The following is a 461,373-nucleotide window of genomic DNA, read 5'->3' as shown; positions in this document are numbered from 1 at the left end:
CCGCGCAGGTAGTAGGCATAATCGACGTGCTTGTTGGTCGGATACGTCTTGATGAACCGGTTCACCGTCGAAAGCCCGTCGTCGGGCCGGTTGGCCTTGTACTGCGCATAGGCCAGTTCGAGCTGCGCCTGTTCGTTGTACTCACCCGAGGGGAAGCGTGCGATCAGGCGCTGGAAGGCCTTGCCGGCGGCGGCGTAATCGGATTTCTCCAGCGAGACGTGCGCCTTGTTGTACAGCGCGTCCACCGGCATCGTGTCGAGCGAGTCATGCTTGTTCCGGAATATGGAGCAGGCGCTCAGCGACACGACCACGGCGATCACGACGAGCCCCTTCAGGACAGGCAAGTCGAACTTCGGCAACTTCATTACGCGCATGGGAAAGAATTCAGATGTTTGATCGAAAAGGCATGATAGCGGAAACCGGCCCGGCCTCGCGGAGCCCGGCGTGACCACCATCAGGCAGGAAGCGGCGGTGCCATTGACCGCCGCAGGACGCAGGTTCGACCAGGCTTTGGCCGAGATGTTCCCCGATTATTCGCGCTCGCGTCTCAGCGGCTGGATCAAGTCCGGCGCGGTGACGCTCGACGGCGCCCAGGTGCCGCCGCGCCAGTTGCTGCGCGGTGGCGAGCAGGTGGTGCTGCAGGCGGAGCTGGAGAACGAGGTCACCAGCGCGCCGGAAGACATCGCGCTGGACATCGTGCACGAGGACGACCACCTGCTGGTGCTGAACAAGCCGGCGGGCCTGGTGGTACACCCGGGCGCCGGCAATCCGGCGGGCACCCTGCTCAACGCGTTGCTGTTCCGCGATCCCAAGCTGGCCGAACTGCCCCGTGCGGGCATCGTGCACCGGCTGGACAAGGACACCTCCGGCCTGATGGTGGTGGCGCGCACGCTGCCTACGTACACGGCACTGGTCGACCTGCTGTCGCGGCACGAAGTGGAGCGCCAGTACGAGGCGGTGGTGCTGGGCACGATGGTGGCCGGCGGCACGGTCGATGAACCCATCGGTCGCAGCATGGGCGACCGCCTGCGCCAGGCCGTGCGCGACGAGGAGGACGGCAAGCGCGCGGTCACCCACTACCGCCTGCGCGAACGCTTCCGCGCCCACAGCCTGGTGCAGTGCCAGCTGGAAACCGGGCGCACGCACCAGATCCGCGTGCATCTGGCGCATATCCAGCATCCGCTGATCGGCGATCCGCTCTACGGCGGCGGGCTGAAGCTGCCCAAGGGTGCTTCAGCGGAACTGGCTGCCACGCTGCGCGGCTTTCGGCGCCAGGCGCTGCACGCCGAAAAGCTGTCCTTCAGCCACCCCGCCACCGGTGAAACGGTGTCCTTCAGCGCCGAGCGGCCGGCCGACCTGCAGTTGCTGATCGAGGCGTTGCGGGCGGACCTGGCCGAACACGGCTCGGACCATTACTGAGGCGGGGAAGAAAACCCAAGGCATGCGACGCTCGTCGATCCCAAAAAAATGACCGAATCCTGGATTTCTCCCAACTGCCCACGCCACCACGAGTGCGTGCGGCAGCACACTTGAGTATGCAGCCTTGACGACAACTGACATCGGGAACGCCGCCGTACCGCGACCACGCTGGTTCCTGCCCGCGCTTTTCGTCATCGTCCTGCTGGGGTTGGCGTTGCGCTGGTGGACAGCGGTGGGTACGCAGGTTGACGTCCCCATCCGCAATGACGCCCGCGACTACGTGAGTTATGCGGCCAATCTCACCTTGCATGGCGTGTATTCGTCCGACCCCCATGTGCTGGTGGGCCAGTTCAATGGACAGCTGTTGCCGGACGCCAAGCGCCCGCCCGGTTACCCCCTGTTCCTGGCACCGTTTTTCGATCTCGGCGACCTGGGTGGCTTCATCCATCACGTGGTCGTGGCGCAGGCATGGCTGGGTGCGCTCGTGGTGTGGCTCGTCGGCCTGCTGGCGGCGCGGTTGCTTGGCTGGTTGTGGGCGATCCCGGTGGCGGTGCTTACCGCGCTGAGTCCACATCTGGTGGTCTACGTGCCCTACCTGCTTACAGAAACGCCGTTTTCCCTCGCGCTCACGGGTTTCGTGATGGCGGCGGCGTGCGGGCTGATGGCGCCGTCGCCGAGGCCGCGGGCCGCGCTGATGGCAGTTGCCGGCCTCTGCCTGGGCGTGGCCTGCCTGCTTCGGCCCACGCTGGACCAACTGGCTTGGGTCGTGCTCGGCTTGGCCCTCGTCGTGCCGGCGTGGCGGCGCCAGTGGATGATTACATCGATATTCCTGCTCGGTTTCGTTGCCGTGATGACGCCATGGTGGGTGCGGAATACGCAGGTTTCGCACCAGAAGCAGTCGCATGCGATGGCGGTGACGATTCATCAGGGCAGCTATCCGGACATGATGCGCGGAGGCGATCCTGCGACCTTTGGTTATCCCTACCGTGGTGATCCGGCGGCGGCGCAAGCCGAGTCCAGCGTGCGCGCCGCGCTGGTCGATCTTGAGGGCAAGTTTCGCGCTCATCCCTGGCAAATGCTCCGCTGGTATGTCGTGGGCAAGCCGATGGCGCTGTTTGCCTGGACGGAGCAGAGCGGCTGGAAAAATCTGTTCGAGTACCCCGTCCACCGCTCGCCGTGGCTCTCCAATCACGGCTTGATCGCCCTGATGTCGGTGATGGTTGGTCTCCATCCGCTGCTGATGCTGCTGGGGCTTGTCGGGACGCTGCTTGCGTTTGTGCCGGCGGCAACCCGGTGGCTGTCCGCGCCAGCCGTTATGGGCATGCGGGCGGCAGCTTTCATCCATGCTTATTTCGTGCTGGTGCATTTGGCGGCACTCCCGCTGTCGCGCTACAGCGTGCCGTTTCGGCCGTTGACTTATCTGTTGGCGATCTTCGCGCTGGGATGCCTCGTTACCTGGGTGCGGCGGCGGAAGGCCGGACAATCCGAGGGCGCGGCATGAGCGGCCAGAGCAACGTCATGCAGCAAGGGCTCGTGATGTCAGATTGTTTTTGGACCGTGCCGTCATGACCGAATCCTGGATTTTCCCCGACTGGCCCGCGCCGCCGCAGGTGCATGCGGCGGTCACCACGCGGCATGGGCCGGGTGTGTCCGCGGCGCCGTTCGAGCGTTTCAACCTTGGCCTGCGCAATGGCGACGTGACCGAGGCGGTGGCGACCAACCGCAGCGCCCTGCAGCAGGCTTTGGCGCTGCCTGCGGCGCCGCGCTGGTTGCGCCAGGTGCACGGCAGCGAGGTGGCCGAGCTGGGGCCGTTGCCCAGCGCCGACGAGCCGGTGGCCGATGCAGCGGTGTCGCGGGTGCCGGGTACGGTGCTGTCCATCCTCACCGCCGATTGCCTGCCGGTGCTGTTCTGCGCCGTGGATGGGCGTGAAATCGCCGCCGCGCATGCGGGTTGGCGCGGGTTGGCCGGCGGTGTGCTGGAGGCGACGCTGGAGCAGATGGCGTCGCCGCGCGGCGACGTGCTGGCATGGCTGGGGCCGTGCATCGGCGCGGCGTCGTATGAAGTGGGCGACGAGGTGCGCGCGGCTTTCGTGGCACGCGATGCCGCCGCCTCGGCGTGCTTCGAGCCGACGCGTCCCGGCCACTGGTTGTGCGATCTGGCCGGGCTGGCACGCCAGCGTCTGCAGGCGGCTGGCGTGAGGCAGGTCAGCGGCGGCGGCTTCGACACCTTTGCCGACCCCCGTTTTTATTCGTACCGCCGGGATGCTGCCGGGAGCGGCCGGTTCGCCAGCCTGATCTGGCTGGAACCATCCAGGCGCGGCTGACGCACCGCGCGTCGCTCAGCCCAGCGTCTCGGCAACCCGCCGTTGCGCCACCGGCGCTTTTTCGGTCAATGCGCTGAGGAAGGATTTGCGCCAGAACGTGATGTCGTTGTGCTCGAGCACCTTCATCATCGCCCGCCAGCGGTCGCGCCGTTCGGGCAGCGGCATGTTGAGCGCGCGCTGCAGCGCGTCGGCCACCTCTTCGGTATCGGCCGGGTTCACCAGCAAGGCGGTGGTGAGCTCCTGCGCCGCGCCGGCGAAGCGCGACAGGATCAGCACGCCCGGGTCGTCGGGGTTCTGCGATGCCACGTATTCCTTGGCCACCAGGTTCATGCCGTCGCGCAGCGGCGTCACCAGGCCGACGCGCGCGCTGCGGTAGTAGCCGGCCAGCAATCGGTGGGGAAACGACTTGTTGATGTAGCGCAGCGGCGCCCAGTCGGGCGTCGCGTACTTGCCGTTGATGTGGCCGGCGCTGCGTTCCAGTTCGCGGCGGATCTGCCGGTATTCCAGCACGCTGCCACGCGAGGGCGGCGCGATCTGCATGAAGGTGACCTGGCGGTGCAGCTCCGGTGCGCGTTCCAGCAGCCGCGCGAACGCCTCGAACCGCTGCGGCAAGCCCTTGGAATAATCCAGCCGGTCGACGCCGATGATCAGCGCGCGCCCATCCAGGCTGGTGCGCAGCTGGTTGATCTCCTTGTGCGCGCCGGCGTCGCTGGCCGTCCTGGCGATGCCCGCGGTGTCGATGCTGATGGGGAACGCCGCGGCGCGGAATATCCGCCCGCCGGCCGAGCGCATGCGTCCGCCCAGGCGCATGGAGGCGCCCGCCTCATGCAGGAAATAGTCCTCCAGCGCGCGCAGGTCGCGGGTGGTGTGCACGCCGATGAGGTCGTAGCTGGCCAGGGTTTCCAGCAACTCGCGGTGGTTGGGCAGGGCGATCAGCAGGCCGGCGGCCGGCAACGGCGTATGCAGGAAGAAGCCGATGCGGTTCCTGACGCCGCGCTGGCGCAGCATCGCGGCAAGCGGAATCAGGTGATAGTCGTGTACCCACAGCACGTCCTCTGGCGTGATCAGCTTGCACAGGTGCTGGGCGAAGATCTCGTTGACGCGCAGATAGCCTTCCAGATGGCTGCGCTGGTAATCCACCAGGTCGGGGCGGTAATGAAGCATCGGCCACAGCGTGCCGTTGGCGAAGCCGGTGTAGAAGTCGTCGTGGTCGGCGCGCGACAGGTCGATGGTGGCGTAATCCACCTTGGCGTCGTGCAGGCGATGCACCTCGGCACCGGTTTCCGCGGCCAGCTTGCCACTCCAGCCAAACCACAGGCCGCCCAGTTCGTGCAGCGCCGCCTGCAGCGCGGAGGCGAGGCCGCCGGTCGCGGTTTGTCGCGGCAAGGCCACGCGGTTGGAGACGACAACGAGGCGCCCCTTGGTGTTGCGGTTGGCCATCACAGGGCATCCTCCCAGCGGCGCGACAGGCGCATGGCGGCCTGGATCAGCCCCACCAGCGAGTACGTCTGCGGGTAATTGCCCCAGTGCTCGCCGCTGTCGGGTGCAAGGTCTTCGGACAACAACCCCAGCGCAGTGCGCTTCTTCAGCATGTGCTCGAACATCGCCCGCGCCCGGTCTCTGCGGCCGGTGGCGGCCAGCGCCTCGATGTACCAGAACGTGCAGATGTTGAAGCTGGTTTCCGGCGCACCGAAATCGTCCGGGGCGATGTAGCGGAACAGGTATTCGCCGCGGCCCAGAGCCGCGCCGATGGCGTCCACGGTGGCGATGAAACGCGGGTCCATCGGCTCGACGAAGCCGATGTCGGCCAGCAGCAACAGGCTGGCGTCCAGATGATGGCCATCGTAGGCATCCACGAAATGGCCCAGCTCGGCGTTCCACGCGCGCGCCTCGATGCGCGCATGCAATTGCACCGCCTCGTCGTGCCAGTAGCGCGCACGCTCGTCCAGCCCCAGTTCGGTGGCGATGTGTGCCAGCCGGTCGCAGGCGGCCCAGCACATCGCCGCCGAATAGGTGTGCACGGCGGCGCGGCCGCGGAACTCCCACAGCCCGGCATCCGGCTCCTCGGCGGTGCGCAGCGCCAGCGCGCCCATGCGTTCCAGCCGCTGGAAGGTGAGCTTGTCGCCGCGGTGCTCCAGTCGGCGGTCGAAGAACAACTGCGCTGACGCCAGCACCACCGAGCCGTAGACATCGTTCTGCCGCTGGCGCCAGGCGTCGTTGCCCACGCGCACCGGACCCATGCCGCGGTAGCCGGCCAGACTGGGCACCTGGCGCTCGGTCAGCTCGCGCTCGAAGGTGATGCCGAACACCGGCCCGATCTCCGCATCCCCGGTTTCCGGGTCCGGTTGCGCCGCGATCAGGTTGAACACGTAGCGGATGTATTCCTCCATCGTGCGGGTGGCGCCAAGACGGTTCAGCGCGCGCACGGTGAACGCGGCGTCGCGCAGCCAGCAGTAGCGGTAATCCCAGTTGCGCGCGGTGCCGGCGGATTCGGGGATGGAGGTGGTCAGCGCCGCCACGATGGCGCCGGTGGCCTCGTACTGGCACAGCTTCAGCGTGATCGCGGCGCGGATCACCGCGTCCTGCCATTCGTACGGCACCGACAGGTAGCGCACCCACTCGCGCCAGTATTCCAGCGTGCGCTCCAGCATCAGGTGGAAGAACACCGTGGGGCTTTCGCTGAGGGTTTCGTCGGGGCCGAAGATGAAATGGGCCGGGCGATCCAGCCCGAACGCCAGCCCGCGCTCGATCAGCGGCGTGGCCACGTCGCTGGTCAGGCGCTGCACCACGCTGGTCAGCAGGTAGCGGATGTGATTGCTGCCCGACGTGGTGGGCGCCACGCGCGCGCCGTAGTCGCACAGTGGGCGCAGGCGCACGCGGATGCGCGGCGAGCCGCTGATCGGACTGACCCGGCGCGCCAGCATCACCGGATGGTAGAAGCGGCCGTTGGAGCGATGCCGGGGCGCGAAATCGATGATCTCCACCGCGTCGCCGTGGCGGCTGAAAAGGCGGGTGACCAGCACGGCGGTGTTCTGCAGGTAGTACTGCTCGGCGTGGTCGAAATCCTCCAGCTCGATCGACCAGTCGCCGCCCTCGGTGGTGGGCGACAGCAGCGCGCAGAAGCTGGCGTCATCGTCGAAGCGGGGCAGGCAGCACCATACGATGCGCGCGTGGCTGTCGATCAGTGCGGCAACGCTGCCGTTGCCGATCACGCCGAGCTCAAGGCTGGCGGGCAGTGTGGCCTCCGGGGATTGGGGCATGGGCGGGGGTTCCTTGCATCAGGGCGTCCAGGACGCGATCCAGCCAAGCTTGCGTGGCAGCAGGGCCAGACAATGTGAAACGGGCATGGGTGGGTTCACGGTTGCCCACGCGCACGCTGATGCCATGACCTTCGTTGATGCTGGCAAAAGCATGCTCGTCGGTGAGGTCGTCGCCCAGGTAGATCGGCAAGCGGCCGCGGAACGGTTCGCTGTCCAGCAGCTCCAGCAACGCCTTGCCCTTGTCCATGCCCGCGGGCTTGAACTCCAGCACCAGGTTGCCCGGCTGCAGTTCGTAGCCGGGCAGCTGCGGCAGCAGGGCGATGGCCGCCGCCTGCAGCGGCGCGAACTGCGCGGGCGCGCGGCGGCAATGCAGGGCGACGCCGTTGTGTTTGTCCTCCCACGTCACACCTTCGAAACGGGCGGCCAGCGCCTGCGCGGCGCGGCACAGCTGCGCCTGCTGCGCAGGGTCGGTGGCGATCTCGCGAACGCTGCCATCGGCACGCCGCAACTGCAGGCCGTGCAGGCCGGCAGCGGCCCAGTGCGAGGCGCCGAAGATGCGGTCAAGGTCAGCCACGCCACGACCGCTGACCAGCGCCATGGCGCCATCGAGCGCCCGATGCAGCGCGTGCAGCAGCTCCCGCAGCGGGGCGCCGGCGGATACCGCCAACGGGTCGTCGACGAAATCCAGCAAGGTGCCATCGACGTCGAGGAACAGCGCCCAGCGCGCATCGGCGGTGGGCAGGGGCGGCGGTGGAAGTGCGGCCGGTGGCGCGTTCGCGGTGGCGGGATTCGCGGTCGACATCCGGATGACTCTAGCAAACGCGGTGTGAAAGGAAGCTTGCGAGGAGGCGCGGTCGAGCGACTCGCATGGCTGCCGATGCGCTTGAATCATCGACGTCCGTCCGCATGTCGCATGTCAGCGGCGCGCCTCGCGCCAACCTCGATGGTGGACATCACGATGCGAATGGACAAACTCACGTCGCGTTTCCAGCAGGCGCTGGCCGACGCGCAATCGCTGGCCGTGGGCCGCGACAACAACATGCTGGAACCGGCCCATGTCATGGCCGCGCTGCTCAACCAGCAGGGCGGCTCCACCGCGCCGTTGCTGACCCAGGCGCAGATCAACGTGCCGGCGCTGCAACAGCGCGTCAATGACATGCTGGAGCGATTGCCGCGGGTCAGCGGCGAGGAAGGCAACATCAACCTCGGCAATGACCTCAACCGCCTGCTCAACCTCACCGACAAGCTGGCCCAGCAGCGCGGCGACCAGTTCATCGCCAGCGAGCTGTTCGTGCTGGCGGCGCTGGAGGACAAGGGCGAGCTGGGCACGGCGCTGAAGGCGGCGGGCGCGAACAAGGCGAATCTCGAAGCGGCCATCGAGAAGCTGCGCGGCGGCGAAAAGGTGCAGAGCGAGAACGCCGAGGAGCAGCGCCAGGCGCTGGAGAAATACTGCATCGACCTCACCGAACGCGCCGAGCGAAACAAGCTCGACCCGGTGATCGGCCGCGACGAGGAAATCCGCCGCACCATCCAGGTGCTGCAGCGGCGCACCAAGAACAACCCGGTGCTGATCGGCGAGCCTGGCGTGGGCAAGACCGCCATCGTCGAAGGCCTGGCCCAGCGCATCATCAAGGACGAAGTGCCGGAGGGCCTGCGTGGCCGCCGCGTGCTGGCGCTGGACATGGGCGCGCTGATCGCGGGGGCGAAATTCCGCGGCGAGTTCGAGGAGCGGCTGAAGGCCGTGCTCAGCGACCTGTCCAAGCAGGAAGGTCGGGTGATCCTGTTCATCGACGAGCTGCACACCATGGTCGGCGCCGGCAAGGGCGAAGGCTCGATGGATGCGGGCAACATGCTGAAGCCGGCGCTGGCCCGCGGTGAGCTGCATTGCATCGGCGCCACCACGCTGGACGAATACCGCAAGTACATCGAGAAGGACGCCGCGCTGGAGCGGCGCTTCCAGAAGGTGTTCGTGGGCGAGCCTTCCGTCGAGGACACCATCGCCATCCTGCGCGGGCTGAAGGAGCGCTACGCCGTGCATCACGGCGTGGAGATCACCGACCCGGCCATCGTGGCCGCCGCCACGCTGTCGCATCGCTACATCGCCGACCGCCAGCTGCCGGACAAGGCGATCGACCTGATGGACGAGGCCGCCTCGCGCATCCGTATGGAGATCGACTCCAAGCCCGAGGAGCTGGACCGACTGGAACGTCGGCTGATCCAGCTCAAGATCCAGCGCGAGATGCTGAAGAAGGAAAAGGACAGCGAGTCGAAGCAGCGCCTGGCCGATCTGGAAACCGATATCGAGAAACTGGAACGCGAGTTCTCCGACCTCAACGAAATCTGGAAATCCGAGAAGGCCGCGCTGCAAGGCACCACCAAGGTGAAGGAGCAGATCGAGCAAGCCAACCAGGATCTGGAGGCCGCCCGGCGCGCGCAGGATTACGCGCGGATGAGTGAAATCCAGTACGGCAAGCTGCCCGCGCTGGAGAAGCAGCTCGCCGCGGCACAGACCGCCGAAACGCAGGATTTCAAGCTGGTGCAGACGAAAGTCACCGCCGAGGAAATCGCCGAGGTGGTGGCGCGCTGGACCGGCATCCCGGTCAGCAAGATGCTGGAAGGCGAGCGCGACAAGCTGCTGAAGATGGAAGACGAGCTGCACAAGCGCGTGGTCGGCCAGGACGAGGCGGTGCATGCCGTGGCCGACGCCATCCGCCGCTCACGCGCGGGCCTGTCCGACCCGAACCGGCCGAACGGCTCGTTCCTGTTCCTGGGCCCCACCGGCGTGGGCAAGACCGAGCTGTGCAAGGCGCTGGCCGAGTTCATGTTCGACACCACCGACGCGATGGTGCGCATCGACATGAGCGAGTTCATGGAGAAGCACTCCGTCTCGCGGCTGGTCGGTGCGCCCCCGGGCTATGTGGGCTACGAGGAAGGCGGTTACCTCACCGAAGCCGTGCGCCGCCGGCCGTACAGCGTGATCCTGCTGGACGAAGTGGAGAAGGCCCACCCGGACGTGTTCAACATCCTGCTGCAGGTGCTGGACGATGGCCGCCTCACCGACGGCCAGGGCCGCACCGTGGATTTCCGCAACACGGTGATCGTGATGACCTCGAACCTGGGTTCGCAGATGATCCAGGACGCGTCCGAAAACGGCGGCGACGCGGAAGAGCAGTACACCCAGATGAAGGCCTCCGTGATGGGCGTGGTGCAGGCGCACTTCCGGCCCGAGTTCATCAACCGGCTGGACGAGATCGTGGTGTTCCGTCCGCTGGACAAGACGCAGATTCGCGCCATTGCGCGCATCCAGCTGCAGTATCTGGAGAAGCGCCTGGCCGAGCGCCAGTTGCGCATGGACGTCAGCGATGAGGCGCTGACCTTGCTGGGCAACGTGGGCTTCGATCCGGTCTACGGCGCGCGGCCGCTGAAGCGGGCGATCCAGCAGCAGCTGGAAAACCCGCTGGCGCGGCAGATCCTGCAGGGCCAGTTCCAGAGCGGCGACACCATCCACGTCGGCGCCGAAGGCGGCCAGTTAGTGTTCCGCGGATAAACCGCGAGCGGCTTGCACCAGCCCGCCAGCGGGCCTGCACATGCCGACGTGAAAACCGACAAGGCCGCCATGACGTCCGTCATGGCGGCCTTGTCGTATCTGCACTACCATGCGCGCTGCCTGAGGTGACTGCCGGTCTGGCCGGTGGTTGAAACGGGAATCCGGTGCGCGGTGCGTGTGCAAGCACGCATGGCAATTCCGGAGCTGCCCCCGCAACGGTGGGCGGGTCATGGCCTTCATCGGCCGTCGGATCGACACAAAGCCACTGTGCGCCACGCATGGGAAGGCGTTGATCCGGAAGACGCAAGTCTTCGCCCGCGAGCCCGGAGACCGGCCACGGGTATGACCAGACATGCGGTGGGCGATGTCATGGGGGCCATGCCTCGCGTGCATGCTGCCGCCACGCTTCCTTTGCCGCCTGTCGCCACCTCAATGGTGCCGTACGGGTTGATGCGGCTAAAGGAGCTACCCACGTGTCGTTGCGCGTCGTGTTTTTCCGTCAGTCGGTTCTGGCGGCTGCCCTGTTGTCTTTCCTTGCACCGGCATTCGCCGCTGCTGCCGCCACCGATCTCGATCAGATGGTGGTCACCGCCAGCCGCACCGAGCAGGCCCAGCAGCACATCCTCGCTGCGGTCACGGTGATCGATCGCGCCGAGATCGACCGGCTGCAACCCCACTCATTGATTGATCTGCTGCGTGGCACGCCGGGCATGTCGTTGGCCAACAACGGCGGGCCCGGGAAATCCACCTCGATGTTCCTGCGCGGCACCGAATCGGACCACGTACTGGTGCTGGTCGATGGCGTGCGCATCGGTTCGGCCACGGCCGGCGGTGCGGCGATCCAGGACATCCCGGTCGACCAGATCGAGCGCATCGAGATCGTGCGCGGGCCGTTCTCCAGCCTGTACGGCTCCGAGGCGCTGGGTGGCGTGATCCAGATATTCACCCGCCGCCCCGAGGGCGCGTTCTCGCCGCATGCCAGCCTCGGCGTAGGCAGCGACGGCGAGCAGCGGGTGAGCGCTGGCATGGCCGGTCGCAGCGGGCAGGGCTGGTATTCGATCAACGCGGCGCATGAGCACACCGACGGCATCAACGTCAGCCGCTGCAAGCCGCTGGCGAACGGCGATTGCCCGGTGATCGCCCCCGATCGCGACGGCTACCGCAACAACTCGCTCACCCTGCAAGGCGGTTACCGCTTCAACGAGGCGTGGGATGGCGAGATGCGGTTGTTCCGTGCCGCGGGTCGCAATGAATACGACGGCACCGTCAACGACGTGGCCAGGACGGTGCAGCAGGTGGCTGGCGCGCGGTTGCGCTATGCGCCAACCGAGAAAGTGTCGATCACCGCCAATCTCGGCCGCAGCGCGGACCTCAGCGACAACTATCTCAAGGGTGTCCGCGCCGGCAATTTCGATACCCGCCGCGACCTCGGCTCGCTGCAAGCGGACGTTGGTATGTGGGGCGGGTTGTTCAGCGCGGGCTATGACTGGCAGCGCGACCGCGTCGGCAGCGACACGGCGTACGCGGCCGACCACCGGATCAACCACGGTGTGTTTGGCCAGTGGCAGCAGAGCTTCGGCACGCAGTCGCTGCAGGCCAGCGTGCGCCGCGACGCCAACGCCCAGTTCGGCGGCAAGACCACCGGCAGCGCGCTGTGGGGTTGGGAGATGAACGATACCCTGCGCCTCACCGCCAGCTATGGCACGGCGTACAAGACGCCGACCTTCAACGAGCTGTACTTTCCCGGCTACGGCAACCCGGATCTCGGCCCGGAGACCTCGCGCAGCGCGGAGCTGGGCCTGCGCGGCAGCCACGGCTGGGGCCAGTGGTCGCTCAACGGATTCGATACGCGCATCGATCACCTGATCGCCTACAACGCGGCCAGCATGGCGCCGGCGAATATCGACCGTGCGCGCGTCCGTGGCGTCGAGCTGGCGACGGGCGGCACGCTTGCCGACTGGATCTGGCGCACCAGCGCCACTTGGCTCGATCCGCGCGACGTCGCGCCGGGCAGCAAAAACGGCAACGTGCTGCCGCGTCGTGCACGGCGCAGCGGACGGATCGACCTCGACCGCCAGCTCGGCGATTTCAGCATCGGCGGCAGCCTGTACGGCGCCGGCGAGCGCTACGACGACCTCGCCAACAGGAACCGCCTGGGCGGCTATGCACTGGGCGATCTGCGGATCGGCTACGCCATCGATCCGGCGTGGAACCTGTGCCTGTCGCTCAACAACCTGTTCGACCGCCACTACGAAACCGCGCGCTACTACAACCAGCCCGGTCGCAACTATCTGCTCACCCTGAACTACCGCCCGGCCCGCTGAGCGGGCCCCATCAGCACGAGAGGACTGCCATGAAACCGTTGTCCCGCAACACCTCGATCAACCTGTTCGTCACCCTGGCCGTGGTGATGGTCGCCACCCGCTTCCATCACCTGGGTTCGCTGCTGCATCTGCCCGATGCGTCGATGGCGGTGTTCTTCCTCGGCGGCCTGTACCTGCGCAAGCACGGGCAGTTCGCGTTGATGCTGGGGCTGGCCGTGGCGGTCGACTGGGCCTCGGTCGGTTACGCCGGCAACAGCGACTTCTGTATCACCGCGGCGTATGCGTTTTTGCCGGCGGCCTATGCGGCGCTGTGGTACGCCGGGCGCTGGTATGCCGGCCGGCTGCAGGCATCGTCCGCATCGCTGCTGCTGGCGTTCGGCGTGGCCGCACTGGCGGCCGCGGCGTCATTTGTCATCTCCAACGGCTCGTTCTACTGGCTGGGGGGTCGCTACCCGGAACCGCATTTCAGCGAGTACGTGGCGCGGCTGTGGCAGTGGGGGCCGCTGTTCGTGCGTACCACGCTGACTTACGTGGCGGTGGCGCTGGCGATCCATGGTGTGCAGGCGCGGCTGTCGCGTCGGCCCGCCGCAACGACGACGGGGGTTTGAGACATGATCGACAACGGCGTTTCTCGTTCGACCGCTGCCTTTCCGCTGCAAGGCGTGGCAGCGTCCTGGATCGCGGGTATCGCGCTGGCCATGCTGATGATCTGCACCCGCGGCCAGCACGTTGTCAGCGTGAACGCGCTGCCCAGCGCGTCGTGGGCGGTGTTCTTCCTGGCCGGATTGATGCTGCGGCCGGCGTGGATCTTCGGCGCGCTGTTCGCGCTGGCCTCGCTGCTGGATTTCGGCAGCCTGGCTACCGGCACCATCGGCCAATGGTGCGTGTCGCCTGCGTACTGGGCGTTGCTGCCGGCCTACGGCAGCTTGTGGCTGGCCGGTCGCTTGCACGCCCGCCGGCACGCGCCCGACCTGGCCGGACTGGCGCGGCTGGCGCTGGTGCTGGTGGTGACGACCCTGGTGGCGTACGTGTTTTCCGGTGGCGGCTTCTACGTCTTCTCTGGCCATTATCCCGCGCCAACGCTGGCCGGCTTCGGCGAGCGCATCGTGCATTACTACCCGCAGAAGCTGGGCACGCTGGCCGGCTATGTCGGCGTGGGCGTGGCGCTGCACGCGCTGGTGCCTCGGGTCGCGGTGCGGCGTCCCGTGCCGCAGGTCAAGGGCGCATGAGCGCCGGGGAGATCGATGCGGAAGAGCGCCACCGCGAACGCATGCAGCGCAAGAAGGACCTGGTCGATCGCAAGATCGCCCGCGCCACCATCGAGCGCGGCGTGGTGGTGGTCAACACCGGCAACGGCAAGGGCAAGAGCTCGTCCGGCTTCGGCATGCTGGCGCGCTCGCTCGGGCACGGCTTCCGTTGCGGCGTGGTGCAGTTCATCAAGGGCAGCTTTTCCACCGGCGAGGAGGCGTTCTTCCGCCGTTTCGAAGGCGATGGGCTCGACTACCACGTGATGGGCGAGGGCTTTACCTGGGAGACCCAGGACAAGTCGCGCGACATCGAAAAGGCACAGGCGGCGTGGCGGGTGGCTGCCGCGATGCTGGCCGATCCGGCCTACGACTTCGTGCTGCTGGACGAGTTGAACATCGCCCTGGTCAAGGACTACATCCAGCTGCAGCAGGTGACCGATGCGCTGGCTGCGCGGCCGCCGAACCAGCATGTGGTGATCACCGGCCGCGGTGCGCCCGATGGCCTGGTCGAAGTAGCCGACACGGTGACCGAGATGCGCGTGGTCAAGCATGCATTCAAGGCCGGCATCAAGGCGCAGAAGGGTATCGAGCTGTGAGCGTGCCGTGCCCGGCGCTGCTGGTGTCGGCGCCGGCTTCGGGCCAGGGCAAGACGTCCGTCACCGCGGCGCTGGCGCGCTGGCATGTACGGCAGGGTCGCCGCGTGCGGGCATTCAAGACCGGACCGGATTTTCTCGATCCCTTGTTGCTGCAGAAGGCCAGTGGCGCGCCGGTCCAGCAACTGGACTTGTGGATGTGCGGCGAGGCCGACGTGCGTGCGCGGCTGCATGCGGCGGCGGGCGAGGCGGATCTGATCCTGATCGAGGGCGTGATGGGCCTGTTCGACGGCAACCCGTCCAGCGCCGATCTGGCGGCGCGGCTGGGTGTGCCGGTACTGGCGGTGATCGACGGCGCGGCGATGGCGCAGACGTTTGGTGCGCTGGCCACTGGCCTGGCGCGTTATCGCCAGGACGTGCGGCTGCATGGCGTAGCCGCCAACCGCATCGGCAGCGCCTACCACGCGCAGTTGTTGCACGGGAGCCTGCCGGCGGATATCGCCTGGATGGGCGCACTGCCACGCGATGCGGCGCTGGCCTTGCCGGAGCGGCACCTGGGCCTGGTGGTGGCCGATGAAGTGGGTGACGTCGACACGCGGCTGGATGCGTTGGCCGATGCGTGGGCGCAGCACGCTGCAACCACGTTGCCGCCAGCCGTCGATTTCGATGCCGCCGCGCTGGCACCGGTGCCGGCAAGCTTGCGCGGACAGTGCATTGCCATCGCCCGTGATGCCGCGTTCTGCTTCCTGTATCCGGCCAACCTCGACCTGCTGCGCGCAGCTGGCGCCACGCTGGCATTCTTCTCGCCGCTGGCGGGTGAGGCACTGCCGCCATGCGATGCGGTGTGGTTGCCCGGGGGCTATCCGGAGCTGCACCTGCCGGCGTTGTCGCAGCGTCACGATCTGCACCAGGCCCTGCGCGCACATGTGGATGCCGGCAAGCCGTTGCTGGCCGAGTGCGGCGGCCTGCTGTTCGCGCTCGACACGCTGGCGGACCGCGAAGGCCATGCCTCACCGATGGCCGGCCTGCTGCGTGGCGACGCGGCCATGCAGACGCGGTTGTGCGGGTTGGGCCTGCAGGGTGTCGAGTTGCCCGAAGGCACATTGCGCGGGCATGCGTTCCATTACGCACGCGCCGAGATTCCGGTCGAGCCTTTGGCGCTGGCAATCAACCCGAACAAGGGCCCGAGCCGCGAGGCGGTGTATCGCCGGCAGCGCATGACGGCCAGCTTCGTGCACTTCTATTTCCCGTCGAACCCGGCTGCGGCCATCGGCTTGTTCCAGCCATGAGCATGATCTTGGCCGTGCTCGGCGCGGTGCTGCTGGACGCCTGGCTGGGCGAGCCGCGTCGGGCGCATCCGCTGGTGGGGTTTGGACGCGTGGCGCGCCGGGTCGAGGCACGTTGCCATGCGGATCGACGCGCCGCCGGCGTGCTGGCCTGGGTCATCACCGTGCTGCCGCCGGTGGTCTTGTGTGCGTGGCTGGCAGATGGACTGGCCGCGCGGTCGCCGTGGTTGTCGGCCGGTTTCAGTGCCGTGCTGCTGTATCTGACGATCGGCCTGCGCAGTCTGGGCGAGCATGCGCAGCCGGTGGCGGCGGCTTTGTGCGCGGGTGATCTGGACGCGGCGCGCGTGGCGGTGGGGCGTATGGTCAGTCGCGACACTGCGGCGCTCGACCCGCAACAGGTGGCGGCGGCGGCTACCGAATCGGTGCTGGAAAACGGCAACGATGCGGTGTTCGGCGCGCTGTTCTGGTTTGTCCTGCTCGGCGCGCCGGGCGCGCTGCTGTATCGGCTGGCCAACACCCTCGACGCGATGTGGGGCTATCGCACGCCGCGTTATCACCGGTTCGGCTGGGCCGCGGCGCGCATCGACGACGTGCTGAACTACCTGCCGGCGCGGCTCACCGCGTTGAGCTACGCGCTGCTGGGTTGCACCGCGCCGGCATGGCGTTGCTGGCGCACGCAGGCGCCCGCCTGGGACAGCCCCAACGCCGGCCCGGTGATGGCTGCCGGCGCAGGTGCGCTGGGCGTGCGGCTGGGTGGCGCGGCGCCGTATCACGGCGTGTGGGAGCCGCGCCCCGAACTGGGTGAAGGCCTGCCGCCCGACGCCGGGACGATCGTTCGCGCCGTGCGCCTGGTGCGTCGGAGCGTGGGGTTGTGGTTGCTCGTGCTGGTATCGGCGGCGGCACTGCGGGAGGGACTGCGACATGCTTGAGCACGGCGGCCGCCTGCTGCGTGCGGCACGCGAGCACGGTATCGCGCCGGAACGGTGGCTGGATCTGTCCACCGGTATCAATCCGTTCGGCTGGCCGATGCCGCCGATTCCCGCCACCGCATGGCAACGCCTGCCCGAGGATGACGACGGCCTGGTCGAGGTGGCATGCACTTACTACGGTGCACCGGCGCTGCTTCCGGTGGCCGGTTCGCAGGCGGCGATCCAGGCCTTGCCCACGCTGCGGCCGCCATCGCGGGTGGGCATCATCGCGCCCGGTTACGCCGAGCATGCGCAGGCGTGGCAGCGGGCAGGGCATGAGGTGGAGCGGCTTCCCGCCAGCGCGTTGCTGGCCGCACCGCCGCGGCACGACGTGATCGTGCTGATCCATCCCAACAACCCAGGTGGCGAGCGTTTCGACACGGCCTCGCTGTTGCGCCTGCATGCGGCCTTGGCTGCACGCGGTGGCTGGCTGGTGGTCGACGAGGCCTTCATGGATGCCACGCCCACGCACAGCCTGTGCGGCCATGCGGCGACAGAGGGACTGATCGTGCTGCGCTCGGTGGGCAAGTTCTTCGGCCTGGCCGGGGCGCGCGTCGGCTTCGTCTGCGCGGCGCCGGCCTTGCTCGATGCACTGCACACGCGGCTCGGCCCGTGGACGGTGAGCGGGCCGGCACGGCACGTGCTGAAACTGGCGCTGGCCGATCGCCGCTGGCATCACGAAGCGCGTGGACGACTGCACGCCGCCAGTGCGCAGCTGCAGGCCTTGCTGTCGCGCCACGGCCTGCCGCCCACGGCGGGCACGGCGTTCTTCCAGTGGTGCCGCGACGACCGCGCCGCCATGCTGCACCACGCGCTGGCGGCGCGCGGCATCCTCACCCGCTTGTTCGACACGCCGGCCAGCCTGCGTTTCGGCCTGCCCGCCGACGAAGCAGCGTTTGGACGGCTGAACGATGCGCTGGGCGAGGTGCTTGCGTGAGCGCCCGCGTGCTGATGGTGCAGGGCTGCACCTCCGACGCGGGCAAGAGCACGCTGGTCGCGGCGCTGTGCCGCTGGCTGCGCCGGCGCGGCGTGGCGGTGGCGCCATTCAAGCCGCAGAACATGGCGCTGAACTCGGCGGTCACCGTCGATGGCGGCGAGATCGGCCGCGCCCAGGCGGTGCAGGCGCAGGCGGCCGGCGTGCGCGCACACACCGATTTCAACCCGGTGTTGCTCAAGCCCAACAGCGACACCGGTGCCCAGGTGATCGTGCACGGCCACGCGGTGGCCAACATGGATGCCGTGGGCTACCACGGCTACAAGCGCATCGCGCGCGAGGCGGTGCTGGCCTCGCATGCGCGGCTGGTGGCGCAGTACGACGCGTTGATCGTCGAGGGCGCGGGCAGCCCCGCCGAGATCAACCTGCGCGCCAACGACATCGCCAACATGGGCCATGCCGAGGCGGTGGATTGCCCGGTGCTGCTGATCGCCGACATCGACCGTGGCGGCGTGTTCGCCCATCTGGTCGGTACGCTGGCACTGCTCTCGCCCAGTGAGCGCGAGCGCGTGGCCGGTTTCGTGATCAACCGTTTTCGCGGCGACCTTGCATTGCTTCAGCCAGGGCTGGACTGGCTCGAACGCGAGACCGGCAAGCCGGTGCTCGGCGTGTTGCCGTACCTGCACGGGCTGCAACTGGAAGCGGAGGACGCGTTGCCGCGCGAAGTCGCCGCCAAGCCGCGCGCGACGTTGCGCGTGGCGGTGCCGGCGCTGCCGCGGATCAGCAACCACACCGATTTCGACGCCCTGCGCGCGCACCCGCAGGTGCAACTGCAGTTTGTCGGCCCCGGCGAAACGCCACCGCCGTGCGATCTGATCGTGCTGCCCGGCTCCAAGTCCACGCGTGCCGACCTGGCGTGGCTGCGCGCGCATGGCTGGGCCGAGGCGATCGCGCGCCACCTGCGTTACGGCGGCAAGGTCATCGGCATCTGCGGTGGCCTGCAGATGCTGGGAAACGCGATCCACGACCCGCACGGCATCGAGGGCGCCGCCGGCTCCAGCGCGGGCCTGGGCCATCTGGCGCTGGAAACCAGCTTGTCGCCGGCCAAGCAATTGCGCCAGGTACGCGGCCATCTGGCGCTGGACGGAGCCGAGGTGCGGGGCTACGAAATTCACTGCGGCATCAGTCACGGAGCGGCACTGGAACGGCCATCGAGCGCGCTCGACGACGGCCGCCACGACGGCGCGATTTCGGCCGACAACCAAGTGCTGGGCAGTTATCTGCACGGCCTGTTCGACGCGCCGCCGGCACTTGCCGCGCTGTTGCGCTGGGCCGGCCTGCGCGATGCCGAGCCGCTGGACATGGACGCGTTGCGCGAGGCCAGCATCGAGCGGCTCGCCGATGCCGTGGAAAACCATCTGGACACCACCGCGCTGGCGCGGCTGCTGGGACAGGAGCACGCATGCGCAACCTGATTCTCGGCGGCGCCCGCTCGGGCAAGAGCGCGCTGGCCGAACGCCTCGCGCTCGCCAGCACGCGCCCGGTGGTCTATATCGCCACGGCGCAGGCGCGTGATGGCGAGATGGCCGAACGCATCGCCCATCACCGCACACGCCGCCCGGCCGACTGGCTCTGCGTGGAAGAGCCGCTGGCACTGGCCGAGGTGTTGCGGCAACACGCACGTGCGGATCGCTGTGTGCTGGTCGATTGCCTCACGCTGTGGCTGAGCAACCTGCTCGGCGATGCCGATGCATCGCGCTTTGAGCGCGAACGTGCGGCCTTGCTCGACACGCTGCCGCAGTTGCCCGGCGAGATCCTGCTGGTCAGCAACGAGATCGGCATGGGCGTGGTGCCGTTGGGCGAACTCAGCCGCCGCTTCGTCGACGAAGCCGGTCGCCTGCATCAGGCGCTGGCGGCGATGTGTGACCGCGTGATTTTCGTGGCGGCCGGTTTGCCGCTGACTCTGAAAGGAACTTTGCCGTGACGTCGAACTGGTTGCTCGAACCCTGTCGCACACCCGACGCGTCCATCGAAGCCGGCGCCCGCGCGCGCCAGGCCAGCCTGACCAAGCCGCCCGGTTCGCTGGGCGCACTGGAGGTGGCGGCGGTCCGGCTGGCCGCGCTGCAACGCTCGTCACGGCCGGCCGTGGACCCCGCGTGGATCAGCATTTTCGCCGGCGACCACGGCGTGGCGGAGGAGGGCGTGTCGGCCTTTCCGCAGGCGGTCACCGGCGAGATGCTGCGCAATTTCGCCAACGGCGGTGCGGCAATCAGTGTGCTGGCGCACGAGCTGGGCGCCACGCTGGAGGTAGTCAACCTGGGCACCGTGAACGATCCGGGCGAAATCACTGGCGTGCGCCGCGCGATCATCGCTGCGTCCACGGCCAATTTCTGCCTGCAGCCGGCGATGACGACGGCGCAGTTGCAGGCGGCACTCGATGCCGGCGCGCACAGCGTGGCGGCGGCGCAGGCAGGCGGCGCGCGGATATTCATCGGCGGCGAGATGGGCATCGCCAATACCACCGCGGCCAGCGCGCTGGGTTGTGCCTTGCTTGGCTTGCCGCCCGGCGTGCTGAGCGGCGCCGGCACGGGGCTGGATGCCGGTGGCGTCGCGCACAAGGCACGGGTGATTGCGCAGGCACTGGCCACGCATGCGGGCGCGACGACGGTACTGGAGCAACTGCGTTGCCTCGGCGGTTTCGAGATCGCCGCGTTGACCGGCGTGTATGTCGCCGCGGCCCAGGGCGGATTGCCGGTGCTGGTCGATGGCTTCATCGCCACGGTGGCGGCGCTGGCGGCGGTACGCATCAATCCGGGTTGCCGCGACTGGCTGCTGTTCTCGCATTGCTCGCATGAGCATGGCCACGCCCGCGTGCTGGCCGCGCTCGATGCCGAGCCGCTGCTGGATCTGGGGCTTCGGCTGGGCGAGGGCAGTGGTGCCGCGATCGCATTTCCGTTGTTGCGGCTGGCCTGCGCCTTGCACAACGGCATGGCCACGTTCGAACAGGCAGGAGTGTCCGAGGCATGACCACGGCGAATATCGAGCTGCTGCGTCACGGCGATACCGGCCAGCGCAGTTACCGCGGACAGTTGGATGACGCGCTGAGCGAACAGGGCTGGGCGCAGTTGCGCGCGGCGGTGGTCGGCCACGCATGGGATGCGGTGGTGTCCTCCACGCTGCAGCGCTGTGCCCGCTTCGCCGCCGAACTGGCCGACCAGCGCGGGCTACCGTTGCGGCTCGATGCGCGGCTGGCTGAATACCATTTCGGCGACTGGCAGGGCGTGCCGATCGAGACCCTGGCCGAGCGCGATGGCGATGCGCTGGGGCGCTTCTGGGCCGACCCGGTGGCGCATCCACCGCCCGGTGCGGAAACCTTCGCCGCCTTTCGTGGCCGGCTCACCGCCGCGCTTGACCGCATTGCCGATGAGGGGAAGGGAAGACGCGTGCTGGTGGTCACCCACGGCGGCGCGATCCGCCTGCTGCGTTGCCTGGTTGAGGGGCGCGACTACGGTGACATGGCCGGTATCGACGTGCCGCACGCCTCGCTGCACCCGTTGCCGTGGCCTTCCGTGGCCGGCTGCGCGTGATGCGCGGGCTGCTCGCGGCGCTGGGCTTCCTCACCCGCATCCCGGTACCGGTCAAGGTGTTCGACGACGCGCGGGCGCAGTCGCAATCACTGGCCTGGTATTCGCTGGTGGGCCTGCTGCTGGGCGCGATCCTGGCGGCGCTGGCCTGGGCCTTGCGCGACGTGCCGCCGCTGCTGGCCTCCGCGCTGCTGTTGCTGGCCTGGGTCGGCCTGACCGGGGCGATGCATCTGGATGGCCTGGCCGACAGCGCGGACGCCTGGGTGGGCGGTTTGGGTGATCGCGCACGCACACTGGAAATCATGAAGGACCCGCGCAGCGGCCCGGTCGGCGTGGTCGCCGTGGTGCTGGTGCTGCTGTTGAAATTCGCCGCGCTGGCCAGCCTGCCGTTGTGGGACTGGGTCGCCCTGCTGCTGGCCCCGATGCTGGCGCGCAGTGCGCTGACCGCCGCCTTCCTGACCACCCCTTATGTGCGCGTGGGCGGCCTGGGTAGTGGGTTGCTGGGGGCGCCGCGTCGCGCCTGCATGGTCGGATTGTTGCTGGTCGGCGCGGGTTGCCTGCTGTTGCCGGGTTGGCGTGGGCTGCTCGGTGCGATGGTGGCCACGCTGGTTTTCCTCGCGTGGCGCCGTGCCTGCCTGCAACGCCTGGGCGGCATGACCGGCGATCCCTGCGGCGCGCTCACCGAGCTGGTCGAGGTGGCCGTGCTGGCGGCGTGGATCGTGGCGGGTTGAGCGGGGTTGCCGACACGAAAAGCCCCGGACAGTGCCGGGGCTTTTCGTCATCCCGATGCCAGCCGCTTACCAGTGGTAGACGACCTTGCCGTAACCATAGCCGCCGTTGAAGCCGTACGGCGAGTAGACCGAATACGGCATGGTGCCCTTGTTGGCGCCGTAGCCGTTGATGGCGTTGACCTTGTTCGGGTACTTGTTGAACAGGTTGTCTGCGCCCAGGGTGAAGGTCCAGTGGTCGAGGTTGTAGCTGACCGCCAGGTCGCTGACCCAGTTCGCGCTGTAGACCTGGTCAAAGGTGGCGCTGGAGCTGCTGAACGAGGTGAAGCTGCCGTAGCGGGTGATGGTCGCGTTGATGTTCCAGTTGCCCACGCTGTACAGGCCATTGAGGATCAGCTTGCTGCGCGGCGCGGTGTCTGCCAGCAGGCCGAGGACATCACGCCGGTCGACACGCTTGAGGCTGACGCCCAGGGCGTCGAGCGCCGCGGGGTTAGGCTTGATGTCGGTGACCTTGTTGTAGTTGTAGTTGTAGCTCAGCGAGGTCTGCAGGCTGCCGGCGTTGCCGAAGTCGAAGTGGTAGCCACCGACGAAGTCGATGCCCCGGGTGCGCGTGTCCACGGCGTTGGTGAAGTAGCCGACGCTGCTGTAGTTGCTGTCGGTGATGCCGTTGGCCGTCAGGTAATCCTGCACGACGGCGGAGCTGGTGCCGAGGTAGCTCGACAACGTGATCCTGTTGTCGATGTCGATCTGGTAGGCGTCGAGGCTGAGGCTGAGCGCGTCGGTCGGGTTCCACACCGCGCCCACGGTGAAGTTGCGTGACTTCTCGGGCTTCAGCGCCTCACCACCCAGCAGACGGCCCAGCGGGCTGATCGATGACACCAGTGCGGTGTTGTAGATGCCCGGGGTCAGGCCGAGGTTGTTGCCGGGGCCCTGGTAGGTGGACGACGTGTACGCGTAGTACTGCTGCGCCAGCGCCGGCGCGCGGAAACCGGTCGAGGCGCTGCCGCGCAGCGCGAAGCTGTCGGTGAAGTCGAAGCGGGCCGACAGCGAGCCGGTGGTGGTGGTGCCGAAGTCGCTGTAATCCTCATGGCGTACCGCCAGCGATGTGCCCAGGCGATCGGTGAGGTTGGTTTCCAGGCTCAGGTACTCGGCCACGTCGTGGCGGGCATACGAGCCGGCATCGGAAGGTTGATAGCCGCCGAAACCCTGCGCGCCGCCGGACTTGCCGGAGGTGCCGACGTAGTAGGAGGCCGGTTCGCCAGCGTCGATCTGGTAGCTCTGGCGCAGGTACTCGGTACCGAAGGCCAGGGTGACCGGGTTGGGCAGCCAGCCCACCGATAGATCCTTGGCGATGTCGATGTCGAACGACTGCTGGTCGGCATGCAGGATGCCATCGTGGAAACTGGACTGGGTCGATCCGAAGTCATTCAGCAGCGCGCGGTTGACGCTGTGGATGGTGCGGTAGGACACCCGGTTGCCGCCGGCGTTGCCGCTGATGTCCCAGCGCCAGCCGCCGCTGGTGGTGCCGCGCAGGCCGACGACCAGCGAGCGGTCGATCGAATTGCCCTGCTCCAGCGGGGTATAGCCGTTCGGATAAAGCGAGAGGACGGCGTTGCCGCTGAGGGTGTCGCGGAAGAACGCCGGCGAGGTGGTGTCGCGGGTGCTGTAGTGGCCAAAGGCGTACAGCTGCACGGCGGGCGTGATGTCGTATTGCGCGTTGAGGAACAGGTTCTTGCTCTTCGCCGCCGGGTCGCCGTAGCGCTGGCCGATCTCGAACGGCGCCACGCGCTCGGGGGCGGAGCGGTCGGAGTAGTTCTGGCTGCCGTCCTGCAGGGTGAAGCGGATCCAGCCCTTGTCGTCGTTCAACGGCAGGCCGACATTGGCCGAACCCTGCCACTGCCGGCCGTCGCCGGCGTAGTACTGGCCGCCCAGCGCCTCGACCGAGCCACCCTGGGCGCCCTTCTTGAGGATGATGTTGACCACGCCCGCGATGGCGTCCGAACCGTACTGGGCGGAGGCGCCGTCACGCAGCACCTCGATGTGGTCGATCGCGGCCATTGGGATGGTGTTGAGGTCGACCGCTTGCGAGCCACGACCGACCACGCCGTTGGTCAGCAGCAGGGCGCCCGAGTGCCAGCGCTTGCCGTCCACCAGCACCAGCACCTGGTCGGGCGAAAGGCCGCGCAGCTGCAGCGGGCGCTGCTGGTCGGCGGTGTCGCCGCCGGCCGGGCGGGGGAAGTTCAGCGACGGGATGATCCGGGCCAGCGCGGTGGACAACTCGGTGGTGCCGGTCTGCTGCAATACCTTGGCGGAGACCACGTCGATCGGGGTCAGCGAACTGCTTTCGGTGCGGTTGTCGGCGCGGGTGCCGGTGACGATCACCGCGTCCAGGCGCTGGGCCTTGGTGGGGGATGGCGCGGTGGCGTCCTGCGCGGCGGCGCCGGTGGACAGCGCCAGCAACGCCAGTGCGGGCAGCCAGGCGGTTCGGCTCGAATCGGAGTGCTTGCTCATGGGGGGATTTCCGTGGGGAAGGAATTGCTGCAGTGCAACGGGCTGCAGGTTAGGCTTACTTGTCGCGCGCGTCAATAGACGTATAGACGTCCAAATGGAGCTGCGACCCCGGCGATGGCCGCGCTTTCGCATGCCCGGGCGCCGAGACTACGCCGGCGGGGCGGTTGCGCCCATGGGTACGGTGGTACGTTGAAATCCGGTGTTGCGGGTCGATAATGGCGAGTTTCCATCGCCATCGCGATCGATCGACTACGGAGTTTTTCATGCCCATCTACGAATTCGAATGCAAGCATTGCGGCCATCACTTCGACCATCTGCAGAAATTGTCCGATGCCGATCCCACGGTCTGCCCCGCCTGCGGCGAGCCGCAATTGCACCGGATGGTGAGCGCGCCGTCGTTCCGGCTGGCGGGCAGCGGCTGGTACGAGACCGACTTCAAGAAGGATGGCGACAAGAAGCGCAACCTCGCCGGTGACCACAGCGTCGCCGCGAAACCGGCCGCCAGCCCGGCCCCGGCGCCCGCGCCATCGCCCGCTCCGGCGCCGTCGGCCGGCAGCAAGAGCTGAGTCGCCGCCGCCGCAGCCATCGGCGGCGGTGGTAAGATTCGCAGTCTTTTCCCCCGTTTTTGCCGCCAACGCGGCCCGGAGTTCCAAGCGCATGCGTACGCATCTTTGCGGCCTCATCGACGAGTCGCTGATCGGCCAGACCGTCACCCTGTGCGGCTGGGTCAACAAGATCCGTTTGCAGGCCCATGTGGCCTTCGTCGACCTGCGCGACCATGAAGGGCTGGCACAGGTGGTGGTCGAGCGCGACAACGCCGACGCGTTTGCGGTGGCTGGCGAGATCGGCAACGAGTACTGCCTGCGCGTCACCGGCACCATCCGCCCGCGGCTGTCGGTCAACGACAAGCTGAAAACCGGCACGATCGAGCTGCTGGCCGACAAGGTCGAGATCCTCAACGCCGCGAAGGACCTGCCGTTCGCGCTGCACGAGAACCCGAACGAGGACATGCGGATGACCTACCGCTACCTCGACCTGCGCCGCCCCGAGATGCAGGCGATGATGCGCAAGCGCATCCGTCTGGTGCAGACGCTGCGCCGCTATCTGGACGAGCGCGGTTTCCAGGATGTGGAGACGCCGATCCTGACCAAGGCCACGCCCGAAGGCGCCCGTGATTATCTCGTGCCCAGCCGCGTGCACCCGGGCCAGTTCTACGCGCTGCCGCAGTCGCCGCAGTTGTTCAAGCAGATCCTGATGGTGGCCGGCTTCGACCGCTACTACCAGATCGCCCGCTGCTTCCGCGATGAGGATCTGCGCGCTGACCGCCAGCCCGAATTCACCCAGCTCGACCTGGAGTTCGCCTTCGTCGAGGAGCAGGACGTGCAGGACTTCGTGGAGGAATTGATCCGCCACGTATTCCGCGAAGTGCAAGGTGTCGAACTCGATGCCAGCTTCCCGCGCATGACCTGGGCCGAGGCGATGCGTCGCTTCGGTTCGGACAAGCCCGACCTGCGCATTGCGCTGGAGCTGGTGGACGTGGCCGAGGCGGTCAAGCATGTCGAGTTCAAGGTGTTCGCCGGCCCGGCCAACGATGCGGGCGGCCGCGTGGCCGCGCTGCGCGTGCCCGGCGGCAGCACGCTGTCGCGCAAGGACATCGACGGCTTGACCGAGTACGCCGCGCGCTACGGTGCCAAGGGTCTGGCCTGGCTGAAAGTCGAGGATCTGGCGAAAGGTCGCGACGGCATCAATTCGCCGGTGGCGAAGTTCCTCGACGACGCGGCGCTGGAGGGTGTGCTGCAAACCACCGGTGCGCAGACCGGCGACATCGTGTTCTTCGGCGCCGGCGCCTGGAAAACCGTCACCGATTTCATGGGCGCGCTGCGGCTGAAGGTCGGCAAGGATCGCGGCCTGGTCGAGGAAGGCTGGAAGCCGCTGTGGGTCACCGATTTCCCGATGTTCGAATACGACGACGAGGCCCAGCGCTTCGTGGCCCTGCATCACCCGTTCACCGCGCCCAAGGTGGATGACGCCGCGCAGTTGCGCGCCGACCCGCACAATGCGGTCAGCCGCGGCTACGACATGGTGCTGAACGGCAACGAGATCGGCGGTGGCTCGATCCGTATCCATCGACCGGAGATGCAGAGCACGGTGTTCGAACTGCTGGGCATCGGCGCGGACGAGGCCGAGGCCAAGTTCGGCTTCCTGCTGAAAGCCTTGAAGTTCGGCGCGCCGCCGCACGGCGGCCTGGCGTTCGGCATCGACCGCATCGCCGCGTTGATGGCCGGCACCGAGTCGATCCGCGACGTGATCGCCTTCCCCAAGACCACCAGCGCGCAGGATCTGATGACCGACGCGCCCTCGATGGTGGACGCCGCGCAGCTCAAGGAGCTGCACGTGGCCGTCAGGGAATAAGGTGTAGAACGCGGGGCATGGTTCGCCATGTCCCGCTTTTGCGATTCCCCATTCCCTATTCCTCATTCCCCGGATGTCGATGTCCGATCACGTGATCCTGCTGCATGGCCTGTGGATGCGCGGCTTCGCGCTGGCCATGCTGCATCGCCGGCTGGGCGAGGCGGGGTTCCAGGTCGATCGCTTCGACTACTTGAGTGTGGCCGCCACCCAGCAGCGCATCCTCGACAAGTTGCAGGCTCGCATGCTTGCGCTGGGTGCCGATGGCGAGCCAGTGCATCTGGTGGGCCACAGCCTCGGCGGCCTGCTGGCGCTGCGCGCCTGCCTGGGTGCCGAGTTGCCGTCCGGGCGTGTCGTCTGCCTGGGCTCGCCGCTGAAAGGCAGCGCCGCGGCCCGCAATTTTTCCGCGTGGGGACGCGGCGGCGAGGTGTTGCTTGGCCATAACCGCGAGCTGCTGGAGCAGGGCTTCGAGCGCTGGACCGGCACCCGCGAAGTGGGCGTGATCGCCGGCTGCACGCCGCTGGGGCTGGGGGCCGTGCTCGGCCATCTGGACGGCGAGCACGACGGTACCGTGGCGGTCGAGGAAACCCGCCTGGCCGGCCTGACCGCGCATTGCGTGGTGGAAGCCAACCACACCGGACTGCTGTTTTCGGCCGATGTGGCGCGGCGAGCGGGGCTTTTCCTGCGCGATGGCCACTTCCCCGTCGAGTGAGCAGGCTGCGGCACGCGTACGCAGGTACCGGCACCGGGGCGGAAATCAGGTAAAATTGGCCGCTTGTCCAATGAGTCGAGTGCAGGCAACGCCATGGGTAGAGGCCCGTCCATCGAAGGTCGCAAGAACGCCGAAGACGCCAAGCGCGCCAAGGTATTCACCAAGCTGATCCGCGAAATCACCGTCGCCACGCGTGCCGGCGTGGCCGACCCTGGAGGCAACCCGCGACTGCGCGCCGCGGTGGACAAGGCGCTGTCGGCCAACATGACCCGCGACACCATCGACCGCGCGATCAAGCGCGGCGCCGGCACCGACGGCGGCGCCGACATGCAGGAGCTGCGCTACGAGGGCTACGGCCCGGCCGGCATCGCGCTGATCATCGACTGCTTCACCGACAACCCCGTACGCACCGTGGCCGACGTGCGCCACGCGTTGACCAAGCACGGTGGCAACCTGGGTACCACCGGCTCGGTGGCGTTCCAGTTCAACCGCTGCGGCGAGCTGGTGTTCGAGACCGGCGGCGACGAGGCAGCCGAGGAAAAGGTGCTGGAAGCGGCGCTGGAAGCCGGTGCCGACGACGTCATCAACGAGAACGGCGAAAGTGCCGTGCTGTGCGCGCCGGACAGCTTCGAAGCCGTGCAGCAGGCATTGATCGCCGCGGGCCTGGATGCCTCGCACGCCGGCGTGGTGATGCGCCCCAACAATCGCGTGGCGGTGCCGGAGGAAGCTCAGGAAACCCTGATCGACCTGCTCGAAAAACTCGATGCGCTGGATGATGTGAGCGACGTGTCGCATAACGCCTTGCTGCCGGCGTGAAGCAGCAAGGCGTCGGGATTCGGGATTCGGGATTCGTGATTCGCAAAAGCGCGATCAGGCGAGCCCCACGGCTCGCTCCAGCGCTCGCGAAGTGAGAAGGTGCGAGTCGTGGCTTTGACCGAATCCCGAATCCCGAATCCCGAATCCCATGCGGTACGCATCCTGGGTATCGACCCCGGCAGCCAGCGCACGGGCGTGGGCATCATCGACGTGGATGGCACGGGCAAGTTGACCCATGTGTTCCACGGCGCGCTGGCGGTGGCGGGCGAGGCCACGTTTCCGTTGCGGCTGAAACGCATCTTTGACGAACTGTGTGACATCATCGCCGCCCATCAACCGGCCGAGTGCGGTATCGAGCGCGTGTTCATGGCGCGCAACCCGGATTCGGCGTTGAAGCTGGGGCAGGCGCGCGGTGCCGCGATCTGTGCGGTAGTCAGCCAGGGGATCACGGTGCACGAATATGCGGCAACCGAAGTGAAACAGTCCGTGGTCGGCAGCGGACGCGGCGACAAGGCGCAGGTACAGCACATGATCGGCATTTTGCTGGGGCTGAAAGGCCCGCTCCAGGCGGACGCCGCCGATGCGCTGGCGATTGCGGTGACGCACGCGCATACCCGCGCCAGCCTGGCCCGCGTGGGCATCCCGCGCACGGCCTGGAGGCGGCGCCGGTGATCGGTCGTCTGCGCGGCACGCTGCTGTCGAAGCAACCGCCCTCGCTGCTGGTCGAGGTGGGCGGCCTCGGCTACGAGGTGGACGCGCCGATGTCCACCATCTACGACCTGCCCGGCATCGGCAAGGAAGTGATCCTGCTGACCCATTACGCGGTGAAGGAAGACAGCGCGGCGCTGTACGGTTTCCTGCGCGAGAGCGAGCGCACGCTGTTTCGCAACCTGCTCAAGGTCAGCGGCATCGGCGCGAAGATCGCGCTGGCGGTGCTGTCGGGCGTTTCCACCGACCACTTCGCGCGGCTGGTGCAGGCGGGCGATGTGGTGGCGCTGACCAAGATTCCCGGTATCGGCAAGAAGACCGCCGAGCGCATCGTGGTGGAGTTGCGCGATCGCGTCGACGGCCTGTCCAGCCTGCCCGGCACCACGTTGCCCGGCGCCGCTGCGCCGCTGGATGCGGCCGGCGAAGCCACCGTGGCGCTGCAGCAACTGGGCTACAAGCCGGTGGAAGTCACGCGATTGGTGCAGAAGGTTGCTGCCGAGGGCGACAGCGCCGAGGCGATCATCCGCAAGGCGCTGCGCGCCGCGCTGGGGGCCTGACCGTGCACACGGAAAACGCCGGCGGCGAGGTATCGCCCGAGACCAGGCGCCGGGTGACGGCGCTGGCGCTGGGCGCCATCGGCGTGGTGTTCGGCGATATCGGCACCAGCCCGCTGTACACCATGAAGGAAACCCTCGGCACCCACGGCATGACGCCCACGCCGGCGGCCGTGCTGGGCGTGCTGTCGCTGGTGTTCTGGTCGCTGGTGATCGTGGTGTCGCTGAAATACGTGACCTTCGTGATGCGCGCGGACAACAAGGGCGAGGGCGGCATCATGGCGCTGATGGCGCTGGCGCAGCGTTCGATGAGCGGCTCGGCGCGGGCGCGCTGGACGCTGGCCGCGTTCGGCATCTTCGGCGCGTCGCTGTTCTACGGCGACGGCGTGATCACCCCCGCCATCTCGGTGCTGGGTGCGGTGGAAGGCCTGCAGATTGCCGCGCCGGGGCTGGGGCAATACGTGGTGTGGATTGCGCTGGTGATCCTGCTGTGCATGTTCGCGGTGCAGCGCTATGGCACGCACAAGGTCGGCAAGGCGTTCGCACCGGTGATGACGGTGTGGTTCCTGGTGCTGGCGCTGCTCGGCGCGCGACAGATCCTGGCCAACCCCGAAGTGTTGTATGCGCTCAATCCCTGGCACGGGGTGCGCTTTTTCATCCGCCACGGCGACACCTCGTTCATCGCGCTGGGTGGCGTGGTGCTGGCGCTGACCGGTGCCGAGGCGCTGTACGCGGACATGGGCCACTTCGGCAAGAAACCCATACGCGTGGCGTGGTTCGGGTTCGTGTTGCCCGCGCTGGTGCTGAATTATTTCGGACAGGGCGCGTTGTTGCTGAGCGACCCGCTGGCGATCGAAAGCCCGTTCTACCGGATGGTGCCCGAGGCGCTGCTGTACCCGATGATCGTGTTGGCCACCGCGGCCGCCGTGATCGCCTCGCAGGCGGTGATTTCCGGTGCGTTCTCGATGACCCGCGAGGCGATGTCGCTGGGCTATTCGCCGCGCATGGCGGTGGTGCACACCTCGCGCGAGATGTCCGGGCAGATCTTCGTGCCGTGGGTCAACCGCATGCTGATGGTGCTGGTGATCGTGGCGGTGCTGTTTTTCCAGAGTTCGGACAACCTCGGCGCCGCCTACGGCATCGCGGTGACCGGCACCATGACCATGACCACGCTGCTGGCGCTGGTGGTGGCGCGCAAGCGCTGGCACTGGAACTGGCCCACGCTGGTGCTGGTGGGCGTGCTGTTCCTGATCATCGACCTGTCGTTCTTCGGCGCCAACCTGCTGAAGGTGGCGCACGGCGGCTGGTTCCCGCTGGTGCTGGGCGTGGTGATCTTCACCATGATGACCACCTGGCGCCGCGGCCGCGAGCTGGTGGTGCGCGAGATCAAGCAATCCGGCCTCGCCCTGGCGCCGTTCATCGAGAACATCGCCGAGCACCCGCCGCTGCGCGTGCCGGGCACCGCCGTATTCCTCACCGCCAACCAGAACGCGGTGCCCCACGCGCTGCTGCACAACCTCAAGCACAACAAGGTGCTGCACGAGCGCAACGTGCTGCTGACGGTGGAGATCCTGGAAACGCCGGTGGCGGAAGCGTCCGAGCGCGTGCAGATCACCGCGATGGGCAGCGATTTCCACGGCCTGGAACTGCGCTTCGGCTTTGCCGAGGACCCCAATGTGCCGCTGGCGCTGAGCCTGTGCGGCCGCGAGGGGCTCGGCTTCGACATGATGGACACCACCTTCTTCCTGTCCCGCGAAAACGTGGTGGCCGATGCGCGCCGCCCCGGCATGGCACTGTGGCGCGACAAGCTGTTCGTGATCCTGTCGCGCAACGCGCTGCCGGCCACCGCGTTCTTCCAGATCCCCGGCAACCGGCTGATCGAGCTGGGGGCGCAGGTGGAGATCTGAGGCGCCGGGAATGGGGAATAGGGAATCGGTATAGCGTTGCTGCTGAGGTATCGTCGGCGAGGGTCGAGCCGGTTGCTCTTCCCATTCTCCATTCCCTATTCCCCATTCCCCATTCCCCATTCCCGCAACGCCAATGACCGACCACCGCATCATCACCGCCTCTGCCCAGTTCGACGACGAGGTGCTGGAAGCCACGATCCGGCCGAAGCGGCTCAATGAGTACCTTGGCCAGCAGGCGGTGCGCGAGCAGTTGTCGATCTATATCGAGGCGGCGAAGAAGCGCAGCGGTGCGCTGGACCATGTGCTGATCTTCGGCCCGCCGGGCCTGGGCAAGACCACGCTCAGCCACGTCATCGCCAACGAGCTGGGCGTCAACCTGCGCTCCACCTCCGGCCCGGTGCTGGAGCGCGCCGGCGACCTGGCCGCGCTGCTGACCAACCTGGAACCGAACGACGTGCTGTTCGTCGACGAGATCCACCGCCTGTCGCCCGTGGTCGAGGAGGTGCTGTACCCGGCGATGGAGGATTTCCAGATCGACATCATGATCGGCGAGGGCCCGGCCGCGCGCTCGATCAAGCTGGACCTGCCGCCGTTCACCCTGATCGGCGCCACCACCCGCGCCGGCATGCTCACCGCACCGCTGCGCGACCGCTTCGGCATCGTGCAGAGGCTGGAGTTCTATACCGCCGACGAGCTCACCGCGATCGTGCGCCGCGCCGCGAAGATCCTGGGCATCGCCTGCGCACCGGAAGGGGCGCAGGAAATCGCCCGCCGCTCGCGCGGCACGCCGCGCATCGCCAACCGCCTGCTGCGCCGCGTGCGCGATTACGCCGAAGTGCGCGCCGATGGCGAGATCACCCTGGCCGCGGCGCAGGCCGCGCTGGACATGCTGAAGATCGACCCCGAAGGCTTCGACGAGCTGGACCGCCGCCTGCTGGGCGTGATCATCGAGAATTTCGACGGCGGCCCGGTGGGCGTGGAATCGCTGGCCGCCGCGCTGAGCGAGGACCGCGGCACGCTGGAGGACGTGGTCGAGCCGTACCTGATCCAGCAGGGCTACCTGATCCGCACCGCCCGCGGCCGCATGGCCAGCGCCAAAGGGTGGCGGCATCTGGGCCTGGTGCCGCCGCCGCGCCAGGCGCAGGCGGCGGACTTGTTCGATGCCGGCCCCTAGGCTGCCGTGGGAGCGGCTTCAGCCGCGATGCCGGGCCTTTTCCCGCACGAAGCATCGCGACTGAAGTCGCTTCCACCGTGCGCTGCATCGGGGAGTCGCCGGGATTTGAACATCGCGCAGGCAGGCCGCATGCTGTCGCACTTTGTCGAAACGCGAGCCACCCATGTCCCCGACCGCCCCTTTCGCCTGGCCTGTCCGCGTCTACTGGGAAGACACCGATGCGGGCGGCGTGGTCTACCACGCCAGCTACCTGCGCTTCATGGAACGGGCCCGCAGCGAGTGGCTGCGCGCGCTGGGGGTCGACCAATTCGCGCTGAAGCAGGCCACCGGGCTGGCGTTCATGGTCCGCGGCATGCAGATCGATTTCCTCAAGCCGGCCCTGCTGGATGATGAACTGCAGGCAACGGTCGCCGTCATGGAGCGGCGCGCAGCCAGTATCCTGTTCGACCAGACGATCACGCGCGCGGATGGCATCTGCCTGATTCGCGCCAGCGTGCGCGTGGCCTGCGTGGACATTCATCAGATGCGACCGGCGCCGATTCCCCCGGACGTGGCGCGGTTGTTCTGATGGCGCTCGCCGGCATCTGACGACGATAACCTTGGCTTCCACAACCCAGCCGACTGGCGGAGAACCTTCAAGCAATGAACGGTGGACTGAATATTTTCACGCTGGTCGCGCAATCGAGCCTGCCGGTGCAACTGGTGCTGCTGGTCCTGCTGGTGTTCTCCTTCCTGTCGTGGGTGATCATCATCCGCAAGTATTCGCAGACCAAGACCGCGATGGAGAACGCCGAACGCTTCGAGGAGCGCTTCTGGTCCGGCGGCGACCTGGCGCAGCTGTTTCGCGAGGTGAGCAATCGCGGCGGTGGCGACGGTGGTATCGAGAACATCTTCGAATCGGGCTTTCGCGAATTCGCCCGCCAGCGCCAGCGCAAGACGCATGACACGCGCAGCGTGATCGAGGGCGCCGAGCGCGCGATGCAGGTCACCGGCACCCGCGAGATCGGCCTGCTGGAGCGCAACCTGGAATTCCTGGCCAACGTCGGTTCGATCAGCCCGTACGTGGGTTTGTTCGGCACCGTGTGGGGCATCATGGGCGCGTTCCAGGGCCTGGGCGAGATGAAGGACGTGACCATCGCGGTGGTCGCGCCGCACATTTCCGAGGCGCTGATTGCCACCGCCATGGGCCTGTTCGCGGCCATCCCGGCGCAGTGGGCGTACAACCGCTACGCCAACAAGGTCGAGCGCATCGCTTCGCGCTATGACGTGTTCCAGGAGGAGTTCTCCTCCGTGCTGCAGCGGCAGATCCAGACCGACGACGCGGCCTGAGCGGAGCAGCAGCCATGCGAAATCCGCGGCGCCAGAAGCGCTTCAAGCTGAAGTCCGAAATCAACGTGGTGCCCTACATCGACGTGATGCTGGTGCTGCTGATCATCTTCATGGTCACCACGCCGATGCTCAATTCCAACGTCGACGTGCAGTTGCCGCAGTCCGACGCCAAGTCGATGCAGGACAAGAAGGATCCGATCGTGGTTTCGGTCGGCCAGGACGGCTCGCTGTTTCTCACCATGAGCGGCGCCAAGCAGGAGCCGATCGATGAGGACGGCCTCAAGCTGAAGGTGGGCGCGTTCGTGCGCGAAAACCCCCAGGTCAGCGTGCTGGTGGCCGGCGACACGCGCGGCAACTATGGTGGCGTGTTCAAGGTGCTTACCGACCTGCAGCAGGCCGGCGTGGCCAAAGTGGGCCTGATGGGGCAGCCCGCCGGTACGGAAGGCCAGGGCAAGAGCAGCTCCGATGGACGAAAGTAAGGCGACGCCGAAGGCGGTCGTACTTTCCGCCATCCTGCACATCGGCATCGTGGGGTTTCTGTTCCTCGCGGTGTTGCCGTGCGCGAGTTACGAGAATTTCTTCAACGCCCTGGGCCTGCCGGCCTGGATGAACCCGATCACCTGCTCCAAGCCGCTGCAACTGCAGGGCCCGGTCATCGAAGCCACCCTGATCGGCCCCACCGGCAGTCCGCCACCCAAGTCGGTCAAGACCAAGCCGGTCCCCAATACGGTGCCGCCACCGCCCGCCACGCCGCCGCCGAAACCGCAGGTGGAAGCGCCGCAGGTGAAAACCCTGCCGCCGCCGCCCGAGCATCCGGACGTGAAGGACCAGGAGCGGATCGTCGCCGATGCGCTGCTGAAAGCGGAGGACGCCAAGAAGCTGCAGGAAGAAAAGCAGCGCCAACGACAGGCCGAGCTGGACGCCAAGATGGCCAAGCAGAAGGAAGAGAAGCAGAAACAGATCGACGAGATGTTCGCCAAGATGGACGCCGCCGCCAACCGCACCAAGCAGTTGGACAACAAGGCGAAGCAGGCGCGCCAGCAATTGGAGGACCTGAAAAACGCCAGGGACGATGGCCAATCCGATCTGCCGGCAGCGGCCCAACGGCAAACGGGCAACAACGCCGACCACAGCGATCTCAGCGATGCGTACGCAGCGGCCATTCAGAATGCGGTCACACCCAATTGGTTAAGGCCGGATAACATGCCCGCTGTTCCATGCCAGGTTCATATCGTGCAGTTGCCAGGGGGAGACGTGATGAGCGCCACGGTCGATCCGAGCTGCCCGTATGACGAGGCTGGCCGTCGTTCGGTCGAAAATGCGGTGCTGCGAACCAAGACTCTGCCGTACACGGGTTTTGAGAGCGTGTTCCGTCGCAACCTAACTTTCACCTTCAGGCCGCAATGATCAAGCCCATGCGCAAATTGAACTCAGCTCTCGCCCTCGTCCTGCTGGCCATCGCGGCATTGCTGGCCGGCCCGGCGGCGGCACAGTCGCTCAACGTCGATATCGTCGGTGGCGTCAAGACGGCCACGCCGATCGTGGTGGTGCCGTTTGCCCAGGCTGGCGGCGCGCCGCTGCCCACCGACGTGGCCGACGTGATCCGCAATGACTTCAACCGCTCGGGCAAATTCCGCTCGCTGGCCAAGAGCGACATCGTGGAATTCCCCTCGCGCGGGGCGGACATCAAGTTCCCGACCTGGCGGTTGATGAAGCAGGACTACATCACCGTTGGCCGCATCAGCGACGCGGGCAACGGCACGGTGCGGATCGAATACGAACTATGGGACGTCAACAAGCAGCAGAGCCTGCTGGCGCAGGCGTTCACGGCGCCCACCGGTGACCTGCGCGGTGTGGCCCACCAGATCGCCGACCAGATCTACCAGAAGATCACCGGCGTGCGTGGCGCGTTCTGGACCCGCATTGCCTACATCACCGCCGTGGGCCTGGGCAACAACACCACCTATTCGCTGATCGTGGCCGATTCCGATGGCTACAACCCGCAGGTCGTGGCGCGTTCCAAGGAATCACTGCTGTCGCCGTCGTGGTCGCCGGATGGCAAGAAGATCGCCTACGTTTCATTTGAAAGCGGCAATTCCTCGATCTATGTGCAGGACATCACCACCGGTTCGCGCCAGCTGATCTCGGCGCATCCGCGTGGCATCAACGGCGCACCGGCGTGGTCGCCCGACGGCAGCAAGCTGGCGGTGGCCTTGTCCTACGTGGGCAACCTGGAGCTGTTCTCGCTGGACGTGGCCAGCCGGCATGAAACCCGCCTGACCAACAACCTCGCGATCGACACCGAGCCGGTCTGGGCGCCGGATGGCCAGAGCATCTATTTCACCTCGGATCGCTCCGGTCGCCCGCAGATTTACCAAGTCTCCGCGAGCGGCGGCAGCGCCGAGCGGGTGACCTTCCAAGGGCAGAACAACGCCGACCCGGCAGTCAGTTATGACGGCAAACAGATCGCCATGGTGCAAGGCAACGGGAACGTGTATCGTATTGCTGTCATGGATCGCAGCCTGGGTGGTCAAGTGCGCTTCCTTTCTCCCGGTTCGCTGGATTTCTCGCCGAGTTGGGCACCAAACGCAAGCATGCTGCTGTACGGCGCCACCGAGGGGCCGCGCAGCGTGTTGTATGCCGTTTCTGCCGATGGCATGGTTCGCCAGCGCCTGGCCTTGGCCGATGGCGACGTGAGCGACCCGGCCTGGGGGCCCTATCGGCAACAATGATTCAACAATGATTATTGAGCCGGCGCGCGCGAGCGTGCCGGCATGATGTCCATGGAAGGGCCCGCAGACGCGCCGAGAGGCACCGTCTCGGTTTTCGACAGTGGCGCTCATGATGCTATCGCCAGCGAATCGACGAAGAAGCATCACGCGGTGTCGATCTATCGAGTGTAAAAATAACAGCCGGAATCACCGGCGATCGCTGTCCTGTAACCGTAGTCATAATCGTCGTCGTATGTTTGGAACCTAACCCGTTTGAAGGAACGTCACCATGAATAAGACCGTTCGCGTCGCTTTGGTCGCCCTGCTCTGTGTCGGCGCGGCCGCTTGCAGCAAGAAGCAGGAAGTCAAACCGCAGGCCCCCGCACCGGAGCCCGTTGCCCAGACTCAGGCCCCTGAGTCCGATGGCAAGTACACCCCCGCCGACCTCGATACCGATGCCTGCCTGCGTCAGCGCGTCGTGTATTTCGATTTCGACAAGACCGAGATCAAGCCGGAGTTCCAGCAGATCATGGCGTGCCACGCCAAGTACCTGCAGGATCGTCCGAGCGCGCATATCCGCCTCGAAGGCAACACCGATGAGCGCGGCACCCGCGAATACAACCTCGGCCTTGGCGAGCGTCGTGCCAATGCGGTCTCCAGTGCGCTGCAGGCCAACGGTGGCTCGGCCAGCCAGCTTGAAGTCATCAGCTACGGCAAAGAGAAGCCCGTTTGCCGCGAGCACAATGAAGATTGCTGGAGCAAGAACCGTCGCGCCGAGATCGTCTACACGGCGCAGTAAGCATGAAGCAACTGGCTAATCGTTTCACAGCCAGGTTCGGCATGGCGGGTGCAATTGCATCCGCCATGCTGTTTGCGTTTCCCGCTTTTTCGCAGGATTCGCGCCTGAGCCTCGCCGACCGTGTTTCACGCCTTGAGCAGCAGGCGCAGAAGGACCAGGGCGGTGTTGGCATGGTCAACCAGATGCAGCAACTGCAGGAGCAGGTGCGCCAGCAACAGGGCCGCATCGAGGAACTCCAGCATCAGTTGCAACAGCTGGAAGACAAGAACAAGGCCCAGTACGTCGACCTGGATTCACGTATCGGGCGACTGGAGGGCGGCAACGCAGGTGGCGCCGCTGGCGCTGCACCGACGGCTTCCGCAGCCGCAGCCGCAGCCGCACCGGCAACTTCATCTTCCGCAGCGGCGGGCAACCCGACCCAGGCCCAGGGCGGCAATGCCGATCCGGCTTCGGTCCAGGCGGCCTACGACGTTGCATTCAAGGCTTTGCGGGGTGGCGATTACGCCGCCGCTTCGCGTGATTTCCGCTCGTTCGTGCAGCAGTACCCGAGCGAGTCACTCACCCCCAACGCCTACTATTGGCTGGGTGAGTCGTACTACGTCACCATGAATTACCCGGTGGCGCTGGAAGCTTTCCAGCAGTTGCTGAAGCAGTTTCCGCAGAGCGAGAAGGCGCCCGATGCGCTGCTCAAGGTTGGCTACAGCCAGTACGAGCTCAAGCAGGTCGATGCGGCCAAGGCCACATTGACCGAGGTCGGTGCGAAGTATCCCGGCACCAATGCGGCAAACCTCGCCAAAGAGCGGCTGCAGCGCATCCAGTCGGTCAACTGAGGTTCTTGTGGTGACAGGCACAGACGCGCGCGTGGAAGCCGCCACGCCAGAGCCGGCTGGCGCCGAGCGATTGCGCATCACGGAAATCTTCCACTCGCTGCAGGGCGAGGCCGACGCCATTGGCTGGCGCACCGTCTTCGTGCGTCTTACCGGCTGCCCGCTGCGCTGCGTGTGGTGCGATACCGAGTATTCGTTCCACGGCGGGCAATGGCACGATATCGACGCGATCCTCGCCGAGGTGGCGAGGCACGATGTCGGCCACGTCTGCGTCACGGGTGGTGAACCGCTGGCCCAGAAGCGCTGCCTGATCCTGCTGCAGAAGCTGTGCGACGCGGGTTACGAGGTATCGCTGGAGACTTCCGGTGCGCTCGATGTCTCGGCGGTCGATCCGCGCGTGCGCAAGGTCATGGACCTGAAGGCTCCCGGTTCGGGCGAGAGTGCGCGCAACCTGTGGTCGAACCTGGCGTTTCTGCATCAGCGCGACCAGGTCAAGATCGTCATTGCCAGCCGCGCCGACTACGACTGGGCGTGCGCCGTGCTGGCCGAGCATGCGCTGGCGGCCCGTTGCATGGTGCTTTTTTCTCCCGTTCACGGCGCGATATCGCCGCGCCAGCTGGCCGACTGGATCATCGAGGACAGGTTGCCCGTGCGCTTCCAGTTGCAGCTGCACAAACTGCTCTGGAACGACGCCGCCGGCCACTAGCCGGGAGGTGGGACGAACAGCAACCGGAAGTGCTTCCCTTCGTCCTCGACTACCCGTTTCACGCGCTTGGGCCTGTGCTGCCGCAGGTGCTTTCCGGCCGGTGACCGGCCGTACGGAAGGATGCAACAACCATGACCGACAAACTCTCCCGCAAGGCCGTCGTGCTCGTCTCCGGCGGCATGGATTCGGCGGTGACCATCGCCATCGCCCGCGAGCAGGGCTATCAGGTGCACGCGCTGAGCGTGGCCTACGGCCAGCGTCACAACTCCGAGCTGGCTGCCTCCGAACGCGTGGCGCAGATGCTTGGCGCGTTCGAGCACAAGACGGTGGCGGTCGATCTTCGTCGCATCGGCGGTTCGGCGCTCACTGCCGATATCGACGTGCCGCTGGATGCCGCCGGTGGTGACGATATCCCGGTGACCTACGTGCCGGCGCGCAACACCATCATGCTGTCCATCGCGCTGGGTTGGGCCGAGGTGCTGGGCGCGCGCGACATCTGGTGCGGGGTGAATGCGGTCGATTACTCGGGTTATCCGGATTGCCGGCCCGCGTTCATCGAGGCGTTCGAATCGCTCGCCAACGTCGCCACCAAAGCCGGCGTGGAAGGCGCCGGGCTGCGCATCCACGCACCGTTGATGAAGATGAGCAAGGCCGACATCGCACGCGAAGGCAAGCGTCTGGGCGTCGATTTTTCCGCCACCGTCAGCTGCTACCAGGCCGATGGCGAAGGCCGCGCCTGTGGCCATTGCGATGCCTGCCGGTTGCGGGCGCAGGGCTTCCGCGAAGCGGGTTTGCCCGACCCCACGCACTACGTCTGAACCGAGCTTGCTTGTGCCCCTCGCGCCCAGCCCGTAAAATTGTCGGCTTGAGTTTTGCCACGGTTTCGTACGACGGGTCGTTAGCTCAGTTGGTAGAGCAGTAGACTTTTAATCTATTGGTCCCGGGTTCGAATCCCGGACGACCCACCAATACCACCCGCCGGCGCAAGCCGAGCGGGTTTTTTTTGCGGCCTGTTTGTCACTTCCTGCATCGGCGCCGTGGCGCTCGGTGTTGGGGCTTACGGCTTGTTCGCGCGCAGTTGCTGCAACAATTGACGGTGATCGCTGGCTATCTTTTCCAGGCGCGCCTGCAAGGCTGCCGGGCTCACCCATTGGGCGTTGAGTGCGCGGCGGCGATCCAGCTGGTAGTCGATGTCGGCAAAGGGTGCCAGCGCGCTGTTGCCGGCTGGCGCGAAGCCGCTGATGTCGTGGATCCGCTTGAGCTTCTCCAGTTCGGCGGCGACATGGGGGCCTGTGCGGGCATAGCTGGTCACAAAGGTGACGATGGCCCGGCGCACGGCCGGGTCGAGATCGCGGCGAACCACGATCACCGCGTGTGGAATCAGGGTGGACGTCCACAGGACGCGCAGCCGGGAAAACTGGTCGGGGAAGTGCTGGGCGAAGCGCTGCATGTCGGCGGTATTGTTGGTCGCCACATCGACTTCGCCATTGGCAACGGCCAGCGCGTTGTTCTGGTGGTTGTCGATCGCGACGGTGGCGAAAAACGTGTCCGAGTCCAGGTTGCGGCTGGCGAAGATCTGGGTCTCGGGAACCAGATAGCCCGATACCGACAGCGCCTCGCCACGGGCGTAGCGCCAGTGGCCGGGTTTGCGCAGCAAGTCGGCCACGCTGTGCAGCGGGGAGTCGCGGCGGACCAGCAGAACGGCGTTGTAGCCGTGCGAACCGTCACCGCGGGTCAACTGGGCGATCACCTGCATGCGGTCCTGCGTGACGGCCTGCAGCGCGAGGCGGCCGGAGACGAACGCAATATCCACCCGCTCCTCGTTCAACGCCTGCGCCAGGCCTTCGTAGGTGCTCACGGAAATGCTGCGGACGGGTTGCCGCAGGGCATGTTCCATGTCGTCCAGCATCGGGCGCCAGGCGGTCAGCGATTCGGCCGGGCCGCCAATGGGCAGGATGCCGAACGTGAGTGGTGCCGGGGTGGGCACGGGTGGTCCGCGCAGAGCCGCCGTCGCCGGCACGGCGCCGGTCAGCGCGAGCAGGAGCAGCGCCTTCGCAAGCAACCCCCAGCGGCGGGCCGGTACCCGGCGGTGCGTCGCCAGGATGGATGTCGTGTGGTGTATGTCCTGCACCTTTCGTCCCCTGCCATCCTTGTCCCCCTGCGGTCGAGTCTGCGGGCTGGCGGGGAGGAAATACAAGCGGCGTGGTGTTATGACGAGCGCTTCGATGGGATTATCCCGCGGCGCGTCCCCCTCTCCCTACCCTCTCCCCGCGGGGGAGAGGGGATTACGGCTTCTTCCGGTTTTGCGGTTTTGCGGTTTTGCGGTTTGGTGGGTTGCCTTGTCAGGCCTCCGATAAACGGAGAAGTCCGAGGACACTTTGACCTCCTCTCCCCTTGGGGAGAGAGGGGAGGGGTCGGTGCTTGCGGGAAAGCCGTGGGCGGCTCCGTCAAACCTCGCCGATGCGGCGTGAAGCGACCACGGCCTCCACCCGGTTGCGTACGTTGAGTGCGCGGAAGATCGCCGCCAGATGGATCTTCACGGTGCCTTCGCTGATGCCAAGGTCACTGGCGATAACCTTGTTCGGCTTGCCCGTGGACAGCAGCCGCAACACGTCGAGCTGACGTTCGGTCAGCAGTTGGTGCAGGCGATCCTCCAGTCGCGCGGCGGCACCGTCCCCCGTGGTGGATGGCGGCGAAGGCGCCAGCGGTTCGTCGGCCTGCAACATCATCGGCGGGATGTAGACGCCGCCGGAAAGCACCAGCCGCACCGCCGACAGCATGACGTCGGCGGAGTAGGCCTTGGGGATGAAACCCTGCACGCCCATCGCCAGCAGCTCGCGGATCAGCGCCGGGCTCTCGGCGCCGGACAACACGATCACCGGCACACCGGGCCACGCGGCGATTACTTCGGCCAGATGCTCGCGTCCATGCACGCCGGGCATGGTCAGGTCGATCAGTGCCAGTGCGGGGGGCGATTCCTGGTGCAGTGCCAGGCGCAATTCGGCGACATCCAGCGCGATCGTGAACTCGGTGCCGGGGCCGAGTTCGGCAAGCTTGAGCTTGGCTCCCTCGACAATCAGCTGGTGGTCGTCCGCGATCAATATGCGCATGTCATGTGTTCCGGGAGGTGGAGGCGATTGCCGCGGGCAATCAGGGTCGAGGGTGGTTGTCATCGCTTGGAGTGGCGTGGAGGCGGCTTTCATGTCACTTCCTGTATGGACGCCCAGACGGCCATCAGGCTTTCGCGCAATTGCGCGGGCGATACCGGCTTGTAGAGCAGGGGGATGTTGGCCGTCAAGATCGGTTGCAGTCGGTCGCGGCGTGTTTCACCGGTGATCAGCAGGCGGGCGAACGGTCGCGTTCCTTCGCGCTTGTAGTACGCATCCAGCAAGGCGAGCACCTCGAGGCCGCTCTCGCCATGGCGCAGGTGCAGGTCGGAAATCACGAGGTCCGGTGCGGTTCGCCAGGGTTCCACGGCATCCAGTGCCTGGGCGCCGTCTTCGGCGGTGGCCACGTCGCAACCCCAGCTGCGCAACAGGTAGCGGATGCCCGACAGGATCGCCGGCTCGTCATCCACCACCAGCACGCGCATGCCCGAAACATCCAGCGGCATGGCGGCCGACGGGTCGGCGTGCGCTTGCGGTGCGACTTCCGGCAACACGAAACTGAAAACGCTGCCGCGGTGGGGGCGCGAGTGCAACTGCACGTCGCTGCCGATCAGTTCCGCCAGTCGCTGGACGGTGGAGAGGCCCAGCCCCAGGCCGCGCCGCGGGCCGTCGCTGGGCGCCGCGTCGCAATGATTCTCAACGCGGTAGAACTCGTCGAACACGCGCGCCTGGTGCTCCGCCGCGATGCCGATGCCGGTGTCCCACACATCCACCCGAACCTGGTTGCCGGGCCGTCGGCGCGCGGCCACCAGCACGCCGCCCTCGGGGGTGTAGCGCAGCGCGTTGCTGACCAGGTTGTTGAGGATGCGGCCCAGCATGGTGCGGTCGCTGCGCACCCACACATCCGTGGTGCGCATCACCAGCCGCAGGTCGTGCTGTTCGGCGATCATGCGGAAATTGCGGCTGACTTCATCGAAGACCTGATCCAGCGGGAATTCGCTGATCTCCACTTCCATCGTGCCGGTTTCCAGCCGCGACAGATCGAGCAGCTCGCTGAACAGGTGGTCGAGCGCCTGCACGCATTCCTGGATATGCGCGATGCGGTCCAGCCGGACGACGTCGTCCTCGTCCACGGCCAGCGCGGATGAAAACAGGGTGAGCGCGTACAGCGGCTGGCGCAGATCGTGCGAGGCGGCGGCCAGGAAGCGCGCCTTGGCGATACTGGCCGCCTCCAGCGCGGCGTTCTTGTCCGCCAGCGCGCGGGTGGCCTGGTCGATCTCGCGCTCCATGTCGCGATGCATGTCGAACAACGTGGCCGACGCGGCGTTGAAACCGCGTTGCAACTGGCCGATCTCGGTGCGGTCGGTGATCTCCACCGCCACCGGCGCATCGCCGCGGCCCAGTTGCTGCACGGCGGCCACCAGCCGGCGCAGCGGCGCGCTCAGCCAGCGCGCGACCTGCCAACCGATGATGCCGGCCACCAGCAGGCTGATCGCCAGCGTGATCAGCGCGTTGTGCAGGCTCGATCGCTGGGCGGCGATCGCGTCCGCCAGGCTGACCCGTACCAATACGGAGCCGAGCGACGGGCCGAGCGGGCGGTGCGGATCGATCACTTCGCGAATGACGGTGAGGCCGCCGGTGGTGCCGCCGGCCCGCGTATCGTGGTGGCCGGCCAGGATTTCGCCGTCGACCGAGCGGATCTGTACCAGCGACACATGCGGCAGGTCACCCGTCGCCTGCGCAATGCGCGCCAGCTCCCGGCGGTGCGACTGGCGCAGCGGTTCAGCGGAAACGGCGGCTGCCTGGATCGCGATGGCGTTGGCAGTGTCCTGAGCCATCACGCGCACCGTGACGAGCTGGTGGCGCGTCAGCGTGGTGACCAGCAGCCCGGCGGTGACCAGGGTGGGCACCAGCGCGACGAAGCCCAGTCGCTGCATCAGCGACGTGCGTCGCCACAGGCGCATCGCGAAGTTGCTGCTCCCCATGCCTGTCACCGCCCGATTGTCGCTTCAGGTCCGCCAGCGCCGCGTCGATGCCCGCCGATCCACGCCGTCGTGGCGCGCCGCAACGGGCGTTGCTCGGCCAGCCTAGCGCGAAAGACGGTCGCTGACTGTACGGCTTCCGGCGATGGCCTCGGCCATCCGTTCTAGCGCGAATGATCGGTTCGGCATTGCGCGCCGACGATCAATGCGAACGTCGGTACCGACGCGTGAGCCGCCCCAGCAGCAACGGCAGCAAGGCCAGCAGCGCGATGGCGCCCAGCGGCAGCAGCACTTCGCGATGCATGAAGAGGCCAAGACCCAGGGAGTCGCTCTGACTCAGCGCATCGCCCAAACCCGCGCCGATGGAGGTTTCGAAGATCAGCGTGACGGTGCCACCGAGCCAGCTGGCACCCAGGAACAGCCACAGCGGGCAGCGCAGCCAGGCCAGCGCCACGGTGACCGCGCCGAACGGCACCACCGGCACGAAACGCAGGAACAAGGTGTAGCTGGCCGGATGCTGTTCAAAGCCGTGGCGCAGCCGCGCCACCACGGCGGGTGGCTGGCGGGTGCCGCCGCCGAAGGCGTAACGGCTGGCCAAGTACAGGATCAGCGAGCCGAGGGTCAGCCCGACGGAGGAACACAGCGTGGCGTCGACCACGCCAAACGCGAAGCCGCCGGCCAGGATCACCACGATCGTGCCGGGGATGCCGGTGGCCATGGTGAGCGTCAGCAGGCCGATGTAGGCGAACCGGCTCAGCCAGGGATGCGCGCTGATCTGCGCATGCAGCTCAGCCTGGTTGGCCACCAACTGGTGCGGGCTGAGCTGCTTCAGCGAGCCGGACGCGAACAGCACGATGCCGGCCAGCAGCAGCAGGATCAGCGGCAGCGCGGCACGCCAACGGCTCAATAGGATGGGCCGCTTTGGCCGTAGGCGGCCAGGATGTCGCGTGATGCGTCGCGCAGGATGTCGCGCCGCACCGCGATGCCGCGGCGCTCCAGTTCGCCGGCCCAGTCGGCCGGCAGCGGGCCTTCGTCGAATTCGGTGAGGCTTTCGACGTCCTCGGTGCGGGCGCCGATCAGCAGCGTGTTGATGCCGGCCCACACAATGGCGCCGTAGCACTGGCAGCACGGTTGCGCGCTGGTGGCCAGCACGTAATGGCCGCCGTCCTCGTTGATGCGATGCCGCCCCAGCCGCTGCTGGGCGATCATCAACGCCATGTTTTCCGCATGCGCCAGCGAGCAGTGCTGCGGCACCACGCGGTTCACGCCCACGGCCACCAGCCGTCCGCTGTGGTTGTTGAACACCGCCGCGCCGAACGGCCCGCCACCGCCGCGATCCACGTTCTCGCGCGCCAGCGTCACCGCCACGCCCATGCGTTCTTCGTCGGTCGCATAGCGCCGGTTGACGTCGGCAACGTCACCGATCCAGGGCGGCAGGGTCAGATGGATCTGCAGCGGCAGCATGCGATCGCTCCGTCAGTTTCCGGCCTGCCTGGCCCAGGTGTCGCGCAGGGTGACGGTGCGGTTGAATACCGGCGCATCGGCGCGATGGTCGACGCGGTCGGCCACGAAATAACCCAGCCGCTCGAACTGGAAGCGCTGCTCCGGCGCCACGTCCGCCGCCGCCGGCTCCAGCCAGCCGCGTAGCACGCGCTTGGCCTCGGGGTTGACGTGGTCGAGCCAGCTCTTGCCGTCGTCCTCGCTGTCTGGCGCGGCCACGCTGAACAGCCGGTCGTAGACGCGCACCTCGGCGGCCACTGCGTGTTTCGCGCTGACCCAGTGGATGGTGCCCTTCACCTTGCGGTCGGCGCCGGGCAGGCCGGAACGGGTTTCCGGATCCAGCGTGCCGTGCAGCTCGACCACGTTGCCGTCGGCATCCTTGATGACCTGCTCGCACTTCACGATACCCACACCGCGCAGGCGCACTTCGCCCTCGGGCTTCAGCCGGTGGAAACCCTTCGGCGGCACTTCGGCAAAGTCCTCGCGCTCGATCCACAGCTCGCGCGAGAACGGCACCTGGCGCGTGCCGAAGCTTTCGTTCTTGGGATGATTGGCGAAGCTCAGCGTTTCCTCATGGCCTTCCGGCAGGTTGGTCAGCACCAGCTTCAGCGGCTCCAGCACGGCCATGCGGCGCGCGGCGGTGGCGTCCAGATCCTCGCGGATGCAGCCTTCCAGCACGGCGTAGTCGATCACGCTGTTCTGCTTGGAGACGCCCACGCGGTCGATCAGCAGGCGCAAGCCGGCTGGGGTGAAGCCGCGCCGGCGCAGGCCGCGCAGCGTGTTCATGCGCGGGTCGTCCCAGCCGTCCACGTAATGGTCGGCCACCAGCTGCGCCAGCTTGCGCTTGCTGGTGATGCAGTAGCTGAGGTTGAGCCGGGAGAACTCGATCTGTCGCGGCTTGGCCGGCTGGGTGGGCAGGCCCGCGTCGAGCAGCGGTTGCCACAGCTCGGGATGGTTGGGCAGGTCGACCTTGTCCACGAACCAGTCGTACAGCGGCCGGTGATCCTCGAATTCCAGCGTGCACAGCGAGTGGGTGATGCCTTCCAGCGCGTCGGACAGGCAGTGCGCATAGTCGTACATCGGGTAGATCGGCCAGGCGTCGCCGGTGTTCTGGTGGGTGACCTTGCGGATGCGGTAGATCGCCGGGTCGCGCATGTTGATGTTGCCGGCGGCCATGTCGATCTTGGCGCGCAAGGTCTTGCTGCCATCGGCGAACTCGCCTGCGCGCATGCGGCGGAACAGGTCCAGGTTTTCCTCGACGCTGCGCTCGCGGTGCGGCGAGTTGCGGCCGGCGGCGGTGAGGGTGCCGCGGTACTCGCGCATCTCCTCGGCGTTGAGGTCGTCCACGTAGGCCACGCCGTCCTCGATCAGCTTGCAGGCGGCGCGATAGAACACCTCGAAATAATCCGAGGCGTGGCGCAGCTCATGCCATTCGAAGCCCAACCAACGCACGTCGTCCTTGATGCCCTCGACAAACTCCGGGTCTTCCTTGCCCGGATTGGTGTCGTCCAGGCGCAGGTTGCACCAGCCGTTGAATTCCCTGGCGATACCGAAGCTGAGGCAGATCGCCTTGGCGTGGCCGATGTGCAGGTAGCCGTTCGGTTCGGGTGGGAAACGGGTGTGGATGGCGACGTGCTTGCCCGAGGCCAGGTCGTCGCGCACGATCTGCCGGATGAAATCCTGGTGCTGCACGGCGGGCGTCGGGTTGGCGGGGTTCTCGGTCGACATCGGGCAAGCTCGCGTGCGTAGGCGGAAACATGCAAGTTTACCCTGTCGCCCGTGACGCACCCAGCGTGCTTGCCCGCGGCGCGCGCGAGGGTTAGCGTGGGGTCATGCAAACCGTCTACCGAGCCGAGAACCTCATCGACGCCCACCTGGTGAAGGATGCGCTGGAGGCTCAGGGCATCCCCGCGTTCATCGCTGGCGAATACCTCACCGGCGGCGTGGGCCAGTTGCCGGCGATGGATTTCATGGCGGTGATGGTGCCCGAATCGAGCCTGCCCGAAGCCAGCGCCATCGTGCGCGAGGTCGAGGCCTGCCTCAGCGACGCCCGTCTTGCCATCGATGAGGACCGCGGGCTGGACGATCCGCTGGGCGCCTGCGCGGTATGACGGCTGCGCCCGCATCCATGCCGGAACTGGCCGCGCTGATCCGCGACGTGGCGGATTTCCCGCAGCCCGGCGTCACCTTCCGCGATGTCACCCCGCTGCTTGCCGATGCGCGCGGCTTTGCCCGTTGCATCGATGCGCTGGCCGAGCCCTGGCTGGAGCTGGACGTGCAGGCGGTGTGCGGCATCGAGGCGCGCGGTTTCATTTTCGGCGCGGCGCTGGCGCAGAAACTGGGCGCCGGTTTCGTACCGCTGCGCAAGCCCGGCAAGCTGCCGCCGCCGGTGCTGTCGATCGACTATCAACTCGAATACGGTCGCGATCAGCTGGAAGTGCGCAGCGATGCGTTGCGCCCGGGCGAGCGCGTACTGCTGGTGGACGACGTGCTGGCCACCGGCGGCACGCTGGCGGCGGCATGGGCGCTGGTGCAGCGTTTCGACGCGGTGCCGGTGGGCGCCTGCGTGGTAGTGGAGCTGACTGCATTGCAGGGGCGTCTGCGCTGGCAGGCGCGCGAGCCGCTGCACAGCCTGCTGCGTTATTGAGGCGTCGCGTCGCTCAGAGTCTGTGAAGAAAACCACTTCCTGTGGTTTTCTTCTATCGCACGTCCGGTACACGCCCGGACGTACTCACGCGAATCAGCCACTTGCGTGACTGATCCGCGGCCGGCCAACCCTGGCCGGCCTGAGAGGTTGAAAAATCACAACCTCTCAGTCGACCACCTGCACGCTTTCCACGTAAACCAGTTCGCAGGCGCCGGCGCCGGTATCGCCGCGCGTCATCGAGGTCTTCCAGCGCCAGCCGTTGGGGCCGCTGGCGTCCACCAGAAAGCCTTCGATATGCACCAGCTGGCCCTTGCGCACGCGCTTCAACGCGCCGCGCACGCCGGCGTCGGCGGGGATCATGTGCACGTTGGCGGTGGATAGCTCGATCTCGTTGCGGGGAATCGGCCAGGTCTTCGTGCGCCAGTAGAAGAAGCGACCGGACTGGCTGATGTCGAAGCTCGCCAGCACCGCGCTGTCGGACATGCGGCCCCAACCCAGCGCCAGATCCGTCGGCGCCAGCTTGGCGCCCGCGTCCCACGTGTAATCCTCACGCGACAGCACGCGGGCGGTGAGGTCGATGTACGCCCGCGTGGCCAGGGTCATGCCGTCGCGTTGCAGGCTGGCGCCGTCGGTCAGGTTCACCTGGTGCGGCGCATCGGGCGCCAGCACGCCCGGCGGCTGGATCACGTCGCGGTGCCGCCAATGGTGCAGCCCGCCCCAGCCGATCAACAACACCGCCACCACCGGCAGCAGACGCATGGGTCAGTCCGCCTGCACGCGCGGTTGCGCGCCCACGTCGGGCTTGAACAGCTCGGGTGGCAGATTCTGGAACACGCCGGCCAACCGCTGCAGGAAACCCGCCATCGACGAGCTCTTGCGCCACACCATCGCGATGCGCCGGCTGGGCGGATGGCCAGCGAATTCGATCAGGTGCACGTTGTCGGTGCGCGCCATCGGCGGCTTGGTGGCCAGCGTGGGCAGCAACGTGATGCCGACATTGGCCGCCACCATCTGCCGCAGGGTTTCCAGGCTGGTGGCGCGGAAACCGGTTTTCTCGCCCGCGCCGGCCAGCTGGCACACCTCCAGCGCCTGGTCGCGCAGGCAGTGGCCGTCTTCGAGCAGCAGCAGTTTCTCGTTGGCCAGGTCGTGCAGCTTCAGCCGGTTCTTGTGGCCGGCCAGCGGGTGATGGTCCGGCACCGCCAGCACGAACGGTTCCTCGAACAGGAACTCGCTGTGCAGGCTGTCCTCGTGCAGCGGCAGCGCCAGGATGCCCGCGTCCAGCGCACCCTCGCGCAGCATGTGGATCACGTGCTCCGTCTTCTCCTCGGTCAGCAGCAACTCCAGCCGCGGGAAGCGCTCGCGCAGCAGCGGGATCACGTGCGGCAGCAGGTACGGGCCCAGGGTGGGGAAAATCCCCAGCCGCAGCGTGCCCGCTTCCGGGTCGCGGGTGCGCTGTGCGATCGCCTTGATCTCCTCCACCTCGGCCAGTACGGCGCGGGCGCGGCGGGCGATCTCGCGGCCGGTTTCGGTCAGCAGGATCTTGCGTGGCGTGCGTTCCACCAGGGCTACGCCCAGCTCCTCTTCCAGCTTCTTGATCTGGGTGGACAGGGTGGGCTGGCTGACGAAGCTGGCTTCCGCGGCGCGGCCGAAATGCCGGTGTTCGGCCAGGGCCAGCAGGTAGTGCAGATCACGCAGGTTCATCGGCGGCCTTCAGGCATCGTCATAGTTGATGCCTATGATTGTGGCGCCATCCATCGGCTCGAACAATGCGTTTTGCGTGCGACGCGCCGGCGATGTTGCCCGTTTCGCGCAGGAAGCAACGTGCCCTATGGCACTGGGCCGGACCCGCGGCCCGCCCTAGCGTGGGCTTTTTGCCCAGGAAGTTCCGATGTCCCGTCTCGTTCGTCCCATGGTGTTGGCCGCGCTGGCGGCCTGTTGCGGTGCCGCGCTGGCCGCTCCTGCCGACAAGGCACCGCAAGGCCAACTGCCCGACTGGGCGGTGCCGCAGTCGTACAACCTCGCGTTCAAGGTGGACCCGACGCAGAAGGATTTCTCCGGCACCACCACGATCAAGGTCAAGCTGACCCGCGCCTCCGACCACGTTTGGCTGGACGGCAGCGAGCTGAACGTGTCCAAGGTGACCGTCACCGACGCCAGCGGCAAGTCGCAGCCGGGCAAGTACGTCAGCGTGGAGCCCAAGGCCGGCGTGGTGCGCGTGGACTTCGGCCGCACCCTGCAGCCGCAGGAAATCACCCTGGCGTTCGAGTACACCGCGCCGCTCAACGCGCAGTTGCAGGGCCTGTACAAGGTTGCCGCCAAGGGCAAGCCGTACACCGTCACCCAGATGGAGCCGATCAGCGCGCGCTTCGCCTTCCCCGGCTTCGACCAGCCCGGCTTCAAGACGCCGTTCGACATCAGCCTCACCGTGCCCGATTCGCAGACCGCCGTGGCCAACACCAAGCAGGTGAAGGAAACGCCGGCCGGCGATGGCTGGAAGACCGTCACCTTCGCGCAGACCGTGCCGCTGCCCACCTACCTCGTGGCCTTCGCCGTGGGCCCGTGGGACATCGCCGCCGGCCCGGATATCGCGCCCGGCCCCTACCGCGCCAAGCCGCTGCAACTGCGCGGCATCGCCGCCAGCGGCGAGGCGCACCGCATGCAGCACGTGTTGAGCGAAACCCCCAGCATCATCCACGCGCTGGAGAACTACTACGGCTTCGGCTACCCGTTCGACAAGCTCGATCTGCTGGCCGCGCCGGACTTCTCCGCCGGCGCCATGGAAAACCCCGGCCTGGTCACCTTCCGCGACTGGCTGCTGTTGCTGGACAAGGACTCCCCCGCAAGAAACGTGCGCGCCTCGTTCAACGTGAATGCGCATGAGTTGGCGCACATGTGGAGCGGCGACACCGTCACGCTGAACTGGTGGAACGACATCTGGCTCAACGAGGCGTTCGCCACCTGGATGCAGCAGAAAGTCACCATGCAGGTGCACCCCGAATACCGCGCCGATCTCGATCGCGTGGATGGCGCGCAGATGGCGATGGCCAACGACAGCCTGGTCAGCGCGCGCAAGATCCGCCAGCCGATCACCGGCAATGGCGACATCGAGACCGCGTTCGACGGCATCACCTACGAGAAGGGCGCCAGCGTCATCGGCATGTTCGAAAACTACGTGGGCGAGAAGACGTTCCAGAAAGGCATGCGCGCCTACGTGCAGAAGCACAAGTTCGGCAACGCCGTGGCCGATGACCTGGTCTCGGCCATCGCCACCGCGGCAGGCAAGGGCGACGCGTTCAAGCACGCGTTCAACAGCTTCCTCAACCAGACCGGCGTGCCGTACATCGCCACCAAACTGGAGCAGCAGAACGGCAAGACCGTGCTGCACCTCAGCCAGAGCCGCTACCTGCCGGTGGGCAGCACGGGCGACGCGCAGCGCATCTGGGGCGTGCCCGTATGCGTGCGCTATGGCACGGCTGACGGCAGCAAGGTCGCCTGCGAGATGCTCGACAAAACCAGCGGCACGATGGTGCTGGCCGGCGCCGGCAAGTCGGCCTGGGTGATGCCCAACGCCAACGCCAGCGGCTACTACCGCTTCAGCCTCGACAAGCAGGCGCTGGGCAGCCTGGTCGGCCAGGTCGGCAAGCTCAGCGATGCCGAGCAGCTGGCCTACGCCGACGCGGTCAACGCCAGCTTCCAGCATGGCGAGCTGGACGCCGGTGACGTGCTCACCGCGCTGCAGCCGCTGACGGCCTCCAAGACCCGCGAAGTCGCCACCGCGCCGCTGGACCAGATCCAGTGGATCTACCAGAACATCGCCAGCACCGACGCCCAGCGCGCCCGCCTTGCCGACTGGATCAAGGCGGCCTACCTGCCGCGTCTGCAGCAGTTGGGCTACCAGCGCAAGGCCGGTGAATCGGAGAGCGACTCGCTGTTGCGCAGCACCCTGGCCAGCAGCCTGGCGCTCGATTTCAAGCTGCCCGAAGCGCGTGCCGCGCTGCTCAAGCAGGGCGAGGCGGCGCTCAAGCCGGGCGCCGATGGCCACCTGAACCTGGCCGCCGCCGACCCCGATCTGCTGGGTGACGCGTTGGGCGTGGCGGTGCAGCAACACGGCAAGAGCGCGGTTGATGCGCTGATGGCCGAACTGCCGAAAACCAGCGACCCGGCCCTGCGCAACGGCATGCTCGAAGGCATGGCCATGGCACAAGACCCGGCCGTGCTGGAGCAGGTGCGCGACTTCTCGCTGACCAAGCCGGTCAAGGTGGGCGAAATGGCGCGTCTGTTGAGGGAAGGTCGCGATACGCCGGCCCAGCGCGATGCGTTGTGGCAGTGGTTCACCGCGCATTACCAGCCGATCCTTGATCGCACCGGCAGCTTCGCCGGCGGACGCCTGCCGTCACTGGCCGGCAAGGACGGTTGCAGCAAGGCCGAAGTCGACCGCCTGCAAGCTTTCTTCCAGCCGCGCCTGAAAGACGCCGCCGGCATCGACCGCGGCCTGGCGCAAACCAGCGAGAAGATCCAGCTGTGCAGCGCGTTGAAGGAAAAGCAGGACGCCAGCGCCATCCTGCGCTGAGCCACCCTGCATCGATACCGGCGCCACGTGCGCCGGTATCGCCTCAGCCCTAAGGGGCCGCCACCTCATCGCGAGGTAGCGGCCCCTTCGGCACATTGGCGTCCAGCCATTCGATGACAAACCGCTCCAGCGCCACCCGCGCTGGCACATCGATACCCGCCGTTCGCACGAAAGCCGCCGCCGCCTTGATGAAAGCCTGCCGCGCCTGACTACCCGCCTGCCTCGCCGCCCCCTGCTGCTGCCGCAACTGCACGATATGCGCCGATGGCTGGCCGGGCTTGGCGAACTTCTGGTAACGCCGCAATGCATCCGCCACCCGCTCGCCATCCAGCGACGCCTGCACCACCGCCCGCCGCGCCTTCAGTAGCTCGATCAAATCGGCGGCCACGGACGCGGAAAGACCGACTTCCGCAGGGAAAAGAACACGCGCCAATGACGGCGACAACGACGCGGCCGCGACCAAAGGAATGCCCGCACCCGAATGCTCCAGTTCGCGCAGAAAACCCGCGTGGGGAAAAGACGTTGCCGTTGCCATGGATGAGCCGATAGGTGCCGGACAGCGACCATACGTCGTTCAAGCATCAACCGCCACGCCACCGCCACCCCATGCCCTCCAACTGTAGGAGCGACTTCAGTCGCGACGCTCTTGCTGGTGTAAAGCGAAGGGCTTGGCTCGATTGCGACGATCGAGCGCATTCTCTTGCACGTAAGACAGAGGCAACTCGGACGCCGCGAGTGCAAGAATGTTTTGCTGCAACCCTTGCTCGTGAATGAAAACAACCTGAAACGGTAGCTTTCGGCCAACAGCAGACGTTAGCGTTGAGCAGTGGGCTTGGCGTGCGCAATTCCGTACCACCGTGAATGCCACTCTCCAGATTGGATCGGGACTTCGCGGATGTTGTAGTCATAACCTTCGCGAGGAAGATAGCTGCGATTCCTCAGCCATTTAAGAATTTCACTGAGTTGCCCACGCTTCCGGAGCTCAGAAGCCAAGTGCCAAAGTTTGGTTATGGGTACTTCTGGGTGCTGGATTTGGTAACGACCTATGAAGTTAACCGAGGTGACCATCGACAGAAAGTCATAGCTCTGGTCAATGTCCAGAAGAGACATCAGTCGTTCATCGCTCCGACTGAACGCGAGACCAATCTTCCGCGCTTGTGCAACGCCCTTGGCCAACTCCTCACTCCTCGCCAAGACCTCTCGAACCTCGGCTGGTTCGATGAACCATTTAATCTCGAGGCATAGGCATGCCTTTGCTTTTCGGTCAATGATGGCGAGATCAATATCCGTGTCTGTAAGCTGCCCATGTCGAAAATCAAGATCGAGGCCGGACAGTGAAGCAATAGTTTCCAACCGCACCTGTTGTTCCTTTTGATCTACCAGTTTCGAGTAGAGCTTGCGCTCTGTAGGAATTTGGTTCAGCAGGACGCAAAGGTTTCGCTCCGCATGAACGTGGATGAGTACAAATGGGGAAACTGCATACTCTCCATTGGTCAAATCGACGATCGGTTGAATGGCGATATCTGGATTGCGGATACCGACTTCACCGAATGTCAGGTACCGAAGAACCTCGGTGACCGCGAATCTTTCGATCCCGGTATGTTTTTCAATTTTCGCGACCAGCGCGCCTTTTCTCGGCGTCCAGAGTGCACTAGCAAAAGCAAGCGCGGGCGCGCCATCTGCTGCAGCGAGTTGCCGTGCGGTGAACCACGCAAATGCCATCGCCTGCAGGCAGGTGAAGATTCTTCGGTACTGATGGAGTGAGAAGCTGGAGAATTGCCAGTTCTTAGGCAGGGAGTGGCGACTGGCCAAAGCAACGCCGAACGCAGATTGAAGTAGGTCCATGAGTCTCCGTGTGAAGACTAGCGAGTACATGCCTCCACTCACTCGCATTGCAAGTCTTACTTCATTGCGGATTAAATTTGCATCCAACACTGACTCTTCCTTAGGATCACGCTTTGCGACTAAGCGGTCATAGGCCTCGTAGGACATGTCAGTGGCTGACCAATCTGTCGGGATGAGTTCCTTGTCTAGAATGCGAATGTCAATCTGGCCAGCATGACATAGGGGGAAGATCGAGCAAAAATGATCGTAGTCTTCCGCGGCATCAAGCCACTCGTTCGCTAGTTCATAGTGATTGTCGATGAGGATACGTCGGAATGGGTGAGGTCCTTTCGCTGCCCGTCGATAACAGGCCCGCAAGGGGTGGGTCAGAGCGTTCATGAGTCCGTCGACGTATGTTGCGGCTTGGTTCTCTTCAAGTGGCGAGTAGGCAGCGATTTTAAAATGATGGTCTTCCACCACTGAAAGCAGCGTCCATATGCCTTGCGCAAATGGAAGCCTCGTCAAAGCGTTATCATCGAAGGCGTCATCGATCTCTGCCTCAATCGCGGATATATCAGTGAACGATGGCATTGTGAGTACTTCGCTTGTGGAGACCTAACTACCTAACGGAACACTTGGGTTGCGCTATAGAACTCTGGGTTGCCGAACTAGGCAAGACGGATCCTGCTGGCCTATATGAATTTTCTCATACTCGGTCGTGATGTAGATCAAATGCAAATTCCGATTCGGTCCGTCTCGAACCAAACTTGTTCGTGGCGTCGAAGCAAAACCCGGATCGATGCACTTTCGGACGTCCGCTCCGAGTCGACTGGGGCGGACTTTGCCGAGCGTTCGTATTTCGCGCCTTCCGCTCGCTATGCAGGCGTGAACGATCTTGCCCAACAGTCCTGCCATTCAGCCGGCCGGACCTTCTTTCGCGGAAGCCAGGTGCTACACGATCGTCCGAGCACCGGGCTGTCGAGAGCCGCGGCGACGGCGAACGAAAGAGATTGCTGCTCGATGCCTCTTGTGCGTTCGCCGTTCGGATGCGTGCAAACCACGCCAGCACCAAACCAACTCCCATTTCAAAATTCCCCCGCCCGCGCGTCTAACAGATCAACCCGGTGTTGCGAGGTGGATCGATGCGCATGGCACAAATGAATGCGGCTGGCACATTGTGGCTGGAGGCGTTGCGGCGCCGCTGGTCGTTGCGGCTGGCGGCGGGCGAGAGTCGGTGGCAGTTTGTCCTGCGGATGGCTGGCTGGGTGCGGCTGTTTGTTCGGCAGACGCGGTGGCTGCGCGCGCTGGATGCGCGGGACACCCTGCGGCGGGCGGCGCAGGCGGATCCGTGGCTCTATGAGCGCTGGCATCGGCCGTATATCTCGACGCATTTCGATGGGGATACCCGGCGCCGTATCGTCAGCTCGCACTATGCGTTCGTGATGCGGCGTTTTCCGGCGCGGTTGTGTGAGCGGATCGTGTCGGGCGGCAGTGCGCGGCTGGCCACGCTGCGGCTGGACGGCGCGACGGGGGCGTACCTGAGCCTGCGCAAGCCGTCGCGGGGCGAGGCGGGCGAGCTGAGCCTGTTGCTGCTGACGCTGGACAAGCAGGTGCTGGCATCGTGCATCCTGACGTTCGATCGCCGCGACAGCGTCATCATCGGCGCCGTGGGCGGCGCCGGTCCGCACACGCCGGTCGAGGCGGTGCGCGAATTCATCCAGGCCAGCCACGGCCTGCATCCGACTGATTTGCTGATGTCGTTGGTGCGCGAACTGGCGGCGCTGCATGGCTTGAAGCGCATCCGTGCGGTGGCGGCGGCGGCGCGTGTCGCGGGCGCGTGGCACGGGGCGGACGCGGACGGCGATGACGCGTTCTGGCAACGGCAAGGCGGTTTACCTGCGGAGTCGGGTTGCCATGAACTGCCGCTGTCGCTGGCGCAGGCACCATGCGCCGATGGGCCGCGCAGCCGCCGCGAGAAGCGGCAGCAGCGGGAGGCATTCCGCGAGAAGGCCTGCGCGGCTTTTGCTGCCGCGTTCCGCACCACGGACGGGCGGCTCCCCGCTGCAATGGCAATGGCTTCACGCGATGCCACCCGGGCACGATCCACGGCCACCCAGAGGCCGGCGTCGGAACACGGCGGCATGCTGGTGGCCGGTCTGTGAGACGTGCTCTAGAAGTCGTAGGTGGCGCTGAGCAGGAACGTGCGTCCTTCGCGCACCGGCACGAACGAGGACTCGGCGTTGACCGCATACAAGGTGCGCGCGAACAGGTTTTTCATGCCCAGCGTGGCCGACCACGTGTCGCCGTACCAGGTGAGGTTGGCCTCGGCGCTGAGCTGGCCGGGGATGGCGAAATAGCCGCCGCTTTCCACGCGGCCCCGGGTGCGCGAGCGCGCGAATACGCCGCCGGCCACGCCCCAGGATTGCAGCGCACCGGGTTGGAAGCGGTAGCTGGCCCAGGCGTTCCATTGATGGCGGGGCGCGCCATACGGAAGGCTGCCGTCGTGGTTGCGGACGCGCGCGCCGGTGTAGCTGGTGGACACGTCCAGCCCCGGCATCACCTGGCCCTGGAACTCGATCTCCACGCCGCTGTTGGTCTGGCCGGGGCCGGGCTCGGCGAAGTGCGGTGGCTCCGGCGAAATCCGGTTGATGCTGTGATCCAGGCGGATGCGGTACCACGCGGCGGTGAGCCGCGCGCGCTGGTCGAACAGGTCGAGCTTGGTGCCCACTTCGATCTGGCGCGACACCGAGGGCGGCAGCGGGCGGCCATCCTCGCCCAGCAGGGCATCGACCTGGAAGCCGGTGTTGCTGGAGGCGTACAGCGACACGTCCGGCGCGGGTTTGTAGACCACGCCCAGCCGTGACACCCACTTCGACCGGCGCGTGGTGGGGGCGTCGCCGCCAGTCAGTTCGTAGGTGGCGTGGCGCACGGTGGCCAGCACGTTCCATGACTCGCCGATCGACAGCTGATCCTGCGCGAAGATCCCGGTGTTGCTGGACCAGGAGCCGCCCAGCGGCCGTGTCCGCATGAGGGTGACGTCCTGCGAGTTCACCGATGGCAGCAGGTTGTCCGGCTGCAGCTCGGCGTTGATCGCAGCGCCGGTAACGACACCGGAAGCGGCGCTGTTGCCGGTGTGGGTGCGCGCGTAGTCGATGCCCAGCAACACGTCGTGCACCAGCGCGCCCTGGTCGAAGCTGGCCGCCAGCTCGTTCTGCAGGGTGTAGAACGCGTCGGCGTAGCGATAGGTGCTGGCCGTCGCCTCGGTGAGGCCGAAACGCTGAGTGTCGGCGAACGCCCAGGCCTGGCCGTTGCTGTGCTGGCTCACGTATTGCCCGCGGCTGCGCAGGCTCCAGGTGTCGCCCAGCGCCTGCTCGGCCATGTAGAACGCGCGCCGGGTGCGGAACCGCGCGTGGTCGTCCGGGCTGCCCAGCAGCGTATGGAATGACGAGGACTCCGCCAGCGACGGCCCGAACAGCACCGTGTGATCCGCCACCGGTACGCGGTTGTCGATGTATTCGAGGCCCAGCAGCAACTGCGTGGTGTCGCCCTGCCAGGCCAGCGACGGCGCCAGGTAACCGCTGCGCTGGCCGTGGTAGCCCTGCACCGTGCGACCGGCGCGATTGCCGGCGGCCACCATGCGGTAGGTCAGGCGTCCCTGTTGATCCAGCGGCCCGGCCAGGTCGATGCCCAGCCGCGTGCCGTCGTATCGCCCGGTGGAAAACAGCAGGTGCCGCACCGGCTCGGCCTGCGGCCGTTTCATCACGATGTTGACCGAGCCGCCGAAATTATTCGCCACCGATGCTTCGCCGAGTATCGTCTCCGGCCCCTTCAGCACCTCGACCCGCTCGATGCCGATCAGCGGCGGCAGATCCTCGATGCGCGCCACGCCGTTGGGCATGCCGTCGGTCAGGCCGTTGCCGGTGCTGAAGCCGCGAATGCGAAACAGCGGCGGGCCGCCGAAGCCATCCACGTAATCCACGCCCGCCACATGGCGCACCACGTCGGCCACTTCGAAGGCCTGGCGGGAATCCATCAGGTCGCGGGTGACGATGCTCACCGACTGCGGCAGGTCGGTCAGCTGCGCATCCGTGCGGGTGGCACCTCGGGTGGCCTTGCCCAGGAAGCCGACGTCATACAGCACCAAGCCGGATACCTGCACGGCATCCAGCACCGAGACGATCGGCACGCTGGGCTTGGTGCCGCTGAGCGGGCTCCGGTAGGAAATCGCCGGGGTGAAATCGCGCTGGCGCACCACCACCGTGCGCTTGCCGATCACCTCGTAATCCAGGCCGGTGCCCTTGAGCAGATGGGCGAGCGCCGCTTCCACCTTCAAGCTGCCCGAAGTGCCGGTGCTGTGCTGCCCCGCGATCGCGGCGCTGGAAGTGAGCACCTGCACATCGGCCTGCCGACCCAACGCCATCAGCGCGCTGGACAGCGGTTGCGCCGGGATTGCGAAGTGGGTCGTGCCGCTCACCAGCGCGGGCGCCGGCGCGGCATCGGCCGGCCCCGGCCAGGCCGCCGCCACGCCCCACGCCATGCAGGCGATCAGCGCCTGCCGCCGCCATCGTGTGGAGTGGCGCGACGTCATCCGCCGCACGTCGACGCATCCCGCAAGGCAGCGGTTTTCCGGCAGCGCAGGGGCGGCGTGTGCCGGTCGCTGCGGCGCCGTTGACGTACTGCCTTCTTGCCCTGCATGCGACGTGTGATCCGGTTAGGGGTGCCCGGTGCTCGAAAGCACCACGTGGTCGGCGAAGGTGCTTACCTGCACGGGGAAAACATGCGGCAAGGCGCCAACCCAGCTGTCGATGGTAGTGGTGTTGACGGTGCCGGTGAACATCAGCTCGCCCAGCTGCGGGTCGGCCAGTTGTATCGGCTGGTGGCTGTAGCGGTTGACGTTGGCCAGTACGGTCGCCAGCGGCTCGTTGACGAACTCCAGCCGATGCTGCCGCCACGCCGCCGCATGCTCGACCGCCACTTCGGAAACGCTGATCGCGCCGGTGGCCGGGTCGTACTCGGCACGCTGTCCGGCCACCAGATCCAGCCGGCCGGATGAGGTGCCGGCGGCGCCGGGCGATGCGCCATCGGACGGCGACAGCCGCACGCGGCCCTCGGTCACCGCCACGCTGACACGTTGCCCGGTACGCCGCACGTTGAACGCGGTGCCCAGATCCTCGATGTGCAGCGGGCCGGCGGTGACCACGAAGGGGCGGCTGCTGTCGTGGGTGACGGTGAAAAACGCTTCGCCCGTACGCAAGTCGATGTCGCGCCGATCGGCGGCGTAGCGGGTGGTCAACGTCGATGCCGCGCCGAGCTGGATGGCGGTGCCATCAGCCAACTGGATGGCGCGGTCTTCGCCCACGGCGCTGGCGTACTGCTGTGACGGCGCGGCCATGTCGAGCCCGCCGCGCAGCAGCCACCAGCCACCCAGTGCCAGGCCGATCACGGCGGCTGCGGCGGCGGCCATCAACGGGCGGCGATGGCGTGCGGCGTGGGGTGGCGCGAACTCGTCGATCAACTGCTGGCGCTGCTCACTTGGCGCGTGCGCGACCGCCTCGCCCAAGGCGTTGAGCTGGGCGAAGGCCTGCGCGTTGCCGGGGTCGGCGGCCATCCACGCGCTCCAGCGTTCGAGCAGGTCCGCGGACGGCTCGGGATCACGCAACTGGGTCCACCAGATCGCCGCCGCGTGCATGGGGTCTTTCCCGAATCCAGTCGTGTTGGCCATTACGGCGCCTCCGGTGCAAAACAGCGTTCTCGACAGTGCGCCATGGCATGGCTGACGTGGTAGCGGACCATCCGTTCGCTGAGTTTCATGTCGGCCGCGATCGCGGAAAACGAGCGGCCCTCCACCACGTGCATCACGAACGCCCGGCTGGCCTTGGCGGGCAGCTCGCGCAGCGCGGCCTGCACCTTCTTCCACTGCTGGCTGGCCCACAGATGCTGCTCGGGCCACGGCGTGGCGTGCACGTTGTCGTCTATCGGGTCGGGCGGCACGTTGGCGCGCACCACGCGTTTGCGCAGGTAGTCCATCGACTGGTTGATCGCCATGCGGAACAGGAACGCGCGCGGGGATTCCACGTGCGTGAGGTCATTCATCGTCAGCAACTTCACATAGACTTCCTGGGCGATCTCCTGCGCGTCGGTGCGCGAACTGAGACGGCATTGCAGCAACGCCACCAGGGCGTCGTGATGCTCGCGATACAGCGCAGCCACCTGCCCGGCATGGGCGGAAGGGCCGCCTGGGCGCGGGGCCTCGGGGCGGGGATGTTCCATGCGGTACGGACCGTCCATCAGCAGGGTTTCATGGCGCTCGGCTCGGGTTTTCGGCGTCTTCCTGTCAAAGACGTGCGAGCCGGGGGAATTTGAAATGGCGGGTTTCGGGGGCCGGCGGTGATCGCCGGGCCGATCGCCGCGGATTGTATAGGCCGTGGGGCCTCGTCCAAGCCGTGTTCCACCTACACTGTGCCGGCCAGCAGGCACACAGGGAGAAATGCATGCGTCGTCGATCGCCAGGATTGCCCGGCCTCGGGCTGTTGGGTTTGCTGTGGTTGTTGATCGCCGTGCCGTCGCTGGCACAGGAGGTACCGCCGCCGCTGCGCGACTGGCAGGGCTGGGTGCTGCACGACGTGCCGCAGCACGGCTGCCCGTTTCTCGCCAGCGAGATGCCGAACGATGGCAGTTACCAATGCGCGTGGCCGGGCCGCCTGACCGTGGATGCGGACAAGGACGGCGGCCGCTTCAACCTGGATGTGCACGTGGATGCGCCGAGCTGGGTGGCCTTGCCGGGCGACGCCAGGACCTGGCCGCAACAGGTCAGCGTCAACCAGCAGGCGGCCACGGTGCTGCAGCGCGACGGTGCGCCGATGCTGTGGCTGGTGCCGGGCGACTATCAGCTGAGCGGCACGCTGCCGTGGGCGGCGCGTCCCGCGCGCCTGCGCGTGCCGGCCACGATCGGGCTGGTGACGTTGCGCGTCGATGGCGCGGCGGTGGCGCGTACCGAACGCAATGGCGATCAGCTCACGCTGGGTGAAGCGGCCGCGGCGCAGCGTGCGGCCGACGCGCTGTCGCTGCGCGTCTATCGCCGCCTCGGCGATGGCCTGCCGGCCACGTTGCAGACGCAGGTGCAGCTCACCGTCAGCGGCAGCGCGCGCGAACAGCTGCTGGGACCGGTGCTGCCGGCCGGCTTCGTTGCCACCGCCTTGTCGGGCGATCTGCCGGCCCGGCTGGAAAGCGATGGCCAGCTGAGAGTGCAACTGCGTCCGGGCCAATGGACCGTGTCGCTGGACGCACGCAGCGTGGCGCCGCTGCACAAGGTGGCGCTGAAGCTGCCGGCGGCGCCGTGGCCGCGCCAGGAAATCTGGAGCTATGCCGACGACACCGACCTGCGCAGCACGCGCGTCGAAGGCCAGGCCACCGATGCCGCCCAAGCCGGTGTGCCGCGCAAGTGGATCGAGCTGCCGGCTTTCGTTCTTGACGACAATGCGGGCCTGGCGATCGAACAGGGCAGCCGGGGCGATGAAGGCGGGCAGGGCGACCAGCTGCATCTGCAGCGGCAGATGTGGCTCGATTTCGATGGCCGCGGCCTCAGCGTCGCCGACACGCTGACGGGCGAACTGCGCCATCACCAACGGCTGGACGTGGCGGCACCGTGGCAATTGCAGCGCGCCAGCCAGACGGGCGATCCGCTGCTGGTCACTCAAGGCGAACATGGCGCCGGCGGCGTCGAGTTGCGCGATCGCACGCTCGATCTCTCCGCGGGGTTGCGCCTGGCTGCGCACGCAGGTGCGATCCCCAGTGGCGGCTGGCAGGTGCCGCTGGAAAGCATCGACGCCACCTTGCACCTGCCGGCCGGCTATCGCCTGTTGGGCACGGTCGGCGTGGATCGTTCGCCCGATTCGTGGGTGGCTCAGTGGAGCTTGCTGGACCTGTTCGTGCTCGCGCTGATCGCCTTGCTGGCCGGTCGGTTGCTGGGCTGGCCGTGGGCGCTGCTGGCGGCGGGCTATCTGGTGCTGGCACAGCACGAGAACGGCGCGCCGTTGTGGGGCATCGCCATCGTGCTGGCGCTGGCCCTGCTGCTGCGGGCGCTGCCCGAAGGACGCCTGCGTGCGACGGCGCGTATCGGCGCCATCGTCGTGTTTGCACTCACCGTGCTGTCGACCCTGCCGTTCTCCGCCGGCCAGTTGCAGTACGCGTTGCATCCGCAGCTCGAGGTTATGCCGCGCGATTATCCCGTACAGGTGAGATTCCCCGAGCCAGCCGAGGTCGAGGAGGCTTTGCAAAACGCACCACCACCCGCCCCGGTAGCTCCACCCTCACAGTCGCGCGCGCTTTCGGCCAAGTCGATGTCTACATCGGCGATGCCGCGGATGGAGTCAGCCAACATGGCCGAATCCAATGCACGCATTCCTGCGGTGACATTGGACAAGTCGGCCGATCGCATCGACCCGCGCAGCGTGATCCAGGCCGGCGCCGGCATGCCTCGCTGGGACCAGGGCAACAACTACCGGCTCGGCTGGTCCGGGCCGGTGACGGTGGAGCAGAGCAGCCGGCTGGTGATTGCGCCGGCGTGGCTGGTACGTGTGCTTCGCGTGGCGATGGTGCTGTTGCTGGCGGCGCTGCTGGGGCGGCTGGTGATGGTGTTGGGACTGCCGTGGCGTGGTCGCTGGCCGCACTGGCGCGGCCGCGGCGTGGCGGGTGCCGCGCTGCTGGCGTTGGCGCTGTTGCCGCACGGCGTGCGGGCGCAGGAGATGCCGAGCCAGCAATTGCTGGATCAGTTGCGCACGCGCCTTACCGAGGCGCCGAAGTGCGCACCGAACTGCGCCGAGCTGGCGCAGGCGCAGTTGCGCGCCACCGGTGATGCGCTGGACGTCGAACTGGAGGCGCACATCGGCGCGGCGGTGGCGCTGCCGTTGCCGCAGGCCGATGACGCCTTGCAGCTGCTCGCGGTGGCGGTGGACGGCCGCGCGGATGCGCCGCTCACCCGCGACGCCGGGCAGGTGCTGGTGCGGCTGGATCGCGGCGTGCACCGCGTCAGCCTGCGCTACCGCATCGCCGACACGGATAGCGCCAGCCTGCGTTTCGCACCGCGGCCGCAGCGCGTCACGTTCAGTGGCGAAGGCTGGTCGCTGGACGGCGTCGACGGCGGCCGCGCGCTGGGCGACAGCATCGCGCTGCACCGCGTGCGCACTACCGACGACGGCAAGAGCCTGCCGCCCAGCCAGAGTTTTCCGCCGTATGTGCGGCTGACCCGCACGCTGGTGCTGGGCCTAGACTGGACCGTGCAGAACGTGGCCGAGCGTATCGCGCCCCAGCAAGGCGGCTTCAGCACCACCGTACCGCTGCTGCCGGGCGAGCATCCGCAGGGTGACGATGTGCGGGTCAAGGATGGCCGGATCAGCATCACCTTCAACGCCAATAGCGATGTGGTCAGGTGGACCAGCCGCCTCGACCAGACCGCCGCGCTGGCGCTGAAGGCGCCGGCGCTGGGCGAGCGGGCGGAGGTGTGGGCGATCCACGCGGCGCCGATGTGGCATGTCGACGCGAAAGGGGTGCCGACCAGCGCCAGCGACGATGGCCTGCTGTACCAGCCCCTGCCGGGTGAAACCCTGCAGCTCGCCTTCAACCAGCCGGTGGCCGTGAAGGGCGACAGCCTCGCCTTCGACAGTGTCGAGCTCACCAGTACGGCTGGCGAGCGTGCGACGGAAACGGTGTTGAACCTGCGGGCGCGCAGCACGCGCGGTGGCGAACATGCCATCGACCTGCCGGTGGGCTCCGAGCTGTTGGAAGCGCATCGCGATGAGCAGCCGATCAACCTCGCCGTGCGTGACGGCAAGCTCAGCCTGCCGTTGCTGCCTGGCGAGCACAGCTACCGTTTGCGGCTGCGCGAACCGCACGGCGTCGCCACCCGCGTGGGCACGCCGGTCGTCGCCCTGCACGCGCCGGTGGCCAACGTCGACCTGACCCTGCAACTACCGCAGGATCGCTGGGTGCTGTGGGCGTGGGGTCCGACGGCGGGGCCGGCGGTGCTGTACTGGTCGCAGCTGATCGTGTTGCTGCTGGCCGCCTGGCTGCTGGCGCGGTTCGCACCCACACCGCTGCGCTTTCATCATTGGCTGCTGCTCGGGCTGGGTTTCTCCGCGTTTGCCTGGAGCGCCTATGCGCTGGTGGTGCTGTGGCTGATCCTGCTGGGCTTGCGTGCGCGTGCGTCGACGGAGCGGTTCAACGTGACGACGTTCAACCTGCTGCAGGCCGGTCTTGCCGGGCTCACGGTGCTGTCGCTGATCGTGCTGATCGGGGCGGTGCCGACCGGTCTGCTGGGCCTGCCTGACATGCATGTGGCCGGGCAGGGTTCCAGCGCGTGGAACCTGCACTGGTTTGCCGACCAGAGTGCGAACGCGCTGCCGGGCGCCGGTGTACTCAGCGTCTCGCTGTGGGTCTACAAGATCGCCATGCTGGCGTGGGCGCTGTGGCTGGCGAACGCGCTGATCGGCTGGCTGCGCTGGGGCTTCGAGGCCTGGACGCACGGCGGCTATTGGCGCAGGAACACGCCTAAAGCCGTCGCGGCACCGCCGCCGCTGCCGCCTGCCGCGGGGTCGCCGCCCGATGCCTGACGTGCGCCACCTGCTGGCCGATGCCGCGCGGCAACTCGGTGACCGCGCCGAGGCCGAGTTGCTGCTGCTGCACGTTGTGCAGCAGCAGCGCAGCTGGCTGTTCACGCATGCCGACGACGTACTTGATAGGGACGTCCATACGGCTTATGCGGAACTGCTGGAGCGTCGCGCGCGCGGCGAGCCAGTGGCCTACATCACGGGCCTGCGTGGCTTCTGGTCGCTCGACCTGGAGGTGACGCCGGCCACGCTGATCCCGCGCCCGGAGACGGAGCTGCTGGTGGAGCTGGCGCTGGAACACCTGCCACGCGATTCGGCTTGCGCAGTGGCGGATCTGGGCACCGGCAGTGGCGCGGTGGCGTTGGCGTTGGCCAGCGAGTTGCCGCTTTGCCGCGTGACCGCCACCGATGCTAGCGCGGCGGCGCTTGAGGTCGCGCGACGCAACGCGGCGAGACTGGGGATCGACAACGTGGCCTTCGTGCAGGGCGACTGGATGGCGCCGCTGGGTGATGCGCGGTTCGAACTGATCGCTTCCAACCCGCCGTATATCGAATTGGACGACGCGCATCTGGCGCGTGGAGATCTGCGCTTCGAGCCGGCTACGGCGCTGGCCTCGGGGCGCGATGGACTGGACGATATCCGCCGCATCGTGGCCAGCGCGCGCGAACACCTGGCACCCGGCGGCTGGCTGTTGTTCGAGCACGGCTGGAATCAGGGCGAGGCGGCGAGGGCGTTGCTGCATCAGGCTGGCTATGACGATGTGTTCACCGCGCAGGATCTGGAGCAGCGCGACCGTGTTTCAGGCGCACGCAATCCGGCGTAGGAGCGCACCGTGTCCAAGGGACTTCCTTCGGTCGTGCGCGATGCTTTGATGTTTGTAGGAGCGAATTCAGTCGCGACGCTTTTGGTTTCGTGCGGCCTTAGGGCAAGAGCTTTCGTCTGCCTACGGCAGCCGAGTTACTTTCTCTTTGCGTGGCCACGCACGCGCAGGAAGCGCGTGCGAACAGCGAAGCTGGCCCGAAGGGCGGAGGGCAGGATGCCCGGAGTAAAGAGAAAGTAACCAAAGAGAAAGGCCACCCCACTTGGCGCTTGCCGGGCATCCATGCCCGGCAAGTCCGTGAGTCGGAGTCGGGCTTTTCGAGCGGGCTCCTGCCCGCGCGAAAAGGCGAGTCCATCCATGGACTCGCCCGCTACGCGGCCTGTCGACCCCGCCTCACCGCCGCACAGGGGCCCCGGGTAGAGCAGCGGGCCATCCTGGCCCGCACTCGGTGGGGAGCAGAAGCGAAAAAGCGAAAAGCAAAAGGCGAGAAGCGAGAAGCGAGAAGCGGAAAGCAAGACGGTTCTTGCGAATCCCCAATCCCGAATCCCGCTTACCCCGCGTGGGCCACGTACGTCGTCGTCAGCATGGGGAACCGTACGTGGATGGCCTCGCGGATCTGCGGCAGATCAAGGCCTGCCATGCTCAGTACTTCCTCGCGGCTGCCGTGTTCCAGATAGACGTCTGGAAGGCCGAGGTGGAGGATCGGCACGGTGATGCCGTTGGCCGCAAGGCACTCGGCCACGGCTGAGCCGGCGCCGCCGGCGACGGCGTTGTCTTCCAGTGTGACGAAGCCTTCGTGGGTCTTGGCCAGTTCCAGGATCATCGCCTCGTCCAGCGGCTTCACGAAGCGCATGTTGACCAGGGTGGCATCCAGTTCGGCGGCGATCACCGCCGCCGGCTCCAGCATCGCGCCGAAGCTGAGCAGGGCCAGGCCGTGGCCGCGGCGACGCCGTTGCGCCTTGCCGATGGGCAGGGTTTCCAGCTCGTGATGAATCGCCACGCCGGAGCCTACGCCGCGCGGATAACGCACGGCCGCGGGGCCGGGATGCTGGTACGCCGTGGTCAGCATCATGCGGCATTCGTTTTCGTCGGCCGGCGCCATGATGACCATGTGCGGCAGGCAGCGCAGGAAGGTGAGGTCGAAGCTGCCTGCGTGGGTGGCGCCGTCGGGGCCGACCACGCCGGCGCGGTCGATCGCGAAGGTCACGTCCAGGTTCTGCAGCGCCACGTCGTGGATCGCCTGGTCGTAGGCCCGTTGCAGGAAGGTGGAGTAGATCGCCACGACGGGTTTGGCGCCTTCGCAGGCCATGCCGGCGGCCAGCGTCACCGCGTGCTGCTCGGCGATCGCCACATCGAAATAGCGCTGCGGGTATTCCTTCGAGAAACGCACCAGGCCCGAGCCTTCGCGCATCGCGGGGGTGATCGCCAGCAGGCGCGAATCGGCGGCTGCCATGTCGCACAGCCAGTCGCCGAAGATGTCGGTGTAGGTGGGCCTGGTCGCCGCCTTCTTGGTCAGCCCGGCCTGCGGATCGAACGGCCCCACCGCGTGGTATTTGATCTGCGCCTCTTCGGCGGGTGCGTAGCCCTTGCCCTTGGTGGTGACCACGTGCAGCAGTTGCGGGCCGGGCAGTTGCTTGACCGTGCGCAGCGCCTGCAGCAACTGCGGCATGTTGTGGCCGTCGATCGGGCCGGTGTAGTGGAAACCCAGCTCCTCGAACAGCGTGCTGGGCACGAACATGCCCTTGGCGTGCTCCTCCCAGTTCTTGAACAGGCGCCCGAAGAACGACTGCTTCGGGATCGCCCGCTTGGCCCGCTCGCGCCACTCGTTGAGCCGCTGGCTGGCCATGGCGCGGGCCATCATCTTGGTCAGCGCACCCACGTTTTCGCTGATCGACATGCCGTTGTCGTTGAACACCACCAGCATGTCCGGCTCCACATCGCCGCCGTGGTTGAGCGCCTCGAACGCCATGCCGGCGGTCATCGCGCCGTCGCCGATCACGGCCACCACCTTGCGATGGTCACCCTGGCGCTGCGCCGCGATGGCCATGCCCAGCGCGGCCGAGATCGAGGTGGACGAATGGCCCACGCCGAAGCTGTCGTATTCGCTCTCGGCGCGGCGCGGGAACGGCGCCAGGCCATCCTTCTTCTTGATCGTGGTGATGCGGTCGCGGCGGCCGGTGAGGATCTTGTGCGGGTAGCACTGGTGGCCCACATCCCACACCAGCCGGTCATGCGGCGTGTCGAACACGCTGTGCAGGGCCACGGTCAGTTCCACCACGCCCAGGCCGGCGCCGAAGTGGCCACCCGAGCTGGCGACCGATTCGATCAGGTACTGGCGCAGTTCGTCCGCCACGACGGGCAGCTCGTCGTCGGCCACGCGGCGCAGATCCGCCGGGGTCTCGATCGCGGCGAGATGGGGGTAACGGGAAAGGTCGTTCATCGGCGTATTGTTGGGCTAGCGGCGAAGTGGGGCAAGCGTGGAGCCGTGAAATCCCCGGTGCGAAGGTGCTCCGCCTGCACGTTTGGCACACGATCGTCACGGCAAGCTGGCGCCGATCCAGGCACCGGTAATCGAACCATGAGCAAAGTTTCGCAATCTTTCCGTCGTTTTGCCGAGTCCACGGCGCGTTATTCAGGCAAACCGGGCGCTTTCCTGCTCGCCGCCGGCATGATCGTGGTGTGGGCGGCCACCGGGCCGCTGTTTGGCTTTGGCGACACCTGGCAACTGGTGATCAATACCGGCACCACCATCATCACGTTCATGATGGTGTTCCTGATCCAGAACAGCCAGAACCGCGACAGCGCGGCGCTGCAGATCAAGCTGGACGAGCTGATTCGCGCCACCGCCGCGCACAACGGCCTGCTGGACGTGGAAAACCTGGACGAGGACACGCTGGAACGCATCCGCGAGAACTACAGCAAGCTGGCCGCGCGGCGGAAGGAGGAAGCCACCCGATCGCGCGAAGGAAAAAAAGTGGAGGTGGAGCAGGAACAGACGGAAGCCTGCGAAGAGATGAAGGAGATCGATCGCGAGTTGCGCGAGCAGCGTCAGGCCGCCGAAGAGGAAAAGAAGGCCGCCGAAGCCGCCGCCGAAGAGAAACCAGCCAGCTAGCCAGCTGGCACCTCGGCTACCGGACCGTCATGCCGCGTTCGCTTCCACCATCAACCCGCGCCGGCTGCGCGGCAGGTGGCTGACCAGAAACTCCATCTGGTCGGCCAGGATGTTGCGGTTGGACAGGATCAGGTGCTCCACCCAGCTGGGCCGGTATGGCACCGCCAGCAGCGGCATGTTGGCCTGTTGCGGCGTGCGGTTGCTCTTTTTCAGGTTGCAGGCCACGCAGGCGCTGACCACGTTCTCCCATTCGTCCTTGCCCTGGCGCGACAGCGGCAGCACGTGGTCGCGGGTGAGTTCGGCACGGGTGAAGTGGTTGCCGCAGTACAGGCACAGGTGGCGGTCGCGGGCGAACAGGGCGGTGTTGGTCAACGCCGGCGCCGGGTCCACCGCGTGGTCGCGGCAGTGGCCGGTGCTGGCGACGATCGGATGCAGGTGCAGCAGGCTCTGCGCGCCGCGCAGGCGGTTGATGCCACCGTGGACGGTGAGGCAGGGGTCGCCCAGGGTCCAGGCCACGGCCTCGCGGACGTACAGGCAGACGGCGTCCTGCCAGCTGATCCAGTCCAGGATGCGGCCGGATACATCCAGCGACAGCACCCGGGTTGCCTGGAGATCAGGCTGATTCGTTACTTCCATCAGCATGTACGGATTCCTTCAGCGGTAGCGAAAGAGCGTTTGCGCGATGCAGTCGGCAGCCAGCATAGACCAAATGCCCCTTCCATCGCGTGCAAGCCACTGTCTCTACAAGGGCTTGCCCCGATTCCCGACGTGCATCGGCGCTGATATAGTTGCCCATCAACACAGACCCCGACGCCGGGTTTGGTAGGGGGCGCTTCGGTGGCGACCCCGGCACGGCGGGGTAGAGGTAAGTAACGTGGCTGAAATCCTTTTCTACGAGCGTCCAGTTCCGCTCAATCGCAACGAACACAAGAATCTGCGGCTGAAACCGCTTGAGAGCCTGAAATTCGCGCTCAACGCGCATTCGGTGCCCCTGACCGGTGCCGAATTCGCCGTGGCCGCGCGCGACCTGATGATCGTGTTCGGCGGCAAGACCATTGCCGAGGCCGGCCCGATGGCGGTGCTGGGCCTGCGCGAGAACGAAAACCTCTATGTGGACGCCGAGGGCAAGTGGGAGAGGGACACCTACATCCCCGCGTTCGTGCGCCGCTACCCGTTCGTGCTGGCCGAGAAGCCGGCCGGCACCGAGGGCGATGATTTCACCGTGTTCCTGGACGAGGCCTACAGCGGCTTCAACCCCAGCGAAGGCGAGCGCCTGTTCCAGGAAGACGGCACCAACAGCGAGATGCTGACCAAGGCGATCGGCTTCCTGGGCGAGTTCCAGGACCAGGTGTCGCGTACCAAGTGGTTCATGGAGCAGCTCGTCAAGCACGACCTGCTGGAGTCGCGCAGCCTGCGGCTGGAGAAGGGCGGCAAGACGATCAACCTCAACGGCCTGTTCATGGTCAACGAGGACAAGCTGCGCGCGCTGGACGCCACCGTCACGCAGGAGCTGCTGGTCAGCGGCGCGATGGGCTGGATCTACGCGCACCTGCTTTCGTTGATCAACATCGATCGCGTGGCCCAGCGCCTGAGCCAGCGCGAGCTGACCGAAGCGGCCAACAAGACCACCAACTGAGCGACCCGCGCCCCACGACCCACGGGAAGGGGCGGGCTTTCGCTTCCCCCGCTTGCGGGGGGAGCTGCCCGCAGGGCTGAAGGGGGCGCTCTTCGGTTGTCGTGAAACCAACAGCAGCGCGGCCCTGCCGCGTACCCCCATCCACCTTCGGCACCTTCCCCCGCAAGCGGGGGAAGGAACAGCGGGCTTTCGCTTCTCCCCGTGCAGCGAGGGGAGGAGCGGGCTTTCGCTTCCCCTGCTCGGGGGGAATGATCGGCTGCGTTGTCGGGTAGCCGCTCAGCCCACGGGCTTGGCCAGCCGCAACAGGTCCGTGGCATAGCCAGCCGCCGCATACAGCGCCCGCGCGCGCTCGTTGCCGGGGAAAACGGCCAGCGTCAGCAACCGGCAATCGTGTTCCGCCGCCCACGTTTCGGCATGCGCAAGCAAGGCCTTGCCCACGCCCGTGCCCTCATGCGTCGAGGCGACGGCCAGATCCGAAATGTGGCAGTTGCTGAAACCGGTGAAGAAATCCACCGTGCGTTGCAGATGGATGAACCCGGCCCGCTCGCCGTCGGCATCCTCGGCCACGAACAGGTAGCTGTTGGGTGGCTGGTCGTCCAGATGCCGCAACAGGTCGCGCCGGATCCCGCCGATGCATGCCTCCCTGCGCCGCCACGGTGGCAGCGTGAAATTCACGAAGCGGGTGACCTGCGCAAGGATGAAATCACCGTCTTCCTCTTCGGCCAGGCGGATCAGCAGGCTGGTGTCGGTCATGGGTCCATCAGGCGGGACTGAAGCTGTCGTTTCTACACCTTGCCGCCGCGGCGCGGTAGCCCGAACGGTGTGGGTTATCTTGAAAAGGCCGCTGCCGCGACGGATCGTGCGGTGAATCATCGAAACCCACCAGCCAGGGAGCTCTTCATGTCGACCACCCGCCGCCTCCACATCAAGCCCGAAGCCGACACGGCGTTTTCGCAGGGCCTGGATGACATCCAGCGCGACCTGAAACTGCCGTCGGCGTTTCCACCTGAGGTGGAGGCGGCCGCGGTTGCCGCCGCGGCCCAGCCGCGCTGGCCGGCGCTGGATCGCAGCGAGATCGCCTTGGTCACCATCGACCCGGCAGGTGCGATGGATCTGGACCAGGCCATGTACGTGGAGCGCACCGAGGGCGGCTACCGCGTGTACTACGCGATTGCCGATGTGGCCGCCTTTGTCAGCGCGGGCGACCCCATCGATCTGGAAGCGCACCGGCGCGGCGAAACGTTGTATGGCGGCCAGACGAAGATTCCGTTGCACCCCAAGGTACTGTCCGAGGACGCCGCGTCCCTGCTGCCGGATCAGCCGCGCCCCGCATTGCTGTGGACGATCGAGCTGGACCACACCGGCGAAGGCATCGCCGTCGACGTGCGGCGGGCCAAGGTGCGCAGTCGGGCGAAGCTCGACTACGACGGCGTGCAGAAGCTCATCGATGCGGGCACGACCGACCCGATGTGGGCGGTGCTGCGCGAAATCGGCGAGCTGCGCCGCCGGCGCGAGGTTTCCCGTGGCGGCGTCAGCCTGCCGCTGCCGGAGCAGGAGGTGGGCGTGGTGGACGGTCGGTGGGAGCTGGCCTTTCGCGCGCGCCTGCCGCTGGAGGACTGGAACGAGCAGATCTCGCTGCTGACCGGCATGGCTGCCGCGCATCTGATGGTGCAGGCCGGGGTCGGCATCCTGCGCACGCTGCCGCCGCCCGATCCGCGCTCGATCGAACGCCTGCGCGTGACGGCGCGAGCGCTGGCCATCAACTGGCCGGCCGCGCTCGACTACCCCGGCTTCATCCGTTCGCTGGACCCGACCAAAAGCCTGCACGTGGCGATGCTCACCGCCTGCACCAGCGTGCTGCGCGGGGCCGGCTACGCCGCCTTCAACGGCACACTGCCGGAGCAGTCGATGCATTCGGCGCTGGCCGCGCAATACACCCACGCCACCGCACCGTTGCGACGGCTGGTGGATCGGTACACCGGCGAGATCTGCGTGGCCTTATGCGCGGGGCAACCCGTGCCGGCATGGGTGCTGGCGGCGCTGCCAGGGTTGCCGACCACCATGCAGTCCTGCGGTCATCGCGCCGGCCAGTACGAAAGCGCGGTGCTCAACCTGGCCGAGGCGGTGGTGCTGGCGTCGCGGGTGGGTGAAGTTTTCCCGGGAGCCATCGTGGAGGTGGATCACGAGGACCCGCACAAGGGCACGGTCATCGTGCGCGAACCGGCGATCGAGGCTGGCGTTTCCGGTACCGGCGCGCTGCCACTCGGTGCCGACGTCAAGGTGAGCCTGGTGGAGGCCGATCCGGTCAGGCGGGTGACGCGTTTCGCGCTGAACCGCTGAGCAAGACGCCGGGCTCGATCACGGCGTGCGTTCGCGGATGGCCCGCGAGAAGTCGTCCGTCGCCCGCGTGCTTCTCGCCCGCTCGGTGATCCGGCTGCGTTCGCGCAATACATCTACCGGCACGCTGCGATCCACCGCACCGACCTTGTGCAGATATCCCGGCAGGTAGCCGGTGAGCAGCAGGCGGATGTCCCACGGCAGGCCCGGTGCGATCTGGCGGGCCATGTCGTAGACGATCGTGGTGCAGTTGGAGGTGAGCGTGTTGTAGAACGCCGGCGTCGTCGCCAGGTGGTTGGCGGCGCGCACGTAGGACAGGAACAGCGCACGCATCGCGGGCTTGTCCATGCGCAGTGGGTAGAGGTAATCGTCCTCGCCGCGCACGTTGGTGCGCACGCGGATGATGTCGTGTTCGTCGGCGGCCACCAGGGTGGTCTCGAACTGCTTGAAGAAACCACCGATCGGCGAGTACTGCTCGTGGCGCTCACGGCGGATTTCCACCGAGAACACCACGTGGCGACCGTCGTCGAAGCCGAACGAGATCATCGCGTGGGCGATCGCCTGGCTGCCCCAGTACGACAGCACGGCATCGGCGCTGGCGAGGTGGTCCAGGTCGTAGCGGCGGGTTTCCCAGTGCGCGTCGTAGTCGGTGTTGCTGCGCCAGGCGAAGTCGCGCACGTTGTGCAACACCACCTGGTTGCCCTCGATGCGACCGGTGAGCGGGCGCGAGACATCGTCGGCCCAGTCGCGCAGATTGGATGGCGCCATGCTGCTCCACCAGAACAGCAACAGCGCGTAAAGCGCCAGGTAGATGCCCGCCGGAAGCCAGCTGCGACGGCTGATCGCGATGCCGGCCAGCACGATCACCACCAGCGACCAGGCCACGCTGCCCAGGGTCTTGACCACGGTGCCGCCCGGCAACTGGTACCACAGGGCCAGCGCGCCCCACGCGCCCGAGCACAGCGTGGCCAGGGCGAGCAGGCCGACCAGCAGCATCCGCGCGATCATCCTGATTCTCTGCTTCATCACGTCTCGGGCCAGCGATCCATGGCGCCAGCGTGCGGCTTCGGCCACGGCAAGGCAATCCGTGCCCGCCTCGCGGCTACACTCGGCCGATGAGTGTAGCGATGCAGCTTTCCCTGCCGGTCCGGGGTCGCGTGATGGCGCGTTGCGCCCTCGTCGCGGTGCTGCTATGCCTCAATGCCTGCGCGATGGTCGAGGTAAGCCGCGTCAAGCACAACGACTACGCCAACGAGCGGCGCGCCGACGTGATCGGTGCCGCCCGCCTCAGCGACGGCACGGTGCAGGCGCTGAATGTGGTGGCGTTGACCACCGACAGTTGCCAGCGCGAATTCATCGGTTGCACGGACACGGTGGCGCAGTCGCCCGGGCTCACCGACGAGCAGCGGCTTTCGGCCTTGTCCGAGCTGTGGATGGGCCGCGCCATCGACGGTGATCACGCGAACGACAGGATGCCGATGGACGCGGCGACGCTCAACGCGTACCTGGAATCCGCGCGCTACGCCTACGCCTATCTGTTCCACACCGAGCGCCCGCTGGCCGCGCGCGCCTTCGACCTGCGCCAGGTGCAGGTGATCGGCTTCTACAACTACGCCGTGCAGCGCGCGGTGAGCCGCTTCTTCGAGGCGCTGCCGCAGCTGGGTCGGCAATGGACGAAGACCGAGCTGGCCGGCTGGACGGTGTTGCGCGCCGATACCGACCTGCGCCTGGCCGACGACGCGCGGGTGCCGGCCGAACTCATCCCCGCGGCGGGCCTGCGTTTTCGTGGCCTGCGCAATGTCTACCGACGTGACGGTTTCGGCTCGGACTTCGTCGCCGTCGCACCGCCCCAGGCGCCCGGCCATGACGTGGCATGGCGTGATCCGGATTACGTATCGATGACCGGCGCGCTGATCTTCGACGGCGATACGCTGGCCCAGGTGTTGGCGACGCGGCAGGTGCAACTGGTGGTGCGCGACCCGTATCGCGACGACACCCTCACGATCGCCGGCCGCAGCGTTCCGCTGGGCGCCAACTTCACCGCCGCCTATGGCGTGTGGCTGGCGCGCTCGGGCTTCGCCAGCCAGTCGATCCGCTCGCTGCTGGGGCGCGAAGGCGGCATCCAGACCCCGCGCGTGCTGCTGATGCAGCCGTACGATCCGAACCGCCTGGTGGTGGTGATGCTGCACGGCCTGGCCAGCAGCCCGGAGGCGTGGATCAACGTTGCCAACGAAGTGATGGGCGACGAGGCGCTGCGCCGCAACTACCAGGTGTGGGAGGTCTACTACCCGACCAACGCGCCGGTTGCCGTCAATCTCGCCAATATCCGCAAGGCGCTGGACGCCACGCTGCACCACTACGACCCCACCGGCACGGCGCGCGCCTCGCGGGACATGACCCTGATCGGCCACAGCATGGGCGGCGTCATCGCACGGCTGCTGGTGTCCTCCAGCGGCGACAAGCTGTGGGACCTGATTCCGCTGCGGCCGAACCTGCCGGCGGCAAAGCGCGCCCGCTTTCGCGCGCGGCTCAGCCGCTACCTGCAGTTCACCCCGATGCCGCAGGTGGATCGCGCCATCTTCCTCGCCTCGCCGCATCGCGGCACGCCGTATGCGCAGCATCGGCTGGCGCGCTGGATCGGCAACCTGATCCGCCTGCCGGTCGGCGTGCTGAAGGAAATGGCCAGCCTCACCGAACTGATCAAGACCGACGGCGACGAAGGCAACAACGCGCCGCTGCTGCGCATCCCCAACAGCATCGACAACCTCAGTGACACCGACCCCTTCATCATCGCCTCGGCCGGATTGCCGATTTCGCCGCGCGTGCACTACCACACCATCGTGGGCGTCTACAAAAGCAAGGGACCGCTGCAGGACAGCAGCGACGGCGTGGTGCCGTACAAGAGCGCCCATCTCGACGGCGCCGATTCCGAACTGGCCATACCCTCCTGGCACAGCGTGCAGGAAACCCCGGCGGCGATCCTGGAGCTGCGCCGGATTCTCCGGTTGCAGTTGGATGCGGTGAAGCACACGCCGTAGCGGGCGTCGGGGGGCCGCCCCGGTCGAAAAAAAGCCCGGGATCGCCCCGGGCTTTTGTCATGGCGAATGCCAGCGATGGATCAGTCGATCGCGGGCAGCGTGTCCACGCCGGCTTCGATCGCCGCCTTGTGCATCAGCGTGCGCGGCAGGATGCGGGCGAAGTAGAACGCGGCGGTGTCGCGCTTGGCCTGCTTGAACGCGGCGGATTGATTGCCGGCCTCGGCGGCCGCCACGCTGCGCGCCCACAGGTAGGCGAGGGTGACGTAGCCGGAGTAGTACAGGTAGTCGGTCGCCGCGGCGCCGAGTTCCTCCGGGTTGGCCGCCACGCGCTGGGCCAGGCTCACGGTGAGGTCGCTCCATTCCTTGGTGACAACGGCCAGCGGGCCGATCAGATGGCGCAGCGCCGCGTTGGTGCTTTGCTGCTGGCAGAACGCGCTGATCTCCTGCAGGAAATGCTTTGCGCCCACGCCCTGCAGCTGGAGGATCTTGCGGCCCAGCAGGTCGGCGGCCTGGATGCCGGTGGTGCCTTCGTACAAGGTGATGATGCGGGCATCGCGCACGAACTGCTCCATGCCATTCTCGGCGATGTAGCCGTGGCCGCCGTAGATCTGCAGCGCCTCCTTGGTGCACTCCTGCGCCAGCTCGGTGGTCATGCCCTTGGCGATCGGGATCAGGAACGCCACCAGTTCGCCGGCCTTCTGGCGCACTGCTTCGTCGGTGGCGCGATGCTCGATGTCGGTCTGCAGCGCGGTGTACAGCACCAGCGCGCGCGAGCCTTCGACGAAGGCGCGCTGGGTCAGCAGCATGCGCCGCACGTCCGGCTGCACCAGCAGGTTGTCGGCCGGCTTGTCGGGGAACTTCGCGCCCGACAGCGAGCGCGACTGCAGGCGTTCACGGGCGTAGTTGAGGCTGTTCTGCAGCGCACGTTCGGCCAGCGCCAGGCCTTGCACACCGACGGAAAGACGCGCCGCATTCATCATGGTGAACATCGCGGGCAGGCCCTTGTGCGGCTTGCCGATCAGGTAGCCCTCGGCGCCGTCGAAATTCATCACGCAGGTGGAGCAGGCGTGGATGCCCATCTTGTGCTCGATCGCGCCGGCGGCCACGGTGTTGCGCTCGCCCGGCGTGCCGTCGGGGTTGAGCTTGAACTTCGGCACGATGAACATCGAGATGCCGCGGCTGCCTTCCGGTGCGTCGGGCAGGCGCGCCAGCACCAGGTGCACGATGTTCTCGCTGAGGTCGTGCTCGCCCGCGCTGATGAAGATCTTGGTGCCGCTGATCTTGTAGACGGCGTGGCCGTCCGCGTCCGCCGCAGCGGGTTCCGCGCGGGTTTTCAGCAGACCCAGGTCAGAGCCGGCCTGCGGTTCGGTAAGGCACATGGTGCCGGTCCAGCGGCCGGCCACGATCGGCTTCATGAAGCGCTCGCGCTGCCATTCCTCGCCGTGCATGGCCATTGCGTGGGTGGCGCCCTCGGACAGCAGCGGGTACAGGCTCCAGGCCAGGTTGCCGGACTGGAAGATCTCGGTGGTGGCGGTGCCGAGCACGCCGGGAAGGGCCTGGCCGCCGTAGATCTCGGGATTGGTCAGGCCGGTCCAGCCACCTTCGGCGAAGGCCTTGAACGCTTCCTTGAAGCCCTTCGGCGTGGTCACCGTCTGGGTGGCCTTGTCGAAGTGGCAGCCTTCGGCGTCGGCCGGGCCGTTGGTCGGCGCCAGCAGTTGTTCGCTGAGGCGGCCGGCTTCCTCCAGTACCGCATCCAGCAGGTCGCGGCTGTGGGCGTCGCCGCCGGGCAGCGACAGCAGGGTCTGTTCCGCGCCAAGCACATCGAAAAGCGTGAAGCGCAGGTCATCGAGGGGGGCTTTGTAAGCAGTCATGTCGGTTCCTTGGGAAGAGGGTGCTAGCGGAAGGTGCCGGGCATGCCGGGGACGGGTGACAGCCAGTCCTTGCCGCTGAAATCGAAGTCGCGTGGCGCGTCTTCCTGCTCGGGTTGGGCGCGGGCGCTGCCGCCGATGCGATAGGGCAGCGACCCGCGGCTGCCCTTTGCGGCGACGGCCTGCAGCGTCTGGGTCATCGCCGCCGTGGGCAGGACGTCAAGCTGGATCACGTCGCCGGCAAACGCCGGAATGTCCCGCTTGAAGCTGGCATGCAGCCGGATCGGCATCAGCTCGGCCACCTGCATGCTGCCTTCCAGCACGCTGAAATCCATGCTGGAGTAACTGTTGTTCTGGATGCGCACCGTCAGCTGCCACTGCCCGCCGGGAAGCACCGTCAGCTGCTGCACGGTGACCGTCGGCGGAAACACGCTTTTCTTCGGCGGCCCGCAGGCGACCAGCGCCAGGCACAACAGGGCGGGGACGATCCAGCGCAATACGGACATTGCAGATTCTCCAAACGATCGTTTGAACTTCCATTCTAACCAGGTTAGCCGGCCGACAAGCAAACCTTGCGTCGAGCTCAGTGGGGAGCAGCGTGGAGCCTGCCGCTGGCTTCAGCCAGCGCGATGACACGATCGACGAAATCGCCGTAGTTCTCGCCCTCAGCTTCCCCGTCCATGTTCGAGTCGATCTGGCGTACGGCGACCAAGCCGGCTTTGGGCACGATCACCACGAACTGGCCGCCATCGCCGTTGCCGTCATAGGCGACGATGGGGCCTTGGCTCAGCTTGAACAGCCGGTATGGGCCGATGCCGCGCTTGAGTAGCTGGTCGACCATGATGGCGTGCGTATCGGTACCGAGCGCCTTGGCGATACCCGCCTGCATCGCCCCGATGCTGTCGAAATGCGCTCCCTGCATCGCCTTCTGCAGCCGTTCCACCGTTGCCTCGGGTACGCCGTGCTGGCGCAGCGCGGCTATCCCCGCCGGATCGCCGTCGAAGTGCAGCCATTGCGGCACCCGCCACCACAACAGGCCGCAGTCGCCGTCCCCGAGCGGACCGGCAGCCAGCATCGCGTCGATGAAGGATGCCGACAGCAACCGGCGACCATGCCACTGCCCGCCGTCCAGAACCAGTTGGCCGATCTTGGCCAGGTCGGCGGCGGTGAGCGGCAGCCCCGACATGGCGTATGGATGTCCGGCCTTGTCGGTTTCCCATCGGCCGGGATGAATATCCATCGCCTTGAACAACCCGGCACGGAGGAACGCATCCATCGGCTGGCCCGAGACCCGCTCGATGATGCCGGCCAGCAGATTCACCGCCTTGTTGTTGTAGGACGGGTTGGTGCCTGGCTTGCTGTCCAGTTCGGCGGCCAGCGCCAGCTGGATGGCATCGGGCGCGGGTGTGATCTCCACGTCGGCACGGCGCACGTTCTGCAGGCCGGAAGAGTGGTTGAGCAACATGCGGACGGTGATGTCCTTCTTCCGCCCCTGCCGCCATTCCGGGTAGAAATCGGCCACCGGCTGGTCCAGCGACTTGATGCGCCCCTGGTCCAGCAACTGACCGATAGCCAGCGCCACCACCGACTTGGTCACCGACATCAGCTCGATCGGGCCGGGTGGCTTGCCGTTCGCATAGTAGTGGCCGATCTCGTGACCATCCTGCAGCACCAGCACTGCATCGCTGTGGGTCTGTCGGCCGCGGTCGAGCACCTGTTGCAGCGCGTCGCGGGCGACCGGCGTCAATGGCGCGGCCTGAACGGAAAAGGTGGCGAGCAGGGAAAGTACAAGGAAACCGGCAAGCGATGTCTTCATCGTGCACCCCGGAGGAAAAGGCGGGGCCCACTATCGCATTGCGAAGGTGCTGGAACACAGGTCACCCGAAAGGTGCCGCGCGATGCTCGCCGCATGTGCTTTCGCAGGCCAGCCCAAACGGGCATCATGGTTTTTTCCTCCGCAGGTTCCATTCCATGCCACGACGTTTCGTCGCCCGCCGTTCTCCCATCCACGGCAATGGCGTTTTCGCTGTCGACACGATTGCCCGGGGCGAGGAAGTCGTCGAGTACAAGGGCAAGTTGCTGACACACGCCGAGGCGGACGCGCTGTATGGCGATGGTGGCGAAACCGGGCACACGTTCCTGTTCACGTTGAACGACGAGTACATCATCGACGCCAACCAGGGCGGCAACAGCGCGCGCTGGATCAACCACAGCTGCGCGCCCAATTGCCGCGCGCTGGTGGAGGAAAATGCCGATGGCGATCGTCGCCGCGACAAGGTGGTGATCGAGGCGCTGCGCAAGATCAAGCCGGGTGAGGAGCTCACCTATGACTACGGCATCGTGCTGGATGCGCCGTATACACCGCGGTTGAAGAAGCTGTGGCAGTGCCTGTGCGGTTCGCCCAAGTGCACCGGGACCTTGCTGAAGCCCAAGCGTCCTCGCGCGGCGTAAAAGACCTTGTAGGAGCGACTTCAGTCGCGATGCTCTTTGCCCGAACTTTTGAGCGAAGCATCGCGACTGAAGTCGCTCCTACAGAAAGACAGTCGGCCACGGACAGCCTCTCGCCTCAATCCTCTTCGACACGCGGCTTCCAGCTCTCCCCGAGCTGCTTCTGCACGGCCGGCGGCACCGCTTCGTAGTGGCTCAGATCAAGGCTGTAGCGGCCGCGGCCGCCGGTCATCGATTTCAGTTCGGTGGGGTAGTCGGTCAGTTCGGCCAGCGGCGCCTGTGCCTTGATCACGCGCTCGCCGCCGCGCTGCGTATCGGTACCCAGGATGCGCGCGCGCTTGGCGGCCAGCGCGCCGGTGACGTCGCCCACGTGGTGCTCGGGCACGGCCACTTCCACGTTCACGATCGGCTCCAGCACGACCGGCTTGGCCTTGCCCACGGCGTCGATGAACGCCTTGCGCCCGGCGCTGATGAAGGCCACTTCCTTCGAGTCCACGGCGTGGTGTTTGCCGTCGTAAACGGTCACGCGAAGATCCTGCAGCGGGAAGCCCGCGATGGCGCCGTGCTCCATCGCCTGGCGCACGCCTTTCTCGATCGCCGGCAGGAACTGGCCGGGGATCACGCCGCCTTTCACTTCGTCGACGAACTCGAAACCGGCGCCGCGCGCCAACGGCTCGACCCGCAGGAACACCTCGCCGAACTGGCCGGCACCGCCGGTCTGTTTCTTGTGCCGGTGATGACCATCCGCGCTGGCGGCGATGGTTTCGCGGTAGGCGATGCGCGGCGGGTGCGTGTCCACCTCCACGTCGTAGCGTTCGCGCATGCGTTCCAACATCACTTTCAGGTGCAATTCGGAAAGCCCGCGCACCACCGTTTCATTGAGTTCCTTGTGATGCTCCACCCGGAAACAGGGGTCTTCCTCGGCCAGCCGTGCCAGCGCGTTGGACAGCTTCTGCTCGTGGCCCTTGTGCCGCGTCCGCACTGCCAGGCTGAACATCGGTGACGGGAATGCCAGCGGTGCGAGGCTGATGGCATCCTCGTCGTGGGAATCGTGCAGCACCGCGTCGAAGTGGATGTCCTCCACCTTGGAGACCGCCGCGATGTCGCCCGGAATGGCGGCCTCGATCTCCACATGCGTCTTGCCCTGCAGCCGCAGCAGGTGACCGACCTTGAACGGCTTGCGGTTGTCGTCGATCAGCAACTGGCTGTCGCGGCGCACCGTACCCTGCCACACGCGGAACACACCCAGCTTGCCCACGAACGGGTCGTTGACGATCTTGAACACGTCGGCCACCACGTGGCCGGCGGGGTCGGCGCTGATGGACAACGGCGTGCCATCGGCGCGCGCGAACGGCGGCGGGTTGCCCTCGGCCGGATTCGGCAGCAGCCGCTCGGCCAGTTCCAGGAATTCGCGTACACCCGCGCCGGTGCGGGCACTGACGAAGCAGATCGGCACCAGATGCCCCTCGCGCAGGCATTGCTCGAACGCGTCGTGCAACTGTTGCGGTGTGAGCGCGGCCTCGCCGGCATCAAGATAGACGTCCATCGTGGTTTCGCTGATCTCCACGACCTGGTCGATGATGCGCTGGTGCGCCTCGGCCAGCGACGAGAAATCCGTGACGCCGTCCTTGTGGAAAAAGCAGTCAAGCACGCGGCTGCCGTGCCCGGCGGGCAGGTTCACCGGCAGGCATTCGGTGCCGAATTCCTGGCGCAACGCATCTACCAGCGCGGCCAGGTCGGCGCCCTCGAAATCGATCTTGTTGATCACCAGCATGCGCGCCAGACCGCGCTGGCGCGCGTGCAGCATCATGCGGCGGGTGCCGTGCTCGATGCCGTTGACGGCGTTGACCACGATCGCCGCGGTTTCCACCGCGGCCAGCGCGGACAGGGTGCCGCCGCGGAAATCGTCGTAGCCGGCGGTGTCGATCAGGTTGAGGTGGCAATCGCCGTGATCGACGCTGGCCACGCAGTTGTCGATGGAATGGCCGCGGGCTTTTTCCTGTGTGTCGCTGTCCGAAACGGTATTGCCGCGCTCGATGCTGCCGGGCGACTGGATCGCGCCGCCGGCCAACAACAAGGCTTCCAGCAGCGTGCTTTTGCCCGCTGCCGCGTGCCCGGTCAAGGCGATGTTGCGGATGTGTTCCGTGGAATGCGACACGATGCGACCCTCCCAGAAAGGGCGTGGCCTCATGGCATAACGGCGCCGCATGAGGCCGCGCTGGCGGCTGACGATGGCGGGCCGTCATGGTCGCGCATCGCCCGCACGCAGCGAGGACGGTCATGGCGGAAGCGGCAGATGCCGCCTGCCTAGACTTGAGCGAAGCGCGGGTCGGGTCAAGCTGCAGTGCAGGGAGGGGCGTGCGGCGCGGCTGCGGAGCGGTCGCGATGCGCGGAAAAACACGCGGTGCCACCGCATCGGTGTGCCCGACTTTCAACGCGGCGAGTTCCTAGCGGAACCTTAACCGGCGACGTGATTGCATTCATCTCCCGATCAGGCCCGCACCATGCAGGGCGGCATATCGTCATCGCCTTTGACCATTTCGCGGGGCCGGAAAGGCCCCGATACGCTGAGCCCTCCCCATCCCCGTGGAATCGCCATGAAACGACCATCACTGCTTTTGCTGGCCGCTGTCCTCCTGAGCGGAATGACCCTGGCGGGAACCGTCGCCGCCGCGACCCTGCTCAACGTTTCCTATGACCCCACCCGCGAGTTGTACCGCGATGTGGACGCCGCTTTCCTGGCGCAATGGAACGCCAGCCACCCGGGCGACAAGGCGGCGATCCGGATGTCCCATGGCGGTTCCGGCAAGCAGGCGCGCTCGGTGGTGGACGGCCTGCCCGCCGACGTGGTGACGCTGGCGCTGGCTTACGACATCGACGCGCTGGCCGATCGCGGCCTGCTGGCCACGGACTGGCAGAAACGGCTGCCCGACAACTCCACGCCGTACACCTCGACCATCGTGTTCCTGGTGCGCAAGGGCAACCCCAAGGGCATCCGCGACTGGGGCGATCTGATCAAGCCGGGCGTGCAGGTGATCACGCCCAACCCGAAAACCTCTGGCGGCGCGCGCTGGAATTTCCTGGCGGCGTGGGGCTATGCGCGCAAGCTGCCCGGCGGCACCGATGACAGCGCAAAGGCTTTCGTGAAGGAGCTGTTCAAGCACGTGCCCGTACTCGATACCGGTGCCCGAGCCGCTACCAATACCTTCGTGCAGCGCGGCGTAGGCGACGTGTTGCTGGCATGGGAAAACGAGGCGTTTCTGGCGCAGAAGGAGCTGGGCAAGGGAGCCTTCGAGATCGTCGTGCCCTCGATCAGCATCCTGGCCGAACCGCCGGTGGCGGTGGTCGACAGGAACGCGAAGAAGCATGGCACCCAGGCGGTGGCCGAGGCTTACCTGAAGTTTCTCTACACGCCCGCGGCGCAGGAAATCATCGCCAGGAATTTCTACCGGCCGCGGCTGGCCTCGGTGGAGGCCAAGTACGACACGCAGTTTCCGAAGCTGAAATTGTTCACCATCGATGACACTTTCGGCGGTTGGCGTGCGGCGCAGAAGCGCTTCTTTGCCGATGGCGGCGTGTTCGACCAGATCGGCCCGGGCAGCTGACGCATGGCTCGCCAACGACGACGGGTGCTGCCCGGCTTCGGCATCAGCCTGGGCTACGCGCTGACGTATCTCGGGCTGATCGTGCTGTTGCCGCTGGCGGCGCTGGTGTGGAAGGCGTCGGCGCTGGATGTGGATGGTTGGCTGCGACTGCTTTCCGCGCCGCGCACGCTGGCTGCGTTGAAGCTGAGTTTCGGCGGCGCGCTGATCGCGGCGCTGTTCAACGCAGTGGCCGGTTTGCTGGTGGCCTGGGTGTTGGTGCGCTACCGCTTCCCCGGGCGGCGGCTGATCGACGCACTGGTGGATCTGCCGTTCGCCTTGCCCACCGCCGTGGCCGGCATCGCGTTGACCGCGATCTACGCGCCCAACGGCTGGCTCGGGCAATACCTGCTGCCGCTTGGCATCAAGATCGCGTACGCGCCGGCCGGTGTGCTGGTGGCGATGATTTTCGTGGGCTTTCCCTACGTGGTGCGCACGCTGCAGCCGGTGCTTGAAACACTGGATCGCGATGTCGAAGAAGCCGCCGAAAGCCTGGGCGCCACCCGCCTGCAGACCTTCGTGCGGGTGATTGTGCCGGCGCTGTTGCCGACCCTGCTCACCGGCTTTGCACTGGCGCTGGCGCGGGCGGTGGGCGAGTACGGCTCGGTGATCTTCATCGCCGGCAACATTCCGCTGCGCTCGGAAATCGCGCCGCTGCTGATCGTGCAGAAGCTGGAGCAGTTCGACTACGCGGGCGCCGCCGCGCTGGGCACGGTGATGCTCGGCTTCTCGCTGCTGCTGCTGGTGGCCATCGCGCTGCTGCAACGCTGGAGCGGGCGCTGGGCGGAGCGCGGCGCATGAGTGGCCAGCATGCAAGTCGCCCGCTGAGCTGGCGCCATCGCCTGCTGCGCGGCACGTTGATCGCGTTGGTGATGGCGCTCATGGCCGTGCTGGTGCTGCTTCCGCTGGCGGCGGTGTTCATCGAAGCGCTGAGCAAGGGCGCGGCCGCGTTCATGGACGTGCTGGCGCAGCCGGAGACGGTGTCGGCGATCAAGCTGACCTTGCTGGTGGCGGTGCTGGCGGTGCCGTCGAACCTGGTGTTCGGTGTGGCGGCGGCATGGGCGATGACGCGCTTCGAATTTCGCGGCAAGGCGCTGCTGGGCGCGTTCATCGACCTGCCGTTCTCGGTGTCGCCGGTGGTGGCCGGCCTGGTCTACGTGCTGCTGTTCGGTGCGCAGGGATGGTTCGGGCCGTGGCTGACCGATCACGGCGTCACGATCATCTTCGCGGTGCCCGGGCTGGTGCTGGCGACGGTGTTCATCACCTTGCCGTTCGTGGCGCGCGAGCTGATTTCGCTGATGCAGGCGCAGGGCAGCGAGGAAGAGGAAGCCGCGCGCACGCTGGGCGCCAGCGGCTGGCAGATGTTTTTCCGCGTCACGCTGCCCAACATCCGCTGGGCGCTGTTGTACGGCGTGCTGCTGTGCAATGCGCGGGCGATGGGCGAGTTCGGCGCGGTGTCGGTGGTATCCGGCCACATCCGCGGTTTGACCACCACGATGCCGCTGGAAGTGGAGATGCGCTACAACGAGTACGACTACATGGGCGCCTTTGCCGTGGCCTCGCTGCTGGGCCTGCTGGCGCTGCTGACGCTGGTGGTGAAGGCGCTGCTGGAATGGCGCTACGGCGACGAACTTGCCGCGCGTGCTACGCGTGGCCATTGAGAAACAACGCATGACCCTCGAACTGTCCCATCTCCATCGCCGCTACGCCGGCTTTGCCGCACTGGACGACGTCAGCCTGCGCATCGAACCAGGTGAGTTCCTGGCGCTGCTGGGGCCATCCGGTTCGGGCAAGACCACCTTGCTGCGCATCCTGGCAGGGCTGGATTATCCCGACAGCGGCAGCGTGCGCCAGAACGACCGCGATCTGCTGGCGGTCGACGCGCGGCAGCGCAAGGTGGGCCTGGTGTTCCAGCATTACGCGTTGTTCCGCCACCTCACGGTGAGCGAGAACGTGGCGTTCGGCCTGCGCATCCGCCCGCGCAAGTCGCGTCCCAGCCGCGCGGAGATCAACGAGCGCGTGGAGCGACTGCTGAAGCGCGTGCAACTGGACGACCTGGGCAAGCGCTACACCAGCCAGCTTTCCGGCGGCCAGCGCCAGCGCGTGGCATTGGCGCGCGCACTGGCCGTCGAGCCGGACCTGCTGTTGCTGGACGAACCATTCGGTGCGCTCGACGCACAAGTGCGCGTGGCACTGCGCCGCTGGCTGCGCAATCTGCACGAGGAGCTGGGCCTGACCAGCGTGTTCGTCACCCACGACCAGGAGGAGGCGCTGGAGCTGGCCGATCGCGTGGCGGTGATGAATCGCGGCCGCATCGAACAAATCGGCACGCCGGAGGCGATCTACCAGCAGCCGGCCACGCCGTTCGTGTGCGAGTTCATCGGCAAGAACAACAGGATTCCGCTGCAGCGCGCGAACGGCGTGTTGACCGGCGGGCAACGGCAACTCGGTGCCGATCCCTGGCCGGGCAACGCCGTCGGCAGCGCCATCGGCTACGTGCGCCCGGAACATCTGCTGGTGTCGTCGGCGCCATCACAAGGCGGTTGGGCTGCGCAGTTGCGGCACATCTACCTGGCCGGCGGCGTGGCGCATCTCGAGCTGGATGTGCCCGCGCTGGGGCAGGTGCTGGAGGCGGACATGTCCAGTGACGAGGTGGCCCAACGTGGCCTGCAGCCAGGGCAAGCACTGGTCGTGCAACCACGCCTGATCACCGCGTTTCCGCTCAATGCACAAGGTGAAGCTGATGCGGCCGCGCGCCACGTGCTGCAGCCGCAAGCTGCTCCGTAGACAGAGCAACCCCTCGCCGTAAGAGCACACGCTGTGCGGGATGCTCTTGCCGCTTTTTTGTAGGAGCGACTTCAGTCGCGATGCTTTTTGGGTTTTGTGAGTCTTTAGAGCAAAGAGCTTTCGATCGCCTACGGCGCTCGAGTCACTTTCTCTTTGCGTGGCCACGCACGCGCAGGAAGCGCGTGCGAACAGCGAAGCTGGCCCGAAGGGTGGAGGGCAGGATGCCCGGAGTAAAGAGAAAGTAACCAAAGAAAGAGCACCCCGCTTGCGCGCCTTGCGGGCATCCCTGCCCGCAAGGTCCGCGGTCGGGCTGCGGGGTTTGTCGACAGTCCATCGGGCAACCGCTCCTGCGCTGCCTCAACTCGGGCATCCATGCCCTCGCCATGGACTGACGCCAAACTGGTTCGCATCCATGCGAACCACCCTGCAGGCTGATCCTTCGCCCGCCCGCCGCTTCAGAGGGGCCCCGGGTAAAGCAGCGCGCCATCCTGGCGCGCACTCGGTGCGCAGCGGCGTTGCCGCTGCGAGAGCGTCGCCGCATGAAGCTCTGCTTTTTTCCTCACCGTCCGATCGCCCTGAGCGTAGCCGCGCAGCGGCGGAGTCGAAGGGTGAAGTCGAGCGGCCCTTCGACTCCGGCCTTCGGCCTACGCTCAGGGAGAACGGCTGAGGTGAGCAGCTTCGCTTCTGCTTCTGCTTCTGCTTTCGCCGTTGCCTTTGCCCTGGCTTCATCCCGAGTACGGGCCAGGATGGCCCGTCGCTCTACCCGGGGCCCCTGTGCGGCGGTGAGGCGGGGGCGACAAGGCCCCGAAGAGGGCATCGGCAGGATGCCGATGCCTTTTCGCCAGCACATGGATGTGCTGTCGAAAAGCCCGACCCCGACTCACGGACTTGCCGGGCAGGAGCCCGGCAAGCGCCAAGTGGGGTGGCCTTCTCTTTTGGTTACTTTTCTCTTGGCCACGCAAGAGAAAAGTGACTCGAGCGCCGCAGGCGATCGAAAGCTCTTGCTCTGGAGCCAGATCCAAGAGCAAAAGCATCGCGACTGAAGTCGCTCCTACAGCGGTGCCAGTAGCGGCTTTCCTCAAAACGACAGTTGTGCACGCAGCGCGAAGATTTCCGGATCCACGCTTGCTCCGCGTCGGTCGCTCCAGGCGCGGATGTAATTGGCTTGCAGTTTGAAGCCGCGGGGCAGGTACCAGTTCAGGCCCAGCGTCCAGTCGTGCTGCTCGCCGCCGCGCACGACGCCATCGTCCAGGTCCACCGCGGAATAGCGCAGCGCAAACTCCAGTGCGCCCCAGTCGCGTGCGGGCGTCGGGGCACCGAACGCGTTGTTGCGATAGCGCCGGGATTCGCCGGTCAGCAGCCAGCTGCCCGATACGTAGTAGCCGTCGCTGCGGTAGTTGCTGCCGATGTTGCGGTGGGCGTCGAGCGTGAGGTATTCGGCTTGCGCCAGCCACGGGCCGTGCAGCCACGCCGCTTCCAGTCCCGCGCGATCGATGCGGTCGACGCCGGTGAGGGTGCCGGTGTCGACCAGGCGGATCGTGGTGAGGTTTACCTCCGGGCGGGCGCGCACACGCGCCGTGCGATCGTCGCGCGCCTCGCGTGAGGCGGACAGCCCCAGGTGAATAACGTCGTTGCCTTCATTGACGGGATTGAACACGGCGCGGGCCGCTGCCGTATTTCCGCTGGCCGCGTCGTTCAGATCGTGGCGACCGAAATACGCCAGCTGAAACGCCCAGCGCGACAGCCCGGTGTACTTCCATTCCAGGCCCAGCCGCCGGCCCTCGTATATCGCCTGGCCGGCGAGGCTGGTTTCCAGGAAAGTGGTGGCGCTGGCCGAGGTGGCGCCATCTTCCATGCCCACCGGCGTCTTGAATTCACCCAGCCGGAAATTGCCGATGCCGGTGGTGGCGCCCAGGAACACGTCCTGCCACGCGTTGGACTGGAAGTCGTAGCCCACGTCCGCGTTGAAAACACCTTTTTTTGCGCCGTACAGGGTGACGACCTGGCGTCGCCAGGTGGTGGCGTCGTCGAAGTTGCTGGTGCTGAACTGGTTGGCGTCGTACTGGAAATTGCCCTTCACGCCGAGCTCGATGCCGTCGTCGAAATGCGCTCGTGTCGGCCACTCGTCGGTGGCGGCGAAAGCATGGGGAGCAAGGCCGAGAAGGCTCAGGGCAAGCAGGGTTCTGGTGTGCATGGGGATTCTCGTTGGGGGGCGCCAGCGCTTCACGCGCAGTGGGCACAACGGTATCCAAACGGTTCGCTGACGGAAGTTATCTTCCGTCATGTGGTTATGACGAGGGCGTCAATCGATGTCTCGCGCATCTTGGTGCGGGAACCCGCGCGTGCTGGCGGTGGTCGGGGAAGGGTCGGGTTCAAGCAGGGTTTGCCATGCTGCCGACATCCCTTTGTGGCCGGGACATTGTTATCGCTTCCATGCAGCGGAAAAAAGGTGGCGACTGGAACGATCTGGACGCCGGAACGCTGGCGCTTTTGCGGCGGCGGCGCTGGCGGGTTTCACCGCGCGTGCTGCCATGGAATCGCTGGTTGCTGTGCCTGGTGGCGCTGCTGCACGTGGTGATGGCGCTGGTGGCATGGCAGGCACTGCGGCCGGGGCGTCGCGTGATCAAGGCCGAATCGCAACAGGTCCTGCAGGTGCGTTTCATCACGCGTGCGCCGGTGGAAACGGCCGCGCCGCCACCGCCGGTCGTGCCACCCTTGCCGCCGCGGGAGCCACCGGCACGCACAACACCTGCGACCAGGCGCGCGATGACGATTCAGCTGCCGGCCACGCCGCCGGCGCGCAAACCGGTGACCTTGTACGGCCGCGACGGCCAGCCGCTGCTACCCGCCGCGTCGGCCAGCAGTGCAACGCCCGGTTACGTGTCGCACGCGTTGCAGGGTGATCGCCGGATCATGCAGAACAGCGATCCGATCAAGTACAAGGGCACCTCGCTGGACAAGTATTTTCCGCCGCCGGACGAAACCCTGGGCGGCGCCGCGTTGCGGCATGTGGTGGATGCCGTGGTCAAGGACACGGATGTGGACCTGCCGGGTGGCATCCACCTGAAGTGCAAGACGGTCGTGGGCGTGCCCATTCCCGACTGCATCAATCCGCCGCCACCGCCCTCGGCCAAGGATGGCGACGCACGCCTCAGCATGGCGCCATCCAAACCGCTGGCACCCGATCCCAAGGCAGCGAAACCGCCCAGCGTGGAGGCTTGCATCGCGATCTACCGGGCCAACAAACCGTTGCCCTGGGGTTGCCCCACCGACACGCCGAACCGCGCGGTGGATGCCGAGTTGCGTGATCGCGCCGCAGGCGCCGCCAGAGCCCATTGATCGCCGCACCGGCGCGGCGCGCCCGGCTACACTTGCGCCCATGCCCTTGCCGCCTTCGGACCAACCTGCCGGCCCCCCAGCTGATCGTCCGGCACGTGTGCTGATGGATTCGCCGCTGGCGGCCCGCCGCGCCGTTGCCTACCGCCAGCGCACCCGCGTCGAGCCGCGCGAAACGGGTCGCCGCATCGTTGGCATCGTCGGCACGATGCTGGTGCACGTGGTGTTTCTGCTGGTGTTCGTGCTGGGTCCGGCTTACCAGGTGAAACTGCCGCCGGAATCGCAGGAAAAGGCACTGCGGGTGCGGCTGATCGATGCGCCCGAGCCGCCACCGCCGCCGCCCGTGCGCGGCACGCCGCCCAAGGAGATCGGCCCCCGGCACCAGGCCCGCGTGCGACCGGCGGCGACGCGTCCGTCCGTGCGCCACACCAGCGCCAGCACGGCGGCGCCGTCGTTGGCGCGCGTCAGCGACGCGAAGGTCGTGCCCGAGCCCGCGGTGGTCAGCCCGCCCGCGCCGGTTCGCGCGCCGACACCGGACAAACCGGCCGCACCCCTGCCACCGATCAGCCTGCCCACACCCGCACCCACGCCCGAGTTGCAACCGATACCGCTGGCCGCCGAGCCGCCCAGCGTGACGCCGCCAGTGGTGTCGATGCAGCCGCCGGTGCCGCCAAAGTTCCAGCCCGAGGCGGTGCGCCCGCCGCAGCTCGAAGGCACCCAGCCGATGCCGCCGCCGGCCTCGCTGGCGCTGCCGCCGTTGCCAGCGCAAGCGCCGCCTCCGGTGAGCGCGCCCAGCATCGCGCTGGACATGAAAGTGCCGCGCAGCGCCGAGCCACCCAGCGTGCAGCCGATCCGCGCTACCGTGACGGCCGCGCCGCCGGTGCCCGACATGCAGGCCGTGCCCTTGCCCGCGCAACCGTCGCCGCAGGTCAACCTGCAGGCGACCTTCACCGTGCCCACACCGGTGGTGCAGCGCGAAGCGCCGCGGATCGAGACACCCGCCGTCGAGGTGGCCGAGGCGCAACTGGACGCGGTGCCGCAGACGGCATTGGCGCGTCCGGCCGTGGCGCCGCCGGAAGCGTCGGCGGTGAAGGTGCAGGACACGCGCAAGGCCATGGCGGCGATCGAGCGCCCCGTACTGGCGCGCCCGCAACTCAGCGAGCAACCCGCGCCGGAGCCGGCTGCCGAGGCCAAGCCCGCTGCCGTCGCTGATGCCGGTGCCGAGGCGGCGCCCGCGACAAAGGACAACAGTGCCGCTGACACCAGCGCTGCCGATACCAGCGAGCCCACGGCCAGCGCGGAAACCAGCACCGCCGCGACCAGCAAGGCCGATGCCGGTCGCGACGTCAGCACCGCGCCCGACGCCATCGCGCAAGGCAGCGACACCGCCACGCCGGGCGAGCCCGCGGGCGTCGCCAAGGCGGCCGCCAGTGACACCGGCCAGCCCGCTCCCACGCAGGCGCAGGGCAGCACGAAAGCGGCCACCGGCAAGAGCCGCGGCGTCGGCGAGCAGGGCGCCGAGCAGGCCGGTGCGGCGCAGGGCGAGAAGCAGGGTGAGCTGGGCGATTACGTGCAGCTGAAACCCCGCGGCGACACCGACGTGATGAGCCACCGTTCTTCCAGCATCACCTACAAGGCGACATCATTCGACAAATACTGGGCGCCGAAGAACGAAAGCTCGATCGACACCGCCCTGCGTCGCGCGGTGGAAAAAACCACCATCAAGCACACCTTCAACCTTCCGCAAGGCATCCGCGTCGAATGCTCCGCCTCGCCGCTGCTGCCGATCGCGCTGCTCGGTTGCGGCAACCCTGACCCGCCGGCCAAGCCGCTGGGTCAGGAGGTGTATCGCCGGCTCAACCTGCCCTCGACCGCGGCGGGCGTGCCCACCGTGCCGGCGCCCGCGGCCAGCGCGCCCAAGCGGGCCATCGTGTTCACCAACGATGCCGAATGCGCCGCCGCCCGCGTCGCCGGCGGCCCGTTGCCGCCCGGCTGCGAAAGCGCCTTCGCGCCTGCGGTCAAACCCGCCGCGCCGGCGCGCTCCTCCAGTTCGTGGGTGCCGGCCAGCGACCAGTTCATCCGGCAATAGGCATCAAAAGGCCTGCTGCGGCGAACATCGCGACTGTCATCTTCCGGTCAAGAAAACTTCGCAAACTGGGCGTCCGGCGCGCATGCGCGCCACCCTTATCCCTCTTGCCGGAGCCGGTGATGAACAGCCGCCTGATTCGCGACACATCACCGCCTGACGCCACGGCGCCGGCGGCCAACGATGCGGGCGCGGTGCTGCCCGCGGTGGACCTGGGTGACAACCGCCTGTACATCCATCGCGAGCTGTCGCAACTGCAGTTCAACATCCGCGTGCTGGATCAGGCGTTGGACGAGCGCACGCCGTTGCTGGAGCGGCTGAAGTTCCTGCTGATCTTCTCGCGCAACATGGACGAGTTTTTCGAGATCCGGGTGGCTGGCCTGAAAGGGCAGGTGGCGCTGGATCACGAGATGATCGGCCCGGACGGCATCCGGCCCAAGCGCGCGCTGGCGATGATCAGCGAGATCGCGCATCGGCAGATCGAGCGGCAGTACGCGATCCTCAACGAGCGCATCCTGCCGGAGCTGGCGGCGCACGGCATCCGCATCGTTCGCCGCACGCAGTGGACGCACAAGCAGAAGCTGTGGGTGCGTCGCTATTTCCGCGACGAGGTGGCGCCGCTGGTGACGCCGATCGGGCTGGACCCCACCCATCCGTTTCCGCTGCTGGTCAACAAGAGCCTCAACTTCATCGTGCAGTTGGACGGCGTCGATGCGTTCGGGCGCGACTCCGGCCTGGCCATCGTGCCGGCGCCGCGCGTGCTGCCGCGGCTGATCCCGATGCCGCCGGAAATCAGCGATGGCGGCGACAACCACGTCTTGCTGTCGTCGATGATCCACGCCCACGTGGCGGAACTGTTTCCGGGCATGGACGTGCTCGGTTGCTACCAGTTCCGGCTGACCCGCAACGCGGATCTCACGCTGGATCCGGAAGACGTCGAGGACCTGGCGCTGGCGTTGCGCGGCGAGCTGTACTCGCGCCGTTTCGGCGACGCGGTGCGGCTGGAGGTGGCCGACAATTGCCCGAAGGATCTGATCGGCTACCTGCTCAGGCAGTTCGGCCTGACCGAATCGGAGTTGTACGAAGTGAACGGCCCGGTGAACCTGGCGCGGCTGTTCCGCATCGCCACCGACGTCCGCTATCCGCAATTGCAGTACCCGCCGTTCACGCCGAGCCTGCCCAAGGCGCTTCGGCATGCCGAAGACCTGTTCCAGGTGGTCGGCAGGCAGGACGTGTTGCTGCTGCATCCGTACGAGTCGTTCACGCCGGTGGTCGACCTGCTGCGCCAGGCGGCCAAGGACCCGCAGGTACTGACGATCAAGCAGACGCTGTACCGCACCAACGCGAACTCCGAGATCGCCGATGCGCTGGTCGATGCGGCACGCGCCGGCAAGGAAGTGACCGCGGTGGTCGAGCTGCGCGCGCGTTTCGACGAGGAGTCCAACCTCAGCCTCGCCTCGCGCCTGCAGCAGGCCGGCGCGATGGTGATCTACGGCGTGGTGGGCATCAAGACGCACGCCAAGCTGATGCTGATCCAGCGCCGCGAGGGTCGCGGGCTGGTGCGCTATGCGCACATGGGCACGGGCAACTACCACACCGGCAACGCGCGGCTGTACACCGATTACAGCCTGCTCACTTCCGACCAGGCGCTGTGCGAGGACGTGCACAAGTTGTTCAGCCAGCTCACCGGCATGGGCAAGGTGCTGCACATGAAGAAGCTGCTGCATGCACCGTTCACGCTGAAGAACAGCCTGCTGGAGCTGATCGCGCAGGAGGCCGCGCATGCCGCGGCCGGCAAGCCGGCGCAGATCATTCTCAAGATCAATGCGCTGACCGAACCCAACGTGATCCGCGCGCTGTACAAGGCCAGCATCGCCGGCGTGCAGATCGACCTGATCGTGCGCGGCATCTGCGCCCTGCGCCCCGGTATCGAGGGCGTTTCCGAAAACATCCGCGTGCGCTCGATCATCGGCCGCTTCCTCGAACACAGCCGCATCTACTGGTTTGCCAACGATGGCGAGCCGCGGGTGTACCTGGCCAGTGCCGACCTGATGGAACGCAATCTCGATCGCCGCGTGGAAGCCGCGTTCCCGATCGAAGGCAAGAAGCTGCAGCTGCGCGTGTTCAGTGCATTGCAGCGCTATCTCGCTGACGACACCGGTGCCTCCCTGCTGCAACCCGATGGTGAGTATCTGCGCCTCGCCGCGCCCGACGCGACGCCGGGCCGGCACGCGCAGGTGGAGATGCTGGAGAGGTTGTGCGGCAGCTGAGCTCGCCGCCAACCACTGTAGGAGCGGCTTCAGCCGCGACGCTCCTGCTTCGAATCCGCAAGGCAAAGAGCGTCGCGGCTGAAGCCGCTCCTACAGGGTGCAGTCCGCCGCTACAGGAGCCGCAGCAATTCCTTCATCAGCGGCAGCCGGCGCACGCGCACGGCGCTGGCGCGGAACACCGCGTTGGCCAGGGCGGGGGCGGCGGTGGGCATGGCCAGGAAGCTGGCGCCGGCGGGCGAGCGGTCACCGGGCACGGTGATCACTTCCACGTCGTTGGGTAGCTGCGCCATGCTGGCCAGCGGGTAGCTCTTGTAGTCGTGTTGCTGGATCTGGCCATCCTTGTAGGTCACCGCCAGGTTCAGCGCGGTGGACAGTGCATCCAGGGTGGCGCCGGCCACCTGGCCTTGCAGGCCCAGCGGGTTGATCACCCGGCCCACGTCGACCGCGCACACGGCACGTTCGATGGTGAGTTTTTCGCCCTGCATCGACGCTTCGATCGCGTGCGCCACGTAGGCGCCGTCGACATGCCAGCAGGCGATGCCCAGGCCGTTGACGCTGCGCAACCAGTTTTTCCATTCGATGCGATCGGCGACCAGTTTCAACACGTTGGCCAGACGGCCGAGGTCGAGCGTGCCGCCGCCGGCCAGCGCCAGCGTGCGCGGTTCGCCGAGCAGGCGCAGGCGGGTTTTCAGCGGGTCTTCGCGCATCATGTGCGCGATTTCGTCGATGAAGCTTTCCACCGCGAATGCGTTGCTGAGGTGCGGCATGCCGCGCATCGGGCCGCGTGGCATGGCTGATTCCAGGCCGTACCAGTCGCTGCGGTAGTTCGGCACCAGGCCCGCGGGCAGCTGGTCGGCGCGGGTTTCGGACGTCCACAGGCGGTTGTCCGGCACGCCGCGTTGCACCAGTGCCGAAGCGCTGGCCATGCGCTGGTTCCAGCCGATGAGTTCGCGCTTGCGGCCCACGATGGCGCTGATGCGGTGCACGCTGGCGGCGCGGTAGAAGTCGTGGCCGAAATCCTGCGCACGCGTCCACAACAGCCGCACCGGCTTGTCGACCAGCTTGGCCAGCATCACCGCCTCGGCCACGTAGTCGTGATCGAGCCGGCGACCGTAACCGCCGCCGACGCGGGGCACACGGATGTCGATGTGGTCGGGGGCCAGGCCGGTCAGCCGCTGCACCACGGCCCAGGCACGCTGCGGCGCCTGGGTGGGCACGACCAGGCTGGCGCGGTCCTTGTCCAGCCGCACCAGGCAGTTCATCGGCTCGGCGGTGGCGTGGGCCAGCCACGGTTGCACGTAGGTGGCTTCCAGTCGGCGGGCGGCCTTCTTGCCGGCGGCATCCACGTCGCCGTCGTTGCGCACGCGCGTGGTGGGCGCGTCGTCGCCGTCGAGCAGGGCCTGCGCCTGTTGTTCCAGCGCGTAGCTGCTTTGCGTGCCGCTGGCGCCGGGCTTCCATTCCAGCTCCAGCTTGTCGCGTCCCTGCAAGGCCGACCAGGTGTCCTGCGCCAGCACTGCCACGGCCGGGGCGATCGCCGTCTCGCCGAGCGGCTGATCCTTCTCCGGCTGCAACTGCAGCACCTTGACCACGCCCTTGACCGCCAGCGTTGCGGCCGTGTCGATGCGCGCCAGCGTGCCGTCGGGCCAGGGGCAATGCACCAGCACCGCCACCAGCGCATCGCCATAGTGGTGATCGATGGCGTAGCTGGCCTGGCCGGTGACGATGGCGTGGGCATCCACGTCACCGGCCGGCGCGCCGATCAGGGTGTAGCGCTCCGGCGTTTTCACCGGGGGCACGCTCTTGGTCAGCGGGATCTTGCCGGCTACCTCGACCAGGCTGCCGTAGGTGACGCGGCGCCCGTCGGGTGCGATCACCGTTCCCGATTCACAGCGCAAGCGGTCAGCCGGGACGCCCAGCCGGCGCGCGGCCGCCTGCAGCAACAGCCAGCGGGCCAGCGCGCCGACCTGGCGAAGCTCCTGCCAGGCGGCGGGGATGGAGCCGCCGGTGCCGCCGAGCTGGCGGCCGTAGATCCAGCGCGGCTGGCCGTGGTCGTTTTCCACGCCCAGGCCCAGCGGAATCACGCTGACGCGGTTCCAGTCCGCGTCGAGTTCGTCGGCGATGATGCGTGGCAGGGAGGTGGCCACGCCGGTGCCGGTATCCGGGTCGCGCGCGCCGATCAGCACGTTGCCGTCGCTGTCGATCTGCACGTAGGGGCCCAGCGACTGGAACGTGCCGCCCAGCAACGCCGGCGGCAGGTCGACCGCCCCGGCGGTGCGGATGCCCACGATCAACGCCCCGGCGGTGCCGGTGAGCACCTGCAGGAAGCGGCGCCGCGAAAGCTGGATCTGCCCACTCATGCCTGGCCCGCCTTACCGGCGGCCGCCCGCTTGATGGCGCGACGCACGCGCGTCTGCGAACCGCAGCGGCACAGGTTGGGCAGCCGGTCGATGTCGTCGTCGGAGGGTTGCGCGGTGCGCGTCAGCAAGGCCACTCCCGAAATCAGCCAGCCTGGCGTGCAGTAGCCGCAGCCGATTGCGTCCTCGTCGATGAAAGCCTGCTGCAGCGGATGCAGGGTGCCGTCGTTGGCGGCCAGGCCCTCCACCGTGGTGACCCGTTTGCCCGCCAGCGCCTTCATCGGTTGCCCGATGGCCGGCACCGGCCTGCCGTCCACCAGCACCAGGTCGGCGCCGTTGCCGGCCTGGGCATCACCGCCGTACTTGGTTCCGGTCAGGCGCAGCACGTCGCGCAGGTACCACAGCAGCGGCATCGCGGGATCGCCGGTATGACGGAAGGGCTCGCCGTTGATGACCACCTCGATACCATCGCGGATCTTCTCGGGCACGATGTTGCTGTCCGGGGTCGGCATGGCCTGATCTTGCGCGGGCGGCATCCATCATCTCCTTGGCGGGTATCGCCCTATTGTGACATTGCCGCCCCGGGCTCAGGGTGCCGCGCGGCTGAACAGCCGGCGCCAGACCACGTACACCGGCACGCCGGCCAGCATGATCAGCGCGCCGATGCCAGCATTGCGCGGGTTGTCCAGCATGGTCATCACCACCACCCACGCCACGATGCCGATGAACAGCAGCGGCAACCACGGATAACCGGGCACGCGGAAGCTGGCGGTGCCGCCATCGCGCTGGCGGTACCAGAACAGCGTGGCCACGCCTGCGGCGCAGGCCAGCCAGTCGCCGAAGGTGGCGTAATCCAGCAATTGGCCGTAGCTGCCTGACAGCGCCAGCACGACCGCCCAGCCGGACAGCAGCAGCAGCGCCGTGTTCGGCGTGCGGTAACGCGGATGCAGCCGCGCCACCGCGCGGAAGAACAGGCCGTCTTCGCCCATTACCTGCAACACGCGCGCGCCGGCCACCAGGGTGATGTTGCAGAAGCCCAGGGTGGAAATCGCCACGCCCAACGCGATCACTTTCGCCCCGGTGGGGCCGAGCACGCGCTGCATCACGTCGGCCGCCGGCGCCATGCTGGCGGCCAGCCCGTCGTGGCCGAGCACCGCGAGGTAGGCCACGTTGACCAGCACGTAGGCCACGATCACCAGCAGCATGCCCAGGGTCAGTGCGCGCGGCAGCGTGCGTTGCGGATCGCGCACCTCGCCAGCCAGGTTGTTGAGGTAGGTGAAGCCGGAGTAGGCGAACAGCACCGGCAACGCCGCACTGACGAAGCCGACCCCGTGGCGCGCCGGGTCAACCGCCAGCACCTGGCTTTGGCCGGCCCCGGCGAGGAACAGGCCCGCCACCACCAGCGCCGCCACCGCCAGCAGTTTCAGCACGGAAAACAGGTTCTGGATCTGCGCGCCGAGCCGCAGGCCGAACAGGTTCAGCCCGGTCACGAACACCAGCGCGCCCACCGTCAACGGCAGCGACCACGCCGTCGAAAGTCCGAACAGCGACGCGGTGTAGCTGGCGAAGATCGTCGCCACCGCCGCGCTGGAGCCGGAGTAGATCACCAACAGCATGGTCCAGCCGAACAGAAACCCGGCCAGCGGCCCGAATGCCTCGCGCAAGTAAACGTAAGTACCGCCGGCATGCGGCCGGCGCGCACCCAGCTCGGCGTAGCACAGCGCCCCGATCAGGGTCAGCACGCCCGCGCCGGCCCACACCAGCAGCAGCGCCAGCCCCGACTCCGTACGCTGCGCGGCCACCCCCGGGCTGAGGAAGATGCCGCCACCGATGATGCCGCCGACCACGATCAGCGCGGCGTCCCAGGGGCGCAGGCTGCGCAGGTAGGTATCGGGTTTCGTGGGCGTGGACATCGAATCGGACGGCAATTGAAAAGCGCGACAGCATGGCGGTGCGCTGCGCGCCCGGCAAGCTGTGCCGGCTTTTTCGGCGTGTGCGGCACGCTGGCGCGCCCCGGTTTTGCCCGTGCGGGAGCAGAACGATGCGGCCCGCTTGCGGCACAATAGGCGGCTTGTATGCGGCAAAAACCGCCCACAGCCCTCGTCCCCGCCATTCAAAGCCAGCCATGACCACCATCAAGCAAGCCGACCTGATCCAGTCCGTCGCCGACGCGCTGCAATACATCAGCTATTACCACCCGGTCGATTACATCAAGGCGCTCGCCGCCGCCTACGAGCGCGAGGAAAGCCCTGCCGCGAAGGATGCGATGGCGCAGATCCTGATCAACTCGCGCATGGCCGCCGAAGGCCACCGGCCGTTGTGCCAGGACACCGGCATCGTCACTGTGTTTTTGAAAGTGGGCATGAACGTGCGCTGGGACGATGCCACCATGTCACTGGAAGACATGGCCAACGAAGGCGTGCGCCGCGCCTACCTGGACCCGGACAACAAGCTGCGCGCCAGCGTGCTGGCCGACCCGGCCGGCAAGCGCGTCAACACCAAGGACAACACGCCGTCGGTGGTGAACATGTCGATCGTGCCCGGCGACACGGTCGAGGTGATCGTGGCGGCGAAGGGCGGCGGCTCCGAGGCGAAATCGAAATTCGCCATGCTCAACCCGTCCGACTCGATCGTCGACTGGGTGCTGAAAACCGTGCCCACCATGGGTGCCGGCTGGTGCCCGCCGGGCATGCTCGGGATCGGCATCGGCGGCACCGCCGAGAAGGCGATGCTGATGGCGAAGGAATCGCTGATGGAGTCGATCGACATCCAGGAACTGATCGCACGCGGCCCGGCCAATCGCGCCGAGGAACTGCGCATCGAGCTGTTCGAGAAGGTCAACGCGTTGGGCATCGGCGCACAGGGCCTGGGCGGCCTCACCACCGTGCTCGACGTCAAGGTCAAGGATTTCCCCACTCACGCGGCCAACCTGCCGGTGGCGCTGATCCCCAACTGCGCCGCCACGCGCCACGCGCATTTCGTGCTGGACGGCTCAGGTCCGGTGATGCTCGATCCGCCTTCGCTGGAAGACTGGCCCAAGCTCACCTACGACGCCTCGAAGGGGCGCCGGGTGAATCTGGATACGGTGACGAAGGACGACGTGGCCAGCTGGAAGCCCGGCGAAACCCTGCTGCTCAGCGGCAAGCTGCTCACCGGCCGCGATGCCGCGCACAAGCGCATGGTGGAGATGCTGAACAAGGGCGAGCCGCTGCCGGTCGATTTCAACGGCCGCTTCATCTACTACGTGGGCCCGGTCGATCCGGTGCGCGAGGAAGTGGTCGGCCCCGCCGGCCCCACCACCGCCACGCGCATGGACAAGTTCACCGAGCAGGTGCTGGCGCAGACCGGCCTGCTGGGCATGGTCGGCAAGGCCGAGCGCGGTCCGGCCGCGATCGAGGCGATCAAGAAGCACCAGTCGGTGTACCTGATGGCCGTCGGCGGCGCGGCGTACCTGGTGTCGAAAGCGATCAAGGCCTCGCGCGTCGTGGGTTTCGCCGATCTCGGCATGGAGGCGATCTACGAATTCACCGTGGAAGACATGCCAGTCACGGTGGCCGTCGATTCCGCCGGCAGCTCGGTGCACCAGACCGGGCCGCGCGAGTGGCAGGCCCGCATCGGGAAAATCCCCGTCTTTATCCAGTAAAAGCCGTGCGCGCAGCGCACCCGTTTGCCTCCTCCCCCTGCGGGGGAGGATTGAGGAGGGGAGCGCCCGGTAGCCGCAGCACCCATCAAGCAAAAGCATCCCACCCCAGCCCTCCCCTGCGAGCAGGGGAGGGGGAAAGCGGCGAGGCCACGCGCATCCTCGCCTCCCTTGCCGTCCACACCAAAAGCCACGCCACCACTTTGGACGTCCAAACGGGTTGCCGTTCCTCGCTCGTTCATTCATCATGACGCGTTGCAACACTGATTCGACCCCGGCGCGGCAATGACGCGCCAGCGCATGAGACTTCCCAATCCCTCCAACAACCAACGGCGACTGACCGTGACCGCTTCCGTTTCCCAAGCTTTGCCCTCCCACGCCCCCTGGATCGTCATGAAGTTCGGCGGTACCAGCGTGGCGACGCTGCCGCGTTGGCAGAACATCCGCGAACTGGTGGCCAGCCGCCGTGCCGAAGGCGCGCGTGTGCTGATCGTCGTTTCCGCGCTGTCCGGCATTACCGACGCGTTGAAACAACTGTGCGCGCAGGGCGACAAAAGCAAACGGATCGAAGCGGCCGCGGCGATAAAACAGCGTCACCACGATCTGCTGGAGCAGATGCAGCTGGCGGCGCCCGAGGGCTTGCTGGCGCGGCTGGACGACTTGGCGAAACTGGCCGAGGACGGCTCGCGCGTGCTGGGCGAACTGGCCTGGCAGGCGCAGGTGCAGGCGCACGGCGAGTTGCTGTCCAGCACGTTGGGCGCGGCGTTCCTCAGTGCCACCGGCGTCGCCACGCAGTGGCTGGACGCGCGCGAATGCCTCACCGCGATCGCCTTGCCGAACCAGAACGAGCGCACCCGCCTGCTCTCGGCGATGGTGGAGGCGAAGCCCGATCCGGTGCTGACGGCGCGGTTGGCGGGACTGGGCGAAGTTTTCATCACCCAGGGTTTCATCGCCCGCGAAGGCCGCGACGACGGCGTCGCTGGCCGCACCGTGCTGCTGGGTCGCGGCGGTTCGGATACCTCGGCCGCCTATCTGGGTGCGCTGCTGAAGGCGCAGCGGGTGGAGATCTGGACCGACGTGGCCGGCATGTTCACCGCCAACCCGCGCCAGGTCACCGGCGCGCGGCTGCTGCAGCGGCTGGATTACGAGGAAGCGCAGGAAATCGCCTCCACCGGCGCCAAGGTGCTGCATCCGCGCTGCCTGTCGCCGCTGCGCGAGCCGCGTGTGCCGCTGCTGATCAAGGACACCAACCGGCCCGAGCTGGAGGGTACGGTGATCGGCCCCGAGGTGCGCGAGCACGCGCCCAGCATCAAGGCGATCAGCGCGCGCAAGGGCATCACCCTGATCTCGATGGAGTCGGTGGGCATGTGGCAGGAAGTGGGTTTCCTGGCCGACGTGTTTGCCTATTTCAAGCAGCACGGGTTGTCGGTGGATCTGATCGGCTCGGCCGAAACCAACGTCACCGTGTCGCTGGACCCGGCCGAGAACCTGCTCGATTCTGACGCCATCGCCGCGCTGGCCACCGACCTGGCCAAGGTGTGCCGGGTCAAGGTGATCGCGCCCTGCGCCGCGATTTCGCTGGTGGGGCGCGGCATGCGTTCGATCCTGCACACGCTGTCCGGCGTGCTGGCGGAGTTCGGCCAGTTGCGCGTGCACCTGATCTCGCAGTCGTCGAACAACCTCAACCTCACCTTCGTGGTGGACGAGGAGGTGGTCGACGCGCTGGTGCCGCACCTGCACGATCTGCTGATCGGCGCGGGCGCGTTGCGCACCGACGACAGCGCGCTGTTCGGGCCCAGCTGGGAAGCGCTTTATGGTCGCGGCGACGTGGCCCCCGCGGTGGCATCGTGGTGGCGCACCGAAGAGCGGCAACGGCTGCTGGACATCGCCGCCAAGGCCACGCCGCGCTATGTCTACCATCTGCCCACGGTGCGCCAGCAGGCGCGCGAACTGAAAAAGCTGGCGGCGGTGGACCGGCTGCATTACGCGGTGAAGGCCAACACGCACCCGGCGATCCTGGGCGCGCTGGCCGAGGAAGGTTTCGGCTTTGAGTGCGTGTCCCCGGGTGAGTTGCGGGCGGTCATCGCGGCGGTGCCGGAATCCGCGCCGCTGCTGTTCACGCCCAACTTCGCGCCGCGCGAGGATTACGCGTTCGCGCTGACCACCCGGGCCACCGTGTCGCTGGATGCGCTGCACCCGCTGCAGTACTGGGGCGAGCTGTTCCGCGACAAGGAGATCGTGCTGCGGGTCGATCTGGGCCGCGGCCTGGGCCACCACGAGAAAGTGCGCACCGGCGGCAGCGGCAGCAAGTTCGGCTTGCCGGTCGACCAGCTCGACAGCTTCCTGCGCCTGGCCGATGCGCATGGGGTGATCGTGCGCGGCCTGCACGCACACCTGGGCTCGGGCATTCTCGATGACAGCCACTGGGGCGAGGTCTACGGCCAGCTGGCCAGCCTCGCCGAGCGCATCGGCAGCGTCAGCTTCATCGACATCGGCGGCGGCCTGGGCGTGCCATCGCACCCGGGTGAGGCGGCGCTGGACATCGCCGGCCTGGACCGCGTGCTGCGCGACGTGAAGACCGCCTACCCGCATTACCAGTTGTGGATGGAGCCGGGCCGCTACCTGGTGGCCGACGCCGGCGTGCTGCTGGCGCGCACCACCCAGCAGAAGGGCAAGGGCGCGTTCCGTTACCTCGGCATCGACACCGGCATGAACAGCCTGATCCGCCCCGCGCTGTACGACGCCTGGCACCAGATCGTCAACCTCACCCAGCTCGACGCGCCGGCCACCGCGCTGTACCAGGTGGTGGGCCCGATTTGCGAAAGCGGCGACGTGCTGGGCACCGACCGCCGCCTGCCCGAGGCCAACGAAGGCGACGTGATGCTGATCGCCCAGGCAGGCGCCTACGGCAAGGTGATGTCGTCGCCGTACAACTTGCGCGATGAGGCGGAAGAGGTGGTGATCGAGTAGCGCTTCTGCCTCCTCTCCCCTTTGGGGAGAGGATTGAGGTGAGGGGCCACGCCGCCGTAAATACCCAACGAAGGAGCGTTCAAGGATGAAACGCATCAACGTGGATCGCGCGCGTGGATTGCGTCGCGCGATGACGGATGTAGAGCGGTTGTTGTGGCGATACCTGCGTAACCGCCACTTGTCGGGATGGAAATTCCGCAGGCAACACGAAGTAGGCCATTACATCGTCGATTTCGTCTGTGCGGAGGCCATGCTGGTCGTCGAGCTGGATGGCGGTCAACACGCCGAGCTAGTGGATTACGACGAGCATCGGACGCAGTATCTGCACTCCATGGGTTACCGCGTGCTGCGTTTCTGGAACAATGATGTGTTGGCCAATATCGAGAGCGTGCTTGAGGTGATTCTGGAGGCCGTGGCAAGCCCGGCCCCTCACCCCAGCCCTCTCCCCATCGGGGAGAGGGGGCTTGGCATGCCGGAGAGTGAAAAGTGACAACGACAATTCAACCGCGCCTGACCCAGGTATTCCGCTTCGTGCGGGCCAACTACGCCAATGGCGTGGCCGAGCTGGCGTACGAGTTCGACGATGGCGAGGAGCTGGTCGAACGGATCAGCTTTCCGAATGCGCCGGCCATCCCCGCCGCCCGCGCCGCTGCGTTCGAGGCGGCGCTGAAGCTGCTGCATCTGGTCGCCGGCATCAGCTACTACAAAGCCGGCGTGCCGCCGAAGATCGAGCTGGCCGATGGCCCACTCGACGAGGCCACCGCCGACCTGCTCGACACCTTGTACCTGCATGGCTTGGCCGAGTTTGCCTACCGCAACGGGCTGGACCTGCGCGGACGCATCGCGTTCCCACGCGCTCTTCCCCCCTCTCCCGCTGACGGGAGAGGGGCCGGGGGAGAGGGCAGTGCCCCCACGCTGGGCCTCCCGAAGCACACCCTCGTCCCCATCGGCGGCGGCAAGGATTCGCTGGTGGCGGTGGAGGCGATCAAATCCATCGGTGGTGACGCCACCGCCGTATGGGTGGGCAACTCGCCGCTGATCGCCGCCTGCGCCGAACGCACCGGCTTGGCCCTGCTGAACATCCAGCGTGAACTGGCGCCGGGGCTGTTCGAGCTGAACCAGCGCGGCGCGTGGAACGGCCACATCCCGGTGACCGCGGTGAACTCGGCGATCCTCGCGGTGGCGGCGATCCTGTACGGCCACGACTCCATCGCCTTCGCCAACGAGCGTTCCGCCTCGGCGGCCACGCTGGAGTACGAAGGCCAGCAGGTGAATCATCAGTGGAGCAAGGGCTACCTGTTCGAGACCTTGCTCAACGACTGGCTGCACAGCCATGTCGCCGCGGATCTCGATTACTGCTCGCTGCTGCGCCCGTACTCCGAGCTGGCGATCACCCGTGCGTTCGCGAAGCTGACGCCGTATTTCGACGTGTTCTCCAGCTGCAACCGCAACTTCAGGATTCTTGGCCCCAAGCCGGTGGATCGCTGGTGCGGGCAGTGCCCGAAATGCCATTTCGTGTTCCTGGCGCTGGCGCCGTTCCTGCCCAAGCCCCGGTTGCTGTCGATCTTCGGCCGCAACCTGCTGGATGACGAAACACAGACGGCCGGCTTCGATGCGCTGCTGGAATACCAGGACCACAAGCCGTTCGAATGCGTGGGCGAGGGCGCCGAGGCGCGTGCCGCGATGTACGCGCTGAGCCAGCGGCCGGAATGGCAGGAAGACGCCCTGGTGGCCCGTTTCATCAACACCATCCTGCCCCAGCTCGATGTCTCGCAGTTGGCGCTGGAACCCTGGCTGCAGCCGTTGGGCGAACATCGCGTACCGGTCCGGTTGCAGGGCGCGATGGCGACCATCGGTTGATGGATGTGCCCAACGCCTCGGTGCCTCCTTGTAGGAGCGACTTCAGTCGCGATGCTCTTGCTTTCGCAACACGACGAGAAGCGTCGCGACTGAAGTCGCTCCTACAGGAATCCGCGGCGTGACGGGGCCGCTACCATGCGCATCGCTGATCTAACCGGCCATCGCGTCGCCATCTGGGGCTTCGGCCGCGAAGGGCGCGCAGCCCTCCGCGCGCTGCGCCAGCGCTGCCCCGACCAGCATTTCACCGTGTTCTGCAGTGCCGCCGAGGTCGAGGCGGTGCGTGCGTTCGATGCGGCGCTGGAGGTGATCGCAGGCGAACCGGATGCCGCCGCGTTGGCCCGGTTCGACATCGTGGTGAAATCGCCCGGCATCTCCGCCTACAAACCGGCACTGCTCGCCGCGCAGGCGCAAGGCACGCGATTCACCTCGGGTACCGCGCTGTGGTTCGGCGAGAATCCGGCGGCACGCGTGATCGCCGTCACCGGCACCAAGGGCAAGAGCACCACCAGCGCCTTGATCGCGCACCTGGCGCGCGCGCTGGGCGTACGCACCGCGCTGGCCGGCAATATCGGCCTGCCGTTGCTGGAGTTGCTCGACCAACATGCTGACCTGTGGGTGATCGAGTTGTCCAGCTTCCAGACCGGCGAGGCCGGCCCGCTGGAACTGGGCGTGATCACCAGCCTGTACGAGGAACACCTGGACTGGCACGGCTCGCGCGAGCAATACGTCACCGACAAACTGCGCCTGGCCGACGTGTCGCGCCAATGTCTGGTGAACGCGTTGCAGCCGGCGCTGCTGGAACGCACGCAACACCATCCTCATCGCCTGCTGTTCGGCCGGTCGGAAGGCTGGCACGTCGTCGACGCTTTCATCTGCCGTGGCGCGCAGCAGGTATTCCCGATCGCGCAACTGGCCGCGCCAGGCTTGCACAACGCGCTGAACGCCTGCGCCGCGCTGGCCGCGCTGGAAGCGTTGGGCATGGATGCGCTGGCTGCTGCGCCCGCGCTTGCACGTTTCCGCCCACTGCCGCACCGGCTGCAACCGCTGGGCGAACACGGCGGTTGGCATTGGGTCAACGACTCGATCAGCACCACGCCGCTGGCCACACTGGCCGCGCTGGAAAGCCTGCATGGCCGCGCGGTGACCGTGCTGGTCGGCGGTCATGATCGCGGGCTGGACTGGACGCCGTTCGTCGACGCGATGCGCCACGCGCCGGCCCACGCGATCATCTGCATGGGCAGCAACGGCGCACGCATCGAAAGCGCGCTGCGCACGGCTGGGGTCGTCTGTCCGGTCCTGCTGGTGGGCAATCTCGCCAGTGCGGTCGAAACCGCCAAAACCCATACGCCCGAAAACGGTGTGATCCTGCTCTCGCCGGGTGCGCCGAGTTTCGACCAGTTCAGGGACTATGCGGAGCGCGGGCGGAGGTTCAGTGCCTTGGCCGGCTTTGATGCGGCAAACATTGCCAGCATCGACGGGCTGGGTATCGAGGGAAGTCCGCACGACTGACCAGGCCGCACAGGCTGTCCGACGGTAATCCGCGCACGATGCTTTCGCTGTTCCGACGCCAGCCGCACGGGTTTGCGACCGATGTCAGGAGCCATGGCCGAACTGCTTCGCCAGCAGCGTGAAACCTTGGCGGACGTAGTACGCCATCGGCCGCGCCGCATCGCTCTGCTTCCACTTCTCCAATGCCAGGCGCAACGTGCCGATCGCCACCATGGCGACCAGTCGAAGCCCCTCCCGTCGTGCCGGCGACGGCCACCGTTCGCACATCGCTTCCAGCAGGACCTGTTCGGTTTCCACGAAGACGGCTTCCTTGCGGGCGCGGAGGGCTTCGGTGGAGTGCATCAGGCGGTCGAAGGCGACGGATTCCTTTGTCTCGTAGCGGGCGGCGAGCTTGATCAGGCACTTTCTGGCGACATCGATGGGTGCCTGGTCAGGCGACTCGGCGAGCATCGCGGGCCGGAGTGCTTCGCGAAAACCGCTGTCGTGGGCGGACAGCAGAATCGCTTCCTTGGACTTGAAGTAATGGAAGAAGGTGCGGCGCGAAATGCCGGCGGCGCTGGCGATCGCGTCGACGGTGGTGGTTTCGTAGCCGTGCTTCACGAACAGCTTCAGGCCTATTTCGATGATGCGTTCATGGGTCTCATGACGCTTGCGCTCGCGTAGGCCCCGGGGCGGTTCTGACGCAGTTTCCATAGCCATGTTTCTCGCGCCTTCTTGCAAGGTTGCACTGGGTGCAATAATAATACTGCACTCAGTGCAATTATGCAGGCGGGTCGGTGGTGCCTCAATCGGGCCTTCGCGCCGTTGCCAGTTGTTGACTCCAAGCGTAAGGAATGATGCCTTGACCCATGACGTTGTGATTGCCGGCGCCGGCCCCGTCGGCCTGTTTCTCGCCTGTGAGCTGCGCCTTGCCGGTGTCTCGGTGCTGGTGCTGGAGCGGGCCGAGGATCCGCATTCGTCGTTGAAACGGCTGCCGTTCGGCATGCGCGGCCTGTGGGCGCCCAGCACCGACGCTTTCTACCGGCGGGGCATGCTGGACGACATCATGATGCCGCAGGCGGCGGGTATCGGCTTTGGCAGCGGTGCGTCGGCCACCGCGCCAGGCTCCGGGCGGCCGCGCCGCCCAGCCGGGCATTTCGCGGGCATCCAGTTCGACTACGACAACATTGATACGTCGAAGTGGCTTTATCGTCTGCCCGGTTCGCCGATCACGAATGTGGCGTCCGACATGGCGCACATCGAGGCCGGCCTCATCGCGCGCGCCAGTGCAATGGGCGTGGAGATCCGGCGCGGGATCGAGGTGGAGGGTTTTGTGTCGTCCGATGACGGCGTGACGGTTCGTGCCGGTGGCGAATCGTTTCGCGCACGCTGGCTGGTCGGCTGCGATGGCGCCCGCAGCACGGTGCGCAAGGCCGGCGGTTTCGAGTTTGCGGGCACCGAGCCCGAGTTCACCGGCTACTCCGTCCAGGTCGAGCTCGCCGATCCGGGCCAGCTCAGGCCGGGTCGCAATTACACCCCGACGGGCATGTATGCGCAGGGGCAGCCCGGCGATATCGCGATGGTCGAATTCGATGGCGGCGCATTCCATCGTAACCAGCCGCTCACGCAGGAGCATGTGCAGGCCGTTTTGCGGCGCGTTGCGGGCGTCGACGTGACCTTGACCGCGTTGAAGGCGGGCACCACCTGGACGGATCGCGCCTGTCAGGCCACCACGTACCGCAACGGACGTGTACTGCTCGCTGGCGACGCCGCGCATATCCATTCCCCACTGGGCGGTCAGGGGCTGAATCTGGGCCTGGGCGATGCGATGAATCTGGGCTGGAAACTGGCTGCGGTCATCCGCGGCGATGCACCGGCCGATCTGCTCGACAGCTACGAGCGCGAGCGGCAGCCGGTGGGCGAGCAGGTACTTGACTGGTCGCGCGCGCAGGTCGCCTTGATGCGTCCGACCCGCAATGCGCGCGCGCTCGAGGCGATCATTCGGGACATCATCGACACGCGCGACGGCGCGACGTATTTCGCGGAGCGCGTGTGGGGCGTTTCCATCCGTTACGACCTCGGTAGCAGCCATCCGCTGGTGGGACGCAGCGCTCCCGATTTCGAGTTGCTCGACGGCAGGAGGCTCGGCGAGCTCCTTCGGAACGGGAAGGGCCTGCTGCTGGACTTCGATGCGGATGCGTCGTTGCAGTCGCTGGCGAGCCAGTGGAGCGGGCGGATCACGTATGTCGCCAGCGAGGTCAATGATCGGCTGGGAGTGAATGCCATGCTGGTGCGTCCGGACGGCTTTGTCGCCTGGGTCGGCGCAGGCCGCTTCGATCGGGATGAAGCCTTTCGGGCCGCATCCCGATGGTTTGGCGAACCCGGGGGCGTGCGCCAGGCCACCTGAAGCGTGTGCTGGTCGATACCTGGCTGCGGACGATCGGGAAGATCCGCGCTGATGCACGCGGGCGCCGCCGCTCCTGATGATGAGCGGCGGGCAGTCGATCAACCTGCCGTCATTTGGCCTTCGGCTGCGGATCGAGGTGCGGCGACGTCGATGGTGCGGGGTGGCCGAGGAAGCCGCTGTCGCTGAGCCAATCCTCGATCTGCTGGGGCGAGTGTTTCAGCGACACCAGATCCGTGCGCTCGCCCAGATTGTAGGCGTGGCCGCCGGCCCGGTAGATATGCAGCTCGGCCGATGCGCCACCCTTGCGATAGGCGTTGAGCAGGTCGATCGGTGGTTGCGAGCAGCACTGGTCGTCATTGGCCGCGGCCAGAAAGATCGGCGGCGAGTCGGGGGTAACGTGTTCGGCGGCGTGCAACGGCCCGGGGAAGATCAGGATCGAAAAGTCCGGACGCGCGCTCAGCTTGTCGATGCTGTCGCCCTTGCCGCGCGCCGCGACGGGCGGGCTCAAGGTCACCATCCGCGCCAGTTCGCCACCGGCGGAGAATCCAATGATGCCCACGCGTTGCGGATCGACATGGAATTGCTTTGCGTGTGCCCGGATGAAGCGCATGCCGCGCTCGGTATCGGCGCGGGCGTCGTCGAGTTTGTACGGAGAACCCTCCTCGCGGAACAGGCGATAGCGCAGCACGAACGCGGCGACGCCGCGCTGATTGAGCCATTCGGCCACCGCCGATCCCTCGCTCGTCGTCACCAGCAAGGTGTGCCCGCCCCCCGGGACGACCAGCACCGCGGTGCCATTCGCCTTGGCTGCGTCGGGCAGGTAGGCGGTGACGCTGGGATTGTTGACGTGCTTGGTCCAGTAATCCTTGGAGATTTCGGGGATGGAGGCGCGCGCCTCGAAGCCCGGCACGCCGCCCTGCCAGAGCGGGAAGCGCTCCTGCGCGGACGCGGCGCAGGCGAACAACAGGCACACAGCGAATAGGGCAAGACGTTTCATGCGGATCCCCTGTAGGTGGTCGCGCCACCATCAACCGAGCGCCCAATGCTGTCAAGCGAGCGACATGCAAGCGATTCGTTACGCACGGGAGAACGCATCTTCACGTCGCCGACAGCATTGCCGCCGGATGATGTCGCTTTGGCCACGGAGAAGAGACGATGATCAATACCAAGCTCGGCATTCTCGCCGCCGCCTGCGCGTTCGCGCTGGCCGCATGCAGCGACAAGCAACCCGCGGAGGCGCCACAAGCCGCACCCACCGCTGCGACACCGGCACCGGCACCGACCGAAGCGGCGCCGCAGGATTCAATGCAGGCGATGACCCCCGCCGCATCTGCCGCTCCGGCCACTCCCGCCGCTGATGTGAACGCCGCGGCCAACGGCAAACCGACCGCGCAGATCACGGATTGCTCGACCGAATTCGAAGGCACGGATGCGATGCAATACAGCATCTCGTCGATCGTGGTGCCGGCCTCGTGCACGGACTTCAAGATCACCCTCAAACACACCGGCAAGCTGCCGGTGGCGGCGATGGGCCACGACGTGGTGATCACCAAGACCTCCGACATGGAAGCGGTGGACGCCGATGGCCGCGCTGCCGGTCAGGACAATGGCTACGTGAAAGCCGACGACCCGCGGGTCATTGCCCATACCAAGCTGATCGGTGGCGGCGAAACCACCTCGGTCAGCTTCCCGGTCAGCAAGATCAAGGACGGCGGCCCGTACACGTTCTTCTGCAGCTTCCCGGGACACTCGGCGTTGATGAAGGGTTCGATCAGCGTGCAGTAGGGACGGCGGTGGCCTGTTGCGCGGGATCTGGGCGAGATGTCTGACCGCATGTTCCGCGCAACGGATTTGTCTTGGGGCGGAGCGACAGATGCTAGCGGCGCCCGTAACGAACGCGCGGCTCGTTCACGCGTTCGCCGGTATCGAACCGGACATGCTCGCGCAACCAGTCGGCGAAGTCGGTTTCGGTCAGGGTGCCTTCGGCGAGGGCGACATAGCACGGATAAAGTTCAAGATCGTCAGCATCGAGGATGCCGCCGTTGAGCATGATGAAGGCCTCGCACACCACGGCAGCCGTGCGCTTGTTGCCATCGACGAAGGGATGGTTGCGGGCCAGGCCGAAGGCGAGACTGGCTGCGAGGTCGACGAGGTCTGGCGGTGGGTCGCCATAGGCATGCTTTTGCTGTAGGTGGGCAAGGGCGGAATCCAGCAGACTTTCGTCGCGCACGCCGACGCTGCCGCCATGCTCGGCCAACTGGCGTTCGTGGATGGCGACGGTGAGTGCCTTTTCGATCCAGACGATCATGTTCATCTGCCTACTGCGCCAGTTTGTGCAGCAGGGTGCGGCGCTTGCGCATAACCTCCTCGGCCACTTCCATCTGTTGTGCCAATTTGGGGTCATAAGTGGTGAGCCGAACGCCGTTGGGGGTTTCCAGCGCGAACAGTTCGTCGCCTTTTTCCAGACGCAGACGGGCCAGCAGTTCGCGGGGCAGGATGACGCCGGCGGAGTTGCCGATGGTGGTGATCTTCAGTTTCATGGGCGGCCTCGGACAGGTTATAACGTATGTTATACGCAGCCGCAGATTGGAGGCAAAGCGTTTGAACCCCGCGCCGAGCGCACTGGCTACCCCTGCATAAACCCGAACATCGTGTCGGCCGGAGGTCAGGTGACCGGCAACGACGGTACTAGGCCGCCACCGGGTCCGGCACGAAATCCGCCATCTGGTCGCGCAAGGCTTTCTGGAAGGCAGGGCGTGCCTCGCAGCGTTCGCTATGCGCTTTCAGCGTGGGAAACTGCGCCAGCAAATCGGTATGGCGCAGGTTGCGCAGCACGGTGACCATCAGCAGATCGGCCGCGGTGTAGCGTGTCTCCAGATATTCGCGTTCGCCCAGCCAGGCGGCGAGCGCGCCGAGTCGTTTCCTGACGGTACCTTCCACTTGTGGGCGGCGTTGCCCGGTCCACGCCTCGTCGCCGTGGAACAGGTCGATGCCCGTCAGTTCCTGCACCGAGGGCTCGATCGAATTGAGCGCGGCGAACAGCCATGTCCGCACCCGAGCGCGGCTGGCGGCGTCGGGCGGCATCAGCACGTCTGACTGCTCGGCGATGTGCAGCACGATGGCGCCGGACTCGAACAGCTTGATGCCGTCCTGTTCGTAGGCGGGCACCTGGCCGAACGGTTGCCAGGCGAGGTACTCCGCGCTGTCCTTTTCCTTGTGGTCGATCAACTCGACGCGGTAAGGCAGGCCGGCTTCTTCGAGCGCCCAGCGCACGCGCAGGTCGCGTACCAGGCCTTGCGCGAAGGCGGGCACCCAGCGATAGGCGGTGACGGTAATCGGGAGCGTGTCGGTGGTCATCTCGTTTCCTCTTTGTGCACGTGGTACTCAGCGGGCGAGCAGGGTTTCCAGCAGTTGCAGCGCAGCGGTCCAGCCGTGGCTGTGGCTGAGGGCGGCGTCGTGATCCGGCATGCGTTCATGGGTGAGCACGATCTCGGTGCTGGAGAGGGCCGGGTGGAAGTCCACCGTCACCAGCGTCTCGGCGTGGTGCGTGGCGTCGGAAATCCAGGTAAAGACCAGCTTGCGGTTGCGTTCGATCACGCGGTATTCGCCGTGGTGGCGCTTTGGCCCGTCGGGGTAGTGCATCAGCACCTCGAAAGCTCCGCCCACGCGCGCGTCCACCGTGGCCGTGCTGAGCGCGTCGGTGCCGGGCCGCATCCATTGCGCCAGGCTTTCGGGGTCGAGCCAGGCATCGAACAATTCGTCGACGGTGGCGGGAATGGTCCGCTTGACCACGACCTTGCCGCCTTCGTTGGCGACGGGGGTTAGTGTTTGTGTCATTGCTTGCTCCCGTGTTTGTCCGTGTGGCGTTTCTTGACGACGAAGTCTTCCAGTGCAGCCAGTCGGTCGGTCCAGAACTGGCGATAGAACTCAAGCCAGCCGGCGGCTTCCGCCATCGGCCCGGCGTTGAGCGACAACACGTGTTCGCGACCTTGCACGGTGCGCGTGACCAGCCCGGCGCGTTCGAGCACGCGTATGTGTTTGGAGGTGGAGTTCAGCGAAATCGTGAATGCGCTGGCCAACTCGGTCACGCGCGCGTCCGATTGCGCCAGCCGCGCCAGGATCGCGCGGCGCGTGGCATCGGACATGGCGCCGAACAACGCATCCAGGTGAGTGGCTTGATATTCATCCATAAGGGTGAATATATGTGTGTGCCGAGTTCAGGTCAAGCTGCCAGGAGGAAAATTCCTGGTCGGCGGATTTCGTTGCCGACGGGCGGCGCTACTTCTCAATCCGGTAATTGAAGCTGGCGCGGCTGAAGTCGGTGGCGTTCTGCGCCTCGAAACTCCAGCGGTGGCTGAGCCGGTAGCGCAGGGTGATCACCGTGCCCGGCTCGAACAGGCCGACGCCGTAGCTCAGGTACAGCCGTGGCGACAGGTACTTGCCCACGGTGAAGGCCGACTCGCCACCGAGCGCCTCGTTGCTGGACACGCCGATGTCGTCCACGCCGATCTCCGAGCCGATGCGTTTGGCCAGCAGGTTGCCCGCGGCCGAACCCAGCGCCTGGGCGGCGGCGCCCACCATGTCGCCTTCGCCGCCCTTCACGTCGGACAGCGGCTTGCCGGTGATCAGGTACGACAATGCATCGGATTGCTCCATCACCGGGTTGGAGAAAACCGTCAGCACCGGCCGCTGTGCGGTGCCGGCGATATACAGGCCAACCTCCTGGCCCTCGTCGATGGTGGCGTTGGGATTGATCTTGCGCGTGGCGCGGATGTTCAGGCCCGGGTTGTCGATCGGCGTGCTGGCGAACAGCAGCTGGCCGTGCTGGATCTGCAGGTTCTGCCCGTAGGCGCGATAAGTGCCGCTCACCGCGACCTGGCCTTGCCCAGTCGTGGCATGACCGGGTCGCTCGTTGACGGTGAGCAGGCCAGTGACGCGGCCGTCCAGCCCCATTCCGACCACATGCGTGCGCCGACCCAGATCGACCTTGACGTGGGCGGTGATGGGCAACCGGCTGGCCGCTTGTTCTTCGTGCTGCTCGTCCACCACCACGACATCGGGTGATGCTTTGACGCTGCCGTTGCCGGCCAGCCGGTCGGCATTGATGTCGGCGCTGTCGATCCCCACGCTGCCGCCGATATCCAGCCCCTGGGCGTCCTGCTTCACGACCAGATCCGGCGAGAGCACCACCTTGGCCGCGGGAATGTCGGCGGCCGTGACGTCGCTGCCCTTGAGCGTGATGGCGGTAGTCGCGCCGGCACCGATGCCGGCCACGCCATTGATGGCGACGCTGCCTTTGCCGGATTGCACGCTGCCGTCCAGCCGGAACTGCTGCGCATTGATGGTGTTGATGGCGAGATTGCCATGGCTGAGCTTGAGTCCGACGGCAGGCAATTCGGCGGCGAACTCCGCCAGGTCGGCATGGCCGGTAACGGCCGGTTGCTGCAAGGTGCCGGCGAAATTGAAGCTACCGTCGAGCTTGCCCTTGGCGTTGGCCACGTCGGTGCTCAGCAATTCGATGAAGGCCAGGTTGCGCAGCCGCAGGTCGAGCTGGCCGGCCAGGTTCTGTTGAGCGCCGCTCAGCGTGAGATGGCCGTCCAGACGCCCATTGTCGTCAAGGTTGCTGTGCAGCTCGATGCGCTGGCTGCCTGGCGCGAGTGTGGCGGCAAGGTGCAGCTGATCGTAGCGGAGCAGGGGCTCTTCGCTGCGATCGGTATACGTGATGGAGCCGCGGGTCGAGCTGATTCCGGCGGTACCGGTGAGTGCACCGGCGGCGCTACGGCGAACCTTGCCTTCGCCCTCCAACGTGCCGTCGGCACGCAATGGCAGGTCGACGTTGCCGCTGGCGCTCAGCAGCAAGGCCAGCGGCAATGCATGCAGGCGGTAGCTGGCATCCAGGTTGCCGCCCTTGTCGCGGCTGGCCGCCACACACAGGTGCGGATCGCCGGCGGTGAGGCAAAGTTCGGACAGGCTCGCGGCGCCGTTGCGATAGCGCAGCGACGCGGTTTGCTGCAAGCGCCACTCGGGCATACCCTGCGGGGCAAGGTCGAGCGTTTCCAGCGTACCGTCCCAGTTCGCGCCCTTGCTTGAACCATGCAGCGCCAGCCGGCCGGAAAGTTGCGTGCCGCGCGCGTCCAGGGTCAGGCGGTGGTTGGTCTGGCTGCCCTCGGCAAGCAGGTGGATCTGCTGGAACGCCAGCCCCTGCAGCCAGGCGCCGGTGGCCTGCACGTCGAGTTTCCCGGCAGGACGGCTGATGTCGCGCACGCCAAGGATCAGTTGCAGCGCGTCGACTTTTTGCTGCTGCCAGGAAAGTGAGCGGCCATGGAGTTGTCCGTTGATGGCGAGTTCGGGCGGCTTGCCGCGTATCGAGAAATGGCCGTCCAGACGTCCGCTGGCATCAGGCAACCAGTCGGACAGCGAGGCGATCGCCAGTTTCAGTTGCGCGTCGTTGCTGGCGCCGGGTTTGGCATCCAGCCGGATCGTGCTGCCGCCGGAGGCCAGGTCGAGGCTGCCGTCCACAACTTCGTTTGGCGACAGGTGCAGCTTGCCGTGGCCGCTGACCGCGCGTTGGCGCAGCTCGCCACCCAGCTTGCGGATCTCCAGCGTTGCGTCGGGGCCGTTGTCGGGCAGCGAGCCATGGCTGGCAAGGTCGAAATCCAGCGCGCCATTCCAGCCGGCGAACAACTGCCCGGGGTCGAAGCGATCGGCATTGACCTGGGCCTGCCACGCCAGCATCGGTTGCAGGGTCAACGTGCCGCTGGCGCGCACGTTGCCTTGCGCCTGCTGCAGCGCCAGCGTGTGCAGCACCAGTGCCTGCGTGCTGCCATCCAGATCGAGCGACAACGCGGCCAACTTGCCGGGTGGTCCGATCGCGACGTCGCCCTCGGCGTGATACTTCGCCATGCTGCCATGGACGTTGATCGCACCGTGACTGGCCAGCTCCTGCCCGACCAGCTCCTGCGGCAGCAGCAGGTCGCTCCAGCGGACGTCCAGCGCCGCGGTGACCGGTTGCGCAGTCAGGCGTACGGTACCGGTGGCGGCGAGGTTGCCCTTCAGCCGGGGCGAGCTGAGGTTCAATTGCTGCAGCGTCAAGGTGTCAAATGCGGGGTCGAAGCGGGCGCGCAGCGGCTGCAACAGCAACGGGTAATCGTTGAGGTCGAGTCGACCTTCCAGGGTGCCGCCGTAGCGATCGCCCTGGCCTTTCAGCGTGGCGCCCACGGTATCCAGCGAACTGTCGCCCAACAGTACCTGGGGGTCGAAACGCGGCACATCGAGCGCGGCGGTCCAGGGGTAATCAGCGCTCTGGGTCAGCTCCAGTCGCAGATGCAACGCGCTGGGCCGGGTGAGCGTCAGATCGATGTGGGCGAGCTTGCCATCGCTCCGCGCGTTCAGTTGCCCGGCAAGATCGGTGTCACCCAGCTTCCAGCGAAAGCTGGCCTTGCTGTCGCCGGCGTAGCCGGTGCCGATGGCCAGCGTGCCGCCGAGCTGCACGTGGCCGTCCGGCGCCTGCAGCGCCAGCTGTTTCAGTACCAGCCCGCTGTCGGTCCAGCTGCCGGACAGATCGAGCTGATTGGAGATGAACACCACCGCGCCGCCCTGGCGGATCGCCATCGAACCCACGCGTACGCGGTCGAGCACCAGCTGCACCGGCGGTTTCAGCGAGAACGGCGTGGCCTCCTGCGACGATGGCGCGCTTTGCGGCAACGCCACCTCGACGCCGTCCGCGTCGAGATCGAGCACGTGCACACGGCGGGCCAGCAGCGGCCAGAGGCGAACGTGCAGGTGTGCCTTTTCCACCTTCACCACGGTGCCGTTGCCGTCGTCGTACCGCAGGCCGGCGACATCGATCGGCCCGGCCAGATGGCCGCGGGCTTGCTGCACGGTCAGCGCGCCCTGGGTAAAGCCTTCGGCCCGGTCCAGCGCAAAGCGCAACCCGGCATCGCTGCCAAGCAGCCACCACAGCGCCGCCGCCGCAACCAGCAGCAGGGTGGCGAGGGTGAGGGCGATGCGTTTGAACCACTTCATGCGCGAGGAGGCCGGGAATGGGGAATAGTGAATAGGGAATGGGAAAAGACAGCACGCGTCGCGTGCTGTCTATCCTTCAGGTTGATCGCCATGTTCACGGATGAGGTTCTCCGATTCTCCATTCTCGATTCCCTATTCCCGGCCTCTCACAAATCCGGCCCAATCACCAGGTGCAACTCCACACCGTGGGCGTTGGCGTCGTGGATCGGCGTGCCGACGTCGACGCGGATCATGCCCACCGGGCTCAGCCAGCGGACGCCCAGGCCGGCGCCGATGCGCGGTCGATAGTCGGTGCCGGTGAATGCGTTGCCCGCGTCGACGAAGGCGGCCATGCCCCATCGACGGGTGAAGTAGTGCTCCATCTCGGTGCTGGCCACCAACAGGTTGCGCCCGCCAATCACGCGGCCGGCGCCGTTGCGCGGGCCGATCGACTGGAAGCCGTAGCCACGCACCGAGCGGTCGCCACCGGCAAAGAAGCGCAACTGCGGTGGTAGCGCGGAGAAGTCGCTGGTGCGGGTGATGCCGGCGCTGCCGCGCAGGATCAGCCGGTTGCGGCTGCGTTCGCCGAAGGCGCGAATCCATTTGGCATCGGCGGTGAACTGGCTGAAGCTGGCATTGGAAAGCAGCGTGCCCGCGGTGCTGCGTGCGGCCAGGCTGACCGCCCAGCCATGCCGCACGAAAGTGGCGTTGTCGGCCTTCTTGCGTGACAGCGACGCCTCGCCGAACACCAGCGTGCTGCGGCCGTGATCGATGCCGGGGGTGTTGTCCGGCTCGTTGCCGCGCTTGCCCACGGTGAACGTGCCCGACAGCGCATGTACGCCGAGGGTGCGCACCCAGCCGTGCCATTGCCGCGTCTCGTTGCCCACCAGCTCCAGCGTGCGGGATTGCGAGGTGGTGGTGTCGGCATCGCGGAAATTGGCGCCGAAGTTGTAGCTGCGCTGGTTGGGGCCGGGCAGGGGGATGGAATACAGGGTGGACAGCGTTTTCAACCGTTGCGCCACCACCAGTTCGTTCTTCCACTTGTGACCGCGCCGGTTGACCCAGCGACGCTCCATGCCGCCGCGCATGCCGAAGCCCGTGTCGGTGCCGATGAACGGGCCGCCGGTGTAGATCGTGCGCTTGGCCGGCACAAGCTGCACGGTGACATCGACCACGCCGGCGTGGGCTTCGTCCACATCGGGCAGCACGTTGACCACCGAAAAATAATCGGCACCGTTCAACGCCTGTTGCAGTGCCAGCAATTCGTTCTGTTCGAAATAGTCGCCGGATTTGAACGGCACGTAGCGGTCCAGAAAGCCTTCGTTGAACTGCGAGCCCTCGAAGCGCACCTTGCCGTAGCGGTAGCGCGGGCCCGCCTGCCAGGCCAGCTTGATCACCGCGCTGCGATCCGCACGGCGCACCTCCACGCGATGGGTGAGCAGGCGTGCGTCGAGGAAACCCTGGGCGGTCAATTCCGCCGAGAGGTCATCGCGCGCGGCGTCGTACACGCCGTGGTTCAGCACCTGGCCCTGCAATCGTTCGATCACGCGCCGCGCGCGGCGGATCGAACCGATGCGCGAAGCGGTTTCATCCAGTTGCAATTCCACCGCCGTGACTTTCACCGGCTCGCCCGGCTTCACGTGCAGCGTCACCAGCCAGTCGTTGCCGCGCGGCAGGAGATCGCTGGTGACGGTGGCATCGTAATAACCGTAAGGCTCCAGCGCGGTGCGCACCTGCTCCGGCGCGCGCTCCACCAGTCGCCGCACCTGCGCATCGCTGACGTCGCGCGTGGCGTACTGCGAAAGATCCACCGCCGCCACCACCGCGTTGCGCAGGGGATCGTTCACGCCATCGACGACCAACTGCACGTTTGCCTGTGCCAGCAGCGGCACGAGCCACAGCGGCAGCAGGAGACTCAGGCGTCGGAACATTCGGCGCATCCGCGATGGCAACCTTCAGGAACGTGAGGGCAGCTTACCGAAGCGCGCGTGGGCGTCGTATGAACCTGGCGCCCATCCGGATACTGGCGATGCCGGATCAACCGGCCTTGTCGCCGGCCTTGTGCGCGATCCACGCGCCAATCACCGCCGAGAAGTACGGGATCGACTGCGCGCTGAGGATGAAGATCCACAACGTGCCCTCGATGTAGCGCGTACCGAAGCCCGTGGCCATGCCGATCACGCACAGCACCAGCGCGATCGCCATCAGCAATTCCTCGCGTACCGGTGCGAACGCGGCGAAGCCCGATTCACCCAGCCGGCGGCTCTTGGCGGTCACCACGAACGATGTTTTCTCGCGCGTCAGTCCGTGCAGGATGCCGCGGGCGATCGCATGCGAGAGCCCCATGCTGGCCAGCGACGCCATCAAGGTGTCGTACCAGCCGCACGGCACGCGGGCGCGGTACAGCACGATGCCGAAGATCGCCTTGGCGAAGAAGAAACCGATCACCGGGATCAGGAACAGCTGCATCGGCAGGCTGAACAACTGCGGGAACGCCACCATGCCGGCGGTCCAGAAAATCGCCATCAGGGTGAAGATCAGGTGCAGCGCATCGGCAAACCAGCTGAACCAGCCGGTGAGGAAGTGGAAGCGCTGGCCGGCCGTGAGCGGGCCGCGTTGGGTCATCCAGTTCCAGCGACCCTTGAGGATCTGCATGGCGCCGAACGCCCAGCGATAGCGCTGGCTCTTGTACGCCTTGAAGTCGGCCGGGGTCAGGCCCTTGCCCATCAATTCGTCGACGTAAACCAGCTCGTAGCCGGCGTGCATCAGGCGCAGGCCCAGCTCGGCGTCTTCGCAGATGGTCCATTCCGACCAGCCGCCAGTACCTTCCAGTGCGTTGCGCCGGACCATCGTCATGGTGCCGTGCTGGATGATCGCGTTGCGCTCGTTGCGATGGTGCATGCCGATGCGGAAGAAGCCGTCGTATTCCCACGCGGTCATGCGGCGGAAGGTGTTGTTCTCGAACTCGCGGTGCGCCTGCGGGCACTGCACCACCGCCACCTTCGGGTCATGGAAATACCCGGTGAGCGTGGCCAGCCAATCGGGGCGCACTTCGTAGTCGGCGTCGATCACCGCCACCACGTCGGCGGCCGGGTCGGTTTCCTTCAGGCCGAAGTTCAGCGCGCCGGCCTTGTAACCGGGCCACGGCTCCAGGTGGAAGAAGCGGAAGCGCTTGCCCAGCTTCTCGCAGTACGCCTGCACCGGTTTCCACACATCCGGGTTCTTGGTGTTGTTGTCGATCACCAGCACTTCGAAGTTGGCGTAATCCAGCGCGGCCAGCGAATCGAGGGTGACGATCACCATCTCCGGCGGCTCGTTGTAGCAGGCCAGGTGGATCGACACGAACGGCTGCTTTTCCGGCGGGTCGGGCCGAAGCATGCCGGCATGGCGCATCCACTTCCGTCGCCACAGCACCTCGGTGAACTCGAAGCCGTTGATCAGCAGGATCGCCAGGATCGCGATCTGCGCCGGGAACAACAGCACCAGCATGGTCCAGTCGACCCAACTGAGATAGAAGTTGAATGGCAGCGTGGCCGACCAGGTGATCAAGCCGCAGGCGAGCTGGATCAGCATGCAGAAGAACAGCCGCCCCATCAGCTTGAAGCGGCTGAAGCGGCGCGCGAACAGGATCATCGGCAGCAGCGCCAGCAGGCTGGCGGCCAGCGCCTTCCACGGCCAGGCGGTGTCCTCGGTGACCGGGCCGGTGAACGGGAATTTCAGCTGCCGGTCGGCATTGAACATGCCCCAATACGCGCCGGTGCGGCCTTCGCCCAGGCCTTCTTTCCACGGCTGGTCGAACGCTTCCATCACGTAGTAGTCGATGTGCTGCTCGCGCGCCGCGTTGAACCACTGGCGCAGGAAGATCGCCTCGTTCGACACCGACGGCGTGGCGTACTGGAAACGGTCGCCGTTGGACGGCCAGCCGATTTCGCCCACCACCACTGGCTTGTTCGGGTACAGCTGGCGCAGATGGTTGTAGCGCGACAGCGCGTCGGCCAGCGCATCCTTGCGGTCGATGCCGTTCCAGTAGGGGAACAGGTGCACGGTGATGAAGTCGACGTGCTGCACCAGCTCGGGATATTCCTCCCAGATGTGCCACGGCTCGGCGGTCGACACCGGCTGATGCAGCGCGGCGCGCACGCGATCGAGATACGTCATCAGTTGCTCGGGGCTGATGTCGTTGCGCAGCAGCACCTCGTTGCCCACGATCACCCGGTTGACCGTGCCCGGGTAGTGCCGGGCCTGGGCGATCAGGGTTTCGATTTCCTTCTCGTTGTTGTCCAGCCGCCGGTCGATCCAGGCACCGGCCATCACCTTCAGCCCCTCGCGCTCGGCCAGCCGCGGCACCTGCGGGTTCTGCAGCATCGAGTAGGTGCGTACGCGCGAGGTGTACTTGCTGACCAGCTTGAGGTCGCTGTCGATCTCCTCATCGCTGGGGAAATCGCTCTTCAGCGGGCTCTGGTAGCGCTGGAAGGCCGACAGCGCGAAGCCGCCGATCTTGCCGTGCCAATCCTCCGGCCCGTGCGGCAGGTTGCCCCACCACCACAGCCCGATATTCATTGACGCCACGATCAGCGCCAGCACCACGGCGGAGAGCAACGGAAACCGGCTGTGCTGCTTTGCTGCGTTGGCGCTCAAAGAAAAACCCCGGGGAAAGCCTGCGCAACAGGCGATAAAGCCCACGGAGCTTAACCAATGGATGGCATCGGGCTCAATAAAGATCGTCGATGGTGGTCAGCGGCAGGTCAGGCGATGGCGCTTTTCCCGCCGGTCGAGATCCTCGCTGCGGCACTTTCGACAGTGACCATGGCGGCAAGGCTACTGCTGCGGAATCGCCACGTGGACGCGCAGGCCGCTGCCGTAGGGCGAGTCGAGCAATTCGATGGTGGCGCCGTGCAACTGGGCGGCGCGTTGCACGATCGACAGGCCCAGTCCGAAGCCGTCGCCGTGGCTGCCGGCTTCGCGATGGAAGCGGGCGAACACGCTGGCGCGGCGTTCGGCCGGGATGCCGGGGCCATCGTCGATGACGTCGATCAGCGCCATGCCCTGGCCCTGCTCGATCGCAAGTTGCACCTGGCCGCCGTGCGGAACGTGGCGCAGCGCGTTCTCGACCAGATTGCGCAACAGCGCCGCGAGTGCGGCTTCGTAGCCCTGCACGGGCACGTGCGGTGTCAGCCGCGCAAAGCTCAGATCCACCCCGCTGTCGGCGATCACGGCCGACAGCTCCTCGATCACGTCCATCGCCACGGCGACCAGGTCGATGTTGTTGCGTTGGCCCGACGCCGCGCCGGCTTCCAGCCGGGCCAGCGCCAGCAGTTGTTCGATTCGCCGCGCCAGCCGCGCGAGACCGTGCTGGGCGCTGCCCAGGCCGGTTTTGAGTTCCGCCGGATCGGTGGCGATCATGGCGCTTTCGAGGTTGATCATGGCGCTGGCCAGCGGCGTGCGCAGTTCATGCGCCACGTCGGCGCTGAAACGGCGTTCGCGTTCCAGCGCATCCTCCAGCCGCGCCAGTTGTCCGTTCAGCGCGGTGAGTACGGGCTGCAATTCCTGCGGCGCGGCGGGCAGGCGGACCGGTGCATGGCTGCCCGGTTCCCGGGTCGAGAGTTCACGGGTCAGGGTTTCCAGTGGGCGCAGCCCGCGTTTTACCGCCCAACCCACCAACCAGGCCAGCAAGGGCAGGCCGATCAGCAGCGGCAGGCTGTGCTCCAGCCATACCGCATGCATGATGTCGTTGCGGCTGTCGTAGCGCTCGCCGGTGCGGATCACCACGTTGTCGACGTCGTCGCGCAGGGTGAATATGCGCCATCGATAGCTGCCCTGGCGCACGTCACGGAAATCGGCGTCGGTATCGTTCGGTGGTGGCAGGGTCGCGATGTTCGTGGTGGCCAGCACGGTGCGGCCGGCATGATCGAATACCTGGAAGCCCACTTCGGATTCGTAGGTTCGGTGTTGCCGGGGCTGTTGGGCCTGGCTGACCTCGATCGGCACCAGCATGCCGGCGGCATCGCGGCCCTGCAGCGCGGACAGGCCGGCGTGTTCGATCAGCACCTGCAGGGTACGTGCCGATTGCGCCAGCCGGCCGTCGGAAAGCTCGTCCACCTCGGTGATTGTGCGCTGGAAGCTGAATACGCCCAGCGGCAACAGCACCGCCAGCAACACGAGGATGATCAACAGCCGCAGTCGGCCGTGCAGGCTCGCCGGTTTTCGCGGGCTGGTCGATGTCATTTGGGTTCGCGCGGAATCATGTAACCGAAGCCGCGTACGGTCTGGATGGTGTCGAAGCTGAGCTTGCGACGCAGCGTGTGCACCAGGACTTCCAGCGCGCTGCTGCCGACGATGTTGTCCAGCCCGTACAGCGAATTCTCCAGGCTCTCGCGGCGCACCAGCCGTCCGGCGCGCTCCATCAGGATCTGCAGCAGGGCGAATTCGCGTTTGGTCAGTTCCACCCTTTCGCCACGAAAGCTCACCTCGGACGTGCCGAGGTCGAGGCTCAGCGCGCCGGCCTCGATGCGGTTTGCCGCCAGCCCTTGCGCGCGCCGGGTCAACGAGCGGATGCGTGCCGCCAACTCGTCCAGGTGGAACGGTTTGACCAGGTAATCGTCGGCACCGGCATCGAGGCCGGCAACCCGGTCATCCAGCCTGTCGCGCGCCGTCATCACCATCACCGGCGTGGTGACGTGGCTGCGGCGCGCTTCGGTCAGTACCTCCATGCCGTCCTTGCCGGGCAGGCCAAGGTCCAGCAATACCAGGTCGGCGGTCTGGTCGCGCAGCGCGCTCAGCGCCTCGCGGCCGTCACGCAGCCAGGTGACGGTATAGGCCAGACGTTCCAGCGCCCGCGCAATGGCGGTGCCGAGCTGGGTATCGTCTTCCACCAGAATGATGTGCACGGTGTTCCCTTCGAGGTCAGGTCCGCGAACCGATCCGCGGCAAGCATGACATGTCGCCGGATTATCCCGGGCTTCGCTTACGAAGGGCTTAAAAGTGCGCGGAGCGAGCCTGCGCCTGGGGTTTGTTCAATATTGCCTAACGCGTTGTCTGTCGGATTGGCCGTGCGTTCGCCCGCGTCCAGGTGTCGCCATTGATGGAGCGGCGCGGCTGTGCCGTGCTGCTCTAAATCACGTCGATGAAGCTGTTGATCGACAGTCGTCCCAATACCGGATCGGGTGGTGGAATGTCGTGATTCTCGATGCATGCCGAGTGCAGCGAATTGCGCCGGTAGACCAGCATGCGGTTGAACACGGCATCGGCCTTGGCGGTCTGCTCGAACAGCGCGGTGTCGCCATTGATATAGCCGGGAGCCGGGGCGTCGGCGCCCTGACTTTCCGTTTCAAGCTGACGGAAATAGGTTTCCTTGCGCGCATCGTCGATGGACTCGAAACCGGTCTGGCGGTGGCGGTAGAACGCGGTGCCGCCCCAATGGCCGTGAAACAGGTAATGCACGGTTGCCAATCCGTCGCTGCCGGTCGAATCGATATGCGGTACCCGTTGCAGGAACTTCAGTTCCTGCGGAGGCGTGGCCACCAGCGAGTAATGGCACATCGAGAATTTGAAGCGCCCGGGCTGCATCCCGAAATGCTCGGGCAACAGCGGATTGAGCACCGACTCGAGAAAAGGCGAGTACATGGCCGGAGCCCGCGTACGCGGGCCCGGAAAGTAGTTGCTCCGGAGATCGAAGGGACGCCGCGCGGCCTTGCGAACCAGACGTTCGGGGTCAGCGACAAGATGGTCGATGACCAGCAGGACCGCACCTTCGTTGCCGAAGGTGCGTTTCTCGATGCGCATGTTGGCATGGCGTTCGATCAGCATGATGAAGGTCCCGGAGTTTGTGAAAAAAGCCACTTTCCGTGGCTTTTTTCCATGGCGCGTCGGTGCGTGCCCGAACGCGTTCACGCGATTTCGTTACTTGCGCGATCCATCCGCGCTCGGGCATCGGGCAACTGCTCCATGCGTTGCCTAAACTCGGGCATCGGGCAACTGCTCCATGCGTTGCCTCAACTCGGGCATCCATGCCCTCGCCATGCCCTCGCGACGCCCTTGCGTTGCCGTGGCCGCGGGTTGAGCGGTTGAAAAAACCAGCCTCTCAGCCCAACCGGTGCATGTCCCAGATACCATCCGGCGACTTGCAGTAGCGATCGATGAACTCCTGCTGCAACGGCAGCAGCGGCAGCGTGCGATCGATCGGCCCGCGGATACTGTCGAGCAGGCGGCGCAGGTCGGCGTCGGATATCTCCCGCGTTACCGGGTGATGCTGGTTCGGCATGATTTCCTGGCCCAGCAAGACGTGCATCCACGAGGTGGTTGCGAACAGTTCTCCCTGATCCTTCCAGACATGCGCGCGGTCACGCCAGGCATCGATGCGGATCTGGAGGGAATCCGGCAAGGTCATCTCGCGGCAGTCCTTCCACATCTTTTCTTCGCGCTGGTTGGCGTGATAGTGCAGGGTGATGAAGTCGCGCACATGTTCCAGTTCGCCACGGCAAACGTCGTTGTAGCGCTTGACCAGCGAATCAGGGATGCCTTCGGACGGGAACAGCTCAACCAGCAGCATCACCGCGCTCATCGCCAAGTGGATGCTGGTCGATTCCAGCGGCTCGATGAAGCCGCTGGCCAGGCCCAGCGCCACCACGTTCTTGTTCCAGGCCTTGAGCCGGCGGCCGGTGCGGAACTTCACCTGCCACGGATCCCTGACCGGCTCGGCACCGACATCGTGCAGCAACTTGGCGCGCGCCTCGTCGTCGGACATGTAACGGCTGTCGTATACCAGCCCGCAACCAACGCGATGCTGCACCGGGATGTGCCAGCGCCAGCCCGCTTCATGGGCGATGGCGCGCGTATACGGCACCGGCGACGGATCGACCGACTGGGTCTGCACCGCAATCGCGCGGTCGCAGGGCAGCCAGTGGTTCCAGTCCTCGTAACCGGTTTTCAGCGTCTGTTCGATCAACAGGCCGCGGAAGCCGGTGCAATCGATGAACAGGTCACCTTCAATCACCTGGCCATCGTCCAGCACCAGCGCCTCGACGTAGCCGCTATCGGGATTCTGGCGCACTTCCTTGATCATGCCCTCGATCCGGTTGATCCCGTAACGCTCGAATTTCTTGCGCAGGAAATCGACGTAGAGCGCAGCATCCATGTGGTACGCGTAGTTGATTTCCGGGTTTTCGGTCAGCGCGAACTTGTCCTCCAGCGCAGCCATCGCTTCCAGGCTGAAATTGCCCAGATCCGACTTCATGCCACGGCGCACGCTCTCCAGCCAGTACTGCTGGAACCCGGCGACCAGTGTTCCCTTGCCCGTGTTGCCGAAGGGATGGATGTAGCGATGGCCTGGCCGGACGAAGTTTTCGAACGAGATGGCCAGCTTGAACGTGCCGGCTACCGCGCGCAGGAATTCCTGCTCGTCGATGTTCATGAACCGGTGGAAGTTGCGAACCGGTGGCACGGTGGCTTCGCCCACACCGACGGTGGCGATCTTGGACGATTCCACCAGCGTCAGCTCGATCTGGTCCTTCAGCTGATACGCCAGCGCGCTTGCCGCGATCCATCCCGCCGTGCCGCCACCGGCAATAACCACCTTGCGAATTCTGTTGTTGCCCACGTCTACCCCTCCCCATTTGGTCGTACCGCATTTTCCCCCGCTTTTGCAGGGATCCGTATTACTTGGGACGTTTTGCCGCGCCCGCTCTAGGGCGGTTTGAAGCGTCCGTCAACATCGATGGCGTTCATCGGTTGAGCCGGTCGATCAGCATGGCGCGCAGCCGCCGGATACTGGTTTCGTCGAGCGGCCCTAGCGCGCCGCGTGCGCCTTCGGGCAGGTGCTCGCCGGCACGCTCGGACGGTCCGAAAACGTAATAATCGAAGACCTCGCGCCAGGCGCGTTTCTCCTCCTCGGGACGGTCGCGGATGGCCCACAGCGCGTGGTAGAGCGCGTGCATGGGTGTCGGCACATAGTGGGGCACGCTGCTCCACCAGTAGTTCACCAGCACGTTGAATGGCTCGAGCCCTTCAACATGGTGCCACCACATGTTCGGAATGAATATGGCGTCACCCGGCTCCAGCTCGACGCGTTGCGCCGAGGCAAGGGCTTCACGAAAACGCGGATACTTCCCGAAATCGGGCGCGGCAAAATCGACGACGCTGACCGCCTGGCCCCCCGGGGTCGGTTCCAGCGGCCCGGGATACAGGTTCTTGATCTGCTCCGGCGGGAACAGCGTGAATCGACGGCGCCCTACGGCGTTGCAGGCGATATTGTTCATCGCGTCGTAGTGTGCCGAGGCGATGGTGCGGTTGCCGATCCAGATGCGCGGCGGAGCATCGATTCCGTTGGCCGCGAAATTCAGATCGTCGGTATCGCGCAGGCCCGGCAGCAAGGCGTCGACCGGCGCCGAGGCCATGTACCAGGTAGGCGGCTGCGGGTCATCGAGATGTGCGCCGATCTCGTCAATGAGTTCGGTAAGCGTGCCGCGCATCACCTGGCAGTTGATGGCGGTGAAGTCGTCGTTGTAGAACACGCGCCCGGCGATATCGGGCGCGCCGTAGGAGTATTGGATTGGCCGCTGATTGTAAAAACGGGCCAGGCAGGCCATGACGTCGCTCGTCGAGCGCTGTCCCGCCTGCGTCAGCTGCCAAGCACGCACCAGTCCGCGCAGTACAACGGGTTGTCCTGCTTCGAGCAATTCGTCGACGGGAAGCGCGTCGGCGCGAACATCCGATCGCTCGCGGACGCTGGCAACTGGTTCCCTCATGGCAATCAACCCGCGTTGGCGGCGACTGTCTCCTGGCTCAGGCGGCGCTGCTTTTCAGCCATCAGCCGGCGCATGTTGTGCATCGAGGCCAACACCAGGTAGGCGCCCTCGAGATAACCCGAGCGATGCAGTGAATGTAGCGATTCCGCGTCCAGGGTGGCCAGTCGTTCGCGGTCGATGCCGAGCAGGCCGGTGACGTTGGCGCCGTGCTCGTTGTCGAACTTGATATCAAGCGTGAGGGGCTGGATCAGATCAAGGGAATCGAAGGCCGCGTACATGGCCTTGCCGCCTTCCACGCCGTCTCGAATGCCGCGCAGCATGCTGGTGACGTGTTCGAGGTACGGGCTGTTGCCACCCTGGGGAAGAAACACCGCTTCGCCTTCTTCGAAGTTGACGCGCGGGTGGTCCAGATCAACGCTGATCACAGCTTCGCGGCGCAATTCGCCGTCGATGTTCTGCTCCTGAAAACCAATCAGGAAAGGACCCCGTGCAATGTGAGCGGGCAAATAGGTCGCTTTCCACTGTTCACCGTCGAGAAAAAGATTCTCGTTGACGCCGAAACCAAGAAGCACCACCGACTGGTATTCACCGTCCTCGTTCTTGCGGAAGAAGATCGGATATTCGCGCACCAGCTCGGCATATTCAGTGGGGTAGGCCGGCACCATGCCGATGTCATCCCCGTAGGACGCCCCAAAGCGGGTGGCAACGCGCAAACCCTTGTGCGCCACATTGTTGAGCATTTCGTAACGTGCCATTCGGCTCCCCCAAGGAATTGCTTTTGCACACTTATTTTGAATCGTTGTCAGCATTTGATCTTACCGCAGGCGGCACAAAAAAAGGGGCCACTGCAAGCAGTGGCCCCCGTTTTTTACCCTACTGACGCAATTAGAACTTGTAGCGGACACCAAGCCCGTAACGCGGATCCTGGTCGACCACTCGCACGAACTGCTTGCCTGTACGTCCATACCAGCGCACGTCTTCGCCGGTCAGGTTGATGCCTTCGAACTGGAACGACAGGTGATCGTTCAAGTCGTAGTTCACGCTCAGGTCGGTCTGGTGGTACTGAGCGACGTAGGTCGGGTTGGTGGCAGAGGCTGCCGTCAGGAACGAGGCACGCCAGTTGTAGGCCAGGCGTACGGAGAAGTTGTACTTCTCGTACATCAGCACGGCGTTGGCGCTGTCACTGAGGCCGAGCAGCGCGAACTGATCGACGCTCGGGCTGCCACCATTTTTGTAGTGAACGTCGCCGTCGACCTTGGTGTAGTTCGCCAGGATGCCGAAGCCGGTATCGCCGAGGAAGTACTGACCACCAAGCTCCCAACCGTGCAGCATGGCGCTGTGCACGTTGGCCTGCTTGGAGATTTTGTACATGTACAGCGGGTCGTCCGGGTTGGCGGTGACGTCGTGGCTGGATTCCAGATCCAGGTTCTGGGCGTCGGTGCCGTTGAAATCGGCCAGACCGCCGTTCCACTTATTGGTCGACCCCTGAAGGTCGATCAACGAGATCGCGTCGAACAGGGTCGTGTCGTTGATTGCGCATGGCGCCCCTACCTGAGCTGCACACTGTGCGCTTCCCAGGAAAGCCTGGGCCTGCAGAGCACGCGGGCCCGAGGTCGGGTCACGCTGGTCGTACAGGCTTCCGTCCGACACCGTGGTGCCGATGAAGTTGCTGACGCGCTTGTCCCAGAACGTTACCGACACGTAGCTCGACTTGGCGAAGTACCAGCCCAGGCCGAGGTCCAGGTTGTCTGATTCGAGCGGCTTCAGGCCCGGGTTGTTGCTGGCACCGGTAGCCTGCGACGAGGGGTTGACCAGGATGGAGCCGCTCGGGTTGCCTACGGTGGAGCCCGCGTACAGGTTGCTGTACGGCGAACGTGCAAGGGTCTTGCTGTACGAAGCGCGGCCCTGCAGCGCGTCGGTGAAGTCGATGCTGAAGTCGACGTTAGGCAGCAGGTTGCTGTAGCTGCCGCTTCCGGTGATGGGCTGCACAGTTGCGCCGGACGGGTTCTGGAAGTCGTTGTTGGACAACCAGAGAATGCCGCTCGGCAACGCGAGCTGCGTTTTGGAGCTCACGTCGGTCTGCTCGTAGCGCATGCCGAAACGCGTGGTGGTCGGCAGGTCGCCCAACTGGCCTTCCAGCACGAGCTGTGCGTACGCAGCCTTCGTGTTCTCGACCACGGTGTTGTCGGCTGCCAGGGTCTCCCTGACCATGTAGTTGGTGCCCGGGTACTGGCTGACCGCAAACTTGGCCAGGTCGTCGGCGTTGCCGATCCAGGTGCTCTGCGCGATACCGTTGGTGTTGAAGTCATTGAACAGGCCGGCCGTGTTGACCTGGTGAACGAGACTATCTGCCAGGTCCGGATAGGCGCCAGCGTCATTCACGCTCCAGTCGCCCATCGCTTGATAGTTCTGGGCCGCCTGGGTGCGATGCAGCTTGGTCTTCATGATGTCGGCACCGAACTGGAACCGACCGTTGTCGAACTCCAGCTCACCGCCGAACTTCGCTTCCTTGACTTCGGTCTTCTGCGATTGCGCGTCGATGCGCACGGGCTGGATGCCGAGATTGTTGACGCCGAACGGCTGGTTGACCAGGCCAGGACCGGTGGAGTCCGTGGTCGGGTACCAGGTGCGGGTGGCAATGGGCAGGCTGTTGTTGAAATGGTATTCCTGCGCCCACGAGCCGCCGCACTGCGGGCCGGTCGCGCAATTGTTGGTGCCCGCGAGGCCTACAGCCGTGGCGCCGCCACCGGTAAGCCCGTCATTGGGTACGCTCTGGCTCTTCGCATCGTGCAGATCAAGCGTCAGCTTGAGGCTGTCGGTGGCCTGCCACTCGGTATTGAAGCCGATATCGTCCAGCTTGTACCTCTGGGCGTTGTGCTGCTGCTCCATGCCGAAGTCTTTGGTCTGCACGACATCGCGAATGTACGTCGGCGTAGCCACAGCGCCGCTGGTGTCGAACGTCACGTCGCTGAAGTGCTGCTGCTGCAGCCACATCGACTGCTCACCGCGGTTGGAGGTGAGATCGTACCGGGAATACAGGTAGTCCAACGTCATGGTCAGGCCGTCGACCGGAGCAAGCTGCAGCACGGCATGAGCGTTCGTGCGCTTGCTCTCGAAGTCGTTGACCGCATAACGAACGTCGTTCGGCATGCCGTAGAGCTGGCCGATAGCCGGTGCGTTGGTGACGTTGGTGACGGCACCCTTGGTGGGGTCGAAATTGAAGCCGTTGGCGAAACCAGTCCAGGGCTGGATGGCCCAGTTGTTCTCGGTCGCTTCCACCGCGCCGCCGTGACGCTTGGCGAAGCTGGCGTCGAGGCCGATACCCCAGGTCTTGTCCGGGTTCGCGTAGCTGAAGTTGCCCGAGAATTCCGGCGTGATGCTGGTATCGAACGGCTGCGACTTGTCGAGCGTGGCCTTCGAACCGACCGAACCGATGAGCTTGCCGCCTTCATGGTTGAACGGGCGATCGGTCCGGATGTCGATGGTGGCACCAATACCGCCGCTGGCGACGTCGGCACGACCGGTCTTGTAGACCTCCAGCGAGCTGACACCGTTGGGCGACAGCTGGGCGAAGTTGAACGAACGCGTACCGCCGTTGACGCCGCCGATCGGAACCTGGCCGGCGGCACCGAAGGCGTCCGCGCCAGGAACGGTGCGGCCGTCGATGGTGATGAGGTTGAAGTCCGGGCCGAAGCCACGCACGGTGACCTGCGAGCCTTCGCCGTTGCGGCGGTCGATCGACACGCCGGTGATGCGCTGCAGCGATTCGGCCAGGTTGGTGTCCGGCATCTTGCCGATGTCTTCGGCGCTGACCGCATCGACACCGCCGATGGCGTAACGCTTGATGTTCATCGACTGTTCGAGACTGTTACGCACGCCGCTGACCGTCACGGTCTGCAGCGTGGTCGGATCGTTGTGCGTACCCGCCGTCTGCGCTGCCGGTGCGGCCGGCTGCGTGTCCTGCGCGTAGAGCGGGTTGATGATGACGGCACCACCGACGATGGTGAACATCACCTTCGACCTGAGGTGCTTAAACTTGTTGTGGTTCATTCGTGTGCACTCCCCTTCCAATTAATTGAACTCAATAGCAAACAATGGTGCGTGCGAAGTTTCTTATCCACGTTGTGGGTCCACCCACTTCATGGCCTTCAACCAAGTTCGCGCCACCGAATTCCGGTCCGGCATTCAGGTGACTGCTGGTTGACCAATAGACGTTTCCATCCCCGAAACGCCTGCGGACGCTGGTCCGCCTTTTCTGCCTCCCTCGGACTCCCCGAACAACCTCAGTCGGACGCCTGTGGGCACCCTTTGTCCCGTTGACTCGCCCACCGAACGCATATGTGCGTTGGACGGATGGCGAGTGCAGCTGATGTTAGCGTTAACATCTTTATCACAGCCCACATGCCCTGTCCAGCGCTGTCACGTCAGTGATCAGGACACGCGAAACGCCAGCGCCGATGTTGTCGGAACCGGCGGCAATCGTTGCCTCTCGTGCAACGGGATGTGCGGAATAGCGATGACCCATTTCCGGTGAGTTCCCCGCGAAAGCGCTTCTGTAGCGACGGTGTACATGAGTGTGACAGCGCTGTCAATTTTTCGTAATATGGCCTTCGGGAATCCGCATGGCAGCGTCAGACAGGGGAAGATGCCGGGCTGATATATGCATATGCCAAATGGTTATGCCGGCGGCCTCGGTTGAACCCAGGGGAAGGGGCATTTCATTGATGGATACCAGGGGAGGTTGCCGATGAGGGCGCGCATCGAGGACGTGGCGCGGGAAGCCGGGGTATCCCCGAAGACGGTTTCGCGCGTGCTCAACAATGAGCCGAACGTCCGGAATGAAATGCGCGAGCGCATTCTTGCGGCCGTGGAGATGCTTGGGTATCGCCCCAATCCGTCCGCGCGCAGTCTCGCCAGCAACCGGGCGTTCCTGGTTGCCTTGTTGTACGACAACCCGTCACCCCATTACGTCATGGAAGTTCAGCAGGGGGCGCTGGAGGCTTGTGACGCGCATCAGTACAGCATGATGGTTCGGCCGCTCGTATCGGGCGCACCCGATTTCGTCGAGAGGGTGGACGTGTTGATATCGCAGTTCAGGCCGGACGGCCTGCTGTTGACGCCACCTATCTGCGACCATCCGGCGTTGCTGGATATGCTTCGCACCCGCAATGTCCCCTGGGCGAGCATCTCGCCCAAAAACTACACCGAAGGTGTGGGTGCCACGCTGGACGAGCGTTCGGCGTCCTGCGAAATGGTGCTGCATCTCGCGTCGCTGGGGCATCGGCGGATTGCCCACATCACCGGGCACCCGACGCATGGTGGCAACGTGTGGCGCTTGCGCGGCTATCGTGACGGCCTTGAGCAGGCGCACCTTGCCTACGATCCGGAACTGGTTGTCGAAGGCCGGTTCTCTTTCGATTCGGGCGTGGCGGGAGCGCGTCGCCTGTTTGCGCTGGAACACCGGCCCACGGCGATTTTCGGCGCCAATGACGACACGGCCGCGGGCATCCTCTGGGCGGCGGCCGAACGGGGGCTCAAGGTGCCGAAGGACCTTTCCGTTTGCGGCTTCGATGACATCCCGCTTGCGCGCCAGGTGTGGCCCGCGCTGACCACGGTGCGTCAACCCAGTCAGGACATGGGGCGGATCGCTGCGATGCAATTGCTGCGCACCATCAAGAGTGGGAAGCCGGGCCAGATGGTGTCGGTGCCGTATACGTTGCGCCTGCGACAGTCCACGGGGGCGGCGCCCAGACGCGTGCGCCCCTGACGCGAGGGAGGATTCGCCCGGGCGTTTTTTTTGGAACGCGTTGCGCCGCCGCGGTTGATTGACAGCGCTGTCACATTCGGCAAATACTCGAACGGATACGAGGTCGTGTGGCAATCACGCCATGGCGCACAGCTGGGGAGAGTCACCATGCAGCTTGTCTTTCGTGATCGACGAGTGTCGATCAAACGGGCTTTCACGACGGCAGGAGCGCTGGTCTGCGCTTTCACCGTGGCCAGCGCCTGCAGCGCGGACGTCAAGCCCACACCGACCGATGGGGTGCACTCGGCCGTAGTGCACCCGGACGCATGGCCCAAGGTGAAGTGGCCGTTCGCGCACGATGCGGCGCTGGAACAGCGCGTGAAAAGCCTGCTGGCCAAAATGTCGGACGAAGACAAGGTAGGCCAGATCATCCAGGCCGACATCGCCAGCGTTACCCCGGACGAGGTGCGCAAATATCGGTTGGGCTCGATCCTGGCGGGTGGCAACTCCAAGCCCGGCGGCAAGCTGTCCGGCGGCCAGGCCTGGCTGGAATTGTCTGACGCGTTCTATCACGCGTCCGTCGACACCTCCGACGGCGGCCTGGGGATTCCCGTGCTGTTCGGCGTGGACGCCGTGCATGGCCACAACGATGTGGTCGGCGCCACGATCTTCCCGCAGAACTCCGCGCTGGGCGCCATGCGCGATCCCGCGCTGGTTGCCGAAATCGCCGCCGCCACCGCCGAGGAGGCGCGTGCGACGGGCATCAACTGGACGTTCGCGCCCACGCTCACCGTGCCGCAGGATGATCGCTGGGGCCGTGCGTTCGAGGGTTATTCGGAAGATCCGGCCGTGGTGGCGAGCTATGCCGCCGCCGTGGTCGAGGGCTTGCAGGGCAAGCCGGGCAGTGCCGACTTCCTCGACAATGCACATGTCATTGCGTCGGCCAAGCATTTCGTGGGCGACGGCAGCACCAAGGACGGCAAGGACCAGGGCGACGCCGAAGTCAGCGAGGAGAATCTTCGCGACGTGGCCTCCGCCGGCTACCCGCCGGCCATCGCCGCCGGCGTGCAGACCGTCATGGCGTCGTTCTCCAGCTGGAACGGCGAGAAGATGTCCGGCCACAAGGGCCTGCTGACCGATGTGCTGAAGGGGCGCATGGATTTTCAGGGCTTCGTCGTTGGCGACTGGAATGGCCACGGCCAGGTGCCCGGCTGCACCAACGAGGATTGCCCGCAGGCGATCAATGCCGGCATGGACATGTTCATGGCGCCGGACAGCTGGCGCGGGCTGTACAAGAACACGCTGGCGGAAGTGAAGTCCGGGGTGATTCCGATGTCGCGCCTGGATGACGCGGTATCCCGCATCCTGCGCGTAAAGATGCGCCTGGGCCTGTTCGACAAGGGTTCGCCGTCGTCGCAGGTTTCGGACAACCCGTCCTATGCCCTGGGCAGCCCGGAGCATCGTGCCATCGCACGGCGTGCGGTTCGTGAAACGCTGGTGTTGCTGAAAAACCACAACGGCATCCTGCCTCTGAACCCGAAGCAGCGGATCCTGGTGGCCGGCGACGGCGCGGACAACATTCCCAAGCAGTCCGGTGGCTGGACCTTGACCTGGCAGGGCACCGGCACCACCAACGCCGATTTCCCGAATGGCCAATCCATCTGGGGTGGCATCCACGATCAGGTTGTGGCCGCCGGTGGTACGGCGCAGTTGTCGGTGGACGGCAAGTACACCCAGAAGCCCGACGTTGCCATCGTGGTCTACGGCGAGAATCCGTACGCCGAATTCCAGGGTGACATCCCCAACCTGTTGTTCTCGCCTGGCGACAGCAGCAACCTGGACATGATCAAGCGCCTGCGCGCGCAGGGGATTCCGGTGGTATCGGTGTTCCTGTCCGGGCGGCCGTTGTGGGTGAACCCCGAAATCAACGCGTCCAACGCGTTCGTGGCGGCATGGTTGCCCGGTTCCGAGGGCGGCGGCGTGGCCGACGTGATCCTGCGCACCGCAGCCGGCGCGATCAACCATGATTTCCACGGCAAGCTGGCGTATTCGTGGCCGCGTACGGCCGTGCAGACGCCGCTCAACGTGGGCCAGAAAAACTACAACCCGCAGTTCGCGTTCGGTTATGGCCTGACCTACAAGGACAAGGACACGCTCGGCACGTTGTCGGAAGTTTCCGGCGTCAAGAACAGTGCCGTTGCACCGGGTCTTTACCTGCAGCGGGGCAAGCCTGTCACCGGGCTGACGCTGCAATTGACGGGGGCCGATGGCGCCACCCTCGACGAGGTTGTCGCACCGGCACGTTCGCGCGACGGCAGCATTCGCCTCACCGCCATCGACTACCAGGCGCAGGAAGACGCCCGCCGTGTCGAGTGGTCCGGCGCTGGCGCCGCTTCGGTGGCACTGCATGCGGCATCGAAGCTGGATCAGGATCGCCAGACCAATGGCGACGTTTTGCTGGTGACCACCATGAAGGTGGATGCGCTGGCTCCGGGCAAGGTCAGCCTTGCCGTCGCTTGCGGTGCCAAGTGTGGCGCCAGCGTACCGCTGGATGCCACGCTGGCGACCTTGCCCAAGGGCGAATGGCTGCGCGTTGGCGTCCCGCTGAAGTGCTTCCGCGAGGCCGGAGCGGACATGACGAAGATTGACGTACCGTTTCGCCTGCAAAGCGCGGCCAAGGCCACGCTGTCGATTGCCCGGGTGGCATTGGGTACGGACGTGGACAAGCTGGTGGCTTGCCCCACCCATTGAAATATCCTGTCGCGCGTGCGGGGCGCGCGACTTTTCCGCTCGACCGCAGCGGCAGGTTCATCTGCCGCCTGCATAACAACAATCCATAGAAGTCGAACGTTTATCGAATACGGGGAATGACATGAACGCTATCGCTGAACCGGTTACTGCGCGTCCAAAAACCACCGTGGTGTTTACCTGCGTGCTCGCCGCGCTGGCCGGGCTGATGTTTGGCCTGGACATCGGCGTGATTTCGGGCGCCACCCAATTCATCCAGAAGGAATTCCTGATCGACGACCACATGATCGAGTGGATCGTCAGCTCGATGATGCTGGGCGCGGCGATCGGCGCGCTGGGCGCCGGCTGGATGTCCTCCACGCTGGGGCGCAAGCGGTCGCTGATCCTGGCCGCCGTGATGTTCGTGGCCGGCTCGCTGCTCAGTGGTGGCGCATGGTCGCCGGAGACGCTGATCGCGGCGCGCGTGATCCTGGGCCTCGCCATCGGCGTGGCCACCTTCACCGCGCCGCTGTATCTGGCCGAAGTGGCGCCGGAGAACATCCGCGGCGCGATGATCTCGCTGTACCAGCTGATGATCACCACCGGCATCCTGGTGGCGTTCCTGTCCGACACGGCCTTCAGCTACACCGGCAACTGGCGCTGGATGCTGGGCATCATCGCGATCCCCGGCGTCCTGTTTCTGCTTGGCCTGTTTTTCCTGCCGGAAAGCCCGCGCTGGCTGATGATGCGCGGACGCAAGCAGGCGGCAACCGACGTGCTGCAGAAGCTGCGTGGTGATGCCGAGCATGTCAGCAACGAAGTAGCCGACATCGAAGAACAGCTGAAGACGCCGCAGAAGGGCTGGCACCTGTTCCTTGAAAACCGCAATTTCCGCCGCTCGGTGGGCCTGGGCGTGTTGCTGCAGGTGGTCCAGCAGCTGACCGGCATCAACGTGGTGATGTACTACGCGCCGCGCATTTTCCAGGACATGGGCTACGCCACCGCGGCGCAGATGTGGTTTACCGCCGCGGTGGGCCTGACCAACATGCTGGCTACGTTCATCGCGATCGGCTTCGTGGATCGCCTCGGCCGCAAGCCGATCCTGTATGCGGGTTTCAGCGTGATGGCGATTGGCCTGGGTCTGGTCGGCACGATGATGCATCTGGGCATCACCACGCATGGCGAGCAGATCTTCACCGTGGCCATGCTGCTGGTGTTCATCGTGGGCTTCGCGATGTCGGCCGGTCCGCTGATCTGGACGCTGTGCTCGGAAGTGCAGCCGCTGAAGGGCCGCGATTTCGGTATCGGCGCCTCGACCTTCACCAACTGGGTCGCCAACATGATCGTGGGCGCCACGTTCCTGACCTTGCTCAACGGCATCGGCAACGCGGCCACGTTCTGGCTGTATGGCGCGCTGAACGTGGTGTTCATCCTGATCACGTTCTTCCTGATCCCGGAAACCAAGAACGTTACGCTGGAGCAGATCGAGCGCAACCTGATGTCCGGCAAGCCGCTGCGTGACATCGGCCAGTAAGTACACGGCGCATCATTATTGAAACGGCAGAGGCCCCGCATGCGGGGCCTCTTGCTGTCAGCCGTCCGGTCGCGTCAGCTACTCGTCATCAAACCCGGTGTAATCCTCGGGGAAGACCGGCGTACCGTCGTCCTCCAGGCCCAGCATGTCGGTGAGCGCCTTGGCGGCGGCGGCTTCCGCCACATCACTTGCCCGGAAACTGCGGTTTTCGCAGATCGCGTAATAGACAGGAAAGCCGTTCTTGCTCGGCGTCACCGCGAGGTAGGCGGTATAGCGCGAGCCTTCCAGCGTGGCGCCCGAGCGTACCGTGAAGTTGGGGAACTCGCGTTCGGCCATGGTTCCTGTCCCGATGAAAACCCGCAGTGTATAGCGCGCCGCCAGTGCGTCATCATGGAAGGATGATTGGTGATGACTGTTTCGTGCCGCGCATCGTGCTGGATACCAATGTGTGTCTGGACCTGCTGGTGTTCCGCGACCCCGCCTGCATGCCGTTGCACGACGCACTGCAGCGCGGCGCGGTACACGCCATGACCCGGCCGGATTGCCGCGATGAATGGCTGCGCGTGCTGCACTATCCCGGCTTGCCGGTGGATGACACTTCCCGGCCGGCGCTGGTGGCCGCCTTCGACGCCTTGAACCACCTTGCGCCTGCACCGCTGACGGATGCGGTGGCGCTGCCGTTGCCGCGCTGCGCCGATCCCGACGACCAGAAGTTTCTGGAACTGGCCCTGGAAACGGGAGCAAGGTGGCTGCTCAGCAAGGACAAGGAATTGCTGAAGCTGGCCAGCCGCGCCCAGCGCGACTGCCGGTTTGCGATCCTGCAGCCGCAGGCGTGGTCGCTGGTTGAACCGTCGCCTGGTGCGACCGATCGCGTGTCGTAACTGCACCCAAGCCGGAGAGATGTGCCGATGCTCGTTCCCCACACCATCGACTGCCCGTATTGCGGCGAGCCGATCGATATTTTTCTCGATGCCTCGGTTCCCCATCAGCGCTATATCGAGGATTGCCAGGTCTGTTGCCGGCCGATCACGCTGGATGTGAGCGTGGACGAGGAGGGCATGCCGAGCGTCCACGCCAGCGGCGAAAACGACGCCTGAGCGAACGACGGCGCGTCGCTCAGTACGCCGTGCCGATAACGGCGATGCCGCCAGCGTGCAGCGCGTCGCGCGTGACGTCATCGCTCTGCGGGGTAACCGGGCGGCTGAGATCCCACAGCAGGCTGGCACGGAATCCCAGCGCGACCGCGTCCTGGGCGGTCCACAACACGCACACGTCGCGCGCCAGCCCGCAGACGTGCACTTCGGTGACGCCACGGTCGCGCAGCCAGCCGGCCAGCCCCGTGCTGGGGCGTTCTCCTTGCGGGCCGTGGTTTTCGCGAAACCCGCTGTAGGAGTCGACCTCGCGATGACTGCCCTTGCGGATCACCGCATCGACGGCCGACCAGTCGATGCCCGGATGCAGCGCGGCGCCCGGCGTACCCTGCACGCAATGATCCGGCCACAGTGTCTGCGGCTGGCCATGCAGCAGGATCTGGCCGAACGCCTCGGTGCCCGGATGCGAGCTGGCGAAGGAAGCGTGTCCCGAAGGGTGCCAATCCTGGGTGGCCACCACGTGGCGATAGCGGCCATGACGGAGCAGTCGATCGATGCCCGGCACGATGGTGTCGCCCTGGTGACACGCCAGCGCGCCGCCGGGCATGAAGTCCGGCTGCACATCCACCACGATCAGCGCGGTATCGGCAGGCATGAAGGGTTTCGTCGCATGGTTGAACACAATCACGGATTCTAGCTTGAGCCCTGGTTTGGCCGATGGGTAGGTGAACCGGCAGGCATAATGCGGCAGCCAATCACTCAAACGGAGCCGAAATGCAGTATGACCAAACGTGGATGGGCTATGGCATCGTCGGTGGTTTGCAGGCCGGCGCGATTGCCGCCCTGGCCGCCATGCTCCTGTTTGGGTTTTTCCACTGGTTGGGTCGCCGCAACGGATGGAGCTACGGCCCGCAGATCGGCTGGACCTTTCTGTCGGCGGCGGTGCTGACGGTCAGTGGCGATCTGTGGAATCTGTTCTATTTCAATTACGCCCAGCTGCAATCGTTGCAGTTGCTCAAGGCCAAGTTGGCGATGGTGCATGACCCGGACGGCATCGGTCTTCGGGTGCTGTGCGAATTCCTTGGCGTGGGGGTCGGCATAGCCATGGGGTGGCTGTTGTCGCCGCACGGTGGTCTCGGTCATTTTCGCCGCAGCAAATGACGATGCCTGGTGGCTTGGTCGCCATCGCGAGTCGGACTTTCGGCGCACAAAAAAATCCCCGCATGGGGCGGGGAAAGCGGATGCGGGGAGGTTGAAGCATCCACGACAGTTAGTGTCGCCTAAGGAATATCGAACGAGCGTTCAAATACTGTAAAAACGGTGTTTATCCGCGAAGATCCTGAGACTTTGCGCACATTCCAGCCCTCTGCCTGCCGTCTGCCGGCTTTGGTCCCCGGCGGACTTGCCCCCGCCGCAGCGGAGCATCGGGCGCAAACGCCGATTCCGGGACGTCGCGCATGAAAGCCCGGCAGGGCGGATCTCCGCTTCGCATCCGGCTCCAGTATTCTTGCCGCCATGCCCACCTTCTCCCGCATCGCTACCGACACCGGCTACAGCTTCGGTGATGAACTGGCTGCCAGCATCATCCATGGCGTGGGCATCGTGCTCAGTATCGCGGGGCTGGCCATCCTGGTGGCTTTTGCCGCCTTGCACGGTGATATCCGGGTGGTGGTGGCCAGTGCGGTCTATGGCGCGACGCTGGTGTTGCTGTACACCGCGTCCACGCTTTATCACTCGATCCCGCTCGCCTCCGCCAAACCCACGCTGCGGGCGCTCGACCATATTGCGATCTATCTGCTGATTGCCGGCACGTATACGCCGTTCACCCTGATCGCCATGCCCGATCCCTGGGGCTGGCGCCTGTTTGCCGCGGTGTGGGCGCTGGCGTTGCTGGGCAGCGTGCTGGAGCTGGGCCTGCTCAAGCGCTATCACCGGTGGGCGGTGGTGTTGTATGTGGGTATGGGCTGGATCGGCGTGGTGGCGTTCAAACCGTTGAGCGAACACCTGCAACTGGGCGGCACGCTGCTGCTGCTCGGCGGTGGCCTGGCCTACACCTTGGGCGTGCCGTTCTACCTGTGGCGGCGGCTGCCGTATCACCACGCCTTGTGGCACGTCTTCGTGCTGGCCGGCAGCGTGCTGCATTTTCTGGCGGTGGTGCTGTACGTGATTCCGGATGCGGTGGCCTGACCCGGCTCAACCGAACAACAGGGCCAACCCGAACAATCCCACCATCACGAACGAAATCACCAGCTTGACGAGCGTGCCGAACAGCAGGCCAAGCCAGGTGCCGACACCTACATGCGTGGCCCGCAGCACGCTGTTGCCCGAGGCAAGTTCGCCGATCAAGGCGCCGGCGAAGGGGCCGATCAGCAACCCCGGGATACCGAAAAACATGCCGACGACCGTACCCAGCGCCGCACCCCACAACGCCCGCCGGCTGGCGCCGACGCGTTTGGCGCCCAGCGTGCTGGCGACGAAATCGACCGCGATGCCGGCAACGCCGAGCGCGCCGATGACCACCAGCCACCACACGCCAAGATGTCGGTAGCCGTCGACCGCCGCGGCCAGCCAGATGCCGCCGAACACCATCGGAATACCCGGCAGCACGGGCAGGATCGAGCCGAGCAGTCCACCGACGATCAGTGCGGCGGCCAGAACGTACAACGCCAGTTCCATCGAAGCTTCCCCCTGCCGGATTCATGCGGCGCGATAGTCCGCAACCTTCATCAACGATGCGCCATCATGGGCTGATGCGCGTGTCGACGAGGTCAGCTTGAACATTCCCGAGGCCACTGTACTCAAAGCCGATGAACTGGGTCGTATCGAGATGGCGGTGCACGAGGGTGTGCCGGTGATACGGCGCGACATTCGGGCCGCCCGCTGGTGGGCGCGACCGCTGGCGCGTCGCGCGGCAGCGCGGGAGGCACGGGCGCTGGTGCGGCTTGCCGACGTGGCCGGTGTACCGCGATTGCTCGGCTGGGACGGTGCGGTGTTGTTGCGCAGCTACATTCCCGGCGCGCCGATGCAGCAGGCACGGCCGACCGACCGCGACTATTACCGCCAGGCGTTGTCGTTGCTGTCGCAATTGCACCGTCGTGGCGTGGTGCACAACGATCTGGCAAAGGAGCCCAACTGGCTGGTGCGCGAGGACGGCAGCCCCGCGCTGGTGGATTTCCAGATTGCCTGGACGCGCGGTCGCCGCGGCGCGCTTTATCGTGTGCTGGCGCGGGAAGACCTGCGCCACCTGCTCAAGCACAAGCGCACGTATTGCCCGCAGGCGTTGAGCACTCGCCAGCGCGCGATCCTGAACACCCCCGCGCCGCACTCGCGGCTATGGCGCGCCACGGGAAAGCGCCTGTACAAGCTGATTGCGCGCCGTCTTTTCGGCTACTGGGACAACGAAGGGAAAGGTCGCGTGCGCGACTGACCCGTTTGCATGCGTCTCCCGCTTGCCGACAGGCGGCTTATTTCTCGACGAACGCGCGCTCGATCACGTAATCACCCGGCTCCCGCGTGCGCGGCGAGGGCTGGAAGCCGCGACCATCCAGCAGGGTGGCCAGATCCTCCAGCATCGCCGGGCTGCCGCAGAGCATCACGCGGTCGGTCTCCGGGTTGAGCGGGGGCAGGCCGGTGACGCGGCTCATCACACCGTCGGCGATCGCATCGGTAATTCGGCCGCGGTTGGTGAAAGCTTCGCGGGTCACTGTGGGGTAATAAATCAGCTTCTCGCGGATGAGTTCGCCCAGATATTCGTGCTGCGGCAGTTCGCGCTCGAGGTAGTCGGCATAGGCGAGGTCGCTCACCGTGCGCACGCCGTGCGCCAGCACGATCCGGTCGAAGCGCTCGTAGGTTTCGGGGTCGCGGACCAGGCTGAGGAAGGGCGCCAGGCCGGTGCCCGTGCCCAGCAGATAAAGATGCTTGCCCGGCTTGAGATCGTTGAGCACCAGCGTACCGGTGGGTTTGCGGCTGACGATCACCGGGTCGCCCGGCTGCAGGTGCTGCAGGCGCGAGGTGAGCGGCCCATTCGGCACCTTGATGCTGAAGAACTCCAGGTGCTCTTCGTAGCTGGCGCTGGCGATCGAATACGCGCGCAGCAGCGGACGGCCATCCACCTCCAGCCCCATCATCACGAAATGGCCGCTGTCGAAGCGGAAGCCCGGGTCGCGCGTGGTGCGAAAGCTGAAAAGCGTGTCGTTCCAGTGGTGCACGTCAATCACGTGCTCGGTCGCCATTGCCACCATGATCTTTACCGTCGGTCGATGAACAGGAGTGCCATACGGTGGCGTCCGGCCCGGGCCGGATGACAAACTCGCGTGGGGAGGGCGGGCATGGCCGCGGTGCCTGACGAGTGTTGCGCAGCCGCGCAACCGTGACGGCGCATTATGCCACGCCGGGGGCCGCCACCACGATTTCATCACGCCGCCGGGGTGCGGCGAATTGGCCGTGGTCGCCAGGAAATGTCGCGATCGCCGACGGCGCATTCAGGGCAGGTGAACAGGGAAAGTTCGAAAGTGAGACTCAGTAGACAGCGCGCTATCATGTTGCGTTGACCCGCAATGCTCGCGGTGTTGCTGGTGGGCGTGGCGTCTTTTCCGATGGACATCAGAACGGGAAGTTATGCATGCGGAATCTTGAAGAAGCCAGGATCGCCATTGTCGGGCTCGGTTACGTTGGTTTGCCGTTGGCCGTCGAGTTTGGCAAGCACTACAAGACGATGGGTTTCGATATCAATGCGGCGCGGGTGGATGCGCTGCGCGCCGGCCGTGATGCCACGCTGGAGGTCGATGCCGAGGAGCTGGCTGCAGCGACGCATTTGCGCTTCAGCTCGCAGCTGGACGATCTGCGCGACTGCAACGTCTATATCGTCACCGTGCCCACGCCGATCGACTCGGCCAAACGGCCCGACCTCACGCCGCTGATCAAGGCCAGCGAAACGCTGGGCAAGGTACTGAAGCGTGGCGATGTCGTGGTGTACGAATCCACCGTGTATCCGGGCTGCACCGAGGAAGTGTGCGTGCCGATCCTGGCCAAGGGCTCCGGCCTGGTCTTCAACCAGGATTTCTTCGCCGGCTACAGCCCGGAGCGGATCAATCCCGGCGACAAGCTGCACCGGGTGACCAGCATCCTCAAGGTGACGTCCGGCTCGACGCCGGAAGTGGCCGACTTCGTCGACCGCCTGTATGGCTCGATCATCACCGCCGGCACGCACAAGGCCAGCTGCATCAAGGTGGCCGAGGCGGCCAAGGTGATCGAAAACACCCAGCGCGATCTCAACATCGCACTGGTGAACGATCTGGCGATCCTGTTCAACAAGCTGGGCATCGACACGTTGGAGGTACTGCAGGCGGCCGGTACCAAGTGGAATTTCCTGCCGTTCCGGCCGGGCCTGGTCGGCGGGCACTGCATCAGCGTGGACCCGTACTACCTCACCCACAAGGCGCAGGAAGTGGGCCATCACCCCGACGTGATCCTGGCCGGCCGCCGCACCAATGACAGCATGGGCCCGTACATCGCCAACGAAGTGATGCGACTGATGGTGTGCAAGGGGATCAACCCGGTCGGTGCGCGCGTCCTGCTGCTGGGGCTGGCGTTCAAGGAAAACTGCCCGGACCTACGCAACACCCGCGTGGTCGACATCGTGCACGCGTTGCGCGGCTACAACGCCAACGTGGATGTGTACGACCCCTGGGTCAGCGCCGACGAGGCGCAGCATGAATACGGCATTCGGCCAGTGTCCGAGCCACAGCAAGGCACCTACGATGCCGTTGTCGTGGCGGTGGGCCACAAGCAGTTTGTGGCGCTGGGTGAGACAGGCATCCGTGCATTCGGCAAGCCCGACATGGTGCTTTACGACGTCAAATACGTACTGCCACGCGAAGCCGTGGATGGGAGACTGTGATGACCACGATCGAAGCCGGGCTGCCGGCAACACTGCAGGCACGGGTGCGCGCCGAGACCGCTCCGTGGCTGGTTACCGGTGCCGCCGGGTTCATCGGTTCCAACCTGGTCGAGACGCTGTTGCGGCTGGGCCAGCGCGTGGTCGGGCTGGACAACTTTGCCACCGGCCATCAACGCAATCTGGATGAGGTGCAGCAGCTGGTCGGCGCCGAGGCGTGGTCGCGGTTCCGCTTCATCAAGGGCGACATCCGCCGCCCCGAGGATTGCCAGGCCGCCTGCGCCGGCGTGCGCCATGTGTTGCATCAGGCGGCGTTGGGTTCGGTGCCGCGCTCGATCGAAGATCCGGTGGACACCCACTCGGCCAATGTCACCGGTTTCCTCAACATGCTGGTGGCCGCGCGCGACGCGGGCGTGGCCAGTTTCACCTACGCGGCGTCCAGCTCCACTTATGGTGACGAGCCGACGATGCCCAAGGTGGAAGACCGCATCGGCCGTCCGCTGTCGCCGTATGCCGCCACCAAACTGTTCAACGAGCTCTACGCCGAAGTCTTCGCCCGCTGCTACGACTTCAAGGCCGTGGGGCTGCGCTACTTCAACGTGTTCGGTCGCCGCCAGGACCCCGATGGCGCGTACGCGGCGGTGATCCCGCAGTGGCTGGCGGCGATGATCCGCGGCGACGACGTGTTCATCAACGGCGATGGCGAAACCAGTCGCGACTTCTGCTACGTCGCCAACGCGGTGCAGGCCAACCTGCTGGCGGCGCTGGTGGTCGACCCCGATTGCGAGCCGGTGTTCAACGTTGCCGTGGGCCAGCGCGCCACCCTCAACGAGCTTTTCGAAAGCCTGGCAACGCAGCTGGCGGATCAGGGCGTCAGCTACGACAAGCAGCCCGTCTATCGTGATTTCCGTGCGGGCGACGTGCGCCATTCGCTGGCCGATATCGGTCGTGCGCACGCGCGCCTGGGCTACGCGCCTACGCACACGCTGCAGTTGGGGTTAGGCGAGGCGATGCCATGGTATGTGGATTTCATTACGCGCAGGGAAGGTGTCCAGGCCTGAGTCTGCCGGCGGGGCCGCCGTCATCATGAACGCGGCGGATCGGGTGTACGAGGTGTTTCCACGGCTCGCGGCGCGCGCCTTTTTACAGGCGGGTTTCAGCCCGCCCACCGCGGACGATGTGGCGGTACTGGTATTCGACTCTGTGGCGTGGCTCGACCAGGCCGTTGCCGCGGAGCACCTGCTGGATTCTGGCGAGCGCCGACGCGCGGCGCGCTTCCGGTTCGCGCATGACCGTGTGGCCTATGTCCTGGCGCACGCCATGTGGCGTTCGGTGCTGGGTTGGTGCCTCGGGTGTGAAGCGGCGGCGGTCCGGATCACCAGCACCCCCACCGGTCAGCCGCAATTGCCCGGCACGCCCTGGGCAACCAGCCTCAGCCACAGCGGAAGCTGGGTAGCGGTGGCCGTGGGCCGCACCGCCGTGGTGGGCGTGGACATCGAGCGTTCGCCGCCGTTGCGTGCCTTGACCGATCTCGTGTCCACTGTCTGCACGCCGCGTGAGGCAATCGATATGCATGCTCTCCCGCTCGTGGCGCGCGAGCACGCCATGCTCCGCTTGTGGACACGCAAGGAGGCCTTGCTGAAGGCTTTCGGCACCGGCTTGAGCGGGCCGCCGCCGGCGACATTCGAAGCCTTGCCTGAGGCTCGCGTGGCTCCACCACCGGGGCTCGCGTGCCCGCCATGCAGCGTGCACGAATTGCAGCTACCCACGGCGGTGGTGGGGGCGCTGGCTCTGCCGGTCGGGTCGGGCAAGCGGTATTTGCATATACTTGACCGGCCCATGGCCGGGGACGGTAGCGCCGGCGAATGAAAATCCTGGTCAGCGTCCGCAGCTGGACAGGCCGTGCGGTGGCGATTTTTCCCGCCGGATCCGCACGACATAATCGAAAGGCATAGACTTACCGGCGCGTGGAAACTCGGCTGAAACGGGCGATACTCTCGCCTGTTGGCTCGCGTAATGCCACCGCTGAATCGGGCAGGGGATAGGGATGTTTCGTTTTTTGCATAAGCAAGCTATGCGCTGGCTCCTTTTGCTGGGCCTGGGCGAGGCATTGCTGTTGGCGGCGTCCTTGAACGTGGCCACGTATCTGCGTTATTTCCGGTATCCGGATCAACTGGAGGAATTCTCCCGCCACATGCCGGAGCGTTCGCTGGTGTTCGCGGTGATGCTGCTTCTTGGCCTGGCTGCGCTGGGTCAATATCAAACCCATATGCGGGCGACCTGGTTCGGCCTGCTTGCGCGTCAGGGCGTGGGATTCGTGCTGGGCGGTTTGGGTCTGGTCGTGGCGTATTACGTGGTACCGCAAGCGTACGTGGGACGCGGGGTGCTGGGTATCGCGTTGGTGATTGGTTTCATCGCGGTAACCGCCTTGCGCGCGTTGTTCCTGCGCCTGGTGGAAGTGGAATCGTTCAAGCGGCGCGTACTGATTCTCGGCGCCGGCGTGCGTGCCTCGCAAATCCATAGCCGCATGCGTCGGCGTTCCGACCGGCGCGGGTTTACCGTGGTCGGTTTCGTGCCGCGCCCGGGCGAACAACTGGTGGCGCCTGTCGAACAGGTGCTGACGGCGGACACGCTGTTTGAACTGGTGGAGCGCGAACAGGTCGACGAAGTCGTGGTGGGCGTCGATGACCGCCGCGGCGGCCTGCCAATGGAGGAGTTGCTGGAATGCCGCCAGCATGGCGTGGCGGTTACCGATCTCACCACCTTTTTCGAGCGCGAATCCGGCCGCGTGCAACTCTCGCTCACCGACCCGTCGTGGCTGGTTTTTTCCGGCGGCTTCAACGCCACGCCGCTGCGGCAGCTCAGCAAGCGCTGTTTCGATCTGGGTATCGCCACACTCGTGCTCTTGCTGACCTGGCCCATCATGTTGCTGGTGGCGCTGGCGATCCGCATCGAGTCCGGTGCCGGACAACCCATTTTCTACCTCCAGGAGCGCGTTGGCGTGCGCGGCAAGAGCTTTCGTCTGGCCAAGTTCCGCAGCATGCGCACCGATGCGGAAATCGATGGCGTGGCGCGCTGGGCCAGCAAGAACGACGACCGGGTCACCCGGGTTGGCCGTTTTATCCGCAAGGTGCGGCTGGACGAGCTGCCGCAATTGTGGAACGTGCTCAAGGGCGAAATGAGCTTTATCGGTCCGCGCCCCGAACGCCCGCAATTCGTGGCCGACCTGGCCACCAAGATCCGCTATTACAACCTGCGCCACTGCCTGAAACCGGGTTTGGCCGGTTGGGCGCAACTGCGTTATCCGTATGGCGCATCGGATGAAGATGCCGCCGAAAAATTGAAATACGACTTGTACTACGTAAAAAACCACAACCTGTTGTTCGATCTGCTGATACTCATTCAGACGATCGAGGTCGTGTTGTTCAGTCGCGGTGCCCGATAGGCCTTCGGCGTGAAGTGTGGGGGCCGGGCCGGTGAAAAAGCGTTGGCTGCAAACTTTGGTTCAGGCGGGCGCCAAGCTCGCGTCCCTGATGGAAGACTGGTCGATCGGCGATAGCCGGCGCGGCAATGCAGGAGAGCTCCACGTGCCCATCCATGACCCACATTTGAATCGTGATCATCGTTCAACGGTCGATCACGCCATCGTTCGCGTGCCAGGGAAACGTGCCCGCTACAGCTTGCACAAGCGTCTGGCCGCGGTCGGCATCGCCTGTCTGCTGGGTGCGTTCGCGATGGCACAGGTCGTCGAGCCAGCGCCATCGTCGTCGCCTTCGCCAACACCATCCCAAGGATCGGAGGCTGCGGCACAGGCAGGCTCGACGGTCTCTTCGCTGAGCACGCCCGTTTCTTCCGCGTCTGCCGGGTTGGCGTCGGCCTCGTCGGCACCGTCTCCGTCATCTTCCGTTGCTGCGTTGCCGTCCCCGTCGGTCATCACCGAGGTGGCGTCATCGTCCAACGCCGACACATCGGTTTCGCAAGAAAAATCCGATGCGCCGTTGCTGCCACGCGCAGACAGCTACCGAGCCCAGGCAACCGGCTTTGGCGTGTTCCTGTCAGCTTCGGCCCCCGTGGACGCAACGCCTGCGTCCACCGAAACCGGTTCGGTCGGCGCGAGTCCGATCGGGGCAAGCCCGATGAAATCCGGCCCGATCGCCAGCGTCGGCTCGCGTCCGAGCCGGGTGCTGGATGCGAGCGCGATGGTCGCCCTTCCGGTTCGGGCTGCCGCTGTCGCGCCCGCGATCACGGCAGCCCACCCGCGCCTGATCCTGGACAGTGCAACGCTGAGTGACATGCGCGCGCACGCCGCCGCGAATACGGCGGAATGGCAACTGCTGAAAAGCACGTGCGATTCCTTCATCGGCGGTACGGTCAATTATCCAAGCGAGAGCGGCTATCCGAACCTCCCCAACCTGGGTTCGGGTTATCAGGGAGAGTCGTATCTTCCAGCCCTGCTGTCCGAGGGCATGTGCTACCAGGTCCTGAAATCGAGCAACCCCACCGCGGCGGCGCCTTACGGTGCCAAGGCAGTGGATATCCTGATGAAGATGTCGGCGCCGTATACCGGCAGCGGTAGCCAGGGACAGAATCCGTGCACGGATAATGGTTACGGTATCCGCTTCTTCGGTGTCGGTTACGGGCTTGGCTACGACTGGGTGTATGAGTTGCTGAGCCCCTCCCAGCGCACGCAGATCTATACCGCCGCGAACGCGTGGTTGACCGCATGGGAAGATCCCAATCCGTCGGCCTGTGCGAATTTCGAATACGTGCATCCGCACAGCAATTACTTTGCCGGTTACTTCCATGCGAAGGCTGCAATCGCGCTGGCAACCTATGGCGAAAACCCCAGCGCCGCCGCGCAATGGGACGATTGGTACGGCAACCAGTTCAGCAATCGGGTCCAGCCGTATTTTGCGCTGCACCTGAGCGGTGGCGGCTGGCCCGAGGGCTACGGCAACTATGCGCCGCTGGCCATCCTCAACATGAGCCTGCCGGCGCGTGAGGTGAAAACGGCGACGGGCGTGGATCTGGTGCACGCCGCGGCACCGTACAGCTTCCCGCTGGAAAGCGCCGATTACGCGATGCATTTCACCTGGCCTTCCCGTGCCTATTTCGACGATCGCGACACCAACCACGCCAGCGGCACGGCGAACCCGCCGGTGGGGACGACCCAGGTGGGCATGTACGAACAGCTGTTTGGTGCGCTGAACTATTGGGGCTCGCCACGCGTCGGTGTGTTTCATCAGTATCTCAACGAGGTCAGTGCGGCGACCTCCGGCTACAACCCGGCAGCGCCATGGTTGCTGTTCCTGCAGTCCTATCCTTCGGCGCCGACGGTCGAGGTAGGCACCATGCCGCGTTCCTATCTCGCGAAGGGGTTGGGTGCAGTTGCCGCGCGCTCGAACTGGACGACAGGCGCCAGCTGGATGTCGTTCAGGGCCGCCGCTTACGTCAACAATCCGGCCCAGGGCGAGGAAGGCTTCGATCAGGGCAGCCTCGCCCTGGTGCGCGGCAATGTGCCGTTGCTGGTCAACACCTTTGGCTGGATGGCCCACGAACCGAATGGTTCGGCCGACGAAAACCTGTTGTACAGCGATCTGTTCGGCTCGTTCAACAACACGCTGTACCTGGGCAATCGGCAGATGTACAACGTGTTTTACGTGCGCAACATGAGCGGCAGCACGGTAGTCGATCGCTTTGGCCAGGCCGCCTACACGACCGAAGACAACAACGTCCGCACGAAGGTGTCGGCGTTCGAGGACGGCGGCGACTACGTCTACGTGCAGTCGACCAATCTCGAGGACATGTACCGCAAATTTTCCGCCGGCCCGGGTGTGGCGGCATGGTCGCGGCAGATCGTCTATCTGCGGCCGAACCGCTTCGTGGTCTATGACCGCACCACGTCGGGTAGCGCCTCGTACGACCAGTACATGGCCTGGCATTTCCCCGCCAATCCCGTCGCGGGCGTGGCCGCCGCGGGCCAGAAGCGACTCGACGTGAGTTACAACGGACAGTATGCCGGTGCAATGACCACGTTGCTGCCCGCAAACACAACCATCACCACGGTGCCGCTGTATCCGAGCAGCAGTACCACCAAGGTCTGGCAGGTGCAGGTGCGCCCGTCCACCACCGATGTCAGCCAGCGCTGGATGACGGTTTTCGATCTTTCGAGCCAGGCGGCGGATGTGGCGGCGATCAGCCCGGTCACGATCACCCAGGGCGGCGTCGTTGGCGCGTGGATTGACGGCGGCGACGGCGACAGTGTGGTGATCAACAGTACCGGGGCAGCGGGTACCGCGATCAGCGGCACGGTGGCATATACCGTGCCCGGGCCGGCACACCATGTCGTCACCGAGCTGGCCAAGGCCACCGGATACAACATTACCGTCACGAGTGGCACCGGGCAGACTGTGAGCATCAGCCCGGGCGGCACCTACGTAAGCAGCGCGCAGGGCGTGCTCAACTTTTATGTGGATGCCAGCGGCACCGTTACCGAAGGCGGCGATACCGGACTGCCGGTGAGTTCACTCCCGGTGAAAGGCTATCCACGAGGCTACAGGCCTTGAACCGTGTGCCTAGCAGGGGGTCACCACCTTGTGCGTCAGGCCGCCGAGCCAGGCGAACGTACCTAAAACCACCATGGGAATCGGACTGTGTTCAACCGCGTTACGAAATTGATCTCCGAATTGCGTGCATTGCCACCGCTGGAGGTCAACCTTCGTTATGCGGAAACGGCCGGAAACGATCCCTTTTTCGAACGGATCGTGCGCCAGTTCTATCGTGACGCGATGCGCCGCCATCCCAAGTTTCCGCTGGTGCGCAATTACCAATATGGCGTTACCGCCTGCCACCTCACGCATGACTTCAATGATTATTTCAAGTCGATCGAGAGCGCGGCGCGGCGCAACTACAAGAAGTCCTTGCGGCTGGGTTACAGCTTCGATCGCATCGACTACAACAACCATCTTGACGACATCACGGCCATCCTGCGCTCGACCCGGGTGCGGCAGGGCCGACCCATGCCGGCGGCGTTGTTCACTCGTGAGACGGTGGCTTCCAAAGACCCGCCATCCACGTCCGCGCTGCATGATTACCCTTACTTCGGCATCCTTCGCGATGGGCATCTTTATGCGTTTGCCAGCTGCCTGATCGCTGGCGAACTGTGTTCGATCGAGACCATCTATGGTCACGCCGATCATCAGGCCGATGGCATCGTGCCGATGATGATCATCGATATGGCCGAGTGGGTGATCAAGCATCACCCCGACGTCAAATATTATTCGTACGGTACGTATTTCGGCGCCACCGAAACGATGCAGCGCTTCAAGCGCAAGTTCGGTTTCATGCCCCATCGGGCTCGCTGGATTCTGGGAGATTGATCTTGTCCAACCCTGTTGCCGCCAGCATGGCTGATCACCTGGTTGAATTGCGGATTCCCGCGGATCTGCCGTATCAGTTGATTTACCGGATGCATCGAACGGCACTGTTCAATGTTCCTGACAGGGACGATGTCGAGTTCCGGTTTGTCTCCAGCCTGCCGCAATTGCTACCGCTGGCGCTGCCGTTGCGACGCGTGGTGACCACCTCGGAATGGGCAAAGTCGCTGGTTCGCATCAACATGGGCGGGCGCATGTTCTATTGCCTGCTTCGTAACGGGGTGATCCTGCACCGCGGTTGGGTGAGCGTGTCGTTCTGCAACCATTACAAGGTTGGCCCGGGCGACGTGGTGATAGGGCCGATCTGGTCGGCCACGGGTACGCGAGGGCAGGGCCTGGCCAAGTACGCCACCCAGCGCGCCATCAACGAGTTGATCGGGCGTGGGTTGTCGACGTTCTACATCGACACCTCGGCCGACAACCTGGCGTGCCAGAAGATGATCGCCAACTGCGATTTCGGCCCGGCGATGGGTTGCACACCGCGGCTTCCCGAATGAGCGGCGGGTCGGCAGCTTCGACACGCTAGTCGGAAATCCGCACAGCAAGCTCCCGACACCCGCCAGCGCGTGCAGTCATTCGTCCTCGTCCGCTGCCGTCAGATGCCATTCGATGGTGCCGGACATGTCGGTGGGTACGTCCTGCAACCACTTTCCAATGATCGGTCGCCTTTCGCGCTCGCTGAAGCCGGCATCGAGCCAGTGGGCGAGTTTTCGTGCAGAGGCCGCGTATTCGAGTGCAACGGCGGAATGCCCATCGCGTCGTGCGCACCGGATCAATGCCTCGATCCACCGGCGTCCAACACCCACGCTGGCATCCATCGACCAGAAATCGCGCACCCTCAGCGTGTCGCCGTCGACCTGACAGGCGAACCAGGCCAGCAGGGGGCCATCGGGTTGATCGCCAAGCAGCAGATAGCGCGTTGCCGCCGCGGGTGATTGGTCAAAACGCCAACGCAAGAAGGTGGTGTCGCGCACGGTGATCGGCCCGTCGCCGTGGCTGGAGTGCTGCCAGAGCGCGTCCATCCGCGGGTTGACCTGGTCGGACCAGACGGCCGAGGGGTGCGCACCACGCGCTCCGCTTGCTGCGCTCCATGTATCGCGGAAGATATCGACCAACCATCCCACCGATCGTGCCGCCCAACGCGGTAGATGCCGTTCGAGGTACCGGGCGTGCCGCAATACACGGGAAAAGCGGGGGATGTAACCCAGCACGTCGTAACCCAGCCGTTTGACGACCGGCAACGACTTGCGATTGGGGAAGCCATAGAGCAATTCGAACCTCCCTGCCGCCGTCTCGATGAGGTCAGCCTGCAACATCATCGCGGGCCCCAGCGTCCGGTGTTGCGCATCGACGGCCATGTCCACCAATACGCCAGCGCGAAGCTCGCGCCCCCGCCACTCCATGCGGCGCGGGCCGGCGGCACAGGCACCCACCCAACACGAAGATGGTTGGTGGCGAAGCAGCTTCACCAACGGCTCGCCATAGGGACAGTGGAGATAAAACCAGTCGAATTTGGGGGCGTGACGGTCGGGTGTGCCCAGGTTGCCGCGCCACGCCTCGATAACGGCATCGCGTTCGCGCGTGACGTCGCCCGCGTGGACGACGTAATCGCGAGGGCCCCGGGGCGTGTCGTCAGTCACGGTGTCGTGGCTCCCATTCCTTCGTCCAGCAGGATGGGCGCTTGATGCAGGTAACGCGTGCTGCGCCGCTTGTTTTGAATGTCGGCGTACACCGCCTCGGCGGCCGCCGGAGAAATATCCAGCGCTTGCGCCAGCTTGGCGGACGGCAGCTGTTGCTCCAGTGCCCACAACGCCAGGTCCATCGATTGCCATGGCAGGGCGAAATAGAACTCGTCCTGGCCTTGCGCAAGGCTGTAGGTATCGGTGGTGGGCGCGGCGGTGGCGACGCATTCGGGTAGGCCCAGGTGGCGGGCCATGCCGTAGACCTGGGTTTTGTAGAGGTGCGCGATCGGCTTGATGTCGGCGGAGCCGTCACCGTTCTTCACGAAAAAGCCCTGGTCGTATTCCAGCCGGTTGGGGGTGCCGACAACGGCATAGTTCAGGCGGTCTGCGTGGTAATACTCCAGTGTCTTGCGCAGGCGCTGCTTGAAGCTGGTGGCGGCCACGATCTGCAGGTATTCGGACAGGCCCAGCGGCTTCTCGTGCAGCGTGCCGTCGGGTGCCTGCGCAATCAGGTTGAAATGGTTGATGCGGCCATCCAGTCCCCCGGCGATGGCGATCTTCATGCGCCAGTCGTCGGCGTACCCGGGCAGCACGCGGCGCACCGCTTCGTCGCGCGCGCGGTAGCAGCCGATGGCGGCCAGCGCGGGCGCGATGTCGAAGGTTTCCGCGCGCACGCCGAGGTGGTCGGCAAGGATGTGTGCGTTGTCGGCGCTGGCATCGGCCGAATCGCGCTCGGGCAGTATGAGCGTGTAGACGCGTTCGGCACCGAGTGCCTTGACCGCGAGTGCGGCGCAGACCGAGCTGTCCACGCCGCCGGAAATTGCCACCACCAGGCCGCGCTTGTGCAGCGTGCGCGCGGTGATTTCACGCAGGCGGGCGGCGATGCGTTCGGCTTCCTGCGCGTAGTCGAGATCGAGCACATCCCAGTTCAATTCGTCCACGGATTCCCCCTTGACCACAGTGGTGCTTGCCGGGCATTGCCGCCCGGTTCTCAGCTTCGGCAGGCCAGCAGTACGCGCGTGTCGCCGTTGGCATCGGCCAGCGCACGGACATCCTGCCAGTTCCCGTCACGTTGCAGCCGTCTGGTCAGCGCCGGCCCCTGGCCCAGGCCGACCTCCAGCGTCAGCCAGCCGCCAGGGCGCAGAAAGCGTGGCGCATCCTCGATCAGCCGCATCAGGATGGTGACGCCGAACGGGCCGCCGTCGAAGGCCAGGCGCGGTTCGTGGTCGGCGATCTCGGTGGCCATCTGCTCGACCTTGGTGCTGCGGATGTACGGCGGCGCGCAGACGATCATGTCGGTGTGATCGATGAAGTCTGCTGTCTCGAACGGAGCCAGCAGATCGCCGGTGCGGAACTGCACGCGTGACGACAGCCCCAGGTGGCGGCCGTTGCGCTGCGCAAAGTCGATCGCCTCCACGCTGAGGTCGCTGCCGAACACTTCCGCGTCGGTCACGTGATGGGCCATGGCGAACGCCAGGTTGCCGCTGCCGGTGCAGACGTCGATGACTCGCGCGGGACGGGGCACGGTCGAGGACTGCAGCAGGTCGATGCTGGCGCCGGCCAGCTGCTCGGTTTCCGCGCGCGGGATCAGCGCTTGCGGTGCGCTGAGCATTTCCAGCCCCATGAAACGCTGGCGGCCGGTGATGTGGGCCAGCGGTTCGCCAGCGAGCCGGCGCGTGACGAAATGCTCCAGCGCATGCGCATGGTCGTGCGCCAATGCGGGCAGCTCGCCAAGGGCGGCGGCGGTGGCCGAACGCGGGCTGCCGGCGGCGGCGAACCACAGTGCGCGCAGCGTGCTGTCCGGCGTCTCCTCGGGTTTGTCCGGCAGCACGTCGAGGTCGTTGGCGAGGCGTTCGCGCAGTGCAAGATAGGTAGTGTTCAAAGGCGTTCCCTCAGGCATCGGTCTGCTCCAGCAGGGCTTTCTTGCTGACCTTGCCGGTGGCGGTACGGGGCAGGTCCGCACACAGCACGATCTGCTGCGGAACCATGAAGTTTTCCAGTCGCTTGATGCACTGCGCACGGATCTGGCCAGCGCTGAGGGCGACGCCCGGCTCCAGCACCACGTAGGCGCGGATGGCCTGGCCCAGCAGTTCGTCATCGATACCGACGACAGCCACCTCGCGAATGCCGTCGATCGCGTGCATGGCGTTTTCCACCTCGACCGGGCTCACCTTCTCGCCGCGGGTCTTGATGATGTCGTCGCTGCGGCCCACGAAATACAGGAAGCCCTCGGCGTCCATGCGGAACTGATCCTGCGTGCACAGCACCATTTCGCCGGGCAGCGGGCCGGGCTTGAGCATGCGCGCCGACAACTCCGGGCGATTCCAGTAGCCGCGCATCACGTGCGGCCCGCGCACGTACAGCGTGCCGGTTTCGCCCGGAGCGGTGCGCTGGCCGTCGGCGGAAAGCAGGTACACCTCAGTGCCGGGAATGGCCTTGCCCACCGAGCCGGGCTTGCTCTCCGCCAGTTCCGGCGCGAGATAGCTCACCCGCTTGCATTCGGTGAGCCCGTACATCTTGTAGATCAGCGCGTGGGGGAAAATCTCGCGCAGACGGGTGGCAGCGTCGTCGGCCAGTGCGGCGGCGGTATTGGTGACCCGGGTGACGCCGGGGAAACGCAGCGGTTCGCGCCGGTGTGCCGACAGCAACATCGCGAAGATGGTGGGGACGCCGGGAAATACGGTGACGCCGAATTCAGCCATCCGCGCAAAGACCTGCGCGGGGTAGGTGAACGAGCGTTCCAGCACCAGCGTGGCGCCCAGTTGCACCGTCATCAGCAATTGGTACAGGCCGTAGTCGAACGCCAGCGGCAGGGCGCACAGGATGTTGTCGTGTGCGACCAGGCGCAGGTATTCGATCAGGCTGTCGCGGGCGAACACCATCGACTGGTGCGTCTGCATCACACCCTTGGGCGTGCCGGTGCTGCCGGAGGTGTAGATCAAGGCGGCGAGGTCCAGCGGAATCGTGGCGGGCGGCACGGCCAGCGGTACGGCGGCGTGGATCACTGCGTCGAATGCGGCGACGTCGTGGCCATCGGGCAGCTTGCCCGAGCTGATCAGCTGGGCGGGGGACAAGCCATGGCCGAACAACGGCACGAACTCCTGCGCCAGGTGTCCGTCGGTCAGCAGCAGGCGGGCGCCGCTGTCATCAAGAATGAACCCGAGCTTTTCGGATTTGGTTTGCGGGTTGATCAGCAGGAACACGCCGCCGGCCAGCAGTACGGCGAAGATGGACACCACGCACGGCCAGCTGTTGTCCATGTAGATCGCCACGCGATCGCCGCGCGTCACGCCGCGCATCACCAACACGCCGGCCAGGCGCTGCGCGCGATCCAGCAGCTCGGCATAGCGGTAAGGCTGCCCTTCGATCACCACCACCGGTTTGTCCGCGAACGCGGGATCCGTGGCGCGGGCGAGCAGGGCATCCTGCAGCAGGCGTTGGGGCGGCATCGTCATTACGCGGCAACCCGCAGCCGTTGCACGAAGGCGACCATGTTGTTCACCGTGTCGAAATTCTCCGGCAGCATCTCGCTGGCCTTGATCTGGATATCGAACTCGCCTTCGAGGAACAGCACGATCTCGAGCACGCCGGTGGAGTCGATGATGCCGCGGTCCAGCAGCGAGGCGCCGTTGGGCAGTTCGGCCGGGTCGTTGCTGAAAAGCAGGTTTTCCAGGATGTAGCCGCGGACCTTGGCTTCGATTTCTTTGGCTTCGTTCGACATGGTTTTCCTTGGGTTGGAGATTCAGGCGCTGCAAAGGTCGCGATGCGGATCGCGGGAGGAACGACGCAGGAAGGTTTCATCGAGCAGCATGGTCGAGAGGATGCCGACGAACGCCTGGTTGTCGGCGAACCCGATTGCGCGTCCGCGGCGGCACTTGTCGAACAAACGGCCGGTGGCGTCGGCGTCGAAGTAGCCGGCGGCGCGGATGCGTTCGCTGCTCATCAGGTCGGCCACGTAATCCAGCGGCTTGCCGTCGAAGAAGAAACTCGACTGGTCGGGTGCGCGATACGGCTGTTTGGTGCGGTGAAGAATGTCCGGTGGCAGCAGGCCGTCGAGCGCACGGCGCAGCAGGTACTTCTCGGTGAGGCCGCGGATCTTCCAGCTCGGTGGCAGGCGGTTGGCGAATTCGATCAACCGGTGATCGAGGTAGGGAAAGCGCCCCTCGATCGAGTTGGCCATCGCCACCCGGTCGCCCTGCGCCGGCAGCAGGTATGCCGCCAGCAGCGACTTGGCCTCCACGTACTGGTCGCGCGCCAACGGGTGCCAGGACATGATGGACGCCGGCAGCCGTTGCTCGTATCCGTCGAGCGGCTGCCAGTCGCCGATGCTGGCGCGCATGTCCGCCGACAGGAACCGCAGCGCATGCTGCGAGGTGGCCCAGCGTGGCGCATGCGCGAAGATGGGCCGGTCGATATGTTCCATGCCCTTGCCGAAGAAGGCCTGGGCGAACGCGGCGTTGCCGACCGGCGAGTTTTCGAGATAGCCGTAAAGGCGTCCAAGCAGTCGTGGGCGGAAGCGTGACTTCGGTTGCCGTGCCCAGAAGCGGCGCACCTTGGCCTCCTTGAAAATGTCGTAACCGCCGAATACCTCGTCGGCACCTTCGCCGGTCAGCACCACTTTGTAGCCTTCGGCGCGAACGCGCGCGGAGAGCAGCATCAATGGCGCCGCCGCCGTGCGCAGGATGGGCGTTTCGGTGTGGCGGATCAGCTGCGGAAAGGCCATGCCGATATCGCGCCGCGAGCAGTGCATGGTGGTGTGTTCGGTGGCCAGGTGACGCACCATGGCGGCCTGTTCCGCACTTTCGTCGAACTCGCTGTCGGCAAACGCGACCGAGAACGTGCGCACCGGCGTGTCGGTGAAACGACGGATCAGCGCCACGATGCCGGACGAGTCCAGCCCACCGCTGAGGTAGGCGCCGACCGGCACGTCGGCGCGCAGGCGCAGGCGTACGGCGTCGATCAGCAGCTCGCGCAGCTCGGCGGCGGCCTGCTCCTCCGAGCCGAACATGCGCCGGGCGCTCGCCATGGTCTGATCCGCGGCGGCGGGGAAACGCCAGTCCCAGTAACGGCGCAGCGTTTCGCGGCCGCCGTCGTCCACGGTCAGTACGTGGCCGGGTGGCAGGCTGTGAATGCCCTCGAAGACCGTGGCGGGGTCGACCGGGCCCCAGTAGTTCAGCGTCTGCGCCAGGCCTGTCGGATCGAGCGTGGCCCGTTGCGGCAACACGGTCAGCAAGGCCTTGATTTCCGAACCGAACCAGAGCCGGCCGTGGGCGCGGGTATGGAACAGCGGACGGATACCGGTGCGGTCGCGGGCCAGCAGCAGCCGGCGCCGCTCGGCGTCCCACAGCGCAATCGCGAACTGGCCGTTGAGATGGCTGACGAAGTCATCGCCGTGCTGCTCGTACAGGTGCACGATCACTTCGGTGTCGGATTGCGTATAGAAACGATGGCCTTGGCATTCCAACTGCTGCCGCAGTTCGACGTAGTTGAAGATCTCGCCGTTGAACACCGTCCACACGGTGCGCCGCTCGTTGTGGATCGGCTGCTGGCCGGTGGCAAGATCAATGATCGATAGCCGCGCATGCGCCAGCCCCACGCCGTCGCCCACATGGAAGCCGTAGCCGTCCGGGCCGCGGTGATGCAGCGTATGGATCATCCGCTCCAGCGTGGCCCGAGCTGTTTCGGGCGCTGCGGGAGCGCCTGAAAAACCTGCGATTCCACACATGTGACGCGGACTCCGGTGTCTTGGTGATCAGGCCCGAATGAAGGCGTGGCGGGAGGGGGCGGGGAGGGCTTCATCGCCACGGTTGTCGGCGTGGGAGTGAAGGCGTGATGTCGTGCCGGGGCAGTTCATGGTTGCGAGATCGACGATGGTGGCGCGGATTTCAGCGGGCGCAGTGGCGAGCTGTACCAGTCCACCACCTTGTGATCCTCGAAGCGGACCCACGAGGGGCCGTATTCCCAGCGGCCGTCGCTCATGATCAGCGGCTCGCCTTCCGCTGCGCGCACGGCGTCCTCGCCCAGCCCCGGCGCCAGCGGAGAAACCTTGGCCGTGGTTTTCGCCGGTGACGTCGGCTGCGACGGCGCGGCCAGGGACCAGGTCATGTGCGGTTGTTGCGCTGGCTCGTTGTTCCACAGCAGCCACACCGCGACCGAAACCCCCAGCAACACCAGCATGCGTCGCGAGCGGCCGTTGGGCGCCGCGGTGATGGCCGGGCGTGACGACCGGCCGGGCTTCACGCTGCGGGCCGGACGCGCTTGCGGCGCGCCCGGGAGGCGACCGTGGCGGCGCTGGAATTCCATGGCGGCGCCGTACATCGCCGTCAGCCGTTGCAGTTCGGCCGGCGGCGTACGCGTGGCCGCGGTTTGTCGATCCGGGTGCAGGACGGCCAGGCGACGGCGATAGGCCTGCTTGAACTCGATCAGTCCGCAGTCGGGGTTCAACCCGAGGTCCCGGTACAGCTCAAGAAAATCGGTGTCGCGAGCCACGGTGCATCCCCCTGTGCGGCGCCGCGTGCGAGCCCCTGTCACGCGACTTCGATGTTGTGGCGCGGCGCCACCAAAGGCTGGCCGGAACGGCGTCCGGGCATCGCCCTTGATCAACGACAAGTATAAGATAGCTTTCCCGATATGTGATATGGATCACACAAATACGGGTGGCAGACGCCGCCGGTTCAGGGCGGCGACACGGTCGGTGGCAGCGGCGGGCGAGCCGCGCCGCATGAGACGTCCCGGGCGGACAAGGGGGCAACATGACATTCGATGATTCCGGCGCCGTCGCGGCCCCGCCTTGCGTCGATGTCGACGCGGCTGAACCGATCGAGCGTGTCAGCGGCCTGAGTCAGGAGGAGTTCGTCCGTCGCTACCGCAAGCCAAGACGCCCCGTGATCCTCACTGATGCGCTGCGCCAATGGCCGGCCCTTGGTCGCTACACGCCCGATTTTTTCAAGCGCGAGCACGGCGACCGGCTGATCCGGATACGTGGCCACGATTACCGGCTGGCCGAGGTCATCGAGCAGCAGGAGGCGTCCGACGAGCAGCATCCGGGGCCTTACCCGTGCACCTTTTCCGATTGCGCCAGCCTGCTGCCGGACATCAGCCCGCGCTTTGCCCAGAGCCTGCCAAGCCGCCACGCCAGTTCGCTGATTCCCAAGGCGCTGTTCGAGTGGGTCAACCACCTGGAGATCTTCTTCGGCGGGCCCGGCGGCCAGTTCCCCTATTTGCACTATGACTATCTTCGTATGCATGCGTGGATCGCGCAGATGTACGGTGACAAGGAGTTCACCCTGTACGAGCGCGGGCAGGAGCCGCTGCTTTATGTAGATCCGCTGAAACCGTGGCTGTCGCGCGTGGAGCATTCGGAAAGCCCCGATGACGAGCGCTTTCCGCTGTTTCGCCAGGCGCGCTGCCACAAGGTGGTGGTGCATGCGGGCGAGGCGCTGTTTCTACCTTGCGGTACGTGGCACACGGCGCGCTGCCTGAACGTGGGCATCACCGTCGCTTTCGATCAATTGGGGTCGGACAACTGGGCCGAGTTCGTGGATGAGGTGTGCGCTGCCGAACGCCGGGCGCAGCGTAACGGTCGGGCTGTCGTGCTGGCCGTCTATCTGCACATGCTGGGCCCATGGCTGGATTTTTCCGAGCGGTGGGACGCCAGGCGGTCGGAGGCCGGTCGCCGCGGCGACTGGGGTGTGCATTGATCATGGATATTGCCGACACGAGCGCGGCACACAGGGGACGAAGGCAATGAACGAGCAGATTTCCGCAGCGGTTGCGTCCGAGGCCCTGATGCCGCCGGATGATGTCGTACCGGTGCAGCGCATCGCCGGCATGGGTGTGGGCGAGTTCATCGCCGAATATCGCAAGCCCCGGCGGCCGGTCATCCTGGTCGACGCCGCCCGCGAGTGGCCCATTTACGGGCGCGCCACGCCTGATGATTTTCGCCGCGCCTACGGCAGTCGCACGGTGCGGGTACGCGGCCGCGACTACGCGCTGGGCGAGCTGATCGATCTGCTGGAAGCCTCCACCGTGGAGCAGCCGGCGCCGTATCCGTGCAAGTTCGAGATCGCCAGGGATTTCCGCGAACTGGTGCCCGAGGTCACGCCGCGGTTCCGTTACAGCTTGCCCGACCGCCAGGCCAACCCGCTGCTGCCGCAGCAGTTGTTCCGCTCGGTCAACAACCTGGAGATTTTCTTCGGTGGTCCGGGTGGCGAGTTCCCCTACCTGCATTACGACGTGATGCGCCTGCATGCGTGGATCACCCAGTTGCATGGCGACAAGGAATTCACCGTGTACGCGCCGGGGCAGGAGCACCTGCTCTACGTCAATCCGGACATGCCCTGGCAATCCAGCATCCAGAATCACCACCATCCCGATTACGAGCGCTACCCGCTGTTGCGCCAGGCGAAATCACAAAAGATCGTGGTGCGCGCCGGCGAAACGCTGTTCCTGCCGTGCGGCTGGTGGCATACCGCGCGCAGCTTGAACATGACGATCTCGATCGCGTTCGATCAGCTGGGGCCGGACAACTGGTCGGCGTTCATCGGCGACGTGGTCGAGCAGCGACAGCGGCTGGGACATCCGCTGAAGGGATTCTTGCTGGGCGCGTACCTGCGTTTGCTAGGCCCGGTGTTGAGTGTGGGCGAGGCTTTCGGTGCCAACCAGTCGCGCGGTTGGGGAAACCGATAATGTCCGTCGTGATTGCCGACACGATGCCATCCAGCGAGCATGCCGCCGGGTACATGCTGGATCTGATCCGCGCACAGGCGCGCCTGCGGCCGCAGGCGATAGCGTTGTGCGCGCATGACGCTTCAATCGATTACGCCGAGCTGCTGGATCGGGCCGGTCGGTTGGCCGCCACGCTACAGGCACAGGGCATGCGGCCGAACGACGTGATCGCGCTGGTGGCCGAGCGCGACCCCGCCACGCTGATCCTGATGCTGGCGATTGTGCTGGCCGGCGGTGCCTGCCTGCCCCTGGATGCAGCCTATCCGCCGGCCCGGTTGGCGGCCATGCTCGAAGACGCGCGGCCGCGATTGCTCATCGCGGATGCGCAGGCCGGTTACGAACTTCCCGACGGCACAACCCGCGTTGATCGCAACGAGCTCGAAACGGCGGCAGAGGCAATGACACCGCCTGCGCCGCAGGCGCCGGGTGAATGGATCTATGTCCTGTTCACCTCCGGCTCCAGTGGGCGTCCCAAGGGCGTGGCCATGCGCAGCGCCGTGCTCGGGCATCTGGTGGCGTGGCATGTGGCGCATCCGCGGCTTGGGCACGCCGTGCGCACGCTGCAGTTTGCGCCGCTGAGCTTCGATGTGTCGTTCCAGGAAATGCTGGTGACCTTCGCCGTCGGCGGCACACTGGTATTGCCCACGGAAGCGGAGCGCCGCGATCCGTACGCGCTGCTGGCGTTGATCGCGCGGCAACGCGTCGAACGGATATTCCTGCCCTACGTGGCGCTGCAGGCGCTGGCCGAAGCGGTGGCGACCGGTGGTCAGATGCCTTCCACCTTGCGTGACGTGGTGACGGCCGGTGAACAGTTGCGTGTCACGCCGGCGATCCGCACGCTGTTTGCCGGGCTCGACGGTGGCGCGCTGCACAACCACTATGGTCCCACCGAAACGCATGTGGTCACGGCGCATGAGCTGGAGGGCGATGCAGCGAACTGGCCCGAGCTGCCGCCGATCGGGCAACCGCTGCCGCATGTGCGGGTACGCCTGGTCGATGATTCACTGCGCGATGTCGACGCCCCGGCCGAAGGCGAGTTGCTGCTGGGCGGCGATTGCCTTGCCGCCGGCTACATCCATCGTGCGGATCTCACCGCCGAACGCTTCATCGAACTCGATGGCGAGCGCTGGTATCGCACCGGCGATGGCGTGTGCGATACCGGTAACGGCGTGCTGGCCTATCGCGGCCGGCTGGATCAGCAGATCAAGCTGGACGGCTTCCGCATCGAGCCGGCCGAGATCGAGTCGGTTCTGGGCCGCCATCCCGGCGTCGCCGAGGCCGTCGTGGTGGCGGTGGATGATGCGCAAGGCCGGCGACTGGTAGCGCATGTGGTGCCGCGCGATGCGCAGATGGATGAAACCGTGCTGCTGCGGGAGCTGCGCGCGCATGGCGAACAATGGTTGCCTGCGTATCTGCAGCCGCACGCGTTCGTGGTGGTGCCGTTGCTGCCGCTCACCGCGAGCGGCAAGATCGATCGGCGTGCCTTGGCGAACGCGAACACCGCCCCGCCATTGACCTGGCAGGAGGACGCACCGCTGCAGCAGCAGTTGCGCGGCTTGTGGCAACAGCTGCTGGGCCTGGTCGAGATCGACGTGCAGCAGAACTTGTTTGACCTTGGCGCGCGTTCGCTGACCGTCGTGCGGGCGTTGACGGAGTTGCGCCGCCGCGGTTTTCACACGCTCAGCGCCGCGCAAATCTACGAGCATCCGAGCGTCGCCCGGTTGGCCTCGCTGTTGTCGGACGCACCGGCCGTGGTGCCGTCGGCAGCCGATGAGTTGGCACGTGGCAATCGTCAGCGCGCGGCGCTGGCGCGGTTTGCGCCCAGGCGTGGAGGCATGCAATGAACCAGGATATCGAAGGCGTCGCCATCGTCGGCATGGCCGGGCGTTTCCCCGACGCCGATTCGGTCGATGCGTTGTGGCGCAACCTGCTGGCCGGACGCGAGAGCATCACCCGCTTCACCGCCGAGCAATTGTCGCCGTCCATCGCGGCCGACCTGCGGGCGCATCCGCGCTACGTGCCCGCACGCGGCGTGATCGCCGATGCCGATCGTTTCGACGCGGCGTTCTTCGGCATTCCCGCACGCGAAGCGTTGCTGATGGATCCGCAGCAGCGCGTGTTTCTCGAACTGTGCTGGAACGCGCTGGAAAACGCCGGCGTGGATTCGCAACGGTTTCCCGGCAGCATCGGCGTGTACGCCGGCACCTCCAACAACGGCTACCGCAAGCTGGTGGATTCGCGCGCGGACCTGATCCAGGCCGCCGGCGAATTCGCCGCCATGCTGGCCAACGAGAAGGACTACGTGGCTACCCGCGTGGCCCATCGTCTCGACCTCACCGGCCCGGCGCTGAGCGTGCACACCGCCTGTTCCACCTCGCTGGTGGCGATCGCGCAGGCCTGGTACGCATTAATGAGTTGGCAGTGCGACCTGGCCTTGGCGGGCGGCATCAACATCGTGGTGCCGCAGGCGTCCGGCTACCTGCCGGTCGAGGGCGGCATGGAGTCGGAGGATGGCCATTGCCGCCCCTTCGATGCGGCGGCCAATGGCACGCTGTTTTCGTCCGGTGGCGCGGTGGTGGCACTGAAGCGCGTTGCCGAGGCCATCGCCGATGGCGACACCATCTACGCGGTGATCCGCGGCGTGGGCGTCAACAACGATGGCGGCGACAAGGCCAGCTTCACTGCGCCCAGCGTGCGCGGGCAGGCGGCGGTGATCGCCCAGGCGCTGGCCAGCGCCGACGTGGAGGCCGATTCGATCGGTTACGTGGAAGCGCATGGCACGGCGACGCCGCTGGGTGATCCCATCGAGGTCGCCGCGCTGACCCGTGCATTCGGCGCGTCGCCGGCTGCCGGCGATAGCTGCTGGCTGGGGTCGGTCAAGGGCAACCTCGGTCATCTCAACGCCGCCAGCGGCGTGACCGGTTTGATCAAGGCCGCGCTGGCGCTGCACCACGGCAGGATTCCGCCCACCTTGCATTACCGCACGCCCAATCCGGAGATCGATTTCGCGTCCGGCCGGTTCAAGGTCGCCGATCAACTGATCGACTGGCCGCGCGGCGCACGGCCGCGGCGTTCGGGTGTCAGCTCGTTCGGCGTGGGCGGCACCAATGCGCACGTCATTCTGGAGGAGGCGCCGTTGCCCGAGGCCGCCGGGCCGGGCCGGCCGTTCACGCTGTTGCCGCTGTCCGCACGCGATGAACCTGCGCTGTTGCGCCGTGCCTCCGAGCTGGCCGATGCACTGGCGGATCGCCCCGACGCCTCACTGCCCGATATCGGCTACACGCTGGCAGTGGGACGGCGCGCGCTGCCGGTGCGCGGTTGCGTGGTGGCCCGCGACGTGGCCGACGCGCGCGCCAGGCTGGCCGAACTATCCGCGCAGGCACCTGTAGCGTCGTCGGTTTCCACGGTGTTCCTGTTTCCGGGTCAGGGTTCGCAGCATGCCCACATGGCCCGCGAGCTGATCGACAGCGAACCGGTTTTCCGCGATACGTTCGAGCGTTGCTGCGCCATCGCATCCTCCTGCCTGGGTCGCGACCTGCGTTCGCTGATCCAGCCCGCGGCCGGAGAGGAGGAAACGGCAAACGCCGCGCTGGCCGATACGCGTTTCACCCAGCCAGCGTTGTTCGCGGTGGAATACGCACTGGCCGACCTGTGGGAGTCGTGGGGCGTGCAGCCGGCCGCCATGATCGGCCACAGCATCGGCGAATACGTGGCCGCGTGCCGCGCCGGCGTGTTCAGCCTGGACGACGCGCTGAAGCTGGTCGTCGCCCGCGGCGCGGCGATGGCCGCGCAACCCCGCGGTGCGATGTTGGCGGTGCGGCTGGATGCGGAGAGCTTGTCGTCGCGGTTGCCGCCCGGTGTGGAAATCGCCGGTCACAATGCACCCGCGTTGACCGTGGTGAGCGGCAGCGAAGCGGCTATCGATGGTTTTGCGCAGGCGCTTTCCAGCGACAGCATCGCATCAACCCGCTTGCGGGTGAGCCATGCATTCCACTCCGCCGCGATGGACGGCGCGCTGCCGATTTTCCGTCAGGCTTTCGAGGGCGTGATGTTGCACGCGCCGCAGCGCCTGTTTTATTCCTGCGTCAGCGGCGCGCCGATCACGGCCACCGAGGCCACCTCGATGGATTACTGGTGCGCCCAGTTGCGCCAGCCGGTGCATTTTGTCCAGGCAGTGCAGGACGTGCTGGCGCGACAGGAAAAAGCGGTGCTGCTGGAAGTCGGGCCGGCGCAGGCGCTGACGGGTCTGGCGCGCGGCATGCTCGATGGGCGTGGCCGCGCGGTGGCATCGCTTGGCCCGGCGGCGCGTCCGGGCGATGCGTCGGAACACCTGCAGCGCGCACTGGGCGAATGCTGGTGCGCGGGCGTCGCACCAGCATGGGCAGACTATTTCACGGGCCAGCAGCGCCGGCGCGTGCCGTTGCCCGGTTATCCATTTCGCGGCGAGCGCTACTGGATCGAGCCACCCGCCGCGGCCTCGGCAACGCAACACGTCACGGAAGGGAAGATCACCATGCACGAAGGATTGGCATCGACCATCGCGCCCGCCGCGACGCCGGCAGTGCCGGCGCGCGCGTCGCGTCTGGCGCAGGAGCTGCGCGAACTGTTCGAAAACCTCAGCGGCGAAACCATCGCGCCCGCGCATGAGGGCGACAGCTTTCTCAGCCTCGGGCTCGATTCGCTGGCGCTCACCCAGGCCACGCTGGAGATCGAGCGGCGCTACGGCGTGAAGCTGAAATTCCGTCGGCTGATGGAGGATCTGGACAGCGTTTCGCGGCTGGTGGCGCTGCTCGATGAGACGCTCCCCGCCGAGCCTGTCGCGGCCGCTGCCCCGATGATCGCGGCGCCCGCGCCCACGGGTGCCGGCACCGATCCGTCGGCGCTGGCCCAGCTGATCCAGAGCCAGATGGCGCTGATGAACCAGCAGGCCGAATTGCTGCGCGCGCTGGCCGGCGGAACGGCGGCGGTTGCGCCCGTTGAAGCGCCAGCCCAGGTCGCCGCCGGCGAAATCGTGCCGGAAGCCAATCTGGTGGAACGGCCGTTCGGCGCGTCCGCCCGCATCGTCACCGCGCGTCATGGCGAATTGAACCCGGCGCAGCGCGCGTGGGTGGATACGTTCAGCCAGGCCTATGGCCAGCGCACCGCGCGCTCCAAGGCCTTCAGCCAGCAACACCGTGCCTTGATGGCCGACCCGCGCGTGGTCACCGGCTTCAATCCGCTGTGGAAGGAGCTGACCTACCCGATCGTGGTCGAGCGCTCGCGGGGCGCGCGGTTGTGGGATCTGGATGGCAACGAATACATCGACCTGCTCAACGGCTTCGGCGTGAACTTCCTCGGCTACCAGCCCGAGTTCATCACCGCCGCGCTGCATGCGCAGCTCGACGCCGGCATGGAGATCGGGCCGCAGCATCCGCTGACCGCCGACGTGGCGCAGCTGATCAACGACATGACCGGCATGCCGCGCGTGGCGTTCTGCAACACCGGCTCCGAAGCGGTGATGGGTGCGATGCGCATCGCCCGCACCGTGACCGGGCGCAAGACCATCGTGATCTTCCGCGACTCCTACCACGGCATCTTCGACGAGGTGATCGTGCGCGGCACGCGCACGCTGCGTTCGATCGCGGCCGCGCCTGGCATCCTCGCCAATGCGGTGGAGAACGTGCTGGTGCTCGATTACGGCAGCGACGAAGCTCTGCGCGTCATCCACGAGCGCGCCCACGAATTGGCCGCGGTGATGATCGAGCCGGTGCAGAGCAAGCACCCCACCTTGCAGCCACATGCGTTCGTGCGCGCGTTGCGCGAGTTGTGCAACGACGGCGGCTGCGCACTGATCTTCGACGAGGTGATCACCGGTTTCCGCATGGCGCCCGGTGGCGCGCAGGAGTACTACGGCGTGCGTGCGGACATCGCCACCTACGGCAAGATCATCGGCGGCGGCCTGCCGTTCGCGGCCATCGCCGGCGGCACGCGCTGGATGGATGCGCTGGATGGCGGCCATTGGCAGTTCGGTGACGAAAGCTACCCCGAAGCGGGCGTCACCTATTTCGCCGGCACCTTCGTGCGCCACCCGCTGGCGCTGGCCGCGGCTCATGCCGCGCTGAGCTGGGTCAAGCAGCAGGGGCCGGCGCTGCAGGCCGGCCTCAATGCGCGCACGACCGGCCTGATCGATCAGCTCAATGCGGTATTCAAGGCACGTCGCGCGCCGCTCACCGCGCTGGGCTACAGCTCGCTGTGGCGCATCCTGGTCGATGACGATCAGCCCTGCGCCAGCCTGTTCTGGTATCGCCTGCGCCACGAAGGCCTGCACGTCTACGAACAATTCAACTGCTTCCTCTCGGTGGCACATGGCGACGCCGAGGTGGCGCGGATCGTGGAAGCGGTTACGGCGGCGGTGGATGCGCTGATGGACGGCCACGTGCTGACGCCACGCGACGCCTCGGCCGAACCGGTCCACGCGTCCGCGGTTGGCGTCGAGGCAGATGCCTCCGCCACCGGGCTTCCCGCGGAAGTGCCACTCAGCGAAGGGCAGTTGGAAAAATGGTTGGGCGGCCAGTACGGCGGCGCTGCCGAGTTGGCGTTCAACGAATCGATGGCCTTGCGGCTGGAGGGCGCGCTGGACGTGGCCGCGTTGCGGCAGGCGCTGCAAACGGTATGGTCGCGCCATGAAGCGTTCCGCCTGAGTTTCGCGGCGGATGGCAAAAGCCAGCGGGTCAACGATGACACGCCCTTGCCGCTGGCCGAGATGGATTACGCGGGCTACGGTGACGAGGCGCAGACGCGCTTCACTGCGTACTGCGAAGCGCAGATGGGCCTGCCTTTCGACACCACCCGGGCGCCGCTGGTGCGCTTCAGCCTGGTGCGGCTGGGCGAACGAAGCCATGGTCTGCACGTGATCTCGCACCATCTGGTGATGGATGGCTGGTCGGTGGCCGTGTTCATGGATGAACTGGCTCGTTGCTACAACGCTGCCGTCGCCGGCCGCGCGCCGGATCTGCCGGTGGCGGAGTCGTTCCGTGCCTACGTACTGGATGAGCGGTCGCGGCAAATCCGCACGCAGGCCAGTCAGCTCGATTACTGGAAGGCCGTCTACGCGACGCCACCGGCTGCGCTGCAGTTGCCAGGCGACCACCCGCAGGCGGCGCTGGACTTTGCCGCGGCAACCGAGCGCCATGCGTTCCCGCCCGCGCTGACCGCCGCGCTCAAACAGGAAGCGCGCCGGCTGGGCGTGAGTCTGTACAGCTTGTTGTTGGCTGGCTTTGGCGCGTGGATTTCGCGCTTGACCGGGCAACACGACTTCGCGGTCGGTATCCCGTTTGCTGGCCAGGCGCTGGCAGGCAGCCATGCGCTGATCGGCGATGGCGTCAACACGCTGCCGGTGCGGTTGAAGGTGGATCCCGCCGCGACCACGGCGGCGCTGGTGAGTCGCACGCATGCAGCGCTGCTTGACGCGTCCGAGCACCAGGACATCACCTTCATGAACATTCTGCGTGCGCTCGGCCTGCATCGCCGCGCCGGCGGCACGCCATTGACCGGGGTGATTTTCAACCTCAATCCGCGTGTGCCGGACGTCGCCTTCAGCGGCCTGGAGCACGAGCTCCACGATTGCCGTCGCGCCGCGCTGGCGTGGGACCTGTTCTTCAACCTCAACGACACAGCGAAAACGCTCACGCTGGATCTTCACTACGCCACGGCCAGGTTCGACAACGCCACCATCCGTCGCTGGATCCAGACGTACGAAGCCGTGCTTGCGGACATGATTGGCAACGGTACCCAAGTGGCCCAGAGGGGCGAGCGGACGGGCGCCGCGGATACCTTGATCGCGCTGCTCGACGCGCAAGTGAAAAGAACGCCGCGGCACATTGCCGTGGCGTGCGAAGAACGCACGCTTTCCTACGCCGAACTGGACCGACGGGCCACCGCCGTTGCGCAGGCACTGCGCGCGCGCGGCGTCGGCAAGGGTCAGCTGGTTGGCGTTTCCATGCCGCGCAGCGAGCACATGCTGATTGCGGTGTTGGGCGTGATGAAAAGCGGTGCTGCCTACGTTCCGCTCGATCCCGCGTTCCCGGAGGAGCGCCTGCGCTACATGGCCGAGCACGCACAGCTTCGGCATGTGTTGACGGCGGAGGTCGATGCGCTGCCGGCCAGCGTAGCCCGTGGCCGCGAACTGCTGGCCATCGCCGATATCGAAACCGGCACACACGCAGCGGCGGCCTTGCCCGTCGTCGAAGGCAGCGACCTGGCCTACGTGCTGTACACGTCAGGGTCGACCGGTCAGCCGAAGGGCGTATGTGTTTCGCACCGGAATCTGGCCAACTTCCTCACCAGCATGCGTGCGCAGCCGGGTATCGACGAAGCGGATGTGTTGTGCGCGGTCACCACCCTGTCGTTCGATATCGCCGGCCTCGAGCTTTACCTGCCATTGATCGCCGGTGCCCGCGTGGTGGTGGCCAGCGATGCGCAGCGGCGCGACCCCGACGCGTTGCTGCAGTTGCTGCGCGAGTGCCAGGCCAGCGTGTTGCAAACGACGCCCGCGCTGTTGCGGATGTTGGCCGACCACGATGCCACGGGCGTCATGCGCAAGCTCAAATTGCTGGTGGGTGGCGAAGAGCTGCCGCGGGCCACCGCCGACCTGCTGGCCGGGAAATGCCGTGAGCTGTGGAACATGTACGGCCCCACAGAAACCACGATCTGGTCCACCCTGATGCAGGTGCAGCCGGGTCCGGGCCCGGTGCCGCTGGGGCGCCCGATCGCCCGCACGCGCATCCACATCCTCGATGAGCAGCAGCAAGCAGTGCCGCAAGGCGAGGTCGGCGAAATCTGGATCGGCGGCGATGGCGTGGCCGATGGCTACCTGTTCCGCGACGACCTCACCGCGGAGCGCTTCCGCCCCGATCCATTCGCCACGGACGGATCGCGCATGTACCGCACCGGCGACTTGGGCAGTGAGCGTGATGGCGTGCTGTTCTTCCACGGCCGCGTGGATCATCAGCTGAAGGTTCGCGGCTATCGCATCGAACCGGGCGACATCGAGGCCGCGGCGGGCACCGACCCGGCCGTGCGCGAATGCGTGGCGGTAGCGCAGCCCTTCGGCGACAACGACGTGCGGCTGGTGCTGTACGTGGCGGCAGCGGTGGACGACCCGGCCTGGCTCGCCCAACTGCGCGATCGGCTGCGCGACCGGCTGCCCGCCTACATGCTGCCGCAACACATCGAGCGGCTCGAGAGCCTGCCCAAGACACCCAACGGCAAGATCGACCGCAAGGCATTGCCGCTGCCCACGCGAGCGGCGGAGTTCGCCGCGCCCTCACCGGGCTCGGCGAAACGGTCGACGCAGATGGGCCTGCGCGAGATCTACATCGCGGACATCTGGCGCGAGCTGATCGGGGTCGAGGATGCCCGCGAGAGCGACAATTTCTTCGACGTCGGCGGTCACTCGCTGCTGGCAGTCGAGTTCGCCACCCGGGTTCAGCGCGAAACCGGGGTGCGCATCCATTTGCTCGATATCGCCACCGGCACGCTGGCGTCGCTGGCCAACGAGCTGCCGGCTGCCGCCACAACCACCGCATCCGGCGCTCCCTCGCTGGGGACACGTCTGCGTCGTTTGCTGGGGTTGCGCTGAAAAATGGCTGCCGCTGCAGGGTGCCGGAAAAGCTCCCTCACCAGGCCGGCAACTGTTTGCGCGCGGCTTGATTTGATCGGGAATTTCGATGTGCGACCATAGATGACGTTTAATGGTCTGCGATAGACGTCACAATTATGGGATTTCCGGAGAGGTAATCACGATGCGCCGGCTACTCGGGGTGTCGTGAATGCCCGCGCCGCTGCTGGTTGCATCTGTGCGGGGTTGGATTGCAGGCAGTCCGTTCGATGATGATGGATATGCCTACATACAGGGGAAAGTGATGGATGTTGATGGTTTGACGCTGGGCTTTCTGTGTCCGACTTACGCGGAAGTGGGGTGCGTGGCGTTGTCGGACAATCGATCCGTGCTCGACTACGCCGAACTGCGCACGCGCGTGCTGGCTCTGGCGGGGCAGTTGTGTGCGGCTGGGGTGGTTCCCGGCGACGTGGTTGCGGTTACCTGCGACCGCTCCGTCGAGAGTGTGATTGGCATCCTTGCGGTATACGCCGCAGGTGCGGCGTACCTGCCGTTGGATTTGTCCTATCCGCCGGCCCGCTTGGCCCAAATGCTCGAGGACGCACGCCCGCGGCTGGGTGTGCGGGTGCCAGGTGCGCCCGATGACCTGCTGCGCTCGCTCGGGTCGCTGTTTGTCGAATCCGGCGCGACAGGGGCAGCCAATGCATTGGCTGCACCGGTGCCGGTGGATGCCGGTTTGCCGGCCTACGTATTGTTTACCTCTGGCTCCACCGGCCGACCCAAGGGTGCCGTACTGTCGCGACGGGCGTTGGAACAGATGGTGGCGTGGCATCGAGACCATCCGCGCCTAGGCAGAGCTGCGCGAGTGCTGCAATTCGCCACACTTGGCTTCGATTCATCGGTACGCGACTTGTTTGCGACCTTCGCCACCGGCGGTACCTTGGTGATGGCCGCCGCACCCGAGCGGATTGATCCATTCCGCCTGCTGGAGCTCATGCACGATCAACGCATTGAGCGTGCATTTTTTCCCTATGTGGCACTTCGTGCTGTGGCTCAGGCCCGCGCCGAAGGCGGTGTGTTACCGGGCGAACTGCGCGACCTGATGACGGGTGGCGAAGCTTTATCGATTACTCCGGCGATCCGCAAGCTGTTTGCGGCACTGCCCGGTGCCGTGCTTCACAACGAATACGGGCCGACGGAGTCGTGCGTATTTGTCACTAGCAAACCCTTGTCAGGAGACCCTGCACAATGGCCCGAGCGTCCTGATATTGGTGCCCCGCTGCCACATGTGCGCTTGCATGTCGCCGACGAGTTCCTGCGAGCCGTACCCGACGGCAGCGAGGGTGAACTGCTGATCGGCGGCAAAAGCCTGGCTGATGGCTACATCAACCGGCCCGAACTCGATGCCGAACGCTTCGCCCAGTTCGGTAACTCCGACGGTGTGGATGAACGCGTCTATCGAAGCGGTGATCGCGTACGCCGTGAACCGGATGGACGTCTCGTGTTTCTGGGCCGTATGGACGACCAGGTCAAGATTGCCGGCTATCGCGTGGAGCTTGGTGAGGTCGAGTCGGTATTGCTTGCCCATCCAGCGGTACGTACGGGCGCCGTTGTGGCGCCGGTCACCGTAAACGGAAGGCGTCTGGTCGGCCACATAGTTCCAATGGACAGCGCGCGAACCGAGGCGGAATTACGCGCCGAACTGATGCCGTATCTAAAGGCCCGGCTCCCGTCGTTTGCACAACCACAGCAATTGCTTTTCTGCGACGCGTTGGCAATGACGCCAAACGGCAAGATCGATCGGCTTCGGCTCGAAGCGATGTCCCCGGTGTCTCTTGAAGCGTTGCCTCTGGCGGTCGATGCGACACTGGAGGAGCGTGTGGTGGCCTTGTGGCGCGAGCTGTTGGTTGCGCCCCTGCTGGATGCCGACGACAACGTGTTTGATCAGGGTGCTGATTCGTTGCTGGTGATGACGTTTGTCACACGTCTGCGCGCGTTGGCCGGTGGGGCGCCGGATACGGTGGCGATCTACACCTTGCCCACGCCAAGGCAGCAGGTGCAAGCGTTGTCGGCCATCGACTTTCCACGGATGACAGGCGTCGAGGTGGCTCCGTTGGAGCCGGATGGTGTCGATCTGCCGGCAGATGTGCCGTTGAGCGACGGGCAGATGGAGAAATGGTTTGTCAGTCAGTTTGGTGGCATGGCTGCCCTGACGTTCAACGAGTCTTCGGTATTGCATCTGGACGGCGTGCTGGATACCGACGCACTCAAACAAGCGCTCGCCATGATATGGGCTCGACACGAGGCGCTTCGTTTCAGCTTTGCCGTCGATGGCAGTTGCCAACATTTCCACGCAGACGTGCCACTGCCGTTGGTCGAGCTGGACTGGGGCTCGTTGCCAAGTGAAGGTAACGCGCGGTTGAAGGCGTACTGCGAGCAGCAAGTGCGCCAACCTTTCGACATGGCGGCCCCGCCGCTGGTGCGCTTCACCCTGATTCGGCTCGACGAGCGGCGCTACGCCCTGCATGTGATCGCGCATCATCTGGTGTTTGACGGCTGGTCGCTGGCGGTCCTCGTTGCCGAGTTGGCTGTCGTCTACAATGCGTTGTGTTTGGGGCGCGAGCCTGAGCTGGCAGCTCCATTGTCGTTCCGACGCTACCTGATCGACGGTCGTGAGCGTCGTCTCTCCGGCGAGTCGGAGAGACTGAAGTACTGGCATCAGGTCTATGCCGTTCCACCGACGACCCTGAAGTTGCCCTCCGACAGACCGACACCGTTGCAGCCGGACTACGCTGCAGCAACCGAACGGCATGAATTTTCGCCTGCATTGACCGCTCTGCTGCGAAGTGAGGCACGCCGACGTGGCGTGAGTCTGTGCAGCTTGCTGCTGAGCGGCTTTGGCGTGTTGTTGTCACGCCTGTCCGGCCAGTGCGATTTTGCGGTTGCCGTACCGTTTGCCGGCCTGGCCCTTGCGGATACCCGGGCGCTGATGGGTGACGGCGTAAGTTCGCTGCCGCTGCGCATGCAGGTCGAGCCGGCCTTGCCGTTTGATGAACTGGTAACCCGAACGCATGCGGCCTTGCTCGAGGCGGCTGATCATCAAGGACTGACGCTGACCGCAATCCAGCGCATGTTGGGTGTGCGTGCCAATAATGGTGAGGCAGCGTTGACCGGGGTCGAGTTCAACCTGTTGCCCCGGGTTCCTTCCGTGGCCTTCGAGGGATTGAGCTACGAATTGCAGGAATGCCCGCGTGCAGCCATGGATTGGGACCTGAGCTTCAATCTGAGCGACAGCGGCAAAGCGTTGGCGCTCAATCTGCACTACGCCACTGCGCGTTACGATGCGGTCACCGTGCGCCGATGGATTGGTTTCTACGAGGCGTTGCTTTCCTGTGTGGCAGGGCTCGGAAGCATCATGGCGACCGCGGGCATCAGCGTCGCCGAGATCGACCTACTGGGCGCCGCCGGGCGCCACGAAGTGCTGGAAAAATGGAACGCCACCGCGACGCCGTACGCGCGCGAGCAGGGCTTGACCGCGCTCGTCGAAGCGCAGATGCAGCGGGTTCCACGGCAGGTGGCCGCCGAGTGCGGCGGTAAATCGATCAGTTACGGGGAGCTGGATCGGACGACGCGTACCCTGGCCCACGCGCTGCTGCGTCGGGGTATCGGGCGCGGCAAGCTGGTGGGGATCTGCGTGCCCCGCAGCCTGGAGATGTTGATCGCGGTGGTTGGCGTGCTGCGCAGCGGCGCGGCCTACGTGCCGTTGGATCCCACCTTCCCGGCGGAACGCCTGCACTACATGGCGGACCATTCCGGCCTGCAGCATGTACTGGTGACCGACGCCGGATTGTTGCCGCAGGAAGTGGCGTCGAATCGTCTCCTGCTGGACGTCACGGAGTTGCTGAAGGAGCCTGAAGAACAGATGGCGCTGCCGACCGTCAGCGGCGAAAACCTGGCCTATGTGCTGTACACCTCCGGCTCCACCGGCAAGCCCAAGGGCGTGGGCATCACTCATCGCAACCTGGTCAACTTCCTGCTCAGCATGAGCCACGAGCCCGGTTTCGGGGTGGATGACGTGTTGTGCGCGGTGACCACGCTGTCGTTCGATATCGCCGGGCTGGAGTTGTATCTGCCGCTGATCGTTGGCGCCCGCCTGGTGATCGCTACCGAGGAAGAACACCACGAGCCGCAACCGCTGTGGGATCTGGTGGAGCGCAGCGGTTGCAACGTGCTGCAGACGACACCCTCGCTGTTGCGGTTGCTGATGGATTCCGGACGCGACAACGAGGTGCGCAACCTGCGCCTGTTCGTGGGCGGCGAGGCCCTGCCGCTGGAAGTGGCCAACAGCCTGGCCGGTCGCTGCCGCGAGTTCTGGAACCTGTATGGCCCCACCGAGACCACGATCTGGTCGACCGTGGCCCGTGTCCGCCCGGGGCTGACCGAAGTGCCGTTGGGCAAGCCGATTGCCAATACCCGTATTTACGTGCTCGACGCCAACGGCGAGCCGACGCTGCCCGGCCTCATCGGTGAAATCTGGATCGGCGGCGATGGCGTGGCGGACGGCTATCTCCATCAGCCCGAGCTGACCGCCGAACGTTTCCTCGCCGACCCGTTTGTCGGTGGTGACGCGCGCATGTATCGCACCGGTGATCTCGGCAGCTGGCGCGATGGCGTGCTGTATTTCAACGGGCGCGTCGACAACCAGATCAAGATTCGTGGATATCGTATCGAGCCAGGCGACATCGAGGCTGCGGCGGATGCCTATGCGGGCATGCGCGAATGCGTCGCGGTGGCGCACCGCTTCGGTGACAACGACTTGCGGTTGGTGCTGTACGCCGTCGTCGATGGCGATCGCACCGATGTGGCCCGAGCGCTGCGCGAGCACCTGCGTGCACGCCTGCCGGCCTACATGTTGCCGCAACATGTCGAGTTGCTCGATGCCTTGCCCAAGACGCCCAACGGCAAGATCGATCGCAAGGCCTTGCCCGAACCCTCGGCTGCCGGTGCTGTCGGCCACAGCACCACGATGGCGACCGCCCCCACGCTAGATAACCCGCGGGAAGCCTACCTGGCCGCGGTATGGAGCGATCTGATTGGCGTAAGCGACATTAGGCGCAACGACAATTTCTTCGATATCGGGGGACATTCGCTGCTGGCCGTCGAGTTCGCCAATCGCGTGCAACGTGAAACCGGCGTGCGCATTGCGTTGCTCGATGTGGCCACCAGCACGCTGTCGGCGCTGGCCGCCGAGCTGCCCGAGGCGAAAGCGGTTGCCGGTTCGGGCAACGCGTCGCTGGGCATGCGCCTGCGTCGGCTGTTCGGGATCAAATGACATGGACCAGCCTCGCCGGAAACCTATGCCATGACCAGCGCATTGGAACTTGCGTTCTGGGGCAGCGCCCTGCTGCTCGTGCATGTCTTTGCGGGCTACCCGATATGCATGTGGCTGATGGCGAGCCTGATGCCGCGACCCGTGCGCAAGCGGGACATCACGCCGAGCGTGACGATTGTCATCGCCGTTCACGATGGTGCTGGCGAGGTCGATGCCAAGCTGGCCAATCTCAACGCGCTGGACTATCCCTCGCAGCTGCTGGACATCGTGATCGTTTGCGATGGCTGCGGTGACGACACGGCGGAACGCTGCCGGCGGTTTGGCGACCCGCGCCTGCGCGTGCTGGAGTTTGCCGAACGTCGGGGCAAGGCCGCCTGCCTCAACGATGGCATCGCCGTCGCCACTGGCGAGGTGCTTTTGCTGACGGACATTCGCCAGCGACTGGCGCCGGTGGCGCTGCGCGAACTGGCCGCCAACCTTGGTGACGAGTCGGTGGGTGCCGTCAGTGGTGAACTCCAGCTGGAGGATGCGCAAACCGGCTTTGCGCGAGGTGTCGATGCCTACTGGCGCTATGAAAAGCTGATCCGTCATGCCGAAAGCCGCGGGGGCTCGACCGTCGGCGTCAGCGGGGCGCTGTATGCAATGCGTCGCGATCTGTTCCGGTCACTGCCTGCGGGCACTGTGCTCGACGATGTGCTGGTGCCGATGCAGGTGGTTGCGGCTGGCAAGCGCGTGGTGTTCGAACCGCTGGCCCTGGCCTGGGATCGCCCCTCGCAACACCCGGCACAGGAGCAGAAACGCAAGATCCGCACCCTGGCCGGCAACTACCAGTTGATCCAGCTTGCACCCTGGTTGCTGTCGCCAGCGCGCAATCCGCTGTGGTTCCGCTTCGTCAGCCACAAGCTGCTGCGATTGCTGGCGCCTTGGTTGCTGCTGTTGTTTGCGTTGAGTTCCGCCGCGCTGGCATCGCGCCATGTAATCTACGCTGCAGCCGTGCTGCTGCTGGCCGTGGGCATGGCCTTGGTCGTGGCAGGAAAGCTGAGGCCGACGTTGGGGAAACTGGCACCGATTCGCCTGCTTGGGGCTTTCTTCTATCTCAATCTGTTCGCCGCGCAGGCACTCGTCGCTTTCGTCCGGAATCGGAGGTTGCACCTGTGGTGAACCGCACGGAAGAAAAGGATGAAAGGGTTCACTCGCCGGGTATTCGAGGCCGGCTGGGGGAGCTCTGTCACAGCAGTGGCCTGCTGCATGTGCTGCAACGGATGCGCGCCTGGAAGTACCGCGACCTGCGCATTCTGGCCTACCACCGGGTGGTGACGGTGGCCGATGCGCGCACGTTCGATTTCGACCTCGATCTTGTCAGTGCCTCGGCCGAACAGTTCCGTGAACAAATGCTGCTGCTGAAGCAGCGATTCGTCCCCATGCGCCTCGGGGACGTGGTGACGGCCATGGAAGCGGGGCAGGGCCTGCCGGCCGGGGCCGTGGTGGTGACTTTTGATGACGGTTACGACGACAACTACCATGTCGCGTACCCCATATTGCGCGAACTGGGCCTGCCGGCCACCTTCTTCGTGTCGACCGGGCACATCGATAGCGGCCGCCCCTATGACTACGACTGGCTGGTGCACATGGTCTTGCGCACAACAGCAAGCCACCTGCAGATCCCCGAGCTTGGTCTGGACTTGCCTCTGCCGGAAGAGCGCATCGGCCGGCGCCAGCTCGCCGGCGAGATGCTGAATCGATTGAAGACGCTCCAGGCCGTGACCCAGTCGGCCTTGCTGGCCCGGCTCGCCGCCGACCTGGATGTGCCCATGAAGGGCGTGCACCCCGCCTGCCAACCGATGAACTGGGATCAGTTGCGCGAAATGCACGCGGCCGGTTTCGAGATCGGCTCGCACGGCGTCAATCACCGGATGCTGGCGAAGTTGCCGCAGAGCGAACTCGAGAGTGAGCTGCGCGATTCGAAGGCGACGCTGGAGCGCGAGCTCGGCGGGGCTGCGACGCTTATTTCCTATCCGGTGGGCGGCGATGCGGCGTTCGACGAACGCGTCGTGCAGGCCACCATTGCAGCGGGTTATCGCGCCGGCTGCAGCTATATCAGCGGCACCAACCCCATGCCATCGGCGAACCGCTACGCCTTGTACCGCTTGCCGGTCGAGCGCGAGATGAGCGCGGGCTGGTTCGCATCCATGCTGACGTTACCGGAACTGATGAGTTATCCCACCGTCAGCCGCATTACCTGATCAGGCTCGCTGTTGCATGCTCATTTTCATTCTTCTTTATCTCGCGTTGACCATCGTTCGTCCGCAGGATTACATGCCGGGGCTAACCGGCCTGCCGATACTTTCGGGGGTGCTGTTGCTGGCGTTTTTCAGCTGGCTGCTGTCGTCGGCCAAGACGTTTGCCGCGCCTCAGTTCTTTATCCTGCCCATTTTCCTGCTGGCATTGATGATGTCGCAGGTGGCCGCCGGCTGGGTTGGCGGTGCGCTGGAGGTGCTGGCCGCCTTTGGCCCCACCATGATCGCGTTCTTCGTACTGGCCACGGTGACGGCCAACAGTCCACGCCGCATTGCGACGACGTTCGCGGTATTCGTCCTGTGTGCGTGCGTGCTGGCCGTGCACGGCGTGGACCAGTCGCTGAACGGTATCGGCTGGACCGGCGTGGGCATGGCCGAGGACGGTCGCATCCAGTACGTGGGCATCTTCAACGACCCGAACGACCTGGGGCTGCTGTTCGCCGCGGTGTTGCCGATGGCCTGTTTTCTCAGCGGCCGGGGTGGCTTTCTGCGCCGGATCTTCTGGCTGGCTGCCGCGGGGTTGTTGCTTTACGGGGTTTACCTCACCAATTCGCGCGGCGCCTTTCTTGCGGTGCTGGCGATCGGTGGTGCGTATGTCTGGTACAAGCGCGGCATCGTGACCGCCGGAATCCTTGGCAGTGTCGGCCTGGTCGCCATGCAGCTGCTGTCATCGCGCATGCAGGAGCTGGACGCCGACGAGTCGTCGGCTGCCGGTCGCGTTGACGCGTGGTACGAAGGCTTGCACATGTTCCTTTCGCATCCGCTGTTCGGTGTGGGCGCGGGCAACTTCACCGAATACAACTACCTCACCGCCCATAACTCGTTTGTGCTGGTGCTGGCCGAAACCGGCTTCTTCGGTTTCATCACCTGGCTTGCCTTCGTGGGCTACGGCTTCTGGATGATGTTGAAGGTATTGCGGAGCCCGCCGCAGCCCGCGGCCGAGGGTGTCGTGGGCGCGTGGGCGGACGAACGCAAGCTGGCCCTGACTTTGTTGCTGTCGCAGTTGGGCCTGTTTGCCGCCGCCTTCTTTCTCAGTCGCAGCTATACGGTGGTGATGTACCTGCTGATCGCGGTGCTGGTGGGCTATTACGTCGGCGTGCGCAAACGCTACCCGTCGCTACCTTCCTTCAGCCTGGCCGAGGGCTGGTGGCGCTGGATACCGATAGCCCTGGGCAGCATCTTCGCGTTGTTCGTCATCGTCGAAGTGTTGATGCACACCTCATGAGCAATCGCGCGCTGACCTTACGCAATACGGTGTTTTCCTCGGTCGGGATCTACACGGAGTATGCCCTTGGCATGCTCGCGGCGATCATGATCGCCCGCCATCTCGGCCCCGAGTTCTACGGTGTCTATGGCTTGTTCATGTGGTTTGTCTCGGTGGGCATGGTCATCACCAACTCGGGCATCACCACCGGCGTGATCAAGTTCGTCGCCGAACTGCGCGGTAGTGGCCAGGACGAGTTGATCGTGCCCGTAATCCGGCGCCTGCGCCGCGTTCAACGCATGCACATGCTCGCGGCGGTGGGCATCGGGGTGGTGCTGTATTTCTCCATGGGTAGCCGTTTTCCCATCCCGATCAAGCGGCTTGAGTTCGTGCTGCTGCTGGGCGCGATGGTGATGCGCGCGTCCTACATGTTCAACATCGCGGTGGCCAAGGGTTTCGAGGCGTTCGACGCGACGGCCAAGGTGGCCTTGGTGGCGGCGCCGTTGAACCTGGTCATGGTTGTCATCGCGATGCTGATGAAGGGGGACATTTTCCTGTTTGTGGTGGTGTATGCCGTCTCCAGCGTGGTTTTCCTGGCGGTTTCGCATGTCCAGGCCCGACGCGTGATGGCCATGCTTCCAAAGCTTGCCGCGCTACCGGCGGCGCTGGTGCAACGCATGCGCCGACATTTGCGCATCGTCTCGGCCACGGTCGTCATCAGCTTCCTGATCGCCAGCGACGTGGAAATCCTGTTCCTGAACATGTACGACAGCGCCAGGTCGGCCGGCTATTTCAAGGTGGCCTATCAGCTCGCTTCGGGCATCATCCTGCTGGTGCCTGGCGTGTTCGGTGCCTTGTTGTTGCCGATGATGGCCAAGGCGTTGAGCCAGGGGCAGGCCGTGGCCGGCCGGCGTTTCGCGATGGTGACGTCCTACCTTGTGCTGCTGGCGGTTCCGGTGGTGACCTTCGGCATGTGTTTCGCCGGCCCGGTGATCGCCTTGCTGTATGGCAGTTCCTACGCCGCTGCGGCCCCGGTATTCGCGCTGCTCATTTTTTCCGGCGGCGTGGGCACGGCGACCCAGGGAGCAAGCAGCCTCCTGATCAGTGCCGACCGGCAACAGACCATCCTGATACTCACGATCATTTTCGGATTGATGAAAGTCATCCTGGATGTCGTGTTGATCCGGCATTTCGGGTTGTACGGCGCAGTGGCCGCCATCCTTTCGGGAACCCTGATCGGCTCGACCGCGTATGTCGCCATCGGCGTGCGGGTGGGTGGAACGGGACTGCAGTGGGGACGCTTGCTGCGCATCATTCTCTCGGGGCTGGGCGCGGCACTGGTTGCCCTCCCCGTGCTCGGTTTGCATCTGCTGCCGTTGTGGACCTTGCTGTTGGGCGGGGTGCTGGTATCGGTCACGTATCTGTGCCTGACCCTGGTGCTGGGATGCTGGAGCAAGGATGACATCGGCCAGTTGCAGGGGCTGCATCTGCGTTTTGCAGGCGGCCATCCGCGCATGCTGGGGCAGTTTCTGGGCTGGGCCGGTGCGCGTGCAGCGAGGCATTCATGATGAGCGGTTGGTATGAAACGGCATTTCGGCGTGTATTGTTTCCAGCCTACGAAAGCGGCTTGCGACGACGCCACACGCTCACCTGGCTGGCCGACTATCAGCGTGACCAGTGGCTGGTGCCGGAGCAGATCGCCGCGTTGCAGTGGCAGCGCCTGAAGCGATTGCTTGAGCATTGCCATCGCGAAGTGCCTTATTACCAGCGTCGCTGGCGCGAACTGGGCGTGGTGCCGGCGGATATACGCAACCTCGATGACTACGCGAAGCTGCCGTTGCTGACCAAGGCGGACATCCGCGCCAACTTCGACGAATTGCAGGCCGACTCCTGGCGCGGTCGCCTGCTGACCAAGGCCACCGGTGGTTCCACCGGAGAGCCGATGCGTTTCGGCTACACGCGCGAGAGCAACGACCGGCGCACGGCGGTGATGTGGCGTGGCTATGAGTGGGCTGGATCGCGCATGGGCCGGCGCACGCTGTTTCTGTGGGGCGGCGCGGTGGGCGAGCCGACCCGCACGCACCAGTTGAAGGATGCCATCTACAACCGGCTTTTCGCGCGGCATGTGCTGAACAGTTTCCACATGACCGAGGCCAACATGGCCGAGTACGCCGACGCCATCGATCGCTATCGCCCGGAAATCATCGTCGCGTATGTGGGCCCGCTGGTGCGGCTGGCGCAGTGGTTGATCGCCAACAAGCGTCGCATCTGGCGGCCGCAAGGCATCATCGGCGCGGCCGAGGCGCTGCATGAGTTCCAGCGCGAAATCATAGAGCAGGCGTTCGGCGCGCCGGCCTTCAATACCTATGGCTGCCGTGAATTCATGCTGATTGCCGCGGAGTGCGAAAAGCGCCACGGCCTGCATGTAAACGCCGATCACCTGGTGGTTGAGCTGCACAAACCGCGGCACGCACCGCCGGATACGCACACGGGTGAGGTGGTGATCACCGACCTGTTCAACTACGGCATGCCGTTCCTGCGCTATGCCAACGGCGATATGGCCACGGCGGCCACCGAGGCCTGCAGCTGTGGTCGTGGTCTGCCGCTGCTGAGCCGGGTCGAAGGGCGCGTGCTGGACGCCATCCGCACCCCGTCGGGCCACGTGCTGCCTGGCGAATTTTTCCCGCACATGCTGAAGGACGTGCCGGGCGTGCAGCGTTTCCAGTTGGTGCAGCGCCAACTGGACCGGTTGGACCTGGCCATCGTGCGCGGGGCGGATTTCGATGAGGCCTCGCTGGCCTACATCCGCCATGAGGTCGCCAAGGTACTGGGTGACAGCGTCGCGCTGGATTGCCGCTTCGTCGAGGACATTCCACTGACGCCCAGTGGCAAGCTGCGTGTCACCGTGTCCGAGCTATCGTCGTGAACATCACCCACTTCGTGGAAAACCTGAATCGTGGCGGGCTGGAGCGCATGGTTCTGGAACTGGTCAAGATCCAGCACCGGCAGGGGCACCGTTGCCAGGTGGTGTGCCTGTACGAAGAGGGCACGCTGGCGCACGAACTGGCGGCGCTGGAGATTCCGGTGCATGCCTGCGGCAAGCGGCAGGGTGTGGATCTGCGCGCGCTGGCGCGTGCGCGGCGCCGCATAAGCGAACACGCCACCGACGTACTGCACACCCACAACGCGGTCGCCCATTACCAGGCGGTGCTGGCGACCTGCGGGCTCGGTTTGCGGCGGATCATCAATACCCGCCACGGCATGGGTGGCAACCGGCGGGCGGCGCGACGCGAGTGGTTCTACCGGCGCGCGCTGGTGCGCACGGATGCCGTCGTCACCGTGTGCGAGGCGGCGCGCGTCGACGCCATCCAGCGCGGCATCGTCCCGCGGGAAAAGGCCAGGGTGGTACCCAACGGTATTCCGCTGGCGTCCTTCCGCCAGGCATCGGAAGCCATGCGCCGGTCATTGCGCCAACTGCTCGGTGTCGCTTCCACCACTCGCGTGATCGGCACGGTGGGCCGGCTGAACTGGGCGAAGGATCAGGCCAGCATGATTCGCGCGTTCCGCCTGCTGCGGGAACAGCAGCCTGACACGGTGCTGGTATTGATCGGGGACGGCGAGTTGCGCGACGCCCTGCAGCAAACCGCGCGCGACGAGGGAGTGGCGGACAGCGTGCATTTTCTCGGCGATCGCAATGATGTCCGTGAGCTGCTGCAGGGGCTTGACCTGTTCGTGCTGTCGTCGGTGAGCGAAGGCTATTCGATGGCCTTGCTGGAAGCCTGCGCCGTGGCGTTGCCGATCGTGGCCACCGATGTCGGCGGCAACGGCGAAATCATTCGTGATGGGGAAACAGGCAGGCTGGTACCGGCCGGCAACGCGGCGGCGCTGGCTGAGGGAATGCTGGAGCTGCTGGCACAGCCGGCACGGGCTGACGCCGTGGCACAAGCGGCGCGAACGTGGGTGGAGGCGCATGGTTCGCTGGAGAACATGGCGGCGCGTTATGCCGATCTGTATCAGGCATCGGTGAGCTGAGCCATGCGATTGAAGATACTGATCCTCACCAACCTGTTTCCGACGCCGTGGGACCCGTTGCGCGGTGCATTCAATCGCCAGCAATTCGAGCGGCTGGGCCAGCATCACGATATCGACGTGCTCACCGCGGTGGATTTCCGCGAGCGCCTGCGCGGCGCGCGTGGTGAGGTCAGCGTAGACGGTTTGCGCACGGATCACTTCACGTTCTTCTATCCGCCGCGCTTCGGCCGCTCGCTGCATGCCATGACCTGGTTGCTGTCGCTATGGCTGCAGCGTGGACGCCGTCTCCGCGCGGCCGGCTACGATTGCATCCTGGTCAGCTGGGCCTATCCCGATGCCGCCGCAACAGGCTGGCTGGCGCGGCGATTGCGCATTCCGTATGTCGTGAAGGTGCACGGCAGCGACCTCAACGTACAGGCCAGCTATCCGCTGCGCCGCCGGCAGATTCGTTCCGCCTTGCGCGGCGCGGGCGCGGTGGTGGCGGTGAGCCGCGCGTTGGCCGAAAAGGCGCTGGCGATCGGCGCGGCGCCCGATCGCGTGCACGTCATCTACAACGGCGTCGACAGCGATCGTTTCTCACCCGGTTCGCGCGGCGAGGCCCGCGCGCGTTTGGGCCTTTCGTCGCAAGAGCCGCTGCTGCTCTACGTGGGCAACTTGAAGTCCAGCAAGGGCTGCCTGGATCTGCTGGAGGCGTTTCCCGCTTTGCTGGCCAAACAGCCCCAGGCGCGGCTGATCTATGTCGGTGCCGGCCCGTGCAGCCCTGCGCTGCTGGAACGCGCGGCGGCGCTGGGCTGTTCGGATCGCGTATCGCTGGCCGGTGCCGTGGCGCACGCGGCGTTGGGCGGCTGGTTTCGCGCGGCCGACCTGCTGTGCCTGCCCAGCCACAACGAAGGCGTGCCGAACGTGATCCTGGAAGCGATGGCCTGCGGCATCCCCGTGGTGGCCACCCGCGTGGGCGGCATCCCCGAAGTGGTTCCCGAATACGCCGGGTTGTTGGTGCCGCCGCAGGAACCGGCCGCCTTGTCCGCGGCGCTGGTGGAAGCCGTTGCCTGCGAATGGGACAGTGGCCGGATCGCCGCGCACGCGAGCGGTTTTCGTTGGGACGATAATGTGGCTCGGCTGAGCGGCATTCTGCAGGCAGCCGCCCATCCCCCTTGCATCGATTCGGCCGCATGAACTTCAAACTGAAAAAACAACATCTGTTGAGCCTGCTGCCGGATACGCTGGTGCAGACGCATGGCCCTGGCCATGCGCGGTTTCTCAGCTTCGACGATGGCCCGCACCCCGAGCACACGCCGCGCCTGCTGGACCTGCTGGCCGCGCACGACATCCGGGCAAGTTTTTTCGTGGTGGGTGATCGGGCGGAGCGGTACCCCGCCGTGGTCGAGCGGATCGTGGCCGAGGGGCACCTGCTGGGCAATCACTCCTGGAGCCACAACCGCTTCGGACGGTTGCCCCTGCGCGAGCAGGTGGCGGAGCTGGAGCGGACGGATGCATTGCTGGCCGGTTTCGACCATCAACCGCGACACCGCGTGCGGCCGCCGCAAGGCGTCCTGCCCCTGCCGCTGTTCCTGCACCTCGCCCGTCGCGGCCGCAGCATTGCCTACTGGTCCTATGACAGCATGGATTATCGCGGCCAGTCGCCGATGGAACTTGCCGACCAGTTGCGGCGTCGGCCGCCGCAGGCCGGCGACATCGTATTGATGCACGATGACAGTGCATTGGCCGGTGACGCACTGGCCATGCTGTTGCCGCAATGGTGTGCCGAAGGCCACGCGTTCCAGGCCCTGCTTCCGGAAGCCTCATGAGAATTCTCTACCACCACCGAACCCGCGGCAGGCATGTCGAGGGCGTACATATCCGCGGCATCGTCAACGCGTTGCGCGAGCTGGGCCACCAGGTCACGGTGATGTCGTTTCCCGGCGCCGATCCCGAACATGAGCCTGCCCCGGCGGCGCAGGCGTCGGCCGGCAAGGGGCGCCTGGCCGGTGCCGTGGCGAAGTTGCCTGGCGTGCTGTTCGAGTTCATGGAACTGGCCTACAACGTGGTCACCCTGTTTCGCATGGCCGCAGCCATACGCCGCCTGCGACCGCAGTTGATCTACGAGCGCTATTCGCTGTTCCTGTGCGCCACGATCTGGCTGGCGCGGCGCCACGGTATTCCCGTGGTGCTCGAGATAAACGATTCGGCCCTGGTGGAACGCGTACGTCCATTGCGGCTGAAACGCCTTGCGCGGCGCATCGAAAGCTGGTGCCTGCGTCATTGCACCGGACTGGTTTTCATCTCCAGCTACTTCCGCGACCAGGCCGAGGCGGCCTATCAGCAAATCGCGCCATCAGTGGTCTCGCCCAATGCGGCGGACCTGGCGCGTTTCGACCCGAGCCGTTTCGACCGCGAGCAACTGCGCGAGCAGCGCGGCCTGGCCGGGCGGGTGGTGTGCGGCCATATTGGCGTGTTCGCGCGCTGGCATGGCGTCGATGGTTTTGTCGATGCCATCTCGCAGCGCCTGGACGAAGCGCCGCAGCTGGCATTGGTGCTGGTGGGCGATGGGCGTACCTTGCCGGCGGTGCGCGAGCTGGTGGCCAACCGTGGGTTGAGCGATCGCGTGCTGTTGCCCGGTCGTGTCGCGCATGACGAAATCGCCAGCTGGATTGCCTGCATGGATTACGCCGTGTTGCCCGACTCCAACCAGTACGGTTCGCCGATGAAACTGTTCGAACAGATGGCGATGGGCGTGGCCGTGGTGGCACCGGACTATGCGCCGGTTGCCGAGGTGATCGACGATGGCCGCACCGGCTGGCTGTTTCCGTGCCGCCAGACTGACGCCTGCGTGCAGCGCGTGCTCGATCTTGCCACCCAATCGGAGGAGCGTCGCCGCGTCGGTGCAGCGGCGCGCGACTATATCGCCCGCGAGCGCCAGTGGCGCAACAATGCCGAGCAGTTGCTGACGCTGGTGCCGGCGGAGGTAACACGCTGATGTGGACTGTCGTGCTGTCGCTTCTGGTGCTGCTGCTGATCGCGGCGGTGGCATTGCTGACCTGGGCGATCCGCGCCCGCAACATGCAGATATGGCTGGGCAGTTACCTGCGCCGGAAACGGCCACCAGCGGTCGATGGGCCGGTCCACGTGATGTTCTGCTTCGTCGACCATTTCGAGCCGAACTGGGGCCGAGTCGACATGGCCACCCAGCGCGCGCGGGTGGATCGCTGGTGCCGCGACTATCGCGCCCTGGCGGGCGCGCATCGCGATGCGGATGGCCGCCCGCCGCAACACAGCTTCTTCTATCCCGAGGAGGAGTACGTCGAGGAACATCTCGACAAGCTCGCGCAGCTTTGCGCAGACGGTTACGGCGAGATCGAGATCCACCTGCATCACGACAACGACACCGCCGAAAACTTCAACGCCACCATCGACCGCTTCAACAAGCTGCTGCACGAGCGCCATGGGGCATTGCCCCGCGATCCGCGCACCGGCCAGTTACGCTTCGGTTTCATCCACGGCAACTGGAGTCTGGACAACTCGCGCGCCGACGGCCGCTGGTGCGGCATCAACAATGAGTTGACCTTGCTGCGTGAGCTGGGCTGCTATGCCGATTTCACCTTGCCGTCGGCACCGAGCGACACGCAGACGCGGATGATCAATGCGATCTATTACGCCACCGACGATCCGCTGCGTCCGAAATCGCACAACACCGGCGAGTTGGTGCGGGTCGGTGGCAAGCCCAGCGGTGACCTGATGATCGTGCAGGGACCGCTGGGCCTGAACTGGCGTGAACGGCGCTTCGGCCTGATTCCGCGCATCGAGGCTTCGGACGTGCGCCGCGCCTGTCCGCCCACGCCGGCGCGGGTGGACGACTGGGTGCGCACCGGCATCCACGTCGAGGGTCGGCCGGAATGGATCTTCATCAAGGTGCACACGCATGGCACGCAGGAGCGCGACATGGATACCTTGCTGGGCGAGGCTGCGCACACCATGCATCGCCATCTGGAAACGGCCTACAACGACGGCAGCCGCCACGTGCTGCACTACGTGACCGCGCGCGAGATGTACAACATCATCAAGGCAGCGGAAGCTGGCAAGAGCGGCAACCCGAACGACTGGCGCGACTTCGAACTGCCGCCCCCGCCGCACGGTGCGCGATGAACCCCGTGCGCAGCGTGCTGATCTGTCATGCCGGCGACGACTTCGACCGCGAAGGCCTGGCCGCCTGGCTGGCGTCATTCACCGAGCTGGTGGGCATCGTGGTGCTGGATGAAACGGCGGCGCAAAAGCGGGCGCGCTTCCGGCGCGAGTTGCGCCGGGTCGGACCGCTGCGCTTTCTGGATGTAGTGGCGATGCGCTTCTACCAGCGCCTGGCGATCGCCGCGCACGACCATGCATGGATGCGCCAGGCGCTGGCCGACATGTGTCGCCGCTACGGCGCTCCGCCCGTGGTGCCGCAGATCGTGGCTGCCAGCGTCAACGATCCCAAAGTGCTGGAGTTTCTGCGAGGTATCGCCCCCGATCTGATGCTGGCCCGTTGCAAGCAGTTGCTGAAGAAGAAATTGATCAACCTGCCTCGGCTGGGCTGTTTCGTGTTGCATCCAGGCATCTGTCCGGAATACCGCAATGCCCACGGTTGCTTCTGGGCCCTGGCGGAGCGCGACCTGACCCGGGTTGGCATGACCTTGCTGAAGGTCGATGCAGGTGTCGACACCGGCCCGGTCTACGGCCACTACAGCTATCCGTTCGATGAAAAGCACGAGTCGTACAACGTGATCCAGTATCGCGTGGTGTCGGAAAACCTCGACGCTCTGGCCGACCGCTTCGGCGAGATCGCCGCCGGTACGGCGCAACCGATCGATACGCGTGGCAGAGCCAGCGCCAACTGGGGACAGCCATGGTTGACCCGTTACCTGGGCTGGCGCCGCGCTGTGGCGAAGGCGGCCGCACGATGAAGATACCGGCGCTGATGTACCACGACGTGGTGGAGCGGGGACAGGCCGATGCCAGCGGTTTTCCGGGCGGCGCAGCGGCCCACTACAAACTGGATGTGGCTGAGTTCGATACCCACTTGGAGGCGCTGGCTGCGAGCGGTTCACGCTTTGCGGCAGTAACCGATACGTTTGTTGCGGCAGCGGGCAACGGTCTGCTCACGTTCGATGATGGTGGCGCGAGCGCCGTCGCCGTGGCGGCAGCATTGACCCGGCGGGGCATGATTGGCCACTTCCTGATCACCACGGCACGGATCGGCCAGCAGGGATTTGTCAGCGCAGCGGATGTCGTGGCGCTGCATTCCGCCGGCCATGTGGTGGGAAGTCATTCGCATACGCATCCGGCGGAAATCTCGCGTCTTTCGATGGCCGAGCTCGAACGGGAGTGGCAGCAGAGCGTCGACATTCTCTCCGCCTTATTGGGCGCGCCAGTGACCGTGGCCTCGGTACCCGGCGGATTTTATTCGCGACAGGTGGCACAAGCGGCGGCGGCCGCCGGTATCCGTTATCTGCTGACCTCGGAGCCAACGGTACGCACCCAGGTCGTGGATGGTTGTCTGATCCTTGGCCGCTATACGCTTTGGCGTGGCATGCCTGCACAGCGAGCGCTGGACTTGGCGCTGGGCAGCGGCGTGGCGCGTCAACACCAGTGGTTGGCGTGGAACTTGAAGAAACTCCTCAAGCGCTGGGCGCGGCCGCTTTATCGCTGGGTGCGGCGCACGTTGCTGGAGAGGTCGCGGCCGTCTGCAGGAAACTGAAACGCGCGACTATCCGTCGTCTTCAATGTCGGTAATGTGTAGCTGGCCTTCAAGGTCGCCGGCAACGTCTGGATTGAGCCAGCGTACGTACAGTGGCTGTCGTCCCCGTTCAACAAATCCCTCTGTGGTCCAGCTTCTCTGGGCCTGCTCAGAGCCGGTGAATCGCAGCTCCAGCGCATGGAACCCTGCGTCGCGCACGGCGGAACACAGCGTTCGTATAGCGATGGGGTCGATGGCATTCACGCCGTTGTTGGACCAGAAGTCGTTGACGGTGAGAATGCTTGCGTCGCGCGGGTTGGTATCGCATGCGAACCATGCTGAAAGCGTCGCTCCAGGAGCGCTGCCGAGCAGCAGGTAGCGACGTTTCGTGGACGGCAGGCGGTCGAAACGCCAACGCAGCGTTTCGGTGTCGCGGATGGTGGTCCAGCCGTCTCCGTGGTCTGTGTTTTCCCAAAGCTCTCCCATGCGCGGGTCGACAGTGTCAGCCCATTCGGCGGAGGGCGCGGCAGACTTCCCGGCGTGGCGGGCGAGATCGCGGATGCGGCAGATCAGGTCGAGCAGTCGACCGGCGGGGATGGCGAGTAAACGTGGCAAGAAGCGCGCGGCGTAGTTTTCATGCCGCAGTATTTTTACGCGTCGTATCAGGTATCCGCCGATCTTGATACCACCAAGCTTGTAAATCGCTGCGCCCTTGGGTCTAGGCAGCCCGTACACCACGTCAAAGTGGCCATGCGCGGCTTCCACGCAGGAGCGCAACAACAACAGGGCTGGCTTGACCGAGCGGTGCGCCTGCGTCACGCAGAGATGAGCCCCTACGCCGGCGCGTATCTCACGCCCTTTCCACAGGATGCGCCGTGGTCCGACGCCGGCAGTACCAACCACCACCCGTGTGGGCTCATAACGCAGTAACTTCAATATCGGTTGTCCCATGGGGCAGTCGACATAGAACGCCTTGTACATTTCCGGGAATCGCCCCGTCCAGCCCAGATTCCCCTCCCAGACATCGACCGCCAACGCACTGTCCTGATCAATGTTGGCATCGATTTGGGTATAGGTCGCGGGGGCGGCGCCGGCGGATCGGCGATCGTCATCGCTGGTCGACTGGCTCATGCGAACCTCTGCAAAGTGGCGGTTGTTTTGCCGCGCGTTGATCTGTGAAAAAGCTCAATCGGCGTCTGGCTCGGACTGCTGCATGAACCATTGCACCACGCCCACACCGCGGTTGTTCCAGTTGAAACGTCGCGGCGTGGCACGTCCGTCGGCGCAGTCGAGGTCGTACGAACTGGACAGCAGTTTCAGCCGCCGATCGAGCGCCTTCTGCTGCACGGGGTCAGTCTCGAAATAGCGGGCGGCCGCCACCGGCAAGGTCATTTCCACGTTGTGCGAGTCGCTGTACCAGCCTTCGGAACTCTGCACGGCAACCAACTGTTGCGTCGTGGCGTGGGCAGACGACCAGTACCAGCTGATCTGGCCATTCGGCCCGCTGCACGGGTTACGCCAGTCGACGCCGGCTTCCTTCATCACTTTCGGGTCAATCCAGCCATAGCGCTCCATGTAGCGGCCGAAGGCAGTGATCATGACCGGAATGCGCTTGTCGCCGGTGGCGAGCCAGGCGTGCCACAGGCCGTCGATGATGTTCTCGGTCATCCATGGCGATGAGCCCCGGATGTCGGTGGCCGGGTTGTGGTCGTTGCCTTCATGCACCTGCCAGCTGTTGCGCCAGGAGCCGTCAACGCCGAGGCCATCGGGATTGTGTTGCTGGTGCTGGTAGAGCCAGCCCAGGCGATCCTTGATGCCGTCCAGATAGCGTTTCTCACCGGTGATTTCGTACGCACTGACCGCGGCGATCAGGCCGAGCCCGGTCTGGCGTTCGGTAAACAACTGATCCGGCTTGAGGTAGGGGCCGACGGGGATGCTCCAGCCGCCGGTATCCCATGCACCCATCATGCGCTGGATCAGGTCTGCGTCGTGCTCGCTGTCGTCGCCCGTGAGCCCGAGCGCAAGCAGGATCGGTTCGATATAGACGTACTTGGGGTCGCAGACATTGACCTCGCCCAGGCTCCAGCCGCCACCGCACAGCGGCCAGCCGGGCGCGCCGTGACGTCGGATGTGGTCCATGTAGAAGCGATAGCTTTGCGTGGCCGCGGCCAGATAATCCACGCGGCCGGTGCGGACGTATTGCTGGAACAACGTGGTGGGGCGGTCGAACAGCCATGCGGCACCGTTCTCGCGGGGCAGCGCCTCGGCCCAGCGGAACTGGGTGGCGAAATAGCGATCGTAGGCGGATTTGGGTACGGCGGGGCGCTGTGGTCCGGCGATCAGCGAGGCTGACATCCACTCGGGGCTCAAGGTGGCAAGCACGGCAGGTACCAGCACGCCATCGGCATCCTTGATCAGACCGTCGGTGTACGCCCAACCGTCAATGGTCTTGCCATCTGGATCGCCTACGGCGAAGCGGAGCGTGCGGGTGTTGCCATCCAGCGTGGTCCGGAACTGCACCTTTACGGCGCGGATGCCGCCGCCGCCAACGTACCAGTGCAGCGTCGCTTCGACGTGAGTCGGAATTGTCTGGCCTTGTTCATCGAGGATGAGTACGCGCCTGGCGTCGCGCAGCATGTGCGGCGGAAACGGGATGCCCAGGGTGACCGCGACGGTGTTGCCCTCGGCACCGTGGCGATGCAACGTGATCGTCTGCCAGCGCGAATCCGCTTCGGCGATGGCGCTTACGGCCACTTGCCCCAGTTGCACCACGCTGCGATCGGCCGTGCTGGATGCGATGGCCGGCGCACTGCTGCCTGGGGTCGTGACCTGGGTGGCGTGGAGGCAACTGGCGAACATCCACGCGACAAGAGCGAGCAGGGCTGGCACCCAGCGGGTCGAACCGTATGACAGAGTGCGGAACATGAGGATCCAACCGGTCTGGGGAATGGGGCTTTTCGTTACTGCGGCATCCCTGCCGCAGTCAGAACATGGCTCGGGCTACGTTAAGTGCGTTGTGCTGATTGTGGGGCAGGCACCGCCGCCCGCGGTGACTTGCGGGAGATTGAGGAGGAGCCAGCGTTCGATGGTATCGACCAACTGCCGCCGGTCACCTTCAAGAATGTAGGTGTGGTCGGCCGCCTTGAAATATTCGAGGGTGGTTCCCGGATGGCTAGCCACGGCACCGTAGCATTCCCGGAATTGGCGGCGATGGTTGAAATACTCGCTGGTGCCGCCGCTGTAGACAAAGCACAGTTTGAGCCCGCGCTGCAGCATGTCGGCGAGCTCCGCTCGCACCTGTGCCAGCGGTGGTACGACCACGCCGAAATCCGGTGCGGCAATCCGCCCGGAGGGGCGCAGCCGGCGGTGCACGAAGCGCCAGATACGGACGGGGTTCGCCAGCTTGGGCAGGTAGTGCCGCAACAGAAAGCCCGGCGTGCGGTAGGCAAAGCCATCGAGGAAGATGGCACCGGCAACGCGCGGGTCGCTGCATGCCACCAGATGGGCGTTCTCCGCGCCTGAGCACAACCCGATCAGCACGAACCGGGTGCAGCCTGCCTGTTTGCCCAGGAGGTCCATGGCCTCGGCCACATCGGCGCGGACCTGTTGCGCACGGGGCAAGGATTCGTCGCTGGCGGCACTGTCGCCAAGCGTGGAAAGGTCGAAGCGCAACGTGGGGTAGCCGCAAGCATTCAGTCGGCGCGCAATGGCGACATGCAACCGGAAGGGACCGATGCGATGCACCAGGCCCGCATTGAGCATGATGATGCCAGTTTGCGCCGATGCCGCCGACGGCAGTCCGGCAATGCCGACCAGATGTCCCGCGCGTCCGAAACGGAAAGCCTGCTCGGTCATGTCGCCTCCCGCAAAAGCCCGCTGGCGGATTGAACGAGTTCATGCGAGATGATCGCGATCTCCAGCCGATCCAGTTCCTCCCAGGGTGTGGATGAGGACAGGGTCGTGACCGTCGCGCCGTTGGCGATCAATCTTTGCCGATCCGCCGACGTCGTTACCGGAAGCGCGGATTCGATCAGGCGCACTTGTGTGGAAGGCGGTTCCAACTGAAGTTCCGCAAGTTGCTGGCGCAGCCGTGCATCGATCGTGAAACCCTGCCATTGCCCGGCGGCCGCCTCTGCCGTCCTGGCCTGGTCGAAGCGTCGGGTGTCGATGCGCAAGCTGTCCTGCAGTGCATCGAGCCGGGCCACGTAGTCAGCGCCGTTCAGTACCGGGTCCCAGGCGATGACCCGATCGGGCTTCACGTTTGCGGCGGCGGCAAGGGCGACGCTTCCGCCGAGGCGCGCGCCAAAGAGCGCGATGCGGTCGCAGCCACTGAGTTGCCGCAGTTCGGCGGCGGCAGCGGTGGTGTCCGCCAGGCAGCGATCCCAGCGGATGTCCGTGCTGTCGCCGGCCGAATCCCCGCTGCCATGGAAATCAAAACGCAGCGCCGGCATGCCAGCGGCGGCCAGCGCATTGGCCAGTTGGCGATAAAGCCGGTGGCTGCGGATGTGATCCTGCCCCAGCGGTGGACACAGCAGGACAGCCTGCGTGGCAGGCGCAACGGGCGGATGATAGATGCCGAACAAGCCCTGGTCCGCCCCGAAAAAGAGGGGGCGCTCGGCATCGAGCCGCGCAATCATCGTTTGAAAACGATTCCGACGTAGGCCAGGGTTTCGTGGAAACCCTGATCAGGCACGTTGCTCGTGCGCCGTTGCTGCGTAAGCGCCGCGCGCCAGCTCCAGTGCTGGGTCCATTGGTCTGCCAGTTCCAGTCCGTAGGTGACGGTTTTGTCGCGTCGGGAAAGGGTGTGGTATTTCAGTTGCTCACCATTGGCAAAGGCCGAAAGCGTCATGGTCGGGCGCAGTCGGTAGTCGATGGCGATATTGCCGCCGCGCCCGGTCTGGTCATAGGTGGGGTCATTGCCGTAACCGAGCTTGCGGTAGCTCGGGCTGATCGAGAACGTCACACGCTCCGTGCGCAACGCGTAGGTCAACTGCAGGCTGCGTTCCAGATAGACCTCGGAACTGACCACGGCGTCGCCGGTACTGATGCCCGTGGTGTTGGCGAGCGGCGACTGACCCGGCATCAGCATCATGTCCTGCGCGGCATCGGAGTACTGCCGGATGACGTTGGCCGAGAAGGTGCTGCTTTCAGTGGGGCGCCAGCTAAGCGTGGCACGTGCCAACGGACTCGACTGTGTGCGCGCGCCGGCGCGATCGTAATTGATCTGTGATTCACCCAGCGCCGCGTCGATGTCGAAAAAAGTCAGTTGACTGACGTAACGGACGTACAGCTCGTTGCGGTCGTAGTTCGAATCGGTGTTGTTGTAGAAATCGACCTGTTGCACGGTAGCGTTGAGTGACAGCTGACTGGTCGGCCCCAGAATCTTGGCGAAGCGCAACGCGCCCTGGTTGCGGTGGGAATTGAACTCTCGGGTTTTTTCCGCATAGCTGTCGATATAGCGCAACTCGGCCTGGCCGCGTACGGTGCTGCCCAGCCGGAAATGGTAGATGGGGCCCACGGCAAACACGTTGGTTTGCTGCTGGTTGCCCGGTGCATCGCTGGCCAGCGTGTCCAGCGGCTGGATGCCGGCGTAGTCCTGCACTGCGAGATCCAGCCGGTCAGGCAGGACGCTCCAGTTGAGCTGGCTGGCCAATTCGACCTGGGTCTGGTCCCTGAACCGGTTGCCGAGATAATCCCGGTATTCAACGTCGCCGATGACGTTGGCCTGCAGATCCTCGCCCTGTTGGTTATAGGAGAAATTGACGCCGGGGATCAGCATGGTCTGGCTGATCGGGTCATGCGTGGTCAGGTTGATGTTGTCGCTGTGCGCGACGCCACCATACAGGCTGTAATCGAGCTGGCCGGCGATGGTTGCGCCCGGGGCGAGGGCAAAGGTCAGCGCAATGGCGCTGGCCAGCTTGCTGGGTGTCGACATGTTCATCCCTCCCTGTGGACGAGCGTGCGATGACGGTCGATGGCGGTATTGCGGCGTATTTTTTTTAAGTTGAAACTGATTTGCCGATGACTTCACGGTTCGCGCCGAGCGCGCGATTACGGATGACCGCGCGCCAACCTCGACCCTTGCGTCGCCCGCTCAGGGCGCGTGATTGAATACGACGCCGGCCAGCTTCTCCGGGTCGAAATGCGCGACGGCCTGGTTGATCGCCTTGGGCGTGTCGCGGCCATAGCCGGCAACGACAACCACGAAATCAGCCAATTCGGACAGGATGCGCGCATCCGGCGAGCCCTTGATCGTAGGGCCGTCGAGAAAGATGTAGCGGTCGGGATAGCGGCAGCGCAGCGAATCGATGACCGCGCGCATCCGGAACGATGAAAAATATTCGCCGCTGTTCTCGCGGGCTTGTCCCGCGGGGATCAGCCGCACCCGCGGAATGCCGGTGTGGTAGATCATGGGCTTGATGCCCGGCGACGGGTGTTCGAGGAAGTCGATCAATCCGCCCTGGTTGGCGTCCACGCCCAGCGCCTTGTGCTGTTCCGGGTAGCGCAGGTTGCAGTCGATCAGCAAGCTGGTCTTGCTTTCATCGAAGGCGAAAGCGGCGGCGAGGTTGCGCGCCACGAAGCTGCTGCCGGATCGCGGGCTTACCGATACGAGCAGTGTCACGAAATTCTGTGTACCCGCCAGCTCCAGCAAACGTGTGCGGATCTCGCGAAACGCGTCCGATTGTTTGCGCACCGATGGATCGCGGTGGATGAGCCGCCGCTGGCCCAACTGCTGTGGTGCAAGCTGACCCGGCTCGGCCATCAGCGCGATCGAGTTGCTGGGCGAACCCTGGTTTGGGAGCGCGCCAGCGGGTACGACAACGGTGGCGTCGCTTTCGGTGCCTGCCCCGTTTCCGGGCGGTGCAGCTCCGCGGTTCTTCGCGTTCATGCCATCCCCCGCAGTTTGAGCCAGAAAAGAATCGCGTAGGCGGCAAAGACGCCAGCCACGGTCAATGCGACAGCCATGTTTTGCAACCGTCCCTTTCGCTGGTCCTGCGGCGTGGAATAGAACGGAACGGTCGCCAGCGTGGTCAGGCCGGTCAGTCGCTCAAGCTGTTCCGCCGAACGGACCCGTGGATCGAACCGGGCAATGGTGAAAAGCAAGCCGCATGGAGCGGCCAGCGCCAGGAGCATGCCAGCCAGACCGAAATGCATGAAGCGCAGGCCCGAAGGTGTCAGCGGCATCACGGCCGGATTCTGCACGACGAAAGTAAGGCCGCGCTGGCCGGCGTCGAGGTTCATCGAAACCCGTGCGTTCTCGCGCCGCTTCAACAGGTCCTGGTAGACATCCCGGTTGACGTCGTAGTCGCGGGTAAGCTCGGAGGTGGCGTTCTCGGAGCCGGCAATGCGTTTGCTGCGCTCCAGTTCGGCCTGCAGCATGGTCTGGCTTGCAGCCATGCGGGCGTTGGTGGCGGCGATGTCGCCGCGCAACGCCGACAGTTGGCTTTTCAATTGCTGATAAAGCGGGTTGAATTTCGCGTTGTTGTCGATAGTGGTGGGCGTACCGGCAAGGCGCGCGCTCTGTTTGCGCTGTTCGGATTGCGCCAGCTGCTGACGCAGATCCTGCATCTGGTGGCGAACGCGCACCACGTCGGGATATTCGCTCGTGTAGGTCATCAACAGCTTGTCGAGCTGGGTTTGCAGGTCTGCCAGTTGGGCGTGATAGACGCCTTCGACGGTCTGTACGGAGCTGATCTCCGATTCACCTGAAAGCTGGGCCACCAGGGACGCCTCCTGCGACCGCTTCTCCATCAGGTCCATGTGCGCATTTTCGACCTGAGTGCGCAGCTGGCTGATTCGCGAGGCGGTATCGGCTTCGCTGCCGGGCCTGGCATCGACGTTGGCCTCCCTGTATTCCTTGAGCTTGTTTTCGGCCGTGGTCAGCTTCTCCCGGTAGGTCTCGACCTGGCCATTGATGAATTCGTAGGCATCGCGGCTTTCGCGCTGCTTGGATGCCAGGCTTTCGCTGATGAAAAGCTGGCCGAACTGGCGCGTGACGATGTAGGCGCGCTTGGGGTCGACGTCGTGGTAGCTGATGGTGATCAGGTTGTCACGACCGAACCGGATGGTCGTGCGGCCCTTGATGCCGTCGATGATGCGGTCCTGCTCGATCGCACTGGGATGCGTTGCCATCCAGCCGCCAGCGACGAGGATCTCATCCATCACCTTGGCACTGAAGATCACGGCGCGCGCAATGCCGGCACGGTTTGCCGTGCCGGTGGGTGTGGCGGCTCCCTCCATCAGCGGCGTGATGATGCTGCTTTCCTGCGCCAGGATGGTGACGGAAGCGTCGTATTTCTTCGGCCACAGCACCCCGACGATCAGGGCGGCCAGCGCAATGACGGCAAACAGCACGCCAAGGCTGACGCGATGACGCCGTGCCTCGCTCAGCAATACAGGCACCAGGGCCTGCAACGAGGTGGGTTGTTCATTCATGTTGATCCCCTGCATCCCCGGTCCGGCTCAGAACGAGCGCTGTGGCACGGTGATGACGTCGCCCGGTTGCACCGGGTAGTTCGTGTCCAACGCGCCTTTTTGCAGGATGTCACCAAGGTGGACAGCGTAGGCCTTGGTGGTGGCATCGTCGCTTTTACGATACAGCTCGGTCCGGTCCGGCGCGGCGAACTCGGTGGTGCCACCGGCCGCCAGCACGGCATCCAGCACGGTCATGCCTTGGCGATAAGGTACCGATACCGGCGTACGCACGGCGCCCGTCACGCGTACGCGCGAGAGGTATTCATGGCTGCGAAGCTGGGTGAGGATGACCGCCACCTGCGGATCACGCACGTAGGATTGCAGCTTCTCCTTGATGACCGCGGCGACTTCCTCGGGCGTATGGCCGCCGGCCTCGACGTCACCGATCAGCGGCACCGTGATCCTGCCATCCGGACGCACCGGCACGCTGACGCTGAGGTCCGGGTTGTGCCACACGGAAATCTGCAATTGGTCGTCCACACCAATGTGGTACGAGCTCACCGCGTGGGCCTCGGGGTTGAGCACCGGAGCCTGGTTCGACCCCCGCGTGGAGGCACATCCGGCAAGCAGCAGGACGAGAGACAACGTGAGGAGACTGCAGAGACTCTTCATGACGGCCATATTGGTGGGTTTGAGAACGGGAAAGGTAACATAAGCAAGTGAATTGCGTCACACTTTGAACGATCTATGCCTTCTGTTTGGGAAAGGTTTACATCGCTCCCCCAGCCGCATCGCGTAGAACCACCATACGCGGTCCGGCCGTGCGCTGGCCGCTTCCGGCGCAGGCGCCGTTATGTGGCGACAGCGGCACCATTTTCGGCGAACATGTAGGGATGTCTGCCGTTTCCTTGCCCCAACCGTCGCCTCTCCACGCCGCCGACTGGCGCGTCTGCATCGCCCCGATGATGGACTGGACCGACCGCCATTGCCGCTATTTCCACCGCCTGCTGTCGCCGCGGGCGCGCTTGTATACCGAGATGGTGACCAGCGCGGCGCTGGTGCGTGGCGGGCAGTTGCGGTTGCTGGAGCACAGCCAGCAGGAACATCCGTTGGCGTTGCAGCTGGGCGGCAGCGATCCGCGCGAGCTGGCGCTGGCGGCGCGGCTGGGCGCCGATGCGGGTTACGACGAGATCAACCTCAATGTCGGCTGCCCCTCCGATCGGGTGCAATCGGGGCGCTTCGGCGCCTGCCTGATGCGCGAGCCCGCGCTGGTGGGCGATTGCGTGCGGGCGATGCAGCAGGAGGTGGACATCCCGGTCACCGTGAAATGCCGTATCGGCGTGGACGACCAGGACGACTACGCCGATCTGCAGCATTTCACCGAAACCATGCTGGAGGCGGGCGTGGGCGTGCTGGCGGTGCATGCGCGCAAGGCCTGGCTGCAAGGGCTGTCGCCGAAGGAGAACCGCGACATCCCGCCGCTGGATTACGAACGGGTCTACCGGCTGAAGCGCGAGTTTCCCCAACTGATCGTGATCATCAATGGCGGCATCGTCACGCTGGAGCAGGTGCAGGCGCATCTGCGCCAGGTGGATGGCGTGATGCTCGGTCGGGCGGCGTACCACGATCCTTACCTGCTGGCGCAGATCGAGGCGGCGCTTTACGGTCAGACGCTTCCTTCGCGCAGCGACATCCTCGGGCACATGCGGCCTTATATCGAGGCGGAGCTGGCGCGCGGGACCGCGCTGAAACACGTCAGCCGGCACCTGCTGGGGCTTTATCAGGGCGAGCCGGGTGCGCGCGGGTTTCGCCGTGTCATCAGCGAGAACGCGCACCTGCCGGAGGCGGGCTGGAACGTGCTGGAACAGGCGGCGTTGCAGGTCAATTGATGGGTGGCGTCGACGCGCCCGGCCGGGCGCTATTCAGGCCTTGTTACCTAGGCTGCACAATTGGGCAGGTAACGTGCGGGCGGTTGAGAATGAACATGGGCAGGAGCGTGGCGCTGACGGCGCTGCTGATGTGGGCCTTCGCGGCCATGGCCGAGCCACCGGTGACGCCGGCGGTGACGCTGGACCAGGCGGTGAGGCAGGTGCAGAGCGATACCGGCGGCAAGGTATTGTCGGCCGAGCCGCATCGCCTCGGCCGGCGCCTGGAGTACCGCATCAAGGTGCTCACGCCGGAAGGACATGTGCGGGTGGTCGCGGTATCGTCGGAAACGGGAAAGACACCGGGCTCGACCCGGTCAACCAGAAGTTCGTCCGGCAAGGCCGGAGGCAGCAAGGAGAAACACTGATGCGCATCCTGTTGGTGGAGGACGAGGCGCCATTGCGCGAGACGCTGGCGGCCCGCCTGAAGCGGGACGGTTTTGCGGTTGACGCGGCGCAGGACGGCGAAGAGGGCATCTACCTGGGGCGGGAGGTGCCGTTCGACCTGGCGATCATCGACCTGGGCCTGCCCAAGATGTCGGGCATGGAGCTGGTCAAGGCGTTGCGCGAGCACGGCCAGCGTTATCCCATCCTGATCCTCACCGCGCGGGGCAGCTGGCAGGACAAGGTCGAGGGGCTGAAGCACGGCGCCGACGACTACTTGGTCAAGCCGTTCCACGTCGAGGAACTGCTGGCGCGCATCAATGCGCTGGTGCGTCGCGCCAGCGGCTGGTCCAAGCCGGTACTGGCCTGCGGCGTGATCAAGCTCGACACCACGGCCCAGACGGTGTCGGTGGAAAGCAAGCTGGTGGATTTGACCAGCTACGAATACAAGGTGCTGGAATACCTGATGCTGCATGCGGGTGAGCTGGTTTCCAAGGCCGACCTCACCGAGCACATCTACCAGCAGGATTTCGACCGCGACTCGAACGTGCTGGAAGTGTTCATCGGCCGCCTGCGCCGCAAGCTGGACCCGGAAGGCACCCTCAAACCCATCGAGACGGTACGTGGACGCGGATATCGCTTTGCCATCCCGCGCACCGACGGCGACGACGAGTAACCCGGTACCGCCGCGCCGCCCGCTGTCGCTGGCGGCGCGCGCGGCGATCGCCACCGGCTTTGCGCTGGCGGCGTTCCTGGGCATCGTCGGGCTGACCCTGTCGCAGGCCCAATACCGGGCCGCGCGCAGCAGCCTGCAGGATCGGCTGCAGAATTTCGTGATCGCCTACCTGGCCGGCACCGAGGTGACCCGGTACGGCAAGGTGTTGCTGCCCGATTCCCCGCCCGACCCCAATTTCATGCGGCCCGGCTCCGGCCTGTACGCGATGGCGCTGGGCGAGCGTGGCTACCACTGGGAGTCCTCGTCGGCGATCGGCCGTGATTTCCATTTCCTGAAGCCGCTGCAGCCGGGCGAAAGCCAGTTCGTGGGCCCCGTCGATACCCGCATGGGCCGGCTCTATTACTACGCTTACGGCGTGGCCTTCGACAGCTCGGACAACCGCTCGGTCAAGCTCACCTTCATGGTGGCGCAGACGGAGGATCAGTTCGAAGGCGAGAACGCGGTGTACCGGCGCACCCTGGTGATGTGGCTGGCGATCCTGGGCGTGATGCTGATCGTGCTGCAGATGCTGTTGCTGCGCTGGAGCCTCACCCCGCTGCGCAAGGTGGCCAACGACATGAGCCGGGTCGAGCGCGGCGACAGCGAACACCTGGACAGCCAGTATCCGCTGGAGTTGACTGGCCTCACACACCGCATCAACGCCTTCATCGACAACGAGCGCGAGCAGCGCACGCGCTATCGGCACACCCTGGCCGACCTGGCGCACAGCCTGAAGACGCCGCTGGCGGTGATCCGTTCGCAACTGGAAACCACCGGCGAGGAAGAGGAGCGGCGCAGCGCGGTGCTCGACCAGGTGCGCCGGATGGACGAGCTGGTGGCCTACCAGTTGTCCCGCGCGGCCACCTCCGGTCGCCAGACGTTCGCCAGTGCGGTGCCGATCGCCGGCCACGCCGAGGATCTGGTGCAAAGCCTGGAAAAGGTCTACGCCGCCAAGAACGTCTTGTGCGAATTCGATATCGACGAAGGCGCCGTGTTCTACGGCGAGCAGGGCGACCTGCTGGAGTTGCTCGGCAACCTGCTGGAGAACGCCTTCAAGTGGGCTAACCACCATGTGTTGCTGGTGGTGAAATCAGAGCCGCAGCCCGGTCGCCTGCGGCCGAACCTGGTGCTGAGCGTGGAAGACGACGGCCCCGGCATCGAGGAAGACAAGATCGACAAGGTCTTGCAGCGTGGCGTGCGCGGCGACGAGAGAGTGCAGGGCCATGGCATCGGGCTGTCCATCGTGCAGGACATCGTGCGGGCTTATCGCGGCGAGTTGGGCGTGGACCGCTCGCCGGAATTCGGCGGTGCCCGCTTCTGCGTGAAGTTGACCCACGCCTGAGCGCGGCGGCTTTCGGTTACTGGATCGAGCCCGGCAGCAACGACTGCCAACCCAGGTGCGAACGACGGCCGGAAGTGGATGGCGTGGCCGATCCCCCGCCCGAACGGTTGCTGCGCGTATCCGGCCGGCTTGCATCGCTTGCGGCGGCTTCGTCCGTCGTCGGGCATTCGCGCGCGGGGCAGGCGCCATCGGTGTCCGCCACGATGCGCGCCCCACGGTCAGGGGACATGCGCGCGCTGGTGGTGGGGTCGGCCTGATTGGCGTGCACGGTCAGCGTGGCGGCTACGCCCGCCAAGCCCACAACACAGCCAATGAACCAATGTTTTACATTCATGGCGACTCAAATCCTTGATCCGCATGCGAAGGTCCGGGATCGTGTCAGAAATGTTCGGACAGTGCCAGTGCCTTGAATAACTTGGTTTTAACAACTGGATCTGCCGCTCCCTGAACTGTCCCGTTACTATTTGCGCAATGTGCATTTCTCTCTCCGTTTCTCCCCGATCCCGCTGCCCCCGCGCCGCCACGAGCGGCGGTTTCTGATGGCGATCGAGGCGTTGCTGCCGCTGTTGGCCAGCGGGGAGACGGTGTCTGGCGTGGAATTGGCGGCGCGGGCCGGATTGACCCGTGCGGCCATCTGGAAGCAGATCGAAACCCTGCGTGCGCTCGGCTTGCCGGTGGAATCGGGCGGCGCCGGTTACAAGGTGCCGTGGCCGCTGCAGGTGTTGGATGCCGCGCGCATTCGTGCCTCGCTGAGCGCCGATCATGTTGCCGCCCTGGGCGGGCTTGAGGTGCACTGGCAACTCGATTCCACCTCCAGCGAATTGCAGCGGCACATCGCTGCCGCCGCGGACCTCAGCATGGTGTTTGCCGAAACCCAGAGCGCAGGGCGCGGACGCCGCGGGCGTACCTGGCTGTCGCCGCCCGGGCTCAACATCCATCTGTCCTGCCTGAAGCGTTTCGATGCCGGTTTCGCCGCCTTGTCCGGCCTTTCCCTCGCCATCGGCGTGATGGTGCTGCGCGCGCTGGAGCAACTGGGCATCGCGGGGGCCGGGCTGAAATGGCCCAACGACGTGCTCGCCACGAAAGGCAAGCTCGCCGGTGTGTTGGTGGAACTGAGCGGGGAATACCAGGGGCCGTGTGCGGCGGTGATCGGCGTAGGTCTCAACGTGCGTCTGACGCCGCAATTGCGCGAGCAGGCGGGACAGCCGGTATGCGATCTCGCTGCATTGGCTGATGGAACACCGCCGGATCGCAACCGCGTGGCCGCCGCGCTGGTCGGGGCATTGATCGACGGTCTGCAAGCGTTCGAGCGCGATGGTTTTGACGCCTTCGCCGCGGATTACGCGCGTTACGACCTGCTGCGTGGACAGCCGCTCACCGTCAGCGGTGGCCAAGGGGAATTCGAAGGCACCGGTGACGGCGTGGACAGCCGCGGCGCCCTGCTGGTGCGCCTGCCGGATGGCGAAAGGCGCAAGGTCGACAGCGCCGACGTCTCGGTGCGCCGCGCATGAAACTGCTGCTGGATCTGGGCAACACCCGCCTGAAATGGGCGCTGACGTCGGACCGCTGGCTGGCGCACGGCGCCGTGGGTTGGAACGAGGACCTCGACGCGGCGCTGACCGAAGGACTGACGTCGTGGCCGCGCCCCGACATCGTGCTGGCCGCTTCGGTCGTGGATTCCACTCGTGAAGCCCTGATTGCCGCGATCGTCATGCGGCTGTGTGCGCAGCCGATCGACTGGCGACGTTCGCCCGCGGCGGCCTGCGGCGTGCGCAATGCGTATGCCGAGCCGCAGCGGCTGGGCGTGGACCGCTTCCTGACGATGGTCGCGGCGCACGCGCATGGTGGCGGGCCGCACGTGCTGGTCGGCGTGGGTACGGCGTTGACCCTGGATGCGCTGGCGACCGACGGTCGTCACTTGGGGGGCTTGATCGCACCCGGACCGATGCTGATGCAGCAGACCCTGCTCAGCGCCACCGCGCAGGTGCGGATGGATGCGGCGGGCCGGGTCCAGGAGCGGGCGGACAACACCACCGACGCGGTGGTGTCCGGTTGCTGGCTGGCGGCGGTGGCGCTGATCGAACGTTTTGTCGGACAGTCGACCGATGACCTTGGTGCGCGCCCCACGCTGTGCCTCAGCGGCGGCGACGCGGAGCAACTGGTGCCGCTGCTGTCCATGCCGGCGCAGGTCACCCACAATGCGGTGTTGCGCGGCCTGGCGTTGTGGGCCGATGCGGACGAGTAGCATCCGGTGAATGCGCTAGGCACGGGTACGGGGGTTCGATGTTTCTGCGTTTGATGTTCGTCTTGCTGATCGCCCTCAACATTGCCGTGGGCGCGTGGCTGCTGCTGGGCCAGCCTTATTCGCGCACCGGCATGACCACCGATCCGGGCGTGCCCGAGCTGCGCCTGCTGTCCGAATTGCCCGAACCGGCCGCACCCGCGACCGTGCCTGATCCGGCTCCCACCGCACCTCCGGCTTCCGCGCCCCAACCGGTGGTCGCGGCGAAGATCGAAGGCCCGGCGCCCGCGCCATCGTGCGTGGCGCTGGGCCCGTTCACCACGCCGGAGGATGTGCGGCGGGCGCGGGAAGCCCTCTCGGCCCAGGCCCGGCGCATGCGCTCGCGGCAGGAGCAGGTCAATCAATCGCATGGCTGGTGGGTTTATCTGCCCGCCATGGCCACCCGCGCCCAGGCGCTGGCGCGGGCACGCGAACTGGCCGAGCACCACATCGACGACTATTTCGTGGTCAGTTCCGGTGAACAGCCCAACACCATCTCGCTGGGCTTGTTCAAGGATCAGGGGAATGCGCGCAAGCGCCGCGCCGAGGTGATCGCCGCCGGTTTCCCGGCCCAGGTGACCGAGCGCAGCGAAACCGTGGCCGAATACTGGCTTGACCTGGTGCTGCCCGGTGATGCCGGTACCCGCTGGCGCAGCCGCGTGCCGCGCGGCATCGATTCCCGCCGCATCCCCTGTTTCTGAAGCGAGCCGCTCGCACATGGCCCGGAATAGCCCCGCCTGCTAGAATCCGCCGCCAGTGCGCCGGCATAGCTCAGTTGGTAGAGCAACTGATTTGTAATCAGTAGGTCCCGGGTTCGACTCCTGGTGCCGGCACCACACTCCCACACCGCTCACGTTTTGCCTATCGCGGCAACGGGTCTGTCACCAAATCGTGCAGGTCGAGCCGCTAGACTGGTTCTTGATTCGTTACCAAGAGACCGCTGGCATGAGCAGTAAAAACCTCTCCCTGATTGGTGTGCCGACCGACATCGGCGCCGGGCATCGCGGTGCGTCAATGGGCCCGGAGGCGTTGCGGGTGGCGCAGATCGCGGAGAAGTTGACGAAGCTGGGGTTGCAGGTGGTCGATCGCGGCAATCTGCAAGGGCCGTTCAATCCGTGGCTGCCGCCGGTGGATGGGTATCGTCACCTGGCCGAAGTGGTGGCGTGGAATACGGCCGTCCATACGGCTATTTATGAGGAGCTTGCCAACGGCAAGCTGCCGATCATGCTGGGCGGCGATCATTGCCTGGGCATCGGCTCGATCAGCGCCGTGGCGCGTCATTGCCGCGAGCAGGGCAAGTCGCTGCGCGTGCTGTGGCTGGATGCGCACACCGATTTCAACACCGCCCAGGCCACGCCCTCAGGCAATGTCCATGGCATGCCGGTGGCGTGCCTGTGCGGCTACGGGCCGGACGTGCTGACCGGCATCGGCGGCACCACTCCCGCGGTGACGCCCGCCGTGTTTCGCCAGGTCGGCATCCGCTCGGTCGACGAGGGCGAGAAGAAGCTGGTGCGCGAGGCGTGCGTGGCGATCCATGACATGCGCCAGATCGACGAGATCGGCATGCGCCGGGTGATGGAGCAGGCGCTCGATGGCATGGATGAAAACACCCACCTGCACGTCAGCTTCGACGTCGACTTTCTCGATCCCAGCATCGCGCCCGGCGTGGGCACCACCGTGCGCGGCGGGCCCAATTACCGCGAAGCGCAGTTGTGCATGGAGATGATCGCCGACACCGGCGCTCTGGCGTCGCTGGACATCGTCGAGTTGAACCCCGCCTACGACAAGCGCAACCAGACGGCGAAAGTGGCGGTGGATCTGGTGGAATCGATGTTCGGCAAGTCCACCCTGCTGCGCGGTTGAGGGTATGTCGTAAACTGGCGTTTTCCCCGCGCAGCACGGCATGAACACACGAGTCCTCACCGGCATCACCACCACCGGCACTCCGCACCTGGGCAACTACGTGGGTGCGATCCGCCCGGCCATCGCGGCCAGCCGCGAGCCGGGCGTGGACGCGTTTTTCTTCATGGCCGATTACCACGCGCTGATCAAGAGCGGCGACGCGGCGCGGATCGAACGCTCGCGGCTGGAGATCGCCGCCACCTGGCTGGCGGCGGGGCTGGACCCGGAAAAAGCCACGTTCTACCGGCAGTCGGACATCCCCGAGATTCCTGAGCTGACCTGGTTCCTCACCTGCATCACCAGCAAGGGCATGCTCAACCGCGCGCACGCGTACAAGGCGGCGGTGGATCGCAATGCGGAAACCGGCGAGGACGCCGATGCGGGCATCACCGCCGGCCTGTACATGTACCCGGTGCTGATGGCGGCCGACATCCTGGCGTTCGACGCCAACCAGGTGCCGGTGGGGCGCGACCAGATCCAGCACATCGAGATGGCACGCGACATCGCACAGCGCTTCAACCATCTCCATGGCGGCGAGTTCTTCGTGCTGCCGCAGGTGCAGATCGACGAGCAGGTGGCCACCTTGCCCGGCCTCGACGGCCGCAAGATGTCCAAGAGCTACGACAACACCATTCCGCTGTTCGCCGGTGGCAAGAAAGCGCTGCGCGACACCATCATGCGCATCGTCACCGACTCGCGCGCGCCGGGCGAGCCGAAGGATGCGGACGGCAGCGCCTTGTTCACGCTGTTTCGCGCGTTCGCCAATGAGTCCGAAACGGTCGCTTATCGCCAGGCGCTGGAAGCAGGGCTGGGCTGGGGCGAGGCCAAGCAGGTGTTGTACGAACGGATCGAAACCGACGTGGCGCCGATGCGCGAGCGCTACGAGGCGCTGATGGCCGATCCGGCCGGCATCGAAACGATCCTGTTGCGTGGTGCCGCCAAGGCGCGCGCCATCGCCACCCCCAAGCTGGCGGCGTTGCGCGAAGTGTTGGGCTTGCGTTCCAGCGCCGCGTCCGGTGCGTCGAGCACGAAGAAAGTTGCCGGGGCGGGCAAAATGGCGCGCTTCGCCAGTTTCCGCGATGCCGATGGCAAGTTCCGCTTTCGCCTGTTGTCGGCTGATGGCGAGCAGTTGCTGCTGTCGATGGCGTTCGCCGATCCGAAGGCAGCGGGCGCCTTGCAGAAGCGCATCGGCAGCCTTGGCGCCACCGGGGCCGTGCTGCAGATGAAGGAGCAGGGCATGACGCTGGACGTGGATGGCGAGGCGGTGGCGGAAACCCCCGATTACGCCGACGCATCCGCCCGCGATGAGGCGCTGCTGCGCTTGCGCGAGGCGCTCGGCCAACTGGCCACCAAGGCATGACATACCGCATGGTGCGGTGGAGTATCTGATCGATGCGTTATCTGGCCCTGATGCTGCTTGCGCCCCCCTTGCTGATCCTGTGCTGGGGTTACTGGGCATATCCGAAAAGCCTGCCGCGATCGGCGGGCCGGCGCACGTTCGACGTGGCGGCCTTGCTGCTGGCACTGGTTACTGCGGTGCAGTGTGCGTTGCTCGGTTTCGATCACGCGGCGTTGCCGTCGGTGGACGGGTTCGGCCGCGCCAGCGGTGCCATCTGGCAACAGGTGCTGCCAGCGCTGTATGGCTACGGCGCGTTCGCCGCAGTGTTGGCGGTGGCGATGGTCTGGCGTCATCTGTGTTGGGGACGTCGCCGCTGATTCTCCGGTTTGCGGCCGCGGGCGGAGTGGCGGCCAGCGAGCACGGCGCATGACTTGTGGCCGTCGAGACGCTCAAACGCTTTGGGCATGCTGTGCATCTACCGGTGAGCACGTCCCCGCTGTGCCATCGTCCTTCGCGTAATCCAGCGCCTTCTTCCGGAATCCCCGACATGCGTCTTGCATGCCTGTTCGCCATGGCCATTTCCGCCGTATCCGCGCCAGTTCTGGCGGTGGATGTCGACGGCCGCATCGATGCAACCGAATGGGAGGGCGCGCAGCACATCACTGATTTCCGCAAGGTGCAGCCACTGACCGGTGAACCGGCCTCGTTGCGCACCGAGGCATGGCTGCTGGCCACACCCGAAGGTCTGGCGGTGGCGTTTCGTTGCGACCAGCCACCCGGCGTGCCGCGCACCCCGCAGCGCGTGCAGCGCGACTTCGAGGATCAGGTCGATCGGGTCAACCTGATGGTGGATTTCGACGGCACCGGCCGCACCGGCTACAACTTCGTGGTCAGTTCCACCGGCGGCATCAACGATGCCGTGATCACCAACGAGAGCGACTTCAACAAGGACTGGGACAGCAACTGGCAACACGCCGTCAGCGAGGATGCCGCCGGCTGGACGGTGGAGATGCTGATTCCGTGGTACATCGCGCCGATGCATGCCAGCCGCGACGGCAAGCGCACGCTGGGCATCTATCTCGACCGCGTCACCGGCTCCAGCGGCGAGCGCGACGCGTGGCCCACGGCCAGCTTCAAGCGGCCGCGGTTCCTGTCGGAGTTCCAGCGCGTGGAGGTGCCGGCCTACAGCCAGTCGCTGTTGGCGGTGACGCCGTACGTGTCCGGCCTGTACGACAACGTGCGCGGTCGCAGCCACTTCCAGGAAGGCGCCGATATCCTGTGGAAGCCCAGCGGGCAGTTCCAGCTCACCGCCGCGTTGAACCCGGATTTCGGCCAGGTGGAAAGCGACGACCTGGTGGTGAATTTCGGCGCCACCGAAACCTATGTCAGGGACAAGCGGCCGTTTTTCACCGAGAACCAGGGCATTTTCGATTTCAGCCTGCTGGACGACAACAGCCAGCTGATCTACACCCGCCGCGTCGGCGCGCTGGCCGACGATGGCCACGGCGCGGCCGACATCAACGCGGCGGTCAAGCTCAACGGCAGCGTGGGCGGCACCAGTTACGGCGTGATCGCGGCGGACGAGGACGGTGAGGCCGGCCGTTTCTTCGGCGCCGCCCGCGTCACCCATGATTTCGGCACGCAAAGCCTGGGCGCGATGCTGACCAGCGTCGACCGCCCCTGGCTGGACCGGCATGCCACCGTGGTCGGCGTCGACCATCACTGGCAACCCACGGCGCGGCTCACCGTGGCCACCAACGCGGTGGCCAGCGACATCCTGCAGCACGGCACGCACACCCGCGGCAGCGGCGGCACCGTGCTTGCCGACTACGAGATGGGCGACGGTTGGCGCCAGCAGTGGTTGGGCATGCATTTCGGCGATCAGCTGCAGGTCAACGACTTCGGCTACCTGGAGCGCAACAATTTCAACTACGGCCACTGGGAAGTGCGCAAGCGCAATACCAGCCTGTCGCCCGATTCGGCTTACAGCTCGCACGACTGGCACTTCCGTATCGACGGGTTGGACAACGACCACGGCCTGCGCCTGCGCCGCCAGTTGCGCATCAGCCGCTCCAGCAACCTGCGCAACGGCGCCACCGAGGATGTGCAACTCAACCTCAACACGGCCGCCTGGGATGATCTGCTGACGCGCGGCCATGGCGCCGTTTTCCTGCCACCCTCGCTGGCACTGGCCTACGACCGCAGCAGCCCACGCCACGGCGACTGGGCGTTCGAGCTGGAGGCGGAAGTGGTCAGCGGGGGCCTCAGTGGCAACCGGCGGCTCGGCTACGACATCGAGTTCATTCCCACCTATTTCATCAGCGACGCCTTCAGCATTTACGCCGGGCCGTATTTCGAGCACACGCCGGACTGGCTGGTATGGCAGCGCGACAACCTGATCGGCAGCTTCGACCAGCACACGCTGCAGCTCAACGCGGGTTTCGACTGGAGTATCGACGACCGCCAGGAGCTGCGCCTGAAACTGCAGGCGATCGGTCTGGATGCGCGGCTGCGCGATGCGTATCGCGTGAGTGGCGACGGCCGTGCCGTGGCCAGCGCCGAGGACGTCGATGATTTCAGCGTGCGCAACCTGGGCTTGCAGATCCGCTATCGCTACGAGCTGGCGCCGCTGTCGTACCTGTACGTGGTCTACGGCCGCGGCGGCTACGCGCAGGATGAGGATTACCCGTACCGCACCGGCGGCGTCTTCGGCAACACTTTCTCGCTGCGCGACGACGAGCAACTGCTGGTGAAGCTGAGCTATCGCTTCGACATCTGAGGCCGCACCACATCCGGCAATGCGAGAATGGCCGGCATGATCCCCCTCAAATACCTTCAGGCCTATCCCGTCGCGCTGCAGGACAAGGTGCGTGAGCTGATCGCGCAGCAGCGCCTGGGCGAGCACCTGGCGCGGCGCTACCCGGACCGGCACGACGTGCAGAGCGACAAGGCGTTGTATGCCTACACGGCGGCATTGAAGCAGCAACATTTGAGGAACGCTCCCGGCATCGACAAGGTGCTGTACGACAGCAAGCTCGACGTGGTGCAGCGGGCGCTGGGCCTGCACACGGCGATCTCGCGCGTGCAGGGCGGCAAGCTCAAGGCGAAAAAGGAGATCCGCGTGGCCAGCGTGTTCAAGGCCGCCGCGCCGGAATTCCTCAACATGATCGTGGTGCACGAGCTGGCGCACCTGAAAGAGCATGACCACAACAAGGCGTTCTACCAGTTGTGCACCTACATGCTGCCGGACTATCACCAACTCGAGCTGGACTTGCGCATCTACCTCACCTGGCGCGAGCTGCCCGGGTCGGGCGGCGAACGCTGAGCTTTCCCCTGTGATTGCCCTTCGACTCCGCTGCGCTACGCTCAGGGAGAACGGCTGCGGAATCCTTACCCACCGAACGGAACGACGATGGAAAGTGCGGCGCTGCAAAAATACCTGTTGCGGTTGTTCGAGAAGCACGGCGTGGAGCTGGAGGCGGACGAGGATGGCTGGCTGGTCACCGACGACGATTTCCCCGCGATCCGCGCCGAATGGCATGAAGGCGTCGCCGGCGAACCCGGTCGGCTGGACGTGGACGTGGTGCTGAGCGAGGAGCGCCGCATCGAGGAAAGTTTCGCGGGCTTCGGTGGCGGTGAGGCTGGTTGCCGCGACGCGCTGCAAGGGTTCGAACGCGATGCGTTCCATGTACTGCTGGCCGCCTGCTGGTACGTCACCGACAGCCGCCGTATGCAGATCACCTCCTGGGAGATGGGTGTTCGCACCTGGGATGTGTTCATCGGCCCGTTCACGCTGCGCGGCGTGGACATCACCGACATGGAGATGCTCGACCAGGTGCCCGCCGCGATGGAGGCCGCGCTGCACAACGAGGCGTTGAAGCCCGAGCTGCACTGGTTGCGGCTGGCCTATCGCCGCACGGGGGATGGCGAAGTGCGCTGCGAGGCCCTGCTCGACAACGAGCCGTGGACCGCCGGCACGCAAGCGCTGGCCACACTGGCGTGGCCGTCCGACGAGCTTGCCTATACCGCCCGCAGCTTCATCGTGCTGGACGTGCGCGACTATTGATTGCGCGATTTCTGTAGGAAAGAAACCCGGGCATCGTGGGATGCCCGGGTTTCAACGTCGCAATAGCCGGCCCGATCAGTTCGGCTGTGCCAGATCGTCCAGCAGTGCCTTGAGGAAACGCGCGGCTTCACCGCCGGTGGCGGCGCGGTGGTCGAAGGTCAGGCTGATCGGCATCCGCCGGTGTACTTCGATGCCGCCGATCACTGCGACCACGTCGTGGCTGAGTTTGCCGGCGCCGACGATGGCGACGGTCGGCGGCACCACTACCGGGGTGGCATAGCGGCCGGCGAACATGCCGAAGTTGGACAGGCTGATGGTGTGGCCGGACAGTTCCGACGAGGGGATCGAGCGATCTTCCACTTGCGCGCGCAGGCGCTTGATCGCGGCGCGCACGCCGGCGGCGTCCAGCACGTCGGCATTGCGCAGCGCGGGCACGAACAGGCCGTCGTCGGTGTCCACGGCAATGCCGATGTCCACGTGGGGGTGCTGGGTGCGGCTGAGGTTTTTGCCGTCGAACCAGGCGTTGAGCGCGGGCACGCTCTTGCAGGCGGCCACGATGGCGCGGATCAGGCGCGCGGTGATGTCCTGCTTGCCGATCCAGGCGTGCAGGTCGGCGTCGTCGACCAGGGTGGTGGGCACGACCTGCGCATGGGCGTCCGCCATCACGCGGGCCATGTTGCGGCGCACGCCCTTCAGTTGCTCGGGCTGGCCGCTGGCCTGCTGCGAGGGCGGTGCGGTGCGGACGGATTTGCCGGCGAGCGAAACGGGGCCGCGCTGGTCTTCCCTTCTCCCTTCGGGAGAAGGTGCCCGCAGGGCGGATGAGGGTTCGGGCGAAGCGTAGCGCCGCGCTTCGGCCGTACCCTCTCCCCCAGCCCCTCTCCCGGAGGGAGAGGGGAGCAGGGGCGCGCTGCCGTTGGCGGCCGCGTTCTTCACGTCCTTCAGCGTGACTACGCCGTCGGCGCCGCTGGGTGCCACGCGGGTCAGGTCGACCTTCAGCTTTTTCGCCAGCGCGCGCACGGCCGGCACGGCTTTCACGCCGCCGACCGAGGCGGCCTGTTCCACATGCACGGTGTTGCCGCTGACCATGGCGCCGACCACGGTGCCTTCGTCCTCGCGATCCACGCCTTTCACCGCGACTTCGCCGCCTTCATCGGACGCCACCACTTTCCGGGAATTGTCCGGGGCCGGGCTGCCCACGCTCTTGCGCGGGCCGTGGTGGTGGCCGGTGGATTCGGCTTCGGCGCGCTGCTTGGCGTTGGGGTCCGGTTCGAACTCGGCCAATGCGGCGCCGGTCTCGATCACGTCGCCGGGGGCGCCGTGCAATTTGGTGACCTTGCCGGTGTAGGGCGAGGGCACGTCGACGATCGCCTTGGCGGTTTCCATCGAGCACAGCGGCGCATCCAGCTTGATGCTGTCGCCCACTTTCACGTGCCACTCGACCACGGTGGCATCGGGCAGGCCTTCACCGAGGTCGGGCAGGTAGAACGTCTTGAGATCAGCCATTTGATTTCATCCGGGAATGGGGAATCGGGAATGGGGAATCGGAAGAGCGGGCTGGCAGCGCGATTTTGCTTTGCCTGTTCCCCATTCTCTATTCCCGATTCCCGGCGGTCAGCTCAGCTGACCGCCAATGTACGCTTCACTGCCGCGGTGATGCGTTCCACGCTGGGCATGTATTTCATTTCCAGGCGGAACAGCGGGATGTGGGTGTCGTAGCCGGTGACGCGCTCGACCGGGGCCAGCAGGTCGTAGAAGCATTCCTCGGACAGCCGCGCGGCGATCTCGGCGCCGAAGCCGGCGGTTTTCGGTGCCTCGTGCACGATCACGCAGCGGCCGGTCTTCTGCACCGATTCGGCGATGGTGTCGAAATCCAGCGGGGTCAGCGTGGCCACGTCGATCACCTCGGCGCTGATACCCTCGGCCGCCAGTTCATCGGCGGTTTCCAGGCATTCCTTCACCTGCGAGCCCCAGGTCACCAGGGTCACGTCGGTGCCGTCGCGCAGCACGAAGCACACATCCAGCGGCAGCGCCTCGCCGTCGTCGGGCACCTCTTCCTTGTACTGGCGGTAGATGCGCTTGGGCTCGAAGAAGATCACCGGATCGGGATCGCGGATCGCCGCCAGCAACAGGCCATAGGCGCGTGCGGGCGAGGAGGGCAGCACCACGCGCAGGCCGGGAATGTTGGTGAACAGGTGCTCGTTGGCCTCGGAGTGATGCTCCGGCGCGCGGATGCCGCCGCCCCACGGCGCACGGAAGACCGCCGGCACGGTGATGCGTCCGCGGGTGCGGCTGCGCATGCGTGCGGCGTGGCAGGCGATCTGCTCCATCATCGGGTAGATGAAGCCTTCGAACTGCGCTTCGGCCACGGCCTTCATGCCCTGGGCGGCCAGGCCCACGGTGACGCCGGCGATGGTGGCTTCGTCCAGCGGCGTGTCCAGCACGCGCAGTTCGCCGAATTTTTCCTGCAGGCCCTGGGTGGCGCGGAACACGCCGCCGTTGACGCCCACGTCCTCGCCCAGCACCACGACGCTGTCGTCGTGGGCCATCTCGTAGGCCAGTGCCTGGGTGACTGCTTCGACCAGTGTGATCTGTGCCATCTCAGTGCCCCTTCTGTTCGAGCGAAAGGACATAGTCGCGCTGCCTGGCCAGGTCGGCGGGCACCTCGGCGAAGATGTAGTCGAACATCGCCGTCACCGGCTGGGTGCGGGTTTCCAGGTAGGCGTTCACTTCGTTGTCCATCCACTCATCGCATTCGGCTTTCCAGGCTTCCTCTTTCGCGTCGTCCCACACGCCTTTGGCGGTCAGCCAGTTGCGCAGGCGCTTCATCGGATCCTTGGTCCAGGCTTCCTTCACTTCATCCTCGCCGCGGTAGCGGCGGGCGTCGTCCGCGGTGGTGTGGTCGCCCAGCCGGTAGGTGACCAGCTCGACCACGCTGGCGCCTTCGCCCTTGCGGGCGCGGTCCAGCGCGTCGCCCATCGCCTTGCGCACGGCGATGATGTCGTTGCCGTCGACCTGGATGCAGTCGAGGCCCGCGGCGATGCCTTTCTGCGCCAGCGTGGAGGCGCCGGACTGGATCCGGCGCGGTACCGAGATCGCCCACTGGTTGTTCACGATCACCGCCACCATCGGCAGGTTCTGCGCGCCGGCGATGTTGATGGCGCCGTAGAAATCGCCCTTCGACGAACCGCCATCACCCACCGTGCAGACGGCGACGCGCGGTTCCTTGCGGATCTTGAACGCCAGCGCGGAGCCGGCCGCGTGCAGGCACTGGGTGGCGATAGGCACCGACCAGGCGAAATCGTGGCGGGCGGGCTCGCGCTGGTAATCGTTGCCGCGCTCGTCGCCGCCCCAGTACATGTAGACCTCGCGCGGCTGCACGCCGCGGTACAGCTGGGCGCCGTATTCGCGATAGCTCAGGGTCAGCACGTCTTCGGGCTTCATGGCGCTGCCGACGCCCACGTGCGCTGCTTCATGGCCCAGGCAGCTGGCGTAGGTGCCCAGCTTGCCGGTGCGCTGCAGCGCCACCGACTTGGCGTCGAACACGCGGGTGGACAGCATGGTCTTGTACAGCCCGACCATGTGCTCGAGGTCATTGGCGAACGCGGGCAGGTCGTCCCGGATCTGCTTGCCCTCGGCATCGAGGTATTGCAGGTATTCAATTTCAAACTTGGCGGCGATAGTCACGACTCGCTCCGAGGTGGGGAATCTAGGGGGAACAAAGGCGGTGGATGGCGCCATGGCAGCTGAAAAATCATCCCGGCGCACGAAACCGCCCAGACAAGACCGCGCTTGATAACAGGCCCGTTCGTGGGGCGGCAAGGTACAGCGCAACATCGGTCACTGTATGAAAATCGTGTAAGCCTCTGTTGTGTGGAGGTTTTCAGGCGCTTCCTCAGGGCGCGGAACGAACATTGTAATTGCCCGCCCGGATCGATACGTCTGCCATAGGTCAAGACCGCACCGCCGGGCAGCCGTTACCATGGCCGCTTTGTAATGCATGGAATCGGCATGAGCGACAACCAGCGTGAGCTTGAGGAGGGCATCCAGACCGATCTCGACGGGCGGATGACGTACGGCGGTTACCTCCAGCTGGACACGCTGTTGTCGGCGCAGCGGCCGTTGAGCGATCCGCCTTATCACGACGAGATGTTGTTCATCGTGCAGCACCACGTGGCGGAGCTGTGGATGAAGCTCATGATCCACGAGATGAAGGCCGCGGTGGATCACCTGCAGCATGACCAGATCGATGCCTGCCTCAAGGTGCTGGCCCGGGTGAAGCAGATCCAGCGCCAGCTGTTCGAGCAGTGGGCGGTGCTGGAGACGTTGACGCCGTCGGAGTACCTGGAGTTCCGCCACGCCCTGGGCCCGTCGTCGGGCTTCCAGTCGCTGCAATACCGGCAGATCGAATTCCTGCTGGGCAACAAGCAGCCGGCGATGCTGGCCGTGTTTGCCCACGATGCGGTGGCCCAGGCCGCGCTTCGCGAGATCCTGGAGGCGCCGAGCCTGTACGACGAATTCCTGCGCTACCTGTCGCGTCGCGGCCACGCCGTGCCGGCGGAACTGCTGCAGCGCGACTGGGCCCAGCCGTACCAGCGCAGCGAGGCGCTGTTGCCGGCGATCAAGCGCATCTACGAGCATCGCGCCGATTTCTGGCCCGAATACCACATGTGCGAACAACTGGTGGATGTGGAGGAAAGCTTCCAGCTGTGGCGCTTCCGCCACATGAAGACGGTGGAACGCATCATCGGCCACCGCCGCGGCACCGGCGGCTCGTCGGGCGTGGGTTTCCTGAAAAAAGCGCTGGAGCTGGAGTTCTTCCCCGAGCTGCTGGACGTGCGCACCATTCTTGGCAGTTGATCCCATCGGCTGACGCGGATTTGTTGCGGCGCATTTGACGGCTTGCGCGGTGGGCAGGTACACCTTCGCGCATCCATTGAATTGATGCGTACGGAAACCATGACTCCAGCCACTACCAACGCGGCATCGAACGGCGTGCCGGCCTATCCACAAATGCTCGGCCACCCGCGTCCGCTGTGGATGCTGTTCATGTCCGAGTTCTGGGAGCGCTTTGCGTTCTACGGCATGCGCTGGGCGCTCACGCTGTACATCGTGGCGCAGTTCTACGGCGGTGACGATGCGGGCCAGGCATCCGCCAGTCGCACTTACGGCGCCTATCTGGCGCTGGTGTACGCCACCGCGGTGTTCGGTGGTTACGTGGCGGACAAGATCATCGGCTACCAGCGTTCGATCCTGCTGGGCGCGGTGGTGATGTCGGCAGGGTTGTTCATGGTGATGGTGCCGAACCATCAGGTGTTCATGTTCGGCCTGGCCACGGTCATCGTGGGCAACGGCCTGTTCAAGCCGAACATTTCCTCGATGGTGGGCCAGCTGTATGCGCCGGGTGATTCGCGCCGCGACCGCGGGTTCACGTTGTTCTACATGGGCATCAACGCGGGCGCGCTGATTGCGCCGGTGCTGACCAGCCTGCTGGCGACGCGCGTGTTCGGCACGCCGGGGCACCAGAACTACCACGTGGTCTTCGCCGCCTCGGGCGTGGGCATGCTGATCAGCCTGGTGTGGTTCTGGTTTGGTCGCCGCCAGCTCGGCATGGTGGGCCGCCCGGCACCGGAAATCGCCAGCCGCGTGCGCGTGGTGTGGGTGGCGCTGGGCGTGCTGGTGGCCATTCCGCTGGTGTACCTGCTGATGGATCGTGCCGGCGCGGTGGTGCTGCAGTGGTTGTTGACGGTGCTGTTCCTGGGCGTGGCGGTGATGCTGGTGGCCGAGGCGATCCGCACCGGCCGCGTGCAGATCCAGCGGGTGATCGCGATGCTGATCATCTTCACCTTCAACGTACTGTTCTGGATGTTCTTCGAGCAGGCCGGCAGTTCGTTCAACTTCCTGGCCCAGCACATCGTCGACCGCAACCTTGGCGGCTGGGACTTCCCCATCGGCTGGTTCCAGTCGGTGAACCCGGTGGCCATCGTGTTGCTGGCGCCGCTGGTGACGCTGGTGTGGGCATGGTTGGACAAGCGTCGCGCCGAGCCCTCCATTCCGCGCAAGTTCGGCCTGGGGCTGATCGGCAACGCATTGGGTTTTGCGGTGCTGATGTATGCGTTGTCCAACCTGGTCGGCAGCGACGGCATGATCCCGCTATGGACGCTGGTGCTGTGCTACGTGCTGCAGACCGCCGGCGAGTTGTGCCTGTCGCCGATCGGCCTGTCGATGGTGACCAAGCTGGCGCCGTTGCGGCTGGTGGGCCTGGGGATGGGCGGCTGGTTTCTCTCCACCGCCATCGGCAACAACCTGGCCGGGCTGTTTGCCGGCCACGTCAGCGGCGAGACCGGCATGACGGTGGAATCGGCGCTGTCCGGTTACACCATGGGCTTCTGGATCCTGCTGGGCGGCGGCGTGGTGTTGTTCCTGATCGCCCCGCTGATCAACAAGCTGATGCACGGGGTGCGCTGAGTGCCCCGCAGTTCTCCCCGGTAACCGATCACTGGTGATTGCGCGCGAGGGTGGCGCGTGACGCGGCCTGTCGCCGGTTGGGGCGCGCGACCGGCCGGTACATTGTCGACGATGCAGGAACCGCGCTTCTTGACCGCGGTTTCACCCTCCCCAGACCACGATGGCCGGGTAGACAGCGCTGCCTGAGCTGGGCGATCCGCGGTGACCGCGACCATGGCGGTGCCGCTGGCGGCGTTGTTCGGCACATGAAACCGGGCCTGCGCGTCCTGAAGTTTGCGGCGCTGGTCGCGGTGTCCTTATCTGCGTGGCATTGATGGCCATCGGTGTGTTCACCCGCATGCATCCGATATTTCGCTGACCCCGCTTGTGGCAGGGGCGCCGCAGGCGGGTGGCAGTGGTTGGTTCAAGCCCGATGAGGAGATTTCGATGAGCAGCGACAGCTTCGGCGCGCGCGACCAGTGGGTCGTCGACGGTACCGGTTACGAGATATACCGGCTTGATCGGGTCGAGACTGCGCATCGACTTCCCTACAGTCTCAAGGTGCTGCTGGAAAACCTGCTGCGCAATGAAGATGGCCGTCTGGTGACGCGCGAGCAGATCCAGTCGCTGGCGGATTGGCAACCCGGGGCGACCGATCAAAAGGAAGTGCAGTACACGCCGGCGCGCGTGCTGATGCAGGACTTCACCGGCGTGCCGTGCGTGGTGGATCTGGTGGCGATGCGTGACGCGATCATCGCGCTGGGTGGCGACCCGCAGCGGATCAACCCGTTGGTGCCCAGCGAGCTGGTGATCGATCACTCCGTCATCGTCGATGCCTTCGGCCACGACGGCGCCTTTTCCGCCAATGCGCAGCTTGAGTTCGAGCGCAACGTGGAGCGCTACCAGATGCTGCGCTGGGCGCAGCAGGCGTTCGACAATTTCAAGGTGGTGCCGCCGGACACCGGTATCTGCCATCAGGTGAACCTGGAATACCTGTCGCGCGTGGTGTTCACCCGCGAAGGGCCGGACGGCCTGCAGGCCTATCCCGATACGCTGGTGGGCACCGACTCGCACACGCCGATGGTCAACGGGCTGGGCGTGCTGGGCTGGGGCGTGGGTGGCATCGAGGCCGAGGCAGCCATGCTGGGCCAGCCGATGAGCATGCTGATTCCGCAGGTGGTCGGCATCAAGCTCACTGGCGAATTTCCGCCCGGCACCACCGCCACCGACCTGGTGCTGACCGTCGCCGAACTGCTGCGCAAGACCGGCGTGGTGGGCAAGTTCGTCGATTTCTACGGACCGGGAGTGGCCCGCATCCCGCTGGCCAACCGCGCCACGCTGGGCAACATGAGCCCGGAATACGGCGCCACCTGCGCGATCTTCCCGATCGACGACGAGACGCTTGCCTACCTGCGCCTGACCGGTCGTTCGGAGCAGCAAGTCCGCCTGGTCGAGGCCTACGCCAAGGCACAGGGGTTGTGGCACGACCCCGGCCAGGAAGCCGACTACTCGCAGACGCTGGAGCTGGATCTGGGCACGCTGGAGCCGTCCATTGCCGGCCCCAAGCGGCCACAGGACCGCATCCCCGTGCGGGTGGCGCCCGGCGCCGTCGGCGCGTTGCTGGCGGGGCAGACGTACGAAAATGCCATTCAGGGCCGTCTGGACGAAGCGATCGACGAATCGTTTCCCGCCAGCGACCCGGTGTCGATCGTGCGCAGCAGCGCCAGCGACGCGCCGCATTCGCCCGGCCATTGCGACCTCAAGCACGACTGGCCACACGCACCGGTCGACGTGGCCCTGGCCAACGGCGGCAGCGCGCGGCTCGACAACGGTCACGTGGTCATCGCCGCCATCACCTCGTGCACCAACACCTCCAACCCGCTGGTGATGATCGGTGCCGGCCTGCTGGCCAGACGCGCGGTCGAGAAAGGCCTGCGCCGCAAGCCCTGGGTGAAAACCTCGCTGGCGCCGGGTTCGCGCGTGGTTACCGATTACTACGACCGCGCGGGGCTCACGCCGTACCTGGACCAGCTCGGCTTCAACCTGGTCGGCTACGGCTGCACCACGTGCATCGGCAACTCCGGCCCGCTGATTCCCGAAGTGGCGGCGGCGGTGACCGAGCACGATCTCAATGTGTGTTCGGTGCTTTCCGGCAATCGCAATTTCGAGGGCCGCATCCATCCGCAGACGCAGATGAATTTCCTCATGTCACCCATGCTGGTGGTGGCCTACGCGCTGGTCGGCACGATGCACGTCAACCTGCTGCGGGATGCGCTGGGTACCGGTAGTGATGGCAAGCCGGTGTACCTGCGCGACATCTGGCCTTCGACCCGCGAGATCCAGGATGTGATCGACAGCTGCGTGAAGGCGGACATGTTCGCCCGTGGCTATGCCGACGTGTTCGCCGGCGACGACAACTGGCGCAGCCTGCCGCTGCCCGGAGGGAATGCCTTCCAGTGGAATGCCGATTCCACCTACGTGCGGCAACCGCCGTATTTCGATGGCGTGGGTCGCGAGCCGGTGCCGTTGACCGACATCCGCGGCGCGCGCGTGCTGGCCCGGCTGGGTGATTCGGTGACCACCGACCACATCAGCCCGGCCGGTGCGATCAAGCTCGATTCACCGGCGGGGCAGTACCTCGTCGCGCACGGCGTGGAGCGCAAGGATTTCAACTCCTACGGCTCGCGTCGCGGCAACCACGAGGTGATGATCCGCGGCACCTTCGCCAACATCCGCCTGCGCAATCAGCTGGCGCCGGGCACCGAGGGCGGCGTCACCCGCGACTTCACCCGGCCGGGTGCACCGGTGAGCACGATCTTCGACGCGTCGGTCAACTACATCGCCGCCGGCACGCCGCTGGTGATCCTGGCGGGCAAGGAATACGGCTCCGGCTCGTCGCGTGACTGGGCGGCGAAGGGCACGGCGTTGCTTGGCGTGCGTGCGGTGATCGCGCAATCGTACGAGCGCATCCACCGCTCCAACCTGATCGGCATGGGCGTGCTGCCGCTGCAGTTCCATGACGGCCAGAACGCGGACACGCTGGGTTTGTCCGGCGATGAGACGTTCGAGATCGCCGGCCTGGCCGGGCGCGAGGCGCCGGCGCGCGAGGTGCGGGTAAAAGCCATCGATCCGCAGGGCAGGGAGGTCGCGTTCGACGCCATCGTTCGCATCGACACGCCCGCCGAGGCGGCCTACTACCGTCACGGCGGCATCCTGCCCTACATGCTGCGCCAACTGCTGGACCCTGCGCCGGCCGCGGCCGGGACGTGAGCCGTCAGACCATCAGTTTGTCGATGATCCGCGTCAGCCAGTGCTGCTCCTCGAAATCCAGTTTCGCCAGCACTTCGCGTTCGCGCGCACGCGCCATCGGCGCCACTTCATCGTGCAGGGCCCAGCCGGCTTCGGACAGGCCGAGCACGGAGCGGCGCTTGTCGCCCGCATGGGTGGCGCGGGTGACGCGGCCCGCTTCCACCAATCGTGCCAGCGCGCGGCTCACCGCCACCTTGTCCATCAGGGTGCGCTCGGCCACTTCGCGGGCGGACAAACCATCGAAGCGGGCCAGTACGGCCATCACCCGCCACTCGGTCATGCTGAGGTCGTAGCGGCGCTGGTAGTCGTCGGCAATCGACTGGCTGATCGCGTTGGACAGGATCGACAACCGGTACGGCAGGAAGTGTTCCAGTTCGAGCGGCGCGTGCTCGGCGCTGGCGGGAATGCGTTTGCGGTCGGTCGACACTGCGGCAGTGCTCCTTGCAACTGGTTTCAGTTGTAACTATAACATTGGCATGCAAATCCTTTCGCGGGCGGCAGCGCATCCTTGCGGCGCTCAGAGTCAATTCGCCCGTGTTGAACCGGAGAGTGCCATGAACACCAAGCCCGATCCCGGCATGCAGGTCGCCACGTTCGAGAATCCGATGGGTATCGACGGTTTCGAATTCGTCGAATTTGCCGCGCCGCCCGGGCGCGCCGCCGAACTGCATACCCTTTTCCAGCGCATGGGTTTCGTCGCCGTGCTCAGGCACAAGCACCGCCCGATTATCGTCTATCGCCAGAACGACGTGAACTTCCTCGTCAACGAGGACCCCGACTCCTTCGCCGTGGCCTTCGCGCAGGCGCATGGCCCCAGCGCCTGCGGCTTCGCCATCCGCTTCCGCAAACCGGCCGCCGAGGTGCTGCGTGCCGTGCTGGGCAATGGCGGCGAAGCGTTCACCGAGAAGGCCGACAGCCGAGCGGTGAACGCACCGGTGGTGAAGGGCATCGGCGATTGCATGCTGTATCTGGTGGACCGCTACGGCGACGCGGGCAGCATCTACGACGGTGATTACCAACCCATCGAGGGCGCGGCGCAGAAACCGGCCGGCTTCGGCCTCACCTTCATCGACCACCTGACCCACAACCTGTATTTCGGCAACATGCAGAAGTGGTCGGACTACTACGAGCGCCTGTTCAACTTCCGCGAGATCCGCTACTTCGACATCAAGGGCGCCAAGACCGGCCTGGTATCGAAGGCGATGACCGCACCCGACGGCATCGTGCGCATCCCGCTCAACGAATCGGACGACCCGAAAAGCCAGATCAACGAATACCTCGATGCGTACAAGGGCGAGGGCATCCAGCACATCGCCTGCTTCACCGACGATATCTACGCCACGGTGGAAAAGATGCGCGCCGCCGGGGTGGAATTCCTCGACACGCCGGACGCGTATTTCGAGGTGATCGACGAGCGGGTGCCGAACCATGGCGAGGACGTGCCGCGGCTGGCGCGCAACAAGATCCTGATCGACGCCGACCCGGAAACGCACCAGCGCAAACTGCTGCAGATCTTCACCCAGAACTGCATCGGCCCGATCTTCTTCGAGATCATCCAGCGCAAGGGCAACGAGGGTTTCGGCGAGGGCAATTTCCAGGCGCTGTTCGAGAGCATCGAACGGGATCAGATGAAGCGGGGGGTGCTGTAAGGTCGGGGGCGCGTGGCCCTTCGACTTCGGCCCTGCGGGCCTACGCTCAGGGTGATCGGTGTGGAGACATTCCGTTGTCCCAGAAACCGATCCCCCTGAGCGTAGCTCCTCAGCAGCGAAATCGAAGGGCAAGCTGGCGAATCACTGACACGGCAAGGAAGCCAAAGAGATGGAATTCACCTTCTATATCCTCGAATGCGCCGACGGCAGCTTCTACATCGGTCACACCGACAATCTCGATCAACGGATGTCGCAGCACGATCAGGGCAAGGGTTGCGCATACACCTCGACTCGGCGTCCATTGAAGTTGATCCATGCTGAGGGTTTCGAGACGCGCTATGAAGCCCTGACCATGGAGCGCAAGCTGAAAGGCTGGAGTCGGGCGAAGAAGCTGGCGTACATGGCGGGTGACTGGAAGGAGATCGGTGCCCTTGGCAAGGGTAAACACAGGCATCAGCGTTAGGTGGCGGCCCTTCGACTTCGGCCCTACGGGCCTACGCTCAGGGAGAACGGCAGAAAAGCAACAGCCGCACCACACCGATCACCCTGAGCGTAGGCCCGCAGGGCCGAAGTCGAAGGGCAAGCCAGCGAACAGCCTATTCGGAGAATCAGCAGTGAACGTGCCATCGCACTACCAATCCGGTTTCACCAACGAGTTCGCCACCGAAGCCATCGAAGGCACGCTCCCGGTCGGTCAGAATTCCCCGCAGCGCGTAGCCCACGGTCTCTACGCCGAGCAGCTCTCCGGCACGGCGTTCACCGCGCCGCGCCACGCCAACCGGCGCAGCTGGCTGTACCGGATTCGCCCCGCCGCGGTACACGAGCCGTTCCTGCCGCTGACGCACGCCACCTTCCACAACCGGTTCGATGAAGCGCCGGCCACGCCCAACCAGTTGCGCTGGGATCCGTTGCCGCTGCCCGACGCACCCACCGATTTCATCGACGGCCTCACCACGCTGGCCGGCAACGGCGGGCCGGCCGAGCAGGCGGGCGTTGGCATCCACCTCTATGCCGCAAACCGCTCGATGCAGGGCCGGTTTTTCTACGATGCCGACGGCGAGCTGCTGATCGTGCCGCAGCAGGGGCGCTTGCGGCTGGCGACCGAGTTGGGCGTGATCGAGATCGAGCCGCAGGAAATTGCGGTGATTCCCCGCGGCGTGCGTTTCCGCGTGGACGTGATCGACGGCGAGGCGCGCGGCTATGTTTGCGAGAACTTCGGCGCGCTGCTGCGCCTGCCCGAGCTGGGGCCGATCGGTTCCAATTGCCTGGCCAACACGCGCGACTTCCTCACCCCATGCGCTGCCTATGAAGACGTCGATGGCGCGTTCGAGCTGGTGGCGAAATTCCAGGGTGCGCTGTGGTCGGCGAAGATCGATCACTCGCCGCTGGACGTGGTTGCCTGGCACGGCAATTACGCGCCGTACAAATATGACCTGCGCCGCTTCAACGCGATCGGTTCGATCAGCTACGACCATCCCGATCCGTCCATCTTTACCGTGCTTACCTCGCCCAGCGATACCGCGGGCACGGCCAATGTGGACTTTGCGATCTTCCCGCCGCGCTGGCTGGTGGCGCAGCACACGTTTCGTCCGCCGTGGTTCCATCGCAACGTGGCCAGCGAATTCATGGGGCTGATCGCCGGCGTCTACGACGCCAAGGCCGAGGGTTTCGTGCCCGGCGGCGCGTCGTTGCACAATTGCATGAGCGGGCACGGGCCGGACGCGGCCACGTTCGAGAAGGCGTCGAACGCCGACCTGTCGAAAGCGGACGTGATCGGCGGCACCATGGCTTTCATGTTCGAGACGCGCAAGGTGATCCGCCCCACCGCGCAGGCGCTGGCCTCGCCGCAATTGCAGGGCGATTACTACACCTGCTGGCAGGGCATCGCGAAGCATTTCGATGGTGGAAACAAACCGTGATGCGTACGGCTTTCGTCGTCGCCGGCGCGCTGCTGCTGGCCGCCTGCGGCAGCCCCGACCAGCCGGCGGCCGCGCCGGTGGCATCGGTCAGCTCGGCTGTCACGCCAGCGATGGCGAACACCGCACCTGCCTCATTGGCGCGCTACGACGGCTACGGTGATGTGCGTTTCGGCATGGACGAAGCGGCGTTCGCCGAAGCTTGGCGTGGTGAGTTGAAGGGCGCACCGTCACTGGGGTCGGGCTGTTTCTACAAGACGCCGAAAGGGGTGACGCCGCCGGCGGATATCGCCTTCATGTTCGAGGGCGGCCATTTCGTGCGCTACGACGTCGGTACCGCGAAGGGGACTGCGCCGGGCGGCGGCAAGGTCGGCATGGACGAGGCGCAGATTCGCGCGCTGTACGGTGCGCGCATCGTGACGCAGCCACACAAGTACGTCAGCGGCGCAAACTACCTGCGCATCGCAGCGCCGCACGGCGACGAGGTGCTGGTGTTCGAGACCGATGCGCAGGGCAGGATCACGCGGTGGCGCGTCGGTGTGCCACCACAAATCGATTACGTGGAAGGTTGTGGTTAGATGAATCCGGAGTCCCGATGAAACTTGCAACTCTCAAGGAAGGCGGCCGCGACGGCACGCTGGTGGTGGCCAGCCGCGACCTCACCCGCGCGGTTCGCGCCAGCGGCATCGCCGCGACGCTGCAGGCCGCGCTGGACGACTGGTCCAACACCGCGCCACGGCTCAACGCGCTGTCCGAGGATCTGAATGCGGGCACCGCGACGGGCGCGTTCGCGCTGGACATGCACGCGCTGGCGTCGCCCTTGCCGCGCGCCTACGAATTCGTGGATGGCAGCGCCTACCTGCCGCACGTCGAGCGCGTGCGTCGCGCCCGTGGCGCCGAGGTGCCGGCGTCGTTCTATACCGACCCGCTGATGTACCAGGCCACCAGTGCGGGTTTTCTGGCGCCGCGCGATCCGGTGGTCGTGCCCGCCGAGGATGTCGGCATCGACCTGGAGGCCGAGGTGGTGGTGGTCACCGACGATGTGCCGATGGCCGCCACGCCGGCGCAGGCCTCGGCACACATCCAGCTGGTGGGTCTGATCAACGACGTGAGCCTGCGCGGCCTGATACCCGGCGAACTGGCCAAGGGTTTCGGCTTCCTGCAGAGCAAGCCGCGCTCGGCGTTGTCGCCGGTGCTGGTGACGCCCGATGAATTGGGCGAGGCATGGCAGGGCGACAAACTGCACCTGCCGATGCGCACCTGGCTCAACGACGCGTGGTTCGGCGAAGCCGAGTGCGGCGTGGACATGCAGTTCAGCTTTGCCGAACTGGTGGCGCACGTGGCGCGCACGCGCCCGCTCACCGCCGGCACCATCATCGGCTCGGGCACCATCGCCAACCAGGACATCGGCAAGGGCGCCTCCTGCCTGGCCGAGCAGCGCACGGTGGAAACTCTGCGCGACGGCCAGCCCAGCACGCCGTTCCTGAAATTCGGCGACCGGCTGAAGATCGACATCACCGATGCCGACGGCCGCTCGATCTTCGGTTCGATCGAGCAGCGGGTCGAGCCGCTGGCGCGCTGACGGTCCAGTATGTTTTTGTAGGAGCGCACCCTGTGCGCGAAGCTCTTCAGCACGTTGCGACAAAGACATCGCGCACAGGGTGCACTCCTGCGAAAAGCCTGCGGTGGGTTGTCGCGATCATGGCGGGAATTGATCCGAATCAAGGTGCCGCGGCGGGCACCCCGACAGACTTGCTCCATGGCCACTCCCATCATCCCTCCCGAATTCGATCCTGCGCTGGTTGCCCGCTATGACGTGGCGGGCCCGCGCTACACCAGTTATCCCACCGCGCCGCAGTTCACGCCCTCGTTCGACGAGGCGGCCTTGCGACAGGTGATCCGCGCCTCCAACGAGGAGCCGATCCCGCGGCCGCTGTCGCTGTACGTGCACGTGCCGTTCTGCATGAGCCCGTGTTTCTACTGCGGCTGCAACCGGGTGATCACCCGCGACATCGGCCAGGCGGATCGCTACCTGGAGCGCCTGTACCGTGAGATCGAGCTGGCGGCACCGCTGTTCGACCGCGACCGGCCGGTGCGCCAGCTGCATTTCGGCGGAGGCACGCCCAACTTCCTCGACGTGCCGCGCATGCGCGAGTTGATGGAATCGCTGGCGCGCCATTTCAGTTTCAGCCAGCAGGCCGAGCGAGAGTACGGCATCGAGCTGGACCCGCGCTTTGCCGATGGTGAATACGTGCATGCGCTGGGCGAGCTGGGCTTCAACCGGATGTCGGTCGGCATCCAGGATTTCGATCCGGCGGTGCAGGAGGCGGTCAACCGCATCCAGAGTTTCGAGCAGACACAGGAAGCCATCGTGGCCGCGCGCGAGTCGGGCTTTCGCTCGGTCAGCGTGGATCTGATCTACGGGCTGCCGAAACAGAACCTGGATGGTTTCAGCCGCACGCTGGACCAGGTCGTGGCGCTGCACCCGGACCGGGTGGCCGTTTACGGTTACGCGCACCTGCCGGAGATGTTCAAGGCGCAGCGGCAAATCGTCGCGGAGGAGCTGCCGGATGCCGGCACGCGACTGGCCTTGTTCGGCCGCGCGCTGGCGCAGTTGTCCGCCGCCGGCTACGTTTACATCGGCATGGACCACTTCGCCCGTGCCGACGACGAGCTGGCTGTGGCCCAGCGCGCCGGCACCCTGCAGCGCAATTTCCAGGGCTACTCGACCCACGGCGACTGCGACATCATCGGCCTGGGCGTCAGCGCCATCAGCCGCATCGGCGACAGCTACAGCCAGAGCGCGCGCGACCTTACCGGCTACTACGCCACGCTGGATGCCGGCCGCCTGCCGGTGGCCCGCGGCCTGCTGCTGGACGAGGACGACGTGATCCGGCGCGAGCTGATCGGCGAGTTGATGTGCCACGGTTGCGTGGACAAGCCGCGTTTCGGCGAGCGCCACCGGCTGATTTTCGACGAATATTTCGCCGCCGCACGCCAGCGGCTGCAACCGTTGATCGCCGACGGCCTGCTGCTCGAAGACTCCACATCGCTACAGGTGACCTCGCCGGGGCGCCTGCTGTTGCGTATCATCGCCATGTGCTTCGATGCCTATCTCGATGGGCAGTCGCACACACCGCGTTATTCACGCGCGATCTGATCCGCGCTCCAGAACCGGCGTCCCCGACATCATGTCATCCAAGTACCCGGCAGGCCGCCTGCCTGAGCCGCCCAGCCCGATCGCCGACGACGGTGACGAGACGCATTTCTGCGGCACCTGCGCGTTTTCCAGCGCCTGCATCGCCGCCGGCTACGACAAGCCCGAGCTGGCCGAATTGCAGTGTCTGGTGGAACACGTGGGGCCGTTCCGGGCCGGCGAGCACATCTTCCGCACCGGTGATCCGTTCCGCGCGATCTTCGCGGTGCGCGGCGGCACCGTGAAAACCCGCATGGTGGACAAGGAAGGACGCGAGCAGGTGCTGGGCTTCTACCTGCCCGGCGAGGTGATCGGCCTCAACGCGATCTACCCCGAGCATTTCCCCTGCGACGCGGTGGCGCTGGATACGGCCTTCTTCTGCCGCTTCTCGTTCCCCGCGATGAGCGCGCTGGCCGCGCGCGTGCCGGCCGTGCAGCAGCACCTGTTCCGCATGTTGAGCAAGGAGTTGGGCACCGCCTCGCTGCTGGCCGGTGATCACAGCGCCGACGAGCGCGTGGCCGCGTTCCTGATGGATCTCGCCAGTCGCTACGCGGCACGCGGCTTCTCCGCTACCCGCTTCCACCTCAGCATGTCGCGCGGCGACATCGCCAATTACCTGCGCCTTGCGGCGGAAACCGTCAGCCGCGTGCTGAGCCGTTTCCGCAACCAGAAGCTGATCCAGATCGAAGGGCGCGAACTGCACCTGCTGGACCCGGCCGGCCTGCGCAAGATCGGCCAGGCGCTTCTGCCCGACTAGGCGCGACCACGGCTCCCGCCGCCGTACGCCAACTCACAGGTCGAGCGTATGGATGACCTGGCCCAAGTCGCCGGGGTCGAGCCGGCGATGGAAGCCAAGATAGCTGGCCAGATCGCGCATCGCCTCGTTGTCGGCGGCGTCGAGCGAAATCATCTGCTTGTAGCCGTTGCGGCGCGCCAAGTCGATCAGGTGTCTCATCAGCAACACGCCGAGGCCGCGTTGACGCCAATCTTCGGCCACGGTCACCGCGCATTCGCAACGGCCCAGCGCGTCGGTGGCGCTGTAGCGGCTCACGCCCACTTCGCGCAGCTTGCCGTTTTCGTGGGCCAGTGCCACGAACGCCATGCGCTGGTTGTAGTCGACATCCATCAGTTGGTCGATCAGTGCCGGGCTCGCTTCCTTGAATCCGCCCAGGAAACGAAGCCGGCGCGAGTCAGGCGACAAGCGGTGGATGAAGTCTTCCTCGCGCTCGCGGTCGTCTTCACGCAGCGGACGGATCAACACCTGGCTGCCGTCCGAAAGTGACTCGATCCAGTGCGAGCCGTCCAGTTTTTCCGGGAATGCGGGCGGGGCGCCCGGGGATGGGTTGGACATGGTGGGATCCTCACGGCAGGTGATCGTGAAGGCCACGACGCCGCACAGGCGTCCAGGTGGCCCGGGTGCTGCAAGGTCCACTTGTACGCCGGCCATGCCCGCAGCCCGTTGACTTCCGTCAACTGGCCGCGCGATCGGTACACGGCGAGCGCGGACATGAGGGCGTAGGTGCGCCTTGCTCGGTCGACGCCTTGTTCAGCCGACGTCGTTGCGCCTGGAGACGGTATCGGTGCGGCAGAGGGCGGCCAGCAGGTCAGGCCGCAAGATGCGCACCGATTTACGGTTGACCTCCAGCACGCCCATTTCCTCCATGCGCGAAAACAGGCGGCTCACCGTTTCGACCACCAGGCCGAGGTAATTGGCGATGTCATAGCGCGACATCGGCAGGTTGAGCGCGGTGCCGTCGCGATGCAGGCGCTGGTAGCGATCGGCGAGGCCATGCAGGAAGCTGGCCAGCTGCTCCTGTGCCTGCTGCTTGCCCATCATCACCAGGTGCCGGTGCTCCTCGACCACCTCGCGGCTGATCACCCGCATCAGTTGGCGGTGCAACGCGGGGACCTCGCTGGTGACCTGCTGCAGTTTGGCGTAGGGCAACTCGCAGATGCTGGACCGTTCCAGCGCCTCCGCCTGGCTGACGTGCAGGTTGGTGGCCAATGCGTCGAAACCCAGGATCTCGCCAGGCAGATGGAAGGCGAGGATCTGCATGTCGCCCGCCTCGTTCTGCACGAAGGTTTTCAGCGCACCGGAGCGCACCACGTACAGTGCCTCGAACGTGTCGTTCTCGCGGTACAGCATGGCGCCACGTTCCAGCGTGCGCTTGTCCTTCACCGTGGCGTCGAGGCGGTCCAGGTCGTCGCCGCCAATGCCGGCCGGCAGGCACAGTTCATACAGCGCGCACGAGCTGCAACTGCGGCGCAGCTGATTGAGGTCGAGCACGGTGGCGGCAGGTTCCATCGGAGCTCGCACAGGCCGAAGCGGCCAGTTGATGGGGAAATCACCATCTTCAAGCCCTAGCATAAGGCTCTTTCTGTCGTGAAAGGGGACTGCCGCGCGTGACGAAACGACGCAAGCGGCGCCCAGCCATCGCCCGCGAACTCGACCAGGCTCAAGCCGGCACCTTGCGGGCACGGCCATGCTGGCGGCGTGTTATCCGGCATGGGGGCGCCCATGTATCGCCCCGTGACCGGAAACGCTTGCCTGGGATATCCACGAAACCATCGGCACGATCGGCTATTACCCGATCGACCCGCATGCGGGCGGAAAAACGGAACCGCGTGAGCAATACGCTCAGTCGAGCTTGATCGGCTCGTGCAGGCCCGGCAGCTGACAGGCGACGCCGCGTTCGGCCAGCACGTCCTGCATGGCGCGCATGCCACGGTCGTATTCGCCGTGCACCAGGAACACCTTGCGCCGCGCTGCATCGCCCAGCCAGGCCAGCAGCGAGGGCCGGTCGGCGTGGGCGGAGAAACCGTTGATCGTCCACACCTGCGCGCGCACCGGGATCTCGTCGTTGAACACGCGCACACTGGCGGCGCCGTCGATGATCCGCCGCGCCAGCGTGCCTTCGGCGGCGTAACCGACGAACACCACGCTGCTGCGTTCGCGCCAAAGGTTGTGCTTGAGGTGGTGGCGCACGCGGCCGCCGTTGCACATGCCCGAGCCGGCCAGGATGATCGCGCCGCCGTCGATGTTGTTGATCGCCATCGACTCGGCCGTGTCGCGGGTGAAATGCAGGCCGGGCATGGCGAACGGGTCGCCGTGCTGCAGTTCGTCCAGGAAGCGTTCGTCGAAGCACTCGGGGTGGCGGCGGAAGATCTCGGTGGCGGAGATCGCCATCGGCGAATCCAGGAACACGCGCACGTGCGCCGGGATCGCACCGTCACGCAGTCCGCGGTGCAGGTAGTAGAGCAGTTCCTGCGTGCGCTCCAGCGCGAACGTGGGGATCACCACGTTGCCGCGGCGGTTCACCGTGTCGCGGATCGCCTGGTACATCTCGTCGATCGAATCCGGCACCGAGCGGTGCGGGCGGTCGCCGTAGGTGCTTTCCATCACCACGTAGTCGGCGGGTGGCGCGGGTGTCGGGTCACGCAGCAGTGGTCGGCCGGGGTTGCCGAGGTCACCGGAAAACAGCATGCGGCGTTGCAGCTTGCCGTCGTCGAGCTCCAGCAGGATCGAGGCCGAGCCGAGGATGTGGCCGGCGTCGAGAAAGCGCGCGGTGACGCCTTCGACCACCGGCACGGTTTCGTCATAGCCGACATCCGGGCCGAAGAAATCCAGCGCGTGCAGCGCGTCATCCAGCGTGTACAGCGGCGGCGCCAGCTCCTCGCTGCGGCGGTTGCGGCGTTGCGCGCGGCGCGCCTCCTCCTCCTGCAGGCCGGCCGAATCGAGCATCACCACCCGCGCAAGTTCGCGGGTGGCGGCGGTGGTGATGATGCGGCCGCGAAAACCCTGGCGCACCAGCAGCGGAATCCGCCCGCAGTGGTCGAGGTGGGCGTGGGTCAGCAGCAACACGTCGATGCCGGCCGGGTCGAAGCCGAACGGCTCGGTGTTGGCCCGTTCCACCTCCTCGCTGCCCTGGAACATGCCACAGTCGATCAGCACGCGGCGGTCGTTGCAGGTGACGAGATGGCAGGAGCCGGTTACCTGTTTGGCTGCACCGTGACAGCTGTAAATGATCATAATCGGCCACGCTCCGGGCGGCAGTTGTTGGGTGGATGCAACGACACTGTGGCAGGGCGGGGCACGGGGCGGCTTGACTGGCGTCAGATACAGGGCTCGCCGCGATCTTTTGGCCGGGCTTGTCGACGCCGGAATAGTCTGGCAAACCAACCACAATCACTCTTTGCTGGGACAACGGGGCATGATCGCAGTGCCATTTCATCAGAACGCGACGGCCGTTCGTGGCTTCGTCGTGTTCTCGCGCGTGGTGGCGGTGTTGATCGGCACGGTCGCGCTGGTGGTGCTGACAGGTTGGTGCCTGGGCGTGCCGCTGCTGACCACGCTGGTGCCGGGACAACATGCCATGAAGGCGAACGCGGCGATCGCGTTCGCGCTTTCCGGGCTGGCCCTTTTCCTGACCCAGGATTTCGTAACCCCGCGGTGGCGTCTTGGCCCATGGCTGTCGATCGTGGTGGCGGGCATCGGCGCGGTGACGCTGGGCGAGTACCTGTGGTCGCTGGATCCGGGTTTCGACCATTTGTTCGACGACTCCGTCGCACGGGCCGCCGGTTTGCCGCAGGGGCGCATGGCGGTGCCCGCCGCGTTCGCGCTGACGCTGCTGGGCGTGTTGGGTTTGCTGGTGTCCACGCAGCGTTACCTGGTGCTGCGAGAAACCATCGCGATGGTGCTGCTGGCCATCGTGGTGACCGGCCTGGCCTCGTATGCGGTTGCCCTGGCCGGCAAGATCGGCGGGCCGTTCGCGCAGGTGCCGTTGCCGACCTTGCTCATGCTGCTGCTGGCAGTACTGGGCTGGCTTTCCTCATCGCCCACCACCGGGCTCACGCGGGTGGCCACGGCCGATACGTTCGGTGGCGCGCTGGCGCGCCGGCTGCTGCTGCCGGTGATGTTCATCTTCGTGCTGGAGGCATTGCAGTCGCTGCTGGGCCTGCCGGAGACGCTGGCTTTCGCCTTTGTGGCGCTGGGCAGTGGCGGCGCCGTGGCCGGGCTGGTGTGGTGGGTGGCCAGCCTGCTGGACAAGCTGGAGCGCCAGCGGATGGAGTCGGCGCTGCTGCGCAACGATGCCGATACCGATGTGTTGACCGGGCTGGCCAACCGGCGCGCGTTTGATGGCGCGCTGGCCAGCCTGCTGCACGGGCAGCGCGAACGCGACACCGTATTCTCGCTGCTGATGCTCGATCTGGATCGGTTCAAGGCCTATAACGATGACTACGGTCACCTGGCGGGCGACCAGGTATTGCGCATCACCGGCCACCTGTTGCGCGCCGCACTGAGGCCGTCGGATCGGGCCGCGCGCTATGGCGGCGAGGAGTTCGTGCTGCTGTTGCCCGAGGCCGATGCGGCTGGCGCGCGCGAAGCGGCCGAGCGCATCCTGCACGCGTTCCGCGACTTCGCATGGCCGCAGCGTGCGGTCACCGTCAGCATCGGCGTGACGCAGGCGACCTGCGGTGACACCGCCGCGGATCTGGTCCAGCGTGCGGACACAGCGTTGTACGCGGCCAAGAACGCGGGCCGCAACCAGGCGGTCGTGGCCACGCCTTAAGACCCGCATAAGCCTTCGCGGTTGCAATGTCCCCCAAGGCAAATCCCTGCCGATACCGGAGACGCACCATGAAGCGCATTGTCATCGCACCGTTGTTCCTTGCCGCCGCCGTCCTGTCGGCGTCCGCCTTCGCCGCGCCGCAGTGCACCAGTGCGCCGCGCGCGCAGTGGCTGACCGAAGCGGCGATGAAGCAGAAGGTGCTCGACCAGGGCTACACCATCAAGGTGTTCCAGGTCTCGGGCAACTGCTACGAGATCTATGGCAAGGACAAGGCCGGCAAGAACGTGGAGATCTACTTCGACCCCACCGACGGCCGCATCGTGAAGAAGAAGGGCGGTTGATCGTCACCTGACTCTCAGCGAGGACAAGCCATGAACGCGATGGTCAAGGTGTGGGACCCGCTGGTCCGCCTGTTCCACTGGTCGCTGGCGGGCTTGTTCCTCGCCAACTTTTTCACCGAGGAGGGCGAGCTGGTCCACCGCGGTTTCGGTTACGCCATCCTGGTCCTGATAGCCGTCCGCTTCGTGTGGGGCTGGATCGGCACGCGGCACGCGCGCTTCGCCGACTGGGTGCCCGGCCCGCGTCGGGTGCGCGATTACCTGCGCCAGCGCCTGGCCGGGCGCTCGCGGCGGCAGCTCGGGCACAACCCGGCAGCCGCCGTGATGATCCTGGCCCTGCTGGCCGGCGTGCTGCTGGTGGGCGTCACCGGCTGGCTGCAGACCACCGACCGATTCTTCGGCGAAGGGTGGCTGGAGGAGCTACATGAAGTGCTGGCCTACGGCGTGCTGGGGCTGGTGGTGCTGCACGTGCTGGCCGCGGTGGGCGAGAGCGTGCATTACGGCGAGAACCTGGTCGCCTCGATGATCCACGGTCGCAAGCGGGCGCTGGGGCAGGATGCCGCAGCCGGCGAAAAAACGGCGCCAATTGCTGCAAGTCAATTGAATGACCCTATCGCGCGACAAGAATGAGGCCATGCGCATCCTGCTCGCCGAAGACGACCGTGCACTGGGGCAGGCGCTGGCCGATGGCCTGCGCCAGCTCGGCTATGCGGTGGACTGGATCACCGACGGCAACCAGGCCGCCGCGGCGCTGGCCGACACGACCTACGCCGCCGCCGTGCTGGACTGGAACCTGCCGCGCAGCAGCGGCCCGTCGATCATCGCCGGCATGCGCCGTCGCCAGGACGCCACCCCGGTACTGCTGCTGACCGCCCGCGACGAACTGGCCGATCGCGTCGCCGGGCTGGATGCCGGCGCCGACGACTACGTGGTCAAGCCAGTGCATCTGGACGAACTCGCTGCCCGCCTGCGCGCGCTGTTGCGCCGCGCCGACGGCCAGGTGGAGCCGGCGATCCGCCTGGGTGCACTCGAAGTCACCCCGGCCGCACGCAGCGCCACGCTGGCCGATGCGCCGCTGGAGCTGACCGCGCGCGAATACGCGCTGCTGGAAACCCTGGTGCGCCATCCCGGCCGCGCCTATTCGCGCGACCAGCTGGAGGAAGCGCTGTACGGTTGGGACAAGGAAGTGGCCAGCAACGCGGTGGAAGTGCACATCCACCACCTGCGCCACAAGCTGGGGCCGGGCTGGATCCGCACCTTGCGCGGCATCGGCTACGCGATCAACCGTCCCGGCGGGTCGCCCGCGTGATCCGTCCCTCGCTCAACCGGCGGCTGGTGCTGCGGCTGGTGGCCGGCATCGTGCTGGTGTGGTGCGCCGCCGCCGGCTGGCTGGCCTGGCGCAGCCTGCACGAGGTCGACGAGATCTTCGACCAGATGCTGGTGCGCACCGCCGCCAGCGTGTTCGCGGTGATGCCGGACAAGGCATCGCGCGCGGGTGCGGTGCGCCTGCCGGATGGCCGGCTGGTCGAGTCGGACACCACTGCCCAGCGGCCGGCCATCGTGTTGCGTGATGCGCGCGGCGAGCTGCTGGTGGAGAGTGCCGAGCTGCCGCCGCTGCGCTTCGATCCGGGCGATGCGCATTTCCATTCGATCGAGCACGACGAGCGGCGCTGGCGCGTGTTCCAGCGTTGGGATGGGCAGCATCGCTACTGGATCCAGGTCGGCGCGCCGCTGGACGAGCGCGATGAGCTGATGCGCAAGCTGCTGGCGCCGGCGCTGCTGGCCTTGCTGGCGCTGCTGGTGCTGGTGCCGCCGACGGTGTTTGCCGGTTTGCGCAGTGGCCTGGAACCGCTGCGCCGGCTCACCCGCAACCTCGCCGTCGGCACCGATCCCACTGCCGCCTCGCTCACCGACGCACAGGTGCCGATCGAACTGGCGCCGTTCACCGAAGCGATCGACAAACTGGTCGATCGCCTGCGGCTGAGCCTGGAACACGAGCGCCGCTTCACCGCCGACGCCGCGCACGAACTGCGCCACCCGCTGGCGGCGCTGCGACTGGAGCTGGATCTGGCCGGCCACGGCGACGATGTGCCCGCTCGCGCGCTGCACCTGCAGCGCGCGCAGGGGGCGCTGGACCGCATGCAGCGGCTGGTGACCCAACTGCTGATGCTGGCGCGGGTGGAGAAACTGGTCGAGCTGGACGACGCCGGTTCGTTGCGATTGGTCGGCGTGGCCGAAGCGGCCCTGCGCGACGCCAGCGAGCGCGCGGCGGCGCGCTCCATCGAGTTGTCGCTGGATCACGACGGCAACGACTTCGTGCTGGGCAGCCGCGGCCTGCTCGGCATCCTGGTGCAGAACCTGGTCGACAACGCCGTGCGCCACGCACCCGAACACGGCCAGGTGAATGTGCGCGTCGGTGGCAACGGCGAACGGGTGACGCTGCAGGTGAACGACAACGGCGGCGGTTTTGCGGTCGATACCATGCGGCTGGGCGAACGTTTCCATCGACCCGAGGGCAGCGTGGGCGAGGGCAGTGGGCTGGGCCTGTCCATCGCCCAGGCGATCGCCCGTTTGCACCACGGCGAGCTGAGCTTCGGCCGCTCCGCGCTGGGCGGCGCACAGGTCAGCCTGAGCCTGCCCCGCGTGGCCGGCCAGGCGCCGCATGTGCCCGGTTATGTCTGAGCCATCGGCCCCTGCATCGGGCGTCCACGGAGAATCACGTGACTGAAACCACCCGCAAACTCAGTTTCCATGTCGCGGCGCGCCGCACGGATGCCCACGGCAGCATCGCCCGCTGCAAGAGCGCCGAACTGTCGCTGGACACTGACCTGGCCGGTCGCGTCGATGCGTTCAACCCTGCCGAACTGCTGCTGGCCGCCGTGTCGGCCTGCATCATCAAGGGCATCGAGCGGGTCACGCCGATGTTGAAGTTTCGGTTGCGGGGCGTGCAGGTACGCATCAGCGGTGTGCGCCAGGACGTGCCGCCGCAGCTGGAATCGATCGACTACGAAATCCTGGTGGATAGCGACGAGAGCGAGCAGCGCCTGGCCCTGCTGCACGACAACGTGCGCAAATACGGCACGGTGTTCAATACCGTGGCGCCGGGCACCCGGCTTTCCGGCGTGCTGCGACGCCAGACGGAGGAGGACTGACACTTCCACGCCAGCCAGCGAGTCTTCGCGTGTGGTCGCCGGGGCGTGGCACCATGCAACAAGGTTCATCGGGAGAAACCGCCGTGCCTGTTATCCGGGTGTTGCCCTTCATCGCCGTGCTGATGCTGGCATTCGGCGTGGTTCAGCCCGCGCACGCGGACCCTGTACCGCCGCCCGATCCGGTGGCCGAGCTGATCCGCGAGCACGTCGAGCCGGCCCTCAATGGGCCCGGTGCGGGAATGGACAAGGCGTTGGCCACGTTCTACGCGCAAGCGCAATTTGCGCCCGCGTGGACACGGCCGGCCGATGTCGACCAGTTGCTGGCGGCCTTGCGTGGCGTGGCCGCCGACGGGTTGAACCCGGACGACTATGCAGTGGACGCGCTGTCGCGTGGCCGCGCGCTGCTGACCGATCCGCACGCCACCGCGTTGCAACGCGCGCAGTTCGACCTGCTCGCCACCGACGCCTGCCTCGCCGCGCTGACCCACCTGTACCGCGGCAAGGTCGATCCGGCGTCGCTGGATACGCACTGGAATTTCGACGCGCGACAACCGGTGGCAGGACGCGGCGTGCAGAGTGTGCGCGACGCGCTGGCGCAGGGCCGCATCGGCGAGTTGTTTGCGCAGGCGCGACCGCAGAACGCGTTGTACGCCAGGCTGCGTGATGCCCTGGCCCGGTGGCGGCAGATAGCGGCGCAGGGTGACTGGGAGCCGATCGCCAGCGGCCCCACGCTGGAGCCCGATGCGCTCGATCCGCGCGTGCCGGCATTGCGGCTTCGGCTGCAGCGGATCGGCTACGACGTGGGCGTCGCCACCGATGCGGCGGAACGTTACGACCCGGCGTTGCAGCAGGCGCTCAGGCAATTCCAGCGCGAGCAATACCTCAGCGACGATGGCCGGGTGGGGGCGAACACGTGGGCCGCGTTGAACGTGGCGCCGGCGGCGCGCGTCGACCAGCTGCGGGTGAACCTGGAGCGTGCGCGCTGGTTGCTGCACCAGTTGCACGGCAACTTCGTGATGGTGGATATCGCCGGCTACGGCGTCACCTATTACAAGGATGCCAAGCCGGCCTGGCGCGCGCGCGTGCAGGTGGGCAAGCCGTACCGCAGCACGCCGGTGTTCAAGTCGCAGATCACCTACCTCACGCTCAACCCGACCTGGACGGTGCCGCCCACCATCCTGAAAAACGACATCCTGCCGAAGGTCCGCAAGAACCTCGGCTACCTCGCCGCCAACCGCATCCGCGTGCTGGACAGCCAGGGTCGTGAGCTGTCGCCGGGCAGCGTGAACTGGGCCAACCCGCGTGGCATCGTGCTGCGCCAGGACGCCGGGCCGGGCAACTCACTCGGCCGGCTGGTGATCCGCTTTCCCAACGACTACGCGATCTACCTGCACGACACGCCGCACCAGGAATTGTTCGCCAACCCGCAACGCGCCAACAGCTCCGGCTGCATCCGGGTGGAACGTCCGCGCGAGCTGGCCGAGTTGCTGCTGGATGACCCGGTGCAATGGAATCGGGCGGCGATCGACGCCGCCATCGACAGCGGCAAGACGCGCGCCGTGACCTTGCGCCAGCCGGTGCCGGTGTTGCTGGCGTACTGGACGGTGGACCTGCGCGATGGCGACAGGATCGGTTTCCGGCCCGACATCTACCGGCGCGATGCGCCCGTGCTCACCGCGCTGGATCGTGCGCGGACGTCACCGTGGCAAGCCTTCGCCGCACCGCTGATGGCGGCGCCCGGGCACGAGTGACGAAGCGCGCTACGGCTCCTTCAGCCAGGCCATGGCCTGGTCGCGCTCGTCGTAATCGAACTTGCGCACCTTGGCCAGCATCAACGGGTCGAGCACATGGTCGGCGATCGACCCCAGCGGGCTGCTGGTGACCATGGCCAATCTGTCGATCCTGTCATGCACGCTGTTGACGAACTTCAGGTGCGCCAACAGCGCACCGATGCTCCGCCAGCCGGGAAAACGCCGGCTGTGGATCATGATGCCGCGCAACCGTTTGTGGTCTTCCAGGTAGTGGCCGATCGCCTTGCCGACCGCCTCGAAATCATCTTCGCTCAGCGCCTTGTCGGCAGCCGGCTCCAGCACCAGGATGCCGGTGTCCACATCGAGCGCGATGCCGATACGGGCGCGAGCGCTTTCGCAGACCCAGTCCCTGGCCTCGTCGTAATCGTCGCTGTCGAAATGGCGCAGTTCACCGGGCGAAAACACGCTGAACAGCTTGACCGCGTTCTCCATCCAGCCGATGTCGGTGACGATCGCCAGGCGCGCCCAGTGCCCGATGCGGCCCAGGCCCAGCCGCAGGTCCTGCCACACCGCGCCGGCTTCCATGCCTTTCCATTCGCCGTCGATGCAGCACAGGAAATCGAGCTTGGCGTGTTTCTCCAGCCGCTCGTTGACCAGCGGGATGAGCTGCTTCTCGTAATCCTCCGCACGCAGCTTGTCGGTGATGCGGATGCCGATGACGTGGTCCGGAAGTCCATCGATCAAGGTCAACATGGCGCTTGCTCCTGTTGCGGTGCGGATGGGTACGTGTTGCGGCGGAGTGTACTGCCCGGTCTGTCGGGCGGATGCGAAGAATCGGCTGTCGTCGGCGACTTCACCAGGTGGCAAACATCACCACGGCCGCGTGGCCATTGCCGCAGTAGCCAGCCAGCCGAAAATCTTTCAGTGGCCAGGGCAGGGTGAATTTGCCCATGACCTTGCGCCGCGAGCCCATCAGCATCATCACGATCATCAGCGGCACGGCGGTCACGCCGTTGATCACCGCGCTCCAGTACAAGGCCTTGATCGGGTCCAGCGGCGTCAGGTTCAGCGCGATGCCGGCGAGGCTGGCGACGATCAGCACGGTGTAGAAAAACCGGGCGTTCCGCGGCTTGTATTCCAGCCCGCCGCGCCGGTGACCAGGCCCGTGCTCAGATTGGCCCACACCGGCTTCACGGCGCCGCCATCTTCGGTGTTCCTGCGCTCGGCCATGGGTGCTTCCGGTGGGATGTGGTGGCGGGGAGCCGGCGCTTCAGTGACCGATGATGGCCGCCGCCGCGCTGGCCGCCACCCATTCCTCATTGGTGGGTTCGACCACCACGCGCACCTTGCTGGAGGCGCTGGAGATGACCGCGGCGTGGGCGGCATTCGCCGAAGGGTCCAGCTCGACGCCGAGGAAGCCCAGCCCGGCGCAGATGCGTTCGCGGATCACCGCGTTGTGCTCGCCGATGCCGGCGGTGAACGCCAGCATGTCCAAACCGTTCAGCGCCGCCGCCAGCGCGCCCACTTCGCGCACCGCACTGCGCACGTACAGGTCCAGCGCTTCGCGTGCGTTTGCGTCGTCTTCGTGCTGCAACAACACGCGCGGATCGGCGGAGATGCCGGAAACACCGAGCAGGCCGGACTCGTGGTACAGCATCCGCGCCACTTGTTCGAGCGACAGCTTGCGGATCTCCATCAGGTAGATCAGCGCGCCGGGGTCGAGCGCGCCGCAACGCGTGCCCATCATCAATCCGTCCAGCGCGGAGAAACCCATGGTGGTGGCGACGCTGCGCAAGTCCTGCAGCGCGCACAGGCTGGCGCCGCTGCCCAGGTGCGCCACGATCGTGCGGCCGCGCGCGGCGGTGCCGTGGCGCTCGCCCAACACCTGCGCCACGTAGGCATACGACAAACCGTGGAAACCGTAGCGACGCAAGCCCTGCTGCCAGGCCGACCGTGGCAGCGGCAGCATTTTTTCCACGGTGGGCATGGTCTGGTGGAACGCGGTGTCGAAGCAGGCGATCTGCGGCAGCTGCGGCTGTTCAGCCAGCAGCGCGGCGATCGCTTCCAGCGCAAAAGGTTGGTGCAACGGCGCCAGCGGGATATAGCTTTTCAGCTCAGCCAGCACCGCGGCGTCGACCCGCGTCGGCTCGAAATACTTGCTGCCGCCATGCACGACACGGTGGGCGACCACCACGATGCGGCGCTCGTCCAGCCGATCCCGGATGCGCTGGCGCAACAGCGTCAGGGCCGAGAAATACGGACGTTCGGCGTCCAGTGTCAGCGGCTCGACAGCGGCGTCGATGGCGCTGAACACCGGCGTGGCACCGGTGATGCCCTCGATCGCGCCGCTCCAGTACGGCGTGCGCGACAGCGGCGCGTGGCTGGCATCGAACAGCGCGAACTTGATGCTGGAGGAGCCGCAGTTGAGCACCAGGATCAGCGGGTGGCCGGCAGCGTCGGTCATGGCGGCGAGCCCTGGTAATGATGGGCGATCAGCACGGCCAGCGCGCAGGAGGCGATGCGCGATTCGCTCGAGTCGGCGCGGCTGGTCAGCACGATCGGTACACGCGCGCCTACCACCACCGCCGCGCTGGTGGCACCGCCGAGATATTCCAACTGCTTGGCCAGCATGTTGCCGCTTTCCAGGTCGGGCACCAGCAGGATGTCGGCGCGGCCGGCCACCTCCGAGGCGATGCCCTTGATCTTCGCGGCGGTGACTGAGATCGCGTTGTCGAAGGCCAATGGCCCGTCCAGGATCGCGCCGGTGATCTGGCCGCGATCGGCCATCTTGCACAGCGCGGCCGCGTCCAGCGTGGCCTGCATGCGCGGGTTGATCGTCTCCACCGCGGCCAGGATGGCCACGCGCGGCGTGGCCACGCCCAGGATGTGGGCCAAGTCGATCGCGTTGCGCACGATGTCGGCCTTGTCCTCCAGCGTCGGCGCGATGTTGATGGCGCCATCGGTGATGATGAACGGGCGGGGGTAGGCCGGCGTGTGCATCAGGTAGCAATGCGAGATGCGCCGCGCCGTGCGCAGGCCGGACGTGGTAGCAATCACCGCGGTCATCAGTTCGTCGGTATGCAGGCTGCCTTTCATCAACGCGTCGACGTGCCCGCTGGCGGCCAGCGCCACCGCCCGGGCTGCCGCCGCGTGGCTGTGTGGCACGTCGTCGATGGGGACGCCGGCCAGGTCGAGCGCGCCGTCTTTCGCGACCTGCTCAAGCTTGTGGCGTGGCGCCACCAGCACCGGCTCGATCAATCCGCAACGCCAGGCATCCAGCGCGGCGGCCAGGCTGGTGGCGTCACAGGGATGGACCACCGCCATGCGGAGAGCACCCAGCTGCCGCGCGCGTTCCAGCAGCGGCTGTCCGACGGTGGTGTGGGCGGGCGTCGTGGTCATGGCGTGGCCTCCGCTGGGCCGGCGCGAGATGGGGGGGTGGGCCGGCAGGGTTGAAGATATCGCCTGTGGCGCGGTCGCGGGTCAATGCGGCACAAACGCGCGCGGCCGGGTGCGCGTGGCGCGACGCAACAGTTCCAGCCACAGGACGGCGGCGACCAGCATCGCTGCGCTGGCGAGCAGCATCGGCGCGTTCGGTATCGCCAGGGCCATCACGCCGCGGAAGAACGGCACGCCGATCACCACGACCAGCATCGCCGCCACGGCACCGAACATGCGCAGCAGCCAGGGGTTGTGCACCGGGTGGCGCGCCAGTGCGGGATGGGCCAGGTCGCGGTTGGCCAGGGTCAGCAGGAACAGCCCCACGATCAGCGCGATGAACACCGCGCCGCGGCTTTGCGCGGCGTCGAGGCCCTGGCCCAGCAGCGCGCCGTAACCGAGCAGCAGGATGGTGGCGAAGCCGAGCCCCTGGATCACCGCGTAGCGCAGGCTGGCGGCGGCGAACGGGGAGTCCGACGCTGCGCGCGGCGGCCGCTGCATGATGTCGTCGTCGGCCGGCTCGGCTTCGAACACGATCGAGCAGGCGGGGTCGATCAGCAGTTCCAGCAGCACGATGTGCACCGGCATCAGCAGCACCGGCCAGTGCAGCAGGGTGGGCACCAGCGCCAGCGCGATGATCGGCATATGCACGGCGAACACGAAGCGGGTGGCCTTGGTGATGTTGTCGTAGATGAGCCGACCCTGGCGGATCGCGCTGACGATGCTGGCGAAACTGTCGTCCAGCAGCACCAGCGCGGCGGCCTCGCGCGCCACGTCGGTGCCGCGCTCGCCCATCGCGATGCCGACGTCGGCGGCCTTCAGCGCGGGCGCGTCGTTGACGCCGTCGCCGGTCATCGCCACCACGTCGCCGCCTTCGCGCAGCAATTGCACCAGGCGCAATTTCTGCTCGGGCTTGAGCCGTGCACACAGGTCGACGTGATGCAGGCGTTCGCGCAACGCGGCGTCGTCCAGCGCGGCCATTTCCGCGCCGGTGATGACCTCGGCGCGCTCGCTCAGTCCGACCTCGCGGGCAATCGCGCGCGCGGTGGCCGGGTGGTCGCCGGTCATCATGATGATGCGGATGCCGGCGCTGCGGCATTCGGCGATTGCCGCCGGCACTTCCGGGCGCGGCGGGTCGACGAAGCCGAGCAGGCCGAGAAAGCGGAAGTCGAAATCGTGCTGGCTGCGCGGCCACGCGTCGCCCTGCCATTCGCCGCGGGCCACGCCGAGCACGCGCAGGCCACGCTCGGCCATCGTCTCGACCTGGCGCAGGATCGCAGACGTCGCGTCCGCATCCAGATGACACAGGTCGATCACCGCTTCGGGCGCACCCTTGGTGGCCAGCAGATGCGCATCGCGCGTGTCGCCGCGGAACACGTGGGTCATCGCCAGGATTTCGGGCGACAGCGCGTATTCGAATTCCGGCGCCCACTCGGCGTGCACGTGCTCGGTGTTGGTGAGCCAGCGCAGGCCGAATTGCTGGATCGCTTTTTCCATCGGATCGAACGGGTCGACCGGCGTGGCCAGCATGGCGAACTCGACCAGGGCGTGGAACGGCTCGGGCAACTCGGTGGCGCCCGCATCGCGGAAGCTGTCGCCGATCAGGTTCAGCTCGGCCACCTGCATGCGGTTCTGGGTCAGCGTGCCGGTCTTGTCCACCGCCAGCACCGAGATCGCGCCCAGCGCCTCCACTGCCGGCACGCGCCGGGTCAGCACCTTGTGTTTCGAGATCCGCCACGCACCGAGCGCGAGGAACACGGTGAGGATCACGGGGATCTCTTCCGGCAGGATCGCCATGGTCAGCGCAATGCCGGCCAGCACGCTCTGCAGCAGGCCGTGACCGTCCCACAACCAGCCGAGCAGCGTATACGCCGTGGCCAGCAGCAGGCCGCCGACGGTGAGGTTGCGGATCAGCCGGCGCGACGCACGCTGCAGGCCGGACACCGGTTCGGCTGTATCGACCAGCGCCTGGCCGATGCGGCCGACCGCGGTGGCGCCGGCGATGGCGCGGACCTCGGCGACGCCCACGCCCTTGGTCGCCACGGTGCTTGCGAACAGCTGGCCGGTGTCTTCGCCGGGGAGTTTGGTGACCGGCACCGCCTCGCCGGTGAGCAGCGATTCGTTGACGTCCAGATGCCCGTCCAGCAGCACCGCATCCGCGGCGATGCGATCACCTTCGTGCAGCACCAGCAAGTCGCCAACCACCACGTCACGGCCGGGAATGCGCACTTCCTCGTCGCCGCGAATCACCAGCGCGCGCGGCGCGGACAGCTCGCGCAGCGATTCCAGCGCGTGCTGGGTCTTGCGCTCCTGCGCCAGCGTGATGCCGATGACGACGAACACGAACGACAGCAGGAACGCCGCCTCGGCCCGATCGCCCAGCGCCAGATACAGGCCGCCGGCGACCAGCAGCATCAGGAACATCGGCTCGGTCAGCACGCCGCCGACGATCGCGAGCATGCTGCGGGGCGCGTTGCCCGGCAGCAGGTTCGGACCGTGCGCGGCCAGCCGGCGCGCCGCCTCGGCCGGGTCGAGGCCGGGGCGGGCGGGCGCTGCTCCTTTCTCTTTCATGCCGCGGTCTGCGGGCCGTGCTCAGCGGCAAACCAGCACCGGCACGTCGCCGTTGAGGATCACCTTGTGCGTCTCGCTGCCCAGCAGCAGCCGGTCGAAGCCGCGCCAGCCGTGCGAGGCCATCACGATCAGGTCGCAGTGCTGCTTGCGCGCCACTTCCACGATGGCGGAGTAGGGGCGTGCGTCGGTCTGGTAGCTGCTGTCGCAGTGGACGCCGGCGGCTTCGGCGCGCTGGTGCACCTCGGCCAGGTAGCTTTCGGCGGCGGCGCTGGCCTCGATGGTGTACTCGGGATCGACCTGGATGAATTCCACCGCGTAGGCGGAGGCGGGCAACGGGGCGATCACATGGAATGCGTACACGCTGGCGCCGACTTTGGCGGCCAGCCCCACGCCGAGGTCGACGGCGCGCAGCGACAGCTCGGAACCGTCGATGGGTAGCAGGATGCGCTTGAACATGGCGAACTCCTCTATGTCGGGGCAAATCAGTGGCAGGTGTAGCCACCATCGATGACCAGCTCGCTGCCGGTCACGAATTTCGATTCGTCGGAGGCGAGATAGACCACGCCCCAGGCGATGTCGTCCGCGTCGCCCATGTGGCCCAGCGGATGCAGGGCGCCGACTTCGTGGCGATGCTGCACGGGGTCGCCGCCCATTGAGGCGATGTGCTGTTCCACCATCGGTGTCCAGATGAAACCGGGGTGGATGGAATTGACGCGGATCCTGTCGGCCGCGTACAGCATGGCGTCGGTCTTGCTCATCAGCCGCACCGCACCCTTGGACGCATGGTAGGGCGGTGAATCCGCCGCGCCGACCAGGCCGTAGATCGACGACAGGTTGATGATGCTGCCGCCACCGGCCGCGCGCAGCGGCGCGATCGCGTGCTTGGTGGCGAAGAACACGCCCTTCACGTTGATCGCCTGCACGCGGTCCCATTCGGCTTCGGTAAGTTCGTGCGTGGGCTTGTTCGCCCCGGCAATACCGGCGTTGTTGACCAGTACGTCCAGACGTCCAAACGCCTCCACCGTGCCGGCGATCGCCGCGGCCACCTGGGCCTCGCTGGATACGTCGGCGTGGAAATAGCGTGCGTTGCCGCCGTGCTGCGCGGCCAGCGCCTGCCCTGCGTCGTCGTGCAGGTCGACGATGGCCACTTTCGCACCGGCCTCGATCATCCGTGTCACGCATGCCGCGCCGATGCCCAATGCGCCGCCTGTCACCAGCGCCACCTTGCCGCTCAGTCTGCCCATGGTCGTGTCTCCATGTGGATGTCAGGTACAGCCTGACCCCGATCGCGCGAGTGGGTGTTGATCGTGGTCAACCTTCCGCCCTGCGCCGGCGCGGCAAAAGCGCGCGGTGCGCGCGCTGATACAGGTCAATGTCGTGGCGTACGTCGATCTGCCACTATGTGGAAATCATTCTCATTCGAGATGGCTCATGGCCGAATCACGCACTTCCAGCGTCAAGCCGGCGACGTTCGCCGAACTGCCCGCCCTGCTCAGCTCGGCGCCGCACCGTTTGCTGTTCCTGGCCGGCGCCATCGCGGTGCTGCTGAGCATGGCGTGGTGGGCGGTGGAGCTGACCTGGATGCGCTTCGGCCTGGGCGGCTGGCCGCAGCCATCGATTCCGCCGGGCTGGGCGCATGCGATGGTGATCCAGTACGGGTTGTTTCCGCTGTTCATGTTCGGCTTTCTGCTGACGGTGTTTCCGCGCTGGATGAACCTGCCGGCGCTGTCGCGGCGTCACTATGTGCCGGTGGCGGCGAGCGTGTTCGGCGGCTACGTGCTGGCGAATGTCGGTCTGGTGGGCATGCCGTGGCTGGTCAAGGCCGGCTTCATCGTGATGCTTGCCGGTTACCTGATCGGCACCACCATTCTCGGCCGGGTGCTGCTGGCGGCCAGCAACCGTATTGATCACGCAAAATCGTGCCTGCTGGCGCTGGGGCTCGGTTGCGTGGGCCTGGTGGCGTTCCTGGTGTACCTGTTCGGCGGCCCGGAGACCTGTGCGCTGCTGGCGATACACATCGGCACGTTCGGCCTGCTGCTGCCGATCTTCTTCACCGTGACGCACCGCATGCTGCCGTTCTTCAGCGGCAACGTGGTGAAGGACTATCACGTGGTACGCCCGCGCTGGAGCCTGCCGGTGGTGTGGGTGCTGCTGCTGGGGCATCTGCTGATGGAGTGGCGCGGGCTGCTGGCCTGGCGCTGGGTGGTCGACGTGCCGCTGGCGCTGGTGTTTGCGTGGCATGCGGTGGCGTGGCAGCCGTGGAAGGCGATGCGCCCCGGCATCCTGGCGGTGCTGCACCTGGCGTTCGCCTGGCTGCCGATCGCCTTCGTGCTGTATGCGGTGCAGGACGTGATCTATGCCACGCGCGGCGAGTTGTTGTTCATGCGCGCGCCGCTGCACGCGCTGGCCATCGGTTATTTCGGCTCGATGCTGGTGGCGATGGTGACGCGCGTGACGATGGGCCACTCCGGCCGGCCATTGCAGATGGGCAAGATCGCGTGGCTGTGTTTCGCGTTGTTGCAGATCGTGGCGCTGCTGCGCATTCGCGCCGAACTGGGCGGTGATGTGTACCTGTGGCTGGTGATCGCCGCCTACGGTTGGCTGGTGGCATTTCTGCCGTGGGTGCTGCGCTCGGCATGGATCTACCTGACCCCGCGCCGCGACGGCAAACCGGGGTGAGCAGGGCGCTGTGGCAGCTTGACGCAGAAGAGGGTTTCGACGGCGGAAGTTGACCCGCGTCAATTGGGACAAACAGCGATCACCTAGTCTGGCGCCGAACTCCACAGAGAGAAGCGCCATGACACGTAAGTTGTCACTCATCCTCGCTGCAGCCGGCCTGATGGCCCTTGCAGCCTGCTCCGAAAAGCCCGCAAGTGGCGGCGCCGGCGAAGTCCCGTTCGGTAGTGCCGCGGCGGCGGCCATCACCCCGCCGGAAAGCTTCGGCCCGCCGCAGGGCGAGCCGATCCACGCCGTACTCACCAGCCCGCCACACGTCCCGCCACCGGTCAATCGCAACTACCCCGCGAAAGTCATCGTGGAGCTGGAAGTGATCGAAAAGGAGATGCCCATCTCCGAAGGCGTCAGCTACACCTACTGGACGTTCGGCGGCACCGTGCCGGGCAGCTTCATCCGCGTGCGCCAGGGCGACACGGTGGAGTTCCACCTGAAGAACGCGCCCGACAGCAAGATGCCGCACAACATCGACCTGCACGGCGTCACCGGCCCCGGTGGCGGCGCGGCGTCCAGCTTCACGGCACCCGGGCATGCGTCGCAGTTCACCTTCAAGGCGCTCAACGCCGGCATCTACGTCTACCACTGCGCCACCGCGCCGGTGGGCATGCACATCGCCAACGGCATGTACGGCCTGATCCTGGTCGAGCCACCGGAGGGCCTGCCCAAGGTCGATCACGAGTACTACGTGATGCAGGGCGATTTCTACACCACCGGCAAGTACCGCGAGAAGGGTCACCAGCCGTTCGACATGGACAAGGCCATCGACGAGCACCCGACCTACGTGCTGTTCAACGGCCACGAAGGCGCGCTCACCGGTGACAACGCGCTCACCGCCAAAACCAACGAAACGGTGCGCCTGTTCGTGGGCAACGGCGGCCCCAACCTGATCTCCAGCTTCCACGTGATCGGCGAGATCTTCGACCGCGTGCAGCAGGAGGGCGGCACGCATCCGCAGTCGAACGTGCAGACCACGCTGATCCCGTCCGGCGGCGCCGCCATTGTCGAGTTCCACACCGACGTGCCGGGCAGCTACGTGCTGGTGGACCACTCGATCTTCCGCGCCTTCAACAAGGGTGCGCTGGGCATCCTCAAGGTGGATGGGCCGGAAAACAAGGCGATCTACTCGGGCAAGGAGGTGGATTCGGTCTACCTGGGCGACCGCGCCGAACCCAACCTCCAGGCGGTGAGCGCGGCGGCCAAGGCACATGCCGCCGGCACGCTGACCAAGGAGGAGCAGGTCAAGGCCGGCCAGCAGCTGTTCACCGGCACCTGCTCGGTCTGCCACCAGGCGGACGGCAAGGGCATGACCAACGTGTTCCCGCCGCTGGCCAAGTCGGATTACCTGGTCAAGCAGGATCGCGAGCACCTGATCTCGATCCCGCTGCACGGCCTGCACGGCAAGATCACCGTCAACGGCGTGGATTACGACTCGGTGATGCCGCCGATGAGCCAGCTCAACGACGATGAAGTGGCCAACATCCTCACCTACGTGCTGAACAGCTGGGACAACGCCGGCGGCCAGATCACCAAGGAAGAGGTGGCCAAGGTCCGCGCGCAGCCGGCACCCGCCGCGGCACCGGAGCACTGAGAAGTGATTTTTTCAACTTCTCAGTCGCGGCCAAGGCGAGGGGCATGGATGCCCGAGTTGAGGCAACGCAGGAGCAGTTGCCCGATGGCCGGGCGCGGATCGGTCACGCAAGTGACTGATCCGCGTGAGCGAGTCCGGGCGTGTACCGGACTCGCGATAGAAGAAAACCACAGGAAGTGGTTTTCTTCACAGACTCTGAGGATGCGCGCCTGGCAGCTGTCGATGCTGATGCTGGGCGCGCTGCTGGCCGGCCCGGTGGTGGCGGCGGAATACGCCCCACTGCCGGGTGGCACGTTCACCAGCGTGCTGCCCGCCGACGGTAAGGCGGCACCGGCGAAGATCGCGCCGTTCCGCCTGCGTACCGAGCCGGTGACCAACGCCGAATTCCTGGCTTTCGTGAAAGCCCATCCGCAGTGGCGGCGTGACCAGGTGGCCCCGGTCTTCGCCGACCGCCGCTACCTCACCCACTGGGCCGCGCCCGACGCGCTGGGCGATGCCTTGCCGCAACAGCCGGTGACGCGGGTGAGCTGGTTCGCCGCCCAGGCCTATTGCGAAAGCGAACACGCCCGCCTGCCCAGCTGGTACGAATGGGAATACGCCGCCGCGGCCGATGCCCGCCGCGCCGACGCCCGCAGTGATCCGGCCTGGCGCGAACGCGTACTGCAGTGGTACAGCCGCCCCTCCAGCCAGGCGTTGCCCAGCGTGGGCGGCGCGGCGGACGTGCACGGCGTGCGCGATCTCAACGGCGTGGTGTGGGAGTGGGTGGACGACTTCAACGCCTTGCTGGTCGGCAGCGACAGCCGCGACCAGGACGGTGCCGACAAGATGAAGTTCTGCGGTGCCGGCGCCGTCAGCATGCAGGAAAAAGAGAACTACGCCACCTTGATGCGCATCGCCATGCTGAGCGCGCTGAAGGCGGTGGACACCACCAACAACATGGGCTTCCGCTGTGCGAAGCCCGACTGAGGTCTTTCCATGAAACGCCTTGCCCCGTGGTTGCTCCTGACGCTGCTGCTGGCCGGCCAGGCCTCCGCCGCCACGCCGTTGCCGCCCGATTCGGTCTACCAGTTCAACGTCACCCTCACCGACCAGGACGGCCACGCGCAACCGCTGGCCGCGCGTCGCGGGCAGGTGCAACTGGTCAGCATGATCTACACCTCCTGCGCCATGGTCTGCCCGATGATCGTGGACACCATGAAGCTCACCCGCAAGGCCGTGGCCGAGCCCGGCCGCGACAAGCTGGCCCTGCTGGCGGTGAGCTTCGACCCCGCACGCGACAGCGTGGACGCGCTGCGCAGCTACGCCGCCACGCGCAAACTCGACATGCGCTACTGGACCCTGGCTCGCACTGAACTCAAAGACGCGCGCCCGCTGGCGGCGCTGTTCGGCCTGCAATACCGCCAGCTCCCCGATGGCGATTTCAACCACAGCAGCGAACTGATCCTGCTCGACACCGACGGCCGCATCGCCGCCCGCACCACCGTCATCGGCCGGGTCGATCCCGTGTTCGTGGCGGCGATCGACAAGGCGCTGGCAGAGCACTGAGGGCGATCGATGGCGCCGTCGCGCCCTGATGGCGCAATGACCTTGCTGCAGCGATTGTTGGCGGTTGGCGCGCGCGTGACTGAGTGAATCCGCGCAACGCGGAAAACGACGGCTATCCAGCCGCATTCGCCACCGGGCGTGACCTTCGCACTTTTTCCGTCGCAAGCCGGCCGCGCCCCCCGGCCGACAAAGACTTGCATAATGAGAAGCATTCTCATTTAATAGCGCGCTGATTCGTTGCCTCCAGGCCGCGGCGGCGCATGCCATCGCGCTACCCGGAGCGACGCCCGTTCCTCTCCATCCGGGATCCCCATGCGCCCCACGAGTTCCATTCGTCTGCCGTCCCTCAGTGCGCCCAAAAATCGTTCGGCCGCATCAGCCCCTGGCCGTTTGCGCTTCGCGATCTGTGTGGCGCTGGCATGTTCACCGGGCGTATTGCTGGCCGCACCCGATGAGGCAGGCAGCAGCGCGGCCACCGATCTGGGCGCGGTGATGGTCGTGGCACAGCGCGCCGACCGTGTCAGCAACGGCGCGACCAACCTCGATCTGGGCATCAAGGACACGCCGCAGTCGATCAGCGTGGTGAGCGACGAACAGATGCAGCAATTCGGCGCCACCAGCGTCAACGATGCATTGCGCCTGGCCACCGGCGTGCAGGTGGAGGAGTGGGAAACCAACCGCACCACCTACACCTCGCGCGGTTTCGATATCCAGAACACCCAGATCGATGGTGTCGGCCTGCCCAATGGCTGGGGCGTGGCCACCGGCGCGATGGATGCGTACGGCTACGAGAAGCTGGAAGTGATCCGCGGCGCCAACGGCCTGCTGACCGGCGTGGGCAACGCGGCCGGCACCATCAACTACGTGCGCAAGCGCCCGACCAATGACGAGCAGGGCGCGGTCGGCATCAGCTACGGCTCATGGGGCACCAAGCGCGTCCAGGCGGATTATTCGACGCCGTTCACCGCGACAGGCACCTGGGCTGGGCGCATCGTTGCGGCGCATGAAGACGGCGACTCCTACCTGCGCGGCAAGGACGACAAGCGTGACTTCATCTACGGCGTGATCGACGGGCAGGTCGGCGAAAACGGCACCCTGTCGGCCGGATATTCGTGGCAGAAGGCCAAAACCAACGGCAACATGTGGGGCGCGCTGAGCTTCATGTACAGCGACGGCAGCCAGGCCGAATGGGATCGCGGCGCATCGACCACCCAGGACTGGACCTACTGGAACACCACCAGCCAGACCGGCTTCCTCGAATACACCCACCAGCTGGCGGCGGACTGGCAGTTGAAGCTCTCCTACAACTACCGCCGCATCGGCAACGACACCAAGATGTTCTACGCCACCGACGTCGACGGCACCGGCATGCAGCCGGGCACCAACCTGGGTCTGTACGGCTATCCCTGGGGTGGTCCCGACGCCACCACGTCGCATCTGGGAGCGGCCACCCTCAATGGTCATTTCCAGCTGTTCGGCCGCGATCAGGAGCTGATGCTGGGCGTGAGCGTGGGCAAGAGCGAAGCGGCCAATCGGGAATACGCGCAGGCGATGTGCGGCACTGAAACCTGCGGCTACATCGCCATGCCCGGCTTCCCGTGGGCCGGTGACGCGATCGCCGAACCGCAGTGGGGCGGGCTCTCCGTCTACGGCACGCTGGACCAGCGGCTGAAGCGCGCGTTCGGCGCCACCCGGCTCGCGCTCACCGACCGGCTCAAGGCCGTGGTCGGCTTCAACTACGCGAACTATCACCGCGACGGCGCCAACTACGGCGTGCCCTTCGACCAGACCGAGGGCCACACCAGTCCCTACGGCGGCCTCACCTACGATTTCAACGAGCACGTGCTTGGCTACGTCAGCTATTCGGACATCTACCAGCCGCAGGATCAGGCCGACAAGGAACAGCGCTACCTCGATCCCACCAAGGGCACCAACTACGAAGTGGGCGTGAAGGCCGACTGGCTCGACCACCGCCTGCTGACCACGCTGGCCGTGTTCAAGGCCGAACAGGACGGACTGGCCACCGGCATCGGCTACAACGACAACGGCCAGTACTACTACGGCGGCGTCGATGTCGAATCCAAGGGCATCGAATTTGAAGCCACTGGCAAGCTCGGCGACAACGTCGACCTGGTGTTCGGCTACACCACCCTGAAACTGACCGGCCAAGACGGTGACGACACCTACCGCTGGGTGCCGCGCCGCACCGCGAACCTGATGCTCAGCGCGCACCTGCCCAGCTACGCGCCGTTGTCGTTCGGCATCGGCGGGCGCTGGCAGAGCGCCATCTCCAACGTGGAAACCAGTGGCTTCGCCGTGCGCCAGGACAGTTACGCCGTGGTCAACGGTTTCGTGGCCTGGGATTTTCGCCCCAATGCCACGCTGCGTTTCAACGCCAGGAACATCACCAACGAGAAGTACATCAACACGCTGCGCTACAGCGGCTTCTACGGCGCACCGCGCAGTTACATGTTGAGCCTCGACTGGCGCTTCTGAGCGACTTCACCGTGGGAAGGCAGTAGCCGATGTCCAACACACTCGCTGTCCAGGGTTCGTCCGCGACCCGCCTTCGCGTCGCATCGCGCGTTGCTGCCGCCGTGCTCGGTGGCTACGTCTTCGCGTGGGGCACGGTCGCGGCCGTGACCGGCCTGTTGTCCGCAACGGGAATGGAATTCCACGACGCCGAGTTCCTGGGCGCCGTGGCGGGGCTGCTCGCCTACCTCGTGGCGTTCCTGTGCACCGTCGCCACGCGCCGGTTGGCGATGGCCTGGCTGGTGCTGCTGGGCGCCGGCGCGCTGATGACGGCCGCCGCTTCGTTCGTGCAATCGTTGCTGACCTGAGGAGGCGGCGTGATGTTTTCCAGTTTCCGGCAGGCCATGGCATGGCTGCACACCTGGTTCGGCTTGGTGCTGGGCTTCGTGCTGATGGCGGCATTCTTCTTCGGCGCGCTGTCGGTGTTCGATCGCGAGATCGACCGGTGGACGGTCCCCACCACCCGAATCGCGCCGCAACCGATGCCATCGTTCGAGCAGGTACTGCGACCGGCGTTCGAGCGCATGCATCCCACGCCCGCGGCGATCGACGCCATGCGTCCCCGCGTCGACGGCGCGATGCCGCAACACTTCGACACCGTGGTCAACTGGAGCGCCTACACCACCCACCGCGATCCGGTGCTGGAGTTGTACGCCGGCTACGAAGTGCCCAACGCGAAGGACCCGGAGGAGGCGATCTGGGCCTACGGCACCATCGATCCGCGCAACGGCAAGGCGCTGTCCGATGACCAGCTGAAGATCGGCAGCGGCTTCTTCTACCCGATGCATTACAGCCTCACGCTGGACTGGAAAAACCTGGGCATCTGGATCGTGGGTTTCTCCGCGCTGATGATGCTGGCGGCGCTGGTCAGCGGCGTGATCATGCACCGCAAGCTGTTCCGCGAGTTCTTCACCTTCCGCCCAGGCAAGGCGCGGCTGCGCAGCGTGCTGGATCTGCACAACCTCACCGGCGTGGTGGCGTTGCCGTTCCACTTCTTCTTTGCCTTCACCGGCCTGGTGATCTTCGCCAGCACCTACTACTTTCCCGTCGGGCAAACGCAACTGCATGGCCTGCACGAGCTGCATGAGCAGGTGGAAGCGCAGGAAACCGGCCTGCCGCACGATCGCGCCGGCGTGCCAGCGGGGCTGGCGTCGGTGGACGCGATGGTGGCCGAGGCGCAACGCCGCTGGGCCGCCGACGGCAAGGCCGGCGACGTGGGCTTTTTGATGATGCAGCACGTGGGCGACGCCAACGGCTACGTCAGCGTCTACCGCGCCGGCACCGACCGCATCGCGCTGGTGGGCGACGGCATCCACTTCAAGGCGTCGACTGGCGAACTGATCCGCGTGGACCCGCCGGCCACGCCGACGGGTCGCGTCAGCGAATTCCTCACCGGGCTGCACCTGCAGCATTTCCGCCACTGGCTGCTGCGCTGGTTCTACATGCTGGGCGGCTTGGCAGGCGCGGTCTGCATTGCGACCGGCTTTGTGTTCTTCGTCGAAAAGCGCAAGCGCCAGCATGCGCAGCGGGGCAGCCAGGGCGCACGCATCGTGGATGCGCTGGCCGTCACCACGGTGACCGGCATGCTGCTGGCCACGCTGGGCATCCTGGTGGCCAATCGCCTGCTGCCGGAGAACCTGCCGGCACGCGGCGACTGGGAGCGTTACGCGTTCTGGTGCATCTGGGCGCTGGCGCTGCTGCATGCCGCCTGGCGCAGCGCGCCGGTGGCGCAAGGACGCGCGAACCCGGCCTGGCGCGAGCAGTGCATCGCGATCGCGACGCTGGCGCTGGCAGCCGTGGTGTTGAACGGCATCACCACCGGCGATTACGTGTGGCGCACGATCGCCACCGGCTACTGGCCGGTGGCTGGCATCGACCTGTTTCTGTTGTGCAGCGCCGCCGTGGCCTGCCTGACGGCTCGTGCACTGAAGCGCCGCGCCAGCGCCGCGCAGTCACGCATCGCCGACATGGGGATGGCGCGTGTCTGAAGCCGCGCTCGCGACCTGTCTGTTGCTGGCGGCATGGCTTGCCAGCGTGGCCGGCATGGGCTGGCTGGCCGGGTCGATGCCGGTGCATGCGCAGCAAGTGTGGGGGCGCACTCCCTCGTCGGCCATGGCCCGTCTGCTGCGATGGCTTGGTGCGGCGAGCATCGTCGCCGCGCTGGCCTTGTGTCTGGGCGCGGACCACGCCTCCATGGCGGTCCTGGTCTGGGTGATGGCCTCGACGGGGGCCGCCCTGCTGGTTGCCTTCACCCTGGCCTGGCGTCCGCGCTGGTTGCGCGTGCTGGCGCCGTGGGTGTGACGCGACTTCATGGGATGACGCACCCGGCCCTGTTCACCCTGAGCGTAGCCGCGCAGCGGCGAAGTCGAAGGGTTGGTAGGGCAACGGCTCACGCAGGCACACGGCCGCGTCCGTCATCAACATTCGATGACGTTCACCGCCAGCCCGCCGCGGCTGGTTTCCTTGTACTTGTCCTTCATGTCGCGGCCGGTGTCGCGCATGGTCTTGATCACCTTGTCGAGGCTGACGCGGTGCTTGCCGTCGCTTTTCAGCGCCATGCGGCTGGCGTTGATGGCCTTGACCGAGCCCATCGCGTTGCGTTCGATGCAGGGGATCTGCACCAGACCGCCGATCGGGTCGCAGGTGAGGCCGAGGTTGTGCTCCATGCCGATTTCGGCGGCGTTCTCGACCTGCCAGATGCTGCCGCCCAGCGCGGCGGTGAGGCCGCCGGCGGCCATCGAGCAGGCCACGCCGACCTCGCCCTGGCAGCCCACTTCAGCGCCGGAGATGGAGGCGTTTTCCTTGTACAGGATGCCGATGGCGGCGGCGGTGAGCATGAATTCGATGATGCCGTTTTCGTCGGCTTTGGGGCAGAAGCGCTGGTAGTAATGCAGTACCGCCGGCATGATGCCGGCCGCGCCGTTGGTGGGCGCGGTGACCACGCGACCGCCGGCGGCGTTCTCCTCGTTGACGGCCAGCGCGTAGAGGTTGACCCAGTCCAGGATGGTGAGCGGATCGCGCAGCGCGGCCTCGGGCTGGTTGCGCAGTTCCTCCGCCATCGCCGGCGCGCGGCGTGCCACGTGCAGGCCGCCGGGCAGCGTGCCGGGTGAGCGCAGGCCGCGGGTCACGCAATCCTGCATCGCCTGCCAGATGGTCAGCAGGCCGGCACGGGTTTCCGCTTCGCTGCGCCACACCGATTCGTTGGACATCATCAACTGGGCGATGGTCATGCCGTGCTGTTCGCACAGCGCCAGCATCCGGTCGCCGCTGCTGAACGGGTAGGGCTGTTCGGTGGTGTCGGCCACGATGCGGTCTTCGGCGGCTTCGTCCTTGTTGACCACGAAACCGCCGCCCACGGAGTAGTAGTCGCGCGTGGCCAGCAGGTTGCCGTCGGCGTCATACGCGGAGAAGCGCATGCCGTTGGTGTGGAACGGCAGCTTCTGGCGCTTGTTGAACACCAGGTCGCTTTTCTCGTCGAACGCGATGTCGCGCTTGCCCAGCAGCTGCAGCCGGCCGCTGGAGCGGATGCGCTCCAACGTGGCGGGGATGCCATCCGGGTCGATGGTGTCGGGATGCTGGCCTTCCAGTCCCAGCAGCACGGCCTTGTCGGTGCCATGGCCGCGGCCGGTCAGCGCCAGCGAGCCGAACAGTTCGGCGCGCACGCGGGCGACCTGGTCCAGCACGCCCTTTTCCTCCAGCCAGCGTTCGGCGAAACGCGCGGCGGCGCGCATCGGGCCCACCGTGTGCGAGGAGGACGGCCCGATGCCGATCTTGAACAGGTCGAATACGCTGACGGCCATGTGGCTGCCGAGGGAGGAAAGGTGCGCGCTATTCTACGCGGGCCCCCTTGAACGCAGCCCCTGCCGAAAAGCATGCCCGACCTGATCCTGTACCAGCGCGACTACTGCCATCTCTGCGACCTGGCCCTGGCGGTGCTGGCCGAGGCGCGCGCGCCGGACTTCGACAGCGCGTGGGTGGACGATTCGGCCGAGCTGGAAGCGCGCTATGGCGTGCGCGTCCCGGTGCTGCGCGACAACCGCGCCGATCGCGAGCTGGACTGGCCGTTCGATGCCGCTGCGGTGCGGGCGTTTCTCGGTCAGCCTGGCTGACACGGGGCTGGCGCTCGCCGTGTCCTAGAATGAAGCGTCGCCTGGAACATTCCCCATCATGGTTCGTGCCGCCCAACCTTCCAGCCTGAATCGCTGGCGCGATCGCGCCACGGCGTTGTCGCCGCTGCTGGCCGACGCACTGGATGCCTGCGCCGGGCAGCCGCTGGACGAGGCCGGCTGCGCCGATGTGCTGGATCTGCTGGACATGCTCGGCTGCGATGCGCAGACGCTGGCGGCGGCGCTGTGGTTCGAGCTGGCGCGGGTGGCGCCGGCGGTATGGACTGCCCGCAGCGAATCGCTGCCGGCCGACGTGCAACGGCTGGTGGCCGGCCAGCAGGCGGCCGAGCAGGTATGGGCGCTGCATGCGCAGAAGCGCACGCCGGAACGGGCGGCCGAAGGTTTGCGCCGGCTGCTGCTGGCGATCATCCGCGACCTGCGCGTGGTGTTCATCCTGCTGGCGCGGCAGCTGGCGCGGATGCGCGCTGCCGTGGCGTGGCCAGCCGAGGAGGCCGCCGCGCTGGCCCGGCTCACCCGCGACATCCATGCACCGCTGGCCAACCGGCTCGGTATCTGGCAACTGAAGTGGGAGCTGGAGGATCTGGCGTTCCGTTACCTGCAACCGGACACCTACCGCCGCATCGCCAAGTTGCTGGACGAACGCCGCGCCGATCGCGAGGCGTTCATCCGCCAGTCGCTGGACGAACTGCAGCACGACCTTGAGGCCGCCGGCATCCATGCCGAGCTGGCCGGGCGACCCAAGCACATCTATTCCATCTGGAAAAAAATGCAGCGCAAGGCGCTGGAGTTTTCCGACCTGTACGACATCCGCGCGGTGCGCGTGCTGGTGGACAGCGTGTCCGACTGCTATGCCGCGCTGGGCGTGGTGCATGCGCGCTGGCCGCACCTGCCAGGCGAGTTCGACGACTACATCGCGCGGCCCAAGGGCAACGGCTACCAGTCGCTGCACACCGCCGTGCTGGGCCCGTCGGGCAAGACGCTGGAAGTGCAGATCCGCACCCACGAGATGCATCGCGCCAACGAGCTGGGCGTGGCCGCGCACTGGCGCTACAAGGAGGGCGGCAGCGCCGACGCCGAGTTCGAGGCCAAGATCGCCTGGATGCGCAAGCTGCTCGACGCACGCGGCGAGGACGACAGCAAACTCGCCGCCGACCTGCACACCGAATTGCTGGAAGACCGCGTCTACCTGCTGACGCCCAAGGGCGAGGTGTTCGACATGCCGCACGGCGCCACCGTGCTGGATTTCGCCTACCACGTGCATACCGAGGTGGGACACCGCTGCCGCGGCGCCAAGGTCAACGGCCGCATCGTGTCGCTGACGTTCCAGCCGCAGAGTGGCGACCGGGTGGAGATTCTCACCACCAAGATTGCCGAGCCCAGCCGCGACTGGCTGTCGGTGCATCACGGTTATCTCAACACCTCGCGGGCGCGCGACAAGGTGCGCGTGTGGTTTCGCAAGCTGGCGCACGACGCCAACGTGGCGGCCGGCCGCGCCATGTTCGAGCGTGAGCTGAAGCGCATGGCGCTGCCTGCCGTTTCCGCCGCCGACGTGGCGAAACTGCCCGCCCATTTCAACCTGAAAACGCCGGACGACCTGCTGGTGGCGGTGGCGCTGGGCGAAGTCACGCCCGGCCAGCTCACCCGCGTCTTGCAGGAGGCGGCGCAACCACCGGCGCCGCTCGTCACCCAATCGGCCACGCCGGTGGCGTCGCGCCACGCCACGCTCGATCACAGCGCGCTCAGCATCCAGGGCATCGGCAACCTGCTGACCACGCTGGCACGCTGCTGCCAGCCGCTGCCGGGCGATCCGGTGCGCGGCTTCATCACCCGCGGCCGCGGCGTATCGGTGCACCGGGCCGATTGCGCCAGCCTGGCGCGGCTGGCGCGGCGCGATCCGGATCGGGTGATCGAGGTGAACTGGGGTACCGCGTCGGCGCAGGCGTACGAGGTCGACATCGAAGTGCGCGGCTATGACCGCAAGGGTCTGCAGAAAGACATCACCAGCGTGATCAGCAACGCCAACACCCACATCATCGCCTCGTCCAGCCGGCTGTTCGTGCACACCGGCGAGGTGGAAATGCGCTTCACCCTGCGCGTGCGGGATTACGAGCAGTTGTCGATCCTGCTGGCCAAGCTGCAGGCGCTGCCCAACGTGATCGACGCGCGCCGCGTGGGCGTCGGCTGAATCCACCTGCAATACCGGCGCCCGCAACCCCGGGGTGTCGTCGGGCCGATGTTAAGCTGCGCCAGTTGTTCCGGACGATGGGCCCATGAGCGGAAACAGGGAAAACCACGAAAACGATCCGCGCGGTCGCACCGAGCCTACGCTCGGCGATATCGACCGGATGGATGCGCCGGCGCCCGCGCCGGCATCCGACGGATTGCCGCAGGTGACGGTGGAGCCGCGCGTGTCGCGCCCCCGTACCCGCGCACCGCGGTCGGAGTCCGGCCACCGCGGCTGGCTGATGGCCTTGTTGCTGCTGGTGTTCGTGGCGCTGATCGCCACCGTCTGGTTCAAGCAGAACGACCTGCGCGGCATGCTGCCGCGCACCGAGTTGAACGACGTGCTGAGCCGGGCGCAACAGGCGTTGCAGGATGGACGTCTGGACGGCCAGGATGGTACCAGTGCCCGCGAGCTGTACCAGGCCGCCGTGGCGCTGGAGCCGGACAACGATGCCGCGCGCAACGGCCTGCATCAGGTCGGTCGCGCCGAACTGTCGCAAGGCGATACGGCGTTGCAGGCCGGCCAGCTCGACCAGGCCGCGCAGCACGCCGCCGTGGCGCGCCAGCTGCTGGGTGGCGGCAGCGACATCGACCGGCTCGACCGCGCCATCGATAAAGCCCGCGCGGCGCACTTGCCGACCGATGATCTCGTCGATCGCGCGCGCCAGGCCTTTGCCGCCGGCCAGCTGGATGGCGAGCAGGGCGCCGGTGCGCTGTACCAGAAAATGCTGCGCGCCAACCCCGGCAATGCAGTCGCCGCCCACGGCCTCAACCAGGTCGGCGACGCGCTTGCCGAGCAGGCGCGCAAGGCGCTCGATACGAAGCAGGACAGTGAAGCCGCCGCGCTGATCGATCGGCTGGCTGCGCTGCAACCCAACCACGGCGCCTTGCCTGCCTTGCGCGCGCAGCAGGCGCAGCAGCGCCAGCAAAACACCGAGGCGCTGGACGAGGCGATCAAGCAGGGTCGCGCCGCGCTCGCCGAGGGCCGCGTCAGCGGTGCCGGCGACGACACCGCACTGGCGCATTTCAAGGCGGCGCTGGCGATTGATCCCGACAGCCGCGAGGCGCATGCCGGCCTCGGCATGGTGGCGCAGGCGATGATCGTGCGCGCCAACGCCGCGATCGAAGCGGGCGACCGCAGCCAGGCCGCCGGCCTGCTCGACCAGGCAGCGGCGCTGGCCCCCAAATCCGCCGATCTCGCCGCGGCGCGGGCACGTATCGACGCGGCCACTGCCGCCACGTCGTCGCCGGACGAGAAGGCCACGCCAACCGCCGCGGCCGCGCCGGATGATGCGGGGCTGGTATCGCCAACCTTGTCGGCCGCCCAGCAGGCGCAGATCACCCAGTTGCTGCAAGGCGCGCAGGCGGCTGCCACGCGCGGCGACATCATGCTGCCGCCAGGTGGCAGCGCCTACGACCTGTATCGCCAGGCACTGGCCATCGATGGCAACAACGTCGAGGCGCGCCGTGGTTTGCAGGCCTTGCCGGTGCAGGTGGAGCAGCGGTTCAACCAGGCGCTGGCCGCCGGCCAGCTGGGCCAGGCCACCGACATGCTGGCGAACCTGGCCGAGCTGGCACCGGGCGACCCCGCGCAGGGCGCGCTGGCCAATCGACTGGCCGGCGCGTGGCTCGATCAGGCCGACCGCCAGCTGGCCAGCGGCGATCGCGTGGGCGCTGCCCAATCGCTGAATCGCGCCCGCAAACTCACGCCCGACAGCGCGCGGGTGCAGGATATGGCCGTCCGTTTGCAGGGCGGTCCGTGAGCCCTGCTGGCGGCATCCAATCCACGACCGGGTACGGCGCAGCGTCAGGCTGGCGTCGTGCGCTGGTCAGTCGCCCATCGAGCGCGCCATGACGATCCTGGTGTTCGGTGGCAGCAGCCAGATCGGCCATTTCCTGTTGCCGCGGCTGCTGGAGCGCGGCGAGTCGATCATTTCCCTGAGCCGGCAACCGCGACCGGAGCAGCCTGGCGTGACCTGGCTGCACGGCCAGCTTCCCGACCAGGTGCCCACATTGCCGGCGCTGTCGGCGATCATCAGCTTCGGCCCGTTGCAACCGTTCGCGGACTGGCTGGCGGCCACGCCGCTGGAAGGCGCGCCGCGAGTGATCGCCACCAGCTCGATGAGCGCCGAGACCAAGCGTGATTCGGCGGTACCGGCCGAGCGCGCCATCTCGCAGTTGCTGCGCGATGGCGAGTCGGCGCTGGCGGCCGCCTGTGCCCGTCATGGCTGCGCCTGGACCGTGCTGCGGCCCACGCTGATCTATGGCGCGGGCCTGGACAAGAGCCTGACACCAATCGCCCGCCGCGCCCGCCGCCTGCGGGTTTTCCCGCTGCCCGGCGGGCATGGCCTGCGCCAGCCGGTGCACGCGGACGACATTGCCCAGGCCGTGGTGGCGGCGCTGGCTTGCCCGGCGGTTGCCGGCCGCATCCTGCCGATCGGCGGCGGCGAGCGCCTGTCTTTTGTCGAGATGTTCCGCCGCGTGCGCCGCAGCCAGCCGTGCGCCACCTTGCCGCTGCCGCTGCCCGGCGGTTTGTTGCGTGCATGCGCCAGCGCCTTGCCGCGCCTGCGCGGGCCGCTGAACCGGCTGGACACCGACCTGATCGCCGACAACAGCGAGTTGCATTACCTGCTCGGCATCCACCCCCGCGCATTCGATCCCGATCCGTCGATGTGGTTTCCGGCTGGCCAGTGACGCCAGGCCCGAGCGGCGGGGTTGTACGAGGACATGTAGGAGCGACTTCAGTCGCGATGCTTCTGTTCTGGAGCTCCAAAGCAAGAGCATCGCGACTGAAGTCGCTCCCACAGGAGTCGCCCCCACATTATTGATGGTCACCCCAACATTCGCCGCGATGACCGCGTTTTGCCCGCAAAATACCCGCACCATTCATATGCGCCTCGGGTAGCAGGCCCTATGATCGACGCATTTGATCGAGGACTCCCCGCCGTTGGCCTTCCTGACCCGTACCCGTTCCCTGGCGCGCCGCACGTGGCCGTGGCTGCGCATCCCGTTCTGGATCGGCATGGGCCTGCTGGTGGGTTTCGTGCTGCCGTACATGCTGGTGTTGAACAAGCGTGTGCAGGAGCGTTTCAACGACCTGGTGTTCGCGGTGCCCACGCGGGTGTACGCGCGGCCGCTGCCGCTGGCCGCGGGCGTGCCGATGACGCCTGCCGCGCTGGAGCTGGAGCTGACCTTTGCCGGCTACCGCCGTGGCGACCGCGGCAACTTGCCCGGTAGCTGGGTCAAGGACGGATCGCGCTACACCATCGCCTCGCGCGGTTACGCCGGCCCGGCCGGCGGCGAGTTGCCGAAGCGGATCGAGGTGACCCTGGGCAAGGGCGAGGTGCGTTCGGTCACCGACGCGGCCAGCGACAAGGCGATGGCCATCGCGCATCTCGACCCCGCGCGCATCGCCACGTTGTACGGCGCCAGCCAGGTGGAGCGGCGCATCGTGCATCTGGCCGATGTGCCGCCGCTGCTGGTCAGCGGCTTGCAGGCGGTGGAAGACCGTGATTTCAAGCACAACATCGGCGTCGATTTCTCGGCCATCGCGCGGGCGGCGTTCGCCAACCTGCGCGCCGGTCGCACGGTGCAGGGCGCGTCCACGCTGACCCAGCAACTGGTGCGCAACCTGTTCCTCACCCGCGAGCGCAGCTTCACCCGCAAGATCAACGAAGCGTTGATGTCGGTGCTGATCGAGCTGCACTACAGCAAGGGTCGGATCCTGGAGGCGTACATCAACGAGGTTTTCCTCGGCCAGCAGGGCGACCAGGCGGTGCACGGTTTCGCGGCCGCGTCGGAGTTCTATTTCGGGCGCCGACTGGAAGCGCTGCGGCCGCAGGAGATCGCGATGCTGGTGGGCCTGGTGAAAGGCCCCAGCTATTACGACCCGCGCCGCTATCCCGAGCGTGCGCTGGCGCGCCGGAATCTTGTGCTGCAGGAGTTCGAGACCACCGGTTTGCTGACCGGTGCACAGGCCAATGCGGCGCAGGCGGCGCCGCTGGACGTGATCAAGAACGGCCAGCTGCCGCACAACCGTTTCCCGGCTTTCATGCAACTGGTGCGCGAGCAGATCACCAGCGACTTCGATGACGAAACGCTGCGCGGCGGCCATCTGTCGGTGTTCACCACGCTCGACCCGGCGGCGCAGATCTACACCGAGCAGGCGATCAGCAGCACGGTGAAGGCGCTGGGCAAGCGGGGCGAGGCGGTGCAGGCGGCGGCGGTGGTGACCAGTGCGCAAACCGGCAACGTGCTGGCCGTGGTGGGCGACAAGCGGCCGGGCGCGCAGGGCTTCAACCGGGCGCTGGATGCGCGCCGGCAGATCGGCTCCACGATCAAGCCGTTCATCTATCTGGTGGCCCTGACCCAGCCCGAGCGCTGGAACCTGGCCACCTTGCTGGATGACGGCCCGATCTCGCTGCGCCAGCCCAATGGCACCGTCTGGAACCCGCAGAACGACGACAACCAGAGCCACGGCATGGTGCCGATGGTGGATGCGCTGGCGAAGTCGTGGAATCTGGCCACCATCCACCTCGGCATGGCGCTGGGGCTGCCGCGGATCAGGTCGTTCCTGCAGTCGTTCGGGCTGACCGGCGTCAACCCCAGCCCGTCGTTGCTGCTTGGTGCGCTGGATCTTTCGCCGCTGCAGGTCACCCATCTTTACCAGTACCTGGCCGCCGACGGCCACGCGCTGCCGCTGGTTGCCGTCAGCGGCGTGCTCGACGGCAACGGCCGCACGATCAAGCGCTATCAAGTGCAGCCCGGCGACGGCGAATACCAGAGCGCGGTGCGGTTGACCACCTGGGCGTTGCAGCAGGTGGCGGTGTACGGCACCGCGCATTCGATCGGCAATTCGGGGCTGGCGTGGCTGCACGCCGCCGGCAAGACCGGTACCAGCAACGACCTGCGCGACAGCTGGTTTGCCGGCTACACCGGCGAACACCTGGCGGTGTTCTGGATGGGCCGCGACGACAACAAGCCGGCCGGCCTGTTCGGTTCCACCGGTGCCTTGCGTGCGTGGCGCGAGCTGTTCGCCAAGCTGCCCACCCGGCCGTTGTCCAGCGCACCGGGCAGCGGCCTGGAGATGGCCTGGATCAACCCGACCAGCGGCCGCCGCACCGATCCGCAATGCGCTGGCGCGCAACAGGTGCCGGTGGTGGCCGGCAGCCTGTCCGCTGATGTCGATGGCTGCGCCTGGGAAACCGTGCAAGGCCTGTTCGGTGTCGGTCAGCCCACCCCCAACGGCGCGCCCGGCGCCCCGGCCGCCCCGGCGGCACCGGTTGCTCCCACTGCCCCCTCGAACCCCGCTGATCCGTACCGGAATTGACCATGTCGTACCTTGTAAACACCGCGCGTAGCGGCGCCTTGTTGGTGGCTGTCGCGTTTTTTGCCGGCTGTGCCACGCCGCCGCCGCCGGCCCCATCGCGCGCGGCCGCTCCTGCCCACGACATGGTGGCCGCCATCCGTGCCGCCGGTGACCGCGAAAGCTCGGTGATCGCCGTCAATCCGCTGGGCGATCCCGGCGTCACCGGGTTGCAGGATGCCGCCCGCGCCGACGCCAACGCCGGCCGCTATGCCGAGGCCGGGGCCAAGCTCGACCAGGCCTTGAGGCTCAGCCCGGATTCGCCCGCCCTGCTGCAGGACCGCGCCGAAATCGCCATCCGGCTGGGTGATTTCAGCGGTGCCGAAAAACTGGCCCATCGCTCATGGTCGCTGGGGCCGAAGCTGGGCCCGTTGTGCGCCCGCAACTGGCAGACCATCGTGGAGTTGCGGCTGCACGCCAGGGACGAGGCCGGCGCTGCCACCGCGCGCAAATGGCTGGCCCAGTGCCACAAGGCGGGCGTGCCGCGTTACTGATATGGACGTCAAGGCGTCCATATGCTGAAGTCATTGATCGCCGGCTCAGTGGTGGTCTGGCGGCACTCAGGCCTCGATGATGCCGCCGCGTTCCCACTCCGCCACCGGACCCGGTTCCAGCCGAAACAGCGGGTGACAGGCTGGTTGCTTGCAGGCCTGCCATTGCCGGTGCAGCTGCGGCGAGCGCTGTCGCAGCTTGGCCATCAGGTGCGCCCATTCGTGCGCCAACTGACCGTCGCTGGCGGGGATGGGGGTCACCGCGAGAACCGGTTCGATCTTGCTGCGGTCGAAGACATAGCCGCGCGCCAGCGACTCGGCGTAAACGGCGCACAGATAGGATTCGATCGCGGACAACGGCGCGGGATGGGCGCGGAAACGCTGCAGTTGTGGATGATTGCGATAGCCGCGCGTCTCGCCCCGCAATACTGCGCGCGCCAGCAGGGCCTCACGCCAGAGCGCCACCAGGCCTTGTCGGTCCAGATAACTCGGATGCAGTGTCCATAACCGCATGATGTGAACCTCCGCGCCGCGTACACGCATTGTCGCCGCAAGCGGCATCCGCTCGAAAGCGGCGCGCTAAGGTTTCGTCGCCGCGGCCGCTCGGCGATACTGGCGTGATGATTGATCACGACGACCCCGCAACCATGGATGTTGCGGCGCTGCTGGGCAGCGATGGCCCGTTTGCCCGCGAGGTGCCAAGCTTCGCCCCGCGTGAGGCACAGCAGCGCATGGCGCAGGCCGTGGCGCAGGCCATTGCGGGGCGTGAAACGCTGATTGCCGAGGCGGGTACCGGCACCGGCAAGACCTTCGCCTACCTGGTGCCGGCGTTGTTGTCGGGCGAGCGGGTGATCATTTCCACCGGTACCAAGACGCTGCAGGACCAGCTGTATTTCCGCGACCTGCCGCGCGTGCGCTCGGTGCTGGGCGCGCGGCTGAAGACCGCCTTGCTGAAAGGCCGCGCCAACTACCTGTGCCTGTACCGGCTGGACCAGACCGTGCGCGAGGGCGCCACCTTCGAGCGTACCCAGGCCGCGCAACTGGCCACCATCCGCGCCTGGTCCGCGCGCACCCGCCGTGGCGACCGCATGGAGCTGGCCGAGGTGCCGGAGGAGTCGCCGCTGTGGCCGCGCGTCACCTCCACCCCGGAAAACTGCCTGGGCGTGGAATGCCCGTTCTTCGACGACTGCCACGTGGTGAAGGCGCGCCGCGAGGCGATGGAAGCCGACGTGGTGGTGGTCAACCACCACCTGCTGTTCGCGGACCTGGCGCTGAAGCAGGAAGGTTTCGGCGAGATCCTGCCCGGCGCCGCCGCCTTCATCCTGGATGAGGCGCATCAGGTGCCCGAGCTGGCCGGGCAGTTCTTTTCGCAGAGCCTCAGCGCGCGCCAGCTGACCGACCTGGCGCACGATGCGCTGGCCGAATGCACCGGCGTTACCGGCGCCATCGGATTGCTGCTGGAGCCGGTGGAAGCGTTGCAGGAATCCCTCCGCCAACTGCGCCTGGCGATGGCGCCGCTGCCACAGCGTGGCGCGTTCCAGGAGCTGGAGGATCGCGCCGGTGTGCGCGATGCCCTGCACGACTTGCGCGAGCTGCTGGCCACGCTGACCGAGCTGCTGGTCTCCCAGGCCGAGCGTTCGCGCGGCTTCTCCAATCTCAGCGAGCGTGCCACTGCATTGGCCGAAAGGCTCGACCGCATCGTGGAGGATCGCAGCGAGCGCGACGTGCGCTGGTACGAGTCATGGACGCGCGGTTTCGCCCTGCATGCCACGCCGCTGGATCTGGCCACGCCGATGCGTGCCCTGCGCGAACGCACCCAGGCGGCGTGGATACACACCTCGGCCACGCTGTCGGTGGCGGGCAATTTCGATCATTTCGCCCGCCAGCTGGGATTGGACGACCCGCAGACCCTGAGCCTGGAAAGCCCGTTCGATTACGCACGGCAAGGCCTGTGCTACCTGCCGTCGGGCCTGCCTGACCCCAACGCGCGCGACTACACCGAGCAGGTGATCGAGGCCGCGTTGCCGGTGCTGCACGCCTCCAACGGCCGCGCGTTTCTGCTGTTCACCTCGCATCGCGCGTTGCGCCGCGCCGCCGAGTTGCTGGAGGACAAGGTGCCCTGGCCGCTGTTCGTGCAGGGCACCGCGCCGCGGCCGCGGCTGCTGGAAGACTTCCGCGCCAGCGGCCACGGCGTGCTGCTGGGCGCGGCCAGTTTCTGGGAGGGCGTGGATGTGGTGGGCGAGGCGCTGAGCGTGGTGGTGATCGACAAGCTGCCGTTCGCCGCGCCCGACGATCCGGTGCTGGTGGCGCGGCTCGCCGCGCTGGAAGCCTCCGGCATCAATCCGTTCATGGGCTGGCAGGTGCCCAGCGCGGTGATCGCGCTGAAGCAGGGCGCCGGCCGCCTGATCCGCGACGTGCACGACCGCGGCGTGCTGATGCTGTGCGACCCGCGCCTCACCGGCAAGGGCTACGGCAAACTGTTCCTCGCCAGCGTGCCGCCGATGCCGCGCACCCGCGAATTGGCCGACGTGCAGGCCTTCTTCGATGACGCCACCGCCTCACTGTAGGAGCGACTTCAGTCGCGACGCCTTTGCCCTTCGGTCATGGCAAGAGCGTCGCGGCTGAAGCCGCTCCTACAACGGCTGGCTTGCTTCTTTTACAAATCCCGAATCCCGTCACTACGACATCGGCTCCGGCTTGGCACCCAGCTTGGGCGGTAGCGGGATGAATTCCTCGTGGTCCAGGTCCGGCAGTTTCATGCGTCCGGCGGCCCAGTCGGCGCGGGCCTGGTCGAGCCGTTCGGGCGACGAGGAGACGAAGTTCCAGTCGATGTAGCGCGGCCCCACCGGTTCGCCGCCCAGCGCCATGACCACCGCGCCGCTGTGGGTGGCGATGGTGGCGGCCTTGCCGGGCACCAGCACCGCCATCTTGCCCGCTTCGACCCGCTCGCCGTTGATCTCCACGTCGCCGCTGGCCACGTAGACCGCCCGCTCGGGGTACTCGGCCGGCAGCGACACCCGCGCGCCAGCGCGCAGTTGCCAGTGCACGTAGAACTGCGGCGAATCGACTTTCACCGGCGACGTCACACCGACCAGGCTGCCGGCGATCAGCCGCCCGGTGAGGCCGTCGTCGTCGAAGACCGGCAAGTCATGGTTGGCGTAGTGCCAGAAGCCCGGGTCCATCTCCTCGCGCCCGTCCGGCAGCGCCACCCAGGCCTGGATGCCGTCCAGCGGCCCGCCCTGTGCGCGCAGTTTCTCGAAGCGCTCCGAATGCGTGATGCCGCGGCCGGCGGTCATCCAGTTGACCTCGCCGGGGCGCACGGCCTGCTCGGAGCCGAGGCTGTCGCGGTGCATGATCTCGCCGTCGAAAAGATAGGTGATGGTCGACAACCCGATGTGCGGATGCGGGCGCACGTCCGCCTCGCGCGGCAGGCCGGGCGCGATCTGCTTCGGGCCCATGCGGTCGAAGAAAATGTAGGGGCCGACCATGCGGCGCTGGGCGAACGGCAGCACGCGGCCGACTTCGAAGGAACCCAGGTCGCGTCGGCGCTGTTCGATGATGAGCTCGATCATGGAGTACCTCCGGGTGGCAGCAGGGGAATGCAGGCGACCACTATCGCACCATGGGTGCGGCAAGGTCAGGCGGAGGTGGTTTCCACCGGCAGGCCGTGCGAACGCCACGCCTCCAGCCCACCCGCCAGCGGTCGCACGCGCACGAAACCCAGCTGCTTGAGCTGGCTGGCCACGCGCGCCGCCGAGGCTTCGTTCGGGCAGTCGCAATAGACCACCACTTCAGCGCTGGCGTCGGCGACGAGGTCGGCCACGCGCGCCGCGTGGACCGCGCCGGGTATCCAGCCCGTCGCATCGCGTTCGGCTGCGCTGCGCACGTCGATCAGCAGCGGGCGGCCGGGCTTGTCCATCAGCGCCTGCAGCTCGGCCACGGAGATGCGCTCCATCCGCAGCTCGCGCAGGAACAGCCGGCGTTTCCAGTATTTGCGGATGATGAAAACCACCAGCGCCACCAGCACCACGCCGATGCCGACCCGGCCCAGCGATTCCAGCGTCAGCAGCGCCTCGTTGACGGCGTCATGGAACACCACGCCGGTGGCGATCGCCACGCCCGCCCACAGCACGGCGCCGGTGCCGTCATACGCCACGAAGCGGCGCAGCGGCGTGCGCTGGTGGCCGGCCAGGGTGGTGCCGACCGCGGCAAAGCCGGGAATGAACTTGGCCAGCACCAGCGACGGCGCCCCCCACTTCGCGTAGATCGCACGCGTGCTGGACACGCAGCTGTCGGGTGACAGCGAAACGCGGCAGATCAGCCGCAACATGTGCGCGCCATGCCGACGCCCGGCCAGGTACCACAACGTATCGGCCAACAACGCGGCCAGCGTGGCGGCCAGCAGGATCGGCCAGACCGGCTCCTGGCGCTCCATTGCCTGCGCGCTGGCCACGACCAGCGGCGGCCAGGCGGGAATCGGGATGCCGCCCTGGTCGAGCAGCACGACCAGAAAAACCAGCCACAGCCCGTAGGTCGACAGCAATGCGTTCAGCGCTTCGATCATCTGACGTGTCGCCTCGGGTAAATCCGTCGGCCCAGCTTACTTGCCCTGGCGCACCGGGGCGAAAGTGGCCCGCACGGCGCTCAGGTGGCGGCGATCTCGACGGTCACGTGCACCAGCTCTTCGTGGATGGCCAGTTGCCGGCGCACGTCCTCGGCGCTGATGGGCGTCGTCACCACCAGCCCCAGGATGCAGGCGTAGCTGTTGCGCCCGACGCGCCACACATGCAGGTCGCTGACGGCGGCGGTGGCAAACTGCTCGCGCACCACGTCGCGGATTTCCTCCACCACCGGCTGATCCATCTCCGCGTCCAGCAGGATCTTGCCGGATTCGCGCAACAGCCCGAGCGCCCAGCGTGCCACCAGGATCGAGCCGACGATACCCATCGCCGGGTCGAGCCATGCGGCGCCGTAAAGCTTGCCGCCCACCAGCGCCACGATGGCCAGCACGGATGTGGCCGCGTCCGCGATCACGTGCAGGTAGGCTGCGCGCAGGTTCACGTCGTGGTGGTGACCATGGCCATGCGCGTGGCCGTGCGCATGGCCGTGGTCGTGCCCGTGACCATGCTCTCCCTTCAACAGCCATGCGCACAGCAGGTTGACGCCCAGGCCGAGCACGGCAATCGGGATGGCTTCGTCGTAGTGGATCGTGGCGGGTACGAACAGGCGCTGCAGCGACTGGATCATCATCAGCGCGGCAACCACCGCCAGCAGCATGGCGCTGCTGTAGCCGCCGAGTATCTCGATCTTCCACGTGCCAAAGGCGAAGCGGCCGTCCTTTGCGTAGCGCCGCGCCAGCGCATAAGCCATGACGGACAGCCCCATCGCCAGCGCATGCGAACTCATGTGCCAGCCATCGGCCAGCAGCGCCATCGAATTCAGCCAGTAACCGCCAACGATCTCCACCACCATCATCGCCGCGGTGATGTACACCACGCGCCGGGTATTGCGCTCCGCCTTCGCATCGACGTGGTTGAACTGGTGGCTGTGGGTGAACGGGGCGATGTCGGGCGCGGGCATGAGGTGGTCTCGGGTCATATACTCCCCCGCAGTATATGAGCGCGAGGCCACCCCATGTCGCATATCCATGAAAATCGCAAAAAGCTGGTCGCCCGCGTGCGCCGCATCAATGGGCAGATGGCCTCGCTCGAGCGCGCGATCGAAGGTGATACGGAGTGCGGCGCCGTGCTGCAGCAACTGGCCGCCGTGCGCGGCGCGGTCAACGGGCTGATCCTGCAGGTGATGGAAGGTCATCTGCGCGCCCACGTGGCCGGGCCCGGCAGCAGCAAACGGCAGGACGAGTTGCTGCCGGTGCTGGCGGTGCTGAAAAGCTACCTCAAGTAGTCGCCGGGCTGTCGTCTTCACGCCAAACGTCCCTTGACTCATGCAGCATGGGGCTCGGCATTCGTCCGGAGGAGACTGATATGGTTTCGATCGTCGATCGCGTGCGCCCCGGCGGCGCGCGTCTTTTTCATGCGGCTGTCCTGGCCGGCGCGTTGGCCTTGTTCCTCGGTGCGCTGCTGACCGACTACGCCTACTGGACCACCTACCTGATCCAGTGGAGCAACTTCGCCTCCTGGCTGCTGGTTGGTGCGATGGTGCTCACTTCCGTCGCCGTCATCTGCGAAATCTTCGCCCTCGTCCGTGGCGGGCGCAGCATCGTTCATATCGTGGTGCTGGTGGCGACCTGGCTGGTCGGCTTCTTCGATGCGCTGTATCACGCCAGGGATGCGTGGGCGATCATGCCCATGGCGCTGGTGTTCTCGGTGATTGTCGTCGTGCTGGCCTTCGTGGCGACCTGGATCGGTTTCGCAAGCCTGCGCGCGGGAGGTGCACGATGAAAATTTCCAGCCTGAAAGTCCTGCCCATCGCCGCCGCCGTGATGTTGCTTGCGTCCTGCGGCAAGGCACCCGATCTGAACCAATACGGCGCCAGCCCGGAGCTGCCGTCGCCAGCGCGCGGCGTCATGCCGGACATGATCATCGCCAAACCCGCCGCCTGGGGTGACCAGGTGCCCACCGTGCCGCAGGGCTACAGCGTCACCGCCATCGCCACCGACCTGGGCATTCCGCGGCAGACTTTGGTGCTGCCCAACGGCGACATCCTGGTGGCCGAAGGTCGCGGTGGCCATGCGCCCAAGCTCAAGCCCAAGGACGTGATCGCCGGCAAGATCAAGGCCAAGGGCAACACCTCGGTCAAGAGCGGCAATCGCCTGACCCTGCTGCGCGACGCCGATGGCGATGGCAAGTACGAGCTGAAGACCGTTTTCGCCGACAACCTCGACGCGCCCTACGGCCTCGCCCTCGTCGGCAACAACCTGTACGTCGCCAACCAGGGCGAGCTGGTGCGCTTCGATTACCAGGCGGGCCAGACCCACGCCAGCGGTGCGCCGGTGAAGGTCACCGACCTGCCATCGGCGATCAACCACCACTGGACCAAGGCGCTGGCGGCCAGCCCCGATGGGCGCTACCTGTACGTGGCCATCGGCTCCAACAGCAACATCACCGAGCGCGGCATGACCGCCGAAGTCGACCGCGCGCGCATCTGGCAGGTGGACGCCGCCACCGGCGCGCACAAGGTCTACGCCACCGGCCTGCGCAACCCCACCGCGCTGGCGATCCAGCCCGGCACCGACACCTTGTGGGTGGTGGTCAACGAGCGCGACGAGATCGGCCCGAACCTGGTGCCCGACTACCTCACCTCGGTACGCGAGGGCGGCTTCTATGGCTGGCCCTATGCGTACTGGGGCCAGCATGTCGACACCCGTGTGATGCCGCAGGACCCGGCCAAGGTCGCCGCCGCCATCAAGCCCGATTACGCGCTGGGCTCGCACGTGGCCGCGCTGGGCGTGGCGTTCTCGGCACCCACGATGGGCGGCCAGTTCGGTGACGGTGTGTTCGTCGGCGAGCACGGCAGCTGGAACCGCAACCCGCCGGTGGGCTACAAGGTGGTGTTCGTGCCGTTCCACGATGGCCGTCCATCCGGCGAACCCATCGACTTCGTCACCGGTTTCCGCACGGAAGACGGCAAGACCCGCGGCCGCCCGGTCGGCGTCACCGTCGACCCACGCGGCGCGCTGATCGTCGCCGACGATCTCTCCAACACGATCTGGCGCGTCACACCGACGGCGGCTGTCGCCGCGCCGGCGGCAACACCTCCGGCACCAGCGACATCGTCGCCCGCGCCGGCGGCGCCGTCCAGCGCGCCATAAGCTGCTGGCGGCAAGGGCGCGCTCTGGTTGATGAGTGCGCTCTTGCTGGGCCAGCTCTCTTTCTCCTCTGTGTGGCCAGAGAAACGTGGCCCACTGCGTCGCAGGAGCGGTGCGAACGGCGAAGCCGGCCCGAAGGGCAGAGGGCAGGATGACCGGCGCAAAGAGAGGCTACCCTCGCTACGCGGCCTTGTTGCCTCGTCTCACCGCCGCACACGGGCCCGGGTAGAGCGCGGCCATCTTGGCCCGCACTTCTCAGAAGAGCCAGAGCAGAGCCGGCTGTTACCTTCTCCGTTTAGCTTCCTCCGTCCCGTTTTCTCCGGCTGCTCGGTCAGGCCGCCGTATGGGCACCGGCGCGATATGCCGCCAGGGTGCCGCCCGTGGTGGCGATTCGCTCGGAGTGAACGGTGAGAGCGAATGCGAGGGTGGATGCCGGAGTTGAGGCAACGCAGGAGCGGTTGCCCGATGTCCGCAAGGCGGCGTAAGCGGAGTGTTCTTTCTCCTTGCCTTTGCTCTCGCTTTTGCTCTTTCGCTGTCAAAGAGCGTCGCGACTGAAGTCGCTCCTGCAAAGATCTGAAGCAACGGCGAGAGTATCGGGCACGACCGAAGGAAGTCCCTTGTGGACAGAGTGGGCTGCACGGAAGGATCCTGTTGCCTTGAGGCCATCGCCGCCGTCAACGCCCCACATCCCACCCCGGCACCGCAAACGCCTCCACCAGAAAATCCACCAGCCTCCGCGTCTTGATCGGCAGGTGTTTGCGTGAGGGATAGACCGCGTGGATGCCCAGGGTCATCGTGCGCCAGGTTGGCAGCAGTTCGACCAGGTCGCCGCGGCGCAGGTCGTCGGCGACGATGAAATCGGGTTGCAGGATGATGCCCTGGTGTTCCAGCGCGACGGCGCGGCAGGTGTCGCCGTTGTTGGCGTGGATGCGCGCGTGGGTGTGCACGACGACGGGGGTTTCGTGGGGGGCGGTGAAGGTCCATTCGTCGCGGGCGGCGAAGTAGCTGTAGGAGATGACTTCGTGCTGCGCCAGTTCGTCGGGGTGCGCGGGTGTGCCGTGTTGCGCGAGATATTGCGGTGAGGCACAGGCGATCATGCGGGTGGTGGCGAGTTGCCGGCTGACCAGCTGCGAGTTGGGCAGGTTGGTGATGCGTATGGCCAGGTCGTAGCCCTCTTCGACCAGGTCGACCACGCGGTCGCTGAGTTCGATGTCCAGCGACACCTTGGGGTACAGCTGCGCGAAGCGTGGCCACAGCGGGGCGAGGTGCAACACGCCGAAGCTGAGCGGCGCGTTGATGCGCAGGCGTCCGCTGGGTTCGCCGCTGCGCGAGCTGATTTCCGATTCCGCCTCGTCGACGGCGGCCAGCATCTCTTTGGCGCGGGCGTAGAACAGTTGGCCGTCGTCGGTCAGCGACAGTCGACGCGTGGTCCGGTGCAGCAGGCGCGCGCCCAGGCGCTGTTCAAGCTCGGCGACGTGGCGCGATACCGCCGCCTTGGACATGCCGATGGCATCGGCCGCGCCGACAAAGCTGCCGGCGTCGACCACGGCCACGAAGCTGGTCATTTCCTGGAATTTGTCCACGTCGCCTCCTTTTATCTCGAATAACGAGACAGTAAGTCAATGCAAAGCTAGTTTATCGATGTTTGGTTGGTCAATAGAGTACGTCCCATGCCTGGACGCCCTGGGCCACTGACGGAGACTTCCATGAACATCACTTTGATCGGCACCGGCAACATGGGCTCGGCGCTTGCCAAACAACTCACCCGCGCTGGCCACACCGTGCGCATCACCGCCCGCGACCTGGCCAAGGCGCAGGCGCTGGCCGCCGCCAACCCCGGCGCCGTGGCTGCGGCCCCGGCCGAGGCGTTGGCCGGTTCGGACGTCGTCGTTGTCGCCACCGGTTACGCCGATGCGGTGCCGGCGCTGCGCTCGCTGGGTTCGCTGGCGGGCAAGGTCGTCATCGACATCACCAATCCGCTGACCGCCGACTACATGGGCCTGACCCTGGGCTACGACACCTCGGCCGCCGAGGAGATCGCCAAGGCCGTGCCCGAAGCCGAGGTGGTGAAGGCGTTCAACACGCTGTTCGCGCAGGTGCTGGCTGATGGCCCGCAGTTTGCCGATGGCCAGGTGGCCCCCGCGTTCTTTGCGGGCGACAGCGAGCGGGCGAAGCAGACGGCGAAGGCGCTGATCGAAAGCCTCGGTTACACGCCGGTCGATGCCGGCCCGCTGAAAAATTCTCGCTATCTGGAACCGCTGGCCGCGCTGAACATCTACCTTGGCTACGGCGCCGGTCTTGGCACGTCGATCGCGCCGACCTGGATCAGCAAGGCCTGATGCGTCCGCGTCATCCACTTACTTCTTGTCATCCAAGGAATCCTCATGAACGCTTCGCTCGCACTGTTCGGCCGCATCGGCCTCTCGCTTGTTTTCATCATCTCCGGCTGGGGCAAGATCGCCGGCTACGCCGGCACCCAGCAATACATGGAGGCGATGGGTGTGCCCGGCGCCTTGCTGCCACTGGTGATCGCGCTGGAGCTGGGCGGTGGCCTGGCCATCCTGGGCGGCTTGTTCACGCGCTGGATTGCACTGGCGCTTGCCGCGTTCTCGGTGGCCAGTGCCGCGCTGTTCCACGCCAATCTCGGCGACGCTGCGCAGGCGATCAACTTCTGGAAGAACGTGGCGATGGCCGGTGGCTTCCTGATGCTTGCCGCCCATGGCGCCGGCGCGCTCAGCCTCGATCACCTGTGGGCCAGGCGTCGCAACGCCTGAGTTCCGCAACGAGCAGTTCAACCCGGCGGGCGCCATTGCGCCCGCCGTCTGTGGAGGAAACACCATGACTACCGCCCCCTCGCTCTTCATCTCCCACGGTTCGCCGATGTTTGCGCTGGAGCCGGGCTTGCTCGGCCCGAACCTGCGCGCGGTGGGTGAGTCGTTGGCGGACATCACCGCCGTGCTGGTGGTGTCGCCGCACTGGCAGACCCGGGGCGTGCGCGTGGCCAGCAGTGCCGCGCCGGAAACCATCCACGATTTCGGTGGCTTCCCCGCGCCGCTGTACCAGTTGCAGTACGCCGCGCCGGGTGCACCGGCGGTGGCGCAGGATGCCGCGCGGCTGCTTTCGGACGCCGGCTTCGAAGTGGCACTCGACGAACGCCGCGGCCTGGACCACGGCGCGTGGGTGCCGCTGCGGTATCTGTTCCCGCGCGCCGACGTGCCGGTGTTCCAAGTGTCGCTGCCGCAGCACATCGATGCGGCCGGCGCCTTGCGCATGGGGCAGGCCCTGGCGCCGCTGCGCCAGCGTGGCGTGCTGGTGGTCGGTTCCGGCAGCCTCACCCACAACCTGTACGAATTCCGCCAGGAGATTCGCAACCCTGAATACGCGCAGGAATTCGTGGATTGGGTTCGCGATGCGGTGGCCGCGCGCGACGTCGAGGCGCTGGTGGATTACCGCCGCCGCGCACCGCACGCCGAGCGTGCACATCCCACCGAGGAACACTACCTGCCGCTGCTGGTGGCCGTGGGCGCCAGCGTCGATACGGATGCGCCGCGGCTGGTCGAAGGCGGCATGACCTACGGCGTGCTGTCGATGGATTCGTTCGCGTTCGGCCTGCCCCATGCGGCGCAAGGGAAGGCAGGATGAAGACCGTGCCACCCCTGTGGAACGATCCCGCCTCGTACTGACCTTCCGCCCCTGCAGCCGCCGCCGCGACGGCCAACGTCGCTACCGGTGCTGCTGCACGGCGTGGGCGGCAACCTCGACGCCAACGTGGCGCTGACCGCACCCGGGTTGGGTTCGCCGTGCGGGCCGCGCGCATCCTGCCCGAAATCGAACCCCAACTCCCGGATCAGCGCAGTGCCGTGCCGAAGCGATTCCCGCGCGGCAGGTAGTGATGCTGGGAATCGAGCGAGACGATAACGCGGTGCGCGCGGCCGACGATCTCGTTGCGGGCGAAGAAGCCGAGATAGCGCGAGTCCATGCTGTTGTCGCGGTCATCGCCCAGCAGCAGGTACTGGCCGGGCGGTACCTTGGTCGGGCCGAAATTGCTGAGCGGGCTGGGGTGGCGGTTGGACAGGCGGATCGCGTGGTGCAGCGCGCCGTAGCGTTCGGTCGCGTAATGCGCGGGATCGCGCAGGTCATCGTGGATGCCCTGGTACCCGCTGGTCGTGTAGCTGGCCGCCTGGCCGTTGATGTAGAGCACGTTGGCGCGCATCGCCACCTCGTCGCCGGGCAGCCCGATCACCCGCTTCACCAGCCGCTCGTCGGCTGCCGGCGAATCCAGCACCACGATGTCGCCGCGTTGCGGATCGGCCAGGCGGTACAGCGAGACGTGGGTCAGCGGCAGGCGCACGTCGTAAGCCAGCTTGTCGACCAGGATGCGGTCGCCGATGCGGATGGTCGGCTGCATCGAGCCGGTCGGCACCACGTTCCAGTCGGCCACCGCGCTGCGGAAGACGACCATGCACAGCATGAAGGCCATGAAGCCGCGGTTGCGGAGCAGAAACTTCGCGATCGTGCGCATGGCTTTCCCCTGGCATGGATGGTCGTTCAACTGGTGACCGCGCCGCTGGCCTGAAGTTTCGGCGGCCGGGGCGCGGTTCGGCCATCTCATCCGATCGCGCCAGGTTGAATGAACCCGATCGATGGCGCGAGCGCAGTGCGTCGACGGTTCTCCGGTGGCATAGAATGTCCGTTCCTGCAGGAGATCGCGATCCACATGTGAGCAGCACGATGCATCCCTGACCCTCGATGGCATGTGCGAAGCGTGCCGTCCGGTTTCTGGCTGTGCCCGCCGAAGCGGGCGCGTTCCATGGGAGATCCCTGCATGTCGGATGTTCGCATTCGCGTTTCCAATCTCGTTTTTTCATGGCCCGACGGCACGCCCGTGCTGGATGGGCTTTCATTCGTGCTGGGTCCGGTTCGCACCGGTCTGGTCGCACCCAACGGGGCAGGGAAGAGCAGCCTGCTGAAACTGCTGGTGGGCGAACTGTCGCCGCTGTCCGGCCAGGTGACGGTCGACGGTGTCGTTGGATACCTTCCGCAAAATCTGCCGCTCGATGGCGAGGCCACCGTGGCCGACGTGCTTGGCGTTACGAGCAAGCTGCGGGCGCTGGACGCGATTGCCGCCGGTGACGTCGATCCCGCGCATTTCGATGTCGTCGATGACGATTGGGATCTGCGCGAGCGCAGCGCGGCGGCGCTGGCGCGTCTTGGCTTGAAAGATGTCGCGCCGGAACGTCGGCTGGCCACCTTCAGCGGCGGCGAGGCGATGTCGCTGGGTCTGGTCGCGCAACTGTTGCGACGCCCCGACGTCCTGCTGCTGGACGAACCTACCAACAACCTCGACCAGGCCACGCGTCAGCGCCTGTACGGGGCGCTGCAGGAGTGGAAGGGCTGCCTGCTGGTGGCCAGCCATGACCGCGAACTGCTCGATCGAATGGAGCAGATCGCGGAGCTGACGCCTTCCGGCTTGCGGTTGTACGGCGGTGGCTACGCGTTCTATCGCGAAACGCAGGAAGCCGAGCGACGCGCCGCCGAACAGCAGGCGCGCAACCTGCGCAGTGAGCTCAAGCGCGAGAAGCGCGACATGCAGCAGGCACGCGAACGTACCGCACGCCGGGCAGGCAACGCCGCACGAAACGTGGCTGACGCCGGACTGCCGCGGATCGTGGCCGGCAATCGCAAGAGCGCCGCGCAGACCACCGCGGCGAAGGCGGATGCCACCCATGCGGCGCGAGTGCAACAGGTGCGCTCGCGCCTGCACGATGCCACGCAGGCGCTGGGCGAGAACGCAGTGCTCGATCTCTCGCTGCCGGCCACGCGCGTGCCGGCGGATCGCGTACTGTTCTCGGCCGAAGGCTTGCGAGTGCGGCGGGGTGGTCGCGACCTGTTCGGCGCGCACGGTCTGGCATTTACGATCCGTGGTCCGCAACGCATTGCGCTGCGCGGAGTCAACGGCGCGGGCAAAAGCACCTTGTTGCGGGTTATCGCCGGGGAATGCACGTCCGATGGAAGCGTGCGTCGGGGCGCCGGTCGCGTGGCTTATCTTTCGCAGCGGCTGGACCTGCTCGATCCCGCGCGCACGGTGGCGCAGAACCTTGCACTTGCCGCGCCCGACATGCCGGCGCAGGAGCGCGCAAACCTGCTCGCCCGGCTGCAGTTCCCGGGCGATCGCATGGATCTGCCTGCGCTGGCGTTGTCTGGCGGCGAGCGCCTTCGCGCGGTGCTGGCCTGCGTGCTGCATGCCACGCCGCCGCCAGTGCTTCTGCTGCTGGATGAACCGACCAACAACCTCGACCTCGATGCGGTGGACCTGCTGATCCAGGCGTTGCGCGCCTATGAAGGTGCGCTGGTGGTGGCAAGCCATGATCCGGCGTTCCTGGCGGAAATCGATGTGGACCGCTGGCTCGAACTGACGGACGGCCAATTGGTGGAGGACATCGGGCGCTGATTCCTGCAGCCGACTCTCCGGCCACCGTCGCAGGATGATGCCTTGGTATCGATCGACACCTTCGTGGACTGTACGACCTGCGGCGTGCGGTCATTCGGTCTGCTGGCGGCAGCGAATGTGCGCTGGGGGCGACGGCATGAAACTATTGTCGCCAAAGGGGGCGTTGATACGTCCATCGTTGCGGTCTTGTGGACGAAGGGCGTGGCATCGGGCGTCGGGGTTGGTACTGTTCAACCTCGGCCCGGTATGGAAGGCCGGCCGGGGCTCAGGCGGAACATTGAACCGGCCGCGGCTGGATGGGTTTCATGCCTGGGGTGACGATGCTGTTTCGCCAACCGCTGCCGCCGCGCGGCAAATCATTCGATGGGGATCTTCATGCGCCTGGCCGTTCTTCTTGTATCTGCATGGGTACCGTTTGCACTGTGGGCCGGAGGGATGAACGGCGGCGGCGCTGCGCGATCCACGCCGGCCGCCACGGCCAGCAGCGCTCCCACGATGCTTCCGCAAGCCGCCATCGCGCGGCGCTACTTCGGCAATGACGCGCCCTGGTACGAAAACAACATCCCGTTCTTCGATTCCCCGGATGCGAAAACCAACCAGATCTACTACTACCGCTGGGAAGTATTCCGCGCGCATATCCGCGCGGTGGGTGCGCAGGGGAATTTGTTCACCGAATTCCTGCAGGACATGACGTGGGATCGCGACCCCTATTCCACGCTCAACGACTCGGCCATCTTCCCGATCTACGACGGCCGCTGGCTTCGTGATCGCAGCTATCTGGACGACTGGATCAGCTACCTGTGGACCGGTGGCGGCAACAACCGGCACTTCTCCGAATCCATCGCGGACGCCACCTGGCAGCGCTATGAAGTGGACGGCGATGCGGCGTTCGCCACCCGCTTCCTGCCCTCGATGGAGCAGACCTACAACCTGTGGGACGACCATTACGATTTCGACAAGCACCTGTACTGGATCGAACCCCTGCTGGATGCCACCGAGTACTCGATCGCCTCGATCGACGCCAGCGGCGGCAAGGATGGTTTCCGGGGCGGCGACGCGTTCCGCCCCTCGATCAACAGCTACATGTTTGCCAACGCCCGCGCCATCAGCCGGTTGGCGGCGCTGGCTGGCGACGACACCACCGCCAGCCGTTACGCGGCCAAGGCAGCCGATCTGCGTCGCCATGTCGAACAGCACCTGTGGAGCACGGAGCTGGGCCACTTCATCGACCGCTACAAGGTCGACAACGCGTTCGTGCATTACTGGGACCCGGTCGGCGGCCGTGAATTGGCCGGCTATACGCCGTGGACGTTCGGGCTCGTCGACGATCCGAAATACGCCGTGGCATGGGCGCACGCGCTGAAGGCCGATCAATTGCATGGGCCTCATGGCCTGCGCACGGTCGAGCCCAGCTACAAGCACTACATGCAGCAATTCCGCTACGACGAGGCCACCGGGTTGCGCGAATGCCAGTGGAATGGGCCGGTCTGGCCGTTCCAGACCACGCAGGCGCTGATCGGGTTGGCCAACCTGCTCAACACCAGCAGCCAGACGGTGATCACCCGCTCCGACTACATGTCGCTGCTGAAGCAGTACACCGAGCTGCATTATGTCGACGGTCATCCCGACATCCAGGAAGACTACGACCCGGCCACCGGCAAGCCCATCGTCGGCCTGCCGCGCAGCCACCACTATTACCACTCCGCCTACGACGACCTGATCATCACCGGCCTGGTCGGCATTCGCCCGCGCGCGGACAACGTGCTCGAGGTCAATCCGCTGCTGCCGCGCGATGCATCCGATCCCAACGCCATGGCCTGGTTTGCGCTGGAGAACGCGCCGTATCACGGCCACCTGGTTTCGGTGTTGTACGACCGCGATGGCAGCCACTATCACCGTGGTGCAGGACTGCAGGTGTTCATCGATGGTCGCAAGGTGGCGTCATCGCCCGTGCTTGCGCGCCTGACTGTCCCGATCGATCAGGCGCCGTTGCCGCCGGTGACGCGTCACGTCGACCTGGCGGTGAACCTTGTCGCCGACGGCTTTCCCCAGCCGTCGGCGTCGGTGAATGGCGATGACAAGAAAGCCCTGCGGCAGAGCATCGACGGCCGCATGTGGTTCTTCCCGCAGATTCAGGAAGGCTGGAGCACGGCGGGTGCGGCGGACAAGCCGCAGTGGTACGCGCTCGATTTCGGAACGCCGACCACGATCGCTTCGTCGCAAATCTTCTTCCTCGATGACGCCACGCATTTTGCCGCGCCCGCGTCCTACGCCATCCAGTATTTCAAGGATGGCGCCTGGCACGCGGTTGGCAGCGAACCGGTCGGCAAACCGCTGGCCAATGGCGTGAATGCGCTCGGCTGGGCACCGGTGACGGCGCGCCGATTCCGCGTGCAGCTCACCCCGCCGGCTGGTCAGCGCGCCGTGCGTCTGCTGGAGTGGAAGCTGTACGCGAGCGCGCCCGTGCATCAGTTGGTCGGCGCGACGCAGCACCCGTAGGTGCATCGCGTGATTTGACCCACCACCGCGGACAGGCCATCGCCGCCTGTCCGCCCGCATTTCGCCCCTGTCTGCCCGCTGCGGCGCCGCCGGCGCTGTTGTGATGGACGCTCCGATCACGGGAGTGCCGCGGCATGGGCAAGTGGACACAGACCGTTACCGCCAAGGTGCTGGGCATCGGCGCGCTGGCGTTGCTGATGACGATACCGCTGCTGCAGGTGCGCGAGCTGGTGAGTGAGCGCCAGCAATTGCGCAGCGATGCAATCAGCCAGATCGCGCAGGGCTGGGGCGGCAAGCAGGTCATCGGCGGGCCGGTGCTGGTGGTGCCGACGCTGCGCCAGGTGGCGGTGGAAGGGCAACTGACGCCGCGCTGGCAGACCGACAGCGAAAGCGTGCTGGCCGATACGCTGAAGCAGGACGTGGCGATGGTGGTGACCACGCGCAGCTATGGCATCTACAGCGCGCCGGTGTTTGTGGCCACGGTGAAACTCGCGGCGCAGTTCCGCGCACAGGACGTCGCTCAGTATCGCCACGCCGGCGATGCGTCGTGGCAGGGTGGCAAAGCCGAGCTGCGGTTGCCGATCGGTGATCTGCGCGGCCTGCAGGAGATTTCCGCATTGCGCGTCAACGGCCAGCCGGCGCGCTTCGAATCCTCGGCCGACCGACTGGGCCACTGGCCGACCGTGGTGGTGCCGATCGATCCGGACACGCTGGGCGACCAGCCGATCGACGTGCAGATCGTGCTAAAACTGGCCGGCACCGAAGCGCTGCAGCTGCTGCCGTTGGCGCGCAGCACCGACGTGACCATGCGTGCGCCGTGGAGCGATCCCGGTTTCATCGGCGCCGCGCTGCCGCTGGAACACACCATCGATGCCGACGGTTTCAGCGCGCACTGGCATCTGCTCGATCTCAACCGCAGCTATGGCCAGCACTGGAGCGATGGCGATGCCGGGATGAATGATGCTCTACGGGCGTCGACCTTCGGCGTGCAGCTGTACCAGCCGGTCGACGTGTACCAGCGCAACGTGCGCGCGGGGAAATACGGCCTGCTGTTCATCGCGATGACCTTCGTGGCGTTCTTCCTGTTCGAGGTGCTCAAGCGCCTGCGCGTGCATCCGGTGCAGTACCTGCTGGTGGGCGCGGCGCTGGCCACGTTTTACGTGGTGCTGCTGGCGCTGTCCGAGCAGATCGGTTTCGGCCCGGCCTACGCGTTGGCCGCGTCCGCCGTGGTACTGATGGTGGGCGGCTATGCGATGGCGGTACTGCGCGCGTGGCGTGCCGGTGCGTTGCTGGGCGGCGTGCTGGGATTGATCTACGCGATGCTGTACGGGCTGATCGCGGCCGAACAATACGCGCTGCTGATCGGCGCGCTGGTGCTGCTGGCGACGGTGGCGCTGATGATGTATCTGACCCGCCGCATCGACTGGTACGCGAGCATTCCGGAAGCGTCGGCTGCGTCGACCGAAGCGCCAGCCGCTATCATGGGCGGATCATGAACCTGCTCGCGATAGAAACCGCCACCGAAGCCTGTTCCGTTGCGTTGATCCACGGCCAGGAGCTGATCGCCCGCAGCGAGATCGCGCCACGTCGCCACACCGAGCTGGTGCTGCCGATGGCCGACGCCTTGTTGGCCGAGGCCGGCATCGATCGCCACGCGCTGGATGCGATCGCCGTGGGCCGCGGCCCCGGCGCGTTCACCGGCGTGCGGCTGGGCGTGTCGCTGGCGCAAGGGATGGCGCTGGGGCTGGACCTGCCGGTGATCACCATTTCCTCGCTGGCTGCGCTGGCGCTGGAGGCGCCGGAAGAGGGCGATGAGACGGCCATCCTGGCGGTCATCGATGCACGCATGGGCGAGATCTACGCGGCCAGCTATCGGCGCGACGGCCTCGGTGGCCTGATCGCGCTGGACGAGGAGCGCATCTGCACCGCCGATTCGCTGCAACTGCCCGCGGCATCCGCGTGGCAAGTGGTCGGCACCGGCTGGGCCACCTACGCCACCGAACTGAGCCAGCGCCTCACCGGCACCTTGCACTCGGCCGATGGCGTGCGTTATCCGCAGGCCGCGCATGTGGCCGAACTGGCGCTGGCGGAATTCAACGCCGGCCGCGCGCAGGCGCCCGAACTGGCCTTGCCCGTCTATCTGCGCGACAAGGTGGCGTTGACCCTGGTGGAGCAGGGCAAAGCCTGAGCCTGCCGCTATAGCTGGCGGGTGATCACCTGCACCAGCAGGCTGCTCGTCGCCACCGCGATCCATACGCCCAGGCCCAGCAGGATCGGGCGCGGGCCGCTGGCGATCATCCTGCGCAGGTTCGCCGACAGGCCGATGGCGGCAAGCGCCACCACGATCAGGAATTCTGCGGCCAGGTGCAGGTCGGGCTGGATCGCGGTGGGAACCAGTCCCGCCGTGCGCAGCGCCGACGCCACCAGAAACCACAGGATGAACCAGGGAAAGATGCGCAGCAGGCTGAACTGGCTGGCCGACCCGTCCAGCCGGCGCTGTCGCCGCGCGCGGACGGCCGCTACCAGCGCCAGCAGCAGGCACACCGGGATGATCAGCGTGGCGCGGGTCAGCTTCACGATGGTGGCGTAGTCGCCTGCGGCCTTGCTGAAACTGTAGCCGGCGGCGACCACCGACGAGGTGTCGTTGATGGCGGTGCCGGCCCACAGGCCAAAGCCCAGGTCGCCCATGTGCATCAGGTGGCCGAGCAGCGGAAACAACAGCACGGCCACGATGTTGAACAGGAAAATGGTGGAGATCGCGTACGCCGTGTCGTGTTCATCCGGCTGGATGATCGGTGTCACCGCGGCGATCGCCGAGGCGCCGCAGATGGCCGTCCCCACGCCGACGAGGATCTTCAGTTTGTCGTGCACGCCGAGCCAGCGGCCCAGCAGCCACGCACTGAAGAAGGCCACGCTCAGGGTGACCACGGTGACCGAAAGCGAACGCATTCCGGTCGCCACCACCTGATCGAGACTCAGCCCGAAGCCGAGCGCGATGATCGACGCCTGCAGCACGGTGGTGCTGGCAAACGCGATGCCCGGGACAAACCGCGCGTCAGGCGCCAACACGCTGCGCACGAGCAAGCCCAGCACCATGCCGAACACCGGCCCGCCGATCAGCGGCAGGCAGCGACCCAGCAGCAGCGCAATCACGGCGACCGCCACCGCCAGCGCCAGGCCGGGCAGAACAGTGCGTGGATGCGTGGGTGCAAAAGCGGTGGCGTGCATGGGGATTCCGTGGGAACCCGTGCATTGTGGTCGCCGCCGGCGATCAACAAAATTTCGAATATTTGATGTGGCGTATAAGATGGAATGATGATCAACATCAGCCCGCGGCAACTCGAAGTCTTCGTGCAGGTGGCCTTGCACGGCAGCGTGCGCATTGCCGCCGAACGCCTGCACCTGACCCAGCCGGCCGCCAGCATGGCGTTGGCCGAAATGGAGCGACAGCTCGGCTCACCCGTATTCGCCCGCGAGCGCGGGCGCCTGCGCCTCAACACCCGCGGCCGCGAATTGTTGCCGCTGGCGCAGGAACTGCTGGAACGCCACGCCGACTTCGCGCGCCGCGGCGGCGAAGGCGTGGAGCTGAGTGGCGAGCTGCGCATCGGCGCCAGCAACAGCGTGGGCAATTATCGGGTGGGTGAACTGCTGGGCGATTTCGTGCGCGCTCACCCGCAGGTGGCCGTGCGCCTGCGCGTGGGCAACACCGCCACGATCGCCGCCGGCGTGATCGACCACAGCCTCGACGTGGGCTGCGTCGAGGGCCCGGTGACACATCCCTCGCTGGAGATACGCCCTTGGCGCGATGACCGGCTGGTTGTGTGCGCGCCGCCGGACCATCCGTTGGCGCGCAAGCGTGGATTGAAGCCCGCCGATTTCGTGGGCGCTCGCTGGGTGCTGCGCGAACCGGGCTCGGCCACCCGTGCCACCAGCGAGCGCGTGCTCTCGCAATTGCCGCCCGGCGAAACCGTGCTGGAGCTGGATCAGATCGAAGCGATCAAGCAGGCCGTGGCGGCGGGACTGGGCATCGCCTGCCTGCCCGAGGTGGCGCTGACCGACGCGCTGGCTACTGGCCGGCTGAAGGCGCTGAAAACCCCGTTCCTCGACTTGCGCCGCAAACTGTCGCTGTTGCTGCACAAGGAAAAATACCGCGGCGCCTTGCTGGATGCATTTCTGCGCGACGCCGCCACCGGCCGCTGAAGCACTCCCGCTGCTTTTTCGGGGGGCAGCTTCTGTGGGAGCGACTTCAGTCGCGATGCTCCTGCTCTTTCGCCCCTCTCCCGCTTGCGGGAGAGGGGTTGGGGAGAGGGTACCGAACACCGAAGAAAAGCGTCGCGACTGAAGTCGCTCCTACAGGTCTCAGGCAGTGGCGTCGCTGATCTCGGCCATCGGTACCGCAGGCGCCGCGTTGACGACGAGGTGATGAGTCCCAGATCAACGTGTCCGTTGAAGCTGGGCCGGCTCAACCTGGCCTCGTTCCTGGCCGCGTTCTTGCGGATGGGAACGCAAGGGAGTGCTTCCGCATCTAAGCCTTCAGGGGCGTGGAGAAAGCCGTGGCTGAGGGTGGGCGTTGCTTACCCGGGAGAGCTGGCACGGCCCTGGGGGAAATGCGTGTTTTCAGAGCAGGGAGTCAGGGGATCATGTCCTATTGTTGGTCGTTGCAGCGCGTCGTGACGCGCCTTTCGTCGTTCATCCGCCGGCCACGTGCCTGGCTGCCGATGATCGCGCTGCTGGCGTTGCTGCCCGGGGTCGCCAGCGCCGCATGCGGTACTCTAAACGTCCCCGACTCGCATACGGTGCCAGCGACTTCGCCGATGGCGTCCGGTGACACGATCACCATTACCCTCGGCAATTTGTGCGACGATTTCGGCCTGAACCCGACCAGCGACGTCACACCGCCTCTGCACGGGACGGCGCTGGTATCGGATCCGCCCGCCGGCATCATCACCTATGCCAACAACGGTGACGGCGCGACCAGCGATTCCTTCGTGGTCAAGGATGCCAGCGGTATTCCCTTCACCGTCAACGTCGCGATCGGGCCCGCCGTCAGCCCGATCACGGTCTCGCCCGGCACACTGCCCATGCCGCACGTGGGCACGGCCTACAGCCAGACACTTACCGCCAATGGCGGCACCGCGCCCTACAGCTACGCCCTGGCCAGCGGCGTCCTGCCGCCGGGCCTGAGCCTGAGCGGCGCCACCATCAGCGGCACGCCGCGGCAGGCCGGCCCGTATTCGGTCTCCATCACCGTGACCGACAACGGCGGCACGACGGGCACCAAGTCCTACACACTCGATGTTCCCGACCCCACACCCGGGATCACCATCGCAGCACCAACCGCCGCCTTCCTGAACTCACCGTACAACCACATCCTGGTCGCCTCGGGTGCACTGGCGCCCTACACCTTCGTGCTCAACAGCGGCACCTTGCCACCGGGCCTGTCGTTGGCCAGCGACGGCACCCTGAGTGGCACGCCAAGCTCGGCAGGCACATTCAGCTTCGCCGTCGTGGCCACCGACAGCAGCCCCAACCTGGCCGGGCTGAATCCAGGCCCCTACTTCAAGGTAATCAACCTCAGCCTGACAGTGCAGAACGTGCCGCCAACCGCCGGGCCGGTCAGCACGACGGTGGCCTACAACAGCACCAACAACCCGATCACGCTGAACATCACCGGTGCACCGGCGACTTCCGTCGCCGTCGCCGCAGCTGCAGTGCACGGCACCGCCACGGCCAGCGGCACCTCGATCACCTACACGCCGACGCCTGGCTATGCCGGACCGGACAGCTTCACCTACACCGCCAGCAACAGTGCAGGCACCTCAAGCCCGGCCACCGTAACCGTCACGGTGTCGCCGCCGACGATCCTCTACACGCCGACCGTGCCACCGCACGCCGTCGCGGGCGCGGCCTATAGCCACTCCATCGCCAATGCCAGCGGCGGCACCGCACCCTATACCTATGCGGTGTCCTCCGGTGTGCCGCCGTCAGGCCTGGCCCTGGCCAGCGATGGCACCATCAGCGGTACGTCCACCGCCGTCGGTACGTTCACGTTCCAGGTCGTGGCAACAGACAACTCGGACGGCACCGGTCCATTCAGTTCGGCGCCGGCCAGCATCACGCTGACCGTCGACGCCCCGACCATCGCACTGGCACCGACTTCCGTGCCCAGTGGCACCGTCAATGCCGTGTACACCCCCCTGCCGATCATCGCGACGGGCGGCACGGCACCGTACACCTACACCGTGGCAGGCACGCTGCCCACCGGCGTCACGCTGTCGAGCAGCGGCGTGTTGAGCGGCACACCGACGCAGGCAGGCTCCTTCCCCATCACCATCACCGCAGCCGACTCCAGCACCGGTCCAGACGCTCCCTACAGTGGCTCGCGGGCGTATACGCTGACCATCATCGGCCCAACCATCAACGTGGCGCCAGCCAGCTTGCCCGGCGCAACCGTGGGTACGGCCTATACCCAGACGGTGTCGGCTTCGGGCGGCACCGCGCCTTACAGCTTTGCCGCCACGGGCAGCATCCCGCCCGGACTGAGCGTCAGCAGCAACGGCACGCTGTCCGGCACGCCGACCATTGCCGGCGACTTCACCTTCAGCATCGTCGCGACCGATGCGCAAAGCTTTACGGGCAACCGCACCTACGTGGTACACGTGGCGGCCATTGCGCCGGATGCGCCGACCATCGGCACCGCCACGGCGGGCGATGCCAGTGCCGTCGTGTCGTTCACCCCGCCGGCAAGCGATGGCGGCACCCCGATCACCGGCTACACCGTGACCTCCAGCCCCGGTGGCATCACCGCCAGTGGCGTGGGCAGCCCGATCACCGTAACCGGCCTGACCAACGGCACCACCTATACCTTCACCGTCACCGCCACCAACTCCGAGGGCACCGGCGCGGTGTCGGCGGCCTCCAACAGCGTGACCCCCAGGGGCGCGCAGACGATCACCTTCAACAACCCGGGAACGCAGAACTTCGGCACCACGCCGACCCTCACCGCCACGGCCACCTCCACCCTCGCGGTGACGTTCACCGCGTCCACTCCCGGCGTGTGCACGATCACCAGCGGCGGCACACTGACGTTCATCGCCGCCGGTACCTGCGTGATCGACGCCGACCAGCCGGGCAACGCTGCCTGGCTGCCCGCGGCGACCGTGACGCAGATCTTCTCCGTCGCTGCGGTCATGCCTGGCGTCCCGACGATCGGCACCGCAACGGCCGGCGACGCCAGTGCCACCGTGTCGTTTATTGCCCCGGCGAGCAGCGGCGGCGATGCGATCACCGGCTACACGGTGACCTCCAGCCCTGGCGCCATCACCGGCAGCGGCACGGCGAGCCCGATCACGGTGACCGGCCTGACCAACGGCACCACCTACACCTTCACCGTCACCGCGACCAACAGCGCCGGCCCCAGCGGCACGTCGGCGCCATCCAACAGCGTCACGCCACAAGGCATCCAGACGATCACCTTCAACAACCCCGGCGCAACGAACTTTGGCACCTCGCCGCAGTTGGTCGCCACCGCCACCTCCACCCTTGCGGTGGCATTCACTTCCACCACGACGGCGGTATGCACGGTGACTTCCACGGGCGTCCTGACCACCGTGTCGCCTGGCACCTGCCGCATCGACGCCAACCAGGCCGGCGACAGTGCCTGGCTGGCCGCACCGGCGGTGACGCAAGCGTTCGCCATCGTGGTGCCAGGTGGGGCGGTCGCGTTCACCACCGGCTCGCCCCTGCCGAACGCCACCGGTGGCGTGGCCTACAGCCAGACCATCGCGGCTGCCGGCGGCGCCACGCCGTACACCTTCACCCTGGTCAGTGGCACCCTGCCTACCGGCATGACGTTCAGCCCCTCGGGCGTGCTGGCGGGTACACCCCTGGCGGGCGGTACGTTCAACTTCACGCTGCGCGTCACCGACACGGCCACCCAGACTGCCGACCAGAGCTATCAGCTGGTCGTCGACGCGCCAGCCATCACCGTGGCGCCTGCGAGCCTGCCGGGCGGCACGGTCGGCCAAACCTATGCACAGAACCTGACCGCGAGTGGTGGCACGGCACCGTACACCTTTGCCGTGACCACAGGCGTGCTGCCCGCCGGCCTCACGCTGAACCCGGCGGGTGCGCTCTCCGGCACGCCGACCACAGCGGGCAGCTTCAACGCGACCGTCACCACGACCGACCAGCACGGCTTCCTCGGGACGCAGAACTACACCATCGTCATCGGTGAGCCCGCGCCAGTAGTGGTTGATGACAGCGCCAACGTGAGCGCCAATGGGACGGCCACGATTGCCGTGACCGGCAACGACAACGGCCCGATCACCGGCATCGCCGTCACCCAGCAGCCGGCACAGGGCACGGCGACCGTCGACGGGCTGAACATCGTCTACACGCCGGCCCACGGCTACTTCGGCGGCGACACGTTCAAGTACACCGCCACCGGCCCCGGGGGAACCTCGGCAGCGGCGACCGTCAGCGTCACGGTCGTTGGCGGTGCGACTCCGGTAGCCGCCGCGCAGAGCACCACGGTACTGGCCGGCCAATCGGTCACGATCCATGCGGCGGCCCATGCGGCCAACGGCCCGTTCACCGCCGCCACCGTGGTGAACGCGCCGACTTCAGGCACCGTGGCGGTGCAGGGCACCGACATCGTCTACACCGCCGACCCTGATGCCGCCGGCACCTTTGGTTTCGACTACACGCTGAGCAACGCCTTCGGCACCTCGGCACCGGCGCACGTCACACTGACGGTCAACCCGCGCCCGGTGGCGCCGGCACTGACGGCGACCGCCACTGCCGGCACCACGGTGCAGGTCGACCTGACGGCGGCAGCGCATGGCGGTCCGTTCACTGCGGCCAAGGTGGTGTCCGTTTCGCCGGTGAATGCGGGTACGGCCACCATCACCGCCACCGACGCCGGCCACTACACGCTGGCGTTTGCTGCGGATCCCGCCTTTGGTGGTGTAGCGCAGATCATCTACACCCTGAGCAACGCGTTCGCCACTTCCGCACCGGGCACGGTGGACGTGACCGTGCAACTGCGCAGCGATCCGTCGAAGGACGCCGAGGTCCTGGGTATGCTGGAAGCGCAGGCCGAAGCCACCCGCCGCTTGGCGATGGGCCAGATCGGCAACTTCCAGCGCCGCCTGGAAAGCCTGCACGGCGGCGGCAGCCACGGCGTCTTCACCAACGGCATCACCATGAACTCGGCCAGCAGCCAGCGGCATGTCGAGACGCCATTCGACGTCGGCATGCGGCAAGGGATGGGTAGCGCCGGCGAGCCATTCCTGGCGCCCACCGACGCCACGGTGACCGACCGTCCGGTCGCCAGCGGCCAGGAAGTGCCCACCGACGACGTGGCCTTCTGGACCGGCGGCGCGGTGAATTTCGGCAAGCTGCAACCCGGCGCGAGCAGCAACGGCATCGACTTCACCACCTCGGGCCTGAGCCTGGGCGCGGACAAGCAGGTGACCGAGGCGCTCACATTGGGCGGAGGCATTGGCTACGGCCATGACGCCTCCGACGTCGGTCGGCACAGTCGCAGCACCGTGGACAGCTACAACGTCGCTGCCTACGGCAGCTATCGGTTCGGCGACTCGGCCTATGTGGATGCGCTGGCCGGTTACCAATGGCTGCAGTTCGACGCACGCCGTTTCGTCACCGACAACGGCAACACCGTGCGCGGCAGCCGCGATGGCAAGCAGTGGTTCGCCTCGCTCGCCGTGGGCTACCAATATCAGGCGGCCCGTCTGCTGCTCACGCCCTATGGCAGGCTGGACGCCGCCCACGCAACGCTCGACGGTTACACCGAGGCCGGTGATGCAGTGTTCGCGCTGAACTACCGGGGCCAAACCGTCAAGACCAGCACGGGCACCCTGGGCCTGCTGGCGCAATGGACGGTCAAGAGTGACTACGGCATGTGGGCACCGCAGCTGCGCGCGGAATTCGGTCACGACATGCAGGGTTCCGGCATCGCGACGATGCATTACGCCGACCTGCTGTCCGGCCCACTGTACCGCGCCACGCTGGCGCGCCAGGCCCGCAACCACACTTTGATGGGCGCTGGCATCACGCTGCAGACGCTGAAAGGCTGGACGTTGCGTGCTGAGTACCAGAATCAACTGGACAGCACGAGCCGCGACAATCAAAGCATCCTGCTGGGCGTGCAGAAGACGCTGTCGCCGCCGTGAGTCGTGTGGCCGACAGCGGTGCAACGCTGCCGGCCATGGACTTGCATTGTCCGAATAGGCGATGCGTTATCTCAAGGGGGGCAGTGAAGCCGAGAGGAGGTCGATGCCCTCTTCGGAAAGGGCGCACTGACCCCGCTGGAGTAGAAACTTCCCCTCTGTCTTTTGTCCAACAGGTCTCAGGCAGTGGCGTCGCTGATCTCGGCCAGCAGGATGGCGACCTGCTCGTGCGTATGCGCGCGCAGCAGGCGCGGCGCGTGATGGCGCAGGGCGCTGCGATCCAGCGTGGCCAGGCGGTCGCGCACCAGCAGGATCTGGCCGGGATGCATGCTGAATTCGCACAGTCCCAGTGCCAGCAGCAGGGCAGTGAAGTTCACGTCGCCGCCGATCTCGCCGCACAAGCTCACCGGTTTGCCGGCCCGCCGGCCGGCGCCGATCACGTGCGACAGCACCCGCAGCAGCGCGGGCTGCAGCGGGCTGTAGATGTTGTCCAGCGCGTCGTTGCCGCGATCGGCGGCGAGTACGTATTGCGCCAGGTCGTTGGTGCCGATGGCCAGGAAGTCGGCGTGCTCGATCAGCGCGCGCACGTTGATCGCCGCGGCGGGCACTTCGATCATCGCGCCCAGCGGAAGCTTCTCGGGCAGGTCGATGTTCTCGCGCTTCAACTCCTGCCGCGCCAGCTTGAACAGCGTGCGCACCGCGATGAGTTCATCGGGCTGGGTCACCATCGGCACCAGCACGCGCACCGGGCCGTAGCAGGCCGCCCGCAGGATGGCGCGGATCTGGGTGGAGAACACCGCCGGATAGCGCAGCGACAAGCGCACGCCGCGCACGCCCAGCGCGGGGTTTTCCTCACCCTGCATCACCAGCCCGGCCGCGTCGGCCTTGTCGGCGCCCAGGTCGAGCGTGCGGATGGTGACGGGCAGGCCGCCCATGCCCAGCACCAGGTCGCGGTAGGCGATGAACTGCTCGTCCTCGGAGGGCAGATCCTTGTGCCGCAGGAACAGGAATTCGGTGCGGTAAAGCCCCACGCCATCGGCGCCGCGGGTGCGCGCCAGCGCCACGTCGGCGGGGCTTTCGGCGTTGGCGAGCAGGCGGATGTCCAGGCCGTCGCGGGTGCGCGTGGGCGCGTTCGCCAGCAACGCCAGGCGACGACCTTCGATCACCGCCTCGCGCTGCCAGGCGCGATAGCGGGCCAGGTCCTGCGCGGTGGGATGCACCACCGCTTCGCCACGCTCGGCATCCAGCAGAAGCAGGTCGTCGTCGTGGATGTGCGACAGCGCGTCGCGCGTGCCCACCAGCATCGGCAGGCCCAGGCTGCGTGCCAGGATCGCGCTGTGCGAATAGGCACTGCCGGAACTGGCGACCACGCCGAGCAGGCCATTGCCGGCCAGCTGCGCCATGTCGGCGGGCGCAATGGAATCGGCAATGAGGATCTCGCCCACCCGCGCGGCCAGCTTGCGCTCCTCCGGGCTGGTCTGCCGCTGCAACGCGGCGATCACCCGGTTGATGACCTGCTCGACGTCTTCCTTGCGGCTGCGCAGGTAGGGGTCGTCCATCGCCTCGAACATCGCCGACAGCTTCTCGCGCTGCTTTTTCAACGCGGCGCCGGCGCGGTAATGGCCCACACGTACCAGTTCGTCCAGCCCGCGCAACAGCTCCGCGTCATCCAGCAGCAGGCTGTGCGCGTCGATGAACTCGTTGACCTCGCGCGCCAGCGCGCCCTGCAACTTGCCGCGCAAGTCGCGCAATTCCTGCCGCGCCATGTCCAGCGCGCGATGCAGGTTCTCCAGCTCGCCTTCGATCTCCTCGTCGGCCAGCGGCCGGGTATCGACGGCGTAACGGCTGGGCTGCACCAGCCGCGCCCGGCCCAACGCCATGCCGCGCGCCGCGATCGTGCCGGGGAGGAGGTGTCTCACTTGGCGCCTCTTGTGACGCCGGGAATGGGGAATGGGGAATGGGGAATCGGAAAAGCGGACAGCCGGGCTTTTGCGGCAAGCAGGGCGCTCGCGCGCACTCCGCTTTCCACCATTCCCGATTCCCTATTCCCGATTCCCCGCATCTCACGCCCCCTCGTCGAATTTGCGCTCGAACAGTTCGGCCACGGCGGCCAGTGCCGCCTCCTCGTCCGGGCCGTCGGCGCGGATGGTCAGCGGCGTGCCCATGCCGGCGGCCAGCATCATCACGCCCATGATGCTCTGCGCGTTGACCTCGCGGCCTCGGTTGACCAGCCATACGGTGGCTTTGAAGCCCTGGACCAGTTGTACCAGCTTGGCCGAGGCGCGGGCGTGCAGGCCGAGCCGGTTCGATACCACGATGTCCTGTTCAAGCATAAATAGGGTTACGCATGATCGATGAAAATTCCTCCGCGGCCGCCGCTGGCCGCGATCTCGGCCAGTTCGTCCAGCGATTTGTCTGCATAGTTGAGTACGCGCAGCAGCATCGGCAGGTTGAGCCCCGACACGCAACGCAAATGGACGCCCAGCGCGCCCAGTGACAGGCCGATGTTGCACGGCGTGGCGCCATAGAGATCGGCCAGCACCAGCACACCATCGCCTTCGTCCAGCTCGCGTGCATGCCGCGCGGTAAGGGTGCGCATCACGTCCGGATCGGCCTGCGGCGGAATCTCCACCGCCATCACCCGCAGCGGAAGTTTCGGCATGACGTGGTGCGTGGCGGAAATCAGCGCATGGCCGACCGCCTCGTGGGTCATCAACAGGACGCCGACGCTCATGCCCGCTGCCCCGCAAGCACGGTGAAGCCTTTATCGGAGGCCGGGGTGATGGCGCTTTGCCGGGACATCGTGATCAATCCAGCTCGCGATGGAAGGTCAACACGCCGTCGCGGCGATGACGGTAATGCGCCGCCAGCTTTTCCACCAGGTACACCGACCGATGGCGCCCGCCGGTGCAGCCGATGGAGATGGTGACGTAGCTGCGGTCGTCCTGCTCGAAGCGCGGCAACCATGCATCCAGCCAGCGCGCGGTGTCCGCGAAATACTCGCCCACCAGGGGTTCGGCCTCGAGGAATTCGCGCACCGGCGCGTCCTTGCCCGACAGTGGCCGCAGGTGCGGCTGCCAGTGCGGGTTGGGCAGGCAGCGCGCGTCGAACACGAAGTCGGAATCCAGCGGCAGGCCGCGCTTGAACGCGAACGACTGGAACATCAGGGTCAGGCCTTCGGTGGCCTGCGCATAGCCGGTGGCCACCAGGCGCCGCAGCTGGTGCACGTTCAGTTCGCTGGAGTCGATGACCTTTTCGGCGATCGCCATCAGTGGCCGCAGCAGGCGACGCTCCTCGGTGATCGCGTCACCCAGCGAACGCCCCCGCGATGCCAGCGGATGGCGGCGACGGGTTTCCGAGTAGCGCTTGATCAGCACCTCGTCGCGGCAATCGATGAAGATCAGGTGCACCTGCACGCCGGCACCGGCCAGCTCGGACAGCACGTTCGGCATCTGCGCGAAATCGACGCCCCGGTTGCGCACGTCCACGCCCACCGCGATGCGCCGATGGTTGCCGCCCTTGCCCTGGATCACCGCGTTCACCAGCGGCGCCACCAGGGTGGTGGGCAGGTTGTCCACGCAGTAGAAATCCAGGTCTTCCAGCGCGCGCAGCGCTACCGTCTTGCCGCCGCCGGAAACGCCGGTGAGCACGATCAGGTGGATCTCGTGCGGGTCGACGAGAGGATTGAGCAGAGGAGTGTTTTCGTCGTTCATGGGTTCACCATGGGGGCAGTCGGTGCATCTGGTGCGCCTGGCGGTCGATGAAGGTCTGTGCCGGGTCGATGCCCTTGCTTTTCAGTGCGTGGTTGCGGACCGCCGCCTCGACCAGCACCGAGAGGTTGCGGCCCGAGGCCACGGGAATGGTGATCATCGGCACCGCTACGTCGAGGATGTTGCGATGGCCGATGTCGCCGGTGATGCGGGTCATGGCGTCCACTTCCTCGCCATCGCGCAGCGGCTTGAGGTGAACGATGAGGCGTAGATATTTGGACGTCTTTACGGCTGTATGGCCGAACATCTCGCGCACGTTCAGAACGCCCAGTCCGCGCACTTCCAGCAGGTCCTGCAGCAATTCGGGGCAGGTGCCGTCGATCACGTCCGGCGCGATGAGGGTGAAGTCGGTGGCGTCGTCGGCCACCAGGCGGTGGCCACGGCTGATCAGTTCCAGCGCCAGCTCGCTCTTGCCCGAGCCTGCCTCGCCGGTGATCAGCACGCCAATGGAAAACACTTCCAGGAACACGCCGTGCAGGGTGGCCTTGGCGGCCAGCATGCGCGCCAGGTGGTATTGCAGGTAGGTCAGCAGTTCGTGGCCGCGCTTGGTGCTGCTCCACAACGGGGTGTTGGTTTCCTCGGCCACTTCGCGCAGGTCCGAAGGCACCGATTGGTCCTTGGTGACGATCAGCGCCACCGGCTGGTGCGCGGCGATCTTGTGGATCACCTCCCAGCGCTGGCGCGAATCCAGTGCATCAAGGAAATTCAGCTCCTCGGTGCCGATGATCTGGATCTTGTTCGGGTAGATGACGTTGAGGTAACCGACCAGCGACGGCCGTCGCGCCTGCGCCACGCCGGGCTCCAGGGCGCGCGATTCGCCACGCATGCCCGACACCCAGCGCAGGGCCATGCGCTCGTAGACGTTGTCGTAGAGTTGGCGCGCGCTGAGCCGATCCAAGCGTATGTCCCTCGCATTCCCGGCCGGGCGAGATGCCGCGTCGGTGAACGGACATTGTGCCAGCTTGGCGGAAACGGCGTCCGGACGGGATGGTTTCCTGGGGCCGATGAGGGCTTCGGCGTGCGCCCCTTTTCGGGGTGAACGGGTGGGGAGCCCGTTGCCTTGCGTTGCCATGATGGAGGGCTGGGCTCGGCGACAACGCGGCGAAGTCGAACCGCGTTGCCGCCGTTTGTTGCGGGTCAGCCGTCGAGGCTCAACCGTACTGGCGTTCCTCGCGCGCCTGGCGCTGATGCTTGTTGCTGACTTTCTGGCGATGTTTGCGCAACTGGTCGACCAGCTTGTCGAACAGCACGTCGATCGAGGCATACATGTCGGCCTCGGCGGCCTCCGCGTGCAAGGTGGCTCCGGTGGTGGTGAGGGTGCCCGAGGCACGCTGTTGCAGCTTGTCCACGGCCAGTACGACGGCCAGGCCGATCAGCTTCTCGTCGAGGCGGGTGAGACGGTCAATCTTGCCGTTGACGTGATCGCGCAAGGCCGGGGTGACTTCAATCTGCTGGCCGCTGAGTTGGAGTTGCATGGGTCGCCTCCTCTGGTGCAGTGCCGCGTTGCGCGGCGGGTGGACATGCCGCGTGGGGCCGGCATGTCTGATGAATCACACTCATGTAGTGGGGACGTTTCGGGCGCGGGCAAGTTCCCCCGCGAGCCTGTTGGTCAGCTAGCTGGCGCGCTGGCGTTCGCTGGAGCTGGGTATGCGCAAGCCCTCCCGGTATTTGGCCACGGTGCGGCGCGCTACCTGAATGCCGCGGCGTTGCAATTCTTCGGCAATGGCCTGGTCGGATAGCGGTTTGCGGCTGTCCTCGGCATCGATCAGCTTGCGCAGCATGGCCTGGATGGCGGTGGCCGAGGCGCTGCCGCCGTCCTCGGTGGATACGCCGCTGGAGAAAAAATATTTCAGCTCGAAGGTGCCGCGCGGCGTGTGCATGTATTTGCGCGTGGTGACCCGTGAAATGGTCGATTCGTGCATGCCGACCTCCTCGGCTACCTCGCGCAGCACCAGCGGGCGCATGGCTTCGGGGCCGTAGTCGAGGAAGGCGCTTTGCTGGCGCACGATGGCGTTGGCCACTTTCATCAGCGTTTCGGCGCGCGACTCCAGGCTCTTGATCAGCCAGCGGGCCTCCTGCAACTGGCCGCGCATCCAGCTGGCGTCTTCGCCGCGAGCCTGCGCGATCAGGCCGCAGTAATGCTGGTTCAGCCCCAGCCGCGGCTGGGCGTCGGCGTTCAGGCTCACGCGCCAGTGGTTGCCGTCGCGCAGGGCGTAGACATCCGGCGCCACGTATTCCACTGGTGTGGTGTCCAGCGCGGCGCCGGGGCGCGGGTCCAGGCTGCGGATCAGCAAGGCCGCGCCGGCCACGTCTTCCTCGCTGGCACGCAGGTGGCGGGCCAGCTTGGCGATGTCGTTGCGTGCCAGCAATTCCAGCTCGCCGTCGATCAGCCGCAAGGCCAGGTCGCGGTGGGGTGTGTCCGGGTCGAACTGTTCCAGTTGCACCCGCAGGCAATCGCGCAGGTCCAGGCTGGCCACGCCGACCGGGTCGAAACCCTGCAGCAGGCGGCGCACCACCTCGATCTCCTCGATGCTGGCGTCGAGGCTGGCGGGCAGGGCCGCCAGCACGGCATCCAGCCCTTCGGCGAGGTAGCCGGCGGGGTTCAACGCGTCGATCAGCACGGTCGCGATGGCATGCTGGCGCGGGTTGAACGGGGACAGGTTGAGCTGCCACATCAGGTGTTGCTGCAAGGTTTCCGGCGCCGCGTTCTGCGGTTCGAAATCCTCATCCCCACGCGAGCCGGGTGAGCTGCTGACACTGCTGTTGCTGCTGGAGAAGTCGATCGGCGATTCCGCCGTGCCGCCGGTGTCGGCCCAGTCGTCGGCCGGATCGTTCACATCGTGTTCGACGCTGGCCGTATCGGCGACGCTTTCGGCGGCCGCGTAGTCGTCTTCGTCGTCCGCTGCTTCTTCCTCGGCCTCGTCGGCGAATTCCAGCAGCGGGTTGCCTTCGGCGATCTGTCGCAGTTCCGCTTCGAGTTCCAGCTGCGACAACTGCAGCAACCGGATCGCCTGCTGCAATTGCGGCGTGAGGGTCAGCTGCTGATGAAGGCGAAACTGTAACGCGGGTTTCATGCCAACTTGATCGAGTGAGCTCGCAACCATCCTAACCGGTCGCTGCCGAAGCGACCAGAGCGTGACGGTGGTGTTCCGACCCGGTCGGCCGAACGCGCCGCTCAGAGCCGGAATTCGCGCCCCAGGTAAACCTCGCGCACCTTTTCGTCGGCCAGGATGTGTGCGGGCGTGCCGCGCGACAGCACCTCGCCGTCGTTCAGGATGTACGCGCGATCGCAGATGCCCAGGGTTTCGCGCACGTTGTGGTCGGTGATCAGCACGCCGATACCACGTTCTTTCAGGTGACGCACGATGCGCTGGATTTCGCCCACCGAGATGGGGTCGACGCCGGCGAACGGTTCGTCCAGCAGCATGTAGCGCGGCTTGGCCGCCAGCGCCCGGGCGATTTCCACGCGCCGCCGCTCGCCACCGGACAGGCTGATGCCTTTCTGCCCGGCGATGTGGGCGATCTTCAATTCGTCGAGCAGGTTTTCCAGCTCGGTGCCGCGCTGGTTCGCATCCAGCCCGGCGCGCAGTTCCAGCACCGCCATGATGTTGTCCGCCACGCTGAGCCGGCGGAACACCGAGGCTTCCTGCGGCAGGTAGCCGATGCCCAGCTTGGCCCGCGCGTGCATGGGCAGACCGGTGATGTCCTGCTGGTCGAGCTTGATGCTGCCGGCATCGGCTTCGATCAGTCCAACCACCATGTAGAAACAGGTGGTCTTGCCGGCGCCGTTGGGCCCCAGCAGGCCCACGACCTCGCCTTCACGGATCGAAAAACCGAAATCGCGCACGACCTTGCGCGCGCGGAAACTCTTTTGCAGACCTTCGGCGGACAGCATCGGTTACGGCGTTCCCGGCGTGGCGCTGCTTTGCGCCGGAGTGGGCGCGGCGACCGTGCTGGCTGGCGCCGGTGCGGGTGCGGCGGGTTTGTCGGCGGGCGTGGTTGCGGCGCGGGCCTTGGGCTGGAAGGTCATGTGGACCATGCCATCGCCGTTGCTTTCGCCGGTCATCTGGCTGGTTTGCGTGTTGTAGGTGAGGGTGTCGCCGCGCGCTTCGCCGCGCCCTTTCTGTTTCACCACGGCGTTGCCGGACAGCACGGCGTAATCCTTGGCGGCGTGGTAGTCGATGGTGGCCGCCTCGCCCTGCATCAGGTTGCCGTTGTCGTCGAGCTGTTCGAGGTGGGCGGGGTTGCCGGTGATGACGACACGGTCGATCTGGCTTTCGCCATCGAAGTGGACCTTGGCCTCGGCGCCGGTGGCCTTGAGCGAGCCCTGGCGGATCACCACGCTGCCGGTCAGGGTGCTGACCGTGTTCGGCTTCTGGAAACCATCGAAGTGCTTGGCGTCGACCTGCATCGGTTGGTCGCGGTCGCTCTGTTTGGCGAAGGCTGGCGACAGCGCAAGCAGCCCCAGCACGAGCCAGGCGGCGCTAGCGCTTGCGCGGCGGGAACGTGGCGTGGACGTCATCGAGCAGCTCCAGGTGTTTGTCGTTGAGGTTGGCACGCATGCCAAGACCGGTGATTCTAGTGCCCCCTTGCACCATCTGCGCCGCTGCCGCCGTCTGCATGCGGTTGTCCTTGGGCCAGGCGGTGATGTCGGCGCTGCGCAGCTCGGTGGCGGGGGTGTCGTCGTAGGCGGCCCGGTGCATGTAGACGGGTCCCTGCAATTTCAGCATCGTGCCGCCCTTGTCGACCCAGCCGTACAGCGATTCGCCTTTCCAGTCCGGCACGCCGGGTTGGTTCGAGGGCAGGTCGAAGGTGGGCGAGTTGATGTACAGCGAATCGTCGCCTTCGCGCCGTTCGACGTGCGGCGCCGTCAGGTGGAAGGCGGCCAGGCCTTCGGTGTTGTATTTCGTGACGCGGGCATCGGTGAGCGTGTAGCCGGAACGCGGCGGGCCCACGAAGTCGTTGGTTTTCGGCGGCGGGCCCATCCACCACAGCAAGGTCTGGGCAAGCCCCGCAGCCAGCCCCAGCCCCACGATCGCCACCGGCAGGCGGCGGTCGCGCAGGTAGCGGCGGATATTCATTGCCAGCGCTCCCGCTCCGCGTCGGCCTTGCCCTGGGCCAGCAGGATCAGGTCGCACACTTCGCGCGCCGCACCCTCGCCGCCGCGGCGACTGGTTTGCCAGTGCGCCTGCGCAGCCAGCCAGGGATGCGCGTTGGCCACGGCCACCGCCAGCCCGGCCATGCGCATCGGGGCCAGATCGGGCAGGTCGTCGCCCACGAAGGCGGCCTGCGCCGGTGTCAGCTTCAGCGCTTCGAGCAGTTCGCGCAGGCAGGCGCGCTTGTCGCCCTGGCCCTGGTAGACGTGGGCGATGTCCAGCTCCTCGGCGCGCAGCGCCACGGGGTGGCTGATTCGCGCGGTGATGATGGCCACCTGCACGCCGTTGGCCTGCAGCCGCTTCAGGCCCAGTCCGTCATGCACGTGGAAGACCTTGGTTTCGCGGCCGTCCTCGCTGTAATGCAGGTGGCCATCGGTCAGTGTGCCGTCCACGTCGAACACCGCCAGCCGGATGGCGGCGGCGCGGGCGAGCAGGTCGGCGGGGAGGTGGGCGAGATAGCTGTCGGTCATGCGTGATGGGTGGTTGGCGAACGCGGTCGAAGACCCCATCAAACCACGCGGGCACGCAGCAGGTCATGAATATTCAGCGCGCCGACCACGCGCTGGTCGGCGTCGACCACCAGCAGGGCGTGAATCTGGTGCTTTTCCATCAGTTGCGCAGCCTCGGCCGCCAGCTTCTCCGGGCCGATGGTCTTGGGGCCGCGGGTCATCAGTTCGGTGACGGTGGCACCGCGCAGGTCCACGCCCACGTCATCCAGCGCACGACGCAGGTCGCCGTCGGTGAACACGCCCAGCAGGCGGTCGTCGGCATCCACCACGGCGGTCATGCCCAGGTGCTTGCGGGTCATCTCGACCAGCGCGGTGGTGAGGCTGACGTCCGGCGCCACCCGAGGGATCTCCTCGCCGGTGTGCATCACGTCGCTGATCCGCAGCAGCAGGCGGCGCCCCAGGCTGCCGGCCGGGTGCGAGCGGGCGAAATCGTCCGAGGTGAACCCGCGCGCTTCCAGCAAGGCGATGGCCAGGGCGTCACCCAGCACCAGTGCCGCGGTGGTGCTGGTGGTGGGCGCCAGACCCAGCGGGCAGGCTTCGCAGCTGATGCTGCCGTCCAGGTGCACGTCGGCCTGCCGCGCCAGCGAGGAGCCGGGTTTGCCGGTGATCGCGATCAGCGGTATCCCCTCGCGTTTGAGCGTGGGCAGGATGAACAGCACCTCGTCGGTTTCGCCGGAATAGGACAGCGCCAGCACGATGTCCTGCGGCATGATCATGCCCAGGTCGCCGTGGCTGGCCTCGCCCGGGTGCACGTAGAACGACGGCGTGCCGGTGGAGGCCAGGGTGGCGGCGATCTTGCGCGCCACATGCCCGGATTTGCCCATGCCGGTAACCACCACGCGGCCGTGGCAGTTCAGGATCAGCCGGCACGCCTCCACGAAATCGGTGCCGATGCGCGGCTCCAGCGCGCCGATGGCCTCCGCCTCGGTCGCGATCACGGCCCGCGCATGGCGAATGATGGCGTCGGGCTGCAGCGCGACGGTGGCAGGCGGGGCGATGCGTGCGTTCATGGGAGCTCGAATAAGGGAGTCATCGTGGCGTATTGCCGGTCGGCCGGGCGACGAGACGGCTCATCGTCGTTTCTGCGACATGAAATTTCCACTATCATGGCCGATTCGCATTTTACAGTCATAAGCCGTTGGGCAGGGTCGAATTGCCCCGGTTATGTGCCATCAGTCGTGAAGTCCATGGATACTGACCGCATCAAATCGCTGATCGAAGCCGGGTTGCCGGACGCGCGGGCCGAGGTCAGTGGCGCCGATGGCGTCCATTTCGAGGCCACCGTGGTTGCCGATCAATTCGCGGGCAAACTGCCGCTGGCCCGCCATCGGATGGTATACGCCACACTGGGTGAGCTGATGGGTGGGGAAATTCACGCACTGGCCCTGACAACGCTGACGTCCGAGGAAGCGGCGCGCCGCTGAAGTCGCCGCGCTTCCGATACATCTTTTCGAAGGACAACGATGGCCAAGATCCTGATCAGCGGTGGCACGCCGCTCCACGGCGACGTGGGCATTTCCGGCGCGAAAAACGCCGTGCTGCCCATCCTCGCCGCCTGCCTGCTGGCTGACGAGCCGGTCAGCGTGGGCAACGTGCCGCACCTGCACGACGTCACCACCTTCATCGAACTGCTGGGCCAAATGGGCGTGCAACTGGTGCTGGACGATCGCATGAAGATGCACATCGACCCGCGCACCACCAATACCTGCGTGGCGCCGTACGACCTGGTGCGTACCATGCGCGCCTCGATCCTGGTGCTGGGCCCGCTGGTGGCGCGCTTCGGCCAGGCCGAGGTGTCGCTGCCCGGCGGCTGCGCGATCGGTTCGCGGCCGGTGGATCAGCATATCCGCGGCCTGCGCGCGCTGGGCGCGGACATCAGCGTGGAAAATGGCTACATCAAGGCGCGCGCCAAGCGGCTCAAGGGCGCGCGCGTGCTGATGGACATGGTCACCGTCACCGGTACCGAGAACATCATGATGGCCGCCACCCTGGCCCAGGGCACCACGGTGATCGAGAACGCGGCGCAGGAGCCCGAGGTGGTCGACCTGGCGCATTGCCTGATCGCGATGGGCGCGCAGATCGAGGGCATCGGTTCCTCCACGCTGGTGATCCACGGCGTGGAGCGGCTGCACGGCACCGACTACCAGGTGCTGCCCGACCGTATCGAGACCGGCACCTTCCTGGTCGGCGCGGCGATCACCGGCGGCAAGGTACGGGCACGGCATGCGCGCGCCAACACGCTGGATGCGGTGCTGTCCAAGCTGGAAGAGGCCGGTGCGCACATCTCCACCGGTGACGACTGGATCGAGCTGGACATGGGCGGGCGGCGGCCGAAGGCGGTCAACATCAGCACCGCACCGTATCCCGCGTTCCCCACCGACATGCAGGCGCAGTTCACCGCGCTCAACTGCGTGGCCGAGGGTACCGGCGTGATTACCGAGACCGTGTTCGAGAACCGTTTCATGCACGCGCACGAGCTGCAGCGGTTGGGGGCGGACATCCACCTGGAAGGCAACACCGCGGTGATCAAGGGCGTCGGCCAGATGAGCGGCGCGCCGATCATGGCCACCGACCTGCGTGCCTCGGCCTGCCTGGTGCTGGCCGGCCTGGTGGCTCACGGCGACACCACCGTCGATCGCGTGTACCACATCGATCGCGGCTACGAGAACATCGAGGAGAAGCTCGGCACCCTGGGCGCGAAGATTCGCCGGCTGCCGAACTGAGCCAGCGGGTGCCGCGCCGGTCATTACCGGCGTTGTAGGAGCACACCCCGTGCGTGATGCTCTCGCCCGACGTGACGGAAAGCATCGCGCACAGGGTGCGCTCCTACAAAAGGCAACGCCTCAGTCGGCGCGGTAGCTCAGCAACTCCATCTCCACGTTGCCGCCATCGTGCTGCGACAGCTTCACCGGCAGCGGGTACTGGTCGGGCACGTACCAGGCGCTGAAGCCGCGATCGGCATCGGTGCGTTCGACCCGTTCGGCGTCGAAGCTGCCGGCCGGCACCTTGATGGTCTCCTTGCCGGTCACCTTGAAGTTCTGGGTTTCGACTTGCTGCTTGACGGCCACCGGCAACGCCAGGTTCTTGCTGCCATCACGCAGGGCCATGCCGATGGCCAGCGCCAGGGTGTTGCGCTCCACCATGCCGGGCGCGGCCGGGTAGGTGTTTGCGCCCTTGCCTTCGTCCACGCTGACCTGCTTTTTCGCCCAGTCCACCCGCAGGTGGCGTTGCTTGCTCTTGATCGCCGACGTCAGCTGGTAGTCGTAGCTGACCGCCTCCGGCGCGACACCTTTCCAGCGGAAACGCGAGCTTTCCTCAAGATTGGCCGCCAGCAGCGCTGCCATGCCGCCACTGCCTTTGATGCTCTTGCTGTAGACCCATTCGCCGTCGCCGGCCGGGCGCAAGGTGACCTTGGCGTCGCCCAGGGGCATGCCGCCCTGGGTGACGCGATAGGTGGCGGTAAAGGCCGTGGGCGTTTTGGCGGCAGCGGCCATGGCCGTGCTGCCGAACAGCAGCGCAGCGCCAACAAGCGGAACGAACAGGGAGCGGATGATCATCGGCCGAGTCTGCCGCGACCGGGCTGAACCGCGCGTCAAGGCAGGTGCAGGCCGTGCTCGCCCAGTGCCAGCGGGGTGCGCAGCGGCTGGCCATCCAGTAGCGCGCCGTCGTCGCTCCAGCGCAGGCGGCGGCTCGCCATCAGGCTCAGCACGGTGGGCAGCAGGCGGTGTTCCAGCGGCAGCAGCCGCTGCGCCAGCGTGTCCTCGTCGTCGTCGGGGTGGACGGTGATGCGGGCCTGGGCGATCAGCGGGCCGCCGTCGAGTTCGGCGGTGACGTAATGCACGCTGGCGCCGTGCTCGCGGTCGCCGGCTTCCAGCGCGCGGCGGTGCGTGTGCAGGCCGCGGTACTTGGGCAGCAGCGAGGGGTGGATGTTGATCACGCGGCCGATCCACGGCGCCAGCGCTTCGCCATCCAGCACCCGCATGAAGCCGGCCAGCACCAGTATTTCGGCGCCGCTGGCGGCGATGCAGGCCAGCAGGTCCAGGTCGAAGCTGCGCCGGTCCGGGTAGTTGCGCGGGCTCAGCGCCAGCGTGGCGATGCCCGCTGCTTTGGCCAGTTGCAAGGCATGCGCGCTGGCCTTGTCGCTGCCCACCAGTACGAAATCCACCGGTAGTTCGCCGCGGTCGCGCGCGGCCAGCAAGGCCGCAAGATTGCTGCCGCGACCGGAGGCGAGCACGGCGACCTTGAGTGGAGTCGCGCTCACCTGGCCTGCGTCAGTGGCGTCGGTGGAAGAAAGCGTGGCGATCAACGTGGGTACTCAGCCGATTCGCACGCGCTCGTCGCCCGCAGCGGTTACCACTTCGCCGATCACCGCGCTGGCCAGGCCGTGCGTGGCCAGCAGCGTCGAGGCCGCAGCCACCGCGTCGGCCGGCAGGATGACCGTGAAACCCACGCCGCAGTTGAACGTGCGCCACATTTCCTCGCGCGCCACGTTGCCCTCGCGCATCAGCCAGTCGAACACCGGCGGCAAGGGCAGCGCCGATGCTTGCAGCGCGATGCCCAGACCGTCCGGCACCACGCGGATGATGTTTTCCTTCAGCCCGCCGCCGGTGATGTGGGCCATGCCGTGCACCTGATCCGACTGCGCGCGCAGTAGTTCCAGCATCGGCTTCACGTAAATCGTGGTTGGCGCCATCAGCGCATCGGCCAGCTTCATGCCGCCGAGGTCCAGGTCCAATGGATTGCCGGCGCGCTCCAGGATCTTGCGGATCAGCGAATAGCCGTTGGAATGCGGGCCGGACGAGGCCACGCCCAGGATCACGTCGCCGGCGACGATGCCGGCGCCGCTGAGCATTTGCGATTTTTCCACCGCACCCACGGTGAAGCCGGCCAGGTCGTATTCGCCCGGTGGATACATGTCGGGCATTTCGGCCGTCTCGCCGCCGATCAGGGCGCAGCCGGCCAGTTCGCAGCCCTTGGCAATGCCGCCGACCACGGCCGCGGCGGTGTCCACGTCCAGCTTGCCGGTGGCGAAATAATCGAGGAAGAACAGCGGCTCGGCGCCCTGCACCAGCACATCGTTGACGCACATGCCGACCAGGTCGATGCCGATGGTGTCGTGGCGGCCGAGGATCTGCGCCAGCTTCAGCTTGGTGCCGACGCCATCGGTGCCCGACACCAGCACGGGCTCCTTGTAGCGGCCGGAGAGGTCGAACAGGCCGCCGAAGCCGCCCAGCCCGCCCATCACTTCCGGGCGCTGCGTGCGCTTGACCAGTGGCTTGATGCGTTCGACCAGGGCATTGCCCGCGTCGATGTCGACGCCGGCGGCGCGGTAGGTGAGGGCGTCTGACATGGCGTAAACCGGCTGGATGAAACGCGCAAGTTTAGCAGTTATGTGGCGGCGGCTGGCCGTTGGCGGCGCGGACTTTTCCATATCCGCCATGGCTGTCATGGACGCTGGCAGCGCGATTGGGCAGACTTCCCGCAGTTGTCCGCCAAGAATCCATGCTTATGCGCCTGCCCCGTCTGTCGATTGTCGCCCTGTTGCTGGCGTTTGTGGCGTGGTCGCCGCTGCACGCGCAGGTCCCGGGTTCGCCGTATTCGGTCACGGTACCGGTCAGCGACACCAGCAGCGCCCAGCGCGACGAGGCGTTTGCCACGGCGCTGGGGCAGGTGCTGGTACGCGTGGCGGGCGGGCAGGATCTGCGCAACAAGGCCGGTTACGCCGACGCGCTGGGCAAGGCGCGCTCGCTGGTGCAGCAGTTCCAGTACGCCAAGGCGGACGGCGGCGGCCTTTCGCTGCAGGTAAATTTCGAACCCGGCGCGGTACGGCGGTTGATCGACACACTGGGTGTCTCCCGCGCCGGCGTGAAACCGCCCGTACTGTTGCTAGTGAAGGGCAGCGACGGCCAGTTGTTGCAGCAGGACGACCTGGGCAGCCTGGCCCAGGCAGTAACGGCGGGCGGCACCGGCGTGGTGTATCCCGCCCCTGCCAGCACGCCGGACCTGGCGCGTGTGGCCGCGGCGGACCCGGCCGCGCTGGCGTCGATCAACCAGCAATATCACACCGGCCTGGTCCTGCTCGGCAACCTGCATGATGGCGGTGGCGACTGGGTGCTGGTGTCCGGCGGGAAAGCGCAGCGCTGGAGCAATCAGGGCGCTACCGAAGATGCCGTGCTGGCCGATGCCGGCACCGGCGCCGTCGGTCGCGTGGGCCAGCAACTCAATGTGGTCAGCGCCACCGTCAGCACCAGCCGGCTGTGGGTGGATGGGGTGGGTTCGGCCATGGCGTATGCCAACCTGCTGTCGATGCTCAACGCCGACCCCACCGTGCGCAGCGTGACCACGCTGGGCGCGCAGGATGACGGCATCATGCTGGAGATCAGGGCGGCGCTGCCGGCGGCGGCACTGGCCACCAGCCTGGCCGCCGGCGGACGCCTGCTGCTGGATGCGCCGCACGATGGCGCCGATGCCAGCCTGCGCTGGCTGCATTGATGTCCGTCGATGGCGCCGGGAAACGACTCGTGAACCAGGACACCTCGCATCGCTGGCAGATGCTGGCGATCATCGCGATCATCGGCTGGCTGATCTGGCTGCTGGCGCCGGTGCTGATGCCGTTCGCGGTGGCCGCCATGCTGGCCTACCTGGGTGACCCGCTGGCCGACCGGCTGGAGCGGCTGGGCCTGAAGCGCATATGGGCCGCCACGGTGGTGTTCGTGGTGCTGTTGCTGGTGGTCTGCGGCGTGTTGCTGCTGCTGATTCCGCTGATCGCGCGGCAGGTGGAAAACCTCATCGAGAACCTGCCGCGCTACGGCGACTGGGCGCAGGACATCGCCTGGCCGTGGCTGCGTGATCGGTTGCACCTGGACCCGGACACCTTCGACAGCGATCGCCTGCTGGAGGCGATCAAGGCCCACATCGGCTCCATCGGCACCGTCACCGCGACCGTGCTGGGGCGGGTGTCGCGCTCGGGCCTGGGTATCGCGATGTGGCTGACCAACCTGGTGCTGATCCCGGTGGTGGCGTTCTACCTGCTGCGCGACTGGGATCGGCTGGKGGCCACCATCGACCGCATGTTGCCGCGCTCGATCCAGCCCACCATCGCGCACCTGGCGCGCGAGTCGGACAGCATCCTGGGCGCATTCGTGCGCGGCCAGCTGCTGGTGATGCTGGCGCTGGGCGTGTTCTACGGCGCCGGGCTGGGCGTGGTCGGGCTCACCGTGGGGCCGCTGATCGGCATGGTCGCGGGTCTGCTCAGCTTCGTGCCGTACCTGGGTTTCATCATCGGTTTCGTGGCCGCGATCGTGGCCGTGCTGGTGCAATACGGCGACTGGATGCACGTGCTGCTGGTGTGCGGCGTGTTCGTGCTGGGCCAGTTGCTGGAAGGCTACGTGCTGGTGCCCAAGCTGGTGGGCGACAAGATCGGCCTGCACCCGGTGGCGGTGATCTTCGCGGTGCTGGCCGGCGGCTACCTGTTCGGTTTCCTCGGTGTGCTGCTGGCGCTGCCGGCGGCGTCGGTGATCATGGTGCTGTTGCGCTACCTGCTCGAACGCTATCGCATGAGCGAGCTGTACAACGAGGCCGGGCCGGACGACCCGGTGATTGCCGAAGTCGAGGTCAGCGTGCACAGCGACGGCGACGTCGAATCGAATATCACGACGCCACCGGACGACGGAACGACCCCATGATTCCGCAGTTGCCGCTGGCGCTGCGCTGGCCGCGGCGCCAGCGTTTCGAGCATTTCCATGCCGGTACCAACGCGGCCGCGCTGGCCGCGGTGGAGGCGCTGGCGCGCCAGCCCGGCGCACCGTGGGTTTATCTGGGCGGCCCGACCGGCAGCGGCAAGAGCCATCTGCTGATCGCCGCCTGCCATGCCGCCAGCGCGCTCGGGCGTACCGTGCAATACCTGCCGCTGACCAGCCAGGTCGACCGCGCCGCCGCCCTGCGTGGTGTCGCCGGCAGCGAACTGCTGGCGCTGGATGGCCTGCAGGCCATCGCCGGCGATCGCGATGCCGAGCACGCCCTGTTCGACCTCTACAACCGTACCCGCTCCGAGGGCGGTGCCCTGCTGTTCGCCGCGGAAGCCGGCGTGGCGCAACTGGCCTTGGGCCTGCCCGATCTACGCTCGCGCCTGGGCGCCTGCACCCGGTTCACGCTGAAACCGCTGGACGACGCGGATCGCCGCGAGGTGCTGAAAAGCCAGGCCGTGCTGCGTGGTATCCAGCTGGACGACGCGGTGCTGGACTGGCTGTTCTCCCGCTACGCCCGCGACCTGGGCGCTTTGCTCGACCTGCTGGACAAACTCGACCAGGCCTCACTGGCCGCGCAGCGACGGATCACCGTGCCGTTCCTGCGCGATTTCCTGCGCGACGCCGCCGAACCGTAGGCGCAAACCCTGCGGACGAATCCGCACAAAAAAGGCGCCTTGCGGCGCCTTCGATGTGTCGATGAAACGTGGCTCAGGCCTTGAGCAGTTCCGGCGTCGCCTGTTGTCCGATCGCGTCCACCATCGCCTTGGCCACGTGCAGGTTGCCGGCGATGATGTTGCCGCTGGCGGGGATGCCGTCGCGGCCAGCGAAGTCGCAGTAGCGTCCGCCCGCCTCGTGCACCAGCAGCACGCCGGCGGCCATGTCCCAGGGTTTCAGGCCGATCTCGAAAAAGCCGTCGTAGCGGCCGGCGGCAACGTAGGCCAGGTCCAGCGCGGCGGAGCCGGAGCGACGGATGTCCTCGGCCTGGCCCAGGATGGCGCGGGTCATGTCCAGTTGCGGCACCAGATGCTGGCGCTGGCGGAACGGGAAGCCGGTGGCGATCATCGCGCCGCCCAGGTTCTCGCGCTTGCCCACGCGCATGCGGCGGTCGTTGAGGTAGGCGCCGTCGCCCTTGCTGGCGGTGTACAGCTCGTCGCGCAGCGGGTCGAACACCACGGCGTGGATCGGCACACCCTTTTCCAGCAGCGCGATCGACACGCTGAAGTGCGGGATGCCGCGCAGGTAGTTGTGGGTGCCGTCCAGCGGGTCGATTACCCAGGTAAGCGGACCCTTGCCGATGGCGCCGCTTTCCTCGGCCAGGATCGCGTGGTCGGGATAGGCGCGGCGCAGTTCCTTGATGATCTCCGCCTCGGCCAGCTTGTCGACCTCGGAGACGAAATCCAGCTGCTGCTTCTCGACGACGTTGAGGCCGTCGATGCGGTTCATGTAGCGCAGGATGATGTTGCCTGCGGAACGCGCGGCGCGCGCCGCGATCGTGACGTGGGGTCGGGCCATGGGGTTTCGACTTTGGAAGAGAGCGGGGTTGCGACCGCGCATTCTAGCAGAGGCGCGATGGGGCAGCGGCGGGCGAGGGCGCCCGGTGCATCGAAGACGGAAGGCTGGCGTCGGCCCTCCGCATTCGTGCCGTGTCGGGCTTCGCACTATGCTTGCAGGCTTTCTTTCACCGCCCACACCCCATGACCGATACCCTCGACCTCGCCGCCCGCCTGCGCTTCGTGCTCGTGCGCACTTCGCACCCGGGCAATATCGGCAGTGCTGCGCGGGCGATCCGCACGATGGGTTTCGAGCGACTGGATCTGGTGCTGCCCGCGCGCTTTCCCGACCCGGACGCCACCGCGCTGGCCGCGGGCGCCGACGCGGTGCTGGATGCCGCCGGCATCCACCGCACCCTGGTCGATGGCCTGGCCGGCAGCAACCTGGCACTGGGTTTGTCCGCGCGCAGGCGCGGGGTGAACCTGCCGGAAATCTCGCCGCGCGAGGCCGCCGCGCAGGCACTTGCCGCCGCTGCACGCGGCGAGCAGGTGGCCATGGTGTTCGGCAACGAGCGCACCGGGCTGGAAAACGAGGAGCTGGCGCATTGCCACGCGATGGTGCGCATTCCCAGCGTGGATGATTTCAGCTCGCTCAACCTGTCGCAGGCGGTCCAGGTGATGGCCTACGAGCTGCGCATCGCCATGCTGCAGGAAACGCCGGCGCCACCGCCGCCCGTGCATGACGAACCGCCCGCCGACGCGATACAGATGGAACAGTTCTACGACCATCTGTCGCGGACGCTGGACGACATCGATTTCCACAAGGGCCGCACGCCGACCACGATCATGCTGCGGCTGCGCAAGCTGTTCCAGCGCGCTCAGATGGATGAACGCGAACTGCGCATGCTGCACGGGATATTGGCCGATGCGCAGCGGATGGCGGGGCTGGCCGGGGTGAAGAAGGGCTGAGCGGCTAGGGCGAAAAGCGCCCTCTTCCGCCTTTACGTGCCGCTCCTGCGGCACGTCCTACGGGCCGGCTTCGCCGTTCGCTTCGGCGGCATCCTGCCTTCGCAGTGGGCACCTTCTCCCGCGAGCGGGAGAAGGAAGTCATCGGGCCTCCTCGAAACTGCCGGGCACCCTCCCCCGCTTCGCGGGGGAGGGTGCCCGGCAGGGCGGATGGGGGCAGCTCCTGACCTACTCGTCCTCCGACGCCTCGAACGTCGGCTCCAGCGTCACCAGCAGCTTGTCGATCCGCGCGCCGTCCAGGTCCACCACCTCGACGCGGATGCCGTGCCAGGTGAAGGTTTCGCCGGTTTGCGGGATGTGGCCCAGTGCAGCCATCACCATGCCGGCGGCGGTGCGGAAGTCGTGTTCGTCTTCGCCGGGCAGATGGTTCAGTTGCAGCAGTTCGCGCAGGTCGTCGGTGGGCAGGCTGCCGTCGATCAGCCAGCTGCCGTCTTCACGCTGCACGATCGGCGAGTGGTCATCGCTGCCGCCGTGGCCGATCTGGCTGGCGCCGACCACGGCTGCCAGCAGGTCGTTGACGGTGACCACGCCCTCGATGTCGCCGTATTCGTCCACCACCAAGGCCAGCGGCGTCTCGGCGTCGCGGAATTCCTCCAGCAGATCCAGCGCGCGGGCCGTGGCGGGCACGAACAGCGGTTTGGACAGGTGGCTGAACAACTCCGGGCGGCCCTGGGCGAAGCTGTACAGCAGGCGCTTGACCTCGACCACGCCCACCACCTCACTCTCGTCACCGCGGTATACCGGGTAGCGCGAGTAGGGCGTCTGGCGCAGCACTTCCACGTTTTCCTCGCGGGTGCCGGCGATATCCAGCCAGGCGATGCGCATGCGCGGGGTCATCACGCTGTCCACCGTGCGGTCGCCCAGCCGCAGCACGCGGTTGACCATGTTGTGTTCGTCGGCGTCCAGCACGCCCTGCTCGGCGCTTTCGGCCACCAGCAGGCGAATCTCCTCCTCGGTAACCACGCCGCGGCCCTGCTGGTTGATCCGCAGCATCCGCAGCAGCAGATTGCTGGAGATGTTCAGCAACCACACGAAAGGCGCCGTGAGGCGCGACAGCAGCAGCATCGGGAACGCCACGATGACGGAGACTTTCTCCGGCGCCGCCAGCGCCAGCCGCTTGGGCACCAGTTCACCGATGACGATCTGGATGAACGAGATCAGCACGAAACCCAACACGATGCCGATGATGCGGGCATAGGGGAGGAGCCATGCCACGTTGTCGCCGCGCAGTGCGTTGGCGATGTGGGCGCCCAGTGCATCGCCGGCCACGGCGCCGGTGATCAGCATCACCAGGGTGATGCCCACCTGCACGGTCGACAGGAAGTGCTCCGGCGATTCGGCGTGGCGCAGCGCCAGGGCGGCGCCGCGGCTGGTTTTCGCCATCTGCTTGAAGCGGCCCTTGCGGGAGACGACCAGCGCCATCTCCGACAGCGCGAAGAAGCCGTTGCAGAGTGCCAGCACGAAGACGAGCGCGATTTCGATCAGCATCGCGGCGGGGTTGGGGGCGGAGGCATGGGGGCAGTGTAAGGGCAGCGAGGCCCGCAGTTCACCTTTTGCGGGCGTAACCGTACGGGGCGTGTGTCCTGTAACATTCCACTATTCCGCTTCCTCCAGGCAAGGCCGCATGTTTTCACTGCAGACGATTTTCGGAAAAGGCGACAAATTCTACGGCTTGCTCGAACAGAGCGCCGGCGCCGCCCATGAAAGTGCCAAGGCCCTGCACGATTTGCTCACCAACCCCGGCAAAGGCTCGGTGATGGCCGGCTTCACCGCCACCCGTGCCCGCGAAAAGGAGCTGGCCGCGCAGATCAGCGAGGGACTGGTGAACACCTTCGTCACCGCGCTGGATCGCGAGGACATCGAGGCGCTGAACTCGGCGCTGTACAAGATTCCCAAGACGGTGGAGAAATTCGCCGAACGCTTCGAGATCGTGGCCGATCGCCTCGACGGCGTGGATTTCGCCCAGCGCGCGCTGGTGCTGGAGCGCTCCAGCGCCGTGGTGGTGGAGATGATCGGCGAGCTGCGCCGCGGCCTGCGCATCGACCCGGTGAAAAAACTGCAGGATCGCCTGCAGGCGCTGGAGTCGGAAGGCGACCGCATGCTGCTGGCGCCGTACCGCACGTTGTATGTGGAGGGCGGCGACGTGATGCGCGCGGTGCTGGCCAAGGACCTGTTCGAGCTGATCGAGAAGGCGATCGACAAATGCCGCGACGTGGGCAACATCGTCTATTCGATCGTGCTGAAGAACTCCTGAGGGCTTTCGCCGTGTCCCTTGCCTTGTTCTTCCGCCGGCGCGCGACCGCGACGACCACTTGCCCGCTTCACACCGGATACCGGCCATGACCCTGGTGATCGCGGTGGTGGTGATCGCGCTGGTCTTCACCTACATCAACGGTTTTCACGACACCGCCAACTCGATCGCCACCGTGGTGGCGACCAAGGTGCTGACGCCGGGGCAAGCCGTGTTGCTGGCGGCCGGCACCAACCTGATCGGCGCGCTGATGGGCACGGCGGTGGCCGCCACCATCGCCTCGGGCCTGATCAACGCCGGCGTGCTGGAGATGAGTTCGCAGATCCTGATCTGCGCATTGCTGTCGGCGATCATCTGGAACCTCATCACCTGGTGGCTGGGCCTTCCCTCCAGCTCCAGCCATGCGCTGGTCGGCTCGCTGGTGGGTGCGGCGCTGGCGGCGGCAGACAACAATTTTTCAGCGGTGATCTGGGCGCAGAACGGCTTTGCGCGAGGCGAAGGCGTGATTCCCAAGGTCATTCTGCCGATGGTCTATTCGCCCCTGGCCGGTTTCATCCTCAGCTTCGCGTTGATGGGCGGGCTGTACGCGTTGCTGGCCTGGTTCGCCAACCGGCAGGGCTGGCTGCGCCGGTTTGGCCGCACACCGTTCGTGAACTCGTTCTTCGGCAAGGCGCAGATCGTGTCGGCCAGCGCCATGGGCGTGGCGCACGGCATGAACGACGCCCAGAAAAGCATGGGCATCATCGCGTTGGCCCTGGCCGGCGCCACCGCCGCGCACCAGTTCGATCACCTGCCTGAATGGCTGGATTTCCTGCGCATCGACGGTGATCCCGCCGGCGGTTTCGCGATTCCCGTCTGGGTGAAAGTGGTCTCCGCCCTGACCATGGCCGCGGGCACCGCCGGCGGTGGCTGGCGCATCATCAAGACGCTGGGCCACAAGATGGTCAAGCTGCATCCGATCAATGGTTTTGCCGCGGAAACCGGCTCGGCTTTCGTGATTTTCGTGGCCTCGGCCTTCGGCATCCCGGTGTCGACCACGCACAACGTGTCGGCCTCGATCATGGGCGTGGGCGCGGCCAAGCGCTTCAATGCGATCCGCTGGTCGGTGGTGGAGCGGATGGTCTGGGCGTGGATCCTGACCCTGCCGATCACCGCGTTGCTGGCGTACGGCCTGGTGCTGGTAGCCCACGCACTGTCCTGACGTTCGTTACAGCGAATCGCTGTCGGCGGCGATCACCTGCTCCAGTTCGTCGCCCAGCGAGCCCAGTTCGCTGATCAGCCGTTGCAGCTCGCCTTCGTCCAGCGTCTCGTACGGGCGGTTTTCGCACAGATGCAGGTAGGGCGAGCCGTCCAGGTCGGTGACCGCAAGAAACCCCGTGCGCTGCAGCCAGTTGAAGCGCAGGCAGCGGTTGGGATCGATACCCGCCAGCGGCCCCACCGGGGTGGAAATACGCAGGTAGCGGCGACCGTCCTCGCCTTCCAGCTCCGCCAGGTAGATGCCCTGGTAACGATCCTTCGCCAGCCCCAGGTCGAAACTGATCAGGTAGGGATCGTTGTGGCGCAGCGCGTAGTGGCTGCCGATATGCGAACGCACGGCTTCGAAATGGCGCATGGAGGCTTCCGGGGTGGCGAGCGAACACTGGTACTCTGCCACGTCCCCCCGCTTGCGTCTTGTGAACCATGAGCGATGCCGCCCGCCGCATCTATGCCGCGATCGCCGCCATTCCGCCCGGCCGCGTGGCCAGTTATGGCGCCATCGCGGCCCGCGCCGGGCTGCCGGGGCGGGCGCGGCTGGTGGGCAAGCTGCTGGGTGACACGCCGGACGGACTGGAGCTGCCGTGGTACCGCGTGCTTCGCGCCAGCGGCCAGATCGCGCTGCCGCGCGACAGCGATGGCTTCCGCGAGCAGTGCCAGCGGTTGCGTGCCGAGGGCGTCGAGGTAAAAGGCGGCCGCGTGCCGCTGTCCCGTTTCGGCCTGGATGGCGACCTGGACCGGGCGCTGTGGGGCATGCCGGGGGATTGAGGATTCCCGGACCTGATCGTCACTACGCGAAGCTTCATCCAACGCCGACAGCGTGAGGCGCTATCGACGCATTGACACGACGGAAGCGGTTCCACCAGCATCGAAAATCCACATGCGGGGGAGGCCAGGGATGAGCCGGAACAAGCTGGGTTGGGTGTTGGCGTTGCTGTTGGTGGGGTTGGTCGGCGGATGGTTTCTCTCGAACTGGCTGGTGTTGCTTCTGCTCGGCCTGCGCGATACGTCGCTGGCCTGGAACACCTGGTGGCAATACCTGCAGGCGATGGATCTGCCGCAGTTCGCGCCCTTCGCTTCCCGGATCAAGCTCAGCGGCGCCATCGGTTTCGGCCTGCCGTTGCTGGCGTGGGCCGGTGCGCTGATTCCGCTGCTGAAGACCCGATCCGCCTCCCTCCATGGTGATGCCCGCTTCGCCACGTTGTCCGACCTGAAAAAGGCCGGGCTGCTCACGCAGACCCCGCAAAGCATCCTCATCGGCTCGTACAAGGGCCGCTACCTGTGGTTGGGCGGCGCCCAGCACGTCATCACCATCAGCCCGACCCGCTCGGGCAAGACCACCAGCGTCGCCATCCCGGTACTGCTCTCGTACCAGGAATCGATGGTGGTGCTGGACCTCAAGGGCGAGCTGTTCAAGGCCACCAGCGGCTGGCGCCAGGCGCAAGGCCACGCCATCCGCGTCTGGGCGCCGTACGACGAGGCGGGCAACACCCATCGCTTCAACCCGATGACGCCGCTGGCGGGGATGGACCCGGGCAAGCGCATCGGCGAGATCCAGACCATCGCCGCCATCCTGTACCCGGACGAAGCCGGCAAGGACCCGTTCTGGACCGCACAGAGCCGCGCCGCCTTCACCGCCTTCGCGTCGTTCCTGTTCGAGGGCTGGGATCACGGCTGCCGCAGCGGCCTGCCGGACATGCACCCCAATACCCACGAAGGTTTCCCCAGCTTCGAGCGCATCCTGCGCCTGTCCAGCGGCGCCGACGGCCAGGGCACCCGGGAGATGTTGCAGATCATCCTGAAGGACCCGCGCTACGCCTTCGTCAGCGCCCAGACCCGCACCGTATTCGGCAACCTCGCCGGCCTGGCCGAACAGACCTTCTCCTCCGTCCTCGCCACCATGCAGGCGCCGCTGCAGCAGTTCCTCAGCCCCATCCTGGCCGCCGCCACCAACGCCACCGACATCGACGTGGCCAGCCTGCGCAAACGGCCCACCACGCTGTACGTCATCATCCCCACCAACAAGCTGGACGAAAGCAGCAAGCTGCTCAACATCTTCTTCAGCACGGTGATCGGCGGCAATCTCACGAAACAACTGGGCGAGGAGCCGGAACTGAAACACCAGATGCTGCTGCTGATGGATGAATTCACCGCCATGGGCCGGATGGACGTCTGGGCCAAGCGCATCTCGATCTCCGCCAGCTACGGCGTGCGCGACCTGTGCATCGTGCAGAGCCGCGCCCAGCTGCGCTCGGCCTACGGTGACGACGACGCGCAGAACTTCATCACCAACCACGGCGCACAAATCGTGTTCGCCCCGCGCGAGCAGAGCGACGCCAACGAATACAGCGAAATGCTCGGCTACAAGACCATCCGCAAGGAACACCGCAGCACCAGCCGCGGTCGCGGCACCAACCAGGTCTCGATCAACCACACCGAAGAAAAGCGCGCCCTGTTCCTGCCCCAGGAAATCAAGGAGCTACCCGCTGACGACGAGCTGATCTTCTACGAAGGCTGCAAACCGATCCGCGCCAGGAAGAACTGGTATTTCAGGGACAAGCAGCTCAAGCAGCGGGCTGGCGTGGCGCCGGCGGTGATCAAGGGGGCGAGGGCAAGCATGCAGCAGGACGCATCCACGAAGGATGTCATCCGTCCGAATGATGCGAAGGAAGCTCAATGGCTGGCAAGCTAGGAATCAACAAAAAAGGAGGCTCGGTGTCGTATCGTTCCGTCCTCGCCTGCCGTCCAACGAGGAGCTCCATCATGGCCGAAAGGATCCTTACGATGCCGCTTAGAGCCGCTGCCGCACTCATTTTGACCATCGCTCTGACCACAGGATGCTCCGCCATGCACGGTGACCCGAAGAATCCAGAGAAAAATCCTCATCCCGTCAAACGCTATGAAGTTACCGCCACAGTGGATTCGCCCGGACCGTGGGACTCAGTAAAGGGCGTGGTTTTTTTTGATGTCGTCAATGCGGAGTGCGTGCCCCAAGATACCTTTACTGGAGGTCGCAACGTTCCGAATACCAGTTACGATTTTGAAATGGTGCCCATTGGAAGAAACACGTGGCGTGGGTATTTTTATCGAGACGCCTTGCGAGATGATGATTATTTTGGAAAGGGGGTTTGTCACTGGGATGCGACTCAAGTTGCGCCTGACTTCAAGGTGGACGGAGTTGGATTCGGCTCATCCCAGTTGGTGGGTGATGCTCTTAGATCTCCGCAAACTGATTATTTTAGAAAAAGCGATCTTTCCGAACAGGTGAAAGATCTGGACAGTGCGCCCGCTTTCTCCGCCACGAGGCCTGAATATAAGAAGAATCCTGATGACTTCTTTCCAGTTACTTTGACTATAAAAGAGGCTAATCCATGAGCCTCGATCCGGAAGTTTCTGCTGCTGCGGCCGTTGATGCTTATGAGGATCGCTCGCGGATACAGGTGAGCAAGCAAAAGGAAGTGGATTTGCATGATCACAAATACAGGGTGTTCGGCTACGCGGCGAATCCAAGTGGGTTTCATGGCACGGCTTATCAAAGCGTGGCTACGGGTGAAATCATCATCGCCCCTCGCGGCACGGATCCGGATGTCTTGCATCACACCAGTGTCACGGTAAAGGACGCCATTGCCGATTACCGGATGGTCAGGGATCGCGTCAATCCACAAATGGACGACGCACGCTCTTTCGTCAGAGAAATACTCGACAAAGCCGAAAAGGCGGGTGTTCCCAGGGACAAGATCACACTCGCCGGTCACTCCCTGGCAGGTGCGGAGGTCGAGGTTCTGGCGTCGGAATTCGGGCTGCGAGGCATGACGATCAATGGGTACGGCGCCGTAGACCTGGGCTACGGCCTGCCTGAGGGTGGCGACAGGGTCATCAATTATGTGATGGCTGGCGACCCGGTAAGTGCAGCCAGTCGCCACTATGGACAGGTGGTGACACTCGCCAGTGATCAGGATCTGACGAAACTGCGTGGTGCACGCTACCTCGATGCAGATCCAGGTGTGATCGGGCCAAACCCGTTGCTAGCCATGAGCCTGGGTGATCACAGCGGCACCCATTTCACCGGCCCGGATAGCGTGTTGAAGCCGGAGAACATGGCGCACGCCAGGAAAAATTACGCGGAGAACAAGGCCGCCATCGACCATTTCCGAGGTGATGTGTACGACTCGCGCGCCGAGTTGGCGGTGGCATTGAACAGTACGGAACATCTGAATCTGGAATCCACTTACGCGCACTTGTCTCCACGGATGCAGCAGCAGCTGATGGAATATCACGCATCCCTGGTTGATTCATCGATCCGGGATGCGCTGGAGCACAACCGCGTCGTCGAGGGCGCCACGGGTGCCTTGGAGCAGGGCAGTGTCTTGTCTCAGGCTGGCGGCCAGTACGTGCAGCGGGGTGCTGATCAGTTGGCGGATGGTATCCGCTCGACGGGGCACGCCGTGCAGCAGCGGGCAGATGAGGCTTCACGTATCGCCTGGGCAGCTGCGCCGCTGGACCCAGGCGTTGCCGGTGGTGTCGCCCTGGGTGCGAAGGCTCTCGGTTTTGCTACGCATGTCGAAGCGGAGGGGCTGGCGCGGACCAGCCACCTCGCCGGCCAGGCCGCTCACGCTACGGGTCAATTCGTTGCCGGGTTGGGGCAGGAACTCAAGCATGGCGTGGAACAAGGCGTTCATGCCTATGCCAGTGCGGTGCAATCCGGGGTGCATCAGGCCGAGGCGACCCTGGTGCGCCGTATCGATAGCTCTATCGAAAACCACGCGCGGTTCGGAGAGATGGTGGATGCCGTCGGACATGCCTATTCAGATGTCAAACGGACGGTGTCACATGGGATTGATGCGGCGGAGCGAGCCGCTGGCGAAGCCTACGACGCCTTGTCACATCCAGGACGGTGGCTTGGACAGACGCCAGCGGCCTCGCAGCCGGCCGAGCCTTTACCCGACCAGGTCCGCGCCGTCGTTCCGGCCGATCCGGCTCACGAGGTCAGCGATCCGCGCCATCCAGACAGCACCAACCATGCGCTTTACAACGAGCTGCATCGACGTATTCCCGATGCTTCGGAAGCCCGTTTGCTGCAATTCACGGCTGCATGTCATGCGCACGAGATCACGGCGCATAACCTGCAACAGGTCCATTTCGACCGGGCCGGTGGTCAAATGCTGTTCCGGGGATCGGGCATGTTGGCCACGCCGGCCAGCGTCGATGTGAGGGTCCCGTCACCCCAGCCGCAGCAATCCATCCTGCAGATCCGGCAATACGATCAGCAGCCGCAAATGGCGGGCTGGGCCACGTCGCAAAGCGCGGCTATCCAGCAGGGGCCGGGGCTCGCCGGGCGGTAACTCGCGCAGGCGAAATCGCCGTCGTCGGCACGCCATGGCTGAACGATGCGTGCGCCATCCGCCGACAGACGCCATCCCGCGGTTTGCTAGCATTGCAGGATGACTTCCCCCGCTCTCGACCTGCTGCAAAGCGTTTTCGGTTATTCCAGTTTCCGCGGCCAGCAGCAGGCCGTGGTGGAGCATCTCAGCGAAGGCGGCGATGCGCTGGTGCTGATGCCCACGGGCGGCGGCAAATCGCTTTGCTACCAGGTGCCGGCGCTGCTGCGCCAGGGCACGGGCATCGTGGTGTCGCCGTTGATTGCGCTGATGCAGGATCAGGTCGACGCGTTGCGCGAAGCGGGCGTGGCCGCGGCGTTTCTCAATTCCAGCCTGGCGGCCGCCGAGCAGCGCGAGGTGGAGCGGCAGCTGGAAGCGGGCGAGCTGAACCTGCTTTACGTGGCGCCGGAGCGGCTGCTCACCGGCCGGTTCCTGGCTCAGCTTGAGCGCACCGAAGTGGCGTTGTTCGCCATCGACGAGGCGCATTGCGTCTCGCAGTGGGGCCACGATTTCCGGCCCGAATACCGTGAGCTGGCGATCCTGCAGCAGCGTTTTCCGCAGGTGCCACGCATCGCGCTCACCGCCACCGCCGACCCGCGCACGCGCGAGGAGATCGTGGAGCGGTTGTCGCTGCAGAACGCGCGCCAGTTCGTATCCAGTTTCGATCGGCCCAACATCGGCTACCGGGTGGGCCTGCGCCACAACGCCAAGCGCCAGCTGGGCGAATTCCTGCTGGGACATCAGGGCGAATCGGGCATCGTGTATTGCCTCAGCCGGCGCAAGGTGGACGACACCACCGCGTGGCTGGCCGAATCGGGCGTGGAGGCGCTGCCGTACCACGCCGGGCTGGATGCGGCGACGCGTGCGAAAAACCAGAAGCGCTTCCTGCGCGAGGACGGCGTGGTGATGGTCGCCACGGTGGCGTTCGGCATGGGCATCGACAAGCCCGATGTGCGCTTCGTGGCGCATCTGGATCTGCCGCGCAGCATCGAGGGCTATTACCAGGAAACCGGCCGCGCCGGTCGTGATGGTTTGCCGGCCGAAGCGTGGATGATCTACGGGCTGTCCGACGTGGTCACCATGAGCCAGATGATCGCGCAGTCCGAATCGGCCGATGAGCGCAAGCGCGTGGAGCGGCAGAAGCTGGAATCGCTGCTGGCGTATGCCGAAGCCACCGATTGCCGTCGGCAGTTGCTGCTGGGCGCGTTCGGTGAAAGTTATCCCGGCCCCTGCGGTCATTGCGACAACTGCATCGCGCCGCCTAAAACCTGGGATGCCACCGTGCCCGCGCAGAAGGCGCTGTCGGCGGTGTACCGCAGCGGCCAGCGTTTTGGTTCGGGCCATGTCATCGACATTCTGCGCGGCGAGGAAACCGAGCGCGTGCGCAGCCTGGGCCATCACCAGCTCAGCACCTTCGGCGTCGGCGCGGACATGGACGAGAAGCAGTGGCGCTCGGTGTTCCGCCAGTTGCTTGCGGCTGGTTTGCTGGAGGCCGATGCCGAAGGCTATGGCACCCTGCGCCTTACCGCCGCCAGCCGTGGTGTGCTCAGCGGCGGCCAATCGGTGAAGCTGCGCGAGGATGCGCGGCCCGAGCGCGCTGCCCGTCGTCGCCGCGACAGCAAGCTGGTCACGGGCGGCGGCAGTCTGGGCATCGAGGCTTACGAGCAGGACATGTGGGATGCCTTGCGCGCCGTGCGCACGCAACTGGCCAAACAGCAGGGCGTGCCGCCGTACGTGGTTTTCCACGACGCCACCTTGCTGGCGATGCTGCGCGCATTGCCCACCACCGAAGACGAACTGGCCACCATCAGTGGCGTGGGCGAAGCCAAGCTCAAGCGCTATGGCCGCGATTTCCTGGCGGTGATCAACGCGCAGGAATAGGCGGGCGGGCCTCGCCCCGCGCCTCGGGCAAAACAGCTAGGATTCGAAGACAGCCCGCCGGCATCCGGATGGGGCGCCGCCTTCTGGCCAGTTTTCCCGGATCGACCGCGGATGAAAAGAAAAGCCACATCGCTCGACATCGCCCACCTGGCCGGGGTTTCCCAGGCCACGGTGTCGCGGGCGCTCAGTGGCAGCACCCTGGTCAGCGCGGAAACCCGTCGGCGCATCCAGGCTGCGGCCGACCAACTCAACTACACGGTGGACAAGAACGCCTCCAGCCTGCGCCGCATGTACTCGGGCACGCTGGCGTTGCTGTTCTTCGAGGACCCCACGGCGGATGAGTCGCATATCAATCCGTTCTTCCTGTCGATGCTGGGCTCGATCACCCGCGCCTGCGCGCGGCAGGGCTACGACCTGCTGATTTCGTTCCAGCAGTTCTCGCGCGACTGGCATGCCGATTTCGCCGACAGCAAGAAAGCCGACGGCATCATCCTGCTGGGTTACGGCGATTACCTGGCCTATCGCGACAAGCTGGAAAAGCTGGTGGCGCAAGGCACGCATTTCGTGCGTTGGGGCGCGGTGCTGCCCAACCAGCCCGGCGTTTCCATCGGCTGCGACAATTTTCGCGGCGGCCAGGCGGTGGCTGAGCACCTGCTGGAACGCGGCCGTCGCCGCATCGCCTTCCTGGGCGACGCGACCAGCCACTACCCGGAGTTCTTCGAGCGCTACCGCGGTTACGTCGATGCCTTGCAACGGGCGGGTTTGCCGGTCGAGGCCTCGCTGCAGGTCAACGCCGAAAGCACCGAGCAATCGGGCTACGAGGCGATGCGCACGCTGATCAGCCGCGCCACGCCGTATGACGCGGTGTTTGCCGCCAGCGACCTGATCGCCATCGGCGCCCTGCATGCACTGGGCGACCACGGCCTGCAGGTGCCCCAGGATGTCGCGCTGGCCGGCTTCGACGACATCGCCACCGCCAGCTTCGTCAGCCCGCCGCTGACCACCGTGTTGCAGGACACCAAGCGTGCCGGCGAAGTGCTGGTGGACAGCCTGCTGAGCCAGATCCGCGGCGAGCCGGTGGAAAGCGCAGTGCTGCCGGTGAAGCTGATGGTGCGGCGTTCGAGCGGGGGATGAAGCCGCTCCCACCGTACGCGCGACTCAGCGCGCCTTGGGCTTCAGTCGCACGTAGATCTGCTTGCGCACGCGGGCGATCACCTTGCCGCTACTGGTGACCACCTCGGTTTCGAACCAGCGCAGCACCTTTTCGCCGTTCGCCGCCGCGGCGCGCAATTCATCCACCACGGCCGGTTCCAGCTTGAAATGCGCGTAGACGTCCTCGCGCCCGGGTGCCACGAAGTCGATCGCGGCGGCCTTGTCCCATACGTAGTAGTCGCTGCCCAACTGGTGCATCACCAGCAGCATCCAGAACGGGTCGGTCATGGCGAACAGGTTGCCGCCGAACTGGCTTTTCACATAGTTGCGATTCCACGGGCGCAGGTGCAATACCACGCGCGTCTCGCGCCAGTCGTCGCTGAGCATTTGCAGCCGCATGCTGTTGCACAGGAACGGCGGCCAGAGGTTGAACAGGCGACGGAAGGTGGAGGCGCGCATGAGGGCTCGGTGATTGGGAGAGATGGACGCGAGAATGGGGCGGGAAGCATTCCCTCCAACCGTTCGGACTGAGCGTAGCCGCGCAGCGGCGAAGTCGAAGTCTTCCTCGGCCATGCCCTTCGACTTCACCGCTGCGCGGCTACGCTCAGGGTGATCGGTGAGGAGCGACGCTCGTGCTGCTCCTCAAACCATCAAAACAACAGCGACGCCATCTTGCGCCGGTAACGACCCACCACGTCCGCATCATCCAGCGTGGTAAACGCGGCAAGCAGACGCTTCTTGGCCTGGCCGTCGTTCCAGTCCCGTGCCTTCTGCAGGATGACCAGAAACTGGTCGAGGCCGGCTTCGACGTCGCCTTCGAGCAACAGGCGCACGCCCAACTGGTCGCGTGCTTCCCAGTCGTTGCCGTCGGCTTCCACGCGTTGCTGCAGCGTAGTCAGCTCGGGCGCGCTTTTCAGCGCATGGGCTAGATCCAGTTCGCTGCGCAGGCGTACGGCGCGGGCGTCGGTGGCCAGGTTGACGGGCAGGGCGGCTAGTTCCGCTTCGGCGGCGGCGGTCTGGCCGACGCGCAGCAGGGCCAGGGCCAGGTCGAGTTTCAGCTCGGCCTTGTCCGGCTCGGCGGCGATCGCCTGCTGGATGCGCCCCAGCGCCTGCTCGGGGGTTTCCGGGGTGGCGTCGTCCAGCCCGTCATCGGTGGCTTCCAGCGGCTGCACGTGGCGCGACAGGAACTCGCGCAACTGGCCTTCCGGCAGCGCGCCGGCGAAGCCGTCCAGCACCTGGCCGTCCTTCACCATCACCACAGTCGGGATGCTCTTGATGCCGAACATGCCGGCCAGTTCCTGTTGCTGGTCCACGTCGACCTTGCCCAGCCGGAAGGCGCCGTTGTACTCGGCGGCGAGCTTTTCCAGCATCGGCCCCAGCGTCTTGCACGGCTCGCACCAGGGCGCCCAGAAATCCACCAGCACGGGTGTGGTCAGCGAGGCCTGCAATACATCGGCTTCGAAGGTCTGCGTATCGACGTCGAAAACAACAGGCAATGTGGGGGCGTCAGTCACGGGTAACTCCAGCTTGGCGGATGCCGATTCAGATCAGGGCGCCGCCCAGCATATCAACCGCGCGACCGCATCTGAGCGCGTTCACGGCGGATTTGCGAGAATTGCGCGGTCGCCGCATCCGCGGCCGGCAGGGGTTGGAGTGCATGGGCACGACGTCCGAAGCGTTGATCGTCTGCGAACATTGCGACACGGTGCACCAGCGGCTGGCGCTTTCGCGCGGCGAGGTGGCGCGTTGCGCGCGTTGCGGCAAGGTGTTGCAGCGCCATTACCGGTTGAGCACGAACGCGATGCTGGCGCTGATCGTCACCGCGCTGATCGTGTTCGTGCAGGCCAACATGTGGCCGATCGTGATGCTGGGACTCAGCGGCCAGCACAGCAGCTCCACGTTGTGGGGCGTGATCATCGCGATGTGGCGCGAGGACGCGGGCATCGTCTCGGTGCTGGTGGCGGCCACGCTGTTTTTCCTGCCGTTGCTGAAGATGCTGCAGTTGGGCTGGCTGCTGTGGTTTGCCCGGCAAGGCCGTCGCGCGCCGGGCTTCGTGCCGATGATGGTGGGGTTGCATTACCTGAACCCGTGGACGATGAGCGAGGTGTTCGTGCTGGGCGCGCTGGTGGCGATCGTCAAGGCGCACACGTATTTCGACGTGACACCGGAGCCGGGTATCTATGCCTACGCGGTGTTGACCGTGCTGATCACCGTGTTCGCCGGCATCGATCTGCGGCAGTTGTGGCGTACACCCGAGGTCGCTGCATGAACGCGTTGCCGCGCGCCGCCGAGCTGGGCCTGATCGGCTGCCATGTGTGCGGGCTGGTGTGTCGCGATGCGCATGCCGCTGCCGGTGCGGCCGAGGTCGTGGCGTGCCCGCGCTGCGGCGTGGCGCTGCATCGGCGCAAGCCGGCCAGCTATTCGCGTACGTGGGCGCTGCTGATTGCCGCCTTCATCATGTACATCCCCGCCAACGTGGTGCCGATCATGCGCACCGCCAGCCTCAATGACATCGACGACAACACCATCATCAGCGGCGTGGTGGAGTTGTGGAAGAATGGATCGCCGAACCTGGCGATCATCGTGTTCACCGCCAGCATCGTGGTGCCCATGCTGAAGTTCCTGGCGCTGGGCACGCTGCTGGTCAGCAGCCGGCGCGGCAGCAACTGGGCGCGGCAGCAGCGCGCCGGCCTGTACCGGCTGGTGGAGCTGGTGGGCTACTGGTCGATGCTGGATGTGTTCGTGGTTTCACTGCTGACCGCGCTGGTGCGCTTCAGCGTATTGAGCCGGGTGGAACCGTTGCCCGGGGTGATTTATTTCGGCCTGACCGTGGTCTTGACCATGCTGGCTTCGATGAGCTTCGATCCACGATTGATCTGGGACGGCAAGGACACCGATGACTGACGAAAACCGCACTGATCAGGACCTGCCCGAGCGCGAGAACCTGCCGCGGCCGGTGGTGAAGCGTCGGCGCGTCAGCGTTTCGCTGATCTGGCTGATCCCGGTGCTGGCGGCCGTGATCGCGTTGTCGCTGGTGGTCAACAGCTGGCTGCAGGCCGGCCCCGAAGTCACCATCAGCTTCCAGAGCGCCGAAGGCCTGGATGCCGGCAAGACGCCGGTGAAATACAAGAACGTGGTGATCGGCCGGGTCAGCAAGATCCGGCTCAGCGAAGACCGCAGCCATGTGCTGGTGCGGGTGGCGCTGGAGAAGAGCGCCGAAGGTTTCGCCACCCGCGATACCCGCTTCTGGGTGGTGCGCCCGCGCATCGGCCTGGGCGGCGTGTCCGGCATCGACACGCTGCTGTCAGGTGCGTTCATCGGCGCGGACGTGGGCGATTCGAAGGAGTCGCGGTACACCTTCAAGGGCCTGGAGAGCCCGCCGGCCGTCAACCACGGCGCACCGGGCCGCAGCTTCGTCCTGCACAGCGACGATCTCGGTTCGCTGGACATCGGCTCGCCGGTCTACTACCGGCGCATCCAGGTGGGCCGCGTGGCGTCGTACCAGCTGGACAAGGATGGCAAGGGCGTCTCGCTAAACATCTTCGTGGACGGCCCCAACGACCGCTTCGTCACCACCGATTCCCGCTTCTGGAATGCCAGCGGCGTGGACGTGTCGATCGGCGCCAACGGCCTGAAACTCAACACCCAGTCGCTGGCCACGGTGCTGGCCGGTGGCGTGGCCTTCCAGGACCCGCCGGGGCCGCATGACAGCACGCCGGCGGCGGAAGACACGGAATACAGGCTGTTCAGCGAGCGCGCCCTGGCGATGGCGCCACCCGATGGCGAGCCGCGCTACTTGCGCATGCGCTTCGAGCAATCGGTGCGTGGGCTGGCGGTGGATGCACCGGTGGAGTTCCTGGGCATCAACATCGGCAAGGTGGTGTCGGTGCGGCTGGACTACGACGAGAAGAAGGGTCGTTTCCCGGTGGTGGTGGGCGCGGTGGTCTATCCCCAGCGTCTGGGCAGCGCCTACGACAAGCTGGAGGCGTTGGCCAAGGCGCGCGGTGAAAAGGCCGACCTGGCGCAGTTGATGGCGCCGCTGATCGCCCATGGCCTGCGCGCGCAGGCACGCACCGGCAACCTGCTGACCGGCCAGTTGTACGTGGCGCTCGACTTCGTGCCGCATACGCCGAAGGTGGCCTTCGACGCCAATGCCACGCCGCTGACCATCCCCACCGCGCCGGGCAGTTTCGACAAGCTGCAGGAGCAACTGGCGGGCATCGTCGCCAAGCTCGACAAGATCCCGTTCGAGAGCATTGGCAAGCATCTGGACCAGACCCTGGCCAGCCTCAATAGCACGCTCAAGCAGGTCAACGCGCAGACCCTGCCGGCGTTCCGCGACACGCTCGAGGGTGTTAAGAAGACCATGGGCACCGCCGACGATGCGCTGTCCGGCGACTCGCCGTTGCAGCAGAACCTCAACTCGACCTTGCAGCAGGTACAGCGCATGGCGCGTTCACTGCGCGTGCTCACCGATTACCTCGGTGGTCATCCCGAGGCCCTGATCCGCGGCCGCGCCGACGACAAGCCCGTCAGCCCGCCCGCCAGTGCCGCGCCCGAACCCACCGTCCAACCCGGCCAGGGGAGCCAGCCATGATCCGCATCCGAACACGCCTGCATGGGCTGACCCTGGGCCTGCTGCTGGCCGGGTGCGCCTCCGCGCCGCTGCATTACTACACCTTGGTGGCACCGGCCGGTGGAGCGGAACCGGTGGCCGCCGCCTCACCGCTGTCGTTCGAACTGATGCCGGTGAACGTGCCAGCGCAGGTGGATCAACCGCAGCTGGTGGTGCGCGAAGGCGGCCAGGGTGTGGCGCTGTTGGGCAGCGAGCGCTGGATCGCGCCGCTGGCCGACGAGGTGCGCGGCGCATTGTCGGCGGATCTGGTGCGGCAACTGCATGGCGCCGACCTCAGCGGCATGGCGGTCGGTGAAAAGCCGCGGCTGCGGATCAAGCTGGACGTACGCCGCTTCGATTCCGCACCCGGCGCCTACGCGCTGATCGACGCGGCCTGGAGCGTGCGTGCGGCCGCCGGCGATTCGCCCGCCGCGCTGGCCTGCACCACCCGCGTTCGCGAGGCCGTGGGGGCGGGCTATCCCGCGCTGGTGCAGGGCCATCAACGGGCGATCGCGCAGATCGCAGCGCAGATCGCCACCGCCGCGCGTGCGCTGGCGGACGGGCAGAAAGCGGCCTGCCCGGCGGCGTGACGGTGCGCCGCAGGCTTGGCGCAGGGGCTGCGCTGGGCTAGTCTGATCCGTTCGCTGCAGCCGACTTTCGCCAGGCTGGGCTCATCGCACAACGGCACCGGAATCATGCAGGACATTCAAGACCCGAACTCCCCCCGCCAGGACGCCACCCAGGACGCCACCGGGCAGGGATATCGCCCGCAGGTCGTGGAGGCGGCGGCGCAGCAGTACTGGAATGCCCAGCACGCGTACGAAGTCAGCGAAGACGACAGCCGACCGAAGTTCTATTGCCTGTCGATGCTGCCGTACCCCTCCGGCGCGCTGCACATGGGCCACGTGCGCAACTACACCATCAGCGACGTCATCAGCCGCTACCAGCGCATGCAGGGCAAGAATGTGCTGCAGCCGATGGGCTGGGACGCGTTCGGCCTGCCCGCCGAAAACGCCGCCATCAAGAACCACACCGCGCCGGCCAAGTGGACCTACGCCAACATCGACCACATGCGCAGCCAGCTGAAATCGCTGGGCTACGCGATCGACTGGACCCGCGAGTTCGCCACCTGCCACCCGGATTACTACCGCTGGGAACAGTTGATGTTCACCCGGCTGCTGAAAAAGGGCCTGGCCTACCGCAAGAACGCGGTGGTGAACTGGGACCCGGTCGACCAGACCGTGCTTGCCAACGAGCAGGTGATCGACGGCCGCGGCTGGCGCTCCGGCGCGGTGGTGGAAAAGCGCGAGATCCCGCAGTGGTTCCTGAAGATCACCGATTACGCGCAGGACCTGCTGGACGGCCTGGACACGCTGCCGGGCTGGCCCGACGCGGTGAAAACCATGCAGCGCAACTGGATCGGCCGCAGCGAAGGGCTCGAGATCCACTTCGCGGTGGAGGGTGAGACCGAGCCGCTGAGCGTGTTCACCACCCGTCCCGACACGCTGATGGGCGTGACCTTCCTGTCGATCGCCGCCGAGCATCCGCTGGCGCTGAAGGCGGCACTGGGCAATGAGCAACTGGCGAGCTTCATCGCCGAGCTGAAACACGGCGGTGTCTCCGAGGCGGAGCTGGAGACCCAGGACAAGCGCGGCATGGACACCGGCCTGCGCGCGATCCACCCGGTCACCGGCGAACCGGTGCCGGTATGGGTGGCCAACTTCGTGCTGATGGGCTACGGCACCGGCGCGGTGATGGCGGTGCCCGCGCACGACCAGCGCGACTGGGAATTCGCCCAGCGCTATCTGCTGCCGATCAAGATGGTGGTGGTCGACCGCAGCGTGCTCGACGCGGTGCGCGAAATCGGCCACGACCTGTCGCGTGGCGTCGGTGCCGATCCGATGCGCGCGGCGCTGGGCGGCAGCGACACCGACGCCTACGAGACCCGGTCGGCGGTGCAGGTGGTCGAGGATTTCGAGCAGCGCATCCTGACCCAGTGCGCGTTCACCGAGCACGGCGTGCTGGTGAATTCGGGCGACTACGACGGCATGGATTTCCAGCAGGCGCTGGATGCACTCGCCAAGCGGCTGGAGGCCACGGGCCAGGGCCAGCGCCGGGTCAACTGGCGCCTGCGCGACTGGGGCGTCAGCCGCCAGCGCTACTGGGGCTGCCCGATCCCGGTAATCTACTGCGCCGCCTGCGGCGCGGTGCCGGTGCCGGAAGACCAGTTGCCGGTGGTGTTACCCGAGGACGTGGTGCTGATGGGCACCGGCTCGCCGATCAAGGCCGACCCCGAGTGGCGCAAGTGCTCCTGCCCGCAATGCGGCGGCGCGGCCGAGCGCGAAACCGACACCTTCGACACCTTCATGGAATCGAGCTGGTACTACGCCCGCTACACCAGCCCCGGCGCCCAGGGCCAGGTCGATGCGCGCGCCAACTACTGGCTGCCGGTCGACCAATACATCGGCGGCATCGAGCACGCGATCCTGCACCTGCTGTACTTCCGCTTCTATCACAAGCTTTTGCGCGACGCGGGCCTGGTGCATTCGGACGAGCCAGCGCAAAACCTGCTGTGCCAGGGCATGGTGATCGCCGAGACGTTCTACCGCGACAACGCCGACGGCTCGAAGGACTGGATCAACCCGTCCGCGGTCGAGGTGCAGCGCGACGAGCGCGGCCGCGTCACCGGCGCGGTGCTGATCGCGGACGGCAAGCCGGTGCAGATCGGCGGCATCGAAAAGATGTCCAAATCGAAAAACAACGGCATCGACCCGCAGACCATGGTGGAGAAATACGGCGCCGACACCGTGCGCCTGTTCTCGATGTTCGCCGCGCCGCCGGAGCAGTCGCTGGAATGGAGCGAAGCCGGCGTGGAAGGCATGGCCCGGTTCCTGAAGCGGCTGTGGCGTGAAGTGAGCACGCATGTTGCGGGGCCTGATCACGCGGTGGTCGATCCCGCCGCGCTGGATGCCGGCCAGAAAGCCCTGCGCCGCCAGCTTCACGAAACCATCCAGAAAGTCAGCGACGATTTCGGTCGCCGCCACGCGTTCAACACCGCGATCGCGGCGTTGATGGAACTGCTGAACGCGCTGAACAAGTTCAACGACAGCAGCGAGCAGGGCCGCGCCGTGCGCCACGAGGCGCTGGAGGCGATGGTGCTGCTGCTGAACCCGGTGGTGCCGCACGTCAGCCATGCGCTGTGGCAACTGCTGGGTCATGCCGAAACCGTGTTGGAGAATGTGGCCTGGCCGTCCGTGGACAGTGCCGCGCTGGTGCGCGACAGCGTGACCTTGGCGGTGCAGATCAACGGCAAGCTGCGCGCCACCATCGAGCTGCCCGCAGGCGCCTCGAAGGAAGAGGCCGAGGCGCTGGCGCGCGCCCAACCGCAGGTGGTCAACTTCCTGCAGGAGATGACCGTGCGCAAGGTCATCGTGGTGCCCGGCAAGATCGTCAACATCGTTGCAGGATGAACCCATGAATGTCACCCAGTTTGGCCGTCTGTTTCGTCCCCTGCTGATGTTGCTGGTCGCCACGGTGGTGACCGCCTGCGGCTTCCACCTGCGCCAGACCGCCGCGCTGCCGGCGTCGATGCAGCGCGTTCACCTGGACATGCGTGGCGGTGATTTCCAGCGCAGCCTGACCCGCGCGCTGCAGCATTCGGGCGTCACCATCGAGGACGACAGCGGCCCCGGTATCGCCGAGCTGCGGGTGCCGGTGGCGACATTCAGCACCGACCAGGTATCGGCCGGCGGCTACGTGCGCATCACCGAGTACGCGATCCGCTACGAGGTGAGGTTCGACGTGGTCGACGGCGCCGGCAATGCGCTGGTGCCCACGCAGACGATCACCATGTCGCGCGAATACAGCTACGACGCCGGCAACACCATCGGCGACGCGTCGCAGGTGCAGGAAATCCAGCGCAGCCTCAACGATGACATGGTGCAGGCGATCCTGTTCCGGCTGCAGGCCGCCAGCAAACACCAGCTGGCCGCGCCGGCGCCGGCTGCCAGCACGCACTGATGCCGCTGAGTCCCGGCCAATGGCAGAAGGCGCTGGCGGCCGATCGCCTGGACGCGGTGTACATGCTGGCCGGTGAGCAGTTGCTGGTGCTGGAAGCGGCCGACGCCTTGCGTGCACGTGCCCGTGAACTGGGCTACGGCGAACGCGAGGTGTTCGATGTGGGCCAGCATTTCGACTGGAACGACCTGGCCCGTGCCGGCGCCAGCATGTCGCTGTTCGCCAGCCGACGCCTGATCGACCTGCGCCTGCCCACCGGCCGGCCGGGTGTCGAGGGCGCCAAGGCAATCACTGCGTTCTGCGCCGATCCACCGCCGGACGTGACCTTGCTGGTCACGGCGATGGAGTGGAGCAGCAAGCACGACGGCGCCTGGAGCCGCAAGCTGGACACCAGCGGCACCATGGTGGTGTTCAACGCACCGCGGCCCGGCGAGTGGAGCAGCTGGATCGGTGCGCGGCTGGCCTCGCGCGGCTTGTCCGCCACGCCTGACGCCATCGCGCTGCTGGCCGAGCGCGTCGAAGGCAACCTGCTGGCCGCCGCGCAGGAAATCGACAAGCTGGCCGTACTGCACGGCGAGGGCCGCATCGACGCCGCCGAGATGGAAACGCTGGTGGCCGACAGCGCCCGCTACGACGTGTTCAAGCTCACCGACGCCGCGTTCCTGGGCGATGGCGCCCGCGCGCTGCGCATTCTCGCCGGCCTGCGTTCGGAAGGCGATGAACTGCTGGCGCTGATGGGCTGGCTGGTGAACCAGTTGCAGTTGGCGCTGCGGCTGGCCAACGCGCAGAACTTCGCCGCGCAGGCCAAGGCCGAACGCTTGTGGCAGGCGCGCGAGCAACTGTTCCGCCAGGCCCTGCGCCGCGCCCCGCGCGATCATTGGCTGCAATGCCTGGCCCGTGCCTCGCGCATCGACCGCATGGTGAAAGGCCGCGAAGCCGGCAACCCGTGGCAGGAAGCCGAACGCCTCATCGCCGCCATCGCCGAGCCGCGCGCCGCGCGGGCGCTGGCGTAACTTCAGCGTGAAACCCCTCGCGCTCTTCGGCGGCACCTTCGACCCCGTGCATCTGGGCCACCTCAGCGTGGCGTGGGAAGCGGCCGAGCTGCTGGATGCCGAAGTGCGGCTGATGCCCGCCAGCATCCCGCCGCACCGCCAGCCGCCGATCGCCAGCGCCGCGCAACGCGTAGCGATCCTGCGCGCCGCGCTGCAGGGTCAGTCGCGATTGAGTCTGGATACACGCGAGCTGGATCGCGCAGGTCCCTCGTTTACCGTCGACACCTTGACCGGCCTGCGCGCCGAGCAGGGCGCGCGACCGCTGGTGCTGCTGATCGGCGCCGATGCGTTCGCCAACCTCGCCAGCTGGGATCGCTGGCGCGAGTTGTTCGAGATTGCGCACATCGGCGTGCTCAGCCGGCCTGGCGTTTCATCGATCCTGCCGCCCGAGCTGGAAGAGGCGGTGACCGGTCGTCGCGTCACCACGGCGGACGCGTTGCGCGATCAGCCGGCGGGCAAGGTGATCGAACTGGCGGTGACGCCGCTGGAAATCTCGGCCACCCGCATCCGCGAGTTGCTGGCGGCGGGGCGGGACCCACGCTACCTGCTGCCGTGCGGTGTGTTCGACGATCCCGCGCTGCTGGCGCCGTATCGGCAGTAGCGACGGCTCAGGCCGCCGTGCTGGCCCATACGCTGTTCGGTTGATCGCGGCGCGCCCGCCGCGCCACGGCACGGGCCAACGAGGCAAAGGCGAAAGCCATCGCCAGCGCACCCACGTCGATGGCGAACAACGCACCATGCCCCGCCGCCGCGCTGCGCCACAGCCACCAGCCGGTGGCGATGCCGTGGACCACCGGCACGAGTGCGGTAACGATCGCCGCCAGCCACAACAGCTCGCGCGCCGCCTTCACTGGCGCCCGTCGTGCGGCCCACAGCGCGCACAAGGCCCAGCTCGCGAAGCAGACCCAGCGCTGACCGGCAGCCACGTCCCAACCCAGCATGGGCAGGATCTGCGCCGCCACGAACGCGGCGGAAATCGCCACGCAAACACCGATGCAGATGCCCACCGTGGCGCGCGCCATGCCCAGTTGTGCACGGCCCTGTTCCGCCTGCCGTCGCTTGCGGCGCGATTCGATCCACAGCAGGTTGCCGGAATAGAACAGGAACGCCCCGCCCAGCCCCAGCAGGAAGTACAACCAGCGCACGGCGGCGCCGCCGTAATCGGCGAAATGCAGCGCATACGCGGCGGCCAGGGTGGCGTGATTGGCGTCGCGCGAACCCGGCAGCTGCGTGGCCAGCACCGCGCCGCTGACCGCGTCCAGCGCCACCGAGCCGCCACCCAGCGCGTGCGGTGAACTGCCGGTGATCTCGACCACGGCGTGCGCGTCACCGGCATGGGCCAGCTTGAGATAACCCGGCTGGAACGCGGCATCGCCATGCTCGCGTGCCACCGTGATCGAGCGCGCATGCCAAGTGGCCAGTGGCGCCAGTGGTGCCGCAACGCCAGCCTTGGCGACCGTCGGTGCGGTATTCATCGCCGCTGCCGAGGCCGCCATCAGTTTGCCCTCGTAGATCAGCGGATTCAGCGCCAGCATCGCCACCAGCAGCAGGCACAGCACCGCGCCGGTGACGGCAAACATCACGTGGAACGGCAGGCTCAGCACGCCGATGACGTTGTGCGTGTCCTGCCAGAAGCGCTTGAGATTGCGCCCGGGGCGCAGCGCGAACAGGTCCTTCGCCAGCCGTGGCAGATGGATCACGAAACCGGACACCAGCGCCACGCCGTACAGCAGGCTGACCACGCCCATCAACCAGGTGCCCACCTGCGGAATGCCCAGCGCGTAATGCAGCTCGTTGATCAGCTCGGGCAGCGGTGCGACGCCGGGTTCGACGGTGCTGCCGGTGGTGTTGCCCGGCGAGGCAAACAGCCAGGTGCCGTCGCTGTCCTGCCAGTAGGCCATCGGCTGCGCCAGCTCGTAGCCGGGAAAGGTCATGCCCACGTGATCGCGCGCTTCGGGGTGCTGCGCCAGCACTTCGTCGAGCAGCTGTTGCGCATCGGCCAGCGTGGCGGTCGACGGCGTGGCATGCGGGTTCGCCCAGCGCTGCACATCCGGCTGGAACACCGTGATCGCGCCGGCGTAGAACGCCACGAACAGCGCGAACCCGGCCACCAGCCCCATCCACGAATGCAGGCTGGTGAAGGTGCGCAAGGTGGTGGGCTTCAATTTCATGTGGGCAACTTCATGGTGACAACCTCAGCGGACCCAGCCGGACAGCTGCAACAACCACAGCAGGCCCAGCCCGAGCAGCGCCAGCGCACTCAGCCAGCGCCACGCGCGAGCGCCACTGGGGAAACGGAACGCCGCGCAGATCACGCCGATCCACACCGGGAAAAACGCCAGCAGACCCACCACGATGGTCGACTGCCATGCACCAGGCAGCAGCCAGCAACCCAGCCCGACCAGCGCGGCGGCGAGAAAGAAACCCGGCAGCACACCGGCGCTGGCGCGCGCCCACATCAGTGCGATGCCTCGCCGGCGTGGGGATTATCCCCGTTGCACATCACTCTTTCTCCACTGCGGTGACATCCGCGGCCGGCGTGCCGAAGAACATCGCCAGCCACGGCTGCGCCATCAGGCCCAGCATGCCGCTGGCCAGCGTGGCACATAGCCCGACCGCGATGCCGGCCACACCGATCCAGCACGCCAGCGACAGCAGCATCAAGACGCTGCCGGCGATGCGCGCCGCGCGCGAGTGGCCGCGCAGCGCGGACCACATGCAATGCGGCGAGCCGGCGTACCAGGCGATGGCGGCGCACACCGCGAGCACGAAGCCGAGCAGGCTGATCATCGCGCCACCTTACCAGCGGTAGCGCGCGCTGACGGTCACGCTGCGCTCGTAGCCGTAGTAGCACCACGCGGCGCTGTTGCAGGCGGAGACGTACTCCTTGTCGAACAGGTTGCTGGCATTCAACTGCAGCCGCCAGTCGCCCACGTCGTAATGCACGGCGGCGTCGAACAGGGTGTACGAAGGCGTCTTCCACTCGTTGTAGATGTCGCCGTAATGGCTGCCGATGTAGCGCACGCCGCCGCCGAAACCGAGGCCCGCCAGCGGCCCGGCGACCACGGTGTAATCAAGCCCCAGCGAAGCCTGCTGTTTGGGCAACAGCGCGATCTGCTTGCCCAGCGAGGGCAGGTCGTTGGTGCGGGTGACTTCCGAATCGCTCCAGGTGTAGCCGCCGTAGATGGCCAGGTGCGTGCCGAGATTCCAGCGGCCTTCCAGCTCCACGCCGCGCAACCGCGTTTCGCCCTGCTGCACCTGGAACAGTGCATGGTTCGGGTCGACCGTCAGCGAGTTCTGCTGGGTGATCTGGTAGGCCGCCAGGGTGACCAGGCCGTTGCCGCCGGCGGGCTGGTATTTGAGGCCGGCTTCGTACTGGTCGCCGGTAGTGGGTTTGAACGCGTTGCCGTCGAAGTTCGTGCCTACCGTGGGCTGGAACGAATGCGACCACGACACGTACGGTGCCAGTCCGTTGTCGAACAGGTAGTTGATGCCCACGCGGCCGGAGAACGCGCGGTCGGTCTGACCGGCGCTGGTGCCGGCCAGCTGGTTGTCGGTGTCGGTGCGGACATGATCCTGGCGCCCGCCCGCGGTGATGCTCCAGCGGCCGACCTTGATCTGGTCCTGCAGATAGACGCCCAGTTGCGACTGCACCTGCACGGTGTGGACGGTGTACGCAGGCACGGTGACCGGGCTGCCGTAGACCGGGTCGAACACGTCCAGCCCGCCAACGCCGAAGTCGAACGCGGAGGCGTAGTCGTCGTTGGCGCGGCGGTAGTCCACGCCGGCCAGCAGCGTGTGCTGCACGCGGCCGTTGTCGAACACGTATTGCAGGTTGTTGTCGACGCCGAAGGTCCTGGTGTGGTTCTCGTTCGGGAACAGGTAGCGCAGCAGGGTGCGGCCGTCGCCGAGCAGGCCGAAGGCGCCCACGTTGGCGCCGTTGTTGTCCACGTCGGCGGTGCCGTAGCGCAGGTTCTGGTTGAACGCCAGGCCGTTGGCGAAGTCGTGGTGGAATTCGTAGCCGATCGAGGCCAGCGTCTTGTCGTAGTCGTTCTGGCCCGGCTCGCCGGTGAAGCGGTCGCGCGGGATCTTGCCGTGCGGGCTGGGCAGCAAGGTGCCTTCCGCGGGCAGGAAGCCGGCGCCGGAGGCGGTCTCGGCCTTCTGGTAGCGCGACAGCACGGTCAACGAGGTGTTGTCGTCCGGCTTCCAGGTCAGCGCGGGGGCGAGGTAGTAGCGGTCGTCCTTGATGTAGTCGGTCATGGTGTCGCTGTTGCGGGCCAGGCCGGTGAGGCGATAGAGCAGCGTGCCCGAATCGTTCAGCGGGCCGGCGAAATCGAACGTGCCCTGGCGCAAGTCGAAACTGCCCACCTCCACGCCCACTTCGTGCAGCGGCTGCGCGGTGGGGCGCTTGCTCACCATGTTGACCATGCCGCCGGGCGGCATCGCGCCGTAAACCACCGACGACGGGCCCTTGATCACCTCCAGCCGCTCCAGCCCGTAGGGCTCGATACGGGTGATGCTGGTGCCCGAACCTTCGGGCAGCGCCAAACCGTCGAGATAGCGGGCGGGAGTGAAGCCGCGCACCAGCATCCAGTCGCTGCGCGCGTCGGCACCGTAGCCGCCGCCTTGGGCGCCGGCGGTGTACCACACGGCCTCCTCGATGCCTTGGATGCCGCGCTGGCTCAATTGCTCGGCGGTGATCACCGACACCGACTGCGGGATCTCGATGATCGGCGTGTCGGTCTTGGTCACCGAATCGCTTTCCCGCGCGATCGGCGCCGTGACTTGCACGCCCGACAGCGCGGTGGCGGATTGCGGTGTGGATGCGTCGGCGTCATCGGCGTGGGCCGGAGTCACCATCGTCAGTGCGGCGAGCAGCGGCACGCCGAGCAGGGCGGCGCGGATGGCACGGTGTAGGGATGAGTGGCGGCGCGCAGCGGCGGTCGGAGCGGGGGACGATGACATGGAGGCCCTGTTTCTGAGACGTGGGAGAGGCAGCCGCGCAAGCGCCGCGTGGTCGATGGATCGACCGCGCCAGGCGCGCGAGGTTGTTTCCGCACTGCCAAGACGACGGTGAGCAACCGGCGTATCGGAAGTGAGAATGATTCTTATTGTAGAAGTGGGCGCGACGGACGGCAATTGCGCCCGCGTCACTTTTTGCGGGGGATCCACGCGGGAACGCACGCCACGCAAGGCGTGGCGCGCTTCGGTCGGGGTGCGTCGTTTCAGCGCACCCGCATCGCGACGTGCTGGGCTGGGCTCAGGCGGCGTGCGGAATGAAGTGCAGCGCCGCCGAGTTCATGCAGTAGCGCAGGCCGGTGGGCCGCGGGCCGTCGTTGAAGACATGGCCCAAGTGGCCGCCGCAGCAGGCGCAGTTGATGGCCGTGCGTTGCATGCCGAACTGGTGGTCGCTGTGGCGGGTGACATTGGTGCGGGCGATCGGCTGGTAGAAGCTGGGCCAGCCGGTGCCGGAGTGGAACTTGGTGGCCGCGTCGTACAGCGCGGTGCCGCAACCGGCGCAGCGGTACAGGCCGGGCGCGAACAGGTTCCAATAGGCGCCGGTGAACGCCCGCTCGGTACCCGCCTGGCGCAGGATGCCGAATGCCGGCGGCGACAGCCGCTGCCGCCACTGCGCGTTGCTGAGCACCAGCCTGGGCACCTCGCGCGCACCGAGGTCGCGGCCGTCGTCGGCGAAAATCTCCAGCAACACCTTGCCCGGCTTGCCGACCGGTGTAGCGGCGGCCGCGAACAACCTCGGCGCCAGCAGACCACCGCCCACCGCCAGCACGGCGCCACCGGTCAGTGCGGCGCGCAGAAAGCGGCGCCGGTCCATCGCGAGGGTTTCATCGATGCGTGACATGGCTTGCCTCCGTTGGGACGTGGATCGGCACTTCGGTAGGAGCGGCTTCAGCCGCGACGCTCTTGGCTTGGGTCCGCGAAAAGCGGTCGCGACTGAAGTCGCTCCTACAGGGGGGATTGGTGGGCGTTTCCTCAGCCGAAGGTGAACGCGAACGCTTGTACACCCGGGTCGAGGAAGGTGATCTCGAACACCCGCTCGCCGCTGCCGTTGGCCTGGCGCACCAGCTGGTACAGCCGCTGGCCGGTGATGACGCCGTTGCCCCCGGCGTCGGTATCCATGCCGTGGTCGGCGCCGGGCGCCTTGCCGTCGAGGGTGACGCGGAAGCGCACGGGCTTGCCGTCGCTGGCCGGGCCCAGCACCAGGTGCAGGTCGCGGCCGCGGAAGCGGTAGACGATGCGGCCGCCGGCCTGCAGCAGTTGCGCGTTTTCCGCGTGCACGTTCCAGCGGCCGTCCAGCGACCACTGGTTGGTGCCCAGCGCGTCGGGCGCGCGGTAGTTCCAGGCGTCGTCATGGGCGACGCGACCGCTGACGAAGTTGCGGGCGCGGGCGTAGCCCACGTAGGTCTCGGGCGAGCGGGTGGCATCACCCGAATCGGCCGCTTCCACGCCGCGGTGGTCCGCGCTGACATAGCCGCCGGGCAGGTTCTTGTAGCCCGCTTCGCTCAGCAACCGGCGGATCACGTCCTCGCTTTCCGGGTAGGCGCCCTCGCCGAAATGGTGGTGCCGGATGCGGCCCTGGGCGTCGATGAAGTAATGCGCCGGCCAGTATTGATTGTTGAAGCCTTGCCAGATGGCGTAGTTGTTATCCAGCGCTACCGGGTAATCCACGCCCAGGTCCTTCACCGCCTTGGCCACGTTGGCTGGATCCTTTTCGAAGGCGAACTCTGGCGCGTGCACGCCGATCACCACCAGGCCGTGGTCCTTGTACTTGTCGGCCCAGCCGCGCACGTAGGGCAGCGAACGCAGGCAGTTGATGCAGGAGTAGGTCCAGAAATCCACCAGTACCACCTTGCCGCGCAGCGACTGCGCGGTCAGCGGCGGGCTGTTGAGCCACTGCGTGGCGCCAGCCAGCGACGGCAGTTCGCCTTCCACCGGCAGCGGTTCGCCGGGTTTCACCACGGTGGCGGCGTTCACCGGCGCCGGCCGCACCGCATCCAGCAGCTTCTGCTCGATGCCGCCGGTGCTGGCCAGCGATACGCGCGTCAGCAGGCCGGTATCCAGGCCCAGCGCGATCGCCGCCACGCCGCACAGCACCAGCGCGCCCAGTCCGCGACGCACCCATTCACCCGCGCCCAGCGAGCGCTTCATCAGCGCGAACACCTTGCCGCCCAGCAGCAACGCCAGGCCCAGCGAAGTGGCGGCGCCGGCGGCGTAGGTCAGCAGCAACAGGGTGGTCTGCACGCTGGCACCGTTCAATGCCGCGCCGGTCAGCAGCAGGCCCAGGATCGGCCCCGCGCACGGCGCCCACAGCAGGCCGGTGGCGACGCCCAGGCCGGCGGAGGCCCAGATCGAATCGCGCTCGCCCGCTTGCCGGGTCAGCCGTCCGCCCAGCGCCACGAACGGCCGGCTGATCCACTCGGCCACCCGCGTGGACAGCAGCGCCAGGCCCAGGAACGCCAGCACCAGCATCGCCACGTAGCGGCCGTACTGGTTGGCGTGGATGACCCAGCCGCCACCCAGCGCGGCCAGCGTGGCCACCGCCGCAAACGTGATCGCCATGCCTAGCAGCATCGGCAGGCCGTTGCGCTTGAACGGGCGGTCCGAGCGGGCGAACACGAAGGGCAGCACCGGCAGGATGCACGGGCTGAGGATGGTCAGCACGCCGCCGAGGTAGGCAATGATCAGTACGAGCATGAGCGTCGTCCGCGAGGGGTTTGTCAGCTATTCGCCGGGCGGCGCTGTGCGGTTACATGCGGTGACGAGGTAACCCTGGTCGCGTGCGCAGCGAATGCAGGGTGAGAAAGTCTGGTCGGAGAAAATGTTGCAGCCCTTGACCGCCGCGGGCCCGATGGTCTCTGATGATGCGCTCCCCCGTCGATCGAGCGTCAGATACCGCGTGCCAGCCAGCCCCGCCACCAGCGCCATCGAAACCGCCGACCAGCGGCGGGCGGCGTGGATGGCGGCCGCGCAGGCCGGCGATCGGATCGCGTACGAGAAGCTGCTGGCCGACTCGATCCCGCTGATCCGCGCGGCCGCACGGCGGCAGGGTGTGGCGCGGGATCACGTCGATGACGTGGTGCAGGAAACCCTGATCACCGTGGATCGCGTGCGGCATACCTACGACCCGTCGCGCTCGTACGACGCCTGGCTCAATGCCATCGCCAGCCGCCGCGCCATCGATGCGCTGCGCAGCCGCGGGCGTCGCGACAGCCGCGAGTTGCACGACGAGTTCGCGTTGGATCGCCACCCCGACGCCGACGATGCCAGTGCCGCCAGCGAGCGCCAGCAGGACGCGCAACGCCTGCGCGCGGCCATCGATGAATTGCCGCCGGGCCAGCGCGAGGCGGTCGAACAACTGGGCTTGCGCGAACGCACACTGGCCGAAGCCTCCGGGCAGACCGGGCGCAGCGCCGGCTCGCTGAAAGTGAACCTGCATCGCGGGCTGAAATCGCTGCGCCGCCATTTCAACGGAGAACCTTGAGCAGCATGTCCGACTCACCCCGCCATGAAACCCTGATCCACGCGCTGGGCGCTGGCCTGGTGCCGGTGCGCCGGTTGCCGCCGCCGTGGCTGCGTACGCTGGGGTGGCTGCTGGTGGTGGCGGCGCTGGCCGTGGCCTTGCTGCTGCGCTACGGCACCGGCATCGCGATGGAGCGCTGGCAGGCGTCGCCGGACATGGGCTGGGCCACCGCCGGGGCGGTGCTTACCGCGATCTGCGCGGCGTGGGCGGCGTTCGTCTCGGGCATGCCCGGGCGGCGGGCGATCTGGGCCTGGCTGCCGCTACCGCCGGCCCTGCTGTGGATCGGCGCCAGCGGCCTGGGGTGCCTGCGTACCTGGGTGGAGCCAGCGGCGCAGTTGACCCGCACCCATCCCGCGCCCGACTGCCTGTATTTCATCCTGGCCTTCTCGATCCCGCTGTCGGCTCTGCTGATCTGGCTGCTGCGCCGCGCCTGCCCGTTGCGGCCGGTGCTCACCGCGGTGCTGATCGGCCTGGCCAGCGCGGCGGCCTCGGCCAGCCTGCTGGAGATCTGCCACGCCTACGGCGCCGCCGCCACCGACCTGCTGGCCCACGCCGCCGCCGTGGTCGTGGTGGTGGCGGCGAATGCCGCCATGGGTGGGCGATTGCTGTCGAGGCACTGAGCGGTGCTTGCGGGCTGGCGGCAACGATCCAGGACGTAACCACGGTCGCGACGCTGGCGAAGAAAAGGATGGAGACGCCTGTCTCCATCCCTTTCCTGCAGGAGTCAACGCCATGAAAACCACGTTGTTTGCCGCCCTGATCCTCGCCGCCAGTGGCCTCGCCTTTACCTCGGCTTTCGCACAGGACGCGATGGCCCCCAGTTCCAGCACCGCGATGGCGCACGGCGATGCCATGCACGCGAACGCCATGAAGGGCGCCATGTCGCACGACGCCATGCAGAAAAACAGCATGCAGAAAGACGGCATGAAGATGGATGCCATGCACCACGGTGCCATGAAGCACGACGCCGGAAAGATGGGCGCCATGAAAAAAGCCGGCATGAAGAAAACCGACGGGAAGATGGGCGACTGAACGCGCTGCGCTGGGCTGGTGTAGCGCTGCCGCGAACAGCCAGGCCCGTTCGAGCGTCGTTTTCGGGCCATCCCCATGCCGCCGCACGGTCACCGTGCGGCGGCATGGCCGCCTTGACTTCCCTTTGCGGCCGGGACGGTATACTGCGGCTGCGCCATTTTGCGCAGCGATACCGCCATCGAGGCTCTCCCTTTTGAGTACTGCCCGCACCAACAAGGCCGTCACCACGGCCACCCTGCGTCAATCCGTCGTCGACGCGCTGGACGAACTGAAAGCCAAGGACGTGCGCGAGATCGACGTCCGCGGCAAAACCTCCATCGCCGACCTGCTGGTGATCGCCTCCGGCACCTCGGCCCGCCACGTCAAATCCATTGCCGACGAAGTCCAGAAATTCGCCAAGAAAGCGGGTGTGCATCCGCTGGGCGTGGAAGGCGAGGGCGAAGGCGAGTGGGTGCTGGTGGACCTGGGCGACGTGATCGTGCACGTGATGCTGCCGCGCATCCGCGAGTTCTATGGCCTGGAGCGGCTGTGGACGGTGGGTGATCGCGATGAGGATGAAAGCGAAGCGGCGCAGGCTGGATAGCGCATGACTTTCTCCCTCTCCCCCGTGGGGAGAGGGCCGGGGAGAGGGGACGCTCTTGCGACGCATTTGCTACGAAGCGAGCCCATCCGATGAATGTCCCCGCTAGCCCCGCCCCCTCTCCTCGATCCTCCTCCACCCGCAAGGGGACTCCCTTCGGTCGCCACAGGGGAGAGGAAGCGAACGCGGGTGCTGCGCACCGGTGTTTCCTGGCCCCACGGCAATGATGCGCGCGCGCATCATTGCTGTCGGTGAGCGCATGCCTGGCTGGGTGGCCGAGGGTTTTGCCGAATACCGCAAGCGCCTGTCGCATGAGCTGCCGCTGGAGTTGCTGGAGTTGAAGCCCGGCACGCGCGGCAAGGGTCGCGACGATGCGCGGGCGATGCAGGACGAAGGCGCCGCGATTCTCGCCGCGCTGCCGCGCGATACCCATGTGATAGCACTCGATGGCGGCGGCAAGCCCTGGTCCAGCGAAGCGCTGGCCGAGCAGCTGGCGCAATGGCGCATGGCCGGGCGCGATCTGGCCTTCTTGATCGGCGGCCCCGATGGCCACGCGCCCGAAGTGCTGGCCCGCGCCGACCAGACCTGGTCGCTGGGCCCGCTGACCTTGCCGCACATGCTGGTGCGACTGGTGCTGGCCGAACAGCTGTACCGGGCCACCACGATCATGGCCGGGCATCCGTATCATCGGGCTTGAGTGCCGGGAATGGGGAATCGGGAATGGGGAATCGTAAAGGCAACAGCAAAGGCAAAAGCCGCCGCGCGTGAAGGTATGCTTCTGAATCCCGATTCCCGAATCCCGCCCCATGTCATTCCATATCTGCCAGGCCACCATCCACCATCTCGACAAGCTGGCGCCGTTGTTCGACGAATATCGCCAGTTCTACGGTCAGCCGGGCGACTTGTCGCGGGCGCGTGAGTTCCTGGCCGAGCGGTTCCGCCACCATGAATCGCTGATCCTGCTGGCGCTCGACCCGCAGCGCGAAGGGGTAGGTTTCGTGCAGCTTTATCCGCTGTTTTCGTCGGTGCGCACGGTGCGCACCTATGTGCTCAACGATGTGTTCGTGTTGCTGCGCGTACGCCGCCAGGGCGTGGCCGCCGCCTTGCTGACGGCTGCCGCCGACCACGCCCGCGCGCTGGGCGCCGCCAGCCTGTCGCTGTCGACCGCGCGCGACAACGCCTCGGCGCAGGCGTTGTACGCGTCGCTGGGTTGGCAGCGCGACCAGCAGTTCTGCGATTACAACCTGACGCTCTGACCCATGCTCCATCTCGCCTCCAAATCACCGCGCCGGCATCAGTTGCTGCAGCAGCTTGGCGTGGCGTTCGATGTGCTGGATGTCGATGTGCCCGAGCAGCGCGCCGCCGGCGAAACACCGCCGGCTTACGTAAGCCGCGTGGCGCGCGACAAGGCCGCCGCGGGCGCGCTGCTGGTGAAGCCGGGTGGCGTGGTACTGGGTGCGGATACCGAAGTGGTGCTGGGCGACGACGTGTTCGGCAAGCCGCGCGATGCGGCCGATGCGGTGGCCATGCTGCGTCGCCTGAGCGGGCGCACGCATGCGGTGATCTCCACGGTCTGGGCGCTGGGCGACGGACGGCAGGAGTGCGCCGTCTGCGTATCGCAGGTGCGTTTCGCCGCGCTGGACGAGAACGATATAGCCGTCTATGTGGCCACCGGCGAGCCGTTCGGCAAGGCCGGTGCGTATGCGATCCAGGGCCGTGGCGCGGTGTTGATCGAACACCTCGAAGGCAGCTATTCCGGCGTGATGGGCCTGCCGCTGTTCGAGACCGCGCGCCTGCTGCGCGGCTTCGGCATCAACCCGCCGGCTTGACCGCCAGAAACCACGCCGCCACCGCCAGCAGGTTGTTGACGCCATGCGCCACCACCGCCGGCCAGATGGAGCCAGAGCGCAAGCGCAGCCACGCCAGTGCTGCCGCCAGCAGTGCCAGGCCGGGCAGCGCGTACCACAGGAAACCCAGGTCGGGCAGGTGCACCAGGGCGAACAACAGCGAGCACGCGGCCACGGCCCAGCCCACGCGCAGTCGCCGCATCAGTGCCGAGAGCAGCACGCCGCGAAAGAGCAACTCTTCCACCAACGGGCCGACCGTCACCACGATGACCATCAGCGCCACCCGCAGCGACAACGCCGCTTCGGCGCCGACCCGCTGGATGTCCTGCGGCACCTTGTGGCCGTGCGCCAGCAGCTGGGTCAGCCAGCCGCCCAGCACCGGTGCGGCCAGGCCGATGACGACAGCCAGCAGGTAGAACAGCGGTTGTGCGGGCCGTGCCACGGCGAAACCCGGCGGTGACGCCAGCGACCACAGCTGTGGCCATTTGCGATGCACCAGCCACAGCATCGACCCGGCCGCCACGCACAACACCAGCATGACCATCGCGGCGCGCGCATCCGGCTGCGCCAGCAGGGTCCGCACCTGGTGTCCGATGGTCTTGGCGTCGTAGGCCAGATGCTGCAGACCGGCACGCAGGCCGAGCCACAGGCCAAGCACGAACGCCACCAGCGCGCCCACCGTGGCCTGCAGCAGGAAGTACAGCGCGATGAAACCCAGCGCCGTCAGCAGGCCGGGCGCCCGTAGCACGGGCACCGGCCATGGGCGTGAGGGCGGCAAGGGCGGGGTGGCGTCCGGCGCCGTTTCCATCAGCCTGCGTGCCTGGCGTGGTGCCCGTATCCGGCCACGGCTGTCAGCCCAGCATCAGCGCGCGGCATACGCCGATCGCGGCCATCACCAGCAAGGCCACCCAGGCCATCATGGCGACGGCGAAGCCCGGCCCACGCGAAGCCGGGTCTTTCATGTAGCTCCACGCGTACCACACGCGGCCCACCACCCAGACCAGGCCCGCGATGCCGGCCCAGCCACTGAAGCCGTACGTGGCCGCCAGCCACAGCGTGGGCAGAAACATCACCGCGCCTTCCAGCGTGTTCATCTGCACGCGGTAGGCGCGGTCGAAGGCCGGATGGCCGCTGGTTGCGGGCGCCTTGATGCCGTGGCGCCCACGCATCTTGCCGACAATGAACATGGTGCCGGACAACAGCAATACGGTGAGCAAGGTCACCAGCGCGGGCAGATGGGTCATGGGCGGCTCCTCGGAAGTAGCCCCTACTGTAGCGGCCACGCCGGTGCGCGTGCATGGCGCGATCACCCGTCAGTCGCTATCTTCGCCGTGCGTACTCCGACGCATGCATCGCTCAACGAGGTTTCTCATGGATTGGCGCAAAGGCGGCAGCAGCAGCAACATCGAAGTCGGCAGCGGTGGCGGCGGCGGAAGGCGTTTCGGCGGCGGTCGCGGCATGGGCCTGGGCGGGCTGGTGGTGATGGCCCTGATCGGCTGGATCTTCTTCAAGAACCCGATGGCGCTGCTGGATCAGGGTGGCGCCGCGCTGGACTCGGGCTCCCAGAACAGCGTGCCGACCCAGGTCGATCCGGAGCAGAAGGCATTCGTCAGCGCCATCCTGCATTCCACGGAACAGACCTGGGGCGCGATCTTCCAGGCCCATGGCGCCACCTACGTGGAGCCGAAGCTGCACATCTTCAGTGGCGGCGTGAACACGGCCTGCGGCGGTGCCACCACGGCGGTGGGGCCGTTCTATTGCCCCGGCGACCAGAAGGTTTATCTGGACCTGGCCTTCTTCCAGCAACTGCAGGATGAACTGCAGTCATCCGGCGATTTCGCCCGCGCCTACGTGATCGCGCACGAGGTGGGCCACCACGTGCAGAACCTCACCGGCGTGTTCGCCCGCACCGATGCCGCCCGCCGCCGCGGTGCGCCGATGGAGGGCGCCAGCGGACTTTCGGTGCGACAGGAACTGCAGGCCGATTGCTACGCGGGCGTGTGGGCCAATCACAGCCAGCAACGCCTGCAGTGGCTGCAGCCGGGCGACATCGAGGAGGCGCTGAACGCCGCCAGCCATATCGGCGACGACACCTTGCAGCAACAGGCGCAGGGACGCGTGCGGCCGGACACCTTCACCCACGGCACCTCGGCGCAGCGCGTGCACTGGTTCAAGACCGGCTTCGACAGCGGCGACATGGACCAGTGCGACACGTTTGCCGGCGCGCTCTGAACATCGGCGACATCCCTGTAGGAGCGGCTTCAGCCGCGATGCCTTTCGCCTCCGCATTCCAAAAGCATCGCGACTGAAGTCGCCCCCAGGTAGCTAGGGCCCTCCCGCGGACGATGCTCCTGCTTCTGCAAATCGCGAATGCCGACCTTTCGGTTTTTCGGCGGGCGCTTGACGGCTTTTTATTATTTCTATAATATTAGAAATATGAAATCAAAAGAAGCCCTCGCCTGTCTCGCGGCGCTCGCCCAGGAACATCGCCTGAACCTGTTCCGCCTGCTGGTGGAGGCGGGCGATGAAGGCCTTTCGGTGGGCGAGCTGGCCGCCGCAACCGGCCTGGCCGGCGCGACCCTGACCAGTCATCTGCACGTACTGCGTCGTGCCGGCATGGTCAGCGACGAGCGCCGTGGTCGCGTCATCCAGTGCCGCGCGCGCTACACGCAGATGAACGGCTTGCTGGGCTTCCTCACCGAAAACTGCTGCGCGGGCTCGGCGGCAGCTGATGGCTGCACGACGGTGGCATGCAAACCTCCACGGAAAAAACCATGAAACGCTTCCATGTGCATCTCAACGTCGCGCGGCTGGACGACAGCATCCGCTTCTACACCACGCTGTTCGGCGCGGCCCCGGATGTGACCCGGCCCGATTACGCCAAATGGATGCTGGACGATCCGCACGTCAACTTCGCGATCTCGCAACGCTGCCGCCAGCCCGGCGTCGATCACCTGGGTTTGCAAGCGGGCGATCCCGCCGACCTGGCTGCCATCGGCGCACGCCTGCAGGCAGCCGACGCGGTGGCGCTGGCGGAACAGGGCACCACCTGCTGCTACGCCCACTCCGACAAGTTCTGGGCCGAGGATCCGCAGGGCGTGCGCTGGGAAAGCTTCCACACACACGGTGAGGCCACCACTTACACCGGCGCGCCGAACGAAGCGGGCGTCGCGTGTTGTGGGCCGGCGACCACGAAACGCACCGCATCCGGGTGCGGCCCGAATACGGGTTGCTGCTGAGATGGTCGTGCGTCCACCGATCAAGGTGCTGTTCCTCTGCACCGGCAATTCCGCCCGCAGCGTGATGGCCGAGGCCTTGCTCAATGTGCTGGGCGAGGGCCGCTTCCAGGCATTCAGCGCCGGCAGTTTTCCCAGCGGCGCGGTGCAGCCGATCGCGGCGGAGCTGGCGCGCGCGTTCGACTACGCCGCGCCATTGCGCAGCAAATCCTGGGACGAGTTTGCCGGGCCGCATGCGCCGGCGATCGATATCGTGATCACCGTTTGCGACAACGCGGCCGGCGAGGTGTGCCCGATCTGGCCCGGCCAGCCGGTAAGCGCACATTGGGGCGTGCCCGATCCGGCAGGCGTGCAAGGCTCCGACGCACAGCGCCGGAGCGCATTCCAGTCGGCCTGGGCGATGCTGCGCCAGCGTATCGAGCAGTTGCTGGCATTGCCGCTGGAGACGCTCGATCGCGCGGCGTTGCAGCAGGCGTTGCGTGACATCGGCAGGGTGGAATCCGCATGAGCGACGCGGTGCTCGCCGCGCCTGCGCCGATCGGCCGCTTCGCCCGTTACCTCAGCCTATGGGTCGGGTTGTGCATCGTGGTCGGCATTGCGCTTGGGCACGGGTTGCCCGGGGTGTTCGCGGCCCTGGCGCGTGCGGAAATTCAGCACATCAACCTGCCGGTGGCCGGGCTGGTGTGGTTGATGATCGTGCCGATGCTGCTCAAGGTCGATTTTGCGCAACTGGCGGGCGTGCGCCATCAGGTGCGCGGCATCGGCGTCACCTTGCTGGTGAACTGGGCGATCAAGCCGTTTTCGATGGCCTTGCTGGGCTGGCTGTTCGTGCGGCATGTGTTTGCCGGTTGGCTGCCGCTCGATCAGCATGATTCGTACATCGCCGGGTTGATCCTGCTGGCGGCGGCGCCATGCACGGCGATGGTTTTCGTGTGGTCGCGGTTGTGTGGCGGCGAGCCGAATTTCACGCTGGCGCAGGTGGCGCTCAACGACACCATCATGGTGGTCGCGTTTGCGCCGATCGTGGCGCTGCTGCTGGGTGTGGCCTCGATCCATGTGCCGTGGGGCACGCTGCTGCTGTCGGTGTTGCTGTACATCGTGGTGCCGGTGGTGGTGGCGCAGTCGTGGCGCGCCAGCCTGTTGCGCCGCGGCGGGCACGCGGCCCTGGAAGCGACGCTGAAACGCATGGATCCGCTGTCGACCATCGCCTTGCTCGCCACGCTGGTGTTGCTGTTCGGCTTCCAGGGCGAGGCGATCCTGGCGCAACCGCTGATCATCGCCATGCTCGCGGTGCCGATCATCATCCAGGTCTATCTCAACGCCGGTATCGCCTACGGCCTCAGCCGCTGGCTGAAGGTGCCACACTGCGTCGCCGGGCCGGCTGCGCTCATCGGGGCCAGCAATTTCTTCGAGCTGGCCGTCGCCGCCGCCATCAGCGTGTTCGGCCTGCGCTCCGGCGCCGCGCTGGCGACGGTGGTGGGGGTGCTGGTCGAAGTGCCGGTGATGCTGTCGGTGGTGCGCATCGTGAACCGGACGGAAGGCTGGTTCGCCGGTGCGGGGTCGTTTGCGGCGGCAGGAAGCGACCGCAATCGCACCTGACCCGGCTTGCATGGATACCCTGTCACGCGAACGCGGCACGTTCTAGAATGCGCCGCTGCGCGCCTCGGGGTGCGCCCTGGTTCGTTCGATGGATCATCCCTGCCTGCGCTGTGGCGCCTGCTGCGCGTATTTCCGCGTGGCGTTTCACTGGTCGGAAGCCGAGCCGTTCCTCGGTGGCGTGGTACCGGCCGAACTCACCGAAAAACTCGATCCGCACCGGCTGGCCATGCGCGGCACCTATACCGCGGCGCCGCGCTGCACCGCATTGCAGGGCACGGTGGGCGAGGCGGCGCATTGCAGCATCTACCCGCAACGACCATCGGTGTGTCGCGAGGTGGCGCCGTCGTGGGAATTCGGTGCGGTCAGCCCGCAATGCGACAAGGCAAGACTTGCGCACGGGTTGGCGGTGCTGACGCCGCAGGACTGGCTGGACCCGTCTACGGCGGACACGCCGCCGTTGCCGCAAAGCGCCTGAAGCCCGATGGACCTGTGGGAGCGACTTCAGTCGCGACGCTCTTGCCCTGAAGCTCCAAGGCAAAAGCATCGCGGCTGAAGCCGCTCCCACAAAGTGGGCGGCTTACCGCCGATGCGGCGGCTTGCCGCCGGGCTTGAAGCCACCGGGTTTCTTGTAGCCGCCAGGCTTGCGCGTGGGCGGCGCGTTGCTGGATGCGGTGTCGTTGCCGTCCCATTCGTGGATGCGCAGTTGCTGCTGCACCACCCACACCTTCTTCAGGTGATCGAACACTTCCGGCGGCATGCCGTCGGGCAGGTCGATCAGGCTGTAGTGGTCGCGGATGCTGAGGCGGCCGATGTACTGGCTGTCCAGGCCGGCCTCGTTGGCGATCGCACCGATGATGTTGCCGGGTTTCACGCCGTGTTCGTGGCCCACCTCGATGCGGTAGGTGCGCTTGCCCTGCTCGGTGGCGTGGGCGCGCACGGGGCGCTGGCCGAATTCGCGCGGTGCCTGCTCCTGTCCGGTGCGATCGTGTGCGGCGCGCTCGTGAAGGTGCGGCTTGTGCTCGCGCGGTGCGCGGGTGTCGCTGCGTTCACGCGAGGTGCGATCGCTGCGCTCGCGCGTGGCCGGCTCGTACTTCTCGCGCTTCGGCGGCGGCGCCAGCAGCAGCGGCTGGTCGCCTTGCGCGATGCGCGCCAGCGCGGCGGCGATCTCGATCGCGGGTACGTTGTACTCCTGCTCGTACTGCTCGATCAGTTTCTGGAAATCACCCAGTTCGCCCACGGCCAGGGTATCGCTGATGCGCTGCTTGAATTTGCCGATGCGCACGTCGTTGACCACTTCCACCGACGGCAACTGCATCTGCTCGATCGGCTGGCGCGTGGCGCGCTCGATCGCGTGCAGCATGCCGCGCTCGCGCGGGCTGACGAACAGGATCGCCTCGCCGTTGCGCCCGGCGCGACCGGTACGGCCGATGCGGTGCACATAGCTCTCGGTGTCGTACGGGATGTCGTAGTTCAGCACGTGGCTGATGCGCTCCACGTCGAGGCCGCGGGCGGCCACATCAGTGGCCACCAGGATGTCGAGCTTGCCGTCCTTCAGCTGCTGGATCACCCGCTCGCGCTGCGCCTGGGCGATGTCGCCGTTGATCGCGGCAGCGGCCAGGCCGCGTGCCTGCAGCTTGCCGGCCAGCTCCTCGGTGGCCTGCTTGGTGCGCGCGAAGATGATCATCGCGTCGAACGGCTCGGCTTCCAGGATGCGTGTCATCGCATCGAGCTTGTGCATGCCGCTGACGAACCAGTAGCGCTGGTGGATGTTGGCCGCGGTGGTGGTGGAGGACTTGATGATGACCTCGACCGGGTCCTTCAGGTGACGCTGGGCGATCTTGCGGATCACCGTGGGCATGGTGGCCGAGAACAGCGCCACCTGGCGCTCGGGCGGCGTGGCCTGCAGCACTTTCTCGACGTCGTCGATGAAGCCCATGCGCAGCATTTCGTCGGCTTCGTCGAGCACCAGGAAACGCAGCTCGGAGAGATCGAGCGTGCCCTTGTCCAGGTGATCGATCACGCGCCCGGGCGTACCCACCACCACGTGCACGCCGCGCTTGAGCGCGTGCAATTGCGGGCCGTAGCTCTGGCCGCCGTAGATCGGCAGCACCTGGAAACCGGGGATGTGCGCGGCGTAGCGCTGGAACGCTTCAGCCACCTGGATGGCCAGCTCGCGCGTGGGCGCCAGCACCAGCGCCTGTGGCTTGCCGGCGCGCGGGGTGATTCGCGACAGGATCGGCAGCGCGAACGCGGCGGTCTTGCCGGTGCCGGTCTGCGCCTGGCCCAGCACGTCGCGGCCTTCCAGCAGCGGCGGGATGGTGGCGGCCTGGATCGGCGAGGGCGATTCATAGCCGACATCGGCCAGCACGCGCAGAACATCGGGATGCAGCGCAAGTGCGCCGAAGCCGGACGGAACCGGGGCGTTGTCGGAAACGGGGGATGACATGGGGGGTACCTCAAAACAGAAAGCAGCGTCGGAGAGGCGGCGCGCAAGCCGGCCATTCTATCAGGCCTGCTGGCGCCGCGTTACGGGCGCGGGCTGAACGGGTGCTTCAGCCACGCGCGGATATGCTCGGCACATCGGGACCCACAGGAATCACGATGAGCACGCTTGAAACAATGTCCCGCCACCGCTGTCACGGCGGTGTGCAGGGGTTTTATCGCCACGCCTCGACGGCTTGCGCCGGACCGATGCGTTTCGCGCTGTACCAGCCGCCGCAGGCCGAATATCGGCCTTGCCCGGTGCTGTATTTCCTGGCCGGGCTCACCTGCACCGAGGAAACCGCCGCCATCAAGGCCGGCGCGCAGCGGCTGGCCGCGGAGCTGGGGCTGATCCTGGTGATGCCCGACACCAGCCCGCGCGACACCGGTTTCGACGGCGCCACCGGCGACTGGGAATTCGGCGAAGGCGCAGGTTTCTATGTCGATGCCACGGAGGCGCCGTGGTCAGCGCGCTTCCGCATGCACAGCTACGTGGTCGATGAACTGCCCGCGTTGATCGCCGCCAACTTCCCCGCCGATACCACGCGAAGCGGCATCTGCGGCCATTCTATGGGCGGTCACGGCGCGCTGACCATCGCGCTGAAACATCCCGCGCGTTACCGCTCGGTTTCCGCCTTCGCACCGATCGTGGCGCCCAGCCAGGTGCCGTGGGGGCGCAAGGCGTTGCCGCGTTACCTGGGCGAAAACCCGGAAGCCTGGGCCGGTTACGACGCCTGCGAACTGGTGCGGCGGCAAACCTTTCCCGGCACGATCCTGATCGATCAGGGCGAAGCGGATACGTTCCTGGAAGCCCAGCTGAAACCCGAGCTGTTCGACCAGGCCTGCGCCGAAGCCGGTCAGCCGCTGCTGCTGCGCCGGCACGCCGGCTACGACCACAGCTATTGGTTCATCAGCAGCTTCATCGACGATCACCTGCGCCATCACGCGGAGGCGCTGGCATAGCCAACCAATGTAGGAGCGGCTTCAGCCGCGACGCTCTCCGGTTCGATGGAAGGGCGGTCGCGGCTGAAGCCGCTCCTACAAATTACGGTCAAGCCTTGGCAGCAGGCCGATGGCTGGAGCGACGACGCTGGTTGCCGGCGGCATGCTCGCCACGGCCTTGCGCGGCGTAGCCGTTCGGGCGGGCCGAGCCGGAGGGTTTGCCCTGGCGCGGCTGGCGCTGACCGCCGCCACCCTGCTTCGGACGCGGCGCGCCGGCATCGATGCGCAGCGGCGCGGACGGCTCGAAACCGGTCACCGCGGTGATCGCGATCTCCTGCTTCAGCAGCTTGCGGATGTCGTACAGCAGGCCGCTCTCGTCATGGCTGACCAGCGACAGCGCCAGGCCTTCCATGCCGGCGCGGCCGGTGCGGCCGATGCGGTGCACGTAATCCTCGGCCACCGAGGGCAGGTCGAAGTTGATCACGATCGGCAACTGCTCGATGTCGATGCCGCGGGCGGCGATGTCGGTGGCCACCAGCACGGTGACGCGGCCGCTCTTGAAATCGCTGAGTGCGCGGGTGCGGGCGTTCTGGCTCTTGTTGCCGTGGATCGCGGCGCTGCGCAGGCCCGAGGCGTTGAGGTACGTCACCAGCTTGTCGGCGCCATGCTTGGTGCGGCTGAACACCAGGGTCTGGCGGCGGCTGTCCTGCGACAGCACGTGCAGCAGCAGGTCGCGCTTGCGCGCGGCGTCGACCGGATGCACCTGGTGGCTGACCAGGGTGGTGACGGTGTTCGGCGCGGAGACCGAGATCTCCTTCGGGTTGTGCATGAACTCCATCGCCAGCGTCTTGATCGCCGGCGCGAAGGTGGCCGAGAACAGCAGCGTCTGGCGGCGCTTCGGCACCGACTGCAGGATGCGCTTCAGGGCCGGCAGGAAGCCCATGTCCAGCATGCGGTCGGCTTCATCCAGCACCAGCGTTTCCACCGCGGACAGGTCCAGCGTGCGCTGCTGCATGTGGTCCATCAATCGACCGGGGGTGGCAATGACGACGTCCACGCCACGACGCAGCGCGTTGATCTGCGGGCCCATGCTGACGCCGCCGAAGATGGTGGTGGCGCTGACCTGGATGTGCTTGCCGTAGCTGCGCATGTTGTCGTGGATCTGCGCGGCCAGCTCGCGGGTGGGGGTGAGGATCAGCGCGCGCGGGCGGCGCGTCATGGTCTGACCGCTGGTGGAAAGCTTCTGCAGCAACGGCAGCGCGAACGCGGCGGTCTTGCCGGTGCCGGTCTGGGCGGCGGCGAGCAGATCGTGGCCTTCCAGCGCGGCCGGAATGGCGGCGGCCTGGATCGGGGTAGCCTGCGTGTAGCCGTATTCGGCAAGCGCACGCAACAACGCGGGCGCAAGGCCCAGCGAATCAAAAGACATGTAACACTCCTGAGCAACCCGGAGTGTTCATACCGTGTTGCAGACTAAGGGGGAAAGGGCGGCAATGCCGCAGCAATCAGGGGGACTGCGCCGCCGAGTATAACGGGTTGGGGCCGCTCACGCGCGTTTTTGTTCCGTATCGTGAAATCGGGCCACCAGCAGATAGCTGTTGTACGGCGTGCGACCGCGCAGGGAACCCACCTGCACGTCGAGGCCGGCCTGGCGCAGCGGCGCGCACAGTTCCTGCGCATCCGGGTAGTGCTGCGCGCCACCGGGAATCCAGCCCGACACCCGCAGGAAGAATTCCTCCACCCGGGTGGCGTGGAAACGCCAGTTGGGTTCGCGCAGGACATTGCGGATCACCAGCGTGCCCGCCGGTGCCAGATGCGCGATGGCCACCTGCAACAACGCCTGCTGCTGCGCGGCGCCCAGGTAGTGCAGCACGTCCAGCAGCGCCACGTGGCCATGCACCGGTGGCAGCGTGGCGGCATCGGCGCAGCGCAGGTCCATCTGATCGCCAAGCCCTGCAGCCGCAGCGGCTTCGCGTGCCGCGGTGATCTTGCGCGGGTCGTGGTCGACGCCGATGTAAGGCGCCCGTATCCCCGCAGCGTGCAGGTACTGGCCCAGCAGGCCGATGCCGCAACCGATGTCGAGCAGCGGCAGCGACGAGCCGCGCAACAGAGGGTCCACGGCGCCGTAGGCCGGATCGCAGGCGAGTTTCCAGCGCGCATACCATTGGTGGCCGCGGTGGGCGTAATGGTGGGCGATGTCGTTTCGCTGTGCGCGATCGAGCGCCATGCCTGTCTCCATTGCAGTGGGGGAAGCGCCGCCATTTACCAGTTACGGCAGGCACTGCGCATTGCAATGTCCGGCTGCGGCGTGACGGGCGGATGATGGCCGGCGGCGGCGAGGTGCCCCCGCAGGGTCCCGGCGAGCCAAGGGTAAGCTAGAATCCGTCGTTTGTTCCCATCGACGAGACAGGCAATGAAGGCTGGCAAGGACAAGGTCATCGCGTTCCACTACACCCTCACGGTGAACGGCGAAGCGGTGGAAAGCTCGCGCGATCGCGATCAGCAGCTGTGGATTTTGCTGGGCCACGGCCAGCTGATTCCGGGGCTGGAAACAGCACTGGAAGGCCACGAAGCCGGCGAGACGCTGGCGGTCGACGTGTCACCGGAGGAAGGCTACGGTGTGCGCCAGGAAGGCCAGGTCCAGCGCCTGTCGAAGAAGTACGTGCCGCAGGCCAACCGCCTCAAGCCCGGCGACGTCACCGTGCTGCGGATGAAAGAAGGCGGCCAGCGCGCGGTCACCGTGCACAAGGTGGGCATGAGCACCATCGATGTGGACATGAACCACCCGATGGCCGGCCAGACGCTGCATTTCGACGTGAGCATCAGCGAAGTGCGCGAGCCGACCGAGGATGAGCTGAAGCACGGCCACGCTCATGCGCCGGATGCTGCGGCACACTGAGCCTGCGCTTCTGATGAAACAAGAACGGCACCTCGCGGTGCCGTTTTTGTTTTGCGGTTGCCGAACGGGCGGCGGTCCGTCGGTCCTTGTGGAAGCGGCTTTGGCCGCGATGCTCTTGTTCTTTGGCTTTCTGTAGGAGCGACTTCAGTCGCGACGCCTTTGCTCTTGGATGTGGCTCCGAGGAAGAGCTTTCGTCTGCCTACGGCAGCCGAGTTACTTTCTCTTTGAGCACGCAAAGAGAAAGTGACTCGAGCGCCGCAGGCGATCGAAAGCTCTTTGCTCTAAACCACACCAAATCAAAAAGCATCGCGACTGAAGTCGCTCCCACAAATGCGCAAAGCAACATCAAAAGCATCGCGCACAGGGTGCGCTCCTACGCGGCGAGTTAGGTTTGCCTGGAGTCCAAGGTCTGCCCCAATTCCTGCAGTCGCTGCGGCGTGCCCACGTCAGTCCAGGTACCCCGAAAATGCGTACCGCTGACCGCAGCATCGGCCATCGCTGCGCGCAACAGCGGGGCCAGCTTGAAGCGAGTTGGTTGGGTATCCGTCGCCTCCACCACATCACGCCAGTTGTTCAACAGCTGCGGGCGGTAGACGCCGATGCCGCTGAAGGTCAGCCGCGCCGTGCCTGTGTCGTGCACCAACCCATGCGCATCCAGCGCGAAATCGCCGTCGGGATGATGGGGCGGGTTGTCGACCAGCAACAGGTGGGCGAGGCCGGTCGGTTCAAGCGGCAAGGTAGTGAAGTCGGCGTCGGTCCAGATGTCGCCACTGATGGCGATGAAGGGTGCATCGCCAAGCAGCGACAGCGCATTGAGCATGCCGCCGCCGGTTTCCAGCGGCTCCGCGCCTTCGTAGGCATAGCGGATGCGCAGGCCCCAGCGCGAACCGTCGCCCAGCGCGTCGGGGAATTGTTCGGCCAGGTGCGAGGTGTTGATCACCACGTAGTTCACGCCGGCGGCGGCCAGCTTTTCCAGGTGCCAGACGATCAGCGGTTTGCCGCCCACCGGCAGCAACGGCTTGGGCGTGGTGTCGGTCAACGGCCGCATGCGTTCACCGCGGCCGGCGGCAAAGATCAGTGCATGCCTCATGCGGTCGTCACCTGGCGCAGGTCGCGCGTTCCCACGCAGCGCTGCAGCAGCGCTGCGAAGTCGGCCAGCTCGGGGTAACGCGCGGCGACGTCGATGACGTAGTCGTATACGCGCGGCAGGTCATCGAGGTAGCCGGGTTTGTTGTCGCGATAGCAGAGGCGGCAGAAGATGCCGAGCACCTTGATGTGGCGCTGCAGGCCGGTCAGGTCGAACCAGCGCAGGAACTGGCCGCGGTCCACCGAGCCGTCGATCAACTGGGCGGTTTGCAGGTGCAGACGATAGCCGTCCGCCCACGCTTCCACCCGCTGGCGATCCCACGCGATATAGCAGTCGCGCAGCAGCGAGGCGAGGTCGTAGGTGATCGGGCCGATCAGCGCGCCCTGGTAATCGATGATGCCGGGGTTGGGCAATCGCGTGGCGATGTTCTGCGGCTGGTCGTGCGGCACGATCAGCAGGTTGCGGCTGTGGTAATCGCGATGCACGAAGCCTTGCGGCTGCGCCAGCGCGTTGTGCAGCAGCGTGGTGAAGCCCGCTTCCAGCACGTCCCATTCCGCACAGGTCGGGGTGTGGCCCAGGTGCCGGCGCAGAAACCATTCGGGCATGATTTCCAGCTCGCGCAGCAGGAAGTCGCGGGTGTAGCGCTGCATGCCCGCGGTATCCACGTCGCGCTGCATGTGCAGCAGCGCGCGCAACGCGTCGCCGTACAGGGCGTCCACAGTGGCGTCGTTCAACGCAGGCAGGTACAGCTGTGAGCCCAGGTCCTCGATCAGCAGGAAACCCTGCTGCAGATCCTGCGCGCGTACCGTCGGCACATGCAGGCCGGCAGCGGCCAGGCGGGTGCCGATGGCCAGCCACGGCGCGGGGTCTTCCAGCGCCGGCGGCGAATCCATCACGATCCAGCTCTGCCCCGCATGGCGGGTCCGCCAATAGCTGCGGAAGCTGGCGTCGGCGGAGGCGGGCTCCAGCGTCAGCCCGGGGTCGGCGAGTACGTCGCGGGTCCAGGCTAGGCGGCTGGCGGCGCGGTCCGGAAGGCCGGAGCTCATCGCGCGAGATCGGATTGAAGGTGGGTGCGCAAGGGTTACTCCGGAGAAGAGGGCAGCGGACGATTCTTGTCGATCCGTCGACCGTCCGCTACCCATCTCCATGACCGTTGCTTACGACAGGTTGTAGGCACGCTCCTCGTGCAGTGCCAGATCCAGGCCGATCTGCTCCTGTTCCTCATCGACGCGCAGGCCGATCGTCCAGTCGATCAGCTTGAGCACCAACCAGGTCAGCGCACCGCTCCACAGCACGGTGAAGCCCACGCCCTTGGCCTGGATCCACAGCTGCAGCCACGGATGCTCGACGGCGCCGAAGCCGCCCAGCGCCGCCGCCGCGAACGGGCCGGTGAGCAGGGCGCCCACGATGCCGGCCACGGCGTGCACGCCGAACACGTCCAGGCTGTCGTCATAGCCGAAGTAGTGCTTCAGGCGGGTGGCGCAGAAGAAGCAGATCACGCCCGCCGACGCGCCAAGGATCAGCGCGCCGCCGGGGCCGATGGTGCCGGCGGCGGGGGTGATCGCCACCAGCCCGGCCACCGCACCCGAGGCGATGCCCAGCACGCTGGCGCGGCGGTGGATGATCCATTCCACGCCCATCCAGCCCAGCGCGGCGGCGGCGGTGGCGATCTGCGTCACCAGCATCGCCATGCCGGCGGTGCCGTTGGCGGCGACGGCCGAGCCCGCGTTGAAACCGAACCAGCCCAGCCACAGCATGCTGGCGCCGATCAGGGTGTAGCCCAGGTTGTGCGGCGGCATGGGTGCGTGCGGATAGCCGCGGCGCTTGCCCAGTACCAGGCAGGCCACCAGGCCGGCGATGCCGGCGTTGATGTGCACCACCGTGCCGCCGGCAAAATCCAGCACGCCGATGTCGCCCAGGAAGGAGCCGGGGCCGCCCCACACCATGTGCGCCATCGGCAGGTAGGCAAAGGTGAACCAGCCGATGGTGAACAGCATCAGCGCCGAGAACTTCATGCGCTCGGCCACCGCGCCCACGATCAGTGCCGGCGTGATGATGGCGAACGTGAGCTGGAACATCGCGAACACGCTTTCCGGCACATGGGCGTACAGGCTGGCTGGCGTCATCCCCGCGAACATCGCGCGGTCCAGACCGCCGATGAACGAGTGCAGGTTGGTGACGCCGGCCTGCATGCCCTCGGTGCTGAACGCCATGCTGTAGCCGTACAGCAGCCACAGCACGCTCACCAGCGCGGTGATGGCGAAACACTGCATCAACACCGACAACAGGTTCTTGGCCCGCACCATGCCGCCGTAGAACAGCGCCAGCCCCGGTATCGTCATCAGCAGCACCAGCATGGTGGCGGTCAGCATCCAGGCGGTGTCACCGCTGTCCGGCGCGGCCGCCGTCTGCGCCATCGCCGGCAACGCCAGCAGGCCGCCGGCAAGCGCCAGCATGCACCGCACTCCGAGGCGGCGGCCGAATCCCGAATCCCGAATTCCAAATCCCGTTTCAGAGCGCATCGACGTCGGACTCCTGGGTACGGATACGGATGGCCTGTTCCAGATCGCTGACGAAAACCTTGCCGTCACCGATCTTGCCGGTGCGGGCGGCGCCGCTGATCGCCTCGATCACCTGCTCGAGCTGATCGTCGGCCACCGCGACCTCGACCTTCAGCTTGGGCAGGAAATCGACCACGTACTCGGCGCCGCGATACAACTCGGTATGGCCGCGCTGTCGGCCGAAACCCTTCACTTCGGTGACGGTCATGCCTTGCACGCCTGCTTCCGACAGGGCCTCGTGCACGCTGTCCAGGGTGAAAGGCTTGATGATGGCTGTGATCCACTTCATGGCAGTTTCCTCGGCGGTGAGGCTTCGGAATCAGCACGATGCGTGCCACCTCGTCGTACCCGGCCGGCAACATGTTTTTCAATGACTTGCGGCTCACCCGCGCGAAAATTTGCACGGTGATCGGGCATTGCGATCCATGCTTTCCCCCCGATGGTGCGCTGCAGCGGCATTGACCGCGACGGCGCTAATCAGTACCATTTTGGTCCCGATTGAATCCGGCCGGTTTCCATGCTCCGCGTCAGCCGATTGACCGATTACGCCACCGTGGTAATGGCCTTCATCGCCACCCACCCGGACCACGTGCACAGCGCCGTGCAGATCGCCGAAGAAACCCGGCTGGAGCTGCCGACGGTGAGCAAATTGCTGAAGGCGCTGGGGCACGCCACGCTGGTGGAATCCTTTCGCGGCGCCAACGGCGGTTACCGGCTGGCCCGGCCCGCCACCGAGATTTCGCTGGCCGAAATCGTCGAGGCGCTGGAAGGCCCGCTGGGCATGACCGAATGCAGCATCGCCGAAGGCCAGTGCGACCGCGAGGCGCAATGCGGCGTGCGCGGCAGCTGGCAACAGATCAACCACGTGCTGGACGACGCACTGCGCGCGGTAAGCCTGGCCGACATGATGAAACCGCCGCCGAAGAAACGCCGCATCGCCATGCAAATGATCGAGAGCGCGCCCATCCCCGCCGGCGCGGCCACCACGGAATGAAAGACGCCATGACCATCGAAAGCAGCACTGCCACCACGCTCCGCGACAATGTGGATGTGGCCGAAGCCCTGGGCCGCAGCTACGCCGCCGGCTTCGTCACCGACATCGAGATGACCGGCCTGCCGCCGGGCCTGGACGAGGACACCGTCCGCGCGATTTCCGCGGTCAAGCGCGAGCCGGAGTGGATGACCGAGTGGCGGCTGGAAGCTTTTCGCCATTGGCTGACCATGCCGAAACCCGATTGGGCCAAGCTCAATATCGACCCGATCGACTACCAGGCGATCAGCTATTACGCCGCGCCCAAGAAGCAGCCCAAGTCGCTGGACGATGTCGACCCGGCGCTGCTGGAAACCTACGAGAAGCTCGGCATTCCGCTGCACGAGCGCGCCGCGCTGGCCGGCGTGGCGGTGGATGCGGTGTTCGACTCGGTCTCCGTCGGCACCACCTTCCGCAAGCAGCTGGCCGACGCCGGCGTGCTGTTCTGCTCGATGAGCGAGGCAATCCGCGAATACCCCGAGATCGTGCGGAAATACCTGGGCAGCGTGGTGCCCACCGGCGACAACTTCTTCGCCGCGCTGAACTCGGCGGTGTTCTCCGACGGCAGCTTCGTGTTCATTCCCAAGGGCGTGCGCTGCCCGATGGAATTGAGCACGTATTTCCGCATCAACGCGCAGAACACCGGTCAGTTCGAACGCACCCTGATCGTGGCCGAGGAGGGCGCCCACGTGTCCTACCTGGAAGGCTGCACTGCGCCCAAGCGCGACGAAAACCAGCTGCACGCGGCGGTGGTCGAGCTGGTGGCGCTGGAAGGCGCCAAGATCAAATACTCCACCGTGCAGAACTGGTACCCCGGCGACGAGAACGGCGTGGGCGGCATCTACAACTTCGTCACCAAGCGCGGCGATTGCCGCGGCGACGACAGCAAGATCTGCTGGACCCAGGTGGAAACCGGCTCGGCCATCACCTGGAAATATCCCAGCGTGATCCTGCGCGGCGACCGCTCGGTGGGCGAGTTCTACTCGGTGGCACTGACCCACCATTTCCAGCAGGCCGACACCGGCACCAAGATGATCCATCTTGGCAAGCACACCAAGTCCAAGATCGTCTCCAAGGGCATCAGTGCGGGCAAGAGCTCCAACAGCTACCGCGGCCTGGTGAAGATGGAGAAGGGCGCCGACAACGCGCGCAACTACACCCAGTGCGACAGCCTGCTGATCGGCAAGCAATGCGGCGCACACACCTTCCCCTACATGGAAGTGAAAAACCCCACCGCCATCGTCGAGCACGAAGCCACCACCTCGAAGATCTCCGACGACCAGATGTTCTATTGCCGCAGCCGCGGCATCGCCGAGGAAGACGCGGTGTCGATGATCGTCGACGGCTTCTGCAAGCAGGTCTTCCGCGAACTGCCGATGGAATTCGCGGTGGAGGCGAAGAAGCTGCTTGAGGTGTCGTTGGAAGGCGCCGTTGGCTGATTGAAACGGGAGTCGGGAATGGGGAATCGGGAATCGCAAGAGCTTCGATGCGGCCCGATTTCGCTTCTGACGATTCCCCATTCCCGATTCCCCATTCCCGGATACTGAAATGCTTAAAATCGAAAACCTGCACGCCCGTGTCGAGGGCAAGGAAATCCTCAAGGGGCTCAGCCTCACCGTGAATGCGGGTGAGGTGCACGCCATCATGGGGCCGAATGGCGCGGGCAAATCCACGCTGGGCAACGTGCTCTCCGGTCGCGACGGCTACGAAGTCACCGCGGGCACCGTGATCTACAACGGCGTCGACCTGCTGGCGCTGGCGCCGGAGGAGCGCGCCGCCGCCGGCGTGTTCCTGGCGTTCCAGTACCCGGTGGAAATCCCCGGCGTCAACAACACCTATTTCCTGCGCGCGGCGCTCAACGCGCAGCGCAAGTCGCGCGGCGAGAAGGAGCTCGATTCGATGCAGTTCCTGAAGCTGGTGCGTGAGAAGCTGAAGGTGATGCAGATCTCCGACGAGCTGCTGCACCGCGCCGTCAATGAAGGTTTTTCCGGCGGCGAAAAGAAGCGCAACGAGATCTTCCAGATGGCGGTGCTCGAGCCGCAACTGGCGATCCTCGACGAGACCGACTCGGGGCTGGACATCGACGCGCTGAAGCACGTGGCCGACGGCGTCAACGCGCTGCGTTCGCCCGATCGCGCGTTCCTGATGATCACCCACTACCAACGCCTGCTCGACTACGTGGTGCCCGACGTGGTGCACGTGCTGGCCGGCGGGCGCATCGTGGAAACCGGCGACAAGTCGCTGGCGCTGAAGCTTGAGGCCCACGGCTACGCCGGCCTCGCCGAACGCCAGCCGGCGAGGGCATCGGCATGAGCGAACCGGCACTGCTGCCGCTGGTCGCCTCACTGGTCGATGCACCGCTGCCCGTCAGCGGCATCGCCTGGCTGGATGCGATGCGGCGCGACAACCGCGAGGTCTTCGTCGCCGGCGGCCTGCCGCTGGCGCGGGTGGAAGCGTGGAAGTACACCGCGCTGCGCGGCCTGGCGCGGCGGCCGTTCGTCGATGGCGACGCGGCCGCACTGACGCGGGCGGTCGACCCGTCGGCGCTGGCATTGCCCGGTGTCGATGGTGCGCGGCTGGTGTTCGTCAATGGCGCGTTCCGTGCCGACTTGTCCGCACTGGACGCCTTGCCGGCCGGCCTCACGCTGCAGCCGCTGTCGCAGGCGTTGCATGCCGATCCGGACCCCTTGCGTTTCGTGCTGTCGCGCCGGCATTACGAAGCCGATGAGGCGTTCACCCAGATCAACGCGGCGCACGCCCGCGACGGCGCCGTGTTGCGCGTGGCCGATGGCGTGAGGATCGACGCGCCGCTGCATCTTGTCTTCCTGGGCGCGCCTGCCGAGGGCGACTTGGCCTGGCATCTGCGCAACGTGATCGAACTGGGCGAGGGTGCCGCGCTGACGCTGGTCGAGCATCATCTGGCCAGCGGCGAGCAGGCACATCTTTCCACCGTGGTCGGCGACATCGAATTGCGCGAAGGCGCGCACCTGCACCACACCGTGCTGCAGCAGGCCGCCAGCGGCACCAGCCTGATCCGCCGCACCGGCTTGCGTCTGCACGCACGTGCCCACGCCACGCTGCATCTGGCGGAACTGGGCGGCGCGCTGGTGCGGCACGACCTGCGTGCCGAACTGATCGGCGATGGTGCGCAACTGGAAACCCGCGGCGTGTTCATGCCGCATGGCCGCCAGCATGTGGACACGCAGCTGGCGATCCGTCACCAGGCGCTGAACACCGCCTCCAACTCGACCTGGCGCGGCGTGGCCAGCGATCGCGCCCGTGGTGTATTCCGCGGCGCGATCGTGGTGGCGCCCGGTGCCGATGGCAGCGATGCCAGTCTCAGCAACAAGAATCTGCTGCTGTCCGGCAGCGCCGAGATCGACACCAAGCCCGAGCTCGAGATCTACGCCGACGAGGTGAAAGCGGCACACGGCGCCACGGTGGGCCAGCTCGACGAACGCTCGCTGTTTTACCTGCGTTCGCGCGGCATTCCACTGGCCGAGGCGCGGGCGTTGCTGACGGCGGCGTTCTGTCGGACCGTGCTCGACGATCTGCCGAACGCGGTATTGCGCGAGCACTTGTCGTCGCTGCTGATCGCGCAGCTTCCTGGCTGATGCTCTAGCTCCTCCCCCTGCTACGCAGGGGGAGGTTGGGAGGGGGTTACGCTTTTGACTTTCAAGATCAAAAGCCCCCCTCCCCAGCCCTCCCCTGCGAAGCAGGGGAGGGAGCCACATCTGAAGCTTTTCTCCCCCCCTGCGAAGCAGGGAGGGGCCACTCATGGAAAACATCGAAGATGAATGCACAACCCACGCCTTCCACCGTCTTCGACGTCCAGCGCGTCCGCGCGGATTTCCCGCTGCTGACGCGCAGCGTGCACGGCAAGCCGTTGGTGTATTTCGACAACGCCAACACCAGCCAGAAACCGGCCTCGGTGATCGAGGCGATGGACGAGCATTACCGCCGCCACAACGCCAACGTGGCGCGCGCGGTGCACCAGCTGGGTGAGGAATCCACCGCGGCGTACGAAGGCGCGCGCGACAAGCTGGCGCGTTTCATCAACGCGCCGTCGCGCGATGAACTGATCCTCACTTCCGGCACCACCCAGTCGATCAACCTGGTGGCCTACAGCTATGCGCTGCCGCGGCTTGAACCCGGCGACGCCATCCTCACCACGGTGATGGAGCATCACGCCAACATCGTGCCGTGGCAGCTGGTGGCCGCGCGCAGCGGCGCCACGGTGAAGGCTGCGCCGATCGACGAGCGCGGCGAACTGGACGTGGAGCAATACATCGCCATGCTCACGTCGGAGGTGAAGCTGGCCTGCGTGGCACACGTCTCCAACGTGCTGGGCACGGTGAACCCCGTACGCGAGATCGCCAAGGCATGCCACAAGCGCGGCATCCCGCTATTGGTGGATGGCTCGCAGGCGGTGCCGCACCGGCCGGTGGACGTGCAGGCGCTGGGTTGCGATTTCTACGCCATCACCGGCCACAAGATGCTGGGCCCCACCGGCACCGGCGCGCTGTGGGCGAAGCGCGAACACCTGGAGGCGATGCCGCCGTTCTTCGGTGGCGGCGACATGATCCGCGAAGTACGTTTCAGCGGCACCACCTTCGCCGACGTGCCGCACAAGTTCGAGGCCGGCACGCCGAACATCGCCGGCTTCGTGGGCTTGAGTGCAGCTATCGACTATTACGATTCGCTGGGTTTCGAGGCGATCCACGCGTGGGAGCAGCAACTGCTGACCTACGCCACCGAACGCCTGCGCGAAGTACCGGGCCTGCGCATTTTCGGCGAAGCGGCGCAGAAGGAACCGGTGATCTCGTTCCTGCTCGACGGTGCACAGGCCAGCGACATGGCCACGCTGCTCGACCTGCAGGGCGTAGCTGTGCGCTCGGGCCATCACTGCGCCCATCCGCTGATGCAGTTCTACGGCGTGCCCGCCACGCTGCGGGCATCGCTGGCGTTCTACAACACGCGTGAGGAAATCGACGCGTTCGTGGTGGCCTTGCTGAAGGTGCGCAAGCTGCTGATGTGACTGTGGCGAAGCCATCGGCAGACCGCGTTTTTCCAAGGGCGAATCCATGCATCCCACGCTGAGCAGCGACCTCGCCGACTTCGACGCCATCCTTGATCGTGCTCGCGAGATGGCCGGCACCTATCTGCACGAACTGCCGCAACGTCCGGTCGCGGCCAACCTGCCGGCCGATCTGTCATTGCGCACACCTCTGCCGACGCACGGCCTTGGTGCGCACGCCGCGCTGCAGCGTTTCGAGAAGGACTGGCTGCCGTTGATGTCTGGCAGCCCCGGCCCGCGCTATTTCGGTTTCGTGGTCGGTGGCGCCACGCCCGCCGCGCTGGCGGCCGACTGGCTGGTGAGCAGCTACGACCAGAACGCCCAGCGCAACGGCGACACCGGCGCGGCGGCGATCGAGGCGCAGGCGGTGGACTTGCTGCGCCAGCTGCTGCATTGGCCGGAACACTGGACGGGCCTGTGCGTCACCGGCGCCACCATGGCCAACTACGTGGGTATGGCGCTGGCGCGGCAGTGGTACGGCAAACAGCATGGCCGCGATGTCGCCGTCGACGGTGTGTGGGGTTTGCCGCCAATGACGGTGTTCGCCGGCGCGAGCCATTCGAGTACATCGAAGGCGTTGAGCATGACTGGCATCGGTCATGGGCAATTGCATGCGCTGCCCTTGCTGCCGGGGCGCGAGGCGCTGGACGTGGCTGCGCTCGAACGCGCACTGGCGGCACACGGCGGTGCGCCGTGTACCGTGGTGGCCAGCGCCGGCACGGTGAACACGGTGGATTTCGACGACCTCGCGGCCATCGCCGCCTTGAAGGCGCGCCACCCGTTCTGGCTGCACGTGGATGCCGCGTTCGGCGGCATTGCCGCGGCTTCCGACAAGTATCGCGGCCTGCTGGCGGGTATCGAGGCCGCCGATTCGGTGACCGTGGATGCGCACAAGTGGCTCAACGTGCCCTACGACTGCGCGCTGACGTACACCGCGCATTTGCCACTGCAACTGGAAGTCTTCCAGAACCGCTCCGCCTACCTGCCGGCGCCGTTGGCGGTGGAGGACAACTACCTGCACCTGGCGCCGGAGAACTCCCGCCGCTTCCGCGCCCTGCCACTGTGGATGACGCTGCTGGCCTACGGCCGCGAGGGCCACGCCGAGCTGGTCGAACGCAATTGCGCGTCGGCCCGTTACCTGGGTGAATTGCTGGCGGCCGATCCGCTGTTCCGGCTGGCCGCGCCGGTGCGGCTCAACGTGGTGTGCTTCACGCTGGCCAACGGCGATGCGGCGGCCCTGCAGCGGCTGCACAAGGCGTTGCATGAGGACGGCACCGCGTACCTTTCACCATCGGTGCTGGACGGCCAGCCGATGCTGCGCGCGGCGCTGTGCAACTGGCGCACCACCGATGCCGATGTCGAGCAGACCTATGCGGCGCTGAAACGGCTGGCGACTGCGGCGGTTCATCCGTCGCCGTAGCGTTTCTGGCACTTCTCGCAAAAGAACGTGCGCCGGTTGGTCTTGCCGAGATACGCGCGGGTCAACGGTATGTCATGGCGCGGGCAGCATTTCCGGTTGTGCACCAGCCAGTGCTTGCGCAGCACATACGCCTTCTTCCACGCCAAAAATTCGAAGCTGTATTCGCGCGCCTGCTTCACCAGTTCACCCAGCTTGCGCGGCGGCAAAGCGCCCACGGTGGACAGGGGATGCACGTGGATGCGGTACAGCACCTCGTTCTTGATGATGTTGCCCACGCCAGCGAATACGTTCTGGTCCAGCAGCGCATCGCAGACCAGCGTGTCGGGCATCGCGCGCAACTTGCGCCGGGCCAGCGCGGGGTCCCACGCCTCCGACATCACGTCGCCGCGCCAGTCGTAGAGTTCGTCCAGGTCGCCGTCCAGCAAGCGCACCGAGCAGCTATAGAAGTTCAGCTCGCCATTGTCGAAACCCAGACCCAGCCGCGGTGCCGCATCCTTGTGTTCGTTGATGCGGTAACTGCCGAACATCAGCAGATGGATGCGGATGGTGACGTCGGGGAGTTCGATCAGCGTCTGCTTGCCGAAACTGCGCAGACTTTCGATGCGCTTGCCCGGCAGCCGCGTCATGTCGATCTTCGCGTTGCCTTCGGCCGTGAGGATGCGCTGGCCGACGAAGCGGGCAGCTTCCTCGCGCAGGATGACGATGGATGGACCTTCTGGCATGGGAGTTTCTGCGCAGCGACGACCGGTGGATTCTGTTCGGACGGGTGCTGAGGGGGAGTGAAAGCCTGCACGGCGCACCGCCCCGTGGCTGTCGCTCAGAAGGAAAGCGTCACGGTGATCGCGTCGCTGTACACGCCGATATACGGGTTTTGCCCCGCTGGCACGCTTCCGTACACGGCCCGGTCCACCTCGATGCCACTGTCGCCAACCACCGTGCTGCCGCCACTGCCATCGCCCCAGACCATGGTTCGCGTGGGGTCGGTGTAGAGGTTGTAGAAGAGTTGGTGCGCGCCGTTCTGCATGCTGCGTACGGCGAAGCTGCCGTTGCCTGGGCTTAACGCGATGGTGAAACTGCTGCTGACATCGCAGGTCACGATGACGTGACCGACACTCTCCAGATCCTGGCTGCTCTGGAAGTCGTAGTTGCCGAAAGCCAGTGGTTGGACGCTGAGGCTGCAGGTGGCTGCGTGAAGCGGCGCGATCGCCAGCATTCCCATGGCGCCCAGCAGGCGCGCGAGACGCCGGCGCGCAGGGTGAAAGGCAACCTGTCCGCATGGTGAAGGGTTCATGGATCGATCCCTTGGCAGGTGACCGGCCCCAGGCGGGGCAGTGGGTCGGTGGTATCGGGAAAGCTTATCGTCATGTCGCAACTCTGTCCGTTCCAGCTAGCGCGCAGCTGGCTGGTTTCGTCCAGCCCGGTCAGGTAAACCTCGCCGCGCAGGCCGACCGGGAAAGCCGCTGCCTGAGTGTCGACGGTCACTTCGGCACCAGCGGGAAGATCGCTGCCGTCATCCAGCTTGATGACGACGATCGCCCCGCGCGAACGCGTGACGGGGAAGGTCAGCGCCAGCGCACTGTGGTAGTACGGCACCGCGTCGAGTTGCAGCCCTTTGATCTGTGCATCCATCGGCAGGTCGGCCTGTTCGATGCGGATCGGGTTCTTCTGATATGGGCGCAGGCGCGGCACCAGCGCGTAACCATCGCTGTCGGTGGTGGCGACTTGCTGATTGTCGGCGTAGACGCGCACGTCGGCAAAACCGGGCACCTGGACTACCGCAAAGCTGCCATCGATGTGGCGGCTGGGAAATACCTTGCCGCTCAGCAGCGCGATGCCGCCGCGGACGCCCATCCGATATGCCTGCCCGTCCGGGTTCGATGCAACGCCAACGCTGTACGTACCTACGTCGTTCTGCAAAGTGAGGTCGGCCTGGCGCGGATCGTTCGCGGCAAGCCCCGCCTGCAGGCGATAGCCCACGCCGGTACCCACCGGCAGGCTACGCCGATACTGCACGCTGCCGTGGCTGTCACCGGCGTGGCTCTGACCGCTGAAACTGACGCTGTCGGCCGCGCCCAACGGCACGGTGAGGTTGAGTGAGAACAGTGGCGCGGGATCGTCGCCAAGAAAGCGTAGTGCCGACAGCGAGAGATAACCAAGCCAGCCGAGCGAACGGCTGTAGCTGAGGCCGACCAGCTCGACGTCGTCCTGGTCGCGAAGATCCTGGTGCGTGTAATTCAGGCTCAGCGAGCCGACGCGGCCGGCGGACATGCTCACGAAGGCGCTGGACGTCTGCTGCGGTGGACGTGTCGTCGGCAGGTAGCCCAGCTGGGTGAAGCCGTCGGTGGTCACCCGGGTGCGCGCACCGTAACTGAGGTAGCGCGACTGATGCTGGATGCCCAGCTCCATCAGCGCGCCCGTGCCGGCACGGGCGTGGCTGCCGGCCACCGATGCCGTCAGCACGCCGACATTGCCCAGCAACACGGTGCTGCCGATGCCCAGGCTCTGCTGATCGTGCGTGGCCTCCACATGCAGCTCGCCGGTGAAGCTGTCGGAGAAGCCACGTCGCTCGGTGGCGGCGGCAACCAGCCGTCCGTAGTCGTTGCTGACCCGGCCGTAATTTTCGCGCTCGAAACCCAGTTCATAGGAATAATCGCGCAGCCCCGCCGCCAGCAAGCCGCCGCTTGCGTAGAACGGTTGGGTCACCACTTGCTCGCGCCCCAGCATGTCGCGCACCACCATGCGGATGTCGCCCTGGCCGGTGACGATAGGGAGATCCTGGATGGTGAACGGCCCGCTGGGCACGTTGCGCCGCAGTCGCAGGACGTTGTTGACGTAGAAATCCACGGTGGACGGTTCCGCGGCCACGCCGTCCAGCGTGGGCAGCGGAAAGCTGATGAAGCCCGGCTGGGTCGCAAAGTTGGTGCCCCACTGCACGCCACCGAAACGCACGCCGCGGCCCCAACTGCTGGGCGCGCTGATCACGTCGCCGACGCGCAGGCTGGCCATGTCCGCGGGGCGGTCGTAGGTCCAGGTGGTGTCCAGGCGGGTACCACGACGGTCGCCACCGACATCACGAATGAGCCACGTGTTGGAACCGCTGCCCCAGCGGCCGAACACCCCGGTCTCCACGAGGGCGCTGGCGCTTGACGATCCATGGACGCCACGAGCGGCGAACAGATCGTAGTTGACGTAGCCACCTGGCGGCGGGGGTGTCGCCGCGTCCGCTGCACGCGATACGCCGCTGAAGCGAGTGTCGGCGAACAGCGTGGCCGGCACATCCAGTAGCAGCGTCCCCTGGGCGTCGTCGACGCGATACGTCAATCCAGGAATGGCGGACAACGGCCAGAAGTCGTCGCCATCGCGGGTTAGTGCACCCATCGTGGGGGTCTGGATGCGCCAGTGTTGCAAATCCGTCCCACGCACCAGCACGTCCCCTGCGGCATCGCGCAGTACCAGCACCGTGTCCGCGGGCGTGCCATTGACGTGTGCTTCCAGCCAGGCCTCCGCCAACGCGTCGGAGGTCGCCGGCCCGGCTGGAGGGGGTGCGGGCGCGGGTGTCGCGACCGCGGCGGGGGACGCCGAGACCGGCGCTGCTGTTACCTCTGTTGGCGGGGCGGTCGGCAATATGTCCGGAACAATATCGACCACGAGTCGGTCGCCGCGTCCATTGACCGGGTCGACGTGAAAAATCTGCGGCGTCACGGCTGAGGGCGTCACCAGTTCCAGCCGGGTGTTGTTGCCTTCGCGGTGAAGCCTGATCGTGGTCAGGAAGGGATTGTCGGCGATCTTGCCAGGCAAGCTTGCCAGCGCGTCCGTCGTTGCCAGGTGGCCCAGATCGATGGAGAGTGGGTCGCCCGATTCCGTGGGGTGGGCGATGCTGGCCTTCAACACACGGTCCGATTCGAACACCAGTCGCAGGCGGTCGGGCGCAATGGCGACGCCCACCGTGCTGATACGCGCCGCAGGGGCAACCGCTGGCGTGGCAGTTGTTGCAGGGCCATGTCCTGGTGATGTTGGCATGGAGGAGCATGCCGGCATGGCTTGGCGTTGTGCGGGCGACGCGTACCTGGGCCTCCACGCTTCGGAGTCCGGATACAGGTCGATGATCAGGCGATTGGCATAGCCGCCGGCCGGCTGCAAGTACGAGAGTCGCGGGACAACGGCGGCCGGTGCGGCCAGTTGAAGGCGGGTGCCTGTACTCGTCGTGCAGAGCCTGACGCCGGCAATGAACGGATTGTTGGCGCCAACCATCTTGCCCAGCCCGGCCAGCGTCGGGCCGTTGTCCACGCCATCCAGATCGATGAGCACTGCACCTGTGGCCGGATCGCGCGTCATCCGGCCGCGAATGGGTTGATCCGATACCAGCACCAGCCGGGAATGGCTTGTGTCCAGGCCGACTCTGACGGCACGCACCGGCACGCCTGCGCGGAGTGGTTCGGAAGCGATCAGCAGCAGTGCCGCGCCCACGAGGACGGCACAGCCGTGGTTTGGGCGGCAGGTACGGTGTGCGGCCGTCCGCGACGCGTGACGACGGACGACGAGCGGGCGTGCATGCGGAATAGCGCAGGTTGGCCACCAACCTGTCATTGCCCGACCGTTGAAGGCTCGCCCTGATCGATCCATGCGTGAGCCCCGGCCACGCCGCTAGCGGTCGGCCACGACCAGATCAGCCTGCACGGGGCGGGCATCATTCTGGGCAACGAGCTTCAAGGCGGTGCCACTTGCCACGTCCGCATTCACCAGCCACTCGCGCGATGCGCCGGGAAGCACATAAACGGCGCCAGCTGGCATGTGCAGGGGCTTGGCCGCCGCCGTGACAAGTTTGAATCCGCTCAGATGAGCATGCATCTGACCCGCGTTGGTTGCGCTGATCCGCAGTTGGCCGTCCGCCGTACGGGTGGCTTGCCACTGCAGTTGTGGCGTGGCGGGCGCAACAGGCAGGATGAATAGTGGCAGGCTGACCTGCAGCGCCATCCGCAGGCCGTTGAAACCGGGCTTGGCTGGTGGCGGAATCTCGCGCAGGATCAGGCGGTAAGCGCGTTCGCTACGGGCATCCGAAGGGACCCGCGAGCCCACCCGTATGATCTGGCTGGAACCAGCGGGGATGGTGAAGATCGGAGGAGTGGCCAGGATCTCCGGTGCCGGACGATAGTTGTCCTTGCCGTCTGGCTGCGACCAGCTCAGGGCTTCCAGTTGGATGACGACGGGACTCGCACCGTTGTTGCGCACCGTCAGCGCGCTGACCGGCTTGCCCGTCGAGAGCGTGGGGTTGATTGGACTTACCTGGAACGAGCCGGCCGACGCCATCCCGGCGGCTCCCAGGAGAGAAAGCGCCAGGCCGCAAGCGGCCCGGCGGAAAAGCAGTTTCATCGTCATCAGAAGGTAACGGTGGCAACCACGATATCCGTGTAGTCACCGACGGCGACGTTCTGATCCGCGGCTACCCGTCCGTATACGGGAGTGGTAACCAGCGTCCCGGTACCAGTGGCCAAATCAAGCCCCGTGGTGTCGTCCCAGACGTTGGTATGCGTGTTCTCCGTGTAAATCTCGTAGCTCAGGGTATTGGCCCCGTTGGCCATGTTCCGGACCGAACCCACGGCGTTGTCGCCCAGGCCCAACGTGATCGTGGGCGTCGCGCCGGTGGAGCACGTCGTGTCGATCGCCGCCTGCGCGTCCAGAGGAGTGGACTTGTTGGCGACGATCGGATCGTAATCGCCAAAGGCGAGCTGAGTGGAAACGGCGATGGTGCAACTGGCGACGACAGAGGCACTCACATTGATATTGTCCGTGGCCGTACCGGCGACCGCGGTGCTGCTGGCTGCGGCGAATGCCATGGCCAATGTCGCAGCCAGGATGGAACGGGTAAAGCGGGTCTTGGTTCGCATGTTTCTTTCCCCAGTAAGTAAGGTGGCCACCACTTTCAACTGCTGGTGGCGTGAAACTTCGATGGCTTGTTGGCCGGTTTGAATCCATAAGCAAGAAATGGGCTAAAGCATTTGCGTTTCGTGCATTGAACCCATGAGAAAGAACAAAATGTGATGCACATCTCATTTCTTTCGATTTCAGGGAGGCCGATTTGCCGTTTTTGCGCCGAACGGTATCTCCCTTGTCAATTCATCGGCGCCAGGGAATAACTCTTGAGGTCGTTCAGGGAACAACGGGTTGCTGCACAAAGGCTTGCCAATGGAAGTTGTCGAAGGGTTGATCGTGGCGACCTCGTGATTTCCGACCGTCAATCGTCGAACGGCTATTCTGGGATTTGTTTCACGATCGATTTATTCGCTTGCCGTCGGGCAATGCTGTGGCGGCATTCAGAACATCAATGCCTCCCGATCGACCGCAATCTCCACGGAGCTTGAGTCATGCGTATTCTGGTTATCGGTGCCGGTGCCACCGGCGGTTATTTCGGCGGGCGTCTGTTGCAGCACGGGCGCGATGTCACCTTCCTGGTGCGCGAGCGCCGTGCGGCGCAACTGGCGCAGCATGGCCTGGCGATCCACAGCTTCGCCGGCGATGTGAACCTGCCGGCGCCGCCGACCGTAGTGGCGGCGGCGCTGCGCGAGCCGTACGACCTGATCCTGCTCAGCTGCAAGGCCTACGGCCTGGAACAGGCAATGGCCGACATCGCGCCGGCGGTGGGGCCGGATACCGCGATCCTTCCGTTGTTGAACGGCATGCGCCAGCTCGATCTGCTGGAGGCGCGTTTCGGCGCACAGCATGTGCTGGGCGGGCAGTGCGTGATCGCCGCCACGCTGGATGGGGCCGGCGCCGTGCGGCATCTGAACCAGACGCACGGGCTCACCTTTGGCGAACGCGATGGCAGCGCGTCCGAACGCATGCAGCGCATCACGCGCGAGCTGAGCGATGCCGGTTTCGACGCCCGCCCCAGCCAGCACGTGCTGCAGGACATGTGGGACAAATGGGTGTTCCTGGCGTCGCTGGCGGGCATCACCTGCCTGATGCGCGGCCCGGTCGGCGATATCGTCGCCGCACCCGGCGGCATCGCGGCGGCGCTGGCGCTGCTGGAAGAGTGCCGCGCGGTGGCGGAACGCGCCGGGCATGCGTCGGGCGAGGCCACGTTGCAACGTGCCCGCGGGATACTCACCGAAGCCGGCTCGAGCCTAACCGCGTCGATGCTGCGCGACCTGCAACATGGCCATGCGATCGAGGCCGATCACGTCATCGGCGACATGCTGGCGCGAGCTGATTCGCAACACGCCACGTCGTCGCTGCTGGCGGTGGTTTACGCGAATCTGAAGGTGTACGAGGCGGGCATGGCGGAGACGCGATCAGTCTGACCCTGAGCGCTCGCCGGTCGGTCTGAGCAGTCGCGAAGCGCGATGCTGTTCCTTCCCCCGCTTGCGGGGGAAAGGTGCCGGAAGGCGGAAGGGGCACGCGGCAAAAGCCGCGCCGCTGTTGGCTTTTTACGCCGACTGAGGAGCGCCCCCATCAGCCCTCCGGGCAGCTTCCCCCGCTACGCAGGGGAAGCAAGCGGGTCCTCCGATTTTCGCAACCGCGCGGCCCGAACGGTAAGTCGGTCAGCAAACCACGTCGCCTACCAGATCTTCACCTGCTTCTCCCCATCGCGCACCATCGCGTCGCCGCTCCTGCACTGAAATGCCCTGGCGAACTCCGGCATGTTCGATGGTGCGCCGATGGCGCGGAATGGTGCGGGCGCGTGCGGGTCGGTGTTGAGCAGGGTGAGTTGTGCCTTGGGGCGGATGTTGCCGCGCCACACGCGCGCCCAGTTGAGGAAGAAGCGCTGGTCTTGCGTATAGCCGTCTATCTTGCGGTTGGCCTCGGCCGGGTTTTTCGACAATGCCATCTGCAGCGCGGTGTAGGCCGCGTTGAGCCCGCCCAGGTCGCCGATGTTTTCGCCCATCGTCAGCTGGCCGTTGACGTGTTTGCCGGGCAGCGGTTCGTAGGCGTCGAATTGCGCGCCCAGCTTTTTGGTGCGTGCCTCGAATGCGGCGCGGTCGGCGTCGGTCCACCAGTTGACGTTGTTGCCCTGCGCGTCGAACTTGCTGCCCTGGTCGTCGTAGCCGTGGCCCATCTCGTGGCCGATCACGGCGCCGATGCCGCCGTAGTTGATCGCGTCATCCGCGTTGGCGTCGAAGAACGGCGGCTGCAGGATCGCCGCGGGAAACACGATCTCGTTTTTCTGCGCGCTGTAATACGCATTCACCGTCTGCGGCGTCATGCCCCATTCGTCGCGATCCACCGGCTTGCCGATCTTGGCCATGCGGTAGTTGTGGTCGAACTTCGACGCGGCCTGCATGTTGGCGTAGTAGTTGTCCGGCGCCAGCGTCAGCCCGGACCAGTCACGCCACTTGTCCGGGTAACCGATCTTGGGCACGAAGGTGGCCCATTTCTGCAGCGCCTTCTGCTTGGTGGCATCGCTCATCCACGGCAGCTGTTCGATGCGGGTGCGGAAGGCGGCGCGCAGGTTGTCGACCAGTTGCTGGGCGCGCTGCTTGGCCACCGGCGAGAAATGGTCGGCCACGTAGAGTTGGCCCAGCGCCATGCCCATCGCATCGTTGGTGGCTTCCAGCACGCGTTTCCAGCGTGGCTTGATGTCCTTCTGCCCGTTCAGCGCCTGCTCGTGGAATGCAAAATCCGCCTGCTGGAACGGTGTGGACAAGTAGGGCGCTGCGTTGTCGATGGCGTGATAACGCAGGTAGGCCTGCCAGGTGGCGACCGGCTCGTCGCCGAGCATCTGCTGCACTTCGGCGAAAAACTTCGGCTGCGACAGCGAGAAGCCGTCGGTGACGTTGGCGTTCTGTGTCTTGAAGAAGGCGGCCCAGTCGAAGCTCGGCGTCACCTTGTCGGCCTCGGCGAGGCTGACGTAGTGGTAGCGGTTTTCCGGCTGGCGCAATTGCACGGGTACCAGCGAGGCGGCGGCAAGACGGGTTTCGAAGGCCAGCACGGCGGTGGCCTGGCGTTGCGCGTCGGCGCTGGCGGTGCCGGTGAGTTCGAACAGTCTGGCGATGTGCTTCACGTAGGCGCTGCGGATCGCCGCCTGTTCGGGTTTGCGGTAATAGTCCGCCGTGGGCAGGCCCAGGCCGCCCTGGTTGGCGTAGGCGATCTGCCGGTTGGAATCCTTGAAGTCGGCATTGCCGCCGAAGCGGAACAGTACCGGCTCGCCCTGCGCATGGCTGTCGCGGATGTAGCGCACCACGTCGTCGCTGTCGCGCAGCGCGGCGATCTGCGCCAGGCGAGGCTTGATCGGCGCAAAGCCGGCTTTGTCGATGGCGGCCTCGTCCATGCCCGACGCGTACAGGTAGCCGATTTTCTGCTCGATCGAGCCGGGCTTCGCGGTGGCCGCGTGGTGCGCGGCGTTCTCCACGATGGTGCGCTGCACGTTCAGGCTGTCTTCGCGCAGCAGGTCGAACGAGCCCCAGCGGGTGCGGTCGTCCGGAATCGGGTTGGCCGCCACCCACTTGGCGTTGACGTAGCCGTTGAAGTCGTTGCAGGCGTTGAGCGTGGTGTCGATCTCGCTCACGTCGAACGCGCTGTGCGATGCGGCGACGACCGGGACGGACAGGGCCAGTCCGATGGCGAGGGCGAGCGGCCGGACGATGCGGAAGGTCATGGAATCTCCTGGGTGCGCGCGGCGCATGGTCAATGTCGAAACCGCACCGTAGGCAGCAACGCAGGGTGCCAGAAGTGCCCAAGGTCATGCCGCAGGTCATGGTGGCGGAACGCGGCCGCCCACTATCATGTCGGGCATGACGGAAACTGAAGCCCTGACCTTTCGCACGGCGCGCGCCGCCGATGCCGCCGCCATTGTCGACCTGGTGGAATCCGCCTATCGCGGCGAATCCGGCCTGCGCGGCTGGACCACCGAATCCAACCTGCTCGATGGCCGGCGAACCAATGTCGATGACGTGCTGGCATTGATCGCCGGGCCGCATAGCCAGCTGCTGCTGGCCGAACGCGATGGCAAGTTGATGGCCTGCTGCCAGCTGGAACAACGCGGCGACAGCGGCTATTTCGGCATGTTCGCCGTCGACCCGCTGGCGCAGGGCGCGGGCCTGGGCAAACGCGTGCTGGCCGAGGCCGAGCGCATCGTGGGCGAAACCTGGGGCTGCGCCACGTTGCGCATGACGGTGATCGTGCAGCGCGATGAACTCATCGCCTGGTATGGCCGCCGCGGCTACCGGCGCACCGGCCAGTTCGAGCCGTTCCCGTATGGCGACGAGCGTTTCGGCATCCCCCGCCGCGACGACCTGCGCTTCGAAGTACTGCTGAAGAACCTGACGGAGGCCGCGGCATGAGCGACTGGAACGTGCACGACTGGATCCGCGTTGGCACGCGCAGCGATTTCCTGCCCGGCGAGTACAAGGTCGTGTGGGATGGCGACACGCCGATCGCCGTGTACAACATCGACGGCGCGCTGTATGCCATCGAAGACACCTGCACCCACGACGGCGGTGACCTCGCCGGTGGCGAGGTATTCGGTTTCGAAGTGGAATGCCCGCGCCACGGCGCGCGCTTCGACGTGCGCACCGGCGCGGTCACAAAACCACCGGCCTACGAGCCGATCGCCAGCTTCCCCGTGCGCGAGGAAGACGGCGCCATCTGGACCCGCGACGACCGGTAAAGCCCCGGGTCGCGGTGTTGCAGGCGTAGCGAGAATGCGCGCCGGCGTTAACGTCCAGCACACACCAGCGTAAGCAGATTGAAAGCGAGCGGTTTCATGCTTTGGTCATGACTATCGTGCCCTTCGCTCGCCACGTCACCATTGCGCGACCCGCGTTGCCGCGCGCTTTCCGATGTTCGTTCCCCTGGGATGCGTGGCGGCGGGATTCGGTGGCGCGGGTGCTTGGCCACATGTTTCGCAAGGTGGGCCGTGGCTTGTGCGAGCCGGGTGGCCTGCCGACGGTCGGCATCCATCGGGTACTGGTCTGCCGGCCGAACCATCGGCTTGGCAACAGCGTGTTGATCAGTCCGCTGATCGCCGAGATCGAGACGCTGTACCCGGGGGCCGAGATCGACATTCTGGGCAGCCACGCCACCGCCTGCCTCTACGACAACCGGTTCAGCGTGCACGAGGTGTTCGTGCTGCCGCAGAAGATCGCCCGCCATCTGTGGGTTTCGATACGCGCGCTTCGGGCGCTGCGGCGGTGTCATTACGATCTGGCCATCGACGCCTGCCATGGGTCGCAGTCCGGGCGGATCGCGCTGGCCCTGTCGCATGCGCGATACAAACTGGGGTTTCCGGACCCGAGGATGAACCCGGGGTCGGCATGGCATGCGCTGGCATGGCCGCGCCATCTCGCCGATCGAAGTGTTTTCCTGCTGCGCCAGGCATATGCCGGCCCCACGCGTGCGGATTACCCGCCACTCAATCTCGATCTGACGCCGCGCGAAATACAGGAGGCGGCCAAGGTCATGGGCCGCGTTTGTGGCGCGTCGCGTGGGTCGCACAGCATGACGGTGGCGATCTTTCCCAATGCCACCGGCGCCAAGTGTTACAGCGAAAGCTGGTGGAACCAGTTCGTGGACACGTTCCAGGCGTTGTGCCCGCATGTGCAGCTGGTGGATTTGCTGGCCGCGCATGGGCACTCGCAACTGGGGTCGCGGCTGACGCCGTTCTACTCGCAGAACCTGCGCCGGCTGGCCGCGATGATTGCCTGCATGGATGGCTTCATCAGCGCCGACTGCGGCGTCATGCACCTGGCTGCCGCCAGCGGCACGCCGACGCTTGGCTTGTTTTCGGTGACCGACCCGACCAAGTACGCGCCCTGCGGCGGTGCCAACGCCGCGCTGGATACCCGCGGGATGCATGCCGTGGTGGTGGCGACAGCCGCCGCCGAATGGTGCGCGAAGCTCTCGCCGAAACAGGTGGCCGGCGGCACGTCGTCGCGGGGCTGACCTGCCTCGCCACGCGGTGCGAATCCACGCCGGATGCGATCACGATCGTCCCGCGGTCAGCACACCGCCAGCGCCCGAACGCGGCGAGGTCGAGCTGGGTCACTGACGCGTCGAATCCGGACCCTGCGTGTTGTCACGGCGACGCAGCAGCGCATACAGCACCGGCATCACCAGCAGCACCAGCGGCAGCTGCACCAGCATGCCGGAGATGATCGCGATGGCCAGCGGCTGCTGCATCTGCGAACCCCGGCCGATGGCAAGCGCCAGCGGCAGCAGGGTCAGGACCGCCGCCAGCGTGGACATCAGGATCGGCCGGATGCGGTGTTCGCCGGCCGCGTGCAGTGCGGCGTGCAGTTCGTGTTTCTTCTCCGCTTCCTGCAGCTCCGAGAAATAGAAGATCGCCAGCTCGGTGACGATGCCGACGATCATCGTCATGCCCATCATCGCCGAGATGTTGAGCTCGATGCCGGTAACCCACAGCCCCACGAACACGGCGGGAATGGCCAGCAGCGGCATCGCCAGGATGGTGATGGCCACGCGGAAACTTTCGTACAGGAACAGCAGCAGGGTGAACACCAGCGCGATCGCCGCCGCCATCACGATCATCAATCCGCGAAACGCCTGTTGCTGCTGCTGATAAGTGCCGCCCAGCTGATAGACCACGCCCCTGGGCAGCAGGCCCGGGGTGCTCATCACCTTTTTCACATCGGCGACGGCGGCGCCCAGGCTGCGGCCGCTGAGGCGGCCGGTCACCGAGACCGTCCGCTTCAGGTTGATCCGCGTGATCTCCGGCTGGCCCTGCACGGGGGTGATGGTGGCCACGCGCGACAGCGGCACCATGTGGCCATCGGGGGCGCGGATCAGCAACTGGTCGATCTGCTCGATGCGCCGATGCGCGCTTTCCGGCAGCCGCACGCGCACGCCCACCAGCTTGTCGCCCTCGGGCATGCTGGCGGCGGCCGTGCCGTCGACTGCCGCGGCCACCTGGTCGGTGACGCTGACCGGGTCGAGCCCTTCGAGTGCGGCCCTGGTTTCGTCCACCTTGATGGTCAGCGCATCGCCGGCCGGGTTGATGCCGTCGAGCACGCTGACCACGCCATCGATCCTGCTGATTTTCGCCGCGACTTTTTTCGCGGTGGCGTTCAAGGTGGCGGCGTCGGCGCCGGAAAGCTGCACGTCGATCGGTTGCGGCACCGCGACCAGGTCGCCGATCAGGTCCTCCATCAACTGCGCCACGTCGACGTCCAGCCCCGGCACCTGCTTTTCTATCTGGCTGCGTACCGTTTCCATCACCAGCTCGGTCGAGGGCCGCGCGCCGTTCTTCAGGCGCACGAAGAAATCACCGGTGTTCGCTTCGGTCAGGCCGCCGCCGAGTTGCAGGCCGGTGCGCCGCGAGTAGGTGTCGACGTGGGGATTGGCGCGGATGATGGTTTCGACCTGGTGCAGCAGGCGGTCGGTTTCCTCCAGCGAGGTGCCCGGCGGCGACAGGTAATCGAGGATGAAACCGCCCTCGTCCATCTTCGGCATGAAGCCGGAGCCGACCTGGGTGAAAGCCAGGCCGCCAAGCGCGAGCAGCGGGACGATGATGACCAGCACCAGCCACGGCCGCTTCAACCCGCGCGCCAGCGTGTTCTGGTAGCCGGCCATCATGCGGCGGGCGAATCGGTCTTGCGTGGGCTCGGCAAGATGTTTCCGATCGAGAAAGCGCTCGGCCAGCAGGGGCACCGCCACCCAGGTCAGCAGGTAGGAAATGATCAGCGCGCTGGCCATGGTCAGCGACAGCGCCTTGAAGAACGCGCCGGTAACGCCGGTCAGGAACGCCAGCGGCAGGAAGATCACGATGGTGGCGGCGCTGGAACCGCTCAGCGGCCGGGTGAATTCCCACGCCGCTTCGGCCACGCGTTGGTGGATCTCGCCAGCACCGCCGGCAACCCGGCGCATGATGTGTTCCAGCATCACGATGATGTCGTCGATGATCAGGCCTACGGCGGCCGCCATGCCACCCAGGGTCATCATGTTGAAACTCATGCCCAGCACGGACAGCAGCAGCACGGTGATGGCCAGCACCGCCGGCACCACGATCAGCGCGATCAGGATCACCCGCGTGTTGCGCAGGAACACGAACAGCACCAGCCCCGCCAGCACGATGCCGATAAGGATCGCATCACGCACGCTGCCGGCCGCCGCCGTCACCAGCTGGGTCTGGTCGTACCAGTTGGCGATGTGCACGCCCGCGGGCAGTTGTGGCGCGTAGTCGGCCAGCCTCTGCCTCACGTCCCTGGCGATCTGCACGCTGTTGCCGCCGGGTTGCTGATAGACCTGCAGCAGCACCGCGTTCTGGCCGTCGGCGTTGACCCGGATCCACTGCGGCACATGGCCGAGGCTGACCCGCGCCACATCCTTCAGGCGAATGACGCCACCCAGGTTCGCCCGCACCACGATGTCGCCCAGCGCGGCAAGCGTGGTCGGTTGGTTGTCGGCCAGCAGCAGGTACAGCTTGTAGTGATCCGACACGCGGCCCATCGCCTGGATCGTGGCCGCGTGGCTCACCGCCGTGGTCACGTCGGCCAGGCTCAGGTCCAGCGCGCGCAACTTCTGCGGGTCCACGTCGGCATGGAATTCGGCCGCGGCGCCGCCTTGCACGTCGACGTTCGCCACACCGGTGACGGAGCTGAGCAACGGCCGCAACTGGTACTGGGCCAGGTCATGCAGGTCGCTTGGCGACAGCGTGTGCGAGCGCAGGCTGAAGCCGAGTTCGGGGAAGGTGGTGGGGTCCATCCGCCGGGTGGTCAGCTGCGTGCCGGCGGGCAGCTGCGCCAGCACCTGGCTGGCGGCGCCGTTGATCTCCTGCAGCGCCGCGTTCATGTCGAAGCCCCAGTCGAAACTGACCTCGATCTGCGCACTGCCGCGGCTGGTGGTGGACTTCACATCGCGCACGCCACGTACCCGACGCACCGCCACTTCAACCGGCGTGGTCACCTGGATGGCCATCTGGTCGGCTGGCCGGTCGCCCGCATCGAGGCTCATCTGCACCCGCGGAAAGGCGACGTCGGGAAACAGCGCCACCGGCATGAAGAACGCGCTGGCGATGCCGCCCACGGCCAGCATGAAAACCAGGAACAGCAACGAGCGGCGATGCCGCTGCATCCACAGGCTGAAGTTCACGTCGACGAACTCGAGCTGGCTGGGGGCTGCATGGCGGCGGCCGCTACGCCCTCCTTCGGCGCGCCGACCGTTACCGCGTCACCATCACCGAGTTCGTAGACGCCAAGCACCACGATCGGCGCACGTGGGTCGATCGATCCCTGCACCCCGACGGTGTCGCCATCGGGGCTGCGCACCGTCACGTCGACGCGCTTGGCGTGGCCATCGTGCACCTGAAACAGATAGTCGCCCTGGTCGTCGTGCAGCACGGCCTTGCGCGGCACGGCCCATGCGCGGAAATCGCCGGCGTCGATCTGCGCCGTCACGGCCGTGCCGGCCAGCAGCCTGGTGCCCGTACTGGCTGGCAGCTCGACCTGCGCGGGCAGCAGATGGCTCTGCGGATCGATGGATTGGCCGATCATGCGCAGCGTGCCGACAAAAGTTTCCGCGGGCGCGTAGACGTTTTTCAATTGCACCGGCATGCCCGCCTTCAGCTTCCCGCCGCTTTGCGGCTGCACGCCGAGTTGCGCCACCAGGGCTTGCGCCGGCGTGAAATCCAGCAGCGGCGCGTTCGCCGCCACGCGCTCACCCATGCCCACGCGCAACGCGGTCACCACACCGTCGGCCGGTGCCGTTACCGCTTCGCTGGCGCTGCTGCCGCCGATAGCCTTCTGGGCCTCCAGTGCGGCCTGCGCATCAGCCAGGCTCTTGCGGGCGGCGGCCAGCTGGGATTGCGTGGCCAGCCGCTGCACGACAAGTTTTTCGGTGCGCTGCAGGTCGCCGCGCGCCAGGTCCAGCGCTGTCTGCGCCTGCTGGAAGGCCTGGCGCGTGGTCGGGTCGGGACTGATGGTCAACAGCGTCCCGCCACGCTGCACGCGTTGCCCCGCATTGGCGGCCACGCTGACGACCTGACCGCCATGGGCCAGGCTCAAGGTGCGCGCGCGGTTCGGATCGCCTACGGCCGTGCCGATGGCCTCGATCGTGTCGTGGAACAGCTGCTGCCGCGGCGTCATGGTGGTGACAGTCACCGTGTTGCTGTCGTCAGTGGGCTGGGGTGTGCTGGCGCCGTCGCAGCCGGCCAGCAAGCCGAGCACGGCCAGGGCGCCGAGGTATGAGGTCAGGCGACGGCGAATCATGGGGAAGATTTCCTGGCGGCGGGAATGTCGGTGCTGCCCAGCAGCGCCTGCAGTGCAACGGCAGCGTTGGCGCGCTGCTGACGGAAGCCGAGCAGATCGAGGTCGGCGCTGAGCGCGTTGCTGCGGATGGCAAGGTAGGTGGGCCAATCCAGCAACTGCCCGCGCCACGCCGTTTCGGCTGCGCGGCGCGCCGCGTCCAGCTGGCCAACGTGGGCGACGAGTGGCGCGCGTTGCGCATCCAGCGTGGCCAGGTCGGCCTGCAACCGCGCCACGTCGCTGCGGGCGGTGAGCACGCGCTCGTCGTACGCATCCTTCAGCTGCACGCGGGTGGCGCGTTCGATCGCGATGTTGCCGCGGTTGCGGTTGAACAAGGGCAGGTTGATGCCGATGCTGAAACCCTTGGTGTACACGGCGCTGGTGTCGCGTGCGGTGTTGAAGCCCAGCGTAAGCGCAGGGAATTGCGCCAGGATGGCGCCGCGCAGCGCGGCGTCCTGCGCCGCATAGCCGGCCTTCAGCGCGAGCAGGTCCGGCCGCCGCGCGGGCAGGTCGGTCAATGCCTGCTGGATTTGCGCGGCAGTGGGTTCAACGGGATCGGTACCCTCCACCAGTTCGATCGGCGCGCTGGCGGCCAGCCCCAGCAACACGTGCAGATCGCTCTGCGCCTGGTGCAATTGTGTTGCCGTGTCGCCGAGACGTTTGCGCACGTCGGCGTCGGCATTGAGCCCGGCGCTGGCCGTGTCGTAGCTGAGGTTGCCTTCTTGCAGCGCCATTTGCACATGGCGGTCCACCGGCGCCAGCGCATCCGCTTCCAGCTGCAACCGATGTTGTTGCGCGCGCAACGCGACGACTTGGTCGAACAGCTGGCGCGCCTGCGTCACCGTCTGCCATTCCACCCACAGCAGCTCGAGGTTGACCTGCTCGACGTGGCTGCGCGCCTCGGCTGTGCGCGAGGAGCGCGTGAGCAGCGCGCTGATGTCCTCGCTGATGCCGAGGTTGAATGCCTTGCTCAGGCCCGGCCCGGAGTGCTGCGGAAAATCCGCACCCAGACTCAGCTGCGGGTCGGGCAGCAGGCCGGCCGCGAACGCCTGCGCGCGGGCCAGCCCCAGTTCGTCGCGCCGGAGTTTCAGCGCCGGGCTGTTCGCCACCGCCAGCATCGCCACCTCGGTTGCATCCAGGCCATCGGACGGATCGAAGCGATGGGTCGACAGCGCGGGCAGCGGCATCGCCGACGTCGGCGTCGTGAGTTGCGCCACGCTGGATGCGCCGTGCCCGTCGCCCAGCGGCAGTGCGGAGTAGGTGGCGCAGCCGGTCAGGATCAGCATGGTGCCGATCAACAGGCCTATGCGGATGCCGTGGCGAAGTGAACGGCTGCGAACGGCCGGGCGCGGGCGCACGGCGGTGGGTGTCGCGACCGGATCGGTACGCGTGCGACGAGGGTTGGCGTGCGGCGGGCGGATTCTGGTGGTCACGTGAAATGATGGATGAAGCCGATCTGGAAGCCGCCTGGCAGCCATTCGATGATCAGTGGCGATTGTCGAGGCCGAACAACAGGATTGGCAGCGCGCATGTCCACACCCTCCCGGCCAGCAAGCCCGCTGGTTTCTATCGGGCGACGCTACGCGCGCCAGCTTTTCGTTGGCTTAGAAACCAGGAAAGGCGCAGGAAGGCAGCCTTCCTAAGCTTTGCTGGACTGCTGCCGATGTGAGCTCGCGATGCCCGTATCCGGCTGGACCATCCTGTGCGATTTCGACGGCACCATTTCCGTCGAGGACGTGATCGACTCGCTGCTCGATCGTTTCGGCCGACCCGGTTGGGAAGTGCTGGAGCAGAACTGGCGCGCCAGCCGCATCGGCTCGTGCGAAGGCATGGCCGGCCAGGTCGACCTGCTGCAGATGAGCCGCACCCAGGTCGAGCACGCGGATACGTTCGGCCAGGCCATCGCGTGCGGTCACCACCAATACCGGCATGCTGGTGCCGCGACTGCGCAACCTGCGCAACACTTCGCTGCCGTCGAGCGCGGGCAGGCCCAGGTCCAGTACCACCATGTCGTAGTCGTGCTCGCGCAGCGCCGCATCGGCGAGATTGCCGCGTGCGGCGTGATCCACGGTGTGGCCGCCATGGCGCAGCGCCGCACTGATGCCTTCGGCGATGGAGCCATCGTCCTCGGCCCAGAAGAATTCGCATGGGTTACCCCGCAGGGTGGGAAACCACGGACTGTTTCAGGGCGTTTGAAGTTGAGATTGATTCTTATTTACTGTCTAATATGCACTAGTCGGCGCGCTCGCCCCGAGGCGAGTGTGCGCTCATCCTGACCCTGCCTGTTCGCCGCAGTTCCCGGCGTGAGTGCGGGTGTGCGAACTACGGATAACCATGGCTCAGCTGCAAGCATCTGCCGATTCAATTCGCCCGCAACGCCGTGCGTTCTGGATGCGCCAGCTCTATCAATGGCACTGGATCAGCTCGGCGCTGTGCCTGATCGGTCTGCTGCTGTTCGCGCTGACCGGCATCACCCTGAATCACGCGCGGCAGATCGAGGCCACGCCGAAGGTCGTCGACCGCGCGGCGACGTTGCCGCCGGCGCTGCTGGCGATGGTGACGGGCGAGGATGCGCGCAAGGCGGCGCCGCTACCGGACGCGGTGGCCGACTGGCTGGATGAATCCCTGTCGGCCCATGTTGCCGGCCATGCGGGCGAATGGTCGGCGGACGAGATCTATCTGTCGCTGCCGCGCCCCGGCGGCGATGGCTGGCTCAGCATCGATCGCGCCAGCGGCGCGGTGGAATTCGAGGTGACCCGTCGCGGCGCGGTGGCCTACCTCAACGACCTGCACAAGGGCCGGCATGCCGGGCCGGTGTGGGGCTGGTTCATCGATGTCTTCGCGCTGGCCTGCCTGGTGTTTTCGATCACCGGGCTGTTCCTGCTGAAGTTCCACGCCGCGCGCCGCGCATCCACCTGGCCGCTGGTGGCGCTGGGGTTGGTGCTGCCCGCGTTGCTGGCGCTGCTTTTCATTCACTGACGAGGCCCACGCCTATGCGTCGTTTGCTGTGTTGCACCCTCGCGCTGTTGCTGGCCACGCCGCTGGCGGCGGCCGAGCTGGACCTTACCGTGCAGATTCCGGAGCAGAAGGTCGCCGAGTACCACCGGCCCTACGCCGCCATCTGGATCGAGCGCTCCGACCGCAGCGTGGCCGCCCAGCTCGCGGCGTGGTACGCGCAGAAAGACAGCAAGGAAGGCGCCGGCACCAAGTGGCTACCCGACCTGCGCCAATGGTGGCGACGCGGTGGCCGCGAACTGTCGCTGCCGGTCGATGGCGTGTCCGGCGCCACCCGGCCGGCCGGACAGTACCAGCTGAAGTTCGTCGACGGCCAGGCGCCGCTGGGCACGCTGGCGCCGGGCGATTACACGCTGGTGGTCGAGGCCGCGCGCGAGGTCGGTGGCCGCGAAGTGGTGCGCTTGCCGTTCACCTGGCCGGTCAGCGCCACCCAACACCTGAGCGCGCAAGGCAGCAGCGAACTCGGCGCCGTCAGTCTCGACCTCAACCCCTAGAACATGCCGAACCCTGGAGCGAACATGCACAAGCGCACACTGAAGTGGATCGTCCTTGCCGCCGCCATCGCCACGCCGCTGGCGGCCCAGGCGCACAAGATGTGGATGGTGCCCTCGGCCACCAACGTGGCTGGCGCCGATCCGTGGGTAACGGTGGATGCGGCGATCTCCAACGACCTGTTTTTTCCCGACCACCATGCGGCTCCGCTGGAGCAGCTGGTGATCACCGCACCGGACGGCCAGACGGCCAAACCGCAGAACGCGGCCACCGGCAAGTACCGCAGCGTGTTCGACGTCGAGCTGAGCCAGCAAGGCACCTACAAGCTGGCGCTGGTGAACCGGGGCCTGTTCGCCCGTTATGAGTTGAACGGCCAGAAGAAGCGCTGGCGCGGCGATGCCGCTGAGCTGGCCACGGCGATTCCTGCAGGCGCGAAGGACGTCGAGGTCACCGCCTCCAGCAGTCGCGTGGAAACCTTCGTCACCAACGGCAAGCCCAACGCCACCGCGCTGAAGCCCAGCGGGCAGGGGCTGGAACTGTTGCCGGTTTCCGGCGTTACCGATCTGGTGGAAGGCGAGCCGGCCACGTTCCAGTTGCTGCTGGACGGCAAGCCGGCCGCGGGCCTCAAGGTCAGCGCCATCGCCGGCGCCACCCGTTACCGCAATGCGCAGGAGGAGATGACCGCGCAGACCGGTGCGGACGGCCGGTTCACGCTGACCTGGCCGCACCCGGGCATGTATTGGGTCAACGCGGCCACGCAGGACGACAAGGCCGGCGTGAAGCAGGCCAGCAAGCGCCGGCTGTCGTACACCGCCACGCTCGAGGTCTTGCCCGAGTAATCGATGATGCGGTTCCGTCTGCTCGCCTGCCTGGTTTTCCTCATTGCACTGATTGCGGCCGCACCCGTCGCGGCGGCGGAACTGCAGCGCCTGCATGGGCGCACCATGGGCACCACCTGGTCGGTACTGGTGGTGCTGTCGCCGACGCACGCCACGGACGTGTTGCAGCGGGGCATCCAGGCTGAGCTGGATCGGGTGGATGGCCAGATGAGCACGTACAAGCCGGACTCCGACCTGTCGCGCTTCAACCGCGCGCCGGCCGGCAGCTGGCAGCAGCTGCCGCCGGAATTCTTCACCGTGCTGCGGCATGCGCTGCAACTGGCGAAGGACAGCGACGGCGCTTACGACCCCACCGTGGGGCCGCTGGTGAACCTGTGGGGTTTCGGCCCCGACCAGCGCCCGCGTCATCCACCCACGGTGCAGGCGATCGCAGCGGCGCAAACGCGGGTGGGCTGGTGGAAAGTGCAGACCGATCCTGCCACCCGCCGCGTGCGCCAGCCGGGCAACGTGTACCTGGATCTGTCCGCGGTGGCCAAGGGCTATGGCGTGGATCAGGTCGCGCGCTACCTGCAGCGGATGGGCGTGGGCGCGTACCTGGTGGAAGTGGGCGGCGAGCTGCGGGCGCATGGACGCAAGCCGGACGGCAGCGTGTGGCGGGTGGGCATCGAGCGGCCGGACGCGGCAGCCGGCGCGGTGGTCGATGCCGATGAACTGATCGACACGGTCTCACTGGACGAGCACGCCATCGCCACCTCGGGCGACTACCGCCACGTGTTCGAGGACGGCGGCCGCTACTACTCGCACCACATCGATCCGCGCAGCGGCTACCCGGTGCCGCACGAAGTGGCTTCGGTGAGCGTGCTGGCGGACGAGTGCATGCAGGCCGATCCGCTGGGCACCACGCTCAGCGTGATGGGCGCCGACAAGGGCATGGCGTACGCGCGGGCGCACGGGCTGGCCGTGTTGATGATCGTGCGAACGGCAGACGGTTTCGTGCAGCGGATGTCGCCGGCATTCGCTGCGGCGGTGCGCCGATGAAACGCGATCACGACACGTTCGGCCGGCTGGCCGCCGTCAGCAACGGCATGTTGCTGGCGACGTTCGGCCTGCTGGCCGCACTGCTGTGGTACTGCCGCGTCGAAGTGGTGCAGTGGCACGATCCGGGCCGCCACTGCTGGCTGGCTGCGGCAGGATTGCTGGGCAGCTGGATGGCGCTGGTGGGCTGGTTCCGTCACCGCCGCGGACGGACCGAAGGCGGTGAAACCGTAGCGGCCGCCCCGGCAGCGCAAACCGCCGTGGCACCCGTGCCGGCCGCGGCGGATACGGTGCGCGTGTTCTACGCCAGCCAGACCGGCCTGGCCGAGCAACTGGCGCGGCAAACCTGGCAAAGCCTGCAAACGGCGGGCGTGCCGTCGCGCGTGGATGCCATCGACGCGTCGACCGTGGCGGCCCTGCGCGATACCTCGCGTGCGCTGTTCGTGGTCAGTACCACCGGTGATGGCGAGCCGCCGGACATGGCCGTCGCCTTCGCCCATCAGGCGATGGCGAACGCGGCGGATCTGGCCGGCGTGCGTTACGGCCTGCTGGCGCTGGGCGACAGCGACTACGACGAGTTCTGCGGTTTCGGCCGCCAGTTGCAGCGCTGGCTGCGGGCCAGCGGCGCGCAGGCGCTGTTCGATCCGGTGGAAGTGGACGACGAGGACGCCGCCGCGCTGCGCCACTGGCAGCACCATCTGGCCGCGCTGTGCGACGTGCGCGACCTGCCGGATTGGCAGCCGCCGCGCTATCAGCCATGGCAGCTGGCGGAACGGCAACTACTCAATGCCGGCAGCCTGGGCGGCCCCTGCTTCCATCTGGCCTTGCGACCGCTGCACGGCGCGGCGTCGTGGCAGGCTGGCGACCTGGTGGACATCGGGCCGCGGCATGCGCCCGCCGACGTGGTGCAGTGGCTGTCGGCGCACGCGCTCGACGGCAACGCCATGGTGATGTTTGGAAAGGAATCACTGACCCTGTCCAGCCTGCTGGCACGCTGTCGCCTGCCGGCGCCCGGCGAGATGACGGGGCTGGACGAGGCTGCGGTGGCGGCCCGGCTGCAACTGTTGCCGCACCGCGAATATTCGATCGCCTCGGTACCGGCCGATGGTGCCATCCACCTGCTGGTGCGCCAGCAGAACACGCCGGATGGAACGCCGGGCATTGGCTCGGGCTGGCTGACCATGCATGCGCCGATCGGAAGCGAGATCGCCTTGCGCGTGCGCCGCAACGCCGCCTTCCATGCGCCCGCCGATGCGCGGCCGCTGATCCTGATCGGCAACGGCACCGGCATGGCCGCCCTGCGCGCGTTGCTGAAGGAGCGGATCGACGCGGGCCGCTACCGCAACTGGCTGCTGTACGGCGAGCGCCAGCAGGCGCACGACTTGCCCTACCGCGACGAGATCAACCGCTGGCTGGCTCAGGGCCAGCTGGAACGCGCGGATTTTGCCTGGTCGCGCGAACAGGCCGAGCGCATCTACGTGCAGCGGCGCCTGCATGAGCAGGCGGGCACGTTGCGCGAATGGGTGGCCGCCGGGGCGGCGATCCAGGTCTGCGGCAGCCTGCAGGGCATGGCGCCGGCGGTGGATGCGGTGTTGTGCGAGGTGCTGGGTGAGACGGCCGTCGAGCAGTTGCGCGAAACAGGCCGCTATCGCCGCGACGTTTACTGAAGCGCGCGGCGCTTACGCGTAGGCGCGGCGATGCTCGCGATGGGGCGGGTAGTAGGCAAACACGTGGCTGTGGCTGCCGTAGAAATCCATGTCTTCGATATGCTCGCCGCCGAGCCGTTCGGCGAGGCGGTCGGAGGCTTCGTTGCCGATCCGCACCAGGCTGATCACCCGCGGCGCGTGCAGGCGGTTCCACACGAAATCCAGCGCGGCGTTGCCTGCCTCGGTGGCGTAACCCATGTGCTGGTGTTCGGGTTTCAACATCCAGCCCAGCTCCAGGTCGGGCCAGCCTTCCGGGTACATGAAACCCACGCGGCCGATGAACTCGCCGGTGCTTTTCAGCTCCAGCGCCCACATGCCGCAACCGCGCAACTGCCAGTGGCCCAGCAGCATCGCCAGCGAACGCCAGGCGTTGGTGCGGTCCAGCGGTTGGCCGTCGCCGACCCAGCGCGTGCTTTCGGGATTGGCCAGCATGGCGGCGTAATCGTCGAAGTGACGCTCGGTGAGCGCGGTCAGGCGCAAGCGCGCCGTTTGGAGGGTAGGAATGTCAAACATCACGGTCAGCGTCGGTGGCGGCCAGCAAACGGGCCAGCGCCTGGGTAGTGCTGGCAAGACTCTCGTGCCAGGGCAAGCCGGTAATTATCTCACCTGTCACCGAATCGGCAAAATCCTCGCTCTGGCCCGGCGGCAGCAGGTGGCGGTAATCCACCGTCAGCTCGGTTCCTGCGGGCAGGTCGGCCAGCGCGAACACGAAGCCCAGGTGCCATAGCCCGTTTGGCGCGAAGCTGTGGTTGATGTAGCACTCGTCGGGCCAATCCGGCGACAGCGTGTAGCGATCCTCGAACCAGCGCGCGCTGGCGTGCCATTGGGCGCTCAGCGCGGGGGAGGCGGCGATTTCGGCGTGGCGAAAGGTGCGGTCGATGCCGTCGGGCGCGGTCAGCACGCGGCCCGCGGCGACGGGTTCATCGAGAAACAGGCCCTTGCCTGCACCGGGTATGGCGGAGGCGGCAACGTGGTAACGCGGCAGGATCATGTCCAGTACAACGGCAGCAGGGCGCGCGAGTTTAGCGCAGCGGTGCGGTGGGTGGACGTTGGGGTGGCGGGAGCGGGGCGGCGCCTGGTCCGGAGGGGAGGATCAAAAGCGACCCCTCAGCTGAAGCACTCCCTGCGGTCGCCCAGCCCTCCCCTGCTGACGCAGGGGAGGGGGCAAAGGAAAGGGTCACTCCTTGCGAGTGGCGTTCTTGTGCATGGCCGGCGCTGCGGCGGTATCGGCCAGCAGGATGGCGTCGCGGTTGCGCTCGATGGTGGCCTTGCCGATGCCCTTGACGTGGCGCAGGTCGTCGGCCTTCTTGAACGGGCCGTGGGCATCGCGCCAGGCCACGATGGCCTCGGCGCGCGAAGTGCCGATGCCGTCCAGCGACTTGGCAATGGTGGGTGCGTCGGCCTGGTTGATATTGACCGGCGTGGCGGCGAACGCCAGTGCGGGCAGGGAGACCAGGGCGACGAAGGCGAGGGTGGCGAGTTTGCGGATCATGGGTTTGCTCCTTGCGAAAGAATCGAGGCGGCGCCGATGGCCGCCTCCCCACACTGGCCGCTTCGCGCGGCGGGCACAGCCGGACCGCGCGCAGACAGGCCGTGCGCGTCATGCGTGGAGAACTGTGAGGCATGACTTACGACACGTCGGCGCAGGGGCAACATATGCCACTGATAGAATGCGCATTTGCCGCTGTTGGAGTTTCGCGATGGATACTGCCCGCCTTTCCCGCTACGTCGGTGACCTGTGGGATGCCGAAATCGTGCCGCAGTTGGTTGAATACATTCGTATTCCCAACAAGTCGCCGATGTTCGACGCGCAGTGGGCCGAGCACGGCCACATGGATGCGGCGGTGCGGCTGATGGAAACCTGGGCCCGCGCCAAGCTGGAGAAGCTTCCCGGCGCCACCCTGGAAGTGGTGCGGCTGGAAAAGCGTACGCCACTGATCTACATCGACATTCCCGCCTGCGGTGCGAACGGCGCGCCGGCCCCCGGCCAAAGCGACGACACCGTGATGCTGTACGGCCACCTCGACAAGCAACCGGAAATGACCGGCTGGGCCGACGGGCTTGGCCCGTGGACGCCGGTGCTCAAGGGCGACAAGCTGTACGGCCGCGGTGGCGCCGACGACGGCTACGCCATCTTCGGCTCGCTGGCCGCGCTGCTGGCGCTGCACGACCAGGGCATTGCCCATGCCCGCTGCGTGATCATGATCGAGGCCTGCGAGGAGTCGGGCAGTTACGACCTGCCGCATTACGTCGACCACCTGGCCGCCCGCATCGGCAGCCCGTCGCTGGTGGTGTGCCTGGATTCCGGTTGCGGCAACTATGACCAGCTGTGGCTGACCACGTCCTTGCGCGGCATGACCGGCGGCAACCTCACCGTGCAGGTGCTGGAGGAGGGCGTGCATTCGGGCGACGCCTCCGGCGTGGTGCCGTCCAGCTTCCGCATCCTGCGCGACTTGCTGTCGCGGCTGGAGGACCCGGCCACCGGCGCGATCAAGCCGAAGGAACTGTACGTCGACATCCCGCCGCATCGCGTCGAGCAGGCGAAGCATTCGGCCGAGGTGCTGGGCGAGGAAATCTTCAACAAGTTCCCGTGGGTGGAAGGCATGCAGCCGGTCACCGACGACCTGTCCGAGCTGGTGCTCAACCGCACCTGGCGCCCGCAGCTGGCGGTCACCGGCATCGGCGGCATCCCGCCGCTGGAAAGCGCCGGCAACGTGCTGCGCCCGAAGACCGCGGTGAAGCTGAGCCTGCGCGTGCCGCCCACGCTGAGCGGCGCCAAGGCCGGCGAGTTCGTGAAGCAGTTGCTGGAAAAGGACCCGCCGTACGGCGCCAAGGTCAGCTTCGACCTGGAAAAGGACGGCAGCGGCTGGAACGCGCCGGCGCTGTCGCCGTGGCTGGAGCAGGCGGTGGACGACGCCTCGCAGCACTACTTCGGCGCGCCCGCCACCTACATGGGCGAGGGCGGCAGCATCCCGTTCATGGGCATGCTGGGCGAGAAATTCCCCAAGGCGCAGTTCCTGATCACCGGCGTGCTGGGGCCGCATTCCAACGCGCATGGCCCGAACGAGTTCCTGCACATCCCCACCGGCAAGAAGGTGAGCATGGTGGTGGCCGAGGTGGTGGCGCGGCATGGCGAGAACGGCGGCAAGGCGTGACGGCGGAGAAGTGAGCCAAGGGGAGTGAGGGAGGGCACGCGTTACCCGGCTTTCCCTCACTCATCACTCCTCGCTTCAAAGGAGATTCCAACGTTGCCAGACCCCACCTATCTCGCCGCCAACTGGGCCGACGTCCGTCGGCGCGTGGACGAAGCCTGCCATGCCGCCGGGCGCGATCCGGCCGGGGTGACGATCCTGCCGGTCAGCAAGACCTTCGACGCCGAGACCGTTCGCGCCGCGATGGCGCTGGGCTTGCGTCGCTTCGGCGAGAACAGGGTGCAGGAAATCCGCGACAAGGCCGCCGCGCTGGATGGCTGCGGCATCGAGTGGGTGGTGATTGGCCACCTGCAAACCAACAAGGCCCATGACGTGGCGCGGCTGGCCAGCGAAGTGCAGTCGCTGGACCGGCCGCAACTCGCCGTGGCGCTGCACCGCCAACTGGTGGCCGCGGGGCGGGCGATCGACGTGCTGGTGCAGGTCAAGACCGCCGCCGAGGAAAGCAAGTACGGGCTGGAGCCGGCGCAGCTGCCGGCGTTCCTGGACAGCTTGCGCGACTACCCGACGTTGCGCCCGCGCGGGCTGATGACGCTGGCCACCCATTCCGACGATCCGCGCGTGGTTCGCGGCTGTTTCCGCCAGTTGCGCGAGCTGCGCGACCAGGCGGCGGCCCGCGGGCACGATCTGCAGCGGCTGTCGATGGGTATGAGCGGCGATTTCCCGCTGGCGATCGCCGAGGGCGCCACCGAGATACGGATCGGCACGGCGATCTTCGGCCAGCGCCCCCAGCCGACGGTCATACCTGCTGCTGGCTGAAGGCGGTTCGCCGCGATCTCAGCCGGCGTGCGACGATTTTCCCTGTCGAATCAGTCCATTCCAACTGTGCGCGCCGTCTCGGAAACCCGAAACGACGGAGTTCAGTTAACCCGGATCGAACATACGGCCTATCTCCCTTTGCTAAGTTCACCCCTTCGTCACGTCATCGACACCGTTCGGTGACAGTCCGTGAACCGCAAAAGGGGATAGTCCCGCATGCCAAGCCACCGATTGACCGTTGCTGCGGCCGTTGTTGCCGCATCACTCTGCGGTTCGCTGCATGCTGCCGTCACGCATAGCGCCTATATCGATGTTCAGCCCGCCACCACCGCTGCCGCCCCGGCCGTAGCGCCGCTGCCGATCTTCGCCAGCGTGTCCCTGGCTGGCGCCGATGCGGCCGCGTTCCCCGCACTGCTGGCCCACCGCAACGTGGCCCACGTCGCGCCGGTCAAGCCGGACATGGCAACTGCCGCGGACGAAGAGGCGGAAGACGTCGTCGGCGTCACCGACCTGCGCAAGGCCTTGATCGCGATGGCGATGAAGCTGCGCGATACCCGTTATGTACGTGGCGGCCGCGACCCCTCGACCGGTTTCGATTGCAGCGGTTTCGTGCGTTACGTGTTTGCCCACGCGGTGGGCATGCAGTTGCCGACCAATTCCGCGGCGCAGTTCCTGGCCGGGTTGAAGGTCAAGCGCGCCGACATGAAGCCCGGCGACCTGGTGTTCTTCCGCACGAGCGGCAAGCACCGCGTCTCGCACGTGGGCATCTACATCTCCGACGGCCGCTTCATCCATTCGCCCACCACCGGCAAGTCGGTGGAAATCTCCAGCCTGGAGACCGGCTACTGGGCCAAGCGTTTCGTGGGCGCCAAGCGTCCGGAAGCGATGGCGATGGCCGCGCACAACGGTTGATCCACCACCGCCGTCGCACCGCATGAAGCCGCCGCAAGGCGGCTTTTGGTTTTCACGCCCCGCCCGCTGCTTGTGCCATCGTCGTGGCCGCCCCATCTCACTGGGTTGATGCGCGCGCCGGCCACGGCGCGTCTGCTGTCATGCTTGCCACCTGCTTCCTGGAATCCGCCGCATGCCTTTGAACCTGCCGCCCGTCACCCGCAACCTGCTGATCGCCAATGTCGTGGTGTTCCTGCTGCAGCAGGTATTCGGCGAAATGCTGTTGCAGTATTTCGCGTTGTGGCCGTGGGGGCCGGACCACGTGATGCAGCTGTCCAGCGGCGCGCTGGCGTCGGTGGGTTTCCGGCCGTGGCAGGTGGTGAGCTACGCGTTCATGCATGGCGGCGTAACCCACATCCTGTTCAACATGATCGCGCTGTACATGTTTGGCGGCGTCATCGAGCGCACCTTCGGCGCGCGCAACTTCGTCATCTATTACTTCGTCTGCGCCATCGTGGCGGCGGTGGCGCAACTGATCGTGGTGCAGTGGTTCACCCACGGCTTCTATCCCACGCTGGGCGCGTCAGGCGCGGTGTTCGGGCTGCTGCTGGCCTTCGGCATGCTGTACCCGCACGAGAAAGTGATGCTGATGTTCCTGCCGGTACCCATGCCCGCGTGGCTGTTCGTGATCGGCTACGCGCTGGTGGAACTGGTGATGGGCGTCACCGGTACCCAGGCCGGCGTGGCGCATTTCGCGCACCTGGGCGGCATGGTGGGCGGCTATGTGTTGATCCAGTACTGGCGCGGGCGGCTGCCGATCAAGCCCAAGGGCAGGCTGCTGCGTTGACGTTGCCGGGCCGGTTTTTTGTGGGAGCGGCTTCAGCCGCGATGCTCTCGCTCTTCTCCAGGCACTGAGAAAGAGCATCGCGGCTGAAGCCGCTCCCACAGGTCAACGCAGCGCCAGGAAATCCGCGCTGACCACGAAGCGCACCGCGTCCAGGCGCAGCCGCGACAGCGGCAGTGCGGCCAGCAACTGGGTGCGCTCGTCGGTGACTGCACCGATCTCCGTATCGCTGACTGACGGGTTTACCGCGCGCAGCGCCAGCAGCCGCGACAACTCGGCGTCCAGCGTTTCGCTGGCCAGCGCCAGCGCTTCGTCAATGCGCGCCTGGCCGCGGTTGGCGGCCAGTGTTTCGGCGCGCTCCAGCATCGGCGGCACCAGCTTGCCCAGGAATTTGCGGTAGCGCGCCACCTCGATATTGCGATCGGCGGCCTTGCGCAAGGCCACTTCGCTGGGGGTGAAATCGGCGCGCTCGGCCAGCTTGGTGTCAACCGTGACGATGATCGGCAGGCTGGGCAGGAAACGCTCCGCGTCCAGCCTGCGGTCGGCCACGCACTCCAGCACGAACACCGCCTGCAGCAACGCGGTGCGCGGCGGCAGCACGTCGTCCACCATGAAGGCGGCGTTGCCCTGTTCGCCGGACAGCGCCAGGTCCAGCGCGCCGGCCACCAGCGGGTGGTCGAGCCGCAGCAGCGGCAGCTCCTCGCGCGCCAGCGCCACGTCGCGGCTGAAGGTGACGGATTGCGGGCCATCGGCAAAACCGGGCAGGGCGTCGGTGGACAGGTATTGCGGATCGAGCAGCAGCACCTGGCCACCCAGCTCCTCGGGGTGGATGCCGAACGCTTCCAGCAGGCGCTGGATGAAGGCGTCGCGGCTGGGGTCGTTGTCCTCGCGCGCGAATGCCTGCTGCAATTCGTCGGCGTGCAGGTCGCGGCTGGCGGCCAGTTCCAGCAGGTGGTCGCGGCCGCCGCGGATCAGCTCGGCCAACTCCTCGTGGCTGGCGCGGGTTTCGGCCAGCAGCGCCTCGAATTCCTGGTCGCGGTTGTCGTCGCCGCGGGCATGTTCCTCGGCCAGTTCGGTCAGCGTCGCACCGTAGCGGCGCAGCAGTTCACGGCCGTCGGCGGGGCTGTGGCGGAACGCGTCCACGCCCTCGTCATACCAGCGCGCCAGCATGTGCTGGGCGCTGTCGGCCACGGCGATGACATGGATGGCGATGTCGTGCTGCTGGCCGATGCGGTCGAGCCGGCCGATGCGCTGTTCCAGCAGGTCCGGGTCCAGCGGCAGATCCCACAGCACCAGCCGATGGGCGAACTGGAAGTTGCGTCCTTCCGAACCGATCTCCGAACACAGCAGCAGTCTCGCGCCGTCGGGCTGCGCAAAGAACGCCGCATTGCGGTCGCGCTGCACGATGCCCAGGCCCTCGTGGAAACGCGCCAGGCCCACGCCGCTGCGCGTACGCAGCACTTCCTCCAGCGCCAGCACCTTGGCCTGGCTGCGGCAGATCAGCAGGAACTTGTCCTGCGGGTGCGCGTCGAGCAGGGCGATCAGCGCATCCACGCGCGGGTCGGCGCTGTAATCCACCTCGATCAACCCGGCCGGTTGCTGGATGTCGGCGTGGAATTCGGCCAGCAGCGATTGCCGGGTGGCCTCGTCGATATCATCCGCATCCAGCAGGTGCCATACCGGTGCGCGCTGGGGAAAGCCGCCCACGCCGGCGCGGTTGTTGCGGAACATCGCGCGGCCGGTGCCGTGGCGGTCGATCAACGCGGCCAGCAGCTCACGCGCGTTGGCCGGCTTGGTCGAGTCGGCCAGCAGCGCGGTGAGTGCGCCGTCGCCGCGGAAGGCATCGGCCAGGGCGGCGCGCTGGTTGTCGTCCAGCGGCTCGCCGTCGAGCAGGCGGTCGGCCACTTTCGACAGTGCCTGGTAGCTGTCCGATTCGGCCAGATAGCCGTCCAGATCGTGGTAGCGCTGCGGGTCGAGCAGACGCAGCCGGGCGAAGTGGCCGCTGCGGCCGAGCTGCTCCGGGGTGGCGGTGAGTAGGATCACGCCGGGGATCACCGCGGCAAGTTTTTCCACCATGGTGTAGCGCGGGCTGGCCTCCGTGGGCGACCACGCCAGATGGTGCGCTTCGTCCACCACCAGCAGATCCCACGGCGCCTCCAGCAATTGCTGGGCGTACTTGGGCGAGTTTTCCAGGAAGCCGAAATCGGCGATCACCAGTTGCTCGTCCTCGAACGGATTGCCGTGTTCGCCGGCCTGCTCCAGCGCCTCGCAGCGTTCCTCGTCGTAGATCGCAAAGCTGAGGTTGAAGCGGCGCAGCAGTTCCACGAACCACTGGTAGACCAGCGTGTCGGGCAGCAGCAACAGCACGCGCGAGGCGCGGCCGGTGGCGAGCTGGCGGGCGATGATCATGCCTGCTTCGATAGTTTTACCCAGTCCCACTTCGTCGGCCAGCAATACACGTGGCGGACGTCGTGCCGAAGCGATGCCGGCCACGCGCAACTGGTGCGGCACCAGCCCAATGCGGGCGGCGGCCAGGCCCCAGCTGGGCGAACGGCGCGCCAGCGCGCGGCGCTGCATGCCATCGAGCCGCAGTTCGAACTGCGCCACCGGGTCGGTGCGCCCGCCGATCAGGCGGTCATCGGCCTGGCTCACGCTCTGCTCGTCGTCGAGCTGGCCTTCTTCCAGTTCGCGGCCTTCGCCGCGGTAGATCAGCAACTCGTCGCGGATTTCCACCCGCTCGACCAGAAACGCGATGCCCTTGCCGGCCACCCGCTGCCCGGCGCGAAACTCCGCTCGCAACAGCGGCGCCGAGTCGATCGCGTACGGACGCAGCACCCCGGCCTTGGCAAACAGCACCTGTACGCCGCGTCCTTCGACGCGCAAGACGGTGCCCAGGCCCAGTTCGGGTTCGGCAGAGGAGATCCAGCGTTGACCAGGTACGAACATTGCGCCGCCGTGTTGCATTCGAGGGCCGACGATTATCCGCCGCGCGGTCCCTGCTGGGAACCGTTGTGATGCGGATCGGTGCGATGTCGCACGTCCTGGTTGCTCAGGTTTCGGCCCATTGGCGGAGCAGGTTGTGGTAGATGCCGGTCAGTTGCAGCACGGCGGTGGCGTCGGCGCCGCTGGCGGTCAGTGCCTGGATCGAGCCGTCCAGTTCGAACAGCAGGCGACGGCGGCTGTCGTCGCGGATCAGGCTTTGCACCCAGAAAAACGAGGCGATACGCGCGCCACGTGTGACGGGCGCCACGCGATGCAGGCTGCTGGATGGATAGACGATGAGGTCGCCGGCCGGCAGCTTCACCTCGTGCTCGCCGTAGGTGTCGCTGACGATCAGCTCGCCGCCGTCGTACTCCTGCGGTTCGTTGAGAAACAGCGTGCAGGAAACATCGCTGCGAATCTGCGCGCCCTCACCATCCAGCGCCATCACCGCGCCGTCCACATGGAAACCGTATTCGCCGCCGCCTTCGTAGCGGTTGAAGCGCGGCGCCAGCGTGCGCAACGGCAGCGCGGCGGCGTGATAGAGCGAGTGCTTCGCCAGCGCATCGAGCACGACGCGGCCCAGTTGCCGCCGCAGCGGCGAGCCATCGGGCAATTGCCGGTTGCGCTTCACCTTCGCGCCCTGTGCGCCCACCGTCTCGCGGCCGTCGACCCATTCGGCGGTACTCAGCGCGGCCCGCAGTCGGGTGATCTGATCGGGTGCGAGAACGGCGGGGATGTGCAGGAGCATGGGCGGTTCCGTCGGTGAGCAGGAACGGGAATCGGGAAGAAGCGTATCGCTCAACCGGTCGGGCTGGGCGTAGCCGCGTAGCGGCGGAGTCGAAGCCTGGTGCTGGAGCCCCTTCGACTTCGCCGCTGCGCGGCTACGCTCAGGGTGAACGGCTTGAAAGGATTCTCCCCGTTCAACGCCCGGCCTTCATCAAAACCGGAAATTGGCCGTCAGCATCGCCGAGCGCGGCGTGCCGGGCGTATAGCGGTAACCGCTCTTGTTGATGGCCGACACATAGGTCTTGTCGAACAGATTGTAGACGTTCAACTGCAGGTCGAAATGCTTGTTGATCGCATAGCCGGCCATCGCATCGAAGACGGTATACGACTTGGTGTAGTTGGGCGTGCCCACGGCGCCGTCGGTGCCACGCTTCAACTGGCCCGCGTAACGCGCGCCACCGGCAATGGAGAGACCGAACGGCAGCTGGTAGGTGGTCCAGGCGGTGAACGCGTACTTCGGGGTGTACGCCAGATCGTCGGAGCCGTCCTGCGAAACCACCGTGCCCTTGAGTACCTTGGTGTCCATGGTGGTGAAGCCGGCGCTGACCGACCAGCGCTCGGTCAGCTTGCCCACCGCGGTGAGCTCCACGCCGCTGACGCGCTTCTTGGCGGTCTGGTAGTACAGCCCGTCATCGCCCTGGGCGATATCGTTGCTGACTTCCGTGCGATAGACGGCCGCGCTGACCAGCAGGTTTTCGCCCAGCAGATCCCACTTGGTGCCGAGTTCGGCGGTGCGCGCCTTCTGCGGATCGAACGCGGGGTTGTCGGCGCTGTTGGCCGATGAGCTCAGCTGCAGCTGCGCGCCGCCGGGCGGCTGGGCGGACACCGCGTAATCGGCGTAGATGCTGCCGTTGGCGGCGGGCTTGTACACCACGCCCAGCTTCCAGTTGAGCAGGTTGTCCGAAACGGTGGCGTTGACGCCAGGCACCGCGGTGCCTGTGGCAAGCGCCCCGCAGTCCGGTCCGCGGCGGCCACCGCAAGGCACGCGACTGGTGAATTCGGTCTTGTAATGGTCCAGGCGCAGGCCGCCGGTGAGCAGCCACTGTTCGCCGAACTTCAAGGTATCGAACGCATACGCCGCTTCGGTGGTGGTCTTGCCGTTGCTGTCGGCGTTGTTGCGGCCCCAGGCCAGGCCGGTGGCATGCGGCGTGGGGTGATAGATGTTCGCCGGCGTCCAGGCGCTGCCGTTGAGCACGGCGATGCCGGTGGTCGACAGTTTTTCGCGGGTCAGCTCGATGCCGGTGCTGAGCGCGTGCTCCACCGCGCCGGTGTGGAACGTCGCCGTGACATTGGTCTGGTTGGTGAGGATGGTGTTGGTGTTGTCCTTGAACGTGGGGTTGCTGCGCGCCACGGTCCAACTGGAAGGGTCGGCCGGGTCGGGGGTGACCAGGTTGGCGGCGCTGTACATGAAGGAGGTCAGCAGGTAGTCCTGATGCGTCCTTCCCCAGCGGGTGGTGTTGTGCAGCGTGGCGCCGTTTGCGAAATCGTGTTCGACGCGCACCGTCGCCATGTCGGCCTTGACGTGGTCGTGGTCGGCGTCGGTGCCGTAGAAGTTTTCCGGGTCGACGCGTGGCGCGTTGTCCAGCCACGGCCGGGCGTCCGGATCGGGGCTGCGGTAACCGGGCAGGCCGATGGTCGCCACGCCGCCGTCGGGCACGTTGTTCTGCTTCACGTGCAGCAGGTTCAGGTAGACGCGGGTGGGCGTGCCCAGGCCGAAGGCCAGCGACGGCGCGATGCCCCAGCGGTTGTCCTGGACGCCGTCACGGCCGCTGACGCCGCCATCCTGGCCCAGCACGTTGAGGCGAAAACCGGCGTGTTCGCCGATCGCCTGGTTCCAGTCGGCGGTGACGCGCTTGCGGTTGGCGTCGCCGTAGGACACCGAGCCGGAGACGGCATTCATCAGGAACGGCTGCTTGCTCACCATGTTGATGGCGCCGCCGGCCGAGGTGCGGCCGTTGTCGGTGCCGGCTGGGCCTTTTTCCACTTCGATCTGTTCGATGTTGAACACGTCGCGGGAGATGGAGCCGAGGTCGCGCACGCCGTCGACGAAGATGCTGCTGGAGGCGTCGAAGCCGCGCATGTAGACGGAGTCGCCGGTGGAGGTGGCGCCGTTCTCGCCGGCATAAAAGGTGCCCACGCCCGGGCTGTTGCGCAGTGCCTCGGTCAGCGTGGTGGCGCCCTGGTCGGTGATCAGGTCCTTGGAGATCACCGTGATGGTCTGCGGCGTATCCAGCAGCGGCTGGGTGAATTTGGGCGACTCGACCTTGTCGGCGCGGTAATCGGCGCCGCGCGTGGCCTGCACCTTGATGCCCGGCAGCGTGCGTGCGTCAGTCAGCTGCGCGACCGGGGACGCGTCCGCGGCCACGGCGGATTGCGCCAGCGCCAGGCTGGTCAGCAACGTGGCGGTGGTGGTGCCGGCCAGCGACAGGCGGCGCGCGCTCGTGGAAACGGCGTGCTTGCGGCTCTTGATGAAGGACATGCGTGGGGTTCCTTTGCCATCTGCGATGTATCCCGCTGCCGACGCCGGGCGAACGGCGGAACGGCGCAGCCGCCGGGTCGTGCCGAGGCGTACTTATTACGGGAGGGTGGAGCGCTGGCTACCCGTGGATCGGGGCGGGCGCGACCGGACGCATGGTAAAGGAATGAGAATGATTTGCAATAGCGTTGTTGCGAGGCAGCCTCTTTCCCACAATGAAAGAGGCCCCGCATTCGCATGCGGGGCCTCTTTGTTTCACCTGTTGCAGCGTGGGCGCGAACGCCTTACCAGATCTTCACCTGGGTGTCGGCCGGGCGCACCATCGTGTCGCCGGGCTTGCACTGGAACGCCTTGGCGAACTCCGGCATGTTGGACGGCGCGGCGGTGGCGCGCAGTGCCATCGGTGCGTGCGGATCGGTGTTGAGGCGCACGATCGAGGTTTTCTCGCGCATGCTGCCGCGCCACACGCGGGCCCAGTTGAGGAAGAAACGCTGATCCTCGGTGTAGCCGTCGATCTTCTTGTTCGCTTCCTCGGGATGGTTCTTCAACGCCGTCTGCAGCGCGTCGTAGGCCACGTTGAGGCCGCCCAGGTCGGCGATGTTCTCGCCCAGGGTCAGCTTGCCGTTGACGTGCAGGTCCGGCTTGTCCTTGATCGGCGCATAGGCGTTGAACTGATCCACCAGCTTGGTGCTGCGCGCGTCGAACTGCGCCTTGTCCTGCTTGGTCCACCAGTTGTGGCGGTTGCCGAAGCCGTCGAACTGGCTGCCCTGGTCGTCGAAACCGTGGCTGGCTTCGTGCCCGATCACCGCGCCGATGCCGCCGTAGTTGATCGCGTCATCCGCCTTGGCATCGAAGAACGGCGGCTGCAGGATCGCGGCCGGGAAGTTGATCGTGTTGGTGCTGGGGTCGTAATACGCGTTGACCGTCTGCGGGGTCATGTACCACTCGCCACGGTCGGTGGCCTTGCCGATGTGGGCGATGTCGTAGTCGTAGTTGAACTTGGCCGCCGCCTGCAGGTTTGCGTAGTAGTTGTCCGGGGTCAGCTCCAGGCCGGACCAGTCGCGCCACTTGTCCGGGTAGCCGATCTTGGGCAGGAACTGCTCCCACTTCTCGACTGCCTTGGCCTTGGTGTCGGCGCTCATCCAGTCCAGGTTCTCGATGCGGGTCTTCAGCGCATCGCGCACGTTGGTGACCAGCTCCTCGGCGCGCTGTTTCGCTTCCGGGGTGAACTCCTTGGCCACGTACAACTGGCCCAGGGCCTGGCCCATGGCGCCGTTGACCGCGCCCAGCACCTGCTTCCAGCGCTCCTGCTGCTGCGGCTGGCCGGCCAGGGTCTTGCCGTAGAAGTCGAACTTGTTGTCGCGGAAATTCTTCGACAGCGCGTTGGCGGAGTCGTCGATGGTGTGGAAGCGCAGGTAGGCCTGCCACTGCGAGGCCGGCGCGTTGGCCAGCAGCTTGTCGAACTCGGCGAAGAACTTCGGCTGCGACAGCGAGAAGCCCTTGTCGATCTTGACGCCCTGGGCATCAAAGAATTTTTCCCAGCTGAAGTGCGGGGTGATCTTGTCCGCTTCCTTCACGCTGACGAAGTGGTACTGGTTGTCCAGGTCGCGCATTTCGGTGGGCGCCAGCGAGGCGGCGGCCAGCGAGGTTTCCAGCTTCATCACCTGGTCGGCCTGCGCTTTCGCGTCGGCGGCCGACACGCCGGTCAACTCCAGCGACTTGGCGATGTAGGCCACGTACGCGTCACGGATCTCCTTGAATTGGGGCTCGGTGTAGTAGTCCTTGGTCGGCAGGCCCAGGCCTGCCTGCATCGCGTAGGCGATCTGCAGCTTGGCGTTGTCGAAGTCGGCGCCGGCGCCAAAGCCGAATACCTGGCCGTTGCCTTCGGCGTAGCTCTTGTTGATGAAGTCGACGATGTCGCTGGTGTTCTTCAGGCCGGCAATCGCGTCGAGGCGGGGCTTGATCGGGTCGAAGCCGGCCTTGTCGATGGTGGCCTCGTCCATGCCGGACTGGTACAGGTAGCCGATCTTCTGATCGATCGAACCGGCCTTGGCGGAGGCGGCATTCTTGGCCGCGGCCTCGACGATGTCATGCTGGGTGTTGAGGCTGTCCTCGGCCAGCTTGTTGAACGCGCCCCAGCTGGTGTGGTCGGCGGGGATCGGGTTGGCGGCAACCCACTTGTCGTTGACGAAGCCGTTGAAATCCTGACAGGCGTTGATGTTCGGGTCGAGCTCGCTGACATCGAAAATGCCGCCCGACGCGGCCGGCGCTGCCGCGGCGTTCGCACTGGCGCTGGGCGCCGGCGCAGCGGATTCGGCCGGCTCCTGTTTGCCGCAGGCGGTCAGCGACAAGGCCAGGCTGACGGCCAGCGCCAGCGGTTTCAAATACGGCTTGGTCATGGATTTCCCTCGTGATTGTGGTCCGCGAGCGCGGCGTTTGGATGGCGAGCGTGGCTGATGGTGGGTCGGACACAGGCTGCGACAATGACGAGCCAAGCTAGGTCAATCGTCATGGTGGGCACAGTGTCAAAGGTAAGGGGTATGGCCGCCGGCCGGGGCCTCAGTGGCGGGCGCCGTCAACCGTTTCATCCTGTGCCGACAACGACCGCCACTGCGCGGCGTCCAGGCGCAGCACCGGGTAGGCGCCTACGTCTTGCGCGGCGTACCAGGGCGAGCGTTCGTAGAAGAAGGCCAGCCGCGCGCGGCTGTCGCCAGCGAAGGCTGGATCGTCGTGCAGCTTGCGCTGGAATTCGGCTTTCAACGCCGGGCTTTTCGCCAGCATCTCGCGGGCAAGTTTCTCGACCACGCGCGGCTCGCCGTATTCCTTGGCCTCGAAGATGGCGTCGAGATAGCCCCAGCGCAGCAGCGAGTCCGGCGCCTGTGGTTCGAGCAGGTTGATCGCCACGTTGGCGGCGCGCTGATCCATCGGCACGATCACCGAGCCGGCGGGCAGGCGCACCTCGCGCGGCAACGCACGCAAGCGGAAGTCGCGCAGCATCAGGTGGCCTTCGAACGGCTTGTCGGCCCAGCGCGGTTCGTCCAGCTGGTAGCCCTCGGCATGAACCGTCAGCGGCTGCGTGGTGCGCCGGTAGCGAATGCCGTGCGCGTCCAGCCGGTCGATGATCACCGTCCACTGCGCGGGCACCACGTAGGCGGCGGGCGGCGAGATGGACAGGTCGGGCAGCAGCCGGTTCCAGTTGTCGATGGTGTAGGTTTTTGGCTGGCTGGGGTCGTAGCGGATCCACTCGCTGTTGGAGATGTCACTGTGGCTGCGGGTGAACGCGTAGCCCTTCAGTTCCAACTTCGTGGGTTGGGGATCGAGCTTGAAGGTCAGCGGCACACTCGCCTTTGCAGCGTGGGCGCGGGCGATGGTGTCGGCGTCCGCTTTGGCGGTGGCAGCGAGCAGGGCGGCGGGGTGTGCGCCGATCTGTTCCAGCATCAGTTCCACGATGTCGTAGGTGGCGCGCACGCGATTCGCGTACGGCTTCAGCATGTGGGTTTCGATCAGCAGCGCGGGGCGGTTTTGCAGCGCCGCGTAGCCGGTGGAAAAGCGCGGGCCGGAGCCGAAGTTCTCCAGGCCCTTGAGCGGGTCGCGGCCGTCCTTGAACTCCAGGTAGCTGGAGGCCAGATGGCCGCGTTGCTCGTATGCCGGCATGGCGTGGTTGACGATGGCGTCGTGCTGCCAGGTGCTCACGGCGGGGTCGAGTTTGTGCGGGTCCTCGGTGTACCAGGTGAGGTCGTACTGGTAATCGGCGCCGTCGGTGGTGTGCACGTCGATCAGGAAATCGGGCAGCCACGCCTGCCACAGCTTCAGCCACGCGCGCATCTCCGGCGCGTCGGCCTTGATGTAGTCGCGGTTGAGGTTGAGGTACTGCGACTGGCCGCGGAAACCCATCGACGCGGGGCCGTTCTGGTTGATGCGATGGTAGGGGCTGGCGTTCTCGTGGCCGTCCACGCTGAACACCGGGATGTACACCAGCACCAGCTTATCGAGCAGGTGTGGGTATTTGCCGGTGACCGCGATATCGCGCAGCAGCATCAGCCCCGCATCCTTGCCCTCGATCTCGCCGGGATGAATGCCCGCCTGCACCAGCACCACCGGCTTGTGCACCGCGCGCGCGGCGGCCGGATCGAACGTGCCGCCACCGCTGGCGATCACCACCGTCATCGGCCGGCCTTCGGGCGTGGTGCCGAACGTTTCCAGATGGATCATGCCCGGCGCCGCCTTCTGCAGCCGCTGCAGATACGCCAGCGTGTCGGCATAGCTGGGCGTGGTGCGGAACTGCGCCGCTTCGGCGGGCGTGGTCCAGTCGGCGGCGTGGACGGTGAGGGTCGCAAGGCCCAGCAGGGGAATCAGCAGCCATCGATGCATGGGAGCTCCTGTGTGACTGTGTAGGAGCGACTTCAGTCGCGACGCTTTTCGATAAGCGCAAGAGCATCGCGACTGAAGTCGCTCCTACAGAAGAGGCCCGTCACGCCTTACGGTTCGGCAGGCAGGCGCACGGGCGAGGCCGGCAGTGTATCGGGCGCCACCGCGCCGCCGGAGATGATGAACGCCATGGCCTGGTCCATGGTCCAGTCGGTGGGTGTCAGCTCGGCCAGCGGCACCACTTCCAGATAGCCGCCGGTGGGGTTGGGCGTGGTGGGGATGAACACTGCCGCCATCTCGCGTCCGCTGTCTTCCTCGACCATCACCCGGGTGACGAAGCCGACCACCCGCATGCCGCGCCGCGGAAATTCCACCAGCACCACGCGCTGCACGCCGGAGGGTTTGTTCTGCAGCACCGCCATCAACTTCTTGGTGCCGCCGTAGATGGTCTGCACCACCGGGATGCGCGCCAGCACACCGTCGAACGCGCCGATCACGCGCTGCCCGATCACGCGGTTGGCCAGCGCGCCCAGCAGGTACAAGGCGCCCAATGTGATCAGCAGCGCCACGATGTACGTACTCCACGCGCTGCCCAGCACGGCGGCCGTGCGCGGCGCCACCAGCGCCAGCGCACCCAGCAACGCGCCCACCAGCGGCGCGCCGATGTCCACCAGCACACCCAGCACAAACTTGAATACCAGCCACGTCACCCACAATGGGATGAACGTGAGCAAGCCGGTCAGCAGGTAGCGTTTCAGGCGCAGCGGCGGCATGGGAATGATCAGCGCGGAAAGCGGCCATTGTAGTGGACGCTGCCCGCGATAACGGTCACCACCCGGCGGCGATGTGGCCGGCGCTCATGAAACGCAAACATGGCCTCGGGCAGGATGCGCGTTCCCCACGCGCGCCTGCCCGCTCTTCGACCCACAAGGAAATCCCATGAGCTCTTCCCACGCCGGCCCATCCGATGCCGAAGTCCTGTTCCAGCCGATCCAGGTCGGTGACCTGAACCTGCCCAACCGCGTGGCGATGGCGCCGCTGACCCGCAACCGCGCCAGCGCCGGCAACGTGCCCACCGAGCTCAACGCCACCTATTACGCACAACGTGCCAGCGCCGGGCTGATCATCGCCGAAGCCACCCAGATCAGCCCCGAAGGCCAGGGCTACATCGCCACGCCGGGCATCCATTCGCCCGAACAGATCGCCGGCTGGAAGAAGGTCACCGACGCGGTGCACGCCAAGGGCGGGCGCATCGCGCTGCAGTTGTGGCACGTGGGTCGCATCTCCCACGTATCGCTGCAACCGGACGGCCAGGCGCCGGTGGCACCGTCGGCCATCCGCGCCGACGCCAAGACCTTCGTGGCCGAAGGTTTCGTCGATGTGTCCGCGCCGCGCGCGCTGGCGCTGGACGAGATTCCCGGCGTGATCGACAGCTATCGCCAGGCCGCCGCCAACGCACGCGAGGCCGGCTTCGATGCGGTCGAGGTGCATGGTGCCAACGGCTACCTGATCGATCAGTTCCTGCGCGACAGAAGCAACCATCGCACCGACGCCTACGGCGGCAGCATCGAAAACCGCACGCGCTTGTTGTTTGAGGTGTGCGACGCGGTAGCCCGCGAAGTCGGCCCCGGTCGCACCGGCGTGCGCTTGTCGCCGCTGACCCCGGCCGGGGACATCGCCGACAGTAATCCGCAGGCCCTGTTCAACCGCGCTGTCGAGCGGCTGGCCACGCTGGGCCTGGCGTATATCCATGTGATCGAAGGCGAAACCGGCGGCAATCGCCACCCGCAACCGTTCGACTACGCCGCCATGCGCAAGCCGTTCCGCGGCGCCTGGATCGTCAACAACGGTTACGACCGCGACATGGCTATCGACGCGGTGGCCAACGGCAAGGCCGACCTGGTGGCGTTCGGCGTCCCCTTCCTGGCCAACCCCGACCTGCCACGCCGGCTGCGCGAAAACGCGTCGCTCAATGCGCCGGATCAGAAGACGTTTTATGGGGGTGGTGCGCAGGGCTATACGGACTATCCGACGCTGGATTGATCGGGTTGCGGCATGGGTGCGATAGCCAAACAGCAAACTGCGGGAGCGAATTCAGTCGCGACGCTTTGTGGTTCGGCATTGATTCGGAGCCAGAGCTTTCGACCGCCTTCGACGCTCGGCACGCACCCGCACGTAACGAACCGCCGTCATCCCAGCGAAAGCTGGGATCCAGTGACCCGACTGGCCCTCGATAGACCGAGTTGCGACTCGATCGGCGTTGTTGTTGAAACCAGTGCATCGGAATGACGGGTTGGGCGTCAACATCTCTAATGCCGCGGATGCCCACGCTCGCGCATCAGTCGGGTCAGTTCGGCAACCAGATCGGGTTGGGTGGCGGGTGCGTCGAGCAGGTAGACCTGTACGTCGTGCGGGGCGACGGTTGTTTGCAGGTTGCCGCCGTCGGATACGTCGATGGGGTTGCCGCCGAGTGCGGGTTTCCAATGGCCGGGCTGCAGTTTTTCGCTGAGGTTGAAGCTTGCCGGCTGGTCGCCCTTGTTGAGCAGTACCAGGGCCAGTTGATGCACGCCCTTGTGCTGGTAGACGCGGTAGAACGCGGCTTGGTTGCCGGCGAAGTGCAGGGGCAGCATCAGGCCGCGTTGCAGGGTGATGGTTTGCTGGCGCAGCTGGGCGATGCGTTTCAGGTGCTGGTAGATGGGGCTGGCGGGGGCGGCGTCGATGCGGGGTTGGCCGTAGTAGTTGCGGTTGCCTTCGTGTTCGGCGCGGCCGCGCTCGAAGCCGGTTTCCGAGCCGTAGTAGATGGCCGGGATGCCGCGTGCGGTGAACAACAGGTTGTTGGCGTCGATGAAGCCGTTGTCGCTGGCGTTCATTCGGGCCATGTCGTGGTTGTCGTAGAAGGTCACCAACTCATACGGATTGGCGTAGGGGCCGTTGGTGAGGTAGAGGCGGTCGAGCACGCTGGCGTAGTCGCTGCCGGGGTGCTCGAACAGTTCGGCGATGCGGCCGCGCAGGGGGAAGTCCAGCAGGCTGATGCCGCCGTTTTCGGGCCAGGTGTATTTGCCGATGTTGTCGGGGCTGTAGTCGAAGGCTTCGCCGTACATGAAGAAGCCGGGGTGTTTGGCGCGGATGCGTTGGGCGAACTGTTGCCAGAACGCGGTGGGCATGTGGCTGATGGTGTCGATGCGGAAAGCGTCGGCGCCGCGTTCGATCCATTGCTCGTACGCGCCAACGAAGTAGTCGAGTACAGCCGGGTTGGCGTCGTCGATGTTGGAGAGCTGCACCAGGTCGTCGTACGCGTGATAGAAGCGGTGCAGCGGGTTGCGCACCGGATCGAGTTGGTACGGCGGCAGGTTCTGCTGGTCGGCGATCAGCGTGCCGCTCTTGTCGTAGATCTGCCCGAACATCGGCTGCGCTGTCGGCATGGTGAAAGCGGGTGAGCCGTGGTTGGCGACGATGTCCAGCACGGTCTTCAAGCCCTGAGTGCGCATGTCCGCGGTGAACTGGGCGAAGTCCAGGTTCTTGCTGGGCAGGTGTTCGTCGAGCTTGTAGAAGTTGACGCCCCAGTAGCCGTGGAAACCTGTCTTGCCGCGGTCGGTGAATTTGGACGCCCATTGCACCGGATCGCCGCCGGTGAACGCCTCGTTGGGGTTGTCCACGATCGGCGTGATCCACACCGCGCCGAAGCCCATGCCGCGGATATAGCCGGCGTTGTCCAGCACGCCCTTGAAGTCGCCGCCGAGGTAGCCGATGTTCGCGCTGCGGCCTTCGGGCGCACCCGCCACGGGGATGTTGAACGTGGGGTGCGCGCCGCCCTGGTGGCGCTGGTCGTTGGCGGGGTCGCCGTTGACGAAGCGGTCGGTCATCACGAAGTAGATCGCGTCCGCGGCGAAGGGGGCATCGGTGCCGTAGAAGTCGGGTGGGGCGGCTGCTTGGGCTGCGCTGGTGGCCAGCATCGTCGCGAGGATGGGGAGCATGGTTTTGCAAAGCATGTTGGTGTCCTGTGCGGCATCGCGGTCGAGGCCCTTGTAGGAGCGGCTTCAGCCGCGATGCTTTTGTGTTCGTTCCGAGAGCATCGCGACTGAAGTCGCTCCCACAAGTGGGTGCTAGCGCGAAATTGATGCGGCCTGTGGTTCTTGCACCCGCAAAGTGAAAACGCCGGCGACCATCAGGCTGACGCCGCCCATCGCCAGTGCCCAGATCGGCTGGCTGTGGAAGAAGGTTTTCAGCGCCATGCCCAGCACGCTGGCGGCCAGCAACTGCGGTATCACGATGAAGAAATTGAAGATGCCCATGTAGACGCCCATCTTCGCGGCGGGCAGGTTGTCCGACAGCAATGCATACGGCAGCGACAGGATCGAGGCCCAGGCGAAACCCACGCCCACCATCGACAGCAGCAGCCACTGCGGGTCGCGGATGAACAGGAACGAGAGCAGCGCAATGCCACCTATCCACAGGTTCAGCAGGTGGCTGATGCGCAGGCCCCAGCGGCGCACCATCAGCGGAATCACCAGCGCGGCCAGCGCGGCAAAACCGTTGTAGGCGGCAAACAGCACGCCGACCCAGTTGGCGCCGTCGTTGTAGGCGGTGGAGTGGGGATCGGTGCTGCCGAAATGCACTTCGGTGACGGCCGCGGTGGTGTAGATCCACATCGCGAACAGCGCGAACCAGGAGAAGAACTGCACCCAGGCCAGCCGACGCATCGCGTCCGGCATGTGGTGCAGGTCGCGCAACACCTGTGTGAGCATGCCGTCGCCGCGCGAGCGGCCCAGCCATGCCTGCGCCAGGCCGTAGGCGATCAGGCTGCCGGCCAGGATGTACAGGTCGCGTTCGAGGTTGTAATGGCTGATCAGCAGCGCGCCGACGATGCCTGCCAAACACCAGATCGCGGCATTGCGCCATGCGGCGTGGCGGTCGATGACGGCTTCCGTCACGGCGGCGGCGTGCTCGTCACCCTGCTCGAAACCCAGCAAGGTCTCCGGCGGGTATTCGCGGGTGAAAAGCACGGTCCACAACACCGAGCAGAGCAGCACCGCACCGCCGATATAGAACGCGTATTTCACCGTATCGGGGATCACGCCGGCGGCGCCCACGTTGTCCACGCCGGCATGCGCCAGCAGCCACGGCAGGGCCGAGGCCACGATGGCGCCGAGGCCGATGAAGAAGCTCTGCATCGCGTAACCCAATGGCCGCTGGCGCGGCGGCAACTGGTCGCCCACGAACGCGCGGAACGGTTCCATCGAGATGTTGATCGACGCGTCCAGCACCCACAGCAGGCCCGCGGCCATCCACAGTGCAGGCGAGTTGGGCATCGCCAGCAGGGCCAGCGTGGCCAGCACCGCACCGGCCAGGAAATACGGCCGCCGCCGCCCCAGCCGGTTCCACGTACGGTCGGACCAGTAACCCACGATGGGCTGCACCAGCAAACCGGTCAGCGGCGCGGCGATCCACAACGCGGGTATGTCGGTGACGTCCGCGCCCAGCGTCTGGAAGATGCGGCTGACGTTGGCGTTTTGCAGCGCAAAGCCGAACTGGATGCCCAGAAAACCGAAGCACATGTTCCATATCTGCCAGAACGACAGCTCGGGTTTTTTGCTCATGGTGTGGCCCTGGTCAACGGTGTGACAAGCAGATCGCCGATGCGCGCTTCATTCAATGATCCCTCGATGCCACCTTGCCCGCCGGTGTAGTGCGCGAACCTGCGCAGGAAACTCATGTTGAACCCCTGGCTGATCGAGAAGGTGCAAGGCGTGCCCGCGGCTGCGTCGAAGGTGACATCGGTGGATGGCTGCATGCCGACACTGTGCGGCATCACCAGGGGCCTTGTCTGCACTGGCGCGCCCTTGCACGCGATGACCAGGTTATTCACCGCGGCGGTGATGCCGGTGTTGATCGGGCCGTGATCGTTGGCGTAGATCAAGGTGGCCTGGAAGCGGCCGCCGGCGGGCGCTGTCCACGTGCGTGGCCAGGTGCCGGCAAGGCGCTGCGCCGGGCCGACGCAGGTGGCGGGGCTGGGCAGCGATTCGAGTTCGCCGGCGCGGCGGGTGACGGAAAAACATTGCTGCGCGGTGCTGGCGGGAACCAGGCGTTGGCCGTCGATGGCACCGACGGCCTTGCCATCCACATACAACTGGCCATGCTCGCTGAAGCTGACTTTCCAGTCACTCCCGGCGCGAGTGGCTTGCGGCGCCGCCGGCGTGGCCGGCGCAAACAGCGGTGCGTCCAGCCGCAGTGGCGGCGTATCGACATGGATCGCCTTCAGCGTCACCACCGTCTCGTTGCCGTGCTGTTCAATGTCACCGGCCACCAGCAGGTTGCCGTTCACCGAGGCCGGTCGTTGCAGGGTGATGCGCTGGTCGCGCAACTGCAGGCTGATGCGCTCGTGGTCACCAAACAGTATCGGCAGCAGGGAGGCGGGCAGCTTCGGCGCGATGCGGCCATCGGCGCCGAGGCCGAAAACGCCTTCGATCACCATGTCCAGGTAACCGCCCACCGACCACAGCTGGCGCGGCGAGTTGACCACCGGGCCGCTGAGCTTGCCGTCTTCCACATGCACGCGCTGGCTCAGCAGTTCGAAGTTCTCCATGTTGGAGCCGCTCAAAGCGGCGCCGCGCAGCAACGAGCGCAACTCGTGCGCGATGCGCCCGGGGTCGTTCACCGCCCGCGCGGCGCGCAGGGCGTAGGCGCTGACGAACGGCCAGATCGCGCGGTTGTGATAGATCGGCTGATCCGCCCGCTCGGGCCAGATCACCGGGCTGCCGGCCGGATACGTGGGGTAGTTGGCCAGCGCCCGGCGGGCGCGATCGGCATCGGCCACGCCGCTGGTGATCGCCAGCGAGGTGCCCAGCAGGTCGTAGGCCTCGATCGGCATGCCGTCGTTGCCGATGTAGCTCATGTACAAGCCGCGGTCGCTGCGCCAGAAGCGGGTGTTGATGGCGGCCTTCAAGGCGCCGGCGCGGGCGCGGTAGTCGACGGCCTTGGGGTCGTGGTGGCGTTCGGCCATCTGGACGGCCAATTGCAGCGCCTCGTAATACAGCACATTGGTGGACAACGCATAGGACTGCGCTATGAAGCGCACGTCGTTGGCGGTCCAGCCGGGGTAGCTCTGCTCGCGCCAGTCGAGGAACGAGGTCTCGCCGCGATAAAGCCCCATCGCGGCGTCGAATACGTAGTGTTGATCCTGCGCCAGCGTGTCGGTGAGCGCGCGATACACCTTGTCGGCAAACGCCGGGTCGCCCAGCAGATGCCGCGTACCCAGGAACCACACCACGCGATCGGTGCTGATCGGCCAGCTGCCGCCCGAGCCGGTGTCCTGCATCGGGTACAGGCCCGGCGGCGCGGCGGGTTCGCGCACGTCGGACAGCTTGAACAGCAGCGAGGCTTTCGCCCGTGCCGGGTCGATCCGCCACAGACCCAGGTCGACCGCGTAAGACAGGTCGCGCGTCCACACGTAATGCCATTTCTCACCCGTCTCGAAACAGGGGCAAGGCATCGACTGGCCGTGGTCGAACGCGTCGTCGCGGATCGCCGCCACCGAGTCCTTGTGCAAGTCATCCAGCGCCATCGCGAACAGGCCGTCGAACAACGGGCTGGCGGTATGGGTGGCGATCGGCTGGGCCGGGATGTGGCGCTCCCCGCCGGGGGCGTGCAGTACGAACCCGTCACCGGCGATGCTCATGCTGGCCCGGCGCTGCCGCCATTCGATACTGTCGGCTGCGGGCGCCGCGGCACCCGACAGCGCCATCGCCAGGGCAGTGGCCAGCACCATCACTGCAGCACGGCCGTGCTGTAGGCCGGCAGGTGCAGGACGCCATCCTGCAGTGCCACGCCGGGTTTGCTTTGCAGCAGCACGTTGCGCGTCTTGTCTGGCGTGATCGTCTGCGGCGTACCGGAAAGATTGTGCGTCACCAGCACATGGCTGCTGGCGTCGTCGAGGCGGTAGGCGACCACTTGCTTGTTGTCCACGTTGTACGGCGTGAGCCGGCCACCGCGCAGCGCGCTGACCTGGCTTCGCCAGTGGATCAGCCGGGTGTAGAAATTCAGCAGGGAATCCGGGTCGCCGTGTTGCGCTTCCACCGAGATGGCGGGATCGTCATGGCTGGCACGCCAGGTGGTTTCGCCGGGCGCGTGGGTGGCGCGATTCCAGCGCATCGGCGTGCGGATGTCGGGATCGGGCTTGCGCCCTTGCATGCCGATTTCCTCGCCGTAATAGATGAACGGTTCGCCGGGCAGGGTCAGCAGCATCGCGGCGGCCATGCGCATGTGCTCGACATTGCCGTCGAGCTGACTCATCACGCGATTCTGGTCGTGGTTGGAAAGGAAGGGTGCGTCGACGCCGGAGCGACCGGTGGCGGCGCGGTAGGTAGTGTCGATATGCGCTAACAGTTGATCCAGGCCATCGTTGCGTTCCTGCCGCGCACTGTCGATCAGTTTTTCGGCCAGCGGAAAATCGAACACGGCGCTGAGCGGCTTGAAATACGGCGCCAGCTTTTCCGCCGACGGCTGGGTGACCTCGCCCACGATATAGGCCTGCGGACTCACCGCATCCATGCCGGCGCGGAACTGTGTCAGCCAGGCGATGTTCTTCGCCAGTATCTGCGGGTTGTCGGTGTCAGCCTTGTAGTCGAGATAGACATGCTGCACGGCGTCCACGCGGAAACCGTCCACGCCTTTTTCCAGCCAATAGCGGCCGATGCGGATCATCTCCTGGCGCACGGCGGGGTTGTCGAAATCCAGATCCGGCATGGCGCCGGTGAATACACCCAGGTAATGCTGTTTGCCCCGCGCGTGCCACGCCGGCGTGCCGGTGGCGCTGATCGCGTCGAGGTCGGTGCCGGGCTGCGACCACTGGTACCAGCTGCGGTATTTGCTGGCCGGGTCCAGTGCGGCGCGGAACCACGGGTGCTGGTCGCTGGAGTGGTTCATCACCAGATCCATGATGACCTTGATGCCGCGCTTGTGCGCCTCCGCCAGCAGCTTTTCGAAGTCCTGCATGTTGCCGTATTGCGGGTTGATGCCGTAGTAATCGGTGACGTCATAGCCGTGGTTGCTGGGCGAGGGGTTGATCGGCATCAGCCAGATACCACTGACGCCCAGCGATTGCAGGTAGTCGAGTTTGGCGGTGACGCCATTGAGATCGCCGATGCCATCACCGTTGGTGTCGACCCAGCTGCGTACGAAGATCTCGTACCAGACATCCGACGACGCCGCGCGGGTTGCGGGTGTGTGGCTGGTTGTCGTGGGCGTGGCCGCAACGACGTTGCCGGCAAGGCCAAGTGCCAGCGCGGCGAAAAGCGTGGTGGTGCAGCTGAGTACGGACTGTCGCCAGAACATGGACGTTCCCCATGGAGTGCGGGTGGACGGCAGCTACGCATGATGCGCGGTGCGGCCTGTCGAAAAAAAGCCCGGATCCAGCGTGCGACCGGTCCGGGCTGAAGAGGAAAACTGCCGGGCGCCGCTTGCGCGGCGCCCGTGATCCATCGATTAAAGCGCGTAGGTGAAGCCCACGTAGTACTGGCGGCCAAACCACTGCAGGGTGCCGGTCAGGTCTTCGCTGCCGAAGTAGGTGCGGGTCGGCTGGTCGGTGAGGTTGCTGACCTGGAACAGCAGGCTCAGGCCTTTCAGGTTGCCGGACTGGAACGCGTAGGAGGCCTGGTAATCGACCACGGTTTCCGGCGCGTAGTAGACCGTCTGGCTGTCTTCGGACATCTGGTTGGAGACGAAGCGGTCGCGATAGCGCGCGGAAAGGCGTGTGTCGAAGCCCTTGTGGCCGTAGAACAGCGTTCCGTTGATCACCCGCGGCGACAGGCCGGGCAGGCCGATCTGGACCGGCGTGCCGCCAAGTGTGGAGGTTTCCGTCACCTTGCTCTGCGAGTACGCAAAGCTGCCGGTGAAGCCCAGGCCGGACCATGCGCCGGGCAACGACTTGAACACCTTGGAGTAATCCAGCTCGATGCCGCGGACGTAGCCGCCCTTGTCGTTGTTCACCGCCGTCTGGTACTGGCCGTTCTCGTACGGCGCGCCGGTGGTGGGGTTGATTGGCACCTGGATGCCCGCGCCGGCGAAGTCGAACGGATCGATGGTGCGGTCTTCGATGAACGAATCGATCTTCTTGTAGAACAAGGCCGCCACGATGGCGCCGCCGTTGTCGTCCATGTAGTGCTCGAACGACAGGTCATACGCCTTGGCGTAGAACGGGTCGAGGAACGGGCTGGTGTTGCCCCACATGTTGTACTTGTTGCCGTCGATCCACGAACCGCCGCCGGCCATCAGCTTGTTCAGCGGCGGGCGCGACATCACCTTGGCCGCGGCAAAGCGCAACTGGTTGGCGTCGTCGAAGTGGTAGTTGAGGTTCAGCGAGGGCAGGTAGTCGGTGTATTTCTTGCCACGGCGCACCATCAGGTAGTTGGTGCTGACCACGCCCAGGCCGTCGGTGAGCGGCGGTGCGCTGCCGTCGCCGATGTTCTGCAGGCCCTCGCTGTACTGCGAGCTGCGCACCATGCGCACGCCGAAGTTACCGGTGAGGTTGTGGTCGCCGATCATCGTGTCCACGTCGGCCATCACGTAGGCGGCCAGCACGTTTTCGCTGACGGTGGCGCTCTGGATCTGGGTCCAGTCGTTGGCCCACTGCCGGGTCGGGGTGGGCGTGATGCCGTTCTCTTCCAGCACGGCCAGGCTGTTGACCGAAAGGAAGCAGGGGAAGCCCGAGAGGTTGCCCTTGAAACAGGCGGTGTGCGAGTTGCCATCGTTCAAGGCCAGCGGCACCTGGCCGTTGGCGTACTGGCCGAAGTCGTTGCCGTATTCCCAGATGGCGCGGTCCGCTTCGTAGCGGCGCTCTGAATAGCGGGCGCCGGCCTGGATCGCGGATATGACCGAGTTGTTGAACAGGTCGTACTGGACGTCCAGCTTCGCCGCCTTCGTGGTGTCCTCGTAGATGTACGGATAGACGCCAACCTTGGCCAGGGCCATCTGGTTGCGATCGGTGAGATCGCGGTTGAAGCTGACGTCCGGGATGTTGAGGTTCTTCAGCTGATAGGTGGCCGAAAGGTCGTTGGCCACCGTGGGGCTGTCGGTGCCGAGCCCGTTGAACGGCAGCGTCCATGACACCGCGTTGGTCATGTCACTCTTGGCGCGTGACATGCCCACGTCACCGGCGATGGTCCACGAGCCGGTCCTCCATGTCGCGTTCAAGCCACCGGACAATACGCTGGTGACCGTGCTGTCGTCGTCGTTGGTGGTCTGGATGGTGTAGTACGGATTGGACGGGTCGGTGGTGACGGTGCCGCCGGTGACCTGGCCATCCGGCTGCAGGTGCGGGTTGGTGATGATGCCGTTGGACAGCGTCTTCACGCGGAAGCCGCGGCCGAAGTTGGTGGCGTCGAAATGCGAGTAGAAGCCGTCCGCTTTCAGCGTGAACGAATCGCTGGGCTCCCACACCGCCACGGCCATGTAGCCGTTGCGGCGTGCCGAGCCGCCGTTCTGCTGCATCTCGAAACCTTCGCTGGTGTAGTCGTTGACGCCGTCGCCGTCGACATCCTTGGAGCCGTTGTAGGCCAGGCCGTTGAACTGGTCGGCCACGTGCGGCTGGTACATCTGCGCCACGCCCAGGCCCAGGCCCAGCGTGTTGTTGAGGAACTTGCCCTGGAACGATGCGCTGGCGCGATAGCCGCGCGGATTGGCGCCGTCGGTTTCGTTGCCGCGGTCGTTGTAGCTGCCGCGCAGGTTGAACACGGCCGAATACTGTTTGGAGTTCTCCAGCGGGTTGGCGGTTTCCATCGCCACGGTGCCGGCCACGCCGCCCTCGATCAACGAGGCCTTGGGCGACTTGTAGACCGTCGCCTGGCTGATCATCTCCGACGGGTACTGGTCGAACTGGATCACGCGGCTGCCGCTGGTTGCGCCCTGCTCGCGGCCGTTCAAGGTGGTTTCCACGAAACCGCCGGACATGCCGCGGATATTGATCGCGCTGGCCTCGCCGTTGATGCGCTCGGCCGAGATGCCGGGCAGGCGGGTCAGTGCATCGGAAATGGAAACGTCGGGCAGGCCGCCGATGTCCGCCGCCGTCACCACGTCCACCACGGTGTCGGCGTAGCGCTTCACGTCGATCGAGGTCTCGATGCTGCGGCTGAAGCCGGTCACCGTGATCGTGCTCATGTTCTTGACGTGCTGGTCTTCCTTCGCCTGCGCTTTGGCCTTGGCGGTGGCTACGTCACTGGACGCGGCCGCCTGCGTTGCCTGGTCGTTGCCGTCATTCACTTGCGGCGTTGCGTAGCTGCTCGATGCAGCGCAAAAGCCGACGGATGCCAATGCCAAGGCAAGTACGTTTCGCTTGAATACCATGGTGCCCCCTCCCCAGTTTCTATGATTGGTTGCGCGTATCGATGACTGATCGACTTTCCCCCGCGTACTCCCTTGGAGTTGCATGCGGCTTGTCGATGCGGGGCCATGGTAGGCGCGGAAACGCGCGTTCAAGCGGGTAGTGCATACGTATTCATTTTTGTGCTTCGCATCAATGTTTGCGCTAACACGGCAGGGGTCGATGACGTATGTTCATGTGTGAAATACCACTGTTTTCCAGCTGTTTTCGTCGATGAAGCAGGGCATGTTCCGGAGCGTTTTGTCGTCGTGTTGCGACGCGTTACATGCCGCAAATGAATACGTATGCACGCTCGTATTGAGCGTCGTCCGCTGCCATTAAGCTGCCCCCATGTCATGCAGTCGAGCCGATCCGAATCCGTCGGCGCCGCGGCACAAGAACAAGGGGACATGCGGAATGAGTGAGGCATCCTGGTGGCGCGGAGCCGCCATCTATCAGATTTATCCACGCAGTTTCATGGACACCGATGGCGATGGCGTGGGCGATCTCCCCGGCATCATCAGCAAGCTCGATTACGTGGCCAGCCTGGGCGTCGACGCGATCTGGATCGCGCCGTTCTTCCGTTCGCCGATGACCGATTTCGGCTACGACATTGCCGACCCGTGCGACGTCGACCCGCTGTTTGGCACCCTGGCCGATTTCGACACCTTGCTGGCGAAGGCGCATGCGCTGGGGCTGAAGGTGATGATCGACCAGGTGCTCAGCCATACCTCGAACGAGCATGCCTGGTTCAAGGAAAGCCGCGAGAGCCGCGACAATCCCAAGTCGGACTGGTACGTGTGGGCGGACGCGAAGGACGATGGCAGCGCGCCGAACAACTGGCTGTCGCTGTTCGGCGGTTCGGCCTGGCAATGGGAGCCGCGCCGCGGGCAGTACTACCTGCACAACTTCCTGGCCTCGCAACCGGATCTCAACTTCCACAACCCCGATGTATGCGCGGCGGTGCTGGCCAACCTGCGCTTCTGGCTCGACAAGGGCGTGGACGGCTTCCGGCTGGACTCCATCAACTTCTGCTTCCACGACCGCGCACTGCGCGACAACCCGCCCAAGCCGAAGGAAAAGCGCGTGGGCCGCGGCTTCAGCCCGGACAACCCGTACGCCTTCCAGTACCACCATTACAACAACACCCAGCCGGAGAACCTGAAATTCCTCGGCGATCTCCGCGCACTTATGGACGGCTATACGGATGTGGCCGCGCTGGGCGAAATTTCGTCGGAGGATTCGCTGGCCACGATGGCTGAATACACCCGCCCCGGCCGCCTGCACATGGGCTACAGCTTCGAGCTGCTCACCGACGATTTCAGCGCAACCTACATCCGCGACACGGTGCAGGCGCTGGAAGCGCAGATGGACCAGGGCTGGCCGTGCTGGGCCATTTCCAACCACGACGTGGAGCGGGTGATCACGCGCTGGGGCCGGGGGCACGCATCGACGTCATTGGCCAACCTGTTCACGGCGGTGCTGTGTTCGCTGCGTGGCTCGGTATGCATATACCAGGGCGAGGAGCTCGGCCTCACCGAAGTCGACGTGCCCTACGAGGCGTTGCAGGACCCCTACGGCATCGCGTTCTGGCCGCAGTTCAAAGGCCGCGACGGTTGCCGCACGCCTATGCCTTGGAGCGACGAAACCAGCGGCGGCTTCAGCGCCGGCACGCCGTGGCTGCCGGTGCCGCAGGAACATCGCGAACTCGCTGTCGCGCGGCAGGAACACGATCCGCATTCGGTACTCAACGGCTTCCGCACTTTCATGCACTGGCGCAAGGCGCAACCGGCGTTGTGCGTGGGCGAAATCAGCTTCATCGACATGCCCGAACCGGTGCTGGCATTCACACGCCGCGTCGCTGGCGAGACCGTGCTGGTGATATTCAACCTCGGCGGCGCGGCGGTCGATGTGTCGTTGCCTGCCTTGGGTGCGTTGCACGCCTTGGAAGGCCACGGGTTATTGACCGGTGCGGTGCATGGCGATGGGTTGCGTTTGCCGGGTTACGGCGCATGGTTTGCGCGGGTGGTGTGAGTCTTCGCGATCAGGCTGGTTTTCGCGCCGGTCGTTTGCGATAGATGCCCCTCGTTCCTGCCGCTTCCGTGTATGTCCACAAGGGGCTTCCTTCGGTCGTGCGCGATGCTCTTGCTGTTGCTTTGGGTATTTGTAGGAGCGACTTCAGTCGCGACGCTTTTCCGGTTTTCGCGCAGCCCCGAAGCTCTCGCTCTGAAGTCACATCCAAGAGCAAAGCGTCGCGGCTGAAGTCGCTCCCACAGGACAGAGGAAGAGCAAAGCATCGCGCGCGGAGCGCGCTTCTACGGGGACTCAGGACCCGATGACGATCGGCTCGGGTTCCAGTTGCACGTCGAACTTCCCGCGCACGCCATCCATCACCTGCTGCGCCAATGCCCACAACTGCGGGCCGGTGGCGTGGCCGTGGTTTACCAGAACCAGCGCATGGCGGTTGGAGATGCCGGCATCGCCGTCGCGCAGACCTTTGAACCCGCCTTGCTCGATCATCCAGGCGGCGGAGAGTTTGCAACGACCGTCGGCCATCGGCCAGGCGGGCAGGTCGGGGTGGTTGCGTTTCAAGGTGGCGGCGGTGATGGCGTCAACGATGGGGTTCTTGAAGAAGCTGCCGGCGTTGCCGATCACGGCGGGGTCGGGCAGTTTTTTGGTGCGCAGGTGCACGACGGCTTCGGCGACGTGGAACGGGGCGGGCTTGTCCACGCCCATCCGCGCCAGTTGTTCATCGATGCCGGCGTAGTCGGTGCGCAGTGGGCGGTTGCGCGGCAGCAGGAAGCGTACGGCGGTGACGATGTAGCGGCCGGGTTTGTGCTTGAACAGCGAGTCGCGGTAGCCGAAGGCGCAGGTGGCGTGATCCAGCGTGACCACGCAGCGCTCGCGGGTGTCCCATGCTTCCACGCTTTCCACGAATTCGGCCACTTCGCAGCCGTAGGCGCCGATGTTCTGGATCGGGGCGGCGCCCACGGTGCCGGGGATAAGGATCAGGTTTTCCAGTCCGGCGTAGCCCTGGCCCAGGGTCCAGCGCACGAAGTCGTCCCAGCGTTCGCCGGCCGCCACGGCGATACGGGCGCTGTCGCCGTCGCTTTCCACCTGCACGCCGCGGGTGGCCATGGCCAGCACGGTGCCGTCGAAGTCGCCGGTGAACAGCATGTTGCTGCCTTCGCCCAAGACCAGCAGGCGACTGTTGCGCACGGCGGGGAAGTCGAGCAGCTCGGGCAGCTTGCTGGCGTCGTGGATCTCGGCCAGCAGCCGGGCCCGTGCATCGACGCGCAAGGTGTTGCGGTTGGCCAGCGGGGCGTTTTCGATCAGCGTGTAACCACCCATGTCGGTGCGCTCCGCTGGCATGCGCTCGTATTCACTCGACATGCGCGGCCCCGCGCTGGCGCCGGATTTCGTCCACACATTCGTTGACCAGCGCTGGTCCACGATAGATCAGCCCCGAATACAGCTGCACCAGCGAGGCGCCGGCGTCGAGCTTCTCGGCCGCGTCACTGCCATCCAGGATGCCACCCACGCCGATCAGCGGAATGCGCCCCTGCAGGCGCTTGTGCATGCCGGCCAGCACAGCGGTGGAGTGCGCGAACAGCGGCTTGCCGGAAAGTCCGCCCGCCTCGTCGCCGTGCGGGTCGTCGGCGACGGCGCTGTGGTCGATGGTGGTGTTGCCGCAGATCACGCCATCGATGCCGGTGTGCAGCAGTACCTCGGCCACGGCGTCCTGCTCGGCCTCGTTCAGGTCGGGCGCGATCTTCAGCAGCATCGGTTTGCGCTGGCCGTGCTGGGCGCCCAGGCGCTCCTGCGCCTCGCGCAATACCGAGATGAAGCGCCGCAGCGTGGCCTCCTGCTGAAGGTCGCGCAGGCCTTGCGTGTTGGGCGAGGAGATATTGATGGTGATGTAGCTGGCGTGCTCGTACACGCGGGTGAGGCAGAACAGGTAATCACTGGCGGCTTTCTCGTTCGGCGTGTCCTTGTTCTTGCCGATGTTGATGCCGAGCACGCCGTGGTAGCTCGATGCGCGGACGTTGCGCACCAGCGCATCGACGCCCTCGTTGTTGAAGCCCATGCGGTTGATGATCGCCTCGTGCCGCGGCAGCCGGAACATGCGCGGTTTTTCATTGCCCGACTGCGGCCGCGGCGTCACCGTACCCACCTCGATGAAACCGAAACCCAGGGTGTTCAGCGCGTCCAGATGCTCGGCGTTCTTGTCCAGCCCCGCGGCCAGGCCGACCGGGTTGGGGAAACTGATGCCGAACGCGGTGGTCGGTAGGTCGGCCGGCGGCTTGGCGATCCACTGCGCGACGTTGCTGCGCTGGGCCACGCCCAGTGCATACAAGGTGGCGCGATGCGCGGTTTCGGCATCCAGCTTGAACAGCAGCGGGCGCAGGTAGTCGTACATGTGTCGAACCGGTTGTCCGCGAAGTGCGGGAGTCGTCGCGCCAGTTTATCGCGCTCGGGAGCGGGGGCGGCAGAAACGCGAGGGGCTGCGGCTTTGCGCTTTTGGCCGGGTTTTCCGCTCCTTCTCGTCAGATAGCTACGGCTATCTTCCTCAAACGATCGAAAAACCCGACGCAAAAGCGCTTCGCCTCGCTCCCTTGGTTTCTACCGCCCCCGCTCCTGGCCGGTCGGTCAGCCGTTCAATATCTGCGCAGCCGATGCCGTGGCCGCTACCAGGTCACCCAGCCCAGGCCGGTGAAGAGCATGGCGAGGATGAAGGCGACCACCGCCACGCCGGACAGCACTTGCACGTAGCCCAGCACCAGGCCCGCGATGGCCAGGCCATCGCCTTCGATCGGGGCGTCCACGCTGGCGCGGCGGATGTCCGCGCGCGCCATGTGCCCGCAGACGATCGCCACCAGGGCACCCACGAACGGCAACACGCACCACGCCAGGATGCCGAAGACCAGGCTCACGATCGCCAACGTGCTGTTTGTAGCGGGGCGGTGGGACGGTTGGTAGCTCATCGATCGCGCACTCTTGTGGGATACAACGCGGTCTCGCGTGGCGCCGGCCGCGGCGGGTGCCGCGGCCAGGTCGCCTGCATCAGAACTCGAACTTGATGCCCTGCGCCAGTGGCAACGCGTCCGAGTAGTTGATGGTATTGGTCTGGCGGCGCATGTAGACCTTCCACGCGTCCGAACCCGATTCGCGCCCGCCGCCAGTGTCCTTCTCGCCGCCGAAGGCGCCGCCGATTTCCGCGCCGCTGGTGCCGATGTTGACGTTGGCGATGCCGCAATCGGAGCCGGCCGCCGACAGGTACTGCTCGGCCGCTTTCAGGTTCTGGGTGAAGATTGCCGCGGACAAACCCTGCGGCACGCTGTTCTGCAACTCGATCGCCTCGTCCAGCGTCTTGAACGGCATCACGTAGAGGATCGGCGCGAACGTTTCAGTCTGCACCACCTCATCGTCGTTCTTCAGCCCGGTGATGATCGTGGGCAGCACGAAGTTGCCCTTGCGATCGGTGAGCGCCTTGCCGCCGCTGCGCACGTTGCCGCCCGCGGCCTTGGCCTTCTCGATCGCCGCCAGATACGCCTGTACCGCGTCCGGGCTGTTGAGCGGGCCCATCAGGGTGGTGGCCAGCGTGGGATCGCCGATCTTGCCTTCCACCTGGCTGTACGCCTTCACCAGCGTGTCGACCACGGTGTCGTGGATCGACTCGTGCACGAACAGCCGGCGCGTGCTGGTGCAGCGCTGGCCGGCGGTGCCCACCGCGCCGAACACGATCGCGGGGATCGCCAGCTTCAGCTCGGCGCTCTCGTCCAGGATGATGGCGTTGTTGCCGCCCAGCTCCAGCAGCGAACGGCCCATGCGCTTGGCCACGCGCTCGCCGACCATGCGGCCGACCTTGGTGGAACCGGTGAAGCTGATCAGCGGGATGCGCCGGTCATCCACGAACTTCTGCGCCAACTCGCTGCCGGCATCGTTGAACAGGAAGAACAGGTCCGGGAAGCCGCCAGCCTTCAGCGCCTCGTTGCAGATCCTGATCGTGGCGATCGCCGACAGCGGTGTCTTCGGCGACGGCTTCCAGATGCAGATGTCGCCGGCGATGGTCGCCAGCATCGCATTCCACGCCCACACCGCGACGGGGAAGTTGAACGCGCTGATGATGCCGACCAGGCCCAGTGGATGGTACTGGTCGTACATGCGGTGGCCGGGGCGCTCCGAATGCATGGTGTAGCCGTAAAGCATGCGGCTCTGGCCCACGGCGAAGTCCGCGATGTCGATCATCTCCTGCACTTCGCCATCGCCCTCGGGCTTGATCTTGCCCATCTCTAGCGCCACCAGCGAACCCAGCGCGTCCTTGTGCTTGCGCAACGCCTCACCGCACAGGCGCACCGCTTCGCCGCGCTGCGGCGCGGGCGTGGTGCGCCAGATCTTGAACGCGGCCTGGGCACGCGCGATCAGCTTTTCGTAATCGGCCGCGCTGGTGGCGGGCACGCTGGCGATCACTTCACCGGTGGCCGGGTTGGTGGGCTGCAGCGTGCCGGCGTCGGTCGTGGCCGACCATTCGCCCTGGCCCAGGTAGGTGCCGGACAAGGTCTGGTCGAGGCCGAGCGACTTCAGGATCGCATGGGACATGAGCGTCTCCATTGAATGGTTTAAAAAGAAACCATTCTAGCAGGTGGTCATTTACCGAGCCTCTCGCTGGCGTTCTTCGCGCCCCGGCGAATCCATGCGAAAATTGCCGTTCGCCCTCGTAGCTCAGCTGGATAGAGCGGCCCCCTCCTAAGGGGCAGGTCGGACGTTCGAATCGTCTCGGGGGCACCAGGCATGCAAAAACGACAAAGGCCGGCAACTTGCCGGCCTTTGTCGTTCGTGGTGTCACCGCGTAACTGGCTTACTTCATCGCGCGGTCGAACTTGCGGATGAAGTCGCGCACCTGCGGATACACCTTCTCGCGCCAGCGCCGGCCGCTGAAGATGCCGTAGTGGCCGGCGCCCTCGATCACCTTGTGCGCGCGGCGTTTCGCGGGAATGCCGCTGCACAGGTCGTGTGCCGCCTGGGTCTGGCCCAGGCCGGAGATGTCGTCCAGTTCTCCTTCCACGGTGAGCAGCGCGCTCTTCGTGATCGCGGCGGGATTCACCCGTTCGCCGGCCACATCCCACAGGCCGCGCGGCAGCAGGAACTGCTGGAAGACGGTGGCAATGGTGTCCAGGTAGAACGCGGCCGGCATGTCCAGCACGGCGTTGTATTCGTCGTAGAACTTGCGGTGCGAGGCAGCGTCTTCCTGATCGCCGCGCAGCAGGTTCTGGTAGTAGTCCCAGTGCGAGCTGAGGTGCCGGCTGGGGTTCATCGCGATGAAGCCGGCGTGCTGCAGGAAGCCCGGGTAGACCTCGCGGCCGTGGCCGGGATAGTTCGGCGGCACGGTCTGCACCACATTGTTCTTGAACCACGACAGCGGCTGCGTGGTGGCCAGGTTGTTGACGCCGGTGGGGCTGCGGCGCGGGTCGATCGGGCCGCCCATCATGGTGAGGCTGAGCGGTGTGTCCTCACCGCGCGCGGCCATCAGCGACACCGCTGCCAGCACCGGCACGGTGGGCTGGCACACCGAGATCACGTGCAGCTCGCGCGCGCCGATATGGCGGATGAACTCCTCGATGTACGCCACGTAATCGTCGAGCCCGAAGGTACCGGCCTCGGCGGGCACCATGCGCGCGTCGACCCAGTCGGTGATGTAGACCTTGTGCTCGCGCAGCAGCGTGCGCACGGTGTCGCGCAGCAGCGTGGCGTGATGGCCGGACAGCGGCGCCACCACCAGCACCACCGGGTCGGCCTTCATTTTCTCGATGGTGGCCGGGTCGTCGCTGAAACGCTTGAAGCGCTTCAGCTGGCAAAACGGCTTGTCCAGCGCCACGCGTTCGATCACCGCGATCTCGTGCTCGTGGGCCAGCGCGCTGTGGATGCCGAATTCCGGCTTCTCGTAATCCTTGCCCAGCCGGTGGATCAGCTCGAAACCCGCCGCCATCCGCTGCACGCCCGGCCATTGCGACAGCGGGCTGGCATGGTCATTGAGCATGCGCGCGTTGGCCTGCGCGAAGTAGCTCAACGGGCCGAGAAACGAGCGTTGCCATTCGTGGATTTGATAAAGCATGGGGCGGGTGTGCCTGCGACGAAAGGCGCCATCTTAGCCCTTTTGAGCGCCGGGTGTTGCGTCGCCGCAAAAGCAGTGGTGGCCTGCCTAATCAATCACTTGGCGAGAAACGGCAGCGCAGCAGCAGCTCATCCACGCCCTCGGTGTCGCCCATGCCGTCGCGCCACTGCAGCGGCTTCTGGAAGCGCACGCCCAGCGGCATGAACACGCGGTTGTACCACCACATCGCGCGCTGGCGCCGGTGCACCAGGAACCATTGGCCCAGCTCCAGCAGACGCGAGGATTTGGGTTGCATGCCGTACACGGCGCTCTGCTCGATGGTGAAGCCGTGCTGTGCCAGCAGCGTCATGATCCGGTCCGGCTCGTAGCGGCGGCAATGGCCCACGAATTCATCGAACGCCGTCCACGCGTGCTGATGCAGCGGCACCGAAAGCAACACCGTCGCGCCCGGTGCGGCCACGCGCGCCAGTTCGCGCAGTGCGCCTTCGTCGTCGGCCACGTGCTCCAGGATGTCCAGCGCGCACACCAGGTCGAAGCTGGCACTGGCGCAGGGCAGCGCGCCGATCATGCCGTGCGCGGCATTCGCACCGCGCTGGCGCAACTGGCGCAGGGCGGCGTGGCTGAGGTCGATGAAACAGGTGTCTTCCAGCGGCAGGCGCGGACGCAGGCCCGGGGCTACCTCCAGCCGGCGCGGTGCGGTGGCGACCAGTTCGCGCACCAGTGGCCAGGTGTTGAAGCGTTGCGGTTCCATCAGATGCGCGTCGGCCCACAGCGATTCATAGAAGCCGCGGTTGGCACGAATGAGGTCATCGTTGCTGCGGCTGTCGCGGGCGGGGCTTGGCATGGGCGGTTGGGGTCCTGCGCGGGCGGGGCGACGGTGGGAATCAGGGTGGTGAACGGATTTCGGTGCCGGCAACGATATCGTGCACGGCGCGGCGGCGCGGATCGATCAATGCCGGTATGTACCAGACGACCCACGCCACCAGCACGGCCCACAGCGCCAGTCGAAGCCCGACCCAGTGGGTGAGGCCCAGCAAAAACCACGGTGCGGCGGCGACACCCAGGCGAATCAGCGACTGCGGCCACGAGGGTGTGTCGCCAGCGGCGGTGGTCAGGCGGATGCGCCACGGTCGCATGCCGATGGTCTGCCCGCCGCGTCGCCACGACGCCACGAAATACCCGCCCACGCAGGCCGCCTCGAACAGCGGAAACCACCAGGCGCGCAGATGCTGCTGCTCGTCCAGCAGCCGGCCGCCGGTGACCAGCAGGCCCAGCATGTTCGCCACCATCATGATCGCCAGCACGATCAGCAGGTCGTACACCAGCGCCGTCAATCGGCGCCACAGCGGGCAGGGCGGGGCGGTGGGAAAGGTGCTGGACATCAGTGTGGATCGCTTGCGTGTTGCGCGCGCAATGGCCAGCATCGAGCGCATGACGAAGGAAGAAAACCCGGCCAGTATCGCCGAAGCCGACCGCGCGGGCATTGCCGCGTTTCTCGAACGGCTATGGTCGGAGGACGGCCTGGCGGATCGTACGCTGGAAGCGTATCGCCGCGACCTGCAGGCGCTGGCCGCGTGGCTGGCCGGACGCGGGCGGCAGTTGCGCACGGCGCGGCGCGAGGACATCTCCGCCTACCACGCGGCCTGCGCGGGGGCGATCCGTTCGATGGCGCGGCGGCAATCCACGTTTCGCCGCTATTACGCGGCCATCGCCCGCGACGAGCCCTCGTTCGTCGATCCCACCGCCCTGATCGAGCGGCCGCGCCTGCCGCGCAGCCTGCCCAAGGCGCTGGCCGAGCGTGAGATCGAAAGCCTGCTGGCCGCGCCCGACCTAGGCAGCACTCTTGGGCTGCGCGACCGCGCCATGCTGGAGCTGATGTACGCCTGCGGCCTGCGCGTGTCGGAGCTGGTCGAGCTGCCGCTGGCCGGGTTCAACGCGCGCCAGGGCGTGCTGCGGGTCACCGGCAAGGGCGGCAAGGATCGGCTGGTGCCGGTGGGTGAGGTGGCGCTGGAACACATCGGCAACTATCTGGCCGACGCGCGTCCGCCACTGGCCGGCGCGCGCCAGCCGCCGGCGCTGTTCCTCAGCCAGCGCGGCAGCGGCATGACGCGGCAGATGTTCTGGTTGCTGGTGAAGCGCTACGCGGCGCAGGTGGGCATCAACCCCAAGCGCATATCGCCGCACGTGCTGCGCCACTCGTTCGCCACCCACCTGCTCAACCACGGCGCCGACCTGCGCGCGCTGCAGATGCTGCTGGGCCACAGCTCGCTCAGCACCACCCAGATCTACACCCTGGTGGCGAAGGAGGGATTGAAGCGGCTGCACGCGCAGCACCACCCGCGCGGATGATCGTGCGCGGACCAGGCCGGTTCAGCGGACTATGCGAGAATCGCCGGTCATGCCCGGCCAAGCCGGATCGAACGAGGTCGTGATGTCGAAGAAATGGCTGCTGGCGACGTGCGCCGGCCTGATGGTCGCCAGCGCAATGCTCGCCAGCGCGACAGCGATGGGTGCTGCGAGTGCGGTCGAGCCGGCTCCCCTGAAGGTCACTCCCGCCGTCAACACCATGGTGCGGAACGCGCTCAAAACGCTGGCGCCCGGCGTGCAGGTGGATGCGGTGGAGCCGGCGGCGCTGCCGGGCTTCTATCAGGTGATCGCCTCGGGCCAGCTGATGTACCTCAGCAGCGACGGCCGCTACTTGCTCAACGGCGACCTGATCGACCTGACGCAGAAGAAGAACCTGAGCAACGCGGCGTGGGCCCGCTTCCGCAAGGCGGAACTGGCCAAGGTGCCCGCCTCGCAGCGCATCGTGTTCGCGCCGGCGAACCCGAAATACACCGTCACCGTGTTCACCGATATCAACTGTGGCTATTGCCGCGCGCTGCATGAGCACATCGCCGCCTTCAACAAGGCCGGCATCGCGGTGGAATACCTGGCCTGGCCGCGTGAAGGCATCGCCAGCACCTCGGGCAAACCCACCGCGACCTATAGCGAAATGGCGTCGATCTGGTGCGCGGCCGATCGCAAGGCGGCCTTCAGCGCCGCCATCGCAGGCAAGGCCCCGGCCGCTGCCACCTGCACCAACCCGGTGGCGGACCAGTTCGACCTGGGCATGAAACTGGGCGTCAGCGGCACGCCCACCATCGTCGCGCCCGATGGCCGCACGCTGGGCGGTTATGTGACCCCCGAGCAAATGCTGATCGCGCTGCAGAAAGGCAGCTGAGCTGGCTGTTCTGTAGGAGCGGCTTCAGCCGCGACCGGCCTGTGCGGGGAGGCGGGTCGCGGCTGAAGCCGCTCCTACAGGTAATGCCGGGTTTCTGCCGCAGGATGCCCCATCAGCAGACCTCGGGCGGGCAGGTCGGTTAGAATGGGCGTTTCCCCTCGCATAGCGCCGTTCCCCGCATGATCGCACTCGACGGGCAGAGCGCCCTCTCGCCGTTCCGCCTCGAACGCCTCAACGCCCGCCTGGATGCCCTGCATCACGGTGTGCGCGTGCAGGCGTCGTGGTTTGTCTATTTCATCGACGCCGATGCCGCGCCCGAAGGCGTGCTGCGCCAGCGGTTGCTGGCCGTGCTGGAAGCGAAGGATGCCGCGCCGGAGCCGGCCACGCTGTGGGTGGTGCCGCGGCTGGGCACGATTTCGCCGTGGTCGAGCAAGGCCACCGACATCCTGCACGGCGCCGGTTTCGGCGCCGACGTGCGGCGAGTGGAGCGCGGCCTGGCCTGGCAGATCGGTGGCCTGCCGGACGCCGGCACGCCTGCCCACGAAGCGGTGATGGCGCTGCTGCACGATGCGATGACGCAATCGGTGTTGAGCCGTATCGAAGACGCACACAGCCTGTTCCTGGGTGGCGCGCCGGGCGATCTGCAATACATCGCGCTGGGCGATGACGCGCGCGGCGCGCTGGCCGAGGCCAACAAGCGGCTGGGCCTGGCGCTGGCCGACGACGAGATCGACTACCTGGCCGACCGTTACGCCGAACTGGGCCGCGACCCCACCGACGCCGAACTTTTCATGTTCGCCCAGGCCAACTCCGAGCACTGCCGGCACAAGGTGTTCAACGCCAGCTGGACGGTGGATGGCGAGGCGCAGGACAAGACCCTGTTCGGCATGATCAAGCACACCCACCAGCGCTCGCCGGCGTACACGCTGTCTGCGTATTCGGACAACGCGGCGGTGATCGAGGGCAGCAACGGCAAGCGCTTCTTCACCGACCCGGATGATGGCGTGTGGCGCGGCATCGAGGAGCGCATCGACTTCGCGATCAAGGTGGAAACGCACAACCACCCCACCGCGATCGCGCCCTGGCCCGGTGCGGCCACCGGCGCGGGCGGCGAGATCCGCGACGAAGGCGCCACCGGTCGCGGCGGCAAGCCAAAGGCCGGTCTCACCGGTTTCTCGGTCTCCGACCTGCGCATCCCCGGCCACCCGCAGCCGTGGGAAGTGGAGCGCCCTCTGCCGCCGCGGATGGCCAGCGCGTTCGAGATCATGCGCGACGGCCCGCTGGGCGCGGCCGCGTTCAACAACGAATTCGGCCGCCCCTGCCTGGGCGGCTATTTCCGCAGTTACGAGCACGAGACCGGCGAAGCCGGCCTGCGCCGCGGCTACGACAAGCCGATCATGCTGGCCGGCGGTCTGGCCAACCTGCGCGCGGGCCACGTGCTGAAGCATCCGGTGCAGCCGGGCAACAAGGTGATCGTGCTGGGCGGCCCGGCGATGCTGATCGGCCTGGGCGGCGGTGCTGCCTCGTCGGTGGCCGGCGGCGCGTCCAGCGCGGAGCTGGACTTCGCCTCGGTGCAACGCGACAACCCCGAAATGGAACGGCGCTGCCAGGAAGTGATCGACGCCTGCTGCGCGCTGGGCGAGGCCAACCCCATCGTCAGCGTGCATGACGTGGGCGCGGGCGGCCTGTCCAACGCCATCCCGGAATTGCTCAACGACGCCGACGTGGGCGGCGTGATCGACCTGTCGAAAATCCCCTGCGACGATCCTTCGCTGTCGCCGATGCAGGTGTGGAGCAACGAGTCGCAGGAACGCTACGTGCTGGCCATCGCGCCGGAAAATCTGGCCCAATTCGAAGCCATGTGCGTGCGCGAGCGTTGCCCGTATGCCGTCGTGGGCGACGCCACCGCCGAACGCCAACTGGTGCTGACCGATCCGCGCCGCGAGCTGACCGTGATCGACCTGCCGATGGACGTGCTGTTTGGCAAGCCGCCGCGCATGCATCGCGACGCCACCCGCATCAAGCCGCGCGTGGACCTGGTGCCCGACCTCACCGGCATCGGCATGGACGAGGCGCTGCTGCGCGTGCTGCGGTTGCCCGGCGTGGGCAGCAAGAGCTTCCTGATCACCATCGGCGACCGCACCGTGGGCGGCCTCAATGCGCGCGACCCGATGGTCGGCCCGTGGCAGGTGCCGGTCGCCGATTGCGCGGTGACCATCGCCGATTTCGACGGTTACGCGGGCGAGGCGATGGCGATGGCCGAACGCGCGCCGGTGGCCTTGCTCAGCAGCGCCGATGCGGCGCGGCTGGCGGTGGGCGAGGCGATCACCAACCTGGCCGCCGCACCGATCGCCTCACTCGGCGAGATCCGGCTGTCGGCCAACTGGATGGCCGCGGTCAACCATCCGGGCGAGGACGCCGCGTTGTTCGATGCGGTGCACGCGGTGGGCATGGAGCTGTGCCCCGAACTCGATATTTCCATCCCCGTCGGCAAGGACTCGCTGTCGATGCAGACGGTGTGGCAGGACGGTGGCACGCCACAGCGCACGGTGTCGCCGGTGTCGCTGGTGATCACCGGCTTCGCCCGCGTGGGCGACGTGCGCCGCACGCTGACCCCGCAACTGAAGCTCGATCGCGGCCACTCGTCCCTGTGGCTGGTCGATCTGGGCGCCGGCCGCGACCGCCTGGGCGGCTCCGCGCTGACCCAGGTATTCAACCGCGGCGGCGGCGTGCCGCCGGATCTCGATGACGCGAAGCGGCTGCGCGCGCTGTTCGAACTGGTGCAGGAGGCGAATGCCAACGGCCTGTTACTGGCCTATCACGACCGCTCCGACGGCGGCGTCATCGTCACCTTGCTGGAGATGGCCTTCGCCGGCCATTGCGGCCTGGAAATCCATCTGGACGGCTGGGCCGAAGCGGCCATGCGCGCGCTGTTCAACGAGGAACTGGGCGCCGTGTTGCAGGTGGCGGATGCCAACCGCGAGGCGTTCGAGAGCCTGCTGGTGAAATACGACCTCGCCGGTTGCAGCCACCGGATTGGACGTCCAAAAGAAAAGCTGGGCATCAAGCTGTTCAACGGCAGCGACACCTTGTTCAAGTGGAACTGGAGCACGCTGTACGCGGCCTGGAACGAAACCAGCCACGCCATGCAGCGCCTGCGCGACAACCCGCTCAGCGCCGACGCCGAGCTGGAATGGCGGCTGGACGATGCCGACCCGGGCATCTCGCCAAAGCTCACGTTCGACCCGACGCAGGACGTTGCCGCCGCGCTCATCGCCAAGGGCCAGCGGCCGCGCATCGCGATACTGCGCGAGCAGGGCGTCAACGGCCAGGTGGAGATGGCCGCGGCGTTCACCCGCGCCGGCTTCGACGCGGTGGACGTGCACATGTCGGATCTCGCCAGCGGCCGCGTGAAGCTGGCCGACTTCCGCGGTTTCGCGGCGTGCGGCGGGTTCTCCTACGGCGACGTGCTTGGCGCGGGCCGCGGCTGGGCCACTTCGATCCTCTACAACGACGACTTGCGCGAGCAGTTCACCGCGTTCTTCGCCGACGAGACGAAGTTCGCGCTGGGCGTGTGCAACGGCTGCCAGATGCTGTCGCAGCTGAAGGAAATCATTCCCGGCGCGCAGCACTGGCCGAAGTTCCTGCGCAACGCGTCGGAGCAGTACGAATCGCGCGTGGCCACGCTGGAAATCCTCGATTCGCCCAGCCTGTTCTTCAAGGGCATGACCGGCTCGCGGATTCCGGTGGCGGTGGCGCACGGCGAGGGCCGGGTCAGTTTTCCGCAGGTATGCAGCCCGTCCAAGTCGCACGGCGCAGTGCGCTTCGTCGACAACCGCGGCAAGCCCACCGAGAACTTCCCGCTCAACACCAACGGTTCGCCCGGCGGCCTGGCCGGCTTCACCGCCGCCGATGGCCGCGTGACCATCCTGATGCCGCATCCGGAGCGCGTGTTCCGCAGCGTGCAGTTGAGCTGGCATCCGGAAAACTGGGGTGAGGATTCACCGTGGATGCGCATGTTCCGCAACGCCCGCGTGTGGTGCGACTGATCGTTCCACCGCCCACAGAACGCCACTGAGCCATGGCCCGGTGGCGCTTACCCGAGTGGCATGCCGTGGCGCCGATGCTGGCATGGCTGGCGGCGCTGGCGTTGCTGCCGTGGTGGCTGGGGCTGCCCCTGTTGCTGGCGCTGGCTGCCGCGTTGTTGTTGCAACTGCACTGGCCGGCTGAACACGCCAGGCTGTTACGGCAGGCGTTGCGCTGGGGCCTGCCCGGCGTGATGGTCGCACTGCAACGGGCATTGGGTGGCGGAGCGTTCGGCGTGGGCGCCGCACTGCTGGGCGCACTCGCCGGCTACACCTTGCTGGCCGGCATGGAGGCGTGGCTGGATCGCGACCTGCGCCGCGCCCCCGCCGGTACCACCTCCGACGCGGAATGGCCCGAGTTGGCCCGCGCGCCGATCGGCCCGCCCGCCCGCATCATCGAACTGCGCCCACCCGAGTGGCACGCCGCGTCAGCGGAACTCGCCGACCCACGCGGCGGCCGCTTGCAGTGGCGCGAAGGCAGCTACCTGTTTGCCGACGGCATGCAAGTGGAAGCCGGCGAGCAATGCGATTTCAGCCCGGGCGGACGCTGGTTCGCTGCCCGCCCCGAACACGGCCGTCGCCTGCTGCTATGCGATCGCGACCATCACCGCTGCCACCGCCTGCGCGGCTGGAACCTGTATGGCTGGGACGGCGAACAGCCCTGGCTGCAACGGCGCGAAGGCGACATGCCGGTGCCGCTGGAACACGTCGCCGGCTCCCGCGGGCGACGGTAGGAGCGCTCCCACCGATGCACCCATCCGGTTCTCACATCGCCCCGTCTCACGCATACTTGCGCCGGTGAATCCTCCTTCTTCTTCCGCTTCCGCGCCCGCGGTCAGCATCATCGTCGTGTCGGCCGACAGCGGTCCCTCGCTGCGCGATGGTGTGCGCGAGGTATTGGCCAGTACCTTGCCGCTGGAACTGGTCCTGATCGACAACGCCTCCACCGACGGCATGCCGCAGGCGATCGCGCGGGCGCACGCGGGTGACGGGCGCCTGCGGGTGATCGAGAACCACGCAAACCTGGGTTTTGGGCCGGCGGTGAATCGGGCCGCTGCGCAGGCACGCGGCGAAACCTTGCTGGTGTTGAACCCCGATTGCCTGCTGCAGGAAACGGCGCTGCAACGGTTGCTCGATATCCTCGAAACGCATCCGCGTGCGGGACTGGTGGGAGCAGTGGTGTGCGACGCCGACGGCCAGCCCGACCCGGCCTCGTTCCGCCGCGATCCGCTGTTGCGGCGCGCGCTCACCAGCCTGTTCGGTGGCGCGGGAGAAGGCGTGGCGATTGACGGCGCCATGCCCGATCGGGTGGTGGAAGCCGAGGCCGTCTCCGGCGCGGTGATGCTGCTGCCGCGCGGGGTTTTCCAGCAGTTGGAAGGCTTCGACGAAGGCTATTTCCTGCATTGCGAAGATCTGGATCTGTGCCGCCGCGTGCGTGATGCCGGCTACCAGGTGCTGCTGGCGGGCGACGTGCGTGTGCCGCATGGCAAGGGCAGTTCCAGCCGCCACCGGCCGGTGTTCGTCAGCCGCTACAAGCACCGTGGCATGTGGCGCTGGTTCCGCAAGTTCGACCCGGCTGCGCGCAACCCGCTGCTGGCGGCCGCGGTGTGGCTCGGTATCTGGGGACACTTTTTGTTGCTGGTGCCGGGGCAGTGGTGGCGTGCGAGGCAACGGGTTCGGGGCGGGAACGCCTGATTTCGCGCAACAGTTTCCTCAACCGTTCCGGCTGAGCGTAGCCGCGCAGCGGCGTAGTCGAAGCCCTGCCGCATAACCACCCTTCGACTCCGCCGCTGGGCGGCTACGCTCAGGGCGATCGATGGGAGCTTCCCCATTCCCCATTCCCCATTCCATCCAGCACGCCATGCCCAACCCACGCCAGACCACCACCCTCGCGACCCTCGGCCTGCTGGCAATGACAGCCGTCTGGGGTTCGACCTTCGTGCTGATCAAGGACGTGGTGGGGCGCATGCCGGTGGCGGATTTTCTGGCCGTGCGTTTCCTGATCGGCGCGGGGGTGATGTTGGCGTTGTTCGCGCGGCCGGTGTGGCGGCTTGGACGGCAACAACTGGTGCGCGGCCTGTTGCTGGGTGCGCTCTACGGCGTTGGGCAGCTGCTGCAGACGTGGGGCCTGGCCCTGATTGCGCCCAGCATCAGCGGTTTTGTCACGGGCATGTATGTGGTGTTCACGCCGATCCTGGCGGTGCTGTTGTTGCGCCGGCGGATGCCTGCCGTGACGTGGCTGGCGGTGGCCTTGTCCACGGCGGGGTTGGCGCTGCTGTCGCTCAACGGGCTTTCGGTGGATCTGGGCGTGTGGCTGACGCTGGCCTCGGCCGTGCTGTATGCGCTGCACATCGTGGGGCTGGGGCAATGGTCGCGGCCGGGCGAGGCGTTCGGCATGTCGGCGGTGCAGATGCTGGCGATCGCCGCGGTCTGCCTGTTGGCCACCGCACCGCACGGCCCGGTGTGGCCACCCGACCGCAACGCGTGGCTGGCGATTCTGTACATGGCGCTGATCGCCGGCGCCGGCGCGATGCTGATGCAGACATGGGCGCAGTCACACCTGCCGGCCACCCGCGCCGCCATCGTGATGACCACCGAGCCGGTGTTCGCCGCGGCGTTCGCGGTGCTGTTCGGCAGTGACGTGCTGGGCTGGCGCATGCTGGCAGGCGGCGCGCTGGTGCTGGCGGCGATGTATCTGGTGGAGCTGGCGCCGCGCCGGTCCGACACGGCGACCGCGCTGCAAGCCGAGGCGGCGCATCACGAGGTGTGAGGCTGTTGCGTCCTGATGGATGCGCCGCCACGCGGCTGCAACGCGATCCGCACCAGGTAAATGATGATCGCCACATTGCCCACCAGGGTGGCCAGTTTCAACCAGCCGAAGCGGTGCAGCGTCTCGTACAGCTCCAGCGGAATCAGCGAACCGGTGGCGATCACCGTGAACCATTCCGCCCAGTGCCTGCCCAGCCACAGGCCGATGCCCTCGACGCCGAACAGCGCCGCATAACCCAACGCCACCGCGCCGACCGCCACGAACTTGCTGGGACCGAACGCCACCAGCACGCCCACCAGTTTCCAGCGCAGGCCATTGCTGTCGGCCAGCGAAAGATGTTCCAGCCAATGCACCAGGTGTTCGAAATTCTGCTGATGGTCCAGATGGAACGCCGCCATCGCCACGAGTATCAGACAGACGGTCTTGATCACCTCGTAGGCTGCGATGACACGCAGTCCGGGGTGGCGTTGCAGCGGTGCGGATTTCAGCGGGGACGGCAGGGTGATTTCGGTGGGGGACATGGTGGGCATCGAGCAGATAAGCAGCCCATTGTCCTCGCTTCGCACCGGTTGACCAATGCGCAATGTCATTACCTTGTAGGAGCGGCTTCAGCCGCGACCGCTCTGCGTCGAGACAGAAGCGGTCGCGGCTGAAGCCGCTCCTACATTGAGTAACCCCTCAGCAACAGCGCCCGCCGCCGCCCTTGTAGCGCGCTTCCTGCCGCTCGCGGAAAAACTCGCCATAGTTGGGCACCTTGCGCTCGGGGTGATGCTCGCGCAGATGCTTCACGTAGACGTCGTAGTCGGGTATGCCGCAGCACAGGCGGGCGGTCTGCACCGCCCACTTGCGTACCGCGTTCAACGTGCTGGCCATCATGACGCCACGCTGCCCAGCGCCACGTACGGCTCTTCATGCGCGGTCGGATGGTTGGCCTGCCAGCCCCGGATCAGCGCGCGCAGGCAGAACACCACCATCACCACGATCAGCAGCATGAACAGGCCGGTGAGCGCCATGTCCACGTAGTTGTTGGTGACGATCTGCTGCATGGCGACCGGGGTCTTGGCCGGCGCCAGCAGCTGGCCCTGCTGCAGGGCCGCGTTGTACTTGTTGGCGGCGGCGGTGAAGCTGATCGGGCCGACTAGTTTCTGGTAACCGGCGGTGAGCGTGCAGATGATCAGCCAGATCGCCGGGATGCCCGGCACCCACACGTAGCGCTCGCGCTTGAGTTTCACCACCACCACGGTGGCCAGCATCAGCGCGATTGCCGCCAGCATCTGGTTGGCGATGCCGAACAACGGCCACAAGGTGTTGATGCCGCCCAGCGGGTCGACCGCGCCCTGGTACAGGAAATAACCCCACAGGAACACGCAGATCGCAGTGGCCAGCAGGTTGCCGGCCCACGATTCGGTTTCCTGCAGCGGCTGGTGGATCAGGCCGGCGATCTCCTGGATCATGAAGCGGCCCACGCGGGTGCCCGCGTCCACCGTGGTGAGGATGAACAGCGCCTCGAACAGGATCGCGTAGTGGTACCAGAACGCCATCATGCCGCCGCCGGGCAGGATGTTGTGCAGCAGCTGGGCCATGCCCACGGCCAGCGTGGGCGCACCGCCGGCGCGGCTGAGGATGCTGTTTTCGCCGATGTCCTGGGCCGTCTTGATCAACTCGTCCGGTGTCACCACGAAACCCCACTGGCTGATCGTGGTGGCCGCTTCCTGCACCGTGGTGCCGATGATCGCGCTGGGCGAGTTCATCGCGAAGTACACGCCCGGGTGCAGGTAGGTGGCGGCGATCAACGCCATGATCGCCACGAAGGCTTCGCACAGCATGCCGCCGTAACCGACCATGCGCGCCTGGCTTTCGTTGGCCAGCAGCTTGGGTGTGGTGCCGGAGGCGATGATCGAATGCCAGCCAGACACCGCGCCGCAGGCGATGGTGATGAACAGGAACGGGAACAGGTCGCCGGCGAACACCGGGCCGGTACCGTCGATGAAGCGGGTCACCGCCGGCATCTGCAGATCCGGCGCGGCGATCAGGATCGCCAGCGCCAGCAACGCGATGGTGCCGATCTTCAGGAAGGTGGAAAGGTAATCGCGCGGTGCCAGCAGCAGCCACACCGGTAACACCGAGGCGACGAAGCCGTAGCCGATCAGCCACCAGGCCAGCGCCTTGGCGTCCATGTCGAACAGCGGCGCCAGCGTGGCCGAGTCGGCCACGTACTTGCCGGCCCAGATCGAGACCAGCAGCAGCACCAGGCCGATGATCGACACTTCGAGAATGCGGCCCGGCCGGAACCAGCGCATGTAGCCGCCCATCAGGAACGCGATCGGAATGGTGGCGGCCACGGTGAACGTGCCCCACGGGCTGTGTGTCAGTGCCTTGACCACCACCAGCGCCAGCACCGCCAGCACGATCATCATCAGCACCAGCACGCCGATCATCGCCACGATGCCGGGCACCGGGCCCAGTTCCTCGCGCAGCATGTGGCCCAGCGAACGCGCGTCGCGGCGCAGCGACAGGCCAAGGATCATGAAGTCCTGCACCGCGCCGGCAAACACCACGCCGAACAGGATCCACAACGTGCCGGGCAGATAACCCATCTGGGCAGCCAGCACCGGGCCGACCAGCGGGCCGGCGCCGGCGATCGCGGCGAAGTGGTGGCCGAACACCACCCATTTGTCGGTGGGCACGTAATCGAGGCCGTCGTTGCGCAGCACGGAGGGCGGCGCGCGGGTGGGGTCCAACCTCAACACGGAGTGTTCGACGAACTTGCCGTAGAAGCGGTAGCCGATGGCGAAGATCGCCGTTGCGGCAGCTACCAGCCAGATCGCATTGATCGGTTCGCCCCGTCTCAATGCCACCACGCCCAGGCAGAAAGCACCGATGATGGCGATCGCGACCCAGACAATCTTGCTGGCGGCGCTCGGCGGGGGAACGGTGGCTTGCATCGTCTGCATGGCAACTCCTCCTCGGCAATACCGCAAGATTCCGCCCGGCGGCGGCGATGGTCAATGCCAAATAAGGCCAGCCGGATTAGCCATTGGTCGAATTGCGAGATCCGTGCACACCGCGTCACAGGGCCGGCGCTACACTGCCCGGCCTGCCGCCATCGAGGAAATACGCCATGCGCATCGCCATACGTCACGGTTTGTGCGGTCTTGCCCTGGTGGCTCTGGCGTTGCCGGTGGGCGCCGTCGGGTCCAATCAATTCAAGGACTTGTTGAACAAGGTCAAGCAGTCGACGCACACCTCGAATACGTCGCAGGCGGGCAGCAACCTGCCGACCAGCGACATCGCCGCCGGCCTCAAGGAAGCGCTGGCCAAGGGCACCACCAACGCCATCAACAGTCTCGGCCGCGACGGCGGCTTCTGGAACAACGCTAGGGTGCGCATCCCGCTGCCGGGCAAGCTCGAGCAGGCCGGCAACCTGGCCCGGCAACTGGGCCAGGGCGCCAAGGTGGATGCGTTCGAGCTGAGCATGAACCGCGCCGCCGAGAAGGCGGTGCCACAGGTTGCCGGGATCTTCGGCGACGCCATCCGCAAGATGACGCTGGACGACGCGCGCGGCATCCTCACCGGCGGTGACCACGCGGCCACCGATTTCTTCCGTCGCGTGGTCGGCGATGCACTGACCGCGCGCATCCATCCCATCGTGGCCCAGGCCACCGACAGCGCCGGCGTCACCCGGAAATACAAGGCGTTCACCTCTGGCAGCGGTGGTGGCCAGCTCGGCAGCGTGCTCGGGGCGCTGGGCGGCGGAAAGTCGAACAAGGGCGGCAGCCCGCTGGACCTGGACGACTACGTGACAGCGAAAACACTGGATGGCCTGTTCACCGAGATCGGCGCGCAGGAACAATCGATCCGCGAGAACCCCGCTGCGCGCAGCACCGAGTTGCTGAAAAAGGTGTTCGGCGGCCGTTGAACCCGCTTGCGGGTTCAACAAACACAACGCTCAGGCTTTGTGGCTCGCCGGGGCTCGTGCTTCTCGTGGCTCGTGAACCACATCGCTTGCATTGCGCCGCACCGCCCCTAGATCGTCAAGAGATGGCGATTCCACGTCGAGGTTCTGCATGATTCGCGAAATCCTGAAGATGGGCGACCCACGGTTGCTGCGCGTCGCCCCGGCCGTGCCCACGGCGATGCTGGGCAGCGCGGAGCTGGATGTGCTGATCGCCGACATGTTCGAAACCATGCACGACGCCGGCGGCGTGGGGCTGGCCGCGCCGCAGATCGGCGTCGACCTGCAACTGGTGATCTTCGGTTTCGACCACAACGAGCGCTACCCCGACGCACCGGCAGTGCCGCGCACGATCCTGCTCAACCCGCTGATCACCCCACTGTCGCAGGACATGGAAGAAGGCTGGGAAGGCTGCCTGTCCGTACCGGGCCTGCGCGGCGCGGTGAGCCGTTACTCACTCATCCGCTACCAGGGCGTCGACCCGCAAGGCACCCGCATCGACCGCACCGCCGAAGGCTTCCACGCCCGCGTGGTGCAGCACGAATGCGACCACCTGATCGGTCGCCTGTACCCCTCGCGCATCACCGACTTCAGCAAGTTCGGCTACACCGACGTGCTGTTTCCGGGGCAGGACCTGGGAGACGATTGAGCGGACGGGAGAGGGGCGTTGTCGTTGACGAACAGGGCCGGACGACAGGTGGCCACCTTGATGGTGCGGCTGCTGGTGTGCACGGTAGCGACATCGGCATGGGCGCAGCCCACGGTCCGTCCCGAGCATGCCGGTGCAGCAACAGCCGGACTTGACCCTGTGATCCAGGCGGTCTGCTCGAAGCAGGTCGTGCTGCTTGGCGAGGATGGGCACCATGCGGGCGCCACAACCATCGCGGTGAAGACGTTGCTGGTCAGGCGATTGGTCGGGGAATGCGGTTTCAGCGGTGTGGTTTTCGAAAGCCAGTTCTACGACATGCTGGATTTCGACCAATCCATTGCTAGGGGTACGGCAACTCGGGAGCAACTCGCGGATGCCATCGGTGCACTGTGGTCGCGCTACGCTGCGTTCGCGCCGCTCGAGCGCTGGCTGTTCACCGAGGCGCAAGCAGGGCGTGTACGGGTGGCAGGCATGGACCCTCAAGTCGGGGGTATCACCGCCCACTATTCGCAACAACAGTTACCGACGGATTTGTCGTCCGTGCTGGCCGGCGACCGACGCAAGGCGTGCAGCATCATCATCGGGCGCCACAACCGCTGGGAATACGACGATACCCATTCCTTCGATGCCAGCGCGCTGAAGCAGTTGCGCGGTTGCCTGGGGGATATCCGGACGAAGCTCGGGGCGAAAGATGCCAAGCCATCCCCTGCGCTGATCGCGATGGCGGACTCGTATACCCGCTACCTGGATTTTGCGGGGGTAGACCCCCTTGGCCTGCGCGATCGGGCGATGTATCAGAACTTCGTCTGGATCCGCGCGCATTGGCCGGCGAACATGCGCATCGTGGTGTGGTGCGCCAGCGTGCATGCGGCGAAAACACTTGATGACGTCAAACCGAGTGTCCGCCCGCTGGGAAGTTATCTGACCGAATCGCTGGGCGATCGCGCCGCCGCGATCGGCTTCAGTGCACTCGGCGGCAGTTACGGTCAGGTGGGTGGGCATGGAACGCCGCGATCCCTTGCCGCGGCGGCACCGGGCACCATGGAGTCACGAGCCTTTGCCACAGCGGGGCTGGTCGCATTGCGCTTCGTCGATCACACAGAGCTCGCGTCGATGGGCAAGATACCTGCCCGCGCCCTGGACTACGGAAAGTTCCACGCACTGGACTGGTCGCGAGTGCTGGACGGCGTGATCGTCCTGCGGAAAGAGACGGCCGCAAAGGCCATGCCGGTTAACTGAGCTCGTTGTCCCGTTCATGTGGCCGGATAACGCAACTACCTCCCGGAGATGAAAGATGAAAGCCATCTGGAACGACACCGTGCTGGTCGACAGCGACGACACCGTCGTGGTCGAAGGCAATCACTACTTTCCCGCCGCCTCGTTGCGAGAGGAATATTTCCGCGAAAGCGATCATCACAGCGTGTGTCCGTGGAAGGGCACGGCCAGCTATTGCGACGTGGTGGTCGGTGATGCAGTGAATGCCCAGGCCGCGTGGTACTACCCGCAGCCGAAGGAAGCCGCGGCGCAGATCGCCGGTCGGGTGGCATTCTGGAAAGGGGTGCGCGTCGTCGATTGATACGGCGGGCGTTGCCCGGACGCTGTCCCCACACGGCAGCAACACGTTACGCCGACCGCATCTCGACATCCGCAGGTACAGGGTGGAAAGCCCCTTGATTCAAGGAGCCGCCATGCTTTCCGCCTTCGGCCTCAACTGCACCCTCAAGACCGGCAACGAACCGTCGTCCACCCAGAAGCTGCTCGATCAGGTGCTGGAAGCACTGCAGGGCTACGACGTGACCACCGCCAGCGAGCGCGCCGTCAACCACGACATCAAGCCCGGCGTGAAGACCGACCAGGGGCCGGGCGACGCGTGGCCCGCGCTGCGCAAACGCATCGACGACGCCAACATCTTCGTGCTGGCCACGCCCATCTGGATGGGCCAGCCATGCAGCGTGGCCAAACGGGTGTGCGAACGTCTCGACGCGGTATTCGGCGAGATCGACGAGCACGGCGTCTATCCCACCTTCGGCAAGGTCGCCATGGTCTGCGTGGTCGGCAACGAGGACGGTGCGCATCACGTCACCGCGGAGCTCTACCAGGCGCTGGCCGATGTCGGTTTCAGTATCCCCGGCGGCAGTTCCAGCTACTGGGTCGGCGAAGCGATGCACAAGACCAACTACATCGACCTGAAGGAAACGCCCAAGGCGCTGGCCGGTGCGATCAAGACCCAGGCCTGCAATGCGGCGCATCTGGCGAGGCTGTTGCAGGGCAGCCCGTATCCGCCGACGAAGTAGGAATCTGTCAGCGCAAGCGTGGATACGCATCGTCCATGCAGCGGGTTACGCATGGACGATGCGAGCAGCGTGTCAGTTTGCGGTGGTCGACGCGGCCTTCGCCGCCTTCGCCGCTGATGCCGCGTCGTCGAACTGCCAGGCGGGTTTGCCCTTGCCGTCGAAATTGAGTTGCGCGTGGGGCAGGTTGTCCTTGCCGTAGAACTGCATGTGCACCTCGTTCGCGGTGGTGCCCAGTTCGAGTGCCGGCGCCTGCACCTTGCCGTCGGCATAATTCATGATCATGCCCGCGAAGCCATCCCGGTCATCGACCATCAGGCCGATCGCGTCGCTGAGCGGCGCCGCACGGTCCAGGCCGATCACGACACGGCCCATGCCCAGGAAGGCCATGCCGCCACGCTCGTTGCCTTTCTTGTCGAACAAGGCCAGGCCGTAGTTGTCGCCGTCGCCGATGCGCTTCAGGGTTTGGCCACCAATCACCGGTGCGGGCATTTGCCCGATCGCGAGACGATCGGCGCCGGTCTTGCCGAGGAAGATGATGCCGTCCGAAGCGTCGTCCTTGCGGGTGCGGTCCTTGCTGGCGGGCACCGGCGCGCCGATCAGGATGCGGTCGTGGCCCTGGGCATCGGTGATCACCAGGCCTTGCGTGCGGATGATCGCGTCGGGCTTGGCCGGCGCCTCGGGTTTGCGCAGCAGGGACACGGCGGCCAGCGCAACCACCGCCAGCAGGGCGAGGATCACCAGCACGCGCAAACGGGCTACTTCATGTTGCAGGCGGTTCCAGTCTTCGATACGCACATCGGCAAGTCCATTCATCTTGGGGAATCCTTGTGTGATGGAGGGAGGGACATGCCGCTGGATACCGCATCCAGCAGTAGGCCCTCGGCGAGTATAGGATTCTCGCGTTCGGCGCCGCACACCGTTGCGGTGGCAACCGCCAAATCACCGGTGGCGTAAGCTGGAGAGCGGTGGCTTTCCGCCGGGGAGAGATTTGGTGAAGAAAGAAGATGAAACGCACATGCAGATTGTGTCCGCGGATATCAGCTCGGAACTGCTGACCGGGATGGTGATTTTTCGACCGCACTGCGTATCCCGCGTCGGCCGCACCGTGGGCGACGTGAGCAAGAAGGGCAACTGGTATGCCCTGCGTCCCGGTGAGGTGCGCAGCTTTGCGCGAGCGCTGCTGGACGCAGCCGATGCGCTGGACCTGAAGGCGAAAACCCTGCAGGCGGCCAAGACGGCTGCCTGATTTGCGTTGCGGCGGATTGAGTGCAGCGACGCTGCGGCGTCGGCGCATCGGCCGTCACGCGGTGGTCGGTTCCCGCCGTGTTTCCACGGCAGCGAAGCGCGCCTTGTAGGCGCCGGGGCTGACGCCCAGCTTGCGGCGGAAATGATGGCGCAGGGTGATCGCGCTGCCGAAGCCGCACTCGCCGGCGATGGCGTCGATGGACAGCGACGAACCCTCCAGCAATTCCCGCGCGCGGTCCACCCGCGCCGCGATCAACCAGTCCGCCGGGCTGGTGCCGGTGGCCTGCTTGAAGTGGCGCATGAAGCTGCGTTCGCTCATCGCCGCCATCGCAGCCAGCTCGGCGATCGGCTGGTGGCTGGCCAGCCGCCGCTGCATGTGGTCGATCACCTTTGACAGCGCGCTGGATTCGCGTTTCGCCACCGGCCGCTCGACGAACTGCGCCTGGCCGCCGTCGCGGTGCGGCGGAATCACCAGCCGTCGCGCCACTTGGTTGGCGATGTCGGCGCCGTGGTCGCGGCGCACCAGATGCAGGCACAGGTCCAGGCCCGCCGCGCTGCCGGCGGAGGTGAGCAACTGGCCTTCGTCCACGTACAGCACCGCGGGATCGACCTTGATGTTCGGGTACCTGCGTTGCAGCGCGTCGGCGTAGCGCCAGTGGGTGGTGGCGCGGCGGCCATCGAGCAGGCCGGTGGCGGCCAGCACGAAGGCGCCCGAGCAGATCGTCAGCAACCGTGCGCCGCGTGCATGCGCCTCGCGCAGGGCGTCCAGCACGCGTGTCGGTACCGGCACGTCGAGGCCTTTCCAGCCGGGGATGATGATGGTGCCGGCGTCGGCGAGTCGCGCCAGTCCCGCGTCCGCCGTCACCCGCATGCCGTATTGACCACGCAGCGGGCCGCGCTCGGCGGCACAGGTTTCGAAGCGGTACCAGCCGGGCTGCAATTCGGGTCGCGGCAGGCCGAAAACCTCGGCCGCGCAGGCGAACTCGAAGCCGCACAAGCCGTCGTAGACCAGCGCGGCGACCAGTGGGTTGGGTGGGGTTCGGCGGCGACGGGAGATTGGCATGATCTGATCGAAGCGTGTCGTTTTCGCCAATTGTGCGCGCCCCGCCGCGGCCGAACAATGAGTCTCCATCCGCACCCGGGAGCACCCATGTCGAACGCCGTCACCCAGATTCCCGCCGCGCCGTCCGCGCAGGCGCTGCAGCATTTCGAAGCGGCGTTCGCCTTCGAAACCGATTGCTGGGATACGCACGACGCCCTGCAGCAGGCCGAGCCGGGCTTCGTCCTCATCGATGCCCGCGGCCCGGCGCACTACCAGCGCGGGCACGTCCCCGGCGCGATCAACATCCCGCACGCCAAGATCATCGAATCGCGGCTGGCGAAGTACCCCGCGGAGACCTTGTTCGTGGTGTATTGCGCCGGCCCGCATTGCAATGGCGCGGCGCGTGCCGCCGTGCGGCTGGCCCGGCTGGGACGGCCGGTGAAGCTGATGGCCGGTGGTATCACGGGCTGGATCGATGAGGGTTTCGAGCTGGCCGAGGGTACCGGGCATGACTGAGCAGCATGACGAATTAGGGGTGATGCAGGCACCGCGCGCATGGCAATCGACCGGATCGGTGGCGTCTTACAGGGCACGAAGCCACCGGGCGGGACGTCAGTGCGATGCCCGACCGGCGCGCGAGCAGGCGTTGGCGATGGAGGTATTGTGAAAGCGCTTGCAGCAGTTTGCGTGGTGCGGCGCGTAGAGCGGCAGGATCTCATGGCGCTGGTCGCGCTTTGTGGCGAACATGCGCTGTACGAGCGGGCAACACTCGGCACCGCGGCGGACATGCTCGACGGGTTGGCGCACGCGTTGTTTGCGCCCTCGCCACGGCTGCAGGCATGGGTCGCCGAGGCCGACGGGGACCTGCTTGGTTACGCGACCGCCACGGTCGAGTTCTCGACGTGGCGGGCGCGGGAATTCCTGCACATGGACTGCCTGTTCGTGCGCGAAGGCCGACGTGGTACGGGCATCGGTGCGTCTTTGCTGGCTACCGTCATCGCGGCCGCCCGCCGCAGCGGTTGCGCAGAGATCCAGTGGCAGACGCCGGACTGGAACACCCATGCCGCACGTTTCTATCGTGGCGTCGGCGCCATCGGGAAACCCAAGTGTCGCTTTTTCCTGCGATTGGAAGGTTGAGCGTGGGTGATCCGCTGGCCGTCAACGCTGGCTGCAAGTCGCATGCAGGCGAGGAGCTTTATGAAGCTGGCGACGCGGCATTCAACGGCGGCACCGCCTGGCTTCCATGCGTCGCAGGAGCCTGGTTATCACTGGACAAGCGCGATATGCAGCTTGGGTAGGGGGCTTGCTCCCCGGGGATCCTCTGGCACAGGAAAATCGGCATCAACTGCTTGAACTGGCCCACCCAGTGCTTTCCGTCGAAGGCGACGGGAGTCGCCTGCGCCGCTCCGCGTTCGGCCCACTGGATCGTGTAGTAGTCCCGCGCACCCTTGATGGCCATCACGAGTGCCGCTTCGCTATGAGGCTTGCCACCGGAAATGGTGGTGCCGCAGGCAATGAAAGCGGCCGCGGCGGGGTAGCCGTCGACGGACGGGCTTCCCAGATCGCCGACGCTTACGCTGTCGGGGCAGGCCTTCCTGAAACCTTCCGCAATCGTATTGAGCAATACCGCGGGCGGCGGTCCGGGGTTGGCGGCGACATCCTTGTATCCGGTGACGGTAATCATTCGGCTCCAGTGTTCGACGTTCTCCCCCATGGGTACGGATTCCCGGATGTAGCCGTGGGCGCTGGTTTCTTCGTTGACCACCTTGAAGTCAAGCGGCATCTTGAAAGCCACCAATTGACTGAAGATAGGTGAGATGACCAAGACGCTGGTCGCGTTCTCCCGTTGAGTGGTGATGTGCGGGGCCTCCGCAGCAGCTGGCCGGAGGGTGACGCCGACCAGAAGCATCAGGAGTGCAGAACGGATGATCATCGCTGTTCCCTGCATGGGTGGATGCTGTCCATAGACCGCTTGCGACGGAGCCGACAAGCGCGCGTTGCCAAACGCAAAGGATAACCATCCGGCGCAGTGACGCTGTAAGAAAAGGCCCTGATTGCCGTCAGCCCTTTTCTTCTGACGGAGCAGGCGCGTCAGCGGCAGCGATTGATCGTGTCGCGCAGTTCGATGGCGGCGTTGCGTGCGGCGAGGGCGAAGTCCTTGTCGTTGCCGGCGTAGATGATGCCGCGGGAGGAGTTGATCATCAGGCCGGTGCCGTCGGTGGTACGGCCGGCCTGCATCACCGCCTCGATGTCGCCACCTTGCGCGCCGATGCCCGGTACCAGCAGCGGCATGTCGCCCACCAGTTCGCGAACCTGGCGGATTTCCTCGGGCCAGGTGGCGCCGGTGACCAGGGCGCAGTTGCCGTGGGTGTTCCAGTCGCGGGCGATGGTCTCGGCCACGCGCAGGTACAGCGGCATGCCGCCGCAGTCCAGTGCCTGGAAATCCGCGCCGCCGGGGTTGGAGGTGCGGCACAGCAGGATCACGCCCTTGTCGGCGCGGTCCAGGAACGGCTGGATCGAATCGCGGCCCATGTACGGGTTCAGTGTCACCGCGTCGGCGCCGTAGCGATCGAACGCCTCGGTGACGTAGTGCTGCGCCGTGCTGCCGATGTCGCCGCGCTTGGCGTCCAGGATCACCGGCACGCCGGGATGCCGCTGGTGGATGTAGGCGATCAGGCGCTCGAGTGCGTCTTCGGCGCGCAGGGCGGCGAAGTGGGCGATCTGCGGTTTGAATGCGCAGGCCAGGTCGGCGGTGGCGTCGACGATGGCGTGGCAGAAGGCGAACACCGCATCGGGCGCGCCCTTGATGTGCGCGGGGAATTTCGCCGGGTCCGGATCGAGCCCCACGCAGACCAGGGTGTCGTGCTGGCGCCAGCGTTGCTGCAGGGCGTCGGAAAAGCGCATGGTCACTCTCGGGTCGGCGGGATCGGTTGGCCATTTTAGCGGCTGGCGGGATTTTTCGTTTATCGTCGACCGGAGTGATCTGTTCATCTCGAAACTGCGAGGCCTTGCCCATGACGCACGAGATTTCCGCCAGCCGCCGTCGCTTCCTTCAGGTCGGTGCCACTGCCGCCACCATGGCGCTGATCAACCCGTTTGCCGCGCGAGCCGGCGGTGGTTCCGGCGGAACGCCAACGCGCGCCATGTTGAAACTGGGCAAGTCGGCGACTGGTCGCACCGTGCCATCGGGCCTTGTCGGCCTGAGTTTCGAAACGCTGCAGATGCACGACACCAGCTACTTCTCGGCATCGAACAAGGCGCTGATCGGCATGCTACGCCGGTTGAATCCGCAGGGCGTGTTGCGCATCGGCGGCAATTCCAGCGATTACTCGGCGTGGAGCGGTTACACCGGCGCGCTGCCGCCGTTCGAGCAATTGCCGCACGCGGTGTTCAAGCGGCCGTACATGGTTACGCCCGAGCAGCTGACGAACCTGGCGGGCTTCCTCGATGCCACCGGCTGGTGGCTGGTGTTCGGCGTCAACCTGCGTCGCGGCTCGCCGGCGATGGCGGCCGAGTTGGCCGAGGCGGTGCAGCGCGCGGTGGGCGACCGGTTGCAGGCGATCCAGATCGGCAACGAGCCGAGCCTGTACAAGCACGCGGATGGCAGCGCCTTCAGCTACGACGAGTACCTGGCGTTGTGGCGGAAAACCGCCGAGGCGATTCGCCAGCGCGCGCCCGTGCCGATCGCCGGCCCCGACACCAGCAATGAAATCGACTGGGTGCGGAAGTTTGCCCACGACACCAACGACATCGTGGCACTCACGCATCACTACTACCGCGGCGGCGCGCCGCAACCGACCACCACGGTGGCGCAAATGCTGGGTGGCGACCCCGACTTCATCCAGCAGGCGGAACAGGTTGCGAAGGTGGCGGCGGCGAAGAAGCTGCCGTTCCTGCTGACCGAAGCGAACTCCTACTGGGGCGGCGGCAAGCTGGGTGTCAGCAATACGTTCGCTTCGGCGTTGTGGGGCGGCGATTTCGCGCTGGCTTGCGCACAGGCCGGCGTGGACGGCATCAACATCCACTCCGGCACGCTGTCGGTGCTGGAGGCATCGCTCAACAAGAACGTGGCGACGGCGCCGAAGGGTGCCACCTACGAGCAGCGGCTGGATGCGATCAGCGGCCGCTACACGCCCATCGCCGGCGATGCGGAGGAGGGTTATTACGCCCGCCCGCTGTATTACGGGTTGTTGCTGGCGCGGCAGTTCGCGGGGGCGGGTTTCGTCGATGCCGCGCTCCGTGCGAACGGCGCCAACCTCACCGCCTACGCGGCCGACCGTGGCGGACAGCGCCTGCTGGCGGTGTTCAACAAGGATCTGCAGCGTGATGTGGATCTGCAGGTGGATTTCGGCCACGCGGGAAGTGCGGCCAAGGTGTGGCGTCTGCAGGCGCCGGGCATCGACGACGTGCACCACACCACGCTGGCTGGCGCCGCCGTGGGGCATGCGGGCGAGTGGTCGCCGGTTTCCGATGAAACGCTGCGGATCGATGCGGGGCGGGGCGCGTTGTCGCTGCCGCGTGGCAGTGCCGCCCTCCTGACCGTCGAGGCCTGAAACGAAAACACCCCGCTGCGGCGGAGTGTTTTCTCGCTTGTGGCCTTTGCTCCCTCCCCTGCATGCAGGGGAGGGTTGGGGTGGGGTGCTTTTGATCTCCCCGCCAGCCCGGACAACCCCCTCCCAACCTCCCCCTGCGCGCAGGGGGAGGAGCAGAGCTCAGGCCAGCTTTTTGTACTTCACGCGCTTCGGACCCGAATCGTCGCCCAGGCGACGCTTCTTGTCGGCCTCGTACTCGTTGTAGTTGCCGGGGAAGAACTCGACGTGCGAGTCGCCTTCGAACGCGATGATGTGGGTGGCGATGCGGTCGAGGAACCAGCGGTCATGCGAGATCACGATCGCGCTGCCGGGGAATTCCAGCAGCGCGTCTTCCAGCGCGCGCAGGGTTTCCACGTCCAGGTCGTTGGACGGCTCATCGAGCAGCAGCACGTTGCCGCCCTGCAGCAGGGTCTTGGCCATGTGCAGGCGGCCGCGTTCGCCGCCGGACAGGCTGCCGACGATCTTCTGCTGGTCGGTGCCCTTGAAGTTGAAGCGGCCGATGTAGGCGCGCGACTGGATCTCGAAATTGCCGATGGTGAGGATGTCCGAACCGCCGGACACTTCCTGCCACACGTTGTTCTTCGGGTCGAGCGCATCGCGCGACTGGTCGACGTAGGCCAGCTTGGTGGTGTGGCCCAGCTTCACCTCGCCCGAGTCCGGCTGTTCCTTGCCCATGATCATCTTCATCATGGTCGACTTGCCGGCGCCGTTGGGGCCGATCACGCCGATGATGGCGCCCGGCGGCACCTTGAACGACAAGTCCTCGATCAGCATGCGGTCGCCGAACGACTTGGTGACGTTCTTGAACTCGATCACTTCCTGGCCCAGGCGCTCGCCCGGCGGGATGAAGATTTCATTCGTCTCGTTGCGGCGCTGGTAGTCGACCGAGTTCAGTTCCTCGAAGCGGGCCAGGCGGGCCTTGCCCTTGGACTGGCGGCCCTTGGCGGCCGAGCGCACCCACTCCAGCTCCTTCGCGATCGCCTTCTGGCGCGACTTCTCCTGGTTCGCTTCCTGCTTCAGACGGGCATCCTTCTGCTCCAGCCACTCGGTGTAGTTGCCCTTCCACGGAATGCCGCGGCCGCGGTCGAGTTCCAGAATCCACTCGGCGGCGTTGTCGAGGAAGTAGCGGTCATGGGTGACCGCCACCACGGTGCCGGGGTAGTCGTGCAGGAATTTTTCCAGCCAGTCGACCGACTCGGCGTCCAAGTGGTTGGTGGGTTCGTCGAGCAGCAGCATGTCCGGCTTGGACAGCAGCAGGCGGCATAGCGCCACGCGGCGCTTTTCGCCACCGGAAAGCGGGCCGACGACGGCATCCCACGCCGGCAGGCGCAGCGCGTCGGCGGCCACTTCCAGCTGGCGCTCCAGCGCATGCGCGTCGTTGGCGGCCAGCAGGTTTTCCAGCTGTTCCTGTTCCTTGGCCAGCTTGTCGAAATCCGCGCCGTCCTCGGCGTAGGCGGCGTAGACCTCTTCCAGCCGCTTCTGCGCGTCGAGGATTTCCGACACGCCTTCCTCGACCACTTCGCGCACGGTCTTCTCGGGGTCCAGGTTCGGCTCCTGCGCCAGGTAGCCGATCTTGGTGCCCGGCTGGGCGCGCGCCTCGCCCTGGAAGTCGGTATCCACGCCGGCCATGATCCGCAGCACGGTGGACTTGCCCGCGCCGTTGACGCCGAGCAGGCCGATCTTGGCGCCGGGGAAGAAGCTGAGCGAAATGTCCTTGATGATCTGCCGCTTCGGCGGGACGATCTTGCTGACCCCGTTCATGGTGTAGATGTACTGCGAGCTCATGCAACCTCCGAAAGCGTGCACCGCGCCACCGACGGGCGGCGCGGAAAGGGAATTCATCAAACCGCGCATTATAGCGGCTTGTGCCATCGCACCGATGAACCCGCGTGTAGCCAGCTGCCGGTGGCCGCAAAAGCCCGGCAGCGCTACAATTTCCGGCTAAATCCCGCCACCACCCCGCCGAGGCCAGAATGTTCCCCAAGGACTGCACGATTGCCGGTTATGACGACGAACTGGCCAAGGCCATCGCCGATGAAGGCCAGCGCCAGGAAGATCACGTCGAGCTGATCGCCTCGGAGAACTACGCCAGCCCGCGCGTGCTGGAAGCGCAGGGCTCCAAGCTCACCAACAAGTACGCCGAAGGCTATCCGGGCAAGCGCTACTACGGCGGCTGCGAGTATGTGGACGTGGCCGAGAAGCTGGCCATCGAGCGCCTGAAGCAGCTGTTCGACGCCGACTACGCCAACGTGCAGCCGCATTCCGGCTCGCAGGCCAACCAGGCGGTTTACCTGGCGCTGCTGCAGCCGGGCGACACCATCCTGGGCATGAGCCTGGCCCACGGCGGTCACCTGACCCACGGTGCCAAGGTCAACGTCTCCGGCAAGCTGTTCAACGCGATCCAGTACGGCGTCGACGAGAACGGCCTGATCGATTACGACGAAGTGCAGCGCCTGGCCACCGAGCACCAGCCGAAGATGCTGGTGGGCGGCTTCAGCGCGTATTCGCAAGTGGTCGACTGGGCGCGCATGCGCAAGATCGCCGATTCGGTGGGCGCGCTGTTCTTCGTCGACATGGCCCACGTCGCCGGCCTGATCGCCGCAGGCGTCTACCCCAGCCCGCTGCCGCACGCGCACGTGGTCACCTCGACCACCCACAAGACCCTGCGCGGCCCGCGCGGCGGCCTCATCGTGGCCAAGGGCGCGGGTGAGGAAATCGAGAAGAAGCTGCAGTCGATCGTGTTCCCCGGCATCCAGGGCGGCCCGCTGATGCACGTGATCGCGGCCAAGGCGGTGGCGTTCAAGGAAGCGCTGGAGCCCGAGTTCAAGAGCTACCAGGCGCAGGTGGTGAAGAACGCCAAGGCGATGGCGAAAACCTTCATCGAGCGCGGCTACAAGATCGTCTCCGGCGGCACCGAAAACCACCTGATGCTGGTCGACATGATCGGCAAGGACGTCACCGGCAAGGCGGCCGAGGAAGCGCTGGGCAAGGCCCACATCACCGTCAACAAGAACGCCGTGCCGAACGACCCACGCAAGCCCTTCGTCACCTCCGGCCTGCGCGTCGGCACCCCGGCTGTCACTACCCGCGGCTACAAGGAAGCGGACGTGACCGAGCTGGCGAACTGGATCTGCGACGTGCTGGACGCGCCCGAAGACGAGGCGGTGATCGCGGCGGTGCGCGGCAAGGTTACCGAGCAGTGCCGCAAGTTCCCGGTGTATGGCTGAAATGCCGGGAATCGGGAATGGGGAATGGGGAATCGGTGAAAGCCGGTTTCCCGGGCGCTTTTGCTTTTCCCCATTCCCCATTCTCCATTCCCGATTCCCCTAACCATGCACTGCCCCTTCTGCCAGCACGAAGACACGCGGGTGATCGATTCGCGGCTGACCGAGGACGGCAGCACGGTGCGTCGGCGACGCGAATGTCCGCAGTGCGGTGAGCGATTCAACACGTTCGAGACGGCCGAGTTGAAGTTGCCGACGATCGTGAAGAGTGGCGAGCGGCGCGAGACGTTCGACGAGCGCAAGTTGCGCGTGAGTTTCGAGCGCGCGCTGCAGAAGCGGCCGGTGCCAAGCCATGACGTGGACAGCGCCGTGCGCACCATCATCAACGACCTGCGCCGCAGCGGCGAGCGCGAGATCCCGTCGCGCCAGCTGGGCGAGTTGGTGATGCGCGAGCTGAAGAATCTCGACCAGGTGGCGTACGTGCGCTTTGCCTCGGTCTATCGCAAGTTCGAAGACGTGCACGCGTTTCGCGAAGAGATCGAGAAGCTGGAGCGCGATCTGCCGGGCTTGTCCGATCTGCAGTTGCCGCTGCTTGGCGGCGGCAAACCCAAATAGCATGAGGCCGCGCTTTCCCTGTGGGAGCGACTTCAGTCGCGATGCCTTTGCTGCAAAGATCAAGAGCATCGCGACTGAAGTCGCTCCCACAGATCGGCTGACATGCGGATGAATGGGCTGATGTTTTCGGCAACCGATCACACCCACATGGCGCACGCCTTGCGCCTCGCGGCGTGCGGCCTGTACACCACGGCGCCCAACCCACGCGTGGGATGCGTGATCGCGGACGGTGAAACCGTGCTTGGCACCGGCTTCCACCAGCGCGCCGGCGAACCCCACGCCGAGGTCTTCGCCCTGCGTGACGCGGGCGAACGCGCCCGCGGTGCCACCGCCTACGTGACGCTGGAACCCTGCGCCCACCACGGCCGCACGCCGCCATGCGCCGACGCGTTGGTGTCGGCCGGCGTAGGGCGGGTCGTGGTGGCGGCTGAAGATCCCTTCGACCAGGTGGACGGTCGCGGCGTGGCGCGCCTGCGCGCCGCCGGCATCACGGTCGAAACCGGCTTGATGCGCGATGCCGCGCGCGAACTGAACATCGGCTTTTTCAGCCGCATCGAGCGTGGACGTCCATTCGTGCGAGTGAAGCTGGCGATGAGCCTGGATGGCCGCACCGCGCTGGCCAATGGCGATTCCAAATGGATCACCGGTGAGGCTGCCCGCGCCGACGTGCAGCATTGGCGCGCACGCAGCTCCGCGATCCTCAGCGGCAGCGGCACCGTGCTGGCCGACAACCCCCGGCTCACCGTACGGCGGGCTTCAAACTCCCTCTCCCCCGGCGCTGCCGGGGGAGAGGGCTTCAAGCCCCTGCGCGTGATCCTCGACCGCCATCTGCGCACGCCCGCCGGCAGCCATGTGCTGGATGGCTCAGCCCCCACTCTGCTGCTGCACGCGGCGAACGCAACGCCCGCTGCAACGCGTTCCAACCATGTCGAATACGTCAGCGTGCCGGAGCAGGGCGACGCACTCGACCTGCATGCCGTGCTGGCCCTGCTGGCCGGCCGCGATTGCAACGAAATTCACGTCGAAGCTGGCCCGACCCTGTGCGGCGCATTGTTCGCCGCCGGCCTGGTGGACGAGCTGTTGTTGTACATCGCACCGGTGCTGCTGGGCAGCGAAGCCGCGCCCCTGATGAACCTGCCGGGGCTGACCGACATGGCCTCACGCTGGTCGCTGCAGTTGCTGGACCAGCGCATGCTCGGCGCGGACATCCGCTTGCGCCTGCGCCCCGCGTGAGCCGCCGAAGTCCCGCGGCCGTTCGTCACACAAGGAGCCCATCGCCATGAGCAGTGCCAACCCGAAAACCATCCGCTGGGGCATCATCGGTTGCGGCGATGTGACCGAGGTGAAAAGCGGTCCGGCCTTCCAGAAGGTGGAAGGGTCCGCGCTGGTGGCGGTGATGCGCCGCGACGGCGACAAGGCGCGCGATTACGCGCAGCGCCATGGCGTGGCGAAGTGGTATGACGATGGCCAGGCGCTGGTCGACGATCCCGACGTGGATGCGGTCTATGTCGCCACGCCGCCGTCATCGCACAAGCACTACGCGCTGATGAGCATCGCGGCGGGCAAGCCGGTCTACGTGGAGAAGCCCTTCGCGATGGATACGGCCGAGTGCGAGGCCATCGTGGCTGCCGGCCGTGCCGCCAACGTGCCGGTGTTCGTGGCCTATTACCGGCGCATGCTGCCGCGCTTCCACAAGGTGCGCGAGTTGCTGTTCGACGAGCGCGCCATCGGCACGCCGCGCTCGGTGCATTGCGTGCATACCGCCTCGCACAACCCGCGCTACGACGGTCCGCAGTCGCCGCACTGGCATGTGAACCCGGCGATTTCCGGCGGCGGACTGTTCGTGGACATCGGTTGCCACACGCTGAACATCCTGGACTGGCTGTTCGGCCCCATCACCCGCGTCAGTGGCCACGCCAGCAACCAGCGCGGCAGCTATCCGGCTGAGGACAGCGTGGCGATGGCGTTCGCGTTCGGCAACGGCATGGTCGGTACCGGCTTGTGGAATTTCGACGCGCTGCAGCGGCACGACCTCACCGAGGTGACGGGCGATGCGGGCCGGCTTTCCTTCGCCACCTTCGGCGACGGTCCGATCCGGCTGGAGAATGCCGCCGGCGTGCGCGAGTTCCACATCGAGAACCCGCGCACCATCCAGCAGCCGCTGATCGAAACCCTGGTGGCCGAGCTCCACGGCCAACCAGCCGTCTGCCCGGACCTTGCCGCCAGCGGCGTGCGCACCACGTGGGTGATGGATCAGGTGCTGCGCGATTACCGGCGCGCCACGGGGCAGCAGATCGGGCTGTAGCGCAGCACGCGCCGCCTTCTGTAGGAGCGACTTCAGTCGCGATGCTCTTATTCGGGATGCTGAAACAAAGGCATCGCGACTGAAGTCGCTCCCACAGAAGGCCAGAAAGCGCAGGGGCCTGCCGGCGATGGTGCTAGACTGCCGCATCCGGCTTCGGCCGGCAGTACGACGTCTTCAGGGCGGGGCGAAATTCCCCACCGGCGGTAGGCCTTTCGAGGCGAGCCCGCGAGCGCTTCCAGTCCCACTGGAAGGTCAGCAGATCCGGTCAGACTCCGGAGCCGACGGTTGGATGCGGGCAACCGCATCCTCAAAGTCCGGATAAAGAGAAGACGGCACGGCACACGCTTCGCGGCGTGCGTCAGGCCTCATGCCTTGAGGCGTTTTTCGCTTTTTTCGACGCGGGAAACGTTTCATGAAAATCGTTCAGTCACGGCATCGCCTCGCCCTCCCGCCGGAGGTGCGCTGATGTTTACCGGCATCATCCAATGCGTGGGCCGCATCGCGCGGCTCGAACCGCGTGGCGGCGACGTGCGGCTTCATGTCGATACCGCCGACCTCGATCTCCGCGACGTGCAACTGGGCGATTCCATCGCCGTCTCCGGTGTCTGCCTCACGGCGGTCACGCTGGAAGCGCGCGGTTTCGCGGCGGACGTCTCCAACGAAACGCTGTCGCTGACTTCTCTCGGAAAATTGAAAGCCGGCGATCCGGTGAACCTGGAAAAGGCCTTGCGCCTCGCCGACCGTTTGGGCGGCCACATGGTGTCCGGCCACGTCGACGGGCTGGGCAAGGTGGTGTCGGTCACGCCCGATGGCCGCTCGCAGCGCTGGACCTTCGAAGTGCCCGCCAGCCTGTCGCGCTATATCGCCGCCAAGGGCTCGGTCTGCATCGACGGCACCAGCCTCACCGTCAACGAAGTGTCGGGCCATCGCTTCGGCGTCAACCTGATCCCGCACACCGTCGAGCACACCGCCTTCCACGCCCGCCGCGTGGGCGATGCGGTGAACA

General features: G+C 66.3%; 385 protein-coding genes, 3 tRNA genes, 5 pseudogenes and 2 riboswitches (2 of these 395 cut by a window edge). Of the genes and pseudogenes, 230 read left to right on the top strand and 163 right to left on the bottom strand.

The features are described 5' to 3' along the window. Positions 1-374, bottom strand: partial view of an outer membrane protein assembly factor BamD gene (locus ASD22_RS09365; RefSeq protein ID WP_056082201.1) — the 5' end (the start) only. It extends 481 nt beyond the left edge of the window; only the first 374 of its 855 coding nucleotides appear in the window; the start codon lies at positions 372-374; its stop codon lies off the left edge, out of view. Positions 375-444: 70 nt separating this feature from the next. On the opposite strand from ASD22_RS09365, the gene rluD reads away from it, so the two are divergent. The 3 genes from rluD (at position 445) to pgeF (ending at position 3,743) form a co-directional block, all read left to right on the top strand. Next, complete coding sequence (gene rluD / locus ASD22_RS09360) at positions 445-1,419, top strand: 23S rRNA pseudouridine(1911/1915/1917) synthase RluD (protein WP_056082198.1); 975 nt, start codon at positions 445-447, stop codon at positions 1,417-1,419. A 124-nt stretch (positions 1,420-1,543) separates the two neighbouring features. Beyond that, entirely contained in the window at positions 1,544-2,920 is a 1,377-nt protein-coding gene (locus ASD22_RS09355) for a hypothetical protein (protein ID WP_056082196.1), read from the top strand. A 64-nt stretch (positions 2,921-2,984) separates the two neighbouring features. Beyond that, entirely contained in the window at positions 2,985-3,743 is a 759-nt protein-coding gene (pgeF, locus tag ASD22_RS09350; protein WP_056084077.1) for a peptidoglycan editing factor PgeF, read from the top strand. 15 nt (positions 3,744-3,758) lie between these two features. Here the strand turns inward: pgeF and otsA are convergent, their stop codons facing one another. Genes otsA through otsB form a run of 3 tightly spaced genes read right to left on the bottom strand, consistent with a single transcriptional unit; the run spans position 3,759 to position 7,805 of the window. After that, a complete protein-coding gene (gene otsA / locus ASD22_RS09345; protein WP_056082194.1) occupies positions 3,759-5,183 on the bottom strand; it encodes an alpha,alpha-trehalose-phosphate synthase (UDP-forming) in 1,425 nt (474 codons plus the stop codon). Further along, positions 5,183-7,003, bottom strand: coding sequence for a glycoside hydrolase family 15 protein (locus ASD22_RS09340; RefSeq protein ID WP_056082189.1), 1,821 nt, complete (start codon positions 7,001-7,003; stop codon positions 5,183-5,185). Before ASD22_RS09340 ends, otsA begins: the two co-directional genes overlap by 1 nt. Beyond that, positions 6,963-7,805, bottom strand: a complete 843-nt coding sequence (gene otsB, locus ASD22_RS09335; RefSeq protein ID WP_056082186.1) for a trehalose-phosphatase — start codon at positions 7,803-7,805, stop codon at positions 6,963-6,965. The genes ASD22_RS09340 and otsB overlap by 41 nt, the downstream gene beginning before the upstream one ends. A gap of 156 nt (positions 7,806-7,961) precedes the next feature. Here otsB and clpB point away from each other — a divergent pair, with 156 nt between their 5' ends. The 13 genes from clpB (at position 7,962) to ASD22_RS09270 (ending at position 22,217) form a co-directional block, all read left to right on the top strand. Further along, the gene (gene clpB, locus ASD22_RS09330; RefSeq protein ID WP_056084074.1) at positions 7,962-10,550 is read left to right on the top strand and encodes an ATP-dependent chaperone ClpB; all 2,589 of its coding nucleotides are present in this window, start codon (positions 7,962-7,964) and stop codon (positions 10,548-10,550) included. A gap of 106 nt (positions 10,551-10,656) precedes the next feature. Next, positions 10,657-10,904, top strand: a riboswitch (cobalamin riboswitch). A gap of 119 nt (positions 10,905-11,023) precedes the next feature. Next, positions 11,024-12,874, top strand: a complete 1,851-nt coding sequence (gene btuB / locus ASD22_RS09325; protein WP_056082183.1) for a TonB-dependent vitamin B12 receptor — start codon at positions 11,024-11,026, stop codon at positions 12,872-12,874. A 29-nt stretch (positions 12,875-12,903) separates the two neighbouring features. After that, a complete protein-coding gene (locus ASD22_RS09320; protein WP_056082179.1) occupies positions 12,904-13,482 on the top strand; it encodes a hypothetical protein in 579 nt (192 codons plus the stop codon). A gap of 3 nt (positions 13,483-13,485) precedes the next feature. Next, on the top strand, positions 13,486-14,103 hold the full coding sequence (locus ASD22_RS09315; protein ID WP_056082176.1) for a hypothetical protein: 618 nt from the start codon (positions 13,486-13,488) through the stop codon (positions 14,101-14,103). Continuing rightward, positions 14,100-14,717, top strand: coding sequence for a cob(I)yrinic acid a,c-diamide adenosyltransferase (gene cobO, locus ASD22_RS09310; protein WP_056082174.1), 618 nt, complete (start codon positions 14,100-14,102; stop codon positions 14,715-14,717). The genes ASD22_RS09315 and cobO overlap by 4 nt, the downstream gene beginning before the upstream one ends. After that, positions 14,714-16,003, top strand: a complete 1,290-nt coding sequence (locus ASD22_RS09305) for a cobyrinate a,c-diamide synthase (RefSeq protein WP_056082171.1) — start codon at positions 14,714-14,716, stop codon at positions 16,001-16,003. The genes cobO and ASD22_RS09305 overlap by 4 nt, the downstream gene beginning before the upstream one ends. Then, on the top strand, positions 16,000-16,929 hold the full coding sequence (gene cbiB, locus ASD22_RS09300) for an adenosylcobinamide-phosphate synthase CbiB (protein WP_056082168.1): 930 nt from the start codon (positions 16,000-16,002) through the stop codon (positions 16,927-16,929). Before ASD22_RS09305 ends, cbiB begins: the two co-directional genes overlap by 4 nt. Next, complete coding sequence (gene cobD / locus ASD22_RS09295) at positions 16,922-17,905, top strand: threonine-phosphate decarboxylase CobD (protein WP_056082165.1); 984 nt, start codon at positions 16,922-16,924, stop codon at positions 17,903-17,905. Before cbiB ends, cobD begins: the two co-directional genes overlap by 8 nt. Next, the gene (locus ASD22_RS09290) at positions 17,902-19,377 is read left to right on the top strand and encodes a cobyric acid synthase (protein ID WP_056082162.1); all 1,476 of its coding nucleotides are present in this window, start codon (positions 17,902-17,904) and stop codon (positions 19,375-19,377) included. Before cobD ends, ASD22_RS09290 begins: the two co-directional genes overlap by 4 nt. Beyond that, complete coding sequence (cobU, locus tag ASD22_RS09285; protein ID WP_056082160.1) at positions 19,365-19,886, top strand: bifunctional adenosylcobinamide kinase/adenosylcobinamide-phosphate guanylyltransferase; 522 nt, start codon at positions 19,365-19,367, stop codon at positions 19,884-19,886. Before ASD22_RS09290 ends, cobU begins: the two co-directional genes overlap by 13 nt. Beyond that, the gene (gene cobT, locus ASD22_RS09280; protein WP_056082157.1) at positions 19,883-20,929 is read left to right on the top strand and encodes a nicotinate-nucleotide--dimethylbenzimidazole phosphoribosyltransferase; all 1,047 of its coding nucleotides are present in this window, start codon (positions 19,883-19,885) and stop codon (positions 20,927-20,929) included. The genes cobU and cobT overlap by 4 nt, the downstream gene beginning before the upstream one ends. Continuing rightward, positions 20,926-21,489, top strand: coding sequence for a histidine phosphatase family protein (locus tag ASD22_RS09275; protein WP_056082153.1), 564 nt, complete (start codon positions 20,926-20,928; stop codon positions 21,487-21,489). Before cobT ends, ASD22_RS09275 begins: the two co-directional genes overlap by 4 nt. Next, positions 21,486-22,217 carry an adenosylcobinamide-GDP ribazoletransferase gene (locus tag ASD22_RS09270; protein ID WP_056084071.1) on the top strand — a complete coding sequence of 244 codons (732 nt, stop codon included), beginning with the start codon at positions 21,486-21,488 and terminating at the stop codon, positions 22,215-22,217. The genes ASD22_RS09275 and ASD22_RS09270 overlap by 4 nt, the downstream gene beginning before the upstream one ends. A gap of 66 nt (positions 22,218-22,283) precedes the next feature. Here the strand turns inward: ASD22_RS09270 and ASD22_RS09265 are convergent, their stop codons facing one another. Then, positions 22,284-24,725, bottom strand: coding sequence for a TonB-dependent receptor (locus ASD22_RS09265; protein ID WP_056082148.1), 2,442 nt, complete (start codon positions 24,723-24,725; stop codon positions 22,284-22,286). Between the two features lie 263 nt (positions 24,726-24,988). On the opposite strand from ASD22_RS09265, the gene ASD22_RS09260 reads away from it, so the two are divergent. The 18 genes from ASD22_RS09260 to ASD22_RS09175 all read left to right on the top strand — a co-directional run bounded on the left by ASD22_RS09260 (position 24,989) and on the right by ASD22_RS09175 (position 40,345). Then, the gene (locus ASD22_RS09260; RefSeq protein ID WP_056082145.1) at positions 24,989-25,291 is read left to right on the top strand and encodes a zinc ribbon domain-containing protein; all 303 of its coding nucleotides are present in this window, start codon (positions 24,989-24,991) and stop codon (positions 25,289-25,291) included. A gap of 91 nt (positions 25,292-25,382) precedes the next feature. Then, positions 25,383-27,137, top strand: a complete 1,755-nt coding sequence (gene aspS / locus ASD22_RS09255; RefSeq protein WP_056082142.1) for an aspartate--tRNA ligase — start codon at positions 25,383-25,385, stop codon at positions 27,135-27,137. Between the two features lie 79 nt (positions 27,138-27,216). Beyond that, entirely contained in the window at positions 27,217-27,846 is a 630-nt protein-coding gene (locus ASD22_RS09250; protein WP_056084068.1) for an alpha/beta hydrolase, read from the top strand. A 93-nt stretch (positions 27,847-27,939) separates the two neighbouring features. After that, a complete protein-coding gene (locus ASD22_RS09245) occupies positions 27,940-28,662 on the top strand; it encodes a YebC/PmpR family DNA-binding transcriptional regulator (RefSeq protein ID WP_056082139.1) in 723 nt (240 codons plus the stop codon). A 108-nt stretch (positions 28,663-28,770) separates the two neighbouring features. After that, on the top strand, positions 28,771-29,334 hold the full coding sequence (gene ruvC / locus ASD22_RS09240) for a crossover junction endodeoxyribonuclease RuvC (protein WP_200945364.1): 564 nt from the start codon (positions 28,771-28,773) through the stop codon (positions 29,332-29,334). After that, positions 29,331-29,927 (top strand): Holliday junction branch migration protein RuvA, encoded by a 597-nt coding sequence (gene ruvA / locus ASD22_RS09235; RefSeq protein ID WP_056082136.1) that lies wholly within the window; start codon positions 29,331-29,333, stop codon positions 29,925-29,927. The genes ruvC and ruvA overlap by 4 nt, the downstream gene beginning before the upstream one ends. A gap of 2 nt (positions 29,928-29,929) precedes the next feature. Beyond that, the gene (locus ASD22_RS09230; protein WP_056082134.1) at positions 29,930-31,831 is read left to right on the top strand and encodes a potassium transporter Kup; all 1,902 of its coding nucleotides are present in this window, start codon (positions 29,930-29,932) and stop codon (positions 31,829-31,831) included. Between the two features lie 133 nt (positions 31,832-31,964). After that, positions 31,965-33,005 (top strand): Holliday junction branch migration DNA helicase RuvB, encoded by a 1,041-nt coding sequence (gene ruvB / locus ASD22_RS09225; protein WP_056082131.1) that lies wholly within the window; start codon positions 31,965-31,967, stop codon positions 33,003-33,005. A 163-nt stretch (positions 33,006-33,168) separates the two neighbouring features. Then, positions 33,169-33,573 carry a tol-pal system-associated acyl-CoA thioesterase gene (gene ybgC, locus ASD22_RS09220; protein WP_056082129.1) on the top strand — a complete coding sequence of 135 codons (405 nt, stop codon included), beginning with the start codon at positions 33,169-33,171 and terminating at the stop codon, positions 33,571-33,573. 74 nt (positions 33,574-33,647) lie between these two features. After that, a complete protein-coding gene (gene tolQ / locus ASD22_RS09215; protein ID WP_007080167.1) occupies positions 33,648-34,334 on the top strand; it encodes a protein TolQ in 687 nt (228 codons plus the stop codon). 14 nt (positions 34,335-34,348) lie between these two features. Beyond that, positions 34,349-34,813, top strand: a complete 465-nt coding sequence (tolR, locus tag ASD22_RS09210; protein WP_056082125.1) for a protein TolR — start codon at positions 34,349-34,351, stop codon at positions 34,811-34,813. Continuing rightward, positions 34,800-35,741 (top strand): cell envelope integrity protein TolA, encoded by a 942-nt coding sequence (gene tolA, locus ASD22_RS09205; protein WP_056082123.1) that lies wholly within the window; start codon positions 34,800-34,802, stop codon positions 35,739-35,741. Before tolR ends, tolA begins: the two co-directional genes overlap by 14 nt. A gap of 8 nt (positions 35,742-35,749) precedes the next feature. Continuing rightward, positions 35,750-37,066 (top strand): Tol-Pal system beta propeller repeat protein TolB, encoded by a 1,317-nt coding sequence (tolB, locus tag ASD22_RS09200; RefSeq protein WP_056084062.1) that lies wholly within the window; start codon positions 35,750-35,752, stop codon positions 37,064-37,066. A 268-nt stretch (positions 37,067-37,334) separates the two neighbouring features. Next, positions 37,335-37,844, top strand: coding sequence for a peptidoglycan-associated lipoprotein Pal (pal, locus tag ASD22_RS09195; RefSeq protein WP_007080163.1), 510 nt, complete (start codon positions 37,335-37,337; stop codon positions 37,842-37,844). Positions 37,845-37,885: 41 nt separating this feature from the next. Beyond that, entirely contained in the window at positions 37,886-38,674 is a 789-nt protein-coding gene (ybgF, locus tag ASD22_RS09190) for a tol-pal system protein YbgF (RefSeq protein ID WP_056082119.1), read from the top strand. A 10-nt stretch (positions 38,675-38,684) separates the two neighbouring features. Then, entirely contained in the window at positions 38,685-39,377 is a 693-nt protein-coding gene (queE, locus tag ASD22_RS09185) for a 7-carboxy-7-deazaguanine synthase QueE (protein WP_056084059.1), read from the top strand. A gap of 131 nt (positions 39,378-39,508) precedes the next feature. Further along, on the top strand, positions 39,509-40,195 hold the full coding sequence (gene queC, locus ASD22_RS09180; RefSeq protein ID WP_056082116.1) for a 7-cyano-7-deazaguanine synthase QueC: 687 nt from the start codon (positions 39,509-39,511) through the stop codon (positions 40,193-40,195). Positions 40,196-40,269: 74 nt separating this feature from the next. Then, a tRNA-Lys gene (locus tag ASD22_RS09175) sits at positions 40,270-40,345 on the top strand. Positions 40,346-40,434: 89 nt separating this feature from the next. Here ASD22_RS09175 and phnD read toward each other — a convergent pair. From phnD to ASD22_RS09145, 6 genes are all read right to left on the bottom strand, one after another. Further along, positions 40,435-41,508, bottom strand: a complete 1,074-nt coding sequence (gene phnD, locus ASD22_RS09170) for a phosphate/phosphite/phosphonate ABC transporter substrate-binding protein (protein ID WP_235577608.1) — start codon at positions 41,506-41,508, stop codon at positions 40,435-40,437. A gap of 316 nt (positions 41,509-41,824) precedes the next feature. Next, a complete protein-coding gene (locus ASD22_RS09165) occupies positions 41,825-42,487 on the bottom strand; it encodes a response regulator transcription factor (protein ID WP_056082113.1) in 663 nt (220 codons plus the stop codon). Between the two features lie 89 nt (positions 42,488-42,576). Further along, positions 42,577-44,469, bottom strand: coding sequence for a hybrid sensor histidine kinase/response regulator (locus ASD22_RS09160; protein WP_056082110.1), 1,893 nt, complete (start codon positions 44,467-44,469; stop codon positions 42,577-42,579). A 199-nt stretch (positions 44,470-44,668) separates the two neighbouring features. Further along, positions 44,669-45,373, bottom strand: coding sequence for a VTT domain-containing protein (locus ASD22_RS09155; protein ID WP_056082108.1), 705 nt, complete (start codon positions 45,371-45,373; stop codon positions 44,669-44,671). After that, the gene (locus ASD22_RS09150) at positions 45,370-45,930 is read right to left on the bottom strand and encodes a nucleoside deaminase (protein WP_056082105.1); all 561 of its coding nucleotides are present in this window, start codon (positions 45,928-45,930) and stop codon (positions 45,370-45,372) included. Before ASD22_RS09150 ends, ASD22_RS09155 begins: the two co-directional genes overlap by 4 nt. Before the next feature lie 12 nt (positions 45,931-45,942). Then, entirely contained in the window at positions 45,943-47,694 is a 1,752-nt protein-coding gene (locus tag ASD22_RS09145; RefSeq protein WP_056082102.1) for a glutamine--tRNA ligase/YqeY domain fusion protein, read from the bottom strand. A 104-nt stretch (positions 47,695-47,798) separates the two neighbouring features. Here ASD22_RS09145 and ASD22_RS09140 point away from each other — a divergent pair, with 104 nt between their 5' ends. Both ASD22_RS09140 and ASD22_RS09135 read left to right on the top strand, forming a co-directional pair. Further along, positions 47,799-48,077 carry a DUF2007 domain-containing protein gene (locus tag ASD22_RS09140; RefSeq protein ID WP_056082099.1) on the top strand — a complete coding sequence of 93 codons (279 nt, stop codon included), beginning with the start codon at positions 47,799-47,801 and terminating at the stop codon, positions 48,075-48,077. Between the two features lie 17 nt (positions 48,078-48,094). Next, entirely contained in the window at positions 48,095-48,613 is a 519-nt protein-coding gene (locus ASD22_RS09135) for an adenine phosphoribosyltransferase (RefSeq protein WP_056082097.1), read from the top strand. A gap of 165 nt (positions 48,614-48,778) precedes the next feature. On the opposite strand, the gene ASD22_RS09130 is transcribed toward ASD22_RS09135, so the two are convergent. Further along, positions 48,779-49,372 carry a hypothetical protein gene (locus tag ASD22_RS09130; protein ID WP_056082093.1) on the bottom strand — a complete coding sequence of 198 codons (594 nt, stop codon included), beginning with the start codon at positions 49,370-49,372 and terminating at the stop codon, positions 48,779-48,781. A 3-nt stretch (positions 49,373-49,375) separates the two neighbouring features. Next, positions 49,376-50,314 carry a DNA-binding transcriptional regulator OxyR gene (gene oxyR, locus ASD22_RS09125; RefSeq protein ID WP_056082091.1) on the bottom strand — a complete coding sequence of 313 codons (939 nt, stop codon included), beginning with the start codon at positions 50,312-50,314 and terminating at the stop codon, positions 49,376-49,378. Between the two features lie 187 nt (positions 50,315-50,501). On the opposite strand from oxyR, the gene ASD22_RS09120 reads away from it, so the two are divergent. Continuing rightward, a complete protein-coding gene (locus ASD22_RS09120) occupies positions 50,502-53,183 on the top strand; it encodes a M1 family metallopeptidase (protein WP_056082088.1) in 2,682 nt (893 codons plus the stop codon). Between the two features lie 49 nt (positions 53,184-53,232). Here the strand turns inward: ASD22_RS09120 and ASD22_RS09115 are convergent, their stop codons facing one another. Beyond that, entirely contained in the window at positions 53,233-53,571 is a 339-nt protein-coding gene (locus tag ASD22_RS09115; RefSeq protein WP_235577607.1) for a hypothetical protein, read from the bottom strand. Between the two features lie 425 nt (positions 53,572-53,996). After that, a complete protein-coding gene (locus ASD22_RS09110; RefSeq protein WP_156458982.1) occupies positions 53,997-55,598 on the bottom strand; it encodes a hypothetical protein in 1,602 nt (533 codons plus the stop codon). A 557-nt stretch (positions 55,599-56,155) separates the two neighbouring features. Between ASD22_RS09110 and ASD22_RS09105 the strand changes: the two genes are divergently transcribed. Next, complete coding sequence (locus ASD22_RS09105; RefSeq protein ID WP_235577606.1) at positions 56,156-57,169, top strand: DUF535 family protein; 1,014 nt, start codon at positions 56,156-56,158, stop codon at positions 57,167-57,169. A gap of 8 nt (positions 57,170-57,177) precedes the next feature. Here ASD22_RS09105 and ASD22_RS09100 read toward each other — a convergent pair whose 3' ends face one another. The 3 genes from ASD22_RS09100 to ASD22_RS09090 form a co-directional block, all read right to left on the bottom strand. Continuing rightward, positions 57,178-59,595 (bottom strand): TonB-dependent receptor, encoded by a 2,418-nt coding sequence (locus ASD22_RS09100; RefSeq protein WP_235577605.1) that lies wholly within the window; start codon positions 59,593-59,595, stop codon positions 57,178-57,180. Between the two features lie 123 nt (positions 59,596-59,718). After that, positions 59,719-60,729: a FecR domain-containing protein gene (locus ASD22_RS09095; protein WP_056082078.1), complete on the bottom strand. Its 1,011-nt coding sequence runs from the start codon at positions 60,727-60,729 to the stop codon at positions 59,719-59,721. Continuing rightward, a complete protein-coding gene (locus ASD22_RS09090) occupies positions 60,729-61,277 on the bottom strand; it encodes a sigma-70 family RNA polymerase sigma factor (protein ID WP_056084050.1) in 549 nt (182 codons plus the stop codon). The genes ASD22_RS09095 and ASD22_RS09090 overlap by 1 nt, the downstream gene beginning before the upstream one ends. A gap of 221 nt (positions 61,278-61,498) precedes the next feature. On the opposite strand from ASD22_RS09090, the gene ASD22_RS09085 reads away from it, so the two are divergent. Both ASD22_RS09085 and prmC (ASD22_RS09080) read left to right on the top strand, forming a co-directional pair. Continuing rightward, a complete protein-coding gene (locus tag ASD22_RS09085) occupies positions 61,499-65,614 on the top strand; it encodes a hypothetical protein (RefSeq protein ID WP_056082073.1) in 4,116 nt (1,371 codons plus the stop codon). Further along, positions 65,607-66,434, top strand: a complete 828-nt coding sequence (prmC, locus tag ASD22_RS09080; protein ID WP_056082070.1) for a peptide chain release factor N(5)-glutamine methyltransferase — start codon at positions 65,607-65,609, stop codon at positions 66,432-66,434. Before ASD22_RS09085 ends, prmC (ASD22_RS09080) begins: the two co-directional genes overlap by 8 nt. 547 nt (positions 66,435-66,981) lie before the next feature. On the opposite strand, the gene dxs is transcribed toward prmC (ASD22_RS09080), so the two are convergent. Next, positions 66,982-68,871, bottom strand: coding sequence for a 1-deoxy-D-xylulose-5-phosphate synthase (dxs, locus tag ASD22_RS09070; protein ID WP_056082065.1), 1,890 nt, complete (start codon positions 68,869-68,871; stop codon positions 66,982-66,984). 138 nt (positions 68,872-69,009) lie between these two features. On the opposite strand from dxs, the pseudogene ASD22_RS09065 reads away from it, so the two are divergent. Then, positions 69,010-69,378, top strand: a pseudogene (locus tag ASD22_RS09065) (low affinity iron permease family protein); the annotation flags it as partial. Positions 69,379-69,570: 192 nt separating this feature from the next. On the opposite strand, the gene ASD22_RS09060 reads toward ASD22_RS09065, so the two are convergent. Then, complete coding sequence (locus tag ASD22_RS09060) at positions 69,571-70,185, bottom strand: HNH endonuclease (RefSeq protein ID WP_056082056.1); 615 nt, start codon at positions 70,183-70,185, stop codon at positions 69,571-69,573. A gap of 232 nt (positions 70,186-70,417) precedes the next feature. Here ASD22_RS09060 and ASD22_RS09055 point away from each other — a divergent pair, with 232 nt between their 5' ends. After that, positions 70,418-71,179 (top strand): SapC family protein, encoded by a 762-nt coding sequence (locus ASD22_RS09055; protein WP_056082053.1) that lies wholly within the window; start codon positions 70,418-70,420, stop codon positions 71,177-71,179. Between the two features lie 276 nt (positions 71,180-71,455). On the opposite strand, the gene ASD22_RS09050 is transcribed toward ASD22_RS09055, so the two are convergent. After that, positions 71,456-71,932: a GNAT family N-acetyltransferase gene (locus tag ASD22_RS09050; protein ID WP_056082050.1), complete on the bottom strand. Its 477-nt coding sequence runs from the start codon at positions 71,930-71,932 to the stop codon at positions 71,456-71,458. A gap of 147 nt (positions 71,933-72,079) precedes the next feature. Between ASD22_RS09050 and ASD22_RS09045 the strand changes: the two genes are divergently transcribed. Continuing rightward, on the top strand, positions 72,080-73,519 hold the full coding sequence (locus ASD22_RS09045) for an RNB domain-containing ribonuclease (RefSeq protein ID WP_056082047.1): 1,440 nt from the start codon (positions 72,080-72,082) through the stop codon (positions 73,517-73,519). An 18-nt stretch (positions 73,520-73,537) separates the two neighbouring features. Here the strand turns inward: ASD22_RS09045 and ASD22_RS09040 are convergent, their stop codons facing one another. Further along, a complete protein-coding gene (locus tag ASD22_RS09040; RefSeq protein WP_235577604.1) occupies positions 73,538-74,542 on the bottom strand; it encodes a DUF4105 domain-containing protein in 1,005 nt (334 codons plus the stop codon). Positions 74,543-74,643: 101 nt separating this feature from the next. Here ASD22_RS09040 and ASD22_RS09035 point away from each other — a divergent pair, with 101 nt between their 5' ends. Further along, positions 74,644-76,554, top strand: coding sequence for an alpha/beta fold hydrolase (locus ASD22_RS09035; protein ID WP_156458981.1), 1,911 nt, complete (start codon positions 74,644-74,646; stop codon positions 76,552-76,554). A gap of 80 nt (positions 76,555-76,634) precedes the next feature. On the opposite strand, the gene ASD22_RS09030 is transcribed toward ASD22_RS09035, so the two are convergent. The 3 genes from ASD22_RS09030 to ASD22_RS09020 all read right to left on the bottom strand — a co-directional run bounded on the left by ASD22_RS09030 (position 76,635) and on the right by ASD22_RS09020 (position 80,238). Then, positions 76,635-78,425 (bottom strand): acyl-CoA dehydrogenase C-terminal domain-containing protein, encoded by a 1,791-nt coding sequence (locus ASD22_RS09030; RefSeq protein WP_056082038.1) that lies wholly within the window; start codon positions 78,423-78,425, stop codon positions 76,635-76,637. A 23-nt stretch (positions 78,426-78,448) separates the two neighbouring features. Next, positions 78,449-78,928: a hypothetical protein gene (locus ASD22_RS09025; protein ID WP_056082035.1), complete on the bottom strand. Its 480-nt coding sequence runs from the start codon at positions 78,926-78,928 to the stop codon at positions 78,449-78,451. 77 nt (positions 78,929-79,005) lie between these two features. Beyond that, a complete protein-coding gene (locus ASD22_RS09020) occupies positions 79,006-80,238 on the bottom strand; it encodes a serine hydrolase (RefSeq protein WP_056082032.1) in 1,233 nt (410 codons plus the stop codon). Positions 80,239-80,393: 155 nt separating this feature from the next. Between ASD22_RS09020 and ASD22_RS09015 the strand changes: the two genes are divergently transcribed. Further along, on the top strand, positions 80,394-80,873 hold the full coding sequence (locus ASD22_RS09015) for an SET domain-containing protein-lysine N-methyltransferase (protein ID WP_056082029.1): 480 nt from the start codon (positions 80,394-80,396) through the stop codon (positions 80,871-80,873). 115 nt (positions 80,874-80,988) lie between these two features. Here ASD22_RS09015 and fusA read toward each other — a convergent pair whose 3' ends face one another. Further along, complete coding sequence (gene fusA, locus ASD22_RS09010) at positions 80,989-83,028, bottom strand: elongation factor G (RefSeq protein ID WP_056084047.1); 2,040 nt, start codon at positions 83,026-83,028, stop codon at positions 80,989-80,991. A gap of 439 nt (positions 83,029-83,467) precedes the next feature. Here fusA and ASD22_RS09005 point away from each other — a divergent pair, with 439 nt between their 5' ends. The 5 genes and pseudogenes from ASD22_RS09005 to ASD22_RS17135 all read left to right on the top strand — a co-directional run bounded on the left by ASD22_RS09005 (position 83,468) and on the right by ASD22_RS17135 (position 87,298). Then, the gene (locus ASD22_RS09005) at positions 83,468-84,475 is read left to right on the top strand and encodes a sulfate ABC transporter substrate-binding protein (protein ID WP_056082025.1); all 1,008 of its coding nucleotides are present in this window, start codon (positions 83,468-83,470) and stop codon (positions 84,473-84,475) included. Positions 84,476-84,478: 3 nt separating this feature from the next. Further along, positions 84,479-85,312, top strand: coding sequence for a sulfate ABC transporter permease subunit CysT (cysT, locus tag ASD22_RS09000; RefSeq protein ID WP_056082022.1), 834 nt, complete (start codon positions 84,479-84,481; stop codon positions 85,310-85,312). Continuing rightward, positions 85,309-86,172: a sulfate ABC transporter permease subunit CysW gene (gene cysW, locus ASD22_RS08995; protein ID WP_056082019.1), complete on the top strand. Its 864-nt coding sequence runs from the start codon at positions 85,309-85,311 to the stop codon at positions 86,170-86,172. The genes cysT and cysW overlap by 4 nt, the downstream gene beginning before the upstream one ends. Positions 86,173-86,182: 10 nt before the next feature. Then, positions 86,183-86,914, top strand: a pseudogene (cysA, locus tag ASD22_RS08990) (sulfate ABC transporter ATP-binding protein); the annotation flags it as partial. 18 nt (positions 86,915-86,932) lie between these two features. Continuing rightward, positions 86,933-87,298: a TOBE-like domain-containing protein gene (locus ASD22_RS17135; protein WP_343123427.1), complete on the top strand. Its 366-nt coding sequence runs from the start codon at positions 86,933-86,935 to the stop codon at positions 87,296-87,298. A 1,078-nt stretch (positions 87,299-88,376) separates the two neighbouring features. Here the strand turns inward: ASD22_RS17135 and ASD22_RS08980 are convergent. Then, the gene (locus ASD22_RS08980; protein ID WP_056082010.1) at positions 88,377-89,492 is read right to left on the bottom strand and encodes a porin; all 1,116 of its coding nucleotides are present in this window, start codon (positions 89,490-89,492) and stop codon (positions 88,377-88,379) included. Positions 89,493-89,731: 239 nt separating this feature from the next. Between ASD22_RS08980 and ASD22_RS16680 the strand changes: the two genes are divergently transcribed. The 3 genes from ASD22_RS16680 (at position 89,732) to ppk1 (ending at position 94,990) form a co-directional block, all read left to right on the top strand. Then, entirely contained in the window at positions 89,732-90,637 is a 906-nt protein-coding gene (locus ASD22_RS16680; protein WP_235577603.1) for a hypothetical protein, read from the top strand. 103 nt (positions 90,638-90,740) lie between these two features. Further along, positions 90,741-92,723 (top strand): hypothetical protein, encoded by a 1,983-nt coding sequence (locus ASD22_RS08970; protein ID WP_056082007.1) that lies wholly within the window; start codon positions 90,741-90,743, stop codon positions 92,721-92,723. A 119-nt stretch (positions 92,724-92,842) separates the two neighbouring features. Beyond that, positions 92,843-94,990 carry a polyphosphate kinase 1 gene (ppk1, locus tag ASD22_RS08965; RefSeq protein ID WP_056082002.1) on the top strand — a complete coding sequence of 716 codons (2,148 nt, stop codon included), beginning with the start codon at positions 92,843-92,845 and terminating at the stop codon, positions 94,988-94,990. A 110-nt stretch (positions 94,991-95,100) separates the two neighbouring features. Here ppk1 and ASD22_RS08960 read toward each other — a convergent pair whose 3' ends face one another. From ASD22_RS08960 to ASD22_RS08950, 3 genes are read right to left on the bottom strand one after another with little or no spacing between them, the layout of a single operon-like run. Beyond that, positions 95,101-97,347: a molybdopterin cofactor-binding domain-containing protein gene (locus ASD22_RS08960; protein ID WP_056081999.1), complete on the bottom strand. Its 2,247-nt coding sequence runs from the start codon at positions 97,345-97,347 to the stop codon at positions 95,101-95,103. Next, complete coding sequence (locus ASD22_RS08955; protein ID WP_056081995.1) at positions 97,344-97,880, bottom strand: (2Fe-2S)-binding protein; 537 nt, start codon at positions 97,878-97,880, stop codon at positions 97,344-97,346. The genes ASD22_RS08960 and ASD22_RS08955 overlap by 4 nt, the downstream gene beginning before the upstream one ends. Positions 97,881-97,931: 51 nt before the next feature. Further along, positions 97,932-99,257, bottom strand: coding sequence for an amino acid permease (locus tag ASD22_RS08950; protein WP_056084040.1), 1,326 nt, complete (start codon positions 99,255-99,257; stop codon positions 97,932-97,934). A 212-nt stretch (positions 99,258-99,469) separates the two neighbouring features. Between ASD22_RS08950 and ASD22_RS08945 the strand changes: the two genes are divergently transcribed. The 5 genes from ASD22_RS08945 (at position 99,470) to murD (ending at position 107,323) form a co-directional block, all read left to right on the top strand. Next, positions 99,470-100,987: a fumarate hydratase gene (locus ASD22_RS08945; RefSeq protein ID WP_056081992.1), complete on the top strand. Its 1,518-nt coding sequence runs from the start codon at positions 99,470-99,472 to the stop codon at positions 100,985-100,987. A 339-nt stretch (positions 100,988-101,326) separates the two neighbouring features. Then, on the top strand, positions 101,327-103,954 hold the full coding sequence (locus ASD22_RS08940; protein ID WP_082520257.1) for a bifunctional aspartate kinase/diaminopimelate decarboxylase: 2,628 nt from the start codon (positions 101,327-101,329) through the stop codon (positions 103,952-103,954). Between the two features lie 85 nt (positions 103,955-104,039). Next, a complete protein-coding gene (locus ASD22_RS08935; protein ID WP_056081987.1) occupies positions 104,040-104,444 on the top strand; it encodes an endonuclease domain-containing protein in 405 nt (134 codons plus the stop codon). After that, positions 104,441-105,814: a UDP-N-acetyl-alpha-D-muramoyl-L-alanyl-L-glutamate epimerase gene (murL, locus tag ASD22_RS08930; protein WP_056081983.1), complete on the top strand. Its 1,374-nt coding sequence runs from the start codon at positions 104,441-104,443 to the stop codon at positions 105,812-105,814. Before ASD22_RS08935 ends, murL begins: the two co-directional genes overlap by 4 nt. Positions 105,815-105,949: 135 nt before the next feature. Further along, positions 105,950-107,323 (top strand): UDP-N-acetylmuramoyl-L-alanine--D-glutamate ligase, encoded by a 1,374-nt coding sequence (gene murD / locus ASD22_RS08925; RefSeq protein ID WP_056081980.1) that lies wholly within the window; start codon positions 105,950-105,952, stop codon positions 107,321-107,323. 84 nt (positions 107,324-107,407) lie between these two features. Here murD and ASD22_RS08920 read toward each other — a convergent pair whose 3' ends face one another. After that, a complete protein-coding gene (locus ASD22_RS08920; protein WP_200946348.1) occupies positions 107,408-108,043 on the bottom strand; it encodes a TetR/AcrR family transcriptional regulator in 636 nt (211 codons plus the stop codon). 121 nt (positions 108,044-108,164) lie between these two features. Here ASD22_RS08920 and ASD22_RS08915 point away from each other — a divergent pair, with 121 nt between their 5' ends. After that, on the top strand, positions 108,165-109,709 hold the full coding sequence (locus ASD22_RS08915) for an FAD-dependent monooxygenase (RefSeq protein ID WP_200946347.1): 1,545 nt from the start codon (positions 108,165-108,167) through the stop codon (positions 109,707-109,709). A 109-nt stretch (positions 109,710-109,818) separates the two neighbouring features. Here the strand turns inward: ASD22_RS08915 and ASD22_RS08910 are convergent, their stop codons facing one another. Beyond that, on the bottom strand, positions 109,819-110,706 hold the full coding sequence (locus ASD22_RS08910; protein ID WP_056081972.1) for an alpha/beta hydrolase: 888 nt from the start codon (positions 110,704-110,706) through the stop codon (positions 109,819-109,821). A 158-nt stretch (positions 110,707-110,864) separates the two neighbouring features. On the opposite strand from ASD22_RS08910, the gene azu reads away from it, so the two are divergent. Continuing rightward, entirely contained in the window at positions 110,865-111,494 is a 630-nt protein-coding gene (gene azu, locus ASD22_RS08905; protein ID WP_056081969.1) for an azurin, read from the top strand. Positions 111,495-111,585: 91 nt separating this feature from the next. On the opposite strand, the gene ASD22_RS08900 is transcribed toward azu, so the two are convergent. From ASD22_RS08900 to ASD22_RS08830, 15 genes are all read right to left on the bottom strand, one after another. After that, on the bottom strand, positions 111,586-112,017 hold the full coding sequence (locus ASD22_RS08900; RefSeq protein ID WP_056084039.1) for a type II toxin-antitoxin system death-on-curing family toxin: 432 nt from the start codon (positions 112,015-112,017) through the stop codon (positions 111,586-111,588). 10 nt (positions 112,018-112,027) lie between these two features. Continuing rightward, positions 112,028-112,249, bottom strand: coding sequence for an AbrB/MazE/SpoVT family DNA-binding domain-containing protein (locus tag ASD22_RS08895; protein WP_056081966.1), 222 nt, complete (start codon positions 112,247-112,249; stop codon positions 112,028-112,030). A gap of 148 nt (positions 112,250-112,397) precedes the next feature. Further along, a complete protein-coding gene (locus tag ASD22_RS08890; protein WP_056081964.1) occupies positions 112,398-113,066 on the bottom strand; it encodes a glutathione S-transferase family protein in 669 nt (222 codons plus the stop codon). Between the two features lie 27 nt (positions 113,067-113,093). After that, entirely contained in the window at positions 113,094-113,546 is a 453-nt protein-coding gene (locus tag ASD22_RS08885) for an SRPBCC domain-containing protein (RefSeq protein ID WP_056081961.1), read from the bottom strand. Further along, on the bottom strand, positions 113,543-113,899 hold the full coding sequence (locus ASD22_RS08880) for a metalloregulator ArsR/SmtB family transcription factor (protein WP_056081958.1): 357 nt from the start codon (positions 113,897-113,899) through the stop codon (positions 113,543-113,545). The genes ASD22_RS08885 and ASD22_RS08880 overlap by 4 nt, the downstream gene beginning before the upstream one ends. Positions 113,900-113,987: 88 nt before the next feature. Next, positions 113,988-117,734 (bottom strand): translocation/assembly module TamB domain-containing protein, encoded by a 3,747-nt coding sequence (locus tag ASD22_RS08875; RefSeq protein ID WP_056081955.1) that lies wholly within the window; start codon positions 117,732-117,734, stop codon positions 113,988-113,990. A gap of 146 nt (positions 117,735-117,880) precedes the next feature. Next, positions 117,881-119,653: an autotransporter assembly complex family protein gene (locus tag ASD22_RS08870; RefSeq protein ID WP_056081951.1), complete on the bottom strand. Its 1,773-nt coding sequence runs from the start codon at positions 119,651-119,653 to the stop codon at positions 117,881-117,883. Between the two features lie 97 nt (positions 119,654-119,750). Further along, entirely contained in the window at positions 119,751-122,351 is a 2,601-nt protein-coding gene (locus tag ASD22_RS08865) for a glycosyltransferase family 2 protein (RefSeq protein WP_056081947.1), read from the bottom strand. A gap of 180 nt (positions 122,352-122,531) precedes the next feature. Further along, complete coding sequence (locus tag ASD22_RS08860; protein WP_056081944.1) at positions 122,532-123,938, bottom strand: ATP-binding protein; 1,407 nt, start codon at positions 123,936-123,938, stop codon at positions 122,532-122,534. After that, on the bottom strand, positions 123,935-124,600 hold the full coding sequence (locus ASD22_RS08855; RefSeq protein ID WP_056081941.1) for a response regulator: 666 nt from the start codon (positions 124,598-124,600) through the stop codon (positions 123,935-123,937). Before ASD22_RS08855 ends, ASD22_RS08860 begins: the two co-directional genes overlap by 4 nt. 223 nt (positions 124,601-124,823) lie before the next feature. Continuing rightward, on the bottom strand, positions 124,824-125,603 hold the full coding sequence (locus tag ASD22_RS08850) for a DUF6445 family protein (protein ID WP_235577602.1): 780 nt from the start codon (positions 125,601-125,603) through the stop codon (positions 124,824-124,826). 190 nt (positions 125,604-125,793) lie between these two features. Beyond that, positions 125,794-127,308, bottom strand: coding sequence for a tryptophan halogenase family protein (locus tag ASD22_RS08845; protein ID WP_056081935.1), 1,515 nt, complete (start codon positions 127,306-127,308; stop codon positions 125,794-125,796). Between the two features lie 124 nt (positions 127,309-127,432). Next, positions 127,433-128,455 carry a cupin-like domain-containing protein gene (locus ASD22_RS08840; RefSeq protein WP_056081933.1) on the bottom strand — a complete coding sequence of 341 codons (1,023 nt, stop codon included), beginning with the start codon at positions 128,453-128,455 and terminating at the stop codon, positions 127,433-127,435. 5 nt (positions 128,456-128,460) lie between these two features. Further along, complete coding sequence (locus ASD22_RS08835; RefSeq protein ID WP_056081930.1) at positions 128,461-129,210, bottom strand: SapC family protein; 750 nt, start codon at positions 129,208-129,210, stop codon at positions 128,461-128,463. A 130-nt stretch (positions 129,211-129,340) separates the two neighbouring features. Continuing rightward, a complete protein-coding gene (locus ASD22_RS08830) occupies positions 129,341-132,466 on the bottom strand; it encodes a TonB-dependent receptor (protein ID WP_235577601.1) in 3,126 nt (1,041 codons plus the stop codon). Between the two features lie 736 nt (positions 132,467-133,202). On the opposite strand from ASD22_RS08830, the gene ASD22_RS08825 reads away from it, so the two are divergent. From ASD22_RS08825 to ASD22_RS08815, 3 genes are all read left to right on the top strand, one after another. Further along, on the top strand, positions 133,203-134,222 hold the full coding sequence (locus tag ASD22_RS08825) for a LacI family DNA-binding transcriptional regulator (protein ID WP_056081925.1): 1,020 nt from the start codon (positions 133,203-133,205) through the stop codon (positions 134,220-134,222). 147 nt (positions 134,223-134,369) lie between these two features. Further along, positions 134,370-136,952 carry an exo 1,3/1,4-beta-D-glucan glucohydrolase gene (locus ASD22_RS08820; RefSeq protein ID WP_056081922.1) on the top strand — a complete coding sequence of 861 codons (2,583 nt, stop codon included), beginning with the start codon at positions 134,370-134,372 and terminating at the stop codon, positions 136,950-136,952. Between the two features lie 121 nt (positions 136,953-137,073). Then, positions 137,074-138,462 (top strand): sugar porter family MFS transporter, encoded by a 1,389-nt coding sequence (locus tag ASD22_RS08815; protein WP_056081920.1) that lies wholly within the window; start codon positions 137,074-137,076, stop codon positions 138,460-138,462. Positions 138,463-138,540: 78 nt separating this feature from the next. Here ASD22_RS08815 and ASD22_RS08810 read toward each other — a convergent pair whose 3' ends face one another. Further along, on the bottom strand, positions 138,541-138,798 hold the full coding sequence (locus ASD22_RS08810) for a hypothetical protein (protein WP_056081917.1): 258 nt from the start codon (positions 138,796-138,798) through the stop codon (positions 138,541-138,543). A gap of 62 nt (positions 138,799-138,860) precedes the next feature. Between ASD22_RS08810 and ASD22_RS08805 the strand changes: the two genes are divergently transcribed. Together ASD22_RS08805 and ASD22_RS08800 are read left to right on the top strand one after the other, a co-directional pair. After that, positions 138,861-139,343 (top strand): PIN domain-containing protein, encoded by a 483-nt coding sequence (locus ASD22_RS08805; RefSeq protein WP_056081914.1) that lies wholly within the window; start codon positions 138,861-138,863, stop codon positions 139,341-139,343. A gap of 27 nt (positions 139,344-139,370) precedes the next feature. Next, the gene (locus ASD22_RS08800; RefSeq protein ID WP_056084037.1) at positions 139,371-139,559 is read left to right on the top strand and encodes a CPXCG motif-containing cysteine-rich protein; all 189 of its coding nucleotides are present in this window, start codon (positions 139,371-139,373) and stop codon (positions 139,557-139,559) included. Between the two features lie 19 nt (positions 139,560-139,578). Here the strand turns inward: ASD22_RS08800 and pncA are convergent, their stop codons facing one another. Continuing rightward, the gene (gene pncA / locus ASD22_RS08795; protein ID WP_056084035.1) at positions 139,579-140,208 is read right to left on the bottom strand and encodes a bifunctional nicotinamidase/pyrazinamidase; all 630 of its coding nucleotides are present in this window, start codon (positions 140,206-140,208) and stop codon (positions 139,579-139,581) included. Between the two features lie 140 nt (positions 140,209-140,348). Here pncA and ASD22_RS08790 point away from each other — a divergent pair, with 140 nt between their 5' ends. Then, a complete protein-coding gene (locus ASD22_RS08790) occupies positions 140,349-140,714 on the top strand; it encodes a hypothetical protein (RefSeq protein WP_235577600.1) in 366 nt (121 codons plus the stop codon). Positions 140,715-141,068: 354 nt separating this feature from the next. Beyond that, positions 141,069-141,740, top strand: coding sequence for a hemolysin III family protein (locus tag ASD22_RS08785; protein ID WP_056081909.1), 672 nt, complete (start codon positions 141,069-141,071; stop codon positions 141,738-141,740). A gap of 6 nt (positions 141,741-141,746) precedes the next feature. Here the strand turns inward: ASD22_RS08785 and ASD22_RS08780 are convergent, their stop codons facing one another. Continuing rightward, positions 141,747-142,229 (bottom strand): DUF456 domain-containing protein, encoded by a 483-nt coding sequence (locus ASD22_RS08780; RefSeq protein ID WP_056081907.1) that lies wholly within the window; start codon positions 142,227-142,229, stop codon positions 141,747-141,749. A 97-nt stretch (positions 142,230-142,326) separates the two neighbouring features. Between ASD22_RS08780 and ASD22_RS08775 the strand changes: the two genes are divergently transcribed. Beyond that, positions 142,327-142,980, top strand: a complete 654-nt coding sequence (locus tag ASD22_RS08775) for an RIO1 family regulatory kinase/ATPase (protein WP_343123426.1) — start codon at positions 142,327-142,329, stop codon at positions 142,978-142,980. A 37-nt stretch (positions 142,981-143,017) separates the two neighbouring features. On the opposite strand, the gene ASD22_RS08770 is transcribed toward ASD22_RS08775, so the two are convergent. After that, positions 143,018-143,794 (bottom strand): ferredoxin--NADP reductase, encoded by a 777-nt coding sequence (locus ASD22_RS08770; RefSeq protein WP_056081905.1) that lies wholly within the window; start codon positions 143,792-143,794, stop codon positions 143,018-143,020. Positions 143,795-144,174: 380 nt separating this feature from the next. Here ASD22_RS08770 and tviB point away from each other — a divergent pair, with 380 nt between their 5' ends. The 7 genes from tviB (at position 144,175) to ASD22_RS08730 (ending at position 153,382) form a co-directional block, all read left to right on the top strand. Continuing rightward, positions 144,175-145,452 carry a Vi polysaccharide biosynthesis UDP-N-acetylglucosamine C-6 dehydrogenase TviB gene (gene tviB, locus ASD22_RS08765; protein ID WP_056081902.1) on the top strand — a complete coding sequence of 426 codons (1,278 nt, stop codon included), beginning with the start codon at positions 144,175-144,177 and terminating at the stop codon, positions 145,450-145,452. Next, positions 145,452-146,510, top strand: a complete 1,059-nt coding sequence (locus tag ASD22_RS08760; protein ID WP_056081898.1) for an SDR family oxidoreductase — start codon at positions 145,452-145,454, stop codon at positions 146,508-146,510. The genes tviB and ASD22_RS08760 overlap by 1 nt, the downstream gene beginning before the upstream one ends. 25 nt (positions 146,511-146,535) lie before the next feature. After that, entirely contained in the window at positions 146,536-147,318 is a 783-nt protein-coding gene (locus ASD22_RS08755) for a 4'-phosphopantetheinyl transferase superfamily protein (RefSeq protein ID WP_162245069.1), read from the top strand. Between the two features lie 205 nt (positions 147,319-147,523). Beyond that, entirely contained in the window at positions 147,524-148,894 is a 1,371-nt protein-coding gene (locus tag ASD22_RS08750) for a TIGR03013 family XrtA/PEP-CTERM system glycosyltransferase (RefSeq protein WP_235577599.1), read from the top strand. 31 nt (positions 148,895-148,925) lie between these two features. Then, entirely contained in the window at positions 148,926-152,015 is a 3,090-nt protein-coding gene (locus ASD22_RS08740; protein ID WP_235577598.1) for a hypothetical protein, read from the top strand. 87 nt (positions 152,016-152,102) lie between these two features. Further along, complete coding sequence (locus ASD22_RS08735) at positions 152,103-152,828, top strand: hypothetical protein (protein WP_056081887.1); 726 nt, start codon at positions 152,103-152,105, stop codon at positions 152,826-152,828. A 2-nt stretch (positions 152,829-152,830) separates the two neighbouring features. Continuing rightward, positions 152,831-153,382, top strand: a complete 552-nt coding sequence (locus ASD22_RS08730; protein ID WP_156458980.1) for a GNAT family N-acetyltransferase — start codon at positions 152,831-152,833, stop codon at positions 153,380-153,382. A 75-nt stretch (positions 153,383-153,457) separates the two neighbouring features. Here ASD22_RS08730 and ASD22_RS08725 read toward each other — a convergent pair whose 3' ends face one another. The 7 genes from ASD22_RS08725 to ASD22_RS08695 form a co-directional block, all read right to left on the bottom strand. Further along, on the bottom strand, positions 153,458-154,525 hold the full coding sequence (locus tag ASD22_RS08725) for a hypothetical protein (RefSeq protein ID WP_056081882.1): 1,068 nt from the start codon (positions 154,523-154,525) through the stop codon (positions 153,458-153,460). Then, positions 154,522-155,508, bottom strand: coding sequence for an NAD(+) synthase (gene nadE / locus ASD22_RS08720; protein WP_056084026.1), 987 nt, complete (start codon positions 155,506-155,508; stop codon positions 154,522-154,524). Before nadE ends, ASD22_RS08725 begins: the two co-directional genes overlap by 4 nt. A gap of 50 nt (positions 155,509-155,558) precedes the next feature. Beyond that, on the bottom strand, positions 155,559-156,449 hold the full coding sequence (gene prmC, locus ASD22_RS08715; protein WP_056081879.1) for a peptide chain release factor N(5)-glutamine methyltransferase: 891 nt from the start codon (positions 156,447-156,449) through the stop codon (positions 155,559-155,561). 10 nt (positions 156,450-156,459) lie between these two features. Next, on the bottom strand, positions 156,460-158,022 hold the full coding sequence (locus ASD22_RS08710; RefSeq protein WP_056081876.1) for an AMP-binding protein: 1,563 nt from the start codon (positions 158,020-158,022) through the stop codon (positions 156,460-156,462). Continuing rightward, positions 158,022-158,288: an acyl carrier protein gene (locus tag ASD22_RS08705; protein WP_056081873.1), complete on the bottom strand. Its 267-nt coding sequence runs from the start codon at positions 158,286-158,288 to the stop codon at positions 158,022-158,024. Before ASD22_RS08705 ends, ASD22_RS08710 begins: the two co-directional genes overlap by 1 nt. A gap of 21 nt (positions 158,289-158,309) precedes the next feature. After that, the gene (asnB, locus tag ASD22_RS08700; protein ID WP_056081870.1) at positions 158,310-160,292 is read right to left on the bottom strand and encodes an asparagine synthase (glutamine-hydrolyzing); all 1,983 of its coding nucleotides are present in this window, start codon (positions 160,290-160,292) and stop codon (positions 158,310-158,312) included. A 125-nt stretch (positions 160,293-160,417) separates the two neighbouring features. Further along, positions 160,418-161,056 (bottom strand): J domain-containing protein, encoded by a 639-nt coding sequence (locus ASD22_RS08695; RefSeq protein WP_156458979.1) that lies wholly within the window; start codon positions 161,054-161,056, stop codon positions 160,418-160,420. Positions 161,057-161,319: 263 nt separating this feature from the next. Here ASD22_RS08695 and ASD22_RS08690 point away from each other — a divergent pair, with 263 nt between their 5' ends. From ASD22_RS08690 to ASD22_RS08610, 17 genes are all read left to right on the top strand, one after another. Beyond that, a complete protein-coding gene (locus tag ASD22_RS08690; protein ID WP_056081865.1) occupies positions 161,320-162,267 on the top strand; it encodes a cupin-like domain-containing protein in 948 nt (315 codons plus the stop codon). Positions 162,268-162,313: 46 nt separating this feature from the next. Further along, a complete protein-coding gene (locus ASD22_RS08685) occupies positions 162,314-163,255 on the top strand; it encodes a cupin-like domain-containing protein (RefSeq protein WP_056081862.1) in 942 nt (313 codons plus the stop codon). Then, positions 163,255-165,138: a non-ribosomal peptide synthetase gene (locus ASD22_RS08680; RefSeq protein WP_056081859.1), complete on the top strand. Its 1,884-nt coding sequence runs from the start codon at positions 163,255-163,257 to the stop codon at positions 165,136-165,138. The genes ASD22_RS08685 and ASD22_RS08680 overlap by 1 nt, the downstream gene beginning before the upstream one ends. Then, complete coding sequence (locus tag ASD22_RS08675; RefSeq protein ID WP_056081856.1) at positions 165,135-172,913, top strand: hybrid non-ribosomal peptide synthetase/type I polyketide synthase; 7,779 nt, start codon at positions 165,135-165,137, stop codon at positions 172,911-172,913. The genes ASD22_RS08680 and ASD22_RS08675 overlap by 4 nt, the downstream gene beginning before the upstream one ends. A 190-nt stretch (positions 172,914-173,103) precedes the next feature. Next, positions 173,104-178,224, top strand: a complete 5,121-nt coding sequence (locus ASD22_RS08670) for a non-ribosomal peptide synthetase (protein WP_082520194.1) — start codon at positions 173,104-173,106, stop codon at positions 178,222-178,224. A gap of 30 nt (positions 178,225-178,254) precedes the next feature. Next, a complete protein-coding gene (locus ASD22_RS08665; RefSeq protein WP_056081851.1) occupies positions 178,255-179,385 on the top strand; it encodes a glycosyltransferase family 2 protein in 1,131 nt (376 codons plus the stop codon). Further along, on the top strand, positions 179,382-180,467 hold the full coding sequence (locus ASD22_RS08660) for a polysaccharide deacetylase family protein (protein ID WP_235577597.1): 1,086 nt from the start codon (positions 179,382-179,384) through the stop codon (positions 180,465-180,467). The genes ASD22_RS08665 and ASD22_RS08660 overlap by 4 nt, the downstream gene beginning before the upstream one ends. Before the next feature lie 16 nt (positions 180,468-180,483). After that, a complete protein-coding gene (locus tag ASD22_RS08655; protein WP_056081847.1) occupies positions 180,484-181,746 on the top strand; it encodes an O-antigen ligase family protein in 1,263 nt (420 codons plus the stop codon). Next, positions 181,743-183,293, top strand: coding sequence for an oligosaccharide flippase family protein (locus ASD22_RS08650; RefSeq protein WP_056081844.1), 1,551 nt, complete (start codon positions 181,743-181,745; stop codon positions 183,291-183,293). The genes ASD22_RS08655 and ASD22_RS08650 overlap by 4 nt, the downstream gene beginning before the upstream one ends. Before the next feature lie 59 nt (positions 183,294-183,352). Then, positions 183,353-184,651, top strand: coding sequence for a phenylacetate--CoA ligase family protein (locus ASD22_RS08645; protein ID WP_235577596.1), 1,299 nt, complete (start codon positions 183,353-183,355; stop codon positions 184,649-184,651). Further along, positions 184,648-185,757 carry a glycosyltransferase gene (locus ASD22_RS08640; RefSeq protein ID WP_056081840.1) on the top strand — a complete coding sequence of 370 codons (1,110 nt, stop codon included), beginning with the start codon at positions 184,648-184,650 and terminating at the stop codon, positions 185,755-185,757. The genes ASD22_RS08645 and ASD22_RS08640 overlap by 4 nt, the downstream gene beginning before the upstream one ends. A gap of 3 nt (positions 185,758-185,760) precedes the next feature. Continuing rightward, positions 185,761-186,933, top strand: coding sequence for a glycosyltransferase family 4 protein (locus ASD22_RS08635; protein ID WP_056081838.1), 1,173 nt, complete (start codon positions 185,761-185,763; stop codon positions 186,931-186,933). Then, positions 186,930-187,565, top strand: a complete 636-nt coding sequence (locus ASD22_RS08630) for a polysaccharide deacetylase family protein (protein WP_056081835.1) — start codon at positions 186,930-186,932, stop codon at positions 187,563-187,565. The genes ASD22_RS08635 and ASD22_RS08630 overlap by 4 nt, the downstream gene beginning before the upstream one ends. Beyond that, positions 187,562-188,734, top strand: a complete 1,173-nt coding sequence (locus tag ASD22_RS08625) for a glycosyltransferase family 4 protein (protein WP_056081832.1) — start codon at positions 187,562-187,564, stop codon at positions 188,732-188,734. The genes ASD22_RS08630 and ASD22_RS08625 overlap by 4 nt, the downstream gene beginning before the upstream one ends. Further along, positions 188,734-189,900 carry a hypothetical protein gene (locus ASD22_RS08620; RefSeq protein ID WP_056081830.1) on the top strand — a complete coding sequence of 389 codons (1,167 nt, stop codon included), beginning with the start codon at positions 188,734-188,736 and terminating at the stop codon, positions 189,898-189,900. The genes ASD22_RS08625 and ASD22_RS08620 overlap by 1 nt, the downstream gene beginning before the upstream one ends. Further along, a complete protein-coding gene (locus tag ASD22_RS08615; protein ID WP_235577595.1) occupies positions 189,897-190,694 on the top strand; it encodes a formyltransferase family protein in 798 nt (265 codons plus the stop codon). The genes ASD22_RS08620 and ASD22_RS08615 overlap by 4 nt, the downstream gene beginning before the upstream one ends. After that, positions 190,691-191,488: a polysaccharide deacetylase family protein gene (locus ASD22_RS08610; protein ID WP_056081827.1), complete on the top strand. Its 798-nt coding sequence runs from the start codon at positions 190,691-190,693 to the stop codon at positions 191,486-191,488. Before ASD22_RS08615 ends, ASD22_RS08610 begins: the two co-directional genes overlap by 4 nt. Positions 191,489-191,497: 9 nt before the next feature. Here ASD22_RS08610 and ASD22_RS08605 read toward each other — a convergent pair whose 3' ends face one another. The 8 genes from ASD22_RS08605 to ASD22_RS08570 form a co-directional block, all read right to left on the bottom strand. Further along, positions 191,498-192,598, bottom strand: coding sequence for a hypothetical protein (locus tag ASD22_RS08605; RefSeq protein WP_056081824.1), 1,101 nt, complete (start codon positions 192,596-192,598; stop codon positions 191,498-191,500). A gap of 54 nt (positions 192,599-192,652) precedes the next feature. After that, positions 192,653-194,392, bottom strand: a complete 1,740-nt coding sequence (locus ASD22_RS08600) for a hypothetical protein (protein ID WP_235577594.1) — start codon at positions 194,390-194,392, stop codon at positions 192,653-192,655. A gap of 75 nt (positions 194,393-194,467) precedes the next feature. Continuing rightward, positions 194,468-195,322: an alpha/beta fold hydrolase gene (locus tag ASD22_RS08595; protein WP_056081818.1), complete on the bottom strand. Its 855-nt coding sequence runs from the start codon at positions 195,320-195,322 to the stop codon at positions 194,468-194,470. After that, entirely contained in the window at positions 195,319-196,104 is a 786-nt protein-coding gene (locus ASD22_RS08590) for an alpha/beta fold hydrolase (protein ID WP_056081816.1), read from the bottom strand. Before ASD22_RS08590 ends, ASD22_RS08595 begins: the two co-directional genes overlap by 4 nt. After that, complete coding sequence (locus ASD22_RS08585; RefSeq protein ID WP_162245068.1) at positions 196,101-197,402, bottom strand: outer membrane beta-barrel protein; 1,302 nt, start codon at positions 197,400-197,402, stop codon at positions 196,101-196,103. Before ASD22_RS08585 ends, ASD22_RS08590 begins: the two co-directional genes overlap by 4 nt. A 159-nt stretch (positions 197,403-197,561) precedes the next feature. Then, entirely contained in the window at positions 197,562-198,356 is a 795-nt protein-coding gene (locus tag ASD22_RS08580; RefSeq protein WP_056081810.1) for a polysaccharide biosynthesis protein, read from the bottom strand. Further along, positions 198,353-199,882 carry an XrtA system polysaccharide chain length determinant gene (locus tag ASD22_RS08575; RefSeq protein WP_235577593.1) on the bottom strand — a complete coding sequence of 510 codons (1,530 nt, stop codon included), beginning with the start codon at positions 199,880-199,882 and terminating at the stop codon, positions 198,353-198,355. Before ASD22_RS08575 ends, ASD22_RS08580 begins: the two co-directional genes overlap by 4 nt. 48 nt (positions 199,883-199,930) lie before the next feature. Continuing rightward, positions 199,931-200,467, bottom strand: coding sequence for an XrtA/PEP-CTERM system exopolysaccharide export protein (locus ASD22_RS08570; protein WP_082520192.1), 537 nt, complete (start codon positions 200,465-200,467; stop codon positions 199,931-199,933). Positions 200,468-200,775: 308 nt separating this feature from the next. Between ASD22_RS08570 and dusA the strand changes: the two genes are divergently transcribed. The 4 genes from dusA (at position 200,776) to ASD22_RS08550 (ending at position 204,248) form a co-directional block, all read left to right on the top strand. After that, the gene (gene dusA / locus ASD22_RS08565; protein WP_056081803.1) at positions 200,776-201,771 is read left to right on the top strand and encodes a tRNA dihydrouridine(20/20a) synthase DusA; all 996 of its coding nucleotides are present in this window, start codon (positions 200,776-200,778) and stop codon (positions 201,769-201,771) included. An 89-nt stretch (positions 201,772-201,860) separates the two neighbouring features. Further along, on the top strand, positions 201,861-202,175 hold the full coding sequence (locus ASD22_RS08560; protein ID WP_056081801.1) for a PepSY domain-containing protein: 315 nt from the start codon (positions 201,861-201,863) through the stop codon (positions 202,173-202,175). Continuing rightward, entirely contained in the window at positions 202,175-202,867 is a 693-nt protein-coding gene (locus ASD22_RS08555) for a response regulator transcription factor (protein ID WP_056081797.1), read from the top strand. The genes ASD22_RS08560 and ASD22_RS08555 overlap by 1 nt, the downstream gene beginning before the upstream one ends. Continuing rightward, positions 202,833-204,248 (top strand): ATP-binding protein, encoded by a 1,416-nt coding sequence (locus ASD22_RS08550; protein WP_056081795.1) that lies wholly within the window; start codon positions 202,833-202,835, stop codon positions 204,246-204,248. Before ASD22_RS08555 ends, ASD22_RS08550 begins: the two co-directional genes overlap by 35 nt. A 16-nt stretch (positions 204,249-204,264) precedes the next feature. Here the strand turns inward: ASD22_RS08550 and ASD22_RS08545 are convergent, their stop codons facing one another. Beyond that, a complete protein-coding gene (locus tag ASD22_RS08545) occupies positions 204,265-204,582 on the bottom strand; it encodes a hypothetical protein (protein WP_156458978.1) in 318 nt (105 codons plus the stop codon). Between the two features lie 205 nt (positions 204,583-204,787). Here ASD22_RS08545 and ASD22_RS08540 point away from each other — a divergent pair, with 205 nt between their 5' ends. From ASD22_RS08540 to ASD22_RS08495, 10 genes are all read left to right on the top strand, one after another. Then, positions 204,788-205,759: a biotin--[acetyl-CoA-carboxylase] ligase gene (locus tag ASD22_RS08540; protein ID WP_056081789.1), complete on the top strand. Its 972-nt coding sequence runs from the start codon at positions 204,788-204,790 to the stop codon at positions 205,757-205,759. Further along, positions 205,756-206,493: a type III pantothenate kinase gene (locus ASD22_RS08535; RefSeq protein WP_056081786.1), complete on the top strand. Its 738-nt coding sequence runs from the start codon at positions 205,756-205,758 to the stop codon at positions 206,491-206,493. The genes ASD22_RS08540 and ASD22_RS08535 overlap by 4 nt, the downstream gene beginning before the upstream one ends. Before the next feature lie 38 nt (positions 206,494-206,531). Beyond that, entirely contained in the window at positions 206,532-207,230 is a 699-nt protein-coding gene (locus ASD22_RS08530; protein WP_056081783.1) for an SPOR domain-containing protein, read from the top strand. A gap of 59 nt (positions 207,231-207,289) precedes the next feature. Further along, positions 207,290-207,365, top strand: a tRNA-Thr gene (locus ASD22_RS08525). 109 nt (positions 207,366-207,474) lie between these two features. Continuing rightward, on the top strand, positions 207,475-208,392 hold the full coding sequence (rocF, locus tag ASD22_RS08520; protein ID WP_056081780.1) for an arginase: 918 nt from the start codon (positions 207,475-207,477) through the stop codon (positions 208,390-208,392). Between the two features lie 40 nt (positions 208,393-208,432). Continuing rightward, complete coding sequence (locus ASD22_RS08515) at positions 208,433-209,791, top strand: tryptophan--tRNA ligase (RefSeq protein ID WP_056081777.1); 1,359 nt, start codon at positions 208,433-208,435, stop codon at positions 209,789-209,791. 32 nt (positions 209,792-209,823) lie between these two features. Then, a complete protein-coding gene (locus tag ASD22_RS08510; protein ID WP_056081774.1) occupies positions 209,824-210,147 on the top strand; it encodes a hypothetical protein in 324 nt (107 codons plus the stop codon). Positions 210,148-210,317: 170 nt separating this feature from the next. Beyond that, the gene (locus ASD22_RS08505) at positions 210,318-212,549 is read left to right on the top strand and encodes a DUF5916 domain-containing protein (RefSeq protein WP_056081771.1); all 2,232 of its coding nucleotides are present in this window, start codon (positions 210,318-210,320) and stop codon (positions 212,547-212,549) included. A 36-nt stretch (positions 212,550-212,585) separates the two neighbouring features. Next, a complete protein-coding gene (locus ASD22_RS08500; RefSeq protein WP_056084018.1) occupies positions 212,586-213,095 on the top strand; it encodes a M48 family metallopeptidase in 510 nt (169 codons plus the stop codon). Positions 213,096-213,182: 87 nt separating this feature from the next. Then, positions 213,183-213,836: a DUF6348 family protein gene (locus tag ASD22_RS08495; RefSeq protein ID WP_056081768.1), complete on the top strand. Its 654-nt coding sequence runs from the start codon at positions 213,183-213,185 to the stop codon at positions 213,834-213,836. Between the two features lie 75 nt (positions 213,837-213,911). Here ASD22_RS08495 and ASD22_RS08490 read toward each other — a convergent pair whose 3' ends face one another. The 3 genes from ASD22_RS08490 to pdhA all read right to left on the bottom strand — a co-directional run bounded on the left by ASD22_RS08490 (position 213,912) and on the right by pdhA (position 217,520). Next, positions 213,912-215,339, bottom strand: a complete 1,428-nt coding sequence (locus tag ASD22_RS08490; RefSeq protein WP_056081765.1) for a dihydrolipoamide acetyltransferase family protein — start codon at positions 215,337-215,339, stop codon at positions 213,912-213,914. 113 nt (positions 215,340-215,452) lie between these two features. Then, positions 215,453-216,433: an alpha-ketoacid dehydrogenase subunit beta gene (locus tag ASD22_RS08485; protein WP_056081762.1), complete on the bottom strand. Its 981-nt coding sequence runs from the start codon at positions 216,431-216,433 to the stop codon at positions 215,453-215,455. A 1-nt stretch (position 216,434) separates the two neighbouring features. Then, the gene (pdhA, locus tag ASD22_RS08480) at positions 216,435-217,520 is read right to left on the bottom strand and encodes a pyruvate dehydrogenase (acetyl-transferring) E1 component subunit alpha (RefSeq protein ID WP_056081760.1); all 1,086 of its coding nucleotides are present in this window, start codon (positions 217,518-217,520) and stop codon (positions 216,435-216,437) included. Between the two features lie 324 nt (positions 217,521-217,844). On the opposite strand from pdhA, the gene ASD22_RS08475 reads away from it, so the two are divergent. From ASD22_RS08475 to ASD22_RS08465, 3 genes are all read left to right on the top strand, one after another. Next, positions 217,845-218,693 (top strand): tryptophan 2,3-dioxygenase family protein, encoded by an 849-nt coding sequence (locus ASD22_RS08475; protein WP_056081757.1) that lies wholly within the window; start codon positions 217,845-217,847, stop codon positions 218,691-218,693. Between the two features lie 99 nt (positions 218,694-218,792). Continuing rightward, the gene (locus tag ASD22_RS08470) at positions 218,793-220,301 is read left to right on the top strand and encodes a peptide MFS transporter (RefSeq protein ID WP_056084015.1); all 1,509 of its coding nucleotides are present in this window, start codon (positions 218,793-218,795) and stop codon (positions 220,299-220,301) included. Positions 220,302-220,727: 426 nt separating this feature from the next. Continuing rightward, positions 220,728-223,550: an aconitate hydratase gene (locus tag ASD22_RS08465; RefSeq protein ID WP_056084012.1), complete on the top strand. Its 2,823-nt coding sequence runs from the start codon at positions 220,728-220,730 to the stop codon at positions 223,548-223,550. A 4-nt stretch (positions 223,551-223,554) separates the two neighbouring features. Here ASD22_RS08465 and ASD22_RS08460 read toward each other — a convergent pair whose 3' ends face one another. After that, positions 223,555-224,016, bottom strand: coding sequence for a MarR family transcriptional regulator (locus ASD22_RS08460; protein WP_007080440.1), 462 nt, complete (start codon positions 224,014-224,016; stop codon positions 223,555-223,557). A 127-nt stretch (positions 224,017-224,143) separates the two neighbouring features. Between ASD22_RS08460 and hppD the strand changes: the two genes are divergently transcribed. The 7 genes from hppD (at position 224,144) to ASD22_RS08425 (ending at position 231,107) form a co-directional block, all read left to right on the top strand. Continuing rightward, complete coding sequence (hppD, locus tag ASD22_RS08455) at positions 224,144-225,238, top strand: 4-hydroxyphenylpyruvate dioxygenase (protein ID WP_056081754.1); 1,095 nt, start codon at positions 224,144-224,146, stop codon at positions 225,236-225,238. A 169-nt stretch (positions 225,239-225,407) separates the two neighbouring features. Next, positions 225,408-225,701: a GIY-YIG nuclease family protein gene (locus tag ASD22_RS08450; protein WP_056081751.1), complete on the top strand. Its 294-nt coding sequence runs from the start codon at positions 225,408-225,410 to the stop codon at positions 225,699-225,701. Positions 225,702-225,852: 151 nt separating this feature from the next. Further along, a complete protein-coding gene (gene hmgA / locus ASD22_RS08445) occupies positions 225,853-227,157 on the top strand; it encodes a homogentisate 1,2-dioxygenase (RefSeq protein ID WP_056081749.1) in 1,305 nt (434 codons plus the stop codon). Continuing rightward, the gene (locus ASD22_RS08440; RefSeq protein WP_056081746.1) at positions 227,157-227,732 is read left to right on the top strand and encodes a hypothetical protein; all 576 of its coding nucleotides are present in this window, start codon (positions 227,157-227,159) and stop codon (positions 227,730-227,732) included. Before hmgA ends, ASD22_RS08440 begins: the two co-directional genes overlap by 1 nt. 17 nt (positions 227,733-227,749) lie before the next feature. Continuing rightward, on the top strand, positions 227,750-228,736 hold the full coding sequence (locus ASD22_RS08435; protein WP_056081743.1) for a fumarylacetoacetate hydrolase family protein: 987 nt from the start codon (positions 227,750-227,752) through the stop codon (positions 228,734-228,736). A gap of 177 nt (positions 228,737-228,913) precedes the next feature. Continuing rightward, on the top strand, positions 228,914-230,314 hold the full coding sequence (gene hemN / locus ASD22_RS08430; protein WP_056081740.1) for an oxygen-independent coproporphyrinogen III oxidase: 1,401 nt from the start codon (positions 228,914-228,916) through the stop codon (positions 230,312-230,314). Positions 230,315-230,345: 31 nt separating this feature from the next. Then, on the top strand, positions 230,346-231,107 hold the full coding sequence (locus tag ASD22_RS08425; protein WP_056081737.1) for a helix-turn-helix domain-containing protein: 762 nt from the start codon (positions 230,346-230,348) through the stop codon (positions 231,105-231,107). 33 nt (positions 231,108-231,140) lie between these two features. Here ASD22_RS08425 and ASD22_RS08420 read toward each other — a convergent pair whose 3' ends face one another. The 3 genes from ASD22_RS08420 to ASD22_RS08410 all read right to left on the bottom strand — a co-directional run bounded on the left by ASD22_RS08420 (position 231,141) and on the right by ASD22_RS08410 (position 234,380). Next, positions 231,141-231,701 carry a GNAT family N-acetyltransferase gene (locus ASD22_RS08420; protein ID WP_056084009.1) on the bottom strand — a complete coding sequence of 187 codons (561 nt, stop codon included), beginning with the start codon at positions 231,699-231,701 and terminating at the stop codon, positions 231,141-231,143. 195 nt (positions 231,702-231,896) lie between these two features. Then, the gene (locus ASD22_RS08415) at positions 231,897-232,655 is read right to left on the bottom strand and encodes a cyclic nucleotide-binding domain-containing protein (RefSeq protein ID WP_056081735.1); all 759 of its coding nucleotides are present in this window, start codon (positions 232,653-232,655) and stop codon (positions 231,897-231,899) included. Positions 232,656-232,988: 333 nt separating this feature from the next. Further along, positions 232,989-234,380, bottom strand: coding sequence for an MBL fold metallo-hydrolase (locus tag ASD22_RS08410; protein WP_056081732.1), 1,392 nt, complete (start codon positions 234,378-234,380; stop codon positions 232,989-232,991). 181 nt (positions 234,381-234,561) lie between these two features. On the opposite strand from ASD22_RS08410, the gene ASD22_RS08405 reads away from it, so the two are divergent. The 7 genes from ASD22_RS08405 to ASD22_RS08375 all read left to right on the top strand — a co-directional run bounded on the left by ASD22_RS08405 (position 234,562) and on the right by ASD22_RS08375 (position 241,161). Next, positions 234,562-235,920 carry a GGDEF domain-containing protein gene (locus ASD22_RS08405; RefSeq protein ID WP_056081729.1) on the top strand — a complete coding sequence of 453 codons (1,359 nt, stop codon included), beginning with the start codon at positions 234,562-234,564 and terminating at the stop codon, positions 235,918-235,920. 68 nt (positions 235,921-235,988) lie between these two features. Further along, positions 235,989-236,261 carry a PepSY domain-containing protein gene (locus tag ASD22_RS08400; RefSeq protein WP_056081726.1) on the top strand — a complete coding sequence of 91 codons (273 nt, stop codon included), beginning with the start codon at positions 235,989-235,991 and terminating at the stop codon, positions 236,259-236,261. Between the two features lie 30 nt (positions 236,262-236,291). Beyond that, on the top strand, positions 236,292-236,888 hold the full coding sequence (locus tag ASD22_RS08395) for a cytochrome b/b6 domain-containing protein (protein ID WP_056081723.1): 597 nt from the start codon (positions 236,292-236,294) through the stop codon (positions 236,886-236,888). A gap of 4 nt (positions 236,889-236,892) precedes the next feature. Beyond that, complete coding sequence (locus ASD22_RS08390) at positions 236,893-237,567, top strand: response regulator transcription factor (RefSeq protein WP_056081721.1); 675 nt, start codon at positions 236,893-236,895, stop codon at positions 237,565-237,567. Beyond that, a complete protein-coding gene (locus ASD22_RS08385; RefSeq protein WP_056081719.1) occupies positions 237,564-238,940 on the top strand; it encodes an ATP-binding protein in 1,377 nt (458 codons plus the stop codon). The genes ASD22_RS08390 and ASD22_RS08385 overlap by 4 nt, the downstream gene beginning before the upstream one ends. A 38-nt stretch (positions 238,941-238,978) precedes the next feature. Then, the gene (locus tag ASD22_RS08380; RefSeq protein WP_056081716.1) at positions 238,979-239,410 is read left to right on the top strand and encodes an OsmC family protein; all 432 of its coding nucleotides are present in this window, start codon (positions 238,979-238,981) and stop codon (positions 239,408-239,410) included. 83 nt (positions 239,411-239,493) lie between these two features. Then, positions 239,494-241,161, top strand: a complete 1,668-nt coding sequence (locus ASD22_RS08375) for a L,D-transpeptidase family protein (RefSeq protein WP_343123425.1) — start codon at positions 239,494-239,496, stop codon at positions 241,159-241,161. Between the two features lie 9 nt (positions 241,162-241,170). Here ASD22_RS08375 and ASD22_RS08370 read toward each other — a convergent pair whose 3' ends face one another. The 7 genes and pseudogenes from ASD22_RS08370 to ASD22_RS08340 form a co-directional block, all read right to left on the bottom strand. Next, a complete protein-coding gene (locus ASD22_RS08370; protein WP_056081713.1) occupies positions 241,171-241,914 on the bottom strand; it encodes an STAS/SEC14 domain-containing protein in 744 nt (247 codons plus the stop codon). Positions 241,915-242,014: 100 nt separating this feature from the next. Beyond that, positions 242,015-242,344 (bottom strand): divalent metal cation transporter, encoded by a 330-nt coding sequence (locus ASD22_RS08365; RefSeq protein ID WP_056081710.1) that lies wholly within the window; start codon positions 242,342-242,344, stop codon positions 242,015-242,017. 87 nt (positions 242,345-242,431) lie between these two features. After that, complete coding sequence (locus tag ASD22_RS08360; protein WP_056081707.1) at positions 242,432-243,625, bottom strand: acetate/propionate family kinase; 1,194 nt, start codon at positions 243,623-243,625, stop codon at positions 242,432-242,434. Beyond that, positions 243,622-244,527, bottom strand: a pseudogene (locus ASD22_RS08355) (bifunctional enoyl-CoA hydratase/phosphate acetyltransferase); the annotation flags it as partial. The pseudogene ASD22_RS08355 and the gene ASD22_RS08360, both read right to left, overlap by 4 nt. A 114-nt stretch (positions 244,528-244,641) precedes the next feature. Continuing rightward, complete coding sequence (locus ASD22_RS08350; RefSeq protein ID WP_056081704.1) at positions 244,642-247,167, bottom strand: cation-translocating P-type ATPase; 2,526 nt, start codon at positions 247,165-247,167, stop codon at positions 244,642-244,644. Between the two features lie 21 nt (positions 247,168-247,188). Beyond that, complete coding sequence (locus ASD22_RS08345; RefSeq protein ID WP_056081702.1) at positions 247,189-247,623, bottom strand: universal stress protein; 435 nt, start codon at positions 247,621-247,623, stop codon at positions 247,189-247,191. Between the two features lie 26 nt (positions 247,624-247,649). Continuing rightward, positions 247,650-248,411: a glucose 1-dehydrogenase gene (locus ASD22_RS08340; protein ID WP_056081699.1), complete on the bottom strand. Its 762-nt coding sequence runs from the start codon at positions 248,409-248,411 to the stop codon at positions 247,650-247,652. A 187-nt stretch (positions 248,412-248,598) separates the two neighbouring features. Here ASD22_RS08340 and ASD22_RS08335 point away from each other — a divergent pair, with 187 nt between their 5' ends. The 8 genes from ASD22_RS08335 to ASD22_RS08300 all read left to right on the top strand — a co-directional run bounded on the left by ASD22_RS08335 (position 248,599) and on the right by ASD22_RS08300 (position 257,866). Then, complete coding sequence (locus tag ASD22_RS08335) at positions 248,599-249,846, top strand: NnrS family protein (RefSeq protein ID WP_056081697.1); 1,248 nt, start codon at positions 248,599-248,601, stop codon at positions 249,844-249,846. Between the two features lie 118 nt (positions 249,847-249,964). Further along, positions 249,965-251,488 (top strand): copper-containing nitrite reductase, encoded by a 1,524-nt coding sequence (nirK, locus tag ASD22_RS08330; protein ID WP_056081694.1) that lies wholly within the window; start codon positions 249,965-249,967, stop codon positions 251,486-251,488. 201 nt (positions 251,489-251,689) lie between these two features. Further along, on the top strand, positions 251,690-252,454 hold the full coding sequence (locus tag ASD22_RS08325; protein ID WP_056081691.1) for a formylglycine-generating enzyme family protein: 765 nt from the start codon (positions 251,690-251,692) through the stop codon (positions 252,452-252,454). A gap of 9 nt (positions 252,455-252,463) precedes the next feature. After that, positions 252,464-253,033 carry an SCO family protein gene (locus ASD22_RS08320; RefSeq protein WP_056081688.1) on the top strand — a complete coding sequence of 190 codons (570 nt, stop codon included), beginning with the start codon at positions 252,464-252,466 and terminating at the stop codon, positions 253,031-253,033. 312 nt (positions 253,034-253,345) lie between these two features. Then, positions 253,346-255,529: a TonB-dependent siderophore receptor gene (locus ASD22_RS08315; protein ID WP_235577592.1), complete on the top strand. Its 2,184-nt coding sequence runs from the start codon at positions 253,346-253,348 to the stop codon at positions 255,527-255,529. A 29-nt stretch (positions 255,530-255,558) separates the two neighbouring features. Then, positions 255,559-255,873 (top strand): hypothetical protein, encoded by a 315-nt coding sequence (locus ASD22_RS08310; RefSeq protein ID WP_056081686.1) that lies wholly within the window; start codon positions 255,559-255,561, stop codon positions 255,871-255,873. Positions 255,874-255,885: 12 nt separating this feature from the next. Continuing rightward, the gene (locus ASD22_RS08305) at positions 255,886-257,553 is read left to right on the top strand and encodes a PepSY-associated TM helix domain-containing protein (RefSeq protein ID WP_056081683.1); all 1,668 of its coding nucleotides are present in this window, start codon (positions 255,886-255,888) and stop codon (positions 257,551-257,553) included. Next, positions 257,546-257,866 carry a DUF3325 domain-containing protein gene (locus ASD22_RS08300; protein WP_056081680.1) on the top strand — a complete coding sequence of 107 codons (321 nt, stop codon included), beginning with the start codon at positions 257,546-257,548 and terminating at the stop codon, positions 257,864-257,866. Before ASD22_RS08305 ends, ASD22_RS08300 begins: the two co-directional genes overlap by 8 nt. A 116-nt stretch (positions 257,867-257,982) precedes the next feature. On the opposite strand, the gene ASD22_RS08295 is transcribed toward ASD22_RS08300, so the two are convergent. Next, positions 257,983-259,365 carry an L-serine ammonia-lyase gene (locus tag ASD22_RS08295; protein ID WP_056081678.1) on the bottom strand — a complete coding sequence of 461 codons (1,383 nt, stop codon included), beginning with the start codon at positions 259,363-259,365 and terminating at the stop codon, positions 257,983-257,985. Positions 259,366-259,437: 72 nt separating this feature from the next. Between ASD22_RS08295 and ASD22_RS08290 the strand changes: the two genes are divergently transcribed. The 6 genes from ASD22_RS08290 to ASD22_RS08265 all read left to right on the top strand — a co-directional run bounded on the left by ASD22_RS08290 (position 259,438) and on the right by ASD22_RS08265 (position 267,774). Continuing rightward, the gene (locus ASD22_RS08290) at positions 259,438-259,674 is read left to right on the top strand and encodes a glutaredoxin family protein (protein ID WP_056081675.1); all 237 of its coding nucleotides are present in this window, start codon (positions 259,438-259,440) and stop codon (positions 259,672-259,674) included. Positions 259,675-259,732: 58 nt separating this feature from the next. After that, positions 259,733-261,877, top strand: a complete 2,145-nt coding sequence (locus ASD22_RS08285; protein ID WP_056081672.1) for a bifunctional (p)ppGpp synthetase/guanosine-3',5'-bis(diphosphate) 3'-pyrophosphohydrolase — start codon at positions 259,733-259,735, stop codon at positions 261,875-261,877. An 85-nt stretch (positions 261,878-261,962) separates the two neighbouring features. Further along, on the top strand, positions 261,963-263,678 hold the full coding sequence (locus ASD22_RS08280; protein ID WP_056081669.1) for a hypothetical protein: 1,716 nt from the start codon (positions 261,963-261,965) through the stop codon (positions 263,676-263,678). Positions 263,679-263,766: 88 nt separating this feature from the next. Next, entirely contained in the window at positions 263,767-264,609 is an 843-nt protein-coding gene (locus ASD22_RS08275) for an NAD-dependent epimerase/dehydratase family protein (protein WP_056081665.1), read from the top strand. 253 nt (positions 264,610-264,862) lie between these two features. Beyond that, positions 264,863-267,244 (top strand): penicillin-binding protein 1B, encoded by a 2,382-nt coding sequence (gene mrcB / locus ASD22_RS08270; RefSeq protein WP_056081662.1) that lies wholly within the window; start codon positions 264,863-264,865, stop codon positions 267,242-267,244. Between the two features lie 2 nt (positions 267,245-267,246). After that, positions 267,247-267,774 (top strand): tetratricopeptide repeat protein, encoded by a 528-nt coding sequence (locus ASD22_RS08265; protein WP_056081660.1) that lies wholly within the window; start codon positions 267,247-267,249, stop codon positions 267,772-267,774. A 66-nt stretch (positions 267,775-267,840) separates the two neighbouring features. Here the strand turns inward: ASD22_RS08265 and ASD22_RS08260 are convergent, their stop codons facing one another. Next, a complete protein-coding gene (locus ASD22_RS08260) occupies positions 267,841-268,284 on the bottom strand; it encodes a pyrimidine dimer DNA glycosylase/endonuclease V (protein WP_156458976.1) in 444 nt (147 codons plus the stop codon). A gap of 107 nt (positions 268,285-268,391) precedes the next feature. Between ASD22_RS08260 and ASD22_RS08255 the strand changes: the two genes are divergently transcribed. After that, positions 268,392-270,338 carry an ATP-dependent DNA helicase gene (locus ASD22_RS08255; RefSeq protein WP_056081659.1) on the top strand — a complete coding sequence of 649 codons (1,947 nt, stop codon included), beginning with the start codon at positions 268,392-268,394 and terminating at the stop codon, positions 270,336-270,338. A 111-nt stretch (positions 270,339-270,449) separates the two neighbouring features. On the opposite strand, the gene ASD22_RS08250 is transcribed toward ASD22_RS08255, so the two are convergent. The 3 genes from ASD22_RS08250 to dmeF all read right to left on the bottom strand — a co-directional run bounded on the left by ASD22_RS08250 (position 270,450) and on the right by dmeF (position 273,351). After that, positions 270,450-271,343 carry a pirin family protein gene (locus ASD22_RS08250; RefSeq protein ID WP_056081655.1) on the bottom strand — a complete coding sequence of 298 codons (894 nt, stop codon included), beginning with the start codon at positions 271,341-271,343 and terminating at the stop codon, positions 270,450-270,452. A gap of 65 nt (positions 271,344-271,408) precedes the next feature. After that, complete coding sequence (locus tag ASD22_RS08245; protein WP_056081652.1) at positions 271,409-272,335, bottom strand: rhodanese-like domain-containing protein; 927 nt, start codon at positions 272,333-272,335, stop codon at positions 271,409-271,411. A gap of 80 nt (positions 272,336-272,415) precedes the next feature. Next, complete coding sequence (gene dmeF / locus ASD22_RS08240) at positions 272,416-273,351, bottom strand: CDF family Co(II)/Ni(II) efflux transporter DmeF (protein ID WP_056081649.1); 936 nt, start codon at positions 273,349-273,351, stop codon at positions 272,416-272,418. Between the two features lie 54 nt (positions 273,352-273,405). Between dmeF and ASD22_RS08235 the strand changes: the two genes are divergently transcribed. From ASD22_RS08235 to ASD22_RS08225, 3 genes are all read left to right on the top strand, one after another. Then, positions 273,406-273,675 (top strand): metal/formaldehyde-sensitive transcriptional repressor, encoded by a 270-nt coding sequence (locus tag ASD22_RS08235; RefSeq protein ID WP_056081646.1) that lies wholly within the window; start codon positions 273,406-273,408, stop codon positions 273,673-273,675. Positions 273,676-273,755: 80 nt separating this feature from the next. Beyond that, positions 273,756-274,172, top strand: a complete 417-nt coding sequence (locus ASD22_RS08230; protein WP_056081643.1) for a hypothetical protein — start codon at positions 273,756-273,758, stop codon at positions 274,170-274,172. Continuing rightward, entirely contained in the window at positions 274,169-275,542 is a 1,374-nt protein-coding gene (locus tag ASD22_RS08225; protein ID WP_056081640.1) for a sorbosone dehydrogenase family protein, read from the top strand. The genes ASD22_RS08230 and ASD22_RS08225 overlap by 4 nt, the downstream gene beginning before the upstream one ends. Positions 275,543-276,213: 671 nt before the next feature. Here ASD22_RS08225 and ASD22_RS08220 read toward each other — a convergent pair. Continuing rightward, a complete protein-coding gene (locus tag ASD22_RS08220) occupies positions 276,214-277,122 on the bottom strand; it encodes a LysR family transcriptional regulator (protein ID WP_056081637.1) in 909 nt (302 codons plus the stop codon). A gap of 123 nt (positions 277,123-277,245) precedes the next feature. On the opposite strand from ASD22_RS08220, the gene ASD22_RS08215 reads away from it, so the two are divergent. From ASD22_RS08215 to ASD22_RS08205, 3 genes are all read left to right on the top strand, one after another. After that, positions 277,246-277,878, top strand: coding sequence for an NAD(P)-binding domain-containing protein (locus ASD22_RS08215; RefSeq protein WP_056081635.1), 633 nt, complete (start codon positions 277,246-277,248; stop codon positions 277,876-277,878). Between the two features lie 45 nt (positions 277,879-277,923). Next, the gene (locus ASD22_RS08210; protein WP_056081630.1) at positions 277,924-278,313 is read left to right on the top strand and encodes a DoxX family protein; all 390 of its coding nucleotides are present in this window, start codon (positions 277,924-277,926) and stop codon (positions 278,311-278,313) included. A 64-nt stretch (positions 278,314-278,377) separates the two neighbouring features. After that, positions 278,378-279,181: a class III extradiol ring-cleavage dioxygenase gene (locus ASD22_RS08205; RefSeq protein WP_056081627.1), complete on the top strand. Its 804-nt coding sequence runs from the start codon at positions 278,378-278,380 to the stop codon at positions 279,179-279,181. Between the two features lie 205 nt (positions 279,182-279,386). Here ASD22_RS08205 and lepB read toward each other — a convergent pair whose 3' ends face one another. Then, the gene (lepB, locus tag ASD22_RS08200) at positions 279,387-280,061 is read right to left on the bottom strand and encodes a signal peptidase I (protein WP_056081623.1); all 675 of its coding nucleotides are present in this window, start codon (positions 280,059-280,061) and stop codon (positions 279,387-279,389) included. Positions 280,062-280,364: 303 nt separating this feature from the next. On the opposite strand from lepB, the gene ASD22_RS08195 reads away from it, so the two are divergent. From ASD22_RS08195 to tsaB, 4 genes are all read left to right on the top strand, one after another. Continuing rightward, the gene (locus tag ASD22_RS08195) at positions 280,365-281,990 is read left to right on the top strand and encodes an ABC-F family ATP-binding cassette domain-containing protein (RefSeq protein ID WP_056081619.1); all 1,626 of its coding nucleotides are present in this window, start codon (positions 280,365-280,367) and stop codon (positions 281,988-281,990) included. Between the two features lie 495 nt (positions 281,991-282,485). Beyond that, positions 282,486-284,489 carry a discoidin domain-containing protein gene (locus ASD22_RS08190; protein ID WP_200946346.1) on the top strand — a complete coding sequence of 668 codons (2,004 nt, stop codon included), beginning with the start codon at positions 282,486-282,488 and terminating at the stop codon, positions 284,487-284,489. Between the two features lie 134 nt (positions 284,490-284,623). Continuing rightward, entirely contained in the window at positions 284,624-285,985 is a 1,362-nt protein-coding gene (creD, locus tag ASD22_RS08185; protein ID WP_056081614.1) for a cell envelope integrity protein CreD, read from the top strand. Then, positions 285,982-286,677 carry a tRNA (adenosine(37)-N6)-threonylcarbamoyltransferase complex dimerization subunit type 1 TsaB gene (gene tsaB / locus ASD22_RS08180; protein ID WP_056081611.1) on the top strand — a complete coding sequence of 232 codons (696 nt, stop codon included), beginning with the start codon at positions 285,982-285,984 and terminating at the stop codon, positions 286,675-286,677. The genes creD and tsaB overlap by 4 nt, the downstream gene beginning before the upstream one ends. A gap of 8 nt (positions 286,678-286,685) precedes the next feature. On the opposite strand, the gene ASD22_RS08175 is transcribed toward tsaB, so the two are convergent. Next, positions 286,686-287,717 carry a putative sulfate exporter family transporter gene (locus tag ASD22_RS08175; RefSeq protein ID WP_056081609.1) on the bottom strand — a complete coding sequence of 344 codons (1,032 nt, stop codon included), beginning with the start codon at positions 287,715-287,717 and terminating at the stop codon, positions 286,686-286,688. Between the two features lie 87 nt (positions 287,718-287,804). Between ASD22_RS08175 and ASD22_RS08170 the strand changes: the two genes are divergently transcribed. Together ASD22_RS08170 and ASD22_RS08165 are read left to right on the top strand one after the other, a co-directional pair. Beyond that, positions 287,805-288,689 (top strand): LysR family transcriptional regulator, encoded by an 885-nt coding sequence (locus tag ASD22_RS08170; protein WP_056084002.1) that lies wholly within the window; start codon positions 287,805-287,807, stop codon positions 288,687-288,689. A 440-nt stretch (positions 288,690-289,129) separates the two neighbouring features. Continuing rightward, positions 289,130-294,685, top strand: coding sequence for a putative Ig domain-containing protein (locus ASD22_RS08165; RefSeq protein WP_082520189.1), 5,556 nt, complete (start codon positions 289,130-289,132; stop codon positions 294,683-294,685). 176 nt (positions 294,686-294,861) lie between these two features. On the opposite strand, the gene ptsP is transcribed toward ASD22_RS08165, so the two are convergent. The 12 genes from ptsP to ASD22_RS08105 form a co-directional block, all read right to left on the bottom strand. Then, positions 294,862-296,601 carry a phosphoenolpyruvate--protein phosphotransferase gene (ptsP, locus tag ASD22_RS08160; RefSeq protein ID WP_056081604.1) on the bottom strand — a complete coding sequence of 580 codons (1,740 nt, stop codon included), beginning with the start codon at positions 296,599-296,601 and terminating at the stop codon, positions 294,862-294,864. Positions 296,602-296,745: 144 nt separating this feature from the next. Next, a complete protein-coding gene (locus tag ASD22_RS08155; protein WP_056081601.1) occupies positions 296,746-297,015 on the bottom strand; it encodes an HPr family phosphocarrier protein in 270 nt (89 codons plus the stop codon). Positions 297,016-297,023: 8 nt separating this feature from the next. After that, positions 297,024-297,416: a PTS fructose transporter subunit IIA gene (locus tag ASD22_RS08150; RefSeq protein WP_007082602.1), complete on the bottom strand. Its 393-nt coding sequence runs from the start codon at positions 297,414-297,416 to the stop codon at positions 297,024-297,026. A gap of 73 nt (positions 297,417-297,489) precedes the next feature. Then, a complete protein-coding gene (gene rapZ, locus ASD22_RS08145; protein WP_056081598.1) occupies positions 297,490-298,395 on the bottom strand; it encodes an RNase adapter RapZ in 906 nt (301 codons plus the stop codon). Between the two features lie 4 nt (positions 298,396-298,399). Next, positions 298,400-299,302 carry an HPr(Ser) kinase/phosphatase gene (gene hprK, locus ASD22_RS08140; RefSeq protein ID WP_235577630.1) on the bottom strand — a complete coding sequence of 301 codons (903 nt, stop codon included), beginning with the start codon at positions 299,300-299,302 and terminating at the stop codon, positions 298,400-298,402. A 301-nt stretch (positions 299,303-299,603) separates the two neighbouring features. Beyond that, positions 299,604-299,927 (bottom strand): ribosome-associated translation inhibitor RaiA, encoded by a 324-nt coding sequence (gene raiA, locus ASD22_RS08135; RefSeq protein ID WP_056081593.1) that lies wholly within the window; start codon positions 299,925-299,927, stop codon positions 299,604-299,606. A 138-nt stretch (positions 299,928-300,065) separates the two neighbouring features. Next, positions 300,066-301,526, bottom strand: a complete 1,461-nt coding sequence (locus ASD22_RS08130; protein ID WP_056081590.1) for an RNA polymerase factor sigma-54 — start codon at positions 301,524-301,526, stop codon at positions 300,066-300,068. A gap of 101 nt (positions 301,527-301,627) precedes the next feature. Then, positions 301,628-302,347, bottom strand: a complete 720-nt coding sequence (gene lptB, locus ASD22_RS08125) for an LPS export ABC transporter ATP-binding protein (protein WP_056081587.1) — start codon at positions 302,345-302,347, stop codon at positions 301,628-301,630. Positions 302,348-302,350: 3 nt separating this feature from the next. After that, positions 302,351-302,974 carry a lipopolysaccharide transport periplasmic protein LptA gene (gene lptA / locus ASD22_RS08120; protein ID WP_056081586.1) on the bottom strand — a complete coding sequence of 208 codons (624 nt, stop codon included), beginning with the start codon at positions 302,972-302,974 and terminating at the stop codon, positions 302,351-302,353. After that, the gene (gene lptC / locus ASD22_RS08115) at positions 302,937-303,533 is read right to left on the bottom strand and encodes an LPS export ABC transporter periplasmic protein LptC (protein WP_056081581.1); all 597 of its coding nucleotides are present in this window, start codon (positions 303,531-303,533) and stop codon (positions 302,937-302,939) included. The genes lptA and lptC overlap by 38 nt, the downstream gene beginning before the upstream one ends. Next, a complete protein-coding gene (locus tag ASD22_RS08110; RefSeq protein ID WP_056081578.1) occupies positions 303,530-304,078 on the bottom strand; it encodes an HAD-IIIA family hydrolase in 549 nt (182 codons plus the stop codon). Before ASD22_RS08110 ends, lptC begins: the two co-directional genes overlap by 4 nt. Before the next feature lie 38 nt (positions 304,079-304,116). Continuing rightward, positions 304,117-305,127 carry a KpsF/GutQ family sugar-phosphate isomerase gene (locus ASD22_RS08105; RefSeq protein WP_056081574.1) on the bottom strand — a complete coding sequence of 337 codons (1,011 nt, stop codon included), beginning with the start codon at positions 305,125-305,127 and terminating at the stop codon, positions 304,117-304,119. A gap of 177 nt (positions 305,128-305,304) precedes the next feature. Between ASD22_RS08105 and ASD22_RS08100 the strand changes: the two genes are divergently transcribed. Further along, a complete protein-coding gene (locus ASD22_RS08100; protein WP_056081571.1) occupies positions 305,305-305,541 on the top strand; it encodes a BolA/IbaG family iron-sulfur metabolism protein in 237 nt (78 codons plus the stop codon). A 39-nt stretch (positions 305,542-305,580) separates the two neighbouring features. Further along, positions 305,581-306,840, top strand: a complete 1,260-nt coding sequence (murA, locus tag ASD22_RS08095; RefSeq protein ID WP_056081568.1) for a UDP-N-acetylglucosamine 1-carboxyvinyltransferase — start codon at positions 305,581-305,583, stop codon at positions 306,838-306,840. A 120-nt stretch (positions 306,841-306,960) separates the two neighbouring features. On the opposite strand, the gene ASD22_RS08090 is transcribed toward murA, so the two are convergent. From ASD22_RS08090 to purM, 3 genes are read right to left on the bottom strand one after another with little or no spacing between them, the layout of a single operon-like run. Next, positions 306,961-307,674 (bottom strand): DUF3108 domain-containing protein, encoded by a 714-nt coding sequence (locus ASD22_RS08090; protein ID WP_056081566.1) that lies wholly within the window; start codon positions 307,672-307,674, stop codon positions 306,961-306,963. A gap of 35 nt (positions 307,675-307,709) precedes the next feature. Further along, positions 307,710-308,378 (bottom strand): phosphoribosylglycinamide formyltransferase, encoded by a 669-nt coding sequence (purN, locus tag ASD22_RS08085; protein WP_056083999.1) that lies wholly within the window; start codon positions 308,376-308,378, stop codon positions 307,710-307,712. A gap of 54 nt (positions 308,379-308,432) precedes the next feature. Next, positions 308,433-309,467: a phosphoribosylformylglycinamidine cyclo-ligase gene (purM, locus tag ASD22_RS08080; RefSeq protein ID WP_056081562.1), complete on the bottom strand. Its 1,035-nt coding sequence runs from the start codon at positions 309,465-309,467 to the stop codon at positions 308,433-308,435. Between the two features lie 158 nt (positions 309,468-309,625). On the opposite strand from purM, the gene ASD22_RS08075 reads away from it, so the two are divergent. Genes ASD22_RS08075 through hda form a run of 3 tightly spaced genes read left to right on the top strand, consistent with a single transcriptional unit; the run spans position 309,626 to position 312,500 of the window. After that, the gene (locus ASD22_RS08075; protein WP_056081559.1) at positions 309,626-310,609 is read left to right on the top strand and encodes a DUF2066 domain-containing protein; all 984 of its coding nucleotides are present in this window, start codon (positions 309,626-309,628) and stop codon (positions 310,607-310,609) included. Between the two features lie 29 nt (positions 310,610-310,638). After that, the gene (locus tag ASD22_RS08070; protein ID WP_056083996.1) at positions 310,639-311,802 is read left to right on the top strand and encodes an AI-2E family transporter; all 1,164 of its coding nucleotides are present in this window, start codon (positions 310,639-310,641) and stop codon (positions 311,800-311,802) included. Next, positions 311,799-312,500, top strand: coding sequence for a DnaA regulatory inactivator Hda (gene hda, locus ASD22_RS08065; RefSeq protein WP_056081556.1), 702 nt, complete (start codon positions 311,799-311,801; stop codon positions 312,498-312,500). Before ASD22_RS08070 ends, hda begins: the two co-directional genes overlap by 4 nt. Positions 312,501-312,573: 73 nt before the next feature. Here hda and ASD22_RS08060 read toward each other — a convergent pair whose 3' ends face one another. Beyond that, positions 312,574-313,377, bottom strand: coding sequence for an inositol monophosphatase family protein (locus ASD22_RS08060; RefSeq protein ID WP_056081554.1), 804 nt, complete (start codon positions 313,375-313,377; stop codon positions 312,574-312,576). Between the two features lie 182 nt (positions 313,378-313,559). Here ASD22_RS08060 and ASD22_RS08055 point away from each other — a divergent pair, with 182 nt between their 5' ends. Then, entirely contained in the window at positions 313,560-314,324 is a 765-nt protein-coding gene (locus ASD22_RS08055; protein WP_056081551.1) for an RNA methyltransferase, read from the top strand. Positions 314,325-314,549: 225 nt separating this feature from the next. On the opposite strand, the gene ASD22_RS08050 is transcribed toward ASD22_RS08055, so the two are convergent. After that, on the bottom strand, positions 314,550-315,869 hold the full coding sequence (locus ASD22_RS08050; RefSeq protein WP_056081549.1) for a hemolysin family protein: 1,320 nt from the start codon (positions 315,867-315,869) through the stop codon (positions 314,550-314,552). Between the two features lie 136 nt (positions 315,870-316,005). Here ASD22_RS08050 and ASD22_RS08045 point away from each other — a divergent pair, with 136 nt between their 5' ends. Beyond that, positions 316,006-316,635, top strand: coding sequence for a hypothetical protein (locus ASD22_RS08045; RefSeq protein WP_007082581.1), 630 nt, complete (start codon positions 316,006-316,008; stop codon positions 316,633-316,635). Positions 316,636-316,720: 85 nt separating this feature from the next. After that, positions 316,721-317,833 (top strand): inorganic phosphate transporter, encoded by a 1,113-nt coding sequence (locus ASD22_RS08040; RefSeq protein ID WP_056081545.1) that lies wholly within the window; start codon positions 316,721-316,723, stop codon positions 317,831-317,833. Positions 317,834-317,839: 6 nt separating this feature from the next. On the opposite strand, the gene ASD22_RS08035 is transcribed toward ASD22_RS08040, so the two are convergent. Beyond that, a complete protein-coding gene (locus ASD22_RS08035; protein WP_007082579.1) occupies positions 317,840-318,244 on the bottom strand; it encodes a hypothetical protein in 405 nt (134 codons plus the stop codon). A gap of 68 nt (positions 318,245-318,312) precedes the next feature. On the opposite strand from ASD22_RS08035, the gene ASD22_RS08030 reads away from it, so the two are divergent. The 6 genes from ASD22_RS08030 (at position 318,313) to ASD22_RS08005 (ending at position 326,279) form a co-directional block, all read left to right on the top strand. After that, entirely contained in the window at positions 318,313-318,654 is a 342-nt protein-coding gene (locus ASD22_RS08030; RefSeq protein WP_056081542.1) for an MGMT family protein, read from the top strand. A 130-nt stretch (positions 318,655-318,784) separates the two neighbouring features. Continuing rightward, positions 318,785-320,578: a type IV secretory system conjugative DNA transfer family protein gene (locus ASD22_RS08025; protein ID WP_056081538.1), complete on the top strand. Its 1,794-nt coding sequence runs from the start codon at positions 318,785-318,787 to the stop codon at positions 320,576-320,578. Between the two features lie 71 nt (positions 320,579-320,649). Then, the gene (locus tag ASD22_RS16390) at positions 320,650-321,261 is read left to right on the top strand and encodes a hypothetical protein (RefSeq protein WP_235577591.1); all 612 of its coding nucleotides are present in this window, start codon (positions 320,650-320,652) and stop codon (positions 321,259-321,261) included. Continuing rightward, complete coding sequence (locus ASD22_RS08015; protein WP_056081533.1) at positions 321,258-323,228, top strand: hypothetical protein; 1,971 nt, start codon at positions 321,258-321,260, stop codon at positions 323,226-323,228. The genes ASD22_RS16390 and ASD22_RS08015 overlap by 4 nt, the downstream gene beginning before the upstream one ends. A 99-nt stretch (positions 323,229-323,327) precedes the next feature. Then, on the top strand, positions 323,328-325,145 hold the full coding sequence (recQ, locus tag ASD22_RS08010) for a DNA helicase RecQ (RefSeq protein ID WP_056081530.1): 1,818 nt from the start codon (positions 323,328-323,330) through the stop codon (positions 325,143-325,145). A gap of 111 nt (positions 325,146-325,256) precedes the next feature. Next, complete coding sequence (locus tag ASD22_RS08005; protein WP_056081527.1) at positions 325,257-326,279, top strand: LacI family DNA-binding transcriptional regulator; 1,023 nt, start codon at positions 325,257-325,259, stop codon at positions 326,277-326,279. A 24-nt stretch (positions 326,280-326,303) separates the two neighbouring features. On the opposite strand, the gene ASD22_RS08000 is transcribed toward ASD22_RS08005, so the two are convergent. Next, entirely contained in the window at positions 326,304-326,756 is a 453-nt protein-coding gene (locus ASD22_RS08000) for a DUF4442 domain-containing protein (protein WP_056081524.1), read from the bottom strand. 191 nt (positions 326,757-326,947) lie between these two features. Beyond that, entirely contained in the window at positions 326,948-327,811 is an 864-nt protein-coding gene (gene trxA, locus ASD22_RS07995) for a thioredoxin (protein WP_056081521.1), read from the bottom strand. Between the two features lie 143 nt (positions 327,812-327,954). Between trxA and ASD22_RS07990 the strand changes: the two genes are divergently transcribed. From ASD22_RS07990 to nadD, 8 genes are all read left to right on the top strand, one after another. After that, entirely contained in the window at positions 327,955-328,566 is a 612-nt protein-coding gene (locus tag ASD22_RS07990) for a paraquat-inducible protein A (RefSeq protein ID WP_056081519.1), read from the top strand. Then, a complete protein-coding gene (locus tag ASD22_RS07985) occupies positions 328,563-329,201 on the top strand; it encodes a paraquat-inducible protein A (RefSeq protein ID WP_056081515.1) in 639 nt (212 codons plus the stop codon). Before ASD22_RS07990 ends, ASD22_RS07985 begins: the two co-directional genes overlap by 4 nt. Then, complete coding sequence (locus ASD22_RS07980; protein ID WP_056081513.1) at positions 329,194-330,894, top strand: MlaD family protein; 1,701 nt, start codon at positions 329,194-329,196, stop codon at positions 330,892-330,894. The genes ASD22_RS07985 and ASD22_RS07980 overlap by 8 nt, the downstream gene beginning before the upstream one ends. Further along, positions 330,891-331,502, top strand: coding sequence for a PqiC family protein (locus ASD22_RS07975; protein WP_056081510.1), 612 nt, complete (start codon positions 330,891-330,893; stop codon positions 331,500-331,502). Before ASD22_RS07980 ends, ASD22_RS07975 begins: the two co-directional genes overlap by 4 nt. A gap of 105 nt (positions 331,503-331,607) precedes the next feature. Beyond that, entirely contained in the window at positions 331,608-334,382 is a 2,775-nt protein-coding gene (gene leuS, locus ASD22_RS07970; RefSeq protein WP_056081508.1) for a leucine--tRNA ligase, read from the top strand. A 4-nt stretch (positions 334,383-334,386) separates the two neighbouring features. Beyond that, a complete protein-coding gene (gene lptE / locus ASD22_RS07965; RefSeq protein ID WP_056081505.1) occupies positions 334,387-334,932 on the top strand; it encodes an LPS assembly lipoprotein LptE in 546 nt (181 codons plus the stop codon). Next, positions 334,932-335,942, top strand: coding sequence for a DNA polymerase III subunit delta (gene holA / locus ASD22_RS07960; RefSeq protein ID WP_056081491.1), 1,011 nt, complete (start codon positions 334,932-334,934; stop codon positions 335,940-335,942). Before lptE ends, holA begins: the two co-directional genes overlap by 1 nt. A 7-nt stretch (positions 335,943-335,949) precedes the next feature. Further along, positions 335,950-336,582 (top strand): nicotinate-nucleotide adenylyltransferase, encoded by a 633-nt coding sequence (gene nadD, locus ASD22_RS07955; RefSeq protein ID WP_056081488.1) that lies wholly within the window; start codon positions 335,950-335,952, stop codon positions 336,580-336,582. 7 nt (positions 336,583-336,589) lie between these two features. On the opposite strand, the gene ASD22_RS07950 is transcribed toward nadD, so the two are convergent. The 6 genes from ASD22_RS07950 to ASD22_RS07925 form a co-directional block, all read right to left on the bottom strand. Continuing rightward, complete coding sequence (locus tag ASD22_RS07950; protein ID WP_056081485.1) at positions 336,590-338,152, bottom strand: PepSY-associated TM helix domain-containing protein; 1,563 nt, start codon at positions 338,150-338,152, stop codon at positions 336,590-336,592. Positions 338,153-338,176: 24 nt separating this feature from the next. Next, complete coding sequence (locus tag ASD22_RS07945; RefSeq protein ID WP_056081482.1) at positions 338,177-338,440, bottom strand: hypothetical protein; 264 nt, start codon at positions 338,438-338,440, stop codon at positions 338,177-338,179. 43 nt (positions 338,441-338,483) lie between these two features. Beyond that, the gene (locus ASD22_RS07940; RefSeq protein WP_056081479.1) at positions 338,484-338,771 is read right to left on the bottom strand and encodes a hypothetical protein; all 288 of its coding nucleotides are present in this window, start codon (positions 338,769-338,771) and stop codon (positions 338,484-338,486) included. 9 nt (positions 338,772-338,780) lie between these two features. Continuing rightward, complete coding sequence (locus ASD22_RS07935) at positions 338,781-340,946, bottom strand: TonB-dependent siderophore receptor (RefSeq protein ID WP_056081477.1); 2,166 nt, start codon at positions 340,944-340,946, stop codon at positions 338,781-338,783. A 295-nt stretch (positions 340,947-341,241) separates the two neighbouring features. Continuing rightward, complete coding sequence (msrB, locus tag ASD22_RS07930; protein ID WP_056081474.1) at positions 341,242-341,841, bottom strand: peptide-methionine (R)-S-oxide reductase MsrB; 600 nt, start codon at positions 341,839-341,841, stop codon at positions 341,242-341,244. A 131-nt stretch (positions 341,842-341,972) separates the two neighbouring features. Then, positions 341,973-343,694 (bottom strand): cytochrome c biogenesis protein DipZ, encoded by a 1,722-nt coding sequence (locus tag ASD22_RS07925; RefSeq protein ID WP_056081471.1) that lies wholly within the window; start codon positions 343,692-343,694, stop codon positions 341,973-341,975. A 202-nt stretch (positions 343,695-343,896) separates the two neighbouring features. On the opposite strand from ASD22_RS07925, the gene ASD22_RS07920 reads away from it, so the two are divergent. The 7 genes from ASD22_RS07920 (at position 343,897) to ASD22_RS07890 (ending at position 347,961) form a co-directional block, all read left to right on the top strand. Next, positions 343,897-344,481: a sigma-70 family RNA polymerase sigma factor gene (locus ASD22_RS07920; protein WP_200945358.1), complete on the top strand. Its 585-nt coding sequence runs from the start codon at positions 343,897-343,899 to the stop codon at positions 344,479-344,481. Between the two features lie 5 nt (positions 344,482-344,486). After that, a complete protein-coding gene (locus ASD22_RS07915) occupies positions 344,487-345,140 on the top strand; it encodes an NrsF family protein (RefSeq protein WP_056083992.1) in 654 nt (217 codons plus the stop codon). Between the two features lie 7 nt (positions 345,141-345,147). After that, entirely contained in the window at positions 345,148-345,552 is a 405-nt protein-coding gene (locus ASD22_RS07910) for a pentapeptide MXKDX repeat protein (protein WP_235577590.1), read from the top strand. A 193-nt stretch (positions 345,553-345,745) separates the two neighbouring features. Further along, positions 345,746-346,135, top strand: coding sequence for a ribosome silencing factor (rsfS, locus tag ASD22_RS07905; RefSeq protein WP_082520188.1), 390 nt, complete (start codon positions 345,746-345,748; stop codon positions 346,133-346,135). Positions 346,136-346,358: 223 nt separating this feature from the next. Next, positions 346,359-346,829 carry a 23S rRNA (pseudouridine(1915)-N(3))-methyltransferase RlmH gene (gene rlmH, locus ASD22_RS07900; protein WP_056083987.1) on the top strand — a complete coding sequence of 157 codons (471 nt, stop codon included), beginning with the start codon at positions 346,359-346,361 and terminating at the stop codon, positions 346,827-346,829. A 109-nt stretch (positions 346,830-346,938) separates the two neighbouring features. Continuing rightward, on the top strand, positions 346,939-347,388 hold the full coding sequence (locus tag ASD22_RS07895) for a GNAT family N-acetyltransferase (protein WP_056081464.1): 450 nt from the start codon (positions 346,939-346,941) through the stop codon (positions 347,386-347,388). A gap of 3 nt (positions 347,389-347,391) precedes the next feature. Further along, entirely contained in the window at positions 347,392-347,961 is a 570-nt protein-coding gene (locus tag ASD22_RS07890) for a Maf family protein (protein WP_056081461.1), read from the top strand. Here ASD22_RS07890 and ASD22_RS07885 read toward each other — a convergent pair. Both ASD22_RS07885 and ASD22_RS07880 read right to left on the bottom strand, forming a co-directional pair. Then, positions 347,945-348,787, bottom strand: coding sequence for a CPBP family intramembrane glutamic endopeptidase (locus ASD22_RS07885; protein WP_056081459.1), 843 nt, complete (start codon positions 348,785-348,787; stop codon positions 347,945-347,947). The two genes, ASD22_RS07890 and ASD22_RS07885, sit on opposite strands and share 17 nt — an antisense overlap. A 43-nt stretch (positions 348,788-348,830) precedes the next feature. Next, entirely contained in the window at positions 348,831-349,223 is a 393-nt protein-coding gene (locus ASD22_RS07880; protein WP_056081457.1) for an MAPEG family protein, read from the bottom strand. Between the two features lie 127 nt (positions 349,224-349,350). On the opposite strand from ASD22_RS07880, the gene ASD22_RS07875 reads away from it, so the two are divergent. The 6 genes from ASD22_RS07875 (at position 349,351) to ASD22_RS07850 (ending at position 353,289) form a co-directional block, all read left to right on the top strand. After that, positions 349,351-350,211 carry a neutral zinc metallopeptidase gene (locus tag ASD22_RS07875; protein ID WP_056081454.1) on the top strand — a complete coding sequence of 287 codons (861 nt, stop codon included), beginning with the start codon at positions 349,351-349,353 and terminating at the stop codon, positions 350,209-350,211. A gap of 138 nt (positions 350,212-350,349) precedes the next feature. Next, complete coding sequence (locus tag ASD22_RS07870; RefSeq protein ID WP_255357416.1) at positions 350,350-350,757, top strand: metalloregulator ArsR/SmtB family transcription factor; 408 nt, start codon at positions 350,350-350,352, stop codon at positions 350,755-350,757. Then, positions 350,754-351,218: an ArsI/CadI family heavy metal resistance metalloenzyme gene (locus ASD22_RS07865; RefSeq protein ID WP_056081448.1), complete on the top strand. Its 465-nt coding sequence runs from the start codon at positions 350,754-350,756 to the stop codon at positions 351,216-351,218. The genes ASD22_RS07870 and ASD22_RS07865 overlap by 4 nt, the downstream gene beginning before the upstream one ends. Before the next feature lie 7 nt (positions 351,219-351,225). Next, positions 351,226-351,723 carry an arsenate reductase ArsC gene (locus ASD22_RS07860; RefSeq protein ID WP_255357415.1) on the top strand — a complete coding sequence of 166 codons (498 nt, stop codon included), beginning with the start codon at positions 351,226-351,228 and terminating at the stop codon, positions 351,721-351,723. Next, a complete protein-coding gene (gene arsB, locus ASD22_RS07855; RefSeq protein WP_056081443.1) occupies positions 351,720-352,814 on the top strand; it encodes an ACR3 family arsenite efflux transporter in 1,095 nt (364 codons plus the stop codon). Before ASD22_RS07860 ends, arsB begins: the two co-directional genes overlap by 4 nt. A gap of 88 nt (positions 352,815-352,902) precedes the next feature. Next, positions 352,903-353,289 carry a YkgJ family cysteine cluster protein gene (locus tag ASD22_RS07850; protein WP_056081439.1) on the top strand — a complete coding sequence of 129 codons (387 nt, stop codon included), beginning with the start codon at positions 352,903-352,905 and terminating at the stop codon, positions 353,287-353,289. Positions 353,290-353,391: 102 nt separating this feature from the next. Here ASD22_RS07850 and ASD22_RS07845 read toward each other — a convergent pair whose 3' ends face one another. Next, on the bottom strand, positions 353,392-355,260 hold the full coding sequence (locus tag ASD22_RS07845; RefSeq protein ID WP_056081436.1) for a DEAD/DEAH box helicase: 1,869 nt from the start codon (positions 355,258-355,260) through the stop codon (positions 353,392-353,394). 155 nt (positions 355,261-355,415) lie between these two features. Between ASD22_RS07845 and fghA the strand changes: the two genes are divergently transcribed. After that, positions 355,416-356,258: an S-formylglutathione hydrolase gene (fghA, locus tag ASD22_RS07840; protein ID WP_056081432.1), complete on the top strand. Its 843-nt coding sequence runs from the start codon at positions 355,416-355,418 to the stop codon at positions 356,256-356,258. A gap of 88 nt (positions 356,259-356,346) precedes the next feature. Here the strand turns inward: fghA and ASD22_RS07835 are convergent, their stop codons facing one another. Both ASD22_RS07835 and ASD22_RS07830 read right to left on the bottom strand, forming a co-directional pair. Beyond that, on the bottom strand, positions 356,347-357,663 hold the full coding sequence (locus ASD22_RS07835) for a DEAD/DEAH box helicase (protein ID WP_056081429.1): 1,317 nt from the start codon (positions 357,661-357,663) through the stop codon (positions 356,347-356,349). A gap of 117 nt (positions 357,664-357,780) precedes the next feature. Then, positions 357,781-358,461 (bottom strand): class I SAM-dependent methyltransferase, encoded by a 681-nt coding sequence (locus tag ASD22_RS07830; RefSeq protein WP_056081426.1) that lies wholly within the window; start codon positions 358,459-358,461, stop codon positions 357,781-357,783. Between the two features lie 186 nt (positions 358,462-358,647). Between ASD22_RS07830 and ASD22_RS07825 the strand changes: the two genes are divergently transcribed. Further along, positions 358,648-359,133 (top strand): peptidylprolyl isomerase, encoded by a 486-nt coding sequence (locus ASD22_RS07825; RefSeq protein WP_056081423.1) that lies wholly within the window; start codon positions 358,648-358,650, stop codon positions 359,131-359,133. Between the two features lie 385 nt (positions 359,134-359,518). On the opposite strand, the gene murU is transcribed toward ASD22_RS07825, so the two are convergent. The 4 genes from murU to ASD22_RS07805 form a co-directional block, all read right to left on the bottom strand. Next, positions 359,519-360,223, bottom strand: a complete 705-nt coding sequence (murU, locus tag ASD22_RS07820; protein ID WP_056081420.1) for an N-acetylmuramate alpha-1-phosphate uridylyltransferase MurU — start codon at positions 360,221-360,223, stop codon at positions 359,519-359,521. Continuing rightward, positions 360,220-361,266 (bottom strand): phosphotransferase, encoded by a 1,047-nt coding sequence (locus ASD22_RS07815; protein ID WP_056081417.1) that lies wholly within the window; start codon positions 361,264-361,266, stop codon positions 360,220-360,222. Before ASD22_RS07815 ends, murU begins: the two co-directional genes overlap by 4 nt. 111 nt (positions 361,267-361,377) lie before the next feature. Then, positions 361,378-362,676 (bottom strand): ammonium transporter, encoded by a 1,299-nt coding sequence (locus ASD22_RS07810; RefSeq protein WP_082520187.1) that lies wholly within the window; start codon positions 362,674-362,676, stop codon positions 361,378-361,380. A gap of 55 nt (positions 362,677-362,731) precedes the next feature. Next, entirely contained in the window at positions 362,732-363,070 is a 339-nt protein-coding gene (locus ASD22_RS07805; RefSeq protein ID WP_056081413.1) for a P-II family nitrogen regulator, read from the bottom strand. Positions 363,071-363,298: 228 nt separating this feature from the next. Between ASD22_RS07805 and ASD22_RS07800 the strand changes: the two genes are divergently transcribed. From ASD22_RS07800 to ASD22_RS07775, 6 genes are all read left to right on the top strand, one after another. Then, positions 363,299-363,775, top strand: a complete 477-nt coding sequence (locus ASD22_RS07800; RefSeq protein ID WP_056081411.1) for an SUF system Fe-S cluster assembly regulator — start codon at positions 363,299-363,301, stop codon at positions 363,773-363,775. 8 nt (positions 363,776-363,783) lie between these two features. After that, positions 363,784-365,250, top strand: coding sequence for a Fe-S cluster assembly protein SufB (sufB, locus tag ASD22_RS07795; protein ID WP_156458974.1), 1,467 nt, complete (start codon positions 363,784-363,786; stop codon positions 365,248-365,250). Between the two features lie 109 nt (positions 365,251-365,359). Further along, entirely contained in the window at positions 365,360-366,124 is a 765-nt protein-coding gene (gene sufC / locus ASD22_RS07790; RefSeq protein ID WP_056081405.1) for a Fe-S cluster assembly ATPase SufC, read from the top strand. Continuing rightward, positions 366,121-367,425, top strand: a complete 1,305-nt coding sequence (sufD, locus tag ASD22_RS07785) for a Fe-S cluster assembly protein SufD (RefSeq protein WP_056081402.1) — start codon at positions 366,121-366,123, stop codon at positions 367,423-367,425. The genes sufC and sufD overlap by 4 nt, the downstream gene beginning before the upstream one ends. A 179-nt stretch (positions 367,426-367,604) precedes the next feature. Next, positions 367,605-368,849, top strand: coding sequence for a cysteine desulfurase (locus ASD22_RS07780; RefSeq protein ID WP_056081399.1), 1,245 nt, complete (start codon positions 367,605-367,607; stop codon positions 368,847-368,849). 46 nt (positions 368,850-368,895) lie between these two features. Further along, on the top strand, positions 368,896-370,308 hold the full coding sequence (locus tag ASD22_RS07775) for a pyridoxal-dependent decarboxylase (protein WP_056081396.1): 1,413 nt from the start codon (positions 368,896-368,898) through the stop codon (positions 370,306-370,308). Here ASD22_RS07775 and ASD22_RS07770 read toward each other — a convergent pair. From ASD22_RS07770 to ASD22_RS07750, 5 genes are all read right to left on the bottom strand, one after another. After that, positions 370,293-371,030 (bottom strand): DNA-formamidopyrimidine glycosylase family protein, encoded by a 738-nt coding sequence (locus tag ASD22_RS07770; protein WP_056081394.1) that lies wholly within the window; start codon positions 371,028-371,030, stop codon positions 370,293-370,295. The two genes, ASD22_RS07775 and ASD22_RS07770, sit on opposite strands and share 16 nt — an antisense overlap. A 95-nt stretch (positions 371,031-371,125) precedes the next feature. After that, positions 371,126-371,599, bottom strand: a complete 474-nt coding sequence (locus ASD22_RS07765) for a spore coat U domain-containing protein (RefSeq protein ID WP_082520186.1) — start codon at positions 371,597-371,599, stop codon at positions 371,126-371,128. Continuing rightward, a complete protein-coding gene (locus ASD22_RS07760) occupies positions 371,596-374,721 on the bottom strand; it encodes a fimbria/pilus outer membrane usher protein (RefSeq protein WP_162245067.1) in 3,126 nt (1,041 codons plus the stop codon). The genes ASD22_RS07765 and ASD22_RS07760 overlap by 4 nt, the downstream gene beginning before the upstream one ends. 231 nt (positions 374,722-374,952) lie before the next feature. Then, positions 374,953-375,684, bottom strand: a complete 732-nt coding sequence (locus ASD22_RS07755) for a molecular chaperone (protein WP_082520184.1) — start codon at positions 375,682-375,684, stop codon at positions 374,953-374,955. Next, positions 375,684-376,193: a spore coat U domain-containing protein gene (locus ASD22_RS07750; RefSeq protein ID WP_056083982.1), complete on the bottom strand. Its 510-nt coding sequence runs from the start codon at positions 376,191-376,193 to the stop codon at positions 375,684-375,686. Before ASD22_RS07750 ends, ASD22_RS07755 begins: the two co-directional genes overlap by 1 nt. A gap of 477 nt (positions 376,194-376,670) precedes the next feature. On the opposite strand from ASD22_RS07750, the gene panE reads away from it, so the two are divergent. Then, positions 376,671-377,606, top strand: coding sequence for a 2-dehydropantoate 2-reductase (gene panE, locus ASD22_RS07745; RefSeq protein WP_056081383.1), 936 nt, complete (start codon positions 376,671-376,673; stop codon positions 377,604-377,606). A 257-nt stretch (positions 377,607-377,863) separates the two neighbouring features. On the opposite strand, the gene ASD22_RS07740 is transcribed toward panE, so the two are convergent. Continuing rightward, positions 377,864-379,900 (bottom strand): M13 family metallopeptidase, encoded by a 2,037-nt coding sequence (locus tag ASD22_RS07740; RefSeq protein WP_056081382.1) that lies wholly within the window; start codon positions 379,898-379,900, stop codon positions 377,864-377,866. A 136-nt stretch (positions 379,901-380,036) separates the two neighbouring features. Between ASD22_RS07740 and ASD22_RS07735 the strand changes: the two genes are divergently transcribed. The 3 genes from ASD22_RS07735 to ASD22_RS07725 all read left to right on the top strand — a co-directional run bounded on the left by ASD22_RS07735 (position 380,037) and on the right by ASD22_RS07725 (position 382,185). Then, complete coding sequence (locus tag ASD22_RS07735; protein ID WP_056083979.1) at positions 380,037-380,585, top strand: GNAT family N-acetyltransferase; 549 nt, start codon at positions 380,037-380,039, stop codon at positions 380,583-380,585. After that, positions 380,582-380,911 carry a non-heme iron oxygenase ferredoxin subunit gene (locus tag ASD22_RS07730; protein WP_200945357.1) on the top strand — a complete coding sequence of 110 codons (330 nt, stop codon included), beginning with the start codon at positions 380,582-380,584 and terminating at the stop codon, positions 380,909-380,911. The genes ASD22_RS07735 and ASD22_RS07730 overlap by 4 nt, the downstream gene beginning before the upstream one ends. Before the next feature lie 107 nt (positions 380,912-381,018). After that, positions 381,019-382,185: a glycosyltransferase family 9 protein gene (locus ASD22_RS07725; protein ID WP_235577589.1), complete on the top strand. Its 1,167-nt coding sequence runs from the start codon at positions 381,019-381,021 to the stop codon at positions 382,183-382,185. Between the two features lie 99 nt (positions 382,186-382,284). Here ASD22_RS07725 and ASD22_RS07720 read toward each other — a convergent pair whose 3' ends face one another. From ASD22_RS07720 to ASD22_RS07710, 3 genes are read right to left on the bottom strand one after another with little or no spacing between them, the layout of a single operon-like run. Beyond that, positions 382,285-385,350: an efflux RND transporter permease subunit gene (locus tag ASD22_RS07720; protein ID WP_056081380.1), complete on the bottom strand. Its 3,066-nt coding sequence runs from the start codon at positions 385,348-385,350 to the stop codon at positions 382,285-382,287. Then, a complete protein-coding gene (locus ASD22_RS07715; RefSeq protein WP_056081378.1) occupies positions 385,347-386,465 on the bottom strand; it encodes an efflux RND transporter periplasmic adaptor subunit in 1,119 nt (372 codons plus the stop codon). The genes ASD22_RS07720 and ASD22_RS07715 overlap by 4 nt, the downstream gene beginning before the upstream one ends. Then, a complete protein-coding gene (locus ASD22_RS07710) occupies positions 386,462-387,787 on the bottom strand; it encodes a TolC family protein (protein ID WP_200946345.1) in 1,326 nt (441 codons plus the stop codon). The genes ASD22_RS07715 and ASD22_RS07710 overlap by 4 nt, the downstream gene beginning before the upstream one ends. A 390-nt stretch (positions 387,788-388,177) precedes the next feature. Between ASD22_RS07710 and ASD22_RS16385 the strand changes: the two are divergent. After that, positions 388,178-388,378 (top strand): annotated as a pseudogene (locus ASD22_RS16385) (phosphatase); the annotation flags it as partial. Here the strand turns inward: ASD22_RS16385 and ASD22_RS17130 are convergent. Further along, a pseudogene (locus tag ASD22_RS17130) lies at positions 388,364-388,663 on the bottom strand (response regulator); the annotation flags it as partial. The pseudogenes ASD22_RS16385 and ASD22_RS17130 sit on opposite strands and share 15 nt — an antisense overlap. Positions 388,664-388,835: 172 nt before the next feature. On the opposite strand from ASD22_RS17130, the gene ASD22_RS07700 reads away from it, so the two are divergent. Genes ASD22_RS07700 through ASD22_RS07680 form a run of 5 tightly spaced genes read left to right on the top strand, consistent with a single transcriptional unit; the run spans position 388,836 to position 393,549 of the window. Beyond that, entirely contained in the window at positions 388,836-389,480 is a 645-nt protein-coding gene (locus ASD22_RS07700; protein ID WP_056081372.1) for a PepSY-associated TM helix domain-containing protein, read from the top strand. Positions 389,481-389,494: 14 nt separating this feature from the next. Continuing rightward, entirely contained in the window at positions 389,495-390,010 is a 516-nt protein-coding gene (locus ASD22_RS07695; RefSeq protein ID WP_056081368.1) for a DUF2271 domain-containing protein, read from the top strand. Positions 390,011-390,034: 24 nt separating this feature from the next. Further along, positions 390,035-390,847, top strand: coding sequence for a DUF4198 domain-containing protein (locus ASD22_RS07690; RefSeq protein WP_056081365.1), 813 nt, complete (start codon positions 390,035-390,037; stop codon positions 390,845-390,847). Between the two features lie 3 nt (positions 390,848-390,850). Beyond that, the gene (locus ASD22_RS07685; protein ID WP_056081362.1) at positions 390,851-391,885 is read left to right on the top strand and encodes an FAD:protein FMN transferase; all 1,035 of its coding nucleotides are present in this window, start codon (positions 390,851-390,853) and stop codon (positions 391,883-391,885) included. Then, on the top strand, positions 391,882-393,549 hold the full coding sequence (locus tag ASD22_RS07680) for a sulfite reductase flavoprotein subunit alpha (RefSeq protein WP_056081359.1): 1,668 nt from the start codon (positions 391,882-391,884) through the stop codon (positions 393,547-393,549). The genes ASD22_RS07685 and ASD22_RS07680 overlap by 4 nt, the downstream gene beginning before the upstream one ends. Positions 393,550-393,561: 12 nt before the next feature. Here ASD22_RS07680 and ASD22_RS07675 read toward each other — a convergent pair whose 3' ends face one another. From ASD22_RS07675 to ASD22_RS07665, 3 genes are all read right to left on the bottom strand, one after another. Beyond that, positions 393,562-394,101 (bottom strand): GNAT family N-acetyltransferase, encoded by a 540-nt coding sequence (locus ASD22_RS07675; protein WP_056081356.1) that lies wholly within the window; start codon positions 394,099-394,101, stop codon positions 393,562-393,564. Then, entirely contained in the window at positions 394,094-394,579 is a 486-nt protein-coding gene (locus tag ASD22_RS07670) for an SET domain-containing protein (RefSeq protein WP_056081353.1), read from the bottom strand. The genes ASD22_RS07675 and ASD22_RS07670 overlap by 8 nt, the downstream gene beginning before the upstream one ends. Before the next feature lie 186 nt (positions 394,580-394,765). Further along, on the bottom strand, positions 394,766-395,080 hold the full coding sequence (locus tag ASD22_RS07665) for a helix-hairpin-helix domain-containing protein (protein ID WP_056081351.1): 315 nt from the start codon (positions 395,078-395,080) through the stop codon (positions 394,766-394,768). Between the two features lie 208 nt (positions 395,081-395,288). Between ASD22_RS07665 and ASD22_RS07660 the strand changes: the two genes are divergently transcribed. From ASD22_RS07660 to ASD22_RS07645, 4 genes are all read left to right on the top strand, one after another. Further along, complete coding sequence (locus ASD22_RS07660) at positions 395,289-396,743, top strand: M20 family metallopeptidase (protein ID WP_056081350.1); 1,455 nt, start codon at positions 395,289-395,291, stop codon at positions 396,741-396,743. Positions 396,744-396,836: 93 nt separating this feature from the next. After that, complete coding sequence (locus ASD22_RS07655) at positions 396,837-397,556, top strand: YggS family pyridoxal phosphate-dependent enzyme (RefSeq protein ID WP_056081349.1); 720 nt, start codon at positions 396,837-396,839, stop codon at positions 397,554-397,556. A gap of 216 nt (positions 397,557-397,772) precedes the next feature. After that, complete coding sequence (locus ASD22_RS07650; protein WP_056081347.1) at positions 397,773-398,468, top strand: C40 family peptidase; 696 nt, start codon at positions 397,773-397,775, stop codon at positions 398,466-398,468. Between the two features lie 172 nt (positions 398,469-398,640). Next, positions 398,641-399,294 carry a rhomboid family intramembrane serine protease gene (locus ASD22_RS07645; RefSeq protein ID WP_056081344.1) on the top strand — a complete coding sequence of 218 codons (654 nt, stop codon included), beginning with the start codon at positions 398,641-398,643 and terminating at the stop codon, positions 399,292-399,294. A gap of 102 nt (positions 399,295-399,396) precedes the next feature. Here ASD22_RS07645 and rapA read toward each other — a convergent pair whose 3' ends face one another. The 6 genes from rapA to ASD22_RS07615 form a co-directional block, all read right to left on the bottom strand. Beyond that, positions 399,397-402,237 (bottom strand): RNA polymerase-associated protein RapA, encoded by a 2,841-nt coding sequence (gene rapA, locus ASD22_RS07640; protein WP_056081342.1) that lies wholly within the window; start codon positions 402,235-402,237, stop codon positions 399,397-399,399. Between the two features lie 103 nt (positions 402,238-402,340). Next, positions 402,341-403,021: a Fe2+-dependent dioxygenase gene (locus ASD22_RS07635; RefSeq protein ID WP_056081339.1), complete on the bottom strand. Its 681-nt coding sequence runs from the start codon at positions 403,019-403,021 to the stop codon at positions 402,341-402,343. Positions 403,022-403,210: 189 nt separating this feature from the next. Continuing rightward, positions 403,211-405,538, bottom strand: coding sequence for a catecholate siderophore receptor Fiu (locus ASD22_RS07630; protein WP_056081336.1), 2,328 nt, complete (start codon positions 405,536-405,538; stop codon positions 403,211-403,213). A 281-nt stretch (positions 405,539-405,819) separates the two neighbouring features. Then, complete coding sequence (locus tag ASD22_RS07625; protein ID WP_056081332.1) at positions 405,820-407,934, bottom strand: M13 family metallopeptidase; 2,115 nt, start codon at positions 407,932-407,934, stop codon at positions 405,820-405,822. 160 nt (positions 407,935-408,094) lie between these two features. Further along, the gene (locus ASD22_RS07620; protein WP_056081329.1) at positions 408,095-409,906 is read right to left on the bottom strand and encodes a M14 family metallopeptidase; all 1,812 of its coding nucleotides are present in this window, start codon (positions 409,904-409,906) and stop codon (positions 408,095-408,097) included. Positions 409,907-410,013: 107 nt separating this feature from the next. Continuing rightward, complete coding sequence (locus tag ASD22_RS07615; RefSeq protein WP_056081326.1) at positions 410,014-410,676, bottom strand: DUF502 domain-containing protein; 663 nt, start codon at positions 410,674-410,676, stop codon at positions 410,014-410,016. A 166-nt stretch (positions 410,677-410,842) separates the two neighbouring features. On the opposite strand from ASD22_RS07615, the gene ASD22_RS07610 reads away from it, so the two are divergent. Next, the gene (locus ASD22_RS07610; RefSeq protein WP_056081323.1) at positions 410,843-411,946 is read left to right on the top strand and encodes an alkene reductase; all 1,104 of its coding nucleotides are present in this window, start codon (positions 410,843-410,845) and stop codon (positions 411,944-411,946) included. A gap of 266 nt (positions 411,947-412,212) precedes the next feature. Here the strand turns inward: ASD22_RS07610 and ASD22_RS07605 are convergent, their stop codons facing one another. The 5 genes from ASD22_RS07605 to ASD22_RS07585 all read right to left on the bottom strand — a co-directional run bounded on the left by ASD22_RS07605 (position 412,213) and on the right by ASD22_RS07585 (position 422,239). Beyond that, positions 412,213-413,877: an alpha-amylase family glycosyl hydrolase gene (locus ASD22_RS07605; RefSeq protein WP_056083969.1), complete on the bottom strand. Its 1,665-nt coding sequence runs from the start codon at positions 413,875-413,877 to the stop codon at positions 412,213-412,215. A gap of 129 nt (positions 413,878-414,006) precedes the next feature. Continuing rightward, positions 414,007-415,500: an MFS transporter gene (locus ASD22_RS07600; protein ID WP_056081320.1), complete on the bottom strand. Its 1,494-nt coding sequence runs from the start codon at positions 415,498-415,500 to the stop codon at positions 414,007-414,009. After that, a complete protein-coding gene (locus ASD22_RS07595) occupies positions 415,497-417,668 on the bottom strand; it encodes a Six-hairpin glycosidase-like protein (RefSeq protein ID WP_200946344.1) in 2,172 nt (723 codons plus the stop codon). Before ASD22_RS07595 ends, ASD22_RS07600 begins: the two co-directional genes overlap by 4 nt. After that, the gene (locus ASD22_RS07590) at positions 417,668-419,233 is read right to left on the bottom strand and encodes an alpha-amylase family glycosyl hydrolase (RefSeq protein WP_056081316.1); all 1,566 of its coding nucleotides are present in this window, start codon (positions 419,231-419,233) and stop codon (positions 417,668-417,670) included. The genes ASD22_RS07595 and ASD22_RS07590 overlap by 1 nt, the downstream gene beginning before the upstream one ends. A gap of 150 nt (positions 419,234-419,383) precedes the next feature. Beyond that, entirely contained in the window at positions 419,384-422,239 is a 2,856-nt protein-coding gene (locus tag ASD22_RS07585) for a TonB-dependent receptor (protein ID WP_082520181.1), read from the bottom strand. 433 nt (positions 422,240-422,672) lie between these two features. On the opposite strand from ASD22_RS07585, the gene ASD22_RS07580 reads away from it, so the two are divergent. Then, entirely contained in the window at positions 422,673-424,289 is a 1,617-nt protein-coding gene (locus tag ASD22_RS07580; RefSeq protein ID WP_056081312.1) for an alpha-glucosidase family protein, read from the top strand. A 291-nt stretch (positions 424,290-424,580) separates the two neighbouring features. On the opposite strand, the gene murB is transcribed toward ASD22_RS07580, so the two are convergent. The 4 genes from murB to ASD22_RS07560 all read right to left on the bottom strand — a co-directional run bounded on the left by murB (position 424,581) and on the right by ASD22_RS07560 (position 428,855). Then, positions 424,581-425,606 carry a UDP-N-acetylmuramate dehydrogenase gene (gene murB / locus ASD22_RS07575; RefSeq protein WP_056083963.1) on the bottom strand — a complete coding sequence of 342 codons (1,026 nt, stop codon included), beginning with the start codon at positions 425,604-425,606 and terminating at the stop codon, positions 424,581-424,583. A 31-nt stretch (positions 425,607-425,637) separates the two neighbouring features. Then, positions 425,638-426,675 (bottom strand): quinone-dependent dihydroorotate dehydrogenase, encoded by a 1,038-nt coding sequence (locus ASD22_RS07570; RefSeq protein ID WP_056081308.1) that lies wholly within the window; start codon positions 426,673-426,675, stop codon positions 425,638-425,640. 268 nt (positions 426,676-426,943) lie between these two features. After that, positions 426,944-427,240, bottom strand: coding sequence for a DUF4190 domain-containing protein (locus ASD22_RS07565; protein WP_056081305.1), 297 nt, complete (start codon positions 427,238-427,240; stop codon positions 426,944-426,946). Positions 427,241-427,319: 79 nt separating this feature from the next. Next, a complete protein-coding gene (locus ASD22_RS07560) occupies positions 427,320-428,855 on the bottom strand; it encodes an aldehyde dehydrogenase family protein (RefSeq protein ID WP_056083960.1) in 1,536 nt (511 codons plus the stop codon). 112 nt (positions 428,856-428,967) lie between these two features. Here ASD22_RS07560 and ASD22_RS07555 point away from each other — a divergent pair. Next, positions 428,968-429,044, top strand: a tRNA-Arg gene (locus tag ASD22_RS07555). Positions 429,045-429,114: 70 nt separating this feature from the next. Here the strand turns inward: ASD22_RS07555 and phaZ are convergent. From phaZ to ASD22_RS07540, 3 genes are all read right to left on the bottom strand, one after another. Continuing rightward, positions 429,115-430,368 (bottom strand): polyhydroxyalkanoate depolymerase, encoded by a 1,254-nt coding sequence (gene phaZ / locus ASD22_RS07550; protein ID WP_056081302.1) that lies wholly within the window; start codon positions 430,366-430,368, stop codon positions 429,115-429,117. A gap of 91 nt (positions 430,369-430,459) precedes the next feature. Further along, a complete protein-coding gene (locus ASD22_RS07545; protein WP_056081300.1) occupies positions 430,460-431,212 on the bottom strand; it encodes a class I SAM-dependent methyltransferase in 753 nt (250 codons plus the stop codon). Positions 431,213-431,252: 40 nt separating this feature from the next. Continuing rightward, positions 431,253-431,750: an RDD family protein gene (locus tag ASD22_RS07540; protein WP_056083957.1), complete on the bottom strand. Its 498-nt coding sequence runs from the start codon at positions 431,748-431,750 to the stop codon at positions 431,253-431,255. Positions 431,751-431,799: 49 nt separating this feature from the next. Here ASD22_RS07540 and xerD point away from each other — a divergent pair, with 49 nt between their 5' ends. The 6 genes from xerD (at position 431,800) to ASD22_RS07510 (ending at position 440,446) form a co-directional block, all read left to right on the top strand. Beyond that, on the top strand, positions 431,800-432,717 hold the full coding sequence (xerD, locus tag ASD22_RS07535; RefSeq protein ID WP_235577588.1) for a site-specific tyrosine recombinase XerD: 918 nt from the start codon (positions 431,800-431,802) through the stop codon (positions 432,715-432,717). An 82-nt stretch (positions 432,718-432,799) separates the two neighbouring features. Next, positions 432,800-433,591 carry a DsbC family protein gene (locus ASD22_RS07530; RefSeq protein WP_056083954.1) on the top strand — a complete coding sequence of 264 codons (792 nt, stop codon included), beginning with the start codon at positions 432,800-432,802 and terminating at the stop codon, positions 433,589-433,591. Between the two features lie 179 nt (positions 433,592-433,770). Continuing rightward, positions 433,771-437,640 (top strand): phosphoribosylformylglycinamidine synthase, encoded by a 3,870-nt coding sequence (gene purL / locus ASD22_RS07525; RefSeq protein WP_056081294.1) that lies wholly within the window; start codon positions 433,771-433,773, stop codon positions 437,638-437,640. 32 nt (positions 437,641-437,672) lie between these two features. Beyond that, the gene (locus ASD22_RS07520; RefSeq protein ID WP_056081292.1) at positions 437,673-438,410 is read left to right on the top strand and encodes a hypothetical protein; all 738 of its coding nucleotides are present in this window, start codon (positions 437,673-437,675) and stop codon (positions 438,408-438,410) included. A 64-nt stretch (positions 438,411-438,474) separates the two neighbouring features. Further along, positions 438,475-439,371 (top strand): glycosyltransferase family 2 protein, encoded by an 897-nt coding sequence (locus ASD22_RS07515; RefSeq protein WP_056081289.1) that lies wholly within the window; start codon positions 438,475-438,477, stop codon positions 439,369-439,371. Positions 439,372-439,537: 166 nt separating this feature from the next. After that, complete coding sequence (locus ASD22_RS07510) at positions 439,538-440,446, top strand: DMT family transporter (RefSeq protein ID WP_056081286.1); 909 nt, start codon at positions 439,538-439,540, stop codon at positions 440,444-440,446. Here ASD22_RS07510 and ASD22_RS07505 read toward each other — a convergent pair. The 3 genes from ASD22_RS07505 to ASD22_RS07495 form a co-directional block, all read right to left on the bottom strand. After that, positions 440,434-440,967: a DUF2127 domain-containing protein gene (locus tag ASD22_RS07505; protein ID WP_056083951.1), complete on the bottom strand. Its 534-nt coding sequence runs from the start codon at positions 440,965-440,967 to the stop codon at positions 440,434-440,436. The two genes, ASD22_RS07510 and ASD22_RS07505, sit on opposite strands and share 13 nt — an antisense overlap. A gap of 157 nt (positions 440,968-441,124) precedes the next feature. Continuing rightward, a complete protein-coding gene (locus ASD22_RS07500; protein ID WP_056083948.1) occupies positions 441,125-441,319 on the bottom strand; it encodes a YbdD/YjiX family protein in 195 nt (64 codons plus the stop codon). Next, positions 441,319-443,391 (bottom strand): carbon starvation CstA family protein, encoded by a 2,073-nt coding sequence (locus ASD22_RS07495; protein WP_056083945.1) that lies wholly within the window; start codon positions 443,389-443,391, stop codon positions 441,319-441,321. The genes ASD22_RS07500 and ASD22_RS07495 overlap by 1 nt, the downstream gene beginning before the upstream one ends. Before the next feature lie 176 nt (positions 443,392-443,567). On the opposite strand from ASD22_RS07495, the gene ASD22_RS07490 reads away from it, so the two are divergent. From ASD22_RS07490 to ASD22_RS07470, 5 genes are all read left to right on the top strand, one after another. Continuing rightward, entirely contained in the window at positions 443,568-444,365 is a 798-nt protein-coding gene (locus ASD22_RS07490; RefSeq protein ID WP_056081283.1) for a DUF4197 domain-containing protein, read from the top strand. 148 nt (positions 444,366-444,513) lie between these two features. Then, complete coding sequence (gene def / locus ASD22_RS07485; RefSeq protein ID WP_056081280.1) at positions 444,514-445,050, top strand: peptide deformylase; 537 nt, start codon at positions 444,514-444,516, stop codon at positions 445,048-445,050. Between the two features lie 48 nt (positions 445,051-445,098). Further along, positions 445,099-446,289, top strand: a complete 1,191-nt coding sequence (locus ASD22_RS07480) for an erythromycin esterase family protein (RefSeq protein ID WP_156458973.1) — start codon at positions 445,099-445,101, stop codon at positions 446,287-446,289. 55 nt (positions 446,290-446,344) lie between these two features. Beyond that, positions 446,345-446,626: a DUF427 domain-containing protein gene (locus ASD22_RS07475; RefSeq protein ID WP_056081265.1), complete on the top strand. Its 282-nt coding sequence runs from the start codon at positions 446,345-446,347 to the stop codon at positions 446,624-446,626. A gap of 112 nt (positions 446,627-446,738) precedes the next feature. After that, positions 446,739-447,344: an NAD(P)H-dependent oxidoreductase gene (locus tag ASD22_RS07470; RefSeq protein WP_056081263.1), complete on the top strand. Its 606-nt coding sequence runs from the start codon at positions 446,739-446,741 to the stop codon at positions 447,342-447,344. A 72-nt stretch (positions 447,345-447,416) separates the two neighbouring features. Here the strand turns inward: ASD22_RS07470 and ASD22_RS07465 are convergent, their stop codons facing one another. Next, on the bottom strand, positions 447,417-448,157 hold the full coding sequence (locus ASD22_RS07465) for a hypothetical protein (protein ID WP_056081262.1): 741 nt from the start codon (positions 448,155-448,157) through the stop codon (positions 447,417-447,419). A gap of 202 nt (positions 448,158-448,359) precedes the next feature. Here ASD22_RS07465 and ASD22_RS07460 point away from each other — a divergent pair, with 202 nt between their 5' ends. Beyond that, the gene (locus ASD22_RS07460) at positions 448,360-448,590 is read left to right on the top strand and encodes a hypothetical protein (RefSeq protein ID WP_056083943.1); all 231 of its coding nucleotides are present in this window, start codon (positions 448,360-448,362) and stop codon (positions 448,588-448,590) included. 54 nt (positions 448,591-448,644) lie between these two features. Here ASD22_RS07460 and ftrA read toward each other — a convergent pair whose 3' ends face one another. Further along, positions 448,645-449,652 carry a transcriptional regulator FtrA gene (gene ftrA / locus ASD22_RS07455; protein WP_056083940.1) on the bottom strand — a complete coding sequence of 336 codons (1,008 nt, stop codon included), beginning with the start codon at positions 449,650-449,652 and terminating at the stop codon, positions 448,645-448,647. Positions 449,653-449,739: 87 nt separating this feature from the next. On the opposite strand from ftrA, the gene ASD22_RS07450 reads away from it, so the two are divergent. Beyond that, a complete protein-coding gene (locus ASD22_RS07450; RefSeq protein WP_056081261.1) occupies positions 449,740-450,147 on the top strand; it encodes a rhodanese-like domain-containing protein in 408 nt (135 codons plus the stop codon). Positions 450,148-450,186: 39 nt separating this feature from the next. Then, entirely contained in the window at positions 450,187-450,768 is a 582-nt protein-coding gene (locus ASD22_RS07445; RefSeq protein ID WP_082520179.1) for a GNAT family N-acetyltransferase, read from the top strand. Positions 450,769-450,826: 58 nt separating this feature from the next. On the opposite strand, the gene ASD22_RS07440 is transcribed toward ASD22_RS07445, so the two are convergent. Both ASD22_RS07440 and pyrF read right to left on the bottom strand, forming a co-directional pair. After that, positions 450,827-451,564: a hypothetical protein gene (locus ASD22_RS07440; protein WP_156458972.1), complete on the bottom strand. Its 738-nt coding sequence runs from the start codon at positions 451,562-451,564 to the stop codon at positions 450,827-450,829. Between the two features lie 158 nt (positions 451,565-451,722). Beyond that, on the bottom strand, positions 451,723-452,535 hold the full coding sequence (gene pyrF, locus ASD22_RS07435) for an orotidine-5'-phosphate decarboxylase (RefSeq protein ID WP_056081250.1): 813 nt from the start codon (positions 452,533-452,535) through the stop codon (positions 451,723-451,725). Between the two features lie 110 nt (positions 452,536-452,645). On the opposite strand from pyrF, the gene ASD22_RS07430 reads away from it, so the two are divergent. Next, on the top strand, positions 452,646-454,184 hold the full coding sequence (locus ASD22_RS07430) for a hypothetical protein (RefSeq protein ID WP_056081248.1): 1,539 nt from the start codon (positions 452,646-452,648) through the stop codon (positions 454,182-454,184). Positions 454,185-454,343: 159 nt separating this feature from the next. Here ASD22_RS07430 and ettA read toward each other — a convergent pair whose 3' ends face one another. After that, on the bottom strand, positions 454,344-456,008 hold the full coding sequence (gene ettA, locus ASD22_RS07425; RefSeq protein WP_056081245.1) for an energy-dependent translational throttle protein EttA: 1,665 nt from the start codon (positions 456,006-456,008) through the stop codon (positions 454,344-454,346). Positions 456,009-456,196: 188 nt separating this feature from the next. Between ettA and glyA the strand changes: the two genes are divergently transcribed. From glyA to ASD22_RS07400, 5 genes are all read left to right on the top strand, one after another. Beyond that, on the top strand, positions 456,197-457,450 hold the full coding sequence (gene glyA / locus ASD22_RS07420) for a serine hydroxymethyltransferase (RefSeq protein ID WP_056081242.1): 1,254 nt from the start codon (positions 456,197-456,199) through the stop codon (positions 457,448-457,450). Positions 457,451-457,555: 105 nt separating this feature from the next. Next, positions 457,556-458,062 (top strand): transcriptional regulator NrdR, encoded by a 507-nt coding sequence (nrdR, locus tag ASD22_RS07415; RefSeq protein WP_056081238.1) that lies wholly within the window; start codon positions 457,556-457,558, stop codon positions 458,060-458,062. Positions 458,063-458,182: 120 nt separating this feature from the next. Further along, positions 458,183-459,295 (top strand): bifunctional diaminohydroxyphosphoribosylaminopyrimidine deaminase/5-amino-6-(5-phosphoribosylamino)uracil reductase RibD, encoded by a 1,113-nt coding sequence (ribD, locus tag ASD22_RS07410; protein ID WP_343123424.1) that lies wholly within the window; start codon positions 458,183-458,185, stop codon positions 459,293-459,295. Positions 459,296-459,341: 46 nt separating this feature from the next. Then, positions 459,342-460,367 carry a Gfo/Idh/MocA family oxidoreductase gene (locus ASD22_RS07405; protein WP_056081235.1) on the top strand — a complete coding sequence of 342 codons (1,026 nt, stop codon included), beginning with the start codon at positions 459,342-459,344 and terminating at the stop codon, positions 460,365-460,367. A 166-nt stretch (positions 460,368-460,533) separates the two neighbouring features. After that, positions 460,534-460,702: riboswitch (FMN riboswitch) on the top strand. 130 nt (positions 460,703-460,832) lie between these two features. Then, positions 460,833-461,373 carry the 5' portion of a riboflavin synthase gene (locus tag ASD22_RS07400; RefSeq protein WP_056081231.1) on the top strand. Its footprint extends 101 nt past the window's final position, so the window shows 541 of its 642 coding nt (coding positions 1-541); the start codon lies at positions 460,833-460,835; its stop codon lies off the right edge, out of view.

The organism is Rhodanobacter sp. Root480, from assembly GCF_001426645.1.
Classification (GTDB): Bacteria; Pseudomonadota; Gammaproteobacteria; order Xanthomonadales; family Rhodanobacteraceae; genus Rhodanobacter; species Rhodanobacter ginsenosidimutans.
The sequence above is the reverse complement of the archived record's forward strand: the minus strand, read 5'-3'. Positions and strand labels throughout refer to the sequence as shown.

What these genes read in the sequence shown, in the direction of transcription:
- ASD22_RS08815 (WP_056081920.1), top strand. Translation starts at nt 137,074, where the DNA reads ATGAACGCTATCGCTGAACCGGTTACTGCGCGTCCAAAAACCACCGTG.
- queC (WP_056082116.1), top strand. Translation starts at nt 39,509, where the DNA reads ATGACCGACAAACTCTCCCGCAAGGCCGTCGTGCTCGTCTCCGGCGGC.
- ASD22_RS08395 (WP_056081723.1), top strand. Translation starts at nt 236,292, where the DNA reads ATGAACGCGATGGTCAAGGTGTGGGACCCGCTGGTCCGCCTGTTCCAC.
- ASD22_RS08345 (WP_056081702.1), bottom strand. Translation starts at nt 247,623, where the DNA reads ATGTTCAAGCGCATCCTGCTACCCATCGACGGTTCCGAGCTGTCGCTG.
- msrB (WP_056081474.1), bottom strand. Translation starts at nt 341,841, where the DNA reads ATGTCACGCATCGATGAAACCCTCGCGATGGACCGGCGCCGCTTTCTG.
- ASD22_RS08210 (WP_056081630.1), top strand. Translation starts at nt 277,924, where the DNA reads ATGAACGCTTCGCTCGCACTGTTCGGCCGCATCGGCCTCTCGCTTGTT.
- rlmH (WP_056083987.1), top strand. Translation starts at nt 346,359, where the DNA reads ATGCGCGCGCGCATCATTGCTGTCGGTGAGCGCATGCCTGGCTGGGTG.
- ASD22_RS07505 (WP_056083951.1), bottom strand. Translation starts at nt 440,967, where the DNA reads ATGTCCCCCACCGAAATCACCCTGCCGTCCCCGCTGAAATCCGCACCG.
- ASD22_RS08320 (WP_056081688.1), top strand. Translation starts at nt 252,464, where the DNA reads ATGAAACGCCTTGCCCCGTGGTTGCTCCTGACGCTGCTGCTGGCCGGC.
- ASD22_RS08495 (WP_056081768.1), top strand. Translation starts at nt 213,183, where the DNA reads ATGGAAAGTGCGGCGCTGCAAAAATACCTGTTGCGGTTGTTCGAGAAG.
- ASD22_RS08310 (WP_056081686.1), top strand. Translation starts at nt 255,559, where the DNA reads ATGTCCAACACACTCGCTGTCCAGGGTTCGTCCGCGACCCGCCTTCGC.
- ASD22_RS09005 (WP_056082025.1), top strand. Translation starts at nt 83,468, where the DNA reads ATGAAACGACCATCACTGCTTTTGCTGGCCGCTGTCCTCCTGAGCGGA.
- ASD22_RS08370 (WP_056081713.1), bottom strand. Translation starts at nt 241,914, where the DNA reads ATGTTGACCTTGATCGATGGACTTCCGGACCACGTCATCGGCATCCGC.
- ASD22_RS08620 (WP_056081830.1), top strand. Translation starts at nt 188,734, where the DNA reads ATGTGGACTGTCGTGCTGTCGCTTCTGGTGCTGCTGCTGATCGCGGCG.
- aspS (WP_056082142.1), top strand. Translation starts at nt 25,383, where the DNA reads ATGCGTACGCATCTTTGCGGCCTCATCGACGAGTCGCTGATCGGCCAG.
- tviB (WP_056081902.1), top strand. Translation starts at nt 144,175, where the DNA reads ATGCGGAATCTTGAAGAAGCCAGGATCGCCATTGTCGGGCTCGGTTAC.
- ASD22_RS08955 (WP_056081995.1), bottom strand. Translation starts at nt 97,880, where the DNA reads ATGCCGCCCGCGCAAGATCAGGCCATGCCGACCCCGGACAGCAACATC.
- sufB (WP_156458974.1), top strand. Translation starts at nt 363,784, where the DNA reads ATGACCATCGAAAGCAGCACTGCCACCACGCTCCGCGACAATGTGGAT.
- ASD22_RS08945 (WP_056081992.1), top strand. Translation starts at nt 99,470, where the DNA reads ATGACCACCATCAAGCAAGCCGACCTGATCCAGTCCGTCGCCGACGCG.
- ASD22_RS08045 (WP_007082581.1), top strand. Translation starts at nt 316,006, where the DNA reads ATGTTTTCACTGCAGACGATTTTCGGAAAAGGCGACAAATTCTACGGC.
- ASD22_RS08515 (WP_056081777.1), top strand. Translation starts at nt 208,433, where the DNA reads ATGAACACACGAGTCCTCACCGGCATCACCACCACCGGCACTCCGCAC.
- ASD22_RS07690 (WP_056081365.1), top strand. Translation starts at nt 390,035, where the DNA reads ATGCACAAGCGCACACTGAAGTGGATCGTCCTTGCCGCCGCCATCGCC.
- ASD22_RS09050 (WP_056082050.1), bottom strand. Translation starts at nt 71,932, where the DNA reads ATGACCGACACCAGCCTGCTGATCCGCCTGGCCGAAGAGGAAGACGGT.
- ASD22_RS08505 (WP_056081771.1), top strand. Translation starts at nt 210,318, where the DNA reads ATGCGTCTTGCATGCCTGTTCGCCATGGCCATTTCCGCCGTATCCGCG.
- ASD22_RS08885 (WP_056081961.1), bottom strand. Translation starts at nt 113,546, where the DNA reads ATGACACAAACACTAACCCCCGTCGCCAACGAAGGCGGCAAGGTCGTG.
- ASD22_RS09085 (WP_056082073.1), top strand. Translation starts at nt 61,499, where the DNA reads ATGCGTCGTCGATCGCCAGGATTGCCCGGCCTCGGGCTGTTGGGTTTG.
- ASD22_RS07875 (WP_056081454.1), top strand. Translation starts at nt 349,351, where the DNA reads ATGGATTGGCGCAAAGGCGGCAGCAGCAGCAACATCGAAGTCGGCAGC.
- ASD22_RS08900 (WP_056084039.1), bottom strand. Translation starts at nt 112,017, where the DNA reads ATGATCGTCTGGATCGAAAAGGCACTCACCGTCGCCATCCACGAACGC.
- ASD22_RS07600 (WP_056081320.1), bottom strand. Translation starts at nt 415,500, where the DNA reads ATGAGCAAAAAACCCGAGCTGTCGTTCTGGCAGATATGGAACATGTGC.
- ASD22_RS07510 (WP_056081286.1), top strand. Translation starts at nt 439,538, where the DNA reads ATGCCCAACCCACGCCAGACCACCACCCTCGCGACCCTCGGCCTGCTG.
- ASD22_RS08245 (WP_056081652.1), bottom strand. Translation starts at nt 272,335, where the DNA reads ATGATCGAAGCGCTGAACGCATTGCTGTCGACCTACGGGCTGTGGCTG.
- hemN (WP_056081740.1), top strand. Translation starts at nt 228,914, where the DNA reads ATGGCCACTCCCATCATCCCTCCCGAATTCGATCCTGCGCTGGTTGCC.
- ASD22_RS07730 (WP_200945357.1), top strand. Translation starts at nt 380,582, where the DNA reads ATGAGCGACTGGAACGTGCACGACTGGATCCGCGTTGGCACGCGCAGC.
- lptA (WP_056081586.1), bottom strand. Translation starts at nt 302,974, where the DNA reads ATGACGTCCACGCCACGTTCCCGCCGCGCAAGCGCTAGCGCCGCCTGG.
- ASD22_RS08830 (WP_235577601.1), bottom strand. Translation starts at nt 132,466, where the DNA reads ATGTTCACCATCGTCGGTGGTGCCGTCATCATCAACCCGCTCTACGCG.
- ASD22_RS08880 (WP_056081958.1), bottom strand. Translation starts at nt 113,899, where the DNA reads ATGGATGAATATCAAGCCACTCACCTGGATGCGTTGTTCGGCGCCATG.
- ASD22_RS16680 (WP_235577603.1), top strand. Translation starts at nt 89,732, where the DNA reads ATGCAGCGGAAAAAAGGTGGCGACTGGAACGATCTGGACGCCGGAACG.
- ASD22_RS07925 (WP_056081471.1), bottom strand. Translation starts at nt 343,694, where the DNA reads ATGCTCGTACTGATCATTGCCTACCTCGGCGGCGTGCTGACCATCCTC.
- ASD22_RS07645 (WP_056081344.1), top strand. Translation starts at nt 398,641, where the DNA reads ATGCCTTTGAACCTGCCGCCCGTCACCCGCAACCTGCTGATCGCCAAT.
- hppD (WP_056081754.1), top strand. Translation starts at nt 224,144, where the DNA reads ATGAACACCAAGCCCGATCCCGGCATGCAGGTCGCCACGTTCGAGAAT.
- ASD22_RS07975 (WP_056081510.1), top strand. Translation starts at nt 330,891, where the DNA reads ATGATCCGCATCCGAACACGCCTGCATGGGCTGACCCTGGGCCTGCTG.
- pal (WP_007080163.1), top strand. Translation starts at nt 37,335, where the DNA reads ATGAATAAGACCGTTCGCGTCGCTTTGGTCGCCCTGCTCTGTGTCGGC.
- ASD22_RS08685 (WP_056081862.1), top strand. Translation starts at nt 162,314, where the DNA reads ATGAACGAGCAGATTTCCGCAGCGGTTGCGTCCGAGGCCCTGATGCCG.
- ASD22_RS09035 (WP_156458981.1), top strand. Translation starts at nt 74,644, where the DNA reads ATGCAGCTTTCCCTGCCGGTCCGGGGTCGCGTGATGGCGCGTTGCGCC.
- ASD22_RS08555 (WP_056081797.1), top strand. Translation starts at nt 202,175, where the DNA reads ATGCGCATCCTGTTGGTGGAGGACGAGGCGCCATTGCGCGAGACGCTG.
- ASD22_RS08970 (WP_056082007.1), top strand. Translation starts at nt 90,741, where the DNA reads ATGGATTCGCCGCTGGCGGCCCGCCGCGCCGTTGCCTACCGCCAGCGC.
- ASD22_RS07890 (WP_056081461.1), top strand. Translation starts at nt 347,392, where the DNA reads ATGCTCCATCTCGCCTCCAAATCACCGCGCCGGCATCAGTTGCTGCAG.
- raiA (WP_056081593.1), bottom strand. Translation starts at nt 299,927, where the DNA reads ATGCAACTCCAACTCAGCGGCCAGCAGATTGAAGTCACCCCGGCCTTG.
- ASD22_RS08425 (WP_056081737.1), top strand. Translation starts at nt 230,346, where the DNA reads ATGTCATCCAAGTACCCGGCAGGCCGCCTGCCTGAGCCGCCCAGCCCG.
- ASD22_RS08590 (WP_056081816.1), bottom strand. Translation starts at nt 196,104, where the DNA reads ATGATTGCGCGGCTCGATGCCGAGCGCCCCCTCTTTTTCGGGGCGGAC.
- ASD22_RS07545 (WP_056081300.1), bottom strand. Translation starts at nt 431,212, where the DNA reads ATGCCAAGCCCCGCCCGCGACAGCCGCAGCAACGATGACCTCATTCGT.
- azu (WP_056081969.1), top strand. Translation starts at nt 110,865, where the DNA reads ATGATCAATACCAAGCTCGGCATTCTCGCCGCCGCCTGCGCGTTCGCG.
- ppk1 (WP_056082002.1), top strand. Translation starts at nt 92,843, where the DNA reads ATGAACAGCCGCCTGATTCGCGACACATCACCGCCTGACGCCACGGCG.
- ASD22_RS08305 (WP_056081683.1), top strand. Translation starts at nt 255,886, where the DNA reads ATGTTTTCCAGTTTCCGGCAGGCCATGGCATGGCTGCACACCTGGTTC.
- ASD22_RS08605 (WP_056081824.1), bottom strand. Translation starts at nt 192,598, where the DNA reads ATGAGCCAGTCGACCAGCGATGACGATCGCCGATCCGCCGGCGCCGCC.
- ASD22_RS08960 (WP_056081999.1), bottom strand. Translation starts at nt 97,347, where the DNA reads ATGAGTGGGCAGATCCAGCTTTCGCGGCGCCGCTTCCTGCAGGTGCTC.
- ASD22_RS08680 (WP_056081859.1), top strand. Translation starts at nt 163,255, where the DNA reads ATGTCCGTCGTGATTGCCGACACGATGCCATCCAGCGAGCATGCCGCC.
- ASD22_RS08770 (WP_056081905.1), bottom strand. Translation starts at nt 143,794, where the DNA reads ATGGTGGCAATGGCGACCGAGCACGTGATTGACGTGCACCACTGGAAC.
- ASD22_RS08435 (WP_056081743.1), top strand. Translation starts at nt 227,750, where the DNA reads ATGAAACTTGCAACTCTCAAGGAAGGCGGCCGCGACGGCACGCTGGTG.
- cobO (WP_056082174.1), top strand. Translation starts at nt 14,100, where the DNA reads ATGAGCGCCGGGGAGATCGATGCGGAAGAGCGCCACCGCGAACGCATG.
- def (WP_056081280.1), top strand. Translation starts at nt 444,514, where the DNA reads ATGATTCGCGAAATCCTGAAGATGGGCGACCCACGGTTGCTGCGCGTC.
- tolQ (WP_007080167.1), top strand. Translation starts at nt 33,648, where the DNA reads ATGAACGGTGGACTGAATATTTTCACGCTGGTCGCGCAATCGAGCCTG.
- ASD22_RS09165 (WP_056082113.1), bottom strand. Translation starts at nt 42,487, where the DNA reads ATGCGCATATTGATCGCGGACGACCACCAGCTGATTGTCGAGGGAGCC.
- ASD22_RS09105 (WP_235577606.1), top strand. Translation starts at nt 56,156, where the DNA reads ATGGCACAAATGAATGCGGCTGGCACATTGTGGCTGGAGGCGTTGCGG.
- ASD22_RS08040 (WP_056081545.1), top strand. Translation starts at nt 316,721, where the DNA reads ATGACCCTGGTGATCGCGGTGGTGGTGATCGCGCTGGTCTTCACCTAC.
- ASD22_RS09100 (WP_235577605.1), bottom strand. Translation starts at nt 59,595, where the DNA reads ATGACGTCGCGCCACTCCACACGATGGCGGCGGCAGGCGCTGATCGCC.
- ASD22_RS08810 (WP_056081917.1), bottom strand. Translation starts at nt 138,798, where the DNA reads ATGGCCGAACGCGAGTTCCCCAACTTCACGGTACGCTCGGGCGCCACG.
- ASD22_RS08540 (WP_056081789.1), top strand. Translation starts at nt 204,788, where the DNA reads ATGGCGATCGAGGCGTTGCTGCCGCTGTTGGCCAGCGGGGAGACGGTG.
- ASD22_RS07520 (WP_056081292.1), top strand. Translation starts at nt 437,673, where the DNA reads ATGGCCCGGTGGCGCTTACCCGAGTGGCATGCCGTGGCGCCGATGCTG.
- ASD22_RS09020 (WP_056082032.1), bottom strand. Translation starts at nt 80,238, where the DNA reads ATGAAGACATCGCTTGCCGGTTTCCTTGTACTTTCCCTGCTCGCCACC.
- ASD22_RS07450 (WP_056081261.1), top strand. Translation starts at nt 449,740, where the DNA reads ATGTCGAACGCCGTCACCCAGATTCCCGCCGCGCCGTCCGCGCAGGCG.
- tolB (WP_056084062.1), top strand. Translation starts at nt 35,750, where the DNA reads ATGCGCAAATTGAACTCAGCTCTCGCCCTCGTCCTGCTGGCCATCGCG.
- ASD22_RS09120 (WP_056082088.1), top strand. Translation starts at nt 50,502, where the DNA reads ATGTCCCGTCTCGTTCGTCCCATGGTGTTGGCCGCGCTGGCGGCCTGT.
- murD (WP_056081980.1), top strand. Translation starts at nt 105,950, where the DNA reads ATGCGCATCGCTGATCTAACCGGCCATCGCGTCGCCATCTGGGGCTTC.
- ASD22_RS08910 (WP_056081972.1), bottom strand. Translation starts at nt 110,706, where the DNA reads ATGAAACGTCTTGCCCTATTCGCTGTGTGCCTGTTGTTCGCCTGCGCC.
- ASD22_RS07845 (WP_056081436.1), bottom strand. Translation starts at nt 355,260, where the DNA reads ATGTCATCCCCCGTTTCCGACAACGCCCCGGTTCCGTCCGGCTTCGGC.
- ASD22_RS07950 (WP_056081485.1), bottom strand. Translation starts at nt 338,152, where the DNA reads ATGAAATTGAAGCCCACCACCTTGCGCACCTTCACCAGCCTGCATTCG.
- ASD22_RS07605 (WP_056083969.1), bottom strand. Translation starts at nt 413,877, where the DNA reads ATGCTCCCCATCCTCGCGACGATGCTGGCCACCAGCGCAGCCCAAGCA.
- ASD22_RS08465 (WP_056084012.1), top strand. Translation starts at nt 220,728, where the DNA reads ATGAGCAGCGACAGCTTCGGCGCGCGCGACCAGTGGGTCGTCGACGGT.
- ASD22_RS09260 (WP_056082145.1), top strand. Translation starts at nt 24,989, where the DNA reads ATGCCCATCTACGAATTCGAATGCAAGCATTGCGGCCATCACTTCGAC.
- ASD22_RS08155 (WP_056081601.1), bottom strand. Translation starts at nt 297,015, where the DNA reads ATGCTTGAACAGGACATCGTGGTATCGAACCGGCTCGGCCTGCACGCC.
- ASD22_RS09320 (WP_056082179.1), top strand. Translation starts at nt 12,904, where the DNA reads ATGAAACCGTTGTCCCGCAACACCTCGATCAACCTGTTCGTCACCCTG.
- ASD22_RS08405 (WP_056081729.1), top strand. Translation starts at nt 234,562, where the DNA reads ATGATCGCAGTGCCATTTCATCAGAACGCGACGGCCGTTCGTGGCTTC.
- ybgF (WP_056082119.1), top strand. Translation starts at nt 37,886, where the DNA reads ATGGCGGGTGCAATTGCATCCGCCATGCTGTTTGCGTTTCCCGCTTTT.
- ASD22_RS08840 (WP_056081933.1), bottom strand. Translation starts at nt 128,455, where the DNA reads ATGAGGGAACCAGTTGCCAGCGTCCGCGAGCGATCGGATGTTCGCGCC.
- ASD22_RS08050 (WP_056081549.1), bottom strand. Translation starts at nt 315,869, where the DNA reads ATGCTGATCGAAATCGCGCTCGTCTTCGTGCTGGCACTCTGCAACGGC.
- ASD22_RS08980 (WP_056082010.1), bottom strand. Translation starts at nt 89,492, where the DNA reads ATGCACACCAGAACCCTGCTTGCCCTGAGCCTTCTCGGCCTTGCTCCC.
- ASD22_RS07685 (WP_056081362.1), top strand. Translation starts at nt 390,851, where the DNA reads ATGATGCGGTTCCGTCTGCTCGCCTGCCTGGTTTTCCTCATTGCACTG.
- ASD22_RS08105 (WP_056081574.1), bottom strand. Translation starts at nt 305,127, where the DNA reads ATGAACGCACGCATCGCCCCGCCTGCCACCGTCGCGCTGCAGCCCGAC.
- ASD22_RS07870 (WP_255357416.1), top strand. Translation starts at nt 350,350, where the DNA reads ATGCCGACCTTTCGGTTTTTCGGCGGGCGCTTGACGGCTTTTTATTAT.
- ASD22_RS08225 (WP_056081640.1), top strand. Translation starts at nt 274,169, where the DNA reads ATGAAAATTTCCAGCCTGAAAGTCCTGCCCATCGCCGCCGCCGTGATG.
- ASD22_RS09245 (WP_056082139.1), top strand. Translation starts at nt 27,940, where the DNA reads ATGGGTAGAGGCCCGTCCATCGAAGGTCGCAAGAACGCCGAAGACGCC.
- tolR (WP_056082125.1), top strand. Translation starts at nt 34,349, where the DNA reads ATGCGAAATCCGCGGCGCCAGAAGCGCTTCAAGCTGAAGTCCGAAATC.
- ybgC (WP_056082129.1), top strand. Translation starts at nt 33,169, where the DNA reads ATGTCCCCGACCGCCCCTTTCGCCTGGCCTGTCCGCGTCTACTGGGAA.
- ftrA (WP_056083940.1), bottom strand. Translation starts at nt 449,652, where the DNA reads ATGCCAATCTCCCGTCGCCGCCGAACCCCACCCAACCCACTGGTCGCC.
- ASD22_RS08450 (WP_056081751.1), top strand. Translation starts at nt 225,408, where the DNA reads ATGGAATTCACCTTCTATATCCTCGAATGCGCCGACGGCAGCTTCTAC.
- ASD22_RS08890 (WP_056081964.1), bottom strand. Translation starts at nt 113,066, where the DNA reads ATGACCACCGACACGCTCCCGATTACCGTCACCGCCTATCGCTGGGTG.
- ASD22_RS07620 (WP_056081329.1), bottom strand. Translation starts at nt 409,906, where the DNA reads ATGCATCGATGGCTGCTGATTCCCCTGCTGGGCCTTGCGACCCTCACC.
- ASD22_RS07990 (WP_056081519.1), top strand. Translation starts at nt 327,955, where the DNA reads ATGGGCACGACGTCCGAAGCGTTGATCGTCTGCGAACATTGCGACACG.
- ASD22_RS07800 (WP_056081411.1), top strand. Translation starts at nt 363,299, where the DNA reads ATGCTCCGCGTCAGCCGATTGACCGATTACGCCACCGTGGTAATGGCC.
- ASD22_RS08790 (WP_235577600.1), top strand. Translation starts at nt 140,349, where the DNA reads ATGGGCTATGGCATCGTCGGTGGTTTGCAGGCCGGCGCGATTGCCGCC.
- ASD22_RS07715 (WP_056081378.1), bottom strand. Translation starts at nt 386,465, where the DNA reads ATGATTCGCCGTCGCCTGACCTCATACCTCGGCGCCCTGGCCGTGCTC.
- ASD22_RS08950 (WP_056084040.1), bottom strand. Translation starts at nt 99,257, where the DNA reads ATGTCCACGCCCACGAAACCCGATACCTACCTGCGCAGCCTGCGCCCC.
- ASD22_RS08415 (WP_056081735.1), bottom strand. Translation starts at nt 232,655, where the DNA reads ATGGAACCTGCCGCCACCGTGCTCGACCTCAATCAGCTGCGCCGCAGT.
- ASD22_RS08780 (WP_056081907.1), bottom strand. Translation starts at nt 142,229, where the DNA reads ATGGAACTGGCGTTGTACGTTCTGGCCGCCGCACTGATCGTCGGTGGA.
- ASD22_RS07560 (WP_056083960.1), bottom strand. Translation starts at nt 428,855, where the DNA reads ATGTCCCATGCGATCCTGAAGTCGCTCGGCCTCGACCAGACCTTGTCC.
- ASD22_RS07665 (WP_056081351.1), bottom strand. Translation starts at nt 395,080, where the DNA reads ATGATCCGCAAACTCGCCACCCTCGCCTTCGTCGCCCTGGTCTCCCTG.
- phaZ (WP_056081302.1), bottom strand. Translation starts at nt 430,368, where the DNA reads ATGCTTTATCAAATCCACGAATGGCAACGCTCGTTTCTCGGCCCGTTG.
- ASD22_RS09030 (WP_056082038.1), bottom strand. Translation starts at nt 78,425, where the DNA reads ATGACTGCTTACAAAGCCCCCCTCGATGACCTGCGCTTCACGCTTTTC.
- ASD22_RS08235 (WP_056081646.1), top strand. Translation starts at nt 273,406, where the DNA reads ATGTCGCATATCCATGAAAATCGCAAAAAGCTGGTCGCCCGCGTGCGC.
- lptB (WP_056081587.1), bottom strand. Translation starts at nt 302,347, where the DNA reads ATGCTGTCCGCCGAAGGTCTGCAAAAGAGTTTCCGCGCGCGCAAGGTC.
- leuS (WP_056081508.1), top strand. Translation starts at nt 331,608, where the DNA reads ATGCAGGACATTCAAGACCCGAACTCCCCCCGCCAGGACGCCACCCAG.
- fghA (WP_056081432.1), top strand. Translation starts at nt 355,416, where the DNA reads ATGAGCACGCTTGAAACAATGTCCCGCCACCGCTGTCACGGCGGTGTG.
- ASD22_RS08195 (WP_056081619.1), top strand. Translation starts at nt 280,365, where the DNA reads ATGTCGGATGTTCGCATTCGCGTTTCCAATCTCGTTTTTTCATGGCCC.
- dusA (WP_056081803.1), top strand. Translation starts at nt 200,776, where the DNA reads ATGTCTGCCGTTTCCTTGCCCCAACCGTCGCCTCTCCACGCCGCCGAC.
- ASD22_RS08895 (WP_056081966.1), bottom strand. Translation starts at nt 112,249, where the DNA reads ATGAAACTGAAGATCACCACCATCGGCAACTCCGCCGGCGTCATCCTG.
- tolA (WP_056082123.1), top strand. Translation starts at nt 34,800, where the DNA reads ATGGACGAAAGTAAGGCGACGCCGAAGGCGGTCGTACTTTCCGCCATC.
- ASD22_RS08625 (WP_056081832.1), top strand. Translation starts at nt 187,562, where the DNA reads ATGAGAATTCTCTACCACCACCGAACCCGCGGCAGGCATGTCGAGGGC.
- ASD22_RS07750 (WP_056083982.1), bottom strand. Translation starts at nt 376,193, where the DNA reads ATGCGAACCAAGACCCGCTTTACCCGTTCCATCCTGGCTGCGACATTG.
- ASD22_RS09095 (WP_056082078.1), bottom strand. Translation starts at nt 60,729, where the DNA reads ATGGCCAACACGACTGGATTCGGGAAAGACCCCATGCACGCGGCGGCG.
- ASD22_RS07585 (WP_082520181.1), bottom strand. Translation starts at nt 422,239, where the DNA reads ATGGTATTCAAGCGAAACGTACTTGCCTTGGCATTGGCATCCGTCGGC.
- murB (WP_056083963.1), bottom strand. Translation starts at nt 425,606, where the DNA reads ATGGGTGGTTACACGCTGATCGAAAACGCCCCGCTGGCCAACCGCAAC.
- ASD22_RS08630 (WP_056081835.1), top strand. Translation starts at nt 186,930, where the DNA reads ATGAACTTCAAACTGAAAAAACAACATCTGTTGAGCCTGCTGCCGGAT.
- hda (WP_056081556.1), top strand. Translation starts at nt 311,799, where the DNA reads ATGATTCCGCAGTTGCCGCTGGCGCTGCGCTGGCCGCGGCGCCAGCGT.
- ASD22_RS07475 (WP_056081265.1), top strand. Translation starts at nt 446,345, where the DNA reads ATGAAAGCCATCTGGAACGACACCGTGCTGGTCGACAGCGACGACACC.
- rocF (WP_056081780.1), top strand. Translation starts at nt 207,475, where the DNA reads ATGAGCAGTAAAAACCTCTCCCTGATTGGTGTGCCGACCGACATCGGC.
- ASD22_RS07500 (WP_056083948.1), bottom strand. Translation starts at nt 441,319, where the DNA reads ATGGCCAGCACGTTGAACGCGGTACGCAAGTGGGCGGTGCAGACCGCC.
- asnB (WP_056081870.1), bottom strand. Translation starts at nt 160,292, where the DNA reads ATGTGTGGAATCGCAGGTTTTTCAGGCGCTCCCGCAGCGCCCGAAACA.
- oxyR (WP_056082091.1), bottom strand. Translation starts at nt 50,314, where the DNA reads ATGAACCTGCGTGATCTGCACTACCTGCTGGCCCTGGCCGAACACCGG.
- ASD22_RS07650 (WP_056081347.1), top strand. Translation starts at nt 397,773, where the DNA reads ATGCCAAGCCACCGATTGACCGTTGCTGCGGCCGTTGTTGCCGCATCA.
- ASD22_RS07680 (WP_056081359.1), top strand. Translation starts at nt 391,882, where the DNA reads ATGAAACGCGATCACGACACGTTCGGCCGGCTGGCCGCCGTCAGCAAC.
- ASD22_RS08665 (WP_056081851.1), top strand. Translation starts at nt 178,255, where the DNA reads ATGACCAGCGCATTGGAACTTGCGTTCTGGGGCAGCGCCCTGCTGCTC.
- nirK (WP_056081694.1), top strand. Translation starts at nt 249,965, where the DNA reads ATGACACGTAAGTTGTCACTCATCCTCGCTGCAGCCGGCCTGATGGCC.
- ASD22_RS08750 (WP_235577599.1), top strand. Translation starts at nt 147,524, where the DNA reads ATGCGCTGGCTCCTTTTGCTGGGCCTGGGCGAGGCATTGCTGTTGGCG.
- ASD22_RS08410 (WP_056081732.1), bottom strand. Translation starts at nt 234,380, where the DNA reads ATGATCATTTACAGCTGTCACGGTGCAGCCAAACAGGTAACCGGCTCC.
- ASD22_RS07445 (WP_082520179.1), top strand. Translation starts at nt 450,187, where the DNA reads ATGGCAATCGACCGGATCGGTGGCGTCTTACAGGGCACGAAGCCACCG.
- ASD22_RS08755 (WP_162245069.1), top strand. Translation starts at nt 146,536, where the DNA reads ATGAACGCGGCGGATCGGGTGTACGAGGTGTTTCCACGGCTCGCGGCG.
- ASD22_RS08545 (WP_156458978.1), bottom strand. Translation starts at nt 204,582, where the DNA reads ATGAATGTAAAACATTGGTTCATTGGCTGTGTTGTGGGCTTGGCGGGC.
- rapZ (WP_056081598.1), bottom strand. Translation starts at nt 298,395, where the DNA reads ATGAACGACGAAAACACTCCTCTGCTCAATCCTCTCGTCGACCCGCAC.
- ASD22_RS08820 (WP_056081922.1), top strand. Translation starts at nt 134,370, where the DNA reads ATGCAGCTTGTCTTTCGTGATCGACGAGTGTCGATCAAACGGGCTTTC.
- ASD22_RS08035 (WP_007082579.1), bottom strand. Translation starts at nt 318,244, where the DNA reads ATGCGCCATTTCGAAGCCGTGCGTTCGCATATCGGCAGCCACTACGCG.
- creD (WP_056081614.1), top strand. Translation starts at nt 284,624, where the DNA reads ATGGGCAAGTGGACACAGACCGTTACCGCCAAGGTGCTGGGCATCGGC.
- ASD22_RS07615 (WP_056081326.1), bottom strand. Translation starts at nt 410,676, where the DNA reads ATGCCGCCGCTGCGCCTGAAACGCTACCTGCTGACCGGCTTGCTCACG.
- ASD22_RS08290 (WP_056081675.1), top strand. Translation starts at nt 259,438, where the DNA reads ATGCCCGACCTGATCCTGTACCAGCGCGACTACTGCCATCTCTGCGAC.
- ASD22_RS07565 (WP_056081305.1), bottom strand. Translation starts at nt 427,240, where the DNA reads ATGAGCTACCAACCGTCCCACCGCCCCGCTACAAACAGCACGTTGGCG.
- ASD22_RS07755 (WP_082520184.1), bottom strand. Translation starts at nt 375,684, where the DNA reads ATGACGATGAAACTGCTTTTCCGCCGGGCCGCTTGCGGCCTGGCGCTT.
- ASD22_RS08875 (WP_056081955.1), bottom strand. Translation starts at nt 117,734, where the DNA reads ATGAAGTGGTTCAAACGCATCGCCCTCACCCTCGCCACCCTGCTGCTG.
- ASD22_RS08335 (WP_056081697.1), top strand. Translation starts at nt 248,599, where the DNA reads ATGGCCGAATCACGCACTTCCAGCGTCAAGCCGGCGACGTTCGCCGAA.
- ASD22_RS07675 (WP_056081356.1), bottom strand. Translation starts at nt 394,101, where the DNA reads ATGTTTGACATTCCTACCCTCCAAACGGCGCGCTTGCGCCTGACCGCG.
- murU (WP_056081420.1), bottom strand. Translation starts at nt 360,223, where the DNA reads ATGAGGCATGCACTGATCTTTGCCGCCGGCCGCGGTGAACGCATGCGG.
- ASD22_RS07850 (WP_056081439.1), top strand. Translation starts at nt 352,903, where the DNA reads ATGGATCATCCCTGCCTGCGCTGTGGCGCCTGCTGCGCGTATTTCCGC.
- ASD22_RS07915 (WP_056083992.1), top strand. Translation starts at nt 344,487, where the DNA reads ATGTCCGACTCACCCCGCCATGAAACCCTGATCCACGCGCTGGGCGCT.
- ASD22_RS07810 (WP_082520187.1), bottom strand. Translation starts at nt 362,676, where the DNA reads ATGCTGGCGCTTGCCGGCGGCCTGCTGGCGTTGCCGGCGATGGCGCAG.
- ASD22_RS08055 (WP_056081551.1), top strand. Translation starts at nt 313,560, where the DNA reads ATGACCGATACCCTCGACCTCGCCGCCCGCCTGCGCTTCGTGCTCGTG.
- ASD22_RS08175 (WP_056081609.1), bottom strand. Translation starts at nt 287,717, where the DNA reads ATGCACGCCACCGCTTTTGCACCCACGCATCCACGCACTGTTCTGCCC.
- ASD22_RS08785 (WP_056081909.1), top strand. Translation starts at nt 141,069, where the DNA reads ATGCCCACCTTCTCCCGCATCGCTACCGACACCGGCTACAGCTTCGGT.
- ASD22_RS08485 (WP_056081762.1), bottom strand. Translation starts at nt 216,433, where the DNA reads ATGGCACAGATCACACTGGTCGAAGCAGTCACCCAGGCACTGGCCTAC.
- ASD22_RS08835 (WP_056081930.1), bottom strand. Translation starts at nt 129,210, where the DNA reads ATGGCACGTTACGAAATGCTCAACAATGTGGCGCACAAGGGTTTGCGC.
- ASD22_RS08100 (WP_056081571.1), top strand. Translation starts at nt 305,305, where the DNA reads ATGGATACTGACCGCATCAAATCGCTGATCGAAGCCGGGTTGCCGGAC.
- ASD22_RS08090 (WP_056081566.1), bottom strand. Translation starts at nt 307,674, where the DNA reads ATGATCATCCGCTCCCTGTTCGTTCCGCTTGTTGGCGCTGCGCTGCTG.
- ASD22_RS07540 (WP_056083957.1), bottom strand. Translation starts at nt 431,750, where the DNA reads ATGTCCAGCACCTTTCCCACCGCCCCGCCCTGCCCGCTGTGGCGCCGA.
- lptC (WP_056081581.1), bottom strand. Translation starts at nt 303,533, where the DNA reads ATGAATATCCGCCGCTACCTGCGCGACCGCCGCCTGCCGGTGGCGATC.
- ASD22_RS08400 (WP_056081726.1), top strand. Translation starts at nt 235,989, where the DNA reads ATGAAGCGCATTGTCATCGCACCGTTGTTCCTTGCCGCCGCCGTCCTG.
- arsB (WP_056081443.1), top strand. Translation starts at nt 351,720, where the DNA reads ATGAGCGACGCGGTGCTCGCCGCGCCTGCGCCGATCGGCCGCTTCGCC.
- ASD22_RS08265 (WP_056081660.1), top strand. Translation starts at nt 267,247, where the DNA reads ATGTCGTACCTTGTAAACACCGCGCGTAGCGGCGCCTTGTTGGTGGCT.
- lptE (WP_056081505.1), top strand. Translation starts at nt 334,387, where the DNA reads ATGAATGTCACCCAGTTTGGCCGTCTGTTTCGTCCCCTGCTGATGTTG.
- ASD22_RS09340 (WP_056082189.1), bottom strand. Translation starts at nt 7,003, where the DNA reads ATGCCCCAATCCCCGGAGGCCACACTGCCCGCCAGCCTTGAGCTCGGC.
- ASD22_RS08510 (WP_056081774.1), top strand. Translation starts at nt 209,824, where the DNA reads ATGCGTTATCTGGCCCTGATGCTGCTTGCGCCCCCCTTGCTGATCCTG.
- ASD22_RS07935 (WP_056081477.1), bottom strand. Translation starts at nt 340,946, where the DNA reads ATGTCATCGTCCCCCGCTCCGACCGCCGCTGCGCGCCGCCACTCATCC.
- pyrF (WP_056081250.1), bottom strand. Translation starts at nt 452,535, where the DNA reads ATGCGCTTTTCCGACGCCCTGCAGCAACGCTGGCGCCAGCACGACACC.
- cysW (WP_056082019.1), top strand. Translation starts at nt 85,309, where the DNA reads ATGAGTGGCCAGCATGCAAGTCGCCCGCTGAGCTGGCGCCATCGCCTG.
- pgeF (WP_056084077.1), top strand. Translation starts at nt 2,985, where the DNA reads ATGACCGAATCCTGGATTTTCCCCGACTGGCCCGCGCCGCCGCAGGTG.
- ASD22_RS09250 (WP_056084068.1), top strand. Translation starts at nt 27,217, where the DNA reads ATGTCCGATCACGTGATCCTGCTGCATGGCCTGTGGATGCGCGGCTTC.
- ASD22_RS07985 (WP_056081515.1), top strand. Translation starts at nt 328,563, where the DNA reads ATGAACGCGTTGCCGCGCGCCGCCGAGCTGGGCCTGATCGGCTGCCAT.
- ASD22_RS07765 (WP_082520186.1), bottom strand. Translation starts at nt 371,599, where the DNA reads ATGAACCCTTCACCATGCGGACAGGTTGCCTTTCACCCTGCGCGCCGG.
- ASD22_RS07495 (WP_056083945.1), bottom strand. Translation starts at nt 443,391, where the DNA reads ATGCAAGCCACCGTTCCCCCGCCGAGCGCCGCCAGCAAGATTGTCTGG.
- ASD22_RS07580 (WP_056081312.1), top strand. Translation starts at nt 422,673, where the DNA reads ATGAGTGAGGCATCCTGGTGGCGCGGAGCCGCCATCTATCAGATTTAT.
- ASD22_RS07780 (WP_056081399.1), top strand. Translation starts at nt 367,605, where the DNA reads ATGAATGCACAACCCACGCCTTCCACCGTCTTCGACGTCCAGCGCGTC.
- holA (WP_056081491.1), top strand. Translation starts at nt 334,932, where the DNA reads ATGCCGCTGAGTCCCGGCCAATGGCAGAAGGCGCTGGCGGCCGATCGC.
- ASD22_RS09130 (WP_056082093.1), bottom strand. Translation starts at nt 49,372, where the DNA reads ATGCGTCTGCTGCCGGTGGTGGCGGTGTTGTTGATCGGCTGGGGCGGG.
- ASD22_RS08860 (WP_056081944.1), bottom strand. Translation starts at nt 123,938, where the DNA reads ATGACATCGACCAGCCCGCGAAAACCGGCGAGCCTGCACGGCCGACTG.
- pncA (WP_056084035.1), bottom strand. Translation starts at nt 140,208, where the DNA reads ATGCCTGCCGATACCGCGCTGATCGTGGTGGATGTGCAGCCGGACTTC.
- ASD22_RS08315 (WP_235577592.1), top strand. Translation starts at nt 253,346, where the DNA reads ATGCGCCCCACGAGTTCCATTCGTCTGCCGTCCCTCAGTGCGCCCAAA.
- ruvB (WP_056082131.1), top strand. Translation starts at nt 31,965, where the DNA reads ATGACCGACCACCGCATCATCACCGCCTCTGCCCAGTTCGACGACGAG.
- clpB (WP_056084074.1), top strand. Translation starts at nt 7,962, where the DNA reads ATGCGAATGGACAAACTCACGTCGCGTTTCCAGCAGGCGCTGGCCGAC.
- ASD22_RS08280 (WP_056081669.1), top strand. Translation starts at nt 261,963, where the DNA reads ATGAGCGGAAACAGGGAAAACCACGAAAACGATCCGCGCGGTCGCACC.
- ASD22_RS08340 (WP_056081699.1), bottom strand. Translation starts at nt 248,411, where the DNA reads ATGGGCAGACTGAGCGGCAAGGTGGCGCTGGTGACAGGCGGCGCATTG.
- ASD22_RS07490 (WP_056081283.1), top strand. Translation starts at nt 443,568, where the DNA reads ATGCGCATCGCCATACGTCACGGTTTGTGCGGTCTTGCCCTGGTGGCT.
- ASD22_RS08440 (WP_056081746.1), top strand. Translation starts at nt 227,157, where the DNA reads ATGCGTACGGCTTTCGTCGTCGCCGGCGCGCTGCTGCTGGCCGCCTGC.
- ASD22_RS07945 (WP_056081482.1), bottom strand. Translation starts at nt 338,440, where the DNA reads ATGTGGGCGCGCGCCAGCGCCGGTGTGCTGCCGGGTTTCTTTCTCGCC.
- ASD22_RS08390 (WP_056081721.1), top strand. Translation starts at nt 236,893, where the DNA reads ATGCGCATCCTGCTCGCCGAAGACGACCGTGCACTGGGGCAGGCGCTG.
- ASD22_RS09275 (WP_056082153.1), top strand. Translation starts at nt 20,926, where the DNA reads ATGACCACGGCGAATATCGAGCTGCTGCGTCACGGCGATACCGGCCAG.
- ASD22_RS08350 (WP_056081704.1), bottom strand. Translation starts at nt 247,167, where the DNA reads ATGAAAGAGAAAGGAGCAGCGCCCGCCCGCCCCGGCCTCGACCCGGCC.
- ASD22_RS07725 (WP_235577589.1), top strand. Translation starts at nt 381,019, where the DNA reads ATGACTATCGTGCCCTTCGCTCGCCACGTCACCATTGCGCGACCCGCG.
- ASD22_RS08015 (WP_056081533.1), top strand. Translation starts at nt 321,258, where the DNA reads ATGAGCCTCGATCCGGAAGTTTCTGCTGCTGCGGCCGTTGATGCTTAT.
- ASD22_RS07630 (WP_056081336.1), bottom strand. Translation starts at nt 405,538, where the DNA reads ATGTCCTTCATCAAGAGCCGCAAGCACGCCGTTTCCACGAGCGCGCGC.
- ASD22_RS08275 (WP_056081665.1), top strand. Translation starts at nt 263,767, where the DNA reads ATGACGATCCTGGTGTTCGGTGGCAGCAGCCAGATCGGCCATTTCCTG.
- ASD22_RS08710 (WP_056081876.1), bottom strand. Translation starts at nt 158,022, where the DNA reads ATGACGATGCCGCCCCAACGCCTGCTGCAGGATGCCCTGCTCGCCCGC.
- ASD22_RS08475 (WP_056081757.1), top strand. Translation starts at nt 217,845, where the DNA reads ATGAGCGACAACCAGCGTGAGCTTGAGGAGGGCATCCAGACCGATCTC.
- ASD22_RS07440 (WP_156458972.1), bottom strand. Translation starts at nt 451,564, where the DNA reads ATGATCATCCGTTCTGCACTCCTGATGCTTCTGGTCGGCGTCACCCTC.
- ASD22_RS07610 (WP_056081323.1), top strand. Translation starts at nt 410,843, where the DNA reads ATGAGCTCTTCCCACGCCGGCCCATCCGATGCCGAAGTCCTGTTCCAG.
- ASD22_RS08585 (WP_162245068.1), bottom strand. Translation starts at nt 197,402, where the DNA reads ATGTCGACACCCAGCAAGCTGGCCAGCGCCATTGCGCTGACCTTTGCC.
- cbiB (WP_056082168.1), top strand. Translation starts at nt 16,000, where the DNA reads ATGAGCATGATCTTGGCCGTGCTCGGCGCGGTGCTGCTGGACGCCTGG.
- purL (WP_056081294.1), top strand. Translation starts at nt 433,771, where the DNA reads ATGATCGCACTCGACGGGCAGAGCGCCCTCTCGCCGTTCCGCCTCGAA.
- cobU (WP_056082160.1), top strand. Translation starts at nt 19,365, where the DNA reads ATGCGCAACCTGATTCTCGGCGGCGCCCGCTCGGGCAAGAGCGCGCTG.
- ASD22_RS07590 (WP_056081316.1), bottom strand. Translation starts at nt 419,233, where the DNA reads ATGTTCTGGCGACAGTCCGTACTCAGCTGCACCACCACGCTTTTCGCC.
- ASD22_RS08000 (WP_056081524.1), bottom strand. Translation starts at nt 326,756, where the DNA reads ATGCGCGCCTCCACCTTCCGTCGCCTGTTCAACCTCTGGCCGCCGTTC.
- ASD22_RS07405 (WP_056081235.1), top strand. Translation starts at nt 459,342, where the DNA reads ATGAGCAGTGCCAACCCGAAAACCATCCGCTGGGGCATCATCGGTTGC.
- recQ (WP_056081530.1), top strand. Translation starts at nt 323,328, where the DNA reads ATGACTTCCCCCGCTCTCGACCTGCTGCAAAGCGTTTTCGGTTATTCC.
- ASD22_RS07465 (WP_056081262.1), bottom strand. Translation starts at nt 448,157, where the DNA reads ATGAATGGACTTGCCGATGTGCGTATCGAAGACTGGAACCGCCTGCAA.
- ASD22_RS07695 (WP_056081368.1), top strand. Translation starts at nt 389,495, where the DNA reads ATGCGTCGTTTGCTGTGTTGCACCCTCGCGCTGTTGCTGGCCACGCCG.
- tsaB (WP_056081611.1), top strand. Translation starts at nt 285,982, where the DNA reads ATGAACCTGCTCGCGATAGAAACCGCCACCGAAGCCTGTTCCGTTGCG.
- ASD22_RS08215 (WP_056081635.1), top strand. Translation starts at nt 277,246, where the DNA reads ATGAACATCACTTTGATCGGCACCGGCAACATGGGCTCGGCGCTTGCC.
- ASD22_RS07805 (WP_056081413.1), bottom strand. Translation starts at nt 363,070, where the DNA reads ATGAAGTGGATCACAGCCATCATCAAGCCTTTCACCCTGGACAGCGTG.
- otsA (WP_056082194.1), bottom strand. Translation starts at nt 5,183, where the DNA reads ATGGCCAACCGCAACACCAAGGGGCGCCTCGTTGTCGTCTCCAACCGC.
- ASD22_RS08250 (WP_056081655.1), bottom strand. Translation starts at nt 271,343, where the DNA reads ATGATCGAGCTCATCATCGAACAGCGCCGACGCGACCTGGGTTCCTTC.
- ASD22_RS07880 (WP_056081457.1), bottom strand. Translation starts at nt 349,223, where the DNA reads ATGACCCATCTGCCCGCGCTGGTGACCTTGCTCACCGTATTGCTGTTG.
- ASD22_RS08230 (WP_056081643.1), top strand. Translation starts at nt 273,756, where the DNA reads ATGGTTTCGATCGTCGATCGCGTGCGCCCCGGCGGCGCGCGTCTTTTT.
- ASD22_RS08170 (WP_056084002.1), top strand. Translation starts at nt 287,805, where the DNA reads ATGATCAACATCAGCCCGCGGCAACTCGAAGTCTTCGTGCAGGTGGCC.
- ASD22_RS08705 (WP_056081873.1), bottom strand. Translation starts at nt 158,288, where the DNA reads ATGTCGAACGAAGCCAAAGAAATCGAAGCCAAGGTCCGCGGCTACATC.
- ASD22_RS08650 (WP_056081844.1), top strand. Translation starts at nt 181,743, where the DNA reads ATGAGCAATCGCGCGCTGACCTTACGCAATACGGTGTTTTCCTCGGTC.
- dxs (WP_056082065.1), bottom strand. Translation starts at nt 68,871, where the DNA reads ATGAACGACCTTTCCCGTTACCCCCATCTCGCCGCGATCGAGACCCCG.
- ASD22_RS08150 (WP_007082602.1), bottom strand. Translation starts at nt 297,416, where the DNA reads ATGAGCGTCGGCGTCCTGTTGATGACCCACGAGGCGGTCGGCCATGCG.
- ASD22_RS08420 (WP_056084009.1), bottom strand. Translation starts at nt 231,701, where the DNA reads ATGTCCAACCCATCCCCGGGCGCCCCGCCCGCATTCCCGGAAAAACTG.
- ASD22_RS07830 (WP_056081426.1), bottom strand. Translation starts at nt 358,461, where the DNA reads ATGGCGCTCGATCGCGCACAGCGAAACGACATCGCCCACCATTACGCC.
- ASD22_RS08600 (WP_235577594.1), bottom strand. Translation starts at nt 194,392, where the DNA reads ATGTTCCGCACTCTGTCATACGGTTCGACCCGCTGGGTGCCAGCCCTG.
- ASD22_RS08635 (WP_056081838.1), top strand. Translation starts at nt 185,761, where the DNA reads ATGCGATTGAAGATACTGATCCTCACCAACCTGTTTCCGACGCCGTGG.
- ASD22_RS08805 (WP_056081914.1), top strand. Translation starts at nt 138,861, where the DNA reads ATGATTGGTGATGACTGTTTCGTGCCGCGCATCGTGCTGGATACCAAT.
- ASD22_RS07825 (WP_056081423.1), top strand. Translation starts at nt 358,648, where the DNA reads ATGAAGGCTGGCAAGGACAAGGTCATCGCGTTCCACTACACCCTCACG.
- ASD22_RS08530 (WP_056081783.1), top strand. Translation starts at nt 206,532, where the DNA reads ATGTTTCTGCGTTTGATGTTCGTCTTGCTGATCGCCCTCAACATTGCC.
- ASD22_RS08760 (WP_056081898.1), top strand. Translation starts at nt 145,452, where the DNA reads ATGACCACGATCGAAGCCGGGCTGCCGGCAACACTGCAGGCACGGGTG.
- lepB (WP_056081623.1), bottom strand. Translation starts at nt 280,061, where the DNA reads ATGCGCACGATCGCGAAGTTTCTGCTCCGCAACCGCGGCTTCATGGCC.
- ASD22_RS08580 (WP_056081810.1), bottom strand. Translation starts at nt 198,356, where the DNA reads ATGAACGCGAAGAACCGCGGAGCTGCACCGCCCGGAAACGGGGCAGGC.
- ASD22_RS07530 (WP_056083954.1), top strand. Translation starts at nt 432,800, where the DNA reads ATGTCGAAGAAATGGCTGCTGGCGACGTGCGCCGGCCTGATGGTCGCC.
- ASD22_RS08255 (WP_056081659.1), top strand. Translation starts at nt 268,392, where the DNA reads ATGATTGATCACGACGACCCCGCAACCATGGATGTTGCGGCGCTGCTG.
- ASD22_RS08800 (WP_056084037.1), top strand. Translation starts at nt 139,371, where the DNA reads ATGCTCGTTCCCCACACCATCGACTGCCCGTATTGCGGCGAGCCGATC.
- ASD22_RS08935 (WP_056081987.1), top strand. Translation starts at nt 104,040, where the DNA reads ATGAAACGCATCAACGTGGATCGCGCGCGTGGATTGCGTCGCGCGATG.
- ASD22_RS09160 (WP_056082110.1), bottom strand. Translation starts at nt 44,469, where the DNA reads ATGGGGAGCAGCAACTTCGCGATGCGCCTGTGGCGACGCACGTCGCTG.
- ASD22_RS07660 (WP_056081350.1), top strand. Translation starts at nt 395,289, where the DNA reads ATGGATACTGCCCGCCTTTCCCGCTACGTCGGTGACCTGTGGGATGCC.
- ASD22_RS08470 (WP_056084015.1), top strand. Translation starts at nt 218,793, where the DNA reads ATGACTCCAGCCACTACCAACGCGGCATCGAACGGCGTGCCGGCCTAT.
- xerD (WP_235577588.1), top strand. Translation starts at nt 431,800, where the DNA reads ATGACGAAGGAAGAAAACCCGGCCAGTATCGCCGAAGCCGACCGCGCG.
- ASD22_RS08165 (WP_082520189.1), top strand. Translation starts at nt 289,130, where the DNA reads ATGTCCTATTGTTGGTCGTTGCAGCGCGTCGTGACGCGCCTTTCGTCG.
- ASD22_RS07865 (WP_056081448.1), top strand. Translation starts at nt 350,754, where the DNA reads ATGAAACGCTTCCATGTGCATCTCAACGTCGCGCGGCTGGACGACAGC.
- ASD22_RS08110 (WP_056081578.1), bottom strand. Translation starts at nt 304,078, where the DNA reads ATGACCGACAGCTATCTCGCCCACCTCCCCGCCGACCTGCTCGCCCGC.
- ASD22_RS08325 (WP_056081691.1), top strand. Translation starts at nt 251,690, where the DNA reads ATGCGCGCCTGGCAGCTGTCGATGCTGATGCTGGGCGCGCTGCTGGCC.
- ASD22_RS09015 (WP_056082029.1), top strand. Translation starts at nt 80,394, where the DNA reads ATGCCACGACGTTTCGTCGCCCGCCGTTCTCCCATCCACGGCAATGGC.
- ASD22_RS08260 (WP_156458976.1), bottom strand. Translation starts at nt 268,284, where the DNA reads ATGCGGTTATGGACACTGCATCCGAGTTATCTGGACCGACAAGGCCTG.
- ASD22_RS07625 (WP_056081332.1), bottom strand. Translation starts at nt 407,934, where the DNA reads ATGACCAAGCCGTATTTGAAACCGCTGGCGCTGGCCGTCAGCCTGGCC.
- ribD (WP_343123424.1), top strand. Translation starts at nt 458,183, where the DNA reads ATGTTTTCGGCAACCGATCACACCCACATGGCGCACGCCTTGCGCCTC.
- ASD22_RS08615 (WP_235577595.1), top strand. Translation starts at nt 189,897, where the DNA reads ATGAACCCCGTGCGCAGCGTGCTGATCTGTCATGCCGGCGACGACTTC.
- cysT (WP_056082022.1), top strand. Translation starts at nt 84,479, where the DNA reads ATGGCTCGCCAACGACGACGGGTGCTGCCCGGCTTCGGCATCAGCCTG.
- ASD22_RS08825 (WP_056081925.1), top strand. Translation starts at nt 133,203, where the DNA reads ATGAGGGCGCGCATCGAGGACGTGGCGCGGGAAGCCGGGGTATCCCCG.
- ASD22_RS09140 (WP_056082099.1), top strand. Translation starts at nt 47,799, where the DNA reads ATGCAAACCGTCTACCGAGCCGAGAACCTCATCGACGCCCACCTGGTG.
- ASD22_RS07470 (WP_056081263.1), top strand. Translation starts at nt 446,739, where the DNA reads ATGCTTTCCGCCTTCGGCCTCAACTGCACCCTCAAGACCGGCAACGAA.
- ASD22_RS07980 (WP_056081513.1), top strand. Translation starts at nt 329,194, where the DNA reads ATGACTGACGAAAACCGCACTGATCAGGACCTGCCCGAGCGCGAGAAC.
- ASD22_RS09145 (WP_056082102.1), bottom strand. Translation starts at nt 47,694, where the DNA reads ATGTCGACCGAGAACCCCGCCAACCCGACGCCCGCCGTGCAGCACCAG.
- ASD22_RS16390 (WP_235577591.1), top strand. Translation starts at nt 320,650, where the DNA reads ATGGCCGAAAGGATCCTTACGATGCCGCTTAGAGCCGCTGCCGCACTC.
- otsB (WP_056082186.1), bottom strand. Translation starts at nt 7,805, where the DNA reads ATGTCGACCGCGAATCCCGCCACCGCGAACGCGCCACCGGCCGCACTT.
- glyA (WP_056081242.1), top strand. Translation starts at nt 456,197, where the DNA reads ATGTTCCCCAAGGACTGCACGATTGCCGGTTATGACGACGAACTGGCC.
- ASD22_RS08005 (WP_056081527.1), top strand. Translation starts at nt 325,257, where the DNA reads ATGAAAAGAAAAGCCACATCGCTCGACATCGCCCACCTGGCCGGGGTT.
- ASD22_RS08205 (WP_056081627.1), top strand. Translation starts at nt 278,378, where the DNA reads ATGACTACCGCCCCCTCGCTCTTCATCTCCCACGGTTCGCCGATGTTT.
- prmC (WP_056082070.1), top strand. Translation starts at nt 65,607, where the DNA reads ATGCCTGACGTGCGCCACCTGCTGGCCGATGCCGCGCGGCAACTCGGT.
- ASD22_RS09090 (WP_056084050.1), bottom strand. Translation starts at nt 61,277, where the DNA reads ATGGAACATCCCCGCCCCGAGGCCCCGCGCCCAGGCGGCCCTTCCGCC.
- ASD22_RS07835 (WP_056081429.1), bottom strand. Translation starts at nt 357,663, where the DNA reads ATGTCTTTTGATTCGCTGGGCCTTGCGCCCGCGTTGTTGCGTGCGCTT.
- ASD22_RS09265 (WP_056082148.1), bottom strand. Translation starts at nt 24,725, where the DNA reads ATGAGCAAGCACTCCGATTCGAGCCGAACCGCCTGGCTGCCCGCACTG.
- ASD22_RS07635 (WP_056081339.1), bottom strand. Translation starts at nt 403,021, where the DNA reads ATGCTCCTGCACATCCCCGCCGTTCTCGCACCCGATCAGATCACCCGA.
- ASD22_RS08130 (WP_056081590.1), bottom strand. Translation starts at nt 301,526, where the DNA reads ATGAAACCCGCGTTACAGTTTCGCCTTCATCAGCAGCTGACCCTCACG.
- ASD22_RS08060 (WP_056081554.1), bottom strand. Translation starts at nt 313,377, where the DNA reads ATGGCCCGACCCCACGTCACGATCGCGGCGCGCGCCGCGCGTTCCGCA.
- ASD22_RS08535 (WP_056081786.1), top strand. Translation starts at nt 205,756, where the DNA reads ATGAAACTGCTGCTGGATCTGGGCAACACCCGCCTGAAATGGGCGCTG.
- ASD22_RS07670 (WP_056081353.1), bottom strand. Translation starts at nt 394,579, where the DNA reads ATGATCCTGCCGCGTTACCACGTTGCCGCCTCCGCCATACCCGGTGCA.
- ASD22_RS08030 (WP_056081542.1), top strand. Translation starts at nt 318,313, where the DNA reads ATGAGCGATGCCGCCCGCCGCATCTATGCCGCGATCGCCGCCATTCCG.
- ASD22_RS07570 (WP_056081308.1), bottom strand. Translation starts at nt 426,675, where the DNA reads ATGTACGACTACCTGCGCCCGCTGCTGTTCAAGCTGGATGCCGAAACC.
- ASD22_RS09315 (WP_056082176.1), top strand. Translation starts at nt 13,486, where the DNA reads ATGATCGACAACGGCGTTTCTCGTTCGACCGCTGCCTTTCCGCTGCAA.
- ASD22_RS08490 (WP_056081765.1), bottom strand. Translation starts at nt 215,339, where the DNA reads ATGGCTGATCTCAAGACGTTCTACCTGCCCGACCTCGGTGAAGGCCTG.
- ASD22_RS09025 (WP_056082035.1), bottom strand. Translation starts at nt 78,928, where the DNA reads ATGTCCGTATTGCGCTGGATCGTCCCCGCCCTGTTGTGCCTGGCGCTG.
- ASD22_RS09150 (WP_056082105.1), bottom strand. Translation starts at nt 45,930, where the DNA reads ATGCTGCCGCTGCAGATCCATCTGACCCTGCCGCCCTGGATCGGTGAC.
- ASD22_RS07430 (WP_056081248.1), top strand. Translation starts at nt 452,646, where the DNA reads ATGACGCACGAGATTTCCGCCAGCCGCCGTCGCTTCCTTCAGGTCGGT.
- ASD22_RS08610 (WP_056081827.1), top strand. Translation starts at nt 190,691, where the DNA reads ATGAAGATACCGGCGCTGATGTACCACGACGTGGTGGAGCGGGGACAG.
- nrdR (WP_056081238.1), top strand. Translation starts at nt 457,556, where the DNA reads ATGCACTGCCCCTTCTGCCAGCACGAAGACACGCGGGTGATCGATTCG.
- ASD22_RS09040 (WP_235577604.1), bottom strand. Translation starts at nt 74,542, where the DNA reads ATGAAGCAGAGAATCAGGATGATCGCGCGGATGCTGCTGGTCGGCCTG.
- ASD22_RS07770 (WP_056081394.1), bottom strand. Translation starts at nt 371,030, where the DNA reads ATGCCAGAAGGTCCATCCATCGTCATCCTGCGCGAGGAAGCTGCCCGC.
- ASD22_RS07700 (WP_056081372.1), top strand. Translation starts at nt 388,836, where the DNA reads ATGGCTCAGCTGCAAGCATCTGCCGATTCAATTCGCCCGCAACGCCGT.
- sufD (WP_056081402.1), top strand. Translation starts at nt 366,121, where the DNA reads ATGAGCGAACCGGCACTGCTGCCGCTGGTCGCCTCACTGGTCGATGCA.
- ASD22_RS07885 (WP_056081459.1), bottom strand. Translation starts at nt 348,787, where the DNA reads ATGGAAACGGCGCCGGACGCCACCCCGCCCTTGCCGCCCTCACGCCCA.
- ASD22_RS07940 (WP_056081479.1), bottom strand. Translation starts at nt 338,771, where the DNA reads ATGATCAGCCTGCTCGGCTTCGTGCTCGCGGTGTGCGCCGCCATCGCC.
- ASD22_RS08690 (WP_056081865.1), top strand. Translation starts at nt 161,320, where the DNA reads ATGACATTCGATGATTCCGGCGCCGTCGCGGCCCCGCCTTGCGTCGAT.
- ASD22_RS07735 (WP_056083979.1), top strand. Translation starts at nt 380,037, where the DNA reads ATGACGGAAACTGAAGCCCTGACCTTTCGCACGGCGCGCGCCGCCGAT.
- ASD22_RS08360 (WP_056081707.1), bottom strand. Translation starts at nt 243,625, where the DNA reads ATGACCGACGCTGCCGGCCACCCGCTGATCCTGGTGCTCAACTGCGGC.
- rapA (WP_056081342.1), bottom strand. Translation starts at nt 402,237, where the DNA reads ATGTTCGTACCTGGTCAACGCTGGATCTCCTCTGCCGAACCCGAACTG.
- hprK (WP_235577630.1), bottom strand. Translation starts at nt 299,302, where the DNA reads ATGGCCCTGCGCTGGGTGTCGGGCATGCGTGGCGAATCGCGCGCCCTG.
- ASD22_RS07740 (WP_056081382.1), bottom strand. Translation starts at nt 379,900, where the DNA reads ATGACCTTCCGCATCGTCCGGCCGCTCGCCCTCGCCATCGGACTGGCC.
- ASD22_RS07775 (WP_056081396.1), top strand. Translation starts at nt 368,896, where the DNA reads ATGCATCCCACGCTGAGCAGCGACCTCGCCGACTTCGACGCCATCCTT.
- ASD22_RS07595 (WP_200946344.1), bottom strand. Translation starts at nt 417,668, where the DNA reads ATGGTGCTGGCCACTGCCCTGGCGATGGCGCTGTCGGGTGCCGCGGCG.
- ettA (WP_056081245.1), bottom strand. Translation starts at nt 456,008, where the DNA reads ATGAGCTCGCAGTACATCTACACCATGAACGGGGTCAGCAAGATCGTC.
- sufC (WP_056081405.1), top strand. Translation starts at nt 365,360, where the DNA reads ATGCTTAAAATCGAAAACCTGCACGCCCGTGTCGAGGGCAAGGAAATC.
- ASD22_RS08675 (WP_056081856.1), top strand. Translation starts at nt 165,135, where the DNA reads ATGAACCAGGATATCGAAGGCGTCGCCATCGTCGGCATGGCCGGGCGT.
- purM (WP_056081562.1), bottom strand. Translation starts at nt 309,467, where the DNA reads ATGTCAGACGCCCTCACCTACCGCGCCGCCGGCGTCGACATCGACGCG.
- murA (WP_056081568.1), top strand. Translation starts at nt 305,581, where the DNA reads ATGGCCAAGATCCTGATCAGCGGTGGCACGCCGCTCCACGGCGACGTG.
- dmeF (WP_056081649.1), bottom strand. Translation starts at nt 273,351, where the DNA reads ATGCCCGCGCCCGACATCGCCCCGTTCACCCACAGCCACCAGTTCAAC.
- ASD22_RS08870 (WP_056081951.1), bottom strand. Translation starts at nt 119,653, where the DNA reads ATGCGCCGAATGTTCCGACGCCTGAGTCTCCTGCTGCCGCTGTGGCTC.
- ASD22_RS07460 (WP_056083943.1), top strand. Translation starts at nt 448,360, where the DNA reads ATGCAGATTGTGTCCGCGGATATCAGCTCGGAACTGCTGACCGGGATG.
- panE (WP_056081383.1), top strand. Translation starts at nt 376,671, where the DNA reads ATGCGTATTCTGGTTATCGGTGCCGGTGCCACCGGCGGTTATTTCGGC.
- ASD22_RS08190 (WP_200946346.1), top strand. Translation starts at nt 282,486, where the DNA reads ATGCTTCCGCAAGCCGCCATCGCGCGGCGCTACTTCGGCAATGACGCG.
- ASD22_RS08655 (WP_056081847.1), top strand. Translation starts at nt 180,484, where the DNA reads ATGCTCATTTTCATTCTTCTTTATCTCGCGTTGACCATCGTTCGTCCG.
- ASD22_RS08285 (WP_056081672.1), top strand. Translation starts at nt 259,733, where the DNA reads ATGGTTCGTGCCGCCCAACCTTCCAGCCTGAATCGCTGGCGCGATCGC.
- ASD22_RS08670 (WP_082520194.1), top strand. Translation starts at nt 173,104, where the DNA reads ATGCCCGCGCCGCTGCTGGTTGCATCTGTGCGGGGTTGGATTGCAGGC.
- ASD22_RS08560 (WP_056081801.1), top strand. Translation starts at nt 201,861, where the DNA reads ATGAACATGGGCAGGAGCGTGGCGCTGACGGCGCTGCTGATGTGGGCC.
- ASD22_RS07710 (WP_200946345.1), bottom strand. Translation starts at nt 387,787, where the DNA reads ATGCTGATCCTGACCGGCTGCGCCACCTACTCCGCACTGCCGCTGGGC.
- cobD (WP_056082165.1), top strand. Translation starts at nt 16,922, where the DNA reads ATGCTTGAGCACGGCGGCCGCCTGCTGCGTGCGGCACGCGAGCACGGT.
- ASD22_RS09110 (WP_156458982.1), bottom strand. Translation starts at nt 55,598, where the DNA reads ATGCCATCGTTCACTGATATATCCGCGATTGAGGCAGAGATCGATGAC.
- ASD22_RS08075 (WP_056081559.1), top strand. Translation starts at nt 309,626, where the DNA reads ATGCGCCTGCCCCGTCTGTCGATTGTCGCCCTGTTGCTGGCGTTTGTG.
- ASD22_RS09045 (WP_056082047.1), top strand. Translation starts at nt 72,080, where the DNA reads ATGTCGACCACCCGCCGCCTCCACATCAAGCCCGAAGCCGACACGGCG.
- ASD22_RS08595 (WP_056081818.1), bottom strand. Translation starts at nt 195,322, where the DNA reads ATGACCGAGCAGGCTTTCCGTTTCGGACGCGCGGGACATCTGGTCGGC.
- ASD22_RS07895 (WP_056081464.1), top strand. Translation starts at nt 346,939, where the DNA reads ATGTCATTCCATATCTGCCAGGCCACCATCCACCATCTCGACAAGCTG.
- ASD22_RS09135 (WP_056082097.1), top strand. Translation starts at nt 48,095, where the DNA reads ATGCCGGAACTGGCCGCGCTGATCCGCGACGTGGCGGATTTCCCGCAG.
- ASD22_RS08295 (WP_056081678.1), bottom strand. Translation starts at nt 259,365, where the DNA reads ATGGCCGTCAGCGTATTCGACCTGTTCAAGATCGGCATCGGGCCGTCC.
- ASD22_RS08500 (WP_056084018.1), top strand. Translation starts at nt 212,586, where the DNA reads ATGATCCCCCTCAAATACCTTCAGGCCTATCCCGTCGCGCTGCAGGAC.
- ASD22_RS08025 (WP_056081538.1), top strand. Translation starts at nt 318,785, where the DNA reads ATGAGCCGGAACAAGCTGGGTTGGGTGTTGGCGTTGCTGTTGGTGGGG.
- ASD22_RS09060 (WP_056082056.1), bottom strand. Translation starts at nt 70,185, where the DNA reads ATGCTGATGGAAGTAACGAATCAGCCTGATCTCCAGGCAACCCGGGTG.
- ASD22_RS07815 (WP_056081417.1), bottom strand. Translation starts at nt 361,266, where the DNA reads ATGAGCTCCGGCCTTCCGGACCGCGCCGCCAGCCGCCTAGCCTGGACC.